The following is a 461,373-nucleotide window of genomic DNA, read 5'->3' as shown; positions in this document are numbered from 1 at the left end:
CAGCACGGCATCAATTCCATCCATGCTGGTACCTGACATTAGGCCGATATAGTATTGTAAAGGTTGCATGCTGTTCATTAGGCAAGGGTAGCGATTACCGGGGCATGGTCGCTGGGACGCTCCCAGCCGCGTGCACTACTGTCCACCTGTACGTCACGCAGCAGGGGGACAAGTTTTTCACTCAGCAAGATGTGGTCGATGCGAAGGCCAAGCTTGCGTTTGAACATATTCATGCGGTAATCCCACCATGTATAGTGAGCGCTGTCGGGATACAGTTGATGCAGGCTGTCGGTAAAGCCCAATTGCAGCAGTTGCTGAAACCAGCTCCGTTCCTGTGGCGAACATAAAACTTTATCTTGCCATTTTTCAGGGTCGTATACATCGATGTTATGCGGAGCTATGTTGAAATCGCCGAGTAATATAGTTTGGGGATATTTTTCTAGCTGTGTGCGCATATAGGCTTGGAGAGCGGCAAACCAGCGTTCTTTATAGGCAAATTTTTCGCTGCCTATGGCTTCGCCGTTGACACAGTAGGCACAGACAATGCGGATATCATCGATTGTGGCGGCAATGATGCGCTTTTGCGGTTCGTTTAATTCCGGAATATCGATGCTCACTTCTTGAAACGGTTGACGGCTGAGAATGGCCACACCATTGTAGGTTTTCTGGCCGTTCCATGCAGCGTGATAGCCGATGCGGGTGAATTCTGCCTCCGGAAATTTGTCTTGTTCAAGTTTCAGTTCCTGCAAGGCTAGTATATCCGGCTGGTTTTCTTCTAGCCAACGCAGAGTATGGGGCAGGCGTACGTTTAAAGAGTTGACATTCCAAGTGGCAATTTTCATGATGGATACACTGTCAGCAAAGCGGTTATTGTATGCGTATTCGGAACTGAGTTCTAGCGTACTAGTGTGTACGGTTAATCCATCTGGGCGATAGTAACACTCAGATTGCGGATGTCTGCCAGACGGGAATTCCAACGCTGCTCCATCTTTTTGAAAGTCGCCAGTTCGTGTGCATTCAGTTTTCGGGTGGGCAGGGCTACGCTGGCGGGATTAACTGGCTGACCGTTAATTCTAACTTCGTAATGCAAGTGTGGGCCGGTTGAAACGCCGGTGCTGCCGACGTAGCCAATTATATCTCCGGCTTGTACATGTTGGCCGGGACTGAGGTTGGCAAAAGCGCTCATGTGTCCGTAAAGTGTTTGCATGCTGTCGTTGTGACGTAATATCACTGCGTTGCCATAGCCGCCTTTGATGCCGTAGCTTTCTACTACTCCGTCAGACGGTGCGTGGATCGGTGTACCGCTAGCCACGGCATAGTCTATACCGCTGTGCATGCGCAGGGTTTGCAGTATTGGATGGAAACGGGTACCAAATGGAGAGGAAATGCGTGCACCTTCTACAGGTACACTGGTGAATCCTTGCCGTAAGGGTTTGCCTGTGGCGTCGTAATACTGGCCATTGCCATCATTGCCGGTGTCGAAATAATAGGCTTGATATAGGGTGCCGTTGTGGCTGAATTCCGCCGCACGGATGTCACCTGTAGCCAGTTCCTGTCCGCGATAGTACAGGCTGTCGTAAATCAAGCGGATGGTGTCGCCGCTTTGCAGGGTATTAATGTCTATTTTGTCTTTAAATATTTCCCGCAATGATTCGCGGATTTCGACGGGTATGCCGGCCTGCGCCAGTGCTCCACGGGCGGAGGTTTTGACGACAACGGCTTTGAATGTTGGGAGGGTTTCGGTATCTACTGCGCCGATATCGGCATTCCAATTGTTGCCGGTTTTTTTGAGTGCTACCAGATTTTTTTCACCGTTATCGTCATCATTGAAAAACTGGATATCGGTCAGGTGGCCGTTGTTGTCTATACGGATGCTGAATACTTGGTTCACTTGCAGGTGTTGAACTTGGTTTTTAATGATTTTCAGGTTGGTAATTTGTCGGATTTCTTCGTCATTAATATGAAATCGTTGTAAAACCATGCTGATGGTATCGCCCGGCTGTACGACTTCGTCGCGCCAGAAGTTGAGATTGGTAGTTCGTGGTGTGATTTTTACCGGAGACAATTTGATGGTGGTTTGCTGTGGCTGGTAGGTTTGTGGCTGGTGTTGGCAGCTGGCCGGAATCACAATACCCAGCAGCAGTATCAGTGTTGCTGCTGTGCCAAACCATAGTCGGGGATGACTGGCTATTTTATTTTTCAGGCGCCTGATTAACGCTGCTGCTTGGTTAAACTTGCTCATGGTCAGGTATTGTGTTGTTTATGCAACGCTAAAACCGGTAAATGTAAAACTATTTATCCGAAATTGCCAGTGCCTTGTTTGGTTTTTGTGCTTTTTTCTGTTGTTGATTTTCTTTTTCTTGCGCGCGGAAATGGCGAGCCCATTCGCTCAGGCTGATATTCATATGTTGTAAACAGGGGTTGAGCAGTGTTTGTATGGAGCTGGCTATGGCTGAGTACTGGTTGGGCTGATATATAAATAGTTGATATAAATCGGCTAGCGTAATTTTGTTGGGATCGGTTTGTAATACCCAGCCATTGCTGCTGTCGGTAATGTAGTGCTTGTGTTTGAGTTTGCTTAGTATCTGGTCCAGATGTTTGTCGCTGATGCTTAGAAGCTGCTGTAGTTCACAGGATTTTATGGCCTGTCCTTGCTGCTGGCACAGGATCAGTCTGTACATGAGGTCAAGTGCATTTTCAAACGGCTGATACTGACGTAGATGCAGAAATCTGTCTTGATGCCAATAAGGTAATGAAGAAGTGAGTACGGCGCCGGCGAGTAAGAGCAGCCATAACAAATTCAGCCAGATTAGAAATACTGGTATGGCAGCAAAAGCACCGTATACAAGCTGATAATTGCCAAAGTGGGTGACAAATATAGCAAATCCTCGTCGCAGTAAATCCAGCCCGATTGCAGTAATTAATGCACCGGTTAAGGCATGCCTCCAGTTTACAAAACAGAATGGTACCAGTTTGTACAGTAGAAACAGCAATAGAGTTATCAATGCTAGATTGGTGCTGATTTTGAAAATTTTACTGTAAAACGGAATTTGGCCGGCTACGTTGTCTGGATTGGACAAAAAACCGAGGGCTGAAAGACTCATGCCCAGCACCAATGGTCCCAGTGTCAGCAAGGCCCAGTAAATCAGAATACGTATCCATATCGGACGCTGGTCACGTGCCTGCCAGATTTGGTTGAATGCGTGTTCTATAGTCTGAATCAGCATCAGCGAAGTGATGATCATGAAACTGATGCCTACTGCGGTGAGACCGCTTGCTTTGTCACGAAAAGCATAAAGATAGTCGCTCACGGAATCAGCACCAGCTGCCGGAACGATGATATGTGTTAGAAACTGATTAAACCGTGAGGCCATATCGGCAAACATGGGAAATGCGTTAACCACAATCACGGTAATGGTGAAAAACGGTACCAATGCTAATAGGGTGGTGAAGGTTAGGCTGGCGGCAATCAGAGGCAAATTGCAGCGCTGGTAATTGTGTGCGACAAAGAGTAAAAACTGGAGCAGGCGCTGCTGTAAATATCTGCTTTTAAATAAATGTATATTCATGGCTACTCCTGACAAGCGGCTAACTGATTGTAACCAAAAATGTGGTTTTGCAGCAGAATTTTGGTGCTGACTGGTCAAGTAGGGGCAGTTGCGGCACAATAATGGCATGAAAACAGTTTCAGGAGCGCTTGATGAAAAATTTGCCTATTCTAGTGGTGTATTACAGTTTATCTGGCAGTACCCGCAATCTGGCTCTAGCGCTGGCACGAGGTATAAATAGTGTGGCTGGTTGTGAAGCTTTGTTGCGTACTGTACCTAAAGTATCGGCTGAATGTGAGGCAACTGCTGCCGCCATTCCGGATGAAGGTGCACCCTATGTTACGCTTGAAGAGTTACAGGATTGTGCCGCATTGGCGCTGGGTAGTCCTACCCGTTTTGGCAATTGTGCCGCACCGGTGAAATATTTTCTCGACAGCACTAGTAGTCTGTGGTTGGCCGGCAGCTTGATTGGCAAGCCTGCCTGTGTGTTTACCAGCACTACCAGTTTGCATGGTGGGCAGGAGAGTACTTTACTGAGCATGATAACGCCATTGCTGCATCACGGGATGTTGATATGCGGGATTCCGTTTAGCGAGCCACAGCTCAATGCTACGCATAGTGGCGGTACACCCTATGGTGCCAGCCATGTGGCCGGAATGCACAATAACACTCAGTTAAGTGAAGCTGAAGAAGCGCTGGCATTTGCTCAGGGTAAACGGCTAGCAGAGCTAACTTTGCGGCTGGCACGCAAATAATCGTTTTAGGAATAATTATGACTTACCACACCAATTTGAAGAGTGCGGCTACTTTGCCTACAATTTATCGCCACCGCTCAATTCGTAAATTTACTGAAGAAGCTTTAAATGATGAGCAGCGCGAAGCTATATGGGAGGCAGGACGTGCGGCGTCTTCTTCTAGTTTTATGCAAAGTACACATATTATCCGTGTCACAGATGCAGATAAGCGTGCGGCTTTGTGCGAAGTGGCTGCCAATCAGAAATATGTGCGTACGGCGGCTGAATTTTGGGTATTTTGTGTAGACTATACCAGACACCGGCTGGCTTTTCCGGAAGCGCAGCTTGATTGGACTGAAGCGATGATTATTGGCTCGGTTGATGCGGGTATCATGGCTCAGAACTGTTTGCTGGCTGCGGAATCATTGGGTCTGGGTGGTGTGTATATTGGTTCTTTACGCAATGATACAGCCCGTGCAGCTGAAATTCTGGAATTGCCATCGCTGACATTTCCGCTGTTTGGGTTGTGTCTGGGATATCCGGCACAGGATCCGATGTATCGTCCGCGCTTGCCATTGGATACGCTGGTGAGTGAAAACCGCTATCGTCCGCTTGATCCGGCTAAGCTGGCTGCCTATGATGAGCAGCTGACGCAGTATTATCGTGATCGTAGTGGTCTAGATCTCAATTGGAGTAAGGCCGTTGCCAATAATTTTGCTCAGCCGGTGCGCCCGCATATTCTGCCATTTTTGCATCAGCAGGGGCTGGCCACACGCTAAGCTGATTGGAAAAAACACCTGTCCGTGTTGTCTGGACAGGTGTTTTGTATTTGATAAAGCGTTAACGATGCTGTGGTAATGCTAGTATGCTGTCGGCAAGTGCCTCACCCAGACGTTGATAACCACTGGCTGTGAAATGCACACCATCGCTACGCGCTAAACCCTCACCAATCCATGTTTTCATACTGCATTCGCCACCCATGACAGCCTGCCAGTCCCAGTAGAAAGTATGCTGATTTTGCGCTACTTCTTTTTGCATGTTTTGCAGCTCGGTTAGTTTTTCTGGACGTACGCCGCATGAACCAGCGGTACTTTTAAGGCTTTCTGGAGCACCTAGCAGCATGATAGCGCTATTGGGTGAGGCAGTACGGATGAGAGCTATGGTTTCGATAAGATTCTGTTTTACTGTGGCGGTGTCTAGATTGTTGTAGGCTTCGTTTGTACCGAAGGCCAAAATAATGAGGTCTGGTGCAATCACGTTCAGTTCTTGCTGCCACGCCGTTGTATTCCAGCGATTCCATTGGTTGAGCTGAAAACCGTTGATTCCAAGTGCCGAAAATACTGCTCCTTGCCTGTTTTGATTACGTGCCCACCAGCCACCGATGGCGGTCTGAAAATTCATGCCTGCTTTGACGGTAATTGGAAAACGGGCATTAAACTGGCTGAAATGCCACTGATTATCCTTAGGATGAGCGGCCAGTTCAATCTGCTGGCCGGTGCTATCGGTAACAGATAAATTTTCATCGTTCGGCCCTTGCCGGATGCTGACTGTTACAGTTTGCTCTGCTTCTTGTTCTTTAGTTGCTATTGTCATTACTGAACCGACGGCAGGAGTGGCAATCAGGCCGCCGAGCGCATAGTTTACGTTGGTGTCCGTGCGGCTTGATATGGCCTGCCAACCCTGATTCTGATAGGTATAGCGTGCCAGCCGCATACCGGGAAACTGAGTTGGCATAGCCCAACCAGGGCCGCCGTTACCCAGCTGCTGTTGCAGACGTACACGGGCGGCATCTGTAAGGTAATCAGCAGCTGTATGTGAGTCTCCTAGCTGTACGATGTTAATACTTTTTTTCTTAAAGGCCTTTGCCAGCTGTGCCGTGTTATTGTCCGGTAAAGCTGTACTATGGTGCTTACGGCTAGATTGAGCCGGAGCCGGATCGGCAGAGCAGGCCATAATCCACAAGCAACAGCTTAGGATAGCTAAATGTGTTTTAGTGTACATTTGAGTAATCGTTTTTATTTGGCTGTGCCGGTAAGATAAAGCGGTTGAAAATATCTCTAGCAATAATTTTCTGCCCTGAGATGGTGAAATGAATACCATCTGCACTACGGGTTTTGATTTTTTTGCCATTTGGTTGCATCAAGGTATCAGTATATTCATCTCCATTGCTACCGAGCATGGCGCGGGTATCAACAACAAAACCATGATTTCGCATTACCTCGTCAGTAGTTAACTGACGCAGGTAAACCATTTGCTGATTAAGTTTATGGCGGCGCATATCCGGCGGGGTAAGCCATAGTACAGTTACCTGATGCTGGCGGGCAGTGTCCATAATCGTTTGTATGCGGCTGCGGTACATGCTTTCCCAGCGCGCAGAAGCAAAGCTGATAAAGCGGGTGCCATTATGCGGATCAGGAATATCCCACGGGTCGTTTGGCCCCAGAAATATTACCATAATCTTAATGCGGGGATTGTCATTTAAGGTACGAGCGATGGTTTCAGGCCAGTTGAAAAAGCCAGGATAGGTGAGTCCAGTGCTTTGCTTGGCAAGATTAATGCTTTTGATACCATAGCCTTCGCTTAGCCATTTCTGGATATGTGGCGCCACCCCCTGCATTAAGGAATCACCGGCAAAGAATACTTCATCTTTGGCACCCAGTGTGAAAGATGATTTGATACTGTCTTGTTTAGCTGTCTGTTGCAGATTCTGCTGCACTGTCAACTGTGGTTTTTGTGTAATAGTGGTCTTATTTTTTTCTGCATCAGCAACATGCTGATTAAAGCTTGTTGTGACATTGTGATTGGCAGATGTAATGTTCTGATTCAACCAACTGATACCACTATTGAGTACCAATGCTGCTTTGGCGCCTGCTTGCCACCACGAATATTGTTTTAGTTTGGATAAAATACTGTTTTTATGATACGTCTGCTGATAATAGTTTTCTACGGAATCCTGCATCAACCATAAAGATAAGCCGGCAGCAAGGATTAAGCTTAGCAAAACATACCGAAACTGCTGTTTGTTGCTTTTGCTTGGCTGTATCTTTGATTCTGATTCTTCATCGGATGCCACTACCATGGGTACAGTGGTCACTGTTTTCACGCTTACCACGGGCATTTGCTCAAACTGAGTATATTTTTTTTTCTGATTATGACTATGGTAGGTTGGCAGACGGCGATATTTAGAAGTTTGCATAGATAAATCCCGGAATTCCGGCCGGCGCACAGATTAATATCAGCACCAGCAGCAATAATAAAGGCACAATCAGACTGTAGCGCGGTAAACTCTCTGCACGCTGGAATAACTGTTTAGTCAGTCTGGTTAGCAATGGATAAGCTATCCAAGCCAGCAGCAACAGGCTGAAAAAGTAGAAAGGGTTGGTACTTAGCGGTACGTTAATATAGTTACAGAACAAAGCGTGCAGCAACATTAAAGCATCGTTAAGGGTGGGTGCTCGAAAAAACACAAAACAGAAACACACAAAATGTACTGTAATGATGATGCTTAAAATTTTGCCTACACGGCCACTTTTGCTCAGACTATCGCGTGCCTGTTCAGCAGAACAGTGACGTAGACGACTATACAGCCAGTCGCTCAGGTTTAGGAATATCATCCCTGCGCCATGCAATAATCCCCAGATGAGAAATGGCCAGCCATTGCCATGCCAAATACCGGATAATGCCATTGCAATAAGCAGATTAAGCTGTGTGCGTATAAAGCTGCTCCGGCTGCCACCTAACGGAATAAATATGTAATCCCTAATCCATGTAGACAGGCTGATGTGCCAGCGCTTCCAAAAATCGCGAATATTACAAGCTAATAACGGCGAACGGAAGTTAAGTGGCAAGCGAAAGCCCAATAGCAGACCCATGCCTACCATCAGGTCGCTGTAGCCTGAAAAATTAAAAAACAGCTGTAAAGTATAACCGTAAATGGCAGCCAGTATTTCCAAACTCTGATATTGCATGGGATTGGCAAAAACCGGATCCACCCAGTTATCTCCAATCCAGCCCGAAAACCACCAGTTTTTCGTTAGCGCCATTGCAATCAGACACAAAGCCACTGCTGGAGCCAAAATACGGCGGCGTTCTACGGCTTGGATTTGCGCGGCCATGCCACAGGGCTGACCAGATATGTCCGTTAAACCACGAGCATCATAAGCGCGAGCAATTGGCCCTGCGGTGATGGTCGGAAAAAAAGCAAGATGCAATGCCAGAGCAGACAAAGATAAAGGCTGGCCGGCTATTTGTCTACCATTGCGAAGTTGATAAAGAGAAACCAGATAACTAATTGCTTGAAATGAATAATAGGATAAGCCCAGCGGTAATATAACATTGGCTATCCAGTCTGTATTACTCCTAAACCAATCCGAATTCTCGTTTATTTGTGCAGAGAAAAAATCGGAATATTTCCACAATATCAGTTGCAGAATGGTAATGGTAATTCCAGATATCAGCCAGATTCTCGGTTTTTTACTGCGATTAATGCAGGCTGATATCACATAAATGATAAATGTATATATTAATAGGGTGGCCAGAGCCGGCAGTCTACCGCATAGATACACAATCAGATAACTGGTACACAATAAAAGAAAATTCTGGATCCTTGGTCTGGCGCCCAGAAGCCAATATAGGCAGAAAAAAACAATGAAACACAGACTAAATTCGATGGATATAAAGCTAAACATGAAGCCAATAAGCAAAAATAAAAAAGAGATTGTTTAACCATGCCAAACATATAAGCAGAAAAGTTTCTGTTTAAAATCAGTTAATTCATGTTTATGCCTATCGGCAGGACACAGAGATTTAGGCTGTATATCACTCGAAGTTGCAAACAAAGATTCTACTGTTATGGCTTAATTAATTTCTGAATAAAAATTTTTCACCGTTCTGGTTCGGAATACTGTGTTTGTTTCGTTCTGAGGCTGCTGAATAACATTCTTTTCGGTTAATCTAGATTGGCTGTAAATTTCTATATTGATAGAGCCATGGTGGGGCAAAATTGCATCAAATTAGAAAGTGACTATTTTACCTGTAAGTGTGAAATATTGTAACGAAATTCAAATATAAAATTTTGTTATCAAAAAAAATTTTATTTAAGAATATAACTATAGTTATCATATATCAACATAACCGCACTATCTATTGTTGTTTGACCAGTCTCAGTGAAAGCTTTTTATATTAAGTGAATTGAAATAGCAGTAGGTGTATTTTTTTTTGCTATTATCCAAAAGCTCAGCTAATCTGTGGCAATAAATTTCTGTATCTTTAATGCATTATGCCATCATTTGTCCTCAGCTCGGCTGATATCAGTAATTGACTTTTACCTTACGTCAGGGTTTAGCCTGAAGCATTCTCAGGCTATTTTAGATAAGGCTTACTATGCACCAACACAATCATACTCATGAGCACACTCATGAAAGCGGGCATCACCATCATCTTGGAGCACACGCCGCGGATAAGCAGGTGCTGCGTGTTTCATTGTTGGTTATCGGGGCTTATATGCTGGTGGAAATCATCGGTGGCTGGTTAACCAATAGTCTAGCTCTACTTTCCGATGCCGGCCATATGTTTTCCGATGCGCTAGCACTGGCACTGTCTCTAATAGCATTTCATCTGAGTGAACGGCCGGTTAATCAGCGGCAGACATTCGGTTATAAGCGTTTTGAGATTATCGCCGCAGCCGTTAACGGCATCGCACTGATGGTGATTGCAGTATTGATTGTCTATGAAGCCATTGGCCGTTTCGTTAATCCACCAGCCATTGCTACTCGTGGCATGCTGATTATCAGTGTCTTGGGTTTGCTGGTGAATATCGCTATCGCGTGGTATATGCATCGAAGTAGCGAGACCGAGCATAATGTAAATATGCGCGGTGCTTTTTTACATGTGCTGGGTGATTTACTCGGCTCTGTAGGGGCGATCGTTGCGGCCATATTCATGATGCTGTTCGGCTGGCGTTGGGCTGACCCGTTGGCCAGTGTTGTAGTGGCCTGTTTGATTGCTTACAGTGGTATCGGTATTCTGAGAACCACATTGCGTATTCTAATGGAAGGAACCCCAGTCGACATCGAACTTGAGCAGCTAGGTAATGTGATATTGGCCATGCCCGGAATTAAGGCCGTGCATGATTTACATGCATGGACAATTACCAGTAATATGAACGCATTGTCTTGTCATATTGTTGTGGATGGTACCATTACCGTGGCCGAAGCAGAGAAACTAGTAAATGAGCTTGCCTCTGTTTTGCTCAAACATGATATCCATCATGTAACAGTACAGACGGAAAGCAATGCCCATACACACAGTGACAATTTGTTATGCTGCATGCCTTCTGTTGCTCATCAACATGCACATTAATACAATACATGCAGCTCATGGATGGAAACGAAATCATGATTAAAGCGGTATTATTTGATTTAGATGGCACACTTGCAGATACTGCCCCAGATTTGGGTACCGCTCTCAACCGAGTTTTGGAAAAGCAGCATCTGCCGCAAAAAAGCATGGCCGAAATTCGACCGGTAGCCAGCCATGGTGCTTCTGGACTGATCACGCTGGGAACTGGATGGCAACCGGATCATCCTGAATTTGCCACTTTGCGGCGTGATTTTCTGGCCGAATACGAGCTGCACTTTACTGATGAAACTGTATTGTTTGGAGGTGTCAATGAGCTTTTGCTCAAGTTAGCTGAGCAAAATATTGTCTGGGGCATTATCACCAACAAACCGCATGTGTTTACTGACCGCCTGCTTCCAAAATTAGAATGTAGTGTTAAACCATCTGTAGTTGTAAGTGGTGATACCACCAGCGCTCCCAAGCCCAGCACCATACCGATGTTTTACGCATGCAGACAAATCGGTGTGGCACCGGAAAATTGTATGTATGTTGGTGATGCTGAGCGTGATATGCAAGCAGGACGTCAAGCCGGTATGATTACCGTATTGGCGAACTGGGGTTACATCAGTGCCACAGACGATATAGCGAGTTGGCCAGCTGATTATGTGATTGAGAAGCCTGAACAAATTCTCAAATTATTAAAATAAATAATTTTTTAAATGTATTTCAAGGGGGTTAATAATGAAAACCATCGGTTTAATTGGCGGCATGAGCTGGGAAAGTTCTGCGGAATATTACCGCATGATAAATGAGCAGGTACGTGATCGACTAGGCAGTACCCATTCAGCTCAAAGCATTATGTTGTCTGTTGATTTCGCAGAAATAGAAGCGTTACAGCATCAGGGTCAGTGGGATAAGTTGGCTGAAAAAATGTGCCATGCCGCGCGTCAGTTGCAGCAGGGCGGTGCAGAATGTATCGTTATTTGCACCAACACCATGCATCGTATGGCGGAGCAAGTGCAAAACAGTGTTTGCATTCCATTGCTACACATAGCCGATGCTACTGCCGAACAAATTTGCCGCCAAAAACTTCGCAAAGTCGGGTTGCTGGGTACGGAATTTACCATGAAGCAGGACTTCTACAAAGGACGGCTCACCGATAAATATGGTTTGCAGGTACTGATTCCAAATGATCATGATTGCCAAACAGTGCATAAAATCATATATAACGAACTGGTGTCCGGCTTTATTCGTGAAGAGTCGCGCCAGCAGTATCGGCAGATTATTCAACATTTGGTAGATGCGGGAGCAGAGGCCATAATTCTTGGTTGTACTGAAATCATGTTGCTGGTATCTGAAGCAGATAGTCCGGTGCCTGTTTTTGATACAACTGCCATCCACGCTACTGCGGCCGTGAACTGGGCACTGGCAGATAAGCAATAATAGCCCTTTCGTACAATAAACCTTTAGAAGGAAAGTCAAAGCCGGTTACTTATCCAAATATCCGGCTTGTTTACTATTCAATTAGTTTCACTCAGGCGGTTTCTCAGCCAGCGTACAGCTGGGGCAATTTCACCGGCACATAAACCAATAGGGCCAATTTCATTGGCAGCAAGGATATCGGCAGCTGTACCATGTAACCACACACCAGCATAAACGGCTTGCTCCAATGGTATTTGTTGCGCCAATAGACTTCCGATAATTCCGGCGAGCACATCTCCACTGCCAGCCGTAGCTAGCCCGGGATTGCCACTGTTATTCTGCCAAACTTGCCCGTTAGGTGAAGCGATCAGGCTTTGATGTCCTTTCAAAACAACCCATGCATTATATTTTGCTGCCAATCGGCATACTGCTTGGTTGCGGTTTCCTTGTATTTCACTGATGCTGCATTGCAGCAAGCGAGAGGCTTCTCCGGGATGAGGTGTCAGTATAATATTGTGTTTATTCTTTCTACCGGTCAGGATATCTGGCTGCTGTGCCAGCAGATTAAGCGCATCTGCATCCAATAACGTAACTATATTGTGTTGTTGCAGGCATGCTGTCAGTACTGATACAGCCGTTTCTTGTGTGCCCAAACCACAGCCGATTACCCATGCACTAATGTCTGAGCGTTGCAGCAGTTGCTCAGCAGTAGCTAGCATAATTTCCGGCTGTTGTGCCAGTACGGGTAAGGGTAAAGAAGGCTGGTTAAAGCCAAGCCAGACTTTACCGCATCCACAATGCAAAGCTGCTACAGCCGACAAAGAAACCGATCCAGCCATGCCTTCAGCGCCACCAATAATACCCAGTGTACCAAAGGTACCTTTATGGCTTTCTGCAGGACGAGGTTGGCATATAGCAGGAAACTGACTGCGTGCCAGCCGCTGCCATTGGCGTAATAATTCCCTGTCAGTCCTGAATGTGTTCATTATCTCTTCACTATATGTATTGTTTACCTGTAGTTTTTAGGCCGTTACTACATTGTCTTGTTCAGCACAGAAGCTGGTCTAGCAGTGCATTTTTTAACTGTAATTGCTGCTGGGTATCTGCTAGATGGGGCGCATACACCAGAAAGCTGTCTTCTACACGTTCGTCCAATGTGGTGATTTTGGCAAATCGGATGCTGATATTCAGCTCTGATAACACTGCGGCAATATTGGCCAATAAAAAGCGTCGATTAGCCGTAATGATGTGTAAATTATACCAGCCAGGGTTATCTTCCTCATCGATGGTAATGCGGGGCGCTATCGGCATATGCCTGCTGCGCCGGCTCAGGCTAGCCGGAGTGGCAGCACTCATCGACAGATTGCCATTCACAAACTGATTTAGTGCCAGCTCAGTTTTATTCTGAATACTAAGGTAATCAGCAGTGCTGAGGCCAGATGGAAATTGTAGAATAAAAGTATCCAGAATAAAGTTGTGGTCGGTAATATAGGCACGCGCAGTCAGGATATTCATTCCTGCCTCACTAAACACTGAAGCCAGCTCTGTAAAGAGTTTTGGCCGGTTTGGCATATAAACCATCACTTTTAATGTATTTGTATCCGGCAGCCACTGGCTATGTGCCTGTGGCTGCTGCTCATAATTGATGATTTTGGACAAATGCCACAAAATATCCTGCCATTCATGGCGTGCAAAATACGCCTGCCCCAGAATATGCCACAGTTCACGCTGCTGTGACTCGCTGATTTGATACTGGCTTAATTCATGCATCGCCTGCTGACGCCGGTCAAGAATGGCTGTCTGCCGGTTACTTTGTCTACCGTTAAGGTAATACAGTGCGGCTTTATATAGACTTTCCAGTAGGCTGGCTTTCCATGAATTCCAGATTTTCGGATTAGTACCGCGAATATCAGCAACCGTAAGCAAATACAATGCGGTCAACCGTTCAATTGTTTTAACTTGATTACTAAATCGAGCTACTACTTCAGGGTCTTGAATATCTTCTTTTTGCGCAGTCATCGACATCAACAGATGCTGTTCCACCAACCATGCAAGCAAATCACTTTCCTCTGCGTCCAGAAAATGATCTTTTGCAAAGGAACGTGCATCAGCTACGCCTTTCACGGCGTGATCGCCGCCACGGCCTTTAGCTATATCATGAAACAATGCTGCCATATATAAAATGTGCTTGCGTTCAAAAGCATGCATCAAAGTAGAAGCAAATGGCAGTTCATGGCTGTGTCGTTCCATAGCCAAACGGCGCATATTACGCACCACCATTAAAATATGGTCGTCTACCGGATAGATATGAAACAGGTCGTGTTGCAGTAAACCCACAATTTTTTCCCACGCCGGTAGATACTTGCCTAGCACACCATACAGATTGATAAATCTAAGTAAGTGCGTCAGACCATTGCCATGCCGGAAGAAGCCAGCAAAGCATTCGCGATTGATTGGATTCTGATAAAACGCTTCATTCACTTGCTGATGAGCTGCAGCCCACCATGCTCGCAGGGTTTTTGGTGCCAGACCAATAATATCGCTGTGTTCCTGTGCAATCCGCAGACTGATAAAAATATGCTCCGGCTTATGCCGAAAAAGCTCAAGATTGTGTACCGCCAGCATATTGCCAACTTGATAATAATGTTCATCTAGCTCCACAACTACGCGAGGCAACGTGGCATAGACACGGTCTCGCAGCATCGGCACCAGAATGCCACTGAGTTGTTTTACACCTTTAATGGCACGGTAAAAATCATGCATCAGCTTTTCACTGGAGCGTGAATTTGCATCATCCACATATCCCAGATTTTCTGCTACCTGTGTCTGAAGGTCGAAAATCAGCCGGTCTTCAGCTCGTTTAGCGGTCAGATGCAGCTCAATGCGGATTCTGGCAAGCTGCTTCTGGCAGCTGAGTAGCAATCTTGCCTCGGTGCGGTTTAAAATGGCATTGCGCATCAAATCATGAATTTGGGGCGGTAGTCCCTGTACTTTTGCCAGCCACAATAAAGTATGAATATCACGTAAACCACCCTGAGTGGTTTTTACATTAGCTTCCAACAAGCTGGCTTCACCAGAAGCTTTTGTATAACGTTGGCTCTGCTCCAGTATTTTACCTTCTGTAAATGCAGCGACATCACGCTGTAAATCCAGTTGATGGATTAACTCTGTCGCCAGCTGCCGGCTGCCACACAAATAATGGCTTTCTAGCAATGCGGAATCGCCGGTTAAATCCTGCCGTGCGCTTTCGCATAATTCATCAATCGTACCTACTTTGGCAGCAGGTTGCAGATGAATGTCCCACAAAATCTGAATAAATGCAGCGATCTGATGTTGCAACATATCACTGACTGGCTCTCTACTAACAATAGCCATATCCACGTCTGAAAATGGATACATCTCACCACGGCCGAAACCACCTATTGCCAGTAAACATAATTCCTGCTCGGCAAAAAAGTGCTGCCACAAAGTAGTCAGTATTTCAGAAATAATTTGCGTGTGCTGGCGGAAGTAAACAAACGGATGCTTCCGACGCCGGTAAATTTCGGCAGCCTGCTGTTTATGCAGTTTTAATTTATCGGCCAGAGAAGTAACCAACGTTGCAACTACCATAATTAATAGCCATTAGATTGTGATTGACGATAAGCATTCTGCAATGGGCTGATTTGATGTAGCCGCGCTAGTTCTATAGCATTCGCAATATGTTGCGGATTATCAGAAGCTCGTGCAATAGCCGCAGCATCAACTGTCATGGCTGCCGACTGTAATGCCAGCCAGTGCTGCTGCTGCGGATAAGGTTGTTGCTCAAAACCCAGCCGACCACGGACATCGGCCACACAGACTCGCAGAATTTGAGCAAAGCGTTGTGGACGCCGTAACGCATCAGTTTGCTTGAGAATCTCCAGAACAGTTTTGGGTTTCAACAGTCCCACACTGTGCAGCCTGATGTGATAGCTGCATATCAGTAAAGCTAACTGGGCACAGGCTTTGGGAACCTTCCAGCGCTGATTAACAGCTTCCACTAGCTTGATTCCAGCATAATCGTGGCCAGGATGACCAGGTAGCTTATCCTTAGGAGTTAACGCTTTACCTAAATCATGGGTGAGGGCAGCATAACGTTCGGGTAATGAATAATCGTGTTCCGCAGCATACTGAAGGCTCAGTAGCGTGTGCTCACCCGCATCTATTTCTGGATGGTGCACAGCTCGTTGTGGTACCCCAAACAAAGCATCTACTTCTGGCAGAATAATTTTCAGGGCACCGCAGGCACGCAAAACTTCAATCATCAGACGCGGCTGTTTTTCCATCAATCCCTTAGCCAGCTCCTGCCATACTCTTTCTGCGACCAGTGCGTTGACTTCTCCGTTGTCCACCATTTGCCGCATCAATCCCATGGTTTCATCGGCTACATGAAAGCCATAACGAGCCGCAAAGCGGGCAATGCGCAGAATGCGTACTGGGTCTTCAGCAAAAGCAGGGCTAACATGGCGCAAAATTCCACGACGTAAGTCATCCAGACCATGATAAGGGTCGATCAGATGGCCTTCAGAATCTTCTGCCATTGCATTGATGGTTAAATCACGCCGTTGCAAATCCTGCTCCAGCGTCACATCTGCTGCCGCATGGAAAGTAAATCCACTGTAGCCTGCGGCGATTTTGCGTTCTGTACGCGCCAGCGCATATTCTTCGTGTGTTTGCGGATGTAGAAACACCGGAAAATCTTTGCCCACCGGCTGATAACCAGCCTCAGACATTTCTACCGCTGTAGCACCCACTACTACCCAGTCGCGGTCAGACACAGGACGCTGCAAATATTTATCTCTTACCGCACCACCAACCAAATAAATCTGCATATGAAAATATCAGTCGAAAACAGAAGTCAATTGTGCCGTACTCCTGCCCAATTGTTAACCGCTTTTTGCATTCCCTCAAACTGTCCACCTGTCTTAAGCAGCAAAACTACAGAGAGAAAACAGAAATTACCAGCCGTATCACCAACAGCGCTTACTCATCGGCAAATGTGTGTATTTCATTATCAGTTTACATCATGATGGCCGGCACAATCATAGCCAGACCAGGGAAAAAAGGTACCGTAGCAAAAGCGATAATCAGTAAGCGTTTAAACATCGTTTCCTGCTGTTTTTCATCCGTAACACTCACAACAAGTGTGCCTGCAATATGAATCGGATTAACCACACTCAGCATAGCCGGGGCCGCACAAGCTGCTAGAATCAGGGAAATCTGTGGTGAGTCTCCGAAAATCGTGAATACCATCGGAATCATTAGACTGATTACACCAAGAGTAGAAGATTCAACATTACTGAGGAAGGTGGTCAGATAGGCCAGCATAAACAATAGCGCAATTTTACTGCTGGTCATACTCAATAGTCCTTGTTCTACAGCTTTCATGGTATCAATCTGCATCATCGTACCGATAAAAACCAAAAGCCCGCTGATTACTACTACCGCATTCCAAGGAATCTTCTTCACAAAATCCTTACTGTTTTTAGGGAAAAACAGCATCATCACCACAGCTAACGTTAATGCAGTTAAACCAACATTAGCCTTAGCAAAAATCACCAGAAACAGAAAAATCAGCACCGCAATTGTCGAACAAAGTGCATAAAAAGGCTGCAATTGATGATTGTCACAACTTTCCTGAGTCACAGGTTTAAGTAACAGATAACCCTTTTTGCCCTTACTCAATTCGGATACATCAACTACCCGTTTTTCTTGGAAAACTATCTGTAAAGCGATAACCAGCACAAAACTGAGCACCATCCCCAGAAACCATACTAGCCATGGGCTATAGATGACTTGAGCTTTTTTTGCTGCCTCAAGAATAACCTGTCCAGTGGGATTTATAGGAGACAGAGCTCCAGTATTCGCCCCGATAATTGCAGCCATTTCACAGATAAAAAATAATCGGGGATGTTTTCTGCCCAGAGCTGCTATTACAGGAACCAGCAAAGTAATCGAAGCAGTAGAAAACGCGCCGGCTGTAGAAATGGCAAAACCGATAAAATAGCCTATCCATGGTACCAAATGGGTTCGATGTCCCATTTTTGAGTATACCTTATCGGTAAACCAACTCAGCCCACCGCTTTTTTCCAAATGGGCAAACAATAAAGATACACCAATGAGCAGCGTCACAATGGCACCGGGGAAATGATTCAGCACTGCCTTACTGCTTAGCACTGTCTCAGCAGCAGAACCATCTGCACTTAAAGCAGAGACCATCACCATTACAGCTGCTGCACTGAACCCCAGCAAACCAATATTGACATGTCGCCAGACAGCCAGAATCAAAATCACAACCAGTAATACGAGCGATAATATTTGTGGTAAGTTCATAAGTAGTCCTGATTTTTTATCATTCTGAAAAGAAAAGTTGCGTTGAAATTTACACTAATCAAACAAAATTTAAATTTATTCAGCTTTCAGTATGTTTCTTACAGCAAAATATTCAGATAAATGTGTTTACGTTATAAAGTATCTGGGTAAAATAAACAAACAAAAATTAACCTAATCACTAATTTTTTGAATTAAATTAAAGAGTAAAGTTGGTTAGCTTGAATCAAAAATAAATGAATTATCAGCTGAATAAGCAATAACTAAGCACCTGCTGCATAATCACAGAATATTTTCTATGCACAAATCCAATCCATCACCCATAAAACATCAGACTGCCGGTAACATTCAGAATAGAATAGCCGGTAAAATCATTGTGGCACCCGGAATAATCGGTATGGTAAAAAAAGCGATAGTCAGCAGACGCCTAAACATCGCATCCTGTTGCTGCTCATCGGTGTAGCTGACGATTAACGTGCCGGCAATATGAATCGGGTTAATCACACTCAGCAGAGCTGGTGCCGTACAGGCTGCCAAAATCAATGGTAAATGTTCAGAACCACCGAAAATGGTGAAAATCATCGGCGTCATCAAACTAATTACCCCGATAGTCGATGATTCCACATTACTCAGGCAGGTCGTGAGATAAGCAATGATAAATAGCAGAATAATCTGATTGCTTGTCATACTTAGCAAGCTTTCTTCCACAGCCTGCATCGCATGTACTGACATCATCGTTCCAATAAACACCAGCAGTCCGCTAATCACAATTACCGCATTCCAAGGAATCTTTTTAGCAAAATCCTTACTTTGCTGCGGAAACAAAAGCATCAAAGCCACAGCCAGAGAAATCGAAGTTAGACCGACATCAGCATCGGCAAACACCACCAGCACAATAAACAGCAACACAGCCAGCGTAGAGCAAACAGCGTAAGAAGGGCACAATTGTTTCTTCTCACTGTCATCCACCGCTATCGGTTTTAACAGCGCCAGCCCACGCCTAGGTTTTTGGCCTTTTGGGCTATCTGTCATCCTCTTAGGGCTAAAAATAAATTGCAAAATCAATACTGTCACAGCACTTACAATCGTTCCCAACAACCAGAGCTGCCAGCCGTTGAAACTCACATTCGCATGGCTGGCAGCATCTTTAATCACCATCCCTACAGGATTAATAGGTGATAATGCCCCAGTATTCGCCCCTACAACAGCCGCCACCTCACAAATAAAAAATATTTTTGGCAAACGTCTGCCCAAAGCAGCCGTAATCGGCACCAGTAAAGTAATGGTAGCCGTAGAAAATGCACCGGCCGTTGAGATAAACAGACCAAACACATAACCCACCCAAGGAATCAGCATCGCATGATTACCAATTGTTTTATAGACCTTATCGGTAATCCAGCTGAGACTGCCACTGCGTTCAAAATGAGCAAACAGTAAAGACACCCCGATCAACAACGTCACAATAGATCCTGGGAAATGAGCCAATACCGTTTTAGCAGTTAAAGCCTGAGCTTGAGAGGCCATACCACTATCAGGATAAGTCTGTGAAGCCACCAGCATTACGGCAGCGGCACAAAATCCCAATAAACCAATATTTACATGTCGCCAGATAGATAACACCAGTATCAATACCAGCAATACCAAAGACAGTATTTGCAGAAAAGACATAAACAAACCTGATATTTATAAATTATATTTAATCAATATATTCAAACTGGCAAAACATATTTACCAACAAAGCAGCAACTGACAAACGACCCTTTATCATTCATTTCCTCATGCTGTGGCATAAAGCCGATATACTTATACTTTAATTAGTATTAATCATACAGCATAATATTTTTATTAAATTATTTAGTCACATATTTCTACAAGCCATGCCAGACATAGTCAGGCTAACAAAATCAACGCATACTCAGACAAAACAAAGATAGCGTCTCCTGAACATTTAGGCGCTGTTTATCGCTAGATTTATGGCACAATCTTACGAAGATGTTTCACGTCGATTTCTACTGAATTCCAGTCCTTATCTACTTCTCCCTGAATTTCCACGGTATCCTGTGGACCGACGCTTAGTCCGTTCCAACGCTTTTGGTCGATATCCACATGTATTACCCCAGTAGCATCCTTAAACTTATACATATCATCCGAAATACGTTCGGTTATTTTGCCACGCAAAATTACACGACTGTCGTCAGGCAAAGATTTGGCATGAGTAACAGTGGTTATAGCGGCATTAGGGTCTTTATATCTACTCTTTTGCGTGGACACAGAAGGACCAGTAAATCCTCCTTGACCGGCAGCTATTAGCGGCATAGAAACCATTGCAATAATCCCAGACAATGCAGTAATTTTTTTCATGGTGATGTCTCTCTACATTTAACAAAGCTAGTTCTGTTATTGATAGTAAATGACGGTATTAAATATCGACTTTGAAGTAAAGTAAAGAAAATTATATGGCAAATACCTAACATCTGCTGAAAATGCAAAAGAGTATTATGAAAATAGATTTGAAAAATCAGAATATTAACGAAAAAAATAAACAAATATTAAAGACAGCATTTGAGAACGCAGAGATAACAAATAGCTATATTCTAAGCAAGAAATAAGGAAGAAACTGGAGAAGAAATCTAAATAGTAGACAAAAAAATGGGATACTAGATTTAAATCATTAAATAGTAATATCCATGTAAAAGTTGATTTAGTCAGAAAAGTAAAGTTTCATACTCTTAATTCACGTATCCATCACAGTACAGTTTCAATATCAAAAAAATAAAAACAAAAAAATCGATATTATTTTTCAATGTTTTAATCTTCTAAGCTATCTGACTGCCACAGATTTTATTTATAAACCCATCAAAAACCACAGCCAGATAGCTGTCTAAGTAAAACTAATGCTTACTGTCTGGTGTTCTGCTTTTCAGTTTCCAGCAATTACCTGCGTGCTGAGTAGGCGGTGCTTTTTCATGATCCTTAATTGTTGCAAAATTCTCCAGAGGATGGCCGTGCTGATCAACTTCTTGATAAATACCACCGTTGGTACCAGAATTATCGCCAGGTTTAAGATTACTCATATACTACTCCTATTCACAATAGTAACCGTGAAACTACGGTGAAGATATTATTCGATGTAATTTAATATAATACAAGTACTTAACATTATTTTAACTTGTTACAATTAAATTAACGGCCCATATTTATCCTTCACCCAGATACAAAGACACAATCACCTAATATCCCCACAGAATCATTGAAACCAATCAGACCTAGACCATCACAACACTCATGAAAATAACTGATAAATAACCATTAATATCTGTCATCACATTAACTTATAAATAATTTAATAATGAATAAATAAGTTTTTAAAGACGCTTGAAGCATATTTGCAAGAATCAGCATCATTTTCGGTTACAATATTTGTTTGTAAAGAAATCTCCAAGGGAAACGTATGGCTTGTGCTCAGGTGCATGATTACCTGCAAACTCAAGGATTAAAATTATCGGCAGACCAAGTGCAGATGGCCATGCTGGCTGCCCAATCGGTTTTAACACTTGCACAGGCCGAAATAGATATGTCAGTAATTTGGTATCAGGAAAATGGTTTTAGTCTGGCAGAAAAACTAGGAGTGAACACCGCATCATTGCACCAGCTTCAGCCTGCAGAACTTTTTACTGCCAATAACAACAGCACATATACCTTGCGCCAGATGTATTTGGCTTTAGATTCAATAGCCAGCCGTCATCATAATGAAATCTTTGCATTATACTTATATGAGCTGGATGAGATAGCAGGACAATTGTATCGACTGCTTTCCCGTGGTAGCAGCCTGCCAGCACAAATCGTTTGCGGCCAGCAACAGGTGCAGCAGTATTTATTTGCGCGTACCGCCACTACCGGCTGGCTGAATCAGGTGAATAATGTCCAGCATTGGCTGAGCGATGGCAGCTTAACTGGCGAGCAGGCTGCTCATTCCCAGCTGGCTATTCCAGTTACCAATTCACAGGGGAAAGTACTGGGCGTACTATATGCAGCACACATACAGCCCAATGCTATTACCGAAGCCGAACTGATAGATTGGACAGCATTAGCCATTGTCATTCCTCCATTATTGCAAAACCTGCATCAGGCCATTGAGACTTCCATCAAGAGATAAAAACATGAAAGCAACACAACAAAATCAGATAAAAGATAACAGTCCCGTAAGATTCATTTCCGCATGCCGTTTGCCTACCCAGTGGGGTGAATTCACAATGTACGGTTTTGAAGATGTACGCAATAAACAGGAACACATTGCACTTACAGTAGGTGATGTAAGCAGTGGCGAACCAGTTCTTGGCCGCATCCATTCAGAATGCCTGACCGGTGATGCTCTTTTTTCTAGACGCTGCGATTGCGGGCCACAGCTAGAAGCAGCCATGAAGGCCGTACAGAAGGCAGGGCGTGGTGTAATTGTCTATTTGCGGCAAGAAGGCAGGGGCATAGGTTTACTCAATAAGATTCGAGCTTACAAGCTTCAGGATGAAGGTATGGATACCGTAGAAGCCAATCTGGCCTTAGGACTGCCTATAGATGCACGTGATTTCAGTCTGGCCAAATATATTCTTGATTATCTTAGCATCGGTTCAGTTCAACTGATGACTAATAACCCGCACAAAGTAGATACCCTCAAAGCATTGGGCATCAACGTAGTCAAGCGTGTACCCTTGCACGTGGGGCAAAATCCTGAAAATCAGCAGTATTTGCACACCAAAATGGAAAAACTAGGCCATTTTGCAAACTAATTAGATTATTATCGCAATAAATATTTGTTTTAAAACTTAAAAAATATGCTTTTTATATTAGTTTTAAACGCCCGCTAATCTAAACTTCTTTTCAAGCCAATAAAAAAATTATTTTTCATATTTTAAATAAAAAAAAGCACTTACTACCTAAGCTATTACTCAAGTAGTAAGTGCAGATTAAAGTTATCAATACTAGCTATTTAATTAATTTAATCAAGATAACTTGTTTTCACTTCTCTCCATGACAATCGTTTAATGCTGATCGGACACATTTGAACACCACTTATCACTGGTTTGGATCCATCTGTCATGGCTACCTGAGGAGCGGTTCGTAAACAGCTTGTCTGATTTTCCTTTTGTTTATTTAATGAAGTTTGTTTACCAGAAACGCTGAGAACATTCTTATTACTTCCACCACTAATTTTCATACCTACTAGACTGTCAATGCCAACACTGCTAGCTAGGGGAGTGTTTGGATCATAGATGATATGCGGATCCGATTCAAGCAATGCACCACCTGTTAGAGCATTGAATTGCGTTTTTCTTGTGTAAACATTGGTTTTTTCATTTGTGGTTACCGGCTGACAAGGATCACGAAGCTTATTATCAGAAGAAACTGAATAAGAACGGGTAAGCACCATTCCAGAATATAAAAGCTGTTCTACAGGTGTTACCACACGCTCACCATCGGTATTCAGGTTAAAATACCAGCCTCTGTATTTGTCAGCTGAAAAAGGATTATTACTTAACACACCTGTTCCACCGTTATAGGTCATAACTTGTTGTAGTAAAGAATTTTTACTAACCAGTGGATCAACATTAGGTGTCAGATCATCGTAAATACCATAAATGGTTTGTTGATCCTTATTTTCCAGATCAGACTGATAAATATCACTACCTGTACCGAACACAATAACCACTTTACGATTCGTTTTCTGATCCGTTGAAGAAATATTAGGGTCTTTTTGGGCTTCAAAAATAGCTGGTGCTGTAGTAATAGGAGCGCCCGCTGAAAAGATTTTAGTCGCTTTCCAATTAGCTGGATTTGGGCTACGCAAATCAAAACGGAACATATTACCTGCATAATCACCGGCATAAACAAGATCAGCAACGCCATCACCATCAATATCATAAGCAACCGGACTGGATAACCCACCTGATCCGCCCGGGGCAACCAGCTTGGCTATTTGTTGGCCGGCATGCATTCCAGTTCTGACATAACCAGCAGTACCGACATCTATACCCAATACATCATAAATATACAATGCTGACTCTTCAGATTGTTGAGTTGGCAAGTTACGGTAGTCTTCAGAGTAATTATATCCATTATTAAGGAACGCAGCTTCCCGGATGTGATCCTTAACTGAAACAGCTGAGGCATCTTTATCGGTGTTGACCCGAACACGGGCTACACTAGGGGTACCAATTGTATAGCCAAATTTATTATTTTCTCCGGTGGGCGTCTGGAAAAGAAATACATTTTTATACCAGTCGGAGCTTCCCATATTGTCAGCGCCTATTGGCTTTCCAGAAATCAAATCTTTTCCGCCGATATTAATAGCAAATGCTCCACGTCCGGCTTGACCCATATTAGAAACCATAAATATCAGTTCAGGTGCACCGCCTCTGTCTTCAGTTTCATAGACAGAAAAACCACCATTTAATAAAAATCGATGTGGATGTTCACTATCTCTGCCATAATTATTATCAGTTAAATCTTTGTAATAGTGGGCAACAATATCACTACCATCATTACTTTGTCGCTCAATAGCCATAGGCATGAAATTAAATTTCAAATCGTAAGGCCGAGTTTCATTACTAGTAGATTGGAAAACATATACCATACCATCGTTGGCAGAAGTTATCATATACTTCTGATATTCACCGCCATGGCTATCACCACCAATAGTAAGAATGGGATTATCATCAATATCACCGATATTGTGGGTGTCTCCATAATTGTCTTTTTGCTTACGCTCGCGGTAGTTCAGAACAAATCCGTCTTTTTTAATCTCGTTGTCAGCTTTTGAACGGCTAAGCCAAGTAAGCAAACCATTCAACCATTCTGTCTTATTCTTATCATTATCTGGAATTAAAAAATAATTATTATTTAAATCTTTTAATGAATCAGAAAACAAATAAGTGTTTGTACCATCATTCAGCAGCAATTTACGATTAGCATAGCTAGGCCGAATTTCGCAGGATTCATTATCAGAACCATCTATTTTATTAATACAAATCTGACTACTCCAGCCACCAGTTTCAACTTTGATTGTAATTCTGGAGTTGTTAGTTGTTGTACTTGAAATACCTACAGAAGGGGCGGTAGTGGTAACATTTACTGTAGTAGTGGTTGTTTTCCCTTTTATTTCTTCAAAAATTTTCTTAAATGCATCATTAATTTCCTGCAGCGAATTTGCATTGAAAAAGTACCTAGCATTTGGGTTAGTTTTGGGGTCATAGTCAGGCTTTGGAGAAGCACCATTTAACAAATATGCTATTGCTCTTGATTGGTCAGGTGACAAGGCTCTGCTTCCCAGTCCCACACCTATAGTGAATGTTTGTGCTGTCTGAGTAAAATTTTTTGTGTGTCCAGGTTTATCGCCCAGTGGATCCGGTCCATTCCATGGTTGACCAGCTTCATCAACTGATCTTCTATCTGTAAACTTATTGGTATTTACTTGGTAAGCACCACCAGAGTTAGTAACAAAATCTTTGGAATAAATGTAATCACCGAAATTTTTGTTTGCCAAAGTATTGGTGTAGTAATTGAGCAAATTAAACCGATTATTTATGTTTACGAGGGCACCATCTGGTCTGATATTGCTTCCATCGAAATAACCATCATAACCATAATTAAGTCGTCCGGCAAAATAAGTAGAATCAGTTATCGGAAGTGTACCGGCATCCAGACCATCAGTTAATAGGATTAAATAAGATTTCTGACAACGATATCTCAATTTGTTCATCACTGTATTGCGTACAACAGCGTTTAACCTTAGGGCTGTGGGTGTGCCTCCCGATGCTCTTAATCCTCGAATAGATTGCGCTTTGTTTCCGATTATATGATCTTTAATAAACTGGTAATCTTTAAGCTCAGAGGTATCATAAAATTTGTTGTAGTCTGGAGTAATATATGCAGGATATGATCCATTAGGATTTTTTTCTGCATCAGACCAGTTATTCATTGGTTGTAGACTAAAATAAAATTCATTTTTATTGGTGTCAACAATATCTGATAATACTCTTTGGACCATCATCATTTTGGTTGTTTTCTTGTCACCATCGATACCGATAGCTTTACAGTAACCATAAAAAGTCCATTTGTGTTCATTTACAGGTAAACTGGGATCATCAATTTTCTCATCTAGTCTAGCCAAATCAGGAAATCCCGTAACCATATTATTCTCTCCGCTCCATCCGCTGGTCGGACCCCAGTTAGAACATTTTTTGGTGTTTGGGTTTAATCTTTGACAAGTGTATGTACGATACTGACATTGATAACCGATTGAATCGCCCATACTACCCGAATCATCGATATACAAAGTAATATTAGGTTTTATGTTATAAGCAGTTGTGGTAGTAGATTTGCTTTGTAAACGCAGAGGAACATCAGCAAAGATATTAGATGCTGCCTGAGTTTGCAGCATAATTAAACTCAAAGCCCCAGCTACGGCTTTGAATATAATTCTTTTACCAAAGCCACAACTGGAATTTTCTTCCCTTGTGGTTTTATTATACATAGGGTTATTCTCCAATTAATATAACTGCAAATATTAAATTTGAAATTAATTACATACAATCAACAGTTAAACATGTATATTTTCATATTATTACTTTTAAAGAAATGTGTAATAAAATAAAGTTAATACATTACTATGTAAATATATATTTAGCTAAAAATTATCATAGCACTCAAATCTTCTATAATTGCTGAGATAATAATTGCTTTAGCTATAGAAAATCCGGTTTTCAATTCTCAATTACTACTATATTCATACTTTACCTTGGTACTTGGGCAGCTGGTTAGATTTTATGAAAATATATGTCTTATAAAACCACTAAACATGTAGAAATATTTTTCAAAATTAAGCATATTTTATAAAAACTAATATATGATAATATAGGTATAAAAACTGTTTAAGTCAATTGATTTGAATTAAATATTATTTACAGAAATTATCAGTTTAATTACATTCCTATTTAAATCTAAATAATCAAAAAACTGCCAGGCGATTATTTTATGGTATGTTTTAATAAAGTATTAAATAATTGATATTGTCGACATTTACCGAAACGTAAAAATTATTGCTCAATGTAATAATTTGCCAAAAAAAGAATCAGACAAATTCACACAGTATGAAAAAAATAAAGCAGATTATATTCTGAATATAATCTGCCTGTTAAAACGAATAAACTGTTAAAGCAAACTTGGATTTAATTAATGATAGCTGGTTCTTATTTCACGCCATGAAAGTTGCTTAATGCTGATAGGACAGCGTGGTACATTTACTGTTAATTTTTCTCCATCGGTTGTGGCGGCCACTACAGCTGCACGTGAGCAACTATCTGGGAGAGGCGTTTTTTCACTTAGTGGCTTTTGGGTAGCCGACCCACCTATATCAATAGCATTATAGCCTAATACTATAAAACCAAAAGGTCCTTCTTTGTTGATACTTGCGCCTGCTGGTGCATGTTCATCAAACACAAAGTTAGGATCTGAAATCTGTAATGCACCTCCATTTTTTACATTATACTGGATTTTGCCAGTGACAACTGAGGTGCGCTGTGTTGTGGTAGTTACTTTACATGGATCAGGAAGTTTGTTTTCTTTTTTCACGTTGTACGTGCGTGAAAGGACAGCACCGGCATAAGATACTATCACTGGTTTCGTGACTACACGTTCTCCAGTGTTGTTTTGCAGTTGGAAATACCAGCCGCGGTGAACTTTTGGGTTTAATGGGTAATTACTCAGTAGTCTATAATGCTCTTTTTGAATAAGTTCCTGTTTTAACAGATTATTTTTATTTATTTCTTCTACTTGTGTCTGATTTAAATTGTCGTAGATTCCATAAACTGATTGCTGCTGTTTGTTATTCAAGTCTGATTGATAAATATCACTTCCAGTGCCAAACGTGATAATCGCGGTTTGACTGGTACTGTGATTTTGTCTGGGTGTCTGTATCAAAACTACACCTGGTGCTGAAGTAATAGGAGCATCAGCAGTAAAAATTTTATGTACTTTCCAGTTGGCCGGATTAGGGGAACGCAAATCAAAGCGATAGAGGTTTCCTCCATAGTCGCCAGCGTAAACAATGTCGGCTATGCCATCACCATCGATATCAATAACGGTTGGACTGGATAGACCGCCTTTACTATTTGGTGCAGTCAGTTTAGCAATCAATTCCCCTTTTTTTGTGCCAGTGCGTGCGTAAGCTTTGGTGCCTACATCGATTCCGAGAATATCGTAAATATATAATGCCGATTCAGGGGAGGGTTTGGCGCTTATATCCTGAGCCAGAGTTGAGGAATAGTTGTAACCATTGCTGATGAATGCTGCCTGACGGATGTGGTCGGTTATAGATGTATCCGATGCGTTGGCTGCCTTGTTTACGCGTACACGGGCAATTGCAGGTGTGCCAACGGTATATCCGAATTGGTTGTCTTTTCCGCTAGGAGTCTGAAACAGAAATACATCTTGATACCAATTAGATGAATTCATATTTTCTGCAGCAAGAGGACGGCCAGTTATGACATCATGCCCACCGATGTTGATACCAAAGGCGCCGCGCCCAGCCTGTCCTAAAGTAGAAACCATAAAAATTTGTTGTGGGCGATTGTTGCTGCCATCAGTCTGTTGTACGACCATACCGCCGTTGAGAAGGTAGCGATGGGGGTAGGAATCGTTAGAACCGTATTTTTTACTGGTTAAATCTTTATAGTAATGAGCAATCAAATCAGAACCATTGTTACTTTGTCTTTCGATGCCCATTGGCATGTAGTTGAATTTTAAATCATACGGGTGGTTTGAACTGTTGCTTGAGCGAAATACGTAGACCATGCCGTCGTTGGCTGAGGTAATCAGGTATTGCTGGCGATTGTTTTCGATATTGCCGGCGGTAAGAATTGGGTTGTCGATGATATCGCCGATATCTCGGGTATTGCCAAAATCTTTCAACGGACGACGGGTGCGATAATCCAATACAAAATCATTGTTTTTGAGTGTTGAATCGGTAAGAGAGCGGTTTAACCAAGCCAGTAAACCGTCGCGCCATTCTAAACGGTTTTTATTATTGTTGCTGATTTTAAATGTGCTGTTGTTTAAAGTGTTTAAATTGCCATCAAAGAGATAGGTGTTTTTGCCATCATTCAGTAGCAATTGCCGGTTATCAAAGGATGGCTGCATAGGGCAGGTATCGTTGTTATTTTTTTTATTGAGATCTGATATACAGATGCGGCTGCTCCATGCTCCGGTTTCGACTTTGGCGGTAATGGACAAATTGCCGATACTGGTGTTAGATATGGCAATGGTGGGAGCAGTAGTTGTGGTTTGAATGGTAGAAGCTGTCATTTCTCCTTTAATGGTTTTAAAAATTTTGTCAAAGGCACTGATAATTTCATCACGGGAATTGGCGTTGAAAAAGCGCCCTTTAGGATTGTTTTTTTCATTAAATTCACCACTAGGTGTGGCACCGTTTTCCAGATAAGGAATGGCTATTTTGGCTTCATTGGTATTACGCTGGCCTAAACCTACACCAATGGTAAAGGTCTGCGCAGTTTGAACAAAGCGTTTACCGGTTTGGGGATCAACTTCATCCCATGGTTGGCCTGCTTCATCGTTTTTTCTTCTGACTGGTGATGCATTAATGGATCGGCCACTGGAATTATAATAATCCTTGGTGTAGATATAGTTGCCAAAGTTAGAATTATTGAGCCTGTCTGTGTAGTATTTCAGACGAAATGGTTTGTTGATGTTGTGATTGCGTGCCAGAAAATTGAGGCGCTCATTTTCACTGCTGTAATCACGGTCGAAATAAGCATCGTAGCGTGAGTCTTTGCTGTTATTGTAGTTTTTGTCGGATACGGAGTAGGTATTGTCTGCCTCGCCATCACTCAACAGAATGATATAGGATTTTTGACAACGGTATTTAAGTTTGTTTATCACTAGATTACGGGCGATGACAGGAAACTGGCGTGTGGTTGGTGTATCACACGGAGTTTCAAGTTTTTTAATATTGTCCAGCATGTTCTGGTAATTGTCGGGATCTGAAGTGTCATAAAATTTATTGAATTTTTTTTGGTCACCTGTACCGCACATGGGTCGAAAAGCAAAATACATATCATCATGATAGTTATTGACGATGTCTGTTAATACTTCTTTTACTGAATCGATACGACGATAGGTATCGCAGCTATAGCGGACTTCTGAGGTATTTTTGGGTTTCACGTTAAAACCGTATTCATAGCCAGCAAAAGGTGGCCAGTAGCCACCTTTTCCATCTGGATTGGGAACCCACTTGCTAACACGACATTTGTATGTAATAGGTACAATGTTCATGGACATACTGCCGGAATCGTCGATGTAAAAAGTGATATTGGGTTTAACGCTGTAGGATGAGGTGGTAATCGATTTGCTTTGTAAGTGTAAAGGGATATTGGCAAAGATATTGGCCGAGGCTGGGACTGAGGAGTAGGACAGTAAGCTCAAGATTCCCAGAATAGTACATCGCAGAGTTTGATAAAGTTGCTCTTTTCTGGTTTGTTGATTGTGAATGGCTTCAGGTTGCTGGTTCATAAGTTTCCTGCGTTTGATGAGATCTGTTTTTAGCCAGCTGATTAACTTGTGCAAGGTGAACAGAGAGAAGTAATAAAAAAATATTTAGAAGGGCTGATTTTTATCCTGACATTTATGCTGGATACTATCCAGACATGAGTAATCATTCAGTTTGAAGGTATGTATGTGGTCCGTTAGACAGTAGGTTGGTAGCTGAAACGTTTGCCGGTGTTTTATATTCCAAAAGAATTTTCAAGCAATTTTATGCTCATGGATGCTAACCTGAATAAAAATAATCTTTTAATTTATTTTAGAAGTAAACAGATTAACTTTGCTTAGATAGAGCCAATAAATTAATGTAAAGGATAAATTAATCGATATTTATTAAAATTTTATTGCGTATTTTATATTTATTAATATGTTTATTGTGTAGTTTAAGATTGTATTTAGTTTTTACTTTAGTTTGATTTTCGATTTCAATAATGAATTATTAAATCCTTTTTTATCTATATTGGCAATTTTATTGCTTACTGCACATTTATACATGTTTTGTTTTGTTAATTTTGCAGTTCGATATTGATGATCAGCTGAGCTTAGTTAGCCCCTGAACAAAAAACTGGTATGGCTGTAATGTTGTGGGATGATGGATAAAAAGACAATTAATAGATTAGTGTGTGAGCCATGTATGGCTGTGGTAAGGTTGTTTTAAATTGGTTGTATCTTCAAATTGAATTATAATTTTATTGTTACAGAATGATTTAATGTATAAGTCATATTTCTACTTTAATAATTATACTTATAAAAAACATATAACTAGCTAATATGTGTTTGCTAATTTAAAAAATAGCTTGCTGAAGTGTTGGCACTGTGATTAAATACGCGCCTCAACAGCACAGGGTGATTAGCTCAGTTGGTAGAGCGTCTGCCTTACAAGCAGAATGTCGGCGGTTCGACTCCGTCATCACCCACCAGTTTTTGTTTTATGCAATAGCGTAAAACTTGCGCGGTGGTAGCTCAGTTGGTTAGAGTACCGGCCTGTCACGCCGGGGGTCGCGGGTTCGAGCCCCGTCCGCCGCGCCAATATACCCATTTAGCTGTTTTCTTTTGGGTGATTAGCTCAGTTGGTAGAGCGTCTGCCTTACAAGCAGAATGTCGGCGGTTCGACTCCGTCATCACCCACCAAACATATCTTTTTATATCATTCTAGTTTTTTCATTTTTGCATAGTTATTAGCTTTCTTAGTGGTGTCGACAGCTTAATATAGATATATGCAAAACAATTTAACTTAAATTTGGTAAATATTTAACTTATTCTGCATAATTTAATTTTAGTTTGCTGAAAACAGTGCATGATCATATTTGTGATTGCTTTGAGCGCATCCGTACATCATATTATCTGAGTGAAGAATAAAAAATTTGAAAATTGTTCTTGGATTTGGGTGGAGAGCAAATTTCTATAGATCATTTAATCTTTTGTTTGGAGATTTATGGAGATAATGAAGATATTGGTATATAGAGGATTCAGTTAGTTTGCGTTTAGAAAAAGCCAGATATTATGGACTAGATTCAGGGACTGGTTGATATGATTTATGATGAAAATGTGAGGTATTAAAAAAGGTATCTTAAATAAAGATACCTTTTTTAAAATCTGTGGTGCGGATAAAGAGACTCGAACTCTTACACCTTTCGGCGCCAGAACCTAAATCTGGTGCGTCTACCAATTTCGCCATATCCGCATAAATCAAAACTTGATTCAGACGATTATTATAAGATAGTTTGAAAAACGTGCCAAGAAAAATAAATTAAGAATATACAAACAGATAAATATTCGGTTTAAAGGCAATAAAAATATTCTAGACAAACCTTGCTAGAAAGACGAAATAAACTGATTTCATTTAAGTAACTTGTGGTTGAATAGAATTTCATACCATATACAGATATTAATCAAATATGATTTATGTAGTCGTTCAATACAGTACAGTCTGAATTACTTTGCTTCAGACTGTACTGTATTCTCTGCATATGAAAATAGGTTTACATGGTTTCCAGTGTGTCAATGCCCAGTAAAGCCAGACCTTGTCGTAAAATTTTACCGGTCAGGCTGGTGAGCTGTAAACGGCTATTGCGCGTGGATTCATCTGCTTTAAGAATAGGACAGGCTTCATAGAAACGGCTGAATAGGGTGGCAATTTGGTACAGATAGGCAGCAAGATAATGTGGAAAAGATGTTTCTGCCACGCTATCGAGTATATCTTCAAACTTGAGTAGTTCTACAGCCAACTGGAGTTCTAATGGTTCTTTGAGGCTAATCGGTGACTGTTCATTCCATGCGCCCGCTTTACGGAAGACGCTTTGTACGCGGGTGTAGGCATACTGTAAATAAGGGGCAGTGTTGCCTTCTAGTGATAGCATACTGTCCCAGTCGAATACATAATCACTGGTTCGGTTTTTGCTTAAGTCTGCGTATTTTACTGCACCTATGCCAACTACCTCTCCGATATGAGCTATTTCGTCAGCACTCAAATTAGGATTTTTAGCAGCTACTAAGGCGGAAGCGTGATTCACAGCTTCGTGAATTAAATCCATTAATTTTACGGTATCGCCACTGCGGGTTTTGAACGGTTTACCATCTTTACCCATCATGGTACCGAAAGGTACATGTTCTGCATGCACGCTATCGGGTAGCCAGCCGGCTTTACGTGCTACGGTAAATAGTTCGTCGAAATGCAGGCTCTGACGTGCATCAACTACATACATTAATCGGTCACCATGCAAGGTATTGATGCGATAGCGCAGGCAAGCTAAATCAGTGCTAGCGTACAGAAAGCCGCCATCTTTTTTCTGAATAATAAAAGGTGCTGGTTCATCATCTTGGTTTTTAAATTCTTCCAAAAAAACAACTTTGGTGCCGTCACTGTCTACGGCGATACCTTTATCCAGCAATTCGTTGACTGTAGATTGCAACTGATCGTTGTAAAAGGATTCTCCGGTTACATCTTCAGGTTGCAGTTTCAGTCCTAGTTTTTGATATATGGCCTGTGCATGCTGCAGTGATGTTTGTACAAATTGCTGCCATAATGCTAAAACTTCTTTGTCGCCACTCTGAAGTTTTACGACATACTCGCGCGCAGTATTGGCAAAGTTTTCGTCTTCATCAAATCGAACTTTGGCATTGCGGTAGAATTGTTCTAAATCAGCTAGTTCTAGTGCTGCATTGCCGTTTTTCTGCTGTTCTATCAGATAGGCTACCAGCATGCCAAACTGGGTGCCCCAGTCTCCAACGTGATTTTGCGGGATTACTTTATGGCCAAGAAAAGACAGTATGCGGTTAAGACTATCGCCTATGATGCTTGACCGCAAATGTCCGACGTGCATTTCTTTGGCTAGATTAGGCGAGGAATAATCGATTACTACTGTTTGTGGAGTGCTGCTTTGGGCAATCCCCAGATTTTTGTTTTGTAAAGCCGATTGGATGTACTGGGCTAATTTATCTGGACGCAATCGTAAGTTGATGAAGCCGGGACCGGCAACCTCGGCGGAGGCTATCAATGGGTTGTCTGATAGAGCGTCAGCAACTTTTTTTGCCAGTTCACGTGGATTCTGCTTTGTTTTTTTGGCAGCACCCATTACGCCGTTAATTTGATAATCACCAAAATCACGGTTTTTGGCGGGTTGTAAAATGATCTGGTGTTCAGCAAGTCCGGTTGCGCTGAAAGCTTTTGTTACTTCAGCCGCAACTTGTTGATGTAATTTCATGTTGATTCAGTACTTAAGAAAATGGCTAATTTTCGCATAAATACGCTTAAATCGCATCCGCAAAGGCTATTATCGGCAATGGGATTTTAGAATGCTGCTGATTGTGAGATAAATGATAGTTTTATCCACATTGGTGTTATGAATATGAATGTGCTGGGGGTTGAATTTAGGTTGATGTGACGTTTTTTGAGTTAGAAATGAGAGCGTACATGACGGTTACTCTTGCGGATGTCTTTAGGGCTTAAAACAGGAGCTACTGTTTCTCTATATTTTTAACCTACGCGATAAAAAGCAAGACTACCCAATAGGTTTGGCCACAATGAGATACGTTTATTGCCACTCATAACAGCGCGTTGCAGCACATTTAAATGGTTTTTGGCACATAACTTGTCAAAATCCTGTAAGGTACACCAATGTATATTGGGTGTGTTATACCATTGATAGGGCATGCGTTCAGATACGGGCATGTGGCCACGTAAAGCAATTTGCAAACGGTTGCGCCAGTAACCAAAATTGGGAAAAGTAACGATAGCTTCACGTGCTACACGTTTCATTTCCCGTAAAATTTTTTCTGTATTCTGCATGGATTGAATGGTTTGGCTTAAAACGATAATATCAAAGCTATTATCATTGAAGTGTTGCAGTCCTGCTTCCAGATCAGCCTGTATGACATTGATACCACGTTGCATGGCTGCCAGAACGTAGTCTGTGGCAATTTCCAGTCCATAACCCTGACAATTTTTGTGTTTAACCAGTGCAGCCAGCAATTCTCCATCTCCGCAACCTAAATCCAGAACACGGCTATTTGGAGTTATCCAGTCGAAAATTAGTTGTAAGTCACCACGCAATGGCGTAGTAGAAGTGTTCATAATGTAAGCTCGCTAGCTATGTTATTGAAGTAAATGCGGATGGCGGCCTGATAATCCTTGTCTTCCATTAAAAAAGCATCATGGCCGTGAACGGAGTTGAGCGCGATATACTGTACAGGTTTGTTGGCTGCCACCAATGCGTCCAGCAATTCCTGTGAACGTCTGGGTGAAAAACGCCAGTCACTGCTGAAGCTGGCCAGAAATATTTTAGCTTGAATTGTTGAGACTGCGGCTACTAAATCGCCATCAAAATCTTTTGCCGGATCGAAATAATCCAGAGCTTTTGTCATTAGTAAATAACTATTGGCATCGAACATTTCGGCAAATTTGTCACCCTGATAACGTAAGTAAGATTCTACTTCGAATTCGACATTGTAATCATATTGATAATTTGGCTGACGCATTTGCCGGCCAAATTTTTTGCCTAGGCCGTCTTCTGCGAGATAAGTGATGTGTCCCATCATGCGAGCAATGCGCAAACCACGACGTGGAATTTTTTGTTGTTGTACGTAGTGACCCTGACAGAAGTCGGGGTCAGTCAGTATGGCTTGTCGAGCGACATCGTTGAAAGCAATATTCTGGGTAGATAAACGGGGTGCTGAGGCGATAATCAGCGCATGGCGTAATCGTTTTGGTTCATCAATAGCCCATTGTAGTGCCTGCATTCCACCTAGACTGCCACCCATGATGGCAGCCCATTGCTGGATACCTAGCCGATCGGCCAGCATAGCTTGGCTTTTCACCCAATCTTTTACGGTAACCATTGGAAATTCAGCACCATAAGCCTGTCCTGTAGTGGGATTGATGCTTAAAGGTCCGGTGCTGCCATGGCACCCACCCAGATTGTTCAATCCCACGACAAAGAAACGGTTGGTATCAACTGGTTTGCCAGGACCAACCATGTTATCCCACCAGCCGGGATGTTTGTCATCGCGATTGTGGTAACCTGCAACATGATGATTTCCAGACAACGCATGGCAAATCAGTACCGCATTGCTTTTATCTGCATTTAGACAGCCATAGGTTTCTATCATTAGCTCAAAATGTGGTAAAACGCTACCATTCTGCAGGGTGAGCGGGCAGTCAAAAAACAGCTTCTGAGGGGTGACAAGGCCTATACTGTCTATTTCTTTCATGAGAATATGTAAAAGAATAGAAAATGGGCATTATAACGACTTTACGTTGTTTGCACAGAATTACATGTTTTGGAAAGTAAATGATTGGACGATTACTGCGTCTGTTGATAATTGTTTTGTTTTTGGTGATGATATACAGATGCGTACTGAAAAAGCGGAATAGAGAATCAATAAATTACTGGGTGAACAGTCTGGCGATGATATTGTTAAGTATGGCAGCGCTGATATGCTTGTTATATGTGCTAAAAGGAGACTGAAGCTTCGCTAAGATAAAAACGGCCAGCAATTAATGCTGACCGAAAACAGGTTTAAAATGTTAAATTAAATTGCTGACTTCGGCTTTTTCTTCTTCAAGCTCGGCCAGAGTCTGATTAATGCGTTGCTGGCTGAATTCATCTATTGGCAAATCTTTGACGATAGTGTACTCACCATTTTCGCAGGTCATCGGGAAGCCAAATACCATTTCTTCCGGAATGCCATAAGAACCATCAGAAGGCACGCCCATAGTAACCCATTCGCCGTTAGTACCGATTACCCAATCATGAATTTGATCAATGATGGCATTGGCCGCACTAGCTGCAGAAGAAAGGCCACGTGCTTCAATAATTGCTGATCCCCGCTTACCAACTTTAGGCAGAAATTCGTTCTCATACCAGCTTTGGTCATTAATCATCTCTGCTATATTTTCGTTATCAATGGTGGCAAAGCGATAATCTGCATACATGGTGGGACTATGATTGCCCCAAACACATAATTTACTGATTTTACTTACTGGCTTACCCGTTTTTTCTGCCAATTGACTGAGTGCGCGATTGTGATCCAGACGCATCAGGGCAGTGAAATTTTTAGCGGGTAAATCGGGCGCCGATTTCATGGCAATGTAAGCATTGGTATTGGCTGGATTGCCAACCACTACTACTTTAACATTGCGGCTGGCTACTTTATTTAGCGCCGCACCCTGAGTTGCGAAGATTTCGGCGTTTGCTTGAAGTAAATCGCTGCGTTCCATTCCTTTGCTGCGCGGGCGAGCGCCCACGAGAATGGCAATATCCGCATCTTTAAATGCTACTTCTGGATCATGAGTTGCAAACATATCAACCAGCAGGGGAAATGCACAATCTTGCAATTCCATCATGACACCCTGTGCAGCAGTCTGTGATTGTGGCAAATCAAGCAGTTGAAGAATAACCGGTGTATCGGTTCCAAGCATATCGCCGCTGGCGATACGGAATAGCAGAGCATAACCAATCTGGCCAGTAGCACCCGTTACGGCAATGCGTACAGGTTTTTTCATAACTTGTCCTCTTAATTAATAAATAAACACGACAACAAATAGTTTTTCTTGTCTTTACAAGGTGGTTGATGATGCTGCACCACAAAATTATGGTCGGTATGATAGCAAAATTTTGTTCAAAATTAAATTAATTGACGTAATGGAATGATGTTTTTTGAGAATATTTTAGCAATTTTTGTGATATCTTATGTCTTATATAAGACTTTGTTTACTTGAGTTAGAAATGTCGTACAATAGATTCAAACTTAATCCGCTTAAAAGGCATATTCCTCTATATCAGTCTGTCATGAAGCGGGTAGTACACCTACTTGTGGATGGCGATTTCAAACCTGGCCAGCCTCTTCCAAGCGAATGGAATCTGGCAGAGCAGTGGAAAGTCAGTCAGGGTACGATACGTAAGGGTCTGAGTGAATTGGCGGCGCGTGGTATTTTGCAGCGCCAGCAAGGGGTGGGTACTTTTGTTACTAAGCAAAACTGGGATTGGGGTTGTTTTCCTTTTACGGAAATACCTGCCTTACACAAGGATAGGCTGGAAAAAATCTGGCCTGTGGCTGAAGTATTGAGTCTTGCGGTTGCCGCTGCTGATGAAGAAACGGCTGAGCAGCTGGGTATTAAGGTGTCAGAATCTGTTTGGAAAATTATGTTGCTGTGGCGTACTGGTTATACAGAGGTGGCAGTAGATGAAATGTATTTACCTGTTGCATTATTACCGGATTTAAATGTACGTTTTGTGCGTCGCCGCGGTAGTTTTTATGCTTTTTTGTTGATTGAATATGATGTTCTGGTGGATACTGCGCAACAATGGCTCTGGCAGACTTCGCTGCGTGCAGAAACAGCCAAACTGTTAAAAGCGGATGTGGTTACATCTGCACTTTGTTTGGGGCGCCTAAGTCAGAGTGTTGACGGTGTAGCTTATGAGTGGCGCCGGCGTTATTTACAATTCGGAAGTCAGGCTTTGCAGCTTTCATTAAAAAGCTCAGCAGATTTTTGAAGACTGAATTGTAAATAATTTATCTGTTGTTTTTTGACTGGTTTGTTAAAAACTGGGTCAATTGCAGTAAATTTCGGTTTGAGGCGGCGTGAGTCGCTGGTTTTGAGTTAAATCTTCTAATAATCAAGAGGAGTTACCGATGCAAAAGGAAAGGCCAGTTTATCTGGATATTCAAAAGATACGATTACCCATTCCGGGTATTGTATCTATTTTTCATCGTTTCAGTGGTGTGGCACTGTTTATCTGTATTCCGGTTTTATTGTGGCTGTTTGCAGGTACGCTGTCCCATGAATCTGCGTTTAATACTTATCAGGCATTAGTACACCATCCTTTGGTTAAGTGCATTCTTTTTGTGCTGTTGCTGGCTTACGTTTATCACAGTCTGGCCGGTATTCGCTTTCTGCTTCTGGATATACATAAAGGTACAGAACTGAAAACAGCACGAGCTTCTGCCAAAGCTGTGGTGGTATGTGCAATTGTATTGACCGTTATTATTTATGGAGCGTGTTTATTATCATGATAGACCGTAAATTAGCTGGCGCGCACTATGGCTTGCGCGACTGGATTATGCAGCGCATCACCGCTGTCATCATGCTGGTGTATTCAGTGCTGTTTTTAATCATGATCATCTGTTTACCCCATACTTATCAGGATTGGCGCTGTTTTTTTAGCCTGACTTGGGTGCGCGTGGTGACTCAGATATTTGTGCTGGCACTGGTGATGCATGCCTGGATTGGTATTCGTGATTTATGGATGGATTACATTAAACCGGCGGGTTTACGCCTGTTTTTACATGTGGCTACTATTTTATGGCTGTTAGGCAGTCTGATTTATTCTGTTAAAGTGATTTGGGGGTTAGCATGAGTATGCCCAAGAGTTTGCCGGTACGTCGTTTTGATGCAGTAATTGTTGGCGGCGGTGGTGCAGGGCTTCGTGCGGCTCTGCAATTATCTAAAGCAGGTTTAAATACAGTGGTGCTATCTAAAGTTTTCCCCACTCGTTCGCATACGGTTGCTGCTCAGGGTGGTATTTCCGCCTCGCTGGGTAATGTGCAGGAAGACCACTGGAGCTGGCACATGTACGATACCGTAAAGGGTTCTGACTGGCTGGGTGATCAGGACGCAATTGAGTTCATGACTCGTCGTGCACCTGATGCGGTGGTAGAGCTGGAACACATGGGTATGCCATTTGACCGTGTTGAATCCGGCAAAATTTATCAGCGTCCTTTTGGCGGGCATACTGCCGAATTTGGTAAAAGAGCTGTGGAGCGTGCTTGTGCCGTGGCTGACCGTACTGGCCATGCCATGCTGCATACTTTGTATCAGCAAAATGTTCATGCTGAAACTCAGTTCTTTGTAGAGTGGGCGGCGCTGGATCTGATTCGGGATTCAGAGGGTGTGGTCATTGGCGTCGTTGCCATGGAAATGGAAACTGGTGAAGTTTACATTCTGCATGCTAAGGCTGTGCTTTTTGCAACTGGCGGTGCCGGTCGTATTTATGCTTCCTCTACTAATGCCTATATGAATACCGGCGATGGACTGGGGATTGCAGCTCGTGCAGGTATTCCATTGGAAGACATGGAGTTTTGGCAGTTCCATCCTACAGGTTTGGCCGGTGCTGGTGTGCTGATTACTGAAGGCGTACGTGGTGAAGGTGGAATCTTGCTAAACAGTGAAGGTGAGCGTTTTATGGAACGATATGCGCCTACTGTAAAAGACTTAGCATGCCGCGATGTAGTGTCTCGTGCTATGGCTATTGAAATTCATGAAGGCCGTGGTGTCGGTAAAAATAAAGATCATGTTTTGCTAAAAGTGGACCACTTAGGTGCGCAGAAAATTATGGAAAAATTGCCGGGTATTCGCGAAATTTCCATTCAGTTTGCCGGTGTGGATCCGATTAAAGACCCGATACCGGTGGTGCCAACCTGTCACTATATGATGGGTGGTATTCCGACTAATTATCATGGCCAGGTAGTTATGGCCAAAGGTGATGATCTGGAAGCTCCTGTACCTGGTTTTTATGCTGCAGGTGAGTGTGCGTGTGCATCTGTGCACGGAGCCAACCGTCTGGGTACTAATTCTTTACTTGATTTGGTGGTGTTTGGTAAAGCGGCCGGTGACCACATGATTGAGTATATTAATCAGCAGGTTGCTCATCGTGAATTGCCAGCTGATGCCGGTGAGAAAACCTTGGCACGTCTCAGCCGACTGGAAAATCAGACGAATGGTGAAGAAGTGTCTGATGTTCGTACTGATTTGCAGCGTTGTGTACAGTCGCATGCTGGTGTATTCCGCACCGATGCCTTGTTAAAAGAAGGCGTAGATAAAATCAATGAGATAGCTACTCGTGTGGCTAAATCTCAGATTCACGATAAGAGTAAGGTTTGGAATACAGCACGACTTGAAGCGCTGGAACTGGATAACCTGATTGAAGTGGCTCAGGCTACACTGGTTTCTGCTGCTGCACGTAAAGAATCACGTGGTGCTCATGCTTCTGATGACCACCCTAAACGTGACGATGAAAATTGGATGAAACACACATTGTATTACGCAGAAGATCAGCATCTGGAATATAAACCAGTACACACTAAACCCTTGAGTGTGGAATATATAAAACCGGCTGAACGCGTTTACTAAGGAACTATCAAGATGGAAAAAATCCGCTTCCAGGTGTACCGCTATAATCCCGATGTGGATGCTAAGCCGTACATGAAAGATTATGAACTTGAAATTGAACCAACAGATGTCAAACTGCTAGATGCGCTGATTAAGCTGAAAGCACAGGACGATAGTCTGTCTTTCCGCCGCTCCTGCCGTGAAGGTATCTGTGGTTCGGATGGTATGAATATCAATGGTAAAAACGGGTTGTCCTGCTTGACGGATATTCGTAGCCTGAAGCAGCCGATTGTGTTGAAACCTTTGCCGGCCTTACCGGTGATCCGAGATTTGATTGTTGATTTTACGCAATTTTTTAATCAATATCATTCTATTAAACCTTATCTGGTTAATGATACAGCAGCTCCAACGCGTGAACGCTTGCAAACACAGGCTGAGCGTAAGGAGCTAGATGGTCTTTATGAATGTATTCTTTGTGCTTGTTGTTCAACTTCTTGCCCTTCATTTTGGTGGAATCCAGATAAGTTTGTAGGACCCTCTGGTTTGCTCAATGCTTATCGTTTTATTGCCGATACTCGTGATACGCGTACTAATGAACGGCTCGATAATCTTAATGATCCATATCGCTTGTTTCGCTGCCATACGATTATGAATTGTGTGGATGTTTGTCCGAAACACCTTAATCCGACTCGAGCTATAGGCAAGATTAAAGATTTAATGTTAAGAAGAGCAATTTGATGCAACATTTTGATGATAATGCCAAACGCCGCATTCGTTGGTTAGCTCGCAGGGGTCTGCTGGAATTAGATATTATTCTAGGCAGATTCATGACACAGGTTTTTGACCATTTGTCGGATAGTGAGCTGGCAGCTTTTGTGGCGTTAATGGATTTGCCGGATCCGGAAATTCTGGCATTAATCAATAAAGCGGAAGAATGTGCGTACCCTGAATTTGAGCCTGTTCTGGAAAAAATCAGACAGGCTGAGAGGTTGTGAAACGCCTTACTTTTGTTAATGTATTTAAGTTTAGATTATTTAAATAGAAAAATTGAAAATTAAGGAGTTAGGGATGACCAAGAACGCTATACTCAACGTCGAGGGGCAAGAGCCTTTTGAAATGCCAGTGTTATCTGGTACGCTGGGGCCAGATGTGGTTGATATTCGTAAACTGTATGGCACTACTAACATGTTTATGTTTGATCCGGGTTTTACTTCAACCGCATCCTGTGAGTCGAAAATCACCTTCATTGATGGTGAAAAGGGGCAGTTATATTATCGGGGATACCCTATTGAGCAACTGGCAGAGCAGAGTGATTATTTGGAAACCTGTTATTTGCTTATCTATGGTGAATTACCTAATGCAGTCGAAAAACAGAAATTTGAACTGGGTGTTTTGCGTCATAACATGGTGCATGAGCAGTTAACTTGGTTCTTCCGTGGTTTTCGTCGTGATGCTCATCCGATGTCAATGATGGTGGGGGTTGTAGGTGCACTGGCGGCGTTTTATCAGGATAGTCTGGATATCAGTAATCCTGAGCATCGTCGGATCGCTGAATACCGTATGATTGCCAAGGTTCCGACACTTGCGGCCATGTGCTATCGCTATTCAAAAGGTTTACCTTTCAATTATCCGCGTAACAGTCTGTCTTATACTGGCAATTTCATGCATATGATGTTTGCCAAGCCGACTGAGGATTATGTGGTTAATCCTGTGTTGGAACGTGCTTTGGACCGGATTTTTATTCTGCATGCTGATCATGAGCAGAATGCTTCCACTTCTACTGTACGTCTGGCCGGTTCGTCCGGAGCCAATCCCTTTGCCTGTATTGCAGCAGGTATTGCTTGTTTGTGGGGTCCGGCTCATGGCGGTGCCAATGAGGCTGTACTGAAAATGCTGGATGAGATTGGTGATGTATCCCGCGTTGAAGAATTTATGCAGGGAGTTAAAGAAAAACGTTATCGTCTGATGGGTTTTGGCCACCGTGTTTATAAAAACATGGATCCTCGAGCCAAAATCATGAAACAGACTTGTGATGAAGTGCTTAATGAGCTGGGTTTACACGATGGTCCTAAATTCAAGCTGGCAATGGCTTTGGAAAAAATCGCATTGGAAGACCCTTATTTCATTGAACGCAAGCTTTATCCAAATGTAGACTTTTACTCTGGTATTGTTCTGAGTGCATTGGGCATTCCTACAACGATGTTTACTGTTTTGTTTGCTCTTGCGCGAACAGTAGGCTGGGTTTCACATTGGCATGAAATGATTGCTGACCCACATCAGAAAATCGGCCGTCCAAGGCAGTTATATACTGGGGCCGGCCGTCGCGATTATCTACCTGTAGATAAACGCTAATCTAGTTGGTGTATTCAGGCAGCTTTTTAGCTGCCTGAAACATACTAATGCTTCATCCCCATGTGCTTGCGTGGTGATCTGGAATCGGTATGTTGATATGCGGTAATCTGGAATCGGCATTCGATTCTCGAGTTGAATATTGGTAGGGGATAGTTATATTCCTGTTTTATAGTTTAAGGTAAAAAAGGGTTTTTACCATGATGGAAGAAAAAACCAGTCTTTCTTATTTATACGGTGCCAATGCTCCTTATATAGAGGAGTTATACGAGAGCTACCTGAAAGATAGAGATTCAGTTGATGAATACTGGAAAGATTATTTTGACAAAGTGGCTGCTTTGCCGGGCTACGTTGCCAAAGATATACCGCAATTACCGATTCAAGAATCGTTTGTAAATCTGTCCAAGCAGCATGGTTCTGCACAGGGCAGTGTTGATTTAAATATGTTGCAAAAGCAAGTATCAGTTTTAAATCTGATGAATGCTTATCGTATTCTGGGCAGTCGTAATGCAAATCTGGACCCATTGAAACGGCGTCCAAAAGAATATCTGGCTGAGCTGGATCCGGCACAGTACGGCCTGACTGCTGCCGATATGTCTACTAAATTCTATACTGGCAGTGATTTCTCCCGCAGCCAGCAGCTGCCTTTGTCTGAAATTATAAATAAACTAGATCAGACATATTGTGGTACGGTTGGTGTGGAATTTATGCACATTACTCGTCCAGATGAGCGTAACTGGGTGCAAGATCGTGTAGAAAAAGATTTATCTGCCGGTAGTTATACTCCTGAACACAAACGCCGTATTCTGAAGCAGCTTACTGCTGCTGAAACCCTAGAGCGCTACCTGCATACTCGCTATGTGGGTCAAAAACGTTTTTCTCTGGAAGGTGGAGAAAGTACTATTGTTGCGCTGGATTATCTGATGCAGCATTGTGGCAGTCAGGGTGTAGAAGAAGTCATGATTGGTATGGCGCACCGTGGCCGTTTGAACGTGCTGGTTAACATCCTAGGCAAAGAACCTCGCGATTTGTTTAGCGAGTTTGAAGGTAAATATACTACGACGCTACCAAGTGGTGACGTGAAATACCATATGGGCTTCACATCTGACTTGGCTACTGGTAATGGACCGCTGCATGTTTCTCTGGCATTTAATCCATCTCATCTGGAAATTGTGAATCCGGTTGTGGAAGGTGCTGTACGTGCACGTCAGAAACGTCGTGGGGAATCAGGTCGTAAAGCAGTATTACCGGTATTGATTCATGGTGATTCTGCGTTCATTGGTCTGGGTGTGAATCAGGCTAATTTCAACCTGTCTCAAACCCGTGGTTATACTACCGGTGGCACGATTCATATTGTCATTAATAATCAGATTGGTTTTACGACTTCTGATTTACGCGATACCCGTTCTACCGTGTACTGCACTGATTTGGCTAAAATGGTTGATGCGCCGATTTTCCATGTAAACGGTGATGATCCTGAAGCAGTGAGCTATGTAATGGGACTGGCGATGGATTATCGTAAGTCTTTCGGTAAAGATGTAGTTGTGGATATCGTTTGCTTCCGCAAACTGGGCCATAACGAGGGTGATGACCCGATGCTCACGCAGCCTATGATGTACAACAAGATTCATCAGCATCCGGGTACCCGTGCATTGTATTCAGACCGTCTGGTAAATGAAAATGTGATTAGCAAAGAAGCAGCTGATGGAATGATTCAGGCTTATCGTGATGCGCTGGATAAAGGTGAGCATGTAGAACAGACCACGCTGACTGATTACAACCACAAGCACGCTGTAGACTGGACACCATATATTGGTACTCACTGGAATCATCCGGTAGAAACCGGTATTCCTGAGGCCGATATTAAACGTCTTACTGCTAAATTTACTGCGCTGCCTGAGGGCTTTACGCCACATAATACTGTTAAAAGAATGTTGGCTAACCGTGTTGCTATGGCTGAGGGTACGCAACCTGTTGATTGGGGTATGGCTGAAACACTTGCTTATGCAAGCTTAGTAACCAATGGTAATGGTGTACGTATTTCTGGTGAAGATTCCGGTCGCGGAACATTCTCGCATCGCCATGCTGTGCTGCATGATCAGAAACGGGAAAAAAGTGATGCTGGTGCTTACGTACCATTGCGTAACTTGAGTGATAATCAGGCTTCTTTCTTGGTAATTGATTCCATTCTGAATGAAGAAGCTGTATTGGCTTATGAATATGGTTTTGCTTGCAGTGCTCCAGATCGTTTAGTTATCTGGGAAGGTCAGTTTGGTGATTTTGCCAATGGTGCACAGGTTGCCATTGACCAATTTATCACTTCAGGTGAAACCAAATGGGGTCGTCTGTGTGGTCTAACGGTGATTTTACCGCACGGTTATGATGGACAAGGTCCTGAGCACTCTTCTGGTCGTCTGGAACGCTGGCTGCAATTGTGTTCTGAAGAAAATATTCAGGTGGTAATGCCGTCTGAAGCTTCGCAGATGTTCCATGTGTTGCGTCGTCAGGTATTGCGTCCGTATCGTAAACCTCTTGTTATTTTCATGTCCAAACGTCTGTTGCGTTTCAATGAGTCTATGAGTCCGCTCAGTGATTTCACTGAAGGCCATTCTTTCCGACCGGTAATCGGTGATCAGGTTGAGGGCAATGAAAATACTGTTAAGCGTGTGATTCTGTGTGCCGGTCAGGTGTACTACGATATCAATAAAGCACGTATGGAACGTGATTTAGGCAAGGATATCGCGATTGTGCGTGTTGAACAGTTGTATCCTTTCCCTTACGAGCAACTGGCTGCTGAACTAAGCCGCTACCCGAATGCTACTGAAATTCTGTGGGCTCAGGAAGAACCGAAAAATCAGGGTGCATGGTTCCAGATCCGTCACCGCATTGAAGCGATTGCCAACAGCAAGCAGAAAGTTATTTTTGCCGGCCGTCCTGCCAGCGCCTCTCCAGCTGTGGGCTATATGAGCAAACATGTTGCTCAGCTGAAACAATTGGTTGATGATGCTCTGGAATTGAAATAATCCGAATCTGTAATGAATAACCGGCCACCTGTGTGGTGGCCTTTGGCCCTTTTTTAGGAGTAATCCATGATTATTGATGTAACCGTTCCCATGCTTCCGGAAAGTGTGACTGAAGCCACCCTGATGACCTGGAATAAAAAAGTGGGTGAATTCGTACAGCGTGATGAGAACCTGATTGATCTGGAAACGGATAAAGTTGTGTTGGAGCTTCCTGCTCAGCAAGCAGGTAAGTTGGTCGAAATTATTGAAGCAGATGGTGCTACTGTGACTGCTGGTCAGTTACTGGCCAAAATTGATACTTCAGCTACTGCTGAAGCATCTGCGCCAGCAGCCGCTGCTGCCCCTGCGGAATCTGCCCCTGCTGCTGCAACTTCTGCTCCTGCTACTCCGGCAAATCAGTCTCAGGCTGGTGTAGCTATGCCTGCAGCTGCTAAGCTGGCTGCGGAAAAAGGTGTGAATACTGCTACGATCCAAGGTTCTGGTCGTGATGGTCGTGTATTAAAAGAAGACGTTGCTGCTGCAGCCTCTGCATTGGCTGCTGCTCCGACCATGGCTACTACTAAAGCTGCTACACCTGTGGCTGCCGGTGAGCGTGTAGAACAGCGCGTACCGATGTCTCGTCTGCGTTCACGAGTTGCTGAACGTTTGCTGCAGTCTCAGCATGAAAATGCGATTCTGACTACATTTAACGAAGTGAATATGAAGCCGGTTATGGATTTGCGTAACCGTTATAAAGAACAGTTCCAGAAAGAATATGGTATTAAACTGGGCTTTATGTCTTTCTTTGTTAAAGCTGCAGTGGCTGCGTTGAAGAAATACCCTGTGGTTAATGCTTCTATTGATGGCACTGATGTTGTTTATCATGGCTATTTTGATATTGGTATTGCTATTGGCAGTCCTCGTGGTTTAGTTGTGCCTATTTTGCGTGATGCAGATCAGATGAGCATTGCTGATATTGAGCAGGCCATTCATGATTATGCAGTTAAAGCTAAAGACGGTAAGCTGGCTCTGGAAGACCTGACTGGTGGTACATTCAGTATTACCAATGGTGGAACATTCGGTTCTATGATGTCTACACCGATTATTAATCCACCTCAGTCTGCTATTTTGGGCATGCATGCAACCAAAGAACGTGCAGTAGTAGAAAATGGTCAGGTAGTGGTACGTCCGATGATGTATCTGGCTCTGTCTTATGACCATCGTCTGATTGATGGCCGTGAAGCTGTGTTGACACTGGTAGCTATTAAGGATGCGCTGGAAGATCCTGCTCGCTTGTTGCTGGAACTGTAATTTGATTTGCTGGCTGCCGTATTCTCAAATTATGGCAGCTTGATGAAGATAAACCGTAATGCTGGCCACACCGAATCAAATGGCGTTTGTGCCACATTGCGGTTTTATTTTATCAGTCAGAAATATTCATGATTGAAAGGAATTTTAATGTCTCAATTTGACGTTGTGGTAATCGGTGCTGGTCCCGGGGGTTATGTTGCAGCCATTCGTGCGGCTGAGCTGGGTTTTAAAACTGCCTGTATTGATGCTGGTTTAAATAAAAAAGGGGATGGTCCGGCTCTGGGTGGTACTTGTCTAAATGTAGGTTGCATTCCTTCTAAAGCTTTGCTGCAGACCAGTGAGAATTACCATGCCGCGCAATCTGAATTTGCTGAACATGGGATTGATGTTCAGGTTAAGGGCTTTGATGCAAAAAAAATGATTGAACGTAAAGATGCTATTGTTAGTAAGCTGACAAATGGTATTGGTTTTCTGTTCAAAAAAGACAAAGTTGAAAGTATTTTTGGTAAAGGTTCTTTGGTTGGTCAGGCTGATGGTTTATGGCAGATTGAAGTAGATGCCAATGGTAACAAACAGCAGGTTACAGCTAAGCATGTGATTGTTGCTACTGGATCTGTACCGCGCCCGCTGCCAATTACTGAAATTGATAATATTAATGTATTGGATAATGAAGGTGCGCTGAATCTTGAAGCTGTACCAACTAAGCTGGGTATGATTGGTTCCGGTGTGATTGGTCTGGAAATGGGTTCTGTATGGAATCGTCTAGGCTCAGAAGTAACTATTCTGGAAGCAATGCCTACTTTCTTAGCTGCTGCTGACCAGCAGGTGGCAAAAGAAGCATTTAAGGTTTTCACTAAAGAGCAGGGGCTGAACATTCATCTGGGTGTGACGGTGAATGAAATTGTTAAAGCTGAAAACAGCGTGACGGTTAAATATACTGTTGGCGGTGAAGAAAAAACCGAGTCTTTTGATAAGTTAATTATTGCGATTGGCCGTATTCCAAATACAAATGGTCTGAATGCTGAGGGTGTTGGCCTGCAAAAAGACGAACGTGGTTTTATTGTAGTGGACGATGAATGCCGCACTAATCTGCCTAATGTTTGGGCAATTGGCGACGTAGTACGCGGCCCGATGCTGGCTCATAAAGCATCTGCTGAGGGTGTGGCTGTGGCTGAACGTATTGCCGGTCAGAAACCGTTTGTAGATATGAATACCATTCCTGCTGTGATGTATACTCATCCGGAAATTGCTTGGGTTGGTCAGACTGAGGAGCAGTTGAAGGCTGCTGGTGTGAAGTATAAAAAAGGTCAGTCTAGTTTTGCTGCGAATGGTCGTGCGCTGGGTATGGGACAGGCAAAAGGTTTTGTTAAGATTCTTGCTGATGCGGAAACTGATCGTGTACTGGGAGTACATATCATTGGGCCGGTGGCTTCTGAGCTGATTGCCGAGGCAGTAATGGCTATGGACTTTAAAGCCTCTAGTGAGGATATTACCCGTATTGTTCATGCCCATCCGACTTTGTCTGAAGCTATGCATGAGGCTGCTTCTTCTATTAAATAAATTATAGAAGTAAGTATCAACCGCATCCTTTTGGATGCGGTTTTTTTTATCTCAATTATTACATTTGATTATATGTGTCTGTATTTTAAAGTTTTTTAGTGGGATTTTGTTTATATTTACTGTAATATTTACCGATGTGTGGTGATGGTCTGGATAATAATTGAGGAGAATTGTTATGCCTAGTAATTACAGTATTTTTTATGTTGATGAACCATTTAATGAGTATGCGGCGGGGGCATTAATACAAAGAGACTATTTTTTTTATAATCAGCTGAAAACGTGGAAAACTCAGGATGAGCAATTTCTGTTTGATGATATTCATGCTAAAAAATATGATGTACGCGACGGTAGCGATTGGGAAGGGGTGTTAAAGCCACGTATTAAAGAGCGTTTAAACCGAGCAGATAATATTATTTTAATATTAAGTGAGGATACTTTTCAGTCACGCAGTTTGAAAGAGGAACTTGAATATGGAATCGGGCGATTGAGGCTACCGGTAATTGTGATTTATACAGAAATACGCGAAAAGAAAGATATGCTGGTTAGTGGTAAAAATAATATGAACTTTAAGGTTCACTATTTCTGGAATAAGTTACCGCTTTTCAAAAAGTTAAAATCTCAGGTGCCGGTGTTGCATGTTCCATTCAATAAAGAAATGGTAGCTAAGGCGCTTAAAAAGAGTAATTTTGTTAGGAATACCCACATTAAGCCTAATAATTATATGCTTACTATGTAAGGTGAGTAGGGTACGTGCTTTATCCGAGCTGCTGTTGAATTTATATTCAGTCTTCCCAGTGTCTTTTTACCTTATCCAGCGCTCTGCGATCTCGTTTGGTTGGCCGACCATCGGGATAAGCAGCACTTATCTGGCTGGCCTGTTTGAGGGCTTTGAGTTCTGCACGTTTAGTGGCGACGCTTTCATCTTCGCTGTAGAGTAAACGTGCTTCAGAGGCGGGTCGGCGCATGTGATTGAGTTGCTGAACCTCAATTTTATAGGGCAATGAGTTAAGCGTCAGGTCTATACTGTCGCCTACCTGAATATTTTTACTGTTTTTCACTTTGGCTCCGTTTACCAAAACGCGTCCGAGCTCGATGTGTTTCTGAGCCAGGGCTCGGGTTTTAAAAAAACGTGCTGCCCATAGCCATTTGTCCAGTCGCATGCTGGTGGTGCTGGCATCGTTATTTCTGTTCATTTTTGGTGTGTCCTATATAGGTGTGTTTTTTTAAATGATTTAAAGCCGGTAAAAAAGTAACTCTTCTTTCTGAGTTGCTATCAGAAATAATACACTGGCTTTATTTTGTTTAATATTTGTTGATATCTGGTATATCGAATACTTGGCGCAAATAAGCCAGAAATGTGCTGTTATCAGACATGGTTTTGCCAGGTGAATCAGAAATTTTGGCTACAGACTGGCCATTGCATTCTACCAGTTTTAATACGATGTTTAATGGTGTCAATCCCATGTCACAGGTGAAGTTAGTACCGATACCGAAGCTGGTTTTAAAGCGTTTGTTAAAATGGACGTATAGATCCCACGCCCGCTGTAAGTCGAGCCCATCACTGAATGTTAACATTTTGGTACGAGTGTCAATGCGTAGTTTCCGATAATGGTTGTAGGCTTTTTCACCCCAGATATACGGATCGCCGCTGTCATGGCGTAGTCCATCAAACAGCTTTGCAAAGTATAGGTCGAAATCGCGCAGGAAAGCATCCATGCCGACTACATCAGTTAAAGCGATACCTAAATCGCCGCGATATTCGTGTACCCATGCTTCGAGAGCCGCTTTTTGGAAATCACGTAAACGTACATCCAGCGCCTGAAAGGCCTGAAGGAATTCATGTGCCATTGTGCCAATAGGTATTAGGCCAAATTCTTTGGCTATGTGAACATTGCTGGTGCCGCGAAATACGTTGGGAGCGGCTTCGCGAAGGGTTTTTACCACATGTTTTTGCCATGTATAACGATAGCGCCGGCGAGTACCAAAATCGGAAACGATAAAAGGTGAGCCATAATGTTGCTGTTCATTAGCATATTGGTGTATCAGCTCAGCTTTATTTTTTAATCGACGTTTTCCTTCAGCAATTATTTCAGGAGTTTCTAGACGACGGAAGTAAAGTTCATTGACTATCGACAAAACAAATATCTCAAAAAACATGGCCTGTATGATCGGGCCTTCTATGCGGATATTAAGATAATGGTTGTTATCGATACTGGTACTGATAAACCGACGTTTTAACTGAAACAGCTCCATGTAGTCGACAAAATCGCTTTTGATGAAGCGTAGGCTCCGCAGATATAGTAATTCATCTTCGTTGAATTTCATCTGGCATAGACGATCTAATTCCCAGTCAAGCTCTTCCAGAATATCCCCAAGCGGGTAAGCGGTTTCATGGTTATTGCGACAGCGAAATTCATAAACCCCAGTAGCTTGTGGAAACTGGTGCAGGACTACCTGAAGCATGGTGAATTTATACAGGTCTGTGTCCAGTAAAGACTGGATAATCGGCGGGCGGTTGGTATCAATAGCCATAACGCTGGGTCAACTCACTAAAATATTGCTGTTACAGAAATTGTGTAACAAAATTTCTGAAATGGACAAACAATTGATTTTTTTATTCAACTACAGGCATTTGTATCTGTGCCCGAGCAAAAGCTATAGGCTTTTCAATTCGGCTTTGCCACATGGTTGCGGTGACGTGTGAAATGCGCTTACCTGCATGAATGATCTCACATCGGGCATAACTGTCCTCTGGCCTGCCACTCAGTAAATAATCAGTTGAATAGTCAATAATTCGGGCTGGTGAAGAAAGATTTAACTCTTCCATCAGATGTAAATTTATACAGCTTTGTAAAAAACCACCGATTAGGCCGCCATGTAATGCCATCTGTATAAAATCACCTATATGGTCTTGAGAAAAAGGTAGACAATATATGCGTCTATTTTCGGTATCTGTACCGATTTTTAGATTGATGGCTTTGCTGTAGGGCATCAACTCATGGGCCTTTCTTTTTAATTCTGCGTCATAATTAATTGTGGCTCTTTTTAATTCGGATCGCTCATTTTTGAGCTGTTTCACTGTTACCTGTAGCTCTGAAAGGGATATTAGTTTGTGAACAAAGGTAGCCATGCCCAGCGCAAAGGGTTGGGTTTCATCTTCTTGATAGCAATGGCTACGTATATAGGCGATCTGTCCTTCGGTTTTGTAACAATGTGCACGTGCGTGAATAGCTTGTCCGGGTACAGGTTGTTTCAGGTAATCGATTCGCATATCTAGTGTTGCTATAGATTCAAACCGTTCGAACTGGGAGGCAAGAGTACAGGCTGAAGCCATATCTACTAGCGTCGTAATAACACCACCATGGATATTGCCACTTTCTTTGTTTTCCAGCAGTTCATCTCTCCAGTCAACAGAGATGACAGGTTCATCGGATGTGCATTCACCATAAATTTTTAGCCAACGGCAATGAGGTAAATCCAGACAAGTATTAAAAGCGGTATTAAATATAGTAGGGTTGACAGCCATGACTTTATCCAGATATATAAATTTATTTATATTAGGGTTTTTCAATAAACTTGTCACTATGTGACTGGTCTCTGATGTGGCGCTTAATTGTCAGTAGATTCATTACTGACAGCTCTAATTGATATCGGATCATCTGTTTGTTGCTGAGTAATGTACACCAAACCTTCTTTTGCGAGCTCCAGCAGTGCAATGAATGTGGTAACGACCAAAGCCAAACTATCATTACGGCAGAAAAGTTCGGTGAAATAACATTGCTGCCGAGTTTGCAGGTGTCGCAAAACCTTGCTCATCTGGGCACGTACTGACAGGGTTTCTTTAATTACATTATGGCTGCGATTGTGCTGTGAACGCGCCAGAATCGCTAACCATGCGCGGGTTAAATCAGCCACCTGTACCTGAGGTGGCTGAGTGACGGCAATGAGTTCTACTGGTAGCCATGCCCAGCCGAAATCTCGTCCAGCACGAGGTAAGGCATCGAGTCCGGCTGCGGCCAGTTTCATCTGTTCATAGGCAAGCAGGCGGCGAACCAGTTCTGCGCGCGGGTCAGTAATTTCTTCTTCCGCGGCCGGTGGAGCAGGAAGGAGCAGGCGAGTTTTGATTTCAATCAGTACCGCTGCCATTAGCAGATATTCAGCCGTTAAATCCAGCTCATGCTGCTCCATCTGCTGAATGTATGAGAGATACTGTTCGGTTATGGTGAGCATTGGAATATCGAGAACGTCGATATTTTGTTTTCGGATCAAATATAACAATAAATCCAGCGGTCCCTCGAAGCTTTGCAAAACTACTTGCAATGCATCGGGTGGGATAAACAAATCCTGAGGAATTTCAGTGACAGCTTGTCCGAATAAAATGGCAACAGTGTGTTCTGCTGGGTTAACGGTATTCATGCTTGAGCTCAGGTATGTCTGCATAGATGATCAAGACACGCCTGTGCACAACGCAGTCCAAAACTGGCAGTGACCACCATGGAAGCACCATATCCAGCGCAGGAAAGACCCTGTGGAGCGCTTGATTCTGTCTGGCAGCTACCTGCTTGTGGCGGAGTAATATTTTCGCTCGAATAAATGCAGGATATGTGCATCTTGTCTGCTGGCTGGCGACTGAAACCATGCCGTTTGCGCAAGGTATAACGCATACTGGCCAGCATGCGGTCATTAGTTACACGGCTTAAATCGGCACTTTGAATTAGGGCAGCATTTTTCTGTCCGCCGGCGCCGCCGGAAACAATAAATGGTTGGTGCTGTGCGATAAAGTAAGTAGCCATGGCTGCTTTGACACGCACCTGATCAATGGCATCGATAACAAAATCAAAGGGCTGTTTGAATATCTGGCTAATATTGTCAACATCGACGAAATCTTCAATGCAGTTAACCTGACAATCGGGATTAATGTCGGCAATGCGTTCGGCCAGTGCTTCTACTTTTGGCTTGCCAATCAGGCTGATTAAAGCCGGCAGCTGTCGGTTGATGTTGGATTCGGCTACGTTGTCCAAATCGATCAGTGTAAGAGAGCCGATACCACTGCGTGCCAATGCTTCTGCAGCCCATGAGCCAACGCCACCGAGACCAACAATGCATATATGTGCAGAGGCGAATCGTTGTAAGGAGTCTTCTCCGTATAATCGTGCAATACCACCGAAGCGGCGCTGATAATTTACTGAGGAATGGAACATCTGCGACACGTAGTAAAATCCGAAAAGCCGTTTTTAGCAGGTAGTGGTATTATACTGTATCTGCCTGATGATTCGAATTGCTAAAACGATAAGGAGAGTTTCATGTACAAACATTTACTTGTGGCGGTGGATGGCAGCCATACTTCAGAAAATGCTCTGGAGCATGCTATTGGTCTGGCTAAAAGTGAAGAAGCAGAATTAACGGTGGTAAATGTGGCCAATCCAACTGAGTATATGGCGTTGGCACCTGAGTTTCTGCAGCATGAAAGTTACGAAGCGGCTGCATTGTCTGAAGGGAATACTGTTCTGGACGATGCGGTAAATAAGGCTTTGAAACAATTGCCGCAGGACAGAGTGCACCGCCATTTGCTGATCGCCAATAAAGGAGCAAAGGAAATGGCGCAGATGCTGGTGGATTATGCTGACGAAAAAAGTAGTGATCTAATTATTTTAGGTACACATGGCCGTAGTGGTCTAATGCATTTGCTTATGGGTAGTTTTGCTGAAACAGTGATGCGTGAAACTAATCTACCGCTTTTAATTATCCGCAGTGATACTAATGGGGAAGGCTAACGCTAGTTTACATAAAATTGAAATAAAATATTTTATCCTTTAAATGAAGCTGAATCAGGAGTGATACGGATTCAGCTTTTTATTTTGTAATATTGTGCTGAGGATGAAAATAAAACTGCACCCATTTTTTATTAAGGGTGCAGTGGTAATGTGAGGACTCACACTAAATTAACGAATGAATTTTTTGTGAATTTCTCGAAATTGTGGATTATTGGCTGAACCTAGCCATTCAAATGCTATCATTTCTCGGCTAACTATATTGCATCCACTAGACTGCATGCGAGACAGACCCAGCTCCAGATCACGTTGACGGCGAGAACCTACGGCATCGGCTACAACAAATACTTCATATCCTTGCGAATGTAGGTCCAGAGCTGTTTGTAATACACAGATATGTGCTTCTATACCGGATATGACAATCTGGCTTGCATTTTGCAGATTATCAGCTGTAAGTACACCAGCAGAATATACGGAAAAGCTTTGTTTTTGTACAATTTTAGCCTGCGGCGCAGCGGTAATGATTTCTTCACGGGTAGAGCCAATTTTATCGACACAGTGTTCGCTTATGATGGTTGGAATGGCCATATCATTTGCCAATTCGGCCAGCCATACATTGCTGTTTAGTAGTTCATCGGTGTTGCTGATGGCTGGCAGCAAGCGTGTCTGTAAATCAATCATTAATACGGCGGAGCGTTTGCGGTCTAACAACATAATTTGCTTTCCCAAGGGTTGAGTAATTTACACGATAATTATGCATTATCTGTAGGTAGCGGAAAGTAAGTACGGGTTAAGGCTGGCAAGGCTGGTAAGTGCCAGCAGGTTACCGTGCCGGTACGGTACCCATACGTTCTGTCAGCGTGGTACGCGGTTCGCCAAAAAGGTTGGCATAATAAGTGGTATTGGCCATAACATTTTTGACGTAGGTACGGGTTTCGTCAAATGGAATAGTTTCGGCATAAATGGCCCCTTCCAGAGGTGTATTTGCCTGCCATCGGCGAGCGCGGCTAGGTCCGGCATTGTAGCCGGTGGTGGTGAGCACTTCATCGCCAAACTGTTTGCGTACATTGCCCATATACCAAGTTCCCATACGGATATTGCCGCGCATGGTATACAGCTCATTACTATCCATACCTAGCCGGCTGGCAATGTCACGGGCTGTAGCCGGCATCACTTGCATCAGGCCAGTTGCACCAACGTTGGAGCGGGCGCCGATCATAAAGCGGCTTTCCTGACGGATTAAGCCATATACCCACGCAGGGTCTATACCGGCTTCTTGAGCAAATGGTACGGCCAGCTCTTTAAATGGCGCGGGATAACGCAATTCGTAGTTGAGGAGGTTATCCGCTTTATCTGCACTGTAAATTCCCATTTCATAAAAACCATTGTTTTCTGCAAGGGTGGCAGCTGCGATTTGGGTGTCGTCGTTGAAGTTACGTGTAGCATAACGCCATTCTTGCTGAGCCAGTCGGCGCATTGGCCAGTTATTTTCTGCTTGTGCGGTTTTAAATAATGTAAGCGCACGGTGGATATTACCGTCAGCTGCTATTCTGTTCTGAACTTGCTGGCTGCTTTTGCCCACAGTGCTACTGGTGTTGGCTTTGCTGCCCAAAGCTTCTTTAGCTAGCAACGCATAAAAATTATGTCCGCGTTGAGCTGTTTTTTGGAATATGGCGTTCGCCTGACTATTTTGCCCCAATGAGCGGTAACTGCGAGCCAGCCAATATTGCCATGTAACTTGCTGCTGTAGCGCTGTTGGCATGCTGAGGATGATGCTATTAAGTTTTTGCCAGCGCTGCAGACGCAGTGCTGAGCGAGCATACCATTCCCACATTTCGTTATTCATCTGTGATGGGGTGGCTCGGTCAAAATAATTCAGAGCTTTAGCAGAATTGAGACTATTTGCTTGAGCCAAGCCCAATTGCGCCCAGCCGAAGCCAATTTGTTCTTTGGTGAGACTGGCTGATAGTTGCTCTAGGGTGCTAGCGGCACTGTCTTTGTTACGATTATCCTTATTGATAACTTGATACAGTAAAGCTTCTTGTGCGCCCTGACTTCCACCGGTGCTGCTGCCCAACGGATCTGGTAAGGGACTGCCTAAAGCTTGAGCTAAATTACGTGCATTAGTAATTTGATTCAGTGCCAACAGGTTGCGTACACGTCGCCACCCATTTTGGGCACTAATTTGTTGGCGTGCAGCAGCCTGTTCAAGCCAGCGATTGCATCCTAATGGCAGATTGCCAGATTCCATGCTCAAACTGGCTAATAACTCATTGTCATTATCTATGCCTGCTTGTGCGGCATAGCACCGTGTTTCCATATCGCGGAAATTTTTATCCAGAAAATCATATTGCTGGCGGAATACTGTCCAGTTGCCACGTTTACCTAACTGCTGTAACCAACTATTGCGTATGCTATTGCTCATGGCGCTGTCTGGCTGATGAGCCAGAAACTGAGCCGGTAAAATATCATCGCCATTTTTGGCTGCTTTAAGAGCATTTTGATATTGCTGAAAACTGCTGATGACTTTGTCCGGTGCTTCAGTGGCTTGCGTACCCGGCAGGATGGCTTGACCACTGTTTTTGTTGATGGGCTGGAGCGCGACTTCGTGCTGGTTGCTGCATGCGGTAAGGAGCAGCAAAGTGCCGGAAATGAGATGCTGTTGGTTAGTCAGTTTTGCTTTTAGCATCTTTAAGTGTTTAATCAATTTTTTTCCTTCAAATTTTCTCAAGTTGTATTTTATTTTTTCCAGTAAGCAGGGGTAAACAAGATAAAGACGGTAAATATTTCCAGACGTCCGAGCAGCATGATGATGATGCATAACCACTTCTGAAGGTCTGAAAGAAAAGCAAAGTTATTGGCTGGACCCACAGTACCCAGCCCAGGGCCAGCATTGGTGATACAGCTGATTGCGGCTGTCAGGGCAGACAGAAAATCCATTCCACTCATCATCAAGGCAAAGCTGAATAATATAATGGTGATTACGTACACAAACACAAAGGCCATCACTGTTAAAGCCCGCCGGTCGGGAATATGGCTGCCGTTAATTTTAACCATACTTACCGCATTGGGATGCAGCATCAGCAACATTTCGCGCAAACTGAATTTAAAGAGTACAAGCGCACGCACTGTTTTAATACCACCGCCGGCTGATCCGCCGTTAGAAAGTATGTTGGCCAGAAAAAACATCCATAAGGAGGCGATTAATGGCCATTTGGCAAAATCAGTATCGGAATAGCCATTTGCCAGCCCGATAGATATTAAATTGAAAGCCGTGTATCGAAATGCTTCACCTAGCGAATAAAAACTGTGCCACCACAAATACAAGCTGATGCCAATGATGCTGAACAACAAAACAAATAATAGTACACGGACTTCTTCATCACGCCAGTAATAACGTAATGATTTTTTTTGTAGCGCATTAAAATGATTAGTGAAATTAATAGCACCTAGTATGGTAGCAATGCTAAGAATAATTTCAATCGGTACAGAATTAAAATAGGAAATGCTGTTGTCGTGTGTAGAGAAACCACCAAGGGAAAAAGCTGACATGGCGTGACAAACCGCATCAAACCAGCTCATGCCGGCCAGACGTAAGGCCAGCAATGTAACAAAGGTAAATAATACATAAACGCTCCATAAGCGTTTGGCCGTTTCTGAAATACGTGGTGCCATTTTGCTGTCTTTGTTTACACCCGGTATTTCTGCTTTAAATAATTGAGTTCCGCCTACGCCTAGCATCGGCATGACGGCTACGGCCAGCACAATAATCCCCATGCCGCCCAGCCAGTTGAGCATATGACGCCAGAAATTTAGTGACGGGGCAAGTGTATCCAGACTGGTGATGATGGTGGCACCTGTGGTGGTGAGACCGGAAATGGCTTCAAAATAGGCATTAGTAAAACCCAGTCCGGGCAAGTAGATATAAAAGGGTAGGCAGGCAATCAGGGCAAAGCCAATCCACAGCATGAAGACCAATGTATAGCCATCACGCGGTCGCAGCTCACGGTTATAGCGCATCGTCAGCAGCCAAGTCAGCGCACACACACTCATGCTAATAGCAGCCGTAACTGCAAATGCTGAAAACACATGATCCATGTACAGTAATGAGACTACCGTCGGTGCCAGTAGCAATAATGAGAATAAAAAACCGGTTTTGGCCACAATATGAGCGGTGGGCGCAATTTTGTTGACGAAACCTGATGCCTTATGATGCACAGTAAAGCGGTTGCTGAAATGGCTCATAACATGCTGCCTATGCAAAAAAGCCCAGTTTAACCTGAATCAATTTTTCTAGATCCTGCACCGCTTTGCGTCGAGCCACGAAAAAGATTACATGGTCTCCATCTTCTAGTACTGTATCCTGATGGTACATAGTGATATTTTCGTTACGTACTACCGCGCCAAAATAACACCCCGCGGGCAAACGTAATTGGAACATGGTGCGGCCGATAAGTTTAGAAGTATGGCGGTCACCGTGCAATACAACTTCAATGGCTTCTGCCGAACCGCGGCGTAATGGATACACTGCCATGATATCGCCCAAATGTACATGAGTCAGAATAGAACCAATAGTAATCAGATGCGGTGAAATTACAATATCGATAGCACTGCCCTGCAATAAATCCACGTAACTGGAACGATTGATAATGGCCATCACGCGTTTGGCACCGAGGTTTTTTGCCAACATGGCCGACATGATATTATTTTCATCATCGTTGGTCAGTGCACAAAATACATCGATTTCATCAATATATTCGTTTTCCAGTAGGCTTTCATCCGAAGCATTTCCTACCAGAACCAGCGAATTGTTGAGGTTTTCAGCAAGCCATTCTGCACGATTTTGTTTGCGTTCGATAATTTTAATATCTAATCTAGCTTCCAGCTGTTTAGCCACGCGGTAGCCAATATTGCCACCACCGGCAATCATAATGCGACGTGTCCGCTTGGTAACTGGGCGTAGTTCGCGCATAATGTTTTCCAAATAAGCAGTTGGCGTTAAAACAAAAACTTCATCACCTTCCTGCAGGATAGTGCTGCCAGTGGGAACCAGCAATCTGTTATTGCGGTAGATAGCGCAAATTTGGCAATCCACGCCTTCTTCCAAATGCTGTTTCAGTGCACTAATAGGTTGATTAATCAGCATACCACCATTTTGAGCGCGGATGACAAGTAAACGGATTTTGTCGTTGGCAAATCGCAGGATTTGTAAGGCACTAGAATGCAGTAGCAAATTAACTATCTGTTCGGTTACAAGTTGTTCAGGGCTAATGGCTTCGGTGATGTTAAATAAGTCTAAACTGGTTTTGTATTGATTGTTGCCTGTTTCAAATTCAACGAAATCACTGTAGCGTACTCTGGCAATACGATTTGGCGTATTGAAAAGCGCATAAGCAATTCGGCAGGCAGCCATATTGGTTTCATCATTTTGGGTCAGAGCCAGAATCATGTCAGCATCCTGAGCACCGGCTGTAGACAAGACAGACGGCCACGCGCCGTTGCCGACAATGGTTTGTACGTCTAGTCGCTGATTGATTTTCTGTAAAGCAGTTTCATTGACGTCAATAATAGTGACATCATTATTGGGCATTCTGGCCAGATTGCTGGCAATGGTCGAACCTACTTGTCCACAGCCTAAAATAAGGATTTTCACGTAATTTACATCATCTCTGTGGTAATCAATAGCATTGTAGCCTTTGTGGTGCCGCGTGCAAATATTGGTGTAAAACCGCGACACAAGTATAAAAAAGCTGGCTCTAATCATTTTGTTATATTTGTTCTGTTGCAAAGACGGATGTTACTAATAATTTGCTGAATATTATTAATTTTGATGGATAATCTGAGCCATTTATCTTTGTTTTTATTTTATACGCATAAGTGTTGTTATGCGTACATGTTATAAGAGTGGTTTTAAAATTAAATAAACACCATATAATAAAACCATTTTTTACATTTATTACTGAATGTAGGACATTAAAAAGTGATATTTTTTCAACCAGTTGTATTACCGTGGATAAATCATGTATTCAATCAGACGGCAATCTAAACTAATTACACTGGCTGCCATGCTTATAGCTGTAAGTGGATGTGCGCAGGTGGCTGATGTGATGGGCTATGACACCCAAACTCTTAATAGCAGTGCGGCCAAAAGCTATACTCAGATGATAGGTAAGGCTAAAGCAGAAGGGGTGATTGAAACCAACACACCTGTTGCCAGAAGGGTACGCAATGTATTTCAACGACTGGTACCTTACGCCAATCAAGCAAACACTACTGGAGTTCCTTTTGACTGGCAGCTTAATGTTATCCGTAGTGATGAAGCAAATGCTTTTGCCATGCCAGGCGGTAAAATGGTGGTGTATACAGGCATTGTTGATCGTCTGAATTTAACCGATGATGAAATTGCTGCGATTATTGGGCATGAAATGACACATGCATTGCAGGAGCACAGTAAAAAAGCTGCTGGCCAGCAAATTTTGACTAGCGTGGCATTGGAAGTAGGCAGTGCAGTGGTGCAATCTAAAACCGGTGCCAATGCAGATAATGTCGGTGTGTATAAAGATGTGCTAAGTCAATATGGCCTGACTTTACCTTTTTCCCGTTATCAGGAATCTCAGGCAGATGCAGGCGGTCTGAGGCTAATGGCACAGGCGGGCTACAACCCCAATGCTGCCATAACAGTATGGGAGAAAATGAATAAGGTTTTGGGCAATAATAATGGTACTAGCCTTTTGTCTACCCATCCGAGCAATAATGCACGCATTAGCTCTCTGAAAAAAATGCTGCCGGAAGTTATGCCGATTTATGAGCAGGCCAGACTAAATCAGCCGGCTTTGCAAAATCCTACCGGTCGCAGCCAGTATAGTCAGGCGGGCTCAAGCTTGCGCAAAAATGCCAGTGGTAAGAAGAGAAATCGTTTCTAAGATTTTTCAGAAAGTTTGAAATATTAAAATGGTGTAATCAATGTGAAATCACCATGATTGTATTCATTTTTATTACTCTATAGCAGCCTGTAACGGGCTGCTTTTATTTTAATCTTTACATTTTCTAATATTGACTACATCACACTACAAATTGTTTCAATCGCCCCTGTTTTCGGTTATCATTCATATTATTGCAGCAGTAATGCATAATAAATCTACAAGAAAAACTTAAAAAACCATTACATTAAGGATGTTCAAGATGTTAGAAGCCTACCGCGCAGCCGCCGCTGAACGTGAAGCACTGGGTATTCCGCCTCTGCCGCTAACAGCGAAGCAAACAGAAGAGTTGGTTGAATTACTAAAAAATCCTCCCAAAGGGGAAGAAAAATTTCTGGTTGATTTACTGTCACATCGAGTGCCGCCTGGTGTAGATGATGCTTCTAAGGTCAAAGCATCTTTTCTGGGTGCTATTGCGGAGAAAACCGTAAGTAGTCCATTAATCACGCCCGTGTTTGCGGTAGAGCTACTGGGTACCATGTTGGGTGGTTACAACGTTCAGCCTCTGATTGAGTTTCTGGATTATGAAGAGTTGGCGGCTACTGCGGCAAATGCTTTAAAACATACTTTGCTGATGTTTGATGCTTTCCACGACGTGGAAGAAAAAATGCGAGCCGGTAACCGGTATGCAAAAGAAGTAATAGAGTCATGGGCTAATGCTGAATGGTTTACTTCTCGTGAAAAAGTACCGGAAAAAATCACTGTTACCGTATTCAAAGTAGTTGGTGAAACCAATACTGACGATTTGTCACCGGCACCGGATGCATGGAGCCGGCCGGATATTCCGCTACATGCACTGGCTATGCTTAAAAATCCACGTGAAGGCATACATCCAGATAAACCAGGTGAAGTAGGCCCGATTCAACAATTAGCTGAGTTGAAAGCCAAGGGTAATCTTGTGGCTTACGTTGGTGATGTTGTAGGTACTGGCTCATCACGTAAATCAGCTACTAATTCTGTAATCTGGCATACCGGTCAAGATATTCCGTATGTACCGAATAAACGGTTTGGTGGAGTATGTTTAGGTGGCAAAATTGCGCCAATTTTCTTTAATACACAGGAAGATTCAGGTGCGTTACCGATTGAAGTAGATGTATCCAAACTCGACATGGGCGATGTAGTGGATATTCTGCCTTATGAAGGAAAAATTATCAAAAATGGCGAAACTGTCGCCGAATTTGAGCTCAAATCTCAGGTTATTCTAGATGAAGTACAGGCTGGTGGCCGCATTAATCTGATAATTGGCCGCGGTCTGACTGCAAAAGCTCGTGACGCATTAAGTCTGGGACATTCTGAAGTATTTCGTTTACCACAGGCTCCTGCACCGAGCACAGCTGGATTTAGTCTGGCACAAAAAATGGTTGGCCGTGCCTGCGGCTTGCCGGAAGGACAGGGTATTCGTCCGGGTACCTATTGTGAACCACGAATGACTACTGTTGGTTCGCAGGATACTACCGGCCCGATGACACGAGACGAACTGAAAGACTTGGCTTGTCTTGGCTTTAGTGCTGATTTGGTGATGCAATCTTTCTGTCATACCGCAGCCTATCCTAAACCAGTGGATGTCAAAACCCACAAGGAATTGCCAGTATTTATGTCTTCCCGTGGCGGTGTGGCTTTGCGTCCTGGTGACGGAATTATTCACTCATGGCTAAACCGGATGCTGTTGCCGGATATGGTGGGTACTGGCGGTGATTCACACACACGTTTCCCTCTGGGTATTTCTTTTCCTGCTGGATCTGGTTTGGTAGCATTTGCTGCGGCTACTGGCGTGATGCCATTGGATATGCCTGAATCCGTATTGGTACGCTTCTCCGGTAAAATGCAGCCGGGTATCACCCTGCGAGATTTGGTAAATGCCATTCCTTTGCAGGCTATAAAAGAAGGACTTCTCACCGTAGCTAAAGCAGGTAAGAAGAATATTTTCTCCGGTCGTATTCTGGAAATTGAAGGTTTGCCGGATTTGAAAGTAGAGCAAGCATTCGAACTGACTGATGCTTCTGCGGAACGGTCTGCTGCCGGCTGTACAGTGAAACTGCATAAAGAGCCGATTGAAGAATATTTGAAATCCAATATAGTGCTCTTAAAAAATATGATTGCCGATGGCTATCAGGATGCCCGTACGCTGAAACGCCGTATTCAGAAAATGGAACAATGGTTGGCTGAACCGAAATTACTCGAAGCCGATGCGGATGCAGAATACGCTGCCATTATTGATATCAATATGGATGAAATCAAAGAGCCGATTCTAGCCTGCCCGAACGACCCTGATGATGTAAAAACTTTGTCTGATGTAGCAGGTACACATATTGATGAAGTATTTATTGGTTCCTGCATGACTAATATTGGTCATTATCGTGCAGCTTCTACTTTGTTAGACGGTAAAACAGATTTACCTGTACGTCTGTGGGTGGCTCCTCCGACCAAAATGGATGCCAAAGAACTTTCTGATGAAGGCTATTATGGTATCTTGGGTCGAGTAGGTGCGCGGATGGAAATGCCTGGCTGTTCTTTGTGTATGGGCAATCAGGCGCAGGCACGTGAAGGTTCTACTGTAGTTTCCACTTCGACTCGTAACTTTCCAAACCGATTAGGTAAGAATACGCAAGTTTATCTGAGCTCAGCAGAGCTGGCGGCAATTTGCTCTAAACTCGGACATATCCCGAACATCGATGAATATCGCGAAAATATTGCCATTATTAATGATAAAGGCATCGAAATTTATCGCTATATGAACTTTAATGAAATTCAGGATTATGTAGATGTAGCAGCCAAGGTAGATGCCTAATAACGGCATTTTATCAGTGGCTTAAAAAAGGACTACCGTAAAGGTAGTCCTTTTTTTAAATGGCGATAAAAATTTAACTTTAAGCTTTGACTGCTGGATTACTTAAATTAGCCATCAACTAAGAAATTATATGAATTATTCAGTGGCTTACTGCTATAATTAATCACCTCATTCTATGGCAATAATCAGAAAAAATCATATTTCAGCAGACATTCCCTTTATCACCGCCTATATAAATATTAATTGTATTAACCCACAGATAAATTATTTAGGTTGATAGTGGTTTTAATCTATGATGATAATCAATGCAGCTTCTCATAACAAAGGATAGACAATGAATATCGCCTCTAGCATCACTGACCTGATTGGTAACACCCCGCTGGTACAACTCAACCGTCTGAGTGCCGGTTTACCGGGCAAAGTGGTGGTTAAACTGGAATTTTTTAATCCCGGCAACAGTGTCAAGGACAGAATTGCAGCTAGCATGATTGATGCGGCAGAAAAGGCGGGTAAAATTCATTCTGATACGGTGATTGTGGAACCAACCAGTGGTAATACCGGTATTGGACTGGCAATGGTATGTGCCGCACGTGGATATAAATTAATTATTACTATGCCGGAAACCATGAGTAAGGAGCGGCGCATGCTATTGCGTGCATACGGTGCAGAACTGGTATTGACACCCGGAGCAGAAGGCATGTCAGGCGCGATTGCACGTGCACAGGCTTTTGTAGATTCAGATCCGCAGAAATATTTTATGCCACAGCAGTTTGAAAATCCGGCAAATCCAGAAATTCATCGTGAAACTACTGCACAGGAAATTTGGCACGATACTGATGGTAAAGTAGATATTTTTGTTGCTGGTGTTGGTACGGGTGGTACTATCACCGGCGTAGGCGAAGTTTTAAAAGAAAAAAAACCTGAAGTTGAAGTATATGCTGTAGAACCAGAAGCTTCTGCAGTATTGTCTGGTGGCTGCAAAGGACCACATCCGATACAGGGTATTGGTGCCGGTTTTGTACCTAAAATCCTCAATACCCATGTTTATGATGGCATTATTCAGGTTCCGAATGATGTTTGTTTTGATACTGCTCGTGCAATGGCTTCCAAAGAAGGTATTTTAGTGGGAATTTCATCTGGTGCAGCGGTATGGGCTGGCTTGCAACTGGCAGCTAGACCGGAAAACAAAAACAAACTAATTGTGGTATTGATTCCTTCTTATGGTGAACGCTATCTTTCTACACCATTGTTCGCAGATTTAGCCTAAATTTTAACTCTATGTATGATTGTGACCGAACCAGAAAAATGGTTCGGTTTTTTTATGCAGTCTAGGCTGTGGTACAAATATTTTAAATAAAAGTATATTTTTTGACTAAATTATGAAACAAAAGCAATATAAAAAATTGATTGGCTTATGAAAAAAACAAAAGCTTTCTTTTGAAAGACTCAATGGTTTATTGAGTAACATAACATTAGTAGACGAAAAGGTTGATTATTTAAGCTACCAGTCTCAAGAAAGCTGCAAAAATGTCACTGCCTACGAAGCTTATCAATTGATGATCTCCCGCCAACCAAAATGGTTGGCAGGGCTTTTTAAAATAAGGGATTTTTTGGGAAAAAGAGTCGGAATCAACCCAATTAATAGATTCAATAAATTGGAAGAAACAGAGCTGGACATTGGCAGTAAAGTCCATTTTTTTACAATTATTGAAAAACAAAAGGATACACTTACCTTAACAATAAGGGATCATCATCTCGATGTTTGTTTATGTATTCGTATTATAGAAACTAAAGACTATAAAAATAAATTATATGTCATTGCTTCAGTTAAGATTCATAATTTTGGGGGAAATGATATATGGCACCTGTGTCAATTATCCATCCTTATATTGATTATAAATTATTCGATAATATTCATTCTTAAAAAGAGAATGGTTATATACATAAAAAAACATGTTGGTTCTTGTTTAGTTCATAAATCAGAAATAGACGATGTATTTATTTATGAAACAAATATTGTATTAATTAATAAAATTGAAGGAAATAATTTTTAGTGATTTAATTCTATAAATCCATAAAAAAATCAGTTATTTAAATCTGTTTATAAACTGTGTAAATGTAAAGGCCAGCATGTGTATATATTCGGAACTTTACCATTGGAGAAGCAAAAGGCGTCGCTTACACCTTCTTTTCTGATATCATGTACAGCCACACGCTCAAGCTAGCTAGCTTTTATTTTTGTTTTAAGCAATATACGTTGAGTAAACAAATGATGAAAAAAACATTAGCATTATGTGTCTTAGCAGCCTTTTTAGGTGGTTGTTCATCTGTAGATGTACCTTTATCCGCGAAGCAGGCAAATAAAGAAGTCAAACCGGTACAGGTAGTTGACGGCACTGCGGTAAATAATGAGTATCATCTGGCCAGCAGCCACTGGTCTGATGTAGCCAAAATTCGCGATGAGGCTACCCGTTTAAGTTTTCAGGTTTCACAGGGTAGCATAACCAAAGTGCAGGCCGCACAATTGCTGGATCAGTTTCGTTTGGCTCAGGTAGGACATAATATGGTAGACGATGACATGTTTGCCATTTATTTGCGTAGTGCAGTGGAAAGTCAGCAGGGTACAATTGATACTGCACAATCCAAGGCCTATATACAGAATGCTTTGTCTGGCTGGCAGCAGCGTTGGCCGGTAATGCGTTCTAAACCAGCCAATCCGGCTTTTACAAACTTCCTTATGGAAGTAATGAATATGAAACCGCTACAATAAATAGGTAAAAATAAAATACCCTGTCTGTTGAAAGATTGGGTATTTTTGTGCGTTCAAAATTTTAATTCTATAATTTTATACGCATATCTATATTAAAAAAGCAGCCGGTCATGGCTGCTTTTTTGTTGTGCTGATTAAACAATTTCAGCTTTTTCAATTACTACATTTTCTACTGGTACATCCTGATGGCCGCCATGATTACCAGTTTTAACACTTTTGATTTTATCAACTACATCCTGTCCTTCAACCACTTTACCGAATACGGCATAACCCCAGCCGTGTAAATCAGGTTTGGTGTGATTCAGGAAGTCATTGTCTTTTACATTGATAAAAAATTGTGCGCTGGCTGAGTGAGGCTGCATGGTGCGTGCCATAGCGATGGTATATTGGTCATTTTTCAGGCCATTATTCGCTTCATTCTCAATTGGTTCATGTGTAGGTTTTTGTTGCATGTCTTTGTCGAAACCGCCACCTTGTATCATGAAACCATCGATTACACGGTGAAAAATGGTGCCATCATAGAAACCTTCACGTACATAGCGTTCGAAGTTGGCTGCGGTTTTCGGTGCTTTGTCATGGTCTAATTCGATGCCGATAACGCCGAAATTGGTAGTTAATTTAATCATGGAAATCTCCAGACGGGAGTGAAACAAAAAGTTGCAGCTTTTAGCTGCAATGGTTAATTTGCTTGATGCATGGCAGTGACGTAATCCACTTCTTCTTTGCTACCAAGTACGACAGCAACTCGCTGGTGTAGTCCATATGGCTGGATATCAAGAATATTTTGTTTGGTATCAGTGGCCGCACCCTGTGCCTGTTCAATTAACAGACTCATGGGATTAGCTTCATACATTAATCTCAGCTTGCCTGGCTTGTCAGGATTACGATTATCCTGCGGGTAAGTAAAGATACCGCCGCGCATTAGAATACGATGCACTTCCGCTACCATGGATGCAACCCAACGCATATTATAGTCTTTACCGCGGTTGCCGGTTTTACCAGCTAGCAGTTCGGCTATGTATTTCTGCATTGCCGGCTGCCAGTGTCGCTGATTGGACATATTGATAGCAAATTCCGCTGTAGTGGCTGGTATTTGCGGATTTTCCTGTGTCAGCTGAAACTGGTTTTGTTCATTCAGGGTAAACATGGCGATGCCATGTTTCAGCGTCAGTACCAGTATGGTCTGTGGACCATACAGAACATAGCCGCTGGCCAGCTGCTGACGGCCGCACTGTAAAAAGCTTTCGGTAGTCAGGGCACCAGAGGGTTTTGCCAGCACCGAAAATATGGTACCGATGGAAATATTGACATCAATATTGGAGCTGCCATCAAGTGGGTCAAAGAGAACCAGAAATTGACCATCGCTATTAGCACTTACAAAGGAATCTTCTTCTTCACTGGCCAGACCGGCGATAGCTGGATTGGAAGACAATGTGTCAATCATTATCCGGTTGGACAGTACATCCAGCTTTTTCTGCTCCTCGCCCTGAATATTGCCAGTATGGGCACTACCCAATATATTATCCAGTGCACCTAAGCGGATTTCGCGGTTGATGAGTAGACACGCATTGCTGATGCTGGTGATAACTTCAGGTAATAATGGTGTGACTGCATAGTTTTGTTGTTGCTGATACAAATAATCAGACAGTAAAACGGACATGCAAATACTCCCTTTTAAAATTCTAGGCCATTATACAGTAGCCTTGTTTGCTTGACTGATAAGCAGATGATTTTCAGGCAATGTGAGACTGTAAAACAAACTGGGCACTGTTATCCTGTGCCAGTAGCTGGGTTAATGCTGGTAAAACTTCTGCTAATTGCTGAGGCAGGGTGTAAGGCGGATTAATAATAAACATTCCACTGCCATGCATACCAAAACCGTCTGGCTGCGGGGATTTAACGTGAAGTTCTGCTTGTACAAAGTTATCTGGAACAAGTTTTTGCAGTTTTATAGGCAACTTCTGGCTTTCTACGCTGCTCAGACAAGGATACCAAACCATATAACAGCCGTTAGAAAATTTTTTTATTGCAGCTTTAAGTGTATCCACAACCTGCTGATAATCTTGTTTTACTTCATAGGGTGGATCGATTAATACTACTGCGCGACGGCTGGGTGGCGGCAGCATTGACAATAAACCCTTGAATCCATCATCACAAAAGACCTGAGCTCGGTTGGGCAATTTTATATTGCGCATATTACTTCGTAATAATTCTGCATCTGTTGGATGTAATTCAAACAGTCTCAGACGATCTTGTTCGCGAGCCACTGCCTGTGCAAGCCATGGTGAACCACAATAATAATTTTTTGTATCTGGTAGGCTGGCTATAACTACTTCACGGAAAGTTTGCAGACTGGCATCCAGATTTTCTTCATCTAAAATTCTTTTAATTCCCTCACGGTATTCGCCTACTTTTTGAGCCTCTTTGCTGTTCAGGCTGTATAGACCTGCTCCAGCATGGGTGTCTATATAGCAATATGCTTTGTCTTTAAGCTTGAAATATTCTAGAACTGATATCAGACAATAATGTTTTAGAATGTCGGCATGATTACCGGCGTGAAATGCATGACGATAGCTGAGCATGTATGTGTGACTGTTGTAAAGACTAATAAATTTGAGTTCTTATTGTACCGAATTTATGCATTAGGGTGAAAGATTCGGCTTTCATTGTTTATGGTATAAATGTTCTAATATAGTAGAAAAAATAGGTAAATAAATTAATTATTTTGACAAAAATTTTTCTATAAGGAAAACATAAGCGATGAGCTATTCTCTTTATATCGGTAATAAAAATTATTCAACTTGGTCTATGCGACCTTGGCTAGTGATGAAACATTTTCAGATAGATTTTACAGAAATAATGGTGCGTTTTGACAACTTCGATGCCGATTCAAAGTTCAAACAAACCATTTTGCCATTGAATCCTTATGGTACGGTACCGATTTTATCAGATAATGAACTGGTGATAAGCGATTCTCTTGCTATCTGCGAATATCTGGCCGAACGGCATCCTCAACTTCCTTTATGGCCTCAAAATTATAAAATTCGCGCAAAAGCAAGAAGCGTAACGGCCAAAATGCACAGTGGTTATAGTCATATACGCCAGCATTTAGCCATGAATATTGAGGCAGTCTTACCTGAAATCGGACAGATAAAACTTCGTGATTTTCCAACACTCAGAGATGAAATCAATTTTTTAGATAATCATTTATCATCTTTGCTTGCAGAATCTGAAAGCCCGTATCTGTTTGGTGATTTTAGCATTGCAGATGCATTTTATGCTCCGATGTGCTTGAGATTGAAAGGATATCAGATACCTGTTTCAAACATTCTGAACCATTACATAGAAACTATATGTACTACCGAAGCGGTGGCTGAGTGGATTGCTGAAGCTCTTGAAGAAAAAGATTTTGTCGTCATGGATGAACCTTATCGTATCTGCCGTTGAAATAAGGATCGATATAAAAATGCCGGTAAGCTTAATCAAGTTACCGGCAATTATTTATTTATTCAGACTGCTTTTTATCTGCAAAGCCAATTGAGGGTTCCACATCGCACCGGTTGCACTCATCACTGCATCAGCTCCGGCTGCGCGATAAGCCAGATAATGCTCTGCATTGCTGACACCACCTACGCCGATTATGGCAAAGTGATTATTTAGTCGGGTTCTTAATCTGTGCAAACGTTCTACCATTTCTAGGCCCGCCCAGCGAATAGCATCACCACAAACCCCGCCTGTAGGTCGGTTTTGTCCCAACGCTGGTTTTCCATCTGCATTTACCGGCCTAGCTGACAATGTGTTGATGGTACTGTAGCCATCTACCACACCGTCCAATACGTGCAGCAGCGGGTAAATAGCTTCATCATTAGCAAAATAAGCAAGTTTAAGAAATAGGGGTTTATCAGGTACGGCGTTTTTGATTTCCTTGGCTATGCGTTCGACCTTAGGAAAATCAAAGCACAATAATTGGTTTACTCCTTCATTGGGGCAGCTTAAATTGGCCTCCAATATGGGAGCTTTTGTTTCTGCTACGAGAAGGGCAGTTTTGGCATAATCTTTTTCGATACTGGCTTCATTACCGGCGGTGCCTTGAAAACTGCCAATCAGAAATTGCCCTTTATGTGCAGCATTTACAGCTGCAGCCATATCAGGCTGCCAGATATCAGGATTAAAGGAAGGCACGCCAAACGAATTGGTAATTGATAACGGCGTGGTGTAATTAGTATCAGCTAAAACTGTATCTACGCCGGCAGACAATTGGTTTTCAGGGTGCACCGATAATACATTAGGTAGGGGGTGGCTGGCATGTGCACGGCTACGTACGGTTTTGTACACACATAAATCAAAACCATAGTTAAATGCTGCTTTGATAAAGCTGGCATTCAGTAATGGACCTGCAGGAATACCGAAAGGCAAATTCACTTCCAGATTTAGAAAAGTTTCTGGCTGCTTTTTCTCTGGTATAGATGGTGGTGTCAGACTGAATGCACCAAAAGGACCTTGCTGATAGTTTTCTTCATAGCTTAGAAGAGGGTTATAAAATGGAGTGGGCTGATTCTGCATTGCTGTTCCTGTTGGTCTGATTGATTTATTCTGGTAAAACAATTTACATGAGCATTTAAGGCGAATCTGGTGTCATTGTGGCGTGCAATATGCTCATTTGGTTTTGGCGCAAAAAAAGCTACAGGGTTTATGTAGCTTTTGCATATCGGGTATGAATCAATTAATTAATTGTGTGCAGTGTACACTAGGTTTGGATGCTGATTAATCTTTTAAATTAATTTAACTCAGAAGTGCAATTCGGACAACGTTTTGCTTCAAGCGGAATTTCGGTACAGCATTCAGGACATTGCTTGGTATGGCTTTGCTGTGGTGGGCTTTTATGCAGACGATTGATCCCTTTGACCACCATAAAAATAGCAAAGCCAACGATAATCAGGCTAATAACTGTATTAATAAATAAACCGATATTAATGGTCACGGCTCCGGCTGCCTGAGCGGCACCCAGTGTCTCGTAAGGGCCGGGGGCTTTGGCACCATCACGCAAGGTAAAGAACAAATTGGAAAAATCTACTCCGCCAATTAGTAAGCCAATAGGGGGCATGATTACATCGTCAACCAATGATTTAACCATATTGGTAAATGCAGTACCGACTACCATACCAACAGCGAGATCAATGACATTGCCTCGCATTAAAAAAGCTTTAAACTGTTCTAAAAATTTCATATTTGCCTCCATGGTTGGCTTATAAATGAAATACTTGCGTATTTATATTAGCGCGATTAAACCAGCAGGCATGCAGGGAAAGCGTTATGCAGTGTAAAAATAATAAAAGCTGCCTGATTCTGAATTCAGGCAGCTTGGAACAACGTTTTGTTAATCAAGCATTATTGTGGGTACTGACTAGATCTTCCGGTACACCCAATGCATTGATGCTGTAGCCACCGTCAACATAGGTGATTTCTCCAGTGATGCCAGTAGCTAAATCGGATAACAGAAAAGCTGCCGTATTGCCCACTTCTTCAATGGTAATATTCCGGCGAATTGGGTTTTGTGCTGAAACGTGGGACAGCAGGCGGCTGAAATTGGCAATACCAGAGGCAGCCAGGGTTTTAATCGGGCCGGCAGAAATGCCATTGCAGCGGATACCTTCCTGTCCCAGACAAGCGGCAGTAAAGCGGATACCAGCTTCCAGAGAAGCTTTAGCCATGCCCATTACGTTATAATTAGGAATGGCACGAACTGCACCAAGATAGGTCAACGCCAGAATGGCACTGTTATGACCAGTCATTAACGGGCGTGCCGCTTTGGCCAGTGCAGGCAAACTATAGGCAGACACTTCATGGGCTGTCATGAAGGCTTCACGGGTAATGCTATCGAGAAAATCACCGTTTAAAGCCTCTTTGGGTGCAAAAGCAATGGCATGTACCAGTCCGTCTAGTTGCGACCAGCTCTGACCGAGGTCAGAAAATAACTGATTGATTTCATCATCACTCTGTACATCGCAGCGATATACCAGTTCTGAGCCGAGGCCGGCTGCCATTTTACGTACCCGTTCTTCGAGTTTGTCTACGACATAGGTGAAGGCCAGTTCCGCACCCTGTTCGTGACAGGCTTTGGCAATACCATAGGCAATAGAGCGTTCCGATATCATACCTGTGATGAGGATTTTTTTGCCTTGCAAAAAGCCCATATTTATTATCCTTGAACGTGATTTGTGTTAGCTTAAAGCCCGCATTATAACTAATATTTACTTTTAGGCGAAATGCTAGTATAGAGTAGAAACTTTAAAACCGGCCGCAGGCTACTAAGCCGATAGGCCGGTAATATCTGAAAAAATTATTAGCTGCTTAAGACGGAAAGATAATGGTCTGCATCCAGAGCTGCCTGACAGCCGGAAGCGGCGCTGGTAATGGCCTGACGGTATATGTGATCTTTTACGTCGCCAGCAGCAAATACACCTGGAATATTGGTAGCACCCACATTACCTTCATTGCCTCCTTTGGTAATGAGATATCCGGTGACATCCATATCCAGCTGGCCTTTAAAAATCTGGGTATTGGGTTGGTGACCAATGGCAATGAAAATGCCGTTTACGGCCAGAAGCTCACTTTCATTGTTTGTATAGTTGATTCTTACAGCGTTGACGCCAGAATCGTCACCCAGAATTTCGTCTACATTGGCATTGAGTTTCAGAATAATTTTGCCTTCTTTTTCCCGTTCCAGTAGCTTATCAATCATGATTTTTTCGGCACGGAAACTTTCTCGCCTGTGAATGACGGTTACAGTACGGGCGATATTGGCTAAATAGAGTGCTTCTTCAATGGCTGTATTACCACCACCTACCACTGCTACATCCTGATCTTTATAGAAAAATCCGTCACAGGTGGCGCAGGCGGAAACGCCACGGCCGGCAAATGCTTCTTCACTAGGTAAGCCGAGATATTTGGCGGATGCACCGGTGGCAATAATTAATGCGTCACAGCTATATGTTCCCATATCACCGGTGAGAGTAAATGGACGCTGCTGCAACTGTACCTGATTAATGTGATCAAAAACTATCTTGGTACCGAAACGTTCAGCGTGAGCCAGAAAGCGTTCCATCAGTTCTGGACCCTGTACGCCATTCACATCTGCCGGCCAGTTATCAACTTCTGTAGTTGTCATCAGCTGACCACCCTGTGCCATACCGGTAATCAGAGTAGGATTCAATCCAGCACGGGCAGCGTATACGGCTGCGGTATAGCCGGCAGGTCCGGAACCGAGAATGATCAGACGGCTGTGTGTGGTTTCTGTCATGACAAATCCTTCTTATGCTTGCAATGCTTGAGTGAAAAATTAGTAATTACTGTACCACAATACCCTCGGTTGATTAATATTGACACTACTATGCAGAGTAATTATTTATCAATGGTGCTGTTCAGCAATCCCATTCAGATGATAATGCTGGCCGCAATATGGGCATTCTATGCTACTGTTTGACTGAATCGGTAAGAATACGCGTGGATGACCGTTCCAAGTTTCGTTTTCTGGTCCGGTGCATATCAGCGGTAAATCATGAGGAGTGATGGTGATCATAGATAAAGCTGAATGACTCATTATATTTTCCTTACATCGGCAATAAGACAAAAAAATCCAGCAGACTTGATAGGCGGAAAATACCTTTATTCAGGCCTGCTGGCTGAGTTTTAGTCAATATAGGTTAACCATGATTCATATTTAGCATTTTTGCCATGAACGATGTCGAAGTATCGCTGCTGGATTTCAGTAGTCAGCGGACCACGTGCGCCGCAGCCGATTGTGCGTCCATCAACTTCACGGATAGGAGTAACTTCAGCTGCGGTACCAGTAAAGAATACTTCATCGGCACAATAAACTTCATCACGGGTAATGCGTTTTTCAGTTACCGTTAACTGCATATCTGCAGCAATGGCCATTACAGTACGACGTGTAATGCCATCGAGTGCGGCATCCAGTGCTGGCGTGTAAAGTTTACCATCATTGATAATAAAGACATTCTCACCTGAACCTTCTGCTACAAATCCGTTAGCATCTAACATAATGGCTTCATCGTAGCCATTACGAGTGGCTTCGGTATTGGCCATAATAGAATTCATGTAGTTGCCATTTGCCTTGGCTTTAATCATGGTGATATTAGGGTGATGTCGGGTAAATGAACTGATTTGCACGCGGATACCACGCTGCATGCCTTCTTCACCAAGATAAGCACCCCATGGCCAAGCTGCTACTATGACTTGTACATCATTCTGATCCGGCGCTACCCCCAGTTTGTTAGAACCATAAAAAGCCATAGGGCGGAAATAGCAGGAGGACAGTTTGTTGGCCTTTACTACTTCAATGTGAGCCTGATTAATCTGTTCTTGTGTATAGGGCAGGTGCATGCCGGTAATTTTTGCAGAATTAAACAGGCGTTTGGTGTGATCCTGCAAGCGGAATATAGCGGCACCTTTTGAGGTTTCGTAGGCACGGACACCCTCGAATACGCCCATGCCATAATGTAATGTGTGTGTTAAAACGTGTGTTTGGGCATTTCGCCAGTCGACAAGATTACCGTTAAACCAGATAAAACCGTCGCGATCGGCCATAGACATAGTAAAACTTCTCCAAAATAAGACATTAAGCTGCGTGGCCGAAACTCAGCTCTGCATGGGATAGGGCAAAACTGGGTCTAAGACTTGGGCAGTGCAAGAATCAATGTAACAACAGCCTAGGGTCTTAGCTTTAGCCAGTGGTTGCTGTTACTTTATGTAAACATAAATATTATACACTGCCTGTTTTGCTTGCCAATGCTGAAAACATGGGCTGCTTTTGCTAAAAAGCCGTGAAATCGTTTAAACTGTGTTGTTTCTCGGCTAAACAGGCTGTTATCTGGCATATGATTGTTTTTTCTGAAAACAGTACTTTACGGGGTAGACGGGTATGAAGATTATTTACACATTAATAAAGATAGTGGTGTTACTGGCTTTGCTGTTACTGGCTGTAAGTAATACACAACTGATTACATTTAATTATCTGCCTGGGCAGATGCTGAATTTACCGCTGATTGTACTGTTGCTGATATTTTTTATTATTGGTGCGGTGTTTGGGGTGTTTGCTATGTTTGGTCGTCTGTTAAGACTGCGCAGTAAGGTTAATCAATTGCAGGTTAAAATTGATAAGCAAACGAAAGCTGCCAGTCAGTCAGGCCATACTGAAACTATTGCCACCAATGCAGGTGTGAACGGCCAAAATCATTCTGAAGAGCAGAAGGTAAATAATCAGCATGGATAGCAATGATTTTTGGATGTGGCTGGCGCCAGTTTTTTTATTACCGGTTTTTTTTGCCATGGGTTGGTTTGCGGCACGTGTTGATATGCGTGCTGTGCTGAAACAGGCAAAAGCTATTCCAGAAGGATTTTACAAAAGTTTGGATGCGCTGGCGGAACACAAAAGTGCGGTTGCGGTACGTGAGCTTGCTGAAGTAGTGGATCAGCAGAATGATGCCAGACAGAGTACATATGAACTGCATCTGACACTAGGTAAGCTGTATCGCCAGCGCGGAGAAAACGATAAAGCTATTGCTCTGCATCAAAGCTTGCTTGAATTACCAGAAACCATCGCAGAACGACGAGATACTGTTGCTTTTGAGCTCGGACAAGACTATCAGGCGGCCGGACTAGTGGATCGTGCAGAACAAATATTGGTTGGTTTGCTTGATGGCAGTAAGGCTCGGCAGGCACGACAAATTCTACTGAATATCTATCAGCAGGATCGCGACTGGGAAAAAGCAATTAAACTCGCTGAAGAGTTAAGCACTGGTGATCAGACATATCAGTTTGAAATTGCCCAGTTTTATTGTGAGCTGGCTCAGCTGGCTTTATACCATTCGGAATACAATAAAGCGCGCGAATATATTTTTCAGGCTTTGGCGGTAAACCGTAAATGCTGCCGTGCGAATATGATTTTGGGTGATGTAGAGCTGAAACAACATAATTATCAGGCCGCGATAGATGCTTATAGTGCAATAGAAAAGCAAAATTATGAGTATCTGAGTCAGGTAGGTGAGCGCCTGTATGATGCTTATGATGGTTTACATAAAGCTGCCGACGGTATCGAAGTTTTGATTGGATTTGCCCAGACCTTTCCTCAGTTGGATTTATCCGGTGTGATATATGAAAAGTCAGTACCTATATATGGTGAAGACAAAGCTACGGAGATTGTGATTGATTTGGTACGGCGCAAACCTACACTCACGGGAACTTATCGTTTGCTCGGGGTTTTGCAGAATAGTATAAACCCGAAATGGAAGGCGGAAGTGGATATGATGCGTTCAGTAGTGGGAATGCAGATGCAAAAATCTGTGATGTATCGTTGCCGACACTGCCATTTCAAATCACAAGTGTTTTTCTGGCATTGCCCAGCCTGCAATAAATGGGAAACGTTTACGCCAAACCGCATTGATATTTAGTTTGCAAGCTGAAACGGATTGGTCTAAGCAGACTTAGCGTTTAGTTATCTTTTTTTATAAGCAGAACCATTCAGATTGATAAGCCTCTTCTGACAAGCTAACTGGTCCTTATTATTTTGTAATTTTTTTCTATATAAAGTATGAATCCATTAATGCTAGATACCACGTTGATTGATCAACCAGCTAAGCCAGTTATTGTGGCGCTGGATTTTGCCAGTGCGGAAAAAACGCTTGATTTTGTGCAGCAGCTGGAACCAAGTCTATGTCAACTCAAAATCGGCAAAGAGTTGTTTACCGCTACCGGACGGTATCTAGTGGAACAATTGGTGTTGCAAGGCTATCGAATATTTCTGGATTTGAAATATCACGACATTCCCAATACTGTTGCTTCTGCCTGTAAGGTAGCCGCTGATATGGGTGTATGGATGGTGGACATGCATGCTTCGGGAGGGCGCAGAATGATGGAAGCTGCAGCCGAAGCGGTCAGCAATTACAGTCAGCCTCCATTATTGATTGCAGTAACAGTTTTAACCAGTATGACCCAGTCAGAGCTGGCTGAAACCGGCATAAACCTGCCGATTGATGAAGCGGTTGTTCGTTTGGCTGAATTGAGCAGTCAAGCAGGTATGAATGGTGTAGTTTGCTCTGCACAGGAAGCCACTTTATTGCGTCAGCAGTTGGGACAAGAGTTTTTATTGGTTACACCCGGTATTCGTCTCAGTACTGATATCAAAGACGATCAGCGTCGAATCATGACGCCTAAAGCTGCTTTGGCTGCAGGCAGCAGCTATTTGGTTATGGGGCGTCCAATTACTCAAAGTGAGCATCCTTCGGCATTGTTACAGCAAATCAATCAGGGTCTAATTTAGCTCAGAAAATTTTATGTAATTATGCCTGCTAGAAATTAATTAAAGCAGGCATTTTTTCATAATATTATCTGTATATCAGCCAGTGAGCTGTTTGCTGATAAGTTTTTTCACTGGTGGTAGATTATTGCTGATGCGTAATACCAGAGATCGCATCAGCCGAGCAGGATGGCTGTCATTGGTGAACAACGACACCATGGCATTGGTGCCATGATAAAGCATCCGTGTATGCGGCATATGCTGGCGCTGGTATTGTGCCAATAGGGTTTGGCTGCCAATGTCTTTACCTTTCTGGACCGCTTCAATGATTAGTTTAGATAAGATACCAACTCCACTCAGCCCTAGATTGAAACCATGGGCGGTAACCGGATGCATACCTACTGCGACATCACCAATCAGGGCACTACGGTGGGCATAGAATGCATTGGCGTGAACGCCAACAAGCGGGTAATGATGCACAGTGCTGACCAGATGCATGTCACCCAATTTGCCTTTGAGCTGCTTGGTAATATCTGCCGCCAGTTGTGCAGGAGACATATTTAGAATTTCACCAGCGCGTTCATTATTAATGGTGACCACGCAGTTGGTCATATTTTCTTCTAAGGGCAGCAAGGCCAATGTACGGCCATAATGGAAACATTCCAGAGCAGTATGCTGATTGCTCAGGGTATGACGCATGCGGAATACAATCACCGTACGTCCGAAATCATGAATCTGAGCGGATATACCTAATTGACGGCGAGTGTTTGAAAAGCGGCTATCAGCAGCAATGAGCAATCTAGCGCTTATGGTTTGCCCGTTATCCAGAGTGGCTTCGATGTGGTTGCTATCTTCATTTCTGACATCAATAATGCTATGTCCACCAATCAAGTTGATGTTTTTATAAGGGGTGACAGCTTCATAGGCCGCACGGCGGATATGATGATTACTGATTAGGAAACCTAAAGTATTCGCCGGTTTACCGCGTGCCATAGTGGGTTGTTCGAAATGTAGTTGATAATTCGAATAACCATTGATTACTTTGGCATCACGCAAAGGATAAATTTCATTTGCCGGTACTTTGTCCCACATATCCAGCTGTTGCATGAGTTCCTTTGAGTAATGGGTCAGGGCAATTTCCCTGCCATCAAACGGTGGTTCTGCCAGCGTAGCCGAATCTTGCTTTTCTACTACGGTAATTGATAGTCCAGATGGTGCCAGTGCACGTGCCAGACTCAACCCTGCCGGACCGGCACCGACAATAATGACATCAGTTTCTTTACCTGAGCTTGGAGAGACATTAGTTGCCGTCATAAAATCTGTTCCTGAATGAATATATTCTATACAGCACTAGGATAACTGAAAATCAGCACGAATCCTATCTTAAACGCTTACAAAGTTAATAAAGGTCAAGCTTAACTTGGAGTTTGCGCCTCTGCTAAAATCATGGAAATGGTATTTAGATATGAATGGTTACTCATATGGCTGAAAATTCATTTCAAGAAAAGTTGCAACAACTGGGTAAACTGGCCAGAGCCCAGCGTCAGGCTGAAGAGCAGCAACGGGCACAGCAAGCAGCAAAGCGTCAAACAGATATCACTTTCAGTGAAGCGATGGGTAAGGATATTGTGCCGTTAAAAGCCAGAAATCAGTTTCAGCATCCACGTGACACTAGTCCGATTAAACCGCGTCAGAAGCTGGAAGAGCTGCTGGATACGGAAAGCTATTTTTATATTGGTGAAAATCAGGAAGATAGTGCACCTGTGGTGTTTAGTAAAAATGGCCGTGGTATGGCTGATATTAAACGTTTGCAAGCCAGACATTGGCCGATAGTGGCTTATGTGGATTTACATGGTTACAGACAAGAAGAAGCACAGGAAGTGCTTAACGAATTTATCGCATATATACAGCAATACGGTGTCGTGGGCGAAATTGTTCATGGCAGTGGTCTGGGCTCCAAAGACTATCAGCCGATATTAAAAACGCTGGTACGGCGCTGGCTGATGGCCCATCCCGAAGTTATTGCCTATGCTCAGCCTAATGAGCGCAATGATGGTGCGGTGTATGTATTGGTTAAAAAGAAACATCGTATGCATGAGAAAAATTAATTTTTGCAGATGAAACAAAAAAGGTTTCGACTTCATCAACTCAGTTAGATCTGTATGGGAATATTTAACAATGCAGCTTTCTTATCCCGAGAGATGTAATGCGTAATAAAAAGGCTAAATGGATACGGCACATTAAATACAAAATGCCGACACAAGCTTCATTATTTGCCTCGCCTTGGTTTAAGCCATTCGCACGCTGGTTTGACCGACCCTATTTTTGGCAGCTTAGTCGTGAACGGGCTGCTTCGGCAGTGGCTGTTGGAATGTTTTGTGGTCTGATGCCAGGTCCAACACAATTTTTTACCGCACTTATTGTGGCTTACCTTGTTCGTACACATTTACCACTGGCATTGTTAACTACACTCTATACTAATCCGTTAACTTATGTACCTCTTTATTACTGTGCTTATGAAATAGGTGCCGGTCTGATGTATGGGCAATGGGGTGTAGAAATGCCTGCCTTGCCGGCTTTAACCATTGGTCATCTGGGTTCGGAGCTCTGGCAATGGGTGATACAATTTGGCAAACCTTTGCTTGTTGGCGTACCTGTACTAGGGATGATTCTGGCTGCTCTCGGCTATTTTTTGGTCTGGAATGGTTGGAAATGGGTAGCGTACAGAAAAGCACACCGTAATATCCGGAATTAATATGATAGAGCGTTCGTTAACAGATAATGAATTGCGTCTGGTTACAAATTTACTTGGTCATGCAGCTAATTGGTCAGAAGTAAAGATTGTTTTCGGAGCTTGGTGGCAGTTTCATCAGCATGCAGCCATTACCTGCGGCAATCGTATTTATTTTCCAGCTGCTTATTTCACAGATGATTTTGTAGCCACCTCTTTAAGCCGGCAAGCATGGCTAATTCATGAATTAATACATGTATGGCAGAGCCAGCATGGTTTTCCGGTTTTATTGGCCGGTGTCTACCTAGCAATGAAAGCAGGTTATCATCACCGCCGTGCCTACCGTTATCCGCCTTTGAATGAAATTAAATACTTCGGCCAGCTTAATATGGAGCAGCAGGCACAACTGGTACAAGATTATTTTCTGGCACTGACCGGTGATAGTAGACACCATTCGCATCTACTCTATTTCCGTCGTTTGCTGAAGCCGTTTGTCAATCATCCGCATAATCAGCGCTTACTCCCTCATTACTGAACGTACAGCAAGCCAGAATAGCCTCCGAAAGATTTCCGCACAAGCTGATATAATCTGCATTTGATTTTATTGCCGGAGTGATTCATGTCTGTATTTGATGCAGCTGCACAGCAATTGCATAGTGTACGAGATTTTTTACGTTTTACTGTCAGTCAGTTTGAAGAAGCCAAACTGTTTTTCGGCCATGGAAATAATAGTGCCTATGATGAGGCTGCCTATTTGATTTTGCATACCTTACATTTGCCGCTGGATACTCTGGAGCCTTTTTTAGATGCGCGGTTACTGGATACAGAAAAAGGTACCTTGCTTCATCTGGTACAGCGCCGTATCAGTGAGCGTATACCTGTAGCTTATCTAACCAATCAGGCTTGGCAGGGCGAATATGAATTCTATGTGGATGAACGTGTGATTGTGCCACGTTCATTTATTTACGAACTATTAGGCGAACCTCTGCGGTTATGGATTGAATATGACGAGCTGGTACACAGTGCACTGGATTTGTGTACTGGTAGTGGGGCGCTGGCAATCCAGATGGCGCATTGCTATCCAGATGCGGTAATTGATGCTGTTGATATCAGTCTAGATGCGCTTGAAGTAGCCGCAATCAATGTAGAAAACTATGGATTGCAGGAACGAATTAATTTAATTCATACAGATTTATTTACTGGTATAGACAATACGTATGATTTGATAGTTTCTAATCCGCCATATGTGGATGCAGAGTCTGTTGAGCAGCTGCCGGAAGAATATTTACATGAACCTGAGCTGGCACTTGGCAGTGGTGAAGATGGGCTGGATGTAACCAGACAAATCATTCAGCAGGCTGCTCGTTATCTGAATCCTCATGGCGTATTAGTGGTAGAAATTGGTCATAACCGAGAAATACTTGAGCAGGCATTTCCAGAATTGCCATTTACATGGCTATCCACTAGCGGTGGCGATGGTTTTGTATTCTTGCTAAGTCGGGAACAACTGTTGGGTGAAGAATAAACTACACATCTATGGTCAGTTAAGCCAGTTTGGCTTCAATAAAAGTTTACTTTACCATTGGCTAAATGGCTTGCTGACCAGATTACTGTTGTAATAGCGTGGATCATCTGATACCTCCTCGCCAATCCACTCTGGCAAAATAATTTCATCCTGTGCATGGTTTAGTTCCACTTCAGCTACAATCAGTCCATGATTAGCGCCCAGAAATTCATCAATTTCCCACACAAGACCATTCAATGGTATGCAATAACGATATTTTTCAATAATAGGTTGTTCGGCCAGATGCTGAATCATATATCGTGCTTCGTCCGGCGGTATAGGATATTCAAATTCTGTACGCGTAATGCCTTTAGTTGTACTTTTAATGGTTAGCCATGCTTCATTTTCACAGCAACGCACACGCACTGTGCGCTCCTTGATGGTGGAAAGGTAGCCCTGACAATAATGATTTGCAGGTACCAGACCCCGCCAGCCATTGCCTCTTACCAGAAATTTACGTTCAATCTCTTTTGCCACAATCAATTTCTTTCATCTAATATATACAAGAAAAAGCACCAGCAACCGTGTTTTAGCTTGCTGGTGCAGGGTCTTAAGCTTAATAATAGCAGTTAAGAAGCCAGTTTGTTGGCAATGGCATTAAACATCAGTGAAGCTTCCAATGGCTGCTCCAGCATAGAAGGCTCAGCTTTCGGCCATGTAGACCACTGTACAATAACCAGTTTTTGCGCCTGATTAACCATTATAATCTGCCCGTAAATACCCAGAGCCCACATGGTATCTTTACTGTTTAGCCCAGTTTTGGGTGCTACATCAGCAGCATTAGCCGGTACACTATTATTCCACCATTCATAACCATAAGTACCCTCTGGATGTAGCTTGCTTACTGAATTTTTTGCCTGATTCCAGCTACGCGCATCTTTTACCCAGTTTGCCGGCAGAATCTGCTGACCATTTGGTAATTTGCCGTTATTCATCACAAACAGGCCAAATTTACCCCAATCCTCAAGTGTGGCATTAAAACCATGAGCACCAACATCATGTTTGCCCACCGCATAACTATGCCATACACCATCACGACTCATGCCAAAAGGCTGCCAGATTTTATCCTGAAGATATTTGGCAATATTTTCACCAGTGGCTTTTTCAAGAGTATCACCTAGCAACCATGCGCCACCTGAAGAATAAGACCAAGCTGTACCTGGTTTGGCGTAGGCCTTACGTTGTGGGTTTTTGACTAGATTGTTGACACAGGTATAAGTGTTGGGATGTGCTTCACATTGGGTTAGCTGCGCAAAATCAGATTGAGGATTGGTGTAGTCTTCGTTCCAGTTAACACCAGAAGTATGTTGCAACAATTGACGAATTGTAACGTTTTCCCATGCAGTACCACGTACATCAGGATTATATTTGACCACCTTATCATCTAGAGATTTGATTTTACCTTCTTTAAGAGCCACACCCACTAGAGTGGATACAATCGATTTACCTACAGACCGGGACGTCCATAAAGTCGTTGGGTTATTACCGTTGGCATAATAATCCCAAACCACTTTACCATCTTTTATAACCATCATACCGGTTACATTGTTGCGTTTTAAATAGTCTTTCAACAGATAAGACTGGCCATGAAGTTGATAACTTACCTGATTAAGATTTTGTGTTGCACGTGGTAAAGGTTTACCGCCTGCTGCATGAAACACATCACCAGCATACGAGCGGTAATCATTACGAAAACCAATTGCACGCTGCTGCTGATTCCATGTCAGCATGTTTTTAACATTTGGCAGTTTTTTGTCAACAGGTGTAGGGCAGTTATTCAGATGTAGCGTTTTGCAATTATTCTGAATTGTGTTTGCCTGAGTGTTAAACGCAGCTGAAAGACATAACGTTAATAGCGCTATTTTTATTGTTTTTAAAGAAGAGTGCATATAAATCTCCCAAAAAATATCACAACTATAAAAAGTAATGCATCGCTAATATATTTAAAAGCGATAATAACATTATCTTACTTTTAAAATAGAGTTGTAAATATGTTAATAAATTATATTTTAATGGATGTAGTCTTATTAGAGATTAAAATCAAAGTTTTTGAATGATATTAATAAATACAATTTTGAAAATTAATAATTTTAATTATTTAAACGAATAAAGTTTAAATATTGGAATACATTAATGAGAATTTATTTTTAAGATTGATGAGAAATCAGTCAATAAAAAAGATGTAGTTAGAAACTGACAATTTCATGAACCATCAATCGAATTCTGATCATACAAAAATTATGCTTATACAATTGTTATGCATTATTAAAAAGAAACCTGCTTTTGAGCAGGTTTCTTTTACAACAATCAGGCGAATGTCAGAACACCATCCTGAGCAGTTAACATAATCGTACTGTCAGGCGCGTAATCACCAGCTAATAATTCCTTAGCCAGCGGATTTTCAATTTCCGTCTGGATAGCGCGTTTCAAAGGACGGGCTCCGTATACAGGGTCGAAGCCCACTTTAGCCAGTACATCCAGAGCAGCATCGTCAACTTGCAAGTGCAAATCCATTTTTTCCAAGCGGTTGCGCAGCCCTGCGAGCTGAATATTCGCAATTGCACGGATATTAGACTGATTCAAACTATGGAAAACCACCACTTCATCAATACGGTTTATCAGCTCAGGGCGGAAGTATTGTTTTACTTCTTCCATTACAACCGCTTTAATGGCTTCGTAATCATCACTCACCATCTTCTGGATTTCCTGACTACCAATATTAGATGTCATCACAATTACCGTGTTTTTGAAATCGACAGTACGTCCCTGTCCGTCTGTCAAACGCCCATCATCCAGTACCTGTAACAAAATGTTGAAAACATCTGGGTGGGCTTTTTCCACTTCATCCAGTAACACAACACTATAAGGATTACGTCGTACCTGCTCGGTCAGGAAGCCGCCTTCTTCATAACCAACATAGCCGGGAGGCGCACCAATTAGGCGTGCTACAGAGTGTTTCTCCATGTATTCCGACATGTCTACACGAATAAGATGAGTTTCACTGTCAAACAGGAAGCTAGCCAGTGTTTTGCATAGCTCTGTTTTACCTACACCGGTAGGTCCAAGGAATAAAAAGCTGCCGTAAGGTTTATTAGGATCAGCCAGACCAGAACGTGAGCGGCGAATTGCATCAGCTACAGCTCTAACAGCCTCATCCTGACCTACCACACGTTCATGCAATACTTCTTCGATTTTCAGCAGTTTTTCACGTTCACCAGCCATCATTTTCGATACTGGGATACCTGTCATACGTGATACAATTTCTGCGATTTCTTCCGAGCCAACTTTAGTGCGTAACAGTTTGTTTGGCTGTGTATCATGCTGACCGCTGTCTGCTGCCTGTAACTGAGCTTCAAGTCGTGGCAATTCCTCATATTGCAGCTTGGCCACATCCTCCCATTTGCCTTCACGTTTTAGTGCATCCATACGAACTTTAAGATGATCAATCTGTTCTTTAATGGTTACACTGCCTTGGGCTTTAGCACGCTCGGCTTTCCAGATTTCATCCAGATTGGCAAATTCACGCTTAACGTTATCCAGTTCTTCATCCAGTAAAGCCAGACGTTTTTTACTGGCTTCGTCATCTTCCTTCACCAAAGATGCGCGCTCAATTTCTAGCTGAATTTCTCTCCGTTTCAGCTTATCCATGCTTTCCGGCATAGACTGGCTTTCCACCTTAATCAGTGAAGCAGCTTCATCAATTAGGTCAATTGCCTTATCGGGTAGAAAGCGGTCAGTAATATACCGGTTAGACAATTCAGCTGCGGCCACAATAGCCGGATCGGTAATTTCCACACCATGATAAATTTCATACCGTTCCTGCAAGCCACGCAAAATTGCAATGGTATCTTCAACCGTAGGCTCTTTCACAAGCACCTTCTGAAAACGCCGTTCCAAGGCTGGGTCTTTTTCAATGTACTGGCGGTATTCATCCAAAGTAGTTGCGCCAATACAATGCAATTCTCCACGCGCCAACGCTGGCTTGAGCATATTACCTGCATCCATGGCTCCATCAGCTTTACCAGCACCAACCAGAGTATGAATTTCATCTATAAAAATTATTGTATTGCCTTCATCTTTAGCTAAATCGTTCAATACAGCCTTGAGCCGTTCTTCAAATTCACCTCGGAATTTAGCACCGGCAATCAAACTCGCCAAATCCAGCATCAGCAGCCGTTTATTGCGTAAAGAGTCTGGTACTTCATTATTAACTATCCGCTGAGCCAAGCCCTCAACAATAGCAGTTTTACCTACACCCGGTTCACCAATCAGTACCGGATTATTTTTGGTACGCCGTTCCAGCACCAAAATAGTGCGCCGGATTTCATCGTCTCGTCCGATTACAGGGTCCAGTTTGCCGGCACGGGCTTTTTCTGTTAAATCTGTTGTATATTTTTTCAGTGCTTCACGTTGGTCTTCTGCATTAGGATTATCCACACTTGCCCCCCCACGTACGGCATCAATAGCCATATTTAATTTATCTTCAGTAGCGCCTGCTTGTTTCAAAATACGGCCACATTGCCCATTTTCCTGTACCGCAGCTAGCAGAAATAATTCACTGGCGATATACGCATCATTGCGCTTGGTAGCTGCCTTATCCATCAAGTTCAAAATGTGCTGTAACTCGGTACTCGGCAGAATTTCACCGCCCTGACCAGATACCTTAGGTAAACCATTAATAGTGGTTTCAACTTGCTGTTTCACTTGTGCCAGATTGGCCCCAGCCTGTGTCAATATTGCAGCGCTGCCACTATCCACATCATCAAGCAAGGCTTTCAATACAAAAACAGCCTCAAGATATCCGGCATCCTGACCCAAAGCAATGCTCTGAGCATCCTGCAATGCCTGCTGAAACTTTGCTGTAAGCTTATCGAATCGCATCAGATTTCCTTCATTAAAATTTTAATTAATAGATATATTGGTATGAGAAAATTAATGTCAAGACCTAAAATGGCTAAAATAGAGTCTAATTTATAACTTGCTGATTTATAAATTTAATAAATAGTGATGTTATTAACAGCCTAGATTGCTCAATTCCTCACACCTAAACAGCATTGAATTATCACTATATTGTATTGATAGATTGTTTCCATAATGATAAGAAACAATTGATTTTATGAACATCATCGCCCCAACTTCGGAACCAAAACTGTATCAAACTTCAAAGCATAATCAGACATGCCTCTTTCCTTAGTAACGCGCAATATTTAAAAATTAAGCAAAGTTTGTGCTACATCATAAAAATATAAAAATTTATATAAATCATATTGTAAAGAATATTTATATGCTAAATACATTTTATGCTGTTAGGGCAGATGCCTGACTAAAATTTCACAAAATTTGTGAGTATATCTGTGGATAACTTAAAAAAAACAAGATGAATCAATCCAATTTTAAGGTGCTTAAAATTTAAGCAGAAAAACCATCCAATATACAAACCATTCAGCAACAACAAATCAATTTCTTATTTTGAAACATAAATATCAATAGATTCATCCAATTAATTAAACGCCACTATAGATTTGACTTGTAGCTTCAATACAACTTGAGCATAAATTTGTCATATACTCATTTTTCCAACGCTTAAAAGATTAAATGGTGTAAAATTAATTATTATTATGAATATCAAAATAAGACAGCCATGAGAACCGAAGAATTTAATAAGTGCCGTGAATTTCTTGAAGGGCAAATCATGCGCACTCCTGAAAATAAAGAATTAATTGCCACATATCAAAAGCTGCTGGAGCTGAAGAGCATATACGATACTGAAATTCATATTTCCATGCTCGATAAGAAAGCACGCAAAATGGAGTTTCAGCAGCAAGTTCAGTCAGGCAGTGTTACCGTTGCAGAAACTCATGAAGACGGAATGGACATTAAAGATGATTCTCAAAATTATAACCAGCTGCAACATAACCAAACAAATTTAATGGCTAATCAGAAAAACTGGTACAACTATCAACGGATACAGCATCATCACTTTGGCAACAACTAAAAAGCATTACACGAACCTACATCATCCAACCTTAGATATTAATCATAGTGTATTGGCCATCAAAGGAAGTTTTTTCTTAATTAAAGAAAAAACTTCCATTTTATATTTACTGTAATACTCAAAATAACACTGCAAGCTAAATATAAAAAAACAACGATTCAGACACAATCAGAAAGCTAGTTAATATAAACCTCTTAATATTATGTGTGGCTACCAAACGGCATTGAAAAGAATTGATAACTGCAAAGTATCTGAAAATAAAATTCCAAGCGAGCCTGAATATAAATACTTAATAAAAATTTTTTTGAAAATTTACAACACATTAAAATAATTCACGGATTATATTTGCCACCTATACAAAACATAATAATAATCAATTGCAGATTAGTATAAAATTTTAAATAGGGGCTGAAAAATGGATTTACAGCATGAAAATAGTGTGGGGACAAAGGCATATTCTGCTCAATGCATTAACAAAAAATTGGTACATAAACGTGCCATAAGTGAAGTGTTTATCACTTCAATAAAAACTACCAAACAAGATCAGTTTCTAGTCACGGCACAGCTTCCGCGTACGCATATGTATTTCAATGATAATCTTACGGGATATTATGATGCGATATTGCTACAGGAAATATTTCGGCAGGCAGCCATTAGCATCACACATCAATTCTATCAGATACCATTTTCCAATATTTTCATCATTGATAACACACAATTAAAAATTAAAAATCATCAATTGTTAAAAATGATTAACTATCCAGCTGATGTGTTTATAGACATTAAAATACTGACATTTAAAACCAAACGCGATACTTTAACCGGTCTAACATTAAGTGAACAACTTTATATTAACAATTTACCGTGTGCTCATTCACAGACCACCATGCACTGGCTAAACCAAGCACTATGGACCAAATTAAGAAAAAAAACAGCCATTCAATCTGTTTCGCTTGGCAATGATTATTCTGAAAATTACTTTCCTCTTCCAGCATTTATGGTTGGTAAAAACCTGAGTAAAAATGTCGTAGCAACTAACCTGATTGAAAATCACGCAACTATTCAAACAACTTTAGGTTTCGATCCCAGCTATTCGGCACTTTGTGACCATGAAGTAGACCATATTTCAGGCATGGTCTTAGTAGAACTTTGCAAACAAACAGCTCTAATCGCTATCAGAAAATGTTTTCAACTACCGGCAAATCTGCTTGAGTTAATCTCTTGCTGCCTGAATTTCAAAGCCTTTTGTGAATTAGGGTCAGATGTAGATTGCGTGATAGATAAAGCAAAAATGGTACTGGACACCTCACAAGAAAATCAGACCATTACGTTCCCTATTGTGATAAAACAGAAAGACAAAACAATGGCGAGTGTAGACGTCACCTTTAAAATTTTATCCCATTAAAGCAGAGTCATTATCATGAATAAGCCTATATTCTGGTTTGATTTCGGGGGCGTACTTACGCCACCAATTAAAGCAATTATCTATCAATACCAGCAGAAAACCCAATTACCAGCAAATATCATGTTGCAAGCTGTAAAAGACACTGCTGCTGAATTTGGCTATACAGGACTCGAGCCTCTAGAAATTGGTTTAATCAGTGAGCAAGAGTGGGGCAGACGGGTAAAAAACAGATTGACCCAGCTCCAACCAAATATTGACACTTCAAAAGCCGATCTGGAACATTTCGGGCGTCAATGGTTTGAAAATATTCAACCAAATACACCTATGATAGATAAAGTTCGGCAACTAAAGAAAGCCGGATTCACCATAGGTTTATTAACCAATAATGTCAGAGAATGGGAAGCTTACTGGCGGCCTATGATAAACCTTGATGACGTGCTGGATATAATAGTGGATTCTTGTAAGGTTGGCTGCCGAAAGCCAGACCAGACCATCTTTCAAATAGCTGAGCAACAAGCCAACACAACTGCGCAACACTGTATCCTAATTGATGACACAGAAGAAAATTGTGTAGCCGCTCAAAAAAGAGGATGGCAAACTATTCATTTTATTGATAATGACCAAGTATTAAAGGAAATCAGCTATTTAACTGCAAACAAATGTTTAGAATAAAAATCTTTTTTCCTCCTATTAAGTTTAATATCTACATCTGGGCAATTGCAATTCAATATAGTGATTTGTCACCCAATATTTTTTCCAGATAATTCATATAGACTTTTTAAAAAAGCTGATTTTAATTGGAGTAGAAAAGATGTAAGAAAGGCCCGCCAAGTATGAATACGCAGACTATAAGTATGTCTCTTACATGTATTGCTTATTTCTCCCCTCATTCATAAAACCAATTCCATACAAATAGCATATTTGAAATTTTTCAGATTTCTAAATTTCAGTAACCTTCACGATGCGATTTTTCAAAGTTACTACATCATGAGTAGAATCAGGTTATTTACCCCTATTTAATCAATTAATCTCATTATCTTTTATGGCATATGGCTCATATTTTAGATAGGCAATCAAGAGATAATGCTAATATTGTTGCTAAAAATTAACAGTTCATTAATGCTAAAGTCTTTATCTGAAAATAATATTGAATAAAATTTGAATAAAAATATTTATTATATATATCATAATGTTATTATAATATTTATTTAATTTGTTAATATCATATATGCATATTAGTAGTAATTAAATAGACTAAATTCCAATGTTCTTAATAAAAATTAATATTAAAAAGCAATCATGACGATTATAATTTTTGGAAACTTTCTGAAAAAATTGTCTTCCTATTACTAATATTTTTACAGATTTGTCCATTATTGTAGTTGCAATAAACAGAAGTCTAACCTCAAGTAATTTTCTTTATAAATTATGTGGAAATAAAACAGTATTTGAAATCTTCAGACTAATTGCTTCATTTTTAGCATAGGGGCAGCATTCTACAACGCAATATTTTTATAAACCAGCCAGATTAAATGAATAAAAATCACCATAAAATTATATTCATTACTCTTTACTATCCATTCAAAGCCGAAAATACCAGCCTCATTATTAAAGGCAATATTGCCTATCTTTAGAGCTACATGGATCACAGGCAGTCATAATTTACTTTACATATTTAAAGAGCAAAATGTATCTACATAAAATCGTATTGCTTATCAATTTCTTGGCTAGTGGTCTTATAAGTGTTTACGCCTCTCCGGTATCAGAAGTAGCTTCCCGGCTGGACCGTCAGCAGCAACAGCAAATCATTCGTGAACAGCAGCGCCAGCAGCAGTTTCAGCAGCAAATGCAGCCTGAAGTAAATATTCGTCTACAGCCACAAGAAGAAAACCCAACACAGACAGACAAACTGATAACCAACGAAACCCCGTGTTTTGCCATCAACAGCATCACCCTGACAGGAGAAGAAGCCAGCCGGTTCCAGTTTGCCCTAAAAAAAGCGCAGCGCCAGAGCCAGTTTACCGCAGGCATGTGCCTAGGCAGCAAAGCCATCAACCAGATCATGACCTTGGCACAGAATGCCGTCATCGAACGTGGCTACACCACCACCCGTATTTTAGCCACACCACAGGATCTTACCAGCGGCACCTTACAGCTCAGCGTCATTCCGGGGCGAATCCATACCATCCGTTACAATTTAGACAATGCAGCAACCACCCACGTAGAGCGTATTCGCCGCATCCAGAACGAATTTCCAGCCAGAGCCGGAGACATCCTGAATCTGCGGCAGCTAGAGCAGGGACTAGAAAACCTGCGTCGCGTTCCCACCGCCGAAGCTGATATCCAGATAGTACCGGCTGAAGCACCGAACGAAAGCGACATCGTCATCAGCTGGTCACAACGAACCATTCCCTTTCGTATAAGTTTTAACGCAGACGATTCCGGCAGCCATTCCACAGGGCGTTATCAGGGAGGCGTCACATTATCAGCAGATAATCCATTAGGACTAAGTGATTTATTTTATATCAACTACAACCATGATTTAGGCAGCAAAGACAGTCAAATGGACAGCGATGGCAACCGTACCGGCAGCGGTACCCGTGGCTATGCACTGCATTACTCAATACCTTATGGCAACTGGCTGATAGCGTATAACCGCAACCATTACCGTTATCATCAGGCCGTAGCCGGATACAACGAAAACTACGACTACAACGGCAAAAGCGACAACAGCGACATCGGACTAACGCGGCTGCTGTATCGCGACAGCCACCGCAAAACCGACATCACCGCCAAATTATGGCGTCGGCAATCCCATAATTACGTAAACGATGCCGAAATCGAAGTACAGCAACGGCATACTGCCGGCTGGGCAGTCAACCTAAATCATCAAGAATACATAGGTAATGGCACCGTCAACATCGGATTAGGTTACCGCCGTGGTACCGGTGCCGATCACAGCCTGCGGGCACCCGAAGAAGAATTTGGCGAAGGCACATCGCGCATGAAAATCATCACAGCCGACATCGGCTACACGCAGCCATTCACCCTGGGCAGACAACGCCTCAGCTTCGACAGCTCCCTTCACAGCCAGTGGAACAAAACCCCCTTAATTACCCAAGACCAGCTTTCCATCGGTGGCCGTTATACCGTGCGCGGATTTGACGGCGAAGTCACCCTCATGGGAGAACGAGGCTGGTACTGGAACAACAACCTCAGCTGGCAATATCTAGGTACCCATCAGGTATATCTGGGGCTGGATATCGGCCACGTTGCCGGTCCCGCCACCGAAATGCAGCTGGGTAAAACACTAGCTGGTGCCGTTATCGGCTTCAAAGGCCAGATGAAAGCCGGCGGCCAGTGGTATTACGACATCTTTGCCGGCAAACCAATATATAAACCCCAGTACTTCCGTACCGCCAATACCACCGTTGGCTTCAGCCTCAACTATTCCATATAACACAATCAAACCACACATATCAGAACGCCGTTAGCCCAGGCTGTACGGCCGAATAACAGGAAAAATCATGAATAAAAACAGATACAAAGTCATATTCAACAAAAAAAGAGGAATTCTGGTTGCCGTAGCCGAAAACACCATCCGTGAAGGCAAAAGCACCGCAGACCGTAATCAAAGCGGCGGCACCATCTTCAGCAGCCTACTGGCTAGACTACCCGTATTAACCAGCTCCATCCTACTCGGATTAGGTCTATGCGTACTCATTAATCACTCTGCCATAGCCGCAGACATCCATGCCGACCCGTCTGCTCCCAAAAACCAGCAACCCACCATCCTCCAAACCGCCAACGGCATCCCGCAAATCAACATCCAGACCCCGAGCAAAGGCGGCGTATCCATCAACCAGTACCGGCAATTAGACGTCAACAAACAAGGAGCCATCCTCAACAACAGCCGTAAAAGCACCCAGACCAAACAGGCTGGGTGGATACAAGGCAACCCATGGCTGGCCAAAGGCGAAGCCGGCATCATCGTCAACCAAATCAACAGCAGCAATCCCAGCCGGCTCAACGGCTACATCGAAGTAGCCGGCCGACGAGCCGAAGTCATCATGGCCAACCCGTCCGGTATCAGCGTCAATGGCGGCGGCTTTATCAATGCTGCCGGCGTCACCCTAACCACCGGCAGACCCGTACTCAATAACGGCAGCCTGGACGGCTTTCAGGTACGGGGAGGCAACATCAGCATCAACGGACAGGGTCTGGACACAAGCGGCAGTGATTACACCAACATCCTGACCAAAGCAGCGCAAATCAATGCCGGCATCTGGGCAAATAAACTCAACATCAGTACCGGCAGTAATGACATCAATGCCCAAGGGCAGATCACCGCCAACGTAAACAACAATATATCGGACAAACAAAGCATAGCCATAGACAGCAGCAGCCTAGGTGGCATGTATGCCGGCAAAATCGTACTAATCAGCAACGACAAAGGCGTCGGCATCAACAATGCCGGCCAAATCTTTGCCGGAGCCGGAGGCGTCAGCATCAGTACCGATGGCAGACTGAGCAACAGCGGCAGCATCGTTGCCGCAGATAAAAACAGTAGCGCCGCAGAAGAGGCCACAGCAGCCATACATGCAGACAGCATCCGCAACAGCGGCACCCTGTCGAGCCAAGGCAAAATGCAATTACAAAGCCAGCAGCTAGACAACAGCGGTTTAATCACCAGTGCCGACGAATTAAACATCCGCAACCGGCAGCAACTGAGCAATCAGGGCGAAATCAACGGCGGCCGGCTCGACATCAGCAGCGGCAGCATCTACAACCAGCAGGGCAAAATCATCCAGAGCGGCCAGCAAAGCCTGAAACTGGATCTGAATAAACTGAATAACAGCAGCAACAGCCTGATCGGTTATGCACCATCAGAACCCCCAACCAGCAACAGCAGCGAATCAGCCACAACAGAACAGCCAGCCAGGCCGCAGAAACCGGCAGAAAACCAGGATACCCCCGTACCGACCATTGCCACAGGCGCAGGCCAGACCGAAGCAGCGGCGGGCACCCCCAAACAATTTGCCAGCGGCCAAATCATCAGCGAACAAGAAATTCTCAACGACAACGGCCAAATAATTGCCAATGGTGGCATCGACCTGAACGCACATAACGGCCTGACCAACCGTGGCACCCTCAACCTAAACAAATTACAAGTAAGCGGCGAACTGCTCGACAACCAGCAAGGAAAACTCAACACCGGCGAAGCCCGCATCAGCACAGGCCGGCTGGATAACCGCAGTGGTGAAATCAGCAGCAGAGGACCGTTCCAGTACACAGGCAAAGAACTGGACAACCGCAAAGGCCGGATCCAGTCGACGGAACAAATAGCCATAGAGGCAGAGAACACCGACAACAGTGATAGCGGCGTCATAGCGGCACAGAAACAACTGCAGCTACACAGTAGTGGGCAAATTGACAATAGCAAAGGCGGGCAGCTATGGAGTGGAGGAACTGCTGAAATACAAACGGCCAACCTAAATAACAATAGTGGCGCCATCGATAGTGACAGTCTGCAACTGAAAGCGGATAGCATAAATAATCAGCTGGGGGCTATTCGCAGCGTCAACGCCCAGCAGCTTACCGTAACCAATCAGCTTAATAACCATACCGGCCAGATAGGCAGCAATGGTCAGCTCACCATTCAAGCCGGTAATATCGATAACACAGCGGGTAAAATCAGTGCTGCACAGCAAGCAGAAATTCACAGCAGCGGATTCAATAACCAACAAGGCACAGTAGACGCAGAAAACATAAAAATTAATGCTGACACACTAAATAACAACCACGGAGCCATACGTGCCAATGGAGAAACGCGCACCAGCATCAACCAAAGCCTGAACAACCAGCAGGGACAGATTAGCTCGCAAAAAGACGTTTATATCAGCGGTAACGCCTTGCAAATAGATAACAGCCAGAACGGACAAATCATTGCCGGCCAGAATCTTACCCTGCAAGCACAAAATCTGAATAACCCGGGCACCATTGCCGCCGGCCACGATGCAGAAATCGCATTAACAGATAACTTCAGCGTCGATGCAGACATCACCGCCGGTCACAACCTGACTATCAGCAGCCAAGGGACGATCAGCAACAGCCATACCCTTAGTGGCGGCGACAGCGTGCGTCTGCAGGCAGCCGATATCGACAATCAGGCCAGCGGCACCATTCAGAGCAACAATCAAACCGAATTACAGGCACAAAGCAAAATCACCAACCGTGGCCTGATAAACAGCAACGGCACCACACTAGTACAGTCCGGAAACAGCATCAACAACATCGGCACCGGCCGCATCTATGGCAACCATGTCGCCATTGGCAGCCATGATTTATACAATCAGGAAGAAACCAGCGGCACCGAAACCAAAGCAGCAGTGATAGCCGCACGCCAGCGGCTGGACATTGGTGCAACTGATATCGTTAACAAAGAACACGCCCTGCTTTCCAGCGAGGGTGACATCGCCATCGGTGGCAGCCTAAACCAACAGCATCAGGCTGTGGGCATGGCAGATAATCTGCTCAACAGCAGCGCGCGCATCGAAGCGCAGGGAAATGGCAACATCGCCGTACGGCAACTACAGAATCTGAATAATCATTTTGCTGTAGAAGAATATCTCGACAACAGTAAAAAAATCTTCCAGATACAAGAAAAAGGCAATCCAGCAATCTGGGTAGATGGTGTGGATGGAAAATTCAAAAAAGGAAAAAAAGAACTCAGTTTCAAATTCAATGACGGCACCAATAAAAAATGGAAAAAATACTCAGCTAAAGACGTAAAATGGTGGGACTATAAAAGTGATACCTACAAACAGCGTGTCACCGAAAGCCAGCCAGCAGAAATCATCATCGGCGGCGACCTAACCATCAGTGGCGAACACTGGGTCAATAACAACAGCCGTATCATCATCGGTGGCAATCTGACCGGTGGTGACAGCCTCAATCTGGAAAACCAAGAAACCAAAGGCCAGCAGCGGGTTGAAAATCATGGTCAACAGGGCGGATACAAATATAAAAATCCCAAACTGGGCTCCGGTAAAATTAAAAAAACAGGCGAAAAGCCATATAACGAAACCATCATAACCAGCCATGAATTTGACACACCAGTAAGCGTTGTACAGCAACATGCCGGCATCAGTGCCAATCAAGGCAAAGCCGAACAGGCAAAAACAGGCAATCAGCTGCAACCACAGGATAAAGCGCAGACACAGACAGAAAACCACAACCAAAGCATCCAAAGTCTCAGCCGCTTCAATACCAACTTGCCCAACAGCAGCCTGTACCACATCAATCCCACCAACAGCGGCTATTTGGTTGAAACCGATCCAGCGTTCACCAACATGAAAAAATGGCTCGGCAGCGACTACATGCTCAGCGCATTAGGGCAGAACCCAGACAGAATGCAAAAACGGCTGGGTGATGGCTATTACGAACAAAAACTGATAAACGAACAGATAGCACAGCTTACCGGCTACCGCCGGCTGGAAGGCTACAGTAATGACGAAGAGCAGTACAAAGCACTCATGAATGCCGGCATCAGCTTTGCACAGCAGTTTCACATCACCCCCGGTGTCGCATTAAGTGCCGAGCAAATGGCACAGCTTACCAGCGACATGGTGTGGCTGGTCAACCAGACCGTCACCCTAGCCGATGGCAGCCAGCAGACCGTACTCGTACCCAAAATCTACCTGAAAGTACGTGATAACGACGTGACCACAGCCGGCGCACTAATCAGTGCGCACAACATCAACCTGCAAAACAGTGGCAACATCAACAATCAGGGCAGCATTGCCGGCCAGAACATCCTCAGTCTGGGGGCACAGAATATTGACAATAGTGGCATGCTTAGCGGCAGCAAAGTAGCCCTTACCGCCAATGACAGCATCAATTTCAACGGCGGATCCGCAGTAGGTAAGGACCTACTCAGCCTCAAGGCCGATAAAATCAACCTCAACACCACCACAGCCAGCTATGGCGATGAACGCAACGGTGGTACCGTTATCGACCGCACCGCTGGGCTGTATGTCACCGGAGACAAAGACGCTGTTCTCAGCGTAGCCGGTACCCACGGCATCACTACCCGTGGCGCCAGCATCGTCAACAATGCAGATAATGGCACTACACAGCTCAGCAGCAGTGCCGGTAGCATCGACCTCAATACCGTTACTACCCGCCGCGACATGACAGACGGCAGCAGCAGCGACAAAAACCACTGGATAAACCACTATCAAAACGAAAACGGCACCAGCATCAGTGCTGCCGGTGATATACAAATACAGGCTGCAGACCAGTTCAACATCCGGCAGGGCGACATCAACAGCGAAAACGGCAACGTCAGCCTGCACGGCAAAAACGGTGTCAATATCATAGAAGGGCGTCAACAGACCGAGCTAGACCACTCCGTCTACATCAAATCCAGCGGCCTAATGTCCAAAAAAACCAGTCTTGACCAATCGCGGGCCAACTATGATGAAGCTGTAGGCAGCAATATCACCGGCGCCAAAGTCAGCATCAGTAGTGATCAAGATATTAACATCCGTGGCAGCAACATCATCTCCGATAATGGCACAGTGCTGAAAGCCGGCCAGGATGTTAACATCACAGCGGCGTCCAACCAGTATCAAGATCAGGAATACCACAAAGAAACCAAATCCGGCCTAATGGGTAGTGGCGGCATCGGCTTTAGCATCGGGAAACAGAAAGAAACCGATGACACCACCAGCCGCCGCACCATCCACAGCGGCAGCAGCGTTGGCAGCCTCAACGGAGACACCACCATTGTAGCCGGCAACCACTATACCCAAACCGGCAGCAGCGTTTCCTCCCCGCAAGGTAACGTAAACATCATAGCCAAACAGATAGACATCAACGCAGCCGAAGACCAGTACAGCCGAGACAACATCCATACCTTCGAAAAAAGCGGCCTTACCGTAGCCGTCAACGTACCCATAGTCAATGCCATCCAAACAGCCAGCACCGCCGTAAATCGCATAGGCGAAAGCAAAAACGCGCGCGTCAACGCCATGGCAGCCTTCAATGCCGGCGTAGACTTGTATAAAGCCGGCAATGCCGCCGCCGACCTGGCCAACAATCCACAAAACGCCACCAATGTCAGCGTCAGCATCACCGTAGGCCAGCAAAAAAGCCGCAGTGAAACCCACAGCCGCGACAGCGTCGCCGCCGCCAGCCAGATTAATGCCGGTGGTGAAGTCAACCTACTGGCAACCGGAGCCGGACAGGATTCCAACATCAACATCATTGGCTCAGATGTCAATGGCAAACAAGGTACACACTTACAGGCAGACAACGAAATCAACCTGCTGGCGGCCGAACAAAACCACAGCGAGCGCAGCAGCAACAAATCCAGTGGCTGGAATGCCGGTGCCACCATCGGCATTGGTTCAGGTGGTCCAAAGTTAGGTATTACTGCCGGAGTGAATGCCGGCAAAGGACATGGCAATGGCGACGAAACCAGCTACCGCAACAGCCATATCGGAAGCAGCAGCGGCAACACCAGCCTCACCAGCGGCGGAGCCACCAACATCAAAGGCGCACAGGTAGCAGGTAAAGGCGTACAGATTGATGCAGCCGAACTAAATATCGAAAGCTTGCAGGACACCGCCAAATACAACAGCAAACAGCAGAATATCAGCGGGCAGGTCACCGTAGGCTATGGCGCCTCTGCCTCTGCCAGCTTCAGTAAAAGCAAAATCAAAGCCGATTATGCTGCTGTAACAGAACAAAGCGGCATCATTGCCGGTGACAACGGCTACCAGCTCAACATCAAAGGTAATACCGACCTCAAAGGTGCCATCATCACCTCTACAGCAGCAGCCGAAGCGGCAGGCAAAAACCAAGTAATTACCGGCAGCCTGACCAGTAGTGATATTCATAATCATAGTGATTACAGTGGTAGCAGTATTGGTATCGGTGCCAGTGGCAGCGTTAGTGGATCAACACTGGGACAAAAACAGCCTACTAGTAATGACAAGATTAACCTGGCTAATCAGGGGGAAACGGGTGCCAGCAAGTCCCTTGGCTTCGGACACGATAGTGGCCATAGCAGCAGTACCACCCACAGCGGCATCAATACTGGCAACATCATCATTACAGATGCTGCTGCCCAGCAGCAGAAAACCGGCACAAGCGTAGCCGAAACCATAGCCGGAATTCATACCGATACCAGCAGCGACAACTATGCGGATAAAGCCGGCTACCTGAGCAACAACTTTGACAAAGACAAAGTTCAGAAAGAGCTGGATACACAGCGTGAAGTCACACAGGAATTCAGCGCCAATATACAGGCTACCTCAGCAATGATAAACAGCAAAAAGGATAGCCTGAAAGAAAAACTGAAAGACGAAAACCTGACCTTATCAGAGCGGGAACAATACGAAAAAGAACTGTCGCAATGGAACACAGGCGGCTTACTGCTGAATGCCATCGGAGCAGGATTGGCCGCACCAACCAATAGCGTAGGGGGCATATTGGCAGCCACAGCCAGTCCGGTGGTTTCCTATCAGATAGGCCAATACTTTAAAGGCAAAGATGCTGAAGGCAGCACAGCCCATCTGGTGGCACATGCAGTATTAGGTGCAGCGGTAGCGGCAGCAGGAGGGAATGATGCATTGGCAGGAGCATTGGCGGCAGGAGGATCAGAGGCGATAGGTCCAGTGGTATCGAAATGGCTGTATGACAAAGAACCAAAGGATTTAACGGCAGAAGAGAAAGCAACTGTGTCAGCAATATCAGGACTGGCAGGAGCGGCTACGGGAGCGGTAGCGGGTGGAAGTATGGCAGATACAGCGCAGGGTAATCAGGCTGCGCATACGGCTGTGGATAATAACCTAAACAATAATGATTGGCCTTATTTTGGGACTACTCCTGAAAAAACTAGAAAGCAAAATAATGAACTTAAGGAAAAGTTAAAAAATCAATACGGCACAAATGTTAAAAAACTAGTTGAAGATATCGAAGCAGGTAAAATTCCTTTGAATAAAATGGTTGCAGATTATTTGTATACAATAAATAAAAATTCTGATTTAGTGGTTAACTTGCCTGAAAATAAAGTAATAAGCATTGTTTTACCTAAAAATGCAAAGAATGGGGCTTGGGATCAAAATCCAGCAGTATCAAATGAAGAAAAATGGACAGGACATGTCCCATATTCACATTATGAAGATTGGGGAGTATTCGGTCATGTTACTATTAGTAGAGATAAGATTAATAAGCAAAAAATCCGATATATTGATGATAGCTATGATTTTGAAATGCATAATGGTTTAAAATCGATTCCCAGAAACATTGAAACATGGATAGGTTCTCCAGGTAAGGGTACAAGTTATAAAATCCATATAAAAAGCAAACCAAATGTAATTTATAGTAAATAAGGAAAAAAATGAATTGGTTTTGGAAACATAAAATATTTACCATATTTATGCTATTATTGTTTTTAATAGTTGGATATATCATTTGGTTTGTATTTTTATTTACTGGAATAACTGATGATAAATATGGAAAATATATATTTAGATCCGATTATTATGGAGATTCTGTTTTCGAATATGAACTTTTGGATGATAGTGATATCCATAATTATGTATATGTTCATGCACTTGTTCATGATTATATAAAAGAAGGAGAAGATATATTCTTTACCTATGTAAATGGTACTTTTGATGAAGGATTTTGCTATTACGATAATAATTTATATTTGGGTAAAATAAATCTAAAAAAAAATAAATTAGAAAATAATATAAATATTCATCTATACCCTAAAACATATAAATTATTATCTGATTTAAGTTCGTCAGAAAAAAAATGGTTAAATACTTATTCTCATAAATGTCCAGAAAGAAAAATAGATAGCAAAGATAGAATGAAAGGTAAAGATGTCGGAATAGTAATTTAATGGGGCGGGAGGATAATATAACAATTAATGGCCAAAAAACTATGACCCATAAAACCACGCAAATACCCATTCATGAAATTAATGGCAAACGCTACTTTAACTATGGAGGTAAGAAATACTATGCAGATCCGTTTAAGTAAAACAAAGTTAGTAATTCTGACAGTCCTTAGTCTGTTATTAGAAGGGTGTAGTATATCGGACTGGTATAACGGTTATTATGCTGAAGAGGCTGCGATTATCAAAGGCCAAAAAGATAGGAATGCTTATTATGATGCTGAGTCTGCGCAAATGAAAGAGCTGAGAAAAAACAATGATGCCTATTGCACTGAATTAGCAGAAAAGCCGGAAAATCGGGAAGCAAGAGCTGGATATCCAAATGGGGTATTTAATACTCCTATGTATGATGGTTGTATGAAAGATCGTGGGACACCAACGTATGAAGCCTACATGTCAATGCAGGCAAAGAAACGTCGTGCTGAGCGCAGGGCGCAAGGTGAAATAGTTCCTGAAAACCAATAAGACATGTAATTACTAAGTTGTTTTACCTATAGCTAATTAACGGGCGTCAGTGTATGAGAACGACAGCAAATACTCTGATGCCTTTTACTATACCGATAAATACCCCTAGACCATTTAGCCAAAGAATAAATCAAGCATTTCCCCAAGCAGACATTTTCTTAATTATGAAGGTAAAAAACGTCATGCAGTACTACCGCCCAAGTAAAAAACGCTTATTAATTGTGACAGGAATCAGTCTGCTAGTAGGTGGTTGCAGTATATCGGACTGGTATAACGGTTATTATGTGGATAGGTCATCATGGAAAAGCTATCAGAAAGATAGTGATGCTTATTATGATGCTGAGTCTCCGCAAATGAAAGAACTGAGAAAAAAAAATCAAGACTATTGTCTAGAGCTGGCAAATAAGCCGGAAAATCGACTTCAAGAAAAAGGTTACCCAAATGGTGTATGGAATCAACCTTTGTTTGAAAGGTGTATGGAAAATCGCGGAACACCCACGTTTCAAACCTATCAATCGAATCAATCAAAGAAAGAAAAAGCTGAGCGTAGAGCACGAGGTGAAATAGTCCTTTAATTAAGATTGCTGCTACCATACAGAGTATCGTTAGCGACGTGTAAGGGCTAGACAGTAAACGTCGCCTGATTAAACCGCCGATGAAAAGGAACTAGGCCATTTATCTGCACTAACCCACCTTAATACAGGTGGGTTTTTTATGTGAAAAAGATATTATGGTTAATGCGAGATCACCGCAGGTGCCAACTGCGGCAAAGGACATGGCAACGGCGACGAAACCAGCTACCGCAACAGCCACATCGGCAGCAGCAGCGGCAACACCAGCCTCACCAGCGGCGGAGCCACCAACATCAAAGGCGCACAGGTAGCAGGTAAAGGCGTACAGATTGATGCAGCCGAACTAAATATCGAAAGCTTGCAGGACACCGCCAAATACAACAGCAAACAGCAGAATATCAGCGGGCAGGTCACAGTAGGCTATGGCGCATCCGCATCCGCCAGCTTTAGTAAAAGCAAAATTAAAGCCGATTATGCTGCTGTAACAGAACAAAGCGGCATCATTGTCGGTGACGATGGCTACCAGCTCAACATCAAAGGTAATACCGACCTCAAAGGTGCCATCATCACCTCTACTGCAGCAGCCGAAGCGGCAGGCAAAAACCAAGTAATTACCGGCAGCCTGACGAGCAGCGATATCCAAAATCATAGTGATTATAGTGGTAGCAGTATTGGTATCGGTGCCAGTGGCAGCATTAGTGGATCAACACTGGGACAAAAACAGCCTACTGGTAATGACAAGATTAATCTGGCTAATCAGGGGGAAACGGGTGCGAGCAATTCCCTTGGCTTCGGACACGATAGTGGCCATAGCAGCAGTACCACCCACAGCGGCATCAATACGAGCAACATCATCATTACGGATGCTGCTGCTCAGCAGCAGAAAACCGGCAAAAGTGTAGCCGAAACCATAGCCGGAATTCATACCGATACCAGCAGCGACAACTATGCGGATAAAGCCGGCTACCTGAGCAACAACTTTGACAAAGACAAAGTTCAGAAAGAGCTGGATACACAGCGTGAAGTCACACAGGAGTTTGACCAAAATCGTCAAGAATTACGCAATATCTTGCATAAAATCGCCGATAATAAACGCCAACAGGCAGAAAATATTCGTAAGGACAACTATATAGACGGCAAAAATGGTTATAACACTAACGAATCACTGGCACTGGAAGGGAGTGCCGATAAATGGGACAAAGCCGCCTTCTATACAGATATGATATTAGGTACGGTTTATGGGTATGGTAATACTGCTGCACTGGTTTATGCAGATGGCGACGCTATTATTGACCCCGCAGTTAGAGCAGCCAGAAGACCAATACAGATATGGAATGTAACCTGTGCACAAGATGGTTTATATTGTTCCAATAACAGTTACGATAACAAGAAAACCAGACCGATAGATGCAGAAAGTCCCTATGCAGAAATAGGGAATAAAAGACAGATATTTGATATAAATGAAATCAAACCTGGACAGAACACAGGTGTAATAACCATATCCAATCCTGGCATACTCAACCCTTTAAATGATGCATTAAAAAATGCGGTTAAGCAGAACTTGTGGGAAACAGGAGCAGATGGTATCTATGTAGTTGCCAATCCGCCAACCAGCAACTTTTTATCAGAAGGAGTATATGCATTTTATGATAAAGTGAATGATTTGGGCGGTAGCCACCTGCCTTTGACCAATTCAGAGAAAGCAAATATATTACTTTATGAGTATGCCAAAGAAAAAGGCTATAAAATAGACCTAAGTAACCACAGTCGTGGTGGGATGACGGCAAGTAATGCGCTACAGTATGCTAATCGAAATGGATTAACCGGCATACCAATAAGAGAAGCAAGATTTTACGGTACAGCAACTAATGTACAACAGTATGCAGACCAGTTATTGATAAATGGTTATGAAGGAAGTAAAGCTTATTCAGCAGTGCATTACACAGATTTTGTAGGTAGAAGTCCACTGCTATTGTTCCGTAGTCGGTATACGATAGGAGGTAATCCACCTACAGGTGGTGTAGAAGATAAACCGTTTATGTATTCGCACAGTAGTTATTTCAGAGAAAAACCAAAAGATGTTTTGGTAGATGAAAAAGGAAGAAATATTGATAAAGATGGGAATCTGACAGGAACGAAGACAAACGAAAATCCTTACAATAAAGAATTTAAAGAAAAATGGAAGTATGGCCCAAATCATAATATAAACAAAGATAATCCATCTATACCTATTTTAGTTAAACCTAAGGGAGTAAAGTGAAATGGAGCTTATTAAAAAAATAATATTAATAAATATCTTATGTCTTGGGATGTCAGGGTGTTACGAATCCGTTGTTCGTTTTTGGAATGGGCCAGGATGGGATACGTGGTCAAAGGAAAAGAATACAGCATTTCATGATTGCTTTATAGAGTTGCGATCACTTCCTCGTCCTAAAAATGAATATATAGGTTCAAAAGAAATGCAGGATTGGCTAAGTAATGTGTATGGTCCTGCTGAAGATGCATGCATGAAAAGAAAAGGGTTTTAATTTTAAAAAAATTTCTTAAAAAATATAAATTAAATTCAGTTTTAATCATAGCTATAATTTGTTTATTTTGTTATACAAAAGTAGTTTATTTACATCAAATATTCAGAAATAGCTTAAATAGTAACTAATCAGCGGGCGCCAGTTTATCAAAATGATAGCATATATACTGGTGCCTTTTATTGTATTAGCGCAAATGACATAGGCCACATACGCTGTGCACAAAGCAGGTAAACTTTCAGTTACTTTAAACTAAATTAGAGAATATGGGAATATTAATTTGCTTGAACGGCAGGGTTAGATGATTATATTAGACAGATATGTGGTTAAGTTCTTCTGCTAAGGGGATAAGTTACAAGATACATATTAAAAGTAAACCTAATATAATTTATAGCAAGTAAGGAACGAATATGAAAAGGCATTGGATACATATTATAACTAGCATATTTTGTATTTTTTGCTTAGGTTTAATTTTAATGAGTATATATTGGTTGTTATTTATTTTTGATAAAATAACTGATTATAATTACGGTAATTATACTTTTAGATATGATTATTCTAGAGATGATGCATATTTTGAGTATGAATTAATTGATCATAATATATATAATAAAAACATAACAAAGTCTGATGCAAGAAACTATTCTCTTGTAAAAAATTACTATAAAAAAAATAATAATATTTTTTTTTCATACATTAATGGTGATTATTATGATGGATATTGTTATTATGAATCTAAGTTATATTTTGGCAAGATTGATTTAGAAAGAAATATTTTACAAGATAATATAAGTATTAATAAATATTCAGAAACTTACAAAAAATTATCAAATTTAAATGTAACACAACAAAAATGGTTAAATTCTCCTAAAAATAAATGTCCTCAAACTATTAGATTAAAGTGATATAGAAAATTGGTTTAATTTGTTTGATTAATAATAGATAAAGATGCAAGCCACCTCTTATAAAAAACTTTAAGCATATAAAACCGTGCTAATACCAATACATAAAGTTAATGGTAAACGCTATTTTAACTATAGAGGTGAGAAATACTATGCAGACCCATTCAAATAAAACAAGGTTAGTGATTATGACAGTCCTTAGTCTGGTATTAGAAGGGTGTAGTATATCGGACTGGTATAATGGCTATTATGTCGAGCGAGCAGCGGTTAAGGAAGGGCAAAAAAAGTGATGCTTATTATAATGCTGAATCGCCGCAAATGAAGGAGCTGAGAAGTAAAAATGATGCTTATTGCACAGAACTATCGGAAAAGCCGGAAAATCGAGTAGCAAGAATAGGATTTCCAAATGGTGTATGGAATCAAACCATGTACGAACAATGTATGGAAAAAAGAAGAACACAACCTACGGAGCTTACGTCTCAGAGCAGGTGAAAAAAAGAGATGCTGAGCGCAGGACAAGGGGAGGAATAGTCTTGTAAAATACTTGAAGAAAAGTCCACGACACCAAGTCTTCGTAGTAACGGCTTGATGTGATTAGAATACCTAGCTAGAGCTGTTCAGCCTCAAATTGCCTTCTTGGCTACTTCGCTTAATATATCAATAACAATGTCACGCACGCCAGAAGCGATTGGTGTTCCAACTTTGCTCATTACATGCTTGAAGCGAAACAACGCAACTTGCAATTTTGAACTATTTTTCGTCAGTTCTGCCAAATCGGAACGGAACTGTTGCAATTCTTCGGGGGAAAAGCAGCCTGAACGCTTGTATTGGCTACCTAAGTAAGAATAATACGCCTTCAATTTGGTAGTAACACAGTATCGATGAACTGCAATTCGGGCATTGTGTAATGGTTGCATCGCCATATTGCGCACCGAATGCTTCTCTACATTCGGGATAAACGTCTGCTGCGGTAGTTGCAAATGTCAATTCGGGCAGGCCTGTATAAATCGAACTGTTGCCATAATTTCTTGTAACGACAACGCTCGTTTAGTTTTGGCTTTACAGTAGTTAAATAGGCTAAAAGATTCTTAGTAACGAGTTTATTATATTTATTATTTGGCGGAAGCGGTGAGATTCGAACTCACGGAGGGCTATCAACCCTCGACGGTTTTCAAGACCGTTGCATTAAACCGCTCTGCCACGCTTCCGTCTTTGAAGATGCGCATATTAGACGATAAATGCGCATTTGCCAAGTTTTTTTATCTTAATAATTTACTGTTATCTTCTAAATCATTATTTTTATTTTTAATTAAATTTTATAAGTGATGTATTTCATCCCGTAGGAATATCCATTCTTTATCTGTAGATGATGCTTTGTCGAAATAGTAGCCTTCACAATCGAAATTTTTAAGTTGCTCTGGTTCACTCAGTTCGTTTTGGGCAGCATAGCGCACAAATAAACCCCGTGCACGCTTGGCATAAAAGCTGATTATTTTATAGGTACCGTTTTTCTGGTCTTTGAAAACGGGTGTAATTACAGGTGCAGATAATTTTGATGGCTGAATGGCTTTGGAATACTCCTGTGACGCCAGATTAATTAATACTTTGTCGTGAGCAGCCTGCATATTTTTTTCTACTGTATGGGTAATAGTGTTTCCCCAGAATGCATATAAATCCTTACCGTGTTCATTTGCCAGTTTGGTGCCCATTTCCAGCCGATAAGGCTGAATTAGATCCAGAGGCTTTAATAAACCATACAAACCGGAAAGTATACCTAGATGTAGTTGTATATAATTTAAAGCTTCAGGGGATAATGTAGTGGCATCAAGGCCTTCATAAACATCACCATTAAACAAATATACTGCTTGTTTTGCATTTTCTAGAGTAAAAGGAGGCTGCCAGTCATTAAAACGCTCGGCATTCTGCACTGCAAGTTTGTCCGAAATACCCATTAATTCGGCGATATCATGCGGAGCCAGCTGTTTTAATACTGGTATTAATTGTCTGGCCTGTGTCAGTAGCTCAGGTTGGGTATGTTTGCGAGTTAAGTTTACTTTTTTTTCATTCAGTTTTTTTGCAGGTGAAATCACAAAGTACATATTTTTTCCTTTTGCCGAGCTATAACTGTGAATATGAGAATTCTGTATTCCAGAGTTTAGAAATTTAGCTGTATATACTGGTGTGGGAAGTCTGGTACAAAGAATACTACATTCCTGAATCTGATTAGCTGGTTATTTGCATAATCCTAAAAAAAACGGCACAATTCTTTACTCATATTTATAGATTAACTTAATTATTATGTCTACATTGCATCTGCACCCAGAAACTATTGCGATCAGGGGTGCTAAGGAACAAACAACATATAATGAGCATAATTCTGCTTTGTTTTTAACCAGTAGTTTTATGTTTGATAGTGCTGAGGCCGGTGCGGCTCTATTTGCTGGTTCAGTACCGGGTTATACCTATACTCGTACCAATAATCCAAATGTTGCCGCTTTTCAGGCACGAGTAGCTCAGCTGGAGCAGGCTGAAGCTGGTTTGGCAGCTTCTACAGGAATGGCTGCTATTAACGCCGTTTTTTTGGCCTTGTTGAAAGCCGGTGATCATCTGGTTGCTAGTAAAAGTTTGTTTGGTACCACAATAGGTTTACTGAATAATATTCTGCCTCGTTTTGGCATTGAAGTAACATTGGTTAGCCAAACTGATACTGATGAATGGCAGGCAGCTATGCGTCCTAATACGCGTATGCTGTTTGTGGAAACACCATCTAATCCGCTAAATGAATTGGCTGATATTGGAAAACTAGCAGAAATTGCGCACACTAATCAGGCTTTGCTGGTGGTGGATAACAGTTTTCTTTCTCCCGCATTACAGCAACCTTTGGCTCTGGGCGCTGATATTTCCGTACAATCTGCTACTAAAGCAATTGATGGCCACGGGCGAGTGATGGGTGGCGTAATTTGTGGCAGTGAAGCCTTGATTAATGAAATTTTTCAGCACGTACGTACTACTGGGGAGGTGCTGTCACCTTTTAATGCGTGGGTGTTGCTAAGTGGATTGGAAACATTATATGTCCGCATGGAAAAACAATGTGCTAATGCATTAGAAGTGGCTCAGTTCCTGTCTACGCAACCACAAGTAGTGGCTGTTCATTACACTGGGCTGGCAAATCATCCTCAAAAAGCTTTGGTGCGCAAGCAGCAGCAGGGTGGCGGTATAGTGGTAGCTTTTGAAGTAAAAGGTGGAGAGCAGGCAGCATGGCAGGTGATTGATGCTTTAACGTTGTTTAGTAAAACGGGTAATCTCGGAGATGTAAAATCTACTGTGACGCATCCATGGACGACTACGCATGGTCGCATGACTCCTGAAGCTAAACTAGATGCAGCTATTCAGCCTGGATTGATTCGTTTATCGATTGGACTAGAACATGCGGTGGATTTAAAGGCTGATCTAGCCAATGCTCTGAAAATGATTACTATGTAATACAATAATAGTATAATTTTCAGAAGTATATTTGAGAACTAATGCGTGTGTAGAGTTGTATTCATCCTTGGGTATAATTCATCTATTGCAATGATAGACGATTGGCTATATGGTATATAGACAATGTGATAATAAAGGAAACCATAATGAGTAGTGATTTAATTGTTCATATAGGCGATGGAAATTTTGCAAATGAAGTTTTACAGTCAGATGTCCCAGTATTGTTGGATTTTTGGGCACCATGGTGCGGTCCATGTAAAATGATTGCCCCGATATTGGACGATTTGGCTGCCGAATATCAGGGGAAGTTGAAAATTGTAAAGCTAAATGTAGATGAAAATCAGGAAACGCCAGCAAAATTTGGAGTTCGTGGTATTCCAACCCTTATGATTTTTAAAAATGGTTCCAGTGTTGCAACTAAAGTTGGTGCCTTGAATAAAGGGCAATTAGAAGCTTTTATTAATGCTTCTCTGTAGTTGTTAATTTCTGCTGTTTATTTATGTCCTTGAATAATAATAATGGTTTAAGTTTGTTTATTTGACTTATAAGAACTGCATTATTCAAGGACATAAATTTCTTCGACTTTGATTAGCCGGCGATATTTATTGATATATTTCAAACTAAAAATTGATTAGCCTTAATAGAACCAAGAATAGATTGAAATCAATTTTTAAATTTTTGTCATTTATTTATACTGTAGATAATAAATAATTTGATATTCGCTTTAATCAAATAGTTTTTTTGTATAATTTGACTTGATAGCAATTAAATTTAAGAAATTTATAAAACTTTGATTATTTATTTTTAATATCCTTAAAATAACGAAAATTATAATAAAAATTATACTATCTTAGTTGTCTATTAAGTGTAAAAACATTGTAAACATATTAATGCATTTTAGTTAAATATGATTATATATGTTAAATATATTCGAATATATTTTTGGAATATCATTTTATTGGCATTTTATTTTACTGATAATGTTTAATTTGAATTAATATTCAATTTTATTGTTTAAATAAATGTAATTTTAGCGTTTTCTTTCTTTTTTGGCGCATGAGTTAACTTTATTGTTCAAGCATGCTGGCTTTTGTTAGAATGATTTTGTGATATTTCATTCGTAATTAAACGAAAGCGAGAGCGCTATGAATCAAGAATCAAGAGCCTCAGTGTCTCCTCCCAGTGGTAAAGAATCCAATCTATTAAATAAAACATTTGTGATAGCTTGGTTAATCTGTGCCATTTTCTATTTTGTCCAATATGCATTGCGTTCTGCACCCAGTATTATGCAGACAGAAATAATTGCCACTTTGAAAATAAGTAAAGTTGAAATGGCCGGTATTATTGGCCTGTATTTCTATTCTTATGCTTTTTTTGCGCTGGTATCCGGTGTATTGTTGGATCGAATTGGGCCACGTTTTACAGCTTCATTGGGTATTATTTTAGTTGCTATTGGATGTGTGCTGTTTTGCTCGGGTACAGTAATTACTGCTCAGAGTGGACGTTTCCTTCAAGGTGCGGGTTCTGGGCTAGCTTTTACCAGTGCAGTATTTTTAGCTACACGCGGTTTTCCCAAAAAATGGCTGGCTACTGCCGTTGGTATGACACAATGCTTTGGTATGCTGGGCGGTTTTATGGGGCAGGCTGTAGTCTCTCCAATTATAAAAAATCAGATTTTGACCTGGCAGATGTTCTGGATGGTGGCCGCTGGTGTGCTGGCAGTAATATTCTTTGCTTCAGTGTTCATTACTCCACGTACACGGGAAGGAAAAATTGACTGGACTGGGCTCAGCCATCCTTATTTGGTAGTGCTGAAAAACCCTCAATCGTATATCTGTGCCTTTATTGGGGCTATGATGTTCTTGCCTACTAATGTGGGAAATATTGCCTGGGGTAATCAGTTTTTACAAGAGGGTCTGAGCGCCAGTAGTGATGTGGCGTTGCGTTTGGCTATGGTACCTTTAGGCTGGGTGGTTGGTTGTCCAGTTCTGGGCTATTTATCAGATGTAATCGGACGCCGTAAACCTGTTGTAATGGGTAGTATAATTGCTATGGGCATTACCGGTGGTCTGATTGTGTATTTGCCTAATGCGATGCCCCCTTATATTATGGGTTTTCTATTTGGGGTTGCTTCAGGCGCTGCTATGATCCCTTATACTATGATTAAAGAAGTTAATCCAGATGAAGTGAAGGGTACGGCTACAGGTGTGATTAACTTTTTCGTATTTGTTATTAGTGCGATTATGACAAATCTTTTCAGCATATTGATTGATCATTTGGCTGGGGCTGAAGGTCAGTTGAATCTGAAAGTTTTCCAGAATGCTGATATCGTGTTTGTAGTCGGATTAATTCTAGCTTTTATTATGACGATATTCGTTCGTGAAACCGGCAGTAAGGCAAAAGGTTAATTGATTCTGCTGTGTTGTAGATATTTTATCTATTCCCAAAACGGCTACCAAAATGGTAGCCGTCTGTGTTTTTAAAATCGGGCAATCTATATATATATATAGGAATTTTAACTTGTTTATACCCATTCTAAATCAGGATTTTGTGCTATTACAGCTTTGAATTGAGCAATAATGCTGTCCAGAGCTTGCTGATCATCCGCCTCAAAACGCAGGACTAAAACAGGTGTGGTATTAGATGCGCGCATTAGTCCGAAGCCGTTTTTAAACTCTATTCTTAATCCATCAATGGTAATGCGTTTTACTTCTCCGCTGAACTCAGCTGTTTTAGCCAGATTGGATATGATTTCGTGTCCTGATTGACCGGCAGGTACGGCAATGTTAATTTCAGGCGTAGATATACCTTCAGGTAAGGCATTTAAAACCGCGGATGGATCTTCTGTAGCGGATAATATTTCCAGTAACCGAGCACCGGCGTATAAGCCATCATCAAATCCTAACCAGCGTTCTTTAAAAAATACATGGCCACTCATTTCACCAGCAAGCAATGCACCGTGTTCTTTGATAGCGGCTTTAATAAAGCTATGTCCGGTTTTACTCATGATGGCTTCACCACCATGTTGTTCAATCCACGGTTTTAATAATCGGGTTGATTTTACATCATAGATAATTTTCGCTTTAGGGTTTCGAGTTAGTACATCAGCAGCAAACAACATTAGCTGCCGGTCTGGATAGATGATTTGGCCATCTTTGGTGACTACACCTAAACGATCACCATCACCGTCAAAAGCCAGTCCTATTTCAGCGTCGCTGCTGTGTAATGCTTGAATTAAATCCTGCAGGTTAGCTGGCTTGGCAGGATCAGGATGATGATTAGGAAAATGGCCATCTACTTCGCAGAATAATTCTTTCACCTCACAACCAAGCGCACGATACAAGTCACCTGCATAGGCTCCGGCTACGCCGTTTCCCGCATCAATTACGATTTTCATTGGGCGCTTAAGCTGTACCTGATTGCTTATGTAAGTAATGTATTCTCTTGCTATAGGCAAAGGAACCACATTGCCACTATGTTCTGCATTGGCAGCAAGTTGTTCGGACTCAATTATTGTGCGTAATGTTTGTATATCGTCGCCGGCAAGCGTGGTGCCAGCTAGCATCATTTTAAAACCATTATAATCTGGTGGATTATGACTTCCGGTGATCATGATGCCGCTGCCATGACAATGCTCTACTGCGGCAAAATACAGCATGGGTGTAGCTACCATTCCTACATCAATTACGTTGATACCACAGGCAGTGATGCCTTGAATCAAGCTAGCTGCCAGTATTGGACCTGAAAGCCGGCCGTCACGGCCAAGAGCAATCTGGCTGATGCCTTTGCTTAGTGCTACTGTGGCTATGGCGCGGCCAATCAGTTCAGCTGTATCTTTGTTTAAAGACACATCAACTACACCGCGGATATCATAGGCTTTGAATATGCTTGCATCTATCTGATTTGAAGTCATGAGTATTTTCCTGAATAATTGTGCTCAGTTAATCTGAGTTAGGTCTGATGCTGGTATGGCTGATTCGTGCAATGTATTTTGGGAATCAGGTTTTATTGGTTGGAGCTGGTAGGCCAAAATGGCTGTAGCTAAGTTCTGTTGCCATGCGTCCGCGAGGTGTACGTTGTAAAAAACCCTGCTGAATTAAATAGGGCTCTATTACATCCTCTATGGTATCGGTTGATTCGCCGATTGCTGCTGCAATATTGTCAAGACCTACTGGTCCACCAGAAAATTTATAGAGAATCGCTTCAAGATATTTGCAATCCATTACATCAAGACCAGATTGATCGATATCCAGCATTTTTAACGCAGCATCTGCAATTTCTGCATTGATTTTTCCTTCATGTTTTACTTCGGCATAATCGCGTACGCGGCGCAACAGGCGATTAGCAATGCGAGGTGTGCCACGGCTGCGTCTGGCAATTTCAGCTGCACCTGTATTGTCGATATGAAGTTGTAATAGCTGTGCAGAACGGGTCACAATTGTTGTTAAGTCATTATTATTGTAAAACTCTAGACGAGAAACGATACCGAAACGATCGCGCAATGGATTTGTAAGCATCCCTGCGCGCGTGGTGGCGCCTACCAGTGTGAAAGGAGGCAAGTCTATTTTCACCGAACGTGCTGCCGGCCCTTCACCAATCATGATGTCTAATTGGTAGTCTTCCAGTGCGGGATACAGTATTTCTTCTACTACAGGATTTAAGCGATGAATTTCATCTATAAAAAGAACATCGTGTGGCTCGAGATTAGTCAGAATGGCAGCGAGATCGCCTGCGCGTTCCAGCACAGGGCCTGATGTCTGGCGCAAACTTACGCCAAGCTCATGGGCAATGATATGAGCAAGAGTAGTCTTGCCCAAACCAGGTGGGCCAAATAAAAGGGTGTGATCCAGTGCCTCTTTTCGTATTTTGGCTGCCTGTATAAAAATAGAAAGCTGTTCTTTAGCTTTGTGCTGGCCGATATAGTCTGTTAATGCGCGCGGCCGTAATGCACGCTCCAGCTGCTCTTCCTGAGCGGAGACAGTTTGCGGGCTGATAACCCGCTGTGGTTTTGCACCGGAAAGTTGGTCTGTTTGTAGCATGGCTGAATAAAAAATTAAATTATAGCAATATTGGCTTAATGCCAAAGTTAATCGAAACAGACAAGATAAAATTTAGATTTTAAACAGGTGTGCACATGCTGGCAAAAATTTTGAAATAATTGGGAAAGGTTTTATTAACGCACTGAGGATCATCGATATAGACCGACGTTCCCAAAAGACTGACTAATGAAAAGCACATTGCCATGCGATGATCATCATAGGTACTGATATGTATATCGGATTGTAATGTAGTTGGTGGTGTAATGCTGATACTGTCTTCAGTTTCGATTATTTTAGCGCCAAGTTTGCGCAATTCTGTTGCCATGGCTGAAATGCGATCAGTTTCTTTAACACGCCAACTGGCAATATTTCGAATGCGACAGGTATTTTTACAGGCCAGTGCAATGATGGCCAAAGTCATGGCTGCATCTGGAATATGATTGGCATCAATGTCAAATGGTAAGATTTCTTGCTCAGGTGAACGGGATATTTCTATAAATTGGTTTCCCCAGCTAACACGTGCTCCGATTTTTTCAAGTTCATGTACAAAAGCTATATCTCCTTGAATACTATTGGCATCTATGCCATTTACGCGTATGGGTTGGCCAGATAAAAGTCCGGCTGCGAGGAAATAGGAAGCACTTGATGCATCACCTTCAACAAATAATTCTTCTTGAGCATGGTAATGTTGACCTGCCGGTAGCTGAAATATCTGAAAATTTTTATGGGTTATTTGTACTCCGAATTGTTGCAACAATTTAAGAGTGATAGCGATATAGGGTTTTGAAATTAATTCACCTACTACTTTGATGGTATAAGCTTGTCCGGTTAAGGGTAAAGCCATCAGTAATGCTGTCAAAAATTGACTGGAGACATTACCTTTAATACTGAGGAGATGATTGGTCGGAGTTTGGGCTGGATATATTTGTAACGGTGGATAACCTGTTTTTCCTTTATATTCAATAATTGCGCCGGCTGTTTTTAACGCATCGACCAAGTCACCAATTGGGCGTTCATGCATACGTGCTACACCGTGTAAATAGTACTCCCCACCCAAAATTGCTAGTACAGCAGTTAAGGGTCTAAAAGCAGTGCCTGCATTCCCCAGAAATAATTCTGCTTGCTGTTGTGAAAACTTACCATTACATCCGTATATTCGCAGATTCAACCCTGATTCTTTTTCTGCAGTGGGTAGCTGCTCAATTTTAACACCCAATATTTTCAATGCATTCAGCATATGTAGAGTATCGTCAGAATCCAGCACATCGTATATTTCGCTTGTATTGTCCGCTAGAGCCGCCAGAAGCAAAGTTCGGTTGCTGATGCTTTTCGAACCGGGTAAGTTAATGGTAGAGGCATGACAAGTGCTGGATGTTAAATGCAGTGTATTCATTCAGGTATTAATAAATTTTCAGGATTAGTTTGCAAGTTTATCAGTTAATTGTGCGGGCGGATATGCTAAAAAAGAATGGATTTAGGCAAAGTTAAACATGAAAATGCATAATAAGTGGTTAAATATAAAACCAGTAAGTATTAGTTAGATTAGGTATAATATTAGACTTGTTAGTATCTTAAAATAAAAGTCAGTTAGTATGAAATTTAAATTTGATTGGCACTGGTCCAAACTCAGTACACTTTGGTTAATCATGATATTGAGTGTGCCTTTCGCGCAGCAATTGCACATTCCTCCTGATTTTGTTTCCAAAGTTGAAGAAGGGCAAACGCTGTTTCTGCTTTTTTGTTTCTTATTTACTTTTTTTTCAACTATTTGCAGTGGGTTGTCCGGTAAGAAAAAAGCGTTTTGGTTATGGGCATCATTATGGTGGCTTTTGTTGCTTGGACGTGACCAGAATTGGGGTAGGCAGACATTTCCCGGGTATGAACACGCGGTATATCACACAATAGCAGCAATATTAATTCTCGGGTTAATCTTGATGCTGGTTTGGCCTCGTTTACGTGAAGGAATTGTTTATTATTACCAGCAACCTTTTCCTATTTGGAATTTTTTGCTGGCTGCGGCGGGTTTTCTACTTGCTGATGCCATTGAACGTGGTCGTTGGGTTTCACAGTTTATTCTTTTCAATTCTGCTTATGATGACTTGTTGGAAGAATTGTATGAATGCCCTTTTATGCTTGCTTTATTCACTGTATCTGCTGTAATGCAGTGGCGTACCATTTTACAGATGAAGAAATCCTTAAAACAAGTTGAAGCACATTGATAAATCTGAAATTTGAATATGTAGATGCCAATAACTGCTTTTAATCATTATGCTAAAGGTTAGAACCAGACTGGAAATCTTTAACAGCGGTTAAAGTACATTGGGTGTGATTGCGCATCTTCGATTATCAGTTATCCCGAAGATACTGGTCATTGAAAAAATTTTGTACAATATATAAAAGATGTACTTAATAAAGGAAGAATATGGTGGCGAAACAACTTGAGCCACGTTTGAAAGTAATTGCAATTGATGGTCCAAGTGCATCTGGAAAAGGGACTGTGGCAGCAAGAGTAGCAAATGTTCTCAATAGAGATTATTTGGATTCTGGAGCTTTATACCGGTTGACTGCACTCTATGCACGGCAACAGCATATTAATTGGCAGGATGAATCAGGTGTTGCAGTATTGGCAAAGAATCTACCTGTGATTTTCCACAATGAATGCATTTTGCTTGATAGTAAGGATGTAACAGCAGAAATTCGTGCCGAGGATATTGGTATGGGAGCCTCCGCAGTTGCTGCTTTACCGGCAGTACGAGACGCATTATTGCAACGTCAGCGCAGTTTTCTGACTTCCAAAGGATTGGTGGCAGATGGCAGAGATATGGCTACAGTCGTATTTCCCCAGGCTGAACTGAAAATATTTCTTACAGCCAGTGCTACGGTACGAGCACAACGGCGTGCCTTGCAGTTTGGAATTGCCAATAATGGTATCGAATATCAGCAGATACTGGCTGATATTGAAAAACGTGATCAGACAGACCGCACCCGATTAGTGGCTCCGCTTAAACCTGCTTGTGATGCCAAAATTCTTGACACATCTCTACTTACTATTGAAGAAAGTGTAGAAAAAGTACTTGATTGGTATCGGAAAATCTAAAAATAATGTATAATTCTCGGATTTTGTATGCAGTGCTAAGTGTGTTCGCCAATACAAGAGCATTCGAGTACTGTATCAAATAATTGTTTTACATATTTATATTTTGCACTGGTGTATGTATTTATTATATTGGTCGCAATTAAATTAAATAGTATTGCTGGCACAGTCAGGGTGTGCCGGTTTTGATTAACTAACTTTCGTATCCCCTGGCGATACTTGTTTGAGAACATATATATATGACTATGGAAAATTTTGCCCAGTTGCTGGAAGAAAGTTTCACCTTGCAAGAGATGAATCCCGGCGAAGTCATCACCGCAGAAGTTGTTGCCATAGACAATAATTTCGTCACTGTGAATGCCGGTCTGAAATCAGAATCTCTGATTGATGTGAGCGAATTCAAGAATGCAGCGGGCGAGATTGAGGTTAAAGTTGGCGATTTTGTCACTGTAACCATTGAATCTGTGGAAAATGGTTTTGGTGAAACCAAACTTTCACGTGAAAAAGCTAAGCGTGCGGCAGACTGGATTAAGCTGGAAGAAGCCATGGAAAATGGTGAAATTCTGTCTGGCGTAATTAACGGTAAAGTCAAAGGCGGCCTGACTGTAATGATCAACAGCATCCGTGCTTTCCTGCCTGGTTCGCTGGTAGATGTTCGTCCGGTTAAAGATACTTCTCACTTTGAAGGTAAAGAAATTGAATTCAAAGTAATTAAGCTGGATAAACGTCGCAACAACGTTGTTGTTTCACGCCGTGCTGTATTGGAAGAAACACTTGGTGAAGAACGTAAAGCACTGCTGGAAAATCTGAAAGAAGGTTCTGTAGTAAAAGGTATTGTGAAAAATATCACTGACTACGGTGCATTCGTTGACTTGGGCGGTATTGATGGTCTGTTGCACATCACTGATTTGGCTTGGCGTCGAGTTAAGCACCCAAGTGAAGTGCTGGAAGTTGGTCAGGAAGTTGAAGCCAAAGTACTTAAATTCGATCAGGAACGCAGCCGTGTATCTCTGGGTCTGAAACAGCTGGGTGAAGATCCGTGGAATGGTCTGGCTCGTCGCTATCCGCAAGGTACTCGCCTATTTGGTAAGGTAACTAACCTTACTGACTACGGTGCATTTGTGGAAATCGAGCAGGGTATTGAAGGTCTGGTACACGTTTCTGAAATGGACTGGACGAATAAGAATGTTCATCCAAGTAAAGTCGTTCAGATGGGTGATGAAGTCGAAGTGATGATTCTTGAAATTGATGAAGATCGTCGTCGCATTTCCCTAGGTATGAAGCAGTGTCAGGCTAATCCATGGCAGGAATTCGAATCCAATCATGAAAAAGGCGATAAAATCAAAGGGGTAGTAAAATCTATTACTGACTTCGGTGTATTTGTCGGCTTGCCTGGTGGTATCGATGGTCTAGTGCACCTGTCTGATCTTTCATGGACTGATGGCGGTGAAGAAGCCGTACGCCAGTTCAAGAAAGGTGAAGAAGTTGAAGCCGTGGTTCTGGCTATCGATGTAGATAAAGAACGTATTTCTCTGGGTGTGAAACAACTGGCAGGTGATCCGTTCAGCAACTATGTTAGCGTAAATGACAAAGGCAGCATTGTAACCGGTAAAGTAAAATCACTGGATGCTAAAGGCGCAGTCATTGCATTGGCAGATGATGTTGAAGGCTATCTACGTGCATCAGAAGTTTCTAATGATCGCGTTGAAGACATTCGCAATGTTTTGAAAGAAGGCGATGATGTTGAAGCTGTGATTACTACAGTAGATCGTAAAAACCGCAACATCAATTTGTCTATCAAAGCGAAAGATGCACAGGATAATACTGCTGCTCTGCGTTCATTATCAGCTAACAATGCCTCAGCTGGTACCACCAGTCTGGGTGATTTGTTGAAAGCTAAATTATCTGGTGAAAGCGAATAAGCGGTTATGACGAAGTCGGAGTTAATGATTCGCTTGGCGGAGTTATATACTGTTAATAATGATAGTACCATTTTAAATGCTAAGGATGTCGAACAAAGTATCAAGATTCTCGTTGATACAATGACTCGTGCTTTGGCAAAAGGCCAGCGAATCGAAATTCGTGGATTTGGTAGCTTTGATTTGAACCACCGTCCAGCTCGCATTGGTCGTAATCCCAAAACGGGTGAAAAAGTTTCGGTACCTGAAAAATATGTACCTCACTTCAAACCTGGCAAGGAATTACGTGAACGCGTAGACAAAGCGCTACTGTCTGCGGACAAGTAATACTTTTTTATTTGAGATAGACGTTAACGCCGCAGTTTCTGCGGCGTATTTTTATTTTTGGGTGGTCGAAGCTTTAATGAGTGTGCTATGGTTACGTCTTTTAACTTTTGCCTTATACGCTCTTTCCTCAGAAGAAAACGAACAATATGACCACATCCGTCTTTGTTGCTCCCGAATTTAATAATCAAAGTCCTCTGTCTTGGTATCAGGCTGCAGAGCAGAAACCTGGATTTATACATGATGCCGCTCAGTTGCGGGCTATTAAACAACTTGACAGGCTCTGGACAGAGTTAATGATGTTTAAACGCAAGCGTAATCGATTTTTAGGACGCAGCTTACGTTCACCTCGGGCACCCAAAGGATTATATATGTATGGAGGTGTTGGACGTGGTAAAAGCTTTTTAATGGATGTGTTTTTTGGTTGCTTACCTTATCGGCGCAAACGCCGAGTCCATTTTCACGCGTTTATGGCAGAAGTGCAGCAACGACTGAAAGAGCATCATAGTCAGGCCAATCCATTACATGCTGTGTCAGAGGATATTGCTCGTGAGGTTAGGGTATTATGCTTTGATGAATTTCATGTCAGTGATATCGCTGATGCAATGATTCTCGGACGTTTGCTGGAAGGCCTGTTTGAGCAAGGCGTGGTTATGGTGGCTACATCTAATTATGCTCCAGCAGATCTTTATTATCAGGGGCAAAACCGTTCCAGTTTTTTACCAACTATTGCATTGATTGAAAAAGAACTGACAATTTTAAATGTTGATGGTGGTGAAGATTATCGCATGCGATCACTCAAGCCTGCTGATATATTTTACATACCGGCAGATACAGCTAGCGAAAAAAAACTAGGGGATATTTTTCATAAAATAAATGGTCAGCAGCCAATCACTGGCGGAGATATTGAAATATTGGGCCGAAAACTGTCCTATAAAGCAATATCTGATTCAACAATTTGGTTTGATTTTGAAACTTTATGCTGTGGACCGCGTTCACAGAATGATTATCTGGAGCTGGCGCAAAAATTTCGTGTACTGATTTTATCTGCTATACCGAAGATGGGCTCTGCTCAGATGGCAGAAGCCCGTCGTCTCACTTGGCTTATTGATGTATTGTATGATTATCGAATCAAACTCTGTGCCAGTTGTGAAGTGCCTATAGATAATATATATACAGAGGGTGACTTTGCTAATGAATTTACCCGAACGGCCAGTCGTCTGACAGAAATGCAGTCTGAAGAATATTTAAACTTGCCTCATCTTACTTTAGATAAAGAAACTGTACATTTAGGAAAAGATATTAAATAAAGCGGAAATTTGTTAAAATGACAAAAACAGTCTTACGCATTATTTGCGCCTAAAAATATGTATTTTTATTAATTTGAATATAATGGAAACAAACATGGCTATCGAACGTACTTTATCTATTGTTAAACCTGATGCAGTTGCAAAAAACGTTATTGGACAGATTTACAGCCGATTCGAAAATAATGGTTTGAAAATTATCGCTGCAAAAATGAAACATTTGTCTAAAGCTGAGGCAGAAGGTTTTTATGCTGTACACAAAGAACGTCCTTTTTTTGGTGAACTGGTGAATTTTATGATTAGTGGTCCGGTGATGATCCAGGTACTGGAAGGAGAAGGTGCGGTCGCTAAAAATCGTGAGCTCATGGGTGCAACTAATCCGAAAGAAGCAGCAGCCGGAACTATTCGAGCTGATTTTGCTGATTCAATCGATGCTAATGCTGTGCATGGCTCTGATAGCCTTGAAAATGCAGCTACAGAAATTGCATATTTTTTTGCTGCCGATGAATTGTGCACGCGCTAAAATAGTTTGTATATGAATTGAATTAGTCCACCTATAGAGGTGGACTAATTTGTAACTATATATGTTAACTGGAGAAATGAGATGTCTGATTTTTTTAATTTACCAGCTTTAAAATCACTTTCTGTACAAACATTTAACGAAACAAAACCATTTCCGAATCATCTATTTAAGGAAATTTTGTTACCAGAAGCATTTAATAATTTATATAATAATTTTCCAAGTCTTGAGTTGTTTGAAAAACATGTTAACAGACCACGTGGAAAAAGTGGTCAGCGACCGCATAACCGTTATTATCTGGCTTTTGAGAAATCTATATATCATAAAAATGACCAGTCTGGACCAGGCGTTACCAAATTAGAACAATTACCTGAAGTTTGGCAAGAGTTTGTTCGGGAGGTACAAACTTTTGAACCATATCAGGAGTTTTTAAGACGGTATTTAAATCTTGATGAATATGAGATTCGGTATGCGTGGCATGTTGGTGAAACAGGTTCTGAGGTTTCACCACATTGTGATAGTTTTGACAAAATCGGAACACATATTTTTTATTTTAATACTTCGGCAGACTGGGAAATAGAATGGGGTGGTTCAATATTGGCTCTCAGTGGTAAAAAAACAGCCAAAACTAACCCAGACATTAGTGATTTTGAGAGTGTGGAAGGCTTTGATATACGTGATAACAGCAGTTTTCTTTTTAAAAATACTGCTGATGGTTGGCATGCTACTGAAGTCTTAACTTGTCCGCCTAATCATTATCGTCGTTTGTTTAATGTGATAGTTCAAAAGAAAAAAACTGAGAAAACACTAAAAAAAGTATGGCATTTTTTATCTGGTAAAAATTAAAGAATTGTATAAATTGTTGAATAAATTTGTATTATCAGCATAATGTTTTAGATTAGTTTGTTTTGTAGCATTTGTTACGTAATTTTTTTGTATTTTCCAGATGAAAACCAATTTGCTAAATTTTGACTTACCCGGCTTAACTGCCCACTTTGCTCAGATGGGGGAGAAGCCATTTCGTGCCAAGCAGGTTATGCGCTGGATGCACCCAGGGGGTGTAGCTGATTTTACAGATATGACTGATCTGGCCAAATCATTACGCCATAAATTATTGGATAAGGCTGAAATTAAAGTGCCTGATCTTTTGGTAGAGCAAAAATCTGCAGATGGTACTTGTAAATGGTTGTTAGACGTAGGTACAGGCAATGGTGTGGAAACAGTTTTTATTCCTGAAGATAGTAGGGGAACTTTATGTATTTCTTCACAGGTTGGTTGTGCTTTAGAATGCTTATTTTGCTCAACAGGCCGACAGGGTTTTAATCGTAACCTCACTACTGCAGAAATTATCGGTCAGCTTTGGTGGGCAAATAAAGCGCTTGGTGTGACACCTAAGGATGAAAGAGTGATTTCCAATGTGGTAATGATGGGGATGGGCGAACCTTTAGCAAACTTTGAAAATGTAGTTACAGCGCTGAGTATAATGCTTGATGACCATGGGTATGGTTTGTCCCGTCGCCGTGTGACAGTGTCTACTTCGGGCATGGTGCCACAAATGGATCGATTGAAGGATGTGATGCCTGTAGCTCTTGCTATTTCATTGCATGCTTCAAATGATGAGGTTCGGGATCACTTGATACCATTGAATAAAAAATATCCGCTTAGCCAATTAATGGCTGCATGTCAGCGTTATTTGGCTAAAGCTCCACGTGATTTTATTACTTTTGAATATATCATGTTAAAGGGTGTCAATGATGAACCTCAACACGCACGCGAACTGATTGAGCTGGTTAAAGATGTACCTTGTAAATTCAATCTGATTCCGTTTAATCCATTTACTAATTCTGGTTTTGAACGATCCACTAACGAGCGCATCCGTGTATTTAGAGAAATATTACTGGAAGCAGGTTTTGTTGTTACAGTCAGAAAAACTCGTGGTGATGATATTGATGCAGCATGTGGTCAGCTTGCTGGCAAAGTAAAAGATAAAACTCGGCGTCAACAAAAATGGCAGCTTGTACAGGGGTAATTTGATGAAAAAAAAACTTGGATCAATTTTACTGATGACTGTTATTTTATCAGCTTGTGCTACTCAAACTCTGGATAAAAAGCCAACTGCTGCTCAGCGAGCACGCGAGGTAGCTCAAATTAAAACCCAGCTGGCAGTAGAATATCTAAGAAATAAAAATTATAGACAGGCTGTAGAATCTATTGATGAAGCTATAAAAAATAATAGTAGCTCACTTGATGCTTGGTTAATTCGTGCGCAAATCTGGCAGTATTTGAAAGAACCGGCTAAGGCAGAAGAAAGTTTTCAGCGAGCGCTTTCTTTGGCTCCAGACAGTGCTGAAGTTAATAATAATTTCGGCTGGTTTGTTTGTGATGTTCTTAAGAAGCCAAATGCATCCATTTCATATTTTGATAAGGCTTTATCAGATCCGACTTATCCTACACCGGAAGTTGCTCAGTTTAATAAAGGAATCTGTAGTAGTCGGATGGGACAGTATCAGCTGGCAAACAGTTATTTTGAGCGAGCTTTGGCAGCTAATCCTAATTTTATTGCTGCTAAGAAAGAAATGGCTCGTAATGATTTGCAATCAGGTAGTGTTTCAGAAGCCAATTATCTGTTTAAACAATATCAAAGTCAGGTAAATAGTTTATCTGCTGATGATTTGTTACTTGGATGGAGAATTGAAAAATCTCTTGGTAATATGCAAGCGGCTTATGAATATGAAGCACAATTGCGTAATAATTTCCCTTATTCTGCTGAATTAGAGCAGGTTTCTACAGGAAAATTCTAATGAATGAGCAAACCAAAAATCTCGATTCCAGCCCGAATGCCGCTGTCACTTTGGGAGCATTATTATCTCAGGCAAGAAAGCAAAAAGGCTTATCTGTCGGTGAGGTTGCAGAGCGTTTAAAATTACCAGCCAGACAGATTGAGGCAATGGAAAGTGGCAGTTATAAAGGTTTGCCGGAAGCGGTATTCATTAAAGGTTTTTTGAGTTCCTATGCACGCTTGCTGGAGCTGGATGAGTCAGAATTTAAGCAATATCTGCAGCAGATTTTTCCATCCGGACAACGCTATTCCACATCAGACAGTAGCAAAGTGTTATCTTCAGAATTAGATTTTCAGGATAAACCTCAACGTCGCCATTTTCCACGTTGGCTTATTGCATTGCTGGTGCTGATTATCATTGGTGCGGTGGTATATGCTTGGCAAAGTAAATCAACATCTGAAAATGCCAAACAGGCTGCTACAGCCAGTCAGGAAGTTTCTGCGCAAACTGCGTCCATTAGTGATATTGCAGCTAGTAATATTCGTGTGGTACCGATGCCTGCAAGTGAACAAGTCAGCAGTACTGCATCGACTACAGTGATCAGCGCCAGTCAGCCCCAGGAAGCTAATACCAATACTAATGCATCACAGCCTGTTGCTGCTGATTCAGAGGCGTTGCTGATCAAGCTTGAAAATAAATCATGGTTACAAGTGAGTGACAAAAATGGCAAAGTATTAATCAGCCAGGTTGTCGATGCAGGAAGCACTCAACAATTTAGCGGCAGTGCTCCTTATAAAGTTATTATTGGTTATACACCCGGGGCCAGCATCAAGTTTGCTGGCAAAGATGTTATTATTCCTCAAAATAAAAAAAGAACTGCTGTAGTTATGGTAGGTGGTAATTGAAATGACGTTGTCCGGAGTACGCAGGAAAACTTATCAGGTAAAAATTGAACAAGTTGTAATTGGTTCTGACGCACCGGTGAGAGTGCAGTCTATGACCAATACTGATACGGCTGATGCTGAACTGACGGCTAATCAGGTGAAAGCGCTGGCTGATGCTGGTTCTGAGCTGGTTAGAATTACGGTAAATACCCCCCAAGCTGCTGCTAAAGTGGCTGAAATTCGTCAGCGGCTGAATGATATGGGCTGTAATGTACCGTTAGTAGGGGATTTTCATTTTAATGGTGATCGCTTACTCAAAGATTATCCAGATTGTGCTCGGGCACTAGCAAAATACCGCATTAACCCGGGAAATGTAGGCAAAGGGGTTAAAGGCGATGAAAAATTTGCCTTTATGATTCACACTGCAGCTGAAAATGATAAGGCGGTTCGTATCGGAGTGAACTGGGGGTCGTTAGATCAGGCTTTGGCCAAACGAATGATGGATGCCAATTTGGCTTTACCTGCTCCTCAGCCTGCTGAAGCTGTAATGAAAGAAGCTTTAATTGTTTCAGCTCTTGATTCAGCACAAAAGGCTGAAAGTCTGGGATTGCCTTCAGACCGAATTATTTTATCTTGTAAAGTATCAAATGTGCAGGATTTGATTGAGGTTTATCATAATCTAGCTGCCCGCTGTCTATATCCATTACATTTGGGTCTTACTGAAGCGGGAATGGGCAGTAAAGGTATCGTTGCTTCCACTGCTGCATTGTCTATTCTTTTGCAACAGGGCATTGGTGATACGATTCGAGTTTCATTAACGCCCGAACCTGGAAGTGCTAGGACGCAGGAAGTCGTTGTGGCTCAGGAAATTTTGCAGACTATGGGTATCCGTTCGTTTACACCATTGGTAACAGCTTGCCCAGGTTGTGGAAGAACCACTAGTACTGTTTTTCAGGAGCTGGCTCGTGATATTCAGCGATATTTGCGTGAAAAAATGCCGGTGTGGCGTTTGCAATATCCTGGTGTAGAAAACTTAAATGTAGCAGTAATGGGATGTGTTGTGAATGGACCAGGTGAAAGTAAGCTGGCTGATATTGGTATTTCGTTACCCGGTACTGGTGAAACGCCTGTGGCTCCTGTATACATAGACGGTGAACGGAAAACCACTCTAAAAGGTGAGCATATGGCTGAAGAGTTTCTGGCATTAGTTGAAGAATATATCCATACTAATTATGGCAGTCAGGGTAAAAAAAGGGAGCCAGCTAAAGTTATTCCGATTGCCGCTTTACAATGAACAGATCTTCAAGCTGTGACAGGCTGTATTGTTTCATAGGGATAAAAATAAAATATTATGGGTAAGAAAATCCAGGCCGTTAAAGGCATGAATGATTTGTTACCAGTAGTGCAAAAAGATTTCAAGCTAACAGCAGCACTCTGGCAGGCATTTGAAGATGTAGTGGCATTATGGACACGCAGTTTTGGCTATAGCCAGATTCGGACGCCGATGGTGGAACAAACCGGTTTATTTGTGCGTTCTATCGGTGAAGAGACTGATGTGGTTGGCAAGGAAATGTACACTTTTGCCGATTCAAACGATAAATTAAGTTTGAGCCTGAGGCCTGAAGGTACAGCCTCCTGTTTACGCGCCGTAGTAGAGCACAATTTACTTTATAATAACCCGCAAAAGTTATGGTATATGGGGCCGATGTTTAGGCGTGAACGGCCGCAGAAAGGGCGTTATCGTCAGTTTCATCAGGTTGGAGTTGAGGCACTTGGATTTGACGGACCTGATGTGGATGCTGAGCTAATCGCTATGAGTGCCAATTTGTGGGAACATCTGGGCATTCGAGAACATCTGACTTTAGAACTCAATACTTTGGGTAATCAGCAGGAGCGGGCGGCGCATCGCACAGCTTTAATTGCATATCTGCAACAGCATGTAGCTATTTTAGATGAAGATAGCCGGCGGCGAATGCATACTAATCCTTTACGGGTACTGGATACTAAAAATCCTGACTTACAGGCAATGGCCAATGCAGCCCCACGCTTGACTGATTACTTGGGCGATGAGTCATTGGCACATTATAATACTCTGAAAAGTATGTTAGATGGTCTGGGTATCCATTATGTTGAAAACCCACGTCTGGTGAGGGGGTTGGATTACTATAATCTGACAGTGTTTGAATGGACTACGGATAAGCTCGGATCACAGGCTACGGTGTGCGGTGGTGGCCGATATAATGGTCTTATAGAAGAGCTAGGAGGTAAACCGGCACCGGCAATTGGTTTTGCGCTGGGAATTGAGCGTTTATTATTAATTGTGCAGGAATTCGGAAAATTGAAGGTTAATGCTGCTCCTGATATATATGTTCTGCATCAGGGTGAAGGCAGTAGTTTGACAGCAATGCAGAATGCAACAATATTACGCGCGGCTGGATTGAGTGTTTACCTGCATTGTGGTGATCAAAGTTTAAAAGCGCAGCTGAAAAAAGCCGATGCCAGTGGTGCAGCTTTTGCTGTAATTGTGGCGCAGGAAGAAATGGTAAACAATACGCTGACAGTAAAAAATCTGCGTACTCATGAACAACAGACTGTTGCTGCAAATGCAGTTTTACAGTTAATCCAACAATGGAAGAATGCATAATGGTTGTACATATTCAGGATGAACAGGAAGTTGCGAATTTTAAGTACTTTTGGCAGCGTTGGGGTCGATGGATTTTTGCAGTTTTGATTTTGCTTGCACTGGCCTATCTGGGTTATGTGCTTTATCAGGGGCATATTCGCAATAATAATGAAAAAGCAGCTGCTGTATTTGAAACTTTTGTGACTCAGGCCAATGCAAATAATATGGCTGAAAGTAAAAAAGCTCTGATGCAGCTACAGGAAAAATATCCGGATACCATGAATGCCACTCAGGCCACACTGATGATGGCCGGATCTGCTTTTGATGAACATAAATATGATGAAGCAATCCGTCATTTGCAATGGGTGAAGGACAGACAGAAAGATGACTTATTGCAGACAATCGTTGCTCAGAGGCTGGCTACCGTTTATTTGCAGCAGGGTAAATATAACGAAGCATTACAGGCTCTGGATGTAAAAGTAGTGGCTCAGTTTAAGCCTATTCTTTTGGAAACTAAGGGCGATGTTCTGCAGGCACAAAAGAAAAATACCGAAGCTATGGCAGCTTATCAGCAGGCATTGAATCTTCTGGACAAGGATTCAGTACAGCGTGACGTGCTTCAAATGAAAATCAGCAGTCTGAGCTAATTGATATATTTCAACCTGAGATTACGAGCAAGTAATCATGCCTTAATCTCAGGATTGTAGTTTTTTAAAAAGCTTGCCTATGGCAGGCTGTTGCTGTTTTACAGCGAAGTAAAATTATTAGAAAGAATTTATATGAAACCAACAATCGTTTTGGTTGGTCGACCGAATGTAGGCAAATCAACTCTGTTTAATCGCCTGACCCGAACCAAAGATGCGCTGGTTGCTGATTTACCGGGTCTGACACGAGATCGTCACTATGGCCATGGACGGGTGGGAAGCAAACCTTATCTGGTGGTAGATACTGGCGGTTTTGAGCCAGTTGTAGATAGTGGCATTCTCTATGAAATGGCACGGCATACTTTACAGGCTATTGATGAAGCAGATGCAGTTATCTTTTTGGTGGACGGGCGGACGGGTTTAACGCCGCAAGATCAAATTATCGCCAATCGCCTACGTCAAAGTACCCGTCCGGTGTATCTGGCAGTGAATAAAGGTGAGGGTGGTAATCGGCCGGTTTTAGCGGCTGAATTTTATGAGCTCAGTCTTGGTGAACCTGTAGTCATTTCTGGTGCACATGGTGATGGTGTTTATGAGCTGATTGAAACTGTGCTGGAATCGTTTCCTGAAGAGCAAGAAGAAACTGAAAGCAAGCATCCGGTTTTTGCAGTCATCGGTCGTCCTAATGTAGGCAAATCAACGCTAGTAAATGCCATTCTCGGCGAAGAACGAGTCATCGCTTTTGATATGGCCGGAACAACGCGTGATTCGATACATATTGATTTTGAACGGGGTGATAAGCCGTTTACGATTATTGATACAGCAGGGGTGCGCCGGCGTGGAAAAGTAGATGATGCAATTGAAAAATTTTCTGTAATCAAGGCGATGCAAGCTATTGATGAAGCAAATGTAGCTGTGTTGGTATTGGATGCACAGCAGGATATAGCTGATCAGGATGCTACTATTGCAGGCTTTGCTCTTGAAGCCGGACGCGCTCTGGTGGTGGCTGTCAATAAATGGGACGGACTGAGCGAAGAACGCAAACAGCAAGTAAAACGTGATATTGCCCGTAAACTATATTTTCTGGATTTTGCAAAATTTCATTTTATTTCTGCATTAAAAGAAAAGGGCATAGACGGGCTGTTTAGCTCAATTCAAGAAGCATATGATGCAGCAATGATTAAGTTGCCCACACCAAAAATTACTCGCGTACTACAAAGTGCGCTTGAGCGACAGCAGCCACCACGTGCCGGACTAATTCGTCCTAAATTGCGCTATGCCCATCAGGGGGGCATGAATCCGCCAGTCATAGTGATTCATGGGAATGCTTTGCAACATATTAGTGATGCTTATACCAGATATCTGACACAAACGTTTCGCAAAGCCTTTCATTTACAGGGTACACCTTTACGTATTCAATATAATGTTAACCACAATCCATATGAAGAAAAAGACAGCAAGCCGGCGCAGCCATTGCGTCGAGTTAAAATGAGTAACCGGATTGCCAAACGTGAGCAGATTAAACAATCGAAAAAGCAGGTAAAACGTAAAAATAAAGTCAGTACAAAGAAAACAAATGCCCATTAATGTGGTAGCATTGACTACGCTTTTCTAATCGCTGTACGCGGGTGCAGCTTAGCGACAACATAATCAAAAAAACGGAGTATCCAAATGAGCGCCAAAGGACAAATGTTACAAGATCCTTTCTTGAATGCACTGCGAAAAGAGTATGTACCGGTTTCCATTTATTTGGTCAACGGTATTAAACTGCAAGGTCAGGTAGAGTCATTTGACCAGTATGTTGTGTTATTGCGTAATACCTCTGTAACACAAATGGTATATAAGCATGCGATTTCTACCATTGTTCCTGCACGGGCTGTAAGCCTGCAGCATGAACCAAAATCATCATCTCCAGAATAATCATTTATTCTGTTTGATAAAAACCGTGGGTTAGCCACGGTTTTTTTGTTAGTGAGTCATTGACTTGGAAAAAAGATTAATGACTACAACTCCTACCAGTATCAGACCTATACCGATAATTGCCGGCATATCCAGCTTCTGACCAAATTTTATCCATGCAATTAGTGATACGCAAACAATGCCAACTCCAGACCACACAGCATAAGCGATGCCTACTGGCATGGTTTTCAGTGTCTGCGCCAGACAATAAAAGGAAATGATATAGCCCATAATGGAGCAGAAGCTAGGTATGAGTCTGGTAAATCCATTACTTACTTTGAGCATACTGGTTGCAAAAATTTCTGCTAGTATGGCGATGGATAGGAAAATCCATTGATTCATGTTTATCCTTTAATAAGCTTTATTTCTGTTTACAAGGATGGCAGAAAATGGCCAGAAAAGCTACATATGAGCCATTTGAAAGAAGTGTAAATTGCAACTTTTGTCGTTATTTTTAGATGCCAGACATTTACAAATGGTATTTGAGATAAATAAATAAGCAAGTTTACTAGCCTGCTGGTCCAAACCCTAGCGAAATATTAATGAAACAGCGGATTTACTTGATGAATCCGCTGTTTCATTACTTTAAGCTAATTTAGATTGGTTGCTATGATTGATTTCTTACCGCACTGAATCTTGTGATTTAAGCTTTTTCTTCAGTGCCATAGTATTTAGTGCCGATTTTAATGCTTTCTCGGCCATGTTCGCGACGCCATGCATTGCTGTCACGCAAAGAATAAGCGCAGCCGCAATATTCCTGCTGATAAAACTGCTCACGTTTGCTGATTTCTATCATACGCTGACTGCCACCGCCTTTGCGCCAGTTGTAATCCCAGTAAATCAGACCAGGATATTTTTCTGCCGCACGTTTGCCGCAATCATTGATCTGCTGCATATTTTTCCAGCGAGAAATGCCTAGAGAGCTGGTAATGACCGGAAAACCGTTTTCATGAGCATATAAAGCTGTACGTTCGAAACGCATATCAAAACACATGGTACACCGAATACCACGCTCTGGTTCAAACTCCATACCTTTTGCGCGGGCAAACCAGTTGTCCATATCATAATCGGCGTCGATAAACGGAATATTGAATTTTTCTGCAAAGGCTTTGTTTTCATCTTTGCGAATTTCATATTCTTTTTTCGGATGAATATTAGGATTATAAAAATAGATGGTGTAATCAATGCCTGCGGCCAGCATGGCTTCCATTACTTCACCGGAGCAAGGTGCACAGCATGAATGCAACAATACTTTGCCGGCACCCTTGGGCGGAATTAGTTTAGGGCGTTGTACATCTGTAACGATTACTTGTGGGTTCATTGATATGGTTTCCTGCTATTTTAATTTTCTTCTGATGAGATTTTAACAAAGCTGCCTTTGCAACGACATAGTGCAAAAGCAAAAAAGCGTTCAGATTTCTGAACGCTTATCTGGACATTATATTTTACAATACTGCTAATGCTTCTTCATAGCTTGGTTCGGTAGTGATTTCAGCTACCAGCTGGCTGTGTAAAACCTGATTGTTTTCATCTAAAACAATCACAGCGCGGGCACACAGCCCAGCTAAAGGGCCTGTGCTCAGTTTTACACCATATTCTTCTCGAAATTCGGGATGGCGGAATGTAGATAAGGTAATTACCTGATCGAGTCCTTCAACTCCACAGAAGCGAGCTTGTGCAAAAGGTAAATCGGCTGAAATACATAAAACAACTGTATTGCTCAATTTAGCCGCATCAGCATTGAAATGGCGTACTGAAGCCGCACAAACGCCAGTATCTACACTTGGAAATATATTTAGAACTTTGCGTTTGCCAGCAAAGCTAGCCAATGAAACTTCATTTAAATTCGCGTCGGTAAGGGTGAATTCAGGGGCTGTAGCGCCTTTTTGGGGGAAAAGGCCATTTACTTCAACAGGTGAACCTTTTAGGGAAACAGTACTCATAACTATATCCTTTGATGTTTAATCTCGTTAATGACGTGTAGGCTTATTGTGGGCGAAGGATGGATAACTGTCAAAGTATATCTATGCTGATTACACTAAAGCTAACTTTACGCATAAATAGAGAAAATTCATTTCTAAATGAATCTATTTTTATTAGGTCTGAACATAGCAGAGGATAGAAGATTGGCTACGACATTAAATATCAGACATCATAGTTATCATACAGGCAAAGCAACAATTAAGTTTAATATTTCAAAAAAGCCTGCTCGTTTAACCTCATCCTCTATTGCTAAATTCAGTTTGAATGCGAATTAACTACTTGATGATTATTGGAATTAATCGGCAGTGGGCAAGCGCACAAAATGCTGTAAGTCATAAACAATATTATCTTGTTTACTCGTATGATTACTGCTTTCTGCTAATTGCCATCCACGGGGGCTAATTTCTGGAAAAAATGTATCTCCGGCAACATCTAAATGAATTCTGGTGATGCGTAGATCAGTGGCTAGGGGCATTGCTTGAGCATAGATTTGTGCGCCGCCCATAATAATGACTTCATCAGTGTCTGCTAACTGGAAAAGAGCCTCTTCGATATTCCGGCAGGATGTAGCACCGCAAAACACTTGCTCCGGATTTCGACTGATTACGTAATTTGGCCGTCCCGGTAAGGGTTTTTTGGGCAGCGAATCCCATGTTTTGCGCCCCATTATCACAGGTTTGCCCATGGTGTAATGTTTAAAAAATTGAAAATCTTCGGGTACATACCATGGAATCTGATTTTTTTTGCCAATACAATTATTATCAGAAAGCGCTGCAATTAAGGTGATTTTACGGAATTTGTTCATACGGCTACTGGGGCTTTGATATGAGCATCCGGATGATAATCCGTTAGAGTGAAATCTTCAAACTGAAATGCAAATAGGTCTTTTACATCTGGGTTTAAATGCATATGGGGCAGCTTTTTCGGTGTACGGGTTAGTTGCAATTTTGCCTGCTCAAAATGATTGCTGTATAAGTGAGCATCACCTAGGGTATGAACAAATTCACCTAATTGTAAATCACACACTTGAGCAATCATCATGGTCAACAGGGCATAGCTTGCTATATTAAACGGTACACCAAGAAATATATCGGCACTGCGCTGATAAAGCTGGCAGGACAATTTGCCGTTTGCTACATAAAACTGAAACAAAGCATGGCAAGGGGGTAAGGCCATTTCATCTACCAATGCCGGATTCCATGCAGAAACAATCAGGCGCCGACTGTCTGGATTGTTTTTAATCTGCTGCAGCAAATTGCTGATTTGGTCGATATGGCGGCCATCCGGTGCTGGCCAGCTGCGCCATTGGTAGCCATAAACCGGCCCTAGATTGCCATCGGCATCCGCCCATTCATCCCAAATGGTAACATTGTGTTCATGCAGATAGCGGATATTGGTATCGCCGCGTAAAAACCACAGCAATTCATAAATAATGGAGCGCAAATGCAGCTTTTTGGTGGTGAGCACAGGAAAGCCATCGGCGAGATTAAAGCGCATTTGATAACCGAAAACCGAACGAGTGCCGGTACCGGTACGGTCTGATTTGTCCACGCCATGATCAAGTACGTGTTGCATTAAGTCTAGATACTGTTGCATACAGATTATCCAATACAAAATAGGGTAATTGTAGCTTAAATTGATGCAGGTTGGCTGACGCTGCTATTTTTCACTGCCTGCCATGCAGCAGCAATTAAACTGGCATTGTTATTTTTTAACAAAGAAGCATCGGATAGCATACGCCGCCACTGGCGTGCTCCTTGCAGGCCATGCATCAGCCCTAGGTAGTGACGTGCCATATGGCGCAAAGAATTATCGGGTTTTGCCAGCTGCTGCTGTGTATATTCAATCAATTGCTCGACTAAGGCTTCATATCCCACTGCAGGAAGTGTACTGCCATAAAATTCAGCATCCCAACTACGCATCAGCATCGGATTATGATAAGCCTCACGCCCGACCATCACGCCATCGACATATTGTAGATGCTGGCTAATTTGCTCATTGCTGGTCACGCCACCGTTGAGAATGATTTGTAAATCAGGGAATTCCTGTTTCAGGCGATAAACATAGTCATAGCGTAGTGGTGGAATATCACGGTTATCTTTTGGTGATAGCCCCTCGAGCCATGCATTACGCGCATGTACAATAAAAATGCGGCAGGCGGTACGTTCACGCAATGTGCCGACAAAATCAGCTAAGGGCTCATAAGCAGTTTCTTTGTCCAAACCGATGCGATGCTTAATGGTAACCGGAATATCTACGGCTTCCTGCATGGCATTCAGACAGTGGGCAACCAGTGCAACCTCACGCATTAAGCAAGCACCAAAAGCGCCTTGCTGTACGCGTGGGCTAGGACAACCACAATTTAGATTAATTTCGTTGTAACCATAGCTGGCAGCAATTTTCGCTGCCTGTGCCAATACATCGGGTTCGCTGCCCCCAAGCTGCAAGGCAACGGGCTGTTCTTGCGGATGATATGCCAGTAATTTATCTCGATTGCCATGAATAATGGCATTAGCGTTAATCATTTCCGTGTACAGCCATGTATTTTGGCTAATTAGTCTGGCCATATAGCGGTAGTGCCGGTCTGTCCAGTCCAGCATTGGCGCCACAGATAAAGTTCTTGGCGGCAGAGGTTGATTAACCTGCTGATTTATATTGGCCGTTGCAGTACCATTGCTGGCGCTTAAACGTTTGTATTCCTGCATTGTTTGCACTTCTAAAAACCGTTGAATCAAGGCCATATCACTGTGTGAGTACAGTGAAGCCCCTAGTTAAATTCTACATAAATGCAGATTATACATGGGTTAAATATATTGCTTGGTAGACTAAATGCAAAAATACACTTTTGCTATCACCATTCAGTATAAAAATTAGCGCAAAGGCATTTCGGATTTAATCAATTTGATTTCTTTTCTATTGTGTTTTTTCTTGAAATGATTATCTAGCCATAATTTATGCTGCATTTTACATTGCGGACCCAGATAAATTTTGTCTATATAATCTTCAACTTCTTTATATTCAATGTACAAATTATTAGCGGCTTGATAATCTGTTGGTTCAACAATATTTTTATCTGCGATGTGAGTAATATAAATCATACGGCATTCGTCCTCATCTTCGAAAGCAGCGTGTTTTATCAGGCAGGATATAGGTAAGACAGCTAAGCTAAGTAATTGTTGCAAATTAGGTATTTTTTGTAACTCACGGTTTTTTAAAAGTTTACTCATTAGAACATTTATTTTTTTTAAATGTATGCGAATATCTTGTATTTTTTTCTGTTCGTTTAATGTATCTATATAATTTTTCCACTCGTTTTCAATATACTGAGTTTCTTTTTCGTTACTCATTTCCAGATAGAAAGATTGTTTGTTACGTTTAGCCAAAGAGATATATTCAGTTTTAGGGTCAAAGTACAGGCAACGATATATAGGTAAAGGATAAAGATTTGTATTTGGTTTATCTTCGGTTTTATTAAGACTTAAAATTTGGTTTTCATTTTCAGAAGTTGAAGTAGAAAATTGTTTTGTTATATTAAAATTTTCCATATTTATACTTCGTTCAGCATTCTGGCCGAAAAAATTGTGATTAAAAGCTATGCTAACACCTGAACCAAATATATTGTCCTCATTTCCATATAATCGAAATTGATTTAAAGAGTTATGATTAAAGGAAAAGCTAGCTAAGAATGTTTTAATTTCATTATCTGGATTAGTTGTAATATTCAGCCATTGTGTTAATACCTGATTCTCACTGGGATCATTCATAAAATCGACGATATTCAATCTGAATTTACTTGGATTTTTGCCTTTAAGTAAATTGAATAAAACACCCGGTCTAGTGTAATGCGCTACACGACGTTCAGGATTTTTGGTTACTATTTCTTCGTTAGATGATAAATTTTTTTCGAATGAAACTATTAATAAATCTTTTATTTCTTTAACTAATTGACAAATTTTCTTAATTCTATTAATTATTATTTTTTTCCATTTAATATTACCAATATTATTCGATTTTAAATCAATTAATCCTAATATTAATTGAGCAGATATAAAATTATCCGCTGATAAATTGCGATATTTGATTTGTTTATAAAACTTAAGGGATTCTTCGGGTAGTTGTTTTTTAAACAAGTAAATATTACCTAACTCAAACTGTGCAAGATAATAAGATTCTAAGTCATGCTCATGACTGACATTTAAAAAAAATTTTATAGCCTCATCGTCATCATTTTTTTTCTTTTTATAGATAAAAGCTAATTTGTATTGAGCAAACGCATAAGTTTTAGGGTCATCCTCTCTGGTTATATTAGAGTAAAAGAGTTCAGCCTTATCATAATCCTGTTTTTTTTCTTCATAGATAAAAGCTAAATTATATTGAGCAAACGCATAAACTTTAGAATCATCCTCTCTAGTGATATTAGAGAAAAAATGTTCAGCCTTATCGTTATCATTTTTTTTCTTTTTATAGATAATAGCTAAATTAAATTGAGCTTTAGCATAAATTTTAGGCTCATCCTCTTTAGTTATATTAGAATAAAAGAGTTCAGCCTTATCATAATCCTGTTTTTTCTCTTGATAAATAATAGCTAAATTAAATTGAGCTTTAGCATAAATTTTAGGGTCATCCTCTCTGGTTATCCTAGAGAAAAAGAGTTCAGTCTTATCATAATCCTGTTTTTTCTCTTGATAAATAATAGCTAAATTAAATTGAGCTTTAGCATAAATTTTAGGGTCATCCTCTCTGGTTATCCTAGAGAAAAAGAGTTCAGTCTTATCATAATCCTGTTTTTTCTCTTGATAAATAATAGCTAAATTAAATTGAGCACTAGCATAAATTTTAGGTTTATCCTCTCTGGTTATATTAGAGTAAAATCGAATGGCTTGTTCATAATCGTGTTTTTTCTCTTGATAAGTAATAGCTAAATTGAATTGAGCATCAGCATAAATTTTAGGGTCATCCTCTCTAGTGATTTTAGAGAAAAAATGTTCAGCCTTATCGTTATCATTTTTTTTCTCTTGATAAATAAGAGCTAAATTAACTTGAGCTTTAGCATAAGTTTTAGGGTCATCCTCTCTAGTGATATTAGAGAAAAAATGTTCAGCCTTATCGTTATCATTTTTTTTCTCTTGATAAATAAGAGCTAAATTAAATTGAGCTTTAGCATAAATATAAGGTTTATCCTCTCTGGTTATATTAAAGTAAAAGAGTTCAGCCTTATCATAATCGTGTTTTTTTTCTTGATAAATAAGAGCTAAATTAAATTGAGCAATTACATTAATATAAGGGTCATCCTCTTTGGTTATATTAGAGTAAAAGAGTTCAGCCTTATCATAATCCTGTTTTTTCTCTTGATAAATAATAGCTAAATTAAATTGAGCTTTAGCATAAATTTTAGGGTCATCCTCTCTGGTTATACTAGAGAAAAAGAGTTCAGCCTTATCATAATCCTGTTTTTTTTCTTCATAGATAAGAGCTAAATTATATTGAGCTTCAGCATAAGTTTTAGGGTCATCCTCTCTGGTTATATTAGAGTAAAAGAGTTCAGCCTTATCATAATCCTGTTTTTTTTCTTCATAGATAAGAGCTAAATTGAATTGAGCAAACGCATAAATTTTAGAATCATCCTCTCTAGTGATATCAGAGAAAAAATGTTCAGCCTTATCGTTATCATTTTTTTTCTTTTTATAGATAAGAGCTAAATTAAATTGAGCTATTGCATAAATATAAGGTTCATCCTCTTTGGTTATATTAGAGTAAAAGAGTTCAGCCTTATCATAATCATGTTTTTTCTCTTGATAAATAATAGCTAAATTAAATTGAGCATTAGCATATTTTTCTTTTCCATCATCACGGCTTATTTTGCTTAATTCTACAATTTGCTTGTTAACTTTATCATCTGCCATTTTGATCTCTACTTTCTAAATTTTTTAAAACATTCAGAATAGCTTTTAGCTGACTTTGCTATGTAATTCGTATCGTTAAATAACCAATTTAAGTCATTGTGTTTATAATAATTTTAACAAAATAAAATAAAAAAAAACAAAGTTAAAATTTAAATAAAAATTCTTGAATTGAATTAATTATTTTAATGTGTTTCTGAAACGGCTTTTTAAATTCGGCTGTTACTGTATTTATTGTTTGTATTTAAGTTAACTATTTCTAGGTTTTACTAGTTTTTTTGTGATGTTTGTAATTAGCTGCAAATTCTGACTATATCTATTGCGGGCTTTTGGTTGTCTCTCTAAGATAAATCACTGAGGGATAAGTGTTTTATATAAAAAATTTTAAGCTATAATTAAACAGAACGGAGATGGTTATGAATATGAACGATAATGGATTTGTAGATAAAGCCAAAGGTGAAGTAAAAGAAAATGTGGGTAAGGTAGTTGGCGATACTAAGACTCAGTCTGAAGGTATTGTTGATAAAGCCGTTGGCAGTGTAAAAGATGCTGTGCATGATGCAGCTAATGCTATCGATAATGCTGTGGATTCTATTAAGAAAAAATTTCAGGATTAATTCTGAATCATGTTTTTCAGGCCGCTTTTTAGCGGCCTTTTGTTTTTTACTTAAATATAAGTTAATTAGATTCATATATTGAATAAGCTTTAATTTAATGGCTATGATATTTAATTGTTCTTTTTGTAAAGAACATATTAATCTGGTTCTAGATTGATAATAAATTTTTTTGCTTAGGTAGAAGATGCTAGTCTGTGCACTGGAAGGGTAAGGGAGAATTGCTTGGTGGATATTAAAGTATTGCGTTATTTTCTGGCACTGACTAGAGAGGAAAGTATAACAGCAGCAGCCGATTACCTGCATCTTACTCAGCCTACGCTGTCGCGCCAGCTTATTGAGCTGGAAGAAGAACTAGGGTGTACTTTGTTTATACGTGGCCGCCGACGAATTACGCTGACGGAAGAAGGCATACATTTGCGTCAACGTGCTGAGCAGATACTGGAGCTGGTACACAAAACGGAGTCTGAGTTTCATCATTTAGATAAAAGTCTGCACGGAGATATTTATATTGGCTGTGGTGAAACGGATGCGTTAAGACCGGTTGTAGGGGTAATCAAGATGATGCAGAAAGATTATCCTCGTATTCGCTTTCATATTTTCAGTGGTAATGCCAATGATGTAACTGAGCGGTTAGATAAAGGATTACTTGATTTTGGTGTATTAATTGATCCAGCGCGTGTGGATAAATATGATTCGATCTGTTTACCGCAGAAAGACAGATGGGGTGTGCTGATGCGCAAAGATAATGCACTAGCTGAACGCGATTTTATTCAACCGCAAGATTTATGGGGACTGCCGCTGATTATGTCGCGCCAAAAGTATGTGAGTAACAGTATAGCTAGTTGGATAAAAAAAGATTATGACCAGCTTAATGTGGTTGCAACCTATAATTTGATTTTTAATGCGGCGCTGTTGGTTGAACAGAATGTGGGCTATGCTTTGTGTTTGGATAAACTGATTAATACTAGTGGAGACAGTGTTTTCTGTTTTCGGCCGCTGGATCCACTATTGGAAGTGGATGTCAACATAGTTTGGAAAAAATTTCAATTGTTTTCAAAAGTTTCTATGCTATTTTTACAGCGGTTGAAGGAAGTTTTTTCTATTTAAGCTCTGTTATAAGCTTTTATTGTCAGTCTCTGCCTACATCTTTAGTTTTAATCAAAGATGCAGGCAAAATAAATATATTCAAACTATTTTGAATTAGCTGTTTTTACATGGGCTGATTAAAGGTTGGTTTTGAAAAAAGAGGTTAGTTTGGCGAAGGGGATAAGATTAACGCGGTCATATAAATCTACATGGCCGGCATTTTTTACGTAATACAGCTCTTTGGGTTCGGCTGCGCGGCGGTACGCATCTTCGCTGAATTCCTTAGAATGGGCTTTATCTCCTGTGATGAATAACAATGGACGTGGTGAGATGGTTTCTATGTCATTAAAGGGGTAAAAATTCATGAATTTGGGGTTGCTGCTTAGGGTGGGGTGGGTAGTTAAATCTGGTTGTGAACCGGATGGTGTAAACTCACCACGAGCAGTACGGTAAAAATCATAAAATTCATGTGCTATTGGGCTGTCAGAAGCAGTGATTTTTCCTTTATTAATGGTGCCTCCAGTATACTCGATTTTTCCGCCAGTAAATTCAATGTAGCGTTGTTCTGCAGCTTGCTGGATGATTTGTTTTCGCTTTTGCAGGGTAAGTGTATGGTGCAAACCGTTGCGGGTTGCTGCACCCATGTCGTACATGCTGACAGTGGCAATGGCTTTGAGGCGAGGATCAATTTTAGCGGCGCTGATGGCAAAGCTACCGCTGCCACATATGCCGATGACGCCTATTTTATTGCGATCTACAAATGGCTGAGTGCCTAAGAAATCTACTGCGGCACTGAAATCTTCGCTGTACATATCAGGTAATACGGCATTGCGAGGATGTCCATCACTTTCACCCCAGAATGATAAATCGATAGAAAGCGTAATAAAGCCTTGTTCGGCCATTTTAGTGGCATATAAATTGGCACTTTGTTCTTTGACTGCACCCATTGGGTGGCCGACAATTATTGCGGGGTATTTTTGGCCGGTAATGATACTTTTTGGAATAAACAGATTTCCGGCAACTTTCATTTGGTACTGATTAAGAAAAGTTACTGGTTGCCTTGTAACAAGATTACTTTGATAGAAATTATCTGTCTGACTATACATATCAGCTCCGTTAGATAGTGAAGATAGCATTGATAAAAATATTAGATTCAGTAAAGGTAGAAAATATTTTCTAAAATATAAATAAACGTTTCTCATGAGTGTATATCTTTGCTGGTAATCAGAATTAGGGTAGTTGGTTTGTGGTGGTATGCGTTAATAATGTCAAACTGGTCTGAATAAGAAACAATGCCACGATGAAAATCAATGCCGATATCAAAAATATGCCATTGATACCATGATGGTCATAAATACTTCCACCGATTGCGGCGGCTAAACCGATGGCAAACTGAATAGCTGCAACTGAAAGGCCGCCCATCATTTCGGATTTATTGGCTAATGTGATGGCTATCCAGGTGGACCAGCCAACAGGTAGAAAACCAAACATAAATCCCCAAGCTACGACTAAAGCTGAATCGGTTGCCGGATTATTGCTGCTGGAAAATAAACTGATGGCCAGGATAAAAAATATAATGTGGCTGATTATCATGGCCGATTTAAAATAGTAATGCATTATCCAGCCTGCAATCATTGTCCCAATAAAGTTTCCTATAGCAAATAGTAGTAATAACATTGATAAGGTATTGGCGGGCAGAGAAAGAGTATGCTGAAGAAAAGGTCTTAGATATGTAAAAAAAATGTGATATCCACCATAACTGAATATGGTGGCTAGCATACCGGTGCTTACCCATGGCTGTTTCAGCAGCAATATCATATTTTTAAAGTTGCTATCAGTTTGGGGAGCTAACTGTGGCAATGAGAAGAACTGCCAAATAAATGCAATCGCAGCTAAAAGTGCTGAATACAGAAAAATACTTCTCCAACCGATTAGGTTGCCCAGATAACTGGCCAATGGCAGGGAAATGATGGTTGCTACAGATACACCGGCATAAACGACGCTAAGAGCACGTGAAACATTCTGTTTAGGAACCAGCTGCATGGTTACAGCGGAAGATAGAGACCAGAAACTGCCAACACATAGTCCTAGTATGCTACGACCAATTAATAATAGGATGTAGTTTGGTGCAAAGGCAATCAATATATTGGCTATGATTAGCATTAGAGAAAGCGTTAGTAATACTTTGCGTCTATTTATATTTCCGGTAATGCTGGATAGAAACAAACTGGACAATACGGCAAAAATACCTACTGCGGTGACGGTTTGCCCGGCCATGCCTTCAGTAATATGTAGGGATTTTGCTATAGGGGTGAGTAGGCTTATGGGAATGAATTCTGCACTAATAAGACTGGTGACGCCTAGAAATAGAGAAAATACGGCAGACCATTGGGCTTTTAATGGTGATAAATTGATTGGTGACTGCATTATTTTAATTCTCCTTTTCGTTGCTAATTGTTGTAGATGGGTATGTATTTCATTTGCATAATTAATATCTATAGCAGTTTTAAACTTATTGGTATAACTTTGTTTTAAAAATTTCTTTTACCAATCATTGGTTTTTTATGATTTGAGAAAGTATAAGTATCTTAAATTTGTATGTAAAATACTTATACTTTATGGTGATTCATGCTTTTTAGGCATAGATAATGATATTTTTGAATGGAGTGAGCTTAACTGAGTTTAGTAAGTGATTTATATAGAAAAGCTAGCTACAGTAGTGAAATCTATAAATAATATTTTATTCTGTAGTTTGTGTATGTAGATTAGATTTTTATTATAGGCTTTGTTTAATTACAGTTTACTATTTTAATTAAAAATAAAAGCCTTGTAGAACAAGGCTTTTAAGTTAATTTAATTGTAAAAGGAATCTGTTTACAAACATTGCAAAATGAAATGGCCGCTATTTGTCAGGCACTTAAAGCAACAGGTCGAGACAAGTTAGCTGATTCAAATAGAATCAATAATAAAGCATTAGGGTTGTCTGGGGCAAGTCGTCAAGGTAATAAAATTGCGATCACCGATAGTCAATATTAAGAGATATCAAAGGGCATCTTATCGAGATCCAGCACTTACGGCTACGATTGAGATAGCAAGGACATTTGGGCTTCGAGGTAAGGAAGCGGTACAAAGCTGTCAATCACTACAAACATGGAAATCAAAGATAGAGAAAGGTGATAATAAAATTAAGGTGGTGTTTGGTATGAAGGGAGGAAGACCAAGAGATACGATTATTTTGAATCAGCAAAGGGCATTAAATGCGGAAAATGCAGGACTAAATCGCAGGGAAAGTATCTTATCAAAACTTAATATTACCATTCCTTCCCTTCACAAATTCTTATTACAGAAGGTATTGCGACAGGATTCGCTATTGCTGATTTTAGTCAAAATTTATGAAACAAAGCAGTATTTTTGCTGCTATATTAGCCAATAACTTATTACCTGTTGCACTAGCATTAAGGAAACTCTATCAAGTCAAGCTCAATTAGGTTTTGAAAGTAGTCAGTATCTTCTAAGCTCTAATGCTGGATGTAGATAAGAAGTTTAGTCGGTGGCTGAGAAAGCTGGAAGACTCTAATCTTATTGTCATAGAAAATAAAGAAAATATAGTTATAGTAAATATCTTAAACTTTATTTTTATTCAAATTAATAATTTATATTAGTCAGTAAATATAAAACAACGTAAAATCAAAAGGAAATTTATAATTAATGGAGTAGTAAATGGCTAACATAACAAAAATACCACATCCTATTATTAAATCATATGTTGAAAATTTTATTTATTCCTATGAAATATCGGAAGAATTATCTCAAGACCAACATGCTATTTTTGAAAAATATATTAATAATTTAATATTATCAATATATGGAAATGATCCAAATGCTACATTTGAAGACATGGAAACTGGTACTGCATTTGGAATTGATGGAGTTGCTATATTTGTTTCTGACAGAATTATAACAAGTATTGAAGATGTTGATTTAATTTTAGAAGAAACAAAAAAAATTGATGTAAGTTTTTTCTTTACTCAGTCAAAAACAGCTTACAAATTTGATCGGCAAGACATATTAGATTTCTTTATAGCAATAAGACGTTTTTTTAACTTAGATAGATGTGAAATTCCTGAGTTAGAAAATTTTTGGGATATAGCAAAATATATATACTCAAAATTTACGAGGCTAAAAAAATCACCAGAATTAAATATGATTTTTGCTTCTTTATCACCTACAGATATAGATTTATCTGATAAAAATATGAAATCAGCAATTACTTTAGCAATAGAAGATCTAACTAATTTAAACTTATTTGAAGAAATTTATGAGCCACAATTTATTGGTGTAAAACAAATAATGGCTTTAAATTCCAAGATGCATTCAGATTTAGAGATATCTATTAATATGGCAAAACCACCAATTCCATATCCTAAAGACCCTGAAGGAAAAATCAAAAATGCTTACTATGGTTTAATAAAAATAGATGAATTTATTAAAGTATTAACTGATAAAATTGATAATAAACGGGTTCTTAGAAAAGGTATTTTTGATAATAATATTAGATATTATTTAGGTTCAAGTGAAAAAGTAGAAGTAAATAAAAAGATGAAAGAACAGCTATCTGGCGAACATTCTTTCCTATTTGGCATGTTAAATAACGGAGTTACTGTTATAGGTGATGAGGTTCGTTTAAACTCAGAAGATTTAACTTTGATTAATTATCAAATTGTTAATGGATGCCAAACTAGTCATGTTATTTTTGAAGTTTTAAATGAAATAGAGTCAAAAGATGTAAATAAATCGGAAATTTATCTTCCTATTAGATTTATTGCTACAGAAGATGAAGACACAAAAAATGCAATAATCAAAGCTAATAATAGCCAAACACAATTAAAAGCCGAACAACTAGTTGCATTATCATCAATTCAAAAAGCAATAGAACAATATTATCAAACTCAAAGAAATAAAAATAAATTTGATTTATTTTATGAGAGAAGAACAGAGCAATACAGAGAGGATAATATTCAAAAAACCAAGATTATTACTATTCCTTGTCAAATTAAATCGACTTCAGCACTATTTCTTGACTTACCTCATGCTGTATCAGGACAATATGGAAAAGTCGAAAAAAGCACTAGAGGAAGGCTATTTCAAGAGTCAACTGATTTATCTTGTTTAAACTCATATTATGTTAGCGGATTATCTTGGTATAAAGTCGAAAGATTTGTACTAAACAACGAAGAAGGTAAAAAATATAAAAGAGCACGATGGCACATTATTATGCTAATAAAATATTTATGCTGTCCAATTGATAAAATAGATTTAAAAATAGGAAAAGTATCTGAAGATCAAAGTAATATAATTGAGAAAATTTTACTGAATGACAAAAAGATAAATATTATGCTTAAGGTAATAATCAATATTATTGAGCAGTGCTTTAATCATGACAACATTATTCTTTCAGATCGAAAACTATTTGAGAAGAAGGAAACTACTCTGAAGTTAATTGAATTTATGAGGGAATATCAAAAGGAAAATGGGGTATTTATTTAAAGCACAGAACGAATCAGTATCCTCATCCGCTTAGACGGATTAAAATTTTATGACTTAATAATGGGCAAACCAGACTAAAATAAAATGAAAATAAAAGACGATATTTGCGACCTAGTAAAACATGATATCAGCCTCTGCTTTAAAAGAACCATCAGTAAAATCTCACTTCAACGATACTACTCTAAGGTAAAAAAATCATCAAAAATGACATTGATGATTTGCTGCTAAGTCAGCGAAATAATAATTCTAGATATCCATTTAGAGACTACAATCACGCCATAAAGCCGCTGTGGAGTAAGAGCGAAAACTAGAAGGAAGAATTGAACCTTATAGTGGAGATTACTTCGGTTGGCCTGCTTTCTTTCGTTTAATGACCGGTAGTGTGCGTAATGTTTTATGAACGTCCGCTCCTCGCTCAAAGCTGATTATCGAATTTAATCATGACAGTCAAAGAACAATATCAAATTGAGTCTAAGCTAATACATTTAAAAATATCTTATAGCTTTTTGAAAGCCTTTTTTAATAAAAGTCATTCCATTCTGGAATGGCACTTATACTCTTATTACCCCTTATTCTTTTTATTATTCATAATATTTTCTATCCAATCATCAACCATATCAGCCCAATCTTGTAGTAACTTACTTCGCTATCGTGCATATTTTGCTTTATTGTATACAGCTCTAACTCCTCTTTGCTCATGGGCTAACACCTTTTCAATCCAATCAGATTTATAACCTGCTTCATGCAAGTGTATTGAGACGGTTTGGTGCATATCATGAAGTAAGAATTTTTAAATTGGTAGACCTTTTCTTTGTACCAATTCCAAAGTGTGAGAAACTGTTCTATTCTAAGAACTTACTGAAACCGTGCCATATTGTGATTGTCCAAAACTTGGCAACACATAAGGCGAACCACTGGCCAATACATGTAATTGCTTAAATAAGTCGAGAGCTTGCTGTGATAAATAAACAATATGTGGCCTGACTGCACCTTGGCGATTTACCTTCATTTTTTCCACAGGTATTGTCCATTCCTCTGTTACAAAATCAATTTCATCCCATATAGCATTAACTAAAATATTTTTACAACCAAAGTTAACAAAAGTAGTTTTAAAGCAGCCTTTGAAGTGTGAGGAGTTTGAGCTTTTTTTTAAGATATTAAAGAAAATACCGATCTTTCGTTTAGATAAGGCTCTATCTTTAGAATTAAATATCGCTATCGTTGAGGGGCAACATATTCGGCAGGGTTTTCACAATTAATTCCTCTAGCCTATGCATAGTTAAATACACTACCAACAATATCACAATTTCTTACAGCTGATGCAGATGCCCCTCTATCTTTAATTTTTTTCAATGGCTTCTTAGCATATCAGCAGTGATTTCATTGAGGGCTTTTTTGCCAAACTTAGGCAAAACATCACGTTTGATAATACCTTCAACAATATTGCACGTGCTCTCTTTATCATTAACATCTTTTAGCCACTTTTCTAGCCAATCACTAAAATAATTGAGTTTTCCTTGTTCATTTATGCGTTGCTTTCCGTCGCTGGGGAAACGCCTTGGGCTAATAATTTATTAGCATTCATTAATTGTTCTCCGGCATCACCTAATGATATATCGCTATACTTACCGATTGTTAATGTCTCTCGTCGCTCATTAATTTTGTAATCAAATCTAAATGTGATTAAATTCGATTTAGCAATAGTAACATATGAACCATAACGATCTGAAATCTTATAGACTTTATCCTTGGGTTTTAATGCCTTCAATTTAGTTTCAGTCAACATATATTTTCCCTTAAACATTAATTAAATTTTACCGTAACTTTAGATGGTAAAAATATAGCATATCAAAGTATATTAAAATTTTTACCGTTATTTTTTATGGTAAAAATCTAAAGACCGTGCTGGATTAGTCTGGATTAAAAAAACTAAAAAGCCAGTGAACCTATTGATATCACTGGCTTTAACTGAGGCTATCCAACTATTTTGGAATAGGTATTTTATTCCCATTCAATAGTAGCAGGTGGTTTGCCACTGACATCGTACACTACGCGGTTGATGCCGCGCACTTCGTTGATGATGCGATTGGATACGCGACCCAGTAAATCGTAGGGTAAATGTGCCCAGTGAGCGGTCATGAAATCGCTGGTAATCACAGCTCGTAAAGCAACTACATATTCGTAGGTGCGGCCATCGCCCATGACGCCTACGGATTTTACTGGCAGGAAAACGGCAAATGCCTGACTGGTTTTGTCGTACCAAGATACGCCGTCTTCATCACAGGTGTTGCGTAATTCTTCGATAAAGATATGGTCGGCACGGCGCAGTAAATCAGCATATTCGCGTTTTACTTCTCCTAGAATTCGCACGCCTAAGCCGGGACCAGGGAAGGGGTGACGGTATACCATGTCGCGTGGTAAACCTAAAGCTACGCCCAATTCGCGTACTTCGTCTTTGAAAAGGTCTCGCAGTGGCTCGAGTAGTTGCAGGTTGAGGGTTTCTGGTAGTCCACCCACGTTGTGATGGCTTTTAATGGCATGTGCTTTTTTTGTTTTGGCTCCGGCACTTTCAATTACATCTGGATAAATTGTGCCTTGAGCCAGCCATTTGGCATTCTGACGTTTGCCGGCTTCGCGCTGGAAGACTTCGACAAATTCGGCACCGATGATTTTACGTTTGCGTTCTGGGTCGGTTTCACCTGATAATTTAGATAGAAAATCTGCAGAAGCGTCTACGTGAATAACGTTTACGCCAAGATTTTTTCCAAACATATCCATGACCATCTGAGCTTCTTTATAGCGCAGTAAGCCATGATCTACAAATACGCAGGTTAGCTGGTCTCCGATGGCGCGGTGAATCAGTGCTGCGGCTACAGATGAATCAACCCCACCAGAAAGCCCCAGAATGACTTCATCGGTACCTACTTGTTCACGAATCTTGCTGACTGCTTCTTCAATGTAGTTTGGCATTGTCCAGCTTGGTTTGGCCTGACAAATATCCAGTACGAAGCGATTGATTAATTCACGCCCTTGTTTGGTGTGGGTTACTTCTGGGTGAAACTGTACGCCGTAAAAGTGTTTTTGCGGGTTTTCAATAATGGCATAGGGGCAGCTCGGGGTGTGGCCAATGCTTTTAAAGCCTACCGGCAGTTTGCTGACTTTGTCACCATGGCTCATCCACACATCCAGTGTGTTGGGCTGGTTGTCAAAAATGCCATTGGTGAATTGGCTGTCTTCTGTGTGCACCTGAGCATAGCCGAATTCGCGCTGGTCGCCACCGCTTACTTCTCCGCCCATGGTATGCGCCAGCCATTGCATGCCGTAGCAAATGCCGAGAATGGGAATGCCGAGATTCAGAATTTCCGGATTGGCCTGATAGTCTGATTCGTAGACTGAATTGGGGCCACCGGACAGGATAATGCCTTTAGGGGCAAATGCCTTGATATCGGCAATGGGCATATCAAATGAATGTAATTCACAATAAACATGAGCTTCACGTACGCGCCGGGCGATGAGCTGGGTTACTTGTGAACCAAAATCGAGAATTAAGATTTTATCCTGATTCATGCTAGGCTCTTGACGGGTGTTTGGATATAAAGCGCGTTATTTTAACACTTTTCGGTTTTTATTTCTGCTTCTGCCTGACATGGGGAGGAGGCATGTTTTGAAAATATGCAATATTTCCTGATAAGATTGATTAATTTGTTTATTTTAATGCTGATGCGTTTTGGGTAAGGATGTTTTGCTGTTTGAATCTAATTTTGCTGTTTTTTCAATTGTTCTCGTCTGTCTTTTGCAAGTACCTTCAGTACATTGATGAATCGTCTCTGGTAGTCGTATTTCTCGCTGGTACCTAATAATATTTTTCCGAATTCCATATAAAAATGTACGTTATCTTTAACTAGCGTATTAGGAAAAAATGTCATGCAGAATTCGATAGAGATAATTGAGTTATCGCTGTTTTTAAGTGTTCTGATGTATTCAACTGATTTAAGGTAGCTGATATCTAATTTTAGTTTTTCTATGTAAATTGCCTTAGTGGTGAAGCGAACTTGTTTAATGTTGTGCCGTTTGTTTTTATATCTTCTGAAGAGAAAAAAGGTACATATGAGTGCTGATGTAAAAAACAATAAACTGCCCGTTTCATTGTGTCTGGTTAATACATCCAGCCCGCACACCAGTGATATAAATGCACATACGCAGCAGGCAAACAGATAAATTCTGGCATAAGCTTTGGAATTGCAGCGCCATTCCTTCATTACTTTTAAAATTGCTTGCAGATCATTCATGCTTGTACCTGAAGTTGTTTATGCGGTGAAAGGTATTGTTAATCGATAAAAAAATCCAGAATTTTTTTCCAATGATGTTTATTATTTCAGTGACACGTGCACGTTTTTTAGTTTTAAGCTGGTTATGAAAAGAGCGTTGCCAATATGTACTGCTGTTTCAAGAGAAGAGGTATGTGAAGCTTTCAACGTTATTTTAACTCGTGAGATTATTCAGAAGTGCTCAGCGTTGGTGGTTGCCTACGTTGTTTTATTTGATTTCCTGAGGACTGCTTTTTATTACCTGAAAAAAGCTGATAGATGGCCACAGTTGATATTCTGATAAAGGAGATTATTTATGTGTGGATTGATGTATTAGCTTTATTTTACCAATAACATTTTCATAACTTCTCGCTTCATCGCTTAAATTATATATTAAATAGATTGGATTGAGGTATTTGGATTTTCCAATATATTTTTTATTTTAACATGGGTTAACAGTATCTTATGAGAAAGATATTTTATAAATTAGGTTATGTTAGACCGCTGGGAATTATTACGAAATTCAAATCAATTAAAAGAAATTTATTTTGGCTTTTTTATGCGGAAATTTATGAAAAAGGGAAATTGTGTTGATTCAATTTCCCTTGTAAAGATTTTATTTTATACATAAATCAGCGAGCCTGTTTCATGAGCCGCTGTTTTTCGCGGTTCCAGTCTTTTTCTTTGCTACTCTGGCGTTTGTCGTGCTGTTTTTTACCTTTGGCTAAACCCATATCGATTTTGACATAGCCATGGCTGTAATGCATGTTTACGGGAACAAGGGTATAGCCGCTGCGTTCTACTTTACCAATCAATTTGTTGATTTCTGATTGTTTAAGCAGTAGTTTACGCTGCCGTACTGGATCAGGTTTAACGTGATTGGACGCTGTGGGTAATGCGGTGATGTGGCTGCCGACCAGATAGAATGCACCTTTTTTCCATTGAATATAGCTTTCTTTGATTTGCACGCGGCCGGCACGGATGGCTTTGACTTCCCAGCCTTCGAGGACGATACCGGCTTCTATTTGCTCTTCGATAAAGTAATCGTGAAAGGCTTTTTTGTTATTGATTATGCTCATGATGATTTCTGCTATGCTGTGTTTTCGTGAGTATTTTAGCAGAAAGTGATGCTTTTGAAGACTGACTGACGCTGGGGCTGTGTGAATGAGGCATTAAAAAACCGATTGAATCAATCGGTTTTTTATTTGTATCAGTTTTCTATTTCTTGCCGATGGGTTTCAGGCAGTAATAGTACGGCAATGATGCTGAGTAGGCAGGCGGCTATGAGAAACCAGCCAATGTAGACGCTACCTTGTAAACCGTATTCTTTAACAAGTGATGCGGCGAGAAAAGGAGTGAGTGACCCACCCAGTATGCCGCCGAAGCTAAAGGAGATGGCCGCTCCGGTATAACGTACGTTGGTTGGAAAAATTTCTGGCAGAAACGCGGCCAGAGGTGTCCATAATATTCCCATGATAAAGAGGGAAAAAGACAAGAATACAGCTGCTACTATGGTGCTGTTGTTGTTGATTAAATCGCCATAGAAGAGGCCGATTATGATGGTGATGATGCCTCCTATCAGAAATACGGGACGACGGCCGATTCTGTCTGACAGCCATGCAGAGATGGGTGACCCTATGGCCATGAATACGATTGCCCCCATGAGGATGGATAGGTATTCGATTTTGTTAAATAAAGACGTACTTTGCCATGGGTGGGCGGTGGTGGCGTATTGCAGTGAAAATACGGTGGTCAGGAAGAATAGGGTGAAGCACGACATAGCAGCCAAGGAGCCAAGAATGAGCTGTTTGTAATGTTTGCGAACGGTATCATTCAGTGGCACTTTGACGTGATTTTGCCTGGCAACCATGTTGCGGAATGCTTGGCTTTCAATAATAGACATGCGGACATACATGCCGAGGCCAACCAATACGATGCTTAGTAGGAATGGAATGCGCCAGCCCCATGCCAACATTTGATCGTTGTTTAGATGCTTGGACAGAAGTATAAATATCAGACTGGCTGTAATGAAGCCGATAGGAGGCCCTATTTGCGGAAACATGGCAAATAAGGCGCGTTTGCCTTTAGGCGCATTTTCTGTAGCCAATAAAGCGGCACCGCCCCATTCACCGCCAAGACCGATGCCTTGACAGAAGCGCAGGACGCATAAGCATAATGGGGCGATAAAGCCAGCTTGCTGGTATGTGGGGAGAATACCAATTAGGGTGGTACTGATACCCATGATAAGTAGGGATGCGATAAGGGTGGTTTTACGTCCGACTTTGTCGCCAAAATGGCCAAATAATGCGGCACCAATCGGGCGGGCAATAAAGGCGATGCCGAAAGTCAGAAAGGACGCCATAGTTGTGAGGGCTTTGTCTTGAATTGGAAAAAACAGGTCACCCAGTACCAAGGCGGCGGCCAGACCGTAGATATAGAAGTCGTAAAACTCAACGGCGGTGCCTACAAGGCTGGCGATAGCGACTTTGGTAGGCGAGTTTTGTGTTTTTGCGGTTGCAGTAGCTGACTGCGATGCGGGGGTATTGGTCATATTTATTTTTGGTTGAAAGGGTTAAAAAAAGCTTGTATATGGAAAATGCATACACAAGCTTTTGCTTTAAATCAAGCAGACTGCTGCGGCTGATTAGTTTTTGTCCTGATCAACCAGTTTGTTTTTGGCAATCCATGGCATCATGCTGCGTAATTGGGTACCAATAATTTCAATCGGGTGCTCGGCATTTTGGCGGCGGCGGGCTGTCATGGAAGGATAGTTGGTAGCACCTTCGACGATGAATGATTTAGCATAGTCGCCATTCTGAATGCGTTTTAATGCTTCACGCATGGCTTGGCGGGAGTGCTGATTAACTACTTGTGGGCCGGTAAAGTATTCGCCGTATTCTGCGTTGTTGGAAATGGAATAATTCATATTGGCAATTCCGCCTTCGTAGATAAGGTCTACAATCAGTTTCATTTCATGCAGACATTCGAAGTAGGCCATTTCTGGAGCGTAGCCGGCTTCTACCAGCGTTTCAAAACCGGTTTTGATTAATTCAACCAAACCGCCGCACAATACGGCTTGTTCGCCAAAGAGGTCGGTTTCGGTTTCTTCTTTGAATGTGGTTTGAATTACGCCGCCTTTGGTGCCGCCGTTGGCAGCAGCATAAGACAATGCAATGTCACGGGCACGGCCAGTGGCATCCTGATGTACGGCAATCAAGCTAGGTACGCCGCCGCCTTTGAGGAATTCGCTGCGTACGGTATGGCCTGGGCCTTTAGGAGCAATCATCACCACATCCAAATTTTTAGCTGGAATGATTTGGTTGTAATGAATGTTGAAACCGTGGGCAAAGGCTACGGTAGCGTTGTCTTTGAGGTTGGGGGCAATTTCGTTGATGTATACGGCAGGCTGAAATTCATCAGGGGTAAGTATCATGACTACATCAGCGGCTTTAGTAGCTTCGGCTACTTCGCGTACATCATGGCCGGCATTAACTGCTTTGTGCCAAGAGTTGCCATTTTTGCGTAAGCCGACGATTACATTAACGCCTGAATCTTTTAGGTTGGCTGCGTGTGCATGTCCTTGTGAGCCATAGCCGATAATGGCTACGCTTTTGCCTTTGATTAATGAAAGATCGGCGTCTTTATCGTAATAAACTTGCATTGTTATTCCTTTTGTTAAAACTTTGTGTCTTGGTTATGTTCATGTTTCGGCCTGATGCGGCCGAAGGTGTTTGGGTTTGTGCTTAAATGCGTAGCATGCGTTCACCGCGGCCAATGCCGGCAGCTCCGGTACGGACGGTTTCTAGAATCAGTGTTTTGCCTACAGTGTCTAGAAAGGCATCGAGCTTGTTGCTGGTACCGGTGATTTCTACAGTATAGGTTTTGTCGGTCACGTCGATGATGTGGCCGCGGAAAATATCAGCTAGGCGCAGGATTTCATCGCGGTCTTTGCCGGTGGCACGTAGTTTGACCAGCATGAGTTCACGTTCGACATACTGGCTGTCGTTTAAATCGATTACTTTGATAACCTCAATCAGTTTGTTGAGCTGTTTGGTTATTTGCTCCATGACATTGTCGCTGCCACTGGTAACGATGGTCATGCGTGATAAGGTTCTATCTTCTGTGGGGGAAACAGATAAGGAATCGATGTTGTAGGCACGGGCTGAAAATAGGCCGACTATACGGCTCATCGCACCAGATTGATTTTCCATCAGAATAGATAAGATGTGTCTCATGATGCGCTCCGGCTATTCTGCTCGCGCTCGTTGGCAGCTGTAGCTTTGATTTTATCCATATGTGGTGGCAGCACCATCTCATCCAGACCTTTGCCGTTACCCACCATTGGGTAGACATTTTGGGTGCGGTCGGTAATGAAGTCCATAAATACTAGACGGTCTTTCAGAGCAATAGCTTCTTTCAGTGCACCTTCTATATCCGCAGGTTTTTCAACCCGAATTCCGACGTGTCCGTACGCTTCCGCCAGTTTGACAAAATCTGGCAGTGAATCCATGTAGGTTTCGGAGTAACGGTTTTCGTAGTAGAGCTCCTGCCACTGGCGCACCATGCCGAGAAAGCCATTGTTGAGGTTGATGACCTTAATGGGCAGACGGTATTGGTAGCAGGTGGAAAGTTCTTGAATATTCATTTGTATGGAACCTTCACCAGTAATGCAGAATACATCTTCTTCCGGCCGCGCCAGTTTGGCACCCATGGCATAAGGCAGTCCTACACCCATGGTACCTAGTCCGCCTGAATTGAGCCATTGACGGGGACGTTGAAACGGATAGTACTGTGCAGTAAACATCTGATGCTGGCCAACGTCGGAGGTAATGAGGGCGTTGTTACCTGTGATTTTGGCTAGTGTCTGGATGACTTGCTGTGGTTTGATGTATTCATCTGCGCTTTCAAACCACAGGCTGTTGTGACTGCGCCAGTTTTCAATGGATTTCCACCATTTTTCCAGAGCGTTGTTGCTGAATGCCAGATTTTGTTTCTGCCACAGTGCTAGCAAATCTGTTAATACGTTTTTAACATCGCCAACAATCGGTACATCTACTTTTACGCGTTTGGCGATGCTGGAGGGGTCGATATCGATGTGGATAATTTTTTTGCCATCATCGGTGAATTTGTCCGGTACGGAGATAACGCGGTCGTCAAAGCGTGCCCCAACGGCTAGTACAACATCGGCGTTTTGTAATGCTAAATTGCCTTCATAGCTGCCATGCATACCTACCATACCGAGAAACTGGCGGTTGGTACTGGGAAATGCACCCAGCCCCATCAAGGTGGCAACACAGGGGGTACCGGTAGACTGAATGAAATCAGTGAGTACGTTGCTGGCATTGCCTAATACTACGCCACCGCCGAACAGTACTATTGGGCGTTTGGCTGCGGCCAGTACTTGTGCAGCTTTTTTAATCTGGCCAGTGTGCCCATGGGTTACGGGCTGATAGGAGCGGATGTTGATGTCTTCTTGTGGATAGCTGAATTTGGCCATTGCCTGTGTTACATCTTTGGGCACATCAATCACGACTACGCCTGGGCGGCCTGTGCGGGCAATCTGAAAGGCTTTTTTAATGGTTTCAGCTAGTTCGCCAATATGGGTAACTAAAAAGTTATGTTTGACACAGGGGCGGGAGATGCCGATGGTGTCTACTTCCTGAAAAGCATCGGAACCAATAGCCGGTGTGCCTACCTGACCGGAAATGACCACGAGTGGGACAGAGTCGGAATTGGCGGTGGCGATACCGGTGATAGCATTGGTGGCTCCTGGGCCGGAAGTAACCAGTGCGACGCCTATTTTTTCACCGTTGCTGGCACGTGAGTAAGCATCAGCTGCATGTACGGCAGCCTGTTCGTGTCTGACAAGGATATGGCGAAATTTTTTTAATTGAAAGATGGCGTCGTATATTTCGAGAACTGCTCCGCCGGGATATCCGAAAACATATTCTACATTCTCGGCTTTGAGACTCTGCACGAGTATTTGTGCACCTGAAAGTTGCATATCAACCTCTTATGTTCTGGCTGTCCGACTGACACGTAACCAATGCATCTGCAATCCGGTAAGATTTAATAAATGCGAACAGCGATTTGGGGTACGCGAACGCACTTATTGTGATGAACTGTTGGTTCTGCGTCCGGTAGTCGGATGAGCAGGTTTGGGTTAGCTAAATGAGTGTTTACGATAAAGCAGGTGTTGATGTTAAGCAAGTGCTATTTTTGTGAAGTTTACTCCTATTTTGAGGTTAAAATTTTATTTTATGCTTTAATTTTTTAGTTTTGTGCATTTTTATGCTTTATTTGGACAAATTTTATGCATTTTCTGAATTAATTTGTCCAAATTTAAAGAAATTATTTGTTTTTGTAAAATTTTTAATTTTAGACTTATTGTCCAGTTAATAAATGATAATGTGGGCTCCTGCCGCCTGTGCTATCTGCATGAGTGTGGTGGAGTCCATATAGGCATGGGCGAGATGTGAAATGTTGGCAACGATGGGTAGATGGGTAATTTTTCTGGCTTTAACAATGGCTTCTACGTCAAGGCGGTAAGGGGCATTGCGCTCAAGGCTGAGGGTGCCTGCTTCTCCAAGCATAAGGTGGTGGTTACCTTTTAAGGCGATGTGCTCAGCAGCTATAAGCCAGTCATCGACTTGATGATGTTTGTCTTTACACAATACGACAGGGATATTTAGGCATCCCACTTCGTTGAGCAGGGTACGGTTAGACATGAGTTCGCCGCCCAGGTAAATGATGTCGGCCTCTGCTTGTAAGGCTGGTTCGAGCTGGCGCACGTCTCTGATGCGTAGCCATACTGATTTACCTGCTTGATGGGCACTGGCTATCTGTTGCTGCATATTGGTTTGCGGTTGAGATGGTGGGGTATAGGGTGAGGCCGCTTGAAAAAAGGGATCGATGAATATGTTGATGTTTTCTGGCAATTGTGTGTTGGTTACGCTGGCTACCAATTTCTGATGGTTGCCGCCAAGCTGCTGTCCGCGTACGGTAATGACGGTGTCTTCGGCTTTGGTCTCGCGGCTGATGATGCGCCAATCCTGAAGTATGCGCATGGCTTTTTCTACTCCGGCTAGTGCTTCCAGTTCGCGTGGTTCAAACACTCTTTCGTCACCAACTGCGCCAATAATAGTGCGCTCTTCTCCGCGCGAAATATGCTCGTGCAATCCGCGCTCACGGATGTAGCTGATGACGCTGTTAATCTGTGTTTCGGTAGCCTGACGCTGCATTACTATAATCATGTTGGTTGTCCTTATGAAGGGTGCTTTGATTGTCAGTAAAAAAAAGCAGGCTGGCAAGTAGCTGGCTGGTGCGAACACTGTCTATGTGGACGATTCTGTGCCAGAAACAGGTTATGGTAACACTACAACAGTGATAGTAAACTATTGTTATTAATGAAAAGTGTGTATATTTTATATGTTAACTTGCGTGATGAAATTCTGGTGGGTTTCATGATGTGAGGCCAATAAAAAACAGTTCATTCAGGGACAGATAAATGAAAACAAGAAGGCTGTTGTTTGTGTTGGTGGTATTGGTTCTGGTAGGTGTGGCGGTTTGGATAAATATTCGCAGTCATGTGTCTTTACCGGATGGTTTTGCAGGCGGAAACGGACGCATGGAGTTAAAACGGCTGGATGTGGCGACACTTTATTCTGGACGAGTAATTGAAATGAAGGTGGATGAGGGGGATGTGGTAGCCAAAAATCAGGTTTTGGCTGAACTGTCATCTGATCAGACCAGTAGTAAGCTGGCGGCCGCGCGCGCAGATAAGCAACGTGCGCTGGAAAATGTATCTAAGGCTGAGGCGGAAATTGCTGCCCAGCAACAAGCTCATAAAGTGGCGCAGATGGATCTGGACAATGCGCGCCAGCTTAAATCGGATGAATTGGTGTCTGCACCTGAATTACGCCGACGTCTGGCGGAACGAGATGCGGCAATTGCCAAGGTAAAATCAGCGCAGGCAGCACGTGCTGAGGCGCTTGCGGCAGTGAAACAGGCACAAGCACAGATTGATGCGACATTTTCTGCTAATAACGATATGCTGATTCGGGCACCGAAAGCAGGTCGAGTGGAGTACCGGATTGCTGAAGCGGGCAATGTGCTGGGTGAGGGGAATAAGGTTGTTTCTTTGCTTGACCCGACTGATGTAACTTTGTCGGTATATTTGCCTACCGATACGATTGGTAAGCTGAAACTCGGTGATGAGGCAAGGATTGTGCTGGATGGAATGGATGCAGTATGGCCAGCTAAAGTGGATTTTATTGATTCTAATGCGCAGTTTACGCCGAAATTTGTGGAAACGCTGAATGAGCGGCAGAAGCTGATGTATAAGGTAAAACTGAAAATTCCGGCACAGGTGGCGTTGCGGTACAGCGGTTTGCTCAAGGGCGGATTAACGGGTAATGGCTATATCCGTTTTGATAACAATAAAGCTTGGCCGCAGCAATGGCAGGTTAAATTACCTAATTTAAAACCAGCAGCCAAGGGTGCCTGAAATGGAGAAAACTGCCAGAGAGCAGGCTGATACAGAGGAAGATTGGGCAGTTGATTTACGCCATGTGTCACATCAGTATCGGCAGACGGTGGCATTGCGCGATGTATCTTTGCAAATCCGCCGCTGCGCAACGGTGGGACTGATTGGACCAGACGGGGTAGGTAAATCTACTTTGCTGTCTTTGATAGCTGGTGTGAAGATTATCCAGCAAGGTGATGTGCTGGTTTTTGGTGAAAGTATGGCGTTGAAACACAGCCGCCAATTGCTAAGTCACCGGATTGCCTTTATGCCACAAGGGCTGGGACAAAATCTGTATCCAACTTTATCAGTGAATGAAAATGTGGATTTTCATGCGCGGCTATTTGGTTTGCGTGGTGAGGAGCGCAAGCAGCGGATTGCTCGTTTGTTGCAGGCAACCAGATTGGCTCCGTTTGCCGAACGACCAGCTGGTAAGCTTTCTGGTGGTATGAAGCAAAAGCTGAGTCTGTGTTGTGCGTTGGTACATAATCCGGAACTGCTGATTCTGGATGAACCGACTACTGGTGTGGATCCATTGTCGCGGCGGCAGTTTTGGCAACTAATTGATGAATTACGGGTGGAAAACCCGGATATGACTGTAATTGTCGCTACCGCCTATTTTGACGAGGCCAAACGCTTTGAATATCTGCTGGCTATGGACGATGGTCGTCTGATTGTTAATGCTCCTACGCAGCAGGTGCTGGAAGATACGCATACGGTTACGCTGGAACAGGCGTATGTGAAAATGTTGCCTGAGGCAAAGCAAAATAAAGGTGGCAGTTTGGAGCTGACGCCGTTTGTACCAGACAAAAATTCACCTCCGGCAATTGAGGCTAAGGAATTAACTAAGCGATTTGGCGATTTTGTAGCAGTTAATAATGTAAGTTTTACTATTGAACGGGGCGAAATTTTCGGTTTTTTGGGCTCTAATGGATGCGGCAAATCAACTACGATGAAAATGCTTACCGGCTTGCTGGATGCCAGCTCTGGTAGTGCTAAGCTGCTGGGTAAAACTGTTGATGCTAATGATATGACGACGCGCATGAAGATTGGTTACATGTCGCAGTCGTTTTCTTTGTATGAAGAATTGACGGTGCGGCAAAATCTGGTGCTCTCTGCCAAGCTGTATGAAATGGATACAAATCAAATTGAATCGGCGATACTGGAATCGTTGCAGCAGTTTGATTTACAGGAATTTTCTGATACGCAACCGAGTGAATTGCCTTTAGGTATTCGTCAACGTTTGCAACTGGCTGCTGCCTGTTTGCATCATCCACAAGTTCTGATACTGGATGAGCCTACCTCTGGTGTGGATCCTGTGGCCAGAGATATGTTCTGGCATCATCTGCTGGATTTATCACGCCAGAATCGCACCACAATTTTTGTATCTACCCACTTTATGAATGAAGCGCAACGCTGTGACCGTATATCGTTTATGCATCAGGGGCGGGTGCTGGCAATTGGTACACCACAGGAATTGTGTGCCAATAAACAAACAGATGATCTGGAAACTGCTTTTATTGATTATTTACAGGAAGCGGTAGACAAAACAGAGAATAGTGTGCCGCAGGTAGATTCAGAACAGAAGAAACAGCAGCAAACTGCAATGGCGCCAGCTGTGGCAGGGAAGGCTATGAATGCGGACAGTGTTTCTTACTGGTTTCGGACGGTATGGACGTTTGCAGTACGTGAAGGCAAAGAACTGATGCGAGATAAAATTCGCCTATTTTTTGCCTTGTTTGGACCGGTAGTGCTGATGATGATGGCGGCGTGGTCTGTATCCTTTGATGTGGAACATGTGAAATTTGCGGTAATGGACCGTGACCAGACGGTGGAAAGCCGTGCTTTAGTCGAATATTTCCGTGGTTCGCGCTATTTTACTTTTACTGGCACGCTGCACAGTGCAAATGAAATTGATGAAACGTTGAAGGTATCTAAGGCGCGTCTTGTTATTGATATACCGCCACATTTTGGCCGTGACTTACTGCGCGGAGATAAGCCGGAAGTTGGTTTTTATGTTGATGGCACGATGCCCTTTATGGCAGAAAACATTAAAAGCTTTATTCTCATGATACTGGAACGCTATGCAGCGGCGGAATGGGCACAGACGGGTTTACCTATTTCGCTTAAACCGGCAGCACAGGTTGCGCCTCGTTATGTTTATAATCAGGATTTTAAGAGCATTTTTGCAATTACACCCGGTATGATTATGATGGCGATGATGCTAATACCGGTGATGATGACGGCGCTGGGTGTGGTGCGGGAGCGAGAAATTGGTTCGATTACCAATTTATACACTTCGCCGGCTTCGGTAAGGCAGTTTCTGATTGGCAAGCAGATTCCCTATGTTGTGGTTTCTTTTATTAGCTATTTGATTCTAGTGTGGCTGGCAGTAGTGGTGCTTGGTGTACCAGTACGTGGCAGTTTTCTAGCCATGAGTGTGGGAGCGCTGGCACTGATTTGTGCTGCCACGGCATTTGGTTTGCTTATTTCTAGCTTTGTGAAGTCTCAGGTGGCGGCAATTTTCGGTTCGGCCATTCTGTCGCTGATTCCGGCGCTTAATTTCTCTGGCTTGCTCTATCCGTTGTCTACGCTCACCGGTATTAATTACTGGCTGGGCTGGAGTTTCCCCACGGCATGGTATCAGCTAATTAGTCTTGGAGGTTTTACTAAAGGATTGGGTTTTCTGGATTTCATTAACTACTATCTGGTTTTGCTGGCATTTTGTCTGGCGTATGTGTTTCTGGCCGGCTGCTTGTTGAAAAAGCAGGAGGTGTAGATGCTGCAATGGTTTAAAAATGTCTGGGTACTGAGTGTTAAGGAGCTGAAAAGTCTGCTAAGCGATGTGGTGCTGATTGCGCTGATGGTGGTGGTGCTGTCCGTGGCTATTTATACAGTTGCTACCAGTATTTCTACTGAGGTGCGCCATGCTTCTGTAGCGGTGATGGATGCAGATCACAGTGTGTTATCGTACCGGATTCGGGATGCGCTGCTGGAACCTTATTTTAAGCCGCCGGTAGAAGTAAGACGCGAAGATATTGATGCGGCAATGGATAAAGGCGACTATGTTTTTGTTCTCGATATTCCGGCTAATTTTGAGCGTGATGTGGTGGCTGGCAGATCGCCTACTATTCAGGTTCTGGCTGATGCAACGTCGGTAACTCAGGCTGGTATTGGCTTTAATTATTTAAGTCAGATTATTGATGCGCAAACGCGTTCTTTTTTACGGCAACAGTCGGCCGCTACTTTTTCACCGGTCACGCCAGTGATGAATGTCCAATTTAATCCCAATGGCGAATCGGCGTGGTTTATTGCAACAATGAATGTGGTATCGAACTTAACTTTGTTGGCAATTATTCTGGTAGGGGCAGCGGTTATTCGTGAGCGCGAACACGGCACGATTGAGCAGTTATTGGTGATGCCGGTACGTCCTAGTGAAATTGTGATGGCGAAGATTTTTGCTAATGGTGCTGTGATTTCGGTGGCTTCGCTGTTGTCGCTGTGGCTGGTGATTGAGGGATGGCTGCATATTCCGATTAACGGCTCGGTGTCGTTGTTTAGTCTGGGTATGTTTATTTATTTATTTTCGGTGGCTTCGCTGGGTATTTGGTTTGCCACGCTGGCGCCGACGATGCCGCAATTTGGCTTGCTGTGTTTGCCGATATATGTGGTGATGCGGTTGCTTTCTGGTTCGGAATCACCTTTGGAAAGTATGCCTGCTTTTTTTCAGTATATAACATGGTTGTCGCCTGAAACACAATTTACTCAGTTTAGTCAGGATGTGTTGTTTCGCAATGCTGGGCTGATGACCGTATGGCCGAAAATTATGATGATGTCCATTATGGGCGTGCTGTTTCTGGCCTTGGCACTGTCACGTTTTCGCGGCATGCTGGCGCAGCATTCTTAATGTAGATGTCGTAGATTCAGGACAAATGGAAATGAATAAAACGTGGTTGGCAGTAGTACTCGCTTTGGGTTTACTGGCAGGCTGTAGCCGTACCGATATAAAGGTGAGGTCTACAGTGGGTATTCCTCAACAGTTTGAGCAGAATGCTGCAGCACGGGGAACAGCAGATATCAGCCGCTGGTGGCAGAGCTGGCCTGATCCGGTATTAAACGACCTGATTAAAATCGGTTTGAAAAACAATCGTAATCTGGCTAGCATAAAGGACAATATGCTTGCAGCGCGAGCCAGTGCAGCCATGGCTGAAGCGGATTTGCGCCCACAAGCTGGAGTAGAAAGTAGTGGCGGCCTGCATCGATATAATGGTGACAATACTCTGAAAGATCTGAATTTGCCTTTGATTGGCAATACTCGTGATTATTTGCAGGCTGCAGGATCGCCTCTGGGTGCCAATCGCACTCGTTTGCATGGCAATAGTGTGCAGGCAGGTTTTACCGCCAGTTGGGAACCTGACGTGTTTGGACAGAAACGCAGTGACGCTGATGAAATGCGATATCTAAGCCTAAGCGCTACTGAGCGTTGGCATGGTGCGCAAATGATGCTTAGCAGTGAGATTGCAGAGAATTATCTGAAAATGCGAGCCATGCAGCAGCGGGCAAAAATAGGCGAACACAGTGTGGCGACGCTGAAACAGTTGCAGCGCTATACACAAGGTCGTTTCCGTGCTGGGCAGGCGACGGCTTATGATGTGAGAGAAGTGGCCGCCAAGTTGTCTTCGATGCAGGCGCAGATTGCTACTTATCAGGCTCAGGCTGAAGTGTATCAGCGCAATATAGCGGTTTTAACAGGTCAGGAACCGCAAGGTTTTGTCATTGCAACTGCACCAGTGGATATTTTGCAGCAACTTCCCGCTGCGCCGGCCGGACAACTGCCTCTAGACGTGATTACGCGTCGACCAGATATTCGCACTCAGGAAAATATGGTGAAAGCAATGAGTGCTGGTCTAGCCAGTGCTAAAGCTGATAGGTTGCCACGCTTCAGCCTGAATTTTTTATGGCAGACAGGACAAATACATTTAAATAGTAATACTTCATATTTAAAAAATACAGGCGGGTTATTAGACGCCAGTATGACGATTCCGGTATTTACTGCCGGACGGATTAAACACAATATCGAAAGAGCAGACGCTCAGCTACAGGCTGCAATTGCTGAATATGATCATCTAATTCTTCAAGCTTTAGCTGAAGTGGATAATGCCTATCAGATGCAGTTTAGTCTGTATCAGCAGACGAAGTTGATACATCAGGCACAAACTCAGGCAACCAGTCAGGCTGGCGCCGCTGAAAAGTTGTTTCGCTTTGGCGATATGACGCTCGATCGCAGTTTGCGTGCACGCCTGAATGCCGAGGATATTGCTGACAAGCAAGTGCAGGTAAGGCTGGAAGAGGCACGTAATCTAGTGAATTTATATAAGGCACTGGGAGGAGGCTGGCAAAGCAGTGAGGAGGAATGAGCATTGTGCTGAAATGCAAATGCTGTATATTCAAAATTAAGTGTTGAAGATGTCGCACTATTAGTTTACTCGCTAATGCGACGTATGATTTCTGTAAGAATATTGTTTAATATCTATATTTTCTGCTTCGGGAGCCATGCATGCAGCTATGTTTTAATCGATCACTGATGCGACAAGTGCTGATGTTGATGGCATTATTCGGGCTGGCAGCTTGTTCTACTCTGCGTTATCAGCCTGTAGCTGTAATAGATGATGTTAGTAAGAATCCAGACGGCTATCGTTTGCAACGCGCTCTACTTAATAATAAAGCGGATAAGAAAGATGATGTAATCGGAATTGTCATGCTGTCCGGTGGGGGGACTCGTGCGGCTGCTTTCGGCTATGGCGTGCTTGAATCGCTGAAAAAACAACAGGTCAAAATAGATGGCCGGCCTAAAAGCCTCTTGGATACGGTAGATGTGGTGTATGGGATTTCCGGTGGTTCTATCCTGGCTACTTATTTCGGGCTGCATGGATCGGAAACTATTCCAAAATTCGAGCAGAATTTTCTCAATTTGAATTTACAGAAAATGCTTATTGGACAGTTATTCTCGATGGCAAACTGGTCAAGGCTGGGTTCACCAGAATTTGGCCGTGGAGATTTATTGCAGGAGCAGCTGGATTTGCACTTATATCACGGAGCAACTTATGCTGATTTAAATAATAAGCGGCAAGGGCCGTTTGTAGTGATTAGTGCTACTGATATGAGTCTGGGCAGCCGTCTGGATTTTACCCAAGAATATTTTGATTTACTTTGTTTGGACCTGACCGATTTGCCGATTGCGCGCGCGGTGGCTGCATCCAGTGCAGTACCGCTCGTCTTTGCTCCGGTAACTTTAAATAATAATGGTGGCAACTGCCACTATCATTTACCGGATAACTTAGTTGATAGTAATAATGTTGATGCTACTGGGACGACTTCATTCCGAGCGCAGACTAGAGCCGTATACCGTGCCAATTTGAAGCAGTATCAAGATAGTCAGAAGCGGCCATATATTCACTTATTGGATGGTGGGCTGACCGATAATCTGGGTTTGCGCAGTCTGCTGGATGCCACGGAGCTTTATAGTAATAAAACTTTATATGACCGGCTTGAGTCGGCGAAGATTCATAAAATCATTATTATTAATGTTAATGCACAAACTCAGCGCAAAAATTCCATAGATAGTAGTGCTAGTGTTCCAGGTACAGCTGAAGTTGTGCGTGCACTTACAAGTATACCGATTGAAAAATATTCAGAAGATACGCAGCATCAGTTTCAAAAATATGTGGATTGGTGGAACGAGAGCCGCAGTGAGGGTACACCACAGGTATATTATGTGAGTGTGAATTTGTTGGATATGCCGCCATCACCGCTGAGGGATAAAGTCATTCATATTCCAACAACGTTTTATCTAGCACATAGTGAAGTCAATAATCTGCTTAAGGCGGCCAAACTATTACTGGCTCAATCTTCAGAATATCAGCGTCTGATTAAGGATATTGGGGTAGAACCTGATACTTCGACACCTGAACCATTTACTTTATATGGAGATGATGTTGCTGCTACTCAGTCAGACACAGATGAAGAGTCTGCTACAGATGCAACCGGTACCGATGCAGTTGATAATGTGCAGAATCAAGTAAGTGGTGTGGTCAATTTTATTAATACTGAAGCTGTACCTATATTGCGCTAAAAGGTATTTGCTTAGAAAGATAAGGTTCGGCAGATGTAATAAATGCTGGATTTGATTTATATTGATTAAAGCCTGAGATTTTTCTCAGGCTTTTGTTTTATCTTGCCACCATAAACCAAAAATAAATGCACTTGCTGATGTGCAACCACTGAAAAAGAAGAATGAATGATCTGGCTTTATAAAAATAATGTTATTTCTTAATTGTTTATTTGTATTTTATGCATTGATTAAAGCAGATTTTGATAAGAAAAATCGGCAAAACGAAGGTATGAAAAACGAATAAGGGGTTTTAGTAAAATTTATGAATATAATTGAAATGAATTTCTATCCAATAAGCCAAATTTTTTTAATATGCAATTTTTGTTAATTTTAATGGCATTTTTTTTTGTTTAAAATCTTTTTTTGTGGTGAATTGGCTACAGAATCAATCAAAAATAAAGGAGTTGTTAATTAAGATTCCTATTATCATTTCAATATGTTAGAGATTCTCAATTGTATTTGAAATGACATTTATATATCTTAATAAATTATTATGCTTTTTGGCTAAATATATTTAGTAAGAAATGAAATATTTTAATGCGAGTAGTAATACATATTTATTGAATATTTCTAATTAAAAACTCAATAAGCATAATTAAAATATAATAATGTTTATTTATGAATGAATTTATCTGAACAATCTCTTAACTTTTTGCTTATAAATCAGAGGTTGCATGCTTTTAATTTCGCTTTTTGGAAAGTGTGAAATTGCTATTACATAGTAGTTAAATGTGATTATTTGATTTAATTTTATGCAATTAAAATTAACAAAATACTAAAGTTATCAATTATTTTCATACCTATTGAAATTAAGACAAAAATTAAAAGCACACAAGCGCACACTAGCCTTCGTTCTTTCAGGAGAAGGTAGACATATGTTGAATTGGGTTTTGACTAATATTCAGGAATCGCCGGTTATTCTGCTGTTTCTGTCATTAAGTCTGGGCTACTTACTGGGTAGTATTCGTTTCGGTAAGTTCCAGCTTGGCGGAGTAGCTGGCTCTCTGCTGGTGGCAGTGGTTTTAAGCTTACTCAATGTACACATTGATTCTGGTCTTAAGGCATTGCTGTTTACTTTATTTATTTATGCTGTGGGTTATGAAAGTGGTCCCCAGTTTTTCCGTTCACTAGGTGTAAAAACCCTGCGTGAAATCTTTTTGGCTTTGTTCATTGCCATTACTGGTTTTATCACGGTGATGATTATGGCACGCCTGTTCCACCTGGATAAAGGTCTGGCTGCTGGCCTTGCTGCCGGTGGTTTAACCCAGTCAGCGATTTTGGGTACTGCTGCCGATGCCTTGACACATATGGGACTGCCTGCTGATCAGTTGCAGCAATTACAGGCTAATGTGGCCATTGGCTATGCGGTGACTTATATCTTTGGTTCATTAGGCGCGATCATTATCTGTATGAACTTGCTGCCGAAAATCATGGGTCGTGATATTCGCGATGATGCGGTAGCTGCTGAAGCTGAACAGCTGAAAGGTGCAATGGCACTGGAAGGTAATCAGGGTATGGCGATTACGCAGATGGTAGGTCGTATCTATGTAGTGGAAAATGACATTCAGAAATCCATTAAAGATATTGAGCTGGACAATCTGGGTATTACCATTGAGCGCATCAAACGTCACGGTAATTTAATTGATTGTACACCGTCTACAGTGCTGAAAAAAGACGACATCATTCTGATCGTAGGCCGCCGTGAAGCAGTGGCTGCTGTTAGCACATTGTTTGGACGTGAGCTGGATTCTGAACAGGGTCTTGAAGTGATTGTGGATACCAAAGACGTAGTCTTCCGCAACCCTGATTATGCCAACAAAACTATGGCTGAAATCCGTTCCAAAGTGCATTCCAGTGACCACGATTTTGAAATTCAGCATGGTATATATCTGATTGCTCTACATCGCAACGGTGAAAAATTGGATGTAACACCGGATACCGAATTCAAACTCGGTGATGTGATGACCATCTATGGTTCTACCAGTGATATTAATCGTGTTGTTCATATTATTGGTGCGCCAATTACAGTGAACAGTAAAACCGACTGGGCTTATCACGGTCTGGGTGTGGTACTTGGCCTGATTATTGGCTGGGTGGTTGTCCGTGTAGGCAATATCCCGATTACGCTGGGTGCAGGTGGCGGTGCGCTGTTGTCTGGTCTGTTTTTCGGCTGGTTACGTGCTCGCAAGCAGACGTTTGGCAATATGCCGGTAGCTGCTTCCCAGTTCATGAAAGATTTCGGTCTGGCTGGATTTGTGTCTGTAGTAGGTTTGCAGTCTGGTTTACAGGCAATTACCACAATTAAAGAACATGGCCTGACACTGTTTTTGATTGGTGTTGTGGTAACACTAGTCCCGATGATTCTTGCAATTTTCTTTGGTCGCTATGTGCTGCGTTATGACAACGCTGCAATCTTTGCCGGTGCGCTGGCTGGTTCACGTAGTGCCAATCCTGCATTTGGTGAAGTATTGGATAAAGCAGGTAATGCCATTCCTACTACTCCATTTGCCGTTACATATGCATTAGCCAATGTGTTCCTGACACTGTTAGGTCCATTGATTGTGGCTCTTGTCTGATATGTGCTTTTAACTTCTTGAGGAAAATGTTATGACTTCAAAACATGATTTTGAAAAATATGCTAATTTAAGCCCATTTGAATTGAAAAATCATTTGATTGATTTGGCACAGAGCCGCAACGACCGCATGATGCTGAATGCTGGCCGTGGTAACCCCAACTTTCTGGCTACTTTGCCTCGTAATGCATTTTTTGAATTAGGTCTGTTTGCTACTGAAGAGTCTGAAATCTCTTTCTCTTTCTTAGACCAGAATATCGGCGGAATGCCATTTAAAGATGATTTGATGGCTCGCTTCGACGATTTTATTCGTCGCAACCGCCACAAACCTGGTGTGGACTTCCTGAGTAAAGCCATGTCTTACGTGCGTGACCAGCTTGGCTACAATCAGCATCAGTTCTTGCTGGAAATGACTGAAGGCATTCTGGGCTGCAACTATCCCGTACCAGACCGCATGCTGCGTTTGTCTGAAGAAATCGTTAAAACCTACGTTCTTGAAGAAATGGGTGCCAAAACACTGGCTAACGATGATATCGACTTATTTGCCACTGAAGGTGGTACCGCCGCTATGGCCTATATTTTCAGCTCGCTGAAACAGAATGGTCTGATTCGTAAAGGTGACAAAATTGCTCTGGGTGCCCCAATTTTCACGCCTTATCTGGAAATTCCAGAACTGAATGATTACGAACTGGAAGAAGTATTAATCAATGCTGATCCGAAACTGGACTGGCAGTATCCTGAAAGCGAACTGCGTAAACTAGAAGATCCTTCTATCAAAGCATTCTATCTGGTTAATCCGTCCAACCCACCTTCAGTGAAAATGGACGACCGCAGTCTCCAGATTATCGCGGACATCGTGAAAAAACGTCCTGACTTGATTATCTTGACTGATGACGTTTACGGTACCTTTGCTGAGAACTTTGAGTCTCTGTTTACCATGTGTCCGTACAACACCATTCTGGTTTACTCTTTCTCCAAATACTTTGGTGCAACCGGTTGGCGTTTAGGCGTAATTGCCATGGCCAAAGAAAATGTACTAGATAAGAAAATTGCAGAACTGCCGGAAGAAGAACGCAAAATTCTGCATGAACGTTACTTGTCTATTACGCCGGAACCAGAAAAACTGAAACTGATTGACCGTATGGTAGCTGATAGCCGTGCTGTAGCGCTGAACCACACTGCTGGTCTGTCTACTCCGCAGCAGGTACAGATGGTACTGTTCTCTCTGGCCGAAATGATGGATACCAAGAAACAGTATAAAGACGCATTGATGGCTCTGATTCGCAATCGCAGCGCCGCTATGTACAAACAGCTGGGTATCAAACACGAGTTCAACGAAAACAGCGTAGATTACTATACTCTGGTGGATATGGAAGATACTGCCCGTCAGTTGTATGGTAACGAGTTTGCTGAATGGGTAGTTAAAACCAAAAACCCAAATGAACTGCTGTTCAGAATTGCAGATGAATCCGGCGTAGTATTGTTACCTGGTAAAGGCTTTGCGGTACGTCATCCATCTGGTCGTGTATCTCTGGCCAACCTGAACGAATACCAGTACAAAGCCATCGGTGCTTCACTGCATAAACTGGCTTGCGAGTATTACGAAGAATTTAAAGCCAGCAAATAATTAATTTTGTTTAAGCTTTAAATCAGCGCCGTACTTAAGAAAAGTACGGCGCTATTATATTCGCCTTTATCATGCACAGCTTTTGTTTTAACTAGGATATTAGTATAGTTTAGTATAATTATTTAGCTGATTTATATGGAGGAGAACAGAATGCGAGTACATATTATTGTGCACGAAAATTTTGAGCAACCGGCAGTATGCCTCGAATGGGCGCAAAATAGGGGGCATACAATTTCGTTATCTGCTATTTATCAGGGAGATAAAGTGCCAACATCTGCCGATGGTTTTGATATGCTTATTATCATGGGTGGGCCTCAGTCACCACTAACTACAATACAGGATTGTGCCTATTTTGACAGTGCCGCTGAGCAGCACCTTATCCGCCAAGCCATTGATAATGGTAAAGCAGTACTGGGAATTTGTTTGGGAGCACAATTAATCGGACAGGCGCTGGGCGGTATGGTAGAAAGCAGCCCTAATAAGGAAATCGGTAACTTTCCGATTCAGCTTACAGCGGCAGGTTTAGCCGATGAGATGATAGAACATTTTGGTCAGGAATTGACTGTGGGCCACTGGCATGGAGATATGCCTGGACTACCCCCACAGGCACAGATTTTAGCTTATAGTACTGGTTGTCCACGCCAGATTATCCGGTTTGCGCCAATAGCATACGGATTTCAGTTTCATCTTGAATTCAACCGCGCAGCAATTGAATCATTAATTCCCCATTCAAAGCTAGATTTACAGCATGCCGGTCAGTATCCGTATATACAACCTGCATCTGAAATTTTGGACTATGATTACGTTCCCATGAATCAGAAACTGTGTGTTTTTCTGGATAAATTATTGCATAGATATCAGACACAGAAGCATTAACACATAGCAAAATGCTTAAACCAGCTCTAAGCCTTGTTGGTAAAAAAACGGTTGATTGCGTTTTGAGCCTGTTCTTTCAAAGCTGGTGTGAGAGCAGTTTGTAGTTGTTTGCATACCATAGCAATAACGGCAATATCGTCGGTGAAACCAAGCGGCCCAAGAAAGTCTGGTATGAGATCTATTGGGCTAAGAAAGTAAAGCAAGGCACCTAGAATCAACATTTTACTGCGTAAAGGCGTATGCGGAGATTTAAGTAGCAGAAATAAAGAGTACAGCTGTATAACCACCGGTTTGCCCAAACGCAAAGCATTTCTGGATAGTTTGGCAAAAAAGCTTTGCTCATTAACCCATCCATGCAGATTGACCACACTTTTGGAAAAAAACTTCATGGCATTGTGTTTTCTTAATAATGGATTTATTTTAAATTTGACGGTGATAAAACCACTTTTACTCGTGCTTGATGGCGTTGCTGGTAAAAACGGACATCAAACCACCAAAAAGCCGATTTTTTTACTGACCAGAATTGTTGTGGGAGCCAGACACCATTAAGAAGATAAGCACAAAACTGGCCAATCCATGGCTGATGTCCTACCCATATCTGAGTGGATGCAGGGGGCTGCTGTTGCAGAAATGTGGCTAGATCAAGCGGGTGGCAGTCCGGATTGAATAATTTGTTTACAGTAAACGGCTGCTTCAGATAACGAGCAGTTTGCTGAGACCTGACAGCTTCTGAACAGTAAATTTGACAATTACCCGGCAAATGCTGACGCAGCCACTGCGCGCTCAGCTTTGCTTGCAGTTGGCCTTTAGTGGTGAGTTTGCGTGCCATATCCTCCCAGTTATCCTCGGCTTCGGCATGGCGCCATAAAATTAAGTCCATATCTTACTCCTTTGGATTATGGTGTCTGAGTGCAGTGTACTGTTATGCTTATGTTACAATTGTTTGGTTTCCATTCTCAGTTTGATAGTAGAGCTAACCAGATGGTCTGGCAATGTCACCCGGGCTATCTTTGTATTTTTTAATCAAGCATTAACATTGGAAGACTAAACTGGCGTGAATCGATTTTCTGTAGAAGGTAAACTGGGGCAGAATCAAAGCTGGCGGCTGGCTGACCGTCTGCAAGTTTATATGCAGTTAATGCGTATAGACCGTCCTATCGGCACATTATTGCTGCTCTGGCCCACGTGGTGGGCACTGTGGATTGCAGGTGATGGCCATCCAGACTGGCTAACGGTATTGGTATTTACTATTGGTACTTTTTTAATGCGCAGTGCAGGCTGTGTGATCAACGATTATGCCGACCGCGACTTTGACGGTGCGGTAGACCGTACCAATCAACGCCCGTTTGCTTTGAAAAAAGTGAGCAAAAAAGAAGCGCTTTTGCTTACGCTGGTGCTGTGTATTTTGGCTGCACTGTGTCTGTTGCCACTTAATCGGCTTACTTGGTTGATGAGTATACCGGCTTTGTTTTTGGCTATGACTTATCCCTTTACCAAGCGCTTTTTTCCGCTGCCGCAACTATATCTTGGCCTTGCATTTTCTTTCGGTATTCCGATGGCTTTTGCAGCATTGAGCAATCAGGTACCCATGATTGCATGGGTATTACTCGCAGCCAATACATTATGGACTCTGGCCTACGATACCATTTACGCGATGGCAGATAAGGAGGACGACCTGAAAATTGGCATCCGTACTTCTGCTATCACTTTCGGGCAGCATGATATTACTGCCGTGATGTTGTGCCATCTTGGTTTTGATATATTCATGATTTTTGCTGGCGGGATGATTCAGGCCAGTATATGGTACTGGCTTGCTTTGCCGCTGGTGCTGGTTTTACAGTATATACAATGGCGGAATATTCGCACACGAGACCGCAAAATATGCTTTGCTATGTTTTTACGTAACAACCGTATCGGACTTATCTGGTTTGTAGGGCTATTGCTGCATTATTGGCTAGGCCAGCCTTAATACATAACCGTCTATGCGATTAGAAGATAATATAATTGGGTAATTGATTAATAGTAATGGAAGAAATTGCACATCCTGTAGCTCAAGGGTTTAAGACCCGCTGCAATGAGCAATTTGATAGGAATAGAAAATGAGCATGAGTTTAATTGGGGATATATTACCGGTTTCACACGTGGTTCTCGATTTAAATGTTAGCAGTAAAAAAAGATTGTTTGAGGAAGCCGGAAAACTATTATCCGAGCAGGCCGGTCTGTCGCAAGAAGATGTATTTAACTGCCTGTTTGCACGTGAAAAACTGGGTTCTACAGCTTTAGGCAAAGGCGTTGCTATTCCCCATGGTCGAACTGGTACCGTAAAAGATACTGTAGGCGCGTTTTTCCGGCTGCAAACTCCCATAGCCTTTGATGCACCGGATGAGCAACCTGTAAACATGGTGTTTGTGCTATTAGTGCCGGAAAATGCTTCCACTAAACATCTGAATGTATTATCAGAGCTGGCAGGAAAATTTTCCCAGAAATCAGTTCGCAATGCACTTTTGTCTGCTACCAGTGCTGAAAGTGTGCGCGATATACTTGTTGCCGAAGAGCTATAAGGACAGACTTTTATGCCCAGCATATCGGTACGGCGTTTGTATCATGATAACCAGACTAAGCTTAAATTGGCGTGGTCTGCCGGCACTGCTGGCGCTGATAACCGCATCAGTATCGATGCTGATAAACCGGTATTGGCTCTTGTCGGCCATTTGAACTTTATCCATCCCAATCAGATACAGGTAATCGGTATTGCCGAAGTTGAGTATTTGAATAAGATTGAGGCTGGAGAAATCAAAACTACCCTCAATGAATTATTCGACCTTACCATGTCTTTGATCATTGTGGCTAATGATTTACCCGTGCCTTATATGTTGCGTGATTATTGTCATACGCATAATGTGCCACTGTTAACATCGAAAACAGAAAGTCCCTTCCTGATGGATGTGCTGCGCATCTATCTGCAACGGGTACTGGCTGCCTCAACTGTTAAATACGGTGTTTTTTTAGATGTATTTGAAATCGGCGTACTTATTACCGGCCAGTCTGGACTAGGAAAAAGCGAGCTGGCACTGGAGTTGATATCCCGTGGCCATGGTCTGGTCGCAGATGATGCCGTAGAACTGTACCGCATTGGGCCGGAAACGCTGGAAGGGCGTTGTCCTGCCATGCTGAAAGATTTTTTGGAAGTGCGTGGTCTAGGTGTGCTCAACATCCGTGCCATTTTCGGTGAAACCGCCGTGCGCCCGAAAAAACAGCTACAGCTCATCATCAATCTGGCACTTGCTGATGATAGCCACATGCAACGAATGGATCGTCTGAGTATCAAAAGTGAAACTGAAAGCATTCTGAATGTCTCTATCCGTAGTGTGACCCTACCGGTGGCCGTAGGGCGCAATCTGGCCGTTTTGGTGGAAGCTGCAGTAAGTAATTTTATTTTACAAATGAGAGGTAAAGACAGTACCAAGGAATTTTTGGATCGTCATAATTCAATGCTGAAAGAGGATGCGGTGAATCATGAGGATAATATTGATTAGCGGATTATCCGGTTCTGGAAAATCTATTGCTTTGCGTTTGCTGGAAGATGTTGGCTTTGTCTGTGTGGATAATCTACCTGTTAAGCTATTACCCGGTCTGATTGAGCATTATGCCGCTAGCCAAACAGCTCAATTGGGTGTAAGCGTAGATATTCGCTCACGCTTTAATCCAGCAGAAGTGTTAGAGCTAGTAAAAAGATTGCGGCAGCTAGGGCATCAGGTAGATCTGCTGTTTTTAACTTCATCGGTACCTGTTTTGCTGCGTCGTTTTTCAGAAACGCGCCGCAGCCATCCTCTGGCGAAAGAGCACCAGACACTGAATGAAAGTGTCGCTGCCGAACAGCAATATATGTCTACATTACAAAGTTTCGCTTATGTAATTGATACTTCTTTGCTCAACGTACCTCAGTTGCGCCGTCAAATACAGCAATGGTTGAATCTGCCGGTGGCTCCCCTGCGAGTGGTACTTGAATCTTTTGGCTATAAATATGGAGTACCAGCAGGACTGGACTTTGTCTTTGATGTTCGGTTTCTTCCCAATCCTTATTACGATTTTGATTTGCGTCCTTTCACCGGACTGGATGAACCAGTAAAGGATTTTTTTGCTCGCCAGCCGGTCATGGCAGAAATGATTGCAGATTTATCTGGTTTTTTATGCCGCTGGCTGCCCGAAATGGAAAAGGAAAGCCGCAGCTATGTTAATATCGGCATTGGTTGTACCGGTGGGCAGCATCGCTCTGTATATATTGTTCAGGCACTCGCACAGCAGCTTAATGCATATTCGGTAATCGTTCGGCATCGGCAGCTGGAATTGAGAAAAAATTCTGAAAAAACGGTATAATAAGTACAGTGAATTATTCAGGCAGCCTGAAATCAGGCTGCCTGTGTGTTTTCTGTGTTGGATTTTTAGCAGACAAGGACAGTTTATGGCGATTCAATGGTATCCCGGGCACATGAATAAAGCCAAAAAAGCCATTGCCGAGCGTATTAAAAGTGTGGATATGGTCATTGAGGTACTGGATGCACGTTTACCGGCTTCAAGTGCCAATCCATTGCTGGCCAAGCTAGCTGCCGATAAACCCAAACTGAAAATACTTAATAAACAAGATTTAGCCGATCCAGAGCGTACTGAGCTATGGCTGACCGACTATCGCGCCCAGCCTCATACCAATGTACTGGCACTGGATGCATCAGAAAAACAGGCAGCAAGTAAAATCATTGCAGCGTGCCGATCGCTGGTACCCAATCGCCATGGGTTAGACCGTCCGTTAAGAGTGCTTATTTGTGGTATTCCTAACGTAGGCAAATCCACATTGATTAATGGCATGCTGGGTAAGCGCAGTGCCAAAACCGGCAATGAACCAGGTATCACCAAGGCAGAGCAGCGGCTAATATTGGCAGATGATTTCTGGTTGTATGATACCCCCGGTATGCTGTGGCCTAAAATCATTGTCGAAGAAGCCGGTTATAATTTGGCCTCTAGTGGAGCAGTGGGACGCAACGCACTAGATGAGGAAACAGTGGCACTTGAATTACTGGATTATCTGCGCCGCCATTACCTTTCTTTACTGCAACTGAGATATCAGGCAGATTTGAGTGAAAGCCCGCACTGGCATGATGATAATTGGCTAGAATGGATTGGTAAAAAACGCGGTGCCTTATTAAGCGGTGGCCGCATTGATTACCAGAAAGCAGCTGAGCGTGTGCTCACCGATTTTCGCGATGGACTGATAGGCCGAATTACATTGGAAACCCCAAACCAATGGGTAGTGTGGCTGAAAAAAGGACAAATGCAGGAAGCTCAGCTAAAAGCCGAGCGCGCAGCCAAAAAAGCTGCACGGAAAAGTTGATTTCTTTTCTAGATCTTATCATGCCTGCACTGACAGCGTAGGAACTCATGGATATGAATCATACAGTCTCTATCGAAGCTTTGATTGAAGCTGCTTTACTCACCCAAAGTGAGGCACTGAGCGAGAAGCAATTGTGCTCACTCAGGGAACCGCCATTATCTGCAGATGAACTGACTAGTGTATTGTCTCATTTGCAGGAGTATTGGCATGAACGCGCATTGAATTTGGTGCATAGTGCCGAAGGTTGGCGATTTCAGGTCACACCGGTAGCTTATCCGTTGCTGGCCAGTCTGGATGTGCAACGAACACCGCGCTATTCACGTGCAGTATTGGAAACACTAGCAATAATTGCCTATCAGCAGCCGGTTACACGTGGTGATATAGAAGCAATACGTGGCGTGGCTGTTTCCAGTAATGTGTTACAAACACTGCAGGATCGTGGCTGGATAGAGATTATCGGACAACGCGACAGCGTAGGGCGACCCAACTTATGGGCCACAACTGCTACATTTTTAAGTGATTTACAGCTGGAAGATTTAAATCAGCTGCCACCTTTAACCGAATTGGGTGAACTGGTTTTACCTGAATTAAGTGAATCTGCGGAAGTATCAACAACCGCAGAAGAGCCGTCGGATGACGGATCGGGAGTTTAAACATGAGTCAAGCCAACAAAAAATTAACCAAGCGCCAGATACGCGATGGTGTGGCCTCAAAGAGTAATAAAGTCAGCAGTAAAGGCCGGCAAAATAATGAGATAAAAAAGGCTGCATTAGAACATAAAAATGCAACTACCAGAAAAAACACCGCTTTTGAACAGAAAGTGGAAAACAAAGCACGTATTCAGCGCGCCAGAAAGCTGGTGCAGCGCACACCCAGTCAAGATATATTGCAACGTTCCCGTATACTGAAAGAACAGCGTGTTAACCTGGAAAAAATGGAACCAGTGCGTTTGCAAAAAGCCCTGGCTGCTTCTGGAGTCGGTTCACGGCGTGAAATGGAGCAGTGGATCAGTCAAGGACAGGTGCGAGTAAATGGCAAAGTAGCGCAGTTAGGTGACAGAATCACGCCAGAAGATGAAGTCAGCGTAAGAGGTTCTGCGATTAATATTAAATGGCCAGATCGCCTGCCGCGCATTATGGTGTATTACAAGCAGGAAGGCGAGATTGTCAGCCGTGACGACCCGCAGGGGCGAATTAGTATTTTTGATCGCCTGCCGCAAGCGGCCAGCAGCCGCTGGGTGGCAATTGGTCGTCTGGATATCAACACCTGCGGCTTACTGATACTGACAACTTCCGGTGAATTAGTGAATCGTTTTGCTCATCCGAGTTTTGAAGTTGAGCGTGAATATGCAGTACGCGTATTGGGTGAGCTCAGTGACGAGCAAAAACAAAACCTGCTGAATGGTGTAGAACTTGAAGATGGTATAGCAAAGGCTCAACATCTGTGGGAACAGGGTGGCGAAGGAGCCAATCGATGGTATAACATCATCATCAAAGAAGGGCGTAACCGTGAAGTACGGCGCTTGTTTGAAAGTCAGGGATTAACGGTAAGTCGATTAGTACGCGTACGCTTTGGTCCAATCTCCTTACCTAAACGTTTAAAACGCGGGCAGTATTATGAATTTAATGAATTTGAAGTTGCCGGTATCATGAAATGGGCAGGATTGTATCAATCTGATTATGCAAGAAAAAAATAGATTCTTGGCATAAATTCTGAGCTTATAAGCATCCTATTTTATGTTATATCTGATTTACCCATGCAGGAAATTATTTACATAATTTCCTGCATTGTTTGATTTTTATCAAGAAATTGTGTGATTTTTTATACAAATTAATCAAATGCTTTGTATTATTTTGCTAATCGGCGCAATATATAAGGTATATAAGCTTTTGCATTATTCGTCTGGTTGTCCACATTCAAGAAAATGGAGTCAGAATGATTTCACCGATGCAGGTGCCTGAAATTGAGCACCGTACATTTGAATTGACACATTACGATGGGGTAACACGCACCGTATATTGTACTGATGTAGAAACAGAATTTCCTGATGGGTGTCTGATTACTTCTACTACAGATTTAAAGGGAATAATTACACATGCCAATGAAGTATTCGTGCATATGAGCGGCTGGTCGCGCGAAGAGCTGATGGGTGCTGAACATTATATCCTTCGTCATCCCGACATGCCGAAAGTGGCTTATAAAGATTTATGGGATACCGTGCAAGAGGGTAAGAAATGGCACGGCTATGTTAAAAATCTGCGTAAAGATGGTGGATTTTACTGGGTATATGCAACAATTGTGCCTAATATAAGGGATGGTGTGATTCAGGGATATACCTCAGTGCGGCGAAAACCATCTCGCAGCAAGGTGCTGGAAATGCAAAGTCTGTATGAAGGACTAATGAAAGAAGAACGGGGTAATTCATGACCATTAATTTTCTGATTGCACCAGATTTTCCCCCTGAATTCTATGCTGGCTGGCATTTTCTTAATACCCGTCTGCAACGCCTAATTGATGCTCCAGTGCACCTGTTTATGGCCAGCAATGCTGAAGAAGAGCAGCAGGAAATTGACAAAGACAATGTTGATATTATCTATGCAAATCCATTTAATGCTTCTAAGCTGATTAGAGAGCTGGGTTATTTGCCGGTCGTTCGTCCTGTTAATCGTTTCGATGAAATGGTGATTGCCAGTGCGGCTGACAGTGAAATAAAATCACTTCAAGATGTCAAACCAGGTATGAAGATTTTATGTACCGAAAATTATGATGTCAAATTGATTGCTTTACGTCTACTAGAAGCAGTAGATATTGAAGAAAAAGACCTTACTTGGGTAAAAAGTGAATCATTTTCAGCAGTGGCTCGCGGTTTGATTCAGCACGAAGGTGATATAGGCTTATTTATGTCTTCTGCCTATCACAAGCTGACTTCAATTACACTCAGCCGCCTAAATTTATTGATTGAAAGTAAAATCAATGATTTATATCATATGATTTTGCTACATCCGCGGCATGCAGAGATGCTGGATACTTTACAGAATGCATTTACATCCATGCATGAAACACCGGCAGGAGAAATGCTGTTGGAAGATCTGGGTCTGAATGATGGGTTTGCTGTTTTGAAGACAGAAGAAGTAGAATTATTGATCGACCTAATTGAAACATTACGCGATTAAACCTGCTACAACCATTTTTATTTTATAATTAAATACGCAACTTGTCAGACAACAGGTTGCGTTGTTTTTTGTAAGAGCAATGGTTATACGCGTGAGCAGTCCTGATATACAGACGAAAATATCTTTTCCCAGAATATTACTTGCCCCTATGCAGGGACTCATAGATGCCCCTATGCGCGATTTATTAACTCGTATAGGTGGCTTTGATATATGTGTCACTGAATTTGTACGGATTACCCATACCATACACGGCAAGTCTATGTGGCTGAAATACATGCCAGAGTTGGCACAGAATAATCAGACTCAAGCCGGCACAGCTGTGGCTGTTCAGTTACTGGGCAGCCATGCGGAAAATATGGCTTTAAATGCATTGAAGGTAGTTAAATTAGGTGCCAACCATATAGATTTGAATTTTGGTTGTCCGGCTCCTACCGTCAATCAACATCAGGGTGGAGCCGTACTTTTGCAGTATCCAGAAAAAATCGAACAAATAGTTGCTACCGTACGTCAAAGTTTACCAGCAGAAATCAAACTGAGTGCAAAAATGCGACTGGGCTATGAACATAAAAATCTGGCACTAGAATGCGCTTACGCAATCGAACAGGGTGGTGCTGGTGAAGTCACCGTGCATGCACGTACAAAAACAGAAGGTTATCGACCACCCGCACACTGGGAATGGATAGGACGCATTCGCGAAGCTTTAAGCATTCCAGTTATTGCCAATGGCGATGTGTTTACTTTAGCCGATTATCATCAGATTCGCGAAATCAGTGGTTGTACCGATGTCATGCTCGGACGCGGTGCTGTTCAATGTCCGGACTTAGCCAGACAGATTGCCGCCACCAATCGGGGGATCAATCTTCCTGCTTTAACATGGACCGAAATTTTGCCATGGATTGAGGATTTTTTTAATGGCTGTTGTCAGCTACGAAATAGCCATGCCAATTATACGGTGGCGCGTTTAAAACAATGGCTTGGCATGCTCAGACTGCACTATGCAGAAGCCGGAGAGTTATTTAAACAACTACGTAAAATAACGGCCATTGCCGACATTCAGAAAGAATTAAATCTACACACAGCAGAAAATGGAATTTCGGTATGAACTACAAAATTATCCAGTCAGCCAGTAATACCGAACTCAAGCATCTGTCGCGGTTAATTGCACAATCACATTATCGACGTCAGCACCGGCTTGCTGTGGTGGAGGGAATACACCTGATTCAGACATTTATGCAGGCAGGTCACTCCATCCACACAATGTATGTACCGCAACTTCGTGCAGATGATCCTGAAATAGTTGCCTTAATGAGAGAGCTACCGGCACAGCAAATTGTACTAGTTGCCGACCATTTGTTAGAGAAAATCAGCGATTTAACTCACTCAAAAGAACCAATTGCCATCTTATCCCTGCCTACGCAGATTGAGGCATCTATAGATAACGATGTAGTTGTGTTAGAACGGGTACAAGATCCAGGAAATGTTGGTACGATTTTACGCAGCGCTCTTGCGGCCGGTGTTAAGCATATTGTGCTTAGTAAAGACAGTACTGACGTTTGGTCTCCAAAAGTCTTACGGGCCGCCATGGGTGCACATGCTTATCTTTCTATACAGACGGTTGCTGATTTGGATATTTGGCGTGCAGATTACGCTCATCCCTTATACGCTACCGCATTAAGCACTGAAGCCAGAAACTTGTACACACTGAATCTGACTCATCCTGTTGGCTGGCTATTTGGTAATGAAGGCAGTGGTTTAAGTGCAAAAATGCTACACAGCGCTACCGAGCATGTAATAATACCAATGATCGGACAAACAGAATCACTTAATGTTGCCATGGCTGCAACTGTCTGTTTATTTGAACAACAGCGTCAGCGACTGACGGCTGGCGGTACACTCAATTAACAAATTTATGTGTCGGGTACATGCAAATCAAAATTGTTCACATTTGAATAAGTCTGATTACACCGATAAACACCGCGGACAAACAGCCAGTTTGATGTTATCCTGCAACTCTTCCAGAACGTGGATATATAAGACATTTCGAGCATGAATAAACGGATTTTAACCATTATTGCCGCCATCGTGGCTGTTATATTGCTTGTTGTACTCGCTTTACCTTGCTATTTAGGGGTAAAAACGCAGCAAAGCATGGATGAACAACGCGATTTACTGGCTAAAAGCTCTTTTTTAATTATTGATAAACAAAGCTATCAGCGTGGATGGTTTACCTCTACTGAAACCATGCAGATTCGCTTTAAACCAAGCTTTTTTGCTGGTATTCAGCAACAGCTTCCTGATAATGTGCGTACCGTGTTACAACAGCCTATTACTGTTGTTAATCATGTACGGCATGGTTTATTTGCCGGCAGCATCCGGCCGGTACGAGCACATGTGGAAACAGAATTGCGCTTTACCCCGCAGGCACAGCAGATTCTGGCTCGTTTTTTCGGGCAGGAAGCACCGGTCAAACTTGAAAATACCATTAATCTGAGCGGCAGCGGGCAGATGCATGTAGTGATACCTAAATTCAATTATGAAGAATTGTCAGGTATTAAAATAAATTGGCAGGGCTTGGATTCTACTATTGATTACGCTGAAGATTTCAATAGTTATGACAGCCATACAGTCAGCCCTGGTCTGGACATGATTCTGTCGACCAAAGGCCGTGCTTCTTATCAGGATTTGCAGTTCACCAGTCATACTGAGCATGGAAAGACAACTCTGGCTCTTGGAAACAGTGACCTTAGCATAAAAGAAATTACTTTTATTTGGAATGATACCGCTGACAACAACATCCGTCTGGATCAGCTGGTTAATCTGGTTACTAATCTGCAAATAGGTGCCTTTATCAGTCCGGCCGGCAATAATATGCCCACCAAAATCAATATTCAGAATTTGAAACTTTCTACATCCACCAAAGAGCAGGATCAATGGATTAATAGTCAGGGTAAATTCGGCTTTGAAAGAATGCAGTACGGCAATGATGTCTATGGTCCTCTGGATATTGATGCAGCCGCAGAACATTTGGATGCAGCCAGTCTGGTAGCCATCAATAACAAAATTACTCAGCTATCTACCCAAAACCTGAATAATGATCAGCTACGCGCAGCCATTGTTTCTGCCGTACGAAACGAAGGATTGGGTTTGTTTACGCATGATCCTTTAATCAAACTCAATACGTTTAAACTGCAAATGCCACAGGGATTGATTGATATTCATGGTAATCTTGGTTTTAAAAATCTGCTTGCCTCTGATATGCAGCAACTGAGCACCATGCTGAATAAAACTGAATCCGAAATGGATTTCGCCATACCGCAGGCAATAATGGAAAATTTTGCCATTAGTCAGGCTAGAGCTTTGTTTACTGTTGATGCCAGTGCTGGCGGTGCAGAAGCGCTAGAGGATATCGACCAGACCATACGTCTGATGATTGATAGTGCAATTAAATCCATGCAGGCAAAAGGCTACATTCAGGTGAGCAACGGTATTGTGAAAACCCATCTGAAATTAATCAATGGCAAAGTTTACTTAAACGGCAAAATGTGGAATATAGAGCCGGAGCCAGAAACCGAACCTGATTATGCTGAACTGCCAGCTGCATCTGCAGTAGCCGCTAGTACAAGCCATTAGACTTTTCTTTAGTCATAATCAACAAACCCTCTTTATCTTTTTAGATAAAGAGGGTTTTGAATTAAGATTATTTATAAAAATACTGATATTTGTAATGCTTCTGAATATTGCACTGTTTTACTGTCCACGTAAAAATAAAGCATCTAAATCTTGCAAGCGCAATTTTACCCATGTCGGACGGCCATGATTGCACTGATTAGCACGTTCAGTCTTTTCCATATCCCGCAGTAATGCATTCATTTCTGGTAAAGTTAATCTACGTCCAGCACGAACTGAACCATGGCAAGCAAGAGTAGAAAGAATTCGATTTTCACGTTCTTTCACTACATCACTGCTGCCAATAGTTATCATATCAGCCAATACCTGCTGTACTAGTCGCTGAATATCACTTTTTATCAACATGGCTGGAACAGAATGCACCACCAGCTGCTGGTTATTCTCAATCTGAATGTCTAAACCATATTCCCGCAGCGTAAGAGAATAGTCCTCTGCTGTAGCCACTTCTTCATTGCTCGCTTGAAAGCGTACTGGAATGAGTAGGGTCTGACTACTCACTTTACCTGTAGCATCGCGTTGTTGTTTCATCTTTTCATAATTCACCCGCTCAGCAGTAGCATGCATGTCTACCAAAATGAGAGCTTCTTCTGCTTGAGCCAGAATATAAATATCCAGTAACTGAGCAATAGCATAGCCCAAAGGTGGAATATCCGTATCATTTATCACTGTCTGCTGCGTTGTTGAAGCTGTTGCTACACCTCGAGCCTGTTCCCACATTACGAGTTCACTATCTGCTTCCGACTCAAAATTGGCTGCTTTAGAATTGTCTGTCGTAGACGGTTCCTGTTTATATAGCTGCGCATAAGTGTTCAGAGCAGCTTGCGATTCTCTTAGACTCAAGTTACGCTGCAGTGGCGTATGGCTACGCTGATAAGGAGCCGGAGTCTTCTGTAAATTGCTTTTATTTTCAGAAGTAGCAAATAGCTGCTGTACATCAGCCGGTTGCTTTTGCATGATGTCAGCCAGTACGGTGGCTGGTTGCGAAACTGATTCGGTTTGAGCGGCATTTGTTGCTGCCAGACATTTATTCAGAGCATGGAAAATAAGCTGATGTACGGCCTGACTCTGCCGGAAGCGTACTTCCGATTTAGTAGGGTGCACATTGGCATCCACCTCTGTTGGTGGCAGACTTAAAAAAAGCACGAATGCCGGTGTAAGCGCCTGATGCAAAACATCGTTATAAGCTTGTTTCACAGCATGTAAGATGATTTTGTCACGTACAAAGCGCTGATTAACAAATATATATTGCTGACTGGATTTTCCCTGCATAAAGGTCGGTTTGCCAATCAGCCCATACACACGCATAGTATTCATGCTTTCGTCCACATTTAGACTGGCAGCCGCAAAATCTGTACCCATAATAGCGGTACAGCGCTCAAACAGCGATTGAGCGGGCAGACTAATAATATCTTTGCCATTATGCTGCAAATCAAAAGCCACATCAGGATGTGCCATCGCCAGACGCTCAACCATAGTACGGCAATGGGCAAATTCGGTACCTGCAGATTTGAGAAATTGTCGTCTGGCCGGAGTATTGAAAAAGAGTTCCACTGCTTCTACTGTAGTACCAGCCGCATGAGCAGCAGCTTTGATAGGGCTGAGCCGGCCATCTTCTGCGTATATCTGCGTGGCATGGTTGGCATCAGCAGTGCGACTGGTTAAGGTCAGACGGCTTACAGAAGCGATGCTGGCCAGACCTTCACCGCGAAAACCCATGCTCATAACTTTTTCCAAATCTTCCAAACTGCCGATTTTACTCGTGGCATGGCGATGCAGAGCAAGCGGTATATCGGATTCACTCATGCCTTGTCCATCATCTGTCACACACAAACGTTTGATACCACCAGCTTCCAGTTTTATATCAATATGGCTAGCACCAGCATCGAGACTGTTTTCAATAATCTCTTTTAGCGCATTGGCCGGACGTTCAATTACCTCACCGGCAGCTATCTGGTTGATTAAATGATCTGATAACAGATGTATCTGGCTCATATTTTTCCTGTAAATAGTTATTCAGCAGCAGATGAAGAATTATTTGTTTGTGCCTTTGCCCAGCTTATGGCGCATGATTTCAATAATTGCCGGTAGCAGTGAGATAGCAATAATGATTATCAGGGCCAAAGATAGATTCTCTTTGATGAACGGCAGATTGCCAAAAAAATAGCCTGCATATGAAAAGAGTACCACCCAGAGAATAGCACCAATACAGTTATAGCGAAAAAAATGACCGTAATGCATGTGCCCCATACCGGCTACAAAGGGGGCAAAAGTGCGCACAATCGGGACAAAACGAGCAATAATTATGGTCTTTCCACCATGTTTTGCATAAAACTCCTGAGTTTTGTGCAAATAAATCTGCTTAAATATCCGCGACTGTGGATTGGCAAACAGATGTGCACCGAATTTCTGACCCACATAAAAATTAACTGCGTCGCCAATAATAGCTGCCAGCAGTAATAACACTACCATACAATGAATATTCATTTCCCCGACGGCAGCAATACCACCAGCAGCAAACAACAATGAATCACCAGGTAGAAAAGGGGTAACCACCAACCCCGTCTCACAAAATATCAACGCAAACAGAATCACATAAATCCAGACACCATATTGAGAGACAATAAATTGCAGGTGCTGGTCAATATGTAAAATAAAATCAATCAGAGCAGAGATAATATGCATATGCTAAGGCGGCAAAATAAAAGGGGGTATTTTAACGCAAAGCTTTCCGCGAAAGCAGGAATATGCATGTTAAAATCAAAATCATGACAACCAGCCCCTAAATTGAGGCTGATACACATTAATTTAATCTACAGAATAAACTATGAGCCAATATGTGTACTCCATGCTGCGCGTAAGTAAAACCGTGCCGCCACAGAAACAAATTATCAAAGACATTTCCTTGTCGTTTTTTCCAGGCGCCAAAATTGGCCTGCTGGGTCTGAACGGTGCAGGTAAATCCACTGTACTGAAAATCATGGCCGGTGTAGACACCGAATTTGAAGGCGAAGCCATTCCAATGAGTGGCATTAAAATCGGCTATTTACCACAAGAACCCCAACTGGACGCTAAAAAAACTGTTAGGGAAGAAGTTGAATCCGGATTGGGCGATGTGGCTACCGCGCAAAAGAAACTGGAAGAAGTTTATGCTGCCTACGCCGAACCGGACGCAGATTTTGATGCGCTGGCTGAGGAACAGGCTCGTTTGGAGGCCATCATTTCAGCAGGAGCCGGTGACAATATAGAGCATCAGCTGGAAATTGCTGCAGACGCTTTACGGCTGCCGGAATGGGATGCCCTTATCGGCAATCTCTCTGGCGGTGAAAAACGCCGTGTGGCTTTGTGCAAACTGCTATTGAGTAAACCAGACATGCTTTTGCTTGACGAACCTACCAACCATCTGGACGCCGAATCGGTAGAATGGCTGGAACAATTTCTGGTTCGTTTTCCTGGTACTGTAGTAGCAGTAACGCACGACCGTTATTTTTTGGACAATGCTGCTGAATGGATTCTGGAATTAGACCGCGGTCACGGCATTCCATGGAAAGGTAACTACAGCTCATGGCTGGAGCAAAAAGAAGCCAGACTGGAACACGAAGCCAAAGCCGAAGCAGCGCGAATTAAAGCTATGAAACATGAGCTTGAATGGGTGCGACAAAACGCCCGTGGGCGTCAGGCCAAGTCCAAAGCTCGATTGGCACGCTTCGAAGAAATGAGTAACTACGAATATCAAAAACGCAATGAAACGCAGGAAATCTTTATTCCTGTAGCAGAGCGTCTGGGAAATGAAGTTATCGAATTCGAACACGTCAGCAAAAGTTTTGGCGACAAATTACTAATTGATGATTTGAGTTTCAAAATCCCGCCGGGAGCCATTGTCGGCATCATTGGACCGAATGGAGCTGGTAAGTCCACTTTATTCAAAATGATTACCGGACAGGAACAACCAGATCAGGGACAAGTGAAGATTGGTCAGACTGTTAAACTTTCTGTTGTAGATCAGAGCCGGCATGGCCTGCATGAAGATAAAACCGTTTTTGACGAAATTGCCGAAGGCAGGGATATTTTACAGGTAGGACAATTTGAAATACCGGCACGAGCCTATCTAGGAAGGTTTAACTTTAAAGGGAGTGACCAGAGCAAAATCGTCGGCAAACTCTCCGGTGGTGAGCGCGGTCGGCTGCATCTGGCCAAAACTCTAATTTCTGGCGGCAATGTGCTTTTGCTGGATGAACCCTCCAATGATTTGGATGTAGAAACCCTGCGCGCGCTCGAAGATGCTTTATTAGAATTTGCTGGCTGTGTACTAGTGGTATCCCACGATCGTTGGTTCCTCGACCGTATTGCCACCCATATATTAGCGGCAGAAGGCGATTCGAAATGGGTCTTCTTCGATGGTAATTATCAAGAATATGAAGCAGATAAAAAACGCCGTCTGGGTGAGGAGGGGGCCAAACCCAAACGTATCCGTTATAAACCGGTTACCCGCTAATTAGCTTTGGCCGGTTCAGCGATCGCAATAAATCTATCCTGGCCGGCCTTTAGTTTACAGGTATATTAAATCCATTTATGCCTTTACCCAAAATCACATCAATGATTAATCAGCACAAAAGCACTTGAAAAACGCTGGTTCAGCACCATTTTCTCATCCAATTTTATAGCATATTTACAGGAAAGATTGAGGCATTACATGGCTGAAGTTTATGATTCTTCTCCGGTGCAGCCAACAACTATGGCAATGTTGCCCCTACGCGACGTTGTTGTTTACCCGCACATGGTACTGCCCCTTTTTGTCGGGCGCGAAAAATCCATAGCAGCGTTGGATGCTGCTGTGGAGCATGACGAGCCCGTATTCTTACTGGCACAGAAAAATGCCGATACAGATGAACCACATGCAGAAGATATGTATGCAATGGGTACTGTAGCCAACATTCTGCAAGTACTCAAACTACCAGATGGCACAGTTAAAGTGCTGGTAGAAGGTCTGTATCGTGCACAAGTACAGTATATTGATGAAAGCGGCCCTTACGCCGAAGCGCACATAGAAAAATGTGCCGACATCAATACCGATTCTCATGATGATGAAGCATTACGCCGTACATTGCTTTCCCAGTTTGACCAACTGGCAAAGTTAAACAAAAAAATTCCTGCTGAGGTAGTGACTACCATTCATGGGATTGAAGATTTAAGTAGACTTGCTGATACTATTGCCGCCCATTTGCAACTTAAACTAGATCAGCGTCAGCAAATATTGTCTATGATAAATGTTACAGCAAGACTGGAACATTTATTGCATCTGCTTGAATCAGAACTGGACATCCTTCAGGTAGAAAAACGTATTCGAGGCCGCGTCAAACGGCAGATGGAAAAATCTCAGCGGGAATACTATCTGAATGAACAGGTAAAAGCGATTCAGAAAGAGCTGGGTGAAGAAGATGATGATCTGGTTAATCTGGAAACTCAAATTCGTGACGCTGGCATGAGCAAAGAAGCTGAAGAAAAATGTCTTTCTGAATTCAAAAAATTACGCATGATGCCACCAATGTCAGCAGAGTCTACCGTAGTTCGCAACTACATTGACACTCTGCTAGAGCTTCCGTGGAAGAAAAAATCTAAAGTAAGCAAGGACATTGCCAAAGCAGACCTAATTCTGAATGCAGATCACTACGGATTAGAAAAGGTCAAAGAGCGTATTCTGGAATACCTTGCCGTACAGAAACGCATGAATCAGCTTAAAGGTCCTATTTTGTGTCTCGTAGGACCACCGGGTGTAGGTAAAACCTCACTGGGCGAATCCATAGCTAAGGCTACAGGACGAAAATATGTACGCATGGCATTAGGCGGTGTGCACGATGAAAGTGAAATCCGTGGCCACCGGCGCACTTATATTGGTTCCATGCCTGGTAAAATTCTGCAAAACATGGCCAAAGCCGGCGTGAAAAACCCACTGTTTTTGTTGGATGAAATTGATAAATTAGGTAATGATTTTCGTGGTGATCCAGCCAGTGCTTTACTGGAAGTGCTGGATCCTGAACAAAACCATTCATTTTCTGACCACTATGCAGAAGTAGAATTTGATTTGTCGGATGTAATGTTTATTGCCACATCCAACAGTCTTAACATCCCTTCTCCTTTGCTTGATCGCATGGAAATTATTCGTCTTTCTGGCTATACCGAAGACGAAAAAATCAATATTGCCATGAAATATTTAGTGGCTAAGCAAATCAAACAAAACGGTGTACGAGAAGGCGAAATCAGCATCGAAGAATCTGCAGTACGCGATATTATCCGCTATTACACTCGTGAAGCCGGTGTTCGCTCTTTAGATCGAGAAATAGCCAAAATTTGCCGTAAAGTAGTGATGAAACAGGCTGTTGCAGAAGAAAAACTTAGTGCCGGTAAAGCTAAAAAAACCAAAACCAAGCCTGAAGCAATCGTAATTAATGCTGATAATTTGCATGATTATCTGGGTGTTCGCCGCTTTGATTATGGCGTTGCAGAAAATGAAAACCGTGTTGGTCAGGTCACTGGGCTGGCTTGGACTGAAGTCGGTGGTGAGCTTTTAACCATTGAGGCAAGCAAATTTCGTGGTAAAGGCAATATTTTGCGCACCGGTAAGCTTGGTGATGTTATGCAAGAATCTGTTAGTGCTGCATGGAGCGTGGTACGTTCCCGGGCTGAAAGCTTAGGCATTGAACCTGATTTTTATGAGAAAAATGATATTCATGTTCATGTACCCGAAGGAGCGACACCTAAAGATGGACCCAGTGCTGGCAGCGCCATCACACTGGCTTTGGTTTCTGCGTTTACCGGTATTCCGGTACGTGCAGATGTGGCAATGACTGGTGAAATCACTTTGCGCGGCGAAATATTGCCTATTGGCGGTCTTAAAGAAAAGCTGTTGGCTGCATTACGAGGTGGTATCAAACATGTGTTGATTCCAAAAGACAATGTCAAAGATTTGGAAGAAATTCCTGCCAACATCTGCGAAAAACTCACTATTCACCCGGTACAGTGGATTGATGAAGTGCTCAATCTCGGTCTGGCTTATCCGCCTACTCCATGGACAAGCGTGCCTGAAGAGGGAGTAATAGCTAAATCTGCGGCCAAGTCAACTACTAAAACCGTAAAACATTGATATGCAGCCATTCACCAACACTAATTGGTGAATGGCTTTGTTTTTGGCATGATTTAACCTTATGCAGCGGTGACGATGCTTGACATAAAGAATTTGGGCTTGTTATAAAGTAATCGTAATGTATTGTTCAGGTTCCACTGCACATATGGTTCCTGAAAATCAAATGAACATAACAACAGAAAGGGACTTTATTGTGAATAAGTCTGAATTGATTGAAGCCATTGCCCAAGAGGCTGATTTATCTAAAGCTTCTGCCGCCAAGGCTCTGGACGGTATGATCAGTGCTGTTACCCGCACTTTGAAAAGTGGCGACACAGTTACGCTGGTAGGTTTCGGTACTTTTTATGTTGGTGAGCGTGCAGCCCGTGCTGGACGTAATCCTAAAACAGGTGAACCGTTAGAAATCAAAGCAGCTAAAACGCCTAAGTTCCGTGCCGGTAAAGCACTGAAAGATGCTCTGTAATACAGTTTTATGTTTTAAATCAAGGCGGGATATCCCGCCTTTTCTTTTGTCTGTCGTTTTTGTGCATTAGCTGTACAAACAGCATGGTTGAGCCTCACAAAAAACGATACAATAGGCTTCTTTTATCTGCTTTAGAAAAGTTAACTGAATCTCATGTTCCACATTGTAGAAAAATATAGAACACCGGCTCAGATTATTCTCGGTGTGATTTGCTTGAGTTTTGTATTTGCCGGTGGTTACACACTCGCTGTTCCCGGTACAGATTACATCAGCAAAGTTGGCGACATTAAAATCAAAGTAAATGATGTTAATGATTTTCAGCGACGAATACAAAATGCTTCCGGGAATCCGGTAAGCAAAAAGCTGGTATATGATTCACTGGTGGATCAGGCATATGTGCAGCAGGGTGCAAATGATATGAATATCACTGTACCTATAGATCAGATAAAGCAGGTTATTGCATCTGATCCCAGTTTTCAGGAAAACGGAAAATTTGTAGAAGCCAAATATCGCGCTTTCCTGCAACAAGCAGGTATGTCTGAAGATGCGCTTATTGACGGTATGCGTAAACAATATGCCATGCAATCCATGCTTAATTTGATGAAAGCGGGAAATGTGGTCAGCGATGCTCAGGCCAAACAAATGGTAAATCTGTTACAGGCTGCTCGTGAAGTACAGACATTGACATTTCCTGCCGCTAATTTCACTCATCAGGTAGTAGTAGACGACAGCAAACTGAAAGCTTATTACGAAGCGAATAAGAAAAAATATTATTTGCCGCAGGCTGTCAAATATGAATATGTCCAGTTGTCTGCCATGGAACTTGGTGCTAAAGAAAGCGTGAGTGAAGCAGAGATACAGGAAGCCTATAATCAAATTCCGACTACGGCCTCAGCACCCAAACCGGCACTAGAGAACGTCCGTACGCAGCTAACACAGGAAATTCAAGCCCGTAAGGGTGCGGCTGTGGTAGCTAAATTAAAAGAAAATGTTAGTGACTTGGCTTTTAATAATCCGAAAACCTTGCAACCGATAAAAGATAAGCTAGGTTTAACGATTCATAAAATAGATCAGGTGTGGCTCACTCGAGACATGGCTAATAATAGTGGCATGCCCAAGGCGTTACAGGATGCATTATTTGGCAACGATGTTCTGGTTAAACGCTACAACTCTGAACCAATTGATATAGGCAATGGCAACTACTGGGTAGTTCGTGCTATCGATGTGCGTAAAGAACACCAGGCATCCTTTACGGAAATCAAAGCACAAGTTCAACAAGATTATGTGGCCGCAGAAAGCAAAAAATTGGCTTTAGCAGCAGCAAAGCAAGCTTTAAACAACGTTAGTACAAACGTCAATGCCAGTTTGAGCTGGTCGCAAACAGCTGATTTAACGCCGCAGCAGGCTGTAGCCATGATGTCTAAAACTGATTTTCAGAGCTGGATTAAAGCCAAACCTGTTAGTGGCAAACCTGCATACATTCTTTTGAGTGATCAGCAAAATCCAGTACTGGTAAAAGTTAATGCCATAAAACAACCACAGGATATGGAGAATGTTCTGCCGCAGGCAAAACAGGTAATCAGTCAGAATTTGGCACAGAATCTGGCCACCAGTAATTTGGCCTGGTTAAAGAGTCGTTATAAACTAAAACAAGGGGCACAAAAGCTGGATACAGCTGACGAGCAGTAATTTATACCATTGACCTTATAAATTTTATAAGGTCAATATTATTTGGGACACTGAATTTTTCTGTACTGCATGCAGTCTGAAACACTTCATGCAGATAAAGGATTGTTGTGTTGTATAACAGTTATCATGCTGTATCGGGTGAACTCCTATTTAGCCATACATGTCTGACAAAAACTGAATTTGATGTGCAAAGTCAGCAGCTCAGCCAGCGTCAATATGATTTTGCCAGTAAAAATGTTCAAACTCGTACACAGTATTTACTGAGCTTTGCATCCCAGCTTGAAGAGGCGCGAGACGAGCTGGCCTATCAGATTTGTATAGAGGTAGGGCGGTGTCTGCGTGAGTGTGAAGCTGAAATCACAAAATCGATAGCCCTTATCCGATACTACGCTCATCTGGCTCCAGAGCTGTTGGCGCATAAAACAATTGCTACACAGGCGAGTTTGAGTCAGGTACGCTTTGAACCGTTGGGTACGGTACTGGCAGTGATGCCCTGGAATTATCCAGTATGGCAAATTTTACGCTTTGCTATACCAGCCTTATGTGCTGGCAATGCTTGCATGGTTAAGCCCGCACCTTCTGTTGGCAAAATCAGCCAGATGCTGTTTGAATTGGTGGGTGAGGATTTACCTTTCCAACTAGTCTGGGTGGAGGAGGAAGATATTGAATATGCCATATCTCAGACACAGGCGCTGGCTTTCACAGGTTCTACCCATACTGGTCGGCATCTGGCGGCACTAGCAGGAAAACATCTGCGTAAATGTGTTATGGAGCTCGGTGGTAGTAATGCATTTATCGTGTTAAATGACGCAGATATTGAGCAGGCAGCTGCTGAAGCATGCTATTCACGCTTTCGGGACGCTGGCCAATCATGTAATGCAGCCAAACGCATTATTGTTCATGCTGATATAGCTGAAGAATTTATCGCAGCTTTTAAACGCCATTGTCAGAAATTACAGATGGGGGCTCCATGGTTGTCTGCAACCACACTTGCTCCTTTACATCGACAGGATTTGCGCGACAGTGTACACGCACAAGTGATGGATGCACTGGCACATGGCGCAGAATGTTTGCTGGGAGGAGAAATACCAGAAAATCTGCAGGGCTGGTTTTATCCCGCTACGATTTTAGATAAAGTTAATCGGCACTGCCGTGTATATAATGAGGAAGTATTTGGACCTGTAGCGCTCATTCTGAGAGCTGAAGACAGCGAACATGCCATAATGCTGGCCAACGATAATCCTTTCGGGCTTGGAGCCAGCATCTACAGCAATGATACAAATCATGCATGGCAGTATGCTGAACGCCTCAACGCTGGCAGTGTTTTTATTAACCGTCATACCAGCAGCGATCTGCGTTTGCCTTTCGGTGGCGTTAAAGACTCTGGTTTCGGACGTGAGTTGTCGGAATTTGGTATATATGAATTTGTCAATGTTAAAAGCTATTGGCAAAAATAGGCCATTTATTCAAATAGTAATGAATCTGTTTGAAAAATAATGTAATAATGATAGTAATAATTTTTATTGCATAAAATAATGATTCTGCTTAGTGAAAAGGGATATAAGTCATGTATGTAGCCAGACGTATTTACTGGTACGTACTCGCCGTAATACTCATTCTGATTGTGTTAGTGTGGCTGATATTTTCTCACACTCACAAAACTGTGTATTTTGATGCAAATGGTCAGATTGTAAACAAACAATCCGAAGCTCAATATGTACGTCAGTTTCATGATGATGGTAAAAAAATCGAAGTTCAGGATTTTTACTATCCAGACAAGAGCAAATATAGTGACAGCTATGCTTTACCGATAGATAAGCTGCAACAATTTATACCCGCAATGAAAGAGGGTAAATTGCAACTCTGGTATCCGGACGGCCAAAAAAAAATTCAAGGTAATTACAAAAACGGTAAACCTGTTGGACAATGGCATACCTGGTATCCAAACGGCCAGATGGCGATTGAAATGAGCTGGCAGAAAGGGCAGCCTAGTGGCCGTACTATGAGCTGGTATGAAAACGGACAAAAGCGTGGCGAGCTGAATTTTATTAATGGTAAAGCTGAAGGGCGCTGGCAGCGCTGGTATCCGAACGGTCAGTTGAAACAGGATATGTATGTGCATCATGGTATCGTACAAACCATGACAACATGGGATGATAAAGGTCATTTGCTAGCCGATGTTGCCATCCACGAAAATAAAGTCAGTGGTGTGGTTTTGAGCTGGTATGACTCAGGGGCTAAAAAAAGCGAATCGGTTTTTGAGAAAAACGAACTAATGCGTAAAACCGAGTGGGATGAGGATGGTTTGGTTGTTGACCTGAATGACAACTAATCTAAATTTATAAAATTTATTTAAAATAAATATCTTTATGAAGTCCACAGCGCGGATTGAATGCTGACTGACAAAATGGGCAACGGTGTTGCTGATATTGCGCATAGGTCAGAAGATGTCTACATTTACCACACATCACGGGTTTGCTGTTTTGCACCGGCATGGCAACGAACTTATGATTGCACAACTGGTCGTGACATTTGAAGCAGGCATAATACAGTCTGCATTCTGCACATTGCAGCGCGGCAATGTCAAACTCTGTATGATAATGAGTGCAGCGACCACATGAATCGGTATCAATTCCAAGAATCATAGAAATATTTATCAGCACACTAGCTCAGCAATTTAGATTAATTTTATTTTATCAGAATAATGGCAACCTTTGGGCAGTAATTAAGACAGCATATAAGAAACTGATTTGGCAACGTGAAGTCTGAATATAAAAAACCGAATCTTAAGATTCGGTTTTTTTAGGACATTATCACATTACGCTTTACATGCGCTCAATCAAGGCTTTACCAAAAGCAGAGCAGGAAACTTCTTTAGCGCCTTCCATCATACGAGCAAAATCGTAGGTAACAATTTTATCAGCAATGGCTTTTTCGATTGAGGCATTAACCAATTCAGCAGCCTCTTTCCAGCCCAGATGACGCAACATCATTTCAGCAGAAAGAATAATAGATCCGGGGTTAACTTTATCCTGACCAGCATATTTAGGTGCAGTACCATGGGTAGCTTCGAATACGGCATATTCATCAGAAATATTGGCACCTGGGGCAATACCGATACCCCCTACCTGTGCAGCCAGCGCATCGGAAATGTAATCGCCATTGAGATTCAGTGTCGCGATGACATCATACTCTGCCGGACGTAGTAGAATCTGCTGGAGGAAAGCATCCGCAATACAATCTTTAATTACAATATTTTTACCAGTTTTCGGATTTTTAAATTCGCACCAGGGTCCTTCACCAATCAATGTAGCGCCAAATTCATTTTTTGCTACTTCATAAGACCAGTCTCGGAAACCGCCTTCGGTAAATTTCATGATATTACCTTTATGAACAAAGGTAACGCTGTCGCGGTCGTTATCAATAGCATAGCGAATGGCCGCACGGGTTAAACGCTGAGAACCTTCTTTAGATACAGGTTTGATACCGATGCTGGAGGTTTGCGGGAAACGGATTTTGGTTACGCCCATTTCATCTTGCAGGAAATTGATAATTTTTTTGGCATCAGCTGTTTCAGCCATCCACTCAATCCCTGCGTAGATATCTTCAGTATTTTCGCGGAAAATAACCATGTTTACCTTGCTCGGGTCTTTCAAAGGTGAGGGCACACCGGTGAAATACTGCACTGGACGGACACATTGATATAAATCAAGCTGCTGACGGATGGCTACATTCAGTGAGCGGATACCACCTCCCACGGGTGTAGTCATCGGCCCTTTGATGGCTACTTTATATTCTTTAATCGCTTCTAATGTTTCATCAGGCAGCCAAGTATTTTCACCATACACTTTCGTGGCTTTTTCTCCTGCGTAAACTTCCATCCACACAATTTTTCTTGAGCCGTTATAGGCTTTGGCTACTGCTGCATCAATCACGTCTTTCATTACCGGCGTAATGTCAACACCAATGCCGTCCCCTTCAATAAACGGAATAATTGGATCATTCGGAATGGGTTGGCCGGAAACGATTTTGTGGCCTTCAGTAGGCACTTTAATGTGACTCATGGTAACTCCTGTACTGTTACTTTTTCTGATAGATGACTACATATTTCAGTTTGTAGTCCGTCACAATGATTATCCTTTATTTTGTTAACTTAAGCCAGCAAAATGTAGTGCAATGTAGTCAGAAATATGTCTGAAGCCAGTCAGACATATAGTAGATATAGATCTGTATGTGAAGTATTAGCAGCTGTGTTCTGGACTCCATAAATCAGCCTGATACTCATGCTGATAAAAATCGCTGATCCCAAGACCAATCAAACGAAACAATGCCTCATCATCAGGCATCCGTTGCATCAGATCCTTCCCAGCTGCTACCAAGGCAGCTGCATCCGGCAATGGTGATGAATAGGTTTGAGAACGGGTATAAATCTGAAACTGAGTATTTTTTAATTTCAAAGTAATGCAATTACCCTGAAGACCCTTTCGCTGCATATTTTGTACTAAAACCTCAGCCAGATCGGGCAGATGGCGAGCAATTTCTTGCAGGCTTTCATTATTATCTAGCGTAATTTCAGTAGAAATCTGTTGTCGGTTGCGTTCTGGTGTAACTACACGGTCGTCACGGCCTTGTGCCAAATCAAAGAGGCGATAACCCCAGCGGCCAAAATGGTGTACCAGAACCGACATGCTTACTTTGCTTAAATCTCCAACAGTCTTCCAGCCTAAAGCATTCATTTTCTGCTCAGTTACTTTGCCGACACCGGGAATCTTACCTAAAGGTAGATTGTGTAGAAAGTCTAATACTTGTACTGGTGCAATTACAAACTGGCCATTGGGTTTACGCCAGTCGGAAGCAATTTTGGCAAGAAATTTATTAGGGGCGATACCGGCAGAAGCTGTGAGACCCGTTTCTTTCAGTATAGACGCACGGATTTCCCGTGCAATATCGCGAGCATAAGGCAAACGACCTTTGTAATCGGTAACATCCAGATAGGCTTCGTCTAAAGATAAGGGTTCGATTTGGTCAGTATAACGCCTAAATATATTGTGAATCTGACTGGATACAGCCCGATATTTATTAAAATCTGGTGGGATATAAATTGCCTGCGGGCACAATCTTTTGGCAGTTGTTACCGACATGGCTGAATGTAAACCGTATTGACGTGCCGGATAGGACGCAGCACAGATAACCGATCTGGGGCCATCCCAGGCCACCACAACAGGTTGGTCTTTTAGTTCAGGACGGTCGCGTAATTCAACTGAAGCATAGAAAGCATCCATATCTATATGGATTATTTTTCGTTCCGTCATATTAAGTCAATAAATACAAAAGGATGATTTACAATTTTTTCAGATTTGTTTAGGCTATTCCTCGTAGGCTTATCTTTTATCACCGCAAATATTTACCATCTTATTGTAAGCAGGAATCTAAACCCGTATTTGAGAATAGTCTACAATTTTTACCAAAAATCAGTTTATCAGAATAAAAGTGCTGATATATAACCATTCATTGCTGTAAGGATAATAGCCGCTAGTACCAATGCAAATGTGTACAAAGCAGAATAGACAGTATTTTTCTGTAAAAGATTGAGATTGTTTTTACACAGATTATAAACTTTGGAAACCTGAATGAAATATAAAAGTATTCAGTTTAAGGTATTCTGGCCGATGTGAGATATTTTTTCCACTCAAATTAAACAGACACCAATATTCAGCAGAATTATTGGTGTCTGTCTGGAAAATCAATTAGCGCAAAGTGTAGCCGTTGAGGTATTTGATGCGTTCATTAGTCAATTGAGTATCGCACTCCAGCCGCAGAAATTCTGCATAAGTTGCTGAGCTTGCTTTAGCTCCACGTGCCTGACACTGACTGGTTTTATTAGCTATCCATTTTTGTTCTTCGTGCTGTAAGGTTTTGCGCACGGTGTCGTCCAGATTACGCCATAATGTGTTGATTACATTGTTAGCGTTACGGTTGTTGTCACGTGCCAGCTGTAGCTGACTAGCATTTATCTCGCCCTGTCTGGCAGCATTTTCAGAATTCCGACTCATTGCATTATCGTTAGCCTGATTGTCGTTAATTACTGCTGCTGCGTGGCCGTTCAGAATGGCACTGGCCATCTGTGCAGACTGGCTTTGTTGGTCAACCGGTGTAACTTTGGCATTAGGATTATTAATTAACTCAATGGCGTCAGCTCGTTTATAGGTATGGCCATTAATCACTACTATATCCTTGATACCGTAAGGCAATAACGCGTTGCCCAACACAGTACCTAAAGTCTGTATGCCAGCCAGATCGAAGTTAGTAGCCGCACTGGTCGCAGACGCTGCATTAGATGCAGCATTGCCATTAATGGTTATAGGTGAATATTGAATGGGTTTAGTAAACTCATTGTCATGCAAAACCACTTCATTGCCTTGCAATTGCTTATTCAGGCGAGCAATAAAATCTGTTTTACCAAAAAGCAGTGGAGCATTGGTTTTAATCTGCTGCCAGATATTGGTAGGGACAGTTACTTTAAGTTCACTGCTGCAAACCGGATTACCATTTCCATCTTTATCTAATTTACCTTCAGACAAAGCAATATTTAATTCGCCGCCGGCACTGATTACTTTATCGGCATCAACATACTGACGCCTATCAGTCTGAGCAAATTGACGGGCATTGTTATCAATACCAGTGTGCAGAGTATCTTGGATCTGGTTGCGGATTTGTTCGGTGTTACAGCTTAGTTTTTCTGATGAATCATCGCGCGAACAGGCAGCCAGTGAAAGAATGCTGATAATGCTATATACGAGTACGTTTTTTTTCATGATTATTTCCTAAACAAACATGGATAAAATACAGACAACTCAATTACATATAACCCAAGTTCATTATGCTGCGTATGTAACCATTAATCATTTGATTTTACTAAAAAATACAAAAAAGCCTGAACATTGTTCAGGCTTTGGATAATTGAGGTGAAAATTAACGCAAACTATCAAGAATAGAATAAATTGGGCTTAGAATTGCTTCCCCAAGACGCAGAGAGCGCTGACCATTCCATCCGAAATCATCATCTGGCCACTGATTATTATCTTTAAATGGCATTTCCAAGGTGTATGCCAGACATTTAAATGTTTCACCGATATAGGAAGTAGCAATATTCAGATTGGCCTGACCAGCTGCATCTTTTTCATAGCCATATTTATCTTGAAAATCGGGACTGGCCACCAAAAAAGCCTGTTTGAACTGCTCCTGTAATTGATGCAAACGCTCATCAAAAGAAGGAATACCTTCATTACCAGAAAGGAATACGTAAGGAATAGATTCGTCACCGTGTATATCCAAAAACAAATCCACGCCGGTCTCATGCATTCTTTCGCGTACCAGATACACCTCGGGGCTGTTATGCATACTCGGATGCAGCCACTCACGATTCAAATTGGCTCCGGCGGCATTGGTGCGCAAGTTTCCCAGTACCGAACCATCAGGATTCATGTTGGGAACAATATAAAAAGTAGCTCGATCCAGCAAGGCTCTTGCTGTCGGGTCTTGATGGTCCAGTAAGCGTCCAAGCACGCCTTCAATAAACCATTCAGCCATGGTTTCACCCGGATGCTGGCGCGCAATAATCCAAATTTTTAAATCACTGGCAACTTGATTGCCGATAGTGAGTAAATTGATATCACGTCCTTGGATAGTGCTGCCTAAATCTTCTATCTGACACAATCCACTACTTTGACTGTCACCCAGTAAATTCAGATGCTGTTCATAGGTATATGGTTCGAAATAGGCGTAGTACACACTGTTGGACAATGGCGTATGGCAAATGGTTAAGATGCCATTTTCTAAAGCTGTAGGGACACGAAACCAGTTTATTCTGTCATAAGAGCACATGGCCTGATAATCTTCCCAGCCGGCTGGATAAGCTGATTCGGCTGTGTTGATAAAATTCAGACGAAGATTTTGGTAGGCTACGCCCTGCACGCGAAAATAAAACCACTGACGAAATTCGGCAGCATTGTCTTTGGGAAGTTTGAGCAGGATATTAGATGGATCATTGGCTTCAACAATTTCAACCTTACCACCATCAAACTGTGTGCTGATTTTAAGCATGCAACCACTTTCATTTAAACAACGGTCTTAATTCTTATTGTAATCTTTCTGTATTCGACTTACCACGTCTGCCAGAAAAATTTATGGCAATTTGATAATTATTTTATATTGAGCGATAAATTGCGATTGATAAAGGATTTAACGATTCCGCCAATGGAATGCTTTTTTCTGGAAGTTCAATGCAATCAGAATCACTGGCAGCAGAAGTGATACCAGTCTAGGTACGGCTATGAAACTTTTAGATTACTATTGTTTGAATTTTAAAATCTTTTTAGGATTATGATAAATTCTTCGGCGCACAGCAGCGCATTCCGCTAAAATAAGCAGTTATTTTCTGGTTTTTGGCTTTGCAATGGCCAGAATACTCCTATCAGAATTAATTTAAATTAATGGCTTACATGAACAATATACGCAATTTTTCTATCATCGCCCATATTGACCATGGGAAGTCGACCTTGGCGGATCGCTTTATTCAATATTGTGGCGGTCTGGAAAACCGAGAAATGAGTGCTCAGGTGCTCGATTCGATGGACATTGAAAAAGAACGCGGCATCACTATCAAGGCGCAGACAGCAGCTTTGCAATACAAAGCGCAAGACGGGCAAGTGTATCAGCTGAATCTGATTGATACTCCAGGACATGTGGATTTTTCCTATGAAGTATCCCGCTCGCTGTCTGCCTGTGAGGGAGCTTTGCTGGTAGTAGACGCCTCGCAGGGGGTGGAAGCGCAGACAGTAGCCAATTGCTATACCGCAATTGATTTGGGCGTAGAAGTCCTGCCGGTGCTGAATAAAATTGATTTACCGGCAGCTGAGCCTGAGCGAGTGATTGAAGAAATAGAAGATATTATCGGTATCGAAGCCATGGATGCAGTGCGCTGTTCAGCTAAAAGTGGTGTCGGTATTGAGGATGTACTCGAAGAAATTGTCAAGAAGGTACCTGCACCTTCAGGTAAAGCAGATGCTCCATTGAAAGCCCTAATTATTGACTCATGGTTTGATAATTATGTAGGTGTGGTAATGCTGATTCGCATGGTGGACGGCTGTGTCCGTTTGAAAGATAAAGTGCGTTTCATGGCTACTGGTGCGGAAACACAGGTAGAACAACTTGGTATATTTACGCCCAAATCGGTGCAGAAACAACAATTAAATGCTGGTGATGTGGGTTTTCTGATTACGGGAGTGAAAGAACTCGGCTCGGCCAAGGTAGGCGATACCATTACACTGGCTCGAGAACCAGCCAGTGAGCCTTTACCCGGATTTAAAGAAGTACAGCCACAGGTATTTGCTGGGCTATATCCGGTAGAAAGCCACGATTATGATGCTTTGCGTGAAGCGCTGGAAAAATTGCAACTGAATGATGCGGCGCTTAAATTTGAGCCAGAAGTGTCTCAAGCACTGGGCTTCGGATTCCGTTGTGGCTTTCTGGGTCTCCTGCATCTGGAAATTGTACAAGAGCGACTGGAACGCGAATTTGACATGGATTTGATTACCACTGCGCCAACAGTGGTTTATGAAGTGTTGCTAAAAAGTGGCGAGCGCATTGAAATTGAAAATCCATCTAAATTACCAGATATCGGCACACTCGAAGCCATTTATGAGCCAATCATTACCGCAACCATTTTATTGCCACAAGAATATGTTGGTGCTGTGATGACATTGTGCAACCAGAAACGCGGTGTACAGAAAAACATGCAGTACATGGGACGGCAGGTGATGCTGACTTATGAAATGCCAATGAATGAAGTGGTAATGGATTTCTTTGACAAACTCAAATCAACATCGCGTGGTTATGCTTCACTGGATTATGAATTTTTGGAATTCAGAGCAGCCGATTTGGTGAAATTGGATATTCTGGTCAACAGTGAAAAGGTCGATGCACTGAGCCTGATTGTACACCGTAGCAATTCAGTTCATCGTGGACGTGAGCTAGTTGCCAAGATGCGCGAACTGATTCCACGGCAGATGTTTGATATTGCGGTACAAGCTGCCATCGGCGGTAAGATTATCGCGCGTGAAAATGTTAAGGCATTGCGTAAAAATGTGCTGGCCAAATGCTATGGCGGTGATATTACGCGTAAGAAAAAACTACTGGAAAAACAGAAAGCCGGTAAAAAACGCATGAAGCAGGTAGGCAATGTAGAAATTCCGCAGACAGCCTTTCTGGCGATTTTACAGGTGGGAGATTAATACATGTCCAAGACAATGATTATCGGTGCTGCAGTATTGCTGGTACTGGGTATTTTGCTGTTTCTGAAAAGCACAAAAAAGCGTGAAGAAAACGGTGAATGGAGCGGTTCGCTGCAATGGGGCTACCTGCTGATGTTGGTAGGTGCGTTTGGTCTGTTATCAGTGCTGATGAGTTTTACTGCAGTACTACTGTTGTTTGTGCTGTTTACTGGCATAGCCTGGTTTATTCATCGCCGGAAAAGGAAAAATTCTGCTCAGCCCGATGATAATCACTTTACTGATTACATGAGCGGTTTTTTTCCCATCATTCTGGTGGTTTTCATTCTGCGTACTTTTGTCGCCGAACCTTTTCAGATTCCCTCCAGCTCAATGCGGCCGAGCCTGATTCCGGGTGATTTTATTTTAGTAAATAAATTCGCCTATGGTATTCGCTTGCCTATTCTAAACAATGTACTGATTCCGGTACACAAGGTAGAGCGGGGTGATGTAATGGTATTTAATTACCCTCGTGACACTCGAGTAAACTATATCAAACGTGTAATCGGCTTGCCGGGAGATGTGATTACTTATAAGGACAGAACACTGACCATCAATGGTAAGGTAGTTAATGATATTGATGAGCAGAAAATATATAGCTACCAAGAACAGGTACCTAATCTGGGCAAAATTATGATTCAGGCACAACAGCAAACTGAACAGCTAGGTAACAAAGGAATCGAAGTATTGAAAATGCCGCAGCAACCAGCAGTAATCTTAGAAGGTGTTCATTCTGACTTTCCGAATCGAGAAATGTGCTCATACTATCCTGACAGTAGTGGCTTTAGCTGTACCGTACCAACAGGCCAGTACTTTATGATGGGTGATAATCGTGACAACAGTGAAGACAGCCGTTACTGGGGTTTTGTAGATGATAAGCTGGTAGTGGGTAAAGCGTTTTTGATATGGCTGAATTTGGGTGATATGAAACGAATTGGCACTAAAATTCAGTAATGTCTGATTTTAAGCGCAAGAATCTGTCTTGCGCTTTATCTTTTGTAGTGCACCTGCAGTTAGTATGCGAATGTAGGAAATGTTTGTCGGTAAAGAAATTAGATACAGGATTTATAAATAATAAATGAAAAAAAATGATGTACGCCATGAAAATGCTTTGATTAATGTACAAAAAATGCTTGGCTACCACTTCAAACGCACTGATTTTCTACAACAGGCATTGACGCATCGCAGTTACAGCGCGTTACACAATGAGCGGTTTGAGTTTATTGGCGACTCAATTTTAAATTATTCGGTAGCTAAAATGTTGTTTGAGGCCTTTCCACGCCTGACAGAAGGGGAGCTTTCCAGAATGCGTGCCAATCTGGTGAATCAGGATACTCTGGCTCAGATTGCGGCCGAATTGAAAATAGGCGATGCACTATTGCTGGGTAGCGGCGAACTGAAAAGCGGCGGATTTCGCCGGCCTTCAATATTGGCCGATGCCATGGAAGCCCTGTTTGCCGCGGTGAGTTTTGATGCAGATTTTAATACTGCTGAAGCCGTGGTAAGGCGTTTGTATGCGGAGCGAATCCGACATATTAATCCTCAAGATAGCGGCAAAGATGCTAAAACCCGCTTGCAGGAAGGTTTGCAGGCACGGCACATGCCCTTGCCAAAATACCGAATTGTAGACCAGATTGGGGAAGGACAGGATCAGCAATTTGTGGTGCAATGTGATCTGGGTGAAACCGGCTTCCAGACTGAAGCTGCAGGGCATAGCCGCCGTGAGGCAGAGCAGCAAACCGCACAAACAGCTTTGGATTGGATGGAAAAGCATTTTCCACTGGCCAAAACCAGAAAAAAATAAGAATTCATGGCTAAACTATAAATGATATTTCTCGGTTAGCGGCTTGCTCTAAAAGCAAGTTTTTTCAGCAGATGAAAATATCGGCATGAAATGTGAGATTAGATTAGCTTTTCTTTTGCTATGCTAAAAGCCTATCAAGTTTGGACAAATATTTTACAAATAAGCAGATATATACTGTCAATTCAAAGCTTTGCGTTAAGAAAAGCGACAGGTAATTTTGTATCCATTTCCGGACGGTTAATGCATTATTTGGTATTGTTAGATAGCAAAATAGCAAAAAAGCTTGATTATCTGGACTACCGGTTCATCTTAAAAAAAGCTAAGTTATTTTTTATTGATGGCTTATGATATCTTCGATTTATCCTTTTACTGAAAAGCACCTCTTCAGAACATTGATTGAATAAGAAAAAAACTTTGAGTTTAGTTTTGGCGCAAATCATTTGTCTAAATGATAAGTAATCATTTATTCTGATCGCTAAGTAGGAATGAATAAATTATATGCACTTGCTTTTGCACGTTTTGTATTAATTTTAGCCTCGGCAAGGCTGTCTGTATTTTTTGAAAGAATGTATGTCTGTAAAGCCCGATTACCAGTATCCCTCCTCATTCGATAATTTCCGTTGCGGTTTTGTGGCCATCGTAGGCCGCCCGAATGTGGGTAAATCCACATTGATGAATCATCTGATAGGCCAAAAAATCAGTATTACCAGTAAAAAAGCTCAAACTACACGCCATAAAGTGAATGGTATCTATACCGATAACGAAGCTCAGCTGGTATTTGTGGATACACCCGGTTTTCAAACATACCATCGCAATGCATTAAATGACCGTTTAAATCAGAATGTCACCGAAGCAGTTGCCGGTGTAGATGTGATTGTATTTGTTGTTGAAGCTTTGCGCTTTTCAGATGCGGATCGTGAAGTGTTGCAGCAATTACCTAAACGTATTCCAGTGGTATTAGTGATTAATAAAGTGGATAAAGCGAAAGCAAAAGAACAGAGCGTGATGCAAGCATTTATTGAGGAAGTGCAGCAAGAATTTACTTTTGCCAGCGTTACCTTGGTCAGTGCCAAGCATGGTCTGGGTGTTTCTCAGCTTGTACGCACGCTTAAGCCAATGCTACCACAAGGTATCCCGCTTTATCCGGAAGATATGGTTACCGATAAATCGGCACGTTTTCTGGCCATGGAAATTGTTCGCGAAAAACTGTTTCGTTATCTGGGCGAAGAACTGCCCTATGCGATGAATGTAGAAGTAGAGCAGTTTGCAGAAGAAGAAGGGCTCTATCGCATATATATTGCTGTACTGGTGGATAAAGACAGCCAGAAGGGCATTCTGATTGGTAAGGGTGGTGAAAAGCTAAAAAAAATATCTACTGAAGCACGGCTAGATATGGAAAAATTGTTTGAAACCAAAGTATTTTTAAAAGTTTGGGTAAAAGTGAAATCGGGCTGGGCGGATGATATTCGTTTCCTGCGTGAACTGGGTATGTAAAAAAAAATTAGATTTTTGTGCTATTGGGGCAGCCGATAGCAATCATTCAGTCATGGAAAACGATTTTGTTAATATCAAAATATTCTGATATCCTTAACATGATGCAGAACAGATAACTGCAATGTTACAGTGTTTGGAAAATCAGATGTCTACACTATGCTATTAAATATTCTAGATTTTGTTCACACCACAATTCGTCAGGTTGTACAGGCTGGAGATACTGTAATAGATGCTACGGCAGGTAACGGGTACGATACGTTGTTTTTAGCATCCTGTGTAGGTTCTACTGGTAAAGTAGTGGCCTTTGATATTCAACCTGCGGCTATTGCATCTACACGTGCCAAACTGGAAAGTGCTGGTATGAGTGATTGGGTAGATCTGATACAGAGAGGCCATGAACATATGAATGAATATATCAAAAGCGATGTTCGTGCCATTATGTTTAATTTGGGCTATTTACCAGGTGCGGACAAAAATTTTACCACTACAGCCATTACCACACTTAAAGCCATGCAGGCTGGATTAGCACATCTAGTACCTGATGGCATACTGGTAGTGGTAATTTATCCTGGTCACGAGCAGGGTAAAATTGAGGCAGAGGCCGTGCTAAGCTGGGCAGAAGAATTGCCGCAACAGCAGATATCCGTGCTGCAATATGCTTTTATCAATCGTGTTCACGATGCACCCTTTGCTTTATTCTTACAAAAGCGCAATTAAAAAACTATGAAAATAATCATGAGGAAAACACATGAAACGCAAGGAACTCATACAGCTGGCTGCTACAGTATTGCAGCGGCTTGATGCCATACTACCGCCTTTGGCTCAGGAACCAGACTGGACAGCTATTGCCTACCGCTGGCATAGGCTGGGTAATAAAGGAGTTCTGGAAAGCCTGCCGCATCCGCATACATTTGATCTTAACTGTCTAGCTGCTGTTGATGAGCAACGCAAGCAACTAGTACGCAATACTGAACAGTTTCTAGCTGGCCGTTCTGCAAATAATGTATTGATGACCGGTGCACGTGGTACAGGCAAATCCTCACTGGTAAAAGCTTTATTGCATCAATATGCCAGCAAGGGTCTGCGACTGGTGGAAGTAGACAAAAATGATTTACTTACTTTGCCTGCGTTGCTAAATATACTAAAACAAAGGCCGGAAAAATTTATTTTGTTTTGTGATGATTTGTCGTTTGAAGATGGCGACGAAGCTTATAAGGCTTTGAAAACCACACTGGACGGCGGTTTATCACAACGCTGTGATAATGTATTAGTCTATGCAACTTCCAATCGACGTCACTTGATGCCTGAATATATGGCAGACAATATGGCTCAGACAAGCCAAGGCGGAGAAGTTCACCCACAGGAAGCGGTTGAAGAAAAAGTGTCTTTGTCTGATCGTTTCGGATTGTGGCTAAGTTTTTACCCATTTGACCAGAATGCTTACTTGCAGGCCGTAGAAAACTGGCTGGCTGAGGCAGGTTTACAAATGGATGATACTGCCCGACGCGCAGCACTAAACTGGAGCCAGAGCCGCGGCAGCCGTTCGGGCAGGGTGGCATGGCAATTTGTGTGCGATTGGGCTGGACGAAAACCAGAAGAGCGCACTCTTTAAGTATTGACAGCTTTAATCGTTGATATATTGGTGTCTCTAAACAAACATAAGACTTTTGATAAGGTATATTTTTATCAAAAGTTTTTTCAATGAGTAGTGGCTTGAGATTCTGAAAATCAGGATTGCGTGAAATCGGTTTCAAACCTTGATCAGCTAACAGACAGCGATATGAATGGACGCTAATAAGCTTTTATTCTCATCCTTTTGCGTCAGAATTGCTATCTTAGAATTCCAATTCAGTTATCAAATAAATCCGATTGAACTTTGGGTGGAGCGACCTGTACACTGCGCTCGCCGCTGGCAAAACGAATATTAAGAAACTGACCGGTTTTCAGTTTGTTACCATCACTAACGATATGCCCACGCTGATTGGTTACCACACTATAACCTCTGGCCAAAATCTGCAAAGGTGATACAGCCTCAAGTAACGAATTCTGCTGTTGTAGTCTTTGCTGTGCCTGTAGCAGAATATGTTGCCATAACTGCTGCAATTGCTGATATTGAAAAACAAGCCTCTGGTGCGCATGGTCAGTCTGAGGCCGCAGATTGTTTAAAAGGTGCTGTTGCTGTAAAAGATTTTGCTGGTGCTGCCTGAATTGCCGCTGCATGCTGAGCTGCAATACGCGCTGCATATCAGATAATTGCTGATGTTGTTGCTGCCAATTTTGCTGTGGGTGTCTTAATTGACGTGCCAGCCAGTCAAGCCTTTGTGAAGCATCATAATAGCGTTGCTGCAGTATTTGATAGACACGGGTCTGCAATAAAGCGACATTGCGCCGCAATTGTGCCATATCTGGGCTAACCAGTTCTGCGGCAGCAGTGGGCGTAGGCGCGCGCACATCGGCGGCGAAATCTGTCAGGGTGAAATCAGTTTCATGACCCACACCACTCACGGTCGGAATAATGCTATCGGCTACAGCACGAACAACCATTTCCTCATTGTAAGACCATAGATCCTCAATACTGCCACCACCACGACAGACAATCAGTACATCTGCTTGAGCATGCTGATTGGCACTGGCAATAGCCGCTGCAATCTGCATTTCACTGCCGGCTCCCTGTACCGCTGTAGGGTAAACAATCACACGAATACCACTATGACGACGGCGTAAAGTTGTCACCACATCGCGTAAAGCTGCAGCCGCCAGACTGGTTACCACGCCGACTACCTTCGGATGAGCAGGTAACGGACGTTTACGTTCGGCTGAAAACAGGCCTTCAACTGTTAATTGTTGCTTGAGTCGTTCGTAAGCTTCGTATAACTGTCCCAAGCCTTTATGGCGTACGGCATTAACGGTAATCTGAAATTCTCCACGGGCTTCATAAATACTGATTTTGCCGGAAACTTCCAGATGATCACCCTCTTGCAATGGCTGGCTCATTTGCTGTGCTACACCTTTAAACAATACACAGCGAACCTGCGCGCGCGCATCTTTCAGAGAAAAATAATAATGTCCACTGGCTGCACGGGTAAGATTGGAAACTTCTCCGCCTACCCACAGACCAATCAGATTCTCTTCGAGCAACTGCCGCGCACATGCGTTTAGCTCAGAAACACTCAGCGCCGCAGGCGCAAAGAATTCAGACATAGAAGACACCATTATTTTTTGCAAATTTATTAGCTGAATATTATACGGACTTTTATGTTGAGTTTCAGTTCCGTCTGCGCGCCATGGTATAGTAGTATTTTATCGTTGAGAGCCACAACATGGACTGGTTAGCCGGTTTAATACAGCGTCACTGGCAGCATCCTCAAATGGCTTTGAGTATCGCATTGTGGCCGCTTGCCAGAATCTTTCAGACCATAACCTGGCTGCGTCGATTATTTTATCGGACAGGTATATTATCTAGCACCAAATTGCCATGCCCTGTAGTGGTGATTGGCAATATCCATGTTGGTGGAGTAGGTAAGACACCGCTTGTAGCGGCTTTGGTAAAGGCACTGCAGGCGCGACAAATAAAAGTAGGTATTATCAGCCGGGGATATGGGCGCAGCAGTAAGAAGACTGTTATTGTTGAGAATGGCACTGTTGTCAGTGAGGCCGGAGATGAACCGCTAATGCTGTTTCAGCAAACACAGGCACCAATTGCAGTGGCCACCACACGTGAAGCTGCCGGCCAAGCACTGCTAGCTGCCTACCCAGACATACAGCTCCTGATTAGTGATGACGGCCTACAGCATTATGCTTTGAAACGAGATATGGAAATCGTGGTTTTTCCATCTGCTGATATCGGCAGAAAAATGGATGTACTGCCAAATGGTCCTTTACGTGAACCTTTACGCCGGCTGCAATACGTAAATGGTATTATTTTTAGTCAGGGTAACCAGCAATCTATACAACAGGCCAAACAAGCGGGGCTAATCATAAATAACCAATGGAAAGGGTATAGCTCAATCAATTATGGCGCTTTTTATTCTTTAAATGAGCCGCATCGTACAGCACAGGCTCAAGAATTTAGCGGCAAACATTGTGCTGCCATAGCAGCCATAGGGCGTCCGCAGCGTTTTTTTCTGGCATTGCAAAACTTGGGGATTGAGCTTATACAAACCGTAGCACTAAATGATCATGTCAGCATTGAATCGGCAGACTGGCCAGAGGCGGACGTGGTATTTATCACCGAAAAGGACGCAGTTAAACTTACCACCCCTATGCCAAACAACATCTGGGTTTTACCGCTCTCTGCACAGATATGTCCTGATTTAGCGCAGTTTATTCAGACTGAATTACAACTACAACAGCGCCCATAAATTCCAATAGTTATTTGATTAAACAGATGCCATCAGCACTGGCTGCTGGTAAAATTTGTTCTGGGATAGCATCTTGGCTGATATCAATTGCCTCATTTGCACGAGAGCGTAATCAGCATAAAGCAGGATGAGTACATATCGGATAGAAAAATGTGTACTGTCTCACTATTCCGTTATATGGTAAAGTCATTGATGATTGTGATTGAAAATTAATTAAGCGTCTGTGCCTGATTCAAATACAATCCGAATCAATAAAGATATAGCTTGCCACCACAGTGGTATGAAGGACTAAAAATGGATCAAAAATACTTGGATATTCTGGTATGCCCCGAATGTAAAGGGAAACTACAATGGCATGCACAGCAACAGGAACTGTGGTGTCGGGCATCTCGTCTGGCTTTTCCGATTAAAGATGGTATTCCCTATATGCTGATTAATGAGGCGCGTCAGCTATCAGATGAAGAATGTGCGGCTAGCGCATGAGTAATTTTATCGTATTAATTCCGGCTCGTTTGTCTTCCAGCCGTCTGCCTAATAAGGCTTTAGCAGATATCCATGGTAAACCAATGGTGGTACGCGTAGCCGAGCGTGCGCAACTAAGTAATGCAGACAGAATTGTTGTAGCTACAGACCACGCAGATATTCAGGCTGTCTGTCAGGCGCATGGAATTGAAGCAGTGCTAACAGCCACCGAGCATGAAAGTGGTACTACTCGGCTGGCTGAGGCTGCAAGGATTTTGAATTTGGCTGATCAGGATTGTGTTATCAATGTGCAAGGGGATGAGCCACTGATTGAACCAGAGCTAATAAATGCTGTGGCTATGCAGTTGGCGCAAAGCAAGGCTCCCATGGCTACCGCTGCACACAAATTAACTGATTACGCTGATTTTACCGATGCGAATTGCGTTAAGGTTGTGCTGAACAATCAAAATAATGCCCTTTATTTCAGCCGTGCCCCGATACCATGGCCGCGGGAACTAATGCGTAGCGGCGCTGAAGTAATGCCTACGGATATCTCCGTGTACCGGCATATCGGTATATATGGCTATCGGGTACAGTTTCTGCACCAATATACTGAGCTAACTCCATCACCATTGGAACAAATTGAGTCACTGGAGCAGCTACGGGTGTTATGGCATGGTTTTAGTATCGCAGTACAAATTACCTCTCACGCACCGGCGGCTGGCGTGGATACAGCAGCTGATCTTGAACGCGTACGTGCCAGCTGGACAAACTGACAACATCAAATCTGAACAGTTTATCTTTTATTTAACTTAAGTGTTTTTCAGGAGTTGCAATGAAAATTCTATTGTTAGGCGCGCCAGGAGCCGGAAAAGGCACTCAGGCACAATACATTACTGCTGCTTTCAATATTCCTCAGATTTCTACCGGAGACATGCTTCGTGCGGCTGTTAAAGCCGGCACACCTCTGGGTGTTGAGGCCAAAAAAATTATGGATGCCGGCGGATTGGTACGGGACGATATTATTATTGGCTTGGTTAAAGAACGGATTGCTCAGCCAGATTGTACCAATGGTTTCTTATTTGATGGCTTCCCGCGCACGCTGGCTCAGGCTCAGGCAATGGAAAAAGCAGGTGTGCATTTGGATGCAGTGGTAGAAATCGCTGTACCAGATGAAGTTATTATCGAACGCCTATCCGGCCGCAGAGTTCATCAACCGTCAGGGCGTACCTATCATCTGATTTACAATCCACCCAGAGTCAACGGCGTAGACGATGAAACCGGCGAACCGCTGATTCAACGGGACGATGATCAGGAAGAAACCATCAAAAAGCGTTTGCAGGTTTACCATGAGCAGACAGAAGTGCTGATTGATTTTTATGGCAAACAGGATGGTGACAATGCGCCAGATTATATCCGTGTAGACGGTACACAGCCAGTAGAGGCAGTGAAAACTCAAGTGTTGGCAGCATTAAAACTGTAATATCAGTAAACCATCAGGCTGTCTGTTCGAAAAGGTAGACAGCCTGAAAATTAGCTGCTATGTACCGAACGATTTCATAATCAAGAATACTGAATAGATATTCAGTTCCGGAGAATTGGGTATGAATATTGCCAAAACCGTGCTTGCAACCCTATTACTTGGTGTATGTGCTCTAGCACTGGCACGAAAGGAAACCTTATATAACGAACACTATATAGGTCCAGACGAAAATCAGGCATGGGAAGAGCAGGCTGTACCATTACCCGCTTATCCTGCTGGTAACCAGCAGTGGGTAGATGTATATATCAACCAGACTTACAGCGGCCACCCCAAGCTTTTGCTCAACAGCATTTCCATCAATCCCGATCGAACTGTGCACTATATTCTGAATCAGCAATCTGCGCAGGGCATTAACAATCTTTCAGCAGAAGCGATTCATTGTCCTACACGACGCATGAAAGTATTCGGCTTTGGTAATGATGTTAACAAACGCTGGATCCAGCCACGCAATGGCCAATGGAAAGTAATCGGCACTTCACTGAATGAACTGGATAGAGTGCGCTCTGTACTGTATCAGACCTTCTGTGAAGACGGTTTGCCTCGTAACCACGAAGAATTAATGCAGCGCATCACAACTCGCGCTATGCGCTAGACAGGAAGATATGTGGATTGGTTAAATGATGCCCATATTTGGTGGCTGTTAATTCTAGGATTTAGTGCCGGTCTGATGGATGCTGCAGTGGGTGGGGGTGGACTGTTACAGATACCAGGTCTCTTTGGTGTACTGCCAGCACAAACTCCCGCTCCAGTTGTTTTGGGTGTGAATAAATTCGCTTCAGCCAGTGGCACATTAGTGGCCGCTGCTCAATATACTCGCCGCATATCCGTACCTTGGGCTATGCTGATACCTGCAGCTGTACTTGCGTTTGGTTTTTCGTATCTGGGCTCTCATATTGTTGTATACCTGCCAACGTCATGGATGAAGCCGTCTATTCTGATTATTTTAATCGTAATGGCGGCATATACATTTCTGAAAAAAGATCTTGGACAGGTTGAACGCCAAAGTGTACTTACTAAGAGCGAATACATACATGGTTTGATAATCGGCGCCCTTATCGGCCTGTACGATGGCGTTTTTGGTCCAGGCACTGGCAGTTTACTGGCTTTTGTGTTTGTGCGGTTTTTCGCTTTTGATTTTATTACTGCTACTGCTTCATCCAAAGTTATCAACCTGACCACAAATTTGGCGGCTTTGTGCTTTTTTATACCTCATCACTATGTAATATGGCATTGGGCAATTCCTCTGGCCATAGCTAATTTAACGGGCGGGCTAATTGGAGCCAGACTGGCCATGCGTGGCGGTACTAAATTACTACGCAAAGGATTTATTGTTCTACTATGTATTATGATTGGTAAATTTGGCTACGATTTGATGTGATTGATAATAGAATAAATGATACATATTTAAGATGCAAACGCGGCAGTAATTATTCAAATATTTATCTATAGTTCAGATTGAATTGTCTTCTGTAGAAAGAGAAGATGAACGCCTTTTACAGAAAAACTGTTGTATTATTTGTCGCGATTCTGATTCCATTATTCCGCCTAGAATGGCAGTGTGCTGATTAAACCGGCGATCGGCAAATAAATCTACCACACTGCCGGCCGCACCAGTTTTGGGTTCTGCGGCGCCATAAATAACTCTATGTACTCGAGCCTGAATCAAAGCGCTTGCACACATGGCACAAGGCTCAAGAGTCACGTAAACATCACATTCCTGTAAACGATAGTTCTTTTGTGTTTGGCTTGCTTCTGTCAGTGCCTGAATTTCCGCGTGATGACTCACATTATGATCAGTGATACAACGATTGTAGCCTAGACCAATAATATTATTTTTATAAACAACTACCGCGCCAACAGGTACTTCATCCAATAACTGTGCCTGATGCGCTGCCATTAATGCATGACGCATCCAAGATTCCATGTTTTCTTTTGCTGGAAATATTGCTACTGGCGAATGTTGTTTGAGTTGTTGTCGCCAATATTCTTTCTCTTCTGTGCCTATGCTTTGAGCATTACAGTTTTCAGCCAGTGCAATCAGTTGCCATAATACTCTTTCAGTAGTACCTGTACTAATATTTCGCAGTTGTAAAAAAGTTGTAATCGGGCCACGGCGCCGCAAATCTTCCACATTATGTATATTAAGTTGTTTTAAGAAAGTAATCGTTTTATGTGGTAATGGGGGCGTGGTCATTAAGGTATTCATAAGTCAAAACAAAATTAATGCACTTTATCTTACTATAAATCAATTTGATCCAAGTGAATAAATTATGTCTCATTATTATAAATTAGTATTATTTTTGAATAAAAATCGAACGATATTACATTAAATATTCATCCTTATATTTAATGGCAGGATATTGAAAAAAAATGTTTTTAATTTCAGGTAAAAAATTTTAGGTTTTGATTTCTAGTTAGGAAACTGAAGTTTTATTTGAGTTATTAATCTGTCTTTGTTCATTAACGGCCTGAGCGATGGCTGCTAGATGAATTTCATCGCTGTGATCCTCATGTTTTTCTGGAATAATCCCGAGCTTCTGGAAAAGAGCCTGATCCTTTTCTACCTGAGGATTTGCAGTTGTTAATAATCTATCACCATAAAATAATGAATTAGCGCCGGCTAAAAATGCAAGAGCTTGAGTTTGTTCATTCATCTTTTCCCGTCCTGCGGATAAGCGAACATGGGATTTTGGCATCATAATACGGGCTACAGCTAGGACTCTAATAAAATCGAACGGATCAATATCTTTTTCATTTTCCAGTGGGGTACCTTTAACCTTAACTAAATTATTAATGGGTACACTTTCTGGATGTTCTGATAAGTTGGCCAATTGAATTAACAGATTTGCTCGATCTTTAATTGACTCACCCATGCCAAGAATGCCGCCACAGCAAATTTTCACACCGGCTGCTCTGATATAAGCTAGTGTTTGTAATCTTTCGCTATAAGTACGAGTAGTAATTATATGACCATAAAATTCAGGTGAAGTATCAAGGTTATGGTTATAGTAGTCCAATCCCGCATCGGCAAGGGCGGTTGCCTGTTCTTGTGTCAAACTACCCAATGTCATACAGGTTTCCATTCCCAATGCTTTTACTCCTTTTACCATTTCCAAAACATAGTGCATATCTTTAATGGTAGGATGCTTCCATGCTGCACCCATGCAGAAACGAGTGGAGCCTGCTTCTTTAGCAGCTTTCGCTTTATCAATTACTTTCTGTACTTCAAGCAATTTTTCTTTATTCAGCCCGGTATTATAATGGCCTGATTGGGGACAATACTTGCAATCTTCTGGACAGGCACCTGTTTTGATTGATAAAAGTGTAGATATTTGTATTTGATTGGCAGGAAAATTCTGTCTGTGCACAGTTTGAGCCATAAAAATTAAATCATTAAACGGCAATTTTAATAATTCCATAACTTCCGGCAATGCCCAATTATGGCGAATAGCACCTAATGACATATAAATTTCCTTTTGGTGTCAATCTGATAAATACAGTGCATCTTAATATGTAAAAATTTGTTGTCAACCGTTTTGAATATATTATTATATTAAAAAAATAAATTTTGAATCACATCTCTTTGAATTAGATTATTTTTCATTTATAAATTAAATTTTTTTATCAGGTAAAAGCAATAATGTATTTACTGCTTTATATGAGAAAATTTATTAGAATCGAGCCAATCAAAGGGTTAGAAATTTTATTTATTTCAGCGATATTATGTGTAGATATTAATTCAAAATTTAATTAAATTGTTGAATCAACAATGTTTACAAATTAAATATCAGTAAGTGTTAAAAATTAGTTTGTTTTTGCTATCTTTTAGCTGGAAAATTTATCTGGGGCTGTTTTAGAATAAATATAATTTGATTAGCTCAGTAGATATTCTTTTCTGCATGGAATGAGCAAAATACTGGAAAGGGAAATCAATATGCAAAATTGTGTCATAATCACTGGACATAGCCGAGGATTGGGGCGCGCATTGGCTGAATATTATCTGAATCAAGAGGTTAAGGTGATCGGATTATCGCGCCATGGCTGGGATAATCCGCCGGAAAGGCTATTACAATATGCTATTGATTTTGCCAATACTGAAGCTATATCCACACTGGTGCAATCGGCCAGCTGGCAAAACGGACTGGAAAATAAAAATGAGGTCACGCTGATAAATAATGCCGGAATAGTGGAGCCAAATGCTCTGGCGGGTCAGCAAGGCTGTGATGCCATTTCCAAAGCCATAGCTGTAAACATCACTGCGCCTATGCTGCTCACTAATGCAGTAATTGCAGCTGCCACCAAAGCTTCTATACGCATTGCCCATATCAGCAGCGGTGCCGGTCGCCATCCCATTGCCGGCTGGAGTGTATATGGTGCAACTAAGGCTGCTTTGGATCAGCATGCAGCTGTCATTGCTGCGGAGCAGCATCCACGCGTGCGTATTGCCAGTATTGCACCTGGTGTAGTGGATACCAATATGCAGCAATGCATCCGTGCAGCTGATGCCGCCAAATTTCCCATGGTAAACAATTTTATTAACATGAAAACAAATAGCCAGTTGCAGAGTGCAGCCGAAACCGCACAGAAGATTGCGGCCATGATTGCTGCCGACGATTATGGTCAGCAAACACTGCGGGATGTGCGGGAGTAGACAAGGGTTTGTTATAATGGCTCCCTTTTTGCTTTGCCTGACAAAACTCCATGACCTCTGCCGCCTACCAGCAACAGCTTACTGAGAAACAATTTTATCTGAATAAATTATTTGCCGACTGTGCTTTTCCTGCGATGCAGGTTTTTACTTCACCTGCATCACATTATCGCATGCGTGCTGAATTCCGCATCTGGCATGATGGCGAAACATGCAGCTATGCCATGTTTGCTCCAGGGGAAAAGGCTGGTAATGGTAATGTGCAAAAATTGCGGCACTTTGCTGTCGCTCACAAAAATATCGATTCACTGATGCCAGTATTGCTTGATTGCATACAGACTAGTGAGTTACTTAAATCACGATTATTTCAGGTAGAATTTTTAACTACACTGGCTGGAGATACGCTAGTTAGCCTGATATATCACAAAAAACTGAATAACGACTGGATGCAGGCAGCTAAAGTCTTAGCCTCTGAGCTGGGTATTCAGATCATAGGACGCAGCCGTGGACAAAAAGTGGTACTTGAGCGCGATTACGTTATCGAACGATTAAGCGTAGATAATGAAGTGTTTCAGTACAAACAATTGGAAGGTGGCTTTACCCAGCCTAATGCAGTAGTGTGTGAGTCGATGCTTAGCTGGGCGACAAATGTTGCGAAAGCTATTCATATGGGAGATTTACTGGAGCTTTATTGCGGTAATGGAAATTTTACCTTGCCATTGGCACGTCATTTCCGCCGCGTACTGGCTACCGAAGTATCAAAAACCTCAGTACAGGCTGCCCGCTGGAATATAGATACCAACCAAATTCAGAATATAGCTATTGCACGGCTTTCGGCTGAAGAATTTACTGAAGCCTATACCGGTGTAAGAGATTTTAAGCGTCTTGTCAGCGAACAGATTAATTTGGCTGATTATGAATTCAGTACGGTATTTGTGGATCCACCACGAGCCGGTATTGATGCAGACACGCTGCAACTATTACAGAAATTCGACAATATAATTTATGTATCCTGTAACCCAGTTACCCTGCATGATAATCTACAAACCTTGTTAACAACACATCAGGTAAGGCAGGCTGCGATGTTTGACCAGTTTCCGTTCACGCCGCATATTGAATCAGGTGTCTGGTTACAGAGATGTTAATATCTAATTCATAGCATGTTTTTCTATTTATTATATTTTATATCAATAAAAAAACTGCCTGATATTTGCAGGCAGTTTTTTTGCAGAAAAACATTTTAATTCTGTTCTTCAGTTTGTACTTTCTGGCGCAGGCGCAAGCCTAGTTCCCGCAGTTGCTTTTCATCAACATGGTTTGGTGCATCTACCAGCAAGTCTTGTGAGCGTTGGGTTTTCGGGAACGCAATCACGTCTCGAATGGAATCGGCACCCGCCATTAAGGTTACCAAACGATCTAAACCGAAAGCCAGACCGCCATGGGGTGGAGCGCCAAATTTCAGATTATTCAGTAAAAAGCCAAATTTATTCTGCTGCTCTTCAGGCGTGATTTTTAGCGCAGCAAATACTTTTTCCTGAATATCTGCGCGATGGATACGGATAGAACCACCGCCGATTTCCCAGCCGTTTAATACCATATCGTAAGCACGGGCAATACATTCTTCCGGAGTGCTTGCGAGCAGGTCTTCGTGGCCAGCCTTAGGAGCGGTGAACGGATGGTGCATAGCAGACCAGCGTTGTTCTTCCTCATCATATTCAAACATGGGGAAATCAACTACCCATAACGGGCGCCATTCATCAGTAAAGTAACCATTGGCAGCACCATGTTCGTGGCCAATTTTGATTCGCAAAGCACCAATAGCTTCGTTTACCACTTTGGCTTTATCGGCACCAAAGAAGATAATATCGCCATTTTGAGCACCGGTTTTGTTAATAATTGATTGCAACGCGGTGTCTGACAGGAATTTCACAATTGGTGACTGTAAACCACTGTCTTCGCTGTTATTTACTTTGCTAATATCATTAACTTTGATATAAGCCAGACCTTTGGCTCCATAAATACCCACAAATTCAGTATAGGTATCAATCTCCTTACGGCTCAAAGAGGCACCGTTCGGTACACGCAAAGCTACAACACGGCCATTTTTCATGTCGGCAGCCGCACGGAATACTTTGAATTCTTCCGTTTTCATTACGTCGGTGAGTTCGGTAAATTGCAGGCTAACACGTAAATCCGGTTTGTCTGAACCATAAAGGAACATAGCATCATGCCAGCTCATGCGAGGAAATGTAGGCAATTCAACGGACAAGGCTTTCTGAAATACCAGTTTTACCATGTTTTCAGTGATGTCCATGATTTCGTTTTCGTTCAGAAACGATGTTTCAAGGTCGATCTGGGTAAATTCCGGCTGACGGTCAGCACGTAAATCCTCATCACGGAAACATTTAACAATCTGATAATAGCGGTCAAAACCGGCCACCATCAGTAATTGTTTGAATAATTGCGGTGATTGCGGTAAAGCGAAGAATTCACCTGGGAATACACGGCTGGGCACCAGATAATCACGCGCACCTTCTGGAGTGGAGCGGGTAAGCATCGGTGTTTCAATATCGATAAAACCTTGGCTATCTAAATAGCTGCGCACGGCCATAGCAACACGATAGCGCAAACGCAAATTATTTTGCATTACTGGACGGCGTAAATCGATAACGCGGTTGGTCAGACGAACATTCTCGCTGATGCCTTCATCGTCAATCAGGAAGGGGGGCGTAGCTGCAGTATTGAGAATCTCAATTTCTTTGGCAAGCAATTCAATGCCACCAGAAATCATTTTGTCATTTTTAGTACCTTCCGGACGTGCGCGCACGCGGCCGGTAATGCTCAATACGTATTCATTACGTGCAGAATCAGCCAAGCTGAATGCTTCCGGTGTATCCGGATCAATTACAACCTGTACAATGCCTTCTCGGTCACGCAGATCTATGAATATCACTCCGCCATGGTCTCGGCGGCGATGAACCCAACCCTTCACGGTGACGGTTTGGTCGAGGTATTGTTCGTTGATTAAGCCACAATAGTTGGTTCGCATTTTGATGCCTTTGTTACTGTGATTACGGTTAATTGTGTTATCAGGAATATCCATTCCGGCCAGTTGTATGCTAATTTGGTCTGGCAGGCTTATGTAAAGAAAATATTGCCTGTAAAGATTGGTTGTGCGGTGGTTCATCCGGCTGCACCATTCCCAATGAAATAACATATTTCAGTGCATCGTCCACACTCATATCAATTTCACGTACATCTTTACTGTTGACCATAATATAGTAGCCACCAGTGGGATTGGGAGTAGTGGGCACGTAAACCGAAATATATTCATTGGACTGGGTAGCATCAGACTGCTTTGGCAATGCCGACGCAATATTATCCGGTATATGTCCAGATACAAATCCGATTGTCCAGATATTGGGTTGCGGAAACGGAATGAGAACCGGTGTTTTAAATGACTGGCGCGAATCTGACAAAAGAGATTCAGAAACTTTTTTTACGCCAGAATAGATACTTTTCACTACCGGAATGCGTCCCCACAAGGCGTCCCATGCGGCAAATATTTTACGTCCGAGCATATTTGCAGCCAATAGGCCAGTGAAGAAAACCACGATTATAGCTGCTACAAGACCCAGACCATGAATTTTAAAACCGAAAAGTGCCTGTGGCTGCCAACGTGCCGGTAAAATATTCACCAGCTCATCAGCCATGCCGATGATATAGCTGATTACCCAAATGGTGACAATAATGGGCAGCCAGACCAGCACGCCGGTGAGCATGTACTTTTTCAGAGATTTTTTTAGTTTTCCGCCCTCGGCAGGCTGTGGTGCCATATTTTGAGAAAGTCCTTTTAATCTGTTCTGATTACAAATATCAAACTTTATATTATACCCATATTTGGTTGTTTTCACAGTGGCTATTACTGATGTTGATTAAATTTTATTTTAAGGGGCAAACAAAGATTCAGAATTGGTTTGATGATGTCTGAGATACATCTTTATTAACTGTTATATGTGTTTGATTTGTATCGTCAGCATCGGTATGCTGAATTGATCAAATGTATGTATTTATATTTTCGTATACAATTAATTTGTTTGATTTTAAATTTTTGATATTAAAGAAAAATAATAGAGAACCTTTTATTTTAGATTCTGCAAGCATTGGTTTACCGAATTTTTGAAGATTCACATTACCATATCAGCAAAATCGATTTAATTTCTTATTTGCAATTTATAACTAATGAATAATTAATAATTACAAATAAATTTTTATGTTAATCTATTTGGTATAATCTGTACCTTGATCAATATTCTTATAACGTTTTAGGAAGTTATAGCTTTCTGTATGGCCAGTTTCCGTTTTTTCTGTGCGTGGCTGCCATGGTGGGTAACAGGTGTTTGCGGTTCTTTTTTACTACCTCAGGCTTATATCTGGCCATGGATTAGTGTTTTTTCGTATTGTTGATACTGTTTGTGTGTTCTGGTTGGCTGTGGTGTCGTTGTGTTGCAGCACTATGTGCAGGTGTAATTTTTGGGTTATGGCGCACCGATACAGTCTTACAACAGCAGTGGCCAATAACCGATAAGGCTCAACTACAGATTGTGACTATTCAGGTTAAAGATATACCGCAGCAGGATACACAACGCAGCCGCTTTGTTGCTCAAGTAAACCTACCCGACGGCCGGCAGCAACAATGGTTGATTACTGATTACAGCAGGCAAGAATGGCCAGTGGGGAGCCGATGGGAGATTAAGGCCAAAGTTCGCGCTGTTATCGGGGAAAACAATATGATTGGGTTCAATCGTGAAGCGTGGGCGCTCAGTAATGGTATCGGAGCTATGGCTAATGTCGTTAAGGGACAACGTAAAGCTTTAACAGCTGCTTCAGATTGGAAAATAAAACTTGCTAAGTGGCGCATGTGGTGCAGCGCACGTTGGCATAATCAGGAGCAAAAATATCCGCAAGGTGTAGCTCTCCTGAAAGCGCTTGCTGTGGGGGAACAATCTGCATTACCAGCAAGCGCATGGCAGATATTCCGCCCGTTGGGACTAAATCATTTAGTCAGTATTTCCGGATTGCATGTGGGGATGTTGGCTATGCTGGCAGGATGGCTATGCAGCAAGTGCTTGCAGTATATGCCGGTACGAATCCATCAGCCGTGGATATATACGCGCTCTACAGCAGTTATAACTGCCATTGTTTACAGCGCTCTGGCCGGCTTTGCTGTACCTACACAGCGGAGTATGCTGATGATTATTATACTGGCACTTACGTGGCGTCGCGGTTATTTACGCGCTTTTCAAGTGTGGTGGCTGACCATAGCATTAGTGCTGCTGTTTGACCCGCTAGCGTCATTAAGCGTGGGTTTCTGGCTTTCTTTTCTGTTGGTAGCAGTGCTGATGTGGGCAGGTGACGGTAATAGTCAGCATGCTAAATGGCGGCAGATGGTACAGGGTCAATGGGCTGCCGGTATGGCTTCCGTGGTGCTGGTGGCTTATTGTTTCGGTTCGGTAGCCATTATCTCGCCACTGGTTAACGCTGTTGCCATTCCCTGGTTTACCTTGGTACTGGTACCACTGGCTTTGCTTTCGTTGATATTGCCATTAGATATCTTACGCACGATGGCGGCTTATCTGGCTGAGCGAACCATGCGTATGCTGCATTGGATTGCTGATTACGCTCCAGAATACTATCCGGCACAGGCACCGTTAGCCTTGTGGTTGATTGCTGCTGTTGCAGTTATGTTGTTACTTTTGCCTAAAGGCTGGTATTTGCGGCCTTTGTGTTTGCTTATTTTGCTTTTATTGCTGTGTTACCGGCCTCCTAAACCGGCTTTTGGCGAAACTAATATCAAAATATGGGATGTAGGGCAGGGACTAGCCATCAGCATTACTACCGCCAGACATGAATTGCTATTTGATACTGGTACAGCTTACGCGGCACAGTCTGTGCTTATGCCCAACCTGCGTGCGGCTGGTATCAATCGTTTGGATACGCTGATATTGTCACACCATGATAATGATCATGATGGTGGTGCTTCGTTAATTAGGCAACAGCTGCAACCACTGAAAATTATTGCTGGACAGAGCAAAGCCTATAACTTTCCGGTGCAACCCTGCCTAGGTGGTGAAAACTGGAAATGGGATGGAGTATGGTTTGAGTTTTTGAATCTACCAGTAACACAGAATAATAAAAAAAATGATTACAGTTGTGTTTTGCGAGTGATCAGCGCTGATAAGGCACTGCTAATAACTGGAGATCTGGGAAAACAAGGAGAACGAGCTTTAGTAGAGGCTTATGGTGATGATTTATTTAGTCAGATTCTTGTATTAGGCCATCATGGTAGTAAACATTCCAGTGAAAAAAACTTTCTTCGTACTGTGGCTCCTATCTATGCAGTAGCCAGTGCCGGCTTTGCCAATTCTTATAGCCATCCTCACACAGAGGTTCAACAGTTACTGAAACAAGAAGGTGTTACTCTATTACGCACCGACCGGCAGGGAGGATTACAGACAACTCTATCTTCACACCCACTACATTGGAAGTTATTACAAAACTACCGGCCTTATTGGCAGCGTAAACCAGCATTACTTTAGTTTACCAGCAACTGAACGCCATAATATACTGGCGTATAATGGATAAAATAAATAAACGGCTGATTTGAAGGATTCAACATGCACTGGCGTAAACTATCTATATATATCCTGACAGCTTTCATACTGGCTGCATGTGCTACCCCAGAGCAAAAAGCAGCACGGGCTGCGGCAGAGGAAGCTGCACAGCAAAAATTACAACTTGATCTAGCTGCTCAGTGCGACCCTCGCACCGCTGAGCTGATGCAGGCTCAGATGCAGAATCCAGCTTTTTTTTCCGACCCTGCTAATGCCAAAATAGCTCAAGAATACATGCAGAAAGTAAACTTGCCTATTTTTCAAAGCTGCTACAAGCTGGCATGGAATAATTATATCAATCAGGTGAAGCTAGAGCAGGCGCGTAGCTGGGCCATGCAACGAAGATGGGACGATGATATGGACTGGATGATGTTCCGGCCGCGTTGGTGTCGAAGTAGTCACAATGGACGGACATTTGTTCATCGCTGCTAATGCAAAAAAACAGACAGGTTAAACCTGTCTGTTTGCCTTGTTATAAGTTTACTTACTGAGTTAGAACGTCTACACCTTTGGGAGGTGTAAACTTGAACTGTGCCCGGTTTAATTGTGGATGCGTATTGATTTTACTGAATGTAATCGTAGTCAAATTACCAAAGCTATCCTTTAGCTGCATATTAGCCAGATTCTCACCTTTAAAACCGATACGAATATTCTGATAGCCTGTATTACTACGTTTAGGTAAGGCACGGACATAGTCAATACCGTTGCTGCTACCATCATCAGATAATGAATAGTTGGCATTTAAGGCTGTTTTATTAGATAGAATGGCTGCTGGAGAATCGCCAATTGTCTGATTTTGAGCACGTTTTGTGACTTGAGCCAGATCCTGATCATAAAGCCAGACAGTGTTTCCATCACCTACTATTATCTGTTTATAGGGCTGGGTGTATTCCCAGCGAAACAGCCCCGGCCGCTGAATAGCAAAAATACCCGCAGTTGTCTGAGTTCGCTTTTTACTTTTCACTGACTGACTAAACTGTCCGGAAATACCATCTGTATCAGCATTGAATTTTTGCAAAGTTTCCAGTCCGCCTGCATTAACCCATGCAGTACTGAAAGCCAAAATGCCGCTGAGTACAGCCTGAGACAAAATCCGCATTAAATACTCCTTTGCTTAACAATTATTGAATATTTTAGCTGTTTACAGATAAAGTTGGAACAGAAAATCAATGTTTGATAGGTCATGCCATTCTGGACTAAGACCTAGACACGTCTGCACTTGGCATAAAAATACCAATAAAAAAGCGGATAAATCAGCTTTTTTATTGGTGTGGATATTAGCCTATTTTACTGTTTGGCAGCCTGCTCAAAACGGGCATAATTCTGTTTTGCCTGTTGAAGTTTGGCTGTATTTTCATTCATTTTGTTTTGCAGCTCTGCTACTTTATCGTTGTCGCCTTTTGCCTGAGCTTTTGTTAGCTTACGCTGTGTTTCATCAATTTTATTATTTAGCTTAGCGATTTTCTGCTGATATTTCTGACGCAAATCATTGTTGTTACAATTTTGCGCAATATCGGCTTTTTGTGCATTAAGACGGTTAATCTGTCTTTGATTATTATTGGCGCGGGCATATTGCATTTGATTATCAATCTGTTGCTGTTTTTCAGCACAGGTTTGCCATTGATGATCGGCCAAAGCTGGTAGGGCGGCAGACAATGACAGACAAAGCAGAACCACTTTAAGTATACGTGTTGTTTTCATAAATTTAACCTCTAGAGAAAATTAATTCTGTGTATTGTAAAACTAAGCAGCGATAAACACTATCTAAAATGTAAATTCAGTTTAAATCAAAGTTTATTTTGTTACTGCAGCACATGTATACTGAATGCTCAGTTTTTTACCCCTTTCTGTGAAAATGTCCATTGCTGCCTTATTGGAATCAGCTTTGTTAAGTACTTTGCCTGATGAAAAATGTTCTTTGAGCCATACTGCTCATAAATTATGTATTCAAACACCAGCCAATGCTCTGAAGAGGGAGGTAACGGCTGTTATACGTGATTTTCGTTTTGCCGGCCATCCCGCAAGACCTAAGCTGGTACCACCTTCTAAAGTGAAAAGCCGTAAATTTTCAACCGAGGAAGGATATGCGGCTTTATTACACGCCGTTTGTCATATTGAATTTAATGCAATCAATCTGGCGCTAGACGCAGCCTACCGCTTTCGTCTCATGCCAGAAGAATTTACCCGCGACTGGGTACGTATTGCAGCTGAAGAAGCACATCATTTTCAGCTTATGCGGCAACGTTTGCAAGCTTTCGGCTATGATTATGGTGACTTTGCTGCGCACAATCATTTATGGGACATGGCCTATAAAACCGCATTCGATCCACTGCTGCGGATGGCTTTGGTACCACGCGTTTTGGAAGCACGTGGGCTGGATGTTACCCCAGGAATGCGCTCTAAAATTGCACAAAAAGGAGATGAGCATACCTGTGCAGTATTAGATATTATCTACCGCGAAGAAGTAGGCCATGTTCAAGTGGGAAATTATTGGTATCAGTATTTATGCGCACAACGAGGGCTAGAACCACAGGCTTTATTTCGGCGTTTACTCAGCCGTTATGATTTATTTATTTTCCGAGGTTATGTAAATATCGAAGCACGAGAACAAGCAGGTTTTTCCCGTTTTGAACTGGAAATGCTGGAAAATTTCGAACAAAGCCGCCAGTCTGATGTACACAACTGGCGGCTGGCATTGCAAAACTAAATATGTATTCTGTTAGGTAATAACGGCCAAAGAATTCTGAAACTGTATTCTCAATCTATTTCATAGCCGCAGCGAGTGCATTAACATTAAAACGGAACATATCAATATAGGTTGCTGCTGGCGCACCGTTGCTCAAGGCATCTGAGTACAAACGACCACTGATTTTTGTCTGAGTTTCGCTGGCAATTCGCTGCACCATTTTCGGATTTTTAATGTTTTCTATAAAAATGGCTTTGATATGCTCACGCCGTATCTGGCTAATAATTGCTGCCACCTGACGCGCTGATGGCTCGGCTTCAGTGCTTACACCTTGCGGAGCAATAAACTGAATACTGTAACGCTTGGCCATATAGGCAAAAGCATCATGACCAGTCAATACCTTACGTTTGTCTGCCGGTACAGCATTAAATATTTTAGTTGCCCAGTTATTGAGCTCTGCCAGCTGGCGCTGGTAAGCAGCCAGTCGCTGCTGGTAATAGGCTTTGCCTTGCGGATCAACTTTAATCAGTGCTTTGGCAACATTACGCGCATAGGTCTGCATCAGAACGGGGTCATTCCATATATGTGGGTCTGTGTGCTGATGATGGTCGTGACCGTCGTCTGTCATCATTAAAGGCTGAATGCCCTGAGTAACAGTAGCCAAAGGTACGCGGCTTTGTTGAGCAGCTCGTTGCAAAGACAATGGTTCTAGGCCTAAACCATTAAGTAGAATCAGTCTGGCTGAGCGCATGTCGCGTAAATCCTTACTGACCAGCTGATACATATGCGCATCCTGATCATAACCAATCAAGCTTCTGACCTGTACACGTTCACCGCCAATTTGTCGTGTAACATCGCCCAGAATACTGAAACTGGTGATAACCGGCAGCGGTGCCGCCTGAAGCAGGCTGGCTAAACTACACAGAAACATACTAAGCAGGCAAATAAAAAAGCCTCGTTTCATTTTTTATATATCCTTCAGTGGTTTATGATGCAAAAATTATCTCTAAGCAACATGGTGTCGCTGACGTTTATAGATTCGCCAAAGAATACCGCTTTCACTGCCAACAAATAATGACAGTATATAAACCATACCACAGCACAGAATAATAGCCGGCCCAGATGGTAAATCAATATAGAAAGACAATAGCAGACCTATATAGCCGCACAACACAGCAATAATAGCTGCTATCATCAGAATACCGCCCATAGATTTCTGCCACAAACGAGCACTGATAGCGGGCAACATCATTAAACCTACAGACATCAGTGTTCCTAAAGCCTGAAATCCAGCAACTAGATTCATCACAACCAGTATTAAAAAAATAATGTGCCAAAGCGTGCCTTTACCGTTCACAGCACGTAGAAAGAGTGGATCTATGCTTTCCAGCATTAGCGGGCGATATATCACAGCCAATACCAGCATTGAAATACTGCTCACTATAGCCACCAGCGTCAGCGCTGACTTATCGACTGATAAAATCGAACCAAAGAGTAAGTTCAATAAATCAACACTGTTTCCGCCACGGCTCACCAACACCACACCTAAGGCCAAACAGGTAAGAAAAAAAGCGGCAAAGCTGGCATCCTCGCGCACATTGGCAAATCGGCTGGCCAAACCGGCCAGCAATGCCATCAACAGGCCAGCAATAAACCCGCCTAAACTCATTGCTGGTAAACTTAAACCAGCTAGCATATAGCCGGCTGCTGCACCCGGTAAAATAGCATGCCCAAGCGCATCCCCAACCAGACTCATACGCCGCATCATCAAAAAAACCCCAACTGGCGCAGTACCTAAAGCCAGAAATACAATTGAACATAATGCATAACGCATAAAATCGTAATCAGCAAAAGGCTGAAAGAGTAAATAGGCCATATTCATTAATTTACCTGTTACACCACTGGTCCTGTTCGTATTGCTGCATTGCTGCGGCCGCCTGTTGCAGATATTGTTCAGTCAATACATGATCCGTTTTACCCGCTGCAATTTTTTCCCGAGCAATTAACAAAGTGTAGGGGAAATACGCCTGCACCTGCTCATAATCATGCAAAACCGTAATCACCGTACATTGCTTCTGCTGCTGGTATGCTTTCAAAATATCCAACAAAGCAAAAGTTGTAGCAGCATCAACTGCGTTAAATGGTTCATCAAGCAACAAAACACGAGCATTCTGAATCAACATGCGTGCCAGTAATACTCGTTGAAACTGGCCGTTTGACAACTGCGCGATACTGCGTGCCTGATATTGCAGCATACCAACTTGAGTTAATACTGCAATAATCCGCTGATGCATAGATTTACTGATACCCGCAAAGAAACCAGTTTCATACCATAACCCCATAGCAACTAGTTCAAACACACTCATAGGCTGGCTGCGGTCAATATCCGACTGCTGAGGCAGATAAGCTATATCAGAGCGCTGTAAATGCTGCCAGCAAATTTCACCACTATCGGGCCGTACTAGCCCCATAATGGCTTTGAGCAACGTGGATTTACCCGCTCCATTAGGGCCGAATATTGCCCACATTTCATTTGGTTTAAAATCAATGCTGAGATGATGGATAGCTGGTCGCTGGCGATAACTGACCGTGACATTGTCTACCTGAATACTCATGATGCACTCACTGCCCATGCATACATCAACCACATCAAAGCCAAAATAACGCCCACACCCATCAACCGTTTACCCACACCGCATAGCAAAAGTGAAAACATTGTGATGCCTCTACCGGATCAGCCCAATGACAATTTAATGTTATAGTATAACATTACATTCATCATACCTATACTATAAAGTTTTAGCAAAATGAGAAATTTTAAGCAGTCAAAGGAAATGATAAATGATGTGTTAGCGCTCTAATGGGCAAGCGGTTGGGATGCAAAGCTTGTTGCAGCCGCACAGATAAAGGAGAGGGCAAACCCAGTATGGCAGCAGCAATTGCTTCGGCACATAAAGGCGCTGTCAGCAAACCTCGGCTGCCATGAGCTGTATTAATAAACATACCTGGCTGCCATGGACAAGGTTGATTAAGCCGATAATTTTTGTCCAAACGCAAGCGGGCATACTGTTGCAGCATCGCCTCTGCATTGCCCACAGGCCCGGCCAAAGGTAAATGATCAAATGCATCACAGCGTATAGCCGCATGTCCCTGCGGTTTTGCATTCGGATTCAGATTTGCTGCGAGATGTGGTAGCCAGCGGCGCAATTGCTGCCAGTTAACATTTTCATCCTCTTTATTTAGGCTGTTATCGGTATTGTTCGGATGAAAAGTGGCACCAAAACAAAGTTTATCCTGCCATGCGGGGGTAATATAGCTATTTCCGCTTAGTGCACAGCTTGGCTTTATAACATCAGTTCTAAAACAAGCTGTGGTAGTTTGTCCTCTGATTTTATGCAATGGCCAGCCAGCAACTGGAAAGAGCGTATCACTGTCCGCTCCGGCACAGATAACGACATGGGATGCTTCTAAAGTGAATGATCTATTCATATTCTGACAAACAATTTGCCAGCCATTATTCTGATACGCAACACTTGTAACTTTAGTTGCAGTCAACAACTCAATAATAGGTTGTCTAAGCAAAGCATCAACCCAGCTATAAGGATTGATGGCTGCACCAAATGGCCACCATAATCCCCCTGAAGATAATTTCATACCGGCAATATCACCAGCCTGAGCCTGCGTGATAGATCGAAACAAAGCATTATCAGGGTTTTGCGAAGCTAATAATCCATTGCGATTTTTTTCGGCATCATTGTAATTCAAATGGAGTACACCACAGTCTAGCCAGCCTTGACCCACTGGCAAACTATTTTGAAGCAGGCTACGGCTAAATCCATAGCCTGCCAGCAACAGTTCTGTCTGCACAGTATAATTAGGAGAAATTTTGGCATACAACAGCCCGAGATGGTTGCCAGAGGCAGCACTGGCGATGGTATGTTGTTCAATTACTGTGACCGCAATCCCACGTTTGGCAAGAGCAAAAGCAGTGGCTGCTCCAGAAATACCAGCACCGATTACCACTACAGATTTAACTGCTAGAGTGGGAGGTAATGTTAGCCAAGGTTTAAAACCACTAACTCCAATATCAGCCTTATCATGTGAAAAACCCGAGTAAAACTGCACCCAGTGCTTATATTCTTGAGGCCGAATCAGAAGGAATTTACCTGCCGCTCGAAATGGGTAGCTGAATATCGGTTGGTGTTGCCAGAATAATCTTGCCTGAGTCCAAAACCTCACTATCGCTTGCCCAGCGGCTGAGGTAGCCAATAATGTCTTCGGCCAGCTTTCGGCTACAACCACAACCTCAGCCTGCTCATCATTTCCCAACTGCTGAGCCAGCTCATCTGGCTGTGGCCAATTATGGAAGACATAAACACTCATGGCAGCCGTACAGTTTCATGATGCTCTGCTGATGCACCGCTACCCTGATTTAGCCAGAGCCATTGCTGTTGCAACGTCTGCCGCAGACTATTCTGCTTTTGCTGAGAAGTATGTAAACCAGCAGTAAGTTTTTGATAATCTATGGAGAATGAGGGTCTAGTAAACGTACCGTTAATCCGTAACGGCAGTAAAGTCTGTTGTTGTGCTCGTCGAGTGGCAATCAGAACATTATAATCCATCTGTTGTTGTAACCACTTCACATCACCAGTACCCTTGATATCAAAATTATCAGCATGTAGTTCCATACGGCTACTTCTGGTATTTCCATTACTCAATGGAATCTGCAAGCGAATATAGCGAAAAGGCGTTTGGCTAGTTTCGTTGTAAGCTACAGTTGTCTGACTGTCACTATTTTGCAGAATATTATTAATATCAATACCGTTCCACACACCTTGACGAATATGGATATCCGCCTGACCCGAAAGACTGGAAAGCCATTGCTGACGGTTGACACCTGTTCCATGGAAATCAAAGTCTGCATCGCCTTCACCATCAAGATTATGCAAACCAAATGTATCTTGTAAAAATGATTTCATTTGCACACCACGTGCATGTTGCCGTGCTTTCCAGCTTAAAGGATTAGAATTAGTCACCTGCAACAATCCATCAGTATTGCCACCATACATATTTAAACTGATAGGGTCCAAATTCAATGTACGTGCATTTAGAGACAACTGAGTTTTAAACTGATTCACAACTACCGTTGGTGTGAGCAGAGAATCAATGGATAGTTGTGCCGTAAGCGACCGTTTCCTAAACCAGCGATACCATAACTGTTGCCAGTCTGGCGGGAGCAAACTAGTACTGTTATCTGCATAAGGGCGTAAATTTAACTGTGCCAGATGAATGCTTCCGTTTATTTTTGCTTGCTGTTTATCATGTTGATAGTCAAGAGAAATGCTGACAGGCTGATTATCAAACTGGCCTTGCAGATTAAGCTGACCGTTGCCGGCATCGTCGCCCTGAACACTGCCAGATAAATCACTGATGAAACGGGAGTTGGGTAGGGCATTGACAGTATCCTGGTGGCTATTCACCGAAAAATTGTCAATTTTCCAGTGGCGCATATCCAACCATGATAGCTGACCGCTGACAGTAAGCGCGGTCTGAAATAAATGGCTTTGCCAACCGCTGTCAATCTGAAACTGAGGTAAAAACCAGTGATTCTGCAACCAGCTGGTATTGGTGGCAGACACCGTGGCATTAATCGCATTATCACCAATCTGAGCTGTAGCAACACCATTTAATTGTGGTAAAAACAGTTTAGCCCAGCCTACTTGCCAGTTTTGCCCATTGCCGGTCACATGCAACTGATTACGCTGACTATGCCACTGCCATTGCACAGCAGCTGTCTGCAATAACTGCTGCTGTGGCAACCAGCGTGCATCAAAATGCCACTGGCCGTTACTCTCACCCAAAACAGAGACTTTCGTATCTATTTCCAGATTAACATCTTTCCACTGCATCACAGCATCAGGATGATAAACAGCATTGAGCTTGCAATGCAGAGTTTGCATATCTTGGCCTCCTAAAATTCCCTCCAGTTGCAGTGCACTGGAGCTGCCAAGATTACGCCATTGAAGATTCATCTGCTTAATATACTGTAAGTTCTGATCGTCTTGAATATTAAATTTAGCGTTTTCCAGTATCAGCCGGTTTATATGTAAACGTTTACCCGAATATGCTTTCTGCCATAAATCAGCCAGATTCCACTGGCCGTTACTACCGCGTACCAGATTGATACTTGCATCGTTAAGCTGCAACTTTTCAATTGTCATGCGGCCAAAGAAACTTTGCCAGCCCAAGCCGATTTTCATCTCGCCTACATTAATGTCATTTTTTTTAGTGGCAACATTTTTAACCTGCACCTGATGTAATGTCACAGTAGGGCGCGGAAACATAGAACGGCTGATATCTGCATCAAAAAAAACTTGTCTGCCACTATCGGCCACAAACTCATTAGCACGTTTATTAATTTCTTTAGCATTAAACAAATAATGCAACACAGCCATATCAATGGCCAATAGCAAAAATATGCTCAGGCAGCCAAAAACCAGCAATTTCAACCAAAATTTGCCTGAATGCAATAATGAAATCATAAAAAATTAATTTAAAATTGTTTCAGAATATGGATTTGTCGGCTTCAAAACAAATCCATTCTGAAATAACCGTTACAATAGAAAACAATCCAAGCCTTACAAAAGCGTGGATTAAGTCCATATAAAAATACTTATATCAGTCCGCATCTGAAAACAGAGTTAATAAATTAATTCTGTTTAAAATTTACTTGCCCGTCATTTAATTTAAGACACAGATTATTTTAATGATGCATATGATGAGAATTTTCAGTCTGGCTTATATCAGCAGAAGCGGGTCCTATAGCAACAGGCACCTTTAGAACAAGGGGGCGTGCATGACGGAAAGTCAATCGCACTGGAATAGTAGTATCTTTAGCCAATGGTTTTTTTAAACCCATCAGCATAATATGCATTTTTCCTGGCTGTAAATGAGTCACTTTACCGGCAGGTAAAGGCAAACCTTTGGGCAAAGAACGCATTTTCATCACACCGTCAGATTCTACCGTTTCATGCACTTCAGCAGACATCGCCACCGGTGTCGAAGCGCTAAGCAATATATCATCCCTGCCGGATTGATTATCCAGATCCATAAATACACCACTGGACGACATGCCGGGCACACTAAAACGAACCCAAGCATTATTTGCTTCAATGCCCTTAGCCATCAGCAGGCTAGCATAAGAAGCTAATAATGCAGTAAACAGTAGTTTTTTCATGTTATCGCCTTCAGCAAATTTCACAGTAATTTTGTTTGTGATGATTTAACCAGAATTAGCCTAAACCATCACAACTTACTTACATTATACCGCTAAATGAGGTGCAAAAATCTGCAATAATTGAGCCAGAATTTTCGGATTGGCAGCTACAATATCACCACTGTCCAGCCATGCCTGCTCACCTTGCATATCGGTAACAATCCCACCAGCTTCCTGAACAATCAGAGCACCGCCGGCAACATCCCAAGGTTTAAGATTAAATTCAAAAAAACCATCCACACGGCCACAGGCTACATTACATAAATCCAATGCGGCCGAACCTTCACGGCGTGCACCGGCTGTTTTAGCCAGCACATCTTTTAAAATGGCTAGGTAAGTATTCATCATACTCTGATCAACCACCGGAAATCCGGTAGCAATCAGACTGCGCAGCAAGTCAATACGACCACTTACTCTAATACGTTTGTCATTTAGTAGCGCACCTTGCCCACGGCTGGCAACATATAGATCATTGTGCTCTGGAGCATAAACCAGTGCTTCGGCCAATGTTCCCTTGTGCAATAGCGCCATGGAAATAGCATATTGCTTATGTCCATGCAAATAATTCGTAGTTCCATCCAGAGGATCAATAATCCACTGATACTCAGCATGAATATTTCCCAGCTGGCCGGCTTCTTCACTCAGAATAGCATGCTGGGGATATACTTCCTGAATAGTACTAACAATAATTCGTTCCGCCTCACGATCAACATCAGAAACAAAATCGTTAGCAGCTTTATTGTCAATTTTAATATTATTTAAATTGCTGCTGGCGCGATGCATCATCTGGCCGGCTTTACGCGCTGCTTTCCAGGCAGTAGTCAAAATAGGATTCATGCTCATTCTCGTGATATGGCTGATAAAAGCTTCAAACAGATAGAAAAGACGTGTTTTAAAGAACAAATGCCGCATTAAAACAACATAGCGGCAATGGAATAGAGAGATTAATTATACGGCAAAATTGCTTTTTCCAAAACCGGTTACTTTCATATACAGAATATATAAACTCATTTTGCTATAATATGCTGAATATATCAGCATTCTGCTATTTCTGAGCTCTTCCCCAGATTTAATATTAAACATGAACAAACCCGTACTTCCCGATTTTTTAAGTAACATACTTGTAGTACTCACACGTACCAGCCATCCGGCAAATATTGGTTCCGCAGCACGTGCCATGAAAACCATGGGTCTCACCAACCTGACACTGGTCGCACCAAATCTGATGCAAACCCCCATGACAACGCAGCCCCCAGTATTCGACAGTACCAATCCAGACACATTTGCTTTACCGGAAGAAAGCTTTATTCTTGCATCTGGAGCAAAAGATGTGCTGGAACGCGCACACGTAGTAGCCACACTTAATGAAGCTCTGGCTGATACCACATTATCTTGTGCCCTTACCAGCCGGCGGCGTGAGCTGACAGCTCCTTTGTACACACCACGCGAAATCATGCCTTCATTACTGGATACAGCCAGAGCTGGGCAGAAAATTGCATTAGTATTCGGTAATGAAACTTATGGACTAAGTATTGAAGAAGTACAAAGCTGCAATCGCCTAATTACCATCAACGGTAATCCTGAATATTTTTCATTAAATCTAGCTCAAGCCGTACAGGTAATCTGTTATGAATTATTCAGCCACGTAAACAGCAGTATGGCCCATTTGATACAGCCAAAAAATCTGGCCACACATCAACAAACACATGATATGGTGGCACATCTACGTCAGGTAATGGATAAAGCCGGATTCTTTAACCGGCGTAATGAAACAAGGTTAATGCGCCGTATGGCTGCCATGTTTGACCGAGCGCAACTCAGTACCGAAGATATTGACATCTTACGTGGCTTTTATAACACCATTAACCAGCAAATTCAGAAAAAGCAAGATTAACTTTCAATAAATCATGTTTATAAAGGAGAAAGCACTACTCATGAATTATGCTTCTGATCCCATCTGGTGGCGGTTAAAAAAAACCATTGTACGCGATTTGGCTAGTTTACTAACCGCTCCCTCACCATGGATTTCTACCGTAGAATTGCCTATTTCCCAATTACTTGGGGATGATGGCTTTCGGTTTTTACTCGCTCTTGATAAACATCCTGAGGATTTATATTTATTCCTGAAAAGACACAGTGGTTACCAATCCCATCTGGGTATATACGCAGAAAAATTATTGCAATACTGGTTTTTAAATGCCCCTCATAGCCAGCTCATTGCCCATAATCTGACAGTGATGGATAAGCAGCGTACAGCGGGAGCCATGGATTTCATCGTACAGCTGAATAATCAGAAATATCATCTGGAATTGGCGTGTAAATATTATGGTAGTTATTCAAATGAACTGGAAAGCTTTATTGGCCTGAATCAGTCAGATCTGCTGAAAAACAAAAGGGATAAAATCATACAGCAGCTAGCATTGAGCACAAGTCTAGAAGCCAAAAAATCGCTGGCAAAGTTATCTGTGCAACCAGAAGAGCTCCGGCAAGCCAGTATAATCCGAGGCATGCTCTTTACCCCTACGGGCAACACACATTTTCAAACACCAATAAATCCTTTATGCTGGCAGGGGCGATACATCGAAGACTGGTCTGTTTTGGAAGCTCCGGAAGACTCTCGCTTTTATCTTCTCGATCATTTATCTTTACTATCACCAGCACGCCTTAGCAGCAATGCAATCGTGAATTTTGATCAGATTAAACAAATAAAGCAGGGTATCATAGCAATAGTACAAAAGCATGAAGATGGTTACTGGCACGAAACAGAAAGAATCATGAAAAAAGACAAAAATCCTGTGCAACCATAAATTACTGCAAGTGTCTCGGACATTACATAGGCTTTTATAAAGGCTTATGGTAAACTTGCGATTTAATTTTGTCTGCATGAAAAAATGCTGGGTACTGACAGCCCAGGCAGTGCCTGAAGACAAATCAAACAAATCAGATTAACTGACATCTAAGGGTTAACGATGAGCGTAACAGTAGAAAAATTAGATAATTTAGAGCGTAAAATTATTTTGGCTCTGAACTGGGAAGACATCCGGGCAAAAGTTAATGCACGAATGAAAGTGGCACAGAAACGTGCTCGCGTTGATGGCTTTCGCCCTGGTAAAGCACCACTGCGAATCATTGATTCCATGTATGGCTATGGCATTCGCGATGAAGTGCTGAACGAAATGACCCATAAAGCTTTCGAAGACCTCATTGTAGCTGAAAAACTCAAAGTAGCAGGCCTGAAAAGCCTCACCGCTTTGGAAGATGAAGATCAGGACGATGAAAAATTTTACAAAATTGCTGTAGTGTATGAAGAATTTCCAGAAATCAAAATCGGCGATTTAACTTCTCAGGAAGTCACCAAATTCAGTACTGAAATCGGTGATACAGAAATCGATAAAACAATTGACATCTTGCGCCAGCAGCGTACCCGTTTTAATCACGTAGAACGGGAAGCACAAATTGGAGACCGGGTAATCATTGATTTTGCCGGCAAAATTGATGGAGAGGCTTTTGCTGGAGGATCTGCTGAAAACTATCCGTTCTTACTAGGGAAAGGCCAGATGCTGCCTGACTTCGAAACAGGTATTGCCGGTATGAAAGAAGGTGATGTAAAAGAAGTATCAGTTACCTTTCCAGAAGATTACCAGAGCAAAGAGCTCGCTGGTAAAACAGCTATTTTTACCATTACTCTAAAAAATGTTTCTGAAGCTGTTCTGCCGGAAGTAAATGAAGAATTTGCCAAATCACTGGGCATTGAAAACGGCGACGTAGAAAAAATGCGTGCTGAAATCAAAAAAAATGTCAGCCGAGAAGTAAACCGTCGCGTCAGTGAAATGACAAAAGATAGTGCTATTAACGCTTTGCTGGCCTCTACACCTATTGAAGTACCTACTTCTATGATTACCGAAGAAGCTAAAAGCATGGCAGCACGCATGAAAGAAAATTTTGCCGCGCAGGGTATGGATCAAAAAGATTTGGACTTGCCGCTTGACATGTTTAATGAACAAGCTAGTCGCCGAGTAGCCATTAGCCTGATTATGGGCGAATTGATACGCGAAGAAAAACTGGAGCCAAGCGAAGAACAGGTACGTAAAGTTATCAATGAGTTCGCCGACAGCTATGAAGATCCACAGGAAGTTATTGATTGGTACTATAGCGACAAAAAAAATCTGCAAGTGCCAACTTCTCTGGCTATCGAACAAAATGTTGTAGACTATGTCCTCAGTAAAGCCAAAGTCAGCGATAAAGTGCTTACTTTTGATGAAGTAATGGGACAGCAGGCAAAGGCCTAAACATAGCAAACATTGAATAAATGACCAAAAGCACCAAAGTAGTTGAGAAGCTGCTTGGGTGCTTTTATTTCTATTGAGGAAAAAAACATGTCACATATACAGAATCTTGGTCTCGTACCCATGGTGGTCGAACAAAGCGGCCGTGGTGAACGTGCATACGATATCTACTCACGTTTACTTAAAGAGCGGATTGTATTCATGGTAGGGCCTGTTACAGACGAAACTGCCAATCTGATTGTAGCGCAGTTATTATTTTTGGAAAGCGAAAATCCCGATAAAGATATTTCTCTCTATATTAATTCACCGGGTGGGTCTGTCACTGCCGGCATGTCTATTTTTGATACCATGAATTTTATTAAACCAGATGTAGCTACATTATGCCTGGGTCAGGCTGCAAGTATGGGGGCATTCCTTTTATCTGCCGGAGCTAAAGGTAAACGCTTCGCATTGCCAAACAGCCGTGTAATGATTCACCAACCTCTCATCAGCGGCGGCTTAGGTGGACAAGCATCTGATATCGAAATTCATGCGCGTGAATTACTCAAACTGAAAAAACAGTTAAACGAACATTTGGCTCATCATACTGGCCAAAAACTGGCACAAATTGAAAAAGATACAGACCGTGATAATTTTATGTCAGCAGAAGAAGCACAGAAATACGGATTAATTGATGAAGTACTGGTTCATCGCCCCAAATAAACATTCCTGATGCTTAATTAACTAAGAGCAAGCTTTAAATCAATATAAAATCGAAACCAAAAATTGGTTTCGATTTTATATTTTTTCACAATACCTATCAGTATAAATTATTCGAGCTGAAGTCAGCTTTTACGTTGATTACTAATACCCATTAGCATCGCCAGTATCACCATTACTGATAAAGTAGCAGTACCACCATAGCTTACCAATGGCAAAGGCACTCCCACCACTGGCAGAATACCACTAACCATGCCCATATTAACGAATGCATAGCAAAATAATGTCATAGTCAGTGCACCAGCTAAAGTACGGCAATACAAAGTAGGTGCTTTAAGCGTAATATATAAACCGCGCACCAAAATAAATGTATATACACTCACTAGCAGAATATTGCCAATCAGACCAAACTCTTCTCCAAAAACTGCAAAAATAAAGTCAGTAGTGGATTCAGGAATATAATCAAGATGTGTCTGAGTTCCTTCGAGCCAACCTTTTCCCCAGATTCCTCCTGATCCAATAGCCGTCATCGATTGCAGGATATGATAACCAGCACCAAGACGATCTTTAGTAGGGTCAAGCAAAGTCAGAACCCTCATACGCTGATAATCATGCATCCCATAATTCCAAATTATAGGCAGCATAGCCACAAACCCGATAATCGCAGTAATAATAACTTTCCACGGTAAACCAGCAAAAAATATAACAAACAAGCCGGAGGCCATAATCAAAGTGGCAGTACCTAAATCAGGCTGTTTCAAAATCAGTGCTACAGGGATAAATATCAGCACAAAGGCAATAATATAGTGATACCAGCGAATATTACTTTCATTTTTCTGGAAATACCATGCAATCAGCATTGGTACAGCAATTTTCATGATTTCTGAGGGCTGGATTCGTCCTATCCCAATATTTAGCCAGCGAGTAGAACCATTTACTGTGATACCAGCAAAATGCACACCGACCAAAAGTAATATACCTAAACCATAAAGGGGTAACGCAAAATTACTTAATATCTGCGGTGGAGTTCGTGCAATCAGCCATAATAAAATAAAACTAAGAATAGTATGCAGGGTTTTATTTTCCAGCTGGCCAAAATCTTGTCCATCTGCCGAGTAAAGTAGAAATAAACTCATAACATAGATTATCAACATAGCATAAAACAGCCATACATCCATCGGTGCCCAGAGCTTATACCAGATACGTTTCAACCATTGCTTCTCATTAATCATATTTATTTATCTCACAAGCCTGACTGTGGATGATAGGCACGCAGTAATGGTGGCAGAGCAGCCTGATTATGCTCATCATGCTGTTGCGCATCCATCATGGCATTATTGGATAAATCATTTACCGGCAAATCAGAAGCATTACTGGCCACACCTGCGCTAGGAAGATTTTTGAGTTTCAACAGATAAAAATCGGCCAGCTGTCGAGCCAATGGTGCAGCCGTAGCTCCCCAGCCATTATTTTCAAGAATTACAGCTATAGCTATCTGAGGTTTGTCAGCCGGCGCAAAAGCAATAAACCAAGCATGGTCACGTAACTGCATTTTTAGTGCTGCAGCATTATAACGAGCACCTTGCTTAATCTGTACCACTTGTGCCGTCCCCGTTTTACCTCCCATGGTATAACCCAGACCAGAGCCGATTGCAGCAGCAGTCCCCCCCGGCCTCAATACTTTTTGCATTGCGTCCTTCACATATTCAAAATTGCTGCGTTTAAATGGCACAGTTCTGACAGGCTGAGGATCAATCAAGGTCATTTTTTGGGAATTATGATCGAGTAAAGCCTGTACCAGATGAGGACGATAAACAATGCCATCATTACTCAAAATAGCAGTAGCAAAAGCCATTTGTAATGGTGTATACGCATTGTAACCCTGTCCAATGGCCATACTGACACTATCGGCCGGTTGCCACACCCGTGCCTGTGGCTTATAACGAGCAAATCTTTTCTCTTTCCATGCACGAGTTGGCAACACACCTGCATATTCATGATTAATATCAATACCGGTCTGTTTACCAAGATTAAATTCGGCCAGATAGGGCGACATACGGTCAACACCCATTTCGTAGCCCAGCCGGTAAAAGAATGTATCCGATGATACCTGAATAGCCTTACTCAGATTAGCAGAACCATGTCCACCTCGTGCCGCATCTCGAAACTGATGCGTAGAGCCAGGAATACTCCATACACCTGGAGCAGGCAAGACGGTGTTCTGATTTAGTTTGCCACTTTCAAGTGCAGCCATAGCCAAAAAGGGTTTGAAAGTAGAACCGGGTGGATACATCCCTTGTGTAGCTCGGTTCAATAATGGATGGCGCCAATCTTCATTCAAACTTTTCCAGGTTTCCGTGTCTATTCCATCAATAAACAAATTAGGGTTGTAGCTTGGTTTGGATACCATTGCTAGAATGGCTCCGGTCTGCGGATTTATCGCCACCAACGCACCACGTTTATTGCTCATCAGCCGGTCGGCTTCCTGCTGTACACGGATATCCAGTCCTAGCCTCAACGTTTGCCCTGGAATGGCTGGTACGGTTTTTATTGTCCGAACAATATGACCCTGAGCATCTTTTTCAACTTCACGATATCCAGGCACACCGTGCAGCTGGCGCTCATAATATTCTTCCAGCCCCATTTTGCCGATATGTGTGCTACCACGGTAGAGGTTAGTAAGATTAGCCTTATCCAGCGCCGCCATATCACGGTCACTAATACGGCCGATATAACCAACAATATGTGCCAGTAACTCACCATACGGGTAATCCCGAAAAGTCCGGGCATTTATTTCCACACCCGGAAACCGATATAGTTCAGCTGCAAGGCGGCTGGCTTCTTCCATGGTGAGCTTCAGTTTTAAAGGGACTTTATCGTAAGACCGGTAATCAGCGCGAAATTTAGCAAAACGTTTCAAATCACTGGGTGTGATGTCTACATAAGCGCGTAAAGCATTAATAGTATCATCAATTTTTCCCGGCACCTGATTAGGGATAATCTCCAGCGAATATGCGGGATAATTATGGGCTAGCACTACACCATTAACGTCTACAATTTCACCGCGTACCGGTGGCGTAGGAATCAGAGAAATACGATTATTGGTAGCCGCTATAACATAATCATCATATTTGATAACCTGTAAATAAACAAAGCGTGCAATCAACAGGCAAAAACAAACAATAATTAATATAAATGCTACTGCAATCCGTAATCCCAGATCACCATACTGAGCCGGTTTGGACGGACGTTTTTTTTTGGTTCGAAATTGCAGTGCTTTCATAGACGTCTAGAGTAGGCGAGATAAAGCATGAATTTAGATAACAGAGGCCAGAGCAAAGCACTGATAAAGGGTGAAACAAAAAGATTCCAGCCTGTGAACTGATGCGTAGAAAAAAAATGAACAATTACTAAAATTAGTGTCATCAGCATCAAGCTACCAAAAATGGTTAGTGCCTGAAACCCATATGAGTAACCAAGCATCTGGTGCCGGTTTTGCTCAATTACATACACCGCAGCAATCAAAGCAAGTGCATGCTGACCAAATGGTGTACCCTGACCAACATCCACAATCAGACCAAGTATAAAAGCCATGCCAATACCAACATTCTGCGGCCGGTGTAAGCTCCAGTACAAAGTCATCATTGCCGTACAGGCTGGCAGCCAACCGGCTAGTGGCTGGGGAATAGGAATTAAATCTAGAAATAATGCAGCCACAAGACTCAAAACAATAAGCCGTTTTCGGGTATGGCGGTGCAGGCTGTCTACTTCAGTCATGATTGGCGGATGTTGGGTTAGTCACTGCTACATCAGCAGAATAATGAGCTGTCTGCCCATGCTTTTGGGGAATAACCAGCACAAATGTGCTGCTACGCATTTGTGCCACTGGCTCAATCTGAGCACGATAATAGGGCGAACCATTACCACTTTGTGCTTTTGTGACGGTAGCAACTGGTATACCTGCTGGATAAACACTATCCATTCCAGACGTTACTAGCAAATCATTGGGTAATAAACTGGCATTAGCCGGAAAATAACGCAAGTCCAAACTACCAGAGCGACCATAAACCAATGTACGAACTCCAGTGCGCATAACCATAGTCGGAATCACTGCATTAGTACTGGTTATCAGCATAACCTCCGAGCTTAAAGGCTGAACTGCAGTAATCTGTCCGATTAGGCCATGCTCATCACTTACTGCATCTCCCATGCGAATCTGATGATGGCTACCTTTATTAATAATAAACCTATCAGCAAGCGGATTACTGTCATTTGATACAATCTGCGCTACCTGCGCCTGTGGCAAAGCTGCTTTTTGCACCTGATTCAGCTGATTCAGATTAAGCACAGACTTTAACTCTACTGCGTGCTGACTGAGCTGCAATTTTAATTGTGCATTCTGAGCCTTCAATAATCTGTTTTCATTGCTCAGATTTTGCTGCTTCTCAAGAAAAACCATACCATTGGAAACAGCGTTAACCGGCTGCATCGCTAGCCACTGAAACGGGTACAAAGCCGTAGCAATATAATTACGGCTTATTTTAACCACATCATATCGGTTATCAAGCAAAAGCAACACTACCGAAACCAGTGACAGAACAACCAGTTTACTGGTACTGCGCAGACCATTGTGAACAAAATTTAGTGAAGGCTCTGCCATTATCAATTACATTGAACAAAAATTACGGCATTTAAGGATTAGATACAAATACAGAATTCATCTTACCAATCATATCTAGCGCATGGCCAGAACCGCGGGCAACACAGGTAAGAGGATCATCTGCAATCATAACTGGCAGACCGGTTTCTTCTGATAGCAATCGGTCAAGCCCTTTCAGCAAAGCACCGCCGCCAGTTAATACCAGACCACGATCGGCAATATCTGCACCTAATTCTGGAGGTGTTTGTTCCAGAGCATTTTTAACGGCCTGCACAATTTGATTTAATGGTTCTGTCAGCGCTTCTAGCACTTCATTAGAACTAATTGTAAAGGCGCGCGGAATACCTTCAGCAAGATTGCGTCCTTTAACTTCAATTTCTTTAACTTCCATCCCGGGGAAAGCAGAACCGATATTTTTCTTAATTTCCTCAGCAGTTGATTCACCAATCAACATGCCATAATTGCGGCGCACATAATTGATAATGGCATCATCAAACGCATCACCACCCACACGGATAGAGTGGGAATACACCACGCCGGATAACGAAATTACCCCCACTTCAGTAGTGCCACCACCAATATCCACCACCATAGAACCTGTTGGTTCTTCGATCGGCAAACCGGCACCAATCGCTGCAGCCATCGGTTCTTCAATCAGGTTTACGATAGATGCACCCGCTGCCAGAGCAGAATCACGAATAGCCTTGCGCTCAACCTGAGTAGAACCGCAAGGTACACAGATTACGATACGCGGAGCAGTAAAACGGCTATTGTTCACTTTTTTTATAAACTGCTTCAGCATCTTTTCAGTAACATTAAAGTCAGCTATCACACCATCTTTCATCGGTCTGATTGCTTGAATGCTACCCGGTGTGCGGCCCAGCATTTTTTTTGCCGCCGTTCCCACAGCCAGCATGCCGTTTTTGGCATTTATCGTATCGTTCTGTACCGCCACCACAGATGGCTCGTTCAATACTATGCCTTTATTTTTAATAAAAATCAGAGTGTTAGCTGTACCAAGATCAATAGCCAGATCATTGGATAAATATTTGGTAAAAAAGCGAAACATGGGGCTGTCCTAATGAACTTTAAAATTATCAGTATGGCAAAAGCAGTTGTTTGACACATTAACCAAAGCAAATCAATGCGCCATAGAATAGGGATTTCGGTTATAATTCCTGACTATGTAAAAACCGAATCAGAACGCGCAATGATACCGCAGTTTGCTCGTTTTGCTAAATCAAATTTAAGGATTTTTGATGGCTTTAACACTAAGTGATGTAGATAAGCTCGCACGCCTCTCTCGCTTGAGTCTTTCAGAAGCTGAGCGAAATAATATGCTGGCAGAACTTAATCATGTATTCGAACTGGTCGAAAAAATGCAGGAAGTCGATACAAACGAAGTTGAACCGATGGCACATCCTCATGAACTCGCATTACGTTTACGCAATGACATCGTGACTGAAACTGATCAGCATCAGGCTATACAATCTTGTGCACCTTTGGTCGACAAAGATATGTACCTTGTACCTAAAGTAATCGAATAAGTTCAGATTTGCCAATTAAGCCATATCTTTAATTTTTGAAATTATCACAGACAGCTTCTTATCACACTGTTTGAACATTATCTGACCACCATGCCCAAAAACTACACATTGAAACAATGCAGTGATTTACTGCAAAGCAAACAGGCTTCAGCAAGCGAGTTGGCACAGGAATACCTAGCAGCCATTGCAGCGGATAATCCCAGCCTGAATGCCTATATTACGCTGGATAAAGAACGTACTCTTACAGAGGCCAAAGTTGCCGATAACCGTTTGGCACAAGGTTCAGCCAGTGTATTGACAGGTGTACCCATAGCCTACAAAGATATTTTTTGCCAGCAAGGCTGGCGCAGCGCGTGTGCCAGCAAAATGCTGGATAATTTTACTGCCCCCTATACCGCCACTGTAGTACAGAATTTGCTGGATGCAGGTATGGTCACACTGGGTCGAACCAATATGGATGAGTTTGCCATGGGTTCAACTACTGAGACCTCACATTATGGCATTACCAAAAACCCTTGGCAGCATGATCATGTTCCTGGTGGTTCCTCCGGTGGATCTGCCGCTGCTGTTGCGGCGCGACTGGCACCAGCAGCATTAGGTTCAGATACTGGTGGTTCTATCCGTCAACCGGCAGCTCATTGCGGCATCACTGGTCTGAAACCTACTTATGGTGTCATCAGCCGCTTTGGCATGGTGGCTTATGCTTCCAGTTTTGATCAGGCCGGCCCAATGGCACAAACCGCTGAAGACTGCGCTTTGCTACTAAACAGCATGGCCGGTTTTGATGAACGGGATTCCACCAGTATAGAGCGTGATAAGGAAGACTACACTCGAGATTTAAACCGTCCGCTTCAGGGTATAAAAATAGGGCTGCCACGAGAATTTTTTGGAGAAGGGCTTGATTCACAAGTACATTCATCCATTGAGGAAGTTTTAAATATACTGAAAAAACAAGGGGCAGAAATTATTGATGTCTCTTTGCCGCATACTGAATTATCCATTCCGGCTTATTACGTTTTGGCATCAGCAGAGGCCAGTACCAATTTATCTCGGTATGATGGTGTTCGTTACGGATACCGAGCAAAAGAATTCAGCAATTTAGATGAAATGTACAGTAAAAGCCGTGCTGAAGGCTTTGGTGATGAAGTAAAACGGCGCATCATGATTGGTACCTATGTATTATCACATGGTTACTATGATGCCTATTATCTTAAAGCACAAAAACTACGTCGTATGGTTGCCAACGACTTTCAAGCTGTACTTAATCAATGCGATATTATCTTGGCTCCGGTAGCACCTACTGCTGCACCGAAACTAAGCAGCCACAGTAACGATCCAGTGCAAATGTATCTTTCTGATATATACACTGTCTCACTTAACTTAGCAGGATTGCCGGGCATCGCCTTACCCGCCGGTCAAACCACCAGTGGACTGCCTGTGGGAGTACAGCTCATCGGTAACTATTTCGCCGAAAGCCGCCTGCTTGGAATTGCACATCAAATACAGCAACATAGTGACTGGCATACCAGAACACCATTTGCACAATAACAGCCAGTATACGAATTGAAAGAAAACAGAATGAATTGGGAAACTGTAATCGGTCTGGAAATCCATGTTCAGCTAAATACACAATCCAAAATTTTTAGTGGTTCTTCTACTGCTTTTGGTGCAGCGCCAAATGTTCAGGCAAATGTAGTAGATTGTGCCTTGCCCGGCGCCTTACCAGTAATGAATCGCGAAGTAGTAAATAAAGCCATCAAGCTTGGTTTGGCATTGAATGCCACGATTAACAGGAAAAATGTATTTGACCGGAAAAACTATTTTTACCCTGATCTACCAAAAGGCTATCAGATCAGTCAGTTAGATTTACCGATAGTAGAGCATGGGCAGCTGGAAATCGTAGTAGGTGATGAAGTTAAAACCATCAACGTAACCAGAGCGCATATGGAAGAAGATGCTGGCAAATCTGTACATGATGAATTCGAACACTATACCGGCATTGATTTAAATCGTGCCGGTACACCTTTGCTAGAGGTAGTTTCCGAACCTGAAATGCGTTCCGCTGCCGATGCCGTTGCCTATGCTAGAGCAATGCATAGCTTAGTTACATGGCTAGATATTTGTGATGGCAATATGGCAGAAGGTTCATTTCGTATTGATGCCAATGTATCAGTACGCCCTAAAGGACAGGCTGAATTCGGAACACGTTGTGAAATTAAAAATCTGAATTCTTTCCGCTTTCTGGAGCAGGCCATCAATTACGAAGTTGAACGGCAAATCGAATTGATTGAAGACGGAGGCAAAGTTATACAGCAGACTCGCCTGTTTGACCCCAATAAGGGGGAAACACGTGCAATGCGCAGCAAAGAAGATGCTCATGACTACCGTTACTTTCCAGATCCAGACTTATTGCCGATTGTAATTACAGATACAATGCTGGAAACGGCCAAAGCCTCCATGCCTGAGCTACCAAAAGAAATGGCTGCACGCTTCATAGAGCAATATGGCATTTCTGACTATGATGCACGCTTATTAACCAGCAACCATATTCAGGCCAGCTGGTTTGAGCAGGCTGCAAAAATAGGGGGGCATGGCAAACTTGTAGCCAACTGGATGCTTGGAGAACTTGCGGCTGCGCTGAATAAAGCCGGAATTGACATATCAGCCAGTCCGATCAGTGCCGAGCGTCTAGCTGGACTGACTAACCGGATTGCAGATAATATCTTAAGTAACAAATTAGCTAAACAGGTTTTTGAAACCATGTGGGACAGTAATCTGTCTGCTGATGCCATTATTGAGCGTGATGGCCTGAAACAAATGACAGATATCGGCGCTATAGAACAAATCATCGATGAAGTGCTTGCTAAAAATCAGAAATCTGTTGAAGAATTTAAATCAGGTAAAGAAAAAGCATTCAACGCTTTAGTAGGTCAAGTAATGAAAGCTTCACGCGGCAAAGCCAACCCGCAGCAGGTGCAAACTTTATTACGCAGCAAACTGGCTTAAGCGTAAAGGATTAGATATGAAAAAATGGCTGGTACTGACTATCTTATTTGCATTGTCCGGCTGTGGCTTTCATCTGAAAGGCACATCCGCATTTGATACACCTTTGCCCTATCACAGCTGGAAAATTGATGGTGGTAGTATGCAACGGGCATTAGAAGTAGTATTGCGGCGTCAGCCAGATGTTGTTGTTGATACCGAACAGCCAGATGTGGTCGTAAAAGTAATTGCTGCTACTCAGGATTCAACTACATCTTCTGTAGACTTGTCCGGTGGAGCCAGTGAATATTTGTTATCACTGAACGTTACGGTACAAGCTTATCGCCACGACCTGCCATTAGGAGATCCGATTCAAGTAACTGTAAATCGTTATATGGATTATTCTGATCATGAAGTGCTGGCAAAAGAAAACGAGCAAAACATGATTTGGCATGACATGCGTACCGATGCAGCAGAACAAATAGTGCGGCGTTTGGCTTTTCTTCCCGTCAATACCACAGAATGAGTGAAATATCTATCCATCCTCTGGCCGCAGCATATCTGATTCATGGTGAAGAAGATTTATTGCGGCTAGAGACTATAGACAAGATTAGAACCGGCGCACGTGAGCAGCATTATTCTGAGCGTGAAGTCGTCATAATTGAATCCGGCTTTGATTGGTCATCTCTATTGGCTTCAGTACAATCTGTAGGTTTATTTGCTGATAAAAAACTATTGGAAATACATTTGCCATCTGGCAAACCTGGCAAAGAAGGTGCGGCAATACTACAGCAACTTGCTGAGCATCTACCGGAAAGCACTTGTCTGATGCTGATATTGCCTAAACTGGAACGTACACAAATACAGAGTAAATGGTTTGCGAGCTGGGCTAAAGTCGCTCAAGTCTTTGAAGCCAAAGCAGTCAGCCAGACAGCTTTACCTCAATGGATAAAAAAACGCTTAGCTGAAGAAAAGCTTAGCATCGACAACGATGCTTTAGCACTATTTGCCGAAAAAGTGGAAGGTAATCTTCTAGCGGCAAAACAGGAAATTGACAAAATTGTACTCATTCATCCTGCTGGTCATATTGTTACACTGCCTGAAGCACAAGCTGCAGTGGCAAACGTGGCGCGATTTGATGTATTTCAGCTATCAGCTGCATGGATGAGTGGCAATTCCGAAAGGATGGTACGACTGCTTGATGGACTGGCAGCAGAGAGCAATGAACCAGTATTACTTTTATGGGTAATCAGTGAGGACATCCGTACCTTATTACGCTTACTGGCAGCACAAAAACAAGGAAAACCCCTCAGCGAATTACGCCAAAGCCTGCGCTTATGGGGAGAAAAACAGACTCTGGCTCCGCTGGCAGCCAAACGCATTGGTGTAAAACGTTTACTAGGCGCTTTGCAGACATGTGCGCACATCGACAGACAAATCAAAGGTGTGGAAGAGGGTGATGCATGGTCTGAAGTTAAGCACCTGTTTCTGACTTTGACAGCTTGATTACCATGCAAACTAATTCTCTTCCATATCGCAATAAATGTGACAAAAAATGAAAACAGTTGAAAAAAGCGTTTTAGTACTCCATAGTGCCGAGCACATATTTGATCTAGTCAATAACGTTGAAGATTATCCTCAGTTTTTGCCATGGTGTAATCGAACAGAAATTTTAAAAAGAGATGAACATTCACTTGAAGCAGTGTTGCATATGGATTACATGAAAATACGCCAATCCTTTGCTACTCGGAATATCAATCACAGACCTCACAAAATACAAATGAGTTTGCTTAACGGCCCGTTTCGCCGGCTAGAAGGTTTCTGGCAGTTTACCCCTATCGATAATTTAGGCTGTAAAATTGATTTTCGCTTGGAATATGAATTTTCTAGTGCCGTACTTTCAGCACTAATTGGACCTGTTTTCAACCATATAGCTACTACACTAGTAGATGCATTTATTCAGGAAGCCGACAGACGCTATGATGACTGATATTATGGTTGAAGCCGTGTACGCAACATCTGAATGTCAGCATCTATGGCAAGGTAAAGTCGCAGCGGGAACCACAGCACGTCAGGCATTATTAGAATCAGATCTGCCACAACAATTTCCACAAATTGATTTTCGTACAGCCCCTATAGGTGTATTTGGCAAAAAAATTAAAGATGATTACATCCTGTGCAACTGGGATCGCATAGAAGTTTACCAGCCATTACTTATCGACCCAAAAGAAAATAGACGTCGTAAAGCACAACAAAAAAAGTAATCCGTTTTTTCTTGTATTTAATTATCTTACTTGCAAAACATTCTAAGGAAAATCTATGTCCCAAATACGGCTCATAGTAGGTCTGGGCAATCCGGGCACAGAGTATGAACATACACGTCACAACATCGGTTTTGATTTTGTCGATGAACTGGCCAGATTATGGAAAACCAGTTTCAGAGAAGAAAAAAAATTTTTTGGACAAATCGCACGAGTTAATCAGCCTAATAGAGAAATCTGGCTATTAAAGCCATTTACATACATGAATAAATCAGGCACTTCTGTTCTGGCGCTGGCAAAATTTTATAAAATTACACCTGCAGAAATTTTAGTAGTTCATGATGAGCTTGACATACCTTGCGGACAGGTAAGATTCAAACAAGGTGGTAGCAATGGTGGTCACAACGGCTTAAAAGATATTCAGGCGTGGCTTGGCAGCCCAGATTTTTATCGCTTACGCCTTGGCATCGGCCATCCCGGCGACCGTAACCTTGTTGTCAGCTATGTATTGCATAAACCACAAGCCCAGGAACAAAACTTAATCAATGAAGCAATTCAAAAGTCACTGACAGCTATGCCTTTACTACTTGAAGGCGAATACAGTAGCGTACAACAACGATTACACAGTAAATGAATTTTGAAAGTTAAAGTAATGAAATACCGTGATTTACGAGAATTCATTGCCATGCTCGAGCAGCAGCAGCTATTAAAACGGGTTCAGATCCCTGTATCACCATATCTGGAAATAACCGAAATAGCAGATCGGGTATTACACAAACAAGGGCCGGCTTTGCTGTTTGAAAAAACAGTCAGTCAGTCAGGAAAACCATATAATTTTCCGGTTTTAGCCAATTTGTTTGGCACAGCAGAGCGAGTGGCCATGGGTATGGGCGCAGAAAGTACTGCTCAATTAAGAGAGATAGGCAAAACTCTAGCTTATTTGAAAGAGCCTGAACCGCCCAAAGGTATTAAAGACGCCTTTGCCAAACTTCCTTTACTCAAAGATTTATGGAGTATGGCGCCACATATCACAAAAAAAGCACTCTGTCAGGAAATCATTCTTGAAGGAGATGCCGTCGATTTAACGCAGCTTCCTATTCAGAAATGCTGGCCAGAAGATGCAGCGCCACTCATAACATGGGGATTAACCGTCACCCGCGGACCGGACAAAAAACGTCAGAATCTTGGTATTTACCGACAGCAATTACTGGGAAAAAACAAACTCATTATGCGCTGGCTAGCACACCGTGGTGGAGCACTTGATTTTCAGGCATTTAAACAAAAATATCCTCATAAGCCTTATCCTGTATCAGTTGTACTTGGCTGTGATCCGGCCACCATACTGGGAGCAGTTACTCCCGTACCAGACAGCTTGAGCGAATATCAGTTTGCCGGATTATTAAGAGGTTCACGTACCGAACTAGTAAAATGCATTGGTAACGATTTACATGTACCAGCCAGAGCAGAAATTGTGCTTGAAGGCGTGATACAGCAAGATGAAATAGCGCTGGAAGGCCCATATGGAGATCACACGGGTTATTACAATGAACAGGATTATTTTCCAGTTTTCACCGTAGAACGTATCACTATGCGTGAAAATGCTATCTACCACAGCACCTACACTGGCAAACCGCCAGATGAGCCTGCTGTTTTAGGCGTTGCCTTAAATGAAGTATTTATTCCTCTATTACAAAAGCAGTTTCCTGAAATAATTGATTTTTATCTTCCTCCCGAAGGATGTTCTTATCGTATGGCTATTGTCAGCATGAAAAAACAATATGCTGGACATGCCAAAAGGGTCATGATGGGATGTTGGAGCTATTTGCGGCAATTTATGTATACCAAATACATAATTGTTGTGGATGATGATATCAACATACGTGACTGGAAAGAAGTCATTTGGGCTATTACCACTCGCATGGATCCCGTACGGGACACAACACTAATCGATCATACACCAATAGATTATCTCGATTTTGCCAGCCCCATCAGTGGTCTAGGAGGTAAGATGGGATTGGATGCTACCAATAAATGGCAAGGAGAAACCAACCGTGAATGGGGCAAAGTGATACGTAAAGATGCAACAACCATAGCCAAAATCGATTCAATATGGCAAGATTTAGGTTTATAAATTGCTATTGGCTCCATGCAGTTTAAAAAATTTAGCAGCATAATCAACATATGGTATGCACATGAATAGTAAGATATTTAATCAAATCTGTACTATCTGTTTCAAACTGTGCACACTTTTTATATTAACTGCCTGTCAGACATTACCGTCACTTCAGGGACGAACAACAGAAACTCATGTTGCAGCCGATATCCCAACTTCATTAGCTTATGCAAATGCTTCTCTTGTTAGCCAGCATCCGGGATTTTCGGGTATATACCCACTTGATGATGGCCATGAAGCCTTTGCAGCACGTGTTGCCTTGATACGTGCAGCTGAGAAAAGTTTGGATGTTCAGTATTACATATGGCGCAATGACACATCTGGGCAGCTATTATTCCACGAACTTGTCTTAGCTGCTCAGCGAGGTGTACATGTCCGTCTACTGTTGGACGACAATAACACTGTAGGGCTGGATAAAGTTCTCACGGCTCTCAATCAGGAGCCTAATATCGAAATCCGATTATTTAATCCTTTTATCCATAGGCACTGGCGCGCTTTAAGTTACATTACCGACTTTGCGCGATTAAACCGACGCATGCACAACAAATCCATCACTGCAGATAATCAGGCTACCATTCTTGGTGGGCGTAATATCGGTGATGAGTATTTCGATATGGGAAAAGGTACGTTGTTTGTTGACTTGGATATTCTCGCCATAGGTCCTATCGTCAATCAGGTTTCTAATAATTTCGATCGCTATTGGAACAGTGCATCTGCATATGATTTTAGCAGCATAGTTCACAGACGCAACAAACTTCAACCTAGTATGACAGTATTTAAGCGGCGTAGTTTCAACCGTTTGCGTGCAGATAGCTATGACAATGCCTATAATCGTGACAATTTCGTCAATCGCTTACTAGATGGCTCACTTGATTACCAGTGGGCACATTTAATTTTAGTAAGTGACAATCCAGAAAAAGCATTACCTAAAAGTAAAAAGGAAACAGCTAAGCAAAATATCGAGACAGGTCTTGTAATTGCTTCAGATATAAAAGATACCAATCATCAACCTGTCATAAAATATGAAAAAGCCAGTTTAACTCTGAATGCACTTGCCGCATCAGTTGTTGAACCACAAAAAGATTTACTGGTTATAACTCCTTATTTTGTACCAACTCAAACGGGTCTAAAATATCTGCAAAAGCTCAGAGAAGAAGGGGTAAAAATCAGAATTCTTACCAACTCACTGGCTGCAACAGATGTACCAGTAGTTCATTCCGGCTATTCCCGCTACCGTATTCCTTTATTAAAAGAAGGTGTTGAAATATACGAACTGAAAAATCAGGGTTTTATCAAAGGTCACCGAGACAGGGCATTTACAGGTAATTCTGAATCCAGTCTTCATGCCAAAACATTTACTATAGATGGACAACAGCTTTATATCGGTTCCCTGAACTTTGACCCACGTTCCGCCAGACTCAACACCGAAATGGGTGTTGTTATTCAATCACCCGAAATGGCACAATATATGAATCAGGCCATCAATGAGGCATTACCAGACGTGACTTATCAAGTAAAACTCTCACCTGAGGGAAAACTAGAATGGTTGAAAAATAACGACAAAAATCAAATCAGGGTTTATCATCATGACCCAGATACCAGTGTGTGGAAACGTGCTTGGGTAAAAATACTATCATGGTTACCATTGGAAAGCTTGCTTTAAGACCTTAACTAAAATTATCTAATCTCAATTAACACTCAAAAATACAAGGTAAAGCTAATGCTGCTATTTATCGACAATTACGATAGTTTCACCTACAACATCGTGCAATACCTTGGTCAGCTAGGTGAAACAATAACCGTTAAAAACAATGATGAAATAACTCTGAAAGATATAGAATCCTTAGCTCCAAATAAAATTGTCATCGGCCCAGGTCCCTGTACACCGAAAGAGGCAGGAATATCAGTAGCCACTATCCATCATTTCGGCGGCAAAATCCCTATTCTGGGTATTTGTCTTGGACATCAGGCCATTGGCTTTGCTTATGGAGGCAATATAGTCCGTGCAAAAAAAGTAATGCATGGTAAAATTTCGCCTGTTTATCATCACAACAATTCATTGTTCACTGGCCTGCCTAATCCAGTAAATTGCACCCGTTACCATAGTCTGGTTATAGAAAAAGAAACTTTACCAGACAGTCTTGAAATCACCGCATGGACAGATGATAACGAAATTATGGGTATCAGACACCGCTCCCTTAGAATAGAGGGGGTACAGTTTCATCCTGAAGGCTTACTCACAGAATATGGCCATCAGATGTTACAAAATTTTTTAGAGCAACACCCATAACCATAATCAAATCTGCAAAACGAAATCTACTCTAGAAAGAATAAATATGATTACGCCGCAACAGGCTCTAAACCGTCTACTGGACAATAACGAATTATTTTACGATGAAATGACCGACTTAATGCGCCAGATTATGAATGGGGAAGTGGCGCCAGAAATCATAGCTGCCATACTAATTGGTTTACGTATCAAAGTAGAAAGCGTATCTGAAATTGCCGCCGCAGCAACAGTCATGCGTGAATTTTCCACTAAAGTACCCGTACAACATCGGGATCATTTGGTAGATATTGTAGGTACCGGAGGCGACAATGCTCATACTTTCAATATTTCAACTACCAGTATGTTCGTCGTAGCCGCAGCAGGTGCCAAAGTTGCCAAGCATGGTGGGCGTTCAGTATCCTCTTCAAGTGGTTCTGCCGATATTATCGAAGCCATGGGCGCGGCTCTCGAACTAACGCCCGAACATGTAGGCGAATGTATTGATCAGCTAGGTGTCGGATTTATGTATGCCCCCAATCATCACAACAGCATGCGTTATGTTGCTCCGGTACGCCGAGCGCTTGGCGTACGTACCGTATTTAACATCTTAGGGCCACTAACCAATCCGGCAGAAGCATCAAATCAGGTTTTAGGTGTATTCCACATAGATTTAGTGGGTATATTATCACGTGTACTGAAACAGCTAGGCAGCAAACATGTGCTTGTTGTTCATGGCAGCGATGGCCTAGATGAAATTACGCTCACTGGAACAACCCGCGTAGCCGAATTGAAAAACGGTACTATCATGGAATATGATATTCATCCAGCACAATTCGACATGCCGGTTATCGAAGACCTGAAACCCCTTAAAGTAGCCAACAGCGAAGAATCACTGCATATCATGAACGCTGTATTAAACGGAGAAAAAGGACCTTGTCGTGATATCGTCGTTTTGAATGCGGCTGCTGCCATTTATGCATCCGATATCACTACCTCATTGGAAGAAGCAGTGGATTTAGCAATTACTGCCATTGATTCTGGAAAAGCCAAAACCAAACAGACCGAATTTATTCAGAAAACACAACAATTAGCTGCCATACAGAAAACTTAACATGCAGCAAGCTTGCAGATGTTCACCCTGCGTCGCTGCAATTAATCGTTTACAATAAACGCTACAAACCGTCAACAAACACATTAATATTATGTTAGACATTCAAATACTCCGACAAGACATAGACACAGTTGCCCGAAAATTACAAACCCGTGGTTTCCAGCTGGATATTGCAGCATTCACCCAACTAGAACAGCAACGCAAACAATTGCAGATTCGTACTGAAGAACTGCAAGCTAAACGCAATAGCCTGTCCAAACAGATTGGCGCCTTGAAAAGCCAGGGTAAACATGATGAAGCCAACGAAGTAATGACCGAAGTAGGCAAAATTAAAACAGAGCTCGAACAGACTGATCAGAATTATCAAAATATACAAAGCCAGATAGATAATTTAATCCTAACCATACCCAACCTTCCTCATGACGATGTACCAATAGGAAAAAACGAAACCGAAAACGTAGAAATCAGACGTGTTGGTACACCACGGCAATTTGATTTTCAGATTAAAGACCATGTCGATCTTGGCGAACCACTAGGCTTAGACTTTAAAACAGCTTCAGAACTGTCTGGTGCCCGTTTTGCATTAATGCGTGGTCCGATAGCACGACTACACAGAGCATTAGCACAATTTATGCTTGATACTCATACACAGAAGCATGGATATGTTGAGCATTACACCCCTTATATAGTTAATCCCGAAATACTCGTAGGTACAGGACAGCTCCCTAAATTTGCTGAAGACATGTATAAAGTTACTTGCGGCGGAGAAGAAAACAATCAGGAACAATATCTGATTTCTACCGCAGAAATCACCCTTACCAATACCGTACGTGAACGCATTCTGAGTAAGGAAGAATTACCGAAGAAATTAACCGCACATTCACCGTGCTTCCGCTCCGAAGCCGGATCATACGGTAAAGACACACGCGGACTGATACGACAGCACCAGTTTGATAAAGTAGAAATGGTACAGATTCAGTATCCTGAAAATTCTTATGCTGCACTTGAAGAAATGGTTGGTCATGCAGAAAAAATACTTCAGCTTCTGGAATTACCCTATCGAGTAATCGTATTATGTACAGGAGACATGGGCTTCAGTGCAGCCAAAACATACGATCTAGAAGTGTGGGTACCTGCACAGAATACCTATCGAGAGATTTCCAGTTGTTCAAACTGTGAAGATTTTCAGGCACGACGTATGCAAGCGCGCTTTAAAGATAGCGAGGGTAAAAACCAGCTAGTGCATACATTAAACGGTTCCGGTTTAGCTGTCGGCCGCACATTAGTAGCTGTGCTAGAAAATCATCAGAATGAAGATGGTAGCATCAACATTCCTGTCGCTTTACAACCTTATCTAGGGGGACAAAGCATATTAAAAGCACAAGCAGATACTTTATAAATCATTGAATTTGAATATTTCTATCAAAATTTAAAGGACAATATAACTGATCCACTGTATATATTGTCCTTTAATGTAAAGACGAGTATAATTACCTCCCTGTTGGGTCGTTAGCTCAGTTGGTAGAGCAGTGGACTCTTAATCCATTTGTCCAGGGTTCGATCCCCTGACGACCCACCACTGATTATTACATTATATTCAATACTTTATCCAGCCCTTTTGATGTTAATGAATAATCCATTGGTTTGCTGGTTTTGACATTTTTTTGACATTTTTTTGACATTTTTTTGACATTTTTTTGACATGTACCTGTCATGAGGTTGTCAATCTTTGCTGCTTGCGTGTGCAAATTTTCATTGTCCAGATGAGCGTACTTTTGCACCATTTCTAACGATTGCCAGCCTCCCATTTCTTTTAGTTCATATAGCGATACTCCGTTCTGTACCAACCAGCTAGCCCATGTATGGCGCAAATCATGCCAGCGGAAGTCACTAATCTGCGCTTTGTCTAAAGCCTTGTACCATAATTTGTAATTCAGCTTTAACACAGGATTGTGTTTGGTGTTTAAAAAAACATATTTCGGATGCTTGCCTACTTGATGTACTAATACCTCCATCGCAGTGTCGTTCAATGCTAGATCAAACGGCTCCCCCGACTTCATCTCGTCCGGATAGTACTGGCACGTTCGTCTGAGAAAATCTATCTGATCCCATTTCAAACTAAATATATTGTGCTGCCTAAGACCCGTCGCTAAATTGAATTTTGCCATTAATGCCATATAGGTCGGCAAGCAATTTAATAACCTCGCCGCTTCTTCCGGCTTTAGCCAGCGAACACGCTTCTTGGCTTCCTTGAATTGCTTAAAATAAACTTGTTCATCTAACATGTCCCATTCACGCACGCAGGCATTTAAAATCGCTCTGATCAACGACAAATACCTGTTTTTAGTGCTATTGGAACAATCTTTCTCTTTGATTATCGACATAATCATGTTTCTGTTTATTTCATGTAAATATACTCCACGTAGTTGCTGTAAATTCCTCAGTCGACTTATATCAGCGTCAATACTCTTTTTTACTCCCTCCTTTTCTTCTAGCCATCTAAGTGCAGCATCGTCCCATAAATACTTGGGCTTATCGCCTAGCCGTTCTTGTCGCCATAATTCATGCTTTAATTTGTCGTGATATTCCTCCGCAAGTTTTTCATTTTTGGTTTTAGTCGAGCGTCTAATTCTTTTTCCACTTTCTGTTTGGATATCAATATACCAGAAGCCATTGGGGTGCTTAAACAACATGTTTGGTTCCTATCATTCCGAACCGCCTGCGCGGTCAATTCTTCTTTATTGCTAATGTATTCGTCAAGGCGCGTTCTTCTAATAACATAGCCTCTACCAATTTTGGCTGCTCTTAATTCGCCGCGCTGTATAGCATCTCTAATCGTTTGCGCATTGCATTTGCAATACACAGCGGCCGTTTCGCATGTAAAGGTTTCTTCCATTTTTAATCCACAAAAATAGCCAGCTATTTAGCTGGCTGTGTTTGTATTCTGCTGGTTAGAAGAGGGTTGGATTAAATTAATTTTGCCCATTTCACCCAAATTTTGGCGTAACCATTGAAAATAATATTTTCGGCATCTACTGTTCACCAACATTACTGCGCCGCCATTTTTAGCTTTGGGCATGGATATATCGTCTATCGGGATGTAATGAGTAATCTCTTCTAATGTGCATAGCGACCATTCTGGCGGGTCGGTAGAGTATAAATAATCTATACACAAGCTATCCTCTAGTTCATTGGTACCACGCGCAATTAAGTAGATGCCTTTTTTAGTAGGCCACCCATCTTTTTCTACTGAATGCCAATTAATATGATTAATCATCCCTAAATCCTTAATGGTTAAAAACCCAAATGCTTAAGCCCACCTGTTGGTGGGCTTGTATAAGTGGGATTGCATAGTTTATTTCGGTTTTTCGATGTATCCATCGAAAGGAATATAATGGGTTGGGTCTTCATCATCATCCCATGAATCCCAATGGATTCTACCCGGTTTATAACTATCAATAGATACCTCACCATTACAATACACAATATAATCCTTTGATAATTCAGGGTTACCATTTTCTTCAATACTTATCCAGCCGGGCAAAATGGTGAGACTATCAAGTTCTAGTAACTCGCCTATAATATTTGCTACATGCTTAGCATCTCTGGCTTTAGTGTATAAAAAACCATTAGCTAGCAATTTATTTAGCCGACTGTCTGAAGCCTTGAAAATGTGGCTGCAATACCCTTTAGAGTCTAGCGGGTTAGGTGTATACACTTTTGTACCATCTTTAGGAGGCGTTTGAAGGGGTGTTGAAATATCTGGCATTTTATTCTCATTGAAGTAATTGGGATGTTGTAAACCTGTAATACGCTGCGATTAAATCCAAAAATTAAAGCCAGCTACTTAGCTGGCAAAGTTTGAATATCAATATAAACTAAATGTTTTGATTAGCCTTTACACATGCAAGCCATACTTCCCATAGTCTCTGAGTTTCAGGATACTCATAACGCAGATTATCTTGATAATCTCGCATAGCTCTTGATCTGAGAGGCACGCTGTATTTAATTGATGCTAGGTGCTTTTCGAACATTAGTCTTTGTTGCGCAATTTCTTTTGAGTCTTTCCTGCTGTTCATACAACCTCCAACAAAAGGCCAGCTAAACCGCTGGCTTTAATAACAGGATAGGCATATTTAAACTACTGCCTATTCGCTTGCTGTATTTCTTTCACAAAATCAATTACCCGTGAAGCATCACCAAAATACGACTTGTTCTTGTATACGTATTTATCTTGAGTAGGATAAAACATGACGTTACCCATGTACGTCCTGATGCATACACCGTGTTTACCGGAGCTTGAATAATTAAGCCCACTTTCCTGTAAAATATGCATATTACTTATATAGTTATCGCTGTTAACCATTTTTTATCCTCGCTTCATTGCTTGAAGCAACATATCCTGCACACTGCGCTTACTATTTCGTCTCTCTACCACCAGCTCATCTACAGTATCCGCAGCAATAATGTGATAAATGAAAACAGGGCGGTCATGGCCGGCTTGTAGCTGTCGGGTTGGCCCTATTCGTTCAACTATTTGTTGGTACTGTTCAAGATCCCACCAATGGCTAAAAAACACTAATATGTTCCCGCCGTCCTGCAGGTTGAGCCCGTGGCCGGCGCTGGCAGGATGCGCCAGCAGAATAGGGATCTTGCCTGCGTTCCAATCCCTGATCGTTTGGGGGTCTTGGTCCAATACTCGGCTTTGGGGAAACGCTTTTTGGATTCTGGCCAAATCACTTTTAAAGTGATAGGCCACTAATACAGGCATTCCTGAAGCCTCATTAATAATAGATTCGAGCGCCTGCAATTTCAAATCGTGCACTTCTGCCCAGTCTTTACTGTCATCCTTATAGATCGCCCCGTTGGCCAACTGCAGACACTTAATTGTTTTTGCCGCGGCATTGTCCGCTTCAATAGTGCAGTTTTCTATTTGCAGAAACATTTCCCGCTCTAAATCACGATACATTTTGCGCGCATTGTGCGGTAAAGTAATGCAGACGTTCGTTACTATAGGATCCTTGATGTCAAAGTAGTCTTTCGCATCCAGTGTCAAACATATATCCCTCAAACGATCATGGATTTCTTCCTGCGCGCCGGGAAGCAACTCTTGCCTGACCGCAAAAGGGCTGTTTCCAACTCGCACTGGGCGAAACCATCGATTTACAAATGCAGTGTAGCTGCGCCCAAGACGCAACCCTTTATCCAGAAAATATAATTGCCCCCAAAGGTCAAGTATACCGTTGGGCGAAGGTGTGCCTGTAAGTTCAATGAAACGTTCGCTCAGGAATGCAACTTGTGCCAATGAGCGAGCGCGCTTACCTCCTTGACGACTGCGATATGATTTGAGCTTGGTGGACTCGTCTGCCACCACTGTATCGAACGGCCAGCGGTTACCCAGCTCTTCAATCAACCATGGAATGTTTTCGTAATTGATAGTGTATATTTCTGCATCCTGTAACAAAGCTGCGCGCCGCTGTTTGGCGTCACCTACTATAGGTACCACTTCGGATGTTATGTGCCCCCATTTTCGTGCCTCATCTGGCCACGTACTGGCGGCAACGCGCAGAGGAGCCAACACCAATTTCGGATGGCTTGATAGAAGGCTTAAGCCATCTAGTGCAGTTAGTGTAGACACTGTTTTACCCATGCCCATGCCAGCCCAAATTGCAGTGCGGGGCTTTTCATAAATGCATTTAATAATAAGTTCCTGATACGCCCGCGGAGTGAAATCTCTCATCCGAATATCTCCTTAATCTTATTCAGGTCATCTATCACTAGTACCGTCTGACCTGCTTCTGATAAGCGCTGGTGCTCTCGCACCTGATGGGGTTTAGCGCGCTCTCCCGGGGCTTTAAGTTCGACCCATATCAATCTACCCGGCAGCATAATCAAGCGGTCTGGCGCTCCCCGATGCCCGATAAACTGTACCTTCCGGCAGTAGCCTCCCGCCGCTTTTACCGCCTTAACAAGGGCTTTTTCGATTACGGATTCCCTCATACCTTGTTAATCCTTTCTATAGCGGTAGTCTTCAAATCCGGCGGCAGCAAGGGGTAATCCTTGTGCCCATGAAGGATTTGTAGCCATAAGCGAAGCGAGCGCTTCGTGTGAAAAAGCACCGTTATCCGGTGCTTCACTGATAATTTCATCATGCACGGTCAGCACTATCCTATATCCCGCTGCCTCAATTTTAGGCATGGAGTCCGCCAAGATATCGCGGGCAACGGCCTGCGTTACGTTCTCTACGAGCTTGCCGCCGTAAGTCTTGATACGTGTCCATTTTTTCTTATACTGGTCTATACCCATATAAGACAATTTATCTTCATCATTTACACATGCGGCGGGGTAGCAAACAAACCGTCCTGAAGGCAGGCGAATGCGCAACCATGCGCCTTGTCTGTCCAGCGTTAGCCTTCTGCACTGCATTGTTCGCCCTGTGCTTATGACCTTGACAGCGGCACGCTCAAGGTCTTTCCAGAATGTAGACACCTTAATATGTGCCTGACGCCATGTACGCTTAAACGAATCACAAACGCACCATACGGTGTTAGACAGCCCGAAAGTAGGCCGCTTTTGCTCAACAAACCAATCCCAAGCGCGCTGCGCTTCCTGCCATATCTCGTCAGGAATTACGGCCTGTTCTGCCATGGCTTCCAGATCAATACCGTAATTGGCCGCGAACGTAAGGAACGCACCCACACCACCTTCATATCCGAGCCCCAGTTCCATAACTTTACCAATCTGACGTTGTGATTTATTAACGTCTTCTGGACGTATATTAAAAGCTTTGGCATAAGCCAGCTTATACAGGTCATGCCCTGTACCCCTGTCATAATCACGAAACGCCTCCAGCTTCCATTCCTCCCCAGCCAGCCATGCCAGAACACGACCTTCAATATTAGAAAGGTCAGCAATCACCAGCTTGCTACCTGCAGGGGCCACGATACAACCTCTGATTGCTGATGACGTTAACTCCATAATATCGTCATAAACAAGCTCCGCGCCGCCAGCTTTAAGCGCTGTTATGCCTAAATTGATATCATCCTGCTTTAAAGTAGGACGGGGCAGATTCTGCGGTTGAAACATTCGGCCCGCCCAACGCCCTGTGCGTGTAGCACCATCAAACTGCAGCGTGCCCCGCAGTCTTCCATCGGCACTAGTTGACCTGAACAGTGTTTTATATTTGGCAGTACTTGTCGTAGCTGTATTAAGACGTAATAGCAATAACTCCTTAACAGCTTCAGGCAAATCAGGATCATTCAGCCGTCTTTCTAACGTAGATTTCTGCATATCCGGCAGCTCAATACCGTATGCTTCCAGTATGTACTTTAGTAAAGCATCACGCTTATTTGCCGATACTACATCGCCGTTAGTTGCCTTTGATGTTTTACTTGCCAGGACTTTCTGCGCGAGGTCAATAGCCTTAATCGCATTACAAACCAGCTCTGTATCGATACACACACCGCGATCATTAATACGTTGATCTAGGTGCCACAGCGCCAGTTCGCTACTTAAGTAATTCCATTTTGGGGTTAGTTTATCTATCTCGCGCATGGCTTCAACGTCTAAGCGCGCATACTCAACAAAACGCTGCCACTCTTCAGGGTGGGTGTGTTGACTCGCGCGCCGTAATTTAGAGCTTTTCGGCCGAGGTTTGCAGAACAACAAAATCAACCTCCGCCCCTCCTTATCCTTGGCTTTATCCGAGGGTAACCTAAAAACCTCACTAAGTACCCCCAGCCGGCCGGGTAGTGAGTGTGCAAACGCTTTAACCATAGTGTCATACCATCGCTCAATCGGTAATGTATAACCGTGCGCAGCCAGTACGGTACGGTCAAAATGGCTGTTATGCGCAACCACGTAGTAATCTGGGTCGTTCCACACCTGCAGTAACTCTTCATTAAACTGCCCACCGATAATGACTTTAGCCGGAGCATCGCCGATGGCATACGCTATCAACAATATCTCCGAATTTGACGCATAAACATGCGTCCCGCAGGTAAGTAAATTAACCTCGCTGAAGGTTTCAAGGTCGATATATAATTTAGGCATTTCAAACCTCTATAAAAATGCCAGCATTTTGCTGGCGTCTATTTAGTAATCTGCAATTAAGGTTTGGTCATTTGTGCTTTTAATTTTTGAATTTTTCAGACACTTCGATTCACGCAGTTGTTCAAACATATGCCTACGTCACATCTGTTTAATCAAAACAAAGAAGAAAACTAAATACGTGCACATAAAAAAGACTGCGATAAGCGCAGTCATTTGTATCTTAATCATATTATTCCCTTTTTCAATACAATCCATCTTGTGCTATTTACCCTTGTCCTTAAAGACAAATAGCAAAACATGCTGCAACACCACATAAACCGAATAGTAAAACCGCCCTTGAAAAAAGGGCGGCGAGTTCATTTATTAAATGCTTTTGCTAAACACTATTCATAAAAAAAATCCAGCTAAAAGCTGGTTGTTTCAATAATTGATGCTTTGATAGGACTAAATCAGATCACTGAAATCTTCATCAGCGTCGCTATCCGGTACTGCTAAATCGGCAAACTCATCTTCTGTGGCCGCTCCGCCACCGCTAAAGGCATCACCATCTTTGACAAACTGCACGCCACGCAGACTGGCATTGATCCTTTTACCAAAATTATTATCCTGCACCCAAATGTCTACAATGGCATTAACGTAGCAACCTGCATATGGTCGACCGTCTGAAGAATCTAAATGCGTTTTCGCATCTTTATCCAACACCAACGGCTTAACTGAATTACTGGCACTTAGATACAAATTACCCTCGTAACCATCATAATCTTTTAAATTTCCATCGTGTAAACAGGTACGATCCGAAGCGCTTAGTTTTTTTAATTCCAGCTCCGCCTTAGCCCCCCATTTATCTTTAGCTGCTTGTGCTACGGCGGTGTTGACCGCCTTAGCATTTTCGCTGTTAGGCTCCATCAGAAAATTGGCGGCAAACCTTGGCTCGCTACCATTAACACTACTGGCTTGAAAAAGATTGGGGAAAGATAAACGTACGCCTTTTAAAATACATTTCATAATAATGATTCCTTATATAAGTTAAACTAAAGCTTCAAAATCTGCAGCCACGTCCATGACGAGAGCAGGGCGTTTATCTGATTCTGGAGCGATAGCCAGAGAGCCGGGCTTTTGTGTAATGAGTTCTGCCACTTTATTCCATTGACGCGGGCTAACCGTACCTGCCTTGCACAGCTTTTCAAGTGCCGATGGTGAGATGAGCTTCCAAACATACATCTCATCTTTTTTGAGGCGCATGGATTTAAGAACTGCTTCCGCTGTCTCCTCATCCCGCCAAGATTTAGCCCCGCGTCGTCCTTCAACCAGCTTAAAGCCCGGTATCCTTTCTCCAGCATTCATTTTAGATGCAGCCGTTTTACGTATCGCAGTACACCACGATTCGATAAAATCCAGCGCAGCCAGTTTGCGGGCAAGTAGGGCGTTATCATCCTTGGGTATGGGCGCTTGCTCAATCTGAGGCAATACCGGCTGATCAAGGTCAACAGAACCCTCTGTCAGCATCTCCATAACCTTCTGAGCTGCTGCAGGGCAATCCGCCTTTGCTTTACAAAAATGGCATTGAGGCTCGCCCGGATTTAAATCATCAGAAGATGTACCTTTCTGCAAACAGGTAAGAGCTCTACCTCCTGCAACGCGTGCGCGATCAACGAAGTTTTCGATACTCTTTGGACCTCGTGCATCACAATCGAATTCACTGATATTATTGAGTCGTGGTTGCACAATTACCAATCGCACTCGCTTAAACTCATTAATCAGCGCATATTCTTCTAACGCCGCGGCTGCGTACAGGCAAAGCTGTTCATTACGGTTGGCATCAACTTTTACACCACGCCCATACTTCAAATCTACAATTACCAATTCATCATCGAGCAATACAACTGCATCAGCGGTACCAAAAGCATTGTCTTCCCCCGTGATATCGGAGATTGGAAGTGCTTGCTCTACAAACAATTGACCCCCGAGAGCGCGAACATAATCAATATATGTTTGTACGTGTCTGGCCATGTCGTCATCAACAACGAACTCCGTTCCGGCGATTTCCTTACGTTGCCCAATGCAAGTAGATGCATCAGCGCCCGTGTTCAAACAATATGCGGCTACTTCATGTGCAACAGTACCTTCAGCGGCATACTCTGAAGTAACATCAGGGTAACTAGATTCCATGACTACGCTTCCCGGACACCTGATCCATCTGTGTGAAAATGAAGGTGATAATCTTGCATGTTGCATGTTCCTTACTCCATTGCGATCCTACATAGCCGAACAAGTTCCCCATACTGAGAGGGGTTAAGATCAGGTAACTTGCTTACCCCTAGGGTTTGCAGAATCTCAACTCCTTCCTTTTTACCTTTGATTTTTAGCAGTTCAACAAATGCACTTTTAGCCTCTTCAATAGAAGCGATGTTTCCATCGGTTACATTAGCTTCAGGTTTAGCTGCTGGTGTCTTTTTAGAGGTTTCAGCCTCATCTGACTTGCTTTCTGCTACAGGGGTGGGTTCTTTAATATCTTCTTTAGAACTCCCTTTAGCGGGTGTAGCGTTATTTGAGATAAGAACATCCATGATTTTTGCTAATAAATCGTTAGTGCGGTCGATCTTTGCTTCAAGTGTCATTTTTCCTGCTCCTTGTTTTTCCTACTTACCATTAAAAAAACTGCGTGCCTGAACTATAAAATCCAGACACGCTTGTAATTCTTCGCTGTCTTCGTACCCGTACTTTTGCAGCGTTTCTAGTACAGATACAGCACCTTGCAGATCTCCCTTACAAGCTTCAACCAGTTCTACAATTTCTTCTTCGGACACACCTAGATCGTCATAAAGCATTTCTTTATAGTCATCAGGATTAACGTATTCCATCCTTTCTTCCAGCCTTTTACGCAACTCTGCTTCCAGATACGACTCGGTAAGGCTGTTAGATACTTGACTTGCATAACTTAGAAGTTCTTCGTCGGTCAGGTGGCTATACGGAGTTTTACTAGTATTCATTTCTCTGGCTCCAGTACTGCAGCATTCATAGGGTCATAATCCTTGCTGTCCATAATTTCCCTCATTCGTTTGACTTCTCTGCCTGCCGCATTCTCTTTAGCTTCCATTAAGCAAAGGTCCGTACACCTCGCTTTTTTAGGTGGGTACGGCTTTATAGAGAGAACAGCGGCCATAAAAAATGCCACCAATATGGTGGTCATCAACTTACGCATCTTTAACTCCCTCATTCTTGATAAGGGCGCCCTGTACCCTAGCTATTCTTACAAGGCGTAATTTTCTATCTGTACATTAAATATCTCGCGTTTATTTGCTGATAGATTTAGTATTTTAGAATGGGATATCATCATCTATATCATCAACTGCAGGTGGATTAGGTTGATGTTGCTGCTTAGCAGACTTTTTAGCGTTTTCTGAAGAGGTAACAAGTGTATTATCACTCTCTTTACCGCTTTTGCTATCTGACGTACCGGTATTGCGCCCGCCTAACATCCTCATTTCAGCAGCAATAATGTTATATGCTGTTCGCTCAACCCCATCTTTAGTACTGTATTTAGAACTTCGTATCTGCCCTTCAATAAAAACCTGATCACCCTTACGCAGATACTGACTGGCAATCTCACCTAACTTACCAAACATCGTAATGTTGTGCCATTCGGTACGAGTCTGCTTTTGCCCGTTTTTATCTTTCCATTGTTCATCAGTAGCAAGAGAAAAATTAGTTACAGCATCTCCTGTACCCGTACGTCGTGTTTCAGGTACTTGGCCCAAACGGCCAATCAAAATGACCTTATTGACTGACATAAAATCTCCTTTCCGTTAATTTATCTTGGTGGGGCAGGTGGTTTGGCACTCACTGCCATTGTGCAAGTGCTAGAATGTAGTTCCCAAAAACAAGCTAGCAAATAGAGGTACTTATGAGTAATCTTTTTGAAGAGGTGAAAAGCGATATGTTGTCTACACTAGTCAAATACCCCATGCGACCGTTACCGGAATCTGAATTGGATACCTTGTACGATAAATATGATGAGGAGGAATTATTTGCCGCTATGCAATTTTTAATTGCAAGAGGAATGATGGACCCTAGGGCAGTATATGAAACCAATGATGGCTTTTATATAGACCCCGATAGATTAATGCTTACCGCAGAGGGATATGAGAATGCCGCCGGCGATAAGCTTGGATACAAAATTAGTGGAGTTACTGTTAAATTACACAGCAATACTTTTCAGCATTTAGATTCAATTATTAAATCTTCGAATCTAAAGGAAGAAGATAAAGAAAAATTACTGGCTGAATTAAAAGAAAAAGGAGCGGAGCATATTCTTACTCGCTGCATAGATTTAACCTTATCTAATGCTAAAACTGCTGGGGTGATGCTTATGCAGTATCTTCAAAATATGTAGCATTAATTCTATACATTAAAGCCAGCTCTATAGCTGGCTTTTTAAGTTTAAAAACTAAAGCGCACTTGCTCATAACAAATACGCTGCGATTTTTAAACTTACTATCAAAAGAACAATAAACAATACATTTTGCTATCAACTTATGCCAGCACGGCAACCTAGCCTGTATTTCTATTTGCTGGTGTTTCTCCAACTCTTTTTCATGTTGGAGTCATCGGTGTCGGTGTTTGTTTGATGGACGTATTAAACACCACGTTTAAATTAAATGCAAACAATTTGTTTAATTTTTGTTTAAAAAGGTATTAATTTATTGAAATAAAAGCATAATAATTTTTGAGTAGGGATCAGTAAGCAATAAAAAAGCCACAACCGATGTTGTGGTTATTATAAGAGAAGTACAATTTATAATATGTCTTTGTATATACAAGCTAAAATGATGATCAAGAATGCTAAGCAAGAAATCCAAAGCAACGTATATTTCCTTACTTTTTTTTCAATATATTCTAATTCCTTTTTTTCTGGCGTTAAACCATCTAAATTAGAAGAACCAATAATTTTCTTAATATCATTAATATTTAAGAGGTCTTTGTACCTATTTTCAATTTCTAAATATCGTTTGCTTAGCCTCTGTTTTTCATCATGTACTTCTGATAATGCAAATTTTAAAAAGATTAGTGATAGTACAATTAAAAATACACCCACTACTATCACAGTATAATGATAGCTTTCATTTGATTTATCGAAACTTTTAACTAAAATTGCTGTTGCAAAGAAACTCAAAATTGTCCAGAGATTTGATTTTAAGATATTGAACATATCCTTGGTGATTTGACCAGCTTTTTCTGATTGTGAAAGAAGCATATCAGATATTTTATTTTTTATTTCAATATACTGTTTAACATTATCTTTTAAGTATAGATCATAACCAGATTGAGCAGATAATAAAGTTCCTGATTCAAGTGTATTGATATTCTCTTGCTGCATATGAATCGGGATGACGTTTCTAAGTATGCCAATTTTATCTATGAAAGAACCTCCCTCATAAGCCCATTTGTACATAGACCATAATTCATTTCCGACATCAAAGCTTAATTGTTCGCTTAGCTTTCCATTTATTGTTTTATAACCTTTTATGCAATAATCTACTTCATTATCTTTAATTCTTGAATAATCACTTAGAAAAACTAAAGATAAAACATTCCTTAAATTATTAAAATAAGCGGCTAATGGGCAATCATTAATAGCAAAATTAAAGGAATCTGGAATAAGTGTGATATCACACGCATTGACAAAATGACTAATTTTGTCCCTATTTTCAATCTTAATCTGGTCTATAGCTTTTTTGTTATCTATACCGGTTTCACTATAGTGAATAAAAGAGAAAAAATCATTTTCAATATTAAATTTTTGGTCCCAAACATTTATGGTTGCGGAAAAATTATTTTTAATAAGTGTGGACCATTCTTTCAATGCTTTGTCAAGAGGAGTTCCATTTAGATAGGTGTGAAACCATTCCCATGAAAAAATGTTTATATTTGACTCATTCGAATTAATAGATATATTGAATTTAAAATCTGATGATAGTGGTGTTTCTTGATCATGTTCTTCTAATAAATCTCGTATTTGTATTTCTAGGTCTTCTTTGGGCATATTATTTGTTAATCTAGTGCTACCATCTTCTCCTAACCCAATTTCTAATATAAATCCTTTATCAATTGTTAAAGAAATAACTTGGTACACGTCTAAAAATATATTGTTATTTAAAGACGTAACAATTCCTTCAATTCTGCACCATCTAAAATTATGGCTAGCAGAATTAATTATAGTTTCACCGATTGCTGATAATAACCGCTCTACAAAACTATTCATTTCATATAATAATCATTTTGTATCATTATATTTTAAATCCGTCTTTACTTTAATAGACTATACCCAACTTCAGAATAAATTTTAACATATCTACCACCAGCATCATCGCCCACCCCCAAAACAGTTCTTAAATTATCTATATCTCCTTTTATTATTAAATCGAAATTATCATCAATAACCATCTTGTTTTGAAGTTTAGCTTTAACTTCTGTAGTGTCAATATCAAATTGTGTATCAAATGACTTTGCGCTTTTTGGTAGTTCCTGAAAATTTAATAATAGACTGTTAAATTCTAAACCTAATTCATTGCTGACTGGTTCATAATTTTGTAAATCAGATACCAAATTATTAAATTCAAATGAATCTTTTCTAAAATCTAAAATTACTTTATTGCGTAGGAAGTAATAATCTTGTTTAGATATAGGTTTTATTTTCTTTTTTAAAAAATTATCGATGGCTACAAAAGCATTCTTTGTATTTTGTTTATTTTTATTCACAGGTTCTGACTGAAGAAATGTATATCGCCAGTACTCTGTAATTTTTGAATTGGTGTCTGAAAGTAATAATGAAGTTATTGCGTTTGAACTGTTAAAGGTTGTAATAGCTACTTTTTGTACTCTGGTATTAATCGGTAAACCAGCTTGAATATCTAAGACTTCACTCAAAAACTGATTAGTATCAATTTTTATAAGGGCAATTTTTGGCTCATTATTATAAGTAAAATGAGCTTGTAGTAGACTTCCTTTTCTGAGTCCTTTTAAGTTCACAACTTTATCATTCACCATGACTTCAATTGAAAATAATTTCACTGCGATTTTTTCGGTCAATTCTTCCCAAACATTAGGGTCTTGATTAATTAATTTTAAATAATGAGGAACTAATTCATCTTCATTGCTAAATTTATAATATTGACCTCTGATGTTAGATTGGCGATCAGGTGGGGTATATATATCTGTTATTACTTTTTTTGTATAGAATAATAAACCTTCTTCTTTAATGATTTGGCCATCAATAATACGTCTTTGTACGTTGTTATTTTCAATATCAATATCATGTATCGAAACATTAATTAATTTTATATCCATAATAACTCCTTTTATACTTAAAATTTATAATAAAAATTATTAAATCTGAAATTCTTGTTATGAATTAATGTTTATTAGATAACTGGTAAGAACAGTCTGCCAAAAAATTTATAACCTTATAGCTCACGCATATTGAATGGAAGTACACGAATAAATTTAGCTGCAATACGCATTCGTTCTTCCATTTCTGGGGTTATATAGAATGGCTCATAAACAGTGTTATCTGAAATTGCAATGATTTTCCCGGGAACCCTTTGCAGCCGCTTAATATAAGCCTCACCATCTAAAACGAAAGCATAAATTCCATCACCTTGAAATTCATTTATATTACTATCCACGAACGCTATGGCTCTGTTTGGCAGCGTTGGTTCCATACTGTCGCCTTTTATCGTCACCAACTGAATTCCAGGCATTGCTTTACTTCGCCCGAACCATTCTAAGAATTCATTTTTTGGAATATTTATACTGCGGATAAAATCCGGATAGTTTGCATTGTTAATACCTGGACCACAAGAAACCTCAATATCAAATTGATCAATAGTAATGAAGTCCTCATTAGTTGATTCATCTTTGTTTTCATTATTAAAAGATTCTAAATTTAATTTAGTAGCATCACTTACTAATTGCATATTGCCTTCCCCTGTTTCCAGCCAGAGAGCCGAAACACCAATAATTTGCTGGGCCTTTAGTAATCCTTCTTTTGACATCCCGCGTGACTCCCAGTTTTTTACAGTCTGAGGTGACGTGTTGAATGCCCTTGCGATTTGTGAAGGATTTGTCAGGCCTTTTAATTCTTTAGCCGCCTGATAGAGCCGTGCAGTTGTATTTTCCATGTGTGTATTTTCTAATATTTAAACATTTTGTTGTTAAACACAATGTTTGACTTTTAATTAAACATAGTGTTTAATTATAGAAATACGCCCTCTGGGAAAACAAAATGGATGATAAACAAATAATTTTTTTATTAGGCGGGCCTACCAAAGTATCTGATTTATTAGGTTACTCAAAAAAAAAAGGACCACAGCGAGTCTGGAACTGGACAGTTAGAGGCATTCCAGCTCAAGTTAAATTAGATAATCCTGAATTATTTAAACAAAACAATCAGTTTAATTGTCGCCCAGAAATACGCTGGCTAGTGTTAAACGGAAGCAGTGAAGAAGACAACCAATAATTCAGGCCAAATATTTCTTTCTTATAGGCAGTTGATTAAAGCGAATGAGTATTTTTGAAAAAAACTTTCATAACTCTCAAGAGCATTGCACTTAACTTTGCTATTGACCAATTCTTTTTACACTTGAGCGCAGTAACTAGATAAGTTTCCCTTATTTTACCGCCTGCCAAACGCGGTTACCTGTGCTCATAGAGCAGTGCACCAGCCCAGAACAGGTCTGGGGGTTTGGCGACTAATGGTGTACTGCTCTATGAGCTGAAAGAAACAGAATGCAACAGCTACCTAAATTATTAAGAGCCAAACGCCAATGGCTTATCTGGAAATATCACAAGGTTGAGGGCGGCAAACCCCGCAAGATACCTTACTACGTTTCCGGACGTCGTCGTAGAGGGCGTCAAGGTTGTCAGGCTGATATGAATCAGCTGGCTAGCTTTGAGGAAGCTGTTGCTTCGTGTAAGCGGCATAAAGCTGCGGGTATCGGTTTTGCACTGACGCCTAACTGTGACATCGTTGCCTTAGATTTTGACAATTGTGTTGATGCCGATGGCGGTATTAATCCTAAAGTCGAAGAACTGGTCTCAGGAACATATGCGGAGTTTTCTCCTAGTAAAAAGGGCGTACGTGCTTTTTTTCAAGGGAATATAGGCAACGCTAAAGATCTTACCGGTGATTTCGGTTTTGAAGTGTTTTCCACTTCAGGCTTTGTAACGGTGACGCAAGACGTGTTGCCCTTATGTGCCCTTATAGGCTCCGATGCGCAAATCGCGCCGGTCAGCAAGGATGTTATTGAGTATTGCGATATTCGTTTTAAGCAACGTCGAACAGAGCAATCCGATGAACCTTTAATGGCGGTTGAACCTGTTGTTGGCTTAAGCGAGAACCAGCTTGAAGAGATTTTACAGGCGCTTGACCCTAGTATGCCGTACCCGGAATGGATCAATGTCGGTATGGCCCTGCATCATGAAACTGAGGCGGAAGGATTCCACCTGTGGGATGAGTGGTCAAGCCAAGCAGATAATTATCCGGGCAGTGAGGAATTGTTGCATCACTGGACAAGTTTCGGCAACAACAAAGGCGCCCCTGTAACGGCCAGATTGCTTTTAAAACTGGCTAAAGAATCGGGTGTACATGTTGACCCTGACATAGCGTCAGCCAGTGAATTTGAGTGTATCAAGGAAGAGGATGACAGCGCAGATGCTCGATTCGCTGTTGTTGACGCTGAAAACTTTGCAGACTGTAGCCCGACGCCATGGTTAATTAAAGGTGTTTTGCCTAAAGCAGATTTGGGGGTTGTGTTTGGTGAATCTGGCTCCGGTAAATCCTTTTTTGTATCGGATATGGCCCTATCCCTCGCACGCGGCAAAAGCTGGCGGGGGCACAAAGTTAGGCCTAGCAGGGTTGTTTATTTAGCAGCCGAAGGTAGTAGCGGATTTCGTAAGCGTCTGAAGGCTTACGAGCTGCATCATAAGATAAGTCTAGCTGGTGTCCCTTTTGGAGTAATCCCTGTTGCCCCTAACTTTCTCATGAAAGTGGATGCGCTGGATGTGGCCAAGGCCATTATAGCTTGGGGTGGCGCGGATTTAGTGGTTATTGATACGTTTGCGCAGGTAACGCCAGGCGCGAATGAAAACGCGGGTGAAGATGTAGGTAAAGCTTTAGCCCATTTTCGTGGGCTTAATCGTGCCTTAGGTGCGATGGTGCTACTTGTTCACCATAGTGGCAAAGACACAAGTAAAGGTGCTCGCGGCTGGTCTGGCTTACGTGCCGCTGCAGATATGGAGCTTGAGGTAATTAGGACCGAGTCAGGACGGGTTACCCGCGTTACCAAACAGAAAGACGGTGACGATCATGGAGAGTTTGGTTTTGAGCTAGAGGTTGTACCTTTGGGGCTGGATGAGGATGCAGACATTATCACATCCTGCGTTGTTGTTGAGGCCGGCATTCCTGCCGATCTTAATGGCACTGCTAAAGCGAATAAGGGCGCCAGTACTGGGAAATGGACAAGCACCGTTATCTCCGTTGTTAACGAGTTTGGTCTGGCTCAATCTGCGGGTATCGAAGTCGAAGCGGTGATCGCGGAGTGTTTGGCGCGCACAGAGGCGCCTGCGGGTAAGCGAGATACGCGCAAGCAACACATACGACGCGCTTTAAAAGCTTTATGTACGGGGGATGACGCCCCTTACTTTGAAGAGAATGGATGTTTGGAAATCCTATAAAGCCTTGTTGATGCGAATGGCAGTGAGCATTCCCGGTTTGTAGCAATAAAGGTTATATGGCTATGGCTTATTGTGTATGACGGTGGCAGAGCTACGGTATGCAGAAAGCTGAGTTGATTTAGTAGGACACAAATGACAGTGGGAATTCCCGATTTGTGGCGCTCACATGACAGCGCAGAGGCGAGGTGTGAGTGGGTTGCACCACTTAAGGTGGTGCGTGGTGCAGTAAGTGGTGCAGTAAGTGGTGCAGTAAGTGGTGCAGTAAGTGGTGCAGTAAGTGGTAAATCCTAAAACGTGCGGGGTGGTGGTGCACGAGTGGTGCAGATAAAAAGCTTATAAATCATTTATTTAATAGCTTTGCACCATTTGAAGTGGTGCATGGTGCATTAAGTGGTGCAGTTTTTCCGGCAAATCGTGATTTTGCACCAGCAACTGCACCACCTGCCCCCTCTCCCCCTATAGGGGGAGGGGTTGAGTGGTGCATGGTGCAAACGATGCCCCGCGGTTTGGAAATTCGATTTACCCCTGGTTGGTGATTCGCCAAGCAGCCGAACGAGCGAAAACACCCTGGTTGATGTGATTTTAACCGCGGGCAGGAGATACACTGGATGGTTAGTAAAAGCGAAATAGACACAGCGGAAAACGTCATAAAAACGTACGAACGCGCAATGCGAGATATCGTAAAACAAGGGCATTGCTTAAGCGTTGAGTGGCGCTACAAAAACGATAGCGAGAACGCTAAAAAGCCAAAAGTTTATGCTATGCGTTTTCAGCCTGAAGTGTTTGACATGGTTAAAGACGTACTGCGTAGCATGTCTGAAAAAGAGCGCAAAGCGTTTGCTATCCTGCGTACACAATACGGGTACACAAGCCCGTATTTTAAGCGCCCGCCACGGTCTGCACTGCAGCGAAATCAGCGCATAAGAAACAATAGCGCATCGTGGTGCAGAGAGGTCGAAGCGGCATTAAGTATATTTTGGGAATATATGCAGAAACAGGACAAATTTAGGCATTTCTTTGGCTAAGGTCTTGCTCTTCAACACATAAACAGTTACGATGTAATTTACAGTATAGGTATGCTTCCCTTGTAAAAGCACCGGTCATTGCCTTTTCTTTAGTTGGCGGTTAAGTCGCGTCTAAAGAAAAGGCAAATAAATTTGTAAAGTTAAATATTTACCCACCATTTTCGGTGGGTTTTTTATTGTTTAAGCCGTAAAACCCCACCCTAAAGGACGGGGAGGATGTCAAAGGGTATCATCATTTTGATGACTCCCACTTTTCATACATTGGGCGAAGTTGGCCTTTAACATCAATATATTCAACCAATCCAAAATTGGGTTGGTTAAGGGAATCAGGTATTTGTTTAGCGTTGATTGTCATTACCCAGCCGAAGAGTTTTTTCAAGGGAAGCACACCATTTTGTAATTTTTGACGTCTTTCCCAGTTGTTGTGATATCTCCCACAACTGAATCCATGTTCGCAACCGTTGCGAAGATCACAACGGTTGAATTAAATCTTTGTTTTATTTTTGAATCTCTTACCTTGGCTAGGGAGGTTTAAGGACGCAAATCTAACTGGGTTTCATTAATACCGAGTGCGGTCGCGAGTTTAATCCTAGTGGCTTTTCGGGGGCGGTCGGATGATTCCAGTTGTGAATAAGCTGATTGAGAAATACCCAACCTATTTGCGCATTCGTTTTGGGTTAGTCCTAAATATTCCCGCCATGCACGAGCGGCGGAGTATTGTTTGTCAAAAAGTAGGTCCACTACTTCACTCGGGACTCCGTCAGTAAGATTAATTTTAGATTGATTGGTTAATTGCAAAAATTTTTCGTAAGGAACTAAAACATATTCAGGAAGCCCTGAACGGTTGTTGATGATTTGATAATTAGTAGGTACGGTCATCGCGCTTTTTCACCTCCTCAATAGAAACAATACTAATGTCGCCATCGTAATTAAACAGCACACGATAATTGCCAACCCTAAGTCTGTAATCATACTGATGATTACTGAGCCTCTTAACATTGATGCAATCTGGCATATTAGATAGATTGGCAATTTTTTCCCTGATAACTTTTTGTGTAGGGATTTTGCTAAGTTGCTTAATGGCTTTAGGTTGGTAAATTATCTTATTCATAAGTATATTATAAGTTAAATATAAGTTATTTGCAATATTTTATAAGTTTTGTTAGATGCATTAAATAACTCTTAGTCCCATGCGCTTGCATGGGCTTTTTTTATGGAGTTCGCTATGACGGATAGAGGCAACTCCGCCATGGGCGGATTGACTGAAAAGCAAAAGAGATTCGTACAGGAGTATCCGAAAGATTTAAACGCTACACAGGCCGCCATTAGGTCAGGGTATAGCGAGCGAACGGCTAGCGCAGTAGGTTACGAAAACCTCAGAAAACCTCAAATTAAAAAAGCGCTAGCCGAGGCGATGCAGCAACGATGCGAGCGTACAAAAATTGATGCCGATTATGTATTAAAGCGCCTAGTTGAAATTGACCAAATGGATATCGCAGATATTCTCGCAGCGGACGGCTCTTTATTGCCGGTCACCTCATGGCCGAAGGTGTGGAGAACTACGCTAAGCGGTATGGATGTGCAGACTTTAGGCAGCAGGGCTGATCTGAACATTCTTAAAAAGGTCAAATGGCCCGATAAAGTTAAAAATCTTGAGCTGTTAGGTAAGCACGTAACGGTACAGGCATTTAACGAAAAATCGTCTGTCTCAGGAGAGATAACGATTGAGACACGACCGATTAGCGCTATTTTCGAGCAAGCTGATGATTAGCAAGCATTTTGCACCTTTTGCCAAGCCGGCACGTTACAAGGTGGCTTACGGCGGCCGTGGCTCCAGTAAGTCGTGGACGTTTGCCGAGATGGCTATTGAGGTAGCAAGGCGGACTAAAACCACCATACCTTGTGTTCGTGAGCTGCAGCTTTCTATTGCAGATTCAGTTCATAAACTACTTTCTAATACTATATCCCGGTTGGGTTATGATGACGAATTTGATGTTCTGAAATCAACCATTATTCACCGCGGCACAGGTACGAATTTTATTTTTTTCGGGATTAAGAATGACCCCGGCAAGATTAAATCACTTGAAGGGGCGGGTGTCTGTTGGGTTGAGGAGGCTGAAAGCATCACTAAGGAGATGTGGGATACATTAATTCCAACCATTAGGACGCCCGGAAGTGAAATATGGGTTTCCTATAACCCTAAAAATATACTGGATGATACCCATCAGCGCTTCGTTATTCATCCGCCATCAAATGCAATAGTTATTAAGGCCAACTATTACGACAACCCTTATTTTCCTGCAGTTCTTGAAGGGGAAATGCTGGCGTGTAAGGAGCGGGATTATGAATTGTATCGGCACATATGGTTAGGTGAGCCGGTAGCGGATAGCGAGATGGCGATTATCAAACCTGCATGGATTGAGGCAGCCACTGATGCCCACACCCGTCTTGGTATCCCCGTTACTGGGCAACGCATATTAGGCTTTGACGTTGCTGATGAGGGAGAAGACGCTAACGCAACGATTGGGCGTCACGGCTCTATTGTGTTCAGTATGGATGAATGGCGTGGGCAAGACGTTATTTATTCTGCGGATAAAGTCTATCAGGATGCGTTGGAAGCCAATATTGAAAGGGTTGTATTTGACAGTATTGGGGTAGGTGCTGGCGTCAAAGCGCAATTCAGCCGCAAGAAAGGGCGTATACAGACGGTAGGATTTAATGCCGGCGGTAAGGTTTACAAGCCGGATACGCTTTATTTACCTGCAAAAAAAAATAAAGACATGTTTGCCAACATCAAAGCGCAAGCTTGGTGGGCTGTTAGAGATAGGTTTTATAAAACATGGCGATCAGTCGAAAAGGGTGACAAATACCCCGTTGACGAGCTTATTAGCCTAGATGGGGGTATTAAGGATATTGAATATCTCAAAGCCGAGCTAAGCCGCCCTCAGGTCGATTACGACGGCAACGGACGGGTAAAGGTGGAAAGCAAAAAGGATATGAAAAAACGTGGCATTCCCTCGCCTAACAGAGCAGACGCCCTGATTATGGCCTTTGCTCCGGTATCAAGCGGGTTGAATATCAATCCTAACATCTTGAATGGATTATGATGAAATTCTGGAAGCATAACAAAATCAAAGCGCGCGAGCTGGAGGCCTTGGAAGAGGCAAACCGGCTCAAAAAGGCTGAAATTGATGCTGCATGCCGGCGCAATCAATTAAGTGACCGGATGATGACGCTGATTTATGAAATGCAGGCTAAAAGCGGCGTTCAGACTACAGGCTATCAGATGGCAGATATCCCTGCAGGTGTTGTGCCGGCTGGAAGGCGGCCTGCTATTGCACAGGACAGCAACTTAATATCGAGTGTCTATGACCCGAACATGCCGCATTTCTATCCAAGCTTTATCGGCTACCCAGCTTTGGCCAATATGTCACAATCGACCGATTATCGCTGTGTTTATGAGGCTACGGCACAGGAGATGACCAGAACATGGGGTGAGGTTAAGGTGGCTAACGATGGCGATGATAAGACGTACGACGATAAGCTAAGGCGCATTGAGGCGCGCATGAAAGAGCTAAATGTCAGAGACTTGATGCGCCGGCATATTGAGAACGAAATGATCTTCGGGCGTTCCCAGCTGTTTATCAAAATTAAGGGGCATGAAAGCAAGAAGGACATCCCCTTGCTAATGAACAGTGTAGCGCTTGGCAAAGGTTGCCTGAAAGAGCTGGTATTGGTTGAGCCCATATGGACAACACCAAGTTTCTATAACGCTAATGATGCTACTGCTCCGGATTTTTTCAAGCCGTCTAAATGGTTTGTTATGGGGGAAGAGGTGCACAATGACCGGCTATTAACTTTGGTTATGCGGCCAGTGCCGGATATGCTCAAGCCAGCGTATAACTTTGGCGGCATCTCCATGTTGCAGCTGATGCAGCCGTACGTAGAACGTTGGCAACGAACCGTCGACAGCGTATCCGATTTGATTTACTCATTTTCGTTAACCGGCATTAAAACGGATATGAGCAACACGCTAGCGGGGGGTGAAGATGGCGTAACCCAACTTCTATTGCGGTCAAAGCTGTTTGCGCAATTGCGGGGTAACCAAAATCTAATGCTTTTGGACAAGGACGCAGAAGAGTTCTTTCAGTTCAACACCCCTTTATCTACCTTGGATAATTTGCTGCAAAAGGCACAAGAGCAGATGGCCGCACCGAGTCGCACACCGCTGGTTAAGTTACTGGGCATCACCCCAAGCGGCCTTAATGCCAGTAGTGATGGTGAGATTCAGGTATACCATGAGTACATTTCAGGTATGCAGGAGTCCTATTTATTGCCACAGCTAACCACTGTTTTAAAGCTCATACAACTTGATTTATTCGGTGAAATTGATCCGCAGATTGTATTCACGTTTAATCCGTTGGAACAGTTGAATGACGAACAGATGGCCAATACCGATAAAGTTAAGGCCGAAAGAGACAGCGCCTTTATTAATGCTGGTGTGCTTTCACAGGAAGAGGTGCGCGCCCGCCTGGCTAAAGATGAGGATGGTGACTATTCGGGCATTGATGCGGAAGATGTGCCGGAGCCGCCAGAATGGGGTTTAAGTAATGGCGATAATCAGAAAGAAGCCGGATACGCTACAAGCAATCTGGCCTAATACCGGCATCAGAAAAAGCTATAAAAAAGCCATTATTAGCTTACTGAACGAAATGGAAAGGGATATCCGCCAAACACTGGTAACCGAATTTCGCCGGCAGGCCGAGCACGAAAAAGCGGATATGGCTATGGATGGCGTAGCTGATTGGGTGGCACATGTTGCAGATTATCTTTCTACCACTTGGTCGAAAAGGTTAAACAATTTAGTGCCAGAAATCGTGGAAGCATTCGTCAGTAAAACCATTACAAATTATGAAAGCCAATTAAAAGCACAAATGCGTAAAGCGGGCTTTACGGTACGCTTTCAGGTTACCCCGTTTCAGCGTGATGCGTTGCAGGCCGCCGTAGAAAACAATGTGGGGCTGATTAAGTCTATTGGGTCGCAATATCTGGAGAGCGTACAAAGTCAGGTTTGGCAATGTATTACTAATGGATATGACCTTTCCACATTATCAAAAGAGCTGAAAAAACACTATGAAATTTCTGTGCGCAGAGCAGATTTAATTGCCAGAGATCAAGGGGCGAAAGCCCATGCGGCTATTGAGAAAGCCAAACGGCAAGAATTGGGCATTACAAAAGCCATATGGCTGCATTCGCACGCGAGCGGAAAACCCAGACCATCTCACCTAAAGGCAAACGGCAAGGTGTTTGACGTGAATAAAGGCATGTATCTGGATGGGGAATGGGTGCAGCCCGGTGAGCTGATTAACTGCAGGTGTGTTAGCCGAAGCATAATCGATGGAGTAACAGATGGCGGATAAAGCAATAGCAATGGACAAGTCCATGCGCTTATTTGATGGGAACGGGCATTTAATCGTAGAGCGAACGATTATTACCAAAGCAGCGGTCAACCCATATTTAGGGCATGAAATTCCAAATTATGAACGTTTAGGGCTGGAACCGGAGCGGATATACCATCTTTTACGGGACAGGGAGGAGCTTAAAAAAGCCCTCCCTTCTTTTAATGGAATTCAGTTACTGCTGAAGCATACTCCCGTAAGCGCGGAAGAACCGCATAACGAAATCACGGTTGGAACAGTTATCGCGCCTGAAATGGACGGTGACGTGGTGTATGCCAGCTTACGCATTTTTGACAAGGACGCGATTGCACTGATTGAAAGTGAAAAGCTTAACGAGTTGTCGTCCGGATACGCATATACGGCCGACATGACGGCGGGCGAGTTTAAAGGACAAAAATATGATGGCGTTATGAGACAGATTCACGGCAATCATGTTGCGATGGTTGAGCACGGGCGGATAGGGAAAGATGCCATTATTGCAGACAGTTTACCAACACAAATGGAGTTTTTGATGAAGCTAAAGAATGGAGCACTAAGCCAAATCGCTGATGCGGTTAAAACCTCTCTTGGCATGGATAGTGATATTCCTGCTGAAGCACTGGGGAAAATCACAAAAGCAGTACTAGACAATGCTTTACCGGATGACCCAAAAGGCAAGGATGAGGCGCCGGAAAAAGACGGTAAGGCCGAAGACGAGGAAGAGGTACAGGAATCCACACAAAAAGCGCAGGACGAAGAGGAGGAATCGAAAGACCCGCCTAAAGCCAAAGACGAGGAGTCAGAATCTAAAGAAAAAGACAAGCCGGCTATGGATGCGGACACCATCCGTGCGGAAGTAGCAGCCCAGCTGAATGCGTTGTGGCAGGCACGTAAAGAAGTCGAACCGTTAGTCGGCATGGTTGCCATGGATAGCGCAGAGGCGGTTTATGCATACGCATTGCAGCAGAAAGGAGTCAGTACAAAAGGTGTACACCCGAGCGCTTATAAGTCAATGGTACAAATGCTGCTTGATAACAACGGCAAATCTGCTCTGGCAATGGATGGTTGTTCTTACAGCGAAAGCGACAGTTATACCGATCGTTTCAAATAAAAGGATAGAAAAATGGGTTTCCAAAAAAATTTAAATAATGACTTGCCGGTTGGTGTTGAAGGCGATTTCGCCTCAACCAATCCTTACCACACTTTGTTAGTGGGGGAAGGCGAGGCAAAGGCTGGTGAAAGTGGAGTCCTTATTGGGCGCTTTGCTTGGTTTGACCCCGATACAGGGACGGTCAGCAACGCTAAAACCAGTGCTAAAGCGCTTATTGGCTTTGCGCGCCGTGACAACACCGCATTAATTGTTCAGTTTACTGAAGAATCATCTTTAAAGATTCCTAAAGGCTTTGCTGTAACACTCTACGACGGTGGAGATTTTTGGGCACGTTTTGCAGGCGGGGCTCAAATAGGACAAAAAGTTTACGCCAACACTATGGATGGCAGCGTTAATGCAGCAGATTCATTGCCGGCAGCTGTCGACGGGGCAAGCTTTGTAGATACCGGTTTCGTAGTGGCATCAAATGCCGATGCGGGTGCATTAGCTAAAATTTCCAAATATTGAGGACGGATATATGGCACAAAGTAGTTCTTTGAATTTTTTCGCGCTTGAAAACAAGGCGGGGGTGGTTTTTGCAACTGGACAAAAACCGGTCGAACTGAACGCACAAGCACGTATGCGCATTGCGCAGGATTCAGCTTTACAGACTGCACCTAATGCCGGTATCCCGGCGTTATTTACAACCTATGTCGACCCGCGCGTGATTCAGGTATTGGTTACCCCCATGAAAGCGGCTAAGGTGTTTGACGAGCGCAAAATGGGCACGTGGGCAGACGATACGGTATCTACTCCAATAGCGGAAAATATTGGGGTTACGTCAACCTACGGAGACTTTAACAATAACGCCCTGAGTGATGCCAACGTTAACTATCCATTTCGTCAAACATACCATTACCAAACCATTATTCGTATTGGTGAACGGGAATTGGCTAAAGCAGGTCAGGCGCGATTGGATTGGGCGACGCAGAAACAAACATCGGCAGCATTGGCATTGAATAAATTTCAAAACAAAAGCTATCTGTTTGGTATAAAAGGCCTACAAAATTATGGCATGCTGAACGACCCTAATTTACTGCCCTCTATGGCGGGCAAGGTGTGGGATAAGCTGGACGCACAAGGCATTTATGATTCTGTCCGAACACTATTCAGCCTCTTAGTTAAGCAAACAGGGGGTTTGATTGACACTGACGAAACCATGACATTAGCTTTGTCACCGAACATGAATGCCTCCCTTACCGCCACCAACATGTACGGTTTAAACGCAAGTGATTTGATTAAAAAGAACTTTCCAAATATGAAAATCGTCACTATCCCGGAATACCAGAGTAAAGCGGGTGAGGTTGTTCAGATGATTGTTAATGAGTACGAAGGCTTTCCTACCGCTGAACTGGGTTTTACAGAAAAGATGCGCGTGCATCCTTTGATTCAGCAACAATCCGGTTACGAGCAAAAGCGCTCTCAGGGCACAGTAGGCGCCATCATTTACCGGCCTATATTTATCGCCTCTATGCTGGCATCTTGATTAACTGACATCTCAACAACCGCCCAATCGGGCGGCTTTTTTATTTCGGAGAGATTTATGGCTGACAAAGTAATAATTGGTTGCAAAATACCCAACGGTTTAATCCTGCAGGTAGGAGAACAATGCGTCAATATTAAGGGGGCAAACAGCTCCCGTTTGGTTTTCGGGTACGGCGTTACCTCTGATGTGTCTTTGGATTTCTGGGAGGCTTGGCTGGCAGAAAATAAGGATCGTGACTTGGTCAAGAACGGACTGATTTTCGCAAATAAAGATGTGAAGTCAACCAAAGACAACTTAAAGGACGGGCAGAACAATCCGTCAGGCCTTGAGCCTTTAGACCCTGATCAATCGGGCGAAGTCACAAGGGCAGATAAATAGCATGGGGGAGATATGAGCGATGTAGTCAGATTTGATGTACAGAAATTCAGATTACTGTATCCCTCTATTACCGTGTCCGATGTGCAGCTGCACTCTTTTTTTACCGAGGCCTGCATTCTGTGCAATAACACTGAAAAAAGTGTGATTAAAAGTACAGAAGAGCGCGAGTTGCTTTTGTTTTTGCTGGTGGCGCATATCGCCACCCTGCAAATGCGGCTTGAAAGTGGGAACGAGGCAGTAGGACGTATAGCAGGCGCATCTGAAGGCAGCGTATCCGTGTCGCTTGATTATGGACAATCAGCGGCATCAGAAAAATGGTATCTGCAGACCCAGTATGGTGCGCGCTACTGGACATTGACAAGGCAGTATCGCTCTTTCCTCTATATTGCAGGGCGGATGCCTATGCCTGTCAGGAGGTAGTGTGAAAAAATCAGGTAGCTTATCTAAAGCTTTAAAAATATACGCGGAAGACAGCCAAAAGCTGCGGGTAGGCATATTCGAAACAGCCACCTATGCCGGGGTAGAAGATGAACGACTACACGTTGCACAGGTCGCATTCTGGAACGAATACGGCGTAGAAATTGAGGTGCCAGAACGGCAGATTACTATCTATCGCCTGATTAACCAAAAGAGCGGCGAATTTAAGCGTAATGGCCGTTTTGTCAGAAAAGCGGTATCTAATTTCGCCACCACACACACTTCACCCGCCCATAAGATCAGCATCCCGCCGCGCCCTTTTTTTCGCAGTACAGTCAGCGAAAATAAAGACAAATGGGTTGATAGCCTGCCTGAGCTTGTCGAAAAGCAAGGCATCAATAAAGGCCTTAGTTTACTTGGCGAGGTGATTAAGGGTGATTTGGTGGAGTCAATTATGACGTGGACGACCCCACCTAATGCGATATCTACCATTAAGCTTAAAGGCAGAGACGCCCCTTTACGGGATACTATGCAGATGTCGCGTTCAATCGGTGTAGAGGTAAGCAGATATGATGAATCTTAGGGCAATGGCTAACGGTGTCATTACCGGCGTTAATCCCGACCAAAAAGCGGTTTTGAGGGTTAATACAGGTAATGCAGTAGATGATGCAGGGCGAATCATACCCGCTTTTACGGAGGAGCCTATTTCAATCCAACTGCAGAGCATTTCCACGGCAGACCTTGAACACCTAAACCTGATTAACCAGCAAGGGCAGTTTATATACGCTTATGTCTCCGGACAGCTGGCAGTCATCCGGCGCGCACAAGGTAAAGGGGCTGAACGCGTTATTTTTACCGCTTATGGAGAAGAAGAGGCATCGGAATGGATGGTTAAACAGGTTGTTGAATCATATTACACATGGTGCAAGGTACTGCTATGGCGACAGTAACGCATGCACAGATTTTCCGAGAAGTCCGGGCTTATCTGCTCGGGCTTTTTTCATGCCCGCCAGAATCAGTCGTTCAGGGCTATCAGAACGATGCTCCTTTACCCAAACAGGCGGTCGTGATGTCTATTCTGTTCGAACATGCTTTTGACTTTCCTGCGAGCTACTACGAGCCAGAAAGGGACAAAGCGGCCGTTCAACAGTCAGTGGAAGTAACGATGCAAATAGATTTTTACGGCAATCAGGCAGGAGACAGAGCCCGAAAGCTGAGTAACTTATGGAAAAACCAGTACACAACCGCTCGTCTTACGTCCTGCCAGCCGCTGTACTGTAAAGACCCCATGCAGATGACTTTTATTAATGAGCAGTCCCGTTATGAAGAGCGCTGGACAGTCGAGTTGGCACTTCAATACAACCCCGAATTCGAGCATGAATTAATTTATTTGGATATGCCGGTAATTACCTTATCCAAACCAAAGGAATGATTATGTTATCTTCTATTCCAGCAAGTAATATCGTAACCGTTAACCCTGCAGTAATCGGCAGTGGCGGCTCCGCGCTGAGTTTGAACACCGTCGTGCTAAGCGATACCAGCATCTATCCCGTCAGCCAATATGCTAGCGCTGCTGACGTGGGTAACGCTTTCGGGTACAGCAGCAGTCTGTACAAGTTTGCGCAATGCTATTTTGATGGCTACATCGGCTCAACGATTAAGCCTGCAAGCCTGTTTATCGCACGGTATAACAGAACGGATATCAGAGCCCGCCTTATAGGCGCCAGTGTTAAATCTCTTCAGTTAGATGACCTGCGAGCCATTAACGGAGGCATCACCTTAACCATTGACGGTGTGATCACTAACGCAAACATTGATTTATCCAACGCAAACAGCTTCAGCGATGCGGCCGTTAAAATTTCCGCATCGCTGAAGACGGAAGTTAATTTTGATACACAACTACAGGCTTTCGTCATCCAATCCTCCATTAGCGGTCGAGGCGCGTCTATTTCGTTTGCTGCCGGTACAGCGGCGGAGGCACTGAGACTAACGGAAAGTACAGGGGCTATTGCGGATAACGCCACTCTGGCCGACAGCCCTGATTCAGTTATGGAGCGCATTACCGGATATACGTTAAATTTCGCTGTTATCACCACTGTAGGCGACGGATTTGACATAGAAGCGCAAAAGGCTTTGGCCATGTGGAATAGCAAACAGAACAATCGTTACTGGTATGTCTATTACGCGCAAGAGCCCACCGCCCTCATTGCCAATAACACTAATTGCTTTGGCACTTGGTTGAAAGAAAATGCTATTTCCGGAACAACGGCAATCTACGGCACGTTGGAACAAGCTGGGCTGGCCTGTGGTTATGCTGCCTCTATCAATTTCAAAGAGATGAATGGGCGCGCCACTATGGAATTCAAGCGGCAAAGCGGGATTGCTGCAACGGTTACATCATTGCAAGCCGCAAATGCATTAGAAAGTAATGGATATGCCTATTACGGGGCGTGGGCGACAGCAAATGAACGCTTTATCTTCTTCCGAAATACCATCGTTAGCGGTGATTTTGCATGGGTAGATAACTACCTGAATCAGGTGTACTTCAACTCCCAACTGCAACTGGCATTTATTAACATGCTTATCAGTTATAAGGCCGTACCTTATAACGACCACGGTAGAGCCATTCACCGCGCCGCAGCACAAGACCCTATTAACGAAATGCTGAATTTTGGTGGCATCCAATGTGGAGTCAATTTATCTGAAGCACAAAAATCACAAATTAACTATGAGGCAGGCTTTGATGCAGCACGCCAGATTGAAACCAGCGGATATTGTCTGCTGATTCAACAGGCGACAGCGCAAGTTCGCGGACAGCGCGGTTCCCTGCCTTTAAAACTCTGGTACACCGACGGTGGCAGCGTCCATACGGTGAATCTGGCATCGATCAACGTTCAATAATCAAATTAGGGAACTTCTCCAAAAACACCCCAAAACCCCGTGCAAACTGTACGGGGTTTTATTTATTGGATAGGAATTAAATTAGGAATCAAATATGGAATATTTAAATGTTAATTTTCTTGGCTCTGAAATTGTGGTTATTGATTGTGATGGAGAGCCTTATGTAGCGATGCGTACTGTGGTTGATGGTATGGGATTAGCGTGGCAACCACAGCACAGAAAGCTAACATCTGATCAAAGGTGGGGTGTCATCAAAATGATGATGCCCACTAATGGCGACGCCCAAGAAGTCTGCTGCATTCCTTTACGAAAAATGTTTGGCTGGCTGATGTCTATTAGCGCTAATAAAGTTGCGGCAGATAAAAAGCAAACCATCACCCGATATCAACAGGAATGCGACGATGTATTGTGGCAGTACTGGACCACCGGCATTGTCAATCGTGAAAAAATTTTGCAGGAAATGGAGCTGTTAAAAAAGCAGCAGGCTGAATCTGAGGCGCGGGGCAGCGCAGCGGGAAAGGCGCTATACCAGCGCAAATTAGAAAAGCGCCAACTGGAAATGCAATTGGCCACAATCAATCAGCTCGACCTTTTTCAAAAAACAGCTTAACTGAAAGGGATTAAATTATGCCGATGGGACATAACCCACTAACCATCACCTCAGCCAACTCGGTGTTAATGCTGCGCTGTACCGGTGTATACGACAATTTTCTAAATATTAAAGGCTTTCAGGCAGATAACGCCTGGGGGTTTGGGGAAGCTAATATAGCTGAGACTCGCATGGGCGTGGATGGGCAGCAGTCACAGGGCTATACGCCACATGAAGTGGAATGGACACTGCATCTGGAAGCAAACAGCCCGTCAATTGAGCATATGGAAAATATCCGCAAGGATTTCAATGCCAATATGGAAACTCGCCCAATTGATATAGTCGTTGAGATTCCATCTATCAAAATACGTTACAGCGCGACTGGAGCCATGACAAAACTGACTGGAGGTGCCGCAGGGCAAAAGCTACTTGCTGGTAGTCAGTATACTTTCAGATTGGTGTTGAACGGCGCAGAGGAGATTAACTGATGGCACGTAAAACCAAAGACATAACCATTGAGTCAGGTCGTGACGCGGGTAAAACATTTCGAATAACAGAAATGCCTATTCTTCAAGCCGACAAATGGGCGCAGCGCGCCCTATTTGCCATTGCCAGAGCAGGTGTAGATACCAGCTCAATTAATATGAATGGCGGCATGCTGGAAATGGCCAGACTGGCATTAGATGTTGTGGGTAAGATTGACCCCGAAGTAGGTGGGGATTTGCTCGACGAACTACTGAGTTGTGTACAGATTATTCCTACGGGGGGCGTCCCACGCAGCCTTGTCATGGATAGCGATATCGAAGATATCAAAACATTGTTCGTGCTGCGCAAAGAGGTGCTGGCTCTACATATTGATTTTTTAAAGAACGGCAATTCCCCAGATATGAGCTAATGGCGGGGTTGCCCTTTCAGGATGGTGTGCTGGCTCAGACAGTCAACGTATCTTATTTGGCCAGTCAGGTAATAACTACCGGACTGGCCTCTTACGTAGAGCTGGACAGCGTACTAGGGCTTGAGGATGTACTGAATATCCTTGAGGTTTTTCAGGTTTCTGAACATAACAAAATGTTGGTAAATAAGTATGGCAACGAATATAGTTGAGCAGATGCTGATTGAGCTGGGTATAGACACTTCCAAATACCTAGCAGAAGCAGAAAAAACGACCAAAAAAAATCAGGAGCTTGAGAAATCCCTTGCTAACACTGAAAAGGCGTCGAAACAGGCCGGTAAATCTAACGAGGATCTGGCCAAAAAATATCATAGCTCCATCACGCCAATTGCTAAAATGGGTCAGGAGATTGCCAAGGTAACAAAAGAACTTACCGGATTTTTTGCAATTATCATCGGCTCAACCGGCCTGTTCAAGCTGGCTAATGATGCAGCACGTGCCAATATGGAAGTATCTAAGCTCTCCGGACAATTGGGCATGAATACCCGTGGCATAACCGATTGGCAAAACGCTGCCGGTGCTTTCGGGGGCAGTGCCGAAGGTATGACAGCATCGCTCAGTAACATTAAACAGTCCATGAACGGGCTTGTTATGTTTGGTGACGCCAGCATGCTGCCTTACTTTAACGCACTGGGCGTTAATGTAGTAGATAATGCCGGTAAGATTCGTCAGTTAGATGATGTCATGCTGGACTTGGCGGACGCGTTCCAGAAAATGCCACGAGACCAAGCCTATACAATAGGCAAAAAAATGGGGTTTGATGATGGCACCATTAATGCTTTGGTTTCAGGCCGGAAAGAGCTACAGGAAATCTTAAACGTTCAGAAGCAGATGTATCATTCTGACCAAAAAGCCATCGCGCAAAGTAAAGAGCTTACTAAACAGCAAGCCATTTTAAGCGCCCACTGGCAAAGCATGAAGCAGCTTATCGGCGACGCGCTAACCCCAATTCTGATTGCGCTAATTAGGGTCGTAAACGGCTTTTTTGAGCTTTTACAAAAACATCAGAAAGTAATAAAAGGTGTCTTTCAAGTTGCCGCTATCATTATCGGCATGCTGCTGATTCCTACGCTGTTAAGCGCTACACGCGTCCTGCTTGGATTTATAGCCCCGTTCACACCGCTATTAAGGGTTATCGGGGCTTTAGGTGCAGCCATTAGCCCTGTAATCGCACTGGTTACCGCCTTAGCCGCTGCCTTTGTGCTGTTGTACGACGATTACAAGACATGGGCAAATGGCGGCAAATCTCTTTTTGACTGGACGTCTTTTGCAGCAGGCATCAAGGACAGCAAGATGTCTGTAGATACGTTACGCGAGGCCTTTGGCAATCTAGTCAGTGCTGTTAAAAACAACACCATACCGACCCTAAAGGGCTACGCTGAAATACTAGGCAAATTGGTTAGGGGTGATTTTAGCGGGGCGGCCAAGCAGGCTAAGCAGATGATTGACACCTACTCCGATATCGCTACGGGAATTGTGGCGGATGCTATGGGCGAGAAAAAACAGGACGTAGCAGGATTTATCGGGGAAAGCGTCTATAAATTGACGCATGGAGGTAAGGACTACCATGAGTATAACGGGACTGCTAAACCTGCAGAACAAAATACGGTAACAGCTAGTAATTCTAGGCAGGTATTTAAAAATAAGAACTTTACTAAAGAAAAAGCAGAATCAATCGCCCGTGTCGCCAAAAACATAGGCGTAGACCCTAACGACCTAGCTGCTGTTATTTCTTTTGAAACGGGCGGAACATTCAATCCCAATATTCGCAATCCAAAATCTTCAGCTACGGGCTTAATTCAATTTATGGCCGGCTCCGGAGGCAAAAAAGGACTTTACTATGGTATGACGCGAGACCAATTCGGAGGCCTATCTTTTGATGAGCAAATGAAGTACGTCGAACGATATTTCAGGGAGCGCGGCTTTGATGGAAAGAAGAAGCGTGATGTTGCTGATACGTATACTGCAGTTACAGGCTACGGCTACAGGAAAGGATCTAAGGCTTATGAATTAAATAGCAAGTGGGATTCGAACGGGGACGGTTATATTGATAAAGGTGAAGCTGTTTTAAATCCATATTTTCGAGCACATCAGCATCAATACTATGACAAGATCGCCCGTAGCGCCCAAAAAGCTCAGGATATGTCAAAAGCGGAGTTTCAATTTCGGAACGGAAGCGAGGGTATAAAAAACGATAACCGTAAGCATGTTAGTGTTAATATACAGAAAATAGAAGTTAAAACATCTTCCAGTAGTGTAAGTGGCAACACCGTTGCAGCTGTTAAAGAAGCAAACAACTATATGTTTAATCAACTCGGGACTTCAATGACATGAAAAAAATATTATTAATTGCTCTGCTGCTACCTTCTCTGGCCATGGCGACAAATTTTAAACAGGTTGTATCAGGTAAGAAGCTTACTTATGTTGGTGCAACTTGTGCTGGTGTGTCTTTTTCGCAAGACGGCTTAATTGCTAATATGTACGATGAACAGGTATCTAATTGTGCGCTAAACATACCGTTCCTGTTGCGCGTTAAGTGGCTTAATGAAAATACAGCTATGCTGGTAGAGAAAGTTCAGCAAAATAAAAGCGCTCCTCCCCGTGTTTTTGTAATGCAGTTTCAATCACAGAACGGAAATAAAATCACGGTTAAAGATGTATGGGTAGGTTGGGGGAATCACCCAGACCAGATTCAAAAATACACGATCAAGTGAAATATGATTTTGTAACATATTCAAGCCAGCTAACTAGCTGGCTTTTTTATAACGGTATTGCTAGGTGCTGTTAAAGTAAATATAATATATTTACAAACAGTAGACGGAGTGAACGTGATCGATGGATTTGAATGGAATAATGACAAAGCCACGTTGAATCTAAAAAAGCACGGTGTTTCTTTTGAGGAAGCCCTTACCGTATTTTGGGATGAGCACGGTTTAATCATTTCCGACCCTGAGCACTCCGAGGATGAAGACCGCTTTGTACTATTAGGGATGAGCGAAAACCTACGCGTTCTTGTGGTAATACATTGTGAGCGCGGTGAAAGTATACGTCTGATTTCAGCGAGAGTTGCTACCAAACACGAGCGCAAACAGTATGAGGAATCTCTATGAAGAAAGAGTATGATTTTAGTAACGCCAAGCCTAATCCTTATGCTAGCCAACTAAAAAAGACAATTACTATTCGAATAGATGAAGAAAGTATCAGCTATTTTAAAGAGCTGGCTGAGGAAACAGGATTACCCTACCAATCGTTGATTAACTTATTTTTAAAGGATTGCGCTGCCAATAAGCGTAAGCCTGATATTAAGTGGAATAAATAGATATTACACTTTTACATACATAAGCTGCCGTTAGGCAGCTTTTTTATTGGAGGTTGTATGCTGCCGATTGAGGGTATGCCCAATGTACCAAATTTCAAAGGATTGAATGCTGCTGGCTCTAATGCCCTAATCAGCTTAGGGAGTGCTGCACTAATAAATGCTGTATTCGGTAATTACTGGGGTATATTCAATGAATACGGTATTCCGATACTGCTGGCAGATAACGTCATTGCTCTTAAATATAATAATTCGTCTAGGATCGCGCAGGCGCCAATTGAAAAAGGTTCTTTTGCCAGCTACAACAAAATATCTAACCCCTATAAAGCTACTGTTCAGTTATCAAAAGGCACGGGCGGCACACTCATGCGGGGGGCTTTTCTTGGCCAGATTGAAACACTAGCCAACAGTACACTGTTATTCCATATCCTTACACCGGAATATGTTTATACCAACGCCTGTATTGTTGGCTACGACACTGCACGAGAGGCGTCGGACGGTGCGCAACTGATTAAGGTTAACCTTCATCTAGAAGAGGTCAGAGAAGTAACGGTTAAATACGATACCGAAGAGGTAAAAAACCCTGACGATGCTAAAACACAGGATGGCGGTGAAAAGCATCCAGAGAGCGCGAATGAATCAATTCTTTATAAGGCTAGTGAAGCATTTAAGGACCTATTCTAATGACTACGGTAACTATTCCTTTAAACGCTGCGCCTAACCAAACCGTTTCATTTATGATGGATAACAAACGCTGGTTAGTTACCCTGAATTCACGCCTCGGGAATTTATATGCCAGCATAGAAAATGACAGAGACGGAGTCATAATTAACAATCGTATTTGCTTAAATAAAACACCCCTTAGCAAAAATCTTGTGTTTATAGATACTGACGGTAGTCAAGACCCATTCTACACCGGCCTGAACAGCCGGTTTTTTTTGGTATATACAAATGAAACGTAAAGTAATTAAAGTCACGGTGACCCTGACAGGAAAGGATGACAAAGGCCAGCAGATTGTATTTGCGGATGCATACAACCAGATAAGTGCAACAGGATTTCGGATAGCCTGCAATATCATGTTCGGGTATGGTGCGGTAATGCCAACAGCACAGATTCGCGTCTATGGGCTTGAGCTGGACAAAATGATCAAGCTTTTACGCGTTCGCTGGAACACACTGGGCGCCCTAATGAATCGCGTAAAAATAGAAGTTGGGAATGAGTGGGAGAAATTACTGCAAGAATTCGAGGGCAACATTACTTTCGCGTATCCGGATTTTTCTAATTCTCCGGATGTGTGCCTTGTAATTGAGTCTCAGGCCGCAGCTTTGGAAAATCAGAAGCCCGCCAACCCCTACGAACACAAAGGGGAAATAGATATAGCAGATATCTATCAGGCGATTTGCGAAGAAATGGGATATCAGCTGGAAAACAACGGCGTATCAATAAAAACGAAAGACATCACCCTAAATGGCTCTAACCTGCACAAACTGCAAACACTTGAGCAAACCTTTCCAATTGATATGTACATAGAAAATAACCTGATAGCCATCACCCCTAAAGGCGGCAGTCGTAACATTAAAATCCCTGTCATCACACCGGCTACTGGGCTTATAGGCTACCCAACACCGGATATTCGCGGAGTGACCTTCAAATGCCTTTATGACCCATTACTGCGCTTTGGTGGTGTCTGCAAAATACAAGGTAGCGTCGTTGAAGTTTGTAACGGGGAGTGGCGGATTTATGGCATGTACAAATGCCTGGAAGCCAACCAGCCGGACGGCAACTGGTTCTGTGAGATAGCTGCAACATGGAGGGATAGCAAAGATGCCGCAATCGTTCGATAACAATAGCCCACTCAGTCATCTCAACATCAACCACTCTTTAGGCGGGGCGGCTGAATTTAACGCCCTCATTACTAACCTAATGTCCAAGATGCAGACAATTACGTTAGTAAAAGTGGTTGCTGTATCAGGAGGCGGAATAGCCCCCGTGGGAACAGTTGATGTTATGCCAATGGTGCAGATGCTCGATGGTGCAGATAATGTTTATTCTGCAGGGCAGATTTTCAGTGTGCCTTATTTCCGCCTGCAGGGCGGAGCAAATGCAATTATTTGTGACCCTGTGGTTGGAGATATTGGCCTGTGTGCTTTTGCCTCAAGAGACATTTCCATAGTCAAGCGTAATAAAGCAGAGTCCGCCCCGGGGAGCCGCAGGCAGTACGACTGGAATGACGGTTTATATATTGGAGGGTTCCTGAATGGCGTGCCTCAGCAATATATAGGTTTTTCAAATGGCGGTATCGTCATCCATTCACCAACAAGTATCACTTTAGAGGCACCTGCCATTAATCTGCAGGCTTCATCCGTAACCACCAAAACCGGCAGTTTTGCAGTTAATGCTAGTAAGACTGCACAATTTACCGGCGGGGCAGGAATCAGCTCTGATGGTGATGTTCAGGCGGGATCAGTTAGCTTGAAAAACCACACTCACAACGGTGTAGTAACAGGTGGTGGTAACACAGGAAAACCCAATTCATGAAAACATTATTTTTAATGCCCGGTAGCTGGGATTTGGCTATAGACGCACGTGGCAACATCGCCATAGCAGAAAGCACCTACCAGCAGGCACAGGATATCGCCAGCGCTTGCCGCACCATACAAAAAGATTTGTATTTCAACCAGAGTGAAGGCATACCTTATTTAACTCAGATTTTGGGTAACGGGCGCTACCCGCTGGCGTTATATCGAAAGTATTTACAGGATGCTGCCCTGAGTGTGCCGGGAGTGGCGAGCGCGCTGCCAGAATTGCAGTTAGATAATGACCGCATCCTACGCGGGCAAATTAAATTTACCACTAGCGATAATCAAACAGGGGTAGTTGGGCTATGAACATTCCTCAACTGCAGATAACAGACGATGGCATTGTGGCGCCCAGTACCGATGAAGTAATTAACGGTTTGTGGGAGCTATTTAAAGATGCTTTTGGCAAAGATTTAAATACCGCCATGAATACACCACAGGGGCAGCTTGTTACCTCACTGGCAGCTATTATCACGGATGAACGTAACCAAATGATCGCGCTGCTAAACCAGTTTGACCCGCGTTATGCTCAGGGTATCTGGCAAGATGGGATTGGTTATGTGTATTTCATGACTCGCAAAAAGGCCACCCATTCCAGTGTTGATTTGGAGCTGACGGGCTTAGCTGGAACAAGCATAGCCGCGGGAACAATATTCAATGATGACAATAATCAGGAATGGAAAATAACGCACGATGCCGTAATAGGTGGGGAGGGTACAGTAACCGCGCATGCTTTGTGTGTACTGGCCGGTAATGTTAGCGCCGCTCCAAACACCATAACTTCCATACCGAAGGCTATTGCCGGTTTAGATCGCATCACCAATCCCTTTGCTGCCGTTGCTGGTGTAGATGAAGAAGCACGGCGAGATTTTGAAACACGGCGACGGGCATCCGTAGCGATTAACAGTAAAAATACCAACGCTGCAACTTATGGCGCGGTGGCGAATTTACCGGACGTAAAGGATGTCTACGTTATAGACAATCCATCAGATGAAACCATAACTGTCGGTGCAACTAATTACCCAGTTATTCGTAACAGTATTCTTGTTTCCATAGTCGGAGGAGATGATGAAGTGATAGCACGCACCATACTGAACAAGGCCGGTACAGGTTGCTCTTTCAATGGTAATACCGAATGCACTATCAGTGACACGGAAAACTTTCCAACAAGGCCGCCATCCTACGTCATTAAGTTTCTCAGGCCGGATTTTGTGCCTGTGTTTTTCCAAATAAATGTAGAGGATAAAGATGCTTTAACTTTTCAGGATGGCGAGGCGATAAAAACAGCCATTATCAAAGCTTTCTCCACTGGCGCAGCAAAGGCCACCATAGGGCAACCCGTTATTGCCTCTCGGTTCATTTGTCCCGTTGCATCTGCTGTATCGAACGTGAGTATTGTTTCGTTACGCATAAGCTATGATGGCAAAAAATGGGTGGACAAACTCGATATAGGGGTTGATGAATTCCCGACAACAACCGTTTACCAGATAAAAATCCTATGAAAAATATTCAAGATACGTTGATGTCACAATACGCAAATAGCCCCATAATTTGCAACCTGATTGACAGCATGAATGAATGCATAGACCCTAATAAATCCATAAATGATTTTTACAAATTCGCTTTCAATATTAAAACGGCAAAAGGTTTTGGTTTAGACATATGGGGGCGTATTGTCGGTGTTAACCGCAGTATCAATATTCCTCCGGGAGACATTGACGTTTTTGGCTTTAAAACTAAGCCTCAGTCATTCAAACCCTTTAACAGTCACCCGTTCAGTGCTGCCGGAGCCGGATTCAATGCATACAGGCTGTCTGATGAGCGGTTTAGGCTGTTGATTATGCTCAAAGCTGCATCAAACATACTGTCAGTAACGGCGCCGAATATAAACACATATTTGCGCATGGTATTTCCAAATAAAAGGGCGTATTTCCTGATCACTGGCCACATGAAAGGCCGGTATTTTTTTGAGTTTATTCCTAACAGCTTTGAGCGGCATATTATTTATAACCTTGGCTTATTACCACGCCCCAGTGGCGTATTGATTGATTACCGCGAATCCCCTCCAAAGGGGATTTTTGGTTTTTCCGGGACAGGTTTTCAGCCTTTTAATCAAGGATGTTTTGCATCATGAGTAAAAACCCAACGCTAATTCCCCAGGCATTTGCAAATAACGGCAGTAAAAACACCATACAGAACACTAGGCAGCCCGGGCAGGATATGGAGGACGCTACATGGAGTGATGGTTTCCCAAATGTCACCATGCAGCCCGTTGAGTCCGGCGGCCTACCTCCTAAGGGTATGGACTTCAATGGCATATTTAATACCTTATCCGAATCGATTGTTTATTTGCAAAAAGGTGGGCTGTTTTATTTTGACAAGGCCTATGCCAATGCGTTTGACGGTTATCAGACTGGCGCCATACTAATGTCCGATGACAATACACGGCTGTTTGTTTCAACCATAGATAAGAACAGCAACGACCCCAATCAGAAAATGACAGGATGGGAAATACTGGCCGGAGTAGGAATAAATGCTGCTACCGCGTCAAAGTTACTGAATGGGCGCAAAATTGGCGGTGTACTTTTTGATGGCTCTCAGGATATTGATTTGCCCGGCGTAAATAAAGCCGGAACGCAGGATACATCGGGCAATGCGGCGACGGCCACTTGGGCAGCACAGATAGCAGCACACACCATCGGCGGGGTGATGTTTAACGGCAAAGGCGATATCGATTTGCCGGGCGTGAATAAAGCAGGCAATCAGGACACCTCTGGCAACGCAGCCACCGCAACAAAACTTAAAACAGCACGATTGATAGATGGTGTGCCTTTTGATGGTAGCAAAGACATCAATCTTACTCCCGCAGGCGCTATTCAGTATTTTGCTCAAGCTTCAGCCCCTGCCGGCTGGTTAAAAGCTAACGGCGCAGCAGTATCCCGCAAAGATTATGCGAATTTGTTTGCCGCAATAGGTACGACGTACGGAGCCGGTGACGGTAATACAACATTTAATTTGCCGGATTTTAGGGGTGAATTTTTGCGCGGCTGGGATGATGGACGCGGAGCTGACAAAGGCCGTTCACTTGGCTCATGGCAGGATAGTGAAAATAAATCGCACCAGCATAGCGGTACTACCTCACCTAGCGGCAGCCACCAGCATACAGGTACTACGGATTGGAATGGGCAACATTCCCACCCTGTAGGCAAAACTGGTGGCGGTAACGGTTCACAGGCAGCCAAATCTTTTGCCGATTCAGGCGGGGAAATCGCTGCCGCTGGCAATCACGCGCACACATTTACTACCGGATGGAGTGGGGAGCATTCACACCCTTTCTGGACAGCGTGGGTTGGCGGTGCCGAATCAAGACCGCGTAACGTTGCAATATTGGTGTGTATTAAATATTAAAGGATTGAAGCATGAAAGATTACCCGTTAACCATCCCAGTATGTCAGCTTGATGAAGATAGATACTTTGTAGGAATGACAACCGCCGATTTAGACCCAGTTGTAAAAAACGGGCATTATTTAATTCCTCGTCTTTGTATTGAATCCGATGAGCCTGAACATAAAAATGGCTTTATTGCACAATGGAATGATGGGCAATGGAAGTATATTGAAGACCATCGTGGGGAAGCTGTATACCTCAAGAAAACTGGCGAAAAGCAGACTATAACAGCCTTAGGCAAATTACCAAAAGATGTTACTACCCACGCTCCAAAACCCTTTACTGAGTGGTCAGAAGAGGCGGGCAGTTGGGTGGATGTAGCTAATTCTGATGAATTACGTCTTCAGGATAAAAAGGAAAAAGCAGGGGCGATTACCCGTAGCCAACTTTTAACGTCGACTGAACTGCGATTGGGTAAAAATAAAACGGAACTACTTGAAATAGCCGAGCGGGAGTTAGCTGGATCTCATTTAATCAAGGTAAGAAATGCGATATCTGAAGCACAGAGCTTTACGTTGGTAAATGACGATATCTGGGATTTTTTCACACAAGCGTTAAATATCAGTGCGGACAAGCTTTTCGCTTTATGGGAGGAGGCTAAGCTTAACCCCTAACTATTGGCCAAAATTAAATTTGAAAAAACACCCGCGTAAAGCGGTATTTTTATGGAGTTTACATGATATGAAAAAAGCATTTAAATGGTTGCATAAGGCACTGGACTGGGTGGTTGAGTTTCGGTTCCTGCCGGCGTGGTTTCAAAATTTTTTATTCGGTACCTGTACACGCGTAATTGAGATTACCAGCGGGTTAGTCATGTTGGGTTTTGCGGTGGTTTTTGCCTTGCATGGAAACGAAATGCTAAAGGAAGACCTTTACGAGAAATTTCAGCACCTGCACCCTGACGTTCTGGTTGCCGTCCTGTTCATCGTATCTGTTAGCCAGCTAAGCGCTGCTGTTTTTCAATCCAGCCGCAGCAATATTATTTCAGGCTGCTTGCTGATATGGGCATCCTTAATCTGGTTCTTGATTGCAGGGGCATTTATTGCCGCCTATCCGCCTTTGTCTACGGGTATGACTACCTATACCGTACTGGCCGTAGTGTGTGCGCTGGCGGGTAGAAATCTTATTAAACACACTCAGCGAGTAGAAGACAAAAAAGGCGGTGAATAATGAATGAGGCATTCACCTTGGCCAACTGTTTCGCCCTTGGGGGCGGTTTTCTGGGTGCGCTGGTGGTATCGGATTACAAACGCTATGGGATAGTTTTAACCCTTACCTTTATTGTTATCGGCATGGTGTTTGCAGCTGCTGTTACCGAATATTACTTCACGCAGAATCATCCGTGGCTGTTTGCTGGCGTCGGCGTGTTTGCCGGCATGGCCTCCACTTCGCTATTAGATGCGTTCAAGGCCACCGCGCCAAGGATGGCACAAAAGTTAATCAATGCAGTCTGTAGTAAGGCAGAAAAAATAATAGGAGATAAGGACGACAAGTAAACAGATAGTACATTTGATTAGATTACAAAATCAAAAGCCAGCTAAGTAGCTGGCATTTTTTATATGTGAAAGGGTTTGATATGTACAAATTAAGTAAGCGTTCTTTAACTAATCTTCAGGGCGTAAATACTAACCTTGTAAAGGTGGTTCAACGAGCCATTGAAATCGCCAAACAAGATTTCATGGTAACGGAGGGATTGCGCTCCCGTGAGCAATGTTGCATTAACTATGGCAAGGGTAGAACTGCCCAGCAATGTACACAGAAAGGTGTGCCGGCGAAATACGCACAACCCAGCATCAGTAAAGTTACGTGGCTAAATAATCCTTTTGCGAGTAAGCATTCCCAAGGGCGCGCCGTAGATTTGGTACCTTATCCGGTAGACTGGAACGATTTGGCCAAATTCCGTTTAATCGCCGAAGCCATGAAGCAAGCCGCCAAGGAACTAAATGTCTCCATTAATTGGGGCGGGGATTGGCAGAAAACCAAAGATTACCCACATTTTGAGGTGTAGCCATGAAGAACGTGAATTACTTGGCCGCTGGCGCGTGGTTGCTGGCGGCCTTAATGTTTCTATTCATCATGCTTAGCTATGGCCACAAGCAATATGAGAACGGCTACCACAAAGGGAAAGACGAAACGCAAAGGCAATATCAAGTGGCTTTGGCCAAACAGCAGGAAGCATCCAAACAGGCCAGTCAAAATTACGAGAAACAGAAAGCAGAAAACGAGGTAAAGCGAGATGAACGACAAGTGCAAGTCACAAAAATTATTAGGGTGCCTGTGTACACTAATGTCTGTCTGGATTCTTCAGGGGTGCGCCTCGTCAACGAAGCCATTAGCAGCCGTTAATGTTCCGGCCAACCTTACCGAGCCATGCCCTGCATTAAGCCCGTTAAATGGTTCTACAGGCGCCGACATTCTCCCGTGGGCAGTTGGGGTGGTAGAGAAGTATAATGAATGTGCACGACGGCATAGCGCACTGGTAAAAGCTATTCAGTAAAGCTTGTAACTAAAGAATCAACCGTGGTGATCTTCACAACGGTTGAAATATTTTGAGCTTAAATTGTATGGGGTAGAAATTCAGTTGTTGGGGAGATCGCAACAACTGAGTTCAATCACGAATAAAATGATAAACGTATAAACGATAACTACAGCTTAACAATAGTCAATGCCGTTTTCTTGAAAAAAAAAAACTACGGTTAAGTTGTAGAAATCAAAAAATTAATGCCAATAGATTTTGCCAAATTTAAGACAAAACCACATCAAAACAAGTCAAATGAACTAAGTTTGCAGGCGGTTCATTTGTTTAAAAACAATAACTTGTAATAATGCTCATCGGACTCTTAATCCATTTGTCCAGGGTTCGATCCCCTGACGACCCACCATTTATCTTCCATTTCTTTCAACATCTTACGCATCATCTCTACTGTAATAACTTCCTCCTCTGATTTATTTGCTGTGACAAATTGTGACAATCGCTTGTCATAATATTATCAATCTTCATTGCATGTTTAACTAAATGATCTGGAGCCAAATGCGCATACTTTTGTACCATCTCCAAAGATTGCCAGCCTCCCATTTCTTTTAAGACATACAGTGATTCTCCATTCTGTACTAACCAGCTAGCCCAAGTATGGCGTAAATCATGCCAATGAAAGTCTTTCTCAATTCCGGCTTTATCCAGAGCTTTTTTCCATAGCTTGTAATTTAAAGACTTAACCGGTTGATTGCGCGAATGCAAAAAAACATATTTCTCATGCTTTCCCAGTGGTCTGGCCAGAACATTGATAGCTGTATCATTTAATGGTATCACCAATGGCTTACCTGACTTCATATTCTCTGGATAATATTCACATGTGCGCCTCTGGAAGGCTATTTGTTTCCATCTTAAATCGAAAACATTTGCCTGCCTAAGACCAGTTCCCAAATCATATTCTGCCATGTCTGCCATATTAAGGTATTAAACAACTTAATAATTTTCTGGCATCCTTTGGCCACAACCATTTCACTCGGTGTTTAAGTTCCTGTATTTTATCAAAACGTGTAATTTCTCCTTGTAAAGCAAGTAATTCAAATCATCCTCTAGCCTTGAGAAGCTAAAGAAATTTTAAATATTTATTCTATAAATATTCGATAAATTTTCTATATCATTTCAATAATGTTATTTTCAGCATATGCACCCTGAAAATCAAAGAGTTTTTCAATAAAGAAACGGTTTTTAAAATAAACGCGCGCGGGATAGGCAATCACCGGTAAAGCGGGGCGGTTTGCCAGATTCAGCTTACGCTGTAAGGGTTAAATGATCAATATTCACCTCAACACCAAACCATTGTGCTCCGGCATAATCCGAGTTATTAATAAGGTTATCCAAAGGTATCTGCTCAATTACAGGCTCTTCACCATCTTCAAAAATACCTTCAAGATGGAGTTCGATGGCCTCTTTAGTATTGGTAATCGCTGCTTCAAGGGTGTCACCATATGAGAAGCAACCAGGTAGGGCTGGCACGGTTACACCATAACCAGTGTTACCATCTTTCTGGATTGCGATATATAGAAACATTTGATCCTTTCAGTTGATTTTGAGATTAGCCTTATTAAAGACCAGCTTGTTTCAGAATATTCTTTACGGTCCCAAACGGTAAATCTTTCTTGGGGGTAAGGAATAATAACTCGGCTTTTTTTTGTTAAATGCTTGATTGGTAGTGGCTCCCTTTAACTGCAACTTCATACTACCCGTTTTCTTTAAGCATTTTAATAAGTTTTGAGCTAAGCATATCTCCTTTCCTTGGTGTGTGTATTTTTAAACATCAAATATAAAAAGTAAACGATACTGTAACAAATAGGGTGATTTGTTGTAGGTTTGAAAGTTGCTCAAATGCATTTAGTGATATAAGAAAACTTGTGGGAAAAAATAATAAGAAAACGAATCGACTAGCGTCATCTTGATTAAGAAGGTAATCGATTCGTTATTATTAATGAATTTTTGGATAGACTAATAACGGAATTTATTAGTCAGGGTGAAAGTTATGTGAGTCTTACTTTATAATTGATTAAATTTTTCGTACTCTTTCTGTTTATAATATTGCCTGATTTCATTAAAGGTAACATCGGGTTTGAATGATGCTTTCAATAGCTCAGGTGAGTGAATAATTATCTCAGACCCTTTACGTTTGATTTGTGCTGAATAAGTTAAATTAAATGGTTCTGGAAAATATTCAGCATAGATATCACAAATGGCAGGAGTATTATCGTAAGTAATTATCCAAGGTTTTGTTAAGCGTTTTATGTTTTCGTACAGATGATAATGATCATCATGTTCAAAAAAATTCTGATAAAGCCCTTTACCTTTTACATAATATGGTGGATCAATGTTTACAAAAATCGGTTCTTGATGTTTTGAACATATTGCTGAATAAACACAGTTGCGTCTAAATTTGTTAAATGAATATCTTTTTTTCTAGAAGCTATCGCACTGATTTGCTTAATCAAGACAGTTCTATTAAATCGGCAGTCAAGCTTATATTTTCCAGATTGTTTTAAACCGCCTATAACTCCAGCATTTAAGATTCCTGACCGATTAGTGCGATTCAAAAATAAAGTGGCGAATCCAAGTTTTAAATAATCGTGATGTTTTTGTCGATATATTTCTCTTTGATGCAACCACTCATCAATATTAATTGGTGTTGTTAAAATTAGCTCACAAAGCTCATCCGTTCGATTAAGGACACTGTGCCAAAAAGCATAAATGGCTCGATCCAAATCATTAATATATACTTTTTGGGCGTGTCCATTTAATAATAGATACCATGCAATAGCACAACCGCCAGCAAAAGGTTCAGCATAGTATGCCCCTTCGAGACCGTTTAGTTTGATCGTTTCAAGGACATAAGCTGTTAATTTTGATTTCCCACCCGGGTATCTTAAAGGAGATAAGAACATTAACTTTCTTTCTTTTCTTCTCTCATATCCACTAAAACTTCAAATAAAGGTATGAGTATATCCCAAAAATTATTTAAAAATTCACGATTGATTTTATCAGTTGTGTTTTCATGAATATATTTATTTAAGGTATGAATACTATAATCATTAGTATAATTGAGTAATCTCTTTAAAGTTGATGAAGCTTGCTTTGAATCAAGATTTAACTTACTTAAATATTTCAGTTTCTCTGTTAATGTAACATCGTCGAACCTTTTGTTTTTTTCTTGTGCTACATTTGATTGTAAATCTTTGGCAGATAAATAGTTATTTATAGAAAGCTCTAAAAAGATTCGAATCCCTGCTGCTGATAATTGCGGATAAGATTGGGTTGGTAATCTTTTCAGTTCCTGAAATATAGCATGTAGTCTATAGTTATCTGTTGTAATTATATATTTTTTATAAGCAAGACTTTTACGATTAGGATCTCCAATTAGTTCCTGTTTATCGATTTTAGTATCGCCATCAGTTGGTTTTCCGGTATCGACACCACTTGGTTTTCCGGTATCACCACCAATTGGTTTTTCGGTATCACCACCAATTGGTTTTTCGGTATCACCACTAATTGGTTTTTCAGTATCGTCACCAGTTGGTTTCCCTGTACCACTTTCCTGAAGAGGTTTTACTTTAGGTAAAAAATTTAAAATTTTTTGCAAGTTACTGTCTATTGTACGTGTATTAACAATAAACCCTAAACCTTCATTTTTATTAATCATTAATTTTAAAAGATGTGCATATGCAATATAAAAGCTATTAATGTCGGCATTAATTTTAAATCTGTAATCATCAAAATTTATGTGCCAAGCTTTCTTAACTTCAGAATGATTAAACCACCTTTCTAATGTTGATATTTTAATTTTTGTTCCATATAACACTTCATCTTGTTCATCTGATTCTGTCCCATGGGACTAAGCCATTATTTGTTGATGTATGTCGTTTCGTTACATACCAGATTGCATCATCAAAAGAAGGTGCTAAGAAAACATTTATTTTTTCGATTTCGCTCTTGTTAATTAATTTAGACAACTTGTCCACATATTTCCGGATTTTATTGGGCGAGTTTTCTGGATTACGTAATAGTTTTAGCGCCATAACCCGTCTATTGCCTTCTGCCACAGTAAATCCTGCTTCATTATTTTGACAAATAATTATAGGATCTAAACCTATAAATCCATCTATAGCTATGGAAGTAATTAAATTGATAAATTTTTCTTTGCCACTATCATCTTTAATCAGTTCTTCTACACAATCTTTGAGTGTTTCTAATTTCCTAGATGGGTTAAAACGTGGATTGGTATCCCAAAGTTGCAAATCATCTACTGATTTATATTCCTGTTTTTCATACCATTTTTGATTTATTGTCATGCCCAGCTCCTCAAATCTAGCTGTTTAAAACTCAAGTTTTCGAGACTTAATTGTTTGAGCTTAAACAAGTATATAAGATCCCAACTTTATAAAATTTAATTTAAGATGAACAATTTAATTATCATTATATAGCATATTTATCAAAATAATAAATTTTGTATATAACAGTAAATTATAAAAATAATATGTAAGCATTTTGATTTGTTAACGCTCAAAATTATTTTGCCCAATACTATGAATTTGCTTTTAATTTACATATTTTAGAGTTTTATCATATCTTTTCTGGGCCTGATTAGCCTGCCTTCGGTTTTAGGACCGCCCTTGTAGAGTTCTTTTAATATCTGTTTATATGTGCTTACAATGTCTGCACGGTTTTGAACCGCCTCTTTCATGAATAGGTGATCTGGTCTTTTGCTGTTCCGTAGAGCTTCAATCAGTTCTTGTGCCTGGCGTTTATGAACTTGTCCAACATGACCGCGTTTCTGCATGGCTTTAAGTGTACTGTATTCTTTAATGATTACTCCTCTGTGCTGGCGACGAGTAGCTGCGCATGGCACGCCTTGTTCGTACATCTTTTCAGCAAATCGCAGCCGCCATTCGAACAGATCATTTTTACGGGGATTAAGCCTTTGGCCAAACTCACCACGCATCAGTACACACAGGTGGACATGTGGGTAAGTCGGTTCATTAGGGCATTCACTATCTGTATGCAATGCAAATGCGTACTGGTGGACTTGAAACTGTTCGGCGGCAAACTCCTCACTTGATGCATTCTTTACGGCCTGTGGCGGCATTCCTGCGGGCATTGAAAGCACAATATTAAGTGCTTCGCAGCTTTTCTCATTTTCTGGTATGCCAAGTTTTTGCCAGTCTTTTGTTTGGTTACGCAATGCTTTCTTGCCATTCAGCTTTTCGCCGTCCTGATTTTCAACCTCTACCTCACCGTTACGGCTGATGTAATCAAGATAATTGCGTATGCCTTTCAGGCCGTTACTGGCATTACTTTTGCGTCGTGTTATCTTTACCATCACTTCAGGCTGTTTCAGAGCAGCTGTGCGTAAATTGGCCAAACCGTAGCCTGATCTAAGTGGTGGGGATTTCTTGCGGACAAGCAAAAAACCGCCAGAATCTTTTGTTCTGTCAGCTCGTGTTTTATAGGCTAACAACCAATCAACAACTGACTTGTTCATTCAAACCTCATGTTGCTGGCCTGCATCACTTCCCGTACTACTTTTGTATGTTTGTCAATAATGGTGCGTAGCTGGCGGATTTCGTCTGTGATAATACCACCTGATTCGCCAGCATTCAGATGGCGGGCAATCTGATTAAGATTTCGGCCAATTCGCAGCATCTGGTAATTGGACTGATACAGAGCCTGGACTTCGCTGTTAGACAGGGCAGGGTAGCCTGTGATGTGATAGTTGATGATGTCCACGGCCAAAGCGTTGGCTGTCATCAATTGCTGCTCAGCTGAGGTGCGTAAATATGTGTTCTGGTGATGGTTGAGTTGCAATTCCAGCCGGTACTTTTTGCATTGTTTGCCAGTATCATCGCTCTTACGGATAACAGGTGCTGGGTTATCCAGTTCTTTCAGTAAAAGATGCTTGGCCAGTCCGGATATACTGGGCTTACCCAGTTTAGCCAGTGCAACGTCCTTCAGTTTTTTCTTTACATCTTCGGTTAAGCCTCAGATTTTAGGGTGGCTCATGGTCAGTTCTCCTAGCGTTCATATTCTTTCAAAATACCTTTGTCCTGTGGGTATTCGACATTGATGCCTGCTGCTTTGATTTACTGTTTATAGAAATTAGTTAAGGCTTCTGCTTTCAGGTTGTCTGGTAACTTTTCCAGCACTTTTTCGACCGCATACAACCGTATCTGGCGGTGTTGATGCTCAATTTGGACAGTAGGGAGTTTTGGCTCAGATAGATTTCTTTGGCTCAGTTTAGCAGTTCTTCTTCCGGCGTTAGTTTATTTTGTACCGTTTCAGGAGTGATCTGCTGCTGTTGCTGAAAGCTGGGGATATATTTCTGTATTTTCTGAGCATCGCGGCAGGCATGCAGAATATCTGTAGGGTCTTTTTCCAGAACACTTACCCAGTTATTCACGTAAGTTGCATGGCGTTTTACGGTTTACCTGTTTTTCAGTTTGGCCAATTATCTGGCCATTCTGGTCACGTTCAGGAATCTGGATTGTAACCGCTTGCTGTCGCTGCCTTTCCAGTTTGATGCTGTCACCAATTTTTGCTCCTGCCTGATTGATAGATTCTGTCAAGCCAGTGCCCCATACGGTGCGTTCTCGGCCATTTTTTCCAGAGTAACGTAAATAGTATTACTCAAAAATTACCAAAATGAAAATTGTATATTTTGATCCAATATAACAATAGCCTGTAAACTAAATTTATTTGCTGAAAACGAGCATAAAAGCTTGCAACAAATATATCTTTACTTTATGTTATCAACAATCAAATAAATTTTTTTACAGGGGTAGGGTATGGATAAATCTTCTCTTACAGAGGAACTAGAAGCATTATTTAAACTATTTGAAAAAGGCGCGATAACAAAAGAAGAGTATGAAGCTCAGAAAGCCATACTTCTATCATCTAAAGCCAAAACTTCGCCTTCCGAAGAAGCAGATGAGAATCAGGAATCTGTTCCGATATTTATAGAGGAACCATATCAAAAACAAAACGAACCAGCACACAGTAATAGCGTAAAAATAATTTTAATCATCATTATCGGACTAATTATTATAGTAGCCATGTATTTCATTTTTGCTGGTAACAAAAAAGACCTGCAACCCAACAATGGTTCCGGAACATTGTCTGCAAGCGCAGCTAGTGAAAGCATTACCGTCAATGCGCAGCAAACCAGTAATGCTGCAGATAAAAATCTGGAAGACGACTCCGATAGTACAGGTCTAAATCTGAATACCAAGACGCCGGAAGAATTAAATCAGCTTTTAAATAAATTCCAGCAGGATCGTGCAAAAGCTTTAGCTAATCTACGCAATATATGGTCGAATCTTGATCCGGATTTCAAAGCGACTATACAACAAGAACAAAAAGACTGGGATAACACTGCATTAACCACTTCCTGCTCCCTAACTGGCTATCAAACAATACTGGCTCAACAGGTTGCCAACCAATATTGTGAATCCGTCATGCTGAATAATCGTGCTAAAGAGTTGCTGGATGATCAGGCATCAAATCTGACAGATATAAAACAAGACAAAGCAGCTCAAATGGATGCAAAAGCATCCGATGCACTTAAAAGAGTAAATATTACTTGGTCAACCATCCCTGACGATATTCAGCAGAACCTCAATCAGACATATGAACAGTGGTCAGATGAAATCAATAAATATTGCATTTCCAGACCGACAGCTAAAAACCTCATTGAAACTCAGATAAATTATGATAATTGCATTATCAATAAATCTGAAAATAAAATCAAAGAATTAAATGGTTACAAGATTTAGTAATGATACAGAAAGTCAGATTTGAGAAATACTGGCTTTCTTACTTTAATCTGAAATAAAACAAAATATCAATGAAAACTAACATTTTATCTAATAAAATATGGGCAAACAAAAATCCATTGTTTACAATACCGCCACTCAAAACTATTGCAGGACATTTATATCATGGCAGATTTCAATAAAATTCTCGATGCCGGTAATGTAGACGGCGGTATTATCAACGTAGTTGTAGAAATTCCAGCAGGTTCAAATCATAAAATAGAGTGGGACCGCAAACTTGGTGCTATGAAACTTGATCGGGTGGAACCCGTGATATTCGCCAAACCTACCAATTATGGCTTTATTCCGCAAACTCTCGATGAAGATGGTGATGAGTTGGATGCCTTAATTATCACTGATCAGCCTTTGAGTACGGGAATTTATCTGGAAGCAAGAATTATTGGTGTTATGAAATTCGTAGATGATGGAGAAGTTGATGACAAAATTGTCGTTATTCCTGCTGACGATCGGAACAATGGTAATGCTATCCATACATTAGCAGACTTGCCAGCACAATTAATCAAACAAATAGAATTTCATTTCAACCATTATAAAGATTTGAAAAAGGCAGGTACCACACTGGTAACACACTGGGGTGATATCGACGAAGCTAAATCAGTTATACGCGAATCTCAAGAGCGCTGGCAGCATCAGTAATCAAAGTATAAAAAACATAGTGACAAATAAGCTGCGAAATTTTTATAAATTCAAAATTTCGCAGCAACTATTGTTGAGCCTGAAAAAGAATATGTAACACTTAAAGCCAAGTTTTGGGAGCAAAAATGAAAAAGCTTAAATTGCAAATAATATCCAGCTGCTGCATATTATTGCCATTAATTAGCCAAGCATCAACTCCCGAGGCAGTGAACCGTACCTTTATAGAGAATTATAAGGATATGGTTTTTGCATTTTGTATCACCAAAGCATACAAAGGAAACAAAGATGTAGCAAAAGATACAGGCAACAGTGTAAGTGCATTAAAAGACTGGATTGATTACGACATTGATAAAAGTATAGATAAAGAAATTGTACTAATCAATTCTTATTTATCCCGTAATTATTTTAATCCACTAGCTGAGCAGGAAGTTAAAGGAATAAAATTTGAATTTCTAAAATGTTTGGATCTTTACCATAGCAAAGAGCTAGAGACACTTGCCAGAAAAGTAATTTCAAATTCGAATAAAAGGTGACTAAAGATTGAAAAGCATAAGATAGACAGAAACAAAATGTATATTAAAATTTAACATAATATATATTATGCGAAATATGCAAATTATAAATCATATAAAATTATTTAGCGCATGTAGCACTTACATATCTGCGAATTCATAACTACGCAAACATACTTTACCCCGTAAGCCAATTGTTTAAATTACGAACCATATTTTTTATCGTAAAATACAGATATGCTCTGCAATATACTACTGACACAGACAGGCTATAAGAACTGAATGAGTTTGAAAGTTTCTGGGCTAAATTTGATAATTCTGGAATTACAATGCAAAAAAAATTATTACTGGTTGACGGTTCATCTTACTTATACCGCGCATTTCATGCTTTAGCACCTTTAACCAGTCCTAAAGGAATGCCCACGGGGGCATTATACGGTGTACTGAATATGCTCAGACGTCTGCGCATGGATACAGCACATGATTATGCCTGTTGCGTATTTGATGCAAAGGGCGAAAATTTTCGCCATCAGATGTATCCAGAATACAAAGCCAACCGTCCCCCCATGCCTGAAGATTTAAGGCCACAGGCTGAGGCTTTACCAGAACTAGTCAAATTAATGGGATGGCCTGTATTATCTGTTAGCGGTGTAGAAGCAGATGATGTTATAGGTACATTATCCTGCATGGCACAACAGGCTGGATACGAAGTAATTATTTCCACAGGCGACAAAGACATGGCTCAGCTGGTAAATAATCAGGTGACTCTAGTCAATACCATGAGCAATGAAAAGCTTGATATCTCAGGTGTAATAGAAAAATTTGGTGTTAAGCCCGAACAAATTATTGATTATCTAAGTTTAATTGGAGATAAGGTCGATAATGTGCCAGGTGTCGATAAATGCGGCCCTAAAACAGCTGTAAAATGGTTAAAGGAATATGAAACCTTGCAGAATATCATCCAGCACGCCAACGATATTAAAGGTAAAGTTGGTGAAAACTTACGCCTTGCAATACCTAAACTCCCTCTTTCTTACCAGTTAATAACAATTAAAACAGACGTAAACCTGCAAGATGTATTACCACGCGGAATAGAAGATTTAAAACGTCAGAAGCCAAATTGGCAAGAGTTGATACCAAACTTTCAAGAACTTGGCTTCAAAAATTGGTTAAAAGAAGCGCAAACGCATCTGGATGAACATCACTTAAGTGATTCTAAAGAGCCAACAGAAGATTTGTTTGCCGAATCAGAAATCATTAAAAACTCTGGTACAGACAATAATACAATTTGCACTGAAACGGATTATTTAAAGAATATTCCTAAACAATATTCAGCAATTACAACAAATGAACAATTAACAGAATTAAAAACACAGTTAGAAAACGCCCATACCATCGCTTTGGATACTGAGACCGATAATCTAGACGCCATGAAAGCCAATCTAGTGGGTATCAGCATCGCTTTAGAACCAGGTAAAGCCTTTTATATTCCTGTAGGTCACATCCCTACTGCTGTTAATGAACAGCTACCTTTAGAAACGGTATTAAACTGTTTGAAGCCTTATCTAGAATCAAATAAACTTGGCAAAATCGGTCAAAATATTAAATATGACCAACACGTATTAGCCAATTATAACATCGTCCTAAATGGTATTATTGGCGATTCTATGCTTGCTTCTTATATTGTCGAAAGCCACCTTAGCCATAGTCTGGACGAACTAGCGCTCCGACATTTAAACTGGCAGACTATTAAATATGAAGATTTATGTGGTAAAGGCGCCAAGCAAATTTGTTTTTCCGATGTGCCTCTGGATGATGCTGTGAATTATGCTGCAGAAGATGCAGATGTGTCATTGCGTTTAGAAATTTTACTCCGGCAGCAAATGAATTCAGCTCAGCTAGAGCTTTACCATCATTTAGAAATTCCAATTGAGCGCATATTATTTCTTATGGAACGTACTGGAGTTTTAATTGATCGACAAGAATTAACACAACAGAGCCACGAGCTAGGCAATCAGCTAATCAAACTTGAAGAACAGGCATATCAGCTGGCAGGCCAACCATTTAATTTGAATTCCCCCAAACAACTGCAGGCCATTCTATTTGATAAAATGGGTATCCCAACTACGGGACTTAAAAAAACATCATCTGGTGCAATTTCAACCAATGAAGCTGTGCTTGAGAAACTGGCAACGGATTATTCCCTCCCCAAGCTCATTCTACAGACACGAACACTGGCAAAACTGAAATCCACATACACCGACAAACTCCCTCAGCTGATTAATTCAGACACTGGGCGTGTACATACTACCTACGCGCAAGCCGTAGCTATCACAGGTCGACTGGCTAGTAACAACCCAAATCTACAAAATATACCTGTCCGCACAGAAGAAGGCCGCCGAATCCGCAAAAGTTTCATCGCCCCACCCGACCAGCTAATCGTTTCTGCCGACTACTCTCAGATAGAACTACGTATCATGGCACATCTTTCAAAAGATGCCACTCTGATTGATGCCTTCCAAAATAATGAAGACATCCATAAACGCACAGCAGCCGAAATTTTTTCTACTTCGCAAAATGAAATAACAGCTGAACAACGTCGATATGCTAAAACGATTAATTTCGGACTGATTTATGGTATGAGCGAATATGGTTTGGCAAAATCATTAGGAATCGAATTGCAAGCAGCTCAACATTTCATATCACGCTACTTTAGTCGTTATCCAGGTGTGCATGAATATATGGAAAAAACTAAAGAACAGGCATTCCAACACGGTTTTGTAGAAACTTTATTTGGTCGGCGCCTCTACTTACCTGGTTTAAAAAGCAGCAATGGTACAGAACGTGCTGGAGCTTTGAGAGCAGCCATCAATGCGCCAATGCAAGGAACTGCTTCTGATTTAATCAAGCGAGCTATGATTGCAGTGCAAGATTGGCTGGAACAACAAAATATGCAATCAAAACTCATTATGCAGGTACATGACGAATTGGTGTTACAAGTAACAGAATCAGAACTTTCCGATGTAATGCATCAATTACCAGAATTAATGTCAGCTGTTGCCAAATTAAGCGTTCCATTAATTGCTGATGTTGGCAGCGGACATAACTGGGAAGAAGCTCATTAAACAAGCATTTTGTAGAAATATTTCAATTGCAAATTGAGAGTAAAAGCAGTCTGCTATAAAAGGACTGCTTTTTCATAACCTACTGAATATATAAAATTAAATGTTAATATATAAAATTAACAATCATATGGCAATATAAACATAAATTATTAACATATTAATTTTATGCGATTTAATTAGATTCGACCTTCTTTAGCTAATTGTTCACGCATTGCCGATATTTGTTTGCCATAATCCTCAAACCCAAATATAGCAGAACCAGCAACAAAAGTATCAGCCCCTGCTTTTGCTATTTCAGCAATATTATCTATCTTAACACCCCCATCCACTTCAAGACGTATATAGCGTCCATTATTATTGGCATATGTATCAATTATAGAGCGAACTTGTCGAATTTTTTCTAAAGTCGAAGGAATAAAACTCTGACCACCAAATCCCGGATTCACAGACATCAGTAATATTACATCCAATTTGTCCATTACTTGCTCTAAAACATATACTGAAGTAGCAGGATTTAAAACCAACCCAGCCTTACATCCTGCTACTTTGATCAGAGATAAACTTCTGTCCACATGCTTAGTAGCTTCAGGATGAAAAGTGATAATATCTGCCCCAGCGTTAGCAAATGCATTGATCATATCGTCTACTGGCTCTACCATCAAATGCACATCTATAGGAACAGAAGCATAGGGTTTAATAGCCTGACAAACCATGGGTCCAAATGTCAGATTCGGTACATAATGATTATCCATTACATCAAAATGTATCCAGTCTGCACCTGCGTCAATAACGGCTTTTATTTCATTTCCCAGAAAAGCGAAGTTTGCAGACAATATACTGGGTGCAATAAAAAAATCAGGCTTTTTTAAGTTATTCATAAATAAAAGACTCCAAGTATATAATATTCTTTACGCAAGTTTACGGCCATTATATGTGCTTGACTGCTAATGAAGTATACTCATATTGTCCGATGGAAATTAAAGGGAGAACACAATGGTAGCACTTTGCTGGCAAAAAATAGTACGCTATTGTACCGGCATTGCACTATTCGCATTCACTTGCTCTACTTTTGCTTCTGGACAGGTTAATTGTGATGTCCGCAAGCTAGAACTAACACAAATGCAAAAAGCCAGACTTAGATTTATCAGAATGCAGTATAAACGAAATCAGGATACCAACTTACAACGCACTGCAAACAACAAACGTAAAAATGAACAATTAAATCAGATTCTGATGCAACCCAAATTTGATGAAGCTGACGCCAAACGCTATGTTTTAAACCATTATATGCCGCGGATGCAGCAAGACGTAGATGAATTAAAAGTTCAACATGAATTTTTACAGGTTTTAAATCGGCAACAACGTCTTAACTGGATAAATAACTGTTTGCGCTGAAATTATAAATATACATTTGTTTAAATATCAATAGCAAGAATATATCTGAGATATTTATTGTTATCCATTAATATATTAGTATTAAAAAAATTTTAGCATTCGCTTTTAATTATTGTTTTTTACATTCAGGGCTTCCAGATGGATCACTTATATTACTGATGTCTTTATTATCACAAATATAAGTACTTGAATCACTGCTCATCCAAATGGATTTTTTTAAATTTATTCCCCCTTTTGGTTCAGCATATAGATGAAAATCACTGCAATTATCGGTACTATCACAAACTCCGGCTATTGTATATTTCCTATCCACGTTAGTATTTTTACCAACATGATTTTTAATTGCTTCGTCTATATTTGACTTTTGTATATTACTATTAAACAAACTCAGTTTTTGCTGGGCAACATCTTGATTGATTATAATCAATGTAGAAGTAGCATCTGCTAAATCTGCTTTTTCTATATAGTTATCATAGGCCGGTAAAGCAAAAGCTACCAGTATTCCCATAACAGCTACTGCGATAATAAGTTCTATTAAAGTAAAACCATTATTATATTTTCTCATGCATCTGCACCAATTATAAAGTTTATATCTTATCAAAAATCATATAAAGATGCCTGAATGGTTTCCTCAACAATGCTAGTAGTGCTATCATTTTTTCCCCAACCTTTGGCCGTAATTCTAAATAAATATATACCAACACCTGCATTTTTATCGGGTCCCAGATATTCAATGACATATCTAGATTTTACGTCTTGATTTTGTGGTGAGGAAGGAGTGGTATTATCTGGTTGAACTTTGGTTGATGGATCTTTATTGTCTTTGCCATCTACATTTGAAAAAACATTTGATCGTTTCCAAACATCCGGCAATTCACCGCAATTCTTTTCAACAGCAGCTAAAACACTTAATACTGCGGCTGCATCAATCCCATTAGCTGCACATAATCCATCTTTACAATCACATGAAAATATTTGTTGTGTTTTCAAACCTGGCCATTTACTAATTCTATCTTCTGCTGCTTTCAAACCAATCTGAGCATTTTGAAGAGCAAGCTGATGATCGCTATCATTAGCACTGGTTCGAGTATCCATTGATGTGCTTTGCATCGTAGCTACAACCAGAAATGCAATAACAATCATCATTATCAGAACTAGAAATAATGCAAATCCAGACTGTCTGGTTTGTAAGGATCTATAATCGATTTTCATGTCAGATGTCATATTCCAGAATAGTTTATCTGTAAATTATTTACCACTTGTACAAACTTCACCCTGTCTAACACTTGCATTGATTTCATAATCTATTTCAGTATTATTTGTACTTGTGCTTGTCAAATTTGGATTTACACTAAGTGTAGTTTTAATCATTACCGGAGGGTGCAAAAAATCCAAATCCAAATCTTGTTTATGGCTAATATTTGGTTCTAACGGCTTCATTTGTCCTGCTTCAGATGCACTTGAAGCAGCTGAAGCCTCCGAAGCTTTGTGAATAAGTGGACATTCTGAATCTTTATGTGCATCATAATAAAAATCATATTTGGCTTTTACGACATTACTCACGATCAACTCTGGAGCACTCCACATTTGATTAATGTAATTTATACGATAAAAACCGGGCTTAGAATCAAAAACTGTCGTCCCTACCAAATAAACAACCCCACTTACAGCTTCACCAAGTTTTTCATGCTCACCCAGTTTTTTAATGTCAGTATTGCATTGGCTAGCAAGAATATTATTGGCTAATTTATCATTTATAAACGTAAGTACTAAAGGTTTGCTTCCTGCTACAGGTGTGACACCAATATCTTTAGTGAATGTAGTAGATAAATATTGTTTATTATTAGAGTTGGTGAATGCTCCAGAAAAAATGTCATTTAATTCATTAATATCAGGGGGATTCATACAGCTAAAATTAGCTAGCTGACGCATATCACTTCGTATAACATTCGAAGCATTACGAACATCTTGTTCATAATTTATCCGTGTCTTAACCTGCTCTTTTAATTTATAAGTTGCTAGAAAGGTTGAGCTTGCTGCTAGTAACACAATAATACTGATTGCCGTTGCCACCATGAGTTCAACCAAGCTGAACCCTTGCTGTCTGACTAGAAAATTCTTTGGTTCAGGCTCTATATGGGATTTTCTCATCAGTACAATCCTAATATTTTTATTTAATGTTTTTTTCATTATTGGCCTGCAGTTAGAGTATACGAAAAGCTATTATTATTAACATTATTATTCTTATCGTTTTTGTCCAGTGCCTGACCACTCCAAGAAACATCTATTTTACCATTTCGAATAGTACAGGAAGTTATTTGTGCATTAGTTAAATGAATATTTAAACGATTATTACAGTTGGCATCATCAAAATTTGAATAATCTTTAGCTATATATAATATTTTATTTTTATTTTCATCTAATTTTTCTTTAAGGGAAATTCTGGCTTCTGAATTCATTAGTTCGATATAATTTTGCACTGCTCTTGTTACTTCTCCTTGGTTTGCAGCATTAATTGAAGTATGCACCGCTGTAATCTGAGCCAGCATCAATGCCAACACACCAAATGACAATACAAACATAGCCACAATTGCTTCTACAATTGTAGAACCATTTTGTTTCTTTAATTTATGTAATGAATATACAACTAAATGGCTTTGATTCATAAACTTATCCAAATATTTTCATATTAATCATTTTAGTTAAATAATTGAGAAGTACAAATCTGAGTATTTGAAACCGAATCATTCCCAGATTTTCCATAACAGGCAATCGGCTTACCGCTTGGTGTTATTATGATTCGTCTTTTAATGTCTTCGTATTTAGCATCAGTAACTTCTAACGCTACACTGGATTGCCCTATATCCCAATTAGATGAATTTTTGCCATTACCTAATCCAAACTGACCATTTGGCATGAAAGCCAGCATTTTGGATTCTGCAATTTCGTCTTTACAATCAGCCTTGCCATTTTTACACACACCCCAATGCATTTTAACTTTGATTTTATTTATATTATCATCATAATTCTGATTTAAAGCTACCGTGCGTACTGATGTATCTTTAGAGGCATTATACGCACCATCTAAATCATTATCACTGAACGCAATAAAACCTTGCCATTTTGTACCATTTTCATAATCGCCAAAATTTACACAAGTATTAGAAGTAGAAGTATTTTTTCTAATTAATGTGGGGCAGATTAAAACTGGAGTATTAGTACGTATAGCCTCAGCTCTGGCAAACTGAAACATTGCAAGTAATTGATCAGCACGGTTATAAGCTCGATGGGAAGCAACCAAATGATTCATAGCTGGTAAGGCTACAGCCGCAAGTATGGCTGTAATTGCTATAACGATTAACAGTTCTATCAAGGTAAAACCAGCATTGCTTGGTTTGGATGAAACCATAATTCAACCCTAAAAGTGCCCAAATTAAGTTAATATGGAATTATTTTCGTATAATTTTACAACATTTCACTGGTTTATGACTATTTTTCTGGCTTGAAAACTGAACTATTCATCAAAATAACCTTCAGGCATGGCCGCATTGTCAAATTTAGTAAACTGACCTTGAAATGTCAGATGCACTTTCCCTGTTGGACCATTACGGTGTTTACCGATAATACATTCTGCCAATCCCTTAAATTGGCTGTCTGGATGGTAGTATTCATCACGATACATAAACATAATCAAATCAGCATCCTGCTCAATTGCGCCTGATTCCCTTAAATCTGACATCATGGGTCGTTTATCTGTTCTTTGCTCAACTGTACGTGATAATTGTGACAATGCGATGATGGGCACCTGGAGCTCTTTAGCTAAGGACTTAAGAGAACGTGAAATTTCTCCTAATTCTGAAGCTCGGTTATCTGAGCGTCCAGAGCCGGACATTAATTGTAAGTAGTCAAGCACGATGAGACCCAATTTACCCCCTTGCTGTCTGGCAAGACGTCGCGCACGTGCACGTACTTCTAATGCAGTCAAACCTGGGGTTTCATCAATAAACATAGGAGCATCAGTAAGTTTAACTACTGCATCGTTAAGTTTACCCCAGTGTTCATCCTGCAACTGTCCGGTTTTAAGTACACTTTGGTCTACTCGCCCTACTGAACCAAGCATACGCAGAACCAGCTGTGCTCCACCCATTTCCATTGAAAAAACCGCAACCGGCAATTTTTCTGCTATAGCTACATGTTCTGCAATATTCAAAGAAAAGGCCGTTTTACCCATAGACGGGCGTCCGGCTACAATAATCAAATCCCCCGGCTGTAGGCCAGAAGTCATTTTATCCAGATCAATAAATCCAGTTGACACTCCAGTAACATCGTTTTTATTGTCCCGTGAATATAAATAATCAATCCTTGTAACAACTTCTTTCAATAACACCGGCATGGTTAAAAAACCCTGCTTCGACCGTGCGGTAGATTCTGCTATCTGAAATACGCTATTTTCGGCTTCATCAAGCATCTGTGCAGCATCTTTACCCTGCGGACTATAGGCTGAGCGAGCTATCTGTGTCCCTACCTGTGCCAGCTGACGCATAATAGAACGCTCCCGAACTATCTCGCCATATCGGCGAATATTAGCTGCAGAAGGTGTATTCTGAGCTAATGTAATTAGGTACTCAAGGCCGCCAGCTGCATCAAGCTCTTCTCTTCGTTGCAGCTCTTCCTGCACGGTAATGACATCTGCAGGACGGGAAAGCTCAACCAGTGTTTTTATACCCTTAAATATAAGCCGATGTTCATGACGATAAAAATCATTTTCATCGATTACATCCGCGATTCGGTCCCAGGCACTGTTTTCCAACATTAAACCACCCAGAACAGACTGTTCAGCCTCCATTGAATGTGGTGGAACGGCCAGCTGACTGATTTCTTCGTTGTTTATATTGTTTTCTTCCATATATTCTTACTTTAATAACTTTTTTTTCAATTTTACCATTAAGACCATGCTTATTTGCCGCAGATGAGAGCAGTGTATTACAATATTAACGAACCATATAAAGGTTTAAGGTGAGTTAAACGTTCTATATATTTGCAAATAGATATCATTTGCCTGAACGATAGACGCACTGTAAAACACAAACTAACCACTCTATCAGAAGGAATCGCAACCATGGAACATAAATTACCAGTTTTGCCTTATGCTTTAGATGCATTAGCACCTCATATTTCCAAAGAAACCATGGAATATCACTACGGTAAGCATCATCAGACTTATATCACTAATATGAATAATCAGATTAAGGGTACTGAGTTTGAAAATATGCTACTTGAAGAAATTGTTAAGAAATCTTCAGGCGGTTTATTCAATAATGCTGCACAATCATGGAATCACACATTTTACTGGTTTGGTTTTGCACCCAAAGGCGTGGCACTAACTGAAAATGGAGCCTTGGCACAGGCCATCAATGCTAAATGGGGCAGTTTTGATGCATTTAAAGAAGCGTTTGATAAAGTAGCTGCCGGAACATTCGGTTCTGGCTGGGCTTGGCTGGTAAAAACACCGGCAGGTGAATTGGATCTGGTATCAACCAGCAATGCGGCCACTCCATTGACAACTGATAATAAACCTTTGCTGACATGTGATGTATGGGAACATGCTTATTACATTGATTATCGTAACAGCCGTCCTAATTACTTAAGCAATTTTTGGGAAATTGTTAACTGGAGCGAAGTTGAAAAACGCTTTGCAGCCTGATACAAAAATAAAAAAACTGCCTTAATTTAAGGCAGTTTTTTTATGGATTCCTGTTTCAGTTTTTTTCTCCAGGAATATACCAGTAGTGCTTGGTGTTATGAGTTTGCATATATTGCTTGAAATCATTTGAATTATATGCAGCCTTTACTGCTTGAGCCCATGGTTTTTGCACATTATCTGACCTTACAGCAACTACCAGTTCAAATGAAGGGACAATGTCTTCCTGAAGCAATGCCAGATCAGGATTAATTTTAGCTGCATAGGCTCTGCTTCCAGGAATAACTGAATAATCGAAATCAGACAAAGTGCGAGGAATATTTCCCGGATCCAGTTCAGTAATATTCAGCTTATAGGGATTTGATTTAATATCATTTTTGGAAATCATACCTGGATTAGATAAGGGGCTTAGAGTAATCCATCCTGCTTTGGCTAACAATCGGTATGCTCGTGCAGCATTTGCCGGATCATTAGGTACAGCAATTGCACTCCCATTTTTTATTGCTTGTAGATTGGTATGGCGTTTGGAATAGATTGCTGTAGGTACGGTGGGTATATGAGTTAATGCTACCAAATTAGCCTTTTTATTTTGGTTAAACGCATCCATATAGGCAGTATGTTGATCAACATTGATGTCGACACTACCTTGCTGCAAGGCAATGTCTGCCTGCATCAAATCTGAAAAATCAATTTGCTTAATTTGATAACCCTGTTTTTCCAGTATTGGCTTGATGGCATCAAGAAACAACTGGCTATAGGGTCCGGGCGATGTGCCGATAACAATCTGTTTAGTACTGCTCTGTTCTTGCTGGCATGCAACGAGTGCCAGACATGTCACAATTAATATCAAAAAATACTTTATCAGTTTCATACCATTTGTTCCGATTGTGGGTAATTTAAAATTTCATTTTATAAAATAATATCTTTTTATTTTTGAATGGAAATTAATAACATTAATTGATTCCGTGAAAAAAAATTTGTTTTACTCTGCAATTCCTATTTGCTCGCTGATGAATATATCGAGCATAGGTTTTACTCAGAATAAAATTAGTCTGTATATTCTCTTGAATAGCAGCAATGATAATAGAATAGTTATCTACTAACCAAAGAACGTAATTTTATAAGGTTATAATTAAAAAAGACGGCTTTAAGCCGTCTATAAGGTTAATTTTTTTTGGCTCTGGCCGCCAGCCAGTTACCCAAAGTCTGAATGATTTGTACGATTAATACCAACACGATAACAGTAACGATCATAATTACATAATCAAAGCGCTGATAACCGTAATTTACTGCCAAATCACCAATCCCCCCTCCTCCTACTGTTCCGGACATTGCTGTGGCATCAATTAAACCAATCAACGCTGTGGTTAGGGCAAGAAGTATTGATGGCATCGCCTCTGGTAATATAAAGTAGCGAATAATCTGAAAATTTGTGGCACCCATTGATTGAGCTGCTTCGATAATTCCTGCGGGCACACTTAATAATGAATTTTCTATTAGACGAGCAATGTAGGGTGAAACAAATATTATCAACGGAATAATCATTGCTTTAGTGCCAATAGATGTATGAATAAATATACTGGCAACCGGCAAGACACATATCAACAAGATGATAAAAGGTAATGAACGGACAATATTTATAATGATATTTAGCAGGTTATACAAAATAGGTTTAGGCCACACGCCACCCTGACGTGTCAGCAACAGCAAAACGCCTATTGCAGTACCCAGTATTGAACCGAGTACAAAAGAAATGCTGACCATATTAAAAGTCTGCAATAAAGCTGTACCAAACTGGTCAGCTGTTAGTGAGGTATCCATCCAATGATTCATACACCACCTCTTTCAACCTTAACGCCTCTTTCCTGCAAAAACGCCACTGCTTTGTCAACATCTGTTTCTGTGCCATTCATCTGAATAAACATGCTACCAAGCACAACGCCTCCTATTTCACGCATATTGGCAAAAAGAATATTGATTTCTACCAGCTGCTTCAAAATTAGCTCATTAACAACAGGTTCTCTGGCTGAATCACCTAAAAATTCTAATCTAAATATATTGTCTTGTTCTGTCAGACTCTCTAATACAGCTTCTGGTATTTCTGCATTGATAACGGTACTAACAAATTTTTTGGTTGTTTCTTGCTGAGGTGCTGAAAAAATATCCAGTACAGAACCTTGCTCGATAACTTGACCTTTCTCCATTACCGCTACTTTATTGCAAATAGAACTTATTACTTCCATTTCATGGGTAACCAGTAAAATTGTAATATTGCGTTCACTGTTGATTTGTTTTAATAATTTTAAAATAGAAAGGGTTGTCTGTGGGTCTAGCGCTGAAGTAGCTTCATCGCATAAAAGTATAGAGGGTTCAGTAATTAGAGCACGTGCAATGCCAACGCGCTGTTTTTGTCCGCCGGACAATTGGCTGGGATAACTCGCTTTTTTGCCGGACAAATCAACATAAGAAAGCATGGCTTCTACTCGACGCTCAATTTCTTCCTTATTTATGCCCTGTAAAACTAATGGAATGGCAATATTCTGAGCAACAGTTTTGGATTCTAGCAAATTGAAATGCTGAAAAATCATGCCAATTTTTTTCTTGTGCGCACGTTGTGCCTTCACATCCAGCTTATTTAAATCAACACCATCTACTTTAACGATACCTGAAGTAGGTTTTTCCAGTTGATTAACCAGCCGGATTAAACTGCTTTTGCCTGCTCCACTCCAGCCGATCAACCCGAAGATATCACCGGTATCTACAGTAAGATTGATATCATTTAAGGCATGTACTTGCTGTTTGTTTTTGATATAAGTTTTTTTTATATTTTCAAATATGATCATAACGACCCTTAATAACCCTGAGCGACTTCTTCCTGTTTATATATGTGAAATGCGATACAAATAGTGTACTTGATATATTATGAATGTGCAGAGGGATTCACCCATGCCAAAGGCTAAAAAATGCAAGTATACTGTAAATAGTAGTGAAACTGGCTAGAATTGTGATATTAAAATAAAGTTTACTGAAGAGTTTGGCTTTGTAGCAATGTTTGCCAGTTTGCCTTTTGACATTGATGCTGCTTCCAGCACAAAGCAAATGCTTCGCTTTTCAGCCACAACCATTCTGTTTCACGCGCCGCTTTAATCTCATCGGTCCAAAATTTGGATGGTACAGCCGGATGGCACATGATAAGCAAACCACTATCAGAAGCACTTGCCAACCATTCATTCCATTTAAACTCTAGTATCTGTCTGTCAGCTTTGAAACTGTAAATACCAGCAAAAGCATAATTGTGCGGTATATGTACACTTTGTAAAGATTTATCCAATTTTGAGCCGCCTAGGGCATGAATTATCTTAGCTTTTAAATCTCGTTGCGTGGTTTTTGTACTTCGAATAGCAATTGTATTGTCGTAACGTCGCAATAATGTATTAATCAAAACGGAACGTATCTGCGGAAACTGATGGACATGTTGATGGCCGTCCACAAAAACTGGTTTCGCGCCGATTTTATCTTCAAATAAATCCAGTTGTTGATTGATTGCATCCTGTATTTTGTTTTGTTTCCATCCATGCAGATAGGATTTGAATAATACTCGTTTTAGACCATCCGAAGCCGCGAAACCGGTTAAATCAAAGTGCAGGCCTATATCGATGTGATGCCTTTTGAGCTCAGCCACCTCATCTGGTGCAATTGTCCCAAGACTCATAAAACTGCTAGCCTGTATACGTTGCATCTCCGCTAAGCGCAGAACGGCTTCATTAACAGCTGGAGACAGCCCCAAATCATCAACATTAATCATGACTGGTTTCATGGCTTACTTTCTCGTTAAAGGCCCAAAACTTACCCAGTAAAAAAGATAATACCATTACGATTGCGGTTACAATAAACCACAACCACCAGTAGGCCTGATTTCCAAACCAATTGATTCCGGCCATAAACAGAATCTGATTTAATGCAAATCCCGTCAAGGAACTGCAAAACCAGCGCCAGAGTGCCTGCAGCCAAGTATAGCCTGTTTGGCTGAATGTAAAATGATAGTGGCCGACAAAGCTAACCACGAATCCACATAAAAAGGCCATTGGATTAGCGATTACAGGCAACAGTTTTGCATACTGTACGAGCAGTACAAGACAGGAAAAGTGCGTTGCCGCAGCAGCTGAGCCTACAACAACAAACCACAAACCCTGTTTAGATAATGATTTCATTTTTGGTCGCGACTGTCCCACACTTTGTCCACCAGATAAAGCGGCCGTTGTTTCACTTCTTCATAAATACGGCCTATATACTCACCAATCACCCCCAGACAAACCAATTGAATGCCTGCGGAAAACATTATTCCCGCAGCCAGTGTAGGCCAGCCGGCAAGATCTTTGCCAAAAAACAGGGTATCACCAACGATGTATAGTCCGTATATGATGGCCAATAAAGAAAGAATCAGACCCATACGTGAAATCCAGCGCAAGGGTCGTTGTGAAAACGAAGTGATTCCAACAAGAGCCAGCTCAAACAGACTAAAATAATTAAATTTACTCTTTCCTGTCTTTCGCGGAGAAGCCTGAAATGGGATATATAGAGTGGAAAAACCTACCCATGCGTACAACCCTTTCATAAATCGCTGGCGCTCCGGGAGTTGCAATAAAGCTTGAACAACACGTTGCTTCATCAAACGAAAATCGCCCGCATTAGGGGTCAGCTCATAACGGTGCGTATCCTGCATGAAATGATAAAACCCATTTTTTAATGTCCGGATTAACAGGCTTTCGTGTTCTCGCGAGGTTTGTACTGCTGCCACTACATCCACATCTCTGGTATGCATTAAGTCCAGCATTTCCTTCAGCACAACTATTGGATGCTGTCCATCTGCATCCATCATCGTCACTAGCTCCCCCTGAGCTTGTGCCAATCCAGCAGTAAGTGCTGCTTCCTTACCAAAATTGCGCGAAAATTGTATTAGTCGCAAAGCTGTATTTTGAGGAAGCTGTTCTTTGAACTGCTTATAAGCAGCACTTAAATGGTCTTTACTACCATCATCAACTAGTATCACTTCACAAACTTGCTCCTGCTGTCCAGTAAAAGAAAATAACTCTGGCAAAAAACGTTTTACCGCTGCTGCATCATTGTATATTGGTAAAATAATACTCAAACCAATTCTATTTTTTTCCATTTAATTTACCTCGCAGGCTAATACCAAAGCAAATAGCTCAAATTCTGAGTAAATAATAGCCAATTTTCATGCTATAAAAAATATACCTGTTGTTATTTAAGACATTTTTTAGGTATATAAGCCTGCCAGATTACTTTCAGCGGTTCGCGCTCAGGTAATTTTGTCCATTTTATAAACCATTCTCCTTGTTTCAACACCACATCAGGCTGTTGATTTAGTGTTTGCAACCATGGCAGGTTTGGCTGCTCATTAGCCGGCCATATTGCTAAAGTTCCATGCTGATGGAAGCGTTCAGCGTTCATCCATGGTGAATAGGCCGCATTACCAGAAACCATCACCGAAGGTGAAAATTCAGAATAAGAAGCCACTAGTAAAACAATCCAGTCTGAACCCGTAACACTATCCAGTTTACATGAAGAAAACGTTTGCCACTGCATATCTGCTTGTGTAGCCAGAGCTTGCTGCGGCCAGTCCATACGTGAGGGTTTATGACGTATGCGTGCACCAAATTCAACATAGATAGCCATCAATATAGTAACAAGCAATGCCCAGATAGCAATGCCTTTGAGCAAGGAGTATTTTTTAAGCGTAAACACCTGTTCAGGAATCAGCGCAACTATAATCAATCCGGAAAGACCCCACATCGGCATGCCCCACATGTCGCGCAAACCTAATCCAAAAATCAAACCAGCACCAACAAGTAACAGCGTCGGCATCAATCCCATCCATAATAGGAACCGCCAGTCTGACTGATGAAGAATTTGTGCTGGTGTACTCAAGCTCAGGCGTGTCCGATTACAAAGCAATATCAGCAATAGTGGAAGATGATTGATTATCTGTGTCCCCAGATAGCCCAATGCAGCCAAATGGCCACTGCGACTGGCATCTTCAGCAGAACGGGCTGAAGCATAAGTTAACGGTAACCAATCATGCTGTGTCAGCCAATATACATTCGGAGCAAATACCATCAAAGCCAGAAGCATTGCCAGCCAAGGTTTCGGTGAACACCACAAGCGGCGGCAAGAAGTGCACAAGGAATACAGCAGCATGGTAAAAATCAATACTGCCACTGTGTACTTCACCAGCATACCGGCACCGGCTATAAATCCAAATATTAACCAATAGCGCCAGTGATTTTTTCGTGTCGCAAGATAAAATGTATAAACCAGCCCCAACCAGACTGGCATTTGTGCGATATTATGATTAAATTCTAATGATGGCCAAGTATAATAAAACACAGCCAATAAAAACAAACTGCCTAAAAAAGCTCTGGCCGGACTCATCAGCTCACGTCCAAACAAATAGGCCAACCAAAGGCTTAAAGCTATAGTGCACTGGCTCAGAATATAGGGACCAATGTGTCCAAAAAGATTATAAAAAGAATATAAAACCCAGCTTGAAAGAGGTGGATGCTTATAATATCCCCATTGCCATTCTCGACCCCAGTAAATACCTTCAGGTACGTCCAATGGATAGCTGGCGGAAAGTATAAATGGCAGTACTGCCCAAATAATAAAATAAAGTGCCAGCCACCAAGGCAATCTGACTGAAAACGGTTTGCTTGACATGGAAAGTTTTAGTTTTTGGAAACCTACTATTATAAGGGTATTGAAAAAAATAGGGGTAAATGGAAAACACAAACCCTGCGCTGAGCAATGATCGGATGCTGATTACTTAAAATCCGACAGAAAGCTTAAGCGCAACTGGACAACCAATTGCGCTTAAATATCTCCAGCTAGATCATCTACGCCACTTGAAATTTAACTGAAATTTTTTCCGGCCAGATTAATTCCAATTCATCTCCAGATTTAATGGCTGCAACACCTGACGGTGTACCTGTATAAATAATATCACCAGCCTGTAAGCCATATACACGTGATAAATAACTGATAATTTGGCAGCAAGTAAACATCATATCACCGCTGTTTCCACGCTGACGTATCTGCCCATTAACCTTTAAATAGAAATCCTGCTGCTGAATATCATTAATTTTATCGGCAGCAATGAAGGATGAAATACATGCAGCAGTGGGAAAACCTTTAGCTTTCTCCCAAGGCAAACCTTTCTCCTTTAACTTACTCTGCACGTCACGTGCTGTTAAATCCAAACCAATTGCATATCCGCCCACAAAATCTAAAGCGGTATCTTCCCCAACATCTTTAACGTCTTCTTTAATGTAAATTACTAGTTCACATTCGTGATGCACATCCTGACTATATGCAGGCAGTATGATGTTTTCTCCAGCCTGTACCAGTGCAGAAGTGGGTTTCATAAATACCACGGGTTCTTCAGGTTTAGCATTATGCAATTCTTTTACATGTTCGGAATAATTGCGACCGATACAAAAAATATTACTTACAACAGCCTCTTGGCCCTCGATCTGAATGGTTTTCAATCTCGTGTCCCCATAAAATATCGTTCAGTCTGATAAAGCTATCGGTTGGATTCTTACAGCTTTACACATAAAAAAACCAGAATATTGAAAACTGATTCTGGCTTTATTATGAGCGATTACATAGTTAATTACCGCCTAAACCGACTTAAAAACTGGTAATTTCACTCAATTTTAACAACTGCATAGGTTCTTTTAAATAAGGTTCTACAGTTTTAATCAAATTTTGAAAATGAGCAGTTTGTCCATGCTCGTTAATGGCTGCTTCATCAGCCCAGCATTCCACAAATACAATACGGTTTTTTTTATCAAGATCTTTATTAGCTGTATAAAATACATTGCCCCGTTCCTGACGTGACATTTTCACGCATTGCTCAACCGCTGCTGAAATGTTCGGCCATGCATCTGCTTTCAATTCCATTGTAGCTACAAGCTTGATGGGATTTGACATAATTTTTATCTCCATTTTTTATAACCAATACCATTTAAAAATAATATTTATCACTAACAAGACTATTCCTTTAATCGTATTCTGGCAAATATAATCATCAATTGCGCCGGCTGGCATCCACTCCTTCCTGTACCGAATTGACTCCAATAATCGTTAACCCTGGAAAATCTGCTGCTCGTTTCGGACAATTGGCTACCGGCACAATTGCATGAGTAAACCCCAGTTTTTCTGCCTCTCGTAAACGCTCCTGGCCACGAGGCACAGGACGAATCTCTCCGGATAAGCCCACCTCGCCAAATACAATCAGCTTTTCCGGCAACGGACGGTTACGATGGCTTGATAACATAGCCAGTATTACAGCCAAATCAGCAGCCGGTTCGGTAATTTTTACACCACCAACCGCATTTAGAAACACATCCTGATCATAGCAAGCAATACCTGCATGACGATTAAGCACAGCCAGCAGCATTGCCAGCCGCTCCTGTGCTAGTCCCACCGTTAAACGTTTTGGCGCAAAACCATGCGCATCATCTACCAATGCCTGAATTTCCACCAGCAATGGGCGTGACCCTTCCTGAGTAACCAGCACACAGGAGCCGGGAACATCATCACGGTAGCTGGATAGAAACAAAGCAGATGGATTAGATACCCCTTTGAGCCCTTTTTCAGTCATAGCAAATACGCCTAACTCATTGGCAGCACCAAAACGATTCTTAATCGCACGAATCATGCGATAATTAGAGTGAGTTTCACCCTCAAAATACAAAACCGTATCCACCATATGTTCTAAAACACGTGGACCGGCTATTGCACCATCCTTAGTAACATGTCCTACCAGCAGCATACTGATGCCTTGCTGCTTAGCTAATCTGGTTAGCTGAGCGGCACATTCGCGTACCTGAGAAACAGATCCAGGTGCAGAAGTAATGCTGTCAGAATACATGGTTTGAATTGAATCAATTACTACTACTTTTACTTTGGGATTCAGACGTGCTATAGCAGCGCTTATGGCCTCAACACGGATTTCTGCCAGTAAGTGCACCCTATCCGCTTGGATACCAAGTCGTTGAGCCCGTAAAGCCACCTGTTGCGCAGATTCTTCACCGGAAACATACAGTACTGACTCTTCTTCAGCCATTAAAGCAATTGTTTGCAACAGTAAAGTAGATTTACCTATGCCGGGATCTCCACCCAGCAAAATAACAGCACCATCCACCAGACCTCCGCCAAGTACCCTATCAAGCTCATTCATACCAGTAGGCGTACGCTGGACTTCCACTGCGCTTACCTCTGCCAGTAACTGTACTGCAGACTGACCAGAGGCCCATGATTGAAAGCGGCTATTGCCACTAGCAGCAGGCAGAACTATCGTTTCTTCTAGCGTATTCCATTCACCACAGTGCGGACAACGACCTTGCCATTTTGGCGATTGACCACCGCAACTGCGACATTGAAACTGAGTTTTTTGTTTTGCCATTATTTCTTTCCGATAACCCGCTTAGAATAGAAAACCATTTTAAGAATTTAAATATTCCTGCTTTTGCCATTACCTAATGCGAAAAACTCAACCATTACAAGCCTTATTCATGCCTCATATAAATAGAATCTAATGATTTTTGATAAACAACAATATTTATATCTACATTGCCAGATTAAAAACTTTATCAGCGTATCTGAATAAATCGTCACTGCTGGCATAAAGTTGAAACTATCTAAAAATATCCGAATAGCTTTTCAATCTATATAATGAGAAATTGGGATGGCGGATATACAAAATAATTCTCAAGAGTATATATATGTAAAGTATTATATACTTCTGGTATTGAACCTATGCAGGATAAATTGAAACTATCCGGATGCACATAATCAGTGTCCAATAAAACAATGGTTATCACATTGCTCTGATTTTACTATCTGTATCTTTTGCAGACATATAATCAATTCTGTAAATTATTTCAAATAAACCTCCTGATTTTAGGCATATTACCTTTACCAAAACTGATATCATATTCCATATACATAAACAGGTTTTAAAAAAATGTCCTTACCAATGATTGTCACCTTTGCAGTGTACATAGTAGGAATGATAGCGATTGGATTTTTTGCATATCGTTCAACGCAAAATTTCGGCGATTATATTTTAGGTGGACGTCGAATTGGCAGTATTGTTACTGCACTCTCAGCCGGTGCTTCAGATATGAGCGGCTGGCTGCTAATGGGTCTGCCGGGAGCTGTATTTTTGTTTGGTATATCACAAAGCTGGATAGCCATTGGCCTGATTATCGGAGCGTATTTAAACTGGTTGCTGATTGCTGGTCGTCTCCGAGTATTTACTGAAATTAATCATAATTCTCTGACACTGCCAGATTATTTTGCACGCCGTTTTGATGACAATAGCTCTTTACTACGTATTATCTCAGCGCTGATCATTCTTATCTTCTTTACCATTTACTGTGCTTCAGGGGTAGTTGCCGGTGCCAAACTATTTGAAAGCACCTTTGGAATGAGTTACGGCTGGGCTATGCTGGCAGGAGCGGGTGCGACAATCATTTATACTTTTGTCGGTGGTTTTTTAGCTGTAAGTTGGACAGATACTATTCAAGCCAGTCTAATGATGTTTGCTTTGGTTTTAACACCTATTATGGTAATAATAAATGCCGGCGGTCTTTCGGATTCAATTGCCTATATTCACTCCTTAAACCCTGACTACACTAATTTATTTGCCCATATGGATTTGGTTGCAATTGTTTCTTTGCTAGGCTGGGGTCTGGGCTATTTCGGGCAGCCACATATTCTTGCCCGCTTCATGGCTGCTGACTCACATAAAGTGATGAAAAATGCCCGTCGCATCAGTATGACATGGATGGTTTTATGTCTGGCTGGGGCGGTTACCGTTGGCTTTTTCGGCATAGCCTTTTTTGCCCGACATCCTGAACTGAATTATCTAGTTAGCCACGGTAAACATGAGCGTATTTTCATCGAACTGTCAAAATTGCTTTTTAATCAATGGATAGCTGGCATCATCTTAGCCGCCATACTCGCTGCAGTAATGAGTACCCTGAGTTGCCAATTACTAGTTTGTTCCAGCGCCCTCACTGAGGATTTCTATCGCGCTTACTTTAGACCTAAAGCAAAGCAAAGAGAGCTAGTATGGGTAGGACGAAGCATGGTGTTACTGGTTTCAGTCATTGCCATCGTATTAGCAATTAATCCGGATAACAGCGTGCTGGATTTGGTCAGCCACGCATGGGCCGGCTTTGGAGCAGCTTTCGGACCAATCATAATTTTTTCAGTATTCTGGTCAAGAATGACACGTAATGGCGCTTTGGCCGGTATGATTACAGGTGCGATAACCGTACTTTTGTGGATCAATTTCAAGTGGTTTAATATTTATTCGCTTATCCCGGGCTTTCTGCTTGCTTCAATAGCCATTGTGCTATTCAGCCTGTTTGATAAAAAACCAAATCAATTGATACAAAATCATTTTAAACAAGCACATGATCGTTATCATAGCAATATGGATTAAATTACAATCTCGCATATAAGGATTTAAACATAAGATACCCTAACCAACACAACAGCAAATCAATTTATTTTATTACAAAGTTATATTATGATTTCGTCTTTAAATGACATAATCGTAAAAAATGAGTATCAAACACTGGCCTAAACACGATCGTCCAAGGGAAAAACTGCTCAAGCAGGGTGCCAGTGCACTCAGCGATACAGAATTATTGGCTATATTATTGCGTACAGGAACGAGGGGGAAAAGTGCCGTTGATTTGGCACGAGAGCTAATTGCCAAAACAGGCAGCCTGCGTGCTTTACTTGAGGCAGACTGTCAGCAAATTTGTCAGTACCATGGCATGGGTGTGGCCAGTTATACCCAATTTGCTGTTATTCGTGAAATCAGCCGACGCATGCTGGCAGAAGAAATACATTGCCGTCCGGTTTTCACCCAGCCTGAAACAGTCGCAGATTTTCTACGTTTGCTTATAGGGCATGAAAAAGTAGAAGTTTGCGTGGCCTTACTACTAAACCAGCGCAATGAGCTAATGCATACCATTGAGCTTGCCCGGGGTACCATCAATGAAGCCAGAGTATATACGCGCGAAGTAGCTGCTGCTGCCTTGAGCCACCATGCAGTATCAATTATTCTGGCACATAATCACCCTGGCCAATCAACTATGCCTTCTTCAGGAGATATCCAGCTTACTCGTCAGATTAAAGCAGCACTTAACCTTTTGGATATCCGCTTGCTCGACCATTTTATCGTCACTGCAGAAAAAACCACATCCATGGCAGTATTAGACCTGCTGTAACCAGCATAAGCATATGAATCTAAAGATTCAGACAATACATTGTACAAAACTGGATAAAATCATCATTGCAGATTACAATAACGGGTTTAATAGTGTTATTTACCTGAATCACACGGAGTAAGCCCATGATTGATTTTGCTTATGCTGCCAACACTGCCGGTACACAAAGTAGCCTGATGCAGTTTTTACCTCTCTTATTAATTCTAGTTGTATTTTATTTTCTGATTATTCGTCCGCAGCAAAGCAAACATAAAAAACATCAGCAGATGTTAACTGAGCTGAAAAAAGGCGATAAAGTAGTTACACTGGCTGGAATGGTCGGCAAAATTACTAAAGTAAACGATCAATACTTCACCATTGAAATCGCACCGAAAGTAGAAGTTGAATTTGAGCGCAATGCCATCAGTGGCAAGGCACCAGAATAAAGCCTGTTATCTGCCGCAACGTTTCAGTTGCGGCCTTTATTTTCTTTACTTATATTGAAAAACAACAGTCTGCAAGTAAGGCAGCAAATATGAATCGTTATCCTTTATGGAAATATCTGCTTATCATCGTCACCATAGTTTTGGGGCTGCTCTATACCATACCAAACTTTTTCGGCGAGATACCAGCAGTACAAATCTCTACCAACCGTCAAGCTATTACAATTAACGAGCAGACTGAAAACACGGTTAAACAAGCACTGGCAGCTGCACATATACAGCATCAGGGTATGTTTATTACCGATGGTAGTCTAAAAGTTCGTTTCAGCGATACAGAAACTCAGCTTAAAGCACGTGATGCCATTGCCTCTCAATTTGGAGATGGCTATATAGTGGCTTTAAATCTGCTGGCCAACACGCCTGAATGGATGGAAAAAATTCACGCCAAGCCTATGTTTCTAGGGCTAGACTTGCGCGGCGGTGTGCACTTTACCATGCAGGTAGATATGGAATCAGCCGTAGACAAGACCTTAGACAGCTATGCCGGTGATATTCGTCGTCAACTGCGTAAACTACAAATTCGCAGCGGCAATATTGTTAAAAACGGACAAACACTGACCATCCCTTTTCAATCAACCAGTGACGCCAACAATGCAACATCTGGTCTGAAAAAATATCTCAACGATGCCACACTTACTCAAAACGGTGACCGTCTAATCGTCAGTCTGAGCAATACTGCGCTGGCTAGAATCCGCACTGATGCAGTGACCCAAAACATCAATACCCTTCACAACCGTGTTAACGAGCTAGGCGTGGCAGAACCTGTCATTCAGCAGGCAGGCCCTGACCGAATTGTCGTACAGTTACCAGGTGTACAAGATACAGCTAAAGCCAAAGATATCATTGGCCGTACCGCCACCCTGCAAGTGCGTATGGTGAGTGACGATCCAAATCTTTATCAGCAGGCACTTCAAGGACACAATCCGGATGGTTATGAACTATTACCTTCTGCTGGTAATGGTGCACCCACATTGGTGAGCAAGCAGGTTGAACTAACTGGCGATAACATTAATGATGCACAAGCTAGTTTCAATGACAGAGGGCAACCCGGAGTCAGTGTGAACTTTGACAGTACCGGTGCAAGCATTTTCGCAGACCTTACCCGAAATAATGTTGGTAAGCGCATGGCCATGGTACTTATTGATCAAGGTAAAGCCGAAGTTATTACTGCACCGGTAATTAATGAACCTATTCCGGGTGGCAAAACTATTATTTCAGGCAACATGAGCATAGCCGAAGCCAATGATACTGCCCTGCTGCTGCGTGCTGGTTCTCTGGCTGCGCCAATGAAAATTATCGAAGAACGTACCATTGGTCCGTCACTGGGTAAAGAAAACATCAGCAAGGGATTTCACTCTACATTATGGGGTTTTGTAGTAGTTGCAGTATTCATGATGCTCTACTATCGCATGTTTGGCCTGTTTTCAGTGATTGCCCTTTCTTGTAATCTGCTGTTTCTGATTGCTATTCTGTCTGCAATGCAAGCCACACTTACCCTGCCGGGCATCGCCGCTATCGCCCTGACACTTGGTATGGCAATTGACTCGAATGTATTAATTAATGAGCGTATTCGAGAAGAATTGCGCCATGGAAATACACCGCAGATATCAATCAATGCCGGTTATGATCATGCATGGCACACAATTGTAGACTCAAACATCACTTCACTGATTGCTGGTCTGGCTCTGTTGATTTTTGGTTCCGGCCCCATACGTGGGTTTGCTGTAGTGCACTGTCTGGGGATTCTGACTTCAATGTATTCCTCTGTGGTAGTTTCACGTGCCATTGTAAATCTATGGTACGGCCGCAAACGTAAATTAAAAACCCTATCCATCGGCCACATCTGGATTGCTGATAATGCCCCTACCAGTAAAAACAAGGCTTAAATAATTATGGAATTTTTCAAAATCAAACGTGACATTCCGTTTATGAGCTATGGCAAGCTAACAACGGCGATATCACTAATTACTTTTATTCTGGCTGTTTTTTTTCTGGTAACACGCGGATTGAACTTTTCAGTTGAGTTCACTGGCGGTACCGTAATGGAAGTGGAGTTTCAGCAGAGTGCGGATTTAAACAAGATTCGCACTGAGCTGGACGGACTAAAACTGGGTGAAGTTCAGGTACAGGCGCTTGGTACCAATAAACAACTTATGATTCGCTTACCCAACAAAGCTAATATGTCCTCCGCTCAGTTATCTAATCAGGTAATGGATCTGCTTAAACAGCATCAGGAAGGCGTAAGCTTACGACAGGTTGAATTTATCGGCCCACAGGTAGGTGAAGAGCTGGTAACACATGGGCTGCTTGCTCTGGGTATGGTTGTTCTAGGCATCATTATCTATTTATCCATGCGCTTTGAATGGCGTTTTGCCGTATCCGCCATCATTGCTAATATGCACGACGTGGTTATTATTCTGGGTTGTTTCGCTTTATTTCGCTGGGAATTTTCACTTACTGTACTAGCAGGTGTTCTGGCTGTGCTTGGTTATTCAGTGAACGAATCAGTAGTGGTATTCGACCGTATCCGCGAAAACTTTCGCAAACCCCATATGCGCGGCAAAAGTGTACCGGCAATCATTGATAATGCTATTACCGCCACCATGAGCCGGACAGTTATTACGCATGGTTCTACCGAAGCGATGGTTATTTCCATGCTCGTTTTTGGCGGAGCGGCACTGCATGGATTTGCCATGGCCTTAACTATTGGCATTGTATTTGGTATCTATTCTTCAGTACTGGTAGCCAGTCCGTTACTGCTGATGTTTGGTTTGAACCGACAAAATCTGGTTAAACCACCTAAACGTAAAGAAGAAGCCGTAGTATAAGTACTAAACAACTACCATTGTTATTATCGTGTAAAAATCTCCAGATTAAATAAAAATCTGGAGATTTTTAATATCCGTAAGTGCCAAACCAAAATTTAATCTATATGCGTAATGCCAGATAACCAATTATCTAACTTTTCAAACAATTAATCAGTGAAAATCCATTTGCATTCTATTGATTTTATTACAATCAATGTAGTGCACGTTCATCCTTCCAACCTTTATCAGTCAAGACTAAAACCGCAGCACGCCGTTGTGGTTCCTGTAAAGATTTCCACCAGTTTTCATCAGTGGTTTTAATCAGATTTTCAGCCCATTTTTCCGGAACCAACTTGGCATCATAAATCACCTTGGAAATAGTCATACCATTGGCTGGTGTGGGTTCAGTAAAGAGCACAATTTTATCTACCTTTTGTGTACCAAGGCAAAGCAGACTACCCTGAGCACTGTTGAGCACATTAGCTTCACCCTTGCTGGTCCGGTAATACACTGCCTGTGGAATATCTGGTCCACCATTTACAGTTAATGTGACATCTTTCCCTTGTTCGTATAAATCTGCATCTGCCAGAATATCCATTTGTTTCAGGGCTGTTTTATTGACTTTCTCTCCATCACTGTTTTTTCTGGCAATCCGAATTTCCTTATTTCCCAGAGTAATCATATTATTAATTCCACCCTGAGCGTTGTCTAATACCAAATTTACCGCCAGACATACCTTATCATTTTTGCCAAATTCATTAATTGCATCTGTAAAATTACTATTACTCGCCTCTTGTCTGCCACTACAGGCGGCCAGTAGCAGGCTGGCGGCAAATAATAAACTGATTTTTTTCATACCGTCTTTCCTCATAAAATAATATTTTTGCACTGATTTAAGCATACTGCCAATATGCCAGATTAGCAATGCAGACTCTATATCGTGAGTTTAAAAACAATCTGCATGCAACAAACCAACACTTAAGCTCGTCAGAGCAAACCGGTATAATATTCGTCTGTACATTTACATGGTCTTAATTATGAGTATTCGGATATATGGTATCAGCCAATGTAATACGGTAAAAAAAGCGCGTCAGTGGCTACAAGAGCATGAAATTGATGCTGAATTTATCGATTTCAAAAAAACACCTCCCACAGCTTCAGATATCCAATTTTGGCTGACACAAATACCTAAAGAAACCCTTGTTAATCGTAAAGGTACCACTTGGCGTAAATTAAGTGCCATCGATCAGCAGGATGCACTCTGCAGCAATGAAGCGGCCATACAGCTGATGATGAATCAACCTTCAGTAATCAAGCGTCCTGTATTAATAAATAATAAACAACGCGTACTTGTTGGCTTCGACGCAGCAAAGTACACTGAATTTTTAGCCTGATATTATTAAATCGACAAACCATGAACACCACTATTTTTATTTCAGACTTACATTTATCAGAACAAACTCCGCCATTAAATAAACTTTTTCAGCGCTGTTTACAACAATGGCAGGGAAATATTGATGCCTTATATATTCTGGGAGATTTTTTCGATGTATGGATTGGCGATGATGATGACAGTGATTTTATCCGCACCATCAAAAAAGAGCTGAAAGAATTTACTGCCAGCACGCCGATTTATTTTATTCATGGCAATCGTGATTTTCTGCTGGGAGAAAAATTTTCCGCTGAAAGCGGTATCCAGCTATTAAATGCACCACAACAAATTAATCTTTATGGTCATGATTATATTATCATGCATGGAGATGAGCTATGTACCGATGATGTAGCCTATCAGCAATTTCGTATGCAGTCACGTAATCCATTATGGCAGATGGCCGTATTAAGTAAACCCATAGCAGAACGGAGATTACTGGCCGGACAAATTCGTCAAATGAGTGAGACACGTAAAAATAATGAAGGTAAAAGTGAAATCTCTGATGTCACTGAAGGTGCCATCCAACAACTAATGGAAAACCATGCTCAAGATACCTTACCAACGCTGATTCATGGCCACACTCACCGTCCTGCCGTACATGAATCTAAACTGAATAATCAGTTATTCAAACGTTATGTTATACAAGACTGGGCTGAAAATTATGGAGGCTATCTCGCTGTCGATGCTAATGGTGTTCATGTACATGAACTTAAACTTTAAGTAGTTCCAACACGATTTTATGCATTTATAATTATCAGATCATTTACTGTTGAAATATTGTTCAGTCTGATATTAAAAAGCCATACTGTATTTATCAGTATGGCTTTTTAATCAATATTTAAATATCATAAATAAAAAAAGCCGTGTTTACAGATCAAAACACAGCTTAGTAAGGTATTATTTGACTATTTACTACCACGCATTAAATCAAAAAAGTCTGCATTATTTTTGGACTGTTTCAATTTATCAATGATGAATTCGGTAGCTTCAATATCATCCATTGGATGCAAAAACTTGCGTAGCAGCCACATTTTTTGCAAATGTTCATTTGATACCAGCAGTTCTTCACGACGCGTTCCAGAACGATTGATGTTGATGGCTGGGAATAGACGTTTTTCTGCCATACGTCTGTCCAGATGCAATTCCATATTACCCGTACCTTTGAATTCTTCGTAAATTACATCATCCATGCGACTACCGGTTTCAACCAAAGCAGTGGCAATAATCGTTAATGAACCGCCTTCTTCCACATTACGTGCGGCACCAAAAAATCGTTTAGGGCGATGCAATGCATTGGCATCAATACCACCAGTCAAAATCTTGCCTGAAGCTGGTATTACAGTGTTATAAGCTCGTGCCAAACGAGTAATTGAATCCAGCAGAATAATTACATCTTTTTTATGCTCTACCAAACGCTTAGCTTTTTCAATCACCATTTCCGCTACTTGTACATGGCGGGTAGCTGGCTCATCAAAGGTAGAAGAAACCACTTCCCCACGTACGGAGCGCGTCATTTCGGTTACTTCTTCCGGACGTTCATCAATCAGCAAAACAAGCAGCTCTGCATCTGGATAATTAGCTGTAATTGCATGGGCAATATTTTGCAACATTACGGTTTTACCAGATTTCGGCGGTGCTACTAGTAAAGCACGTTGGCCGAAGCCAATGGGAGCAATCAGGTCTATAGCACGGCCGGTCAGATTTTCTCCTGAGCGGATATCACGTTCTAATACAAACTGACGATCCGGAAATAATGGCGTAAGATTTTCAAATAGGATTTTATGCTTGCATACCTCTGGGTCATCACCATTGATTTTATCCAGTCGCACCAATGCAAAATAACGTTCGTTATCTTTAGGTACACGTACACTGCCTTCAATCGTATCACCGGTATGCAGATTGAAACGTCGAATCTGACTGGGGCTGACATAGATGTCATCCGGCCCAGCCAGATAAGATGTGTCCATACTGCGCAGAAAACCGAAGCCATCAGGAAGAATTTCCAGAGTACCAGAGCAGGTAAAAGCTTCTCCCTGCTTCATTTTGATGCGTACAATCGCAAAAACAAGATCTTGTTTACGCAAACGGTTGGCATTTTCAATGCCAAATTCATCAGCTATGCCCAGTAACTCAGACACATGTAAGTTTTGTAATTCAGAAACGTGCATAAAGATTTAAATGAACTTATTTATTAGAATTTAAGATAAGATGAGTCCGTAAACTCATAATAATTCCTGTTACCAAGCCTTAAATGCATGGGTGTATGCAAAAGAAAGGTAAGGGTATTTTATTGAAAGTCGATTTGGTTTAACTTTGCCACAGCAAACATTAAACATAGATTTAGAATTGACCTCTTCTTATAAGTTACAATTCTATTCCGCATGCTCTCATGATGTCAAGCCATTATCAATATTCAATTAACACTACTGGTAAGAATACCTGCAAAATGCTGAACTGACATCATTCAGTCGCGAAGCAATCCCAAATCCATATTTTTCTCTTTCCATTTCGCATGCTTACACTTCAAAGCTGCCATAATTCTGGTTAATATAATTTTTTTCTTGTTATATTAACAATTTTGTTTTAACGATTTATAGATATTCGGAAGTTATATTTGCTCTAATATTAATTTAGGTACATAAGTGTAAATAAAAGCATATGGTCTCGCAAAGACAACAGTTATCAATTTTCTGTACTTGAGAACAGATAAACGAGTGTGAATTTAATAAAAAGAAAATTGTAATGATCTATTGATACGTTATTAAAAAGAACAATATTTTCAGCTAAACAGTGTCTGCATTTTCACACAGATAATTCTATTTCGTAAGTTTTGAAAAAAAGAAATGCGTTAGTTTTAAACTGATATTTATTCAAATAAGCAAATTCATCACAATAAAATATTACCTACAACTTCTACTTTTGTATTTAAAATTTCGAGGCTTGATGAGTAAATTTATTTTTTGTGGATGGCTGGCTATAATTGCTTTTCCTTCAACATTTAAAGAGAAATTATGAAAAGCTTGTCTTTAACTATTATGGGTATCACAACTTTGCTGGCTGTATCAGCCTGCAACTTTGCGGACAACGGTTTTAAAAATAATAGTAGTGAGCCGGTAGCTGCTTCTTCAGCCACATCAGCCACCCGTAACCCTCAATTAGCTGGAGATGAGTTTCTGGCCAAAAATAAAACTGCACCTGGGGTTACTACTACTGCTTCTGGCTTGCAATATAAAGTCAATCATGAAGGTAGTGGTAAAAAGCCGAAAGCAAGCGATATGGTAACTGTTCAGTATGAAGGGCGCTTGATCGATGGCACAGTATTTGATAGCACAGCACAGCGTAATAATCAGCCAGCCACTTTCCCACTTAACGGCGTCATACCTGGATGGACTGAAGGTCTGCAGCTGATGTCAGAAGGCAGTGACTACACATTTTATATCCCGGCAAATCTTGCTTATGGAGAACAAAGCCCGACAAGCGCTATTCCACCTAACAGTGTTTTAATCTTCAATGTGAAACTGATTAAAGTTGGCGAATAACAGATAAACGTACACAATGAAAAAAGCACTCAAATAAATGAGTGCTTTTTTAAACTGGCTCCCTGACCAGGGCTCGAACCTGGGACCTGCGGATTAACAGTCCGTCGCTCTACCGACTGAGCTATCAGGGAATGAGGCGAAATTATAGCGTTTGTAATTTTAGTGTCAAGCTTTTTGAACAATTATACCAATAAAAAAAATTAAATATTTAATTACACAACAATTAAATATTGTCGGCACCTAAATTAGCACTATTAAGCCTGCTCATTCTGACCAAGAATCATAGTACCCACACCTTTGTCGGTGAATATCTCCAGCAGCAGTGCATGTGGCACACGTCCGTCGATAATGTGTGTGTTGTGCACGCCATGCATTGCAGCCTGCAAGGTCGCATTGATTTTGGGTAACATACCATTTTGTAAGGTACCATCCGCGATTAATGCATTAATATCTGCCGGTGTTAAACGGCTTAATAACTGTTGATTTTTATCCAGTACACCTATGGTATTAGTCAGCATAATCAGCTTTTCTGCTTGCAGGCTTTCTGCCAATTTGCCTGCCACCACATCTGCATTAATGTTAAAAGCTTCGCCCTGCTCACCTACCCCTACCGGTGCCACTACAGGTATATAGCCGTGTTCGACCATTTCCTCTATCAGCGCAGTATCAATAGACTCTACTTCTCCAACCTGCCCGATATCCTGTCGGGCGTTTTCAGGGGTAGAGACATATAGTTTTCTAGCTTTGATAAAATGGTTATCCCGTCCTGTAATACCTACTGCATGTCCGCCATGCTGATTTAAAAGAGAAGTAATTTCCTTATTTACACAACCACCAAGTACCATTTCAACAATATTCATGGTTTCGTGATCTGTCACCCGCAAACCCTGAATGAACTGATTATCTTTGCCTATTTTTTGAAGTAAATCATTAATTTGTGGGCCTCCCCCATGAACAATTACTGGATGGATTCCTACCAGTTTCAGTAAAACTACATCTTTGGCAAAACTTTCTTTCAGTTGGGGATCTGTCATGGCATTACCACCGTATTTGATTACCATGGTTACGCCGGAAAAGCGTCTAATATAAGGTAAAGCCTCGGCAAGAATATTGGCTTTAGTGCTGGCCTCCATTTTATCTAAGCTGATACTGCTATCTGTGCTCATTATGCGTCCTAGTCTGATTAAACTGTTTCTCTATTTACTGAGGTTAAGTTTATCCCCGGTTTCGCAAAAATAAAACCAAATAATGTGAACTGCTGTATATTCACGACAGAGAATATACCGGCATTTTTCGCCAGCTAAGTAGATGATTAACAAAAAATGAAAGAAAAGAAAATTCAGAAGTGCGTTTTCTGAAGAAACTCTAATATTGGAATAAATTTGTAATAAAAAAATGTATCAGAACCTCACCTATTCAACCAATTTGGCTTTACAAGCGCCGGAACTGAAAAACGTTGTCAAAATAGCCTGTGCAGCCACTTGATCTAAAACCTGCTTACGTTTTTTTCCAAAAATACCAGCTTCACTGAGCAAACTATCAGCCACGGCTGATGTCCAGCGCTCATCTACCCAATATACGGATAATTGAAAACGCCCATGCAAACGGTTACCAAAACGCCGGCATTGTGCCGTCGCCTCATCTGAAGCACCATCAGCATGAGTTGGCAATCCAACAACCAGAGCCTTTGGCTGCCACTCTTTGATAAGAGAAGCAATACGTATAAATCGTTCTTCATTGCTGATAAGCGTAATAGTTTCCAGCGGATGTACGGTCGACAATTCCGCCTCTCCTACAGCTACACCAATTCGCGCTATTCCATAGTCAAAACCAAGAACCGTCCCACTTCTTAACGGAGATAAAAGCGAATTAAGCATGTCCTGCCAGCCCGCTCAGATTGGTAATATCAATTTTCAGCAACTGCAAAGCGGCCTTATAACGCTGTTTATAGGGCATATCAAACAAAATTTGCATATCTGCAGGTGCAGTAATCCAGCTATTATCAGCCAGTTCCTGCTCCAACTGCCCTGCCGACCAGCTCGAATAACCGATAGTGGCCACAGCCTTATCTACCTCATTTTCCTGAGTAAGCCCCATAATAATATCGCGAGACGTTGTCATAGCAATATCATCAGTGACCATCAAACTGCTTTCCCATGAACCGGCCGGAGTGTGAACCAGAAAGCCTCTGTCTACCTGAACTGGGCCGCCCATAAGAACATTTTGGCCATGGAACCGTTCCGGCGTTGGGGTTTTAGCAGAGTCAAATAGCAAATCCATCATAATCGGTGACGGCTTATTTACAATAATACCCATGGCACCATCGGCACTATGTTCACACAGATAAATCACGCTTTCTTTAAAAAAAGGATCCTCCATTGCTGGCATTGCAATCAAAAAATGATTGGCCAGAGAAAAACTGAAAGAAGTGCCACGTTGAGCAGCCATATTTTGCATATCCATAAAAAAATAAAATCAAACCAGATATAATTAATTTATCGTTAAATTGGGTCTGTCCAGCTGTTTCTCAAGCCAGTGCTTTTAGCTATAATTCTATCTTACTTTAAAGCTGGTTTAATACCATCCTTCTTAGCCAAACTCTATTGGATAATACTGGCACTTTTGTCAGAATACACAACCCACCATCACAGAAAGGCCAATTGTGTCATTAACCAAACCTGTCGTTCTCTTAATTCTGGATGGTTTCGGCCATCGTGCCGATGGTGATGACAATGCTATTTTACTGGCACATACACCACATATCGATAATTATCGTCAGCACTACGCTTATGGCACCATTGATGCATCTGAGCGCATGGTTGGTCTACCCATAGGACAGTTTGGTAATTCAGAAGTAGGACACTTAAATATTGGTGCCGGCCGAGTTGTCCCTCAGGACATCACCCGTATTGATATGGCGATTGAAGATAAAAGCCTAGAAAAAAACATTGTTTTGCAAGAAGCATGGCAGACCCCTAATCGTACCGTGCATCTGCTTGGCCTGTTTTCAGATGGGGGCGTACATAGTCACATTGAGCATTTTTTTGCAGTAATAGACGCGGCTATTGAAGCCGGTATGCAAAAAATAGTAGTGCATCCGTTTCTGGATGGACGTGACACACCTCCCCAAAGTGCACATCCCTATTTATTGCGTTTGCAAGAATATATGCAGCTGCATCCGCAGGTAATATGCGGCGCCATAGTCGGGCGTTTTTATGCCATGGATCGTGACAATCGCTGGGACAGAGTCGAAGCAGCTTACAATGCTTTATTTGGTGATGCACCCTATCATGCTGTTTCACCGATTTCTGCACTTGAAGCAGCCTATGAACGTGGTGAACAGGATGAATTTGTCAAACCTACAATAGTGAGCCCTGATGCAGAACTGAAAAACGGCGATGCGATACTGTTTCTTAATTTCCGCGCCGACCGTGCGCGTGAATTAACTCAGGCGCTTACCTTTGAAAATTTTACCGGTTTCCAACGTCAGCACACAGTACAGCCTGGCTATTTTGCCAGCATCACAGCCTATGGTGCGCAGTTTCCTCATCCGGTAATGTTTGGCCGCCAATCTGTGCGTAATGGACTAGGTGAATTTCTGGCTGCACAAGGACTAAGCCAGCTGCGCATTGCCGAAACTGAAAAATATCCTCATGTAACCTATTTTTTCAGTGGCGGACGTGAAGAACCTTATATAGGAGAAGAACGCATTATGATTCCTTCTCCTAAAGTCACCACCTATGATTTGCAACCAGAAATGAGTGCTGTCGGGATCACTGAAGAAATCATAGACAGTCTGCAACATCATCGCCATGACGTCATTATTTGCAATTTTGCTAATGGTGACATGGTTGGACATACAGGCTCGCTGGATGCTGCCGTCAAAGCAGTGGAAACATTGGATAGCTGTGTTGCGCGTGTGGTAGAAGCTACCCTAGCTGCTGGCGGTGAAGTAATAATCACCGCAGACCATGGCAACTGCGAGCACATGTTTGATAAAAAAAATCAACAGCCACATACCCAGCATACAGTAGAACCGGTGCCTTTTATATATATTGGCCGAAAAGCCACCATTCATACCGGCGGAGCATTAAAAGATGTGGCACCTTCCTTGTTAGCGGTACTCGGTCTAAACCCTCCATCAGAGATGACGGGGCACAATCTGATTGAATTTACACACATCTGATGAAAACTTTTCTCTGTCTTTCTCTAACCTGTTATTGTATGGCCACTTCTGTTGCCATAGCTGCCAGCAATCAAAAAATACAACCTGGTAGCGAATTGAAACAGGTACATCAGGCCATATCAGCTACTCAGAATCAGATTAGCAAAACGACTGTTGAGCAGAAAAAAATCGATGCCTCTATGGCAGCAACCAGCCAGCAGCTAAATCAAGCTAGGAATGAATTGGGGCGTCTCAGGCAACAGCAACAAACCAGTATGCGTCAATTAGAAACACTGCAAACCAGTCTGGATAAAACACGTACACAGATAGCCGAAACACAGACTCAAATTGCACGCTTACTGAATGCTCATTATCGTAATCGCCAACCAAACAGTGTATATCTGCTACTCAAACAGGATTCGACAGACAAAAAAGGCCGCTCACTACAATATATACGCTATCTGAATGAGGCCAACGAACGTGTGATTCAACGTTTACAGCAGCAACAGACGCGTATGAGTGAGCAGCAACAGGCAGTAGCAAAACAGCAAAATGAGCTATCAAAATTACGCCAGAAGCAGCAGCAAGTGATTAACAAACTGCAAATACGGCATCAAAGTCAGCAAAGTCAATCCACAGTATTAAGTCAGCAATTAACAGTACAAAATAAACAGCTGCAATCACTCAAGGCTGCTGAAAAGCGTCTAAATAATTTGCTGAGCCGATTATCAGCACAGGCAACCATGCGTCGTCTGGCACAAACAAGTAAACCTAGTAAACAAATTTCAGGCAAAATAGAAAAACCTCAGCCACCCAAAACATCTACCAACTCTGTTAAACGCACAGAGTCCGTTCACAACACATCATCTTCAACATTAACCGCTGAAGATATGGCATTACAGGCTACAGATAACATTAATTCACCATTAATCAAAGGCCTGGCTCAAAAACAAGGTCGTCTTCCACGACCGGTAAGCGGTACCATTGCTGGAAGATTTGGTGAAAGTAGACCTAATGGCGGTATCTGGAAAGGGTTGTTTTTTGCCTGTAATAACGCCGTTGTGCATAGTATAGCCAGTGGCACCGTAGCTTATGCAGCTTATTTACAGGGATATGGCAACACAATTATTATCGATCATGGTGAAGGCTATATCAGCATTTACACCGGTTTAGCATCAATAGGAGTCACGGCCAATCATACGATAGACGCTGGTCAAAACATTGGTATAAGTGGTAAATTACCAGATGGCCAGAATGGACTATACTTTGAAATCCGTTATCATAATCAGGCAATGAACCCATTATCATGGCTGCGCTGAAATAGAATATAGCGCACTATTACCTGTACTTACATTATGATGTAAACTTTGGCCTGAATAATATATATGAATCACCCTTACAAACAGGTTTTTTAGACCTGAATCATTGTCGCTATCAGAAAGAAAAACAGAAATAATGGCTAATTCCCGATTTAAAAAAGCTGCTTTATATACATTAGGCGCTTTCAGTGGCGTGATTCTAACCCTGAGCATACAGGGCTATGCCAATGAAAAATCCGAAGCATTACCCGTACAATCTTTGCATACAATGGCTGAAGTTTATGGACAAATAAAAGCCAATTATGTTGAGAATAAAACCGATGATACGATTCTAGAAGGTGCTATGAAAGGCATGGTTAATAACCTAGACCCGCACTCAGAATATTTAACGGTAAAAGATTATTCCGATCTACAGGAAAGCACTACTGGTGAATTTGGTGGTTTAGGTATGGAAATCAGTTCAGAAGACGGACTGATTAAAATTGTTGCGCCTATTGAAGATACACCGGCCGATCGTGCAGGTATTAAAAGCGGTGATTACATTGTTAAAATTGACAATGAATCTACACGCAACATGACAGCCACTGAAGCGGTTAAAAAAATGAGAGGTAAACCAGGCACCAGTATCACACTGACTCTGGCTCGTAAAGATGAAACTCAGCCCATTGTAGTACACCTCACCCGCGCTATTATTAAAGTAAAAAGTGTTCGCTTTAAATTACTGGAACCAAATTACGGCTATGTGCGCATTACCCAGTTTCAGGAACACACGGTCAGCTTGCTGGCTGATGCTCTTAAAGAACTGAACAAACAGAATAAGGCACCACTAAAAGGTTTGGTATTAGATTTACGTGACGATCCAGGCGGTTTATTGAACAGTGCAGTGGGTGTTTCCGCTGTATTTCTAAAACCTGGAGTAAAAGTAGTCAGCACTAAAAACCGCGATAAAAAAGAAGGAATGGTTTTACGAACGATTCCTAAAGATTATGTGGTTAAAGGTAACGATCCGCTCATTAATCTGACGGATGAGCTTAAAAGCATTCCTGTAACGGTTTTGGTTAATTCAGGAACTGCTTCTGCATCTGAAATCGTTTCTGGCGCTTTGCAGGATTACAAGCGTGCTGTAATTGTTGGTACGCAGAGTTTCGGCAAAGGCTCTGTTCAGACTGTTATTCCTTTGTCCAACGGCGGTGCTGTTAAACTGACTACAGCCTTGTACTACACCCCTAATGACCGCTCCATACAAGCACAAGGTATCGTACCCGATGTAGAGGTTAAAGATAAAAACCGCACATACGAAAGCCGCGAGGCTGATTTGGGTGGACATTTGAGCAATCCGCTGGGTGGTAAAGAAGTAAATGGTGATCTATTGGGCGGACAGAAAAAATCCACGTCTTCTGCTTCAGCTAGCGAAGCAGCCTTACATGAAAATGATACTACTGCTGATAAAGACAGTACTAAAGATGCCAAAGACAATACATCAATTACCAACAACTCCAAAAATAGCGGCGCTAAAAATACTGACGCATCAAAAGACAGTAAAAAGAAAAAGGATGAAGAAGACTGGCTTGCTCGTCGAGACCCCAATCCAGCCAAGGATGCTCAATTAAAAGCAGCATTGGACTTAGTCAAAGATCCGGTCAAATGGAATCAGTCATTGGGATTAGCAGCCAAAAAACCTGCAAAAACAGCGGATAAAGACAAGAAGGACAAAAAATAATAATTTCTTTCAAAACAGATAGCCAATAAGCTATCTGTTTTTTTATGTAAAGGTAAAACCCAAAAGCAGATTACCTTCACCTAGATCTGTCTTTTATCATTCTGATTCATAATATAGCTTTTAGAAATCAATAATAACTAATATATAGCCTAAGATAAAAACTTATGGAAATTTAGACAATAATAAAAGCAATGGATTAAATTGCTTCATGCGCAATAAAATCACCAGGCTTTTAGCAAATTTAAATATAGTTACCCTTTCTACAACTTTTTTATATTCAGACTAAGAACCTAAATGTATTCTAATCATATATTAATTATTCCTACCAATTTGATATTAAATACCCTGACAATGATCAAAAATAAGAATAAATAATATTTATCTTTAAATATATCTATTTTATATCTACAAAACAGATAGTTATTATCATAATTAACCGGATTTTTAAACCCGCTTACATCTAAAATTGAGTTTTTAAACTTTCATTGCAATTTAGAATCAGTTTTCCGCTTTATTAAAATTTCTAATTTAATATGCATTAAGCTAATACTTTTTATTTTAAAAATTAAAATGATAGTAATAAATAAATTTACCAATGAGTTCAAATAGAAATCTAATAGTTTTTTTACAGATACAATGCTTGCTTGATACGATTTAAATTACCAATTCCAGTTAAATAGTAAAGCCCTAGTCCAAGGATATGTAGCCGGATTAATCAGGATAAATATGTAATATTTAATGATATGTACTTTAATTATAAATACCTAAAATACCGTATCGGCTTGAACAGATAAAGATAAAGGCCGCTGATAATTAGCGGCCTTGCATTCAATCAATTGAAAACTTATTTTTTCAATTCTTTTGCTAAATACAACCAAGTTTCAATCACAGTATCAGGATTGAGAGAAATCGTTTCAATACCTTCTTCAATGAGCCACTTGGCGAAATCAGCATGGTCTGATGGTCCCTGTCCACAAATACCAATGTATTTGTTTAACTTACGGCAAGCCTGAATAGCTAGACTAAACATCACTTTAACAGCAGGATCACGTTCATCAAACGTACCTGCAATCGGACCACCACTATCACGATCCACACCCAAAGTTAATTGGGTCATATCATTAGAGCCGATAGAGAATCCATCGAAGTATTTCAGGAATTGTTCAGCCAGTACAGCATTGGTAGGCAATTCACACATCATAATCAGACGCAGACCATTTTTACCGCGTTCCAAGCCATTTTCTTTCAATGCACGTACTACATTTTCCGCTTCTTTCAAAGTACGTACAAACGGAATCATGATTTCGACATTGGTCAGGCCCATTTCATCACGAACGTATTTGAGTGCCTTACATTCAAGCGCAAAACAATCTTTGAAATCTTCTGATACATAACGGGCCGCACCACGGAAGCCCAGCATCGGATTTTCTTCGTGAGGTTCGTATTTGTTACCGCCCAGTAGATTGGCATATTCGTTTGACTTAAAGTCAGACATGCGCACAATTACTTTTTTCGGATAAACTGAAGCAGCCAATGTAGCTACACCTTCGGCAATTTTATCTACATAAAAATCTACCGGAGAGGAATATCCAGCTATGCGGTCTGTAATCTCAGCTTGCATCTGCTCATCCTGCTGGTCAAATTCCAGCAGAGCACGCGGGTGAATACCGATCTGACGGTTAATGATGAATTCCATACGGGCCAGCCCGATACCATAGCCCGGCAAGTTTGAAAAGCTAAACGCCAGCTCTGGATTACCCACGTTCATCATGATTTTAGCAGGTGATTCAGGCATATTATCTAAAGGTATTTCATTAATATCTACCTTCAGCAAGCCTTTATAAACATAACCAGTGTCACCTTCAGCACAGGATACGGTTACTTCCTGACCGTCCTGCAATGCAGAAGTCGCATTACCGCAACCGACTACGGCTGGGATACCTAGCTCCCTCGCAATAATGGCAGCATGGCAAGTACGTCCGCCACGATTGGTAATAATGGCTGAAGCACGTTTCATCACGGGCTCCCAATCGGGGTCGGTCATATCAGTAACCAGCACGTCCCCTGGTAAAACTCTATCCATTTCATCAACGGATTTAACCAATCGTACTTTACCCTGACCTACTTTCTGACCAATAGCGCGGCCTTCTACCAGAATGGTAGATTTGTCATTAATCTGATAACGACGCAAAACGCGGCTATTATTTTCCTGAGATTTTACGGTTTCAGGGCGAGCCTGAAGAATATACAGTTTTCCGTCAATACCATCACGTCCCCACTCAATATCCATTGGGCGACCATAATGTTCTTCAATAATCAGTGCATATTGTGCCAGCTCAGTAATTTCTTCGGCACTGATAGAGAATTTTTTCCGCTCAGCAGGTTCTACATCTACAGTCTGTACAGATTTGCCTGCCTGTGCATCTTCTGTGAAAACCATTTTAATCAGTTTAGAACCCATGGTTTTGCGCAAGATGGCAGGACGACCGGCTTTTAATGTTGGTTTGTGCACATAAAATTCATCTGGATTTACGGCACCCTGTACAACGGTTTCGCCCAGACCATATGATGATGTTACAAATACTACCTGATCAAATCCAGACTCAGTATCCATAGTAAACATCACGCCGGATGCGCCTTTATCAGAGCGCACCATACGTTGTACCCCTGCAGACAGAGCTACGATGTCGTGGGCAAAATTCTTATGAACACGATAAGAAATGGCACGATCATTATACAAAGAAGCAAATACGTGGTGCATAGCTTCTTTGACATTATCATAACCACTAATATTTAAGAATGTTTCCTGTTGTCCGGCAAAGGATGCATCAGGTAAATCTTCTGCAGTGGCGGATGAGCGTACAGCCACACAAATCTGATCTGTACCGGCATCAGCCACCATTTTTTCCCATGCCGCCTGTAAATCAGCTTCCAGCTCAGGCGGGAAAGGAGTATCCATAATCCATTGACGGATTTGTTTACCTACTCTTGCCAGCTCGGCAACATTATCGACATCAAGCGCCTTGAGTTCACTGCTAATGCGTTCACTCAAACCTTCGTAGGCTAAAAATTTGCGGTAGGCTTCTGCTGTGGTTGCAAAACCACCGGGAACACGCACACCTTTTTCGGTGAGCTGTGAAATCATCTCGCCAAGAGAAGCATTCTTGCCGCCGACGCTTTCAACGTCGGTCATGCGCAAATTTTCAAACCAGATTACGTTATTACCGGCCATGATGGTTATCCAATGTGGAGTGGGGAAAGTTGAAGACGGCCTATTCTAACTATTCAAGTATAAAATGTCATGTATTTTTGGCTATTTATCTACTTTATGTGAGCATTGTTTATCTTTGGTCAAATGTGTGTAAATCACAAGCTGTTGAATGAATAAATATTTTGATTCTATTATCAATTATTTGGACAAATATTGCATTTTAATTACCCTTTCAACAACATAAATCTAAAATTATGATATTTTTGATTTAAATCTGCATTTTATTGCTGATTTCTGGCAGGTTCGGTCTGATTTAACTTTATTTGGGCTGAATGTGGAAAAAAAGCTAATTCTAAAACAGCTGTCCTCAGCCAATTTCATTTACAATATCTGACCATCGGCTTTTATCTACCGACTTTTTAAATTAAATTTGTGTAAATAATTATGAAACCAGTTCGCCAAGTTTTTTTTGTATCTGACCGCACCGGAATCACAGCTGAAAGTATGGGGCTGGCCTTACTGAATCAGTTTGACAATATAGAATTTAAACGGGCTACTTATCCGTTTGTAGACACCGAAGCAAAAGCAAAGGAAATTGTTGCCCTGATTAATACCGCTGCCAGCAAATGTGAAGCACGACCGTTGGTATTTTCCAGTATTGTTGATGAAAATGTACGCAAACTGATTAAAACCAGTGCTGGCATGCACATGAGTTTTTATGATGCCTTTATTGGAGAGCTTGAAGATGAACTGGCTACAGAAGCTAATCACTCTATTGGGCGTACTCATGGCATGCATGATACAGAACGCTATGATAAGCGTATGGAGGCAATTAATTTTGCGCTTAATCATGATGACGGAATTACTGACCGCGAATTACAGAAAGCAGATGTCATTCTGATGGGTGTATCCCGTAGTGGCAAAACTCCTACATGTCTTTATTTGGCGTTGCAGTACGGTATCCGTGCCGCCAATTATCCTCTCATACCTGAAGATTTAGAAAGCAGCGAGTTGCCGAGAATGTTGCAGCCATTTCGGCAAAAACTATATGGTTTGACAATTGAAGCAGACCGTTTACACCATATCCGTTCGGAACGCCGTCCGGACTCCCGTTATGCCAGCCGTGATAACTGCCGCCGTGAAATCTCAACAGCTGAAGAAATGTTTCGCCGATTTAATATACCCTTTACCAATACCACACATAAATCGATAGAAGAACTGGCCGCCAGTATTATGCTGGCTGCAAAATTACAGCGCCGCTTCTAAAGCTATTTTAAAGATTTTGTTAGCCCTGAATTTATTCAGGGCTTTTTTACATTCATCGGACACTAAAATGTTTTTATGTGTACTGCCAAAAATAACGAAGAGCTAGTGAGAACAGCTCACTGGCAATATTTATTTAAAACTGGAATTAACAACTTATCACTTTAATACTTTAACTTAAGAAATCTTGCCATTTTTTGCGTGGCGTGGGATTATGCAATACAGAATCAGAAACTCTTTTATTTATTAAAATCTTGAGATTAACTTATGCAAGTGCGTCCGGTAATTGGTATTCCGTGTGATGTAAAGCAGATAGGTAAATGGGATTTTCACGCTGTAGGCGATAAATATATTCAGGCTGTACAGAATAGTGTCGGCGACGTGATTTTGCTGCCAGCTCTGGCTGATCAAGATGCATTACAACGCTTGCTGCCTTTAGTAGATGGCATTTTTCTCTCTGGATCCTATTCCAATATTGAACCATGCTGGTATGGCGGAGATAACGCCCGCGAAAACACATTGCACGATAAAGCACGTGATCATACAACTTTACCCTTTATCCGGAAACTGATTGATGAAGGCATTCCCCTTTTGGGTGTGTGCCGCGGTTTGCAGGAAATCAATGTGGCACTAGGTGGCACGCTGCATCAGTATGTACACGAAATCCCTGGTTTTTTAGACCATCGAGAACCTGATAATCAACCAATCGAGGTGCAGTACGGTGACGCACATCCAGTTCATCTGCAAGACGACAGCCTGTTAATGTTATGGATGGCAACAAATCAGCAGCAGTATTCAGTTAATTCATTACATCAGCAAGGAGTAAAAACGTTAGCACCCGGGCTTAGCATTGAAGCAACTGCCCCAGACGGCCTGATTGAAGCTTTCAGGATTGATGCAGCACCTCTATTCGGCTACGCAGTGCAATGGCATCCTGAATGGCTGTATGGGCAGAAACCGCTTTCTATTGCTATTTTTAAGGCTTTTCGTGAAGCATGTATGCAATACAGATTGCATAAGCAAAAGGAATTATTTTAAGGTGACTTATGTATGATGATATATTCAATTGGCTTAAAGAACATGGTATCACTGAAGTAGAATGCATTTTGCCGGACATCACAGGTGTGGCACGCGGTAAAATTATCCCCAAAGATAAATTCATATCTGAGCCTGATATGCGGCTACCGGAAGCAGTTCTACTGCAAACAGTTACCGGTGAATATCCGCAATCTAGCCTGCTTGATGAAACCGATGCAGATATGGAATTAAAGCCAGACCCGTCTACCCTACGTTTTGTGCCTTGGGCACAAGATCCGACAGCATCGCTAATATTCGATTGTTTCTCCCCCGACGGTCTGCCGGTAGAAACCGCACCACGCAATGTGCTCAGACGCATTCTAAATCTGTATGAAAATATGGAGCTGAAGCCTATTGTGGCGCCGGAGATGGAGTTTTATTTGATTTCACCCAATCCTGATCCGGATGTGCCGCTTCAGCCACCAATTGGCCGTACCGGACGCAGTGAATTTGGCCGGCGCTCTTATGCCGTGGATGCAGTAAATGAATTTGATCCGCTTTTTGAAGAAATATACGACTATTGTCATGACCAGAATCTGGAAGTAGATACCCTGATTCATGAAATTGGTGCTGCCCAGATGGAAATCAATTTCCTACATGGTCACGCCATGGATTTGGCAGATCAGGTTTTTCTATTTAAACGAACTGTTCGTGAGTCTGCTTTTCACCACAAAATGTATGCGACATTTATGGCTAAACCCATGGAAGGCGAACCAGGTAGCGCCATGCATATACACCAGAGTCTGGTCGAGGTAGAAACCGGCAATAACGCTTTCAGCAATAATGATGGTTCACCTTCAGAGCTATTTTTCCATTTCATTGGTGGCTTACAGAAATACCTGCCACAAACGATGCCTTTCTTTGCGCCATATGTAAACTCATTTCGTCGCCTAACCCGTTTTACAGCTGCGCCTACCAATGTTGAATGGGGATATGATAATCGCACCGTCGGCCTGCGTGTACCACGTGCCAGTGCCAAAGGCAGACGCATTGAAAACCGGCTCGCTGGTGTGGATGTAAATCCTTATCTGGCCATAGCCTGCTCACTGGCCTGTGGTTATCTGGGTATTAAAGAAAAACTACAGCCGCGTGCACCTTTAAGCAGTAATGCTTATTCCCTGCCTTATCAGTTTCCAACCACTTTGGAAGAATCCATTGAACGCTTGCGTCAATGTGAACCCATTCACGATATCCTTGGACAGCGTTTTGTAGAAATGTATATAGCAGTAAAAGAACAGGAAGTATCAGAGTATTTCCGTGTAATCAGCCCATGGGAGCGCAAATATTTGTTATTACATGTGTGAACAACAATATTACCTTTTATGCCTGTTTGAATTTTACTGGCAGGATGACAAACAGGTTATACCTATTTTCTCAAAGGAGCATCGATATGACAAAAAAAACCGATAACAAACACGCTGTAAAACATCATCTGCACCCATTTTCAGATAATGCTCAGCTTAAAAAGCATGGTGTACGCATGATGGTAAAGGCAAAGGGAATTTATGTTTATGACAGCGAAGGCAATGAAATCATTGATGGCATGGCCGGTTTGTGGTGTGTGAACATTGGCTACGGCCAGAAAAAACTGGCCAAAATTGCTGAAAAACAAATGGAAGTGCTGCCGTTTTACAATACTTTTTTCAAAACCACCCATCCGGCCGTAATCAGATTATCCGAAAAACTGGTTGAAATCACTCCAAATAATTTTAATCATGTGTTCTATACCAATTCAGGTTCTGAATCTATTGATACCATGATCCGCATGGTGCGCCATTACTGGTCGTCAGTGGGGCAGCCAAATAAAAAAATCATCATCGGGCGCTGGAATGGCTACCATGGTTCCACACTTGGCGGAGCCAGCCTTGGCGGCATGAAAAGTATGCATGAGCAAGGTGATTTACCCATTGCCAACATCGTACATATTGATCAACCCTGGTATTACGGTCTGGCCGATGACAATGAAAGTGAAGAAGAATTCGGTATTCGTGCTGCCAACTGGCTGGAAGAAAAAATACTGGCTTTAGGAGCAGATAAAATCGCAGCTTTCGTCGGTGAGCCGATTCAGGGAGCTGGAGGAGTCATTATTCCGCCTGCTACCTATTGGCCAAGAATAGAGGAGATTTGTAAAAAATATAACATTTTACTGGTAGCCGACGAGGTGATTTGTGGTTATGGCCGTACCGGTAATTGGTTTGGATTTGAAACATTAGGTTTTACACCGGATATCTTTACCACAGCCAAAGGTCTGTCATCAGGATACTTGCCGATTGGCGCAGTTTTGGTTAATGACAAAGTAACTGAAGGACTGCTGGCAGGCGGAGAATTCAACCATGGCTTTACCTACAGTGGACATCCCGTCGCAGCTGCAGTGGCGTACGAAAACCTCAATATATTGGATAAAAAAAACATAATTGAAAAGGTACGTACTAAAACCGGCCCTTATCTGCGCAAACGCTGGCAAGAGACTTTCAGCAAATTCAAATATGTAGCTGATATCCGCAGTGAAGGACTGATGTGTGGTTTTACGCTGGTAAAAAACCGTGAAACACGAGAACTTTTTGACGATTTTGGCAACACAGGTTTGATATGTCGCGATATTTTTTTCAAAAACAATCTGATTTTCCGTGCCTGTGGTGATCATATGGTCGCTGCACCACCACTAATTATTTCCAAAAAGGAAATTGATAATATGCTCGCTATTGCGTCTGTGTGCATGCGTGAATTTGAAGAAATGATGGATAAAAAGCTGAAAACAGATACAGACAAAGCTGCCTGAGATTTATCAGGATATACATAAGACCTGAATAAATTCAGGTCTTTTTATTTCAATCTAATTCTATACCTTTCATGGCCATATTGCTTACGGGATTTAGTATCAGACTCGTATTTTGCGGCGTCAAAGTTAAAGGTATTGTCCGCTTGACCAGTACCAAACCATATATAGCAGCCAAATGCGGCCACCATCGATTACCCATATACTCTATTGTATGATGGTTTGTTCCATAGCATGCAGGAATACCATAGCCCATAAACTGGCCTTCTTCCAAAAAGAGACCGAAGCGCTGCATACGTTTTACTGCTGCACTGGCTGATAACAAATGTAACGATATGGAGATGCCACGTTGATAAAATAAGCGCCAGTAACCCTTAACATTCAGACCAGTCAGAATGAGATGACCGCCAGGTACCAGTATGCGCGCCATTTCAGCTATCGTCTCATCCGGAGCGGAAAGCGTATCCAGACCATGTGGCCATATAGTAGTGTCTACACTTTGTTCTGCCCATGGTAAAAAATTATTTTCAGCCACTACCGCAACATTGGCGTCTGCATGATTGTTCTGCACCAGATATTCGGATTCAGCGGCAAAAACCTCTTTGAATTGCCAGTGCGAAAACCCACATTGCATAATGGTACCAAAACGCAACACGGCCAATTTCTGCCGAATAAACTGTTGTTCAAGGCTACTCAGATAAGCACCGAAAGCATGCTGTGTAAGCCAGTCTGTCAATTGCGGATAACTCATTAACCACACCATCGTGTTTATGTTAAATCAATGCCATAGCCATTTAAAAACATCTAGCACATCTTCATGATTACTGTAAAAATAGGGATTTATCCTTGACCGTTAAGGACTTCCTATTTAATATTAATAGGATTTTGCATAAATTTTACGGTTATCCGAATGGCTCAATTGAAGCATATGGTACTAGCACTCACTAGCTTAGTACTCGCCCCTACTATCTCATTTGCCCAATCTTATACCAGTAATGGCATCGGACTATCAATCATGAACCTGAATGCAGCCACCCTAAAAGGGAAAGCGTATTCAACACGTGATATCTGGGGACGCATGCGTCAGGATTTTAGGATGACTGAAGTCAATCCTGAAATTATTCGCCGGCAGGAACAATATTATTCAAGCCATGGCGACTATTTCAACCGTACTATTCTGCGGAGTCAGCCCTATTTATATCACATTGTGAATGAAGCCGAAAAACGTCAGATGCCAGCAGAAGTAGCATTGCTGCCATTTATAGAAAGTGCTTTTGTAAGTAAGGCACAGTCTCGTGTAGGCGCATCAGGTTTGTGGCAATTTATGCCAAATAGTGGACGACAGTACGGTCTGGAACAAACTAATCTTTACGATGGTCGACATGATGTCTATGCTGCTACCGATGCCGCATTAAACTATCTGCAATATCTTTACAGCCTATTTGGTGACTGGTCACTGGCTCTGGCTGCCTATAACTGGGGTGAAGGCAATGTGGGCAAGGCCATCAAACGCGCCCAGCTAGCAGGGATAGACCCAACATATGAAAACCTGCGCATGCCCAATGAAACCCGTAATTACGTACCCAAGCTACTGGCTGTGCGTAATATTATTGAAAACCCGCAGGCTTTCGGCATCAATTTGGTTTCCGTGCCTAACCGCCCCTATTTCGAAGCCATCAGCATTGATCAGCCAATTGATATAGATGCTGCTGCGCGATTGGCCAATATTTCTACATCTGAGTTTTTAACACTTAATCCCAGCTTCAAAAGCCCAGTATTTATTCCAAAAGAAAACCGCAAAATGCTGCTGCCGATTACCGCAGTAAATACTTTCGAGCGTAATTATCGCAAAGCAGATAAAAGCAGCTTGCTGTCTTGGAATATTTATAAAGCATTTGCCCCCACCAGCGTAGCTGATTTAGCGGCACAGACCGGAATGAGCAGCGCCGAAATCAAACGTTTGAATAATCTGAGCGGCAATACTGTGCCTGCTGGGCGCAGCCTGCTAATCAGTAAAAACAGTTTCAGCAATCAGAACCTGGATTCTTTCAGCAATACAGATACAGACCCGTTGCTTAATATTGCAATGGCACAGCCTGTTTTGCCCCCCGGCACCTTTGTAACACATCCAGTGGTATCTGTTTCTCAGACTAGCGAGGTGGCGAATACAGACAATCAGCAGGCACCAGTATTAACCCGCACAATTACTGTTACCACTACGGCAATTAATACTGCACAACCTTTGCCAGACAATACGACAGTTCAAACAGTAGCTGTTGCCACTTCTCAGCCTGCCGCCAATTCAGTAGCGCCAGTTGTAGCAGAAAACAATGATGCATTAATGCAAATTGCCCAGAACGCTGAATTACAGGTAGCAGCAGCCGCTTCAGTACAGAAAACACTGGCACAGGCGGAACGTGAAGAAGCTCAGGCAGCACGGTCTGCAGAAATTCGTGCAGAACGCGCTACACGCAATACCATTAATGTGGCCGATAGCCGCAGCAGTATTGCTCACAAAGTGAACAAAGGTGATACTTTATTTTCCATAGCTCAACGCTATAATATTAATGTAGCCGATTTAGTCACCGCTAACAATTTGCGCGGACACAATCTTCAGATAGGACAAGTACTGAAAATTAGTCCTAATATCGATAACAAACGTATGCTTGCAGCTGTAGGTAAAGGCAAAGAAACAAAAGGTAGTATTGTTCCGGTGTCCTATACTGTTAAAAAAGGCGATACACTCAGTAGTATTGCTCAACGGCTGAATATTCCAGTGAGCAAACTACAAAAAGTACATGGCAAGCAGGTATTGCGTCCGGGCCAGAAAATTAAACTGACCAATCTGTAATCTTTATTAATTATCATCTAAAAAAGGGTTTGTGCTTACTTGCATAAATCCTTTTTTATCTTTTATCAGCTTGATTAGATATAGGAATAATGTATTGATAGTAGCACTGTGTATGCAAAAACTATACTCGCTTATGAACGCTGAGTACTAATTCCTTCATCAGTATCTCCTCCTCTATTGAGCAGATTATCGATTTCATTATTTATGCTTTTAACATTACCACAAACACATTTCAATACTTTATTTCCGTTCCAATCTACTTTCAGACTACATCTAACAATCACTCCAATAATCGCAACTTTCTCTCAGCGCTGGAAACTACAGGACTTAAATTACTTAAACAATCAGATTAGTTTACCTGCACGACAGACTAAAAAATTTATAGGTACAGATATATACAGCAAAAAATCAACCCTGAAAGCTTTATGATATTTTAATAATATAAATACATATTTTGTTTTCAAAAAGTATGCAGATTAGCATACAAAATTTTTTATAAGCTGCTAGAATTCTGCCAGAATCATGAAAAAAACAGAATAAGTCCTTTTCAAAGCTCAAAGAAAATTTTTTATTATGCTCTACTTCAGTATTAACAGTAACGACAATCATCATCTCGGGTTTCTGGTGCTGACTGATGAAGACGATTCTGCTTACACCGATGGTGCAACTGGTTATTATGCTGTCAAAGCTCAGGCAGATACAGCAGACCGTCAAGCCTGTGCGGCTCAATGGCAGCTGCTGGAGCAATTATCAGAGCAAGAAAGCCTGAAATGGTACCGGCAGTCGGATTACGTTCAATTGTGTGATGCACAAGACCACATTATTGGACGTTTAAAGCAACAATATCTGAATCTCTGTGGCCAGCAATTTTTGCTAAACGATCTAACTGGCACTCTGTAATTATTCAGACCACCCTTTTACAAGGTTATTTATGTCTACCCCTGATATGTTGCCTTCTTGCAGTCAGTTTGCTTTTGCCCGCACCCGCAGGTTTCTGCCACTTTTTGGTACCCAGTTTTTCGGCGCTTTTAACGATAATCTGTTTAAAACAGCATTGTTTGTATTAATAAGCTTTTATGGGCTGGGAACTCATTCTTGGCTGCCAGCCAGTCAAATGCTCAATGCCGGAGCATTATTGTATATCCTGCCCTATTTTCTGTTCTCAGCCTTATCGGGTGAATTTTGTAATAAGCTGGATAAAGCAATATTGGCTCGCTGGATTAAAGCAGCTGAAATTGGCATTATGCTGGTAGCTGGAATTGGCTTCTGGTTAGAGTCGGTATCTCTATTAATGCTATGTCTGTTTCTAATGGGTACCCATTCTACCTTGTTTGGTCCGTTGAAATATGCCATCTTGCCGGAATATTTACCACGTTATGAATTACTTAATGGCAACAGCCTGATTGAAAGTGGTACATTTCTTTCCATATTGTTCGGACAAATATTCGGCACCATTCTGGCCGGCACCAATACCGCATGGCTGTTTGGTATTCTATTGTTGGTTGCCATACTTGGACAACTTTCAAGCATGTTCATGCCACGCGTACCGGCTCAGATTCCACAGCAATATATCAATGTAAATATCTGGCACAGCACCACACAGCTTCTCCAACAGACTTATCGGCAGAAAAATGTTTGGGTTGCCATTATCGGTATTTCTTGGTTTTGGCTGCTTGGCTCAGTGTATATTACCCAGCTTCCCACGTTTACCCGTCTGAATCTAGGCGGTAATGAGGCTGTGTTCAATCTAATGCTTACGCTATTTTCACTAGGCATAGGATCTGGTTCTATTGCCTGCGCTCGTCTGAGCCATCATCAACTGCACCTTGGTCTGGTCGTGCTCGGCACACTGGGAATGACTATATTTGGTCTGCTGCTGGTGTGGTTTACACAAACACCTCACCAGTCAATAGGCGGTATTAATGAATTTTTGAGCCGCTCTCACAGCTTTTCTATCATGTTGTGCATTATTGGCATTGGATTTTTTGGTGGTTTCTTTTCACTGCCTTTGTATACGTGGCTGCAAACGGCCAGTACTGATGCATTCCGTGCTCATGCTATAGCAGCCAATAACATTATCAATGGTTTGTTTATGGTCTGCGCTGCCCTGTTGAGTGCTGTACTTATCTGGCTTTCTGACAGTATCAAAATACTATATCTGCTAGTGGCACTCGGCAATATACCGGTACTATTCTACTTATGGCGCTGCGAAGAATTACACCTTGATTTTAAGAGATTTATTTTACGCAAACATTAAAACGTTTACCGGATAGCGTTAAATTCAAGTTTTGAAATGGGTATAATACCGGATGGTTTTAATAAACAGCAAATTGATTAAAGCCAGCATCCCATTCCTTTTGCTCGGGAAAGGCATTATGTCAGATAACGATACCATTCATATTCGCGGCGCACGCACACACAATCTAAAAAATATTGACCTGGATATACCTCGCCATCAGTTGGTCGTGATTACCGGCCTTTCTGGTAGCGGCAAATCTTCACTGGCATTTGATACATTATATGCAGAAGGTCAACGCCGCTATGTAGAGAGTCTGTCGGCTTATGCACGCCAGTTTCTGCAAATGATGGAAAAACCAGATGTCGATTTGATAGAAGGTCTTTCTCCAGCCATTTCTATTGAGCAAAAAGCCACCAGCCACAATCCCCGCTCTACAGTGGGTACGGTCACCGAAATTCATGATTATCTGCGTTTACTGTACGCTCGCATCGGCACACCATATTGTCCAGAACATAACCTTCCGCTTTCAAGTCAGACAGTTTCGCAGATGGTCGACCATATTCTGGCACTTCCAGAAGAGAGTCGAGTAATGATTCTGGCACCTGCCGTGCGCGGACGCAAAGGTGAATTTGTCGATTATTTTGCTGACTTACAAGTTCAGGGCTTCGCACGAGTTCGGGTAGATGGCGAAGTCTACGCCATAGAAGAAGTACCCAGTCTACAAAAAAACATCAAGCATGATATAGATGTGGTTGTCGACCGTGTAAAAGTACGTTCAGATATCAAACAGCGGCTGGCTGAAAGTTTTGAAACCGCATTGAGACTGGGTAATGAACGTGCACTTGCTATTGAAATGGACTCCGGTCAAGAACATTGGTTTTCTGCCCGTTTTGCCTGTCCTGTATGTTCCTACAGCTTACAGGAACTTGAGCCACGTCTGTTTAGTTTCAATAATCCAGTAGGCGCCTGCCCGAGCTGTGACGGTCTGGGAAGTATGGATTATTTCGACCCTGAGCGTGTAGTAATGCATCCAGATTTATCACTGGCTGCAGGCGCCATTAAAGGCTGGGACAAACGCAATACTTTCTATTTTCAGATGATTCAGTCTCTGGCTCATCACTATGATTTTGACATTGATAAACCATTTAGCCAGCTCACTGAAAAAATTCAGAATATTATTCTGTATGGTTCGGGTAAAGAACAGATTGAATTTACTTATCTATCTGAACGTGGCACCCACATTCGCAACCATTCATTTGAAGGGATTATACCTAATCTGGAACGACGCTACCGTGAAACTGACTCCACTACTGTACGCGAAGAATTAACCCAGTATCAAAGCCATCGTGCCTGTCCTGCTTGCGGTGGTGCACGTCTGCGTACTGAGGCACGCTACGTATATGTAGGTGGTAAACCATTGCAGGTAATTAATTCCTGGCCACTGACTACTACACTTGATTTTTTCCAAAACTTGAACTTAGAAGGCAATAAAAAACAAATTGCCGAAAAAATTCTTAAAGAAATTAATGAACGCCTTGGGTTCTTGATTAATGTTGGTCTGAATTACCTCAATCTCGCCCGTAGTGCCGAAACACTGTCTGGAGGCGAAGCACAACGTATTCGTTTGGCCAGCCAGATTGGTTCCGGCCTCACAGGTGTAATGTATGTGCTAGATGAACCCTCTATTGGTCTACATCAGCGCGACAACGACCGCTTACTGGATACTCTTAAGCACCTGCGTGATTTAGGCAACAGCGTTATCGTGGTTGAGCATGACGAAGATGCGATTCGTGCAGCTGATTTTGTTGTTGATATGGGGCCGGGTGCCGGTGAACACGGGGGTAATGTGATTATTGCTGCGCCACCCGCACAAGTTGCCGCCTGCAAGGAATCGGTAACAGGCCAGTATTTAAGCGGTAAAAAAGCTATCAGTATACCTAAGCAGCGTACTCCCATAGACAAAAAACGTTTGCTGGTATTAAGCGGTGCTAGCGGTAACAATTTGAAAAATGTGAATCTAACCTTGCCACTGGGCTTGATTACCTGCATCACCGGTGTATCTGGCAGTGGTAAATCCACTCTGATCAACGATACCTTGGCCAAAATCACCGCTCGGGAACTAAATCGGGCTAGAGAAGAACCGGCACCCTATGATGATATCAAAGGACTGGAACATCTAGATAAAGTAATCAACGTTGATCAATCCCCTATTGGCCGCACACCGCGTTCGAATCCCGCTACCTATACCGGCCTTTTTACCCCCATCCGTGAGCTGTTTGCCGGTGTACCCCTCTCTCGTGAGCGCGGTTATAACGTCGGCCGTTTTTCCTTTAATGTAAAAGGTGGACGCTGCGAAGCTTGTCAGGGTGATGGCGTCATCAAGGTAGAAATGCATTTTCTGCCCGATATCTATGTGCCATGTGAAGTCTGCCATGGCAAACGGTACAACCGTGAAACACTTGAAATACAGTATAAAGGCAAAAATATCAGTGAAATTTTAGAAATGACGGTAGAAGAAGCATGTACTTTTTTTGATGCTGTACCAACGGTCAAACGTAAATTACAAACGTTATTGGATGTGGGGTTAGGCTATGTACGCCTAGGGCAATCTGCTACCACGCTTTCCGGTGGCGAAGCACAACGCGTTAAACTGGCACTGGAGCTGTCTAAACGCGATACCGGCCGAACACTGTATATTCTAGATGAACCAACCACCGGTTTGCACTTTGCCGATATTGCCTTGCTGCTGGATGTAATCCAGCGCTTAAAAGGCAAAGGCAATAGCATAGTAATTATTGAGCATAATCTAGATGTGATTAAAACTGCCGACTATATTGTTGATCTTGGCCCTGAGGGTGGTGATGGCGGCGGTACAATAATTGCAGAAGGCACACCAGAAGAAGTAGCGGCCAATAGCAAAAGCTATACCGGCAAATATCTTAAACCCATGCTGAAAAATAAATAAATACCCAAATTATCAGACCAATACATTCTGGAACAACCATAATAACTGCTTATGGCTTTACTATGTGTAAAAACCACCAGATATAAGCATTTTATGTTAAGGTAAAGCTCTGCATTTTATTGTGTATCTTCATTAAGGTTGAATATGAAAAAATTGTTATTTGCATTATTATCTGTAGCCGCTATCAGTACAGTTTTGACTGCATGCGGCCAGAAAAACGAAGCTGAACCAGCCGCCAGCACCAGTAGCGCTCCGGCTCCTGCTAAAGAAAAAGTTTTGAAAGTAGCCGCATCACCCGTACCTCATGCAGAAATTCTACAAGTGGCCAAACCGCTACTGCAAAAAGAAGGTATTGATTTACAGATAGTGCAAATGACGGATTACGTCCGCCCCAATATTGCTCTGGCAGAAAAAGATGTAGATGCCAACTTTACCCAGCACAAACCCTATTTGGATGATTTTGTTGAAAAACACAAAATGCAGTTAACCGCTATTGCCAATATTCATGTAGAACCCATGGGGATTTACTCGAAAAAAGTAAAATCTTTGAATGAAGTTCCGGATGGCGGTTTAGTAACCATTCCCAATGATGCCACCAATGGCGGCCGCGCCTTACTATTGCTTCAGAAAGCAGGTTTAATCAAACTGAAAGCTGATGCAGGTATCAGCGCCACCGTACGTGATATTGTCGACAATCCGAAACATCTGAAAATCACCCCCATGGATGCGCCACAATTGCCCCGTACTCTGAATGACGCCACCCTGTCTGTGATTAATACGAATTTTGCCATGGAAGCCAAACTAGTACCCACTAAGGATGCGCTGTTTATCGAAGAAAAAGATTCTCCCTATGCAAACATTCTGGTTGTACGCACAGGTGATGAAAATCGCGAAGAAATTCAGAAGCTAAAACAGGCCATGACTTCCCCTGAAGTGAAAAAATTTATTGAAGAAAAATATCAGGGCGCCATCATCCCTGCATTCTAAACTTTAAAATTTGCATATCAATAAAACAAACCCTCAGATATTTGTTCTGAGGGTTTATTATGTCAGTAATACATAAAATCTTATAAATCTTCAGGCCTTACCGCTTGCCATTGTCCTAAAGGCAAATCAAGTGAAAAAACATTCAGACGGCCGATACCAACCCGCACCAAACGCAAACAAGGCCAGCCCACTTTGGCACACATGCGACGTACCTGACGGTTTTTGCCTTCGCTGATGCTAATCTGCAACCAAAAGTCAGTTACTGTTTTGCGCTCACGAATTGGTGGTACTCGTGGCCACAGATGTTTGATTTCTGCTGCATCTAGTACACGCACTTGAGCCGGAGCAGTCACAAAATCACCAAGATTTACTCCACGTGATAAGTGCTGCAAAGCCTGCTTATCTGGTTTACCTTCAACTTGTGCCCAATACGTTTTTATCAGCTTGTACTTCGGTTGTGCAATTTTGGCCTGCAAGCGCCCGTTTGCAGTGAGCAAAAGTAACCCTTCACTATCCGTGTCCAGCCTGCCGGCAGGATAAACATCCGGTACTGGCACATATTGCTTTAGAGTAGGATATTTTTCATGAGCACTGAATTGGCAAATCACTCCGTAGGGCTTATTCAGCACAATCAAATCCGGTACCGACATAATATTTTATCCAATCAAACAAAAAAGGCTGCCAAAACCCATCTTAGCAGCCTGAATTCTCAGCACAAAATTCAACTCAGCAATAACGCATCATCGGTGACTTTCTCACCTTGTGTATGCTCGAACATTTGTAATAAATCAGTCACACCCATGCCAGCGCGCTTTTCGCCGTCCACATCCAGCACTACCCGCCCCTGATGTAGCATAACAGTACGGGTACCATGATCCAAAGCCTGCTGCATAGAATGAGTTACCATCATTGCCGTTAATTTGTTTTCACGCACGATACGATCTGTCAGCTCAAGTACAAAGGCTGCAGTTTTTGGGTCTAGTGCAGCAGTATGCTCATCCAGCAACAAAATTTTTGAGCTCTGTAAAGAAGCCATCAGCAGACTGACTGCCTGACGCTGTCCGCCGGAAAGCAAACCGATGCGATCACTGAGCCGATTTTCCAACCCTAAATTAAGCATAGCCAATTTTTCGCGAAATAATTCGCGATATTGCCCCTTAATTGCTGAGCGCAAACCACGGCAGCTTCCCCGTTTCAGTGCCAGAGCCATATTTTCTTCTATCGTCAGCGCCTCACAGGTACCAGCCAACGGGTCTTGAAACACCCGTGCCACCAGCGGTGCACGTTTATAGGCAGGCTCATTGGTAACATTTTTATTATTAATAGTGATTGTGCCGGAATCTACCTGAATATCGCCACTGATAGCATTAAGAAAAGTAGATTTACCAGCACCGTTACTGCCGATTACAGTGACAAACTCACCTTCAGCAATATTCAGGCTCATGCCACGCAAGGCAGGATTTTCTATCGGAGTCCCCGCATTGAATGTCAGGCGTAAATCATCTGCGCGCATCATGATTTTAGTTTCCTTTTAAAATAACGTTTAATCACCGGTAGGCGCAGTGCCAAAACCACCAGAATAGCCGTTATCAGATTCAAATCCTGCGGACCGAAGCCAATGTGTTGCAGTGTATCACTACCCAATGCTAATGCAATAAAGGCTCGATAAAGCACAGCCCCCACAATCACCGCCAGCGTAATCACAATAAAACGTTTGGCGGGAATCAACGTTTCACCAATAATCACCGCAGCCAAACCAACCACAATGGTACCGATACCAATTGAAATATCAGCTCCGCCCTGTGTCTGCACAAACAGCGCGCCACCCAAAGCAATAAAAGCATTAGAAAGTGCCATGCCAAGCAATAAAATACGCGAAGTATTGACACCCTGCGCACGAGCCATACGTGCATTCACACCGGTCGCACGCATGGACAAACCGATTTCGGTGGCAAAAAACCAGTCCAGAAAAAACTTAGCAACCAATACAAAGCCAAAAATAACCAGCGGCTGCACCCAGTACTGATTACTGTCGTCAGCATTAAAAAACGGTGTAAACACGCTAGGCTGATCGAGCAATGGCAAATTCGGTGCACCCATAATACGCAGATTCACGGAATATAAGGCTACCATCACCAGAATACTGGCCAAAAGCTGCATGATTTTTAGTGATACATGCAGCCATGCTGTTATCAGGCCTGCACAGGCACCAGCTGCCCCAGCAAGCGCGGTAGCCAGCCAAGGATTCATTCCATGAGTGACGCATACAGCAAACACAGCACCACCAAGCGGAAAGCTGCCATCTGCTGTCAAATCCGGAAAATCCAGAATACGAAATGATATCAGTACACCCAAAGCAACAAGGGCATAGATCAGCCCACTTTCTAAAGCACCAAATAAAGCTATAGAAGACATATAAACAAATGTTTCATTATAGTTGGAAATAAAAACAACATCGGCAAAGCTTATGGCAGCCTGCCGATGTCACGGTTTTCAGCCCTCAGACTGGTAATTCTAATCAATTATTTTAGCATCTTTAAGCAACTGCGGCGGTAAAGTAATTCCCTGTTCAACAGCATGGGATTTACTTACCATCAAATCCAGCTGTTCCGCCGACATACGCTGTGGAGCAATATTGCCCGCTTTTTCGCCTTTCAGAATTCGACCGACAATTTTGCCTGTAGCCATACCCAGCTCATGGTAATTCACGCCTAATGCTACTGCTGCACCTCGTTTAACCGAACCAGTATCCGAAGCCACCAGCGGCATTTTCATATCTTTTGCAACTTTATACATGGATTCATAAGCTGAAACCACATTATTGTCCAGCGAAGTGTAAATCAGATTGGCCTTGCCTTGCAGGCTTTTAGTCGCCATAGGTACATCAGTGGTGCGCTGTGCTGGTGCAGCAGCTACATTAATACCATCTTTAGCCAATAAAGATTGCAGCTGGCCCAGTACCACAGTGGAATTCACCTCTCCCGGACTGTATACATATCCTACCGTTTTCAGATTTGGCACAACCTGCTTCATTAAAGCAATCTGCGGCTGCAAAGGCAGCTCATCAGATACACCGGTAACATTGGTCTTGCTTGGCTCCCAGCTAGGTACCAGCTTAGCAGCCACAGGGTCGGTCACGGCAGCAAATACCACCGGTATATTACGTGTTGCGGCCACCATGGACTGCGCACTAGGAGTTCCGATCGCCACTATCGCATCAGGATTGCTGCCAGCAAATTTTTTCGCAATCTGGCCTGCAGTAGCTGTATTACCCTGCGCACTTTGAAAATCAAGCTTTAAATTCTTACCCTGTTCATAACCTTCAGCACGCAATTCATCTATCACCCCCTGACGCACCGCATCCAGCGCCGGATGTTCAACAATTGCCGTAATGGCTACCTTTTTCATACCATGATTATCAGTACCGGCTTTTTCACTCTGACCAGAAGGCGAACAGGCTGTAAGCAGACAGGCAGCAGTTAAGCCCAGAATCATTAAGGTTTGTTTTGCTCTGAGCATAGTAATTTCCTCAGCACAGGGTTATTCAAAAACTTTCCGCAATAAAATTACCATCACCCACTTAATGAAGCAGATGATGGCATAAATTATACAAAAATCCAGTCTGATTGCGTATCGAAATTACCAAAGCAAACTATTTTATACTGAAATAAAAATTCATAATTTAATTTATTTAAGCAATAAAATATCAACAATTAGATTAAATAAAATAAAATATGCTTAAAGATAGCAATTTGTGCCATTTCTCACTTTTCTAATCCTGCAGCCATAATAACTATTCAAGCAACTTAGCCTACAGGATTGAAGCCAAACAACCATGTTTTCCATGCCAGCCGCTGCTGACGTGCTCGTGGAACAATTAATTGATAATTCATTATATTTTCCACTCCATCCAGCCTAATCTCTTCCAGCAAAGCTGCTGTCGTTGCTAGAACAGCCAGACTGGCGCGCTGACGGCGCCGATCTGCCGATGGCAGCATGGCTACAACCGATTTTATCTGCTGTTGCAGCTCAGCCATCGACATATTCAGTAAAGTTTTGAATTCTTCCCCACCTTGTCTGTTTATCACCAGATGAGCCGGAACATTAAAAGCCTGTAATGTTTCTACCGGAATATATAATTTTCCTTGTCGTGCATCCGCTCCAATTCTGGAAAATAACCTCACTAATATAACTGTTTCACCTACCTTGCCGGCAAAATCCAATGTTTGGGGAACAGAAAATCCTAATACCCTGCTACTTAAACGCCCTTGTACCATCCCAGCTGCCGCTGCATATCTGCGCAACTGAGCCATATCATGGAATCTCGCCTGAGTTAACTCAGTACGATAGGCATCTATCAGTGCCTGTAATTCCGACTGTGGCAGACAATATAATCCAACCAGAGGTAGCAGTGCCTGCATCAGTGGATGTTCGGGTTTATCTGTTGCTGCAAACAAACCGCTTATCTGATTCTCCCACCAGCTGAGTGTAGTCAGAGCCAGATCAGCTTGCGAACAATCCTGTACCACATCCTGCAATTCCTGCTGCAAAGCATAAAGTACAATCAGTGCCTGACGCTGGCTACGAGAAAGAAAAGGAAAACGAAAAGCCATGACATTTCTGCCATGGCTTATCTTCTGATAACAATATTCTAATGGCTGCACAGCAATAAAAAACTTTAATCAAAATCCTATTGTAACCTCTTCTGTGCATTTCTCCAGCATTACCATGTAATTCAACTATCTCTCCTGTTTTTCCTTTTTCACTTCACCAGTCTTTAAAATATAATTCAACTGTCCATTCCAAAACTCAACCATAAAGATATCGTCTTCTGCCAGATGCTCCTGCTGAATTTTTTGTTTCAGCCATTCCTCTTCCTCATGAATTCTCTTTAGTTCGGATTTGCGAAACTCTCCGTCCTTAAATAAAATCAATGAAGGGTATTTTCCTTTATCGGTCAAAACAGTCAGATCACCTCTAGGTTCAATCTGGGCATAATTCACTTCCTGAAAAGAAGTCACACCCTGTGCATGCAATATAGAAGCAATATTCAGAATATCAACTTTATTTCTTTTATCTAAAATATTATCCATCAGAAAGCGTCCATCTTTCATAATCGGAATCGGCTCACCAATAGCAAACATTCTTAAAAATGAAATATGCTTACACGACCAATTTAAAATTGAAATCAGCACCACACCCATCAACAACACAATAATATATTGATAAAATGGAATATCCTGATTATAAATTACCCCGCCGATAATACCGCCGAGGACGAAGTTCCCAATAAAATCCACCGGAGTCATCTGATTTAATTGAGTTTTACCAGTAAAATTCAGATGAAGAATAACAATCAGAAAGCCAGAAACAAACTTTGCCAACACCCACAAATAGTATTCCATAGATACTCCTTACGGTGATTAAGGTTATTCATCAAACAAAAATTGGCTATGCCATTTAGTTTTGATTATCTAGATGCCACAACAGACAGTTTAATGCTTCATTATTGCAAACAGAACGACACACTTTAACGCCATTACAACCCATTGAATCACAATAATAATTTGTAATTACAATTTTTACAAAATCATATAATTTATTGCATCTTTTATACATACCAAAACTAGCACACTTTTATCAAAGCAAACCAAACATAGCCAGATAAAATCGAATTACATTAACATATTAAATATTATATTTATCAGGTACAATCAGATTGATACTACGTTTTCCGCTATAATTGTCCACTTTACATATTGAAGTAATATCTATGTCTAATCAGCGTCTCATCATCGGGTTTCACGCAGTTAATGCACGTCTATGGCAGAACCCTAGTAGCATTATCGAACTTTATGTACTCGAAGGAAAACATGATGCCCGTATGCGTGACGTCATAAATAAAGCTGAAGCAGAAAATGTACGCATTATCAGCGTTGATCAGGCTCGCCTTGATACCTTAAGCAAACACGCGCGCCATCAAGGTGTAGTTGGCTTTATCGATGCCTCCAAACAACATATAGACATAGAAGACGTACTAGATAATCTGAATGAACCACCTTTATTGCTGATTCTGGATGGCATTACCGATCCGCATAATCTAGGTGCCTGCTTGCGCGTAGCCGATGTAATGGGCGTGCACGCTGTCATCGCTCCCAAAGACAAAAGTGCCGGCCTCAATGCCACCGTTAGCAAAGTAGCTTGCGGAGGAGCAGAAACTGTACCTTACATTACCGTAACCAACTTAGCGCGTACCATCCGTGAATTAAAACAGCGTGGCATCTGGATCGTTGGAACAGCCATGGATGGCAGTGATGATTTATATCATTTTAATGCACCACAAGCAGTAGCCTGGGTGATGGGCGCAGAAGGCAGTGGCATGCGCCGCTTAACGCGTGACCTGTGTGATACACTCGTCTCTATCCCCATGTTTGGTACGGTTGAAAGCCTCAATGTCTCTGTCAGTACCGGAATCGTTTTAAGTGAAACGCGCCGGCAACGGGTATATGCAGCTCATGAATAATTAACAATTCCCTAAAAAACCAATACAAAAAAAGGAGATTTTAATGATATGGTGCATTCTTGCCCTAGTACTCTTTGTACTTGAAATGTTTAGTGGCACATTTTATTTACTTGTCATCAGTGCTTCATTCTTAAGCGCTGGTTTAGCTGAATGGCTGCTACACACCAGTAACAATACCAACGCAATTTTAGCCACGTTTTTTTCACTTATCGGTATCATTATTGTACGTGTATGGCAAAAGAAGCATCCGCGTGAAAACAAAGCTAAAGCAAGTGACAGTCCTGACTATGGTCAGATTGTTATCCTGTCCAAACCACTTACCGGTGACTTGTGGCAAGTACAATACCGCGGCACCATTTGGCAGGCACGTTTTACTCAGCCTACCCATGCCAAAGCCGGTGACACTGCTCATATCATCAGTCATAACGGAAATATTTTAAATCTCACTCTATCTGCATCTACCAACCATCAGGAATAATCATGATTCTGACCTTTATCTTTCTTGCTGCCATAGTCGTTTTTATTTGCATGGCATTTAAAGTTGTGCCACAACAAGAGGTTTACATTGTCGAACGTCTGGGACGCTATCATGCCACGCTTGAAGCAGGTCTCAATTTTATTATTCCGATAATTGACCGAGTAGCTTATAAACATACACTGAAAGAAATTCCACTGGACGTACCCAGCCAAGTATGCATCACTCGGGATAATACCCAGCTTACAGTAGACGGCATCATCTATTTTCAGGTAACAGACCCTAAACTTGCCTCCTATGGTTCCAGCAACTTTGTCGTAGCCATTACCCAGCTGGCACAAACCACATTGCGCTCAGTTATCGGCCGTATGGAGCTGGACAAAACATTTGAAGAACGTGACGACATCAATCGTACAGTGGTAGCCTCTCTGGATGAAGCTGCCGTATCATGGGGTGTAAAAGTATTACGTTATGAAATCAAAGATTTAGTACCACCACAGGAAATTTTACGTTCAATGCAGGCACAAATTACCGCTGAACGAGAAAAGCGTGCCCGTATTGCCCAATCTGAAGGTATCAAGCAAGAGCAGATTAATCTGGCAGCTGGTCAGCGTGAAGCCGAAATTCAGAAATCTCAAGGTGAAGCACAAGCTTCAATCAATGAGTCTCAGGGCGCCAAAGTCGCTCAAATTAATCGTGCAGAAGGTGAAGCTGAAGCCCTGCGTTTGGTGGCTCAGGCTACTGCTGAGGCCATTCGTCAGGTTGCTGCCGCAGTAAAAGAACCTGGCGGTACCGAAGCTGTCAATCTTAAAGTTGCGGAACAATATGTAGATGCCTTTGCCAAACTGGCGAAAACCAACAATACACTGATTATGCCGGCCAATGTAGCCGATATTGGCAGCCTCGTTAGTGCCGGTATGAGCATAATCAAAGGCCAGAATACAACAATCGTAAAATAAATAGCTGATATAAATAAGATACAGGCTGCCATTCATTTTTGCTGGCAGCCTGATTTTTATACTCAAAAGATAATGCCAAGCATTTAATTAAACAAACACTATCTAGCCAATATAATAAACGTATCTACACACTTGGCGACTAATCCATCCATACAGAACTCTGATTCCCAAAAAAACTCTAATTTTCCATTAACGGCCACAACCAAGCCCAAACACTACGGCCTTCACTACGCAATACCATATATGTACGACAGGCAGCCGCAGTAGTCATGCTTTCTACACCAATTCCTTTGGCTGCCAGCTGAGCGGTCAGCCGCGGATGAATAAATACATGCTGACTACCCGTACCAATCAGAATAACTTCTGGATATTTCTGCAAGGCAAGAGCAAAATCTTCAATACTTAATTCTGCCGCATTATTTTTAGCTAATGGCAATACTTCAATATCTGTAATACAAACAGGCTCTGAATATTGCTTTCCATTAATAGTAATTAGTCCCGTATCAATTTCTTCAATCCACAAACCCTGTTTGTCACGGATTTCATCAATCTGCATTAAATATTCCTTACGCCTAAGACACATCTTCAGATAGTGCAGTAGTAGTCAAAAAAGCGGTTTTCCGCTAGCATAGTAGATTATTTACGTAAAATTGCAAGCATCAGTCAATCATACAATCATATTCGTCTAATTTAAGGAGTAAAAATGCAGCCACTTCGCATTGGTTTGCTGGGCGTAGGTACAGTTGGTGGTGGTACCGTCAAACTATTACAGAATAATGCACATGAAATCACCCGCAGACTGGGGCGGGAGCTGATTATTACACATGCAGCCAGCCGAAATCTTGAGCGAACGCGAACAATATGCGGCCCCGATACCAACATTACAGACAATGTATTTGATGTAGTTACAGCTCCTGATGTAGATGTGGTAGTAGAGCTGATTGGAGGTTCAACCATTGCCAAAGATGCAGTGATTCAGGCGATCAAAAATGGCAAACATATCGTTACAGCAAATAAAAAGCTTCTGGCTGAATACGGCAACGAAATTTTCCGGTTGGCCTCTGAGCACAACGTAATGGTGATGTATGAAGCAGCAGTGGCTGGTGGTATCCCGATTATCAAAGCATTGCGTGAAGGGCTAGCAGCCAACCATATCGAATCTATTGCCGGCATCATCAATGGCACCAGCAATTTTATTCTCAGCGAAATGCGTGCTAACGGAAGCACCTTCCCTGAAGCACTGACACAGGCTCAAGCTTTAGGCTATGCCGAGGCAGACCCGACTTTCGATATTGAAGGACATGATGCAGGCCATAAACTTAGCATCATCTCAGCATTGGCCTTTGGTACCCCAATTAATTTCAGTCAGTGTTATCTGGAGGGCATCAGCCAGCTGCAAAGTCTGGATATTTGCTATGCTGAAGAACTAGGCTATCGCATAAAACTCCTTGGTATTACACGCAAAACTCCAGAAGGTATTGAGCTTAGGGTACACCCTACTTTGATACCTGAAAGCCGCCTACTAGCAAAAGTGGAAGGCGTAATGAATGCCGTATCAGTTCAGGCTGATATGATCGGGCAGACATTGTATTATGGTGCCGGTGCCGGTGCCGGTCCTACAGCTAGCGCCGTCATGGCAGATATCATGGATGTCACCCGATTACAGAATGCTGAAGCCAGCTATCGCGTACCTTATCTGGCATTTCAGTCTAGTTCACTACAAAATATTTCCATTCTGCCCATGGATGAAATCACAAGTAGTTATTATTTACGCGTATCTGCCTGCGATGAACCAGGTGTTCTGGGTGAAATAGCCAATATTCTGGCAGCAGAAAATATATCTATCGAAGCACTCATTCAAAAAGGCATTATCAATAAAGAGACTGCGGAAATTGTGATCCTGACCCATTCAACTAAAGAACGCTTTATCAAACAAGCGATGTCACAGATTCAAGCTTTACCACGCGTATTGTCGCCTGTAACGATGATTCGCATGGAAAGTTTACATCCTCGCTGATAACACGAAAAAGTATTTAACATATTACAAAACGGGCAATATAGCCCGTTTCATTTTTTTAGTACAAAACAAAAAAGCAACTAAAAATATTCAATTCTATTAATCCACTATTTAAGTAAGTAGATTCATTTCTGTGAAATCAGCCAAATATTAAACAAAAATTCAAACAAATAAAATAAAAATAACTTTTTGTTTATATTTTGATTATTATTTTATTAACCACATTCAATCCCAAAGCAGAATGATTTATTCGAATAAAATATATTCCGTATATATATGTTGTTATAATATAATGCCGATAGTATATAATTATTTATTAAATCATGGTACCTCGCCGATTCCCATTCAGACATCAACTATATTCAGCCACACGATACTCATCGGGATTTAGTTTATTGAATTTATTAATCACGCTTTCCATTATTATAATATTAGCCGCCATAGCCTATCCTTCCTACCGTAAACACATTCTACAAGCCCGACTTCATCAGGCTCAGGCAGATTTACTTATCAACGGACAGTATCTAGCCAAACACTATCTGCATCATATCAGCTACCGAAAAAATGGAAACAGCTGGCCAACCCTACCTATTACACAAAATCAATATTTTTGCTTCCGCTTTCAAGGCAATCCTCGCTTTACCCGAGAAGAGCACTTCACCCTTAAAGCCGTTGCTCTGGATACTAATGAAGAACCACGTATACTTAAACTTAATCAGGATGGCCGAATTATTATGTGTCAAACCAGCAGCAGCCGTTGCGATGAAGAAGAGGACTTTTTTCACGCTAGCCGCCAGCCCGACCAAAGTTGCCAGATTTTTAACCAGTAGCCATACAGGACAACAGCAACAATTCAATGATGAAACTGTTACAATACCCAGTCTTTCTATCACAAATATCCTAACGTAGTCTGGTTGAAATATGAGTATTTTGTCTCTGGATAATGCCTGCTTTGCAGTTGGCCATCACCCATTATTAGATCATGCTTCTCTGCAAATGGATGCGGGAGAAAAAATCGGTTTCATCGGCCGCAATGGTGCCGGTAAATCAACATTATTAAAAATTCTCGCCGGCGTACAAAAACTGGATGATGGAATACTCACCATTCAAAACGACCAGAAAATCGTTTATGTACCGCAGGAATCGTTTTTCGATCCACAGGCGACTATTTTCGATACCATTGCTCAAGGATTAGGCGAATTACAAAACCTACTGCATGAATATCACGAACTTAGCCAGAATATTAGCGATGAAAAAAGCTTAAATCGTTTAACGGAATTACAAAACGAACTGGAAAACCGTAATGGCTGGCAATTTGATGCATTGATTGCCCAAACTTTGAGCGAACTTAACCTACCTGAAAATGAAATTATCGCTAATCTCAGTGGCGGTCAGAAAAAAAGAGTTGCACTCGCACAAGCATGGGTGCAAAAACCGGATATTCTCTTACTAGATGAACCCACCAACCATCTGGACATCGAAGCAATTGAATGGATGGAAAATCTGCTGAGTAATTTTGCCGGCAGTCTGATTGTCGTCACTCACGACAGACGGTTTCTAGATAAAGTGGCTACTCGTATCGTAGAGCTTGACCGTGGACATCTGCGCAGCTATCCGGGCAGCTTCAGTGCTTACAGTGAAAAAAAAGCACAAGAGCTGGCTGTTGAGGTCGAACACAATCGCCTATTCGATAAATTCCATGCACAGGAAGAAGCGTGGATACGAAAAGGGATAGAAGCTCGTCGCACCCGCAATCAAGGGCGGGTAAAGCGACTGGAACAACTACGGCGAGAACGTGCCGCACGGCGAGAAGTTCAGGGTCAAGTCAGTTTCAACCTTAACCGAGGCGAAGCCAGCGGCAAAATCATCGCCGAACTTGAGCATGCAGGATTTTCCTATGGTAATCACATCATCATGCGCGACTTCTCCGCTGTTATTCAGCGTGGCGATAAAATCGGCCTGATCGGGCCAAATGGGGTGGGTAAAACCACATTTCTGAAGCTGATTTTAGGAGAGCTACAACCCACATCCGGTAAAATCCGTTTGGGTTCACGTCAGGAAGTAGCCTACTTTGACCAATTCCGCAGTGCATTGAATGAAAACGATACCGTTTTCGACACCATCGGCCAAGGTAACGATTACGTAGAAATTGGTGGTCAGCGCAAACATGTTATCGGCTATCTGGAAGAATTTCTGTTCTCACCTGCGCGAGTGCGTAGCGAGGTAAAATCATTGTCTGGCGGAGAACGGAACCGCTTGCTACTGGCTAAGCTGTTTACCCGCGCTGCCAACATACTGGTACTTGATGAACCTACTAACGATTTGGATATCGATACACAGGAATTGCTGGAAGAATTATTACGTGATTATACAGGTACGGTGTTTTTGGTCAGTCACGACCGTACTTTTCTGGATAATGTTGTCACTCAGTCCATTGTATTTAGCGGAAACGGCCAGCTAAAAGAGTATATTGGCGGCTATCAGGATTATATTAATGCCCAAAAACGTGAGCAGAGCCTGCAAGCACCTTTAAATATTACAAACAAGGCCAATAACAACACCGCTGATAAAACACGCCCTAAAAACCGGCGTAGTGAAAAACTTTCTTTCAATGAACAACGTGAACTGGACAGCTTACCCGATACAATAGCTGCTCTGGAAGAAGAACAAACAGAATTAAATAAAAAACTTTCTGATCCTGAAATCTTCAAAATCGATTACAAACAGGCTGCACAATGGCAGGCACGTGTTGCAGAAATTGAAGAATTATTGCTAGAAAACCTTGAACGTTGGGAAACACTGGAAGCAAAACAGAAACCCCAAAATTAAACTATATAAAAAATGGCTAGTGCATAAACACACTAGCCATCAATTTAAGCCTGATTCATTTCTTTGGATGACGTCCGCCACCGCGTCGCATACATGCCTCATAGCGTCGGTTAACATTATTCGCATACCAGTTAGTATTGTAATCCTTGCTTAATTTAGGCCCGCTAATCACAACTTGCGGCATAATTGCATACGGAGGATTTTTATTAAACTGACGTTTATAGATTGCTATCACATTCTGATACGTGGACGTATTTTCAAACTCTGCCTGTTTTTCATGCAACAAATCCGAACGAATATCTTCCGGTTTCATTGAAATACCATGGTCAGCAAATAACTGATTCAAAGCAGTTTCAGTCTGACTTGGCATAGATTGAGGGTTATCATCCTTATCATAAACCAATAAATCCCCATCCAAAGCCATATCAAGATTCAATAATTTATTAATATCCTGTTGAAAAGCAGCGTTACGGCTCGAATACATACCGGAATTATAATCAGCAAACCGATACTGTGCATTATCATAGGCAGCAGGATATTTCATCAGTCGATGAATACCATAATACAAGCCGCCCTCTCGGGTATACATATAATCCCTCAACTCATTAACAGAAGCGTGGTCACGCTGATGATCACGCGCATATTTTACAGATACCTGCATTGAGCCAATGGTCGTAATGGGATTATTTTCCTCCCCCAAATCCTTGCCCATGAATTTAGCTGCTGCATTAGCTATCGAATCAGCATAAAATTGTTTGGAAACATAAGCAAAAATCTGCCGGTATATCCAGTCTAGCTGCTGCTCGGTTTTTACCGAACGCATTTGTATTAGAAAACTGTTGTCTTTACTGGGTTCATTAATCAATACATATGTAAAGTAGCGCGAAACAGCCGGGCCAAGAGCCGGACCAAACTGTTTCACAAATTTCTGCGGTACTTCAGTCTGAAAAGCTTTAATCGCCTTATTTCCTAAGTCAGGTACAGTAGGATTAGCAACAAAATTCGACTCTTGGTCTACTACCGCTACCACACTACATACATTTTCCTTGGTTTTACTGATTTTCAGCTCATCCATAATCTGGCTGATATCAGCTGCCCATGCATCCCGCTCAGCAACACGTGCAGGTATCAGCCGACTTATTTGCGCAGGCTGAGTCAATATTCTACCGTTATCATCCGGAGAATCATCATCCGCTCCACTCCAGCTACCATGCTCCTTACACGCAGATAAACCACACAACAATAATCCAGTCAGTGTCAACCTAGCTGCCGTTTTTAGTAAAAATCTAGCTTTCATACCATATACATTCATTCAGGCAAATCAATTACAGAATACACAGAGCATTATCATTTTCTGGAGCGAGTACGACACTGCCATAACCATCCCCATACCCACAGCAATACTGCAACAAAAAATAAAACACTCCATACTGGTAACGGTATCCACAATATATGCTGCACCTCACCACAATTACCGGTACCACGGATAATCGGTTCATACCAGTGAAATAGCGGCGCATCACGCAACCGAAATGTCCATGGAGCTCCGCAAGACGGCTGGTCAATTAAAGGTAAGTGCTGAATATAAATCTGGTAAATCGCCACACAGAGACCGCCAATCGGAGCCAGACTAACCACAATTGCATTAATCACTTTTTCAATACAGTTGAGATTAGGGCAACAAGCACATAACAGAGCCAGCAATGCAGTAAGGATCACCGCCACTCGTTGCACAATACACAATACACAAGGATTCATACCCAAAACATATTGGCCGACAAACGAAGCAGCAGCACACAGTACAGCCAGAAAAAACACACACCATAATGCTTTACGGAAGCTCATCTTAAGTCCTTTCAAACTGACCCAAATACATCATTTCCATCATCTGATACATAAATAGACACTTATGAACCAGCAACAGTCATATCCCCAATGAGAATAGAACCCACCTTGTGCGTACTGCGTTTCAATGCATCGTCAGCGGCACCTATCATCGCCATAAACATATCCTGTAAACGTGACGCAATCGTAATACCTTCTACGGGATATGTTATGACTCCATTTTCTACCCAGAAACCAGCCGCGCCACGAGAATAATCACCCGTAATACCATTTACACCCTGACCCATCAACTCAGTAACCAGCAAACCCGTACCCATAGTCTTCAACAGCTCTGCCTGAGACTTATGCGTATGATTTAAATATAAGTTATGTACACCACCGGCATTACCCGTCGTAGTCATGCCTAGCTTACGCGCACTGTAACTACTCAGAAAATAGCCCGACACATATCCATCTGCAATAATAGTGCGATCATGCGTAGCCACACCTTCGGCATCGAAATAAGTACTGGCTAGAGCTTTTTTTACATGCGGTCTTTCATGTAGACACACCCATGGTGCCAAAATCTGTTTACCCAGAGAATCAACCAGAAAACTAGTCTCTCGATATAAAGCGCCACCACTAAGCGCTCCCACTAGATGTCCAATCAGACTTCCTGCCACCGTCGTATCAAATACTACAGGATATTTGCCCGTCGCTACAGAGCGACCATCCAACCGACGCACAGTACGAGAAGCAGCAGTCTTACCGATATTCTCTGCTGTATCTAAATCCTTAGGGTCACGCGCCAAATCATACCAGTAGTCACGCTGCATACCAGACGCATCAGAGGCCACTACACTGCAGGATATGCTATGCCGGCTGCCACGCTGATAAGCACAGAAATCATTACTATTGGCATAGACATACTGATAATGGTCTGTTTGAACCTCAGCACCCTCAGAATTGCTGATGCGTGCATCTGTATCCAGTGCAGCCCGTTCTGTTCGTTTACCAATAGCGATAGCTTCATCAGCAGACAACGGCCAGGGGAAATAACTATCCGTATCACCCACATCAGTAGCCAATAAGTCAGCATCAGCCAGTCCTGCACATTCGTCCTGTGCCGTATAGCGAGCTATATTCAATGCTGCTGTAACCACCTCATCAATGGCGCTATTATTAAAATCAGCACTACTAGCCCGGCCTTTGGCATGACCCAAATAAACCGTCACATCTAAAGATTTATCCTGTTGATATTCAATATGTTCAACATCCTGCTGGCGTACTTGCACATTCTGTCCAACTGATTCACTGATATCAATTTCAGCCGCGCTCGCACCTTGCACCCTAGCTTTATACAATGCCTGCCGGCACAACTCTTGTAACTGTTCAGCACCGTGATGAAACATAATTTACCTTCTTGCCAAGAAGCATGCATTCTAGCATGCTGAATTCAGCACTGGCAGCCGCAAAACAGCCATGCCAACTGAAATAATACGGATTTTTTGCTAAAATACACAAATAAAATTCAGATACACTAGTGATACGTAACATATGAACAGCCATACTGAAAACATACTTCAGACAGAAGAAGAATGGGTCAGCAAAACCCGTATGAAAAAGCAAATGAATGATTTGCAGCAACTGGGTATGCAACTAACCAAACTATCCGCAGATACTCTTAAAAAAATCAATCTGCCCGAAGACTTATTACAGGCTGTATTAAGCTATCAAAAAATCAGCTCTAACAGCGCCCTCAAACGTCAGGCACAATATATTGGCCGCCTGATGCGGGAAATTGATACCGCACCGATCAGCGATTTTCTATCACGCCTCAAAGGCGAAAACAGTGCGCATAATGCCTATTTACAGAGACTCGAATACCTGCGAGAGCGTCTGATTGCAGACGACAATAGTCTCACAGAAGTTATCAGCCAGTACCCACATATTGACATCAATAACCTGCGCACACTGATACGCAATGCGCGTAAAGAACAGGCCGCTGATAAAGCGCCTAAGGCATTCAGATCTATTTTTCAGTTATTAAAAAACGAAATTACCGAAGACACACAATCCTAAAATTCATAAGTCAGACTTAAATTAGATTTATGAATATAGCGGTCATATCTTGTGAACAATCAGCATCCTAGTCCGGACCAAAACCATGAGCGATATCCTAAATAAAATCATTGCTACCAAAAAAACCGAAATGGTTGCAGCCAAGTCCGCTGAAACACTGGCTGAAGTACGTGCCAAAGCTTATGATCAGGCACCGGCAAGACCATTTTTGGAAGCCATACATCATAAACATCAGCAAGGCAAAGCAGCCATCATTGCCGAAGTAAAAAAAGCCAGCCCTTCCAAAGGACTGATTCGTCCTGATTTTTCACCCGCCGATATTGCTCATGCTTATCAGCAAGGTGGCGCCGCATGCATGTCCGTCCTGACCGACGTAAGCTACTTTAAAGGAAGTCTGGAATACCTGAATATTGCCCGTAATGCCTGCAGCCTGCCGGTACTACGAAAAGATTTCATCATCGACATCTATCAGGTGTATCAATCACGAGCACATAATGCCGATGCTATACTCCTGATAGCAGCAGCACTCAGCCGTACCCAGTTAAATGAATATGAAGCCATAGCCCACGAGCTAGGTATGACCGTATTGCTTGAAATCCATCATGAAGAAGAATTAGAGAAATGCATCTCTATGTCTACCCCACTCTGGGGCGTAAATAACCGTAACTTGCGCACTTTTGAAGTAGACCTACAGCAAACAATCAAACTTCTGCCTGCACTAAATGGCAAAACGGTCGTTACCGAAAGCGGCATTTTTACCACAGATGATATACACATGATGCAGCAGCATCAGGTAAATACATTTCTCATTGGAGAAAGCTTGATGCGCAAACAAAACATAGCAGAAGAACTAAGCCTTCTAGTAAATGCTTGAAGCATAACTATCATTTAAACAGTTTTAATTAGCCTAAAAGGAAAAATCATGGGCGTGATTATTAAAAATGCAGAAGAAATTGCCGCAATGCGCGTAGCCGGCCGGCTGGCAGCTGAAGCACTGGACTATATTGGCCAATTTATCAAACCAGGTGTCACCACCAACGAAATCGACAAACTGATACATGATTACCACATTAACGTACAGGGTGGTTATCCCGCTCCACTAGGATATGGCAATCCACCCTTTCCCAAATCTTGCTGCACATCCGTCAATCATGTTATCTGCCATGGTATCCCCGATGACAAACCTTTAAAAAACGGCGACATCATCAACATCGATGTCACCATCATTAAAGATGGTTTCCACGGAGATTCCAGTCGCATGTATGCTGTAGGCGAAATCAGTCCACAGGCACGCCGCCTAATTAATGTCACCCATGAAAGTATGATGGCCGGTATATCCGTTGTTAAACCAGGAGCAACACTGGGAGACATTGGCTATGCCTGTCAGCAGGTAGCAGAAAATGCCGGTTATTCCATGGTTCAAGAATTCTGCGGCCACGGAGTGGGAAAAGGTTTTCACGAAGAACCACAAGTGTTGCATTATGGTCGCCGCCATACCGGCTTAAAACTACAGCCGGGAATGATATTTACAGTAGAACCAATGGTTAACCAAGGAAAACGCCATTTGCGTATTCTCGGTGACGGCTGGACAGTAGTTACTAAGGACCACAAACTCTCCGCACAGTGGGAACATGAAGTACTAGTAACAGATAATGGCTACGAGATACTCACAATCAGCCCATTGACAGGAAAACCTTAAAATACCAAAAAAAACGTAAAACTTTACATTAATACAACATCTATATCTGATTTAAGGCAATAAATTTTAAAATAGTTTAATTAAAATAAAAATACACCATTCAAAATCACCTTAAACAGGTAAACCATTAGCAATATTGTATTGAATGTAAAAAATATTGTGATAATATTGAAGTCCATAGATAATTATGCATATTGATAAGTATGGTTTATTACAATAAATGACCAAACTTACCAAAACAACTAATATTTATGAATGATCATATTAATTAATTTTACTTAAACATAGACAACTCGTTTTAAGGTATAAAAATTATGAAAGCTTTTAAACCTATCAACAATGTGCGCGAAATCCGTAAAAAACTCGGTTTGAACCAGATTGAATTTTGGAGTCAGGTAGGTGTTACACAATCCGGCGGTTCTCGGTATGAAGCAGGCCGCAACATTCCGAAACCAGTTCGCGAACTGGTACGGCTGGTACATGTTGAACAGCTGGAATTAAGCAAGCTCAATCGCATAAATATGGAAGTTGCCGAATTACTGAAAAACGAGCATCCAGATATGTATCAACAACTTAAAGCAAAAGTAGAAGGAAAATAAATCCTTCATTAAGCCCCTTAAACAAAGCTCCGCACCAGATATTGGGCGGAGCTTTTAGCTTGTTAGCTAAGCATTCAGTATTATAATAAAGGCCTGCAAAACAAACAGGATTTTTCCATGACACACACAGCATCTTCCCTGATGCCTTATTTCGGACTGTTACGTGTAAGCGGCGAAGATCGAGCAACCTTTTTACACAACCAATTATCTAATGATATCAATCATTTGTCTGCCAACCATGCTTGTTTAGCTACCTACAATACAGCCAAGGGTCGCGTAATAGCCAATATGCTGGTACTTAATCGGGATAATGATATTATTATATTAACCTCAGCCAGCCTCATCGACACCTTACAAAAAAAACTGCAAATATACATCATGCGCAGTAAAGTAAAACTGGAAATCATGACAGACTGGGGTGCAGCAGTCAGCGTACCCGAAACATTATCCACAGCATCAGAACCTCAGTATGTATTGCCAACTAGCCAGACTAATCAAATCTGGTCCATCAACTTGCCAGATGGGTCAATAATCCAGATTGGAAAAACCAGCCAACTGCCCCCGTTTAATACAGAAGTTATAGAATCATGGAAATTACATGAAATCACCAGCGGTAATCCATGGATTAGCATAGAGACCACAGAAACCTGCGTTGCACAAATGCTTAATCAGCAACTAATAGGTGCTGTTCATTTCAAAAAAGGCTGCTACCCCGGTCAGGAAATCATCGCCCGCGCTCAATACCGTGGTCAGGTAAAAAGAGGGCTAGCACTTATGGAAATAAACGGTTCAGTTTCAGAAGGTAAACCAATTTTTGACAACCATAATGAAGAAGTCGGACTAATAATCAATCAAGTATCACAGCAAACTTCTACGCTGGCTTTGGCAGTAATCAAACACAGTGCAGCCGAATCAGAACTAGAATGTGACAATAATATTATTGTTATAAAAAAATGTTTTTTTAATCCTGCTAATACAGAAAATTCTTAAGCATTAAATGATGCCCTGAACTTCTGATTATGTACTGACTTAAAATACAAGGCTACACATTTCAAAGCATCTTTTCATGCAAAAATATTAATTTGTTTTTTTTCGCTAAACCACACAATTAACAGTTCTAATATTAATCTGTGCTACAATATAAATATTCTCACAAGACGGCCGTAGCCGTCTTGTTTTATTGTTTGCAGAATATATAAAATCATGAGCCAGATTGCCCAAGAAGCGGCACGCCGCCGTACATTTGCGATAATATCCCACCCTGATGCCGGTAAAACCACCCTCACCGAAAAGCTATTACTGTTTTCTGGTGCCATTCTTTCCGCAGGTACAGTAAAAGGAAAGAAATCTGGCAAATTTGCCACTTCAGACTGGATGGAAATCGAAAAGCAACGCGGAATATCTGTAGCTTCTTCAGTAATGCAATTTGACTACCGCCAACATGTGGTCAACTTACTTGATACACCTGGACACGAAGATTTTTCTGAAGATACCTATCGTGTACTCACTGCAGTTGATAGTGCTCTGATGGTAATTGATGCGGCCAAAGGTGTTGAAGCACAAACCATCAAGCTTTTAAACGTCTGTCGTTTACGTGATACCCCTATCGTCACCTTCATGAATAAATACGATCGTGAAGTGCGGGACTCATTAGAATTGTTGGATGAAGTAGAGAATATTTTGCACATCCGCTGCGCTCCGATTACTTGGCCAATTGGAATGGGTAAAAACTTCAAAGGCGTATATCACATCCTTAACGACGAAATATATCTGTTTGAAGCTGGAGGTGAAAAACTTCCCCATGAATTTGACGTTATCAAAGGCATTGACAATCCGCGTTTAGATGAACTTTTTCCCATTGAAATCCAGCAATTACGTGAAGAAATCGAATTGGTACAAGCAGCATCCAACGAATTTGATTTAGATGCCTTTCTGCGCGGTGAACTGACACCAGTATTTTTTGGTTCTGCCATTAATAACTTTGGCATACAGGAAATTCTTAATGCTTTGATTGACTGGGCACCTGCGCCACAGCCACGGGAAACCTTAGAACGCGTTGTCGAACCAACTGAAGCCAAATTCACTGGTTTTGTCTTTAAAATTCAAGCTAATATGGATGCTAAGCACCGCGACCGTATTGCTTTTCTGCGCGTTTGTTCCGGAGAGTTTACTCGCGGTATGAAAATCAAACATCTGCGCCTGAACCGTGATATTGCTGCTTCCAGTGTGGTGACTTTTATGTCTCACACCCGCGAATTAGTTGAAGAAGCATTTGCTGGTGATATCATTGGAATTCCCAATCATGGCAATATCCAGATTGGTGATAGCTTCACTGAAGGTGAACGTCTTACCTTTACTGGTATCCCCTTTTTCGCCCCCGAGTTGTTTCGCGCAGTGCGGATTAAAAATCCATTGAAAATGAAACAGCTTCAAAAAGGATTACAACAGTTAGGCGAAGAAGGTGCCGTGCAGGTATTCCGCCCCCACAACGGTGGCGACCTTATACTTGGCGCCGTTGGCGTATTGCAATTTGAAGTAGTCACTGCCAGACTAGCAAATGAATATGGCGTTGATGCCGTATTTGAATCTGTTAGCATCTGGTCAGCACGCTGGGTATCCTGTGCAGATCGGAAAAAACTGGCCGAATTCGAAAAGGCCAACGTACTCAATCTTGCTACTGATGCCGGTGGCAACCTTACTTATCTCGCGCCCAACCGTGTTAATTTATCTTTAACTGAAGAACGCTGGCCAGATATCCGTTTCCATGAAACAAGAGAATTAACAGCGCAAATAAACGAATAACTCATTCATTTTTTAATTCAGAAAAAGCAGCTTGTCAGATACATTACAAGCTGCTTTTTTATCACTAAAACAAATCTGAAATATCCTATGTGACTAAAGCATAAATGTTTAATAAGTCCAATTAAAACCCAATAGTATATGACGTCTTATATAAAATTGAGTTAAACTACTTAATGCTTATAATAATATACTAATGGTATTCTAATATGATAAAAGATCCAGTAATTGCCGAAGAAATCAGAGATTTAATGTTTAAAATAACCAACGATTTAAACCAGACGCTTTTTAAAGTCCAGGATTGTTGTCCTGAAGAAGAATTCAGAGCTTACAGAAGAGTAGTCGGAAGAATTATGGGAGAAATGCTTGATTTCCTAGAGCCTGCATTCAGGGAGCATCCCGAACTCAAACCCAAGGAATGGGATTGAAACAAACTATAAACAATTACTTATAAATAAAATGGTTAATATTGTTTTCCCTACAGAACCATTACTTATGTTTAACCGGTTTTAGCCGGTTTATTAAATTCATCTTCAATAAAAATAAATCATTTTTATAATCAAATTTTAAAATAAATACTAGCAATTCATATATATATTTTTGGAATGAATCAGCAGATTTTTTTCAGCCCTACAATCAATATTAACAAGAATAATTAACCCTGATACTTTCTATAATTACAAGCGTTATAATATCGACTTACATTTTTATCAAATAAAAACATTATGCCACTACCCCTATCTTCCGATGAACTTCAGCTAAACATAAAATCTGATCTGGTATTACGTGTAGGCAAAATATGTCTGGCAGCAGGTACCGGCAGCTACCGTATCAAACAATCTATGCGCCATGTAGCCAGTATGCTGGGAGTAGAAAATCAGGCGCATATTACACTAACCGAAATCAATTCCACCTGTCGTAGTGGCAAACAGTTTAAAACCGAGGTAACCAACATACAAAGTGTAGGCATTAATACCAATAATATTCAATTACTGGAAACACTATTAATTGACATACAAAACCGTTACCAACAAATGAGCGAAAGCGAATTGATTCGTTATCTCGACCAATCTCTGGCGAAAATCGAAAACCAACCGGCCTTATATAATCTTCCACAATCTGCATTATTTGCAGCTATTGCCTGCTCATCGTTTACTTTTTTAATTGGCGGAGGGCCGGTAGAAATGCTGGGCGTATTTATTGCATCTGGCTTCGGGCAGGCTCTACGGCGTACGCTGTTACATAAGCACCTGAATCAGTTTGTGGTTACCATGCTGGCAGCTGCTGTGGCTTCAAGTTTATATTTTATGATTATCGGCATCAGCTACATATCATTAAAAATTAATATTCAACATACTGCCGGTTATATAGCTTCAATGCTGTTTCTGATACCCGGTTTTCCACTAATTACCGGGGTACTCGATTTAGCCAAACAAGACTTTTCTTCTGGAATCCAGCGTGTGGGTTATGCGGTGACAGTGATTTTTTGTGCCACTTTTGCTGCCTGGATTGTAGCAGCCGGCATACACATGGCACCAGAACCCATGCTGACTCCTACTCTGTATCCCATATGGACAGCCTTTTTTCGTTTGCTTGCCAGCTTTTTTGGCGTGCTGGGCTTTTCATTATTGTTCAATAGTCCAATTAAAACAGCTTTGACAACTGCATTTATCGGCATGTATGCCAATACTTTACGCCTAGAATTAATTGACTTTACCAACATTCCTATACAGGGAGCTTCATTAATAGCTGCTTTCATTGTTGGTCTCAGTGCGTTTTATTTTAGCCATCACAGTAAATCCCCACGTATTGCTTTGTCTGTACCGGCAGTATGTATTATGGTACCAGGAATTTATATGTTCCGAGCTATGTATTTTCTCCAGCAAAACGATATCATTAACGCCATTAACTGGGGTGCACAAGCCATGCTTATCGTACTTTCTCTGCCCCTAGGTTTGGTATTGGCACGTGTTTGCACAGATAAAGAATGGGCATTCAATCAGTTACCAGTTAATGTAAGAAAGTAGTTCAAATCTTGATATTTTCTTAGTTTTATCAAACTTAATAAATATTATTCTGCAAGGAAAAAATCATTGGAATAGGCTACTGAGGATATCACATCAGACACTATTTTAATTAAACATTGAATATTCGATTTATCACCCTATCCAACTTTAATCTGAATCTGCATATACTCATTGATTAAAAGATAAGGCAATCAATGTGCCCAAAATTTTAGTTTATTACTACATAGTTAAAAAAAAGATATCCAATCGCTTGGATATCTTTTTTTTGGAATTCTGGTGCCCAGGAGAAGACTCGAACTTCCACACCATTGCTGGCACATGGACCTGAACCATGCGCGTCTACCAATTCCGCCACCTGGGCTTCTTTCACAACACTAAGCGCTGTGAGTCACATCAGAGAAGTTGTGCATTATATATTCTCAAGAGCAATTGTCAAGGGTATTATCTTTATGGATTGGCTGAGATTGATTATCAAAGGGAAGTTTGTTCAGCTTAATAATACCTACAAAATTACAAGACACCTAGTTAATTATCTGAATCGAATGCTTAATTAAAATATAAATTGTAAAAATATAGTACTTCAAATCCGTCTTGCATTCATCCTAGTCGGAAAATTTTTTATTTTTCCACATTAGCTGGTTATCGTGAAGCCTATTATTTTTTATTTAATACGCTTTAAATAAAAATTAAGTATCTCTGTTAAAAGTTTTTATAATCTATAATAATTGTTTTATAGATAATTTTGTACTTTATTATATTATGATATGTGTTTGATGCTACTTCATTTTTTTGTAACCAAATGAATTTTTACAGTAATACTGTTGATTATTTTAAATCGCAAATAGAATATTTTAACATAAATAATATCAGAATCAGGCTACAGCATCATTGGGTTACGTACCCAGCAATATAATCGAATATTGAGACATAAAAAAAAGATATCCAATAATTTGGATATCTTTTTTTTGGAATTCTGGTGCCCAGGAGAAGACTCGAACTTCCACACCATTGCTGGCACATGGACCTGAACCATGCGCGTCTACCAATTCCGCCACCTGGGCTTTTGCATATATTGCAACTTTCAGTTAAAGTATGTCTTTAGCTGAGGAAATGCATTATATATTCTCTAAAGAGATTGTCAATACTATATGAAAAAAAAATCAGATTTACGCCATCAAGACCCTTATTTAGAACGAGAATTACAGAGATATCCTAATCCTTTACCCAGCCGTGAGTGGATTATTGCCGTTTTGGAAAAAATCGGCATTCCTGTCAAAATCAATGAGCTGGCACAAAAACTCACCATTACTGAGGATGAAAAAGAATTTTTTGAGCGCCGCCTGACTGCTATGGCACGTGACGGACAAATTTTAATCAATCGTCGCGGTGCCGTCTGTGTCGCTAATAAGCTGGCTTTAGTAAAATGCCGAGTGGAAGTTCACAAGGATGATTTTGGTTTTGCAGTACCTTTAAATCCAGGTGATGGCGGTGACTTTGTACTCTATACCCGCCAGATGCGTGGGTTGATGAACGGTGACATTGTTACGGTACGACCAGCAGGCACAGATAGACGCGGTCGGCGTGAAGGTCAGGTATTGGATGTGATAGAGCGTGCCAATCAAGATGTAGTCGGCCGCCTGGCTATAGAGCATGGTGTCGCAATGCTGGTGCCAGAAGACAAGCGATTAGGAGCCAGTATTGTGCTCCAGCCTGATTCATTGGGTAAAGCGAGAACTGGACAAGTGTTGGTAGCCAGAATTGAATCTTATCCTAACGCAACACAGGCTGCAGTGGCGCGGGTAATAGAAATTTTGGGGGATTATGCAGACAGTGGAATGGAAATTGAAATTGCTGTTCGCAAACATCATTTACCTTATCAATTCAGCTCAGAATGTCTGACGCAGGCAGCTAAAATACCCGATCACGTAAAGCCTACTGAGCGAAAAAACCGAGTTGATTTGCGCGAGTTGCCTTTAATCACGATTGACGGTGAAACTGCCCGAGATTTTGATGATGCTGTATATGCTGAAAAAATTGGACGTAACTATAGACTTCTGGTTGCAATTGCTGATGTCAGCCATTATGTTCAGCCCGATGATGCAATTGACCGTGATGCTCAGGATCGCGCGACCAGTGTTTATTTCCCGCGCCGTGTCATTCCCATGTTACCTGAAAATCTTTCAAACGGAATATGTTCACTTAACCCTAATGTTGAGCGTTTGTGTCTAGTCTGCGATATGGTTATCACTTATGCCGGCAATATAAAAAGTTATGAGTTTTATCCAGCTGTTATGCGTTCTCATGCGCGCCTGACATATACACAGGCCTGGGACTGGATTAGTAATGATCAGTTTGACGATCCGCTTAAATTGCATGTAATGAATTTATATAGGCTGTATAAGATATTATTGAAAAAACGTCTGCAACGTGGTGCTGTAGAATTTGAAAGTATTGAAACGCAGATGGTTTTTAATCAGCAGGGTAAAATTGAACGAATTGTTCCAGTTGAGCGCAATGAGGCTCATCGGCTGATTGAGGAATGTATGCTGGCAGCAAATGTTTGCGCCGCAGAATTTCTTAAACAGCACAAGCACCCTACCCTGTATCGTAATCACGCTGGTCCAACCAGTGAGCGTTTAAATACATTGCGAGAACAACTGGCATTGCTTGGCTTGAGTCTGAATGGTGGCGATCACCCAACACCTAAGGATTATGCTGAGCTGAGCGAAAAAATTAAAGACAGAGCGGATCGCAATGTTATCGGTGTGATGCTATTACGCTCAATGCAGCAGGCAGTATATGAGCCTCAAAATATTGGCCATTTTGGTTTAGCATATCCTGCTTATACACATTTTACTTCTCCGATTCGGCGCTATCCCGATCTGACTGTACATCGTGCCATCAAGGCTGTTTTACAGCATAAGCAGTATCAGCCAAAATCATGGACTGAGCTTGGAGTACATTGTTCTTTGGCTGAACGTAAAGCTGATAATGCGAGCCGTGATGTTGAAAACTGGCTTAAAACTTACTATATGCGTGACAAAATTGGAGAGGTATTTTCCGGTACAATTTCCGGCATGGCCAATTTTGGATTGTTTGTTACGTTAGATAATGTCTATATTGACGGTATGATCCATATCAGTGATTTGGGTGAGGATTATTTCAATTTTCATCCAGAATTAATGGCCATTATTGGAGAACGTAGCGGTATTCGATTCAAACTGGGCGATAAGGTTACCGTAAAAGTAGCACGAGCCGATCTCGATACCAGCCGAATTGATTTGGTATTAATCAGTGCCAATAGCGGTAAGCGACGCCAGAAAAATAGTGCCCAAAAAATTCAGAATAAACTGAATGTCTCTTCTTCTGGAAAGACACAAAAAGTAACTAATAAAAAGCAAAAGACAAACAAACTAAATTTAGGAAAAAGCCAGCATCCAAAGTCTGAAAAACGTACACGCAGGCAATCCGGCAGCAAAAAAACCTAATTCTAATTTTATCTTTTATCCATTCATTTTTTAAATAACTATTCTTAGCTGAAAAGCAGCTTAGTTGATATTGCATTTATGATAAAGCTTCTATTGTTGTATCTATGGAAGCTTTTATCTTATTCGTTCAAACTTACTATATTTAATGGCATCTAGGTTTTTATATTACCAATACTAGATAATAGAGAAGATGTATAATTTTAATGCTTTAGTTTATCAATTTATCACAGAAAATTTTTATCTAACTCTTAAAAGTAAATTTTTTAAGCCCAATGATATTGGTTGGAACTTTTGATAATACAAAATCATCGGGCATTTTTATTCTGTCAGGAATACATTGATTAGAATAAGAATAATAAAGAAAAAGCCTAAGTCTGTCTCAACAGATTTAGGCTTTTTATAGATATTAAGATTCAACAGATTGAATTCTTAACAACTTATTTGTTTTTACCAGTAGCTGAAGCAATGGCCAGATTTTCTTTACGACTCAGAGCAACGCAAGTTACGCCTTCCGGTAACACCAAATCAGACAAGTGGCGGATTTCACCAGCGCTAATAGTAGCAACATCCAGTTCCAGCACCGCAGGAATATTTTTCGGCAAAGCATTTACTTCTACACTGGTAGCCAGTAGAGATACACGGCCACTCTGCAATTTTTCTGCTGGAGAAATAGCAGCGTTCAGCAGATGCAGTGGTACGCGGATATTGATGGCTTTATTGGCATCAACAGCCTGAAAATCGATATGTTGTACCTGTTGTTTAAACGGATGCATTTGGAAATCACGTACGATAACGTCGTAGGCTTTACCATTTACGTCCAGCTTGATAATGGCAGTATGGAAAGCTTCTTTTTCCAGAGCATACCATAAGGTACGGTGATCAACAGTAATGGCTACCGGCTCGGTGCCTTCACCGTACAATACAGCTGGTACTTTACCTTCGCGACGCAGGCGGCGGCTCGCACCAGTGCCCTGAGCTTCACGGATTTCTGCTTTAATTTCGTAAGACATAACTACTCCAAGGTTAATCATGCCGTCATCGGCCGCGACCAGCTTAAGACGGCATCTGGGGGATTAAGGGAGAAACATCGCTCCCGGTATGGCCACATCTTCGTTAAAGAGATATGACACGGATTCTTCGTTGCTAATACGACGTACTGTTTCAGCCAATAAGCCTGAAATGCTTACCTGACGAATTCGTTCACAATTCTGAGCAGCTACGGATAATGGAATGGTATCGGTTACCACCACCTGATCGATTTCTGATGATGCTATACGCTCAATGGCTTCACCAGAAAATACCGGATGTGTAGCATAGGCCAATACGCGTTCGGCACCACGTTCTTTTAGTGCAGAAGCTGCTTTACACAAGGTATTGGCCGTATCAATCATATCGTCAATAATCAGACAGGTACGATTCTGGATTTCACCAATCACATTCATGACTTCTGCTACATTAGCTTTGGGACGACGTTTATCAATAATGGCTAAGTCAGTACCCAAAGTTTTGGCCACAGCTCGCGCACGAACTACTCCGCCGATATCAGGGCTGACTACAGTGAGATTATCAATGCGCTGTTTTTCAATATCATGCACCAGAATCGGGGTAGCATAGATATTGTCAACTGGTATATCAAAAAACCCCTGAATCTGATCGGCATGCAGGTCCACGGTGAGCACACGGTCGATACCAGCAGAATACAGCATATTGGCTACCAGTTTGGCTGAAATCGGTACCCGCACTGAACGTGGACGACGATCCTGACGAGCATAGCCAAAATAAGGAATGGCAGCGGTAATCCTGCCAGCAGAGGCACGTTTGAGTGCATCAGCCATGGTAAGGATTTCCATCAGGTTGTCATTAGTTGGCGCACAGGTGGACTGTACGATAAATACATCGCGCCCACGTACATTTTCCAGTAATTCAACTGCGATTTCGCCATCTGAAAACTTTCCTACAGAGGCTCTTCCCAATGAAATGTCCAAATGTCTGGCTACGTTATTAGCCAGCTCTGGGTTCGCGTTGCCGGTAAACACCATCAAACTGTCGTATGCTGCCATTTCTGTTGTACCTGAATCCTGTTTTGGTTTGCTTTGGTTTGTGTGAGGTAGATTAAACATTAATCCATGGCTTTCTTCGCACCTAAAATACAGGTGCTTTGTCATCAAATAAGTAGGGCATAATTTTCAGATTAAGCAATTTTACTTACTCTATCAGCTATTATGCTTTCTCGTTACCTTTAATTTAAAAGTAATCACCACTTCTTTTGAAAATATTTGCCGGTATGTAATGGTTTGCTGCAGTATCAGGTGTAAATCAGGTTTCATCAGCGAATATTAGTCATTGCAGATAGCAGCATGATAAACAACCATATCCCTATCACGGTAACTGAATCTGTACTGTGTTTTGCAATCCTTTAACCGGTTTGTCTACCACTAAATTATAAACGTTTATTCCTTGATGCAATTTCGTTGCGTCTAATCGATGCCTGTTTTGCATCAACCAGACTATGCAAGCAGTAGATTATACCACTTTTGGCGGTGTAATCATGCTTTTACTCAATGGTTTGTCATTTAAACATTAAATAAGCGTGTAAGTAGACCTTACACGCTTATCTGAATTTGGCTGGGGAGGTAGGATTCGAACCTACGCATACCGGAATCAGAATCCGGGGTCTTAACCACTTGACGACTCCCCAAAATGGTTTACTACTATATTATTCCAAGTGTGGCTGGGGAGGTAGGATTCGAACCTACGCATACTGGGATCAAAACCCAGTGTCTTAACCACTTGACGACTCCCCAGTGTTTATATTAACAACTGGCTGGGGAGGTAGGATTCGAACCTACGCATACTGGGATCAAAACCCAGTGTCTTAACCACTTGACGACTCCCCAACAACACACATCATTGATAAAACGGATGCCTCGTCAGGGAAGCAACACAATACGCCTGATGCGCGTCAGAAACTTTATTGTAAACAGCTTGAGCGGCACTTTCAGAATCAAATGACAAAAACACACATGCTCCAGAACCACTCATCACGGGTGAACCATACTCAGCCAAAGCTTCAAATGCTTCCCTTACCGCTGGATACTCAGCTAAAACAACGCTCTGCATATCATTGCGCCAGTGCTGTCCTGCTTGGAAGTCTGGCATTATGCGTGGCTTGGAATTTCGTGTCAAGTCTTTATGTGCAAAAATTTTCGCTGTACTGATATGCACTGGGGGCTTGATAATCACATACCATTGTTTTGGCAAGCATATAGGTACCAAGTCTTCACCAATACCGCGTGCGAAAGCATTCTGTCCGAAAATAAAAAATGGCACATCAGCACCGAGTTGTACGCCCAAATGTAGTAACTGGTTTGTGGTTAGATTCAATTGCCACAGGCGATTGAGTGCCATTAACACCACTGCCGCATCAGCGCTACCCCCTCCCAGTCCTCCACCTATGGGAATCTTTTTGTTTAGCCAAATGTCTGCTCCCTGCTCGATGCCGGTATGGCCGCGCAGCAATTGTGCAGCACGTACACATAAATCCTGCTGAGATTCGACACCAGATACGGGCGTATGCATGGTTATGCTGCCATTGGTGTTTTTTCTAAGCCAGATGTGGTCATACAGTGCTATTAAGGTGAAAATGGTTTCAAGCAAATGATAGCCGTCTGCACGGCGACCGATAATGCGTAAATCCAGATTCAGTTTGGCGGGTACCAAAAAATGGCTGGCATCAGCCGCTGGCTGAAAATTATCCATATTATGCTAATTCCTGCGTTCAGGATGGTTTATGCCGTAATTCACATTTGGCTGATGACTGGCTTGGAGTATCAGTATATTCATCAAAAACTAGCCTGATATCAAAACGTGCATTATTCAGCTCTACAATATGGGGACTACGGCTATTTATTTGCGGCTGACGCTGAATAATCCAGCCAGACTGTTTGAGTTTGCCGTCGGGTAGTAGCTGGTAGGGTTCATTCTCAATCCAGTATCCTTGTACCCATTGGTTGAGATGATCAAAGGGTAGTACAAATCCAAGCATACGTTGGCTTAATTCTTCAATGCTGCTGGCGGAAAAAACTTGACCTTTGCTGTCTTCAGCAATAACGCCGTCGCTGTCCTGACATAAAACCCCTACGCTATTGCCCAGAGGTGTTTTTACTTCGATGGTTTGTACTAAACCTAAATTCTGCCAACTGAAGTTGGCGTAGGTTCCTTTGCCCTGGTCTTTGATGGCAAGCCGGCCTGAACTATCAAATCCGGATAATGTCTGTTCGTGACCTGCCTGCCAGTCTGAGGTAGTGGTAATTTTCTCTGGTGCCATGCTGCTACAGGCGCTTAAAGCTAAGCTTATAACGGCTGCTGATAGCTGAAGACACGGTTTGCGCAGCAATGAATACATATTATTCCGTTCTGGTTCCTAGTATCGTTTATATATCAATATGGTTTGATTACTAAGTTGATATTCTGGATACAGTCTGCCTGTTAATCAAATGCAGCCGCATATATTGCCATTGCGGTAGCTTCTTTGGAAGTTCAATTAAAATCCGGCTTTCAGACTCATTTTAACTAATAGTCTGATTAAGGTTTATTTACTTTGCTCTGTCTGCTCTGATGCTGCTTTGTCAGACAGGCTGGCCGGATTGACAGCAAATTTTTTTAAGGTCTGCTGTAAATCTTTTTGGTCAGAATCCTGATAAGTCAGGCCTTGTGCCCAAACCTGCTTTGCCTGCTGTTGTTCACCCATTTGCCAAAGGACTTCTCCCAAATGTGCAGCAATGGCACTTTCTTTTGTATTGCCATAGGCAGTACGCAGCAAAGGTAAAGCTTTTTTGGAATCACCATTAAGGTAATACGCCCAGCCCAGACTATCTTGAATAGCGTAAGAATCTGGTTCAATCTGATAGGCATGTTGCAGAATGGTTAGTGCCTCAGCCCAATGACGTTTTGACATACTCAGCATGGTATAGCCTAATGCGTTGTAGCCTTCTGCATCATCCGGTTTCAATTCGGTATAGGCACGAAAATCCTTGATTGCTTTTTTTGGCTGATCAAGTTTTTCTGCATAAGTTATTCCACGAAAATAGAGTATAAGCACTACAGGCAGATTGTTTTTTGTAACGACGGCCTTTTTCTGTGCCTCTTCTAGTTGCTGAGTCAGTTTACGCACATATGCTTTGGGTTCAAGCGTTTTAGAATCAATGTATATGGATAGAGCCTGTGGTATGAATACGCCTTCAAAATACAGCGGTTGTTTACTCTGATTCATGCGATGAAGCCACTGCTGAGCTGCAGCCAAATTATTTTGTTCCACTTCAAGCATACCCATCAGATATGCTTTATCAGTGGCAAATTTATTGTCGGTAACTTTACTTAGCCATTCACGTGTAGCAGGAAGATTTTTTTCAGAAAAATAGCGTGAGGCTGCCATATATGCTGCTTCACTGCGCTGAGTTGCATTTCCTGTCTGCATTACTTTGTTGATGTTGTCGATAAATGCGGCAGATGTACGTTCGTCATTAGAATATAAAGCACTGGCTTGTTGCAGATAAAAATCCACATTTGACTGTGATGCTTCTTTTTTCGCTGTATTTAGCGGCAGGCTGTCTGGCTTGAGACCATGTTTATTTAGAATCTGACTCAGTATTTTACGGTCGCTTTTAGGCTTAAGCCAGCCTTGAGACCATATTCGACGTGCATCTGATTCTCTGCCCAGATGCCAGTATACTTCGCCCAAATGGGCAGCCACTTCACTTTCCGGCTGCTGCTGATACGCATACTCAAGCAAAGGCAAGGCTTTCTGAGCATTACCATTTAAATAATACGCCCAGCCCAGACTGTCGTTGACAGCAGGGGACTGACTACTTAAGGCGTAAGCGCGCTCAAGCAGTACCTGAGCTTCGTGCCAGTTTTCTTTCGGCAAACTCAGTAAGGTATAGCCTAACGCATTCAGGCCATCTACTTGATCTGGCCGCATTTGTACAAAGCGGCGCATATCGGCAACGGCTTTGGCTGGCTCGTTAAGTTTATCTGCGTATAACAAGCCACGCAGAAGTAATAAAGGTGGCACATTTTCTGTGCGCTCTTTTGAATTTCCCTGCTCTGCTTTGGCCAGCATTTTATTCAGATATTGTTCGTACTGTCGGCTGGTGAGTGAAGAGCTGTTAACGAATGTTTGTAGTCGTAATAAATCGGTCGCGCTGAAGAAAATCCCTGGATCTTTGCTTGCCTGAGCTTTGTTCAACCATTTCTGCGCAGCTGACCAGTGTTTTTCTTCCGCTTCGAGTGAACACATCATAAGCGCTTGATCAAAAGCAAATTGAGGATCATCAGCTTTTGCCACCCATGCACGTGATGCTGCTAGGTTGTGTTCATCATAATAGCGCATAGCTACCATGATTGCCGCTTTACTGCGCTGATTGCGGTTACCCAGTTCGGCTATTTTTTCAGCATAAGAAGCAATAGTAGCGGTGTCCGCTTTCTGACTAACGGCGAGGAATGCAGCCTGCAAATAAAGATCGGCACTTTTGCTTCTGGCCAGCAAAGGTTGCAGGGTCTGATAGGCTTGCTGCAATTTGTTATTTTTAATCAGTAACTCTATATATAAACTTTGCCATTTAGAAGGCATACTATCTACACCGGTTTGCTGATAAAAATCCAGCAGATATTGTGGCTGTTTAATATTTATTAAGTTTAGAGTGAGTTGGCTAGCCGGAAAAATATCGCTATCTAAACGTACCAGTGCCTGTAATGCTTTGATGGTCTGCTCTTCATGTGCACCGGTTACCCCATAGATGGCATCAGCAATCATAGCTTCGGCCATCTCAGGATGTAATACTGCGGTTTTGTGGATTGGCGTATTCAGTTCATCCGAGGCATTCAAGTGGTTCAAGCGAAATTGTGCCAGTTTTAAAAACAGGCGACGCAGCTGATAATCGTTGGCATGAGATAAAACGGCGTCTGTGTTTTTGACTACTTGCGGGAAATCGTTTTTGGCCAATGCCAGCTCCCACAACAGGCGCTGTCTAGCAGGAGTTTCATTTGGTTCGATTTGCTTCCAGCGCTCAGCAATAGCTTGCGCTTCGGCTATTTTATTGGATCCAAGAGCCATTTCCATAGCACGTTCAGCAACTTCAGGCTCCTGTGTATGTTCGAGCATACGCATGTCTGTTGCCAATGCGATATCGCTTCTTCCCTGCGAATAAATAAGTTCGCTAGCAAAGAGGGTGAAGATGTCATTAGCACGGCTAGCAATAGTAAGACGCCTTTGTAGTGATTCAGCATCATCGGGTGAAGTAATTTGGTTTACCCGCTCTATTCTGGTCTGAATCGAGGGTATTGATGTCGGCCGTTCTTGAGTATTGCCCGCATTAGCCGCACTGATGGCGATTAAGCTCATAACAATCGGGGTAAGGCGATGAATCCAACGAGGCATTAAACTTCTCCAAATATGCTGATCAGTTGTTGTAAAGACTGATTTTAAACTAATAACAATTCTATTACGGTATGGGCTGTTTCGATTTATTCAGCTAAATCATATGTCTGTTCATTTATGTTATGCAGACAATCTTGAAAACCGGCCGTTGCCCGCTTAATAACTATTTTTCATTGCGGTAAAGTAATTTGCTACTTTACCACAGACAATTTTGGCTGCGCATACATCTAACAGTTTTATCTTACTGCCCATGGCAGAGGTATACACTTTCAAATTTATTTTCATGATGATATTGTGTCGATTTTATTCAGAATTTTATCATTAAATTATGCCCGAACTTCCTGAAGTTGAAACCACTCTGCGAGGAATTGCGCCTTATATTGTGAATCAGACTATTGACTGTGTTGAAGTGCGACAGCCACGGTTGCGCTGGCCGGTGATGGAGAATCTGAGTGCGCAACTTGAGGGTGAAATAGTTGTTTCGGTGAAACGGCGGGCAAAATATCTGTTAATTGGATTAGTTTCAGGAACCTTGATTATTCATTTAGGTATGTCTGGAAGCCTGCGTATTTTTACTGACTCCAGCGCGCCAGCAGTGAAAAAACATGACCATCTGGATATTATGTTTACTAATGGCACTTTGCTGCGCTTTCATGATCCCAGACGCTTTGGGGCGGTCTTGTGGTTTGTTGGCGTAGTTGAACACCATCCTCTATTGGCTAATTTAGGACCAGAACCTCTAAGTGAAAAATTTAATGAGGAATATTTGCAGCAAAAACTGGCTAAACAAAAGCGAGCGATTAAACTGGCAATTATGGATAATCATACGGTGGTGGGTGTAGGCAATATTTACGCCAATGAGGCACTATTTCGCTCCGGCATTCATCCTGCAGCCGCCGCTATGAGCTTAAACAAAATTCAGGTTAATGCACTGACTAGAGCTATCAAGCAAATATTGGAGGAAGCAATTAATGCTGGTGGGAGTACGCTGCGCGATTTTGTAAACAGTGCTGGTAATAGTGGCTATTTTCAGTTACAACATTATGTATACGGACGAGCTGGAGAACCGTGTTTAAAATGCGGCCATCCGATTGAGAAAATGGTATTGGGGCAACGTAGCAGTTTTTATTGCCCTCATTGCCAAAAATAACGACAAATAACAATGACATCAACAAAATCTACTTCTTTTTTTACCCGCTATAAACGTATTTTTAAACTGGCATTGTGGCTACGACAAACCATCAGACGGGTTAATCATTTTGAGCAACTCAGTGCAACCGAACGGAATGGAGAACTGGTTTCCATTGGAAGAAATTTGCTCAACATACTTCATATTAAGGTAGAACCGCAACAACCTCTACCAAATACAGCCAGTATGCCGTGGCTGACTGTGGCTAATCATGTGAGTTGGTTGGATATATTTGTGCTGATGGCCTATATACCAGGCGGGTATATTGCCAAACAAAGTATTCAGTCGTGGCCTATATTGGGCAAACTTGCTACTAATGGTGGTACCGTCTACATTAACAGGCTGTCACGGCAGGATATTAGCCCTGTGATTAAAGCTATCAAAGAAGCTTTGCTGCAAGGCAGAAATGTGCTCTTTTTTCCCGAAGCGTACACCTCTGAAGGCTTGACTACCTTACCTTTTAAAGCTGCTCTATTTCAAGCCGCCATTGATGCAAATCGGCCGGTAATGTCTGTTGCCATACGTTATTACGATACACAGGCCAAACGCACACCTAAAGTAGCCTTTGCCGGTAAAACCAGTTTGCTGCGCAGTCTGTGGAACATAGTTTCGATACCTGAAATTACAGTAAAAGTGGATTTTGCTGAACCACTAATGATTACAGAAAATCAACATGCAGATCGTTTTCAACTTAAAACGATGGCAGAAGAATTTATTCAGCAGAAAGTTCTGAGCGACAGCCCACTGGCTACAACTTTCGCAAACAAAATGAACCGTGAGCAATAGTATTAACTAGAAAAATGTCAGCAAATTCTATGGTGCCAATCGCTGCTTAATCCATAGGCCTTTTTCTCGCATATACTGAACACGGTCATGCAGACGGCTAGGTCTTCCCTGCCAAAACTCCACAAGATCAGGCTCGACCAGATACCCACCCCAATGCGGAGGACGTGGTACGTTCAGCAAGTATTTTGCTCCAAACGCAGCGGCACGAGTCATCAGCACGGCTTTGCTACTGATAACCGAACTTTGCTCACTTGCCCAGGCTCCGATACGGCTGCTGTAGGGACGGGAACGGAAATAAGCATCAGAATCTTCAGCAGCTAGCTGCAGTACTACGCCCTCCACCCGCACCTGACGTTCCAGCTCTGGCCAAAAAAAAGTCAGTGCAGCATAGGGATGCTGGCTTAAAGCACGACCCTTACGGCTATGATAATTGGTAAAGAACACAAATCCCTTTTCGGTCACTTCTTTTAATAATACGATGCGCGCATTAGGACGGCCATGTTGATCCACTGTAGCCACATTCATCGCAGTAGGTTCATTCACTTTGGCATGTATGGCTTCTGTTAGCCACTTTTGAAACTGTTCTAGTGGATGAGCACAACAATCGGCTTCACTAAGTGACTGTTGGCTGTAATCCTGACGTATGTCATGCAAATCCAGATTATTCATAGTATTAATTTATACATGCAAAAATGATGATAGCAGTGCAAGACCGTCTTGCTGATTTTTCGGTACTAATAGCGTATAATTGAGCACTTTAACAGCTTTATATTTAATCGTAATATAAAGTCTGGTTGGCAATTATCCTACCCGCCGCAGCGGGTAAACGCAAATAACTTCAGGCAACATGTCTTTAACCGTTATCGGACTTAATCACCAAACAGCTCCTGTTTCTGTGCGCGAACGTCTGGCCTTTCCGGCTGCTGTACTGTCAGAAGCACTGTGTTCACTCGGCTGTCAGACAAATATTGCTGAAGCGATGATCTTGTCCACCTGTAATCGCACCGAAATCTATTGTATTGGAGATGCTGACGCTGCCATACAGTGGTTGGCCAGTTATCATCAGTTACCATTCACAGAATTCGCACCTTATCTGTACAGACTGCACGATGTGCAGGCCATACAGCATGCTTTTCGGGTAGCCTGCGGTCTGGATTCCATGGTGCTGGGTGAACCACAGATTCTGGGACAGCTTAAAGAAGCAGTGCGCATAGCTCGCTGTCAACATACTTTACACCAGCACCTGAATGCGTTATTTGAAAAAACCTTTGCAGCAGCCAAAGAGATTCGCAATGAAAGTGCCGTTGGTGAAAATTCAGTGTCCATGGCGGCGGCAGCGGTGAAAATGGCTGCACAGATATTTCCTGATATTGCCGCGTTGAATGTGTTAATGGTAGGTGCCGGTGAAATGATTGAGCTAGTGGCTACCTATTTTGCTGCAGAGCATCCGCGACGCCTTACGGTACTTAATCGCACGCTAACCAGAGCCCAGGAGTTGTGCAGCAAATTGAATAACGGTGCCAATGCCCGTATTCTGACGGACTTACCTGATATCCTGCCCGAATACGATGTAGTGGTATCCTCCACTGCTAGCCCGTTTCCGGTCATTGGCAAAGGCTTGGTCGAACGGGCACTTAAACTACGGCGCGGTATGCCTGTATTTCTGCTTGATTTAGCTGTGCCGCGTGACATCGAGACTGAAGCCGGCGAGCTCAACGATGCTTATCTATACACTGTGGACGATATGGTCAGTATTGTGCAGCATGGGCAGGCTGCCCGACAGCAAGCTGCCGCAGCTGCAGAAAAAATGGTGGCTTCCAAAGTGGCTGAATTTATTGCCTGGCAGCAGACACGCAGCAGTGTACCCTTGATTTGCGCTTTGCGTAGCCAAGGCGAAGAACAGCGCTGCAAAGTGGTAGCTAAGGCTATGCGCCGCTTGCGTAATGGCACAGCAGTTGAAGAAGTATTGCAACGTCTGAGCCATGAACTCACCAATACTCTCTTGCATGCACCTACTCGTGCGCTGAATAAAGACAGCCAGCAACATCCTGAGCTGGCAGAGGCCATTAGTTTGATTTATCACCTGAGTGACTCACATTTACAGCAATAAATGTAATTCAGCAATAGGTTTGCAATAGTACTCACCAAAAGTTTCAATTGATTAAAAGTTTAAATAATTACGGGATTCCAGATGAAACCTTCATTGATAGAAAAGTTACAGCACCTGACAGAACGTCTGGAGGAAGTAACCGCATTGCTGGCTTCTCCTGATGTTACCAACAATATAGACGAATATCGTCGCCTCACTCGTGAACATGCAGAACTCACGCCGGTGGTGGATACATACCGCCAGTACACACAAGCGCAAACTGATCTGACAGCTGCTGAAGAAATGCTGACAGACCCAGAATTAAAAGAATTTGCAGCAGAAGAAATTACCCATGCGCGCAATCAGATTGCTCAGTTAGATGGCGAACTGCAAAAACTGCTCTTACCCAAAGATGAAGACGACGATAAAAATATATTTATCGAAATCCGTGCCGGTACCGGCGGTGATGAAGCAGCTTTGTTTGCAGGTGATTTGATGCGCATGTATACCCGTTTTGCAGAACGTATGGGCTGGCAGGTAGAAATTGTATCAGCCAGCGAAAGCGACTTGGGCGGATATAAGGAAGTGATTGCACGTATTGCCGGCATGAATGTATACAGCCAGCTCAAATTCGAATCAGGCGGACATCGAGTACAACGTGTACCGACTACTGAAAGTCAAGGCAGAATACATACTTCAGCCTGCACCGTAGCCATCATGCCCGAAGCTGACGAAGTTGCGGAAGTACAGTTGAATCCGAATGATTTGCGTATTGATACCTTCCGTGCATCCGGCGCCGGCGGACAGCATATCAATAAAACCGATTCGGCCGTACGTATCACCCATCTACCCACCGGTATGGTAGTAGAATGTCAGGATGGCCGTTCACAACATGCGAATAAGGCACAGGCAATGAAGGTACTTGCTTCACGCTTATACGAACAGCAGAAACATGCAGCTCATGCCAAAGAAGCAGCCGAGCGCAAAAGTCTGATTGGCAGTGGTGACCGCAGTGAGCGCATTCGCACGTACAATTACCCTCAAGGACGGGTCACAGACCATCGCATTAATCTTACTTTACATAAACTTGATTTTATTATGGACGGTGATTTAAGCGAATTGACACAGGCACTGATAGCCGAGCATCAGGCTCAGCAGCTGGCGCAGCTAAGCAATGCCAGCTAACACATAAAAAAAGCTGTTCTGGTACACCAGAACAGCTTTTATTTTACATACCTGGCAAAATTGAATGGAGACTGCTGCCGTAAAACAGAAACCAGATAGCAGCTATGGCCAGCACAATACCCGCTAGATTCATGCCATTAATTTTTTCTTTAAATATCAAAGCACCAATTACCGTAGCTAGCGTAATCACACCTAGATTCATACCAGCAAATACCAGTGACGGGTTCTGCTGAAACTGCTGATGAGCACGAATATAAAACAAAATATTAGCAAAATTCAGACAGCCCAGTAGTAAACCAGCCAGAATACTGGCTGCATTCCAGACTGTTCGGCGTAAAAGCAAATAGCCTATAATCAGCACAGCAGCCAAAATAAATGCTATCAGCAAAGTCGGGGCAAAAGCTGTGCCGCTTTTAGCCATCTGCTTAAATAAAATATCCGTAGTGCCATAACACAGCCACACCCCGAAAAGACAGCCTGCGGTACTGAAAAACCCACCCTTTTGCTTACTTTTAGTCGATTTTTCGCGATAAAGTAACGCCAGCAAAGCCATCAGAGCTAGTGCAATCCCAATTATTTTATTATTACTCAGGCTTTCACCAAACCATATAAAAGCCGCCAGTATAGGTAAAAATAACGAAAGGCGCTGTGCCGCATCTGTTTTAACAATACCGGCATGCTCAATGGCTTTGCCCAACACAATAAAGCCTAGTGGCAGCCCGATACCCAGTGCAAGAAAAATTATCCAGTGGTGGGAATAAACTTGCCAGTCTGATAACTGTGGATGCAGAAACAACCAACAGCATAGAGCGGCAACTGGATAACCCACCGCTACCGCCTGAGCAATAACCACTCCATTTCTACGTGCTACTTTCAGCAATACGGATACAGCCACACTACATAAGATACTGATAATCAGAAAATGCATTTTTTCCCCTAAAACAAAATTTAGCGCAGATTAACAGCTTATTCAGAATTTTAAAAATCAAAATCCGCCTGTATCCATAATTTTTCTATTAAACTGTCCTTGTCTTCACCAATTTGTCGTGACTGCTGCAACAATTGTTCAAGCTTACGCCGGCGCAATTGACATAAACGCAGTACCTGCTGCTTCTGCCTATCAGAAAACTTTAACCAATACAGACGCTCATCCCTACTGCGCAGGCAACCTTTGCAATAGCCTTTATGATTACTTTCACATACGCCGCGACAGGGGCTCGGAATAACAAAAAATTCCAACTGTTCCATTACGCAGATTCCTATGTATAAAACAATACAGCATTTGTAGATAACCTCTTTAGCCGACAAAGCACAATAGACGCTTCATGGCTATAACCTAGCAGCAGTCGAAACAAATCCGCGCGATTAAGATTAGCAGACAGCCTGATTTTGCTAAAAATTCCACGAAAAGCAGAGTAAATGTTATAATTCAAGGTTAATTTACCTCTGAATAGCAAATACAACTAGGTTACACACCCCCATGAGTAAAAAAATTCGCAATATTGCCATTATCGCACACGTCGACCACGGCAAAACCACACTGGTAGACCAGTTACTGCGCCAGTCTGGTACATTTCGTGCCAACCAGCAAGTAGACGAGCGGGTAATGGACAGCAACGATCTAGAAAAAGAGCGTGGCATTACCATTCTGGCTAAAAATACTGCCATCGAATATGAAGGCTATCACATTAATATCGTCGATACCCCTGGGCACGCTGATTTCGGCGGCGAAGTAGAACGCGTACTGGGCATGGTAGACTGCGTACTACTACTGGTCGACGCACAGGAAGGCCCGATGCCGCAAACCCGCTTTGTCACCAAAAAAGCACTGGCACTGGGATTAAAACCGATTGTGGTTATCAACAAAATTGATAAGCCTAGTGCACGTCCAAACTGGGTAATCGACCAGACATTCGAACTTTTTGACAAACTGGGTGCCACAGACGAACAGCTCGACTTTCCCATTGTTTATGCTTCCGGTTTGACCGGCTTTGCTAAACTGAATGAAGAGGACGAATCCAACGACATGCGTCCGCTGTTTGAGACTATTCTCAAATATACACCTGAACCGGCCGGCGATGCCGACCAACCTTTGCAATTGCAGATTTCCCAGCTGGATTATGACAATTACACCGGCCGTCTCGGTATTGGCCGTATTCTGAACGGACGCATAAAACCGGGTCAGGTAGTGGCTATTATGAATGAAGACCAGCAGATTGGTCAGGGAAGAATCAATCAGCTACTTGGCTTTAAAGGTCTAGAGCGCATTCCACTACAGGAAGCAGAAGCTGGTGATATCGTCACCATTTCCGGACTAGAAGATATTGGTATCGGCGTCACCATTGCAGATCGCGAACAGCCACAAGGCTTACCAATGCTCAGCGTGGACGAACCTACTCTTACCATGGACTTTATGGTAAATACCAGCCCTCTGGCCGGTACAGAAGGCAAATTCGTTACCAGCCGTCAGATTCGCGAACGTTTGCAGAAAGAACTGTTGACTAACGTTGCTCTGCGGGTGGAAGACACCGCCGACGCCGATGTTTTCCGCGTTTCCGGCCGTGGCGAACTGCATCTAACCATTCTGATTGAAAACATGCGCCGCGAAGGTTATGAGCTAGCCGTGGGCAAACCACGCGTAGTATTCCGCGAAATCGACGGCGTAAAATGCGAACCCTACGAAAATCTGACTGTCGATGTAGAAGACAACACCCAGGGCGCTGTCATGGAAGAGTTGGGCCGCCGCCGTGGTGAACTTACCAATATGGAAAGTGATGGTAAAGGACGCACTCGCCTAGAATACCGTATTCCAGCTCGCGGCTTGATTGGTTTTCAGGGCGAATTCATGACCATGACTCGTGGTCAGGGACTGATGAGCCATGTATTTGATAACTACGCACCGGTGAAGGCAGAAATTCCCGGCCGTCGTAATGGCGTACTGGTTTCACAAGAACAAGGTGACGCTGTTGCCTATGCACTGTGGAATCTTGAAGACCGCGGCCGCATGTTTATCAATCCGGGCGAGAAAATTTACGAAGGTATGATTATTGGCATCCATAGCCGTGACAACGATCTAGTAGTCAACCCTCTGAAAGGCAAAAAACTGACCAATGTCCGTGCCTCCGGTACCGATGAAGCTGTGCGCCTTACTCCGCCCGTTTTAATGTCTTTGGAAGCAGCTGTAGAATTCATTGATGATGATGAACTTGTAGAAATCACTCCTCAGACCATTCGCCTGCGTAAACGTTATCTAAGCGAGCAGGAACGGCGCAAACACTTTAAAAAACTGGATTGATTCCAACCTTTCCAGCACAACAGGCAGCCACCAACTGGCTGCCTGTTTCAGCATTTACATAATAAAAATACGTTCGCATACCATTATTTGGTATTCACCATCGTCTCTGATTGCTGATCACAGCCTCAACAGCAAAATAAGTTTAAGAAGAGAATCAAGCAGTTTTCAAATATGCATACTTTACCAACGGTCACAGTATCCGGAAAAGACACCAATATACAAATACCATTTCCAACTGCTACAATTATTGGTTAGTCCTAACCGATTACATAACTTTTACCTTCACTACATAATTTACTCTTGAGTGTGACAGCAGCATCCCCAATCTAAAATTATTATTCCTTTTTTCGCGAGGACTTATCTGCCATGACCTCAGTTTTGGTGATATTGGCTATTGTTTTATTATTTATCGGGCTGTTAGGTACATTTATGCCCGCCCTACCCGGATTGCCACTTATGTTTGGCGGCGCATGGCTATTGGCTTTAAGCAGCGATTATCAGATTATGGGTACAGGCACACTGATTACGTTGGCAATTCTCACCGCCTTAGGCTGTGGTATGGATTACATGGCTGGCGTACTTGGAGCCAAGCATAGTGGTGCCAGCAGAAAAGCCATCTGGGGTGCTTTTATCGGTGCCATTATCGGTATGTTCTTTGCCCTTCCCGGTATGATATTAGGCCCGTTAATCGGAGCAGCAACCGGTGAATTCATTGCCAGACGTAATTTGGTGGCCGCTGGGAAAGTAGGATTCGCTACCCTAATTGGCCTAGTTCTCGGCGTAGTTGCCAAAATCGGCTGCGCATTTGCCATTCTGATCACCATCGCCGTGATGTATCTGTATCATTTATATTAACTGAATATTTAACTAACCACCAAGAGCAAAGGCTACTGTATTTGTAATAGAATACATAGCCTTTACTTTTTAAAAATTTATCCATTCTCACGTATGCGGCAATGATTGCCGGTCGGCGCAGGCTTGTCTTATCATAGCTTGCCCATAACTAGTGAAAATCTAATTAATTATTTCCTATAAAACAGAAACTATGTCCGCTGTTGCCCCTTTTGCGTTACCCAAAAGCAGTCAGACCGTACGCTGGCCGGATTTAAATGCTGGTAGTCTGCCATTTCTTCTCAGCAAGCATTTGCCTGAAAAAAAACTAAAAATTGTTCTCACAGCGGATGCCGAGCAGGCTATTCGTATTCAGACAGCATGGCAGTTTTTTGACCCTGCTGCGCGTATTGTATTTTTTCCTGACTGGGAAACCTTGCCATATGAACATTTTTCTCCCCATCAGGAGCTGGTATCCGAACGCCTTAGCACATTATGGCAATTAAAAAACGGACTGGTTGATGTTTTACTGTTGCCGCTAGCCACAGCAATGCAAAAAATCGCCCCGCCTTCATTTTTGCTGGGCCATACCTTCTGGCTCAAAACCGGCCAGCAATTGGACACTGATGCACTCAAACACAGCCTGATAGAAGCAGGCTACAACCATGTTACCCATGTCGTAGCCACCGGTGAATTTGCCACCCGTGGTGGGATACTGGATATATTCCCGATGGGTAGTGACACCCCATTCCGTCTCGATTTATTTGATAATGAAATCGACACCATTAAAACATTCGACGCCGATACTCAGCGCACCCTGAACAGTGTTGAAGAAATCCGCCTGCTGCCTGCACATGAATTCCCCACCGACAGCGATGCCCAAAAAATTTTTCGTAGCCGATTTCGTGAAGAAATCAGCAGTGATCCCCGTAAAGCAACAGTCTATGCAGCTGTATCCGAAGGCCACTTTGGTGCCGGAGTGGAATATTATCTGCCTCTGTTCTTTGAAGAAGAATGTGTCAGCATTTTTGACTACATCAATCAGGATGCTATTCTGGTCAGTCTAGGAGATATACACAACGAAGCAGCACGTATCTGGCAGGATGTTAAACAGCGCTATACCATGGCACAAGGCGACCCAGCCTATCCACCGCTGGCTCCGCATTATTTATATATGAGTGAAGACCAGATTGGGGCATGCATCAAAGCATATTCGCGTGTGGTACCGGAGCTAAGCAACCATAATAGCTACACCTTGCCTGATGTTGCCGTCGATAGGCAGTCTGACGATCCTCTGCACTCTCTGAAAGTTTTTTTGCAGCAGTGGTCTGGTAAAGTATTAATCTGTGCTGAAAGCCTTGGCCGACGTGAAACCATGCTTAATTTCATGCGTGAGTATCAATTGCAGCCACATATCGTCAGTGGCTGGGCAGATTTTCTTCAAGCCAAGGCTGAGTTGTGTTTGACCATTGCCCCATTAAGCTATGGCTGCCTGTTGGCCGAACAAAGGTTGGCCATCATCACCGAAGCCGACTTATATCAATACGTCGTACGTGGTCGCCGCACCCGCCGCAAACACAGTGCCGTTTCCGACGGTATGCTGCGTGATCTGGCAGAAATCAAAATTGGCGACCCTGTTGTACACGAACAGCATGGCATTGGTCGCTATCAAGGTCTGGTAACACTTGATCTGGGTGAAGGTGCCAGTGAAATGATGCTGCTGGAGTATGCCGAAGGTTCACAGCTATACGTACCAGTCAGCCAGCTGCAATTGATTTCCCGCTATGCGGGTAGCGCACATGAAAATGTTAGCCTGCACAAGCTCGGACATGGTGCATGGGATAAGGCACGGCATAAAGCTGCTGAAAAAGCCAGAGATACCGCTGCCGAACTCTTAAACCTCTATGCACGGCGTGAAGCACAGCAAGGGCATCGCTTCAATCTAAACGAAATAGATTATCAGGCCTTCGCCAATGGCTTCGGCTATGAAGAAACTGAAGATCAGGCGGCCGCTATTGCCGCCACTCTTAAGGATTTATGCGCAGAAAAACCAATGGATCGGCTTATTTGCGGCGATGTAGGATTTGGTAAAACGGAAGTTGCCTTACGGGCAGCTTTTGTAGCCGCTATGGCTGGCAAACAAGTCGTGGTACTGGCTCCAACTACTCTGCTGGTTGAGCAGCATGCCCAGAATTTTGCCGACCGCTTTGCAGATTTTCCCATTAAAGTTGCTCAACTTTCACGTTTTAATACCAGCAAACAGACACAAGCCACGCTTGCTGGACTAGCAGATGGCACTGTTGACATTGTTATCGGCACACATAAACTGGTTCAGCCGGATGTCCATTTTAAAAATCTTGGTCTGGTCATCATCGATGAAGAACATCGATTTGGCGTTCGTCAGAAAGAACAACTAAAAAGCCTTCGCGCCAATGTTGACGTACTGACTCTTACCGCCACACCGATTCCACGCACCTTGAGCATGGCTTTAGAGGGTCTACGTGATTTTTCCCTGATAACCACCGCACCCAGCCGCCGTTTAGCCGTTAAAACCTTTGTCCGTCCCCTCAGCGATGGACTGATACGTGAGGCAGTAATGCGCGAACTGAAACGTGGTGGCCAAGTTTTTTTTCTGCACAATGAAGTAGACACCATCGCTAATGCTTATGAAAAACTAAGTAGTTTATTGCCAGAAGCACGCATTGGCATTGCACACGGACAGCTACGAGAGCGCGAGCTGGAACAAGTAATGCGTGACTTTCTACAACAGCGCTATAACGTGCTGCTATGTTCAACCATTATCGAAACCGGCATAGACATCCCTAATGCCAATACTATTATCATTGAGCGTGCAGATAAATTCGGCCTGGCACAGCTACATCAGCTGCGCGGCCGTGTAGGTCGTTCGCACCATCAGGCCTATGCTTATTTACTTGTGCCCGAAGCCATGACCAAAGATGCTCAGAAAAGACTGGAAGCAATTGAAATGGCCGATGATTTAGGCGCCGGTTTCACTCTAGCGATGCAAGACCTGGAAATTCGCGGTGCTGGTGAAATTCTCGGAGAAGGTCAGTCTGGTGAAATGATTCAAGTAGGATTCACCCTCTACACTGAAATGTTAAAACAAGCAGTACGCAATTTGAAAAAAGGCCGCGAACCGGATTTAAATGCGCCACTAGGCATTACCAGCGACATTAAACTACACAGTCCAGCTTTGTTGCCAGAAAGCTACTGTCCAGACATCCATGCACGCCTCGTTTTGTACAAACGGCTGGCCAGCAGTGAAACCGAAGCTGAAATAGACCAGATTCACGAAGAATTAATTGACCGTTTTGGCTTGCTTGAACCGGCAGTATCCACACTGATCGCCAGTCACCATCTGCGCCTCGAAGCAGCAAATCTGGGTATAGATACCATAGATGCCAGCAGCGAAAGCATAACGTTCACATTTGGCAAGCATCACTGTATTAATCCGGCAACCATAGTTGCCATGATGCAAAATGATAAAAATTACCGCCTTGTCGGTGCAGACAAACTCAGAGTGAATATCGGCATAGAAGACGTGCAACAACGAGTGCAAATAATCAAGAATATTATGAAACAACTCGCAGTAGATGCCAGCTGAAACCGAATGTATTTATATCTGACACCAGCTTTTTAACACACTCATTGAGATTTACTTGTATATCATTCAGCGCAATTACAGCTTACTACAATTGCGCTGTTTGCCGATTTTTAGCGCACATTATCCAGTGCAAACAACTCAGATCCATGCCGTTTCAACCATAAAGGCGCATCATGCGTCTTTGATGTATATTTGGCCACCATTGCCCAAAAGTCCCTACCATGATTTGCATAGCGCAGATGACATAATTCATGAATACAAACATAATCAACCACAAACGCCGGAGCACCAATCAAACGCCAATTTAGACGGATACCGGTACGCCTGCGGCATACACCCCAAAAAGTACGTGCTTGAGTTAACGCCATGGAGGCGGGTTGTTGCTGCATCACGAGTGCCCAATACTGTAAACGCGATATTAGCTCAGTCTGAGCACACTGCCTTAGCCACGTTCGCAGTATATCAAGCGCGGATGCTTCAGATGTCTCTGGTAACAAAAAGCCCTGTTGCTGATACCATTGAACAGCCGAGAGCCCCTTAGCAAAGGTATAAGAGAAGCGTTGCCCACGATACCAGATAGTGTTCGGTAACTCTGTTTTAATAGTTTTCGACTGCTGCCACAACCGCTTAAGTGCCGCTTCATTGGCACCAAACCATTGCTGCAATTGTTTCAGGGAGACAAAAGGCGGTATATTGACAATCAACATAGAAGCCGAAGCGACGCGTACAATGATATTTTTCCGCGCCGTCCGCCGCAAGTGAAATTTGATAGCACAGCCATCTTGAGTAGTGTGAATAATCACCGACATATTTATGCTCAAGCAGAATTCTGATCGGCAAACGCGAATAAACGTAACAGATTTAACAATGTATGCACAACCTAGCCATTGCTTAATCAAAGCATTTATGAAAAATCAATTATTTCTTCTTTAAACAGCCATGTAGATAACAGATTTTGATTACAGACAACTAAGCAATAATAAGTTAGACAATTAAAAACAATAAATCGTAATTAATGAATTGATTTTCAATCTATTATTTGGCCTCACTGAATTGATTAGTGAGGTAAGACAGGCGTGGGTACTTGAGGATTTTTCGGTGCAAAAGGTCCCACACCCTGAATTTCTATCTGTTTGTCTTCTATCCACTGCTCACAATGCTTAATTAGCTCTTCAGGATTATGTGCCTGTTCATAGTGTATTGGCGCACCAATCACTACGGTCACTTTACCTGGATACTTCAAAAAAGAGTCCTTAGGCCAGAATTCACCACTGTTTAAGGCTACTGGTATCAAATTAAGATGTAGCTCCTGTGCCATGCGCGCAGCGCCTTTTTTATAATGACCGCGATAGCCCGGTTTAATACGGGTACCTTCAGGAAAGATGCAAATCCACATGCCTTTCTGATGGCATATTTTGCCCTGACTGATTATCTGCGCATTTGCTGCTTTGGGATTATTACGGTCTATCCCGATAGTACCACGCCATTTCAACGCCCAGCCAAATACCGGAATCCGAAAAAGCTCACGTTTTGCCACAAAAGCCAGATCTGGGAAAAAATACAACATAGCCAGCGTTTCCCAGCCCGATTGATGTTTACAACATACAATACCCGGCTCCTGCGGAATATTTTCCCGGCCAATTACTTCATATTTAAGGCCAATAATATGTTCCAGCATCCAAAACAGAGTTTTACCCCATGCAGTTGTCGTCCATGTCACGCCTTTAGGGACAAGCATGGAAACAATCACCACCATCAGCCAGACTAGCGAGAATACACACAAACAAAACCAGTAAATTAAATTACGTAACAACAGCATGTTAAATTATTCCTCGGCTGATTTTTCAGCCTGTGTACGACAGTATTTAGCAAAATCAAGCAAATCGTCATACACCTGCGTATCTTCAGGCAAAGTTTCCATTTTTAGCGTTTCTTTGCCTTTCCCCGTTAACACCAGTATTGGATGGCCTCCGATGGCTGCTATTGCTTCCATATCACGAATACCATCACCGACCAGCCATGTATCCTCTGCTCTCATATGTAACCGGTCGAGTATATCCAGCAATAAACCCGGCTGAGGTTTGCGGCAATGGCATTTTGCATTGCTGGTGTGCGGACAAAACCACACACCGCTCAGCCGACCACCAGCTTTCTGAATATAATTGTGCATTTTCCCATGCACTTCATTCAGTTGTTCCATCGTGACTTGATTGCGCCCGATACCCGACATATTTTCTGCTACCACTACCGTGTATCCGCTTTGAGTTAGAAAGGCCACCGCATCCATGCTGCCTGGCAGAGGATGCCATTGATCTGGATCACTAATAGGCTGCGGCTGCATTGCATTGAGCACCCCATCTCGATCAAGAATAATTAGTTTGCCTTTTCCACTCAATATCATAAATATCCTTACTGTGCAGGTTTCAGACTTTGCCTCCACTGCATCAGGGCACTATCAAATACCCCGTCCAGTAAAGCCTGATTTTCATCGGAAATTTCGACATGATAAAAGCTTTCCAGCGCCGGCGTATTCAGTGTTTGGACATAATCTTCCATAAAACGACCATACCCCTCCTCTTCATCATCATAGTAATACAGAGAAAAGCGGCATCCTTCTTCGTTAAAATCACTGTCTTCCAGACAGCCAGCCATATTATTTAGTACAAATTCAGCACCACTTATCGCCTGTGCCTTTAAAGCGCCCATGTCTTCTTCTGCTGCTTCATCCCATTCTGGATTGTACAGACCACGCCGCACAATCCAAGACCAATAATATCCCATGTGTGTGGCCGCATTGGCCAGAGCCAATGCCGGCGGATAATCTTCTTCAGTATGAAACACCACATTATCTAATATCATAATTCAGCTTTCATCTATTAAGGGAACGGGTTAAGGCAGTACTACTCATTCAAAAGAGCAATATCAGCCACAGCATTCATCTGGTGAGACAAAAAGAGTAATAAAGCCAGACGATTATTTCTGATGGCCTCATTTTCATCCATTACCATTACATTAGTAAAGAATACATCCACCTTTTTTTTAATATCGGTGAGTTCGGACAATGCCTGAATAAAGTCTTGTTTTCTCATAGCTGCCTGAATGCGCACAGCGACTTCTTCAGTAGCATGGTACAGATTCAGTTCATCCTGTTCTTGCAATTTTGAAGAATCAACAGCTGGCAAAGCTGATACGTCCGTTTTTTTCAGCAGATTATGTACTCGTTTATTCGCAGCGATCAGCGCTGTTGCTTCCTCAAGCTGCTTAAACTGGGTAACAGCGGCTAAACGCGCATCTAATTCACCCAAATCATCCACTTGTCCTGCCAGTACAGCTGCAACCACATCCTGCTCATAATTATTCTGCAACAGAATGTCCAGTCGAGCCTGCATAAATCCGGCCACTTCAGCTACAGTATTTTCCGCTAGTTTACCGGCAGGGAAAGTAGCAAACGCGGCCTGTAGTAATGGCTGCAGCGCCAAATGATGCTGCATGAGCATGCGCAAAATACCCAGAGCACTACGACGCAAGGCATATGGGTCTTTATCACCAGTAGGAACAAGGCCGATACCCCAAATACCTATCAAGGTTTCAAGTTTGTCAGCCAGTGCCACTACCGTTCCCAACACATTATCCGGCAAGACATCATTAGCAAAGCGTGGCCAGTAATGTTGTTCTATCGCGACAGCAACATTTGGATTCTCACCATCATGCAATGCATAATATTTGCCCATTGTGCCTTGTAATTCAGGGAACTCTCCTACCATATCAGTCAGTAGATCAGCTTTAGCCAGTTCTGCAGCACGTGCAGCCAGATTAACATCTGCATTTAACAACGGAGCAATTGTTTTAGCTAGACGGATAATTCGCTGAACTCTTTCAGCCTGACTACCCAGCTTATTGTGATAAACCACATTTTGTAAACGAGGTAGACGGCTGGCCAACGTAAATTTCTGATCCTGACGGTAAAAGAATTCTGCATCGGCTAGACGAGCACGCAATACCCGTTCATTACCATGAATAATGTGAACTGGATTTTCAGTCTGTAAATTAGACACTAGCAAGAAGCGGTTAATCAGCTTACCGTCACCGCTAAGTAGTGGAAAATATTTTTGATTCTGCTGCATGGTCAGAATCAGGCACTCTTGTGGTACCTGTAAAAAACGCTCATCGAAACTTGCCTGTAGTACCACCGGCCATTCTACCAGCGCGGTTACCTCATCCAACAGACCATCTGCATAAGCCACATGCGCATGCAGCGATTCGGCCGCAGTGCTTAAATCTTGCTCAATACGAGCACGACGATCAGCAAAACAAACTACTACTTTACCTTGTTCCAGCATTTGCTGTGCATAATCTTCGGCATGCTGAATAATAATTCTGCCTTCGCTCAGGAAGCGATGACCTAAAGTCCAATTTTGGCTACTCAGACCCAATACACTACCAGCAACGATTTCACTGCCATGCAACATAATCAGTCCGTGCACCGGCCGTACAAAAGTAAACGTACTACTGCCCCAGTGCATAACCTTGGGAATAGGCAATTTTTTAATAGCCTGATTAAGAATTTCGCTTAAGAGAGCACTTAAGGGCTGGCCTGCCTGCGTATATTCATACGCATACACCATCTGTTTGCCATCATTTATCTGTGTAAGCTGACTAATTTCAACCTGATTGCTGCGTGCAAATCCCTGCAAGGCTTTAGTGGGTTCACCATCTTTCATACCGGCTGCCACACTAGGCCCTTTTTTGATAATGCGCTGGTCTGCCTGTACTGCTTTTACATTCTGAACCAGTACGCCCAAACGTCTTGGCGCAGCAAAGACCTGATAATCAGCCACACCATCTGTGAGCTGTGCTTTTTCCAGTCCGTCCACAACTCCGGCAGCAAGACTCTCGCCCAAATTATTCAGCGCCTTAGGTGGCAGTTCTTCTGTACGCAGTTCAATTAATAAAGGAGCATTCATGCAAATAATACTTTCATTCGAATCAGGCTGTGTGGCCGGTAGATTTTTTGTTCAGTAGAGGGAAACCAAGTTTTTCACGGCTTTCCACATATTTATGCGCCACCGCACGACTTAATGCACGCACACGGCCAATATAGGTGGCACGTTCGGTTACCGAAATTGCACCACGCGCATCAAGCAGATTAAATGTGTGTCCTGCTTTCAGCACCAGTTCATAAGCAGGTAGTGCTAGACTAATATCTTCAACAGCCAACAGACGTTTGGCTTCAGCTTCATAATCATTAAACTGTGTCAGAAGCCAATCAGCATTACTGTATTCAAAGTTGTAAGTAGACTGTTCAACCTCATTCTGATGGTAGACATCACCGTAGGTCACAATCTGTCCGTCTAGCGTTTTCGCCCAGACCAGATCGTAAACATTGTCTACACCCTGTAAATACATTGCCAGCCGTTCAACACCATAAGTAATTTCACCGAGCACTGGCGAGCAATCCATGCCTCCCACTTGCTGAAAATAAGTGAACTGAGTGACTTCCATGCCGTTAAGCCAAACTTCCCAGCCTAATCCCCAGGCACCAAGCGTTGGATTTTCCCAGTCATCTTCCACAAAACGGATATCATGCTGACGTGGGTCTATTCCCAGCTCCTGCAAAGAAGCCAAATACAATTCCTGAATATTATCTGGAGCCGGCTTTAACGCTACCTGAAACTGATAATAATGCTGCAGACGATTAGGATTTTCTCCATAGCGTCCGTCTTTAGGCCGGCGGGAGGGTTGAACATAGGCAGCAAACCACGGCTCAGGCCCCAGCGCGCGCAGACAGGTGGCCGGATGGCTGGTACCCGCACCTACTTCCATATCCAGCGGCTGCAATACCACGCAGCCATGACGAGCCCAGTAGTTCTGTAATGTAAAAATTATTTCTTGGAAAGTCAGCATGAAAGGAAATTTCTGATAGTCTGCAAAATTATCTATTTTACTGTGCTTACTAGCAGTTGAACAGCCATCATTCAGTACTAAAACACTACCTCATAGCAAATAATAAACGAAAAAACACTTGCACCCTAACGCAGGTAGTGAAACGATAGACTCTTAATTAATTGCCAAGTTATTTCAATATGTATTATGGCGAACGTTTTAATGCTTACTCTCACCTGACCGGCTTTATACTATCTATCATTGGAACGGTCTTTCTGCTAATAAAATCTGTACTGTATGGCGATGCTTATCGAATAGTCAGCTCGGCCATATATGGTGGTAGTCTGATATTTCTGTATGGTATCTCCACTTTGTATCATTCCATCCGCTCACATCACGCTAAAGCCGTACTACAAAAATTTGACCACTGCGCCATATATTTGCTGATTGCCGGTAGTTATACTCCTTTTACACTCACCACACTCAACGGCGGCTGGGGCTGGTCCCTATTTGGTATCTCATGGGGACTGGCAATATTTGGTATCATTCAAGAAGTGACTATCGGGCGTAAAAGTGAAACTCGTATTCTATCCTTGATACTATATTTATTGATGGGCTGGCTAATTATTGTTGCCATCTATCCACTGATACACCACATGTCCGCTCCCGGCCTCTTCTGGCTTATTAGCGGTGGATTGGCATACAGTATTGGCATATACTGGTTTATTAATGATGAAAAAATCCGCCACGGACATGGCATCTGGCATATTTTTGTGATGCTGGGCAGTCTAGCGCAATTTATTTGTGTCTATGCCTACATATGAGAACAAGAGTCAGATGCGTCTGATAAAAGACACTAAACAATCATTCTACATACTAACGATTAAAAGAAAGACATTGTGTGAAAATAATTCTGAACACCCTCTTTGTTTGCCTGAGCCTCCTGTTCCTTTCAGCCTGTGGTGGCGAAAAAACTCAGCACTCCGCTGCTTCATCAGTTCAAACAAAAAAAGAAATTATCATCGGCACCACTGTAGGCGATTTTGCTGACATGGTGCGCGATCAGGTCAAGCCTGAACTGGAAAAACAAGGCTACCACGTTCAGCTATTGGAGTTTACGGATTATGTCCGTCCCAATCTTGCTCTGGCAGATAAATCTATCGACATCAATGTATTTCAGCATAAACCTTATCTGGATGATTTTGCCCAGTCTCGTCATCTGGCCATCATGCCCGTGTTTCAAGTACCAACTGGTCCGCTTGGTATCTACAGCGGCAAACTACATGAGCTGAGTGCAGTCAAAAGCGGTTCTAGTGTCTCTGTTCCTAACGATCCTTCCAATCTTGCCCGCGCATTGGTGATGCTGGATAAGCTCGGCTGGATAAGTCTAAAAAACAATATTAACCCATTGAAGGCCTCACTGGCAGATATAGCCAGTAACAATAAACACATCAAGCTGGTGGCGCTGGAAGCAGCCCAATTACCTCGTTCTCGTCATGATGTGGATTTTGCGGTCATTAATGGCAATTTTGCCACGAGCTCGGGACTAAAGTTCACATCAGCATTATTCCTTGAACCTGGCTACACCTATGTCAACTGGGCAGCAATTCGTACGGCTGATAAAGATACCCAATGGGTAAAAGACATTACTGCTGCGTACAATTCAGCAGCGTTTAAACAATATGCGTTTAAACGCTTTGCCGGATATAAATATCCAGAATCATGGGGCATACAAAGCACTTCTCCTGCATCTACTGCGTTAAAATAATTTTTGAAGTAGTTTTAACAGGCATTTTGTTACCGGTATCTATAACAAAATGCCTTTTTTAGCAAACATAAGATAAACATGAAACCAGATGATTTAAGTATGAATACTGAAGTACCATTGGAACATAAAATTAATCTGGAGACTGCCCGTATCAGCTGGCACGAACTCCAACCCTATTTTGCCCGCGGCAACTGTATTTATATTGCACCTGAGCTGGATTTAGTTACCATTGCACATAAGATAGCAACGGACGACAGTGCTGCCATTGCACTTTTGATTCAGGAAGGTAAAATTAGCAAAGTCAGCGACATAATGGCACAGCAATTTTTTGATAATAATCAGTCGATGTGGGCTGTTGTGGTAAAACCTTATGTGCTGGTGCAGCCAGATTAAGCCCATATCGAGAGCAGATAAATCATAAGCAATTAATCAGCATTCATAATAAGGAAGAGAATACAATGCATCGTCACCATTACGGTTTCACCATGATTGATATGATGATAACCATCGTTATTATTGCCATTCTAACTGCCATCAGCTATCCCACTTATCATAATTTTGTTCTTAAAGCCAGAGCAGAAAATGCACGCGCTGATATCTTATCCAATATAAACATGCTGGAAAGGTATTATTCCCAAAACAAAACATTTGTCGGCTACAACAAACTTGAGCAGAATCGAAGTAAAACTTTTTTTACTTTAACAGGTATATACAATCCTAGCAGCTATACACTAATTGCTACCCCAAAGGCAGCTAATAGCGGGGAAACAAAAAGTGTCGTCTATAGTAGTTTAAAGGGCATGCTGCTTTGTACTAACCAAAAAGATGATAATGGAAATTATACAGATTGCGATATTTTCTAGTTTTCAATAGTTAAATATTGATCTGAACCACTATATTTTTTCCAAATCACAGTATTTATAGAAACGTTGAATCACTCAACTAAGAAAAAGAGAAAACACATGCAAATATTGAAATCAGCTCTCTTGATCACCACAATATTTACACTGGCCAATACTGCTCTAGCTGCAAGCCATCAGCCTACAGACGAGAGTTATATTAATGATGATGCTGAAAGAATTATGAGCCAAATGTTGCATCAGCAACAACAGATTGAAAAAGAAATTGAGAACCTATCTGCCTCCATCCAACAAGATGAAAATCAGGTTAAACTGTTTAAGAATTGCAAACAACCTGAATGTCATCAATACAGTGAAACCACTTCTTTCCGTCTAGAACCGAACCATCAATTTACTTATCAAAATCAAGTCAGCAAAGATGGCCGCAGCAAATCCATTAGCCGCAGTGGCAGACTGATTCAAAATAAAAATAATCAGACACTGATACTTGATAATGCGGCAGGTCAGCCAGAAATCTACTTGAATCAATAAATTCAGTTCAATTTCTTACGCACTGAAATACCAGCATAATAAAAGGCAATGAAATTTCATTGCCTTTTTCTGCTTCAATAACCCGTACTGCTTATTTACGTTGATGTTTATGTTTAGGTGTATTCACCGCTGAGCGCTCAATAATCTGATCCAATTTATAAACATATTGGCTTTCTGCAGAGGCATCGGCTGGTTTAATTTCATATACGTTCAAACGTAAAACTTGATTTTCGGACGGATTAAACTGCCAACCATCAATCGTACCAGCGAAATTACGCCATACACCATTTTTAACTTTGATACCCTGCTCGTTATAGGTCACTTCACGTACTTTCAGGCATTGAGCAGCACCCTGCGCCGTCTGACAAGCCTGAGTTTCTGGGCTAATTTCCCAAAATACCACTGTTGGTTGTCCATACTGTGCTGTCGCAGTAGGCACACCCCGCCACAGCAAATGCTCACCTCGGCGATTTTCAATCCATAGCTTTGGCTCAGCATTCTGACTATCTTCAGTATTCAATAAACCAGCATGTAACTTCTGGCCGTTCATAAACGATACAACTGCTGCATCCTGCGCCATGACATCGGGAGCACACGCTTTCATCGTACTTACCGGCGCCTGAATGTGCATATCTTCTCCGTTCAGTTGGTAAACCGAACTGATATTATTACAGCCACCAGAAACATTTAGCCGCTGACCGTTAAAATTCAGTTTCAGATTGGTATTGCCTGCAAGGCTAGCCAAAGGTCGGCCGTGCCGGTCTGTAGCTTCTGTCAGCTGCCAATCGTAAGCACTAAGTAGCTGCGCATTCGCCGCACGCATATTCACCTTACGGTCAGATGTGTGGGCACAGGCAGCAAGACTACCTGCAACCAGGGCAGTGATGGCCAATTTTTTGATACTCATAATCACATCCTTGCTAAAATAACACGACACCTGCACATTAAAATAAATTTGAGCATAAAACAATAGCCACGTTTTATATCATTGAAATATATAGCCATACTGCAACAACAAACACAACTCAGGAGAACCAGCATGCAAATCGGCATCATTATTATCGGCGATGAAATTCTGAATGGATCAAGACAAGACGGTCATTTTATATTTTTTAAACATTTATTTAAGCAACACGGCCTTCAAATGGCATGGGCACAGTATCTGCCCGATGACTGCGATACCATTACTCGCCAGTTGAAACAGTCTTTTGAAGAAAAACTACCCGTATTTGTAACCGGCGGTATTGGCGCAACGCCAGATGATCACACCCGCCAAGCTTGTGCGCTTGCTTTAAATCTACCCTTGCAGGCTCATCCTCAAGCACTGAAAAATATTGAAGCAATTTCAATCAGACAAGGCGACACACTTAATAGTCCATCTCATTTACAGCGTGCCAAAATGGCTGAATTCCCAAAAGGGGCAGCGCTTATTCCCAATCCGTTTAATAATATTGCCGGCTTTTCTATTAAAGAGCATTATTTTTTCCCCGGCTTTCCCAAAATGGCACACCCAATGGCTGAATGGGTGCTGAATACCTATTACAGCAAGAATTTTTTTCAGCATCAGATCATGGCTAAAGCCGCGCTGGTTGACGGTGTACCTGAATCCAGAATCGCCCCCTTGATGGAGCAGATTGAGCAAAAATGGCCAGGTATCAAAACGTTTAGCCTGCCAACTATTCGGGAAGATTTACCTAACGATGAACAAATCCATCAATATCGTTTGGAATTTGGTTTAAAAGCATGGGATAAAGACTGCGAAAATCTACCTCAAGCATGGCATGAAGCTCTACACAGCCTAAAGCAGCTTGGAGCCACCAAAATTACCTTACTGGAAAACAGCAGTGAGGGCTGAAATCAGATTCTCTATGCGATTAAACGGGTCTGACAACCAGATAAATCCGGTAATTTATAGAAAATTTACCTGAGCAAAAGCAAAATAAAAGGGTTTCAAACTAAATCTTTCTCGCTCACAGGCAGAAAAAACCATACTTTCGCTCCTTTACATGCAAAACGGTTTTGTATTTGCCTTTCAATTGGCAAACAACTAGAATTCCAGCAACTCAAAACTTCACCTGGTTTTGCGTTAAACCTCAACGCGGTATGCAGCATTTCCACGGGACGCAAAACCTCTATACATACAGCTTAGCAACAGGTTTTAAATTATTCATGACAACACTGCACAAATACAATTTTTCTGCCGGTCCGGCCATTCTACCTGAGGCCGTATTACAGACAGCTCAGGCTGAAATGCTGGATTACAATGGTACCGGCACTTCAGTCATGACCATGAGCCATCGCTCCGATGCTTTTCTCAGTATCCTGCATCATGCAGAACTGGATTTGCGTCAGTTGCTGCATATTCCAGATAATTACAAGGTTTTGTTTATGCAGGGCGGCGCCAGTGCTCAGTTCAATATGGTTGTCATGAATCTAGCCAATGGTTTTAAACGGGTAGACTCTGTTGTGAGTGGCAATTGGAGCCGTATTGCCCACAGCCAGATGGGTAAACTATCAGATGCTGAGATTCATCTTGCTGCCCATGGTGGTGATCTGTATAACTATACTGACGTTCCGGCACCAGAAACTTGGGACGTTGATCCGGATTCAGCTTTCGTTCACTACTGCATTAATGAAACCGTGCATGGCCTGCAGTATCGCAATATCCCCAAACCCGATGGACTACCACCAATTGTCTGTGACATGTCGAGTGAGATACTGTCACGGCCAATTAATGTTGCGGATTTCGGCTTAATCTATGCCGGTGCACAAAAAAATATCGGCCCTTCTGGTGCCACCATTGTGATTATCCGTGAAGATTTGCTTGAACGCTGCTCCGATCGCATACCGGACGTATGGAATTACCATAGCCATATTATCCGTCAGGGCATGTATAACACACCAGCCACCTATCCGATTTATATTTCTGGTTTGGTATTCCGCTGGCTACAAGCCAATGGTGGTGTGGAACAGATGCAGGCTATCAATACCATGAAAGCAGAAACCCTGTACTCCGCCATAGATAACAGTAATGGTTTTTATATCAATAATGTAAAAGAACATGCGCGTTCGTACATGAATGTTATTTTCCACACACCTGAAAAAGAGCTGGATAAACTATTTGTGCAACAAGCTAATGCGCATGGATTATGTACGTTACAGGGCTACAAATCCATGGGAGGCATGCGTGCCAGTATTTATAATGCTATGCCATTACAGGGTGTAGAAGCCTTAGTGAGCTTTATGCAAGAATTTCAACGCCGATACGGTTAATAGATTCTGTTTTGTATCAGTACGGTGCAGCCTTATTAGGCTGCACCTTTTTATATGAATCATTCTGTTTTCTATGCATGTGTAAAAAATTAAAACACTAATTTTTTATTACAGCCATATTTACAATTCAAACTGACACGCAATAAAACGATAGTATTCAGGATGCAGAAATATTTCACAGCCGCTACTTGCCTCGCTTTACTGAGCGTTATCATCAATAAAGTTAAAAGTGTTTTCAAACTCAAGCACTTCGGCTATTTCCTAAATTGAAAACGTTTGAAACCCACCTACTATGTTTTCCGGTTTCGTAACCTAATCCATTATTGTATTTTTGATATTTTCTATAACAAGCAGGCTTAAAAATCAGCAATATAATGTTTTATATAAGCTTAGCAAAGTGGAAAATAGTAAATACAACAAGAATTTCATCTTTCTGGTCCAGGAAAGTTAATCGGGTTTACTGATAATCCAGACCAATATCAAGATAACGCGCGCTGTGCGTCAGATAGCCCATTGCCAGAAAATCAACACCGGTTTGTGCTGCAGCCAAAAGTGTATCTGGACGTAGATTGCCAGATGCCTCTGTTTGACATTGCCCTTTGCACCAGCTTACTGCTGTTCGCAATTCTTCCACTGACATATTATCCAGCAATACTAAATCAACACCTACATCCAGTACCCGACGCAACTGCGCTAGGGTATCTACTTCCACCTCTATAGCGATAAGATGTCCTGCATAAGCCTTTGCTTGCCGTAGGGTAAGGGCAATATCACCTCCGGCCAGAGCAATATGATTATCTTTAATCAGAATAGCATCGTCCAGTCCCATTCGATGATTACGTCCACCCCCCATTCGTACTGCATATTTCTGAATAGCGCGCAGGCCAGGCAAAGTTTTCCTGGTACAGGTGAGCAAGGCACCCGTAGGCGCAATCAGTGTCTGAAGTTCGTGTGTGGCAGTGGCAATACCGCTTAAATGAGTCAGAAAATTTAGGGCTGTACGCTCAGCAGCCAGAATAGCCCGAGCATTACCTGTAACCTGCGCCAGCACAGTATTTGCGGGAATGATATCACCATCATTTTGATATATTTTAAATTTTAGATTAGAGTCGATTAATGCAAAGCTTTGCCGCGCCAGTTCTAGCCCGCATACTACTCCTTCTGCCCGAGCCACGATGCTGAATTGTGCAAGGCTCTCGGCCGGTACAACTGCTCGGGAGGTAATGTCTCCGCGGCGCCCCAAATCTTCCACTAGTGCTGCCTGTACTAATGGACGCGTAATAATTTCAGGTAAATCATTCATCATGATTTTCTCATTTGTATTTATACTCGTTTAGAGTATATATGAGATAAGACTTTTACGAAAAGGAAAATTTAGACAGGTCTTGATTTAATTTTTGCTATAAGGTTGATGCGCACCAGCAGTGGGTTCACTGTTCACATTGCCAAAAGCTGGATTAGATAAACTCTAATTCTGTATTTTAATAAAGTAAGCATCTTAGCTCTGCCGCAATATGTGCGGCATATGTATCCCTATGATATTAATGTATAAAATTTTGGTAAAACCTTGATGATACAGAAAGGTATTAGATGTGATTACCAATTAATGGGAGCCGATAACCGGAAAGCAAGCTTTCTTGCAATACATTTTCATTAAAACGGTATAGTTGTGCCGGACGTCCACGCTCTGCCACCATAGTTTCACCAGTAGCTACAACAAGCTGCTGATTGTTAACCAAACGACGAAAATTTTGTTTATGCAGCTCCACACCATTCAATACTTCAATACTGCGCTGCAACTGATACAGAGTGAATTGGGGCGGCATTAAATCAAAGATAACTGGCCGGTATTGTAATTTAGCGCGCAATCTCGACACAGCCGTAGCCAGAATTCGACGATGATTGAATTGCATGGGACGGCCGGTTAATTGTGGTGGTAGCTGATTATCATAATACGGTGACTCAGCAATAAGGCCTGTCTCATACATCAACTCATAGCGCAGCAGAGCATTTTCGGCAATCCAGTGCTGCCCGTTTATACCCCAGCATAAATTCAGGCGTTGCTGCCGCTGATTACGGATTTCCTGATTGGGTGCGGCATCCACCCAGTTCTGCATCGGCAGAATCAACTGGTTGAGAATATGCGCATGTTGCGGACGACGGCTGTCTTCCCATGGAAAGTATTCATACCAGTCTTGCCATTTTGCTTCCAGCGTCAGGCCACTTTCAGCCGTCTCTTTTACTAGACCTAGATAACTAATATTGATAACTGCCTGACCATTGTGATGGCTACGCTTCATGTCAACAAAAGTATACAGCTGTTCAATATAGCCAAGTGGCTGACCGGTCTGCTGATGTACCCATGTTCTTGCTCCAGCCTGCAAGGAGTGGTGCACTGGTTTTAACGGACCAAAAGGCAATAAGCTGCCATCGTGAATGGTAAGCACGCGGGCGCTAAAATCCGTTACTGCAAACAACACGGCCACCAGCTCAGCTGCACTATCGCTATAACTGGATGAGGGTAAATCAGCTGTTGTGTGCATGCAGGTAATACTCCTTAATCAACACTCATTAATTGTAAAGAAATTGTTGCAAAAAAACAAAACCTGCGCAGCCGGTTTTTATGAATCAGCCATTCATTCAGCTATTTAATGAAACAGCACCATAATCAAATCTATTTACTTTCTTCCTGTCACAATCTTTACATGTTGCTTTATATACTCATATTGAGCATAATGATTTAATCCTGATTAAGGAGTGTCTATGCAAACTGTACCCGACCATAAGCAATGGCGTGCTTTTGATTATGAAAAACCATCTGTACAGCTAAAAAAATATGCTACAGATGCAGCTACGCATGGTCAGCCTGCTACGTCCGTACTGGAATGTGCATGGGCGAAAATTCCATCGCAACCAACTAAAGAACAGAAGCAGGCTTATTCTGAGCAAATTACTACATTATTGCAGCAGCATCAGGCGGTAATGCTCGCACATTACTATGTTGAACCAGAATTACAGGATTTGGCACTTGCTAGCGGAGGTATGGTGGGCGATTCGCTTGAGATGGCGCGCTTCGGTGCCCGCCATCCGGCACAGACACTGCTGGTAGCCGGAGTGAAATTCATGGGCGAAACAGCGAGCATACTTAGTCCAGAAAAAACCATACTCATGCCGGATATGCAAGCAACTTGTTCTTTAGACCTCGGGTGTCCGGCAGATGAATTCACAGCTTTTTGTAATCAGTATCCGGAACGAACTGTCGTGGTTTATGCCAATACCAGCGCTGAGGTTAAAGCCGGTGCCGATTGGGTTGTTACCTCTTCGATTGCGATTGAAATCGTATCTTTTTTACATGCTCAGGGTAAAAAAATTATCTGGGGGCCGGATAGGCATTTAGGCGAATACATTCAGAATCTGACCGGTGCTGATATGGTGCTGTGGCAGGGCTCCTGTTTGGTACACAATGAATTTAAAGGGCAAGAACTGGCGTTGATGAAAGCCCGTTATCCGCACGCTAAAGTATTGGTACATCCTGAATCGCCGGCAGCGGTAGTGGCTCTGGCAGATGTGGTTGGTTCTACCAGCCAGTTGCTACAGGCAGCAATCAACGATACGGCCGATACTTTCATTGTAGCCACTGATCAAGGCATTCTGCATGAAATGACCAAACAGGCACCAGCAAAAACATTTCTGGCGGCGCCCACTGCCGGTAATGGTGCTACTTGTAAATCGTGTGCTTTCTGCCCATGGATGGCCATGAACGGTCTAGAGTCTTGTATCGATGCGCTAAACCACCAAGAGCAGCATCGCGTACAACTCCCAGCAGCATTAAGCCAACAGGCCAGCTTGTCGATCCGGCGCATGCTTGAGTTCTCATCAGCCTGGCGTGAATTTCAAGCTTTTAGCTCTACATCTAATACTTTAAATATTTTATCCGATCAGTTTATTCCTTGGATCAGACAACATGACCACTTTGCCTCCCTGCTCAACTGCTGAGACAGATGTGCTGATTGTTGGTGCCGGTCTGGCCGGACTGACAGTAGCCTTGTCTTTACCTGAACATTTTCATATTACGGTTGTAGTCAGGCAAGACTTGTCAATATGTGCCAGCACTCTGGCGCAAGGCGGTATAGCCGCTGTAATCGATGAAGCAGACAGTGTGGCTGAACATGTAGCCGACACCCTTATTGCCGGAGCTGGAAGCTGTGATGAAACTCAGACAGCCACCATTTTGAGTGAAGGTGCTAATGCAATTGAATGGTTATGTGCGCATGGGGTGGAATTCACGCGTGAAAATGGGCAATTACATCTAACACGCGAAGGTGGACATGGCAAGCGGCGAATTGTGCACGCAGCCGACCACACAGGACACAGCATCACCGAAACCCTTCAGCAACAGCTTCTGGCTCACCCCAATATACAAGTACTCACCCATACTTTCATAAATGAGGTGATACTGGAAAATACTGTTTGCACTGGCGCCAGTGTCACGATAGCAGACAGTGGTGAAACCATTCTCATTCGAGCTAAACATACGGTATTGGCAAGCGGTGGTCTGGGTCAGTTATTCTCGCTGACAACTAATCCACTTACCGCCACTGGGCATGGCGTCGCTGTATCTGCGCTGGCGGGTTGCAGAACACGACAGCTTGCTTTTGTACAGTTTCACCCCACTGCGCTTGCACTACCAGCTAATCCGTGTTTTCTGATTTCAGAAGCAGTACGTGGAGAAGGCGGCATTTTGCGCAACAGCCAAGGGCAGCGCTTCATGCCTCAATATGATGAGCGCGCCGAATTGGCACCCCGAGATATCGTCGCTCGTGCCATCGCTGCTGAAATAGCCAAATCTGGCCATCATTGTGTCTATTTGGACATTACGCATTTATCTGCTGACTTTATCCGCACACATTTCCCGCAGATTTATCGGCATTGCTTAAAGCAAGGGCTTGATATTACCTGCGAATTCATTCCAGTTGCCCCGGCAGCGCATTATGCCTGTGGCGGTATTATCACCGACACGGCTGGCCGTACCGATGTGCCACAGCTATATGTTATTGGCGAAACCGCCAGTACGGGCTTACACGGAGCCAATCGTCTGGCCAGTAATTCTTTGCTGGAATGTGTCGTTGTTGGGCGGGCGGCCGCCGCCAGTATGGCCGCTTCAGATTCTCATACCCTGACTTGGCCTCAACATCTAAAGAAAGAATCGACCGAGCTATTGTGGCAACAGCCCGTGCAGACATCTGTTTCATTGCCAGATATGCATACATTTAGCCTACAAGCACTGCAAAAACTCATGAGCCGATATTTTGGTATATGCCGACGCACTGAAGACATGCACACATTACACATGCAGTTACAGCAATGGTACCTGCATGCTGTCAGCCAGACAGATAAACTGACTCTGGTTACAGCACTACTGATGGTACAAGACGGTTTAAATCAAACAGAAAATCGTGGTGCACACTTTAATGTTGATATTGCTTAAAATTTATATATGTATTTTACGTTGAGCACATTGTTTTTTGGCGGCTGCAAGCGCCTGATTAAGTATGTCTTCAGTTAACCTACCTATCAAAGACTGTTGAAAACCGCATTCTGGCGCCCGTACCTGCGTGTAAGGTATGCCGCCAATACTATTGCCGAACTGTCTCATCCAAGCTCTGCTGTCCGTGCCGGTGTAGCGATATAGCTGGTAGCTGACTTTTATCTGACGGGTAAAGCGTTGTAAATTAGCCTCAGTGTCTAGTGCCACCCCTGCTACGTTTACCCTGCCTTTACCTGATTTCTGTTGCTGAAGATACCAGCGCGAAAGCATAGGCATTTCACTACGGCAGGAAGCACACCATGACGCCCAGATATTAATCACTTGTACAGTACTATTTGCTGGCAATACTGCGGCCTTACCTTGAGGCCAGCTTTGCAGCTCTGCTGCCTGTACGTGCAATCCGCCAGAAATCAATAAACTTAATACCACTGTTTTTTTCAAAACACGGATGAATTGAAACATAGCCTTTCCTAAATATTACGTTTCACAGCAGTAATTATAAAATATTTTATTTACAATTTCGGCGCCAACGCGGCAAGCTGTTTATTCACCATACTACTTTTAGTTTTAATACCTAAGCCAAGCATGTATTTTTATTCAAATAATTTATTTACACTCACTACTGAAACTTAGTCTGATCTTTAAAATAATTAATAATACTTGTCAAAATTTGAAGTTTCGTCCACACTTCCTATTTAGATTTTCCATTTATTTTGAAGTTCAGGGATAATCATGACAAATACCGTCATACTGTATCATAACCCTAATTGTTCTAAATCCCGTGCCGCCTTGTCTTTACTACAGGTTCGCAATGTCAACACTAAAGTCATTCCCTACCTGACCGAACCATTATCCGAGGCACAGATTCGCGCGCTAAAGCAGAAGCTAGCCATCCATTCTGCAAGGGAGATGATGCGCAGCAAAGATGATTTATATGCACAGCTCAATCTGGTAGAGGCAGATGAAGATACCTTGATTGCTGCTATGGCTGCCCATCCTATTCTCATTGAGCGTCCTATTGCTGTCTTTGGCGATCATGCAGCCATCGGCCGGCCGTTAACCAATATTGAAGCCTTATTAGAGCAATAAATGTCCAATGGCACACGCTTCGGCTTCTGGTATTGTCTGCGTAGTGTGATTACTGCCGGTAGCTTGTTTGTTGCCGCCAATTACGCCATCAGTATGGCGACTGTCTATCAGTTTAGCCATCCGCAGCTGCTCAGTGAAGCCGATGCAGCCATTGTGCTCGGTGCTGCGGCATGGGATAAGCGCCCGTCACCGGTTTTTCGTGAACGTATCAATCATGCCATCAATCTTTATCGCGCGGGAAAAGTAAAAAAAATACTATTCACCGGTGGTAGTCCGCGCAGTGGTTTTATGACTGAAGCAGCGGTAGGTCGTCGTTATGCTATTCGCAATGGTGTAGATGCCAGCGATATCATTTATGAAAATCATTCACGTGACACTTGGCAGAATCTGGTGAATGCTCAGGCACTTGCTGAAGATAATGATATAGACACTTTTATTATTGTTAGCGATCCCTATCACTTGGCGCGAGCCTGTATCATGGCCCGCGACTTAGGATTGGATGTACAGGTTTCTCCCACCCCTACTACCCGTTATACCGCTACCCAGTCCAAACTACGTTTTCTGGCTCAGGAAAGTTATACCCTCATGGTCTACCAGTGGGTCAAGCATCTCGCCCACTTTCCCCAGTTGATTCAGTCATTCCGCAGCAAATTTTCTTCTTTTTCCTAAGCCAACCGGCACTGGCAGAGCAATGAAATAGCTGCTGGCTACAGGATACCCTTACGCGTTTCGTTATTTGCCAATCAGGATATAGCATTATTTTCTGTTGTTTGAATCTTTATTGCTATGTGTAGCAATTGAAACTTTTTATGCCAGCCTGTTTGGACACACTATGAAGCATCTAAGCGGCTGAATGATTCAAGTCCCTTATCGAGTGTGCACAATCAATAGTATGATTATCCCTAAATGCCATTCATCCGGCATCATTTTATAACAGAGGTTAAAATCATGGATCGAAATCAGCAATTATTCGAACAGGCTAAAACCATTATTCCCGGCGGCGTGAATTCACCGGTAAGAGCCTTTGGCAGCGTTGGTGGTATTCCCCGCTTTATTAAAAAGGCGCAGGGTGCCTATGTGTGGGATGAAAATGAAAGCCGCTATATCGATTATGTCGGTTCGTGGGGTCCGGCTATTGTGGGGCATGCACATCCGGAAGTAGTAGAAGCCGTGTGTCACGCAGCAGAAAATGGCCTGTCTTTCGGTGCACCCACCGAAAATGAAATCCGTATTGCCGAAGCAATCCGCCATATTATGCCGAGTATGGAACAAATCCGGCTGGTTAGCTCCGGTACAGAAGCCACCATGAGTGCTATACGGCTGGCTAGAGGTTTTACTAAACGTGACAATATTATCAAGTTTGAAGGCTGCTACCACGGCCATTCTGACAGTTTACTGGTCAAAGCAGGTTCGGGTCTGCTGACTTTCGGCCATCCCAGTTCTGCCGGAGTACCTGAGGATTTTAGCCGCCATACGCTTGTGCTGCCCTACAACGACATTGAAGCATTAGAGCAAACTTTTGCCAGCAAGGGCGACAGCATTGCTTGTGTGATTGTAGAACCGATCGCCGGCAACATGAATATGATACCGGCCACATCAGAATTTGTGCAGGCCATGCGCAGACTCACTGACCAGTATGGCAGCGTATTAATTTACGATGAAGTTATGACCGGTTTTCGTGTCGCACTGGGCGGTGCACAGTCTATTCACGGTATCAAACCTGATTTAACCACCATCGGTAAAATCATCGGAGGCGGCATGCCGGTAGCGGCTTTTGGCGGGCGTGCAGATATTATGTCCTGCGTTTCCCCCTTGGGTCCTGTATATCAGGCTGGCACTTTATCTGGTAATCCAGTATGTGTAGCTGCAGGACTTAAAACGCTGGAAATTATCCAAAGACCAGATTTCTACAACACACTCAGCGCCCGTACTTTAGAACTGAGTAAAGGTTTGGCCGCCATTGCAGAAGAAGCAAATATTCCTTTTACTAGTCGCAGTATAGGTGGGATGTTTGGCTTTTATTTCACTGCCGAGCTTCCGACTTGTTTTAGCGATATGCAGCGGTGCAATCAGGTATTGTTTAAAGAATTTTTCCATGCCATGCTGGCTCGTGGCGTCGCTTTCGCTCCATCTGCTTATGAGTCCTGTTTTGTTTCTGCCGCTCATAACAGCGAAATCATTGCTGACACACTGGGACTGGCTGCTGAATCCATGACTGAAATTGCTCGTACTGTTTAACACAGTTATTTTTTATTTGTTACCGGCGTAACCTTTTTGGATACGCCTTTTTTATTCTGCTGAGAATGTTTGAAACACAACAAATATACGCTGCTTACACAAGTCTATGGTCTCAGTTTTAACCAGAAACTCATTAGCATAACTTTTGAAATTCAAATAATTAATCGTGCTTTTGATATCTCCAATTTTATCTCTGACTTCTCGGAAAAGGTTTTCGCTATTCCGATGTATAAATAGAGTTTAATAATGAGATTTTTGACATTTTATTGCGTAATATGGCAATCGCAGATGATGTTTAATCTGGCTTTTCTACCGTTTTTTTAAAATTTTCTCGGGCATTGACGCTAATTTGCGCTTACATTTGTCAGATAGCAGTTAATAAGCGTCATTTTATTTCATTAAAAACGGCTACTATGCCCGCAAAATACCTAAAAACTTGAAGATTAAAAAGAAAATTAATTTAAACCTGTAGTATATATAATTTATTAACTTATAATTACATTTATTTAACAATAAAATACATTTATCTAAGTCTTGCCTAAGTATTGGCGACCATACTGTTCAGCAACAAGAACCGAGATGGTTATTGTCCTAAACTACTTAAATTGGAGATTTGTCATGAAAAAAATCACTGCTGCTGTTGTAAGCGCTATTTTTGGTTTAACTGCTGCTGCTTCTTTTGCTGCTCCTGCTGCAGCCACCACTACTACTACCACTAACACCACTGCTGCTACAACTACTGTAAAACCAGCTGCTAAAACTGTTAAACCGGTTGCTAAAAAAGCTCAGGTAAAACGCACTCACGCTAAAAAAGCACACGCCAAAAAAGCTGCTGCTAGCACTACTACTACCAAACAAACCACTACTACTACTGAAGCAAACTAATCAGTCTGCGGTTAACGTTTGAACAAAACCGTTTCAGGTATCCTGAAGCGGTTTTTGTTATCATAGGCAGCCTGAAGCCTGAAACAATATCGGCTCAACACTGTCTACGTGGAAAATTGTTAACCCATGCGAATTTTACTTCTTGAAGACGACAAGATGATAGCAGAAGCACTTAGCGATATGCTTCATGTTGCCGGTTTTGCAGTTGATTGCGTGACTGACGGCTTAGCCGCAGAAAACGCCTTACAGCCTAACATCTATGATATCGCTTTACTAGATATCGGTGTACCCAAGCAGGATGGTCTTAGTGTATTGCGCCATCTACGTGCAAAAAACTTTGATTTGCCTGTAATTTTGATTACTGCCCGTGATACAGTGGAAGAACGAATCAACGGTCTTGATAGTGGTGCAGACGACTACGTAATCAAGCCTTTTGCCCCTACGGAGCTACTAGCGCGGATCCGTGCACTTCTGCGCCGACGTAGCGGGCATGCCAGTCCAGTGTTGAGCAATGGCATTATCACCCTGAATCCGGCAACACGGGAAGTAAGTGCCAATGGACAATCTACTCGTTTGTCAGCCAGAGAATATGCCTTACTGTACAGTCTGTTGTTGCAGCCGGGTACAATATTGTCGAGGCAGGAGCTGGAAGAAAAAATCTATGGCTGGAATGAAGAAGTGGAAAGCAACGCCGTAGAAGTAGTTATTCACGGTATTCGCAAAAAACTCGGCAGCAATGTCATTAAAAATGTGCGGGGTCTGGGATGGCTGGTGGATCAACGCGGATAGTTTCATCGCTTCAATGGCGCTTATTATTGGTAATTACTATTGTAGTTACCTTCATTGCCATCATCGGCGATATTCTCGCCTATCAGACTGCTTTTCGCGAAACACAAGACTTGCAGGATGCGCAGCTGGAACAGATTGCCCATTTACTCGACCCACGCAGCTCCATTTTGCGTCGGGACACACAAGAAGATCTTAACTTTCCTGAAAGTGCACGCACGTTGCCCAAACCACGTGTACTGGCACAAACGCTGGATTCGCCTTATCTTAATATACTGATGGGTGATGACAATGCAGTGCAGAACTTGCAACAGTTACAGGATGGCTTTCACAATTTCACTACTGTAGCACGGCACTGGCGTGTATACATCCTTACCCGTGAGCGCGAACGAATCGTTGTCGCTCAGCGCACAGCCTACCGCAATCACATTGCCAAAGACAGCGCCCTGAGCGTGGTATGGCCGTTCTTGATTCTCATGCCCCTACTGTGGCTGTTTACCGCTATCTGGATTAGACGTCTATTTCGTGCTACGCAGGAAATGAGCACCGAACTGACTGCCCGCAATGCCAATGATTTATCGCCTCTGGACACCAAGCATGTACCCACAGAAATCCGTCCGTTTATTATTGCTTTAAACCGACTGTTTAGCCAATTGCAGGCGGCAATAGAGCATGACAAAAAATTCATTAGCCATGCTGCACACGAATTACGCACGCCCATCACTGCACTAACCATTCAGATAGCGCGTTTTGATGATCCAGATTTAACAAAGGACATACAGAATAAGCTTATCGGGCAAATTAGAGCCGGTATTGCACGTACTGAGCAATTACTCACCCAGCTGCTATCCATGGCACGGGCACAGCATCAGCAACAGCAGCACATACAAGCAGCCCATGCCAGCACCGACTTACTCCCTTTATTGCGCGACCTGATTGCAGAAATATTGCCACTGGCAGAACAAAAACAGCAAAATTTAAGTGTAGATATCAATGAAGACATCAAACTACCAATCAGCACCAATGATTTACATACAATTTTAAAAAATATTCTGTGCAATGCCATTAAATACACACCGGCCGGTGGCCACATCAGCATTCATACCCAACAAAATGCAGAAAATGAATTATCTATGTGGATTGAAGACAATGGTCAGGGCATCGCTGAATCAGAAAGAAAACTTGTTTTCGAACCGTTTTACCGCATTCTTGGTAACAATGAAAACGGTAGTGGTCTCGGATTAGCCATCGTAAAAACGCTGTGTGAACAGTGGCATATAAGTATTAGTCTGGCTGATTCCAGCTTGCATAACCATGAAGATAAACCCGGGCTGGCTGTGATTCTACTTTTTAGCATTCCTGACATCCAAATCCAGCCACAATAACGGCCAAATAAAATAGAACTGTAGGAATGGCTGGTTATAATAATTTCCGCCGATTTAATTTACAGAATGTTCCCTGTTTACGGAAGTCTTTTTTCTTTTGGCATAAAAAAACAGAATACTTAGTCTAAGTATTCTGTTTTTAGTATATGCATGTCTGACCCATTGTCAGCAGGTGAAAGAATCCGATTTCAGATTACCAGTGTTTGGTACCGAAAATCTTATCGCCGGCATCACCTAGTCCAGGAATAATGTAGCCATTTTCATCCAGATGATCATCAAGAGCAGCCGCATAGATGGTGACATCGGGATGAGCCTCATTAACGGCTTTCACACCTTCTGGAGCAGCTACCAGCACCAGTGCCTTGATATCCTTACAGCCTTTTTTCTTCAGTAGCTCAATGGTGGCATTCATAGAACCACCAGTAGCCAGCATTGGGTCGATAATCAGAGCCGGACGTTTATCCATCTGGCTGACAAATTTTTCAAAATAAGGTACAGGTTCGAGGGTTTCTTCATCGCGCTGCAAGCCCACCACACTGATTTTAGCAGTTGGAATCAAATCCAATACGCCGTCGAGCATACCCAACCCAGCACGCAGAATTGGCACTACGGTTACCGTTTTACCTTTAATTTGGTAAGCATCTATCTCACCACACCAGCCCTGCATTTTGACAATTTCCACGTCAAAATCACGGCTGGCCTCATATGCCATTAAACGCGCCAGCTCTTTAGTCAGTGTGCGAAAACGATAGGTACTGCAATCCTCTTCACGCATCAGTGACAGTTTGTGCTTTACCAGCGGGTGGTCAATCACATTAATATTCATAGCCTGTTCCAAAAAATAATTGCTATAACACCTGAATGAAATCAGCTAGTTGAAAATCCTCTGAACCAATTCTGGTCAGACAGAGGCCAACAAAGTCTGCAATTCTCCTGCTTCATACATTTCCAGCATAATGTCAGAGCCACCAACAAATTCGCCTTTCACATACAACTGCGGGATGGTCGGCCAGTCGGCATATTCTTTTATACCCTGACGGATTTCTTCATCTTCGAGTACATTCACAGTATAAAAGTCTTTTAAACCAGCTGCCTGCAGAATTTGTACTGCACGGGATGAAAAACCACACTGTGGGAATTGTTTTGTCCCTTTCATAAACAACACTACTGGATGTTCGGTAACAATGTTTTTAATTCTTTCCTGAGTACTCATTTACTTTCCTTGTTTCATTTACTTAATGCGTGTTAGCACAGCGGCAAAAAAGCCGTCTGTATGATGTTCACTGGTTGATAGTTGAAGATAATCACTGTGCATGGAAGACGGCGTATGGCTTTTAAGCAACGTATTCACCGGTTCGATGTGCCAGCCGTTATTGGCCGCCAGAAAATCATTCAACTGTTGCTGGTTTTCTGCCTCAAGAATACTGCATGTGGCATATACTAGCCGGCCGCCGGGACGTACCAACGCTGAAGCTGCTTGTAGTATAGATTGCTGCTGTTGCTGCAATGCAGCAACATTGTCACTGTTCTGGCGATATTTTAAATCAGGATTGCGGCGTACAGTTCCCAGACCTGAGCAGGGTGCATCCACCAGCACACAATCTGCCTTAGCTTTGAGACGGGCAATGCGGGCATCGTGCTCATTATCGATACGCTGTGGATGAATGTTGGTTAATCCAGCGCGCACCATGCGCGGCTTAAGATTAGCCAGCCGTTTTTCTGCCACATCTAAAGCATACAATCGTCCGCTACCGGCCATCATTGCGCCCATAGCCAGTGTTTTACCACCGGCGCCGGCACAAAAATCTACAGCAATCTGTCCGCGTTTTACACCCGTTAGTAATGCCAGCAACTGGCTGCCTTCATCCTGGACTTCCAGTACACCATCCAGAAACAGTGGGTGACGGTTTAAAGCCGGCTTATCGGGAAAACGAATCCCCCAAGGTGAATAGGGGGTGGCTTCTGCACGCAGACCTTCGGCCTGTAGCGCAGCCAGAATCTTATCACGTTTACCTTTCAGGGTATTGACCCGTACATCCAGCGGTGCTGATTGCATGACACTGCGGCCATAAGCAACAATTTGCTCATCATCCCAATCCTGCTGCTGGAGGCATTCAATCATCCATTGCGGCAATTCTGCTGCTGTGGTGAGCGTACTAGCAAATTCAGATTTATGCGCTTTTAGCTCTATCAGCCAATCTTTCTCATCGGTATCACACAAAGTCTCTACCGCATGAACACTGAGGCCTCGGCCTAAAACCAGCGCAGCGAGTGCCGCACGTCGAGGCTTATTATGCGGTTTTGGCAACATCTGCTGGATTTTCTGTAAATGCCGGATGGTGGCGAATACCGTTTCAGCTATTTCTTGCCGATCACGAACACCAAGTTTGCGCTCACGGCGGAAAAAAGATGACAGCACGACATCTGCCGGCTGGCGGAATGTTAACACCTGCGCTAATGCGGAAGTGGTTAAATCAAGTTGTTGTGCATTGATCATAATTGTTTAAATAGCTTTCCCGTTTATCTGGCCAGCCTTCAGCTGCAATGTATATACTTTACCATTGTCCATATAACTGATGCGTACCGGAATATTGTTCAGCTGCGGTGCAAATGCATATTCCACCCGATCATCACCACGACTGATGCTGTACTGGCTAATTTCGATGTGCTGCCCATTAACCATTATTTGAGCGGAGCCCAGATTTTTAACCGCATCCAGCGGGTATACTTTCTTGCCATTGGTTAAATACGTATTTACCGGAAGTTTTCCCTGATTAAAGCCAAGCTGCCATGCCAATGCAAACATATCATACACTGGTCCATTTACTGCTAGATGTCTGCTGGTATCAGATACCCTGCCATAATCCACACTCTGCCCGTTAAACCGTGCCTGAGCGTAGAGTTTACCAAAACGACTGTCTGTATAGGTAAGCGGATTGAGCATTGTCCCGCTTAACGTACCGCTAGAGACAAACTGCATTTGGTAAATCAGCAAGCTGAGATCAGTGCTAATCTGAAACTTCCCACCTTTTTGCTCAAAATCCATATTGACTGACAGACCATTATTGTCAACAAACTGTAATTGTGCCCGCTGCGGCAACTCTCCCGCATGAATTACAGAAGCCAGCATTAAACCAGCCCAAACCAACACTATTTTCGCCCACAATTTCAATTTCATACGCCACGTACACCAATCAATTTTTTAAGCAGACCAAACCATCAGTTATACCAGCTTCCAGTCTGTTTACTCTGTTACCTTGTATTACCAGATTGCCTGCAACAAAATCAGCCACTGCCTGCGGCAAGAGCTGATGTTCAATCCGTAGCACGCGCTGAGCCAGAATTTCAGCTGTATCGCCATCCAGAACAGGGACGACACCCTGTGCAATAATTGGCCCACAATCCAGTTCAGCTGTAACAAAATGAATGGTGCACCCAGCCACGCGGCAACCACTCTCCAATGCCCGCTGATGCGTATGCAGTCCGGGAAAAGCAGGCAGCAAAGAGGGATGGATGTTTATCAGCCGGCCCACATAATGCGTGCAAAATGCCGGCGTTAAGATCCTCATAAAGCCAGCCAAAACCACAAGGTCGGGCTGATACGTATCTATACGCTCCATCAGCGCACTGTCAAATGCGTTTCGGCCTTCATAGTCTCGATGATTTAGGGCTTCTGTTGCCAGACCATGCTCAGCCGCCCATGCCAAACCTGCTGCATCACCCAGATTACTGATGACAGCTACAATTTCCGCCTGTGCAATATTAGATTTTACTAAGGCTTGCATATTGCTGCCACGTCCGGAAATCAGAATCACAACTCTTTTCATCATGTCAGTTTCTCCCTCTTGCTGAAGTTTTATCCCAAAGACACCATTTCCAGCTGCTCCAAACTGCGCCCGAGAAAGCGTTCTCCGATAGTCTGAAAGCGCAAGGGAATATCACTGACATAAAACCTGTATTGCGCGCCGGTATGATCTGGATTGGCCAGCTGATTTTCTTCCAGTGCTAACGCCGTGGCTTCTGCAGTAGTAATGGCTGAATCAACCAATTTTAGTCCCGGCGCCTCCTGTCGAATTAAGGGTTTGAGTAAAGGATAATGCGTACAGCCCAATACTAGTGTATCCACATCTTCAGCCAGTATCGGTTTTAGATATTCGCGTGCAGTCAAGCGAGTGACTTCATGATCTAGCCAGCCCTCTTCCACCAGTGGTACCAATAAGGGACAGGCCTGTGAGAAAACCCGTGTTTGCGGGTTCTGCTTGTGAATCGCCCGTGCATAGGCATTGCTGTTAACTGTTGTACTGGTAGCAATCACGCCGATATGGTTATTGCGCGTGCTATTCAGTGCTGCCTGCGCACCGGCAGCTATCACATCCAGAACCGGCATACTGCCGGCCAACTGCCGGATTCTCTCACGTGCTACTGCCGCTATGGTATTGCAGGCCACCACTAGCGCTTTCACATCATGCTCTAGCAAAAACGAAACAATCTGTTCGGTATAGGCTTCGATGGTGTGTCTGGACTTCACCCCATACGGTACTCGTGCCGTATCCCCGAAATAAATAATATTTTCATTGGGCAGTCTTTCCATTAACGCCCGTACCACTGTCAGGCCGCCCACCCCGGAATCAAATACGCCTATCGGGCGCTGTTTAATTGCTGTCATCAGTCTCTTCATCTGTAGCCTAAACCATTCAGCACACCGTGCCCTGAACCGGTACAGACCCTTTATTAAGGTAATTATAACATTGACCCGCGCTTATACTTACAGCAGAGCTATCATAGGCGTAGTAAAAATTCGGAATCAATTTGGCAAAATCACAAAATTGCTAGACTTTCCTACTTTCACTCTTACAAACTTTATCGCATAATAAACCCGTTTTATTTATCTAAACTCAACATGTCTGCCTCTCACATCCAAGAAACTGTTCTGGCCGATGAAAACGATACCCTACACTTGGGCAGCCGTTTTGCTCAGCATATTAGCCCGCCATTAATCATCTGGCTGGAGGGAGATCTAGGTGCAGGCAAAACCACTTTTACCCGCGGACTGCTCAGTGCACTGGGCCATCAGGGTGCAGTGAAGAGCCCTACATATAATATTGTCGAAACTTATTCCTTCAATCGATTTGATTTGCATCACTTTGACTTATACCGATTTCAATGCCCTGAAGAATGGCTGGATGCAGGACTAGACGAACTAATTACTTCAGACAGCGTTGTTCTGATTGAATGGCCGCAGCTTGGCGGTGATCTGGCTCCGCCAGCAGACATTATTTTAAATATCAGAATAAACGAAAATGGCCGTACCGTACGAATGAGCGCCCTCACGGCCACTGGAAAACACACTCTAAACAAGATTATAGAATAACCATGCCTATTCACATTAGCCGCCGGAAATTATTGATTGCTTCCACCGGTTCGCTTTTAATTAGCCTTACTCCATTTGCCCGTGCCGCTCAGGCCGGTGCCGACATCGTGGCTTCTCGTATCTGGCCGGCCACAGCCTATACCAGAATGACATTGGAATCTACCACACCTATCCAGTTCAAGTATTTTCAGTTGAAAAATCCGGACAGATTGGTCATTGATATTCAAGGTTCCGCCACCAATCAGGTATTACGGGAGCTGAGCAGCAAAGTGATTCCGATGGATCCGTATATCGCAAGTGTCCGTATCGGCCAGTTTAATCCTGAAACCATCCGTATCGTGATGGATTTGAAAACCACCGTTAATCCGCAAGTGTTTTCGCTGGCGCCAGTGGCCAATTTCAAAAATCGTCTGGTCGTGGATTTATATCCTACCGCTACAGTGGCCATGGAGCAGGAAAAAAACGACCCATTAATGGCACTGTTACAAGACTACAGCCACGGCAAGGTCAATAGCGATGGCACAACCCGTCCTCAGGCCACTGCCTCCACACCGCCGGTACAAAAAACACCTGTAATCAAACCGCCGGTGACTAATCAGCCACCACAGCCCGGCAAACCAAACAAGCTTAACCGCCAGCCGGTTATCATGATTGACCCAGGACATGGTGGTGAAGATCCCGGAGCAACCGGCCCATCTGGGCTGCATGAAAAGGATGTGGTACTGGCTATCGGCAGAGAAATAAAAAAAATACTCGATTCATATGGTTATAAAACCTATATGACTCGCAACGAAGATATTTTTATTCCGTTGGGAGTACGCGTAGCCAAAGCACGTAAACTGCAAGCTGATGTGTTTGTCTCCGTTCATGCCGATGCCTTTACCAATCCATCTGCCAAAGGTACAGGGGTTTATGCCCTTAGCCCCAAAGGCGCCACTAGTGCAGCAGCCAAATATCTGGCGCAGACGCAGAATGCGGCCGACTCAATCGGCGGGGTAAATTATTCTACAGACAAAAATGTCAACAATACCTTGTTTGACCTTACCCAGACAGCCACTATTAACGACAGCCTAAAACTAGGCAAGGATGTTTTAAATCAATTAAGCCGAATCAATAATCTTCACAAAGGTAGTGTTGATCAGGCAAATTTTGCCGTCTTAAAAGCACCGGATATACCTTCAATACTGGTTGAAACTGCTTTTATTTCCAATCCAATTGAAGAACGTTTACTATCCAGCAGTGATTTCCGTCAGAAAGTGGCCAGCTCCATTGCCAGCGGCATAAAGGAATACTTATCTACCGCAATATTGGCTCGACGTTAACAAAATTTCTGTGTTGAACCTATACACGTATATTCCACTTGCCACTTAGATAACGCTATTTTTAGCGGGCAGTAATTAGATTTGCATGCTCAAATGCCTCCGCCAAGTGCCTTGACCACATCTACCATGGCACTGCTGGCTTTGCCTTGAGCCAGTGCAAGTGAGTACTGTGCCTCGGCATACTGCCGTTGCGCTTCAAGTACATCTGCCATAGATATATCGCCGGCACTGAAGCGCCGCTGCTGGCTGCGGAAAACTTGCTGCGCCTGCACAGCTGCTTCCGTCCACTGCGACACAGATTTTTGATAATATTGATAATTACTCATCGCAGTTTCAGATTCATTCAACGCTTTCAGCACTGTTTGCTCATAATCCACTGCCGCCATTTTCTGTCTTGCCTGCGCTGCGTGTATTTCTGCTCTGATTTTCCCCCCATCCATAATCCGCCATGAAATAAACGGAAATACTGACCAGCTTTCATTAGATGAGCGGACTAATTTAACTGGTGATAAAGCATCAAAACCACCATTGGCATTAATGGTGAGTTGCGGAAACTGTGCTGCAACCGCCACCCCCACCTCAGCATTGCTGGCTGCTAATTGACGCTCAGCAGCACGGATATCCGGCCGCCTACGCAAAATATCTGCTGGACTACCTGCCGGAATAGCCGGCAAAGAGCGTACTGGAATAGCAGTGTTGACTAGGAATAACTCCTTATTTGGCTGACCACCGGTCAGAATACTCAGCGCTAATGCTTCGGCACGGATGCGGGCTTGTATTTCTGGAATAGCCGCCTGAGCAGACAAAAGGCGTGCATCGATATTCTGAAGTTCTATTTGAGCCAAATCTCCGGCCTGCACTCGCCGCAACACAATTTTACGTGTCCCACGCAGTGCCACCAAAATACTCTCTTGTGCTTGTAATTGAGCCTGCGCACTTCTCATATCAAAATAACTGCGCACAATTTCTGAAGCCACGCTCAGTCTAATGGCATCAGCATCTTCCTGTAGCTGCTCATAGCGTGCCGCATCCGCCGCTACACTATTACGCACACGCCCAAACAAATCAATTTCCCATGTAATAGCGGTGCCAGCATAATTTCGCGTTTGATAGCGCTGATTGGGTAAGTTAACGCTTTCACTGTTGCGACTACGTGTACTGCGTCCCTCTGCATCAGCTGTCGGCCAAAAACCACTGCGCGTACCAGCCAGTATTGCACGCGCTTCTTCGATTTTGAGTACGGCATGGCGGATATCATGATTATTGGCTAGTCCCTCATCTATAAGCCGGTCAAGTAGCGGATCATGAAAATTTTGCCACCATTGATCCAGAGCCTCTGCCGGTTCATTATCTTTTTCAGGCAACGTCCATTGTTTGGGTATCTGAACAGCGGGTGGTTCCTTATACTGCGGTGCACTGATACAGGCACAGAGCAATAAAGTACTAGAAAACAAAATGGATAAGCGCAATCTATTCATGTTAATTTTTTCCGTACTGAAATAATCGCAATGCTCAGTGTTACACAGCCAATCAAGAGCATCGGCCACGCATTATGGAAAATCTCCTTTGCTGGCATATTTTTAAGAAACACACCATGCAGTATGATGAGATAATGTTTAAACGGCATCAGCTCTGCCAGCCATTGCAGCACCTGCGGCATATTTTCCACCGGCGTGGCAAATCCAGACATCATCACCATCGGTATCATGACCCCAAACACCCCTAGAATTGCCTGCTGTTGAGTGGAACAAAAAGCTGATATGGCCAGTCCGATGCCGATAATGGAAACAATGAATACCATCATCGCCATCAGTAACAGCAGCAATGAACCGGTAAACGGAATGCCGAAAATCAACACTGCCGCTAGAATCATCATTAAAGACAACATAATACTGATGATGAAACCAGGGACACATTTAGCAATGATAATTTCAGCCGGTGTACAAGGCGAAACCAGCAGCTGATCAAAGGTACCCAGCTCCCGCTCACGCGCAATCGACAACGCAGCTGTCATCAGCGCAATCACAAATATCAGAATGCCAGATAATGCTGGTACAACAAACCATCGATAATTCAAATTCGGATTAAAGAAATTTCTAGCCGCAATCCGTTCTGTCTTCTGAGCTTGCACGCCCATATTCTGGACAATTCTCTCAATATAGGAATAGGCAATCTGGCCGGCATTGGCACGACGTCCATCTATAATTACCTGCAAACTGGCTGGTTGACCGGCAGCAATATCGCGAGAAAAATCTTCTGGAATAGTAATCGCCAACAGCACCTGTTTTCGGTCTATATCGGCATGCAATGCAGACAAATTGTCTGTCACCAGCACCTTTTTTACAAAACCAGCATGTTCTATGGTTCGCACCAGCTCCTGCGACCAATAACCATTGTCACGGTTATAAACCGATACTGTAACATTGCGCACATCCAGAGTAATCGCGAAAGAAAAAATCATTAACTGCATAATCGGCGGCACAATCAGAATAAATCGCGCCCTTTTGTCACGCAGCAAGCACAGAATTTCCTTGATAATCTGCGCGCGCAGCTGAAGCGAAAACAGCATCCTTATCCCTCCAGACTTTTATGACATTTTGCTCGTGCCAGAACAAACAACAGTGCCCCGATTAATAGCATGGCTAGCATATCGGTCAATAAGAGCGACCAAACATTGCCTACCAGAAAAACCGTTTGCAGCGCCTCAACAAAATAACGCGTTGGAATAATATGAGTGATCAACCGGATCGGCCATGGCATACTGTCTATTTCAAATAGAAAACCGGACAACATAAACGCCGGCAAAAAACCCGTGAAAGCAGCCAACTGCGCGGCAATAAACTGATTTTTAGCTAATATCGATATCACCAGCCCCTGTCCCAGAGCCGGAATCAAAAATACTGCAGCCAGCATCATTAGCACCAGCCAACTACCCCTGAGCGGCACATCGAAAGCAAATACGGCCATTAGCGCCGAACCAAGCGTTGCCAGCATACCCAGCACAAAATAAGGCAACAATTTGCCCAGCAGTATTTCCGTAATCGTAGCGGGGGTAGATAGCAAGCCTTCCATCGTCCCGCGCTCCCACTCTCTGGCCACCACCAGCGCCGTCAAAAGCGTACCAATCATAGTCATAATAATGGCTATAGAACCCGGAATCAGTGAACGCCGGCTTTCCAGTTCTGCATTAAACCAGAAACGAGGCTGGACTGATACCGGTGAAACAGTACTCTGACCATGCTGAGCTAACCACAGCGAAGCAATCCCTTGCGCATAGGCTGTAACAAAATTTGCGGTATTAGGTTGTGACCCATCCGCAATCACCTGAATCAGCAGATCATTATTACGGATATGTAAACGAGTTTCTACGTCAGCAGGAATCACAACATAACCTCGAATTTTACTGGCTATGATTGCTGCTTTTGCCTCCTGAGTATGACGCATAGGCAAAACAGTAAAGTAACGTGAACCAGAAAAAGCTGCTGCCAGCGATTGTGCCGTCGGCGTATCTGAGCTTAGTACCACACCTACCGGCACTTTACGCACATCCAGCGAAACAGCAAAAGCAAACAGCAGCAACAAAATAACCGGCAATACAAAAGCGACGAATATTGCCGAAGGGTCGCGTACAATTTGTAGGCTTTCTTTATAAATAAGTGCACCAAGACGGTTCTTAACAGCACTTTTCCCCTGCTTCATACGGCCTCCGTACAGCCATTACGTTCAGCAGAGTTTGCACAATCCGCCGCATCAATCAATCGGATAAATGCCTGCTCCATCGTTGGTTCTTCTCCTGCACTTGTACGTACCTTTTCTTTCAACCGGTCGGGTGTATCCAAAGCAATCAACCGTCCCTGATACATCAGAGCCACACGGTCACAATATTCTGCCTCATCCATAAAATGCGTCGTTACCATCACCGTCATCCCTTTCTGCACCATTCCGTTAATATGAATCCAGAATTCCCGACGCGTAATTGGATCTACACCAGAAGTGGGCTCATCCAGAAATAAAACCGGCGGACGATGCATCAGCGCACAAGCCAATGCCAGCCGCTGTTTGAAACCTAAAGGCAACTCATCAGGTGAATGTCTGAGATAAGGTGTCAGCTGAAAAATCTGAATCATCTCCTCAATGCGCTGCTGCTTGGTGCCCCCACTTAAACCATACATACCAGCAAATAAATTCAGGTTTTGCTCCACATTCAGCAAGCCATAAAGTGAAAACTTCTGCGCCATATAGCCCAGTTGCAACTTGGCTTTTTTAGTAGCATGGCGCAAATCCAGTCCGGCCACATGCGCCTGTCCACTGCTCGGACGCAACAAACCACACAACATTTTAAACGTGGTGGATTTACCTGCTCCATTGGGACCAAGCAACCCGAAAATCTCACCTTGTTTTACCTGAAAGCTGGAATCATCTGTGGCTATAAAATCCCCAAATTTTTTTGTTAGATGAATACATTCCACAGCGGCCGCGGGTAAATTAGGAAAAGAAGACATCTTTGCCGCCAGTGCCGACGTCCCTTTCGGACCTCCACCAAGTAAATCAATAAACGCATCTTCAAATCGGGGTGCCAACGGACGGATCGCGCCCCCTGTTTCCACAGCCAGCGCCTCAATTTCTCTCGCATCATGACCGTGTCTGAGAACCAGTCGTAAAGAAGCCCCCTGAATTGTGCCATCACAGACACTATCCAAATTCAAAGCCCTACTCAAAAGAGACCGCCGGTTTTCACTAAAACCATTTAATCCAAAACTTCTCCCTTGTAGTCTGGCCGTCAAGTCTGATGGTCTACCATCAAATACCAGTTTGCCTTCATTTAGCAGCAGTACCGAATCACACTTCTCCGCCTCATCCAAATAGGCTGTTGCCCATACCACAGCGACCCCGTCACCAGTCAGCTTTGCCACCATCTGCCACAAATCCTGCCGGCTTAAGGGGTCTACACCAACACCAGGTTCGTCCAGCAATAAAATATCAGGGGCAGCCATCATCGCACAGGCCAATCCCAGCTTCTGTTTCATCCCACCGGAAAGCTGTCCTGCAAGACGCTGCGAAAAAGGTTCCAAACGAGTAAATGCCAGCAGCTTATTGAACGTTTGCTGACTTTCCTGCGCATTCAGACCGCGCAATCTGGCATAAAGCTTCATGTTTTCCAGTACAGACAAATCCTCATACAAACCAAAACGCTGCGGCATATAACCCACATTAAAAGCAATTTTGTCCGCATCCTGAACTGTATCCAGCCCAACAATATTAATATGCCCACTTGCAGGTGCCAGCAAACCAGTCATCAGCCGCATTAGCGTGGTTTTTCCTGCGCCATCTGGTCCAACCAGTCCTGTGAGCCGGCCGGGATAAATAGCCGCACTAACATCATGCAGTGCCCTGATCTCACCAAAACATCGCGAAACCTTATCCAGCACCACCGCAGGCCTCTGCGCCATTTCAGACTCCCTTATCGCTCAGCCGAATCGTCACCGGCATACCCTGTTTCAACGCATCATCATCATTCAATACAGTAATTCTGAGCCGGTAAACCAAATCAGTACGCAAATCCGTGGTTTCAACAGATTTAGGCGTAAATTCTGCACGCGGTGAAATAAAACCAATCTGGCCGGAATAAACTTTAGCTGAAGAATCCGTGTAAATAAAAACACGCGTCCCTTGTGCAATTTTGCCCAAAGCGGGTTCATCAACATAAGCACGAACATATACCGGCTTGCGCAGCGACAGCGTATACACCGCATCCTGCGTACTTAGCATACTGCCCGGTTCCCGCACTCGGCTCATCACCACAGCATTATCTGGTGCCCGTAGCACCGTATCATTTAAAGCAGTACGCGCCTGTGCCAAACCTGCTTGCGCACCCCGCAACTGCGCCCTCGCTGCCGCAATTTCTTCAATTCTCGCACCTGATTTTTGCAGCGATAAAGTCTGCTGTGCCGAAGCCAGTGAAGCCACCGCTACATCTCGATCCCGACGTGCCTGTTCAAGCGTTTTTTCACTTGCATCGCCTGCTTTGACTAATTGCTGCTGACGCTTTAAATCCGCTTCGCTCTGCTGCAACACCGCCTGTGCTTTTGTTACTGCAGCAGCTGCTACTTTTATATCCTGCTGCCTGTTTCCGGCTTCAAGTTTTTGCAGCTCTGCCTGTGCTTTTGCCACTTCAGCCTCAGCCTGTGTTAATGCATGACGATAAGGCATTTCATCCAGCAATGCCAATATTTGCCCTTTTTTAACCTTATCACCCTCCTTCACTTTTACAGACAACAGTCGGCCTGACTGACGAAAACCCATATCAACTTCGCGGATATCAACATTCCCATAAAGCGTCAGCGGCTGTCTGGCTGCCTGATAAAAATGCCATCCTGAGTACAACGCAATTAAAGCAATAACGACAACCACACCAGTCAATATCCGTTTTCTGCTAATCATGCTCCCTCTCCCTCAGGCAAAGACCACCGCGATGATATTGCGATGCACAACTGGCAATATTTTCTGCAATTCTTCTTCACCAATTGTTGTCCAGTTCATTCGTCTCAAAATACCAGTACGAACCACCCGCCAGACAGCTAGCAACCCAAAAACACTGAAAGTGATCATCGCAGCCTCCTCTTCATCAGTATTACGCAAAACTTTTATCAATCTAATAATTTGCGTCAGCATGGGCCTGATAAAGGTTGAAAACACATATTCAAAAGCAGCTGTAGGCTCCTGCTGTTCACGCATAATCAATTGCGCCCACTCTTTGGTTTTATCACTGGTCAGCAGTTTTAAAAATGTATTTGCCATCTCCAGCAACAAGGGCAAAAGAATTTCCTTTCTTCCATTCTTATCCAATGTCGACCAATCATATTTCTCGAGACAAAGGCGAATCTTGTCTTCTACTGGCGATATTTCACTCTTTAACTGTGTCGTAATTTTTTCAAAAGCCGCTAAATACAGCCCCTGTTTCCCTTTGAAATAGTAGTTAATCAGTGCCAAATTCACATTGGCAGCATGAGCAAGCTCCCGTGTACTAGCCGCATGAAAGCCATCACGGGCAAATACTTTAATAGCAGCATCAATCAACACTCGGCGTGTTAAATCACCTCGCTCCGCTTCTTTAAACTCATTCATAAAAATGTTCACAGAATTTATCAAAGTAATATTTTTAATTAAACGACTGATTAAGTCAATCGTTTAATTAAAATTTTAAAATAAAATTAAAAAAAGAATCAGAACATAAAGCATAATAGCGCAAACTTTTAAGTTTTCAGGTATATTAATTTAAAATGCGCCGAGAGTTCCCAGCGCATTTTTCGAATCTTAATTAATAGTTTTTCTTCGCTTCATCCCAGAGCACAAAAATCTGCTTGTTGCTGATATTTAACGTTTGCGTAAGAAAATCCCACATATCATCATTCATCAGCGTAAAACTTTGAGCTTCCGATATCTCATTTCTTACCTTGATTAAATGGTCTCCGACTAGCTCACACTCAGCAATATCCAGCAATTCCTTTTTATTTTTACTGAATTGCAATTCGATCGCAGTCAAAAACTGGCTGCGGGTGATTATTCCTGCTTTTTCCTTTTTATCTTGCAGACGTAATTCATCTGCATTATCCACATCCACCCATGCACCGGCCTCTTCTGACCATTCAGTAAAAGGCGCTGGAGCAAAAGTAGTTACATCATCAGGTAATTTACCAACCGCAACAATAATTTGTTTTTCACCCGTATTCTTAGAATACACTGTTTCACCGCGATGGTCTTCTATATATTCCCATTGTCCATTATTCCATTGCGGAATAAAACCTTTTTTTTGTTCGGGCTCATCAGTCTGAATACACAAGCGTGGGATTAAATAATGGCCCCCTCCCTCAAGAGGGTCTAAATCAGCGCTGGTTATTCCCCTAAAAAAATTGTTTTCATCAAGCTGACAAACAGGAATTTCTAAAGGATAATTTTTCATAACATCGATCCTTAAATTTTGATACAGGCCAATAACGCAATGTTACGAGGTCGAGCCTCATTACCTCCGCTCACATCGGTGGCAAAATCATGGGTGTGATTGCCGTTGACATCAGTGACAAAATAATGGCTGTGAATACCGGAATTATTAGTAGATCCCCATCTTTCGATATTGCCGCCGTTTGATTCAAAATTAGACCCAGCACCATTAGTGCTAATTGGAACCCCATGATTGTGATCGCCATTGTTATGAGTCCAACCGGTATGGTTGTGGGCTCCAGATTCCCACGTTCTGCCATTGTGCATGTGGCTAAGATTTTGACTATCTTGCCATGAACCAAACTTCCGGCCCCCATCAACATTGCGTCCATCGTCCCATGAACGAATAAACTCAGCACGTAAATCTGGTAAATTAAATGTTGTATTTCCATCGCCAGATCCGTACATCGTACCTATTGCGGCAAAAAGATTTGAATATGTTGTCCGCGACAAGGCCGCCCCATTTGCTTTTAACCAGCCGGTAGGAGCCATGCTCTGGGAAAAATACATGATTGCGCCAGAAGGTGTCGTGTTTATATCCTTTGAACCATCAAAAGGGACGCCATTAATCAATCGTGCAGTTTTTAGTCTAGTAGCTGAATCTGCATTCCCTGTAGTATCCTGATTACCTGCTATATTAACACCGGGTAAATCAATATCACTTTTGGCATTAAATGTCACACCACCGATTTTTCGTGCAGCAATCAGTTCTGCATAAAGTGCAGTTTTAGCTACCCCATCTTTATCCAGTTTGCAATCAAACAATGCTTTACCTTGCCGTGCTGATAAAGCCGCTAAAGCATCATCCGAATCTAAACTATCTATAATCCGAGTTATGCCGGCAACCTTATCTGTGGCACTTGCAGGAACATTGGCTGCTATCAATTTCTTGATAGCAGCAGTGACTTGACTCTGATTTGCCTTTTCTGGCTTGATGCCGGCTGCGGTCAGGATGGCGATTAGTTCAGCCTGTACCTGATTCAGCCAGCTGGCAGGTAGAACTGTACCTAGTTCGCTAATACCATCGCCATCGTGAAAAAAGCCGTCTTGTGTATCTATTGGATACATATTTATTTATCCTTATATGTAAAACGTATATTAGTGAATGCCGGTTTTAAATCTTTTAAAACACTTTCAATTACGACATCACCATATGCTGTTAATCTGTCACCGGCAGTAGACATACCTGCACGGAATCGAGTTGCACGACTGTCTGCATTTTTGATATTTACCCACCATACCCACATAATGTCTTCACGTGCCAGCCTGTGGCCTACTCGGCTGATACCGACGCGGAAAGGTTGCGGTTCTGTTATGGTAATGTCGTATCCAATGGATGCAGCCATCTGCATGAAATAGGGAATACTCAAGCCGCCTGTTTCATTGATTTTCGTGATGACAGCCTGTATTCTCTGCTGACCATTCTTACCTGTAGGATCTAGATTGAGCACTTCCTCCCAGCGTAAGATGTAGTTGCCCGATGTACGCGGGTCGATAACGCCAAGCTTGCGGTGTGCAGCATTCTGGACTTCATCCAGACAGGCACCATCAACGGCGGCTGCATTTCTTATTGTGGTGGCGGTACGGTTGTAAGCGACTGGGGGTAGTAATCCTAATAGGGTATCTTTGTAGTTCATAGCAAGCCCACATCAACCTCACCAAGCATAAACCACTCTATTTTTTTGTTTGTTTCAGCCACCAGATTACCCTTAGGCAAAGTCATTTTTCGGTCTGTCACGCTTGCCACATCACTGATTACAGCTTCCAGCTGAGAGGCAATCACACTATCCCCGGGTTTTAATGCGCTGAAATGTTCTTGTAGTGCTTGTTTAATATCGTTAGCAGCTTTATCAAAAGTCCCCCCGGACAGGCTTACCTTAACTTCTATGTCTACCTTGGTTACATCAGGCTTGACTACCATACTGTTTTTAGCGGTAACAGGGCGCACAGAATCAATATAATTTTGTACTTTGCTAACTATGTCATCACTGGGTACATTATCACCACTGGTAATAACCACATCGACGGTACCTAATCCGCGGCGTAAGGGATAAACATAAGCACTGGTCACCCCATCCACACTCAAAGCCCAAGCTTTATAATCATATTGATTACCCCCTGCCGGTGGACGACGCAATAAATCAAGCAAACGATTTAATAAAGAATTGTCACTTTCAACATCAGTACCACCAGTCACATCAAGGTTTACCAGATCACTGGATACACCCACAGGAGCAGCCATAAACTGTGCTGTCTTATTATGTTGATTTGATATGACACCAGGCTCAAGCGACCTTATGCTCAAAACAACAGTACCATCCTCTTTAATGTAAGCTTTTTCCAAAACCGTATATAAACGTTCTCCACATTTAATTTGCAAATCAGCATCAATTGATGCTTGCGGAATACCATGTGCGATAACAGTACCACTGGCCGAAGTCGCATTTTTACGGCGTATGCCACGCAGATTACAATGTCTTTCCAGATAATCTGTATCTGCTGTATCTGGAAAAAACTGTTTTAATATCCATGCTTGATGGGCATACTGACCAGTGGCACAACTGGCCAAACTACTAGCACGTATATAATTATCACTATCTGAAGAAACATCTGTTTCTGGATTTAATGAAACCATATCACGCAAAATAGCCTGACGGATCTCTTCAAAGGTAGGAATATTATGCATATTTAAAATCCATTTAATTATTCTTTCAGATTACTTTAACCGGACATTCAAATATAAATTTTTCTCCTGTCATCTCCGTTACCTGTATATTCAAATGAAGCTGGCCATTATGTGTCTGCAAAGTTGTCACAGAAATATCTGTTGCACGTCCATCATCAATAATGGGCTGTAATGCTTGCTGTGCATACTGTTGAGCAAGTAAGCTAACAGATTGCACATCTTTCTCACGCTCCAATGTATAAAGCAACGAACCCAATTTTTTATCTCCCCAATAGCTGCCCAGCGGTGTCATTAGACGCAGATAAACAGCGTTTTGCAGATTATTGATTGTTTGTCCGCTGTAATCACCATTTCGGGTATTAATTTCTCTGTCCATAAATCATTCCATTTATATATTTTTATAATTTACTTGTGTTACAGCATTAAAATAAAGCTGAACAGCTTTAGCAGATTTCAGACAGGTTTGCCTACACTTACAGTATGATCATGTTCAGTCAGACTGATACCATCGGCTTTAACATCACCTACCGTAGTAAAGCTGCCTTCAGTTTGAACAACATTGCCAGAAAAGGTTGCACCCTGCCCCCCTTTAATTTCCAATCCGCCATTTCCATTAATCTGACCCGCAGCAGTAATTTCCTGAGAACAACTAACATTACAAGCAGTAATATCCACACCAGCCTGAGCATCAATACTAATCCCGGCAGCTGCTTCAATTTTCACACCAGCTGGAGCCTTAATATTCAAAGTCTCACAGTCAATTTCTATCAATCTGCCATTTTTTAATGTAATAGATGCGCCAGACTGGTTATAAACAGCCACCTCACCAGAAGCCAAAGCTTTTATACGATATGCCCCATGCTCAGTTCCAATAATAATGCCATGGGTGGTTTGTCCGCTTAGCGGTAAAATAATAGCTTCAGAACCAACCGGCGGATTACTGGTAAAACCGAATTGCTGCATATGCTCCACATCCTGTAACAACTCATCAGCTAGAGCAGAAATTTGTGCAGATTGAATCGGCTCAGTAGCATTGACACGTGTCAACCTGCCTCGAAAAGCCTGCCGCACAGAACTAGTTGTATTAGAAATGGTTGTCCGGGTTTTATTAACTAATTTTGCAACATAACTCATTTAATACACCCATTATTGTTATAAATTTATTTCAACGCATTACTAACGTTTCAATTGATTAACTTGCCGGTTAGTCACCCCTTTACGTTTACCTTTGCGCGAACGTGCAGCAGCAGACTTTTTCACATAAGCATCCGGAGTCCAAATTCCATCTTCTTTTAAGCGAAGTTCTGTCATCGTTCCTCCGCTGCGGCTAAGAGAAAACCGCCGTCCCATGATAAAAAAAATCGCATCTATCTGTTGATCTTCATCGATAACATGCACCCTTTGCCCGGGTTTCCATAAAACACCATTTTGGGTTTTATGATCAGCAACAGTAACAGTTAAGGTAAAACCTTCAAGGCGCCAGTCAGAAAGCATTTTCTTAGCCTGAACTTTGAGCTGTTCCAGATTTTCAGCATCACCAATGACAACCGTTTTAGGTTTATATAACGTCATGGTTTCATCTTTATATACCCATTTCAGATCATGCTTAGATGAGTTGGCATAGCGTGTATGGCTTTGTCCAAGAAACGTTACTTCCGAATAGCGATTTTCCGTACTGTACTCAATTTCAATACTTTGAATATTACGCCGATTGTCATTTTTACTATGACACAATGAAGCTACAGGCTGACTAGCATAATCGGCTCCTCCAACTACAAGCGTACCATCGGGTTCAAGCCAGACATGCAACCCAGCTTTATAGGCAATTTTGCTCAGTGCCTGCCAAGCCGTTTCCCCCGGCTCTATGTCAATTTTGTCCAATACCGGATTCTTTTCCGCCTTTAAAACCACATTTTTAATCTGCGGCCATGGTTGGACAATTTTTTGTGCAGCACTTAATACATTCATTCCTTTGACATTAATTTGTGCCACACTGCAATCAACCAGTAATCCTGCAAGGTCGCGGCCATTAAAAGCAATACTGTGATTATTTTTATCTATCACTTCATTCTGATGGCCAATAATACCTGTCATGACCAGCTGCTGATTAATCAACACCTCACATTGCAAAGAACTATAATCCGCTAATAAACCCTGATTTTGTGACACATTAGTTACAAAACTGAACGCATCTGCAGGAATTAGAAAATCACTGTCAATATCATAACTAAGCCAATCTTTATGTTCTTTACCACCAACCCGTACCACCACTTCATTACCATAAGGGTAAGGTACCAGATCACTTTCATTTAACATAATAATTAATCCAGTCATTACGCTTGATAAAAGAAGGGTGGCATAAATGAGGATTGAGACGCATCAACTCACTAGCTCGGTTTAAATCTTGGTAAAGTAAATAAGCCAATTGATGAATCGTTCCACTTATTTCGGCTTTACGTGTACGCATAGGTGGCTTTTGATTAATGACAGACAAAATATAATCATTAAACTGAGCAGCTATATTGGCCAGCATCTGTATTAAAATAGTCGTCTGCGTATAAAAAGCAGCAGCATTAATACTTTTAATACTTTCAGCATAATCATAAGTTCCACGTAAACTATTAATTAAACCTTGAATACGTAGCCGTAAATTATTATTAATAAGCTGCAACTCATTAGCCGTAACATGATCACTATTTATTTCAATGATATTAACTGTAATTTGAACCAAATAAACAGTACTTAGAAATTGTAGAATCTGAGCAACCGGTTTCATCTGAATATCCGCAATTCTCTGTACATGATTAATTGCTGCTTCCTGAGATTCCTGCGCATTCTGATTATGAAGAATATTTTCTGGCAATTGGTTCAAAATATCTACACGATTACTTATCGAATCAAAAGCCTGTCTGCTGCTTAAACTACCTGTGCCAAAATTACTTTCGTTATTCAAACCAGAACACACCATGCTGGCCATAGTATCAATTAGCCCCCTGACATCCTGATTAAAAGTAATTGAAGAATAATTTTTAGAAGTCTGATAGAGCAAAGGATCAAGATCAAAAAAACGTCTCACACTCCCTGCTAGCCCACATAAAGCAGCAAACACACCATTACTACTCCCCCAAATAGAGGAAACCCCCTCACGTACCGTTAACAATACGTTGCTATATGCCAATAACTGCTGCGTAAACTGATCAAGAGAATTCTGAATCTGTTCTAATTTGACCAACCATTGATTTTCAAATAAAAACAGCGGTGCTGACTCTTTGGCTTCAAAAAACGTTATATCCAGTGCAACATAATTAACTGCTTCAGCCTCAGTACGAAAAGACCAGCTGGCAGCAATCATATTGGGCAACAAACCCAAAACCGGATGAACCAGCGTACCAGCACCAGGTTCTTCAAGCACAGTAAGAAGCTTGATCAACTGCGAATCAAAACTTGAACCAAAGTAAACAGCTGCAATCTGACATTGCCGCCCCTGTGCACCCAAGTCTTCAATATCAGAGCCATTGGCGAAAGGTCGGCCATGTCTTACCAGCGATTTTTCATTTTTATCATTAATAGAAATGACATCAAAAGCAATATTTTTATAACTGGCTTTTTGCAGATTATTTTTCCACATGGTCATTATTGTGCTCCCCCTCGGTTATACATTTCCACTTGATTACGTGAAACTATATTACTGATTACTCTCCCATCCAGCGTCAAAGATACATTATTCTGTATAACCTGTTGCTGACTCGAAAGTATGGTAGCTATTTTGTCTAAACGTATACCCAGTTCCAGTACAATAGACTGGAAAGCATTTTGAAATTGCTCATTCTGCTGTACCAACACAGATTGCCCAGCAGGCAACTGATTTTCATCAGCATGCATATTGGCAGGTATATTTTTATACGACATCATCATCGCTGTGGATGTCATCATATAATTGCCATTCAGCATCTGCTCCCTATCACTAGTCAATTTTAATTGGCTAGACAAAGTAGGATTGACGCCATAAGCATCATGCCAATCCGAAGACACCCTCTGTCCACTGAATGTATTTGCTACTGTATGAATATTTTCATTTTCGTTGGTTTGGGTAACCTTATCGCCTATTTTATCGCCCAACATACTGCCGCCGATGCCACCAATCAAACCACCAACTAGCCCACCTAGAACAGTACCCACACCTGGAAATATAAATGTGCCGATTGCCGCACCAATCTCTCCACCTGCCCATGCACCAGCCATACTTCCCGTTGTTGAGGATGCATTTTTTATTTGAGCGGTCTTTTTCTGTTCAGCAGTTAAACTGTCATCATTTGCAATTGCAATTCCATTAGCTACACCACCAATAGCAGATAAAGCTAAATTACCCCGGCCCATCACTTTACCAGCCATTTTTGCCGGAAATTTTCTGGATTTCAAAGTTGTCTTAGAAGATGATGGCGTTTTACTACCTTTGTTTTTACTGTTTTTATTTCTTTTTTTATCAAAATCGTCACCACCATCAATCTCGATATCATTTTTCTGTCCAGATCCAGATAGTGAACCCAACGTTTGCAATGCAGTAGCAGCACTGCCTGCTGCTGCAGCTAAAGCAGTTACCGCTAAAGTCAGTACCGGAAACTCCGCTGACAATTCAGTTAATTTAGTTTGAAAGCCAACAAGTGGTTCTACAGCCTCACTTCTACCCAATGTTGTCAGCGCATGATTTTTTTCTTGCTGAAATTCTGGATTAGCAGCTAAAACAGCTGCATGTCTATCTGATGAACTTTCACCAGATTGCGTAAATAATTTTGTTTGCGGTTGTAACAGATTCTGGTTACTTAAATTAGCATGAACAGCATCTTTCGCCTCTTCTGGTATAAATGATAGAAGCTTATCTTGTCTGGCCTGCATCAGCTGACTGGAATACAAATCACCAGAGTCAGCTTTTTGCTTTAAATTCTGATAATTTTTATCTTTTGCTAAGATTTCAGTACAAACCTTAAGCAAAGATTGAACATCATTTAGGCCTTGCTTGCCACCCTCTTCTCTTATTTTATTCCAGTCTAAATGTCTGTTTGGTGAATTAGGATCTTTAACACGACTCAGTTTCTCTGTAAGACTAGGATCAGCCAGAGCCCCAAGCAAAGCCTTAACACTCTTACCAGCATCCTCATTCGAATCAGAATGGGTAGAAGTAGCTTGTAAACTAGAAATCAAATAATCAATACCACGAATATCTGTTAACCCAGCTTTTTTTCCAGATGATAGTAATTCTGGTAGCTCACCACTAAGCTCAGCTATCGAAAACTTACCCTGCTTAGTTGAATCAATAATATGATCAGAAACCTGATGATAATCTTGATTTTTTAAACCATAATCTGCAAAAGATTTAAACAGTTTAGCCGTATTTTCATGATCATATTTACCCACTTCAGTGGATGAATTTATCA

General features: G+C 42.3%; 426 protein-coding genes, 12 tRNA genes and 3 pseudogenes (2 of these 441 only partly in view). 235 read left to right on the top strand and 206 right to left on the bottom strand.

What is annotated here, in order from left to right; all coding sequences use genetic code 11:
- From ABU615_RS02705 to ABU615_RS02690, 4 genes are all read right to left on the bottom strand, one after another.
- Positions 1-69 carry the start of an anhydro-N-acetylmuramic acid kinase gene (locus tag ABU615_RS02705; protein ID WP_370389161.1) on the bottom strand. 1,038 nt of this gene lie to the left of the window's left edge, so 69 of the gene's 1,107 nt are visible here — the first part of the coding sequence; the start codon lies at positions 67-69; its stop codon lies off the left edge, out of view.
- Between the two features lie 8 nt (positions 70-77).
- The gene (gene xth / locus ABU615_RS02700) at positions 78-842 is read right to left on the bottom strand and encodes an exodeoxyribonuclease III (protein WP_267408800.1); all 765 of its coding nucleotides are present in this window, start codon (positions 840-842) and stop codon (positions 78-80) included.
- Positions 843-916: 74 nt separating this feature from the next.
- Entirely contained in the window at positions 917-2,242 is a 1,326-nt protein-coding gene (locus ABU615_RS02695) for a M23 family metallopeptidase (protein ID WP_370389160.1), read from the bottom strand.
- A 49-nt stretch (positions 2,243-2,291) separates the two neighbouring features.
- A complete protein-coding gene (locus tag ABU615_RS02690) occupies positions 2,292-3,569 on the bottom strand; it encodes a YihY family inner membrane protein (RefSeq protein ID WP_370389159.1) in 1,278 nt (425 codons plus the stop codon).
- A gap of 131 nt (positions 3,570-3,700) precedes the next feature.
- On the opposite strand from ABU615_RS02690, the gene wrbA reads away from it, so the two are divergent.
- Positions 3,701-4,303 carry an NAD(P)H:quinone oxidoreductase gene (gene wrbA, locus ABU615_RS02685; protein ID WP_370389158.1) on the top strand — a complete coding sequence of 201 codons (603 nt, stop codon included), beginning with the start codon at positions 3,701-3,703 and terminating at the stop codon, positions 4,301-4,303.
- A 17-nt stretch (positions 4,304-4,320) separates the two neighbouring features.
- A complete protein-coding gene (gene nfsA / locus ABU615_RS02680) occupies positions 4,321-5,061 on the top strand; it encodes an oxygen-insensitive NADPH nitroreductase (protein ID WP_367487773.1) in 741 nt (246 codons plus the stop codon).
- 61 nt (positions 5,062-5,122) lie between these two features.
- Here nfsA and ABU615_RS02675 read toward each other — a convergent pair whose 3' ends face one another.
- Genes ABU615_RS02675 through ABU615_RS02665 form a run of 3 tightly spaced genes read right to left on the bottom strand, consistent with a single transcriptional unit; the run spans position 5,123 to position 8,868 of the window.
- The gene (locus ABU615_RS02675; protein WP_369608357.1) at positions 5,123-6,283 is read right to left on the bottom strand and encodes a GDSL-type esterase/lipase family protein; all 1,161 of its coding nucleotides are present in this window, start codon (positions 6,281-6,283) and stop codon (positions 5,123-5,125) included.
- Positions 6,273-7,478, bottom strand: a complete 1,206-nt coding sequence (locus ABU615_RS02670; protein ID WP_369608356.1) for a DUF459 domain-containing protein — start codon at positions 7,476-7,478, stop codon at positions 6,273-6,275. The genes ABU615_RS02675 and ABU615_RS02670 overlap by 11 nt, the downstream gene beginning before the upstream one ends.
- A complete protein-coding gene (locus ABU615_RS02665; protein WP_370387024.1) occupies positions 7,465-8,868 on the bottom strand; it encodes an MBOAT family protein in 1,404 nt (467 codons plus the stop codon). The genes ABU615_RS02670 and ABU615_RS02665 overlap by 14 nt, the downstream gene beginning before the upstream one ends.
- Positions 8,869-9,664: 796 nt before the next feature.
- Here ABU615_RS02665 and ABU615_RS02660 point away from each other — a divergent pair.
- From ABU615_RS02660 to ABU615_RS02650, 3 genes are read left to right on the top strand one after another with little or no spacing between them, the layout of a single operon-like run.
- Complete coding sequence (locus ABU615_RS02660) at positions 9,665-10,642, top strand: cation diffusion facilitator family transporter (protein ID WP_367487788.1); 978 nt, start codon at positions 9,665-9,667, stop codon at positions 10,640-10,642.
- Positions 10,643-10,677: 35 nt separating this feature from the next.
- Positions 10,678-11,328 carry an HAD family hydrolase gene (locus tag ABU615_RS02655; RefSeq protein WP_370389157.1) on the top strand — a complete coding sequence of 217 codons (651 nt, stop codon included), beginning with the start codon at positions 10,678-10,680 and terminating at the stop codon, positions 11,326-11,328.
- Between the two features lie 34 nt (positions 11,329-11,362).
- Complete coding sequence (locus tag ABU615_RS02650) at positions 11,363-12,064, top strand: aspartate/glutamate racemase family protein (RefSeq protein ID WP_370389156.1); 702 nt, start codon at positions 11,363-11,365, stop codon at positions 12,062-12,064.
- Between the two features lie 77 nt (positions 12,065-12,141).
- Here ABU615_RS02650 and ABU615_RS02645 read toward each other — a convergent pair whose 3' ends face one another.
- The 7 genes from ABU615_RS02645 to ABU615_RS02615 all read right to left on the bottom strand — a co-directional run bounded on the left by ABU615_RS02645 (position 12,142) and on the right by ABU615_RS02615 (position 21,468).
- The gene (locus tag ABU615_RS02645; protein ID WP_369608351.1) at positions 12,142-13,029 is read right to left on the bottom strand and encodes an NAD(P)H-hydrate dehydratase; all 888 of its coding nucleotides are present in this window, start codon (positions 13,027-13,029) and stop codon (positions 12,142-12,144) included.
- 61 nt (positions 13,030-13,090) lie between these two features.
- Positions 13,091-15,640: a [protein-PII] uridylyltransferase gene (glnD, locus tag ABU615_RS02640; RefSeq protein ID WP_370389341.1), complete on the bottom strand. Its 2,550-nt coding sequence runs from the start codon at positions 15,638-15,640 to the stop codon at positions 13,091-13,093.
- 17 nt (positions 15,641-15,657) lie between these two features.
- A complete protein-coding gene (locus tag ABU615_RS02635) occupies positions 15,658-16,896 on the bottom strand; it encodes a multifunctional CCA addition/repair protein (protein WP_370389155.1) in 1,239 nt (412 codons plus the stop codon).
- Between the two features lie 187 nt (positions 16,897-17,083).
- Complete coding sequence (locus tag ABU615_RS02630; RefSeq protein ID WP_370389154.1) at positions 17,084-18,397, bottom strand: SLC13 family permease; 1,314 nt, start codon at positions 18,395-18,397, stop codon at positions 17,084-17,086.
- 345 nt (positions 18,398-18,742) lie between these two features.
- Complete coding sequence (locus ABU615_RS02625) at positions 18,743-20,062, bottom strand: SLC13 family permease (RefSeq protein ID WP_370389153.1); 1,320 nt, start codon at positions 20,060-20,062, stop codon at positions 18,743-18,745.
- A gap of 303 nt (positions 20,063-20,365) precedes the next feature.
- Positions 20,366-20,755, bottom strand: a complete 390-nt coding sequence (locus tag ABU615_RS02620) for a YgiW/YdeI family stress tolerance OB fold protein (protein WP_370389152.1) — start codon at positions 20,753-20,755, stop codon at positions 20,366-20,368.
- Between the two features lie 530 nt (positions 20,756-21,285).
- Positions 21,286-21,468 carry a hypothetical protein gene (locus ABU615_RS02615; protein ID WP_100141536.1) on the bottom strand — a complete coding sequence of 61 codons (183 nt, stop codon included), beginning with the start codon at positions 21,466-21,468 and terminating at the stop codon, positions 21,286-21,288.
- 377 nt (positions 21,469-21,845) lie between these two features.
- Here ABU615_RS02615 and ABU615_RS02610 point away from each other — a divergent pair, with 377 nt between their 5' ends.
- Entirely contained in the window at positions 21,846-22,550 is a 705-nt protein-coding gene (locus ABU615_RS02610; protein WP_370389151.1) for a GAF domain-containing protein, read from the top strand.
- Between the two features lie 4 nt (positions 22,551-22,554).
- On the top strand, positions 22,555-23,178 hold the full coding sequence (ribA, locus tag ABU615_RS02605) for a GTP cyclohydrolase II (RefSeq protein WP_267403310.1): 624 nt from the start codon (positions 22,555-22,557) through the stop codon (positions 23,176-23,178).
- Between the two features lie 209 nt (positions 23,179-23,387).
- Here the strand turns inward: ribA and ABU615_RS02600 are convergent, their stop codons facing one another.
- On the bottom strand, positions 23,388-26,921 hold the full coding sequence (locus ABU615_RS02600; RefSeq protein WP_370389150.1) for a PilC/PilY family type IV pilus protein: 3,534 nt from the start codon (positions 26,919-26,921) through the stop codon (positions 23,388-23,390).
- Positions 26,922-27,619: 698 nt separating this feature from the next.
- Positions 27,620-30,973, bottom strand: coding sequence for a PilC/PilY family type IV pilus protein (locus tag ABU615_RS02595; RefSeq protein WP_370389149.1), 3,354 nt, complete (start codon positions 30,971-30,973; stop codon positions 27,620-27,622).
- A gap of 874 nt (positions 30,974-31,847) precedes the next feature.
- Here ABU615_RS02595 and ABU615_RS02590 point away from each other — a divergent pair.
- The 3 genes from ABU615_RS02590 to ABU615_RS02580 all read left to right on the top strand — a co-directional run bounded on the left by ABU615_RS02590 (position 31,848) and on the right by ABU615_RS02580 (position 32,134).
- Positions 31,848-31,923, top strand: a tRNA-Val gene (locus ABU615_RS02590).
- A gap of 32 nt (positions 31,924-31,955) precedes the next feature.
- Positions 31,956-32,032 (top strand) — tRNA-Asp (locus tag ABU615_RS02585).
- 26 nt (positions 32,033-32,058) lie between these two features.
- Positions 32,059-32,134, top strand: a tRNA-Val gene (locus tag ABU615_RS02580).
- A gap of 468 nt (positions 32,135-32,602) precedes the next feature.
- Here ABU615_RS02580 and ABU615_RS02575 read toward each other — a convergent pair.
- The 5 genes from ABU615_RS02575 to ABU615_RS02555 all read right to left on the bottom strand — a co-directional run bounded on the left by ABU615_RS02575 (position 32,603) and on the right by ABU615_RS02555 (position 38,006).
- Positions 32,603-32,687 (bottom strand) — tRNA-Leu (locus ABU615_RS02575).
- Between the two features lie 298 nt (positions 32,688-32,985).
- On the bottom strand, positions 32,986-34,707 hold the full coding sequence (gene argS, locus ABU615_RS02570) for an arginine--tRNA ligase (protein ID WP_370389148.1): 1,722 nt from the start codon (positions 34,705-34,707) through the stop codon (positions 32,986-32,988).
- Between the two features lie 272 nt (positions 34,708-34,979).
- Positions 34,980-35,576: a methionine biosynthesis protein MetW gene (gene metW / locus ABU615_RS02565; protein ID WP_370389147.1), complete on the bottom strand. Its 597-nt coding sequence runs from the start codon at positions 35,574-35,576 to the stop codon at positions 34,980-34,982.
- Positions 35,573-36,712, bottom strand: a complete 1,140-nt coding sequence (locus tag ABU615_RS02560; RefSeq protein ID WP_370389146.1) for a homoserine O-acetyltransferase — start codon at positions 36,710-36,712, stop codon at positions 35,573-35,575. Before ABU615_RS02560 ends, metW begins: the two co-directional genes overlap by 4 nt.
- Positions 36,713-37,028: 316 nt before the next feature.
- Positions 37,029-38,006 (bottom strand): malate dehydrogenase, encoded by a 978-nt coding sequence (locus ABU615_RS02555; RefSeq protein WP_267408823.1) that lies wholly within the window; start codon positions 38,004-38,006, stop codon positions 37,029-37,031.
- 223 nt (positions 38,007-38,229) lie between these two features.
- Here ABU615_RS02555 and ABU615_RS02550 point away from each other — a divergent pair, with 223 nt between their 5' ends.
- The 11 genes from ABU615_RS02550 (at position 38,230) to ABU615_RS02500 (ending at position 50,570) form a co-directional block, all read left to right on the top strand.
- Positions 38,230-38,997: a GntR family transcriptional regulator gene (locus ABU615_RS02550; RefSeq protein WP_267389977.1), complete on the top strand. Its 768-nt coding sequence runs from the start codon at positions 38,230-38,232 to the stop codon at positions 38,995-38,997.
- A 139-nt stretch (positions 38,998-39,136) separates the two neighbouring features.
- Positions 39,137-39,517 (top strand): succinate dehydrogenase, cytochrome b556 subunit, encoded by a 381-nt coding sequence (gene sdhC, locus ABU615_RS02545; protein ID WP_100152105.1) that lies wholly within the window; start codon positions 39,137-39,139, stop codon positions 39,515-39,517.
- On the top strand, positions 39,514-39,861 hold the full coding sequence (gene sdhD, locus ABU615_RS02540) for a succinate dehydrogenase, hydrophobic membrane anchor protein (protein WP_267389978.1): 348 nt from the start codon (positions 39,514-39,516) through the stop codon (positions 39,859-39,861). Before sdhC ends, sdhD begins: the two co-directional genes overlap by 4 nt.
- Positions 39,862-39,863: 2 nt before the next feature.
- Positions 39,864-41,633 (top strand): succinate dehydrogenase flavoprotein subunit, encoded by a 1,770-nt coding sequence (gene sdhA / locus ABU615_RS02535; RefSeq protein WP_100141523.1) that lies wholly within the window; start codon positions 39,864-39,866, stop codon positions 41,631-41,633.
- A gap of 12 nt (positions 41,634-41,645) precedes the next feature.
- Positions 41,646-42,350 carry a succinate dehydrogenase iron-sulfur subunit gene (locus ABU615_RS02530; RefSeq protein ID WP_100141522.1) on the top strand — a complete coding sequence of 235 codons (705 nt, stop codon included), beginning with the start codon at positions 41,646-41,648 and terminating at the stop codon, positions 42,348-42,350.
- Positions 42,350-42,607 carry a succinate dehydrogenase assembly factor 2 gene (locus ABU615_RS02525; protein ID WP_100152102.1) on the top strand — a complete coding sequence of 86 codons (258 nt, stop codon included), beginning with the start codon at positions 42,350-42,352 and terminating at the stop codon, positions 42,605-42,607. Before ABU615_RS02530 ends, ABU615_RS02525 begins: the two co-directional genes overlap by 1 nt.
- A gap of 73 nt (positions 42,608-42,680) precedes the next feature.
- Positions 42,681-43,964 (top strand): citrate synthase, encoded by a 1,284-nt coding sequence (gltA, locus tag ABU615_RS02520; RefSeq protein ID WP_370389145.1) that lies wholly within the window; start codon positions 42,681-42,683, stop codon positions 43,962-43,964.
- Between the two features lie 197 nt (positions 43,965-44,161).
- Positions 44,162-46,984 carry a 2-oxoglutarate dehydrogenase E1 component gene (locus tag ABU615_RS02515; protein ID WP_370389144.1) on the top strand — a complete coding sequence of 941 codons (2,823 nt, stop codon included), beginning with the start codon at positions 44,162-44,164 and terminating at the stop codon, positions 46,982-46,984.
- Positions 46,985-47,050: 66 nt separating this feature from the next.
- On the top strand, positions 47,051-48,274 hold the full coding sequence (gene odhB, locus ABU615_RS02510) for a 2-oxoglutarate dehydrogenase complex dihydrolipoyllysine-residue succinyltransferase (protein WP_370389143.1): 1,224 nt from the start codon (positions 47,051-47,053) through the stop codon (positions 48,272-48,274).
- A 147-nt stretch (positions 48,275-48,421) separates the two neighbouring features.
- Positions 48,422-49,834, top strand: a complete 1,413-nt coding sequence (gene lpdA, locus ABU615_RS02505) for a dihydrolipoyl dehydrogenase (protein WP_370387033.1) — start codon at positions 48,422-48,424, stop codon at positions 49,832-49,834.
- Positions 49,835-50,009: 175 nt separating this feature from the next.
- Positions 50,010-50,570, top strand: coding sequence for a hypothetical protein (locus ABU615_RS02500; protein WP_267389982.1), 561 nt, complete (start codon positions 50,010-50,012; stop codon positions 50,568-50,570).
- 46 nt (positions 50,571-50,616) lie between these two features.
- On the opposite strand, the gene ABU615_RS02495 is transcribed toward ABU615_RS02500, so the two are convergent.
- The 5 genes from ABU615_RS02495 to ABU615_RS02475 form a co-directional block, all read right to left on the bottom strand.
- Entirely contained in the window at positions 50,617-51,027 is a 411-nt protein-coding gene (locus ABU615_RS02495; RefSeq protein ID WP_180297410.1) for an RNA-binding S4 domain-containing protein, read from the bottom strand.
- Positions 51,028-51,136: 109 nt separating this feature from the next.
- On the bottom strand, positions 51,137-52,366 hold the full coding sequence (gene pncB, locus ABU615_RS02490; RefSeq protein WP_100152100.1) for a nicotinate phosphoribosyltransferase: 1,230 nt from the start codon (positions 52,364-52,366) through the stop codon (positions 51,137-51,139).
- 82 nt (positions 52,367-52,448) lie between these two features.
- A complete protein-coding gene (locus ABU615_RS02485; protein ID WP_367487859.1) occupies positions 52,449-53,360 on the bottom strand; it encodes a PaaI family thioesterase in 912 nt (303 codons plus the stop codon).
- A gap of 83 nt (positions 53,361-53,443) precedes the next feature.
- Positions 53,444-54,250, bottom strand: a complete 807-nt coding sequence (locus ABU615_RS02480) for a ScpA family protein (RefSeq protein WP_370389142.1) — start codon at positions 54,248-54,250, stop codon at positions 53,444-53,446.
- An 8-nt stretch (positions 54,251-54,258) separates the two neighbouring features.
- Positions 54,259-55,035: a ThiF family adenylyltransferase gene (locus tag ABU615_RS02475; RefSeq protein WP_367487862.1), complete on the bottom strand. Its 777-nt coding sequence runs from the start codon at positions 55,033-55,035 to the stop codon at positions 54,259-54,261.
- Positions 55,036-55,137: 102 nt separating this feature from the next.
- Here ABU615_RS02475 and ABU615_RS02470 point away from each other — a divergent pair, with 102 nt between their 5' ends.
- A complete protein-coding gene (locus tag ABU615_RS02470; RefSeq protein ID WP_100141511.1) occupies positions 55,138-55,608 on the top strand; it encodes a universal stress protein in 471 nt (156 codons plus the stop codon).
- 168 nt (positions 55,609-55,776) lie between these two features.
- On the opposite strand, the gene ABU615_RS02465 is transcribed toward ABU615_RS02470, so the two are convergent.
- The 4 genes from ABU615_RS02465 to trkA all read right to left on the bottom strand — a co-directional run bounded on the left by ABU615_RS02465 (position 55,777) and on the right by trkA (position 61,258).
- On the bottom strand, positions 55,777-56,319 hold the full coding sequence (locus ABU615_RS02465; protein WP_370389141.1) for an isochorismatase family protein: 543 nt from the start codon (positions 56,317-56,319) through the stop codon (positions 55,777-55,779).
- A gap of 109 nt (positions 56,320-56,428) precedes the next feature.
- On the bottom strand, positions 56,429-58,294 hold the full coding sequence (locus ABU615_RS02460; protein ID WP_370389340.1) for a transglycosylase SLT domain-containing protein: 1,866 nt from the start codon (positions 58,292-58,294) through the stop codon (positions 56,429-56,431).
- A 50-nt stretch (positions 58,295-58,344) separates the two neighbouring features.
- A complete protein-coding gene (locus ABU615_RS02455; protein ID WP_100152094.1) occupies positions 58,345-59,850 on the bottom strand; it encodes a TrkH family potassium uptake protein in 1,506 nt (501 codons plus the stop codon).
- 10 nt (positions 59,851-59,860) lie between these two features.
- The gene (trkA, locus tag ABU615_RS02450) at positions 59,861-61,258 is read right to left on the bottom strand and encodes a Trk system potassium transporter TrkA (RefSeq protein ID WP_367487885.1); all 1,398 of its coding nucleotides are present in this window, start codon (positions 61,256-61,258) and stop codon (positions 59,861-59,863) included.
- 367 nt (positions 61,259-61,625) lie between these two features.
- On the opposite strand from trkA, the gene ABU615_RS02445 reads away from it, so the two are divergent.
- From ABU615_RS02445 to ABU615_RS02425, 5 genes are all read left to right on the top strand, one after another.
- Complete coding sequence (locus tag ABU615_RS02445) at positions 61,626-62,528, top strand: M48 family metallopeptidase (protein WP_370389140.1); 903 nt, start codon at positions 61,626-61,628, stop codon at positions 62,526-62,528.
- A gap of 259 nt (positions 62,529-62,787) precedes the next feature.
- On the top strand, positions 62,788-65,373 hold the full coding sequence (acnB, locus tag ABU615_RS02440) for a bifunctional aconitate hydratase 2/2-methylisocitrate dehydratase (RefSeq protein WP_370389139.1): 2,586 nt from the start codon (positions 62,788-62,790) through the stop codon (positions 65,371-65,373).
- Between the two features lie 334 nt (positions 65,374-65,707).
- Positions 65,708-66,640, top strand: coding sequence for a cysteine synthase A (gene cysK, locus ABU615_RS02435; RefSeq protein WP_100141505.1), 933 nt, complete (start codon positions 65,708-65,710; stop codon positions 66,638-66,640).
- A 190-nt stretch (positions 66,641-66,830) separates the two neighbouring features.
- A complete protein-coding gene (locus ABU615_RS02430; protein WP_370389138.1) occupies positions 66,831-67,427 on the top strand; it encodes a DUF2867 domain-containing protein in 597 nt (198 codons plus the stop codon).
- Positions 67,428-67,645: 218 nt separating this feature from the next.
- Positions 67,646-68,143, top strand: a complete 498-nt coding sequence (locus tag ABU615_RS02425; protein ID WP_370389137.1) for a prokaryotic membrane lipolipid attachment site family protein — start codon at positions 67,646-67,648, stop codon at positions 68,141-68,143.
- Between the two features lie 134 nt (positions 68,144-68,277).
- Here ABU615_RS02425 and ABU615_RS02420 read toward each other — a convergent pair whose 3' ends face one another.
- The 3 genes from ABU615_RS02420 to ABU615_RS02410 form a co-directional block, all read right to left on the bottom strand.
- On the bottom strand, positions 68,278-68,769 hold the full coding sequence (locus ABU615_RS02420) for a peptidylprolyl isomerase (protein WP_267389994.1): 492 nt from the start codon (positions 68,767-68,769) through the stop codon (positions 68,278-68,280).
- A 53-nt stretch (positions 68,770-68,822) separates the two neighbouring features.
- Positions 68,823-69,803 (bottom strand): class 1 fructose-bisphosphatase, encoded by a 981-nt coding sequence (locus ABU615_RS02415; RefSeq protein ID WP_267403342.1) that lies wholly within the window; start codon positions 69,801-69,803, stop codon positions 68,823-68,825.
- 73 nt (positions 69,804-69,876) lie between these two features.
- Positions 69,877-70,725: a 23S rRNA (adenine(2030)-N(6))-methyltransferase RlmJ gene (locus tag ABU615_RS02410; protein WP_370389136.1), complete on the bottom strand. Its 849-nt coding sequence runs from the start codon at positions 70,723-70,725 to the stop codon at positions 69,877-69,879.
- Between the two features lie 178 nt (positions 70,726-70,903).
- On the opposite strand from ABU615_RS02410, the gene ABU615_RS02405 reads away from it, so the two are divergent.
- Entirely contained in the window at positions 70,904-71,590 is a 687-nt protein-coding gene (locus ABU615_RS02405) for a glutathione S-transferase family protein (RefSeq protein ID WP_370389135.1), read from the top strand.
- 54 nt (positions 71,591-71,644) lie between these two features.
- Here ABU615_RS02405 and ABU615_RS02400 read toward each other — a convergent pair whose 3' ends face one another.
- From ABU615_RS02400 to ABU615_RS02375, 6 genes are all read right to left on the bottom strand, one after another.
- A complete protein-coding gene (locus tag ABU615_RS02400; protein WP_369608330.1) occupies positions 71,645-72,706 on the bottom strand; it encodes a hypothetical protein in 1,062 nt (353 codons plus the stop codon).
- A 214-nt stretch (positions 72,707-72,920) separates the two neighbouring features.
- Positions 72,921-73,370: a large conductance mechanosensitive channel protein MscL gene (gene mscL, locus ABU615_RS02395; protein ID WP_100141568.1), complete on the bottom strand. Its 450-nt coding sequence runs from the start codon at positions 73,368-73,370 to the stop codon at positions 72,921-72,923.
- Positions 73,371-73,524: 154 nt separating this feature from the next.
- Positions 73,525-74,337, bottom strand: coding sequence for an enoyl-ACP reductase FabI (fabI, locus tag ABU615_RS02390; protein WP_100141497.1), 813 nt, complete (start codon positions 74,335-74,337; stop codon positions 73,525-73,527).
- A 149-nt stretch (positions 74,338-74,486) separates the two neighbouring features.
- Positions 74,487-75,443, bottom strand: coding sequence for a thioredoxin-disulfide reductase (gene trxB, locus ABU615_RS02385; RefSeq protein ID WP_370389134.1), 957 nt, complete (start codon positions 75,441-75,443; stop codon positions 74,487-74,489).
- Positions 75,444-75,551: 108 nt separating this feature from the next.
- Positions 75,552-75,743, bottom strand: coding sequence for a zinc-finger domain-containing protein (locus ABU615_RS02380; RefSeq protein ID WP_370389133.1), 192 nt, complete (start codon positions 75,741-75,743; stop codon positions 75,552-75,554).
- Positions 75,744-75,832: 89 nt separating this feature from the next.
- Positions 75,833-76,756, bottom strand: coding sequence for a branched-chain amino acid transaminase (locus ABU615_RS02375; RefSeq protein ID WP_100152085.1), 924 nt, complete (start codon positions 76,754-76,756; stop codon positions 75,833-75,835).
- 328 nt (positions 76,757-77,084) lie between these two features.
- On the opposite strand from ABU615_RS02375, the gene ABU615_RS02370 reads away from it, so the two are divergent.
- The 3 genes from ABU615_RS02370 to pyrF all read left to right on the top strand — a co-directional run bounded on the left by ABU615_RS02370 (position 77,085) and on the right by pyrF (position 79,481).
- Positions 77,085-77,435 carry a lipopolysaccharide assembly protein LapA domain-containing protein gene (locus ABU615_RS02370; protein WP_367487904.1) on the top strand — a complete coding sequence of 117 codons (351 nt, stop codon included), beginning with the start codon at positions 77,085-77,087 and terminating at the stop codon, positions 77,433-77,435.
- Positions 77,428-78,612 carry a lipopolysaccharide assembly protein LapB gene (gene lapB, locus ABU615_RS02365; protein ID WP_100152083.1) on the top strand — a complete coding sequence of 395 codons (1,185 nt, stop codon included), beginning with the start codon at positions 77,428-77,430 and terminating at the stop codon, positions 78,610-78,612. Before ABU615_RS02370 ends, lapB begins: the two co-directional genes overlap by 8 nt.
- A gap of 140 nt (positions 78,613-78,752) precedes the next feature.
- Positions 78,753-79,481 (top strand): orotidine-5'-phosphate decarboxylase, encoded by a 729-nt coding sequence (pyrF, locus tag ABU615_RS02360; protein ID WP_370389132.1) that lies wholly within the window; start codon positions 78,753-78,755, stop codon positions 79,479-79,481.
- Positions 79,482-79,556: 75 nt separating this feature from the next.
- Here pyrF and ubiM read toward each other — a convergent pair whose 3' ends face one another.
- Positions 79,557-80,771, bottom strand: coding sequence for a 5-demethoxyubiquinol-8 5-hydroxylase UbiM (ubiM, locus tag ABU615_RS02355; RefSeq protein WP_267408843.1), 1,215 nt, complete (start codon positions 80,769-80,771; stop codon positions 79,557-79,559).
- Positions 80,772-80,938: 167 nt separating this feature from the next.
- Between ubiM and ABU615_RS02350 the strand changes: the two genes are divergently transcribed.
- The 4 genes from ABU615_RS02350 (at position 80,939) to prmB (ending at position 83,713) form a co-directional block, all read left to right on the top strand.
- Positions 80,939-81,565: a Smr/MutS family protein gene (locus ABU615_RS02350; protein ID WP_370389131.1), complete on the top strand. Its 627-nt coding sequence runs from the start codon at positions 80,939-80,941 to the stop codon at positions 81,563-81,565.
- Positions 81,566-81,663: 98 nt separating this feature from the next.
- Positions 81,664-82,212 (top strand): DUF2062 domain-containing protein, encoded by a 549-nt coding sequence (locus ABU615_RS02345; RefSeq protein WP_370389130.1) that lies wholly within the window; start codon positions 81,664-81,666, stop codon positions 82,210-82,212.
- 1 nt (position 82,213) lies between these two features.
- Positions 82,214-82,723, top strand: coding sequence for a type IV secretion protein Rhs (locus tag ABU615_RS02340; RefSeq protein ID WP_370389129.1), 510 nt, complete (start codon positions 82,214-82,216; stop codon positions 82,721-82,723).
- Positions 82,724-82,807: 84 nt separating this feature from the next.
- A complete protein-coding gene (gene prmB / locus ABU615_RS02335; protein ID WP_100156429.1) occupies positions 82,808-83,713 on the top strand; it encodes a 50S ribosomal protein L3 N(5)-glutamine methyltransferase in 906 nt (301 codons plus the stop codon).
- A 51-nt stretch (positions 83,714-83,764) separates the two neighbouring features.
- On the opposite strand, the gene ABU615_RS02330 is transcribed toward prmB, so the two are convergent.
- From ABU615_RS02330 to clpB, 3 genes are all read right to left on the bottom strand, one after another.
- Positions 83,765-84,229 (bottom strand): CYTH domain-containing protein, encoded by a 465-nt coding sequence (locus tag ABU615_RS02330; protein ID WP_370389128.1) that lies wholly within the window; start codon positions 84,227-84,229, stop codon positions 83,765-83,767.
- Between the two features lie 92 nt (positions 84,230-84,321).
- On the bottom strand, positions 84,322-85,641 hold the full coding sequence (locus ABU615_RS02325) for a serine hydrolase (RefSeq protein WP_267390005.1): 1,320 nt from the start codon (positions 85,639-85,641) through the stop codon (positions 84,322-84,324).
- Between the two features lie 418 nt (positions 85,642-86,059).
- The gene (gene clpB, locus ABU615_RS02320; protein ID WP_267403366.1) at positions 86,060-88,633 is read right to left on the bottom strand and encodes an ATP-dependent chaperone ClpB; all 2,574 of its coding nucleotides are present in this window, start codon (positions 88,631-88,633) and stop codon (positions 86,060-86,062) included.
- Between the two features lie 760 nt (positions 88,634-89,393).
- Here clpB and ABU615_RS02315 point away from each other — a divergent pair.
- The 13 genes and pseudogenes from ABU615_RS02315 (at position 89,394) to ABU615_RS02255 (ending at position 108,085) form a co-directional block, all read left to right on the top strand.
- Entirely contained in the window at positions 89,394-89,747 is a 354-nt protein-coding gene (locus tag ABU615_RS02315) for a hypothetical protein (protein WP_100141483.1), read from the top strand.
- Positions 89,748-90,162: 415 nt separating this feature from the next.
- Positions 90,163-91,152: an AfsA-related hotdog domain-containing protein gene (locus ABU615_RS02310; protein WP_370389127.1), complete on the top strand. Its 990-nt coding sequence runs from the start codon at positions 90,163-90,165 to the stop codon at positions 91,150-91,152.
- 15 nt (positions 91,153-91,167) lie between these two features.
- On the top strand, positions 91,168-91,824 hold the full coding sequence (locus ABU615_RS02305) for an HAD family hydrolase (RefSeq protein ID WP_370389126.1): 657 nt from the start codon (positions 91,168-91,170) through the stop codon (positions 91,822-91,824).
- A gap of 1,015 nt (positions 91,825-92,839) precedes the next feature.
- Positions 92,840-94,612: a ShlB/FhaC/HecB family hemolysin secretion/activation protein gene (locus ABU615_RS02300; protein ID WP_370389125.1), complete on the top strand. Its 1,773-nt coding sequence runs from the start codon at positions 92,840-92,842 to the stop codon at positions 94,610-94,612.
- A 67-nt stretch (positions 94,613-94,679) separates the two neighbouring features.
- A complete protein-coding gene (locus ABU615_RS02295) occupies positions 94,680-102,554 on the top strand; it encodes a hemagglutinin repeat-containing protein (RefSeq protein WP_370389124.1) in 7,875 nt (2,624 codons plus the stop codon).
- Positions 102,555-102,562: 8 nt separating this feature from the next.
- Complete coding sequence (locus ABU615_RS02290; RefSeq protein WP_369608317.1) at positions 102,563-103,075, top strand: hypothetical protein; 513 nt, start codon at positions 102,563-102,565, stop codon at positions 103,073-103,075.
- Between the two features lie 81 nt (positions 103,076-103,156).
- Positions 103,157-103,594 carry a hypothetical protein gene (locus ABU615_RS02285; RefSeq protein WP_369608316.1) on the top strand — a complete coding sequence of 146 codons (438 nt, stop codon included), beginning with the start codon at positions 103,157-103,159 and terminating at the stop codon, positions 103,592-103,594.
- A gap of 53 nt (positions 103,595-103,647) precedes the next feature.
- The gene (locus ABU615_RS02280; protein WP_370389123.1) at positions 103,648-104,169 is read left to right on the top strand and encodes a hypothetical protein; all 522 of its coding nucleotides are present in this window, start codon (positions 103,648-103,650) and stop codon (positions 104,167-104,169) included.
- A 169-nt stretch (positions 104,170-104,338) separates the two neighbouring features.
- Positions 104,339-104,503 (top strand): annotated as a pseudogene (locus ABU615_RS02275) (hemagglutinin repeat-containing protein); the annotation flags it as partial.
- Between the two features lie 21 nt (positions 104,504-104,524).
- Positions 104,525-106,426: a hypothetical protein gene (locus ABU615_RS02270; RefSeq protein WP_370389122.1), complete on the top strand. Its 1,902-nt coding sequence runs from the start codon at positions 104,525-104,527 to the stop codon at positions 106,424-106,426.
- Between the two features lies 1 nt (position 106,427).
- Positions 106,428-106,694, top strand: a complete 267-nt coding sequence (locus ABU615_RS02265; protein ID WP_367418517.1) for a hypothetical protein — start codon at positions 106,428-106,430, stop codon at positions 106,692-106,694.
- Positions 106,695-107,167: 473 nt separating this feature from the next.
- Positions 107,168-107,596, top strand: coding sequence for a hypothetical protein (locus tag ABU615_RS02260; RefSeq protein ID WP_370388083.1), 429 nt, complete (start codon positions 107,168-107,170; stop codon positions 107,594-107,596).
- A 237-nt stretch (positions 107,597-107,833) separates the two neighbouring features.
- Positions 107,834-108,085: a hypothetical protein gene (locus ABU615_RS02255; RefSeq protein ID WP_370388082.1), complete on the top strand. Its 252-nt coding sequence runs from the start codon at positions 107,834-107,836 to the stop codon at positions 108,083-108,085.
- A 131-nt stretch (positions 108,086-108,216) separates the two neighbouring features.
- Here the strand turns inward: ABU615_RS02255 and ABU615_RS02250 are convergent, their stop codons facing one another.
- From ABU615_RS02250 to yaaA, 4 genes are all read right to left on the bottom strand, one after another.
- A complete protein-coding gene (locus ABU615_RS02250; RefSeq protein WP_370389121.1) occupies positions 108,217-108,366 on the bottom strand; it encodes a DUF2321 domain-containing protein in 150 nt (49 codons plus the stop codon).
- 58 nt (positions 108,367-108,424) lie between these two features.
- A complete protein-coding gene (locus ABU615_RS02245) occupies positions 108,425-108,580 on the bottom strand; it encodes a DUF2321 domain-containing protein (RefSeq protein ID WP_367418514.1) in 156 nt (51 codons plus the stop codon).
- Between the two features lie 130 nt (positions 108,581-108,710).
- A tRNA-Ser gene (locus tag ABU615_RS02240) sits at positions 108,711-108,801 on the bottom strand.
- A gap of 108 nt (positions 108,802-108,909) precedes the next feature.
- Positions 108,910-109,692: a peroxide stress protein YaaA gene (gene yaaA, locus ABU615_RS02235; protein ID WP_370389120.1), complete on the bottom strand. Its 783-nt coding sequence runs from the start codon at positions 109,690-109,692 to the stop codon at positions 108,910-108,912.
- Between the two features lie 199 nt (positions 109,693-109,891).
- Between yaaA and ABU615_RS02230 the strand changes: the two genes are divergently transcribed.
- The 3 genes from ABU615_RS02230 (at position 109,892) to ABU615_RS02220 (ending at position 113,484) form a co-directional block, all read left to right on the top strand.
- The gene (locus ABU615_RS02230) at positions 109,892-111,076 is read left to right on the top strand and encodes an O-succinylhomoserine sulfhydrylase (RefSeq protein ID WP_370387321.1); all 1,185 of its coding nucleotides are present in this window, start codon (positions 109,892-109,894) and stop codon (positions 111,074-111,076) included.
- Positions 111,077-111,222: 146 nt separating this feature from the next.
- Positions 111,223-111,552 (top strand): thioredoxin TrxA, encoded by a 330-nt coding sequence (trxA, locus tag ABU615_RS02225; protein ID WP_100140927.1) that lies wholly within the window; start codon positions 111,223-111,225, stop codon positions 111,550-111,552.
- A 693-nt stretch (positions 111,553-112,245) separates the two neighbouring features.
- On the top strand, positions 112,246-113,484 hold the full coding sequence (locus ABU615_RS02220) for an MFS transporter (RefSeq protein ID WP_369608306.1): 1,239 nt from the start codon (positions 112,246-112,248) through the stop codon (positions 113,482-113,484).
- 116 nt (positions 113,485-113,600) lie between these two features.
- Here the strand turns inward: ABU615_RS02220 and ABU615_RS02215 are convergent, their stop codons facing one another.
- The 3 genes from ABU615_RS02215 to aroA form a co-directional block, all read right to left on the bottom strand.
- Positions 113,601-114,989 carry a phosphomannomutase/phosphoglucomutase gene (locus tag ABU615_RS02215; RefSeq protein WP_370389119.1) on the bottom strand — a complete coding sequence of 463 codons (1,389 nt, stop codon included), beginning with the start codon at positions 114,987-114,989 and terminating at the stop codon, positions 113,601-113,603.
- A gap of 85 nt (positions 114,990-115,074) precedes the next feature.
- A complete protein-coding gene (ruvB, locus tag ABU615_RS02210; RefSeq protein WP_267407889.1) occupies positions 115,075-116,115 on the bottom strand; it encodes a Holliday junction branch migration DNA helicase RuvB in 1,041 nt (346 codons plus the stop codon).
- Between the two features lie 79 nt (positions 116,116-116,194).
- Positions 116,195-117,508, bottom strand: a complete 1,314-nt coding sequence (aroA, locus tag ABU615_RS02205) for a 3-phosphoshikimate 1-carboxyvinyltransferase (RefSeq protein WP_370389118.1) — start codon at positions 117,506-117,508, stop codon at positions 116,195-116,197.
- Between the two features lie 199 nt (positions 117,509-117,707).
- Here aroA and ABU615_RS02200 point away from each other — a divergent pair, with 199 nt between their 5' ends.
- The 15 genes from ABU615_RS02200 (at position 117,708) to hfq (ending at position 132,130) form a co-directional block, all read left to right on the top strand.
- Entirely contained in the window at positions 117,708-118,334 is a 627-nt protein-coding gene (locus tag ABU615_RS02200) for a hypothetical protein (RefSeq protein WP_367578178.1), read from the top strand.
- Positions 118,335-118,537: 203 nt separating this feature from the next.
- On the top strand, positions 118,538-119,212 hold the full coding sequence (gene cmk / locus ABU615_RS02195; protein ID WP_367578177.1) for a (d)CMP kinase: 675 nt from the start codon (positions 118,538-118,540) through the stop codon (positions 119,210-119,212).
- Positions 119,213-119,448: 236 nt separating this feature from the next.
- Positions 119,449-121,131, top strand: a complete 1,683-nt coding sequence (rpsA, locus tag ABU615_RS02190) for a 30S ribosomal protein S1 (RefSeq protein WP_100140934.1) — start codon at positions 119,449-119,451, stop codon at positions 121,129-121,131.
- Between the two features lie 6 nt (positions 121,132-121,137).
- Complete coding sequence (locus ABU615_RS02185; protein ID WP_100140935.1) at positions 121,138-121,455, top strand: integration host factor subunit beta; 318 nt, start codon at positions 121,138-121,140, stop codon at positions 121,453-121,455.
- A gap of 146 nt (positions 121,456-121,601) precedes the next feature.
- A complete protein-coding gene (gene zapE, locus ABU615_RS02180; RefSeq protein ID WP_370389117.1) occupies positions 121,602-122,762 on the top strand; it encodes a cell division protein ZapE in 1,161 nt (386 codons plus the stop codon).
- A gap of 94 nt (positions 122,763-122,856) precedes the next feature.
- Complete coding sequence (gene ndk, locus ABU615_RS02175; protein WP_100152677.1) at positions 122,857-123,282, top strand: nucleoside-diphosphate kinase; 426 nt, start codon at positions 122,857-122,859, stop codon at positions 123,280-123,282.
- An 81-nt stretch (positions 123,283-123,363) separates the two neighbouring features.
- Positions 123,364-124,125, top strand: a complete 762-nt coding sequence (locus tag ABU615_RS02170) for a hypothetical protein (RefSeq protein WP_370389116.1) — start codon at positions 123,364-123,366, stop codon at positions 124,123-124,125.
- Between the two features lie 100 nt (positions 124,126-124,225).
- Complete coding sequence (gene rlmN, locus ABU615_RS02165) at positions 124,226-125,308, top strand: 23S rRNA (adenine(2503)-C(2))-methyltransferase RlmN (protein ID WP_100140939.1); 1,083 nt, start codon at positions 124,226-124,228, stop codon at positions 125,306-125,308.
- 4 nt (positions 125,309-125,312) lie between these two features.
- Positions 125,313-126,080, top strand: a complete 768-nt coding sequence (gene pilW, locus ABU615_RS02160; protein WP_267390447.1) for a type IV pilus biogenesis/stability protein PilW — start codon at positions 125,313-125,315, stop codon at positions 126,078-126,080.
- Positions 126,080-126,964, top strand: a complete 885-nt coding sequence (locus tag ABU615_RS02155; protein ID WP_267390446.1) for a RodZ domain-containing protein — start codon at positions 126,080-126,082, stop codon at positions 126,962-126,964. Before pilW ends, ABU615_RS02155 begins: the two co-directional genes overlap by 1 nt.
- A 1-nt stretch (position 126,965) precedes the next feature.
- Complete coding sequence (gene ispG, locus ABU615_RS02150) at positions 126,966-128,237, top strand: flavodoxin-dependent (E)-4-hydroxy-3-methylbut-2-enyl-diphosphate synthase (RefSeq protein WP_370389115.1); 1,272 nt, start codon at positions 126,966-126,968, stop codon at positions 128,235-128,237.
- Between the two features lie 57 nt (positions 128,238-128,294).
- Entirely contained in the window at positions 128,295-129,587 is a 1,293-nt protein-coding gene (gene hisS / locus ABU615_RS02145; protein WP_370389114.1) for a histidine--tRNA ligase, read from the top strand.
- Entirely contained in the window at positions 129,587-130,213 is a 627-nt protein-coding gene (locus ABU615_RS02140; RefSeq protein ID WP_267390443.1) for a tetratricopeptide repeat protein, read from the top strand. Before hisS ends, ABU615_RS02140 begins: the two co-directional genes overlap by 1 nt.
- 132 nt (positions 130,214-130,345) lie before the next feature.
- Positions 130,346-131,797 (top strand): ribosome biogenesis GTPase Der, encoded by a 1,452-nt coding sequence (der, locus tag ABU615_RS02135; protein ID WP_100157098.1) that lies wholly within the window; start codon positions 130,346-130,348, stop codon positions 131,795-131,797.
- Positions 131,798-131,881: 84 nt separating this feature from the next.
- Positions 131,882-132,130 (top strand): RNA chaperone Hfq, encoded by a 249-nt coding sequence (gene hfq / locus ABU615_RS02130; protein ID WP_100140945.1) that lies wholly within the window; start codon positions 131,882-131,884, stop codon positions 132,128-132,130.
- A gap of 48 nt (positions 132,131-132,178) precedes the next feature.
- On the opposite strand, the gene ABU615_RS02125 is transcribed toward hfq, so the two are convergent.
- From ABU615_RS02125 to ABU615_RS02095, 7 genes are all read right to left on the bottom strand, one after another.
- Positions 132,179-132,511 carry an SMR family transporter gene (locus tag ABU615_RS02125; RefSeq protein ID WP_100140946.1) on the bottom strand — a complete coding sequence of 111 codons (333 nt, stop codon included), beginning with the start codon at positions 132,509-132,511 and terminating at the stop codon, positions 132,179-132,181.
- 301 nt (positions 132,512-132,812) lie between these two features.
- Positions 132,813-133,490 (bottom strand): epoxyqueuosine reductase QueH, encoded by a 678-nt coding sequence (locus tag ABU615_RS02120; RefSeq protein ID WP_367487971.1) that lies wholly within the window; start codon positions 133,488-133,490, stop codon positions 132,813-132,815.
- A gap of 124 nt (positions 133,491-133,614) precedes the next feature.
- Entirely contained in the window at positions 133,615-134,112 is a 498-nt protein-coding gene (tpx, locus tag ABU615_RS02115; RefSeq protein ID WP_370389113.1) for a thiol peroxidase, read from the bottom strand.
- 335 nt (positions 134,113-134,447) lie between these two features.
- On the bottom strand, positions 134,448-134,957 hold the full coding sequence (locus ABU615_RS02110; RefSeq protein ID WP_367422546.1) for a dihydrofolate reductase: 510 nt from the start codon (positions 134,955-134,957) through the stop codon (positions 134,448-134,450).
- Positions 134,954-135,748 carry a thymidylate synthase gene (locus ABU615_RS02105; protein ID WP_367487973.1) on the bottom strand — a complete coding sequence of 265 codons (795 nt, stop codon included), beginning with the start codon at positions 135,746-135,748 and terminating at the stop codon, positions 134,954-134,956. The genes ABU615_RS02110 and ABU615_RS02105 overlap by 4 nt, the downstream gene beginning before the upstream one ends.
- Positions 135,749-135,783: 35 nt before the next feature.
- Entirely contained in the window at positions 135,784-136,752 is a 969-nt protein-coding gene (gene dusA, locus ABU615_RS02100) for a tRNA dihydrouridine(20/20a) synthase DusA (RefSeq protein WP_370389339.1), read from the bottom strand.
- Between the two features lie 270 nt (positions 136,753-137,022).
- Positions 137,023-140,055: a tetratricopeptide repeat protein gene (locus tag ABU615_RS02095; RefSeq protein ID WP_370389112.1), complete on the bottom strand. Its 3,033-nt coding sequence runs from the start codon at positions 140,053-140,055 to the stop codon at positions 137,023-137,025.
- Between the two features lie 413 nt (positions 140,056-140,468).
- Here ABU615_RS02095 and ABU615_RS02090 point away from each other — a divergent pair, with 413 nt between their 5' ends.
- Both ABU615_RS02090 and ABU615_RS02085 read left to right on the top strand, forming a co-directional pair.
- A complete protein-coding gene (locus ABU615_RS02090; RefSeq protein ID WP_218965425.1) occupies positions 140,469-140,669 on the top strand; it encodes a CsbD family protein in 201 nt (66 codons plus the stop codon).
- A 225-nt stretch (positions 140,670-140,894) separates the two neighbouring features.
- The gene (locus ABU615_RS02085) at positions 140,895-141,776 is read left to right on the top strand and encodes a LysR family transcriptional regulator (protein WP_367490901.1); all 882 of its coding nucleotides are present in this window, start codon (positions 140,895-140,897) and stop codon (positions 141,774-141,776) included.
- Between the two features lie 116 nt (positions 141,777-141,892).
- Here ABU615_RS02085 and ABU615_RS02080 read toward each other — a convergent pair whose 3' ends face one another.
- Both ABU615_RS02080 and ABU615_RS02075 read right to left on the bottom strand, forming a co-directional pair.
- A complete protein-coding gene (locus tag ABU615_RS02080) occupies positions 141,893-142,861 on the bottom strand; it encodes an alpha/beta hydrolase (RefSeq protein ID WP_370389111.1) in 969 nt (322 codons plus the stop codon).
- A gap of 124 nt (positions 142,862-142,985) precedes the next feature.
- Positions 142,986-144,182 carry an MFS transporter gene (locus ABU615_RS02075; protein ID WP_370389110.1) on the bottom strand — a complete coding sequence of 399 codons (1,197 nt, stop codon included), beginning with the start codon at positions 144,180-144,182 and terminating at the stop codon, positions 142,986-142,988.
- Positions 144,183-144,765: 583 nt separating this feature from the next.
- Between ABU615_RS02075 and ABU615_RS02070 the strand changes: the two genes are divergently transcribed.
- Together ABU615_RS02070 and ABU615_RS02065 are read left to right on the top strand one after the other, a co-directional pair.
- Positions 144,766-145,188, top strand: a complete 423-nt coding sequence (locus ABU615_RS02070; RefSeq protein ID WP_370389109.1) for an integrase domain-containing protein — start codon at positions 144,766-144,768, stop codon at positions 145,186-145,188.
- Between the two features lie 287 nt (positions 145,189-145,475).
- Positions 145,476-147,302 carry an AIPR family protein gene (locus ABU615_RS02065; protein ID WP_370389108.1) on the top strand — a complete coding sequence of 609 codons (1,827 nt, stop codon included), beginning with the start codon at positions 145,476-145,478 and terminating at the stop codon, positions 147,300-147,302.
- Positions 147,303-148,651: 1,349 nt separating this feature from the next.
- On the opposite strand, the gene ABU615_RS02060 is transcribed toward ABU615_RS02065, so the two are convergent.
- The 10 genes from ABU615_RS02060 to ABU615_RS02015 all read right to left on the bottom strand — a co-directional run bounded on the left by ABU615_RS02060 (position 148,652) and on the right by ABU615_RS02015 (position 158,862).
- The gene (locus tag ABU615_RS02060) at positions 148,652-148,831 is read right to left on the bottom strand and encodes a hypothetical protein (RefSeq protein ID WP_370389338.1); all 180 of its coding nucleotides are present in this window, start codon (positions 148,829-148,831) and stop codon (positions 148,652-148,654) included.
- Positions 148,828-149,088, bottom strand: coding sequence for an Arm DNA-binding domain-containing protein (locus ABU615_RS02055; RefSeq protein WP_367488003.1), 261 nt, complete (start codon positions 149,086-149,088; stop codon positions 148,828-148,830). Before ABU615_RS02055 ends, ABU615_RS02060 begins: the two co-directional genes overlap by 4 nt.
- Before the next feature lie 215 nt (positions 149,089-149,303).
- Positions 149,304-150,869 carry a glutamine-hydrolyzing GMP synthase gene (gene guaA, locus ABU615_RS02050; protein ID WP_370389107.1) on the bottom strand — a complete coding sequence of 522 codons (1,566 nt, stop codon included), beginning with the start codon at positions 150,867-150,869 and terminating at the stop codon, positions 149,304-149,306.
- Between the two features lie 188 nt (positions 150,870-151,057).
- Entirely contained in the window at positions 151,058-151,591 is a 534-nt protein-coding gene (locus tag ABU615_RS02045) for a hypothetical protein (RefSeq protein ID WP_370389106.1), read from the bottom strand.
- Positions 151,592-152,241: 650 nt separating this feature from the next.
- On the bottom strand, positions 152,242-152,688 hold the full coding sequence (gene smpB / locus ABU615_RS02040; protein WP_037405662.1) for an SsrA-binding protein SmpB: 447 nt from the start codon (positions 152,686-152,688) through the stop codon (positions 152,242-152,244).
- Between the two features lie 131 nt (positions 152,689-152,819).
- Complete coding sequence (locus tag ABU615_RS02035; protein WP_367488005.1) at positions 152,820-154,160, bottom strand: MFS transporter; 1,341 nt, start codon at positions 154,158-154,160, stop codon at positions 152,820-152,822.
- Between the two features lie 93 nt (positions 154,161-154,253).
- Positions 154,254-155,270 carry a ketol-acid reductoisomerase gene (gene ilvC / locus ABU615_RS02030; protein ID WP_367488007.1) on the bottom strand — a complete coding sequence of 339 codons (1,017 nt, stop codon included), beginning with the start codon at positions 155,268-155,270 and terminating at the stop codon, positions 154,254-154,256.
- A gap of 82 nt (positions 155,271-155,352) precedes the next feature.
- On the bottom strand, positions 155,353-155,844 hold the full coding sequence (gene ilvN / locus ABU615_RS02025; RefSeq protein ID WP_100140561.1) for an acetolactate synthase small subunit: 492 nt from the start codon (positions 155,842-155,844) through the stop codon (positions 155,353-155,355).
- Positions 155,841-157,613 carry a biosynthetic-type acetolactate synthase large subunit gene (gene ilvB / locus ABU615_RS02020; RefSeq protein ID WP_370389105.1) on the bottom strand — a complete coding sequence of 591 codons (1,773 nt, stop codon included), beginning with the start codon at positions 157,611-157,613 and terminating at the stop codon, positions 155,841-155,843. Before ilvB ends, ilvN begins: the two co-directional genes overlap by 4 nt.
- A gap of 391 nt (positions 157,614-158,004) precedes the next feature.
- On the bottom strand, positions 158,005-158,862 hold the full coding sequence (locus ABU615_RS02015) for a chorismate mutase (RefSeq protein ID WP_370389104.1): 858 nt from the start codon (positions 158,860-158,862) through the stop codon (positions 158,005-158,007).
- A gap of 254 nt (positions 158,863-159,116) precedes the next feature.
- Between ABU615_RS02015 and ABU615_RS02010 the strand changes: the two genes are divergently transcribed.
- The 8 genes from ABU615_RS02010 to ABU615_RS01975 all read left to right on the top strand — a co-directional run bounded on the left by ABU615_RS02010 (position 159,117) and on the right by ABU615_RS01975 (position 172,380).
- On the top strand, positions 159,117-160,115 hold the full coding sequence (locus ABU615_RS02010) for an HlyD family secretion protein (RefSeq protein WP_370389103.1): 999 nt from the start codon (positions 159,117-159,119) through the stop codon (positions 160,113-160,115).
- A gap of 1 nt (position 160,116) precedes the next feature.
- Positions 160,117-162,912, top strand: a complete 2,796-nt coding sequence (rbbA, locus tag ABU615_RS02005; RefSeq protein ID WP_370389102.1) for a ribosome-associated ATPase/putative transporter RbbA — start codon at positions 160,117-160,119, stop codon at positions 162,910-162,912.
- Positions 162,913-164,040, top strand: a complete 1,128-nt coding sequence (locus ABU615_RS02000; protein WP_100152656.1) for an ABC transporter permease — start codon at positions 162,913-162,915, stop codon at positions 164,038-164,040.
- A gap of 31 nt (positions 164,041-164,071) precedes the next feature.
- The gene (locus ABU615_RS01995) at positions 164,072-165,550 is read left to right on the top strand and encodes an efflux transporter outer membrane subunit (RefSeq protein ID WP_370389101.1); all 1,479 of its coding nucleotides are present in this window, start codon (positions 164,072-164,074) and stop codon (positions 165,548-165,550) included.
- 140 nt (positions 165,551-165,690) lie between these two features.
- A complete protein-coding gene (locus ABU615_RS01990) occupies positions 165,691-167,265 on the top strand; it encodes a patatin-like phospholipase family protein (protein ID WP_367488053.1) in 1,575 nt (524 codons plus the stop codon).
- Between the two features lie 914 nt (positions 167,266-168,179).
- Positions 168,180-169,880, top strand: a complete 1,701-nt coding sequence (gene aspT, locus ABU615_RS01985; RefSeq protein ID WP_100140569.1) for an aspartate-alanine antiporter — start codon at positions 168,180-168,182, stop codon at positions 169,878-169,880.
- Between the two features lie 31 nt (positions 169,881-169,911).
- Complete coding sequence (locus tag ABU615_RS01980; RefSeq protein WP_100140570.1) at positions 169,912-171,504, top strand: bifunctional aspartate transaminase/aspartate 4-decarboxylase; 1,593 nt, start codon at positions 169,912-169,914, stop codon at positions 171,502-171,504.
- A 150-nt stretch (positions 171,505-171,654) separates the two neighbouring features.
- The gene (locus ABU615_RS01975) at positions 171,655-172,380 is read left to right on the top strand and encodes a gamma-glutamyl-gamma-aminobutyrate hydrolase family protein (protein ID WP_367488063.1); all 726 of its coding nucleotides are present in this window, start codon (positions 171,655-171,657) and stop codon (positions 172,378-172,380) included.
- A 26-nt stretch (positions 172,381-172,406) separates the two neighbouring features.
- Here the strand turns inward: ABU615_RS01975 and ABU615_RS01970 are convergent, their stop codons facing one another.
- Complete coding sequence (locus ABU615_RS01970; protein WP_267403469.1) at positions 172,407-172,769, bottom strand: YkvA family protein; 363 nt, start codon at positions 172,767-172,769, stop codon at positions 172,407-172,409.
- Between the two features lie 26 nt (positions 172,770-172,795).
- A complete protein-coding gene (locus ABU615_RS01965) occupies positions 172,796-173,260 on the bottom strand; it encodes a histidine phosphatase family protein (protein ID WP_267403471.1) in 465 nt (154 codons plus the stop codon).
- A 249-nt stretch (positions 173,261-173,509) separates the two neighbouring features.
- Here ABU615_RS01965 and ubiA point away from each other — a divergent pair, with 249 nt between their 5' ends.
- The 12 genes from ubiA to ABU615_RS01905 all read left to right on the top strand — a co-directional run bounded on the left by ubiA (position 173,510) and on the right by ABU615_RS01905 (position 184,569).
- Positions 173,510-174,349 (top strand): 4-hydroxybenzoate octaprenyltransferase, encoded by an 840-nt coding sequence (gene ubiA, locus ABU615_RS01960; RefSeq protein ID WP_370389337.1) that lies wholly within the window; start codon positions 173,510-173,512, stop codon positions 174,347-174,349.
- Positions 174,350-174,485: 136 nt separating this feature from the next.
- Positions 174,486-174,941, top strand: a complete 456-nt coding sequence (gene ptsN, locus ABU615_RS01955; RefSeq protein WP_267390489.1) for a PTS IIA-like nitrogen regulatory protein PtsN — start codon at positions 174,486-174,488, stop codon at positions 174,939-174,941.
- A 12-nt stretch (positions 174,942-174,953) separates the two neighbouring features.
- Positions 174,954-175,916 (top strand): HPr(Ser) kinase/phosphatase, encoded by a 963-nt coding sequence (gene hprK / locus ABU615_RS01950; protein ID WP_267390412.1) that lies wholly within the window; start codon positions 174,954-174,956, stop codon positions 175,914-175,916.
- On the top strand, positions 175,897-176,757 hold the full coding sequence (gene rapZ / locus ABU615_RS01945) for an RNase adapter RapZ (RefSeq protein WP_267407917.1): 861 nt from the start codon (positions 175,897-175,899) through the stop codon (positions 176,755-176,757). Before hprK ends, rapZ begins: the two co-directional genes overlap by 20 nt.
- Before the next feature lie 85 nt (positions 176,758-176,842).
- Positions 176,843-177,766, top strand: a complete 924-nt coding sequence (ylqF, locus tag ABU615_RS01940) for a ribosome biogenesis GTPase YlqF (protein ID WP_370389100.1) — start codon at positions 176,843-176,845, stop codon at positions 177,764-177,766.
- 53 nt (positions 177,767-177,819) lie between these two features.
- Entirely contained in the window at positions 177,820-178,419 is a 600-nt protein-coding gene (locus tag ABU615_RS01935; RefSeq protein ID WP_367418392.1) for an SMC-Scp complex subunit ScpB, read from the top strand.
- 2 nt (positions 178,420-178,421) lie between these two features.
- Positions 178,422-179,462: a pseudouridine synthase gene (locus ABU615_RS01930; protein ID WP_370387072.1), complete on the top strand. Its 1,041-nt coding sequence runs from the start codon at positions 178,422-178,424 to the stop codon at positions 179,460-179,462.
- Between the two features lie 239 nt (positions 179,463-179,701).
- The gene (locus ABU615_RS01925; RefSeq protein ID WP_257378004.1) at positions 179,702-180,193 is read left to right on the top strand and encodes a PAS domain-containing protein; all 492 of its coding nucleotides are present in this window, start codon (positions 179,702-179,704) and stop codon (positions 180,191-180,193) included.
- Positions 180,190-180,939 carry a PhnD/SsuA/transferrin family substrate-binding protein gene (locus ABU615_RS01920; protein ID WP_267407921.1) on the top strand — a complete coding sequence of 250 codons (750 nt, stop codon included), beginning with the start codon at positions 180,190-180,192 and terminating at the stop codon, positions 180,937-180,939. The genes ABU615_RS01925 and ABU615_RS01920 overlap by 4 nt, the downstream gene beginning before the upstream one ends.
- A gap of 79 nt (positions 180,940-181,018) precedes the next feature.
- Positions 181,019-182,041 carry a tRNA dihydrouridine synthase gene (locus ABU615_RS01915; protein WP_370389099.1) on the top strand — a complete coding sequence of 341 codons (1,023 nt, stop codon included), beginning with the start codon at positions 181,019-181,021 and terminating at the stop codon, positions 182,039-182,041.
- Positions 182,038-182,841 (top strand): TrmH family RNA methyltransferase, encoded by an 804-nt coding sequence (locus tag ABU615_RS01910; RefSeq protein ID WP_370389098.1) that lies wholly within the window; start codon positions 182,038-182,040, stop codon positions 182,839-182,841. The genes ABU615_RS01915 and ABU615_RS01910 overlap by 4 nt, the downstream gene beginning before the upstream one ends.
- Positions 182,842-182,985: 144 nt before the next feature.
- A complete protein-coding gene (locus ABU615_RS01905; protein WP_370389097.1) occupies positions 182,986-184,569 on the top strand; it encodes a YdgA family protein in 1,584 nt (527 codons plus the stop codon).
- A 117-nt stretch (positions 184,570-184,686) separates the two neighbouring features.
- On the opposite strand, the gene mutL is transcribed toward ABU615_RS01905, so the two are convergent.
- Entirely contained in the window at positions 184,687-186,618 is a 1,932-nt protein-coding gene (gene mutL, locus ABU615_RS01900; RefSeq protein WP_370389096.1) for a DNA mismatch repair endonuclease MutL, read from the bottom strand.
- A gap of 39 nt (positions 186,619-186,657) precedes the next feature.
- Complete coding sequence (locus tag ABU615_RS01895; RefSeq protein ID WP_100157092.1) at positions 186,658-187,302, bottom strand: DedA family protein; 645 nt, start codon at positions 187,300-187,302, stop codon at positions 186,658-186,660.
- Positions 187,303-187,450: 148 nt separating this feature from the next.
- Between ABU615_RS01895 and ettA the strand changes: the two genes are divergently transcribed.
- From ettA to ABU615_RS01865, 6 genes are all read left to right on the top strand, one after another.
- The gene (ettA, locus tag ABU615_RS01890) at positions 187,451-189,118 is read left to right on the top strand and encodes an energy-dependent translational throttle protein EttA (protein WP_369608281.1); all 1,668 of its coding nucleotides are present in this window, start codon (positions 187,451-187,453) and stop codon (positions 189,116-189,118) included.
- Positions 189,119-189,358: 240 nt separating this feature from the next.
- Positions 189,359-191,764, top strand: a complete 2,406-nt coding sequence (gene lon / locus ABU615_RS01885) for an endopeptidase La (RefSeq protein WP_100140678.1) — start codon at positions 189,359-189,361, stop codon at positions 191,762-191,764.
- 193 nt (positions 191,765-191,957) lie between these two features.
- Positions 191,958-192,227 carry an HU family DNA-binding protein gene (locus ABU615_RS01880; RefSeq protein ID WP_100140679.1) on the top strand — a complete coding sequence of 90 codons (270 nt, stop codon included), beginning with the start codon at positions 191,958-191,960 and terminating at the stop codon, positions 192,225-192,227.
- Between the two features lie 153 nt (positions 192,228-192,380).
- Positions 192,381-193,916 carry a peptidylprolyl isomerase gene (locus ABU615_RS01875; RefSeq protein WP_367488094.1) on the top strand — a complete coding sequence of 512 codons (1,536 nt, stop codon included), beginning with the start codon at positions 192,381-192,383 and terminating at the stop codon, positions 193,914-193,916.
- A gap of 110 nt (positions 193,917-194,026) precedes the next feature.
- A complete protein-coding gene (locus tag ABU615_RS01870) occupies positions 194,027-195,373 on the top strand; it encodes an aldehyde dehydrogenase family protein (RefSeq protein ID WP_370389336.1) in 1,347 nt (448 codons plus the stop codon).
- A gap of 110 nt (positions 195,374-195,483) precedes the next feature.
- Entirely contained in the window at positions 195,484-196,248 is a 765-nt protein-coding gene (locus ABU615_RS01865) for a toxin-antitoxin system YwqK family antitoxin (RefSeq protein WP_100140585.1), read from the top strand.
- A 16-nt stretch (positions 196,249-196,264) separates the two neighbouring features.
- Here the strand turns inward: ABU615_RS01865 and ABU615_RS01860 are convergent, their stop codons facing one another.
- The 5 genes from ABU615_RS01860 to ABU615_RS01840 all read right to left on the bottom strand — a co-directional run bounded on the left by ABU615_RS01860 (position 196,265) and on the right by ABU615_RS01840 (position 202,019).
- The gene (locus ABU615_RS01860; RefSeq protein ID WP_367423161.1) at positions 196,265-196,561 is read right to left on the bottom strand and encodes a CHY zinc finger protein; all 297 of its coding nucleotides are present in this window, start codon (positions 196,559-196,561) and stop codon (positions 196,265-196,267) included.
- A gap of 180 nt (positions 196,562-196,741) precedes the next feature.
- Positions 196,742-197,980: an NADP-dependent isocitrate dehydrogenase gene (icd, locus tag ABU615_RS01855; RefSeq protein ID WP_100157026.1), complete on the bottom strand. Its 1,239-nt coding sequence runs from the start codon at positions 197,978-197,980 to the stop codon at positions 196,742-196,744.
- A gap of 177 nt (positions 197,981-198,157) precedes the next feature.
- Positions 198,158-199,228, bottom strand: a complete 1,071-nt coding sequence (dinB, locus tag ABU615_RS01850) for a DNA polymerase IV (RefSeq protein WP_370389095.1) — start codon at positions 199,226-199,228, stop codon at positions 198,158-198,160.
- A gap of 435 nt (positions 199,229-199,663) precedes the next feature.
- On the bottom strand, positions 199,664-200,731 hold the full coding sequence (locus ABU615_RS01845) for a lysozyme inhibitor LprI family protein (RefSeq protein ID WP_370389094.1): 1,068 nt from the start codon (positions 200,729-200,731) through the stop codon (positions 199,664-199,666).
- Positions 200,732-200,888: 157 nt separating this feature from the next.
- Positions 200,889-202,019: a M14-type cytosolic carboxypeptidase gene (locus tag ABU615_RS01840; RefSeq protein WP_370389093.1), complete on the bottom strand. Its 1,131-nt coding sequence runs from the start codon at positions 202,017-202,019 to the stop codon at positions 200,889-200,891.
- A 398-nt stretch (positions 202,020-202,417) separates the two neighbouring features.
- On the opposite strand from ABU615_RS01840, the gene lepA reads away from it, so the two are divergent.
- From lepA to ABU615_RS01810, 6 genes are all read left to right on the top strand, one after another.
- Positions 202,418-204,208 (top strand): translation elongation factor 4, encoded by a 1,791-nt coding sequence (lepA, locus tag ABU615_RS01835; protein WP_267403485.1) that lies wholly within the window; start codon positions 202,418-202,420, stop codon positions 204,206-204,208.
- Between the two features lie 3 nt (positions 204,209-204,211).
- Positions 204,212-205,198: a signal peptidase I gene (gene lepB / locus ABU615_RS01830; protein ID WP_370389092.1), complete on the top strand. Its 987-nt coding sequence runs from the start codon at positions 204,212-204,214 to the stop codon at positions 205,196-205,198.
- A 124-nt stretch (positions 205,199-205,322) separates the two neighbouring features.
- Positions 205,323-206,048, top strand: a complete 726-nt coding sequence (gene rnc / locus ABU615_RS01825) for a ribonuclease III (RefSeq protein ID WP_370388037.1) — start codon at positions 205,323-205,325, stop codon at positions 206,046-206,048.
- Between the two features lie 570 nt (positions 206,049-206,618).
- On the top strand, positions 206,619-207,542 hold the full coding sequence (gene era / locus ABU615_RS01820; protein WP_370389091.1) for a GTPase Era: 924 nt from the start codon (positions 206,619-206,621) through the stop codon (positions 207,540-207,542).
- Positions 207,543-207,698: 156 nt separating this feature from the next.
- Positions 207,699-208,259, top strand: coding sequence for a class I SAM-dependent methyltransferase (locus ABU615_RS01815; RefSeq protein ID WP_370389090.1), 561 nt, complete (start codon positions 207,699-207,701; stop codon positions 208,257-208,259).
- Between the two features lie 31 nt (positions 208,260-208,290).
- Positions 208,291-209,154 carry an ATP-binding protein gene (locus ABU615_RS01810; protein ID WP_370389089.1) on the top strand — a complete coding sequence of 288 codons (864 nt, stop codon included), beginning with the start codon at positions 208,291-208,293 and terminating at the stop codon, positions 209,152-209,154.
- 236 nt (positions 209,155-209,390) lie between these two features.
- Here ABU615_RS01810 and xseA read toward each other — a convergent pair whose 3' ends face one another.
- Positions 209,391-210,743 (bottom strand): exodeoxyribonuclease VII large subunit, encoded by a 1,353-nt coding sequence (gene xseA, locus ABU615_RS01805; RefSeq protein ID WP_370389088.1) that lies wholly within the window; start codon positions 210,741-210,743, stop codon positions 209,391-209,393.
- Positions 210,744-210,862: 119 nt separating this feature from the next.
- Here xseA and lpxK point away from each other — a divergent pair, with 119 nt between their 5' ends.
- The 6 genes from lpxK to ABU615_RS01775 all read left to right on the top strand — a co-directional run bounded on the left by lpxK (position 210,863) and on the right by ABU615_RS01775 (position 215,286).
- On the top strand, positions 210,863-211,903 hold the full coding sequence (lpxK, locus tag ABU615_RS01800; RefSeq protein ID WP_370389087.1) for a tetraacyldisaccharide 4'-kinase: 1,041 nt from the start codon (positions 210,863-210,865) through the stop codon (positions 211,901-211,903).
- A gap of 294 nt (positions 211,904-212,197) precedes the next feature.
- Positions 212,198-212,386 carry a Trm112 family protein gene (locus ABU615_RS01795; RefSeq protein WP_100140598.1) on the top strand — a complete coding sequence of 63 codons (189 nt, stop codon included), beginning with the start codon at positions 212,198-212,200 and terminating at the stop codon, positions 212,384-212,386.
- Complete coding sequence (gene kdsB / locus ABU615_RS01790; RefSeq protein ID WP_267407940.1) at positions 212,383-213,141, top strand: 3-deoxy-manno-octulosonate cytidylyltransferase; 759 nt, start codon at positions 212,383-212,385, stop codon at positions 213,139-213,141. The genes ABU615_RS01795 and kdsB overlap by 4 nt, the downstream gene beginning before the upstream one ends.
- Positions 213,142-213,200: 59 nt before the next feature.
- Positions 213,201-213,848: an adenylate kinase gene (adk, locus tag ABU615_RS01785; RefSeq protein WP_370389086.1), complete on the top strand. Its 648-nt coding sequence runs from the start codon at positions 213,201-213,203 to the stop codon at positions 213,846-213,848.
- Positions 213,849-213,969: 121 nt separating this feature from the next.
- Entirely contained in the window at positions 213,970-214,500 is a 531-nt protein-coding gene (locus ABU615_RS01780) for a CNP1-like family protein (RefSeq protein ID WP_370389085.1), read from the top strand.
- A gap of 75 nt (positions 214,501-214,575) precedes the next feature.
- Positions 214,576-215,286: a sulfite exporter TauE/SafE family protein gene (locus ABU615_RS01775; RefSeq protein WP_370389335.1), complete on the top strand. Its 711-nt coding sequence runs from the start codon at positions 214,576-214,578 to the stop codon at positions 215,284-215,286.
- Positions 215,287-215,358: 72 nt separating this feature from the next.
- Here the strand turns inward: ABU615_RS01775 and tadA are convergent, their stop codons facing one another.
- Entirely contained in the window at positions 215,359-216,114 is a 756-nt protein-coding gene (gene tadA / locus ABU615_RS01770; protein WP_370389084.1) for a tRNA adenosine(34) deaminase TadA, read from the bottom strand.
- A gap of 208 nt (positions 216,115-216,322) precedes the next feature.
- Entirely contained in the window at positions 216,323-217,372 is a 1,050-nt protein-coding gene (gene bioB / locus ABU615_RS01765; RefSeq protein ID WP_267390377.1) for a biotin synthase BioB, read from the bottom strand.
- A gap of 470 nt (positions 217,373-217,842) precedes the next feature.
- Between bioB and ABU615_RS01760 the strand changes: the two genes are divergently transcribed.
- Positions 217,843-218,559: an SDR family NAD(P)-dependent oxidoreductase gene (locus ABU615_RS01760; RefSeq protein WP_267390376.1), complete on the top strand. Its 717-nt coding sequence runs from the start codon at positions 217,843-217,845 to the stop codon at positions 218,557-218,559.
- 50 nt (positions 218,560-218,609) lie between these two features.
- Positions 218,610-219,701, top strand: coding sequence for a tRNA (uridine(54)-C5)-methyltransferase TrmA (gene trmA / locus ABU615_RS01755; protein WP_367488122.1), 1,092 nt, complete (start codon positions 218,610-218,612; stop codon positions 219,699-219,701).
- A gap of 95 nt (positions 219,702-219,796) precedes the next feature.
- On the opposite strand, the gene aspS is transcribed toward trmA, so the two are convergent.
- Entirely contained in the window at positions 219,797-221,605 is a 1,809-nt protein-coding gene (gene aspS, locus ABU615_RS01750; RefSeq protein WP_267390486.1) for an aspartate--tRNA ligase, read from the bottom strand.
- A 70-nt stretch (positions 221,606-221,675) separates the two neighbouring features.
- Complete coding sequence (locus ABU615_RS01745; protein WP_267390374.1) at positions 221,676-222,392, bottom strand: DUF502 domain-containing protein; 717 nt, start codon at positions 222,390-222,392, stop codon at positions 221,676-221,678.
- 639 nt (positions 222,393-223,031) lie between these two features.
- On the opposite strand from ABU615_RS01745, the gene ABU615_RS01740 reads away from it, so the two are divergent.
- Entirely contained in the window at positions 223,032-225,155 is a 2,124-nt protein-coding gene (locus tag ABU615_RS01740; protein WP_370389083.1) for a DNA internalization-related competence protein ComEC/Rec2, read from the top strand.
- 78 nt (positions 225,156-225,233) lie between these two features.
- A complete protein-coding gene (locus tag ABU615_RS01735; protein ID WP_370389082.1) occupies positions 225,234-225,662 on the top strand; it encodes a hypothetical protein in 429 nt (142 codons plus the stop codon).
- A gap of 52 nt (positions 225,663-225,714) precedes the next feature.
- Here the strand turns inward: ABU615_RS01735 and lolA are convergent, their stop codons facing one another.
- Together lolA and ABU615_RS01725 are read right to left on the bottom strand one after the other, a co-directional pair.
- A complete protein-coding gene (gene lolA, locus ABU615_RS01730) occupies positions 225,715-226,329 on the bottom strand; it encodes an outer membrane lipoprotein chaperone LolA (protein WP_267390371.1) in 615 nt (204 codons plus the stop codon).
- 188 nt (positions 226,330-226,517) lie between these two features.
- Positions 226,518-226,931, bottom strand: a complete 414-nt coding sequence (locus tag ABU615_RS01725) for a DUF1090 domain-containing protein (protein WP_367488133.1) — start codon at positions 226,929-226,931, stop codon at positions 226,518-226,520.
- Between the two features lie 124 nt (positions 226,932-227,055).
- On the opposite strand from ABU615_RS01725, the gene ABU615_RS01720 reads away from it, so the two are divergent.
- Positions 227,056-227,937, top strand: a complete 882-nt coding sequence (locus ABU615_RS01720; RefSeq protein ID WP_370387089.1) for a ferritin-like domain-containing protein — start codon at positions 227,056-227,058, stop codon at positions 227,935-227,937.
- Positions 227,938-227,992: 55 nt separating this feature from the next.
- On the opposite strand, the gene ABU615_RS01715 is transcribed toward ABU615_RS01720, so the two are convergent.
- The 7 genes from ABU615_RS01715 to ABU615_RS01685 form a co-directional block, all read right to left on the bottom strand.
- Positions 227,993-228,880 carry a metal ABC transporter substrate-binding protein gene (locus tag ABU615_RS01715; RefSeq protein WP_370387090.1) on the bottom strand — a complete coding sequence of 296 codons (888 nt, stop codon included), beginning with the start codon at positions 228,878-228,880 and terminating at the stop codon, positions 227,993-227,995.
- Between the two features lie 42 nt (positions 228,881-228,922).
- Positions 228,923-229,798 (bottom strand): metal ABC transporter permease, encoded by an 876-nt coding sequence (locus ABU615_RS01710; RefSeq protein ID WP_370389081.1) that lies wholly within the window; start codon positions 229,796-229,798, stop codon positions 228,923-228,925.
- 4 nt (positions 229,799-229,802) lie between these two features.
- The gene (locus ABU615_RS01705; RefSeq protein WP_100140614.1) at positions 229,803-230,531 is read right to left on the bottom strand and encodes a metal ABC transporter ATP-binding protein; all 729 of its coding nucleotides are present in this window, start codon (positions 230,529-230,531) and stop codon (positions 229,803-229,805) included.
- Positions 230,532-230,733: 202 nt separating this feature from the next.
- Entirely contained in the window at positions 230,734-232,299 is a 1,566-nt protein-coding gene (gene mnmC / locus ABU615_RS01700) for an FAD-dependent 5-carboxymethylaminomethyl-2-thiouridine(34) oxidoreductase MnmC (RefSeq protein WP_370389080.1), read from the bottom strand.
- The gene (locus ABU615_RS01695; RefSeq protein WP_370389079.1) at positions 232,296-234,425 is read right to left on the bottom strand and encodes an AsmA family protein; all 2,130 of its coding nucleotides are present in this window, start codon (positions 234,423-234,425) and stop codon (positions 232,296-232,298) included. The genes mnmC and ABU615_RS01695 overlap by 4 nt, the downstream gene beginning before the upstream one ends.
- Before the next feature lie 254 nt (positions 234,426-234,679).
- On the bottom strand, positions 234,680-235,153 hold the full coding sequence (locus ABU615_RS01690) for a copper chaperone PCu(A)C (RefSeq protein WP_370389078.1): 474 nt from the start codon (positions 235,151-235,153) through the stop codon (positions 234,680-234,682).
- Between the two features lie 84 nt (positions 235,154-235,237).
- Positions 235,238-236,029 carry an inositol monophosphatase family protein gene (locus ABU615_RS01685; RefSeq protein ID WP_267390364.1) on the bottom strand — a complete coding sequence of 264 codons (792 nt, stop codon included), beginning with the start codon at positions 236,027-236,029 and terminating at the stop codon, positions 235,238-235,240.
- 244 nt (positions 236,030-236,273) lie between these two features.
- Here ABU615_RS01685 and ABU615_RS01680 point away from each other — a divergent pair, with 244 nt between their 5' ends.
- The 4 genes from ABU615_RS01680 to clpP all read left to right on the top strand — a co-directional run bounded on the left by ABU615_RS01680 (position 236,274) and on the right by clpP (position 240,180).
- Positions 236,274-237,086, top strand: coding sequence for an RNA methyltransferase (locus ABU615_RS01680; RefSeq protein ID WP_267407953.1), 813 nt, complete (start codon positions 236,274-236,276; stop codon positions 237,084-237,086).
- A gap of 40 nt (positions 237,087-237,126) precedes the next feature.
- A complete protein-coding gene (locus ABU615_RS01675; RefSeq protein ID WP_370389077.1) occupies positions 237,127-237,999 on the top strand; it encodes a DUF1853 family protein in 873 nt (290 codons plus the stop codon).
- Positions 238,000-238,161: 162 nt separating this feature from the next.
- The gene (gene tig / locus ABU615_RS01670) at positions 238,162-239,481 is read left to right on the top strand and encodes a trigger factor (protein WP_370389076.1); all 1,320 of its coding nucleotides are present in this window, start codon (positions 238,162-238,164) and stop codon (positions 239,479-239,481) included.
- 87 nt (positions 239,482-239,568) lie between these two features.
- Positions 239,569-240,180 (top strand): ATP-dependent Clp endopeptidase proteolytic subunit ClpP, encoded by a 612-nt coding sequence (clpP, locus tag ABU615_RS01665; protein WP_267407956.1) that lies wholly within the window; start codon positions 239,569-239,571, stop codon positions 240,178-240,180.
- Between the two features lie 122 nt (positions 240,181-240,302).
- Here the strand turns inward: clpP and rodA are convergent, their stop codons facing one another.
- From rodA to ABU615_RS01640, 5 genes are read right to left on the bottom strand one after another with little or no spacing between them, the layout of a single operon-like run.
- Positions 240,303-241,409, bottom strand: a complete 1,107-nt coding sequence (gene rodA / locus ABU615_RS01660) for a rod shape-determining protein RodA (RefSeq protein WP_100140622.1) — start codon at positions 241,407-241,409, stop codon at positions 240,303-240,305.
- Between the two features lie 11 nt (positions 241,410-241,420).
- Complete coding sequence (mrdA, locus tag ABU615_RS01655; RefSeq protein WP_370389075.1) at positions 241,421-243,460, bottom strand: penicillin-binding protein 2; 2,040 nt, start codon at positions 243,458-243,460, stop codon at positions 241,421-241,423.
- A complete protein-coding gene (mreD, locus tag ABU615_RS01650; protein WP_100140624.1) occupies positions 243,457-243,954 on the bottom strand; it encodes a rod shape-determining protein MreD in 498 nt (165 codons plus the stop codon). The genes mrdA and mreD overlap by 4 nt, the downstream gene beginning before the upstream one ends.
- Complete coding sequence (gene mreC / locus ABU615_RS01645) at positions 243,947-244,837, bottom strand: rod shape-determining protein MreC (RefSeq protein WP_100152611.1); 891 nt, start codon at positions 244,835-244,837, stop codon at positions 243,947-243,949. Before mreC ends, mreD begins: the two co-directional genes overlap by 8 nt.
- 31 nt (positions 244,838-244,868) lie before the next feature.
- Entirely contained in the window at positions 244,869-245,906 is a 1,038-nt protein-coding gene (locus tag ABU615_RS01640) for a rod shape-determining protein (RefSeq protein WP_370389074.1), read from the bottom strand.
- 190 nt (positions 245,907-246,096) lie between these two features.
- Here ABU615_RS01640 and gatC point away from each other — a divergent pair, with 190 nt between their 5' ends.
- From gatC to ABU615_RS01570, 14 genes are all read left to right on the top strand, one after another.
- Positions 246,097-246,384, top strand: coding sequence for an Asp-tRNA(Asn)/Glu-tRNA(Gln) amidotransferase subunit GatC (gatC, locus tag ABU615_RS01635; RefSeq protein ID WP_100140626.1), 288 nt, complete (start codon positions 246,097-246,099; stop codon positions 246,382-246,384).
- Between the two features lie 90 nt (positions 246,385-246,474).
- Complete coding sequence (gene gatA / locus ABU615_RS01630) at positions 246,475-247,932, top strand: Asp-tRNA(Asn)/Glu-tRNA(Gln) amidotransferase subunit GatA (RefSeq protein WP_370389073.1); 1,458 nt, start codon at positions 246,475-246,477, stop codon at positions 247,930-247,932.
- A gap of 30 nt (positions 247,933-247,962) precedes the next feature.
- On the top strand, positions 247,963-249,390 hold the full coding sequence (gatB, locus tag ABU615_RS01625) for an Asp-tRNA(Asn)/Glu-tRNA(Gln) amidotransferase subunit GatB (protein ID WP_367488164.1): 1,428 nt from the start codon (positions 247,963-247,965) through the stop codon (positions 249,388-249,390).
- 16 nt (positions 249,391-249,406) lie between these two features.
- Positions 249,407-249,892, top strand: a complete 486-nt coding sequence (gene lptE, locus ABU615_RS01620; RefSeq protein ID WP_367488167.1) for an LPS assembly lipoprotein LptE — start codon at positions 249,407-249,409, stop codon at positions 249,890-249,892.
- The gene (gene holA, locus ABU615_RS01615) at positions 249,889-250,872 is read left to right on the top strand and encodes a DNA polymerase III subunit delta (RefSeq protein ID WP_367488169.1); all 984 of its coding nucleotides are present in this window, start codon (positions 249,889-249,891) and stop codon (positions 250,870-250,872) included. The genes lptE and holA overlap by 4 nt, the downstream gene beginning before the upstream one ends.
- 49 nt (positions 250,873-250,921) lie before the next feature.
- A complete protein-coding gene (locus ABU615_RS01610) occupies positions 250,922-251,356 on the top strand; it encodes a type II toxin-antitoxin system RatA family toxin (RefSeq protein ID WP_100140631.1) in 435 nt (144 codons plus the stop codon).
- On the top strand, positions 251,346-251,630 hold the full coding sequence (locus ABU615_RS01605; protein ID WP_267390352.1) for an RnfH family protein: 285 nt from the start codon (positions 251,346-251,348) through the stop codon (positions 251,628-251,630). Before ABU615_RS01610 ends, ABU615_RS01605 begins: the two co-directional genes overlap by 11 nt.
- A 55-nt stretch (positions 251,631-251,685) precedes the next feature.
- Complete coding sequence (gene pth, locus ABU615_RS01600) at positions 251,686-252,261, top strand: aminoacyl-tRNA hydrolase (RefSeq protein WP_370389072.1); 576 nt, start codon at positions 251,686-251,688, stop codon at positions 252,259-252,261.
- Between the two features lie 18 nt (positions 252,262-252,279).
- A complete protein-coding gene (gene ubiD / locus ABU615_RS01595) occupies positions 252,280-253,758 on the top strand; it encodes a 4-hydroxy-3-polyprenylbenzoate decarboxylase (RefSeq protein ID WP_100140633.1) in 1,479 nt (492 codons plus the stop codon).
- 61 nt (positions 253,759-253,819) lie between these two features.
- Positions 253,820-255,463: a phospholipase D family protein gene (locus ABU615_RS01590; protein WP_370389071.1), complete on the top strand. Its 1,644-nt coding sequence runs from the start codon at positions 253,820-253,822 to the stop codon at positions 255,461-255,463.
- A gap of 57 nt (positions 255,464-255,520) precedes the next feature.
- On the top strand, positions 255,521-256,090 hold the full coding sequence (locus ABU615_RS01585; protein WP_367418356.1) for an aminodeoxychorismate/anthranilate synthase component II: 570 nt from the start codon (positions 255,521-255,523) through the stop codon (positions 256,088-256,090).
- A 46-nt stretch (positions 256,091-256,136) separates the two neighbouring features.
- Positions 256,137-257,180 (top strand): anthranilate phosphoribosyltransferase, encoded by a 1,044-nt coding sequence (gene trpD / locus ABU615_RS01580; protein WP_100152601.1) that lies wholly within the window; start codon positions 256,137-256,139, stop codon positions 257,178-257,180.
- A gap of 91 nt (positions 257,181-257,271) precedes the next feature.
- Positions 257,272-258,579, top strand: a complete 1,308-nt coding sequence (gene serS, locus ABU615_RS01575) for a serine--tRNA ligase (RefSeq protein WP_370389070.1) — start codon at positions 257,272-257,274, stop codon at positions 258,577-258,579.
- 104 nt (positions 258,580-258,683) lie between these two features.
- Positions 258,684-258,759, top strand: a tRNA-Lys gene (locus ABU615_RS01570).
- A 7-nt stretch (positions 258,760-258,766) separates the two neighbouring features.
- On the opposite strand, the gene ABU615_RS01565 is transcribed toward ABU615_RS01570, so the two are convergent.
- The 13 genes from ABU615_RS01565 to ABU615_RS01505 form a co-directional block, all read right to left on the bottom strand.
- A complete protein-coding gene (locus ABU615_RS01565) occupies positions 258,767-259,834 on the bottom strand; it encodes a tyrosine-type recombinase/integrase (protein ID WP_370389334.1) in 1,068 nt (355 codons plus the stop codon).
- Complete coding sequence (locus ABU615_RS01560) at positions 259,750-260,076, bottom strand: excisionase family DNA-binding protein (RefSeq protein WP_370389069.1); 327 nt, start codon at positions 260,074-260,076, stop codon at positions 259,750-259,752. Before ABU615_RS01560 ends, ABU615_RS01565 begins: the two co-directional genes overlap by 85 nt.
- A 27-nt stretch (positions 260,077-260,103) precedes the next feature.
- Positions 260,104-260,457 carry a hypothetical protein gene (locus tag ABU615_RS01555; protein ID WP_367488186.1) on the bottom strand — a complete coding sequence of 118 codons (354 nt, stop codon included), beginning with the start codon at positions 260,455-260,457 and terminating at the stop codon, positions 260,104-260,106.
- A gap of 78 nt (positions 260,458-260,535) precedes the next feature.
- Complete coding sequence (locus ABU615_RS01550) at positions 260,536-260,949, bottom strand: hypothetical protein (protein WP_370389068.1); 414 nt, start codon at positions 260,947-260,949, stop codon at positions 260,536-260,538.
- A gap of 600 nt (positions 260,950-261,549) precedes the next feature.
- The gene (locus tag ABU615_RS01545; protein ID WP_367488189.1) at positions 261,550-262,920 is read right to left on the bottom strand and encodes an SNF2-related protein; all 1,371 of its coding nucleotides are present in this window, start codon (positions 262,918-262,920) and stop codon (positions 261,550-261,552) included.
- On the bottom strand, positions 262,917-263,180 hold the full coding sequence (locus tag ABU615_RS01540; RefSeq protein WP_267390340.1) for a VRR-NUC domain-containing protein: 264 nt from the start codon (positions 263,178-263,180) through the stop codon (positions 262,917-262,919). The genes ABU615_RS01545 and ABU615_RS01540 overlap by 4 nt, the downstream gene beginning before the upstream one ends.
- A 6-nt stretch (positions 263,181-263,186) precedes the next feature.
- Complete coding sequence (locus ABU615_RS01535; RefSeq protein WP_370389067.1) at positions 263,187-265,139, bottom strand: DNA polymerase; 1,953 nt, start codon at positions 265,137-265,139, stop codon at positions 263,187-263,189.
- A 537-nt stretch (positions 265,140-265,676) separates the two neighbouring features.
- Positions 265,677-266,237, bottom strand: coding sequence for a DUF2815 family protein (locus ABU615_RS01530; RefSeq protein ID WP_370389066.1), 561 nt, complete (start codon positions 266,235-266,237; stop codon positions 265,677-265,679).
- A gap of 21 nt (positions 266,238-266,258) precedes the next feature.
- Positions 266,259-267,401, bottom strand: a complete 1,143-nt coding sequence (locus ABU615_RS01525; RefSeq protein ID WP_370389065.1) for a DUF2800 domain-containing protein — start codon at positions 267,399-267,401, stop codon at positions 266,259-266,261.
- Positions 267,402-267,472: 71 nt separating this feature from the next.
- A complete protein-coding gene (locus ABU615_RS01520; RefSeq protein WP_370389064.1) occupies positions 267,473-267,850 on the bottom strand; it encodes a hypothetical protein in 378 nt (125 codons plus the stop codon).
- A gap of 21 nt (positions 267,851-267,871) precedes the next feature.
- Positions 267,872-268,222, bottom strand: a complete 351-nt coding sequence (locus tag ABU615_RS01515; RefSeq protein ID WP_367488209.1) for a hypothetical protein — start codon at positions 268,220-268,222, stop codon at positions 267,872-267,874.
- Positions 268,219-268,434, bottom strand: a complete 216-nt coding sequence (locus tag ABU615_RS01510; protein WP_367488212.1) for a hypothetical protein — start codon at positions 268,432-268,434, stop codon at positions 268,219-268,221. The genes ABU615_RS01515 and ABU615_RS01510 overlap by 4 nt, the downstream gene beginning before the upstream one ends.
- Before the next feature lie 115 nt (positions 268,435-268,549).
- Positions 268,550-269,023: a single-stranded DNA-binding protein gene (locus ABU615_RS01505; protein ID WP_367488214.1), complete on the bottom strand. Its 474-nt coding sequence runs from the start codon at positions 269,021-269,023 to the stop codon at positions 268,550-268,552.
- 113 nt (positions 269,024-269,136) lie between these two features.
- Between ABU615_RS01505 and ABU615_RS01500 the strand changes: the two genes are divergently transcribed.
- On the top strand, positions 269,137-269,625 hold the full coding sequence (locus ABU615_RS01500) for a hypothetical protein (protein ID WP_367488218.1): 489 nt from the start codon (positions 269,137-269,139) through the stop codon (positions 269,623-269,625).
- 402 nt (positions 269,626-270,027) lie between these two features.
- Here ABU615_RS01500 and ABU615_RS01495 read toward each other — a convergent pair whose 3' ends face one another.
- The 3 genes from ABU615_RS01495 to ABU615_RS01485 form a co-directional block, all read right to left on the bottom strand.
- Positions 270,028-271,494, bottom strand: a complete 1,467-nt coding sequence (locus tag ABU615_RS01495) for a hypothetical protein (protein WP_367488220.1) — start codon at positions 271,492-271,494, stop codon at positions 270,028-270,030.
- Positions 271,495-271,538: 44 nt separating this feature from the next.
- Entirely contained in the window at positions 271,539-272,579 is a 1,041-nt protein-coding gene (locus tag ABU615_RS01490; RefSeq protein ID WP_370389063.1) for a nucleoid-associated protein, read from the bottom strand.
- A 116-nt stretch (positions 272,580-272,695) separates the two neighbouring features.
- A complete protein-coding gene (locus ABU615_RS01485) occupies positions 272,696-273,412 on the bottom strand; it encodes a helix-turn-helix transcriptional regulator (RefSeq protein ID WP_267390328.1) in 717 nt (238 codons plus the stop codon).
- A gap of 104 nt (positions 273,413-273,516) precedes the next feature.
- On the opposite strand from ABU615_RS01485, the gene ABU615_RS01480 reads away from it, so the two are divergent.
- Positions 273,517-273,750, top strand: coding sequence for a hypothetical protein (locus tag ABU615_RS01480; protein WP_267390327.1), 234 nt, complete (start codon positions 273,517-273,519; stop codon positions 273,748-273,750).
- Positions 273,751-274,040: 290 nt separating this feature from the next.
- Here the strand turns inward: ABU615_RS01480 and ABU615_RS01475 are convergent, their stop codons facing one another.
- Entirely contained in the window at positions 274,041-274,214 is a 174-nt protein-coding gene (locus tag ABU615_RS01475) for a hypothetical protein (RefSeq protein WP_370389062.1), read from the bottom strand.
- Positions 274,215-274,667: 453 nt separating this feature from the next.
- On the opposite strand from ABU615_RS01475, the gene ABU615_RS01470 reads away from it, so the two are divergent.
- Positions 274,668-275,966, top strand: a complete 1,299-nt coding sequence (locus ABU615_RS01470) for an AAA family ATPase (RefSeq protein WP_370389061.1) — start codon at positions 274,668-274,670, stop codon at positions 275,964-275,966.
- 132 nt (positions 275,967-276,098) lie between these two features.
- Positions 276,099-276,257 carry a hypothetical protein gene (locus ABU615_RS01465; RefSeq protein ID WP_367488239.1) on the top strand — a complete coding sequence of 53 codons (159 nt, stop codon included), beginning with the start codon at positions 276,099-276,101 and terminating at the stop codon, positions 276,255-276,257.
- A 49-nt stretch (positions 276,258-276,306) separates the two neighbouring features.
- On the opposite strand, the gene ABU615_RS01460 is transcribed toward ABU615_RS01465, so the two are convergent.
- Positions 276,307-276,450, bottom strand: a complete 144-nt coding sequence (locus ABU615_RS01460) for a hypothetical protein (RefSeq protein ID WP_370389060.1) — start codon at positions 276,448-276,450, stop codon at positions 276,307-276,309.
- A 124-nt stretch (positions 276,451-276,574) separates the two neighbouring features.
- On the opposite strand from ABU615_RS01460, the gene ABU615_RS01455 reads away from it, so the two are divergent.
- Positions 276,575-276,991, top strand: coding sequence for a hypothetical protein (locus ABU615_RS01455; RefSeq protein WP_370389059.1), 417 nt, complete (start codon positions 276,575-276,577; stop codon positions 276,989-276,991).
- A gap of 531 nt (positions 276,992-277,522) precedes the next feature.
- On the opposite strand, the gene ABU615_RS01450 is transcribed toward ABU615_RS01455, so the two are convergent.
- Both ABU615_RS01450 and ABU615_RS01445 read right to left on the bottom strand, forming a co-directional pair.
- Entirely contained in the window at positions 277,523-277,870 is a 348-nt protein-coding gene (locus tag ABU615_RS01450) for a helix-turn-helix domain-containing protein (protein ID WP_370389058.1), read from the bottom strand.
- Positions 277,854-278,102, bottom strand: coding sequence for a type II toxin-antitoxin system RelE/ParE family toxin (locus tag ABU615_RS01445; protein WP_367488248.1), 249 nt, complete (start codon positions 278,100-278,102; stop codon positions 277,854-277,856). The genes ABU615_RS01450 and ABU615_RS01445 overlap by 17 nt, the downstream gene beginning before the upstream one ends.
- Positions 278,103-278,240: 138 nt before the next feature.
- Here ABU615_RS01445 and ABU615_RS01440 point away from each other — a divergent pair, with 138 nt between their 5' ends.
- From ABU615_RS01440 to ABU615_RS01275, 34 genes are all read left to right on the top strand, one after another.
- Positions 278,241-278,762: a terminase small subunit gene (locus tag ABU615_RS01440; protein ID WP_367418461.1), complete on the top strand. Its 522-nt coding sequence runs from the start codon at positions 278,241-278,243 to the stop codon at positions 278,760-278,762.
- Complete coding sequence (locus ABU615_RS01435; protein ID WP_370389057.1) at positions 278,755-280,098, top strand: PBSX family phage terminase large subunit; 1,344 nt, start codon at positions 278,755-278,757, stop codon at positions 280,096-280,098. Before ABU615_RS01440 ends, ABU615_RS01435 begins: the two co-directional genes overlap by 8 nt.
- Positions 280,095-281,651 carry a DUF1073 domain-containing protein gene (locus ABU615_RS01430; protein WP_370389056.1) on the top strand — a complete coding sequence of 519 codons (1,557 nt, stop codon included), beginning with the start codon at positions 280,095-280,097 and terminating at the stop codon, positions 281,649-281,651. Before ABU615_RS01435 ends, ABU615_RS01430 begins: the two co-directional genes overlap by 4 nt.
- On the top strand, positions 281,602-282,411 hold the full coding sequence (locus ABU615_RS01425) for a phage minor head protein (RefSeq protein WP_370389055.1): 810 nt from the start codon (positions 281,602-281,604) through the stop codon (positions 282,409-282,411). The genes ABU615_RS01430 and ABU615_RS01425 overlap by 50 nt, the downstream gene beginning before the upstream one ends.
- Entirely contained in the window at positions 282,401-283,540 is a 1,140-nt protein-coding gene (locus ABU615_RS01420; RefSeq protein ID WP_267390318.1) for a DUF2213 domain-containing protein, read from the top strand. Before ABU615_RS01425 ends, ABU615_RS01420 begins: the two co-directional genes overlap by 11 nt.
- A 12-nt stretch (positions 283,541-283,552) precedes the next feature.
- Positions 283,553-284,047, top strand: a complete 495-nt coding sequence (locus tag ABU615_RS01415) for a hypothetical protein (RefSeq protein ID WP_370389054.1) — start codon at positions 283,553-283,555, stop codon at positions 284,045-284,047.
- Positions 284,048-284,057: 10 nt separating this feature from the next.
- A complete protein-coding gene (locus tag ABU615_RS01410; protein WP_370389053.1) occupies positions 284,058-285,065 on the top strand; it encodes a DUF2184 domain-containing protein in 1,008 nt (335 codons plus the stop codon).
- 57 nt (positions 285,066-285,122) lie between these two features.
- Positions 285,123-285,443, top strand: coding sequence for a hypothetical protein (locus ABU615_RS01405; protein WP_100140667.1), 321 nt, complete (start codon positions 285,123-285,125; stop codon positions 285,441-285,443).
- 12 nt (positions 285,444-285,455) lie between these two features.
- On the top strand, positions 285,456-285,863 hold the full coding sequence (locus ABU615_RS01400; RefSeq protein ID WP_367488283.1) for a DUF4054 domain-containing protein: 408 nt from the start codon (positions 285,456-285,458) through the stop codon (positions 285,861-285,863).
- Between the two features lies 1 nt (position 285,864).
- The gene (locus ABU615_RS01395) at positions 285,865-286,443 is read left to right on the top strand and encodes a hypothetical protein (RefSeq protein ID WP_367488285.1); all 579 of its coding nucleotides are present in this window, start codon (positions 285,865-285,867) and stop codon (positions 286,441-286,443) included.
- Entirely contained in the window at positions 286,430-286,810 is a 381-nt protein-coding gene (locus tag ABU615_RS01390) for a hypothetical protein (RefSeq protein WP_367488287.1), read from the top strand. Before ABU615_RS01395 ends, ABU615_RS01390 begins: the two co-directional genes overlap by 14 nt.
- Positions 286,798-287,292, top strand: a complete 495-nt coding sequence (locus ABU615_RS01385; RefSeq protein WP_367488290.1) for a hypothetical protein — start codon at positions 286,798-286,800, stop codon at positions 287,290-287,292. The genes ABU615_RS01390 and ABU615_RS01385 overlap by 13 nt, the downstream gene beginning before the upstream one ends.
- 80 nt (positions 287,293-287,372) lie before the next feature.
- Complete coding sequence (locus ABU615_RS01380; protein ID WP_370389052.1) at positions 287,373-288,761, top strand: DUF3383 domain-containing protein; 1,389 nt, start codon at positions 287,373-287,375, stop codon at positions 288,759-288,761.
- A gap of 94 nt (positions 288,762-288,855) precedes the next feature.
- A complete protein-coding gene (locus tag ABU615_RS01375; protein WP_370389051.1) occupies positions 288,856-289,371 on the top strand; it encodes a phage antirepressor N-terminal domain-containing protein in 516 nt (171 codons plus the stop codon).
- A 17-nt stretch (positions 289,372-289,388) separates the two neighbouring features.
- Entirely contained in the window at positions 289,389-289,838 is a 450-nt protein-coding gene (locus ABU615_RS01370; protein WP_267390310.1) for a hypothetical protein, read from the top strand.
- Positions 289,838-290,245, top strand: a complete 408-nt coding sequence (locus ABU615_RS01365; RefSeq protein ID WP_370389050.1) for a hypothetical protein — start codon at positions 289,838-289,840, stop codon at positions 290,243-290,245. Before ABU615_RS01370 ends, ABU615_RS01365 begins: the two co-directional genes overlap by 1 nt.
- The gene (locus ABU615_RS01360; protein ID WP_367488306.1) at positions 290,245-290,454 is read left to right on the top strand and encodes a hypothetical protein; all 210 of its coding nucleotides are present in this window, start codon (positions 290,245-290,247) and stop codon (positions 290,452-290,454) included. The genes ABU615_RS01365 and ABU615_RS01360 overlap by 1 nt, the downstream gene beginning before the upstream one ends.
- Positions 290,435-292,636 (top strand): hypothetical protein, encoded by a 2,202-nt coding sequence (locus tag ABU615_RS01355; protein ID WP_370389049.1) that lies wholly within the window; start codon positions 290,435-290,437, stop codon positions 292,634-292,636. Before ABU615_RS01360 ends, ABU615_RS01355 begins: the two co-directional genes overlap by 20 nt.
- A complete protein-coding gene (locus ABU615_RS01350) occupies positions 292,633-293,016 on the top strand; it encodes a hypothetical protein (protein ID WP_100140970.1) in 384 nt (127 codons plus the stop codon). Before ABU615_RS01355 ends, ABU615_RS01350 begins: the two co-directional genes overlap by 4 nt.
- 108 nt (positions 293,017-293,124) lie before the next feature.
- Complete coding sequence (locus tag ABU615_RS01345; RefSeq protein ID WP_367428783.1) at positions 293,125-293,412, top strand: BrnT family toxin; 288 nt, start codon at positions 293,125-293,127, stop codon at positions 293,410-293,412.
- A complete protein-coding gene (locus ABU615_RS01340) occupies positions 293,409-293,621 on the top strand; it encodes a CopG family antitoxin (protein WP_100137642.1) in 213 nt (70 codons plus the stop codon). Before ABU615_RS01345 ends, ABU615_RS01340 begins: the two co-directional genes overlap by 4 nt.
- A gap of 57 nt (positions 293,622-293,678) precedes the next feature.
- Positions 293,679-294,302: a phage baseplate protein gene (locus tag ABU615_RS01335; RefSeq protein WP_370389048.1), complete on the top strand. Its 624-nt coding sequence runs from the start codon at positions 293,679-293,681 to the stop codon at positions 294,300-294,302.
- On the top strand, positions 294,302-294,580 hold the full coding sequence (locus ABU615_RS01330) for a hypothetical protein (protein WP_370389047.1): 279 nt from the start codon (positions 294,302-294,304) through the stop codon (positions 294,578-294,580). Before ABU615_RS01335 ends, ABU615_RS01330 begins: the two co-directional genes overlap by 1 nt.
- The gene (locus ABU615_RS01325) at positions 294,570-295,463 is read left to right on the top strand and encodes a hypothetical protein (protein ID WP_370389046.1); all 894 of its coding nucleotides are present in this window, start codon (positions 294,570-294,572) and stop codon (positions 295,461-295,463) included. The genes ABU615_RS01330 and ABU615_RS01325 overlap by 11 nt, the downstream gene beginning before the upstream one ends.
- A complete protein-coding gene (locus ABU615_RS01320; RefSeq protein WP_367488324.1) occupies positions 295,444-296,157 on the top strand; it encodes a phage baseplate protein in 714 nt (237 codons plus the stop codon). The genes ABU615_RS01325 and ABU615_RS01320 overlap by 20 nt, the downstream gene beginning before the upstream one ends.
- Positions 296,154-296,507 carry a hypothetical protein gene (locus ABU615_RS01315; protein ID WP_367488327.1) on the top strand — a complete coding sequence of 118 codons (354 nt, stop codon included), beginning with the start codon at positions 296,154-296,156 and terminating at the stop codon, positions 296,505-296,507. Before ABU615_RS01320 ends, ABU615_RS01315 begins: the two co-directional genes overlap by 4 nt.
- Positions 296,504-297,700: a baseplate J/gp47 family protein gene (locus ABU615_RS01310; RefSeq protein WP_367488329.1), complete on the top strand. Its 1,197-nt coding sequence runs from the start codon at positions 296,504-296,506 to the stop codon at positions 297,698-297,700. Before ABU615_RS01315 ends, ABU615_RS01310 begins: the two co-directional genes overlap by 4 nt.
- On the top strand, positions 297,697-298,332 hold the full coding sequence (locus ABU615_RS01305) for a DUF2612 domain-containing protein (RefSeq protein ID WP_370389045.1): 636 nt from the start codon (positions 297,697-297,699) through the stop codon (positions 298,330-298,332). The genes ABU615_RS01310 and ABU615_RS01305 overlap by 4 nt, the downstream gene beginning before the upstream one ends.
- On the top strand, positions 298,329-299,606 hold the full coding sequence (locus ABU615_RS01300) for a phage tail protein (protein ID WP_370389044.1): 1,278 nt from the start codon (positions 298,329-298,331) through the stop codon (positions 299,604-299,606). Before ABU615_RS01305 ends, ABU615_RS01300 begins: the two co-directional genes overlap by 4 nt.
- Before the next feature lie 11 nt (positions 299,607-299,617).
- Positions 299,618-300,259 carry a hypothetical protein gene (locus ABU615_RS01295; protein ID WP_367488336.1) on the top strand — a complete coding sequence of 214 codons (642 nt, stop codon included), beginning with the start codon at positions 299,618-299,620 and terminating at the stop codon, positions 300,257-300,259.
- A 67-nt stretch (positions 300,260-300,326) separates the two neighbouring features.
- Positions 300,327-300,815 (top strand): hypothetical protein, encoded by a 489-nt coding sequence (locus ABU615_RS01290; protein ID WP_100156166.1) that lies wholly within the window; start codon positions 300,327-300,329, stop codon positions 300,813-300,815.
- A complete protein-coding gene (locus ABU615_RS01285; RefSeq protein WP_367418616.1) occupies positions 300,815-301,141 on the top strand; it encodes a hypothetical protein in 327 nt (108 codons plus the stop codon). The genes ABU615_RS01290 and ABU615_RS01285 overlap by 1 nt, the downstream gene beginning before the upstream one ends.
- A gap of 80 nt (positions 301,142-301,221) precedes the next feature.
- Positions 301,222-301,653, top strand: coding sequence for a M15 family metallopeptidase (locus ABU615_RS01280; RefSeq protein ID WP_367488341.1), 432 nt, complete (start codon positions 301,222-301,224; stop codon positions 301,651-301,653).
- A gap of 2 nt (positions 301,654-301,655) precedes the next feature.
- On the top strand, positions 301,656-301,991 hold the full coding sequence (locus ABU615_RS01275) for a hypothetical protein (RefSeq protein ID WP_367488344.1): 336 nt from the start codon (positions 301,656-301,658) through the stop codon (positions 301,989-301,991).
- Positions 301,992-302,565: 574 nt separating this feature from the next.
- On the opposite strand, the gene ABU615_RS01270 is transcribed toward ABU615_RS01275, so the two are convergent.
- The 9 genes from ABU615_RS01270 to ABU615_RS01230 form a co-directional block, all read right to left on the bottom strand.
- Entirely contained in the window at positions 302,566-303,084 is a 519-nt protein-coding gene (locus ABU615_RS01270) for a site-specific integrase (RefSeq protein ID WP_370389043.1), read from the bottom strand.
- Positions 303,085-303,423: 339 nt separating this feature from the next.
- Positions 303,424-303,702, bottom strand: a complete 279-nt coding sequence (locus tag ABU615_RS01265) for a type II toxin-antitoxin system HicB family antitoxin (protein ID WP_370389042.1) — start codon at positions 303,700-303,702, stop codon at positions 303,424-303,426.
- An 812-nt stretch (positions 303,703-304,514) separates the two neighbouring features.
- The gene (locus ABU615_RS01260) at positions 304,515-305,081 is read right to left on the bottom strand and encodes a DNA adenine methylase (protein ID WP_370389041.1); all 567 of its coding nucleotides are present in this window, start codon (positions 305,079-305,081) and stop codon (positions 304,515-304,517) included.
- Positions 305,081-305,995, bottom strand: a complete 915-nt coding sequence (locus ABU615_RS01255) for a hypothetical protein (protein ID WP_370389040.1) — start codon at positions 305,993-305,995, stop codon at positions 305,081-305,083. Before ABU615_RS01255 ends, ABU615_RS01260 begins: the two co-directional genes overlap by 1 nt.
- Positions 305,996-306,005: 10 nt before the next feature.
- Positions 306,006-306,485 (bottom strand): ParB N-terminal domain-containing protein, encoded by a 480-nt coding sequence (locus tag ABU615_RS01250; RefSeq protein WP_370389039.1) that lies wholly within the window; start codon positions 306,483-306,485, stop codon positions 306,006-306,008.
- A 260-nt stretch (positions 306,486-306,745) separates the two neighbouring features.
- Positions 306,746-307,675: a traS protein gene (locus ABU615_RS01245; RefSeq protein WP_367488361.1), complete on the bottom strand. Its 930-nt coding sequence runs from the start codon at positions 307,673-307,675 to the stop codon at positions 306,746-306,748.
- Complete coding sequence (gene mobC, locus ABU615_RS01240) at positions 307,672-307,941, bottom strand: plasmid mobilization relaxosome protein MobC (RefSeq protein WP_370389038.1); 270 nt, start codon at positions 307,939-307,941, stop codon at positions 307,672-307,674. Before mobC ends, ABU615_RS01245 begins: the two co-directional genes overlap by 4 nt.
- Positions 307,942-308,422: 481 nt before the next feature.
- The gene (locus ABU615_RS01235) at positions 308,423-308,590 is read right to left on the bottom strand and encodes a hypothetical protein (RefSeq protein WP_367488367.1); all 168 of its coding nucleotides are present in this window, start codon (positions 308,588-308,590) and stop codon (positions 308,423-308,425) included.
- Positions 308,583-308,756: a hypothetical protein gene (locus ABU615_RS01230; RefSeq protein WP_370389037.1), complete on the bottom strand. Its 174-nt coding sequence runs from the start codon at positions 308,754-308,756 to the stop codon at positions 308,583-308,585. Before ABU615_RS01230 ends, ABU615_RS01235 begins: the two co-directional genes overlap by 8 nt.
- Before the next feature lie 219 nt (positions 308,757-308,975).
- Between ABU615_RS01230 and ABU615_RS01225 the strand changes: the two genes are divergently transcribed.
- The 4 genes from ABU615_RS01225 (at position 308,976) to polA (ending at position 314,295) form a co-directional block, all read left to right on the top strand.
- On the top strand, positions 308,976-309,962 hold the full coding sequence (locus ABU615_RS01225) for an SHOCT domain-containing protein (RefSeq protein ID WP_370389036.1): 987 nt from the start codon (positions 308,976-308,978) through the stop codon (positions 309,960-309,962).
- A 165-nt stretch (positions 309,963-310,127) separates the two neighbouring features.
- Complete coding sequence (locus ABU615_RS01220) at positions 310,128-310,658, top strand: inorganic diphosphatase (protein WP_367488376.1); 531 nt, start codon at positions 310,128-310,130, stop codon at positions 310,656-310,658.
- 125 nt (positions 310,659-310,783) lie between these two features.
- Positions 310,784-311,191, top strand: a complete 408-nt coding sequence (locus tag ABU615_RS01215) for a type VI secretion system amidase immunity protein Tai4 (RefSeq protein ID WP_367488377.1) — start codon at positions 310,784-310,786, stop codon at positions 311,189-311,191.
- 308 nt (positions 311,192-311,499) lie between these two features.
- On the top strand, positions 311,500-314,295 hold the full coding sequence (polA, locus tag ABU615_RS01210) for a DNA polymerase I (RefSeq protein WP_370389035.1): 2,796 nt from the start codon (positions 311,500-311,502) through the stop codon (positions 314,293-314,295).
- A 176-nt stretch (positions 314,296-314,471) separates the two neighbouring features.
- Here polA and rpe read toward each other — a convergent pair whose 3' ends face one another.
- Complete coding sequence (rpe, locus tag ABU615_RS01205) at positions 314,472-315,173, bottom strand: ribulose-phosphate 3-epimerase (RefSeq protein ID WP_370389034.1); 702 nt, start codon at positions 315,171-315,173, stop codon at positions 314,472-314,474.
- A 115-nt stretch (positions 315,174-315,288) separates the two neighbouring features.
- Here rpe and ABU615_RS01200 point away from each other — a divergent pair, with 115 nt between their 5' ends.
- On the top strand, positions 315,289-315,690 hold the full coding sequence (locus ABU615_RS01200) for a Spy/CpxP family protein refolding chaperone (protein WP_100140178.1): 402 nt from the start codon (positions 315,289-315,291) through the stop codon (positions 315,688-315,690).
- Positions 315,691-315,799: 109 nt separating this feature from the next.
- Here the strand turns inward: ABU615_RS01200 and ABU615_RS01195 are convergent, their stop codons facing one another.
- The 6 genes from ABU615_RS01195 to dnaB all read right to left on the bottom strand — a co-directional run bounded on the left by ABU615_RS01195 (position 315,800) and on the right by dnaB (position 320,596).
- Positions 315,800-316,255, bottom strand: coding sequence for a type IV pilin protein (locus ABU615_RS01195; protein ID WP_370389033.1), 456 nt, complete (start codon positions 316,253-316,255; stop codon positions 315,800-315,802).
- 32 nt (positions 316,256-316,287) lie between these two features.
- Positions 316,288-316,902, bottom strand: a complete 615-nt coding sequence (locus tag ABU615_RS01190; protein ID WP_180296723.1) for a PilX N-terminal domain-containing pilus assembly protein — start codon at positions 316,900-316,902, stop codon at positions 316,288-316,290.
- Positions 316,903-316,938: 36 nt separating this feature from the next.
- Complete coding sequence (locus tag ABU615_RS01185; RefSeq protein ID WP_370389032.1) at positions 316,939-317,880, bottom strand: PilW family protein; 942 nt, start codon at positions 317,878-317,880, stop codon at positions 316,939-316,941.
- A complete protein-coding gene (locus ABU615_RS01180; protein WP_367488388.1) occupies positions 317,880-318,356 on the bottom strand; it encodes a hypothetical protein in 477 nt (158 codons plus the stop codon). The genes ABU615_RS01185 and ABU615_RS01180 overlap by 1 nt, the downstream gene beginning before the upstream one ends.
- A 32-nt stretch (positions 318,357-318,388) precedes the next feature.
- A complete protein-coding gene (locus ABU615_RS01175; RefSeq protein ID WP_267390284.1) occupies positions 318,389-319,099 on the bottom strand; it encodes a GspH/FimT family pseudopilin in 711 nt (236 codons plus the stop codon).
- A 105-nt stretch (positions 319,100-319,204) separates the two neighbouring features.
- Positions 319,205-320,596: a replicative DNA helicase gene (gene dnaB / locus ABU615_RS01170; RefSeq protein ID WP_100140173.1), complete on the bottom strand. Its 1,392-nt coding sequence runs from the start codon at positions 320,594-320,596 to the stop codon at positions 319,205-319,207.
- 213 nt (positions 320,597-320,809) lie between these two features.
- Between dnaB and ABU615_RS01165 the strand changes: the two genes are divergently transcribed.
- A complete protein-coding gene (locus tag ABU615_RS01165; protein WP_370389031.1) occupies positions 320,810-321,394 on the top strand; it encodes a superoxide dismutase in 585 nt (194 codons plus the stop codon).
- Positions 321,395-321,449: 55 nt separating this feature from the next.
- Here ABU615_RS01165 and ABU615_RS01160 read toward each other — a convergent pair whose 3' ends face one another.
- From ABU615_RS01160 to radA, 10 genes are all read right to left on the bottom strand, one after another.
- Positions 321,450-322,262: a MetQ/NlpA family ABC transporter substrate-binding protein gene (locus ABU615_RS01160; protein ID WP_267390283.1), complete on the bottom strand. Its 813-nt coding sequence runs from the start codon at positions 322,260-322,262 to the stop codon at positions 321,450-321,452.
- 293 nt (positions 322,263-322,555) lie between these two features.
- Positions 322,556-323,224, bottom strand: a complete 669-nt coding sequence (locus ABU615_RS01155) for a methionine ABC transporter permease (RefSeq protein ID WP_370389030.1) — start codon at positions 323,222-323,224, stop codon at positions 322,556-322,558.
- Entirely contained in the window at positions 323,221-324,234 is a 1,014-nt protein-coding gene (locus ABU615_RS01150) for a methionine ABC transporter ATP-binding protein (RefSeq protein ID WP_370389029.1), read from the bottom strand. The genes ABU615_RS01155 and ABU615_RS01150 overlap by 4 nt, the downstream gene beginning before the upstream one ends.
- Before the next feature lie 179 nt (positions 324,235-324,413).
- A complete protein-coding gene (locus tag ABU615_RS01145) occupies positions 324,414-325,196 on the bottom strand; it encodes a ChbG/HpnK family deacetylase (protein ID WP_370389028.1) in 783 nt (260 codons plus the stop codon).
- Complete coding sequence (locus tag ABU615_RS01140; protein ID WP_100140167.1) at positions 325,189-325,602, bottom strand: GtrA family protein; 414 nt, start codon at positions 325,600-325,602, stop codon at positions 325,189-325,191. The genes ABU615_RS01145 and ABU615_RS01140 overlap by 8 nt, the downstream gene beginning before the upstream one ends.
- The gene (locus ABU615_RS01135) at positions 325,599-326,561 is read right to left on the bottom strand and encodes a glycosyltransferase family 2 protein (protein ID WP_370389027.1); all 963 of its coding nucleotides are present in this window, start codon (positions 326,559-326,561) and stop codon (positions 325,599-325,601) included. The genes ABU615_RS01140 and ABU615_RS01135 overlap by 4 nt, the downstream gene beginning before the upstream one ends.
- A 92-nt stretch (positions 326,562-326,653) precedes the next feature.
- Entirely contained in the window at positions 326,654-328,129 is a 1,476-nt protein-coding gene (locus tag ABU615_RS01130) for a glycosyltransferase family 39 protein (RefSeq protein ID WP_370389026.1), read from the bottom strand.
- A 176-nt stretch (positions 328,130-328,305) separates the two neighbouring features.
- Positions 328,306-328,956, bottom strand: coding sequence for a fumarylacetoacetate hydrolase family protein (locus ABU615_RS01125; RefSeq protein WP_370389025.1), 651 nt, complete (start codon positions 328,954-328,956; stop codon positions 328,306-328,308).
- A gap of 145 nt (positions 328,957-329,101) precedes the next feature.
- On the bottom strand, positions 329,102-329,419 hold the full coding sequence (locus ABU615_RS01120; RefSeq protein ID WP_370386325.1) for a putative quinol monooxygenase: 318 nt from the start codon (positions 329,417-329,419) through the stop codon (positions 329,102-329,104).
- Positions 329,420-329,501: 82 nt separating this feature from the next.
- On the bottom strand, positions 329,502-330,881 hold the full coding sequence (gene radA / locus ABU615_RS01115; protein ID WP_370389024.1) for a DNA repair protein RadA: 1,380 nt from the start codon (positions 330,879-330,881) through the stop codon (positions 329,502-329,504).
- A 561-nt stretch (positions 330,882-331,442) separates the two neighbouring features.
- Between radA and putP the strand changes: the two genes are divergently transcribed.
- From putP to secF, 5 genes are all read left to right on the top strand, one after another.
- Positions 331,443-332,930: a sodium/proline symporter PutP gene (putP, locus tag ABU615_RS01110; protein WP_370389023.1), complete on the top strand. Its 1,488-nt coding sequence runs from the start codon at positions 331,443-331,445 to the stop codon at positions 332,928-332,930.
- A gap of 121 nt (positions 332,931-333,051) precedes the next feature.
- Positions 333,052-333,726, top strand: coding sequence for a DNA repair protein RadC (gene radC / locus ABU615_RS01105; RefSeq protein ID WP_100140161.1), 675 nt, complete (start codon positions 333,052-333,054; stop codon positions 333,724-333,726).
- A 125-nt stretch (positions 333,727-333,851) separates the two neighbouring features.
- On the top strand, positions 333,852-334,151 hold the full coding sequence (yajC, locus tag ABU615_RS01100; protein WP_100140160.1) for a preprotein translocase subunit YajC: 300 nt from the start codon (positions 333,852-333,854) through the stop codon (positions 334,149-334,151).
- A gap of 89 nt (positions 334,152-334,240) precedes the next feature.
- Positions 334,241-336,094 (top strand): protein translocase subunit SecD, encoded by a 1,854-nt coding sequence (gene secD, locus ABU615_RS01095; RefSeq protein WP_100140159.1) that lies wholly within the window; start codon positions 334,241-334,243, stop codon positions 336,092-336,094.
- A gap of 6 nt (positions 336,095-336,100) precedes the next feature.
- Positions 336,101-337,036: a protein translocase subunit SecF gene (gene secF / locus ABU615_RS01090; protein ID WP_267390273.1), complete on the top strand. Its 936-nt coding sequence runs from the start codon at positions 336,101-336,103 to the stop codon at positions 337,034-337,036.
- Between the two features lie 190 nt (positions 337,037-337,226).
- Here the strand turns inward: secF and ABU615_RS01085 are convergent, their stop codons facing one another.
- Positions 337,227-337,871 carry a hypothetical protein gene (locus ABU615_RS01085; RefSeq protein WP_370389022.1) on the bottom strand — a complete coding sequence of 215 codons (645 nt, stop codon included), beginning with the start codon at positions 337,869-337,871 and terminating at the stop codon, positions 337,227-337,229.
- Positions 337,872-338,052: 181 nt separating this feature from the next.
- Here ABU615_RS01085 and ABU615_RS01080 point away from each other — a divergent pair, with 181 nt between their 5' ends.
- Together ABU615_RS01080 and ABU615_RS01075 are read left to right on the top strand one after the other, a co-directional pair.
- Positions 338,053-338,409: a Spx/MgsR family RNA polymerase-binding regulatory protein gene (locus tag ABU615_RS01080; RefSeq protein ID WP_367488442.1), complete on the top strand. Its 357-nt coding sequence runs from the start codon at positions 338,053-338,055 to the stop codon at positions 338,407-338,409.
- 20 nt (positions 338,410-338,429) lie between these two features.
- Positions 338,430-339,167 carry a UDP-2,3-diacylglucosamine diphosphatase gene (locus ABU615_RS01075; protein WP_367488444.1) on the top strand — a complete coding sequence of 246 codons (738 nt, stop codon included), beginning with the start codon at positions 338,430-338,432 and terminating at the stop codon, positions 339,165-339,167.
- A gap of 185 nt (positions 339,168-339,352) precedes the next feature.
- On the opposite strand, the gene rho is transcribed toward ABU615_RS01075, so the two are convergent.
- Positions 339,353-340,615, bottom strand: coding sequence for a transcription termination factor Rho (rho, locus tag ABU615_RS01070; protein WP_100140154.1), 1,263 nt, complete (start codon positions 340,613-340,615; stop codon positions 339,353-339,355).
- A gap of 993 nt (positions 340,616-341,608) precedes the next feature.
- Here rho and ABU615_RS01065 point away from each other — a divergent pair.
- A pseudogene (locus ABU615_RS01065) lies at positions 341,609-341,986 on the top strand (FKBP-type peptidyl-prolyl cis-trans isomerase); the annotation flags it as partial.
- Positions 341,987-342,041: 55 nt separating this feature from the next.
- Here the strand turns inward: ABU615_RS01065 and ABU615_RS01060 are convergent.
- The 4 genes from ABU615_RS01060 to ABU615_RS01045 form a co-directional block, all read right to left on the bottom strand.
- Positions 342,042-342,117, bottom strand: a tRNA-Asn gene (locus tag ABU615_RS01060).
- Between the two features lie 123 nt (positions 342,118-342,240).
- The gene (argB, locus tag ABU615_RS01055; protein ID WP_370389021.1) at positions 342,241-343,152 is read right to left on the bottom strand and encodes an acetylglutamate kinase; all 912 of its coding nucleotides are present in this window, start codon (positions 343,150-343,152) and stop codon (positions 342,241-342,243) included.
- A gap of 246 nt (positions 343,153-343,398) precedes the next feature.
- The gene (gene ruvX, locus ABU615_RS01050; protein ID WP_367488447.1) at positions 343,399-343,863 is read right to left on the bottom strand and encodes a Holliday junction resolvase RuvX; all 465 of its coding nucleotides are present in this window, start codon (positions 343,861-343,863) and stop codon (positions 343,399-343,401) included.
- A complete protein-coding gene (locus tag ABU615_RS01045) occupies positions 343,856-344,434 on the bottom strand; it encodes a YqgE/AlgH family protein (RefSeq protein ID WP_100140246.1) in 579 nt (192 codons plus the stop codon). The genes ruvX and ABU615_RS01045 overlap by 8 nt, the downstream gene beginning before the upstream one ends.
- 214 nt (positions 344,435-344,648) lie before the next feature.
- Here ABU615_RS01045 and gpmI point away from each other — a divergent pair, with 214 nt between their 5' ends.
- The 3 genes from gpmI (at position 344,649) to ABU615_RS01030 (ending at position 349,190) form a co-directional block, all read left to right on the top strand.
- A complete protein-coding gene (gene gpmI, locus ABU615_RS01040) occupies positions 344,649-346,172 on the top strand; it encodes a 2,3-bisphosphoglycerate-independent phosphoglycerate mutase (RefSeq protein ID WP_370389020.1) in 1,524 nt (507 codons plus the stop codon).
- 38 nt (positions 346,173-346,210) lie between these two features.
- On the top strand, positions 346,211-347,470 hold the full coding sequence (locus ABU615_RS01035; protein ID WP_267407995.1) for a murein hydrolase activator EnvC: 1,260 nt from the start codon (positions 346,211-346,213) through the stop codon (positions 347,468-347,470).
- Positions 347,471-347,606: 136 nt separating this feature from the next.
- Positions 347,607-349,190, top strand: coding sequence for a S41 family peptidase (locus ABU615_RS01030; RefSeq protein ID WP_267407996.1), 1,584 nt, complete (start codon positions 347,607-347,609; stop codon positions 349,188-349,190).
- Positions 349,191-350,034: 844 nt separating this feature from the next.
- Here the strand turns inward: ABU615_RS01030 and ppsA are convergent.
- Positions 350,035-352,422, bottom strand: a complete 2,388-nt coding sequence (gene ppsA, locus ABU615_RS01025) for a phosphoenolpyruvate synthase (RefSeq protein ID WP_370389019.1) — start codon at positions 352,420-352,422, stop codon at positions 350,035-350,037.
- Positions 352,423-352,845: 423 nt separating this feature from the next.
- Here ppsA and ABU615_RS01020 point away from each other — a divergent pair, with 423 nt between their 5' ends.
- The 4 genes from ABU615_RS01020 to ABU615_RS01005 all read left to right on the top strand — a co-directional run bounded on the left by ABU615_RS01020 (position 352,846) and on the right by ABU615_RS01005 (position 357,520).
- Positions 352,846-353,667, top strand: coding sequence for a pyruvate, water dikinase regulatory protein (locus tag ABU615_RS01020; protein ID WP_100140146.1), 822 nt, complete (start codon positions 352,846-352,848; stop codon positions 353,665-353,667).
- A gap of 264 nt (positions 353,668-353,931) precedes the next feature.
- The gene (locus ABU615_RS01015; RefSeq protein WP_370387993.1) at positions 353,932-354,702 is read left to right on the top strand and encodes a gamma-glutamyl-gamma-aminobutyrate hydrolase family protein; all 771 of its coding nucleotides are present in this window, start codon (positions 353,932-353,934) and stop codon (positions 354,700-354,702) included.
- An 8-nt stretch (positions 354,703-354,710) separates the two neighbouring features.
- On the top strand, positions 354,711-356,045 hold the full coding sequence (locus tag ABU615_RS01010) for a glutamine synthetase family protein (RefSeq protein WP_100140144.1): 1,335 nt from the start codon (positions 354,711-354,713) through the stop codon (positions 356,043-356,045).
- A gap of 86 nt (positions 356,046-356,131) precedes the next feature.
- Positions 356,132-357,520 carry an aspartate aminotransferase family protein gene (locus ABU615_RS01005; RefSeq protein WP_370389018.1) on the top strand — a complete coding sequence of 463 codons (1,389 nt, stop codon included), beginning with the start codon at positions 356,132-356,134 and terminating at the stop codon, positions 357,518-357,520.
- 49 nt (positions 357,521-357,569) lie between these two features.
- Here ABU615_RS01005 and ABU615_RS01000 read toward each other — a convergent pair whose 3' ends face one another.
- A complete protein-coding gene (locus tag ABU615_RS01000; RefSeq protein WP_370389017.1) occupies positions 357,570-358,268 on the bottom strand; it encodes a class I SAM-dependent methyltransferase in 699 nt (232 codons plus the stop codon).
- A gap of 159 nt (positions 358,269-358,427) precedes the next feature.
- Here ABU615_RS01000 and ABU615_RS00995 point away from each other — a divergent pair, with 159 nt between their 5' ends.
- The 5 genes from ABU615_RS00995 (at position 358,428) to ABU615_RS00975 (ending at position 366,559) form a co-directional block, all read left to right on the top strand.
- Positions 358,428-360,368, top strand: a complete 1,941-nt coding sequence (locus tag ABU615_RS00995) for a LysM peptidoglycan-binding domain-containing protein (protein WP_370389016.1) — start codon at positions 358,428-358,430, stop codon at positions 360,366-360,368.
- A gap of 573 nt (positions 360,369-360,941) precedes the next feature.
- Positions 360,942-361,268, top strand: coding sequence for a hypothetical protein (locus ABU615_RS00990; protein WP_267408000.1), 327 nt, complete (start codon positions 360,942-360,944; stop codon positions 361,266-361,268).
- 31 nt (positions 361,269-361,299) lie between these two features.
- Positions 361,300-362,625 (top strand): MFS transporter, encoded by a 1,326-nt coding sequence (locus tag ABU615_RS00985; protein ID WP_370389015.1) that lies wholly within the window; start codon positions 361,300-361,302, stop codon positions 362,623-362,625.
- Between the two features lie 118 nt (positions 362,626-362,743).
- Complete coding sequence (gene uvrA / locus ABU615_RS00980) at positions 362,744-365,572, top strand: excinuclease ABC subunit UvrA (RefSeq protein WP_370389014.1); 2,829 nt, start codon at positions 362,744-362,746, stop codon at positions 365,570-365,572.
- 144 nt (positions 365,573-365,716) lie between these two features.
- Entirely contained in the window at positions 365,717-366,559 is an 843-nt protein-coding gene (locus ABU615_RS00975; RefSeq protein WP_267390253.1) for a MetQ/NlpA family ABC transporter substrate-binding protein, read from the top strand.
- 80 nt (positions 366,560-366,639) lie between these two features.
- Here ABU615_RS00975 and ABU615_RS00970 read toward each other — a convergent pair whose 3' ends face one another.
- From ABU615_RS00970 to ABU615_RS00945, 6 genes are all read right to left on the bottom strand, one after another.
- Positions 366,640-367,209 carry a pseudouridine synthase gene (locus ABU615_RS00970; protein ID WP_370389013.1) on the bottom strand — a complete coding sequence of 190 codons (570 nt, stop codon included), beginning with the start codon at positions 367,207-367,209 and terminating at the stop codon, positions 366,640-366,642.
- Positions 367,210-367,280: 71 nt separating this feature from the next.
- Positions 367,281-368,075, bottom strand: coding sequence for an ABC transporter ATP-binding protein (locus tag ABU615_RS00965; RefSeq protein WP_100140138.1), 795 nt, complete (start codon positions 368,073-368,075; stop codon positions 367,281-367,283).
- Positions 368,072-368,974: an ABC transporter permease gene (locus ABU615_RS00960; RefSeq protein ID WP_100140137.1), complete on the bottom strand. Its 903-nt coding sequence runs from the start codon at positions 368,972-368,974 to the stop codon at positions 368,072-368,074. The genes ABU615_RS00965 and ABU615_RS00960 overlap by 4 nt, the downstream gene beginning before the upstream one ends.
- 99 nt (positions 368,975-369,073) lie before the next feature.
- Positions 369,074-370,078, bottom strand: coding sequence for an ABC transporter substrate-binding protein (locus ABU615_RS00955; protein WP_370389012.1), 1,005 nt, complete (start codon positions 370,076-370,078; stop codon positions 369,074-369,076).
- Positions 370,079-370,365: 287 nt separating this feature from the next.
- Positions 370,366-371,172, bottom strand: a complete 807-nt coding sequence (locus ABU615_RS00950; RefSeq protein WP_370389011.1) for a squalene/phytoene synthase family protein — start codon at positions 371,170-371,172, stop codon at positions 370,366-370,368.
- 126 nt (positions 371,173-371,298) lie between these two features.
- Positions 371,299-371,964 (bottom strand): DUF421 domain-containing protein, encoded by a 666-nt coding sequence (locus tag ABU615_RS00945; protein WP_267408005.1) that lies wholly within the window; start codon positions 371,962-371,964, stop codon positions 371,299-371,301.
- Between the two features lie 368 nt (positions 371,965-372,332).
- Between ABU615_RS00945 and rlmB the strand changes: the two genes are divergently transcribed.
- Genes rlmB through ABU615_RS00930 form a run of 3 tightly spaced genes read left to right on the top strand, consistent with a single transcriptional unit; the run spans position 372,333 to position 374,516 of the window.
- Positions 372,333-373,082, top strand: a complete 750-nt coding sequence (gene rlmB / locus ABU615_RS00940; protein WP_370389010.1) for a 23S rRNA (guanosine(2251)-2'-O)-methyltransferase RlmB — start codon at positions 372,333-372,335, stop codon at positions 373,080-373,082.
- 43 nt (positions 373,083-373,125) lie between these two features.
- On the top strand, positions 373,126-373,560 hold the full coding sequence (locus ABU615_RS00935) for an NfeD family protein (RefSeq protein WP_370389009.1): 435 nt from the start codon (positions 373,126-373,128) through the stop codon (positions 373,558-373,560).
- A 2-nt stretch (positions 373,561-373,562) separates the two neighbouring features.
- The gene (locus ABU615_RS00930) at positions 373,563-374,516 is read left to right on the top strand and encodes an SPFH domain-containing protein (RefSeq protein WP_100152506.1); all 954 of its coding nucleotides are present in this window, start codon (positions 373,563-373,565) and stop codon (positions 374,514-374,516) included.
- Positions 374,517-374,694: 178 nt separating this feature from the next.
- Here ABU615_RS00930 and ABU615_RS00925 read toward each other — a convergent pair whose 3' ends face one another.
- On the bottom strand, positions 374,695-375,072 hold the full coding sequence (locus tag ABU615_RS00925) for an Mth938-like domain-containing protein (RefSeq protein WP_100140130.1): 378 nt from the start codon (positions 375,070-375,072) through the stop codon (positions 374,695-374,697).
- Positions 375,073-375,219: 147 nt separating this feature from the next.
- Between ABU615_RS00925 and ABU615_RS00920 the strand changes: the two genes are divergently transcribed.
- The 3 genes from ABU615_RS00920 to ABU615_RS00910 all read left to right on the top strand — a co-directional run bounded on the left by ABU615_RS00920 (position 375,220) and on the right by ABU615_RS00910 (position 379,362).
- Positions 375,220-376,533: a homoserine dehydrogenase gene (locus tag ABU615_RS00920; RefSeq protein WP_267390248.1), complete on the top strand. Its 1,314-nt coding sequence runs from the start codon at positions 375,220-375,222 to the stop codon at positions 376,531-376,533.
- A gap of 395 nt (positions 376,534-376,928) precedes the next feature.
- Positions 376,929-377,363: a type IV pilin protein gene (locus ABU615_RS00915; RefSeq protein WP_267390247.1), complete on the top strand. Its 435-nt coding sequence runs from the start codon at positions 376,929-376,931 to the stop codon at positions 377,361-377,363.
- A 91-nt stretch (positions 377,364-377,454) separates the two neighbouring features.
- Positions 377,455-379,362 carry an ATP-binding cassette domain-containing protein gene (locus ABU615_RS00910; protein WP_267390245.1) on the top strand — a complete coding sequence of 636 codons (1,908 nt, stop codon included), beginning with the start codon at positions 377,455-377,457 and terminating at the stop codon, positions 379,360-379,362.
- Between the two features lie 55 nt (positions 379,363-379,417).
- Here ABU615_RS00910 and ABU615_RS00905 read toward each other — a convergent pair whose 3' ends face one another.
- The 3 genes from ABU615_RS00905 to pmbA all read right to left on the bottom strand — a co-directional run bounded on the left by ABU615_RS00905 (position 379,418) and on the right by pmbA (position 382,601).
- On the bottom strand, positions 379,418-380,659 hold the full coding sequence (locus tag ABU615_RS00905) for a DUF1615 domain-containing protein (protein ID WP_218966201.1): 1,242 nt from the start codon (positions 380,657-380,659) through the stop codon (positions 379,418-379,420).
- Between the two features lie 50 nt (positions 380,660-380,709).
- Positions 380,710-381,207, bottom strand: coding sequence for a disulfide bond formation protein B (locus ABU615_RS00900; RefSeq protein WP_267390244.1), 498 nt, complete (start codon positions 381,205-381,207; stop codon positions 380,710-380,712).
- A 62-nt stretch (positions 381,208-381,269) separates the two neighbouring features.
- A complete protein-coding gene (gene pmbA / locus ABU615_RS00895; protein ID WP_267390479.1) occupies positions 381,270-382,601 on the bottom strand; it encodes a metalloprotease PmbA in 1,332 nt (443 codons plus the stop codon).
- 163 nt (positions 382,602-382,764) lie between these two features.
- Between pmbA and yjgA the strand changes: the two genes are divergently transcribed.
- From yjgA to ABU615_RS00855, 8 genes are all read left to right on the top strand, one after another.
- On the top strand, positions 382,765-383,268 hold the full coding sequence (gene yjgA / locus ABU615_RS00890; RefSeq protein WP_323811346.1) for a ribosome biogenesis factor YjgA: 504 nt from the start codon (positions 382,765-382,767) through the stop codon (positions 383,266-383,268).
- Between the two features lie 85 nt (positions 383,269-383,353).
- Positions 383,354-384,142 (top strand): indole-3-glycerol phosphate synthase TrpC, encoded by a 789-nt coding sequence (gene trpC, locus ABU615_RS00885; RefSeq protein ID WP_267408010.1) that lies wholly within the window; start codon positions 383,354-383,356, stop codon positions 384,140-384,142.
- Between the two features lie 45 nt (positions 384,143-384,187).
- Complete coding sequence (gene map, locus ABU615_RS00880; protein WP_100140122.1) at positions 384,188-384,967, top strand: type I methionyl aminopeptidase; 780 nt, start codon at positions 384,188-384,190, stop codon at positions 384,965-384,967.
- Positions 384,968-385,281: 314 nt separating this feature from the next.
- A complete protein-coding gene (locus ABU615_RS00875) occupies positions 385,282-385,566 on the top strand; it encodes a DNA-binding transcriptional regulator (RefSeq protein WP_100140121.1) in 285 nt (94 codons plus the stop codon).
- A gap of 117 nt (positions 385,567-385,683) precedes the next feature.
- On the top strand, positions 385,684-386,556 hold the full coding sequence (locus ABU615_RS00870; protein WP_370389008.1) for a folate-binding protein YgfZ: 873 nt from the start codon (positions 385,684-385,686) through the stop codon (positions 386,554-386,556).
- Between the two features lie 213 nt (positions 386,557-386,769).
- Positions 386,770-388,368 carry a peptide chain release factor 3 gene (locus tag ABU615_RS00865; protein ID WP_100140119.1) on the top strand — a complete coding sequence of 533 codons (1,599 nt, stop codon included), beginning with the start codon at positions 386,770-386,772 and terminating at the stop codon, positions 388,366-388,368.
- Positions 388,369-388,574: 206 nt separating this feature from the next.
- On the top strand, positions 388,575-388,793 hold the full coding sequence (locus tag ABU615_RS00860; protein WP_267390238.1) for a hypothetical protein: 219 nt from the start codon (positions 388,575-388,577) through the stop codon (positions 388,791-388,793).
- 297 nt (positions 388,794-389,090) lie between these two features.
- Positions 389,091-390,392 (top strand): threonine/serine exporter ThrE family protein, encoded by a 1,302-nt coding sequence (locus ABU615_RS00855; RefSeq protein ID WP_267390237.1) that lies wholly within the window; start codon positions 389,091-389,093, stop codon positions 390,390-390,392.
- A 274-nt stretch (positions 390,393-390,666) separates the two neighbouring features.
- On the opposite strand, the gene ABU615_RS00850 is transcribed toward ABU615_RS00855, so the two are convergent.
- Positions 390,667-390,753 (bottom strand) — tRNA-Leu (locus tag ABU615_RS00850).
- A 613-nt stretch (positions 390,754-391,366) separates the two neighbouring features.
- Positions 391,367-391,453: transfer RNA gene (locus ABU615_RS00845), tRNA-Leu, on the bottom strand.
- Positions 391,454-391,540: 87 nt separating this feature from the next.
- Between ABU615_RS00845 and rnr the strand changes: the two genes are divergently transcribed.
- The gene (gene rnr / locus ABU615_RS00840) at positions 391,541-393,880 is read left to right on the top strand and encodes a ribonuclease R (RefSeq protein WP_267390236.1); all 2,340 of its coding nucleotides are present in this window, start codon (positions 391,541-391,543) and stop codon (positions 393,878-393,880) included.
- 437 nt (positions 393,881-394,317) lie between these two features.
- Here the strand turns inward: rnr and ABU615_RS00835 are convergent, their stop codons facing one another.
- The 8 genes from ABU615_RS00835 to ABU615_RS00800 form a co-directional block, all read right to left on the bottom strand.
- Positions 394,318-394,890, bottom strand: coding sequence for a 50S ribosomal protein L25/general stress protein Ctc (locus tag ABU615_RS00835; RefSeq protein ID WP_100140116.1), 573 nt, complete (start codon positions 394,888-394,890; stop codon positions 394,318-394,320).
- A gap of 63 nt (positions 394,891-394,953) precedes the next feature.
- The gene (locus ABU615_RS00830; protein WP_100140241.1) at positions 394,954-395,940 is read right to left on the bottom strand and encodes a ribose-phosphate pyrophosphokinase; all 987 of its coding nucleotides are present in this window, start codon (positions 395,938-395,940) and stop codon (positions 394,954-394,956) included.
- Positions 395,941-396,502: 562 nt separating this feature from the next.
- Positions 396,503-396,578, bottom strand: a tRNA-Gln gene (locus ABU615_RS00825).
- A 30-nt stretch (positions 396,579-396,608) separates the two neighbouring features.
- Positions 396,609-396,684, bottom strand: a tRNA-Gln gene (locus ABU615_RS00820).
- Positions 396,685-396,701: 17 nt separating this feature from the next.
- A tRNA-Gln gene (locus ABU615_RS00815) sits at positions 396,702-396,777 on the bottom strand.
- 10 nt (positions 396,778-396,787) lie between these two features.
- Complete coding sequence (gene ispE / locus ABU615_RS00810) at positions 396,788-397,639, bottom strand: 4-(cytidine 5'-diphospho)-2-C-methyl-D-erythritol kinase (RefSeq protein WP_367488531.1); 852 nt, start codon at positions 397,637-397,639, stop codon at positions 396,788-396,790.
- Positions 397,640-397,658: 19 nt separating this feature from the next.
- Entirely contained in the window at positions 397,659-398,285 is a 627-nt protein-coding gene (lolB, locus tag ABU615_RS00805; protein ID WP_100152492.1) for a lipoprotein insertase outer membrane protein LolB, read from the bottom strand.
- Between the two features lie 186 nt (positions 398,286-398,471).
- A complete protein-coding gene (locus ABU615_RS00800) occupies positions 398,472-401,318 on the bottom strand; it encodes a tetratricopeptide repeat protein (RefSeq protein ID WP_370389007.1) in 2,847 nt (948 codons plus the stop codon).
- Between the two features lie 328 nt (positions 401,319-401,646).
- On the opposite strand from ABU615_RS00800, the gene mutM reads away from it, so the two are divergent.
- The gene (gene mutM / locus ABU615_RS00795; protein ID WP_267390231.1) at positions 401,647-402,468 is read left to right on the top strand and encodes a bifunctional DNA-formamidopyrimidine glycosylase/DNA-(apurinic or apyrimidinic site) lyase; all 822 of its coding nucleotides are present in this window, start codon (positions 401,647-401,649) and stop codon (positions 402,466-402,468) included.
- Between the two features lie 12 nt (positions 402,469-402,480).
- Complete coding sequence (locus tag ABU615_RS00790) at positions 402,481-403,293, top strand: lysophospholipid acyltransferase family protein (protein WP_367578069.1); 813 nt, start codon at positions 402,481-402,483, stop codon at positions 403,291-403,293.
- 27 nt (positions 403,294-403,320) lie between these two features.
- On the opposite strand, the gene pdxH is transcribed toward ABU615_RS00790, so the two are convergent.
- Positions 403,321-403,953: a pyridoxamine 5'-phosphate oxidase gene (gene pdxH / locus ABU615_RS00785; RefSeq protein ID WP_267390478.1), complete on the bottom strand. Its 633-nt coding sequence runs from the start codon at positions 403,951-403,953 to the stop codon at positions 403,321-403,323.
- A 187-nt stretch (positions 403,954-404,140) separates the two neighbouring features.
- Here pdxH and hemA point away from each other — a divergent pair, with 187 nt between their 5' ends.
- Together hemA and prfA are read left to right on the top strand one after the other, a co-directional pair.
- A complete protein-coding gene (hemA, locus tag ABU615_RS00780) occupies positions 404,141-405,403 on the top strand; it encodes a glutamyl-tRNA reductase (RefSeq protein ID WP_370389006.1) in 1,263 nt (420 codons plus the stop codon).
- 81 nt (positions 405,404-405,484) lie between these two features.
- Positions 405,485-406,567 (top strand): peptide chain release factor 1, encoded by a 1,083-nt coding sequence (gene prfA, locus ABU615_RS00775; RefSeq protein ID WP_367488559.1) that lies wholly within the window; start codon positions 405,485-405,487, stop codon positions 406,565-406,567.
- Positions 406,568-406,610: 43 nt separating this feature from the next.
- On the opposite strand, the gene ABU615_RS00770 is transcribed toward prfA, so the two are convergent.
- Together ABU615_RS00770 and ABU615_RS00765 are read right to left on the bottom strand one after the other, a co-directional pair.
- On the bottom strand, positions 406,611-407,495 hold the full coding sequence (locus ABU615_RS00770) for an EamA/RhaT family transporter (protein ID WP_370389005.1): 885 nt from the start codon (positions 407,493-407,495) through the stop codon (positions 406,611-406,613).
- A gap of 50 nt (positions 407,496-407,545) precedes the next feature.
- Entirely contained in the window at positions 407,546-407,815 is a 270-nt protein-coding gene (locus ABU615_RS00765; RefSeq protein WP_100152486.1) for a DUF1289 domain-containing protein, read from the bottom strand.
- A 232-nt stretch (positions 407,816-408,047) separates the two neighbouring features.
- Here ABU615_RS00765 and typA point away from each other — a divergent pair, with 232 nt between their 5' ends.
- The 3 genes from typA to mfd all read left to right on the top strand — a co-directional run bounded on the left by typA (position 408,048) and on the right by mfd (position 414,318).
- Positions 408,048-409,862 carry a translational GTPase TypA gene (gene typA / locus ABU615_RS00760; RefSeq protein ID WP_100152485.1) on the top strand — a complete coding sequence of 605 codons (1,815 nt, stop codon included), beginning with the start codon at positions 408,048-408,050 and terminating at the stop codon, positions 409,860-409,862.
- A 366-nt stretch (positions 409,863-410,228) separates the two neighbouring features.
- Positions 410,229-410,717: a DUF456 domain-containing protein gene (locus ABU615_RS00755; RefSeq protein WP_367488561.1), complete on the top strand. Its 489-nt coding sequence runs from the start codon at positions 410,229-410,231 to the stop codon at positions 410,715-410,717.
- Between the two features lie 190 nt (positions 410,718-410,907).
- On the top strand, positions 410,908-414,318 hold the full coding sequence (gene mfd / locus ABU615_RS00750; protein WP_370389004.1) for a transcription-repair coupling factor: 3,411 nt from the start codon (positions 410,908-410,910) through the stop codon (positions 414,316-414,318).
- Positions 414,319-414,428: 110 nt separating this feature from the next.
- Here the strand turns inward: mfd and ABU615_RS00745 are convergent, their stop codons facing one another.
- From ABU615_RS00745 to glyQ, 6 genes are all read right to left on the bottom strand, one after another.
- The gene (locus tag ABU615_RS00745; protein ID WP_370389003.1) at positions 414,429-415,127 is read right to left on the bottom strand and encodes a M48 family metallopeptidase; all 699 of its coding nucleotides are present in this window, start codon (positions 415,125-415,127) and stop codon (positions 414,429-414,431) included.
- Between the two features lie 248 nt (positions 415,128-415,375).
- On the bottom strand, positions 415,376-416,137 hold the full coding sequence (locus tag ABU615_RS00740; protein WP_100140102.1) for a 1-acyl-sn-glycerol-3-phosphate acyltransferase: 762 nt from the start codon (positions 416,135-416,137) through the stop codon (positions 415,376-415,378).
- A 6-nt stretch (positions 416,138-416,143) separates the two neighbouring features.
- Complete coding sequence (gene gmhB / locus ABU615_RS00735) at positions 416,144-416,719, bottom strand: D-glycero-beta-D-manno-heptose 1,7-bisphosphate 7-phosphatase (protein WP_367488571.1); 576 nt, start codon at positions 416,717-416,719, stop codon at positions 416,144-416,146.
- Between the two features lie 8 nt (positions 416,720-416,727).
- On the bottom strand, positions 416,728-417,177 hold the full coding sequence (locus ABU615_RS00730; RefSeq protein WP_257377999.1) for a cell surface protein: 450 nt from the start codon (positions 417,175-417,177) through the stop codon (positions 416,728-416,730).
- 41 nt (positions 417,178-417,218) lie between these two features.
- Positions 417,219-419,282 (bottom strand): glycine--tRNA ligase subunit beta, encoded by a 2,064-nt coding sequence (gene glyS / locus ABU615_RS00725; RefSeq protein ID WP_370389002.1) that lies wholly within the window; start codon positions 419,280-419,282, stop codon positions 417,219-417,221.
- 22 nt (positions 419,283-419,304) lie between these two features.
- Positions 419,305-420,222, bottom strand: a complete 918-nt coding sequence (gene glyQ, locus ABU615_RS00720; protein WP_100152480.1) for a glycine--tRNA ligase subunit alpha — start codon at positions 420,220-420,222, stop codon at positions 419,305-419,307.
- 179 nt (positions 420,223-420,401) lie between these two features.
- On the opposite strand from glyQ, the gene ABU615_RS00715 reads away from it, so the two are divergent.
- The 5 genes from ABU615_RS00715 to ABU615_RS00695 all read left to right on the top strand — a co-directional run bounded on the left by ABU615_RS00715 (position 420,402) and on the right by ABU615_RS00695 (position 423,360).
- Entirely contained in the window at positions 420,402-421,025 is a 624-nt protein-coding gene (locus ABU615_RS00715; protein WP_267390219.1) for a hemolysin III family protein, read from the top strand.
- A gap of 77 nt (positions 421,026-421,102) precedes the next feature.
- The gene (locus ABU615_RS00710) at positions 421,103-421,969 is read left to right on the top strand and encodes a MetQ/NlpA family ABC transporter substrate-binding protein (RefSeq protein WP_100140097.1); all 867 of its coding nucleotides are present in this window, start codon (positions 421,103-421,105) and stop codon (positions 421,967-421,969) included.
- A 78-nt stretch (positions 421,970-422,047) separates the two neighbouring features.
- On the top strand, positions 422,048-422,362 hold the full coding sequence (locus tag ABU615_RS00705) for a DUF2288 domain-containing protein (RefSeq protein ID WP_267390217.1): 315 nt from the start codon (positions 422,048-422,050) through the stop codon (positions 422,360-422,362).
- Positions 422,363-422,454: 92 nt separating this feature from the next.
- Positions 422,455-422,832: a type IV pilin protein gene (locus ABU615_RS00700; protein WP_180295878.1), complete on the top strand. Its 378-nt coding sequence runs from the start codon at positions 422,455-422,457 to the stop codon at positions 422,830-422,832.
- Positions 422,833-422,931: 99 nt separating this feature from the next.
- Complete coding sequence (locus tag ABU615_RS00695) at positions 422,932-423,360, top strand: hypothetical protein (protein WP_370389001.1); 429 nt, start codon at positions 422,932-422,934, stop codon at positions 423,358-423,360.
- A gap of 91 nt (positions 423,361-423,451) precedes the next feature.
- Here ABU615_RS00695 and ABU615_RS00690 read toward each other — a convergent pair whose 3' ends face one another.
- A complete protein-coding gene (locus tag ABU615_RS00690) occupies positions 423,452-424,267 on the bottom strand; it encodes a DUF4377 domain-containing protein (protein ID WP_367488588.1) in 816 nt (271 codons plus the stop codon).
- Positions 424,268-424,399: 132 nt separating this feature from the next.
- Here ABU615_RS00690 and ABU615_RS00685 point away from each other — a divergent pair, with 132 nt between their 5' ends.
- Positions 424,400-425,215, top strand: coding sequence for a competence/damage-inducible protein A (locus tag ABU615_RS00685; RefSeq protein WP_370389000.1), 816 nt, complete (start codon positions 424,400-424,402; stop codon positions 425,213-425,215).
- 314 nt (positions 425,216-425,529) lie between these two features.
- On the top strand, positions 425,530-426,633 hold the full coding sequence (gene serC, locus ABU615_RS00680) for a 3-phosphoserine/phosphohydroxythreonine transaminase (protein WP_100140091.1): 1,104 nt from the start codon (positions 425,530-425,532) through the stop codon (positions 426,631-426,633).
- Between the two features lie 457 nt (positions 426,634-427,090).
- Here serC and nadC read toward each other — a convergent pair whose 3' ends face one another.
- Complete coding sequence (nadC, locus tag ABU615_RS00675) at positions 427,091-427,939, bottom strand: carboxylating nicotinate-nucleotide diphosphorylase (protein WP_370388999.1); 849 nt, start codon at positions 427,937-427,939, stop codon at positions 427,091-427,093.
- Positions 427,940-428,219: 280 nt separating this feature from the next.
- Positions 428,220-429,176, bottom strand: coding sequence for a hypothetical protein (locus tag ABU615_RS00670; protein ID WP_100140089.1), 957 nt, complete (start codon positions 429,174-429,176; stop codon positions 428,220-428,222).
- A gap of 220 nt (positions 429,177-429,396) precedes the next feature.
- On the opposite strand from ABU615_RS00670, the gene nadA reads away from it, so the two are divergent.
- Both nadA and nadB read left to right on the top strand, forming a co-directional pair.
- Positions 429,397-430,629, top strand: coding sequence for a quinolinate synthase NadA (gene nadA, locus ABU615_RS00665; RefSeq protein WP_367488591.1), 1,233 nt, complete (start codon positions 429,397-429,399; stop codon positions 430,627-430,629).
- Positions 430,598-432,121, top strand: coding sequence for an L-aspartate oxidase (nadB, locus tag ABU615_RS00660; protein WP_370388998.1), 1,524 nt, complete (start codon positions 430,598-430,600; stop codon positions 432,119-432,121). The genes nadA and nadB overlap by 32 nt, the downstream gene beginning before the upstream one ends.
- A gap of 3 nt (positions 432,122-432,124) precedes the next feature.
- Here nadB and ABU615_RS00655 read toward each other — a convergent pair whose 3' ends face one another.
- On the bottom strand, positions 432,125-432,643 hold the full coding sequence (locus ABU615_RS00655) for a TlpA disulfide reductase family protein (protein ID WP_370388997.1): 519 nt from the start codon (positions 432,641-432,643) through the stop codon (positions 432,125-432,127).
- 270 nt (positions 432,644-432,913) lie between these two features.
- Between ABU615_RS00655 and arsC the strand changes: the two genes are divergently transcribed.
- From arsC to ABU615_RS00625, 6 genes are all read left to right on the top strand, one after another.
- Entirely contained in the window at positions 432,914-433,270 is a 357-nt protein-coding gene (arsC, locus tag ABU615_RS00650; protein ID WP_100140085.1) for an arsenate reductase (glutaredoxin), read from the top strand.
- Positions 433,271-433,939 carry a YdcF family protein gene (locus tag ABU615_RS00645; RefSeq protein WP_367422083.1) on the top strand — a complete coding sequence of 223 codons (669 nt, stop codon included), beginning with the start codon at positions 433,271-433,273 and terminating at the stop codon, positions 433,937-433,939.
- A gap of 279 nt (positions 433,940-434,218) precedes the next feature.
- Complete coding sequence (gene hemL / locus ABU615_RS00640; protein WP_267390204.1) at positions 434,219-435,508, top strand: glutamate-1-semialdehyde 2,1-aminomutase; 1,290 nt, start codon at positions 434,219-434,221, stop codon at positions 435,506-435,508.
- A 618-nt stretch (positions 435,509-436,126) separates the two neighbouring features.
- Positions 436,127-436,393: a hypothetical protein gene (locus tag ABU615_RS00635; protein WP_100140082.1), complete on the top strand. Its 267-nt coding sequence runs from the start codon at positions 436,127-436,129 to the stop codon at positions 436,391-436,393.
- 126 nt (positions 436,394-436,519) lie between these two features.
- A complete protein-coding gene (locus tag ABU615_RS00630) occupies positions 436,520-437,182 on the top strand; it encodes a response regulator transcription factor (RefSeq protein WP_100140081.1) in 663 nt (220 codons plus the stop codon).
- Positions 437,158-438,564 carry an ATP-binding protein gene (locus ABU615_RS00625; protein WP_370388996.1) on the top strand — a complete coding sequence of 469 codons (1,407 nt, stop codon included), beginning with the start codon at positions 437,158-437,160 and terminating at the stop codon, positions 438,562-438,564. Before ABU615_RS00630 ends, ABU615_RS00625 begins: the two co-directional genes overlap by 25 nt.
- A 193-nt stretch (positions 438,565-438,757) precedes the next feature.
- Here ABU615_RS00625 and upp read toward each other — a convergent pair whose 3' ends face one another.
- The 6 genes from upp to murI all read right to left on the bottom strand — a co-directional run bounded on the left by upp (position 438,758) and on the right by murI (position 443,230).
- Complete coding sequence (gene upp / locus ABU615_RS00620) at positions 438,758-439,390, bottom strand: uracil phosphoribosyltransferase (protein ID WP_100140079.1); 633 nt, start codon at positions 439,388-439,390, stop codon at positions 438,758-438,760.
- 75 nt (positions 439,391-439,465) lie between these two features.
- Positions 439,466-439,777, bottom strand: a complete 312-nt coding sequence (grxD, locus tag ABU615_RS00615; protein WP_100140078.1) for a Grx4 family monothiol glutaredoxin — start codon at positions 439,775-439,777, stop codon at positions 439,466-439,468.
- 18 nt (positions 439,778-439,795) lie between these two features.
- Positions 439,796-441,058, bottom strand: a complete 1,263-nt coding sequence (locus ABU615_RS00610) for an RsmB/NOP family class I SAM-dependent RNA methyltransferase (RefSeq protein WP_370389333.1) — start codon at positions 441,056-441,058, stop codon at positions 439,796-439,798.
- A gap of 9 nt (positions 441,059-441,067) precedes the next feature.
- Positions 441,068-441,742, bottom strand: coding sequence for a DUF3108 domain-containing protein (locus tag ABU615_RS00605; RefSeq protein WP_367413290.1), 675 nt, complete (start codon positions 441,740-441,742; stop codon positions 441,068-441,070).
- A gap of 16 nt (positions 441,743-441,758) precedes the next feature.
- Positions 441,759-442,391, bottom strand: a complete 633-nt coding sequence (purN, locus tag ABU615_RS00600) for a phosphoribosylglycinamide formyltransferase (protein ID WP_370389332.1) — start codon at positions 442,389-442,391, stop codon at positions 441,759-441,761.
- A gap of 29 nt (positions 442,392-442,420) precedes the next feature.
- Complete coding sequence (murI, locus tag ABU615_RS00595; RefSeq protein WP_370388995.1) at positions 442,421-443,230, bottom strand: glutamate racemase; 810 nt, start codon at positions 443,228-443,230, stop codon at positions 442,421-442,423.
- A 234-nt stretch (positions 443,231-443,464) separates the two neighbouring features.
- Here murI and tsaE point away from each other — a divergent pair, with 234 nt between their 5' ends.
- Positions 443,465-443,935 carry a tRNA (adenosine(37)-N6)-threonylcarbamoyltransferase complex ATPase subunit type 1 TsaE gene (tsaE, locus tag ABU615_RS00590; protein WP_370388994.1) on the top strand — a complete coding sequence of 157 codons (471 nt, stop codon included), beginning with the start codon at positions 443,465-443,467 and terminating at the stop codon, positions 443,933-443,935.
- A 2-nt stretch (positions 443,936-443,937) separates the two neighbouring features.
- Positions 443,938-445,257 carry an N-acetylmuramoyl-L-alanine amidase gene (locus ABU615_RS00585; RefSeq protein ID WP_267390198.1) on the top strand — a complete coding sequence of 440 codons (1,320 nt, stop codon included), beginning with the start codon at positions 443,938-443,940 and terminating at the stop codon, positions 445,255-445,257.
- A gap of 89 nt (positions 445,258-445,346) precedes the next feature.
- Here ABU615_RS00585 and ABU615_RS00580 read toward each other — a convergent pair whose 3' ends face one another.
- From ABU615_RS00580 to ABU615_RS00505, 16 genes and pseudogenes are all read right to left on the bottom strand, one after another.
- Positions 445,347-446,735 (bottom strand): efflux transporter outer membrane subunit, encoded by a 1,389-nt coding sequence (locus ABU615_RS00580; RefSeq protein ID WP_367488611.1) that lies wholly within the window; start codon positions 446,733-446,735, stop codon positions 445,347-445,349.
- A complete protein-coding gene (locus ABU615_RS00575) occupies positions 446,732-447,826 on the bottom strand; it encodes an ABC transporter permease (RefSeq protein ID WP_370388993.1) in 1,095 nt (364 codons plus the stop codon). Before ABU615_RS00575 ends, ABU615_RS00580 begins: the two co-directional genes overlap by 4 nt.
- A gap of 2 nt (positions 447,827-447,828) precedes the next feature.
- Positions 447,829-448,956 (bottom strand): ABC transporter permease, encoded by a 1,128-nt coding sequence (locus tag ABU615_RS00570; RefSeq protein WP_367488620.1) that lies wholly within the window; start codon positions 448,954-448,956, stop codon positions 447,829-447,831.
- A complete protein-coding gene (locus tag ABU615_RS00565) occupies positions 448,953-450,707 on the bottom strand; it encodes an ATP-binding cassette domain-containing protein (protein WP_370388992.1) in 1,755 nt (584 codons plus the stop codon). Before ABU615_RS00565 ends, ABU615_RS00570 begins: the two co-directional genes overlap by 4 nt.
- A gap of 1 nt (position 450,708) precedes the next feature.
- A complete protein-coding gene (hlyD, locus tag ABU615_RS00560; protein ID WP_370388991.1) occupies positions 450,709-451,698 on the bottom strand; it encodes a secretion protein HlyD in 990 nt (329 codons plus the stop codon).
- 12 nt (positions 451,699-451,710) lie between these two features.
- Positions 451,711-452,382: a CerR family C-terminal domain-containing protein gene (locus ABU615_RS00555; protein ID WP_367488638.1), complete on the bottom strand. Its 672-nt coding sequence runs from the start codon at positions 452,380-452,382 to the stop codon at positions 451,711-451,713.
- Positions 452,383-452,575: 193 nt separating this feature from the next.
- Positions 452,576-453,217, bottom strand: a complete 642-nt coding sequence (locus tag ABU615_RS00550) for a hypothetical protein (RefSeq protein ID WP_367488641.1) — start codon at positions 453,215-453,217, stop codon at positions 452,576-452,578.
- Positions 453,218-453,228: 11 nt separating this feature from the next.
- Positions 453,229-453,747, bottom strand: coding sequence for a phage tail protein (locus ABU615_RS00545; protein ID WP_370387845.1), 519 nt, complete (start codon positions 453,745-453,747; stop codon positions 453,229-453,231).
- Positions 453,748-454,137: 390 nt separating this feature from the next.
- Positions 454,138-454,323 (bottom strand): annotated as a pseudogene (locus tag ABU615_RS00540) (phage tail protein); the annotation flags it as partial.
- A gap of 2 nt (positions 454,324-454,325) precedes the next feature.
- On the bottom strand, positions 454,326-454,892 hold the full coding sequence (locus ABU615_RS00535) for a YmfQ family protein (protein ID WP_367488644.1): 567 nt from the start codon (positions 454,890-454,892) through the stop codon (positions 454,326-454,328).
- The gene (locus ABU615_RS00530; protein ID WP_370388990.1) at positions 454,889-455,941 is read right to left on the bottom strand and encodes a baseplate J/gp47 family protein; all 1,053 of its coding nucleotides are present in this window, start codon (positions 455,939-455,941) and stop codon (positions 454,889-454,891) included. Before ABU615_RS00530 ends, ABU615_RS00535 begins: the two co-directional genes overlap by 4 nt.
- 25 nt (positions 455,942-455,966) lie before the next feature.
- Entirely contained in the window at positions 455,967-456,317 is a 351-nt protein-coding gene (locus ABU615_RS00525) for a phage GP46 family protein (protein WP_267408041.1), read from the bottom strand.
- 77 nt (positions 456,318-456,394) lie between these two features.
- Complete coding sequence (locus ABU615_RS00520; protein WP_100156902.1) at positions 456,395-457,075, bottom strand: phage baseplate assembly protein V; 681 nt, start codon at positions 457,073-457,075, stop codon at positions 456,395-456,397.
- Between the two features lie 42 nt (positions 457,076-457,117).
- Entirely contained in the window at positions 457,118-458,257 is a 1,140-nt protein-coding gene (locus tag ABU615_RS00515; RefSeq protein ID WP_370388989.1) for a phage baseplate assembly protein, read from the bottom strand.
- Positions 458,247-459,575, bottom strand: coding sequence for a DNA circularization protein (locus ABU615_RS00510; RefSeq protein WP_370388988.1), 1,329 nt, complete (start codon positions 459,573-459,575; stop codon positions 458,247-458,249). The genes ABU615_RS00515 and ABU615_RS00510 overlap by 11 nt, the downstream gene beginning before the upstream one ends.
- Positions 459,575-461,373, bottom strand: partial view of a hypothetical protein gene (locus ABU615_RS00505; RefSeq protein ID WP_370388987.1) — the 3' portion only. Its footprint extends 733 nt past the window's final position; only the last 1,799 of its 2,532 coding nucleotides appear in the window; its start codon lies beyond the right edge, outside the window; the stop codon is at positions 459,575-459,577. Before ABU615_RS00505 ends, ABU615_RS00510 begins: the two co-directional genes overlap by 1 nt.

Origin of the sequence: Snodgrassella alvi, from assembly GCF_040741455.2 — a bacterium.
Taxonomy (GTDB): domain Bacteria; phylum Pseudomonadota; class Gammaproteobacteria; order Burkholderiales; family Neisseriaceae; genus Snodgrassella; species Snodgrassella alvi_E.
Note: the sequence above shows the minus strand (reverse complement) of the source record. Positions and strands in the feature narration are given on the sequence as shown.

Bases quoted from the DNA above. Each gene is read 5' to 3' on its own strand.
- ABU615_RS01495 (WP_367488220.1), bottom strand. From the start codon at position 271,494: ATGAATAGTTTTGTAGAGCGGTTATTATCAGCAATCGGTGAAACTATA.
- yajC (WP_100140160.1), top strand. From the start codon at position 333,852: ATGATTGATTTTGCTTATGCTGCCAACACTGCCGGTACACAAAGTAGC.
- ABU615_RS02625 (WP_370389153.1), bottom strand. From the start codon at position 20,062: ATGTCTTTTCTGCAAATACTGTCTTTGGTATTGCTGGTATTGATACTG.
- ABU615_RS01780 (WP_370389085.1), top strand. From the start codon at position 213,970: ATGAATATTGCCAAAACCGTGCTTGCAACCCTATTACTTGGTGTATGT.
- pth (WP_370389072.1), top strand. From the start codon at position 251,686: ATGTCCCAAATACGGCTCATAGTAGGTCTGGGCAATCCGGGCACAGAG.
- ABU615_RS01690 (WP_370389078.1), bottom strand. From the start codon at position 235,153: ATGAAAAAACTACTGTTTACTGCATTATTAGCTTCTTATGCTAGCCTG.
- upp (WP_100140079.1), bottom strand. From the start codon at position 439,390: ATGAATATTAATGTGATTGACCACCCGCTGGTAAAGCACAAACTGTCA.
- ABU615_RS02635 (WP_370389155.1), bottom strand. From the start codon at position 16,896: ATGCAGATTTATTTGGTTGGTGGTGCGGTAAGAGATAAATATTTGCAG.
- ABU615_RS00855 (WP_267390237.1), top strand. From the start codon at position 389,091: ATGCCACTACCCCTATCTTCCGATGAACTTCAGCTAAACATAAAATCT.
- ubiD (WP_100140633.1), top strand. From the start codon at position 252,280: ATGAAATACCGTGATTTACGAGAATTCATTGCCATGCTCGAGCAGCAG.
- wrbA (WP_370389158.1), top strand. From the start codon at position 3,701: ATGAAAAATTTGCCTATTCTAGTGGTGTATTACAGTTTATCTGGCAGT.
- ABU615_RS01035 (WP_267407995.1), top strand. From the start codon at position 346,211: ATGGCCACTTCTGTTGCCATAGCTGCCAGCAATCAAAAAATACAACCT.
- ABU615_RS01555 (WP_367488186.1), bottom strand. From the start codon at position 260,457: ATGATTAATCATATTAATTGGCATTCAGTAGAAAAAGATGGGTGGCCT.
- ABU615_RS01515 (WP_367488209.1), bottom strand. From the start codon at position 268,222: ATGAATACTAGTAAAACTCCGTATAGCCACCTGACCGACGAAGAACTT.
- ABU615_RS01540 (WP_267390340.1), bottom strand. From the start codon at position 263,180: ATGAGGGAATCCGTAATCGAAAAAGCCCTTGTTAAGGCGGTAAAAGCG.
- ABU615_RS01775 (WP_370389335.1), top strand. From the start codon at position 214,576: ATGGATGCTGCAGTGGGTGGGGGTGGACTGTTACAGATACCAGGTCTC.
- ABU615_RS01075 (WP_367488444.1), top strand. From the start codon at position 338,430: ATGAACACCACTATTTTTATTTCAGACTTACATTTATCAGAACAAACT.
- ABU615_RS01080 (WP_367488442.1), top strand. From the start codon at position 338,053: ATGAGTATTCGGATATATGGTATCAGCCAATGTAATACGGTAAAAAAA.
- xseA (WP_370389088.1), bottom strand. From the start codon at position 210,743: ATGTCTGAATTCTTTGCGCCTGCGGCGCTGAGTGTTTCTGAGCTAAAC.
- ABU615_RS01385 (WP_367488290.1), top strand. From the start codon at position 286,798: ATGGCGACAGTAACGCATGCACAGATTTTCCGAGAAGTCCGGGCTTAT.
- rlmB (WP_370389010.1), top strand. From the start codon at position 372,333: ATGTCTAATCAGCGTCTCATCATCGGGTTTCACGCAGTTAATGCACGT.
- ABU615_RS00695 (WP_370389001.1), top strand. From the start codon at position 422,932: ATGCAAATATTGAAATCAGCTCTCTTGATCACCACAATATTTACACTG.
- ABU615_RS00730 (WP_257377999.1), bottom strand. From the start codon at position 417,177: ATGATATTAGATAATGTGGTGTTTCATACTGAAGAAGATTATCCGCCG.
- ABU615_RS01980 (WP_100140570.1), top strand. From the start codon at position 169,912: ATGACTTCAAAACATGATTTTGAAAAATATGCTAATTTAAGCCCATTT.
- ABU615_RS02560 (WP_370389146.1), bottom strand. From the start codon at position 36,712: ATGAAAGAAATAGACAGTATAGGCCTTGTCACCCCTCAGAAGCTGTTT.
- ABU615_RS02010 (WP_370389103.1), top strand. From the start codon at position 159,117: ATGAAAACAAGAAGGCTGTTGTTTGTGTTGGTGGTATTGGTTCTGGTA.
- ABU615_RS01510 (WP_367488212.1), bottom strand. From the start codon at position 268,434: ATGCGTAAGTTGATGACCACCATATTGGTGGCATTTTTTATGGCCGCT.
- ABU615_RS02255 (WP_370388082.1), top strand. From the start codon at position 107,834: ATGGCTATTATGTCGAGCGAGCAGCGGTTAAGGAAGGGCAAAAAAAGT.
- ABU615_RS02645 (WP_369608351.1), bottom strand. From the start codon at position 13,029: ATGAACACATTCAGGACTGACAGGGAATTATTACGCCAATGGCAGCGG.
- ABU615_RS00935 (WP_370389009.1), top strand. From the start codon at position 373,126: ATGATATGGTGCATTCTTGCCCTAGTACTCTTTGTACTTGAAATGTTT.
- ABU615_RS02650 (WP_370389156.1), top strand. From the start codon at position 11,363: ATGAAAACCATCGGTTTAATTGGCGGCATGAGCTGGGAAAGTTCTGCG.
- cmk (WP_367578177.1), top strand. From the start codon at position 118,538: ATGGTGGCGAAACAACTTGAGCCACGTTTGAAAGTAATTGCAATTGAT.
- ABU615_RS02295 (WP_370389124.1), top strand. From the start codon at position 94,680: ATGAATAAAAACAGATACAAAGTCATATTCAACAAAAAAAGAGGAATT.
- ABU615_RS00690 (WP_367488588.1), bottom strand. From the start codon at position 424,267: ATGAGTATCAAAAAATTGGCCATCACTGCCCTGGTTGCAGGTAGTCTT.
- ABU615_RS01390 (WP_367488287.1), top strand. From the start codon at position 286,430: ATGATGAATCTTAGGGCAATGGCTAACGGTGTCATTACCGGCGTTAAT.
- ABU615_RS02425 (WP_370389137.1), top strand. From the start codon at position 67,646: ATGAAAAAAACATTAGCATTATGTGTCTTAGCAGCCTTTTTAGGTGGT.
- clpB (WP_267403366.1), bottom strand. From the start codon at position 88,633: ATGCGATTCGATAAGCTTACAGCAAAGTTTCAGCAGGCATTGCAGGAT.
- ABU615_RS02500 (WP_267389982.1), top strand. From the start codon at position 50,010: ATGCCTAGTAATTACAGTATTTTTTATGTTGATGAACCATTTAATGAG.
- ABU615_RS00520 (WP_100156902.1), bottom strand. From the start codon at position 457,075: ATGAGTTATGTTGCAAAATTAGTTAATAAAACCCGGACAACCATTTCT.
- gatB (WP_367488164.1), top strand. From the start codon at position 247,963: ATGAATTGGGAAACTGTAATCGGTCTGGAAATCCATGTTCAGCTAAAT.
- ispE (WP_367488531.1), bottom strand. From the start codon at position 397,639: ATGGATAATTTTCAGCCAGCGGCTGATGCCAGCCATTTTTTGGTACCC.
- ispG (WP_370389115.1), top strand. From the start codon at position 126,966: ATGACGTTGTCCGGAGTACGCAGGAAAACTTATCAGGTAAAAATTGAA.
- gatC (WP_100140626.1), top strand. From the start codon at position 246,097: ATGGCTTTAACACTAAGTGATGTAGATAAGCTCGCACGCCTCTCTCGC.
- ABU615_RS02125 (WP_100140946.1), bottom strand. From the start codon at position 132,511: ATGAATCAATGGATTTTCCTATCCATCGCCATACTAGCAGAAATTTTT.
- ABU615_RS02300 (WP_370389125.1), top strand. From the start codon at position 92,840: ATGTATCTACATAAAATCGTATTGCTTATCAATTTCTTGGCTAGTGGT.
- sdhC (WP_100152105.1), top strand. From the start codon at position 39,137: ATGCAAAAGGAAAGGCCAGTTTATCTGGATATTCAAAAGATACGATTA.
- odhB (WP_370389143.1), top strand. From the start codon at position 47,051: ATGATTATTGATGTAACCGTTCCCATGCTTCCGGAAAGTGTGACTGAA.
- ABU615_RS00865 (WP_100140119.1), top strand. From the start codon at position 386,770: ATGAGCCAGATTGCCCAAGAAGCGGCACGCCGCCGTACATTTGCGATA.
- trmA (WP_367488122.1), top strand. From the start codon at position 218,610: ATGACCTCTGCCGCCTACCAGCAACAGCTTACTGAGAAACAATTTTAT.
- ABU615_RS00510 (WP_370388988.1), bottom strand. From the start codon at position 459,575: ATGACCATGTGGAAAAATAATCTGCAAAAAGCCAGTTATAAAAATATT.
- ABU615_RS00625 (WP_370388996.1), top strand. From the start codon at position 437,158: ATGGCTGGTGGATCAACGCGGATAGTTTCATCGCTTCAATGGCGCTTA.
- serS (WP_370389070.1), top strand. From the start codon at position 257,272: ATGTTAGACATTCAAATACTCCGACAAGACATAGACACAGTTGCCCGA.
- ABU615_RS02550 (WP_267389977.1), top strand. From the start codon at position 38,230: ATGTCGTACAATAGATTCAAACTTAATCCGCTTAAAAGGCATATTCCT.
- aroA (WP_370389118.1), bottom strand. From the start codon at position 117,508: ATGAATACACTGCATTTAACATCCAGCACTTGTCATGCCTCTACCATT.
- ABU615_RS01245 (WP_367488361.1), bottom strand. From the start codon at position 307,675: ATGAACAAGTCAGTTGTTGATTGGTTGTTAGCCTATAAAACACGAGCT.
- ABU615_RS02495 (WP_180297410.1), bottom strand. From the start codon at position 51,027: ATGAACAGAAATAACGATGCCAGCACCACCAGCATGCGACTGGACAAA.
- ABU615_RS02485 (WP_367487859.1), bottom strand. From the start codon at position 53,360: ATGGCTGTCAACCCTACTATATTTAATACCGCTTTTAATACTTGTCTG.
- ABU615_RS01505 (WP_367488214.1), bottom strand. From the start codon at position 269,023: ATGTCAGTCAATAAGGTCATTTTGATTGGCCGTTTGGGCCAAGTACCT.
- ABU615_RS01270 (WP_370389043.1), bottom strand. From the start codon at position 303,084: ATGGCAGAATATGATTTGGGAACTGGTCTTAGGCAGGCAAATGTTTTC.
- ABU615_RS00525 (WP_267408041.1), bottom strand. From the start codon at position 456,317: ATGGACAGAGAAATTAATACCCGAAATGGTGATTACAGCGGACAAACA.
- ABU615_RS01405 (WP_100140667.1), top strand. From the start codon at position 285,123: ATGGCTGACAAAGTAATAATTGGTTGCAAAATACCCAACGGTTTAATC.
- ABU615_RS01085 (WP_370389022.1), bottom strand. From the start codon at position 337,871: ATGAAAAAAATCAGTTTATTATTTGCCGCCAGCCTGCTACTGGCCGCC.
- trpC (WP_267408010.1), top strand. From the start codon at position 383,354: ATGAGCGATATCCTAAATAAAATCATTGCTACCAAAAAAACCGAAATG.
- ABU615_RS00830 (WP_100140241.1), bottom strand. From the start codon at position 395,940: ATGGCAGCATACGACAGTTTGATGGTGTTTACCGGCAACGCGAACCCA.
- secD (WP_100140159.1), top strand. From the start codon at position 334,241: ATGAATCGTTATCCTTTATGGAAATATCTGCTTATCATCGTCACCATA.
- ABU615_RS02325 (WP_267390005.1), bottom strand. From the start codon at position 85,641: ATGCACTCTTCTTTAAAAACAATAAAAATAGCGCTATTAACGTTATGT.
- mreD (WP_100140624.1), bottom strand. From the start codon at position 243,954: ATGACTGAAGTAGACAGCCTGCACCGCCATACCCGAAAACGGCTTATT.
- ABU615_RS01685 (WP_267390364.1), bottom strand. From the start codon at position 236,029: ATGAATCCTATTTTGACTACTGCCTGGAAAGCAGCGCGTAAAGCCGGC.
- ndk (WP_100152677.1), top strand. From the start codon at position 122,857: ATGGCTATCGAACGTACTTTATCTATTGTTAAACCTGATGCAGTTGCA.
- acnB (WP_370389139.1), top strand. From the start codon at position 62,788: ATGTTAGAAGCCTACCGCGCAGCCGCCGCTGAACGTGAAGCACTGGGT.
- pilW (WP_267390447.1), top strand. From the start codon at position 125,313: ATGAAAAAAAAACTTGGATCAATTTTACTGATGACTGTTATTTTATCA.
- ABU615_RS02690 (WP_370389159.1), bottom strand. From the start codon at position 3,569: ATGAATATACATTTATTTAAAAGCAGATATTTACAGCAGCGCCTGCTC.
- ubiA (WP_370389337.1), top strand. From the start codon at position 173,510: ATGCAGTTAATGCGTATAGACCGTCCTATCGGCACATTATTGCTGCTC.
- ABU615_RS02465 (WP_370389141.1), bottom strand. From the start codon at position 56,319: ATGTTGTTAGACCGCAAACGCTCCGCCGTATTAATGATTGATTTACAG.
- ABU615_RS00555 (WP_367488638.1), bottom strand. From the start codon at position 452,382: ATGAATGAGTTTAAAGAAGCGGAGCGAGGTGATTTAACACGCCGAGTG.
- hprK (WP_267390412.1), top strand. From the start codon at position 174,954: ATGCCCAGCATATCGGTACGGCGTTTGTATCATGATAACCAGACTAAG.
- ABU615_RS01190 (WP_180296723.1), bottom strand. From the start codon at position 316,902: ATGAAAATCGATTATAGATCCTTACAAACCAGACAGTCTGGATTTGCA.
- ABU615_RS02660 (WP_367487788.1), top strand. From the start codon at position 9,665: ATGCACCAACACAATCATACTCATGAGCACACTCATGAAAGCGGGCAT.
- ABU615_RS01605 (WP_267390352.1), top strand. From the start codon at position 251,346: ATGATGACTGATATTATGGTTGAAGCCGTGTACGCAACATCTGAATGT.
- ABU615_RS01465 (WP_367488239.1), top strand. From the start codon at position 276,099: ATGACAGTGGGAATTCCCGATTTGTGGCGCTCACATGACAGCGCAGAG.
- ABU615_RS01610 (WP_100140631.1), top strand. From the start codon at position 250,922: ATGAAAACAGTTGAAAAAAGCGTTTTAGTACTCCATAGTGCCGAGCAC.
- ABU615_RS02370 (WP_367487904.1), top strand. From the start codon at position 77,085: ATGAAGATTATTTACACATTAATAAAGATAGTGGTGTTACTGGCTTTG.
- ABU615_RS02675 (WP_369608357.1), bottom strand. From the start codon at position 6,283: ATGTACACTAAAACACATTTAGCTATCCTAAGCTGTTGCTTGTGGATT.
- rpe (WP_370389034.1), bottom strand. From the start codon at position 315,173: ATGAATAACTTAAAAAAGCCTGATTTTTTTATTGCACCCAGTATATTG.
- rnr (WP_267390236.1), top strand. From the start codon at position 391,541: ATGAAAAAAAAATCAGATTTACGCCATCAAGACCCTTATTTAGAACGA.
- ABU615_RS01525 (WP_370389065.1), bottom strand. From the start codon at position 267,401: ATGGAATCTAGTTACCCTGATGTTACTTCAGAGTATGCCGCTGAAGGT.
- hemA (WP_370389006.1), top strand. From the start codon at position 404,141: ATGTCTTTAACCGTTATCGGACTTAATCACCAAACAGCTCCTGTTTCT.
- ABU615_RS02620 (WP_370389152.1), bottom strand. From the start codon at position 20,755: ATGAAAAAAATTACTGCATTGTCTGGGATTATTGCAATGGTTTCTATG.
- ABU615_RS00870 (WP_370389008.1), top strand. From the start codon at position 385,684: ATGACACACACAGCATCTTCCCTGATGCCTTATTTCGGACTGTTACGT.
- ABU615_RS02310 (WP_370389127.1), top strand. From the start codon at position 90,163: ATGGATTTACAGCATGAAAATAGTGTGGGGACAAAGGCATATTCTGCT.
- ABU615_RS02305 (WP_370389126.1), top strand. From the start codon at position 91,168: ATGAATAAGCCTATATTCTGGTTTGATTTCGGGGGCGTACTTACGCCA.
- ABU615_RS02600 (WP_370389150.1), bottom strand. From the start codon at position 26,921: ATGTATAATAAAACCACAAGGGAAGAAAATTCCAGTTGTGGCTTTGGT.
- ABU615_RS01415 (WP_370389054.1), top strand. From the start codon at position 283,553: ATGGGTTTCCAAAAAAATTTAAATAATGACTTGCCGGTTGGTGTTGAA.
- ABU615_RS01745 (WP_267390374.1), bottom strand. From the start codon at position 222,392: ATGGCACCACAGCCTGCCGAGGGCGGAAAACTAAAAAAATCTCTGAAA.
- ABU615_RS01215 (WP_367488377.1), top strand. From the start codon at position 310,784: ATGAAAAAGCTTAAATTGCAAATAATATCCAGCTGCTGCATATTATTG.
- ABU615_RS00955 (WP_370389012.1), bottom strand. From the start codon at position 370,078: ATGCTCAGAGCAAAACAAACCTTAATGATTCTGGGCTTAACTGCTGCC.
- ABU615_RS01590 (WP_370389071.1), top strand. From the start codon at position 253,820: ATGAATAGTAAGATATTTAATCAAATCTGTACTATCTGTTTCAAACTG.
- ABU615_RS01185 (WP_370389032.1), bottom strand. From the start codon at position 317,880: ATGAAAAAAACATTAAATAAAAATATTAGGATTGTACTGATGAGAAAA.
- trxB (WP_370389134.1), bottom strand. From the start codon at position 75,443: ATGACAGAAACCACACACAGCCGTCTGATCATTCTCGGTTCCGGACCT.
- aspT (WP_100140569.1), top strand. From the start codon at position 168,180: ATGTTGAATTGGGTTTTGACTAATATTCAGGAATCGCCGGTTATTCTG.
- nfsA (WP_367487773.1), top strand. From the start codon at position 4,321: ATGACTTACCACACCAATTTGAAGAGTGCGGCTACTTTGCCTACAATT.
- fabI (WP_100141497.1), bottom strand. From the start codon at position 74,337: ATGGGCTTTTTGCAAGGCAAAAAAATCCTCATCACAGGTATGATATCG.
- lolB (WP_100152492.1), bottom strand. From the start codon at position 398,285: ATGTATTCATTGCTGCGCAAACCGTGTCTTCAGCTATCAGCAGCCGTT.
- ABU615_RS02670 (WP_369608356.1), bottom strand. From the start codon at position 7,478: ATGCAAACTTCTAAATATCGCCGTCTGCCAACCTACCATAGTCATAAT.
- ABU615_RS01225 (WP_370389036.1), top strand. From the start codon at position 308,976: ATGGATAAATCTTCTCTTACAGAGGAACTAGAAGCATTATTTAAACTA.
- ABU615_RS01450 (WP_370389058.1), bottom strand. From the start codon at position 277,870: ATGACCGTACCTACTAATTATCAAATCATCAACAACCGTTCAGGGCTT.
- ABU615_RS00990 (WP_267408000.1), top strand. From the start codon at position 360,942: ATGCTCTACTTCAGTATTAACAGTAACGACAATCATCATCTCGGGTTT.
- sdhD (WP_267389978.1), top strand. From the start codon at position 39,514: ATGATAGACCGTAAATTAGCTGGCGCGCACTATGGCTTGCGCGACTGG.
- ABU615_RS02410 (WP_370389136.1), bottom strand. From the start codon at position 70,725: ATGCTCAGCTATCGTCATGCATTTCACGCCGGTAATCATGCCGACATT.
- ABU615_RS01480 (WP_267390327.1), top strand. From the start codon at position 273,517: ATGGATGATAAACAAATAATTTTTTTATTAGGCGGGCCTACCAAAGTA.
- gatA (WP_370389073.1), top strand. From the start codon at position 246,475: ATGCCCAAAAACTACACATTGAAACAATGCAGTGATTTACTGCAAAGC.
- ABU615_RS01045 (WP_100140246.1), bottom strand. From the start codon at position 344,434: ATGGCTGCTCAACGTGGCACTTCTTTCAGTTTTTCTCTGGCCAATCAT.
- ABU615_RS01200 (WP_100140178.1), top strand. From the start codon at position 315,289: ATGGTAGCACTTTGCTGGCAAAAAATAGTACGCTATTGTACCGGCATT.
- ABU615_RS00925 (WP_100140130.1), bottom strand. From the start codon at position 375,072: ATGCAGATTGATGAAATCCGTGACAAACAGGGTTTGTGGATTGAAGAA.
- sdhA (WP_100141523.1), top strand. From the start codon at position 39,864: ATGCCCAAGAGTTTGCCGGTACGTCGTTTTGATGCAGTAATTGTTGGC.
- ABU615_RS01360 (WP_367488306.1), top strand. From the start codon at position 290,245: ATGGCGGGGTTGCCCTTTCAGGATGGTGTGCTGGCTCAGACAGTCAAC.
- icd (WP_100157026.1), bottom strand. From the start codon at position 197,980: ATGAGTCACATTAAAGTGCCTACTGAAGGCCACAAAATCGTTTCCGGC.
- ABU615_RS01370 (WP_267390310.1), top strand. From the start codon at position 289,389: ATGCCGATGGGACATAACCCACTAACCATCACCTCAGCCAACTCGGTG.
- ABU615_RS01640 (WP_370389074.1), bottom strand. From the start codon at position 245,906: ATGTTTCGCTTTTTTACCAAATATTTATCCAATGATCTGGCTATTGAT.
- ABU615_RS02090 (WP_218965425.1), top strand. From the start codon at position 140,469: ATGAATATGAACGATAATGGATTTGTAGATAAAGCCAAAGGTGAAGTA.
- ABU615_RS01915 (WP_370389099.1), top strand. From the start codon at position 181,019: ATGGTTATACGCGTGAGCAGTCCTGATATACAGACGAAAATATCTTTT.
- ABU615_RS00585 (WP_267390198.1), top strand. From the start codon at position 443,938: ATGCCTATTCACATTAGCCGCCGGAAATTATTGATTGCTTCCACCGGT.
- ABU615_RS01355 (WP_370389049.1), top strand. From the start codon at position 290,435: ATGGCAACGAATATAGTTGAGCAGATGCTGATTGAGCTGGGTATAGAC.
- ABU615_RS01300 (WP_370389044.1), top strand. From the start codon at position 298,329: ATGAGTAAAAACCCAACGCTAATTCCCCAGGCATTTGCAAATAACGGC.
- mreC (WP_100152611.1), bottom strand. From the start codon at position 244,837: ATGGCAGAGCCTTCACTAAATTTTGTTCACAATGGTCTGCGCAGTACC.
- ABU615_RS02480 (WP_370389142.1), bottom strand. From the start codon at position 54,250: ATGAATACCGTTAACCCAGCAGAACACACTGTTGCCATTTTATTCGGA.
- ABU615_RS01925 (WP_257378004.1), top strand. From the start codon at position 179,702: ATGATTTCACCGATGCAGGTGCCTGAAATTGAGCACCGTACATTTGAA.
- ABU615_RS01015 (WP_370387993.1), top strand. From the start codon at position 353,932: ATGCAAGTGCGTCCGGTAATTGGTATTCCGTGTGATGTAAAGCAGATA.
- dusA (WP_370389339.1), bottom strand. From the start codon at position 136,752: ATGCTGGACTGGACAGACCGGCACTACCGCTATATGGCCAGACTAATT.
- ABU615_RS01000 (WP_370389017.1), bottom strand. From the start codon at position 358,268: ATGAGTTATCCGCAATTGACAGACTGGCTTACACAGCATGCTTTCGGT.
- ABU615_RS00685 (WP_370389000.1), top strand. From the start codon at position 424,400: ATGCAAATCGGCATCATTATTATCGGCGATGAAATTCTGAATGGATCA.
- ABU615_RS00550 (WP_367488641.1), bottom strand. From the start codon at position 453,217: ATGAAAAATTATCCTTTAGAAATTCCTGTTTGTCAGCTTGATGAAAAC.
- ABU615_RS00950 (WP_370389011.1), bottom strand. From the start codon at position 371,172: ATGGCTTTTCGTTTTCCTTTTCTTTCTCGTAGCCAGCGTCAGGCACTG.
- zapE (WP_370389117.1), top strand. From the start codon at position 121,602: ATGACCACATCCGTCTTTGTTGCTCCCGAATTTAATAATCAAAGTCCT.
- ABU615_RS01285 (WP_367418616.1), top strand. From the start codon at position 300,815: ATGAATGAGGCATTCACCTTGGCCAACTGTTTCGCCCTTGGGGGCGGT.
- ABU615_RS00945 (WP_267408005.1), bottom strand. From the start codon at position 371,964: ATGGAATACTATTTGTGGGTGTTGGCAAAGTTTGTTTCTGGCTTTCTG.
- dinB (WP_370389095.1), bottom strand. From the start codon at position 199,228: ATGACGGAACGAAAAATAATCCATATAGATATGGATGCTTTCTATGCT.
- ABU615_RS01840 (WP_370389093.1), bottom strand. From the start codon at position 202,019: ATGCTTAAAATCAGCACACAGTTTGATGGTGGTAAGGTTGAAATTGTT.
- ABU615_RS02185 (WP_100140935.1), top strand. From the start codon at position 121,138: ATGACGAAGTCGGAGTTAATGATTCGCTTGGCGGAGTTATATACTGTT.
- mutL (WP_370389096.1), bottom strand. From the start codon at position 186,618: ATGAGCCAGATACATCTGTTATCAGATCATTTAATCAACCAGATAGCT.
- ruvB (WP_267407889.1), bottom strand. From the start codon at position 116,115: ATGCTACAAACAGACCAACTTTCCGGTGCAAAACCACAGCGGGTTATC.
- ABU615_RS00570 (WP_367488620.1), bottom strand. From the start codon at position 448,956: ATGAAGCAGGGGAAAAGTGCTGTTAAGAACCGTCTTGGTGCACTTATT.
- ABU615_RS01350 (WP_100140970.1), top strand. From the start codon at position 292,633: ATGAAAAAAATATTATTAATTGCTCTGCTGCTACCTTCTCTGGCCATG.
- ABU615_RS01865 (WP_100140585.1), top strand. From the start codon at position 195,484: ATGTATGTAGCCAGACGTATTTACTGGTACGTACTCGCCGTAATACTC.
- ABU615_RS01340 (WP_100137642.1), top strand. From the start codon at position 293,409: ATGAAGAAAGAGTATGATTTTAGTAACGCCAAGCCTAATCCTTATGCT.
- radA (WP_370389024.1), bottom strand. From the start codon at position 330,881: ATGGCAAAACAAAAAACTCAGTTTCAATGTCGCAGTTGCGGTGGTCAA.
- ABU615_RS00970 (WP_370389013.1), bottom strand. From the start codon at position 367,209: ATGTCGGTACCGGATTTGATTGTGCTGAATAAGCCCTACGGAGTGATT.
- gmhB (WP_367488571.1), bottom strand. From the start codon at position 416,719: ATGATATTGAGTGGAAAAGGCAAACTAATTATTCTTGATCGAGATGGG.
- ABU615_RS01315 (WP_367488327.1), top strand. From the start codon at position 296,154: ATGAAAACATTATTTTTAATGCCCGGTAGCTGGGATTTGGCTATAGAC.
- ABU615_RS01735 (WP_370389082.1), top strand. From the start codon at position 225,234: ATGCACTGGCGTAAACTATCTATATATATCCTGACAGCTTTCATACTG.
- ABU615_RS01330 (WP_370389047.1), top strand. From the start codon at position 294,302: ATGACTACGGTAACTATTCCTTTAAACGCTGCGCCTAACCAAACCGTT.
- bioB (WP_267390377.1), bottom strand. From the start codon at position 217,372: ATGTCATTAGGTGCTATTCGCCATAATTGGGCATTGCCGGAAGTTATG.
- ABU615_RS01680 (WP_267407953.1), top strand. From the start codon at position 236,274: ATGAACAAACCCGTACTTCCCGATTTTTTAAGTAACATACTTGTAGTA.
- radC (WP_100140161.1), top strand. From the start codon at position 333,052: ATGAGTATCAAACACTGGCCTAAACACGATCGTCCAAGGGAAAAACTG.
- ABU615_RS01935 (WP_367418392.1), top strand. From the start codon at position 177,820: ATGAATCATACAGTCTCTATCGAAGCTTTGATTGAAGCTGCTTTACTC.
- ABU615_RS01135 (WP_370389027.1), bottom strand. From the start codon at position 326,561: ATGGAAAAAAATAGAATTGGTTTGAGTATTATTTTACCAATATACAAT.
- ABU615_RS02120 (WP_367487971.1), bottom strand. From the start codon at position 133,490: ATGAACCCACAAGTAATCGTTACAGATGTACAACGCCCTAAACTAATT.
- ABU615_RS01430 (WP_370389056.1), top strand. From the start codon at position 280,095: ATGATGAAATTCTGGAAGCATAACAAAATCAAAGCGCGCGAGCTGGAG.
- ABU615_RS01705 (WP_100140614.1), bottom strand. From the start codon at position 230,531: ATGAGTATTCAGGTAGACAATGTCACGGTCAGTTATCGCCAGCGACCA.
- ABU615_RS00835 (WP_100140116.1), bottom strand. From the start codon at position 394,890: ATGTCTTACGAAATTAAAGCAGAAATCCGTGAAGCTCAGGGCACTGGT.
- lpdA (WP_370387033.1), top strand. From the start codon at position 48,422: ATGTCTCAATTTGACGTTGTGGTAATCGGTGCTGGTCCCGGGGGTTAT.
- typA (WP_100152485.1), top strand. From the start codon at position 408,048: ATGAGTAAAAAAATTCGCAATATTGCCATTATCGCACACGTCGACCAC.
- ABU615_RS02140 (WP_267390443.1), top strand. From the start codon at position 129,587: ATGGTTGTACATATTCAGGATGAACAGGAAGTTGCGAATTTTAAGTAC.
- ABU615_RS02655 (WP_370389157.1), top strand. From the start codon at position 10,678: ATGATTAAAGCGGTATTATTTGATTTAGATGGCACACTTGCAGATACT.
- ABU615_RS01120 (WP_370386325.1), bottom strand. From the start codon at position 329,419: ATGGAGATAAAAATTATGTCAAATCCCATCAAGCTTGTAGCTACAATG.
- glyQ (WP_100152480.1), bottom strand. From the start codon at position 420,222: ATGCTGACTTTCCAAGAAATAATTTTTACATTACAGAACTACTGGGCT.
- xth (WP_267408800.1), bottom strand. From the start codon at position 842: ATGAAAATTGCCACTTGGAATGTCAACTCTTTAAACGTACGCCTGCCC.
- pyrF (WP_370389132.1), top strand. From the start codon at position 78,753: ATGAATCCATTAATGCTAGATACCACGTTGATTGATCAACCAGCTAAG.
- lolA (WP_267390371.1), bottom strand. From the start codon at position 226,329: ATGCGGATTTTGTCTCAGGCTGTACTCAGCGGCATTTTGGCTTTCAGT.
- ABU615_RS00535 (WP_367488644.1), bottom strand. From the start codon at position 454,892: ATGAACTACAAAGATACCCTATTAGGATTACTACCCCCAGTCGCTTAC.
- ABU615_RS00905 (WP_218966201.1), bottom strand. From the start codon at position 380,659: ATGAAAGCTAGATTTTTACTAAAAACGGCAGCTAGGTTGACACTGACT.
- ABU615_RS00800 (WP_370389007.1), bottom strand. From the start codon at position 401,318: ATGCCTCGTTGGATTCATCGCCTTACCCCGATTGTTATGAGCTTAATC.
- ABU615_RS01975 (WP_367488063.1), top strand. From the start codon at position 171,655: ATGCGAGTACATATTATTGTGCACGAAAATTTTGAGCAACCGGCAGTA.
- ribA (WP_267403310.1), top strand. From the start codon at position 22,555: ATGAAAGCAACACAACAAAATCAGATAAAAGATAACAGTCCCGTAAGA.
- ABU615_RS01715 (WP_370387090.1), bottom strand. From the start codon at position 228,880: ATGAAACGAGGCTTTTTTATTTGCCTGCTTAGTATGTTTCTGTGTAGT.
- ABU615_RS01920 (WP_267407921.1), top strand. From the start codon at position 180,190: ATGACCATTAATTTTCTGATTGCACCAGATTTTCCCCCTGAATTCTAT.
- ABU615_RS00920 (WP_267390248.1), top strand. From the start codon at position 375,220: ATGCAGCCACTTCGCATTGGTTTGCTGGGCGTAGGTACAGTTGGTGGT.
- tig (WP_370389076.1), top strand. From the start codon at position 238,162: ATGAGCGTAACAGTAGAAAAATTAGATAATTTAGAGCGTAAAATTATT.
- ABU615_RS01455 (WP_370389059.1), top strand. From the start codon at position 276,575: ATGGTTAGTAAAAGCGAAATAGACACAGCGGAAAACGTCATAAAAACG.
- ABU615_RS02280 (WP_370389123.1), top strand. From the start codon at position 103,648: ATGAGAACGACAGCAAATACTCTGATGCCTTTTACTATACCGATAAAT.
- ABU615_RS00965 (WP_100140138.1), bottom strand. From the start codon at position 368,075: ATGATGCGCGCAGATGATTTACGCCTGACATTCAATGCGGGGACTCCG.
- ABU615_RS02615 (WP_100141536.1), bottom strand. From the start codon at position 21,468: ATGAGTAATCTTAAACCTGGCGATAATTCTGGTACCAACGGTGGTATT.
- ABU615_RS01675 (WP_370389077.1), top strand. From the start codon at position 237,127: ATGAATTATGCTTCTGATCCCATCTGGTGGCGGTTAAAAAAAACCATT.
- ABU615_RS01005 (WP_370389018.1), top strand. From the start codon at position 356,132: ATGACAAAAAAAACCGATAACAAACACGCTGTAAAACATCATCTGCAC.
- rlmN (WP_100140939.1), top strand. From the start codon at position 124,226: ATGAAAACCAATTTGCTAAATTTTGACTTACCCGGCTTAACTGCCCAC.
- ABU615_RS00705 (WP_267390217.1), top strand. From the start codon at position 422,048: ATGAAACCAGATGATTTAAGTATGAATACTGAAGTACCATTGGAACAT.
- ABU615_RS01425 (WP_370389055.1), top strand. From the start codon at position 281,602: ATGGCGATAATCAGAAAGAAGCCGGATACGCTACAAGCAATCTGGCCT.
- ABU615_RS02080 (WP_370389111.1), bottom strand. From the start codon at position 142,861: ATGTATAGTCAGACAGATAATTTCTATCAAAGTAATCTTGTTACAAGG.
- murI (WP_370388995.1), bottom strand. From the start codon at position 443,230: ATGACAGCAATTAAACAGCGCCCGATAGGCGTATTTGATTCCGGGGTG.
- ABU615_RS01815 (WP_370389090.1), top strand. From the start codon at position 207,699: ATGCTATTAAATATTCTAGATTTTGTTCACACCACAATTCGTCAGGTT.
- putP (WP_370389023.1), top strand. From the start codon at position 331,443: ATGTCCTTACCAATGATTGTCACCTTTGCAGTGTACATAGTAGGAATG.
- ABU615_RS01280 (WP_367488341.1), top strand. From the start codon at position 301,222: ATGTACAAATTAAGTAAGCGTTCTTTAACTAATCTTCAGGGCGTAAAT.
- glyS (WP_370389002.1), bottom strand. From the start codon at position 419,282: ATGAATGCTCCTTTATTAATTGAACTGCGTACAGAAGAACTGCCACCT.
- ABU615_RS01845 (WP_370389094.1), bottom strand. From the start codon at position 200,731: ATGAAAAAAAACGTACTCGTATATAGCATTATCAGCATTCTTTCACTG.
- ABU615_RS01905 (WP_370389097.1), top strand. From the start codon at position 182,986: ATGAATAAACGGATTTTAACCATTATTGCCGCCATCGTGGCTGTTATA.
- ABU615_RS01220 (WP_367488376.1), top strand. From the start codon at position 310,128: ATGGCAGATTTCAATAAAATTCTCGATGCCGGTAATGTAGACGGCGGT.
- ABU615_RS00545 (WP_370387845.1), bottom strand. From the start codon at position 453,747: ATGGCTCCTACCGGCTGGTTAAAAGCAAATGGGGCGGCCTTGTCGCGG.
- ABU615_RS02095 (WP_370389112.1), bottom strand. From the start codon at position 140,055: ATGGCAGATGATAAAGTTAACAAGCAAATTGTAGAATTAAGCAAAATA.
- dnaB (WP_100140173.1), bottom strand. From the start codon at position 320,596: ATGGAAGAAAACAATATAAACAACGAAGAAATCAGTCAGCTGGCCGTT.
- ABU615_RS02035 (WP_367488005.1), bottom strand. From the start codon at position 154,160: ATGACCAATACCCCCGCATCGCAGTCAGCTACTGCAACCGCAAAAACA.
- ABU615_RS01560 (WP_370389069.1), bottom strand. From the start codon at position 260,076: ATGGAAGAAACCTTTACATGCGAAACGGCCGCTGTGTATTGCAAATGC.
- ABU615_RS01965 (WP_267403471.1), bottom strand. From the start codon at position 173,260: ATGGACTTAATTTTATGGCGCCATGCCGAAGCCGAGGATAACTGGGAG.
- ABU615_RS01490 (WP_370389063.1), bottom strand. From the start codon at position 272,579: ATGGATATAAAATTAATTAATGTTTCGATACATGATATTGATATTGAA.
- ABU615_RS02260 (WP_370388083.1), top strand. From the start codon at position 107,168: ATGAGTATATATTGGTTGTTATTTATTTTTGATAAAATAACTGATTAT.
- mutM (WP_267390231.1), top strand. From the start codon at position 401,647: ATGCCCGAACTTCCTGAAGTTGAAACCACTCTGCGAGGAATTGCGCCT.
- ABU615_RS01550 (WP_370389068.1), bottom strand. From the start codon at position 260,949: ATGCCAGATATTTCAACACCCCTTCAAACGCCTCCTAAAGATGGTACA.
- ABU615_RS00565 (WP_370388992.1), bottom strand. From the start codon at position 450,707: ATGGCGCAGAGGCCTGCGGTGGTGCTGGATAAGGTTTCGCGATGTTTT.
- ABU615_RS02110 (WP_367422546.1), bottom strand. From the start codon at position 134,957: ATGAACAAATTCCGTAAAATCACCTTAATTGCAGCGCTTTCTGATAAT.
- ABU615_RS00630 (WP_100140081.1), top strand. From the start codon at position 436,520: ATGCGAATTTTACTTCTTGAAGACGACAAGATGATAGCAGAAGCACTT.
- yaaA (WP_370389120.1), bottom strand. From the start codon at position 109,692: ATGTACTTTGTGATTTCACCTGCAAAAAAACTGAATGAAAAAAAAGTA.
- ABU615_RS02340 (WP_370389129.1), top strand. From the start codon at position 82,214: ATGATAGAGCGTTCGTTAACAGATAATGAATTGCGTCTGGTTACAAAT.
- ABU615_RS02055 (WP_367488003.1), bottom strand. From the start codon at position 149,088: ATGTTGACTGAAACTAAATTGAAGGCATTAAAACCCAAGGATAAAGTC.
- ABU615_RS01875 (WP_367488094.1), top strand. From the start codon at position 192,381: ATGTTCCACATTGTAGAAAAATATAGAACACCGGCTCAGATTATTCTC.
- ABU615_RS02695 (WP_370389160.1), bottom strand. From the start codon at position 2,242: ATGAGCAAGTTTAACCAAGCAGCAGCGTTAATCAGGCGCCTGAAAAAT.
- ABU615_RS00755 (WP_367488561.1), top strand. From the start codon at position 410,229: ATGACCTCAGTTTTGGTGATATTGGCTATTGTTTTATTATTTATCGGG.
- ABU615_RS00530 (WP_370388990.1), bottom strand. From the start codon at position 455,941: ATGCATAATATTCCTACCTTTGAAGAGATCCGTCAGGCTATTTTGCGT.
- ilvN (WP_100140561.1), bottom strand. From the start codon at position 155,844: ATGAGACACATCTTATCTATTCTGATGGAAAATCAATCTGGTGCGATG.
- tpx (WP_370389113.1), bottom strand. From the start codon at position 134,112: ATGAGTACTGTTTCCCTAAAAGGTTCACCTGTTGAAGTAAATGGCCTT.
- ABU615_RS01725 (WP_367488133.1), bottom strand. From the start codon at position 226,931: ATGAAAACAACACGTATACTTAAAGTGGTTCTGCTTTGTCTGTCATTG.
- ABU615_RS01440 (WP_367418461.1), top strand. From the start codon at position 278,241: ATGGGCGGATTGACTGAAAAGCAAAAGAGATTCGTACAGGAGTATCCG.
- ABU615_RS02630 (WP_370389154.1), bottom strand. From the start codon at position 18,397: ATGAACTTACCACAAATATTATCGCTCGTATTACTGGTTGTGATTTTG.
- ABU615_RS00875 (WP_100140121.1), top strand. From the start codon at position 385,282: ATGAAAGCTTTTAAACCTATCAACAATGTGCGCGAAATCCGTAAAAAA.
- ABU615_RS02315 (WP_100141483.1), top strand. From the start codon at position 89,394: ATGAGAACCGAAGAATTTAATAAGTGCCGTGAATTTCTTGAAGGGCAA.
- ettA (WP_369608281.1), top strand. From the start codon at position 187,451: ATGAGCCAATATGTGTACTCCATGCTGCGCGTAAGTAAAACCGTGCCG.
- nadB (WP_370388998.1), top strand. From the start codon at position 430,598: ATGACCACTTTGCCTCCCTGCTCAACTGCTGAGACAGATGTGCTGATT.
- lepB (WP_370389092.1), top strand. From the start codon at position 204,212: ATGTCCAAGACAATGATTATCGGTGCTGCAGTATTGCTGGTACTGGGT.
- nadA (WP_367488591.1), top strand. From the start codon at position 429,397: ATGCAAACTGTACCCGACCATAAGCAATGGCGTGCTTTTGATTATGAA.
- serC (WP_100140091.1), top strand. From the start codon at position 425,530: ATGACAACACTGCACAAATACAATTTTTCTGCCGGTCCGGCCATTCTA.
- rpsA (WP_100140934.1), top strand. From the start codon at position 119,449: ATGACTATGGAAAATTTTGCCCAGTTGCTGGAAGAAAGTTTCACCTTG.
- nadC (WP_370388999.1), bottom strand. From the start codon at position 427,939: ATGATGAATGATTTACCTGAAATTATTACGCGTCCATTAGTACAGGCA.
- ABU615_RS00765 (WP_100152486.1), bottom strand. From the start codon at position 407,815: ATGGAACAGTTGGAATTTTTTGTTATTCCGAGCCCCTGTCGCGGCGTA.
- mobC (WP_370389038.1), bottom strand. From the start codon at position 307,941: ATGACAGCCAACGCTTTGGCCGTGGACATCATCAACTATCACATCACA.
- prmB (WP_100156429.1), top strand. From the start codon at position 82,808: ATGTCTGTATTTGATGCAGCTGCACAGCAATTGCATAGTGTACGAGAT.
- ABU615_RS00715 (WP_267390219.1), top strand. From the start codon at position 420,402: ATGTATTATGGCGAACGTTTTAATGCTTACTCTCACCTGACCGGCTTT.
- ABU615_RS00910 (WP_267390245.1), top strand. From the start codon at position 377,455: ATGAGTATTTTGTCTCTGGATAATGCCTGCTTTGCAGTTGGCCATCAC.
- rho (WP_100140154.1), bottom strand. From the start codon at position 340,615: ATGCACGTTTCTGAATTACAAAACTTACATGTGTCTGAGTTACTGGGC.
- ABU615_RS01720 (WP_370387089.1), top strand. From the start codon at position 227,056: ATGCTCAGTTTTTTACCCCTTTCTGTGAAAATGTCCATTGCTGCCTTA.
- pncB (WP_100152100.1), bottom strand. From the start codon at position 52,366: ATGGCTATTGATACCAACCGCCCGCCGATTATCCAGTCTTTACTGGAC.
- ptsN (WP_267390489.1), top strand. From the start codon at position 174,486: ATGAGTTTAATTGGGGATATATTACCGGTTTCACACGTGGTTCTCGAT.
- lapB (WP_100152083.1), top strand. From the start codon at position 77,428: ATGGATAGCAATGATTTTTGGATGTGGCTGGCGCCAGTTTTTTTATTA.
- ABU615_RS02475 (WP_367487862.1), bottom strand. From the start codon at position 55,035: ATGTTCCATTCCTCAGTAAATTATCAGCGCCGCTTCGGTGGTATTGCA.
- polA (WP_370389035.1), top strand. From the start codon at position 311,500: ATGCAAAAAAAATTATTACTGGTTGACGGTTCATCTTACTTATACCGC.
- cysK (WP_100141505.1), top strand. From the start codon at position 65,708: ATGAATATCGCCTCTAGCATCACTGACCTGATTGGTAACACCCCGCTG.
- ABU615_RS01500 (WP_367488218.1), top strand. From the start codon at position 269,137: ATGAGTAATCTTTTTGAAGAGGTGAAAAGCGATATGTTGTCTACACTA.
- ABU615_RS01400 (WP_367488283.1), top strand. From the start codon at position 285,456: ATGAGCGATGTAGTCAGATTTGATGTACAGAAATTCAGATTACTGTAT.
- ABU615_RS01435 (WP_370389057.1), top strand. From the start codon at position 278,755: ATGATTAGCAAGCATTTTGCACCTTTTGCCAAGCCGGCACGTTACAAG.
- ABU615_RS02015 (WP_370389104.1), bottom strand. From the start codon at position 158,862: ATGATTATAGTAATGCAGCGTCAGGCTACCGAAACACAGATTAACAGC.
- ylqF (WP_370389100.1), top strand. From the start codon at position 176,843: ATGGCGATTCAATGGTATCCCGGGCACATGAATAAAGCCAAAAAAGCC.
- argS (WP_370389148.1), bottom strand. From the start codon at position 34,707: ATGAAATTACATCAACAAGTTGCGGCTGAAGTAACAAAAGCTTTCAGC.
- ABU615_RS01195 (WP_370389033.1), bottom strand. From the start codon at position 316,255: ATGAGAAAATATAATAATGGTTTTACTTTAATAGAACTTATTATCGCA.
- ABU615_RS02555 (WP_267408823.1), bottom strand. From the start codon at position 38,006: ATGAAAAAACCTGTACGCATTGCCGTAACGGGTGCTACTGGCCAGATT.
- ABU615_RS01180 (WP_367488388.1), bottom strand. From the start codon at position 318,356: ATGAATCAAAGCCATTTAGTTGTATATTCATTACATAAATTAAAGAAA.
- ABU615_RS02445 (WP_370389140.1), top strand. From the start codon at position 61,626: ATGTATTCAATCAGACGGCAATCTAAACTAATTACACTGGCTGCCATG.
- ABU615_RS02420 (WP_267389994.1), bottom strand. From the start codon at position 68,769: ATGATTAAATTAACTACCAATTTCGGCGTTATCGGCATCGAATTAGAC.
- ABU615_RS01145 (WP_370389028.1), bottom strand. From the start codon at position 325,196: ATGATTAATGTTGATGATTTGGGGCTGTCTCCAGCTGTTAATGAAGCC.
- guaA (WP_370389107.1), bottom strand. From the start codon at position 150,869: ATGAATCAGGATAAAATCTTAATTCTCGATTTTGGTTCACAAGTAACC.
- ABU615_RS02075 (WP_370389110.1), bottom strand. From the start codon at position 144,182: ATGCAGTCACCAATCAATTTATCACCATTAAAAGCCCAATGGTCTGCC.
- ABU615_RS01140 (WP_100140167.1), bottom strand. From the start codon at position 325,602: ATGAAATCATTATCTAAACAGGGTTTGTGGTTTGTTGTTGTAGGCTCA.
- ABU615_RS02345 (WP_370389130.1), top strand. From the start codon at position 81,664: ATGCGTAATAAAAAGGCTAAATGGATACGGCACATTAAATACAAAATG.
- ABU615_RS00860 (WP_267390238.1), top strand. From the start codon at position 388,575: ATGATAAAAGATCCAGTAATTGCCGAAGAAATCAGAGATTTAATGTTT.
- ABU615_RS01310 (WP_367488329.1), top strand. From the start codon at position 296,504: ATGAACATTCCTCAACTGCAGATAACAGACGATGGCATTGTGGCGCCC.
- ABU615_RS02000 (WP_100152656.1), top strand. From the start codon at position 162,913: ATGCTGCAATGGTTTAAAAATGTCTGGGTACTGAGTGTTAAGGAGCTG.
- ABU615_RS00655 (WP_370388997.1), bottom strand. From the start codon at position 432,643: ATGTTTCAATTCATCCGTGTTTTGAAAAAAACAGTGGTATTAAGTTTA.
- ABU615_RS02470 (WP_100141511.1), top strand. From the start codon at position 55,138: ATGTACAAACATTTACTTGTGGCGGTGGATGGCAGCCATACTTCAGAA.
- rapZ (WP_267407917.1), top strand. From the start codon at position 175,897: ATGAGGATAATATTGATTAGCGGATTATCCGGTTCTGGAAAATCTATT.
- lptE (WP_367488167.1), top strand. From the start codon at position 249,407: ATGAAAAAATGGCTGGTACTGACTATCTTATTTGCATTGTCCGGCTGT.
- ABU615_RS02215 (WP_370389119.1), bottom strand. From the start codon at position 114,989: ATGACTTCAAATCAGATAGATGCAAGCATATTCAAAGCCTATGATATC.
- ABU615_RS02400 (WP_369608330.1), bottom strand. From the start codon at position 72,706: ATGCAGAATCAGCCCACTCCATTTTATAACCCTCTTCTAAGCTATGAA.
- ABU615_RS00975 (WP_267390253.1), top strand. From the start codon at position 365,717: ATGAAAAAATTGTTATTTGCATTATTATCTGTAGCCGCTATCAGTACA.
- holA (WP_367488169.1), top strand. From the start codon at position 249,889: ATGAGTGAAATATCTATCCATCCTCTGGCCGCAGCATATCTGATTCAT.
- mnmC (WP_370389080.1), bottom strand. From the start codon at position 232,299: ATGAGTGTTTATGTCTTCCATAATTGGCCACAGCCAGATGAGCTGGCT.
- ABU615_RS02065 (WP_370389108.1), top strand. From the start codon at position 145,476: ATGGCTAACATAACAAAAATACCACATCCTATTATTAAATCATATGTT.
- ABU615_RS01265 (WP_370389042.1), bottom strand. From the start codon at position 303,702: ATGTTTCTATATATCGCAATCCAGAAAGATGGTAACACTGGTTATGGT.
- ppsA (WP_370389019.1), bottom strand. From the start codon at position 352,422: ATGGCCGGTAATAACGTAATCTGGTTTGAAAATTTGCGCATGACCGAC.
- ABU615_RS01365 (WP_370389050.1), top strand. From the start codon at position 289,838: ATGGCACGTAAAACCAAAGACATAACCATTGAGTCAGGTCGTGACGCG.
- ABU615_RS02350 (WP_370389131.1), top strand. From the start codon at position 80,939: ATGGCTGAAAATTCATTTCAAGAAAAGTTGCAACAACTGGGTAAACTG.
- ABU615_RS02170 (WP_370389116.1), top strand. From the start codon at position 123,364: ATGTCTGATTTTTTTAATTTACCAGCTTTAAAATCACTTTCTGTACAA.
- kdsB (WP_267407940.1), top strand. From the start codon at position 212,383: ATGAGTAATTTTATCGTATTAATTCCGGCTCGTTTGTCTTCCAGCCGT.
- ABU615_RS01545 (WP_367488189.1), bottom strand. From the start codon at position 262,920: ATGAGAGATTTCACTCCGCGGGCGTATCAGGAACTTATTATTAAATGC.
- ABU615_RS01250 (WP_370389039.1), bottom strand. From the start codon at position 306,485: ATGACAATAAATCAAAAATGGTATGAAAAACAGGAATATAAATCAGTA.
- ABU615_RS01275 (WP_367488344.1), top strand. From the start codon at position 301,656: ATGAAGAACGTGAATTACTTGGCCGCTGGCGCGTGGTTGCTGGCGGCC.
- ABU615_RS02155 (WP_267390446.1), top strand. From the start codon at position 126,080: ATGAATGAGCAAACCAAAAATCTCGATTCCAGCCCGAATGCCGCTGTC.
- ABU615_RS01485 (WP_267390328.1), bottom strand. From the start codon at position 273,412: ATGGAAAATACAACTGCACGGCTCTATCAGGCGGCTAAAGAATTAAAA.
- ABU615_RS02200 (WP_367578178.1), top strand. From the start codon at position 117,708: ATGAAATTTAAATTTGATTGGCACTGGTCCAAACTCAGTACACTTTGG.
- prfA (WP_367488559.1), top strand. From the start codon at position 405,485: ATGAAACCTTCATTGATAGAAAAGTTACAGCACCTGACAGAACGTCTG.
- ABU615_RS01970 (WP_267403469.1), bottom strand. From the start codon at position 172,769: ATGAAGTTTTTTTCCAAAAGTGTGGTCAATCTGCATGGATGGGTTAAT.
- ABU615_RS02375 (WP_100152085.1), bottom strand. From the start codon at position 76,756: ATGTCTATGGCCGATCGCGACGGTTTTATCTGGTTTAACGGTAATCTT.
- ABU615_RS00575 (WP_370388993.1), bottom strand. From the start codon at position 447,826: ATGCTGTTTTCGCTTCAGCTGCGCGCGCAGATTATCAAGGAAATTCTG.
- ABU615_RS00635 (WP_100140082.1), top strand. From the start codon at position 436,127: ATGAAAAAAATCACTGCTGCTGTTGTAAGCGCTATTTTTGGTTTAACT.
- ABU615_RS01760 (WP_267390376.1), top strand. From the start codon at position 217,843: ATGCAAAATTGTGTCATAATCACTGGACATAGCCGAGGATTGGGGCGC.
- ABU615_RS00670 (WP_100140089.1), bottom strand. From the start codon at position 429,176: ATGCACACAACAGCTGATTTACCCTCATCCAGTTATAGCGATAGTGCA.
- smpB (WP_037405662.1), bottom strand. From the start codon at position 152,688: ATGAGCATAATCAATAACAAAAAAGCCTTTCACGATTACTTTATCGAA.
- mscL (WP_100141568.1), bottom strand. From the start codon at position 73,370: ATGAAATTTTTAGAACAGTTTAAAGCTTTTTTAATGCGAGGCAATGTC.
- trxA (WP_100140927.1), top strand. From the start codon at position 111,223: ATGAGTAGTGATTTAATTGTTCATATAGGCGATGGAAATTTTGCAAAT.
- ABU615_RS00605 (WP_367413290.1), bottom strand. From the start codon at position 441,742: ATGAAATTGAAATTGTGGGCGAAAATAGTGTTGGTTTGGGCTGGTTTA.
- ubiM (WP_267408843.1), bottom strand. From the start codon at position 80,771: ATGACGGCAACTAATGTCTCTCCAAGCTCAGGTAAAGAAACTGATGTC.
- purN (WP_370389332.1), bottom strand. From the start codon at position 442,391: ATGAAAAGAGTTGTGATTCTGATTTCCGGACGTGGCAGCAATATGCAA.
- ABU615_RS00900 (WP_267390244.1), bottom strand. From the start codon at position 381,207: ATGAGCTTCCGTAAAGCATTATGGTGTGTGTTTTTTCTGGCTGTACTG.
- ABU615_RS00700 (WP_180295878.1), top strand. From the start codon at position 422,455: ATGATTGATATGATGATAACCATCGTTATTATTGCCATTCTAACTGCC.
- hemL (WP_267390204.1), top strand. From the start codon at position 434,219: ATGGATCGAAATCAGCAATTATTCGAACAGGCTAAAACCATTATTCCC.
- ruvX (WP_367488447.1), bottom strand. From the start codon at position 343,863: ATGCTTAATTCGCTTTTATCTCCGTTAAGAAGTGGGACGGTTCTTGGT.
- ABU615_RS02105 (WP_367487973.1), bottom strand. From the start codon at position 135,748: ATGCAACAGTATCTAGACTTAATGCAACACGTACTTGATCATGGCGTG.
- ABU615_RS01320 (WP_367488324.1), top strand. From the start codon at position 295,444: ATGCCGCAATCGTTCGATAACAATAGCCCACTCAGTCATCTCAACATC.
- ABU615_RS02515 (WP_370389144.1), top strand. From the start codon at position 44,162: ATGATGGAAGAAAAAACCAGTCTTTCTTATTTATACGGTGCCAATGCT.
- ABU615_RS01260 (WP_370389041.1), bottom strand. From the start codon at position 305,081: ATGTTCTTATCTCCTTTAAGATACCCGGGTGGGAAATCAAAATTAACA.
- ABU615_RS02285 (WP_369608316.1), top strand. From the start codon at position 103,157: ATGGCAAACGCTACTTTAACTATGGAGGTAAGAAATACTATGCAGATC.
- ABU615_RS01445 (WP_367488248.1), bottom strand. From the start codon at position 278,102: ATGAATAAGATAATTTACCAACCTAAAGCCATTAAGCAACTTAGCAAA.
- mfd (WP_370389004.1), top strand. From the start codon at position 410,908: ATGTCCGCTGTTGCCCCTTTTGCGTTACCCAAAAGCAGTCAGACCGTA.
- ABU615_RS01585 (WP_367418356.1), top strand. From the start codon at position 255,521: ATGCTGCTATTTATCGACAATTACGATAGTTTCACCTACAACATCGTG.
- ABU615_RS01470 (WP_370389061.1), top strand. From the start codon at position 274,668: ATGCCGTACCCGGAATGGATCAATGTCGGTATGGCCCTGCATCATGAA.
- ABU615_RS01150 (WP_370389029.1), bottom strand. From the start codon at position 324,234: ATGATCATATTTGAAAATATAAAAAAAACTTATATCAAAAACAAACAG.
- lepA (WP_267403485.1), top strand. From the start codon at position 202,418: ATGAACAATATACGCAATTTTTCTATCATCGCCCATATTGACCATGGG.
- ABU615_RS02265 (WP_367418517.1), top strand. From the start codon at position 106,428: ATGGAGCTTATTAAAAAAATAATATTAATAAATATCTTATGTCTTGGG.
- ABU615_RS01860 (WP_367423161.1), bottom strand. From the start codon at position 196,561: ATGATTCTTGGAATTGATACCGATTCATGTGGTCGCTGCACTCATTAT.
- ABU615_RS01175 (WP_267390284.1), bottom strand. From the start codon at position 319,099: ATGGTTTCATCCAAACCAAGCAATGCTGGTTTTACCTTGATAGAACTG.
- hfq (WP_100140945.1), top strand. From the start codon at position 131,882: ATGAGCGCCAAAGGACAAATGTTACAAGATCCTTTCTTGAATGCACTG.
- mrdA (WP_370389075.1), bottom strand. From the start codon at position 243,460: ATGAAAGCACTGCAATTTCGAACCAAAAAAAAACGTCCGTCCAAACCG.
- ABU615_RS00985 (WP_370389015.1), top strand. From the start codon at position 361,300: ATGTCTACCCCTGATATGTTGCCTTCTTGCAGTCAGTTTGCTTTTGCC.
- ABU615_RS01290 (WP_100156166.1), top strand. From the start codon at position 300,327: ATGAAAAAAGCATTTAAATGGTTGCATAAGGCACTGGACTGGGTGGTT.
- ABU615_RS01010 (WP_100140144.1), top strand. From the start codon at position 354,711: ATGTATGATGATATATTCAATTGGCTTAAAGAACATGGTATCACTGAA.
- argB (WP_370389021.1), bottom strand. From the start codon at position 343,152: ATGAGCACAGATAGCAGTATCAGCTTAGATAAAATGGAGGCCAGCACT.
- ABU615_RS00995 (WP_370389016.1), top strand. From the start codon at position 358,428: ATGGCTCAATTGAAGCATATGGTACTAGCACTCACTAGCTTAGTACTC.
- ABU615_RS01305 (WP_370389045.1), top strand. From the start codon at position 297,697: ATGAAAAATATTCAAGATACGTTGATGTCACAATACGCAAATAGCCCC.
- hisS (WP_370389114.1), top strand. From the start codon at position 128,295: ATGGGTAAGAAAATCCAGGCCGTTAAAGGCATGAATGATTTGTTACCA.
- ABU615_RS01990 (WP_367488053.1), top strand. From the start codon at position 165,691: ATGCAGCTATGTTTTAATCGATCACTGATGCGACAAGTGCTGATGTTG.
- ABU615_RS01930 (WP_370387072.1), top strand. From the start codon at position 178,422: ATGAGTCAAGCCAACAAAAAATTAACCAAGCGCCAGATACGCGATGGT.
- ABU615_RS02525 (WP_100152102.1), top strand. From the start codon at position 42,350: ATGCAACATTTTGATGATAATGCCAAACGCCGCATTCGTTGGTTAGCT.
- ABU615_RS01030 (WP_267407996.1), top strand. From the start codon at position 347,607: ATGGCTAATTCCCGATTTAAAAAAGCTGCTTTATATACATTAGGCGCT.
- ilvB (WP_370389105.1), bottom strand. From the start codon at position 157,613: ATGCAACTTTCAGGTGCACAAATACTCGTGCAGAGTCTCAAAGCCGAG.
- ABU615_RS01375 (WP_370389051.1), top strand. From the start codon at position 288,856: ATGGAATATTTAAATGTTAATTTTCTTGGCTCTGAAATTGTGGTTATT.
- ABU615_RS02405 (WP_370389135.1), top strand. From the start codon at position 70,904: ATGAGCTATTCTCTTTATATCGGTAATAAAAATTATTCAACTTGGTCT.
- rnc (WP_370388037.1), top strand. From the start codon at position 205,323: ATGAAAAAAAATGATGTACGCCATGAAAATGCTTTGATTAATGTACAA.
- hlyD (WP_370388991.1), bottom strand. From the start codon at position 451,698: ATGATTAGCAGAAAACGGATATTGACTGGTGTGGTTGTCGTTATTGCT.
- ABU615_RS02595 (WP_370389149.1), bottom strand. From the start codon at position 30,973: ATGAACCAGCAACCTGAAGCCATTCACAATCAACAAACCAGAAAAGAG.
- ABU615_RS01995 (WP_370389101.1), top strand. From the start codon at position 164,072: ATGAATAAAACGTGGTTGGCAGTAGTACTCGCTTTGGGTTTACTGGCA.
- rodA (WP_100140622.1), bottom strand. From the start codon at position 241,409: ATGATTAATGAGAAGCAATGGTTGAAACGTATCTGGTATAAGCTCTGG.
- ABU615_RS01020 (WP_100140146.1), top strand. From the start codon at position 352,846: ATGAAACCAGTTCGCCAAGTTTTTTTTGTATCTGACCGCACCGGAATC.
- ABU615_RS01155 (WP_370389030.1), bottom strand. From the start codon at position 323,224: ATGAATCATTGGATGGATACCTCACTAACAGCTGACCAGTTTGGTACA.
- ABU615_RS00515 (WP_370388989.1), bottom strand. From the start codon at position 458,257: ATGTTAAATGAAAGTGATCTGGTACCTTACCCTTATGGTAATGAAGTG.
- clpP (WP_267407956.1), top strand. From the start codon at position 239,569: ATGTCACATATACAGAATCTTGGTCTCGTACCCATGGTGGTCGAACAA.
- gltA (WP_370389145.1), top strand. From the start codon at position 42,681: ATGACCAAGAACGCTATACTCAACGTCGAGGGGCAAGAGCCTTTTGAA.
- ABU615_RS02415 (WP_267403342.1), bottom strand. From the start codon at position 69,803: ATGTCCGTTTTACTGTCTGATTATTTGTATCAGCAACAACAAAACTAT.
- ABU615_RS00740 (WP_100140102.1), bottom strand. From the start codon at position 416,137: ATGCTGTTGTTACGTAATTTAATTTACTGGTTTTGTTTGTGTGTATTC.
- uvrA (WP_370389014.1), top strand. From the start codon at position 362,744: ATGTCAGATAACGATACCATTCATATTCGCGGCGCACGCACACACAAT.
- ABU615_RS02460 (WP_370389340.1), bottom strand. From the start codon at position 58,294: ATGCTAAAAGCAAAACTGACTAACCAACAGCATCTCATTTCCGGCACT.
- ilvC (WP_367488007.1), bottom strand. From the start codon at position 155,270: ATGCAAGTTTATTACGATAAAGACGCCGATCTTTCATTAATCAAAGGC.
- ABU615_RS01520 (WP_370389064.1), bottom strand. From the start codon at position 267,850: ATGACACTTGAAGCAAAGATCGACCGCACTAACGATTTATTAGCAAAA.
- ABU615_RS00770 (WP_370389005.1), bottom strand. From the start codon at position 407,495: ATGCATTTTCTGATTATCAGTATCTTATGTAGTGTGGCTGTATCCGTA.
- ABU615_RS02530 (WP_100141522.1), top strand. From the start codon at position 41,646: ATGGAAAAAATCCGCTTCCAGGTGTACCGCTATAATCCCGATGTGGAT.
- lpxK (WP_370389087.1), top strand. From the start codon at position 210,863: ATGGACTGGTTAGCCGGTTTAATACAGCGTCACTGGCAGCATCCTCAA.
- ABU615_RS01295 (WP_367488336.1), top strand. From the start codon at position 299,618: ATGAAAGATTACCCGTTAACCATCCCAGTATGTCAGCTTGATGAAGAT.
- ABU615_RS01335 (WP_370389048.1), top strand. From the start codon at position 293,679: ATGCTGCCGATTGAGGGTATGCCCAATGTACCAAATTTCAAAGGATTG.
- ABU615_RS01460 (WP_370389060.1), bottom strand. From the start codon at position 276,450: ATGCACCACTCAACCCCTCCCCCTATAGGGGGAGAGGGGGCAGGTGGT.
- ABU615_RS00960 (WP_100140137.1), bottom strand. From the start codon at position 368,974: ATGTCTTCTATAGCTTTATTTGGTGCTTTAGAAAGTGGGCTGATCTAT.
- aspS (WP_267390486.1), bottom strand. From the start codon at position 221,605: ATGCGAACCAACTATTGTGGCTTAATCAACGAACAATACCTCGACCAA.
- ABU615_RS00745 (WP_370389003.1), bottom strand. From the start codon at position 415,127: ATGTCGGTGATTATTCACACTACTCAAGATGGCTGTGCTATCAAATTT.
- ABU615_RS02380 (WP_370389133.1), bottom strand. From the start codon at position 75,743: ATGAGTCATTCAGCTTTATCTATGATCACCATCACTCCTCATGATTTA.
- ABU615_RS01130 (WP_370389026.1), bottom strand. From the start codon at position 328,129: ATGTCAAGCAAACCGTTTTCAGTCAGATTGCCTTGGTGGCTGGCACTT.
- metW (WP_370389147.1), bottom strand. From the start codon at position 35,576: ATGAACACTTCTACTACGCCATTGCGTGGTGACTTACAACTAATTTTC.
- ABU615_RS02045 (WP_370389106.1), bottom strand. From the start codon at position 151,591: ATGAATGATCTGCAAGCAATTTTAAAAGTAATGAAGGAATGGCGCTGC.
- era (WP_370389091.1), top strand. From the start codon at position 206,619: ATGTCTGTAAAGCCCGATTACCAGTATCCCTCCTCATTCGATAATTTC.
- ABU615_RS01710 (WP_370389081.1), bottom strand. From the start codon at position 229,798: ATGAATATGGCCTATTTACTCTTTCAGCCTTTTGCTGATTACGATTTT.
- ABU615_RS02290 (WP_369608317.1), top strand. From the start codon at position 102,563: ATGAATTGGTTTTGGAAACATAAAATATTTACCATATTTATGCTATTA.
- ABU615_RS01420 (WP_267390318.1), top strand. From the start codon at position 282,401: ATGGCGGATAAAGCAATAGCAATGGACAAGTCCATGCGCTTATTTGAT.
- ABU615_RS00930 (WP_100152506.1), top strand. From the start codon at position 373,563: ATGATTCTGACCTTTATCTTTCTTGCTGCCATAGTCGTTTTTATTTGC.
- ABU615_RS01810 (WP_370389089.1), top strand. From the start codon at position 208,291: ATGAAACGCAAGGAACTCATACAGCTGGCTGCTACAGTATTGCAGCGG.
- ABU615_RS02455 (WP_100152094.1), bottom strand. From the start codon at position 59,850: ATGAGCCATTTCAGCAACCGCTTTACTGTGCATCATAAGGCATCAGGT.
- rbbA (WP_370389102.1), top strand. From the start codon at position 160,117: ATGGAGAAAACTGCCAGAGAGCAGGCTGATACAGAGGAAGATTGGGCA.
- ABU615_RS01910 (WP_370389098.1), top strand. From the start codon at position 182,038: ATGAACTACAAAATTATCCAGTCAGCCAGTAATACCGAACTCAAGCAT.
- der (WP_100157098.1), top strand. From the start codon at position 130,346: ATGAAACCAACAATCGTTTTGGTTGGTCGACCGAATGTAGGCAAATCA.
- ABU615_RS00790 (WP_367578069.1), top strand. From the start codon at position 402,481: ATGACATCAACAAAATCTACTTCTTTTTTTACCCGCTATAAACGTATT.
- tsaE (WP_370388994.1), top strand. From the start codon at position 443,465: ATGTCTGCCTCTCACATCCAAGAAACTGTTCTGGCCGATGAAAACGAT.
- ABU615_RS00580 (WP_367488611.1), bottom strand. From the start codon at position 446,735: ATGAATAGATTGCGCTTATCCATTTTGTTTTCTAGTACTTTATTGCTC.
- ABU615_RS00645 (WP_367422083.1), top strand. From the start codon at position 433,271: ATGTCCAATGGCACACGCTTCGGCTTCTGGTATTGTCTGCGTAGTGTG.
- secF (WP_267390273.1), top strand. From the start codon at position 336,101: ATGGAATTTTTCAAAATCAAACGTGACATTCCGTTTATGAGCTATGGC.
- ABU615_RS01325 (WP_370389046.1), top strand. From the start codon at position 294,570: ATGAAACGTAAAGTAATTAAAGTCACGGTGACCCTGACAGGAAAGGAT.
- ABU615_RS01530 (WP_370389066.1), bottom strand. From the start codon at position 266,237: ATGAAATGTATTTTAAAAGGCGTACGTTTATCTTTCCCCAATCTTTTT.
- trpD (WP_100152601.1), top strand. From the start codon at position 256,137: ATGATTACGCCGCAACAGGCTCTAAACCGTCTACTGGACAATAACGAA.
- ABU615_RS01410 (WP_370389053.1), top strand. From the start codon at position 284,058: ATGGCACAAAGTAGTTCTTTGAATTTTTTCGCGCTTGAAAACAAGGCG.
- ABU615_RS01165 (WP_370389031.1), top strand. From the start codon at position 320,810: ATGGAACATAAATTACCAGTTTTGCCTTATGCTTTAGATGCATTAGCA.
- arsC (WP_100140085.1), top strand. From the start codon at position 432,914: ATGACAAATACCGTCATACTGTATCATAACCCTAATTGTTCTAAATCC.
- tadA (WP_370389084.1), bottom strand. From the start codon at position 216,114: ATGAATACCTTAATGACCACGCCCCCATTACCACATAAAACGATTACT.
- ABU615_RS02230 (WP_370387321.1), top strand. From the start codon at position 109,892: ATGTCTACATTGCATCTGCACCCAGAAACTATTGCGATCAGGGGTGCT.
- adk (WP_370389086.1), top strand. From the start codon at position 213,201: ATGAAAATTCTATTGTTAGGCGCGCCAGGAGCCGGAAAAGGCACTCAG.
- ABU615_RS02610 (WP_370389151.1), top strand. From the start codon at position 21,846: ATGGCTTGTGCTCAGGTGCATGATTACCTGCAAACTCAAGGATTAAAA.
- lon (WP_100140678.1), top strand. From the start codon at position 189,359: ATGGCAATGTTGCCCCTACGCGACGTTGTTGTTTACCCGCACATGGTA.
- ABU615_RS01795 (WP_100140598.1), top strand. From the start codon at position 212,198: ATGGATCAAAAATACTTGGATATTCTGGTATGCCCCGAATGTAAAGGG.
- ABU615_RS01160 (WP_267390283.1), bottom strand. From the start codon at position 322,262: ATGAAACTGATAAAGTATTTTTTGATATTAATTGTGACATGTCTGGCA.
- ABU615_RS01475 (WP_370389062.1), bottom strand. From the start codon at position 274,214: ATGCCGCTTACACGAAGCAACAGCTTCCTCAAAGCTAGCCAGCTGATT.
- grxD (WP_100140078.1), bottom strand. From the start codon at position 439,777: ATGAGTACTCAGGAAAGAATTAAAAACATTGTTACCGAACATCCAGTA.